This window comes from Desulfosporosinus lacus DSM 15449, from assembly GCF_900129935.1.
In the GTDB taxonomy this organism is placed as follows: Bacteria; Bacillota; Desulfitobacteriia; order Desulfitobacteriales; family Desulfitobacteriaceae; genus Desulfosporosinus; species Desulfosporosinus lacus.
Genome location: NZ_FQXJ01000004.1, coordinates 173,015 through 529,401, shown reverse-complemented (window position 1 = coordinate 529,401; position 356,387 = coordinate 173,015). Strand labels below are relative to the sequence as shown.

At 44.3% G+C, this 356,387-nt stretch carries 359 protein-coding genes, 3 tRNA genes, 1 other RNA gene, 6 pseudogenes, 1 riboswitch and 3 other annotated features (1 of these 373 cut by a window edge); of the genes and pseudogenes, 251 read left to right on the top strand and 118 right to left on the bottom strand.

The features are described from left to right. Positions 1-68 precede the first annotated feature (68 nt). A complete protein-coding gene (locus BUB11_RS06965; protein ID WP_073028840.1) occupies positions 69-392 on the top strand; it encodes a rhodanese-like domain-containing protein in 324 nt (107 codons plus the stop codon). A gap of 172 nt (positions 393-564) precedes the next feature. Here the strand turns inward: BUB11_RS06965 and BUB11_RS29170 are convergent, their stop codons facing one another. The 4 genes from BUB11_RS29170 to BUB11_RS06945 all read right to left on the bottom strand — a co-directional run bounded on the left by BUB11_RS29170 (position 565) and on the right by BUB11_RS06945 (position 3,025). Beyond that, positions 565-720 carry a DUF3795 domain-containing protein gene (locus BUB11_RS29170; protein WP_143187570.1) on the bottom strand — a complete coding sequence of 52 codons (156 nt, stop codon included), beginning with the start codon at positions 718-720 and terminating at the stop codon, positions 565-567. A gap of 49 nt (positions 721-769) precedes the next feature. Further along, positions 770-1,546 carry an AraC family transcriptional regulator gene (locus BUB11_RS06955; RefSeq protein ID WP_073028838.1) on the bottom strand — a complete coding sequence of 259 codons (777 nt, stop codon included), beginning with the start codon at positions 1,544-1,546 and terminating at the stop codon, positions 770-772. Between the two features lie 5 nt (positions 1,547-1,551). Then, positions 1,552-2,148 carry a LysE family translocator gene (locus tag BUB11_RS06950; protein ID WP_073028836.1) on the bottom strand — a complete coding sequence of 199 codons (597 nt, stop codon included), beginning with the start codon at positions 2,146-2,148 and terminating at the stop codon, positions 1,552-1,554. 346 nt (positions 2,149-2,494) lie between these two features. After that, positions 2,495-3,025, bottom strand: a complete 531-nt coding sequence (locus BUB11_RS06945; RefSeq protein WP_073028834.1) for a helix-turn-helix domain-containing protein — start codon at positions 3,023-3,025, stop codon at positions 2,495-2,497. 655 nt (positions 3,026-3,680) lie between these two features. Here BUB11_RS06945 and BUB11_RS06940 point away from each other — a divergent pair. Next, positions 3,681-4,028 (top strand): HTH domain-containing protein, encoded by a 348-nt coding sequence (locus BUB11_RS06940; protein ID WP_143187563.1) that lies wholly within the window; start codon positions 3,681-3,683, stop codon positions 4,026-4,028. A gap of 185 nt (positions 4,029-4,213) precedes the next feature. Here the strand turns inward: BUB11_RS06940 and BUB11_RS06935 are convergent, their stop codons facing one another. The 4 genes from BUB11_RS06935 to BUB11_RS27750 all read right to left on the bottom strand — a co-directional run bounded on the left by BUB11_RS06935 (position 4,214) and on the right by BUB11_RS27750 (position 5,999). Further along, positions 4,214-4,513, bottom strand: coding sequence for a type II toxin-antitoxin system RelE/ParE family toxin (locus tag BUB11_RS06935; protein ID WP_073028831.1), 300 nt, complete (start codon positions 4,511-4,513; stop codon positions 4,214-4,216). Positions 4,514-4,515: 2 nt separating this feature from the next. Further along, positions 4,516-4,857, bottom strand: coding sequence for an AbrB/MazE/SpoVT family DNA-binding domain-containing protein (locus tag BUB11_RS06930; RefSeq protein WP_073028829.1), 342 nt, complete (start codon positions 4,855-4,857; stop codon positions 4,516-4,518). Positions 4,858-5,020: 163 nt separating this feature from the next. After that, positions 5,021-5,572 (bottom strand): hypothetical protein, encoded by a 552-nt coding sequence (locus BUB11_RS06925; protein WP_073028827.1) that lies wholly within the window; start codon positions 5,570-5,572, stop codon positions 5,021-5,023. A 1-nt stretch (position 5,573) separates the two neighbouring features. Next, on the bottom strand, positions 5,574-5,999 hold the full coding sequence (locus tag BUB11_RS27750; RefSeq protein WP_073028826.1) for a MerR family transcriptional regulator: 426 nt from the start codon (positions 5,997-5,999) through the stop codon (positions 5,574-5,576). A gap of 515 nt (positions 6,000-6,514) precedes the next feature. On the opposite strand from BUB11_RS27750, the gene BUB11_RS06915 reads away from it, so the two are divergent. Continuing rightward, complete coding sequence (locus tag BUB11_RS06915) at positions 6,515-7,072, top strand: LemA family protein (RefSeq protein WP_073028824.1); 558 nt, start codon at positions 6,515-6,517, stop codon at positions 7,070-7,072. Positions 7,073-7,097: 25 nt separating this feature from the next. Continuing rightward, on the top strand, positions 7,098-7,871 hold the full coding sequence (locus BUB11_RS06910; RefSeq protein WP_073028822.1) for a TPM domain-containing protein: 774 nt from the start codon (positions 7,098-7,100) through the stop codon (positions 7,869-7,871). 30 nt (positions 7,872-7,901) lie between these two features. Here the strand turns inward: BUB11_RS06910 and BUB11_RS28190 are convergent, their stop codons facing one another. Together BUB11_RS28190 and BUB11_RS06905 are read right to left on the bottom strand one after the other, a co-directional pair. Then, a complete protein-coding gene (locus tag BUB11_RS28190; protein ID WP_143187562.1) occupies positions 7,902-8,036 on the bottom strand; it encodes a DUF2922 domain-containing protein in 135 nt (44 codons plus the stop codon). Next, the gene (locus BUB11_RS06905; protein ID WP_073028821.1) at positions 8,026-8,472 is read right to left on the bottom strand and encodes a hypothetical protein; all 447 of its coding nucleotides are present in this window, start codon (positions 8,470-8,472) and stop codon (positions 8,026-8,028) included. The genes BUB11_RS28190 and BUB11_RS06905 overlap by 11 nt, the downstream gene beginning before the upstream one ends. Before the next feature lie 231 nt (positions 8,473-8,703). Between BUB11_RS06905 and BUB11_RS06900 the strand changes: the two genes are divergently transcribed. The 8 genes from BUB11_RS06900 (at position 8,704) to BUB11_RS06860 (ending at position 16,777) form a co-directional block, all read left to right on the top strand. Beyond that, positions 8,704-8,952 carry a DUF4160 domain-containing protein gene (locus BUB11_RS06900; protein WP_073028819.1) on the top strand — a complete coding sequence of 83 codons (249 nt, stop codon included), beginning with the start codon at positions 8,704-8,706 and terminating at the stop codon, positions 8,950-8,952. 9 nt (positions 8,953-8,961) lie between these two features. Beyond that, positions 8,962-9,207: a DUF2442 domain-containing protein gene (locus BUB11_RS06895; RefSeq protein WP_073028817.1), complete on the top strand. Its 246-nt coding sequence runs from the start codon at positions 8,962-8,964 to the stop codon at positions 9,205-9,207. A 637-nt stretch (positions 9,208-9,844) separates the two neighbouring features. After that, positions 9,845-10,885 carry a response regulator transcription factor gene (locus BUB11_RS06890; RefSeq protein WP_073028816.1) on the top strand — a complete coding sequence of 347 codons (1,041 nt, stop codon included), beginning with the start codon at positions 9,845-9,847 and terminating at the stop codon, positions 10,883-10,885. 211 nt (positions 10,886-11,096) lie between these two features. Beyond that, entirely contained in the window at positions 11,097-11,441 is a 345-nt protein-coding gene (locus BUB11_RS06885; protein WP_207650030.1) for an APC family permease, read from the top strand. 3 nt (positions 11,442-11,444) lie between these two features. Beyond that, complete coding sequence (gene ucpA / locus BUB11_RS06880) at positions 11,445-12,236, top strand: SDR family oxidoreductase UcpA (RefSeq protein ID WP_073028813.1); 792 nt, start codon at positions 11,445-11,447, stop codon at positions 12,234-12,236. Between the two features lie 325 nt (positions 12,237-12,561). Beyond that, positions 12,562-12,834 carry a hypothetical protein gene (locus tag BUB11_RS06875; protein WP_073028811.1) on the top strand — a complete coding sequence of 91 codons (273 nt, stop codon included), beginning with the start codon at positions 12,562-12,564 and terminating at the stop codon, positions 12,832-12,834. Positions 12,835-13,023: 189 nt separating this feature from the next. Beyond that, the gene (locus tag BUB11_RS06870) at positions 13,024-14,013 is read left to right on the top strand and encodes a type II toxin-antitoxin system antitoxin SocA domain-containing protein (RefSeq protein WP_073028810.1); all 990 of its coding nucleotides are present in this window, start codon (positions 13,024-13,026) and stop codon (positions 14,011-14,013) included. A 1,363-nt stretch (positions 14,014-15,376) separates the two neighbouring features. Further along, positions 15,377-16,777, top strand: coding sequence for an MFS transporter (locus BUB11_RS06860; RefSeq protein ID WP_073028806.1), 1,401 nt, complete (start codon positions 15,377-15,379; stop codon positions 16,775-16,777). 41 nt (positions 16,778-16,818) lie between these two features. Here the strand turns inward: BUB11_RS06860 and BUB11_RS06855 are convergent, their stop codons facing one another. From BUB11_RS06855 to BUB11_RS06845, 3 genes are all read right to left on the bottom strand, one after another. Further along, positions 16,819-17,028: a hypothetical protein gene (locus BUB11_RS06855; protein ID WP_143187561.1), complete on the bottom strand. Its 210-nt coding sequence runs from the start codon at positions 17,026-17,028 to the stop codon at positions 16,819-16,821. A gap of 242 nt (positions 17,029-17,270) precedes the next feature. Next, a complete protein-coding gene (locus tag BUB11_RS06850; protein ID WP_073028803.1) occupies positions 17,271-17,609 on the bottom strand; it encodes a type II toxin-antitoxin system PemK/MazF family toxin in 339 nt (112 codons plus the stop codon). Further along, positions 17,593-17,832 (bottom strand): hypothetical protein, encoded by a 240-nt coding sequence (locus BUB11_RS06845; protein ID WP_073028801.1) that lies wholly within the window; start codon positions 17,830-17,832, stop codon positions 17,593-17,595. The genes BUB11_RS06850 and BUB11_RS06845 overlap by 17 nt, the downstream gene beginning before the upstream one ends. Positions 17,833-18,013: 181 nt before the next feature. Between BUB11_RS06845 and BUB11_RS28010 the strand changes: the two genes are divergently transcribed. The 5 genes from BUB11_RS28010 (at position 18,014) to BUB11_RS26905 (ending at position 21,201) form a co-directional block, all read left to right on the top strand. Next, the gene (locus BUB11_RS28010) at positions 18,014-18,187 is read left to right on the top strand and encodes a type II toxin-antitoxin system VapC family toxin (RefSeq protein WP_143187560.1); all 174 of its coding nucleotides are present in this window, start codon (positions 18,014-18,016) and stop codon (positions 18,185-18,187) included. A gap of 321 nt (positions 18,188-18,508) precedes the next feature. Further along, positions 18,509-18,928 (top strand): hypothetical protein, encoded by a 420-nt coding sequence (locus BUB11_RS06840; RefSeq protein WP_073028799.1) that lies wholly within the window; start codon positions 18,509-18,511, stop codon positions 18,926-18,928. Between the two features lie 149 nt (positions 18,929-19,077). Next, the gene (locus BUB11_RS28185; RefSeq protein WP_073028798.1) at positions 19,078-19,395 is read left to right on the top strand and encodes a DUF5316 family protein; all 318 of its coding nucleotides are present in this window, start codon (positions 19,078-19,080) and stop codon (positions 19,393-19,395) included. Positions 19,396-19,591: 196 nt separating this feature from the next. Beyond that, positions 19,592-21,100, top strand: a complete 1,509-nt coding sequence (locus tag BUB11_RS06830) for a sodium-dependent transporter (protein WP_073028796.1) — start codon at positions 19,592-19,594, stop codon at positions 21,098-21,100. Further along, a complete protein-coding gene (locus tag BUB11_RS26905; RefSeq protein WP_073028794.1) occupies positions 21,097-21,201 on the top strand; it encodes a methionine/alanine import family NSS transporter small subunit in 105 nt (34 codons plus the stop codon). Before BUB11_RS06830 ends, BUB11_RS26905 begins: the two co-directional genes overlap by 4 nt. 8 nt (positions 21,202-21,209) lie before the next feature. Here BUB11_RS26905 and BUB11_RS06820 read toward each other — a convergent pair whose 3' ends face one another. From BUB11_RS06820 to BUB11_RS06810, 3 genes are all read right to left on the bottom strand, one after another. After that, positions 21,210-22,010 carry a DUF3102 domain-containing protein gene (locus BUB11_RS06820; protein ID WP_073028792.1) on the bottom strand — a complete coding sequence of 267 codons (801 nt, stop codon included), beginning with the start codon at positions 22,008-22,010 and terminating at the stop codon, positions 21,210-21,212. Positions 22,011-22,163: 153 nt separating this feature from the next. Beyond that, a complete protein-coding gene (locus BUB11_RS06815) occupies positions 22,164-22,403 on the bottom strand; it encodes a DUF2922 domain-containing protein (protein WP_073028790.1) in 240 nt (79 codons plus the stop codon). A 70-nt stretch (positions 22,404-22,473) separates the two neighbouring features. Beyond that, positions 22,474-22,698, bottom strand: coding sequence for a DUF1659 domain-containing protein (locus BUB11_RS06810; protein ID WP_073028789.1), 225 nt, complete (start codon positions 22,696-22,698; stop codon positions 22,474-22,476). Between the two features lie 221 nt (positions 22,699-22,919). Between BUB11_RS06810 and BUB11_RS06805 the strand changes: the two genes are divergently transcribed. The 3 genes from BUB11_RS06805 (at position 22,920) to BUB11_RS06795 (ending at position 24,043) form a co-directional block, all read left to right on the top strand. Then, entirely contained in the window at positions 22,920-23,177 is a 258-nt protein-coding gene (locus BUB11_RS06805) for an AbrB/MazE/SpoVT family DNA-binding domain-containing protein (protein WP_073028787.1), read from the top strand. Beyond that, positions 23,161-23,304, top strand: a complete 144-nt coding sequence (locus BUB11_RS06800) for a type II toxin-antitoxin system PemK/MazF family toxin (RefSeq protein WP_242947474.1) — start codon at positions 23,161-23,163, stop codon at positions 23,302-23,304. Before BUB11_RS06805 ends, BUB11_RS06800 begins: the two co-directional genes overlap by 17 nt. Before the next feature lie 112 nt (positions 23,305-23,416). Then, a complete protein-coding gene (locus tag BUB11_RS06795; protein ID WP_073028786.1) occupies positions 23,417-24,043 on the top strand; it encodes a hypothetical protein in 627 nt (208 codons plus the stop codon). Between the two features lie 96 nt (positions 24,044-24,139). Here BUB11_RS06795 and BUB11_RS06790 read toward each other — a convergent pair whose 3' ends face one another. The 3 genes from BUB11_RS06790 to BUB11_RS06780 form a co-directional block, all read right to left on the bottom strand. Next, positions 24,140-24,397, bottom strand: coding sequence for a type II toxin-antitoxin system RelE/ParE family toxin (locus BUB11_RS06790; protein ID WP_073028784.1), 258 nt, complete (start codon positions 24,395-24,397; stop codon positions 24,140-24,142). After that, positions 24,372-24,674 carry an AbrB/MazE/SpoVT family DNA-binding domain-containing protein gene (locus tag BUB11_RS06785; protein ID WP_073028783.1) on the bottom strand — a complete coding sequence of 101 codons (303 nt, stop codon included), beginning with the start codon at positions 24,672-24,674 and terminating at the stop codon, positions 24,372-24,374. Before BUB11_RS06785 ends, BUB11_RS06790 begins: the two co-directional genes overlap by 26 nt. Positions 24,675-25,017: 343 nt before the next feature. Then, positions 25,018-26,910, bottom strand: a complete 1,893-nt coding sequence (locus tag BUB11_RS06780) for a cell wall-binding repeat-containing protein (RefSeq protein WP_073028904.1) — start codon at positions 26,908-26,910, stop codon at positions 25,018-25,020. Positions 26,911-27,253: 343 nt separating this feature from the next. Here BUB11_RS06780 and BUB11_RS06775 point away from each other — a divergent pair, with 343 nt between their 5' ends. Next, positions 27,254-28,126 carry a chemotaxis protein CheV gene (locus tag BUB11_RS06775; RefSeq protein WP_073028781.1) on the top strand — a complete coding sequence of 291 codons (873 nt, stop codon included), beginning with the start codon at positions 27,254-27,256 and terminating at the stop codon, positions 28,124-28,126. A gap of 83 nt (positions 28,127-28,209) precedes the next feature. Here the strand turns inward: BUB11_RS06775 and BUB11_RS06770 are convergent, their stop codons facing one another. Beyond that, positions 28,210-28,545: a P-II family nitrogen regulator gene (locus BUB11_RS06770; protein ID WP_073028779.1), complete on the bottom strand. Its 336-nt coding sequence runs from the start codon at positions 28,543-28,545 to the stop codon at positions 28,210-28,212. Positions 28,546-28,566: 21 nt separating this feature from the next. Beyond that, positions 28,567-29,910, bottom strand: a complete 1,344-nt coding sequence (locus BUB11_RS06765; RefSeq protein WP_073028777.1) for an ammonium transporter — start codon at positions 29,908-29,910, stop codon at positions 28,567-28,569. Between the two features lie 453 nt (positions 29,911-30,363). Between BUB11_RS06765 and BUB11_RS06760 the strand changes: the two genes are divergently transcribed. The 4 genes from BUB11_RS06760 to BUB11_RS06745 all read left to right on the top strand — a co-directional run bounded on the left by BUB11_RS06760 (position 30,364) and on the right by BUB11_RS06745 (position 35,323). After that, complete coding sequence (locus tag BUB11_RS06760; protein WP_073028776.1) at positions 30,364-31,176, top strand: tyrosine-protein phosphatase; 813 nt, start codon at positions 30,364-30,366, stop codon at positions 31,174-31,176. A 228-nt stretch (positions 31,177-31,404) separates the two neighbouring features. Continuing rightward, on the top strand, positions 31,405-32,730 hold the full coding sequence (locus BUB11_RS06755) for a DUF5667 domain-containing protein (protein ID WP_073028774.1): 1,326 nt from the start codon (positions 31,405-31,407) through the stop codon (positions 32,728-32,730). Positions 32,731-32,942: 212 nt separating this feature from the next. Beyond that, complete coding sequence (locus BUB11_RS06750; RefSeq protein WP_073028772.1) at positions 32,943-33,893, top strand: hypothetical protein; 951 nt, start codon at positions 32,943-32,945, stop codon at positions 33,891-33,893. Between the two features lie 257 nt (positions 33,894-34,150). Beyond that, positions 34,151-35,323, top strand: a complete 1,173-nt coding sequence (locus tag BUB11_RS06745) for a Fic family protein (protein ID WP_073028770.1) — start codon at positions 34,151-34,153, stop codon at positions 35,321-35,323. Between the two features lie 144 nt (positions 35,324-35,467). Here BUB11_RS06745 and putP read toward each other — a convergent pair whose 3' ends face one another. Then, positions 35,468-36,931, bottom strand: coding sequence for a sodium/proline symporter PutP (gene putP, locus BUB11_RS06740; RefSeq protein ID WP_073028769.1), 1,464 nt, complete (start codon positions 36,929-36,931; stop codon positions 35,468-35,470). Positions 36,932-37,340: 409 nt separating this feature from the next. On the opposite strand from putP, the gene BUB11_RS06735 reads away from it, so the two are divergent. Further along, entirely contained in the window at positions 37,341-37,736 is a 396-nt protein-coding gene (locus BUB11_RS06735) for a hypothetical protein (RefSeq protein ID WP_073028767.1), read from the top strand. A 169-nt stretch (positions 37,737-37,905) separates the two neighbouring features. Here the strand turns inward: BUB11_RS06735 and BUB11_RS28705 are convergent, their stop codons facing one another. Continuing rightward, a complete protein-coding gene (locus BUB11_RS28705) occupies positions 37,906-38,028 on the bottom strand; it encodes a hypothetical protein (RefSeq protein WP_282433981.1) in 123 nt (40 codons plus the stop codon). A gap of 311 nt (positions 38,029-38,339) precedes the next feature. After that, positions 38,340-38,421 (top strand) — a sequence feature (ribosomal protein L21 leader region). 12 nt (positions 38,422-38,433) lie between these two features. On the opposite strand from BUB11_RS28705, the gene rplU reads away from it, so the two are divergent. The 8 genes from rplU to yhbY all read left to right on the top strand — a co-directional run bounded on the left by rplU (position 38,434) and on the right by yhbY (position 44,173). After that, positions 38,434-38,745 (top strand): 50S ribosomal protein L21, encoded by a 312-nt coding sequence (gene rplU / locus BUB11_RS06730; RefSeq protein WP_073028766.1) that lies wholly within the window; start codon positions 38,434-38,436, stop codon positions 38,743-38,745. After that, positions 38,723-39,097: a ribosomal-processing cysteine protease Prp gene (locus tag BUB11_RS06725; protein ID WP_427846299.1), complete on the top strand. Its 375-nt coding sequence runs from the start codon at positions 38,723-38,725 to the stop codon at positions 39,095-39,097. Before rplU ends, BUB11_RS06725 begins: the two co-directional genes overlap by 23 nt. Beyond that, complete coding sequence (rpmA, locus tag BUB11_RS06720; RefSeq protein WP_073028764.1) at positions 39,091-39,399, top strand: 50S ribosomal protein L27; 309 nt, start codon at positions 39,091-39,093, stop codon at positions 39,397-39,399. Before BUB11_RS06725 ends, rpmA begins: the two co-directional genes overlap by 7 nt. A 167-nt stretch (positions 39,400-39,566) precedes the next feature. Further along, positions 39,567-40,118 (top strand): Spo0B domain-containing protein, encoded by a 552-nt coding sequence (locus tag BUB11_RS06715; RefSeq protein WP_073028901.1) that lies wholly within the window; start codon positions 39,567-39,569, stop codon positions 40,116-40,118. A 19-nt stretch (positions 40,119-40,137) separates the two neighbouring features. Further along, positions 40,138-41,406, top strand: a complete 1,269-nt coding sequence (gene obgE / locus BUB11_RS06710) for a GTPase ObgE (RefSeq protein WP_073028762.1) — start codon at positions 40,138-40,140, stop codon at positions 41,404-41,406. A gap of 42 nt (positions 41,407-41,448) precedes the next feature. After that, complete coding sequence (locus BUB11_RS06705) at positions 41,449-42,657, top strand: efflux RND transporter periplasmic adaptor subunit (protein WP_073028761.1); 1,209 nt, start codon at positions 41,449-41,451, stop codon at positions 42,655-42,657. Further along, complete coding sequence (locus tag BUB11_RS06700; protein WP_073028759.1) at positions 42,654-43,853, top strand: ABC transporter permease; 1,200 nt, start codon at positions 42,654-42,656, stop codon at positions 43,851-43,853. The genes BUB11_RS06705 and BUB11_RS06700 overlap by 4 nt, the downstream gene beginning before the upstream one ends. 26 nt (positions 43,854-43,879) lie before the next feature. Beyond that, the gene (gene yhbY, locus BUB11_RS06695; protein ID WP_073028758.1) at positions 43,880-44,173 is read left to right on the top strand and encodes a ribosome assembly RNA-binding protein YhbY; all 294 of its coding nucleotides are present in this window, start codon (positions 43,880-43,882) and stop codon (positions 44,171-44,173) included. A gap of 92 nt (positions 44,174-44,265) precedes the next feature. On the opposite strand, the gene BUB11_RS06690 is transcribed toward yhbY, so the two are convergent. Both BUB11_RS06690 and BUB11_RS06685 read right to left on the bottom strand, forming a co-directional pair. Next, on the bottom strand, positions 44,266-44,424 hold the full coding sequence (locus BUB11_RS06690; protein WP_200797874.1) for a hypothetical protein: 159 nt from the start codon (positions 44,422-44,424) through the stop codon (positions 44,266-44,268). Positions 44,425-44,572: 148 nt separating this feature from the next. After that, entirely contained in the window at positions 44,573-45,133 is a 561-nt protein-coding gene (locus tag BUB11_RS06685; protein WP_073028756.1) for a type II toxin-antitoxin system PemK/MazF family toxin, read from the bottom strand. 247 nt (positions 45,134-45,380) lie between these two features. Here BUB11_RS06685 and BUB11_RS06680 point away from each other — a divergent pair, with 247 nt between their 5' ends. The 13 genes from BUB11_RS06680 (at position 45,381) to hutI (ending at position 62,636) form a co-directional block, all read left to right on the top strand. Continuing rightward, positions 45,381-46,247, top strand: a complete 867-nt coding sequence (locus tag BUB11_RS06680; RefSeq protein WP_073028754.1) for an FAD binding domain-containing protein — start codon at positions 45,381-45,383, stop codon at positions 46,245-46,247. 84 nt (positions 46,248-46,331) lie between these two features. After that, positions 46,332-47,744 carry a sigma-54 interaction domain-containing protein gene (locus BUB11_RS06675; protein ID WP_073028752.1) on the top strand — a complete coding sequence of 471 codons (1,413 nt, stop codon included), beginning with the start codon at positions 46,332-46,334 and terminating at the stop codon, positions 47,742-47,744. Between the two features lie 396 nt (positions 47,745-48,140). Next, positions 48,141-48,767: an ABC transporter permease gene (locus BUB11_RS06670; RefSeq protein ID WP_242947473.1), complete on the top strand. Its 627-nt coding sequence runs from the start codon at positions 48,141-48,143 to the stop codon at positions 48,765-48,767. A 62-nt stretch (positions 48,768-48,829) separates the two neighbouring features. After that, positions 48,830-49,945 carry an ABC transporter ATP-binding protein gene (locus BUB11_RS06665; protein ID WP_073028749.1) on the top strand — a complete coding sequence of 372 codons (1,116 nt, stop codon included), beginning with the start codon at positions 48,830-48,832 and terminating at the stop codon, positions 49,943-49,945. Further along, positions 49,946-50,590, top strand: a complete 645-nt coding sequence (locus BUB11_RS06660; protein WP_073028747.1) for an ABC transporter permease — start codon at positions 49,946-49,948, stop codon at positions 50,588-50,590. A 324-nt stretch (positions 50,591-50,914) separates the two neighbouring features. Then, positions 50,915-51,859: a glycine betaine ABC transporter substrate-binding protein gene (locus tag BUB11_RS06655; protein ID WP_073028745.1), complete on the top strand. Its 945-nt coding sequence runs from the start codon at positions 50,915-50,917 to the stop codon at positions 51,857-51,859. Between the two features lie 146 nt (positions 51,860-52,005). Further along, a complete protein-coding gene (locus BUB11_RS06650) occupies positions 52,006-52,983 on the top strand; it encodes an ATP-binding protein (RefSeq protein ID WP_073028744.1) in 978 nt (325 codons plus the stop codon). A 520-nt stretch (positions 52,984-53,503) separates the two neighbouring features. Then, a complete protein-coding gene (locus BUB11_RS06645) occupies positions 53,504-54,967 on the top strand; it encodes a trimethylamine methyltransferase family protein (protein ID WP_073028742.1) in 1,464 nt (487 codons plus the stop codon). Between the two features lie 211 nt (positions 54,968-55,178). Beyond that, on the top strand, positions 55,179-56,636 hold the full coding sequence (locus tag BUB11_RS06640; protein WP_073028741.1) for a trimethylamine methyltransferase family protein: 1,458 nt from the start codon (positions 55,179-55,181) through the stop codon (positions 56,634-56,636). A 173-nt stretch (positions 56,637-56,809) separates the two neighbouring features. After that, a complete protein-coding gene (locus tag BUB11_RS06635) occupies positions 56,810-57,442 on the top strand; it encodes a corrinoid protein (RefSeq protein WP_073028739.1) in 633 nt (210 codons plus the stop codon). A 470-nt stretch (positions 57,443-57,912) separates the two neighbouring features. Beyond that, positions 57,913-59,925, top strand: coding sequence for a urocanate hydratase (gene hutU / locus BUB11_RS06630; protein WP_073028738.1), 2,013 nt, complete (start codon positions 57,913-57,915; stop codon positions 59,923-59,925). A gap of 535 nt (positions 59,926-60,460) precedes the next feature. Next, positions 60,461-61,195, top strand: coding sequence for a vitamin B12 dependent methionine synthase (locus BUB11_RS06625; RefSeq protein WP_073028736.1), 735 nt, complete (start codon positions 60,461-60,463; stop codon positions 61,193-61,195). 181 nt (positions 61,196-61,376) lie between these two features. Beyond that, the gene (gene hutI / locus BUB11_RS06620; protein WP_345788572.1) at positions 61,377-62,636 is read left to right on the top strand and encodes an imidazolonepropionase; all 1,260 of its coding nucleotides are present in this window, start codon (positions 61,377-61,379) and stop codon (positions 62,634-62,636) included. A gap of 103 nt (positions 62,637-62,739) precedes the next feature. Here hutI and BUB11_RS06615 read toward each other — a convergent pair whose 3' ends face one another. Beyond that, positions 62,740-62,952, bottom strand: a complete 213-nt coding sequence (locus tag BUB11_RS06615) for a hypothetical protein (protein ID WP_073028733.1) — start codon at positions 62,950-62,952, stop codon at positions 62,740-62,742. A 13-nt stretch (positions 62,953-62,965) separates the two neighbouring features. Continuing rightward, entirely contained in the window at positions 62,966-63,226 is a 261-nt protein-coding gene (locus BUB11_RS06610) for a type II toxin-antitoxin system RelE family toxin (RefSeq protein ID WP_200797873.1), read from the bottom strand. A gap of 511 nt (positions 63,227-63,737) precedes the next feature. Here BUB11_RS06610 and BUB11_RS28700 point away from each other — a divergent pair. From BUB11_RS28700 to BUB11_RS06535, 16 genes are all read left to right on the top strand, one after another. Further along, a complete protein-coding gene (locus BUB11_RS28700) occupies positions 63,738-63,917 on the top strand; it encodes an aspartyl-phosphate phosphatase Spo0E family protein (RefSeq protein ID WP_073028897.1) in 180 nt (59 codons plus the stop codon). A gap of 247 nt (positions 63,918-64,164) precedes the next feature. Then, complete coding sequence (locus BUB11_RS06600; RefSeq protein ID WP_073028730.1) at positions 64,165-65,466, top strand: L-cysteine desulfidase family protein; 1,302 nt, start codon at positions 64,165-64,167, stop codon at positions 65,464-65,466. Positions 65,467-65,607: 141 nt separating this feature from the next. Next, positions 65,608-66,096 (top strand): hypothetical protein, encoded by a 489-nt coding sequence (locus BUB11_RS06595; protein ID WP_073028728.1) that lies wholly within the window; start codon positions 65,608-65,610, stop codon positions 66,094-66,096. A gap of 210 nt (positions 66,097-66,306) precedes the next feature. After that, entirely contained in the window at positions 66,307-68,253 is a 1,947-nt protein-coding gene (locus tag BUB11_RS06590; RefSeq protein ID WP_073028726.1) for an ABC-F family ATP-binding cassette domain-containing protein, read from the top strand. An 81-nt stretch (positions 68,254-68,334) separates the two neighbouring features. Beyond that, a complete protein-coding gene (locus tag BUB11_RS27745) occupies positions 68,335-68,490 on the top strand; it encodes a hypothetical protein (RefSeq protein WP_200797872.1) in 156 nt (51 codons plus the stop codon). A 106-nt stretch (positions 68,491-68,596) separates the two neighbouring features. Next, positions 68,597-70,153 (top strand): ABC-F family ATP-binding cassette domain-containing protein, encoded by a 1,557-nt coding sequence (locus tag BUB11_RS06585; protein ID WP_073028724.1) that lies wholly within the window; start codon positions 68,597-68,599, stop codon positions 70,151-70,153. Between the two features lie 370 nt (positions 70,154-70,523). Then, complete coding sequence (locus BUB11_RS26550) at positions 70,524-72,035, top strand: DNRLRE domain-containing protein (protein WP_084110187.1); 1,512 nt, start codon at positions 70,524-70,526, stop codon at positions 72,033-72,035. Between the two features lie 573 nt (positions 72,036-72,608). Continuing rightward, on the top strand, positions 72,609-74,279 hold the full coding sequence (locus tag BUB11_RS06575; protein WP_073028723.1) for an ATP-binding protein: 1,671 nt from the start codon (positions 72,609-72,611) through the stop codon (positions 74,277-74,279). Positions 74,280-74,321: 42 nt separating this feature from the next. After that, positions 74,322-75,215 (top strand): diguanylate cyclase, encoded by an 894-nt coding sequence (locus BUB11_RS06570; RefSeq protein ID WP_073028721.1) that lies wholly within the window; start codon positions 74,322-74,324, stop codon positions 75,213-75,215. Between the two features lie 229 nt (positions 75,216-75,444). After that, the gene (nadD, locus tag BUB11_RS06565; RefSeq protein ID WP_073028719.1) at positions 75,445-76,074 is read left to right on the top strand and encodes a nicotinate-nucleotide adenylyltransferase; all 630 of its coding nucleotides are present in this window, start codon (positions 75,445-75,447) and stop codon (positions 76,072-76,074) included. A 142-nt stretch (positions 76,075-76,216) separates the two neighbouring features. Further along, a complete protein-coding gene (locus BUB11_RS06560) occupies positions 76,217-76,468 on the top strand; it encodes an RNA recognition motif domain-containing protein (RefSeq protein WP_073028718.1) in 252 nt (83 codons plus the stop codon). Between the two features lie 125 nt (positions 76,469-76,593). Continuing rightward, complete coding sequence (yqeK, locus tag BUB11_RS06555; RefSeq protein WP_143187559.1) at positions 76,594-77,193, top strand: bis(5'-nucleosyl)-tetraphosphatase (symmetrical) YqeK; 600 nt, start codon at positions 76,594-76,596, stop codon at positions 77,191-77,193. After that, positions 77,165-77,524 (top strand): ribosome silencing factor, encoded by a 360-nt coding sequence (gene rsfS, locus BUB11_RS06550; RefSeq protein WP_073028716.1) that lies wholly within the window; start codon positions 77,165-77,167, stop codon positions 77,522-77,524. The genes yqeK and rsfS overlap by 29 nt, the downstream gene beginning before the upstream one ends. Before the next feature lie 26 nt (positions 77,525-77,550). Continuing rightward, positions 77,551-77,748: a binding site (T-box leader), on the top strand. 244 nt (positions 77,749-77,992) lie between these two features. Next, on the top strand, positions 77,993-80,470 hold the full coding sequence (leuS, locus tag BUB11_RS06545) for a leucine--tRNA ligase (protein ID WP_073028715.1): 2,478 nt from the start codon (positions 77,993-77,995) through the stop codon (positions 80,468-80,470). A gap of 202 nt (positions 80,471-80,672) precedes the next feature. Beyond that, entirely contained in the window at positions 80,673-82,808 is a 2,136-nt protein-coding gene (locus BUB11_RS06540) for a cell wall-binding repeat-containing protein (RefSeq protein WP_073028713.1), read from the top strand. A gap of 443 nt (positions 82,809-83,251) precedes the next feature. Continuing rightward, complete coding sequence (locus tag BUB11_RS06535; RefSeq protein WP_073028711.1) at positions 83,252-84,577, top strand: PhoH family protein; 1,326 nt, start codon at positions 83,252-83,254, stop codon at positions 84,575-84,577. A 303-nt stretch (positions 84,578-84,880) separates the two neighbouring features. Here the strand turns inward: BUB11_RS06535 and BUB11_RS29045 are convergent, their stop codons facing one another. After that, positions 84,881-85,207 carry a DUF3102 domain-containing protein gene (locus BUB11_RS29045; RefSeq protein WP_073028709.1) on the bottom strand — a complete coding sequence of 109 codons (327 nt, stop codon included), beginning with the start codon at positions 85,205-85,207 and terminating at the stop codon, positions 84,881-84,883. Between the two features lie 474 nt (positions 85,208-85,681). Here BUB11_RS29045 and BUB11_RS06525 point away from each other — a divergent pair, with 474 nt between their 5' ends. Both BUB11_RS06525 and BUB11_RS06520 read left to right on the top strand, forming a co-directional pair. After that, the gene (locus BUB11_RS06525; protein WP_073028708.1) at positions 85,682-86,293 is read left to right on the top strand and encodes a ComEA family DNA-binding protein; all 612 of its coding nucleotides are present in this window, start codon (positions 85,682-85,684) and stop codon (positions 86,291-86,293) included. Continuing rightward, on the top strand, positions 86,290-88,749 hold the full coding sequence (locus BUB11_RS06520) for a DNA internalization-related competence protein ComEC/Rec2 (RefSeq protein ID WP_073028706.1): 2,460 nt from the start codon (positions 86,290-86,292) through the stop codon (positions 88,747-88,749). Before BUB11_RS06525 ends, BUB11_RS06520 begins: the two co-directional genes overlap by 4 nt. A 352-nt stretch (positions 88,750-89,101) precedes the next feature. Here BUB11_RS06520 and BUB11_RS06515 read toward each other — a convergent pair whose 3' ends face one another. Together BUB11_RS06515 and BUB11_RS06510 are read right to left on the bottom strand one after the other, a co-directional pair. Beyond that, entirely contained in the window at positions 89,102-89,383 is a 282-nt protein-coding gene (locus BUB11_RS06515) for a type II toxin-antitoxin system RelE/ParE family toxin (protein ID WP_073028704.1), read from the bottom strand. Continuing rightward, positions 89,383-89,649: a hypothetical protein gene (locus BUB11_RS06510; protein WP_073028703.1), complete on the bottom strand. Its 267-nt coding sequence runs from the start codon at positions 89,647-89,649 to the stop codon at positions 89,383-89,385. Before BUB11_RS06510 ends, BUB11_RS06515 begins: the two co-directional genes overlap by 1 nt. Before the next feature lie 537 nt (positions 89,650-90,186). Between BUB11_RS06510 and BUB11_RS06505 the strand changes: the two genes are divergently transcribed. The 3 genes from BUB11_RS06505 to holA all read left to right on the top strand — a co-directional run bounded on the left by BUB11_RS06505 (position 90,187) and on the right by holA (position 91,923). Beyond that, positions 90,187-90,420, top strand: a complete 234-nt coding sequence (locus BUB11_RS06505; protein ID WP_073028701.1) for a type II toxin-antitoxin system Phd/YefM family antitoxin — start codon at positions 90,187-90,189, stop codon at positions 90,418-90,420. After that, positions 90,398-90,817, top strand: a complete 420-nt coding sequence (locus BUB11_RS06500) for a type II toxin-antitoxin system VapC family toxin (protein ID WP_242947472.1) — start codon at positions 90,398-90,400, stop codon at positions 90,815-90,817. Before BUB11_RS06505 ends, BUB11_RS06500 begins: the two co-directional genes overlap by 23 nt. A gap of 77 nt (positions 90,818-90,894) precedes the next feature. Next, the gene (gene holA, locus BUB11_RS06495; protein ID WP_073028699.1) at positions 90,895-91,923 is read left to right on the top strand and encodes a DNA polymerase III subunit delta; all 1,029 of its coding nucleotides are present in this window, start codon (positions 90,895-90,897) and stop codon (positions 91,921-91,923) included. A 118-nt stretch (positions 91,924-92,041) separates the two neighbouring features. Here the strand turns inward: holA and rpsT are convergent, their stop codons facing one another. Then, positions 92,042-92,314 carry a 30S ribosomal protein S20 gene (rpsT, locus tag BUB11_RS06490; RefSeq protein WP_073028697.1) on the bottom strand — a complete coding sequence of 91 codons (273 nt, stop codon included), beginning with the start codon at positions 92,312-92,314 and terminating at the stop codon, positions 92,042-92,044. 200 nt (positions 92,315-92,514) lie between these two features. Here rpsT and BUB11_RS06485 point away from each other — a divergent pair, with 200 nt between their 5' ends. From BUB11_RS06485 to BUB11_RS29035, 53 genes and pseudogenes are all read left to right on the top strand, one after another. Next, a complete protein-coding gene (locus BUB11_RS06485; protein WP_073028695.1) occupies positions 92,515-92,844 on the top strand; it encodes a phage holin family protein in 330 nt (109 codons plus the stop codon). A 101-nt stretch (positions 92,845-92,945) separates the two neighbouring features. Continuing rightward, the gene (gene spoIIP / locus BUB11_RS06480) at positions 92,946-94,037 is read left to right on the top strand and encodes a stage II sporulation protein P (RefSeq protein WP_073028694.1); all 1,092 of its coding nucleotides are present in this window, start codon (positions 92,946-92,948) and stop codon (positions 94,035-94,037) included. Between the two features lie 133 nt (positions 94,038-94,170). Further along, complete coding sequence (gene murJ / locus BUB11_RS06475; protein WP_073028692.1) at positions 94,171-95,739, top strand: murein biosynthesis integral membrane protein MurJ; 1,569 nt, start codon at positions 94,171-94,173, stop codon at positions 95,737-95,739. A gap of 451 nt (positions 95,740-96,190) precedes the next feature. Continuing rightward, positions 96,191-96,616: a HutP family protein gene (locus tag BUB11_RS06470; RefSeq protein ID WP_073028891.1), complete on the top strand. Its 426-nt coding sequence runs from the start codon at positions 96,191-96,193 to the stop codon at positions 96,614-96,616. 563 nt (positions 96,617-97,179) lie between these two features. After that, a complete protein-coding gene (locus tag BUB11_RS06465; RefSeq protein WP_073028691.1) occupies positions 97,180-97,497 on the top strand; it encodes a P-II family nitrogen regulator in 318 nt (105 codons plus the stop codon). 2 nt (positions 97,498-97,499) lie between these two features. Next, positions 97,500-97,883: a P-II family nitrogen regulator gene (locus BUB11_RS06460; protein ID WP_073028689.1), complete on the top strand. Its 384-nt coding sequence runs from the start codon at positions 97,500-97,502 to the stop codon at positions 97,881-97,883. Between the two features lie 56 nt (positions 97,884-97,939). After that, the gene (nifH, locus tag BUB11_RS06455) at positions 97,940-98,767 is read left to right on the top strand and encodes a nitrogenase iron protein (RefSeq protein ID WP_073028688.1); all 828 of its coding nucleotides are present in this window, start codon (positions 97,940-97,942) and stop codon (positions 98,765-98,767) included. A 39-nt stretch (positions 98,768-98,806) separates the two neighbouring features. Next, positions 98,807-100,240 carry a nitrogenase molybdenum-iron protein alpha chain gene (nifD, locus tag BUB11_RS06450; protein ID WP_073028686.1) on the top strand — a complete coding sequence of 478 codons (1,434 nt, stop codon included), beginning with the start codon at positions 98,807-98,809 and terminating at the stop codon, positions 100,238-100,240. Positions 100,241-100,264: 24 nt separating this feature from the next. Continuing rightward, positions 100,265-101,683, top strand: a complete 1,419-nt coding sequence (gene nifK / locus BUB11_RS06445; RefSeq protein ID WP_073028685.1) for a nitrogenase molybdenum-iron protein subunit beta — start codon at positions 100,265-100,267, stop codon at positions 101,681-101,683. A gap of 17 nt (positions 101,684-101,700) precedes the next feature. After that, positions 101,701-103,068, top strand: coding sequence for a nitrogenase iron-molybdenum cofactor biosynthesis protein NifE (gene nifE, locus BUB11_RS06440; protein WP_073028683.1), 1,368 nt, complete (start codon positions 101,701-101,703; stop codon positions 103,066-103,068). Further along, a complete protein-coding gene (gene nifN, locus BUB11_RS06435) occupies positions 103,061-104,356 on the top strand; it encodes a nitrogenase iron-molybdenum cofactor biosynthesis protein NifN (protein ID WP_073028681.1) in 1,296 nt (431 codons plus the stop codon). The genes nifE and nifN overlap by 8 nt, the downstream gene beginning before the upstream one ends. Before the next feature lie 138 nt (positions 104,357-104,494). After that, the gene (locus BUB11_RS06430; RefSeq protein WP_073028680.1) at positions 104,495-104,896 is read left to right on the top strand and encodes a NifB/NifX family molybdenum-iron cluster-binding protein; all 402 of its coding nucleotides are present in this window, start codon (positions 104,495-104,497) and stop codon (positions 104,894-104,896) included. A 78-nt stretch (positions 104,897-104,974) separates the two neighbouring features. Continuing rightward, a complete protein-coding gene (fdxB, locus tag BUB11_RS06425; protein ID WP_084110185.1) occupies positions 104,975-105,244 on the top strand; it encodes a ferredoxin III, nif-specific in 270 nt (89 codons plus the stop codon). A gap of 366 nt (positions 105,245-105,610) precedes the next feature. After that, positions 105,611-106,447 carry a radical SAM protein gene (locus tag BUB11_RS06420; protein WP_073028678.1) on the top strand — a complete coding sequence of 279 codons (837 nt, stop codon included), beginning with the start codon at positions 105,611-105,613 and terminating at the stop codon, positions 106,445-106,447. Positions 106,448-106,472: 25 nt separating this feature from the next. Continuing rightward, on the top strand, positions 106,473-107,588 hold the full coding sequence (locus tag BUB11_RS06415; protein ID WP_073028677.1) for a homocitrate synthase/isopropylmalate synthase family protein: 1,116 nt from the start codon (positions 106,473-106,475) through the stop codon (positions 107,586-107,588). Positions 107,589-107,703: 115 nt separating this feature from the next. Further along, positions 107,704-107,877: a hypothetical protein gene (locus BUB11_RS27475; protein ID WP_159436906.1), complete on the top strand. Its 174-nt coding sequence runs from the start codon at positions 107,704-107,706 to the stop codon at positions 107,875-107,877. Then, positions 107,864-108,070 (top strand): hypothetical protein, encoded by a 207-nt coding sequence (locus tag BUB11_RS29040; protein WP_073028675.1) that lies wholly within the window; start codon positions 107,864-107,866, stop codon positions 108,068-108,070. The genes BUB11_RS27475 and BUB11_RS29040 overlap by 14 nt, the downstream gene beginning before the upstream one ends. Positions 108,071-108,163: 93 nt before the next feature. Then, positions 108,164-108,571 carry an EamA family transporter gene (locus tag BUB11_RS06405; RefSeq protein ID WP_084110183.1) on the top strand — a complete coding sequence of 136 codons (408 nt, stop codon included), beginning with the start codon at positions 108,164-108,166 and terminating at the stop codon, positions 108,569-108,571. Positions 108,572-108,745: 174 nt separating this feature from the next. Beyond that, on the top strand, positions 108,746-109,645 hold the full coding sequence (ftcD, locus tag BUB11_RS06400; RefSeq protein ID WP_073028672.1) for a glutamate formimidoyltransferase: 900 nt from the start codon (positions 108,746-108,748) through the stop codon (positions 109,643-109,645). A 254-nt stretch (positions 109,646-109,899) separates the two neighbouring features. Next, positions 109,900-110,526 carry a cyclodeaminase/cyclohydrolase family protein gene (locus tag BUB11_RS06395; RefSeq protein ID WP_073028670.1) on the top strand — a complete coding sequence of 209 codons (627 nt, stop codon included), beginning with the start codon at positions 109,900-109,902 and terminating at the stop codon, positions 110,524-110,526. A gap of 456 nt (positions 110,527-110,982) precedes the next feature. Next, positions 110,983-111,561: a TetR/AcrR family transcriptional regulator gene (locus BUB11_RS06390; protein ID WP_073028668.1), complete on the top strand. Its 579-nt coding sequence runs from the start codon at positions 110,983-110,985 to the stop codon at positions 111,559-111,561. Positions 111,562-111,611: 50 nt separating this feature from the next. Then, on the top strand, positions 111,612-112,862 hold the full coding sequence (locus BUB11_RS06385; protein ID WP_073028667.1) for an efflux RND transporter periplasmic adaptor subunit: 1,251 nt from the start codon (positions 111,612-111,614) through the stop codon (positions 112,860-112,862). Beyond that, on the top strand, positions 112,859-116,005 hold the full coding sequence (locus tag BUB11_RS06380) for an efflux RND transporter permease subunit (RefSeq protein WP_073028665.1): 3,147 nt from the start codon (positions 112,859-112,861) through the stop codon (positions 116,003-116,005). Before BUB11_RS06385 ends, BUB11_RS06380 begins: the two co-directional genes overlap by 4 nt. Before the next feature lie 378 nt (positions 116,006-116,383). Then, positions 116,384-118,189 (top strand): translation elongation factor 4, encoded by a 1,806-nt coding sequence (gene lepA / locus BUB11_RS06375; protein WP_073028663.1) that lies wholly within the window; start codon positions 116,384-116,386, stop codon positions 118,187-118,189. A 103-nt stretch (positions 118,190-118,292) separates the two neighbouring features. After that, positions 118,293-119,486, top strand: a complete 1,194-nt coding sequence (gene hemW / locus BUB11_RS06370; protein ID WP_073028662.1) for a radical SAM family heme chaperone HemW — start codon at positions 118,293-118,295, stop codon at positions 119,484-119,486. Positions 119,487-119,673: 187 nt separating this feature from the next. After that, the gene (hrcA, locus tag BUB11_RS06365; RefSeq protein WP_073028660.1) at positions 119,674-120,705 is read left to right on the top strand and encodes a heat-inducible transcriptional repressor HrcA; all 1,032 of its coding nucleotides are present in this window, start codon (positions 119,674-119,676) and stop codon (positions 120,703-120,705) included. A 138-nt stretch (positions 120,706-120,843) separates the two neighbouring features. After that, positions 120,844-121,449 carry a nucleotide exchange factor GrpE gene (gene grpE / locus BUB11_RS06360; RefSeq protein WP_073028659.1) on the top strand — a complete coding sequence of 202 codons (606 nt, stop codon included), beginning with the start codon at positions 120,844-120,846 and terminating at the stop codon, positions 121,447-121,449. A gap of 19 nt (positions 121,450-121,468) precedes the next feature. Beyond that, positions 121,469-123,304 carry a molecular chaperone DnaK gene (dnaK, locus tag BUB11_RS06355; RefSeq protein ID WP_073028657.1) on the top strand — a complete coding sequence of 612 codons (1,836 nt, stop codon included), beginning with the start codon at positions 121,469-121,471 and terminating at the stop codon, positions 123,302-123,304. A gap of 806 nt (positions 123,305-124,110) precedes the next feature. Beyond that, on the top strand, positions 124,111-125,220 hold the full coding sequence (dnaJ, locus tag BUB11_RS06350; RefSeq protein WP_073028655.1) for a molecular chaperone DnaJ: 1,110 nt from the start codon (positions 124,111-124,113) through the stop codon (positions 125,218-125,220). A 16-nt stretch (positions 125,221-125,236) separates the two neighbouring features. Continuing rightward, positions 125,237-126,163: a 50S ribosomal protein L11 methyltransferase gene (prmA, locus tag BUB11_RS06345; RefSeq protein ID WP_073028654.1), complete on the top strand. Its 927-nt coding sequence runs from the start codon at positions 125,237-125,239 to the stop codon at positions 126,161-126,163. 1 nt (position 126,164) lies between these two features. Then, the gene (locus BUB11_RS06340; RefSeq protein ID WP_073028652.1) at positions 126,165-126,902 is read left to right on the top strand and encodes a 16S rRNA (uracil(1498)-N(3))-methyltransferase; all 738 of its coding nucleotides are present in this window, start codon (positions 126,165-126,167) and stop codon (positions 126,900-126,902) included. Between the two features lie 456 nt (positions 126,903-127,358). Then, positions 127,359-128,690, top strand: a complete 1,332-nt coding sequence (mtaB, locus tag BUB11_RS06335; RefSeq protein WP_200797882.1) for a tRNA (N(6)-L-threonylcarbamoyladenosine(37)-C(2))-methylthiotransferase MtaB — start codon at positions 127,359-127,361, stop codon at positions 128,688-128,690. Between the two features lie 241 nt (positions 128,691-128,931). Next, positions 128,932-129,276, top strand: coding sequence for a histidine triad nucleotide-binding protein (locus BUB11_RS06330; RefSeq protein WP_073028650.1), 345 nt, complete (start codon positions 128,932-128,934; stop codon positions 129,274-129,276). A 133-nt stretch (positions 129,277-129,409) separates the two neighbouring features. After that, the gene (gene rpsU / locus BUB11_RS06325; protein WP_014904736.1) at positions 129,410-129,586 is read left to right on the top strand and encodes a 30S ribosomal protein S21; all 177 of its coding nucleotides are present in this window, start codon (positions 129,410-129,412) and stop codon (positions 129,584-129,586) included. A 13-nt stretch (positions 129,587-129,599) separates the two neighbouring features. Then, on the top strand, positions 129,600-130,052 hold the full coding sequence (locus BUB11_RS06320; protein ID WP_073028649.1) for a GatB/YqeY domain-containing protein: 453 nt from the start codon (positions 129,600-129,602) through the stop codon (positions 130,050-130,052). 150 nt (positions 130,053-130,202) lie between these two features. After that, a complete protein-coding gene (locus BUB11_RS06315) occupies positions 130,203-130,484 on the top strand; it encodes a YabP/YqfC family sporulation protein (protein WP_073028647.1) in 282 nt (93 codons plus the stop codon). Beyond that, complete coding sequence (gene yqfD, locus BUB11_RS06310; protein WP_073028646.1) at positions 130,484-131,659, top strand: sporulation protein YqfD; 1,176 nt, start codon at positions 130,484-130,486, stop codon at positions 131,657-131,659. The genes BUB11_RS06315 and yqfD overlap by 1 nt, the downstream gene beginning before the upstream one ends. An 85-nt stretch (positions 131,660-131,744) precedes the next feature. After that, positions 131,745-133,997 (top strand): HD family phosphohydrolase, encoded by a 2,253-nt coding sequence (locus BUB11_RS06305; protein ID WP_427846298.1) that lies wholly within the window; start codon positions 131,745-131,747, stop codon positions 133,995-133,997. Positions 133,998-134,144: 147 nt separating this feature from the next. Further along, positions 134,145-134,618, top strand: coding sequence for an rRNA maturation RNase YbeY (gene ybeY, locus BUB11_RS06300; RefSeq protein WP_073028642.1), 474 nt, complete (start codon positions 134,145-134,147; stop codon positions 134,616-134,618). Between the two features lie 43 nt (positions 134,619-134,661). Beyond that, positions 134,662-135,045: a diacylglycerol kinase family protein gene (locus BUB11_RS06295; RefSeq protein WP_073028641.1), complete on the top strand. Its 384-nt coding sequence runs from the start codon at positions 134,662-134,664 to the stop codon at positions 135,043-135,045. 113 nt (positions 135,046-135,158) lie between these two features. Beyond that, positions 135,159-135,560 carry a cytidine deaminase gene (gene cdd / locus BUB11_RS06290; protein ID WP_073028886.1) on the top strand — a complete coding sequence of 134 codons (402 nt, stop codon included), beginning with the start codon at positions 135,159-135,161 and terminating at the stop codon, positions 135,558-135,560. A 688-nt stretch (positions 135,561-136,248) separates the two neighbouring features. Next, entirely contained in the window at positions 136,249-137,190 is a 942-nt protein-coding gene (gene era / locus BUB11_RS06285) for a GTPase Era (RefSeq protein ID WP_073028639.1), read from the top strand. A 5-nt stretch (positions 137,191-137,195) separates the two neighbouring features. Further along, on the top strand, positions 137,196-137,831 hold the full coding sequence (gene deoC / locus BUB11_RS06280; protein WP_073028637.1) for a deoxyribose-phosphate aldolase: 636 nt from the start codon (positions 137,196-137,198) through the stop codon (positions 137,829-137,831). A gap of 439 nt (positions 137,832-138,270) precedes the next feature. Next, entirely contained in the window at positions 138,271-139,056 is a 786-nt protein-coding gene (recO, locus tag BUB11_RS06275; RefSeq protein ID WP_073028635.1) for a DNA repair protein RecO, read from the top strand. Further along, positions 139,049-139,483: a DUF4342 domain-containing protein gene (locus BUB11_RS06270; protein ID WP_073028634.1), complete on the top strand. Its 435-nt coding sequence runs from the start codon at positions 139,049-139,051 to the stop codon at positions 139,481-139,483. The genes recO and BUB11_RS06270 overlap by 8 nt, the downstream gene beginning before the upstream one ends. 162 nt (positions 139,484-139,645) lie before the next feature. Then, complete coding sequence (locus BUB11_RS06265) at positions 139,646-140,203, top strand: NUDIX hydrolase (protein ID WP_073028632.1); 558 nt, start codon at positions 139,646-139,648, stop codon at positions 140,201-140,203. 430 nt (positions 140,204-140,633) lie between these two features. Then, positions 140,634-141,515 (top strand): annotated as a pseudogene (gene glyQ / locus BUB11_RS06260) (glycine--tRNA ligase subunit alpha); the annotation flags it as partial. Positions 141,516-141,612: 97 nt separating this feature from the next. Then, positions 141,613-143,688 carry a glycine--tRNA ligase subunit beta gene (glyS, locus tag BUB11_RS06255; protein ID WP_073028631.1) on the top strand — a complete coding sequence of 692 codons (2,076 nt, stop codon included), beginning with the start codon at positions 141,613-141,615 and terminating at the stop codon, positions 143,686-143,688. A 393-nt stretch (positions 143,689-144,081) separates the two neighbouring features. After that, positions 144,082-144,471: pseudogene (locus tag BUB11_RS06250) on the top strand (kinase/pyrophosphorylase); the annotation flags it as partial. Between the two features lie 341 nt (positions 144,472-144,812). Further along, positions 144,813-145,451 carry a transcriptional regulator CcpN gene (ccpN, locus tag BUB11_RS06245; RefSeq protein WP_073028629.1) on the top strand — a complete coding sequence of 213 codons (639 nt, stop codon included), beginning with the start codon at positions 144,813-144,815 and terminating at the stop codon, positions 145,449-145,451. Positions 145,452-145,523: 72 nt separating this feature from the next. After that, entirely contained in the window at positions 145,524-146,345 is an 822-nt protein-coding gene (locus BUB11_RS06240; protein WP_073028628.1) for a pyruvate, water dikinase regulatory protein, read from the top strand. Beyond that, positions 146,338-148,992 (top strand): pyruvate, phosphate dikinase, encoded by a 2,655-nt coding sequence (gene ppdK / locus BUB11_RS06235; protein WP_073028626.1) that lies wholly within the window; start codon positions 146,338-146,340, stop codon positions 148,990-148,992. Before BUB11_RS06240 ends, ppdK begins: the two co-directional genes overlap by 8 nt. Before the next feature lie 195 nt (positions 148,993-149,187). After that, positions 149,188-149,361: pseudogene (locus tag BUB11_RS29035) on the top strand (hypothetical protein); the annotation flags it as partial. A gap of 409 nt (positions 149,362-149,770) precedes the next feature. Here BUB11_RS29035 and BUB11_RS06220 read toward each other — a convergent pair. Next, on the bottom strand, positions 149,771-150,469 hold the full coding sequence (locus tag BUB11_RS06220; protein ID WP_073028623.1) for a hypothetical protein: 699 nt from the start codon (positions 150,467-150,469) through the stop codon (positions 149,771-149,773). Positions 150,470-150,723: 254 nt separating this feature from the next. On the opposite strand from BUB11_RS06220, the pseudogene BUB11_RS28930 reads away from it, so the two are divergent. After that, positions 150,724-150,864, top strand: a pseudogene (locus BUB11_RS28930) (tyrosine-type recombinase/integrase); the annotation flags it as partial. 531 nt (positions 150,865-151,395) lie between these two features. Here the strand turns inward: BUB11_RS28930 and BUB11_RS06215 are convergent. After that, positions 151,396-152,542 (bottom strand): annotated as a pseudogene (locus BUB11_RS06215) (IS3 family transposase). Positions 152,543-152,815: 273 nt separating this feature from the next. Here BUB11_RS06215 and BUB11_RS06205 point away from each other — a divergent pair. The 6 genes from BUB11_RS06205 (at position 152,816) to ileS (ending at position 159,263) form a co-directional block, all read left to right on the top strand. Further along, positions 152,816-153,064, top strand: coding sequence for a hypothetical protein (locus BUB11_RS06205; protein ID WP_073028618.1), 249 nt, complete (start codon positions 152,816-152,818; stop codon positions 153,062-153,064). 450 nt (positions 153,065-153,514) lie between these two features. Continuing rightward, a complete protein-coding gene (locus BUB11_RS06200) occupies positions 153,515-153,784 on the top strand; it encodes a hypothetical protein (RefSeq protein ID WP_073028616.1) in 270 nt (89 codons plus the stop codon). A 432-nt stretch (positions 153,785-154,216) separates the two neighbouring features. Continuing rightward, a complete protein-coding gene (locus BUB11_RS06195; RefSeq protein WP_073028615.1) occupies positions 154,217-155,086 on the top strand; it encodes an AraC family transcriptional regulator in 870 nt (289 codons plus the stop codon). Between the two features lie 282 nt (positions 155,087-155,368). After that, entirely contained in the window at positions 155,369-155,674 is a 306-nt protein-coding gene (locus tag BUB11_RS06190) for a type II toxin-antitoxin system RelB/DinJ family antitoxin (protein ID WP_073028613.1), read from the top strand. Then, positions 155,671-155,793, top strand: a complete 123-nt coding sequence (locus BUB11_RS06185) for a hypothetical protein (RefSeq protein ID WP_345788570.1) — start codon at positions 155,671-155,673, stop codon at positions 155,791-155,793. The genes BUB11_RS06190 and BUB11_RS06185 overlap by 4 nt, the downstream gene beginning before the upstream one ends. 84 nt (positions 155,794-155,877) lie before the next feature. After that, positions 155,878-156,106: a binding site (T-box leader), on the top strand. Positions 156,107-156,161: 55 nt separating this feature from the next. Beyond that, entirely contained in the window at positions 156,162-159,263 is a 3,102-nt protein-coding gene (gene ileS / locus BUB11_RS06180; RefSeq protein ID WP_073028612.1) for an isoleucine--tRNA ligase, read from the top strand. A 520-nt stretch (positions 159,264-159,783) separates the two neighbouring features. Here ileS and BUB11_RS28005 read toward each other — a convergent pair. The 4 genes from BUB11_RS28005 to BUB11_RS06165 form a co-directional block, all read right to left on the bottom strand. Next, entirely contained in the window at positions 159,784-159,951 is a 168-nt protein-coding gene (locus BUB11_RS28005; RefSeq protein WP_207650029.1) for a hypothetical protein, read from the bottom strand. A gap of 222 nt (positions 159,952-160,173) precedes the next feature. Beyond that, entirely contained in the window at positions 160,174-161,295 is a 1,122-nt protein-coding gene (locus BUB11_RS06175; RefSeq protein WP_073028610.1) for a 4Fe-4S binding protein, read from the bottom strand. Positions 161,296-161,638: 343 nt separating this feature from the next. Continuing rightward, positions 161,639-161,959, bottom strand: coding sequence for an SHOCT domain-containing protein (locus BUB11_RS06170; RefSeq protein ID WP_073028608.1), 321 nt, complete (start codon positions 161,957-161,959; stop codon positions 161,639-161,641). 475 nt (positions 161,960-162,434) lie between these two features. Continuing rightward, entirely contained in the window at positions 162,435-163,190 is a 756-nt protein-coding gene (locus BUB11_RS06165) for an SDR family NAD(P)-dependent oxidoreductase (RefSeq protein ID WP_073028607.1), read from the bottom strand. Positions 163,191-163,408: 218 nt separating this feature from the next. On the opposite strand from BUB11_RS06165, the gene BUB11_RS06160 reads away from it, so the two are divergent. The 3 genes from BUB11_RS06160 (at position 163,409) to BUB11_RS28180 (ending at position 164,925) form a co-directional block, all read left to right on the top strand. Beyond that, positions 163,409-164,296, top strand: coding sequence for an AraC family transcriptional regulator (locus BUB11_RS06160; RefSeq protein WP_073028885.1), 888 nt, complete (start codon positions 163,409-163,411; stop codon positions 164,294-164,296). A gap of 84 nt (positions 164,297-164,380) precedes the next feature. Further along, positions 164,381-164,560: a type II toxin-antitoxin system Phd/YefM family antitoxin gene (locus BUB11_RS06155; protein ID WP_345788569.1), complete on the top strand. Its 180-nt coding sequence runs from the start codon at positions 164,381-164,383 to the stop codon at positions 164,558-164,560. Between the two features lie 275 nt (positions 164,561-164,835). Beyond that, entirely contained in the window at positions 164,836-164,925 is a 90-nt protein-coding gene (locus tag BUB11_RS28180; RefSeq protein ID WP_073028606.1) for a DUF3102 domain-containing protein, read from the top strand. A 149-nt stretch (positions 164,926-165,074) separates the two neighbouring features. On the opposite strand, the gene BUB11_RS06145 is transcribed toward BUB11_RS28180, so the two are convergent. Beyond that, positions 165,075-165,782, bottom strand: a complete 708-nt coding sequence (locus BUB11_RS06145) for a GntR family transcriptional regulator (RefSeq protein WP_073028604.1) — start codon at positions 165,780-165,782, stop codon at positions 165,075-165,077. Positions 165,783-165,826: 44 nt separating this feature from the next. Continuing rightward, positions 165,827-166,450, bottom strand: coding sequence for a cobalamin B12-binding domain-containing protein (locus BUB11_RS06140; protein ID WP_073028602.1), 624 nt, complete (start codon positions 166,448-166,450; stop codon positions 165,827-165,829). A gap of 405 nt (positions 166,451-166,855) precedes the next feature. On the opposite strand from BUB11_RS06140, the gene BUB11_RS06135 reads away from it, so the two are divergent. The 8 genes from BUB11_RS06135 to BUB11_RS06110 all read left to right on the top strand — a co-directional run bounded on the left by BUB11_RS06135 (position 166,856) and on the right by BUB11_RS06110 (position 173,387). After that, the gene (locus BUB11_RS06135) at positions 166,856-167,494 is read left to right on the top strand and encodes a cobalamin B12-binding domain-containing protein (protein ID WP_073028601.1); all 639 of its coding nucleotides are present in this window, start codon (positions 166,856-166,858) and stop codon (positions 167,492-167,494) included. Next, on the top strand, positions 167,495-168,643 hold the full coding sequence (locus BUB11_RS06130) for a uroporphyrinogen decarboxylase family protein (RefSeq protein ID WP_073028599.1): 1,149 nt from the start codon (positions 167,495-167,497) through the stop codon (positions 168,641-168,643). Positions 168,644-168,660: 17 nt separating this feature from the next. After that, a complete protein-coding gene (locus BUB11_RS28695; protein WP_282433980.1) occupies positions 168,661-168,789 on the top strand; it encodes a hypothetical protein in 129 nt (42 codons plus the stop codon). Positions 168,790-168,977: 188 nt separating this feature from the next. Further along, positions 168,978-169,790: a methyltetrahydrofolate cobalamin methyltransferase gene (locus BUB11_RS06125; protein ID WP_073028598.1), complete on the top strand. Its 813-nt coding sequence runs from the start codon at positions 168,978-168,980 to the stop codon at positions 169,788-169,790. 165 nt (positions 169,791-169,955) lie between these two features. Further along, positions 169,956-170,120, top strand: a complete 165-nt coding sequence (locus BUB11_RS27470; RefSeq protein ID WP_159436905.1) for a 2Fe-2S iron-sulfur cluster binding domain-containing protein — start codon at positions 169,956-169,958, stop codon at positions 170,118-170,120. Positions 170,121-170,497: 377 nt separating this feature from the next. Continuing rightward, complete coding sequence (locus BUB11_RS06120) at positions 170,498-171,094, top strand: TetR family transcriptional regulator (RefSeq protein WP_073028596.1); 597 nt, start codon at positions 170,498-170,500, stop codon at positions 171,092-171,094. Positions 171,095-171,393: 299 nt separating this feature from the next. Further along, positions 171,394-172,167 (top strand): DeoR/GlpR family DNA-binding transcription regulator, encoded by a 774-nt coding sequence (locus BUB11_RS06115; protein WP_073028595.1) that lies wholly within the window; start codon positions 171,394-171,396, stop codon positions 172,165-172,167. 47 nt (positions 172,168-172,214) lie between these two features. Further along, on the top strand, positions 172,215-173,387 hold the full coding sequence (locus BUB11_RS06110) for a DegT/DnrJ/EryC1/StrS family aminotransferase (RefSeq protein WP_073028593.1): 1,173 nt from the start codon (positions 172,215-172,217) through the stop codon (positions 173,385-173,387). 363 nt (positions 173,388-173,750) lie between these two features. On the opposite strand, the gene BUB11_RS06105 is transcribed toward BUB11_RS06110, so the two are convergent. Continuing rightward, positions 173,751-174,998 (bottom strand): PucR family transcriptional regulator, encoded by a 1,248-nt coding sequence (locus BUB11_RS06105; protein ID WP_073028591.1) that lies wholly within the window; start codon positions 174,996-174,998, stop codon positions 173,751-173,753. Positions 174,999-175,233: 235 nt separating this feature from the next. Here BUB11_RS06105 and BUB11_RS06100 point away from each other — a divergent pair, with 235 nt between their 5' ends. The 5 genes from BUB11_RS06100 to BUB11_RS06080 all read left to right on the top strand — a co-directional run bounded on the left by BUB11_RS06100 (position 175,234) and on the right by BUB11_RS06080 (position 179,640). Beyond that, the gene (locus BUB11_RS06100; RefSeq protein WP_073028589.1) at positions 175,234-176,037 is read left to right on the top strand and encodes a methyltetrahydrofolate cobalamin methyltransferase; all 804 of its coding nucleotides are present in this window, start codon (positions 175,234-175,236) and stop codon (positions 176,035-176,037) included. Positions 176,038-176,064: 27 nt separating this feature from the next. Next, positions 176,065-176,697 (top strand): corrinoid protein, encoded by a 633-nt coding sequence (locus BUB11_RS06095; RefSeq protein WP_073028587.1) that lies wholly within the window; start codon positions 176,065-176,067, stop codon positions 176,695-176,697. A 57-nt stretch (positions 176,698-176,754) separates the two neighbouring features. Further along, positions 176,755-177,732: a uroporphyrinogen decarboxylase family protein gene (locus tag BUB11_RS06090; protein ID WP_073028586.1), complete on the top strand. Its 978-nt coding sequence runs from the start codon at positions 176,755-176,757 to the stop codon at positions 177,730-177,732. Between the two features lie 168 nt (positions 177,733-177,900). Continuing rightward, positions 177,901-178,458: a DUF2284 domain-containing protein gene (locus BUB11_RS06085; protein ID WP_073028585.1), complete on the top strand. Its 558-nt coding sequence runs from the start codon at positions 177,901-177,903 to the stop codon at positions 178,456-178,458. Between the two features lie 186 nt (positions 178,459-178,644). Beyond that, positions 178,645-179,640, top strand: coding sequence for a deoxyguanosinetriphosphate triphosphohydrolase (locus BUB11_RS06080; protein WP_073028583.1), 996 nt, complete (start codon positions 178,645-178,647; stop codon positions 179,638-179,640). Positions 179,641-179,825: 185 nt separating this feature from the next. Here BUB11_RS06080 and BUB11_RS06075 read toward each other — a convergent pair whose 3' ends face one another. Then, on the bottom strand, positions 179,826-180,404 hold the full coding sequence (locus BUB11_RS06075; protein ID WP_073028582.1) for a GerMN domain-containing protein: 579 nt from the start codon (positions 180,402-180,404) through the stop codon (positions 179,826-179,828). 542 nt (positions 180,405-180,946) lie between these two features. On the opposite strand from BUB11_RS06075, the gene dnaG reads away from it, so the two are divergent. The 13 genes from dnaG to rnpB all read left to right on the top strand — a co-directional run bounded on the left by dnaG (position 180,947) and on the right by rnpB (position 191,639). Continuing rightward, a complete protein-coding gene (gene dnaG, locus BUB11_RS06070; protein WP_084110197.1) occupies positions 180,947-182,770 on the top strand; it encodes a DNA primase in 1,824 nt (607 codons plus the stop codon). Further along, the gene (rpoD, locus tag BUB11_RS06065) at positions 182,760-183,950 is read left to right on the top strand and encodes an RNA polymerase sigma factor RpoD (RefSeq protein ID WP_073028578.1); all 1,191 of its coding nucleotides are present in this window, start codon (positions 182,760-182,762) and stop codon (positions 183,948-183,950) included. The genes dnaG and rpoD overlap by 11 nt, the downstream gene beginning before the upstream one ends. Positions 183,951-184,074: 124 nt before the next feature. Further along, positions 184,075-184,149, top strand: a tRNA-Asn gene (locus BUB11_RS06060). Positions 184,150-184,169: 20 nt separating this feature from the next. Next, positions 184,170-184,244 (top strand) — tRNA-Ile (locus tag BUB11_RS06055). A 166-nt stretch (positions 184,245-184,410) separates the two neighbouring features. Beyond that, a tRNA-Val gene (locus BUB11_RS06050) sits at positions 184,411-184,485 on the top strand. A 104-nt stretch (positions 184,486-184,589) separates the two neighbouring features. Beyond that, positions 184,590-184,883, top strand: coding sequence for a hypothetical protein (locus tag BUB11_RS06045; protein ID WP_073028577.1), 294 nt, complete (start codon positions 184,590-184,592; stop codon positions 184,881-184,883). A gap of 338 nt (positions 184,884-185,221) precedes the next feature. Continuing rightward, positions 185,222-187,006, top strand: coding sequence for a biosynthetic-type acetolactate synthase large subunit (ilvB, locus tag BUB11_RS06040; RefSeq protein WP_073028576.1), 1,785 nt, complete (start codon positions 185,222-185,224; stop codon positions 187,004-187,006). Positions 187,007-187,107: 101 nt separating this feature from the next. Continuing rightward, positions 187,108-187,836: a TIM barrel protein gene (locus BUB11_RS06035; RefSeq protein WP_242947470.1), complete on the top strand. Its 729-nt coding sequence runs from the start codon at positions 187,108-187,110 to the stop codon at positions 187,834-187,836. Between the two features lie 23 nt (positions 187,837-187,859). Further along, complete coding sequence (garR, locus tag BUB11_RS06030; protein WP_073028574.1) at positions 187,860-188,753, top strand: 2-hydroxy-3-oxopropionate reductase; 894 nt, start codon at positions 187,860-187,862, stop codon at positions 188,751-188,753. Positions 188,754-189,127: 374 nt separating this feature from the next. Beyond that, positions 189,128-189,931, top strand: a complete 804-nt coding sequence (locus BUB11_RS06025) for a tRNA (adenine(22)-N(1))-methyltransferase (RefSeq protein ID WP_073028573.1) — start codon at positions 189,128-189,130, stop codon at positions 189,929-189,931. Further along, positions 189,922-190,761: a Nif3-like dinuclear metal center hexameric protein gene (locus BUB11_RS06020; RefSeq protein ID WP_073028571.1), complete on the top strand. Its 840-nt coding sequence runs from the start codon at positions 189,922-189,924 to the stop codon at positions 190,759-190,761. The genes BUB11_RS06025 and BUB11_RS06020 overlap by 10 nt, the downstream gene beginning before the upstream one ends. A gap of 231 nt (positions 190,762-190,992) precedes the next feature. Beyond that, complete coding sequence (locus BUB11_RS27740; protein WP_200797870.1) at positions 190,993-191,148, top strand: hypothetical protein; 156 nt, start codon at positions 190,993-190,995, stop codon at positions 191,146-191,148. A 51-nt stretch (positions 191,149-191,199) separates the two neighbouring features. Further along, positions 191,200-191,639, top strand: an RNA gene (gene rnpB / locus BUB11_RS06015) — RNase P RNA component class A. Positions 191,640-191,825: 186 nt separating this feature from the next. Here the strand turns inward: rnpB and BUB11_RS06010 are convergent. From BUB11_RS06010 to BUB11_RS05985, 7 genes are all read right to left on the bottom strand, one after another. Further along, a complete protein-coding gene (locus BUB11_RS06010; RefSeq protein WP_073028570.1) occupies positions 191,826-193,250 on the bottom strand; it encodes a tyrosine-type recombinase/integrase in 1,425 nt (474 codons plus the stop codon). Between the two features lie 145 nt (positions 193,251-193,395). Next, a complete protein-coding gene (locus BUB11_RS27465; protein ID WP_159436904.1) occupies positions 193,396-193,560 on the bottom strand; it encodes a hypothetical protein in 165 nt (54 codons plus the stop codon). A gap of 242 nt (positions 193,561-193,802) precedes the next feature. After that, entirely contained in the window at positions 193,803-194,045 is a 243-nt protein-coding gene (locus tag BUB11_RS06000; RefSeq protein WP_200797869.1) for a helix-turn-helix domain-containing protein, read from the bottom strand. Further along, the gene (locus BUB11_RS05995) at positions 194,032-194,463 is read right to left on the bottom strand and encodes an RNA polymerase sigma factor (RefSeq protein ID WP_073028568.1); all 432 of its coding nucleotides are present in this window, start codon (positions 194,461-194,463) and stop codon (positions 194,032-194,034) included. The genes BUB11_RS06000 and BUB11_RS05995 overlap by 14 nt, the downstream gene beginning before the upstream one ends. A gap of 407 nt (positions 194,464-194,870) precedes the next feature. Continuing rightward, positions 194,871-194,957, bottom strand: a riboswitch (cyclic di-GMP riboswitch). A gap of 166 nt (positions 194,958-195,123) precedes the next feature. Beyond that, complete coding sequence (locus tag BUB11_RS27460) at positions 195,124-195,342, bottom strand: hypothetical protein (RefSeq protein ID WP_159436903.1); 219 nt, start codon at positions 195,340-195,342, stop codon at positions 195,124-195,126. Between the two features lie 312 nt (positions 195,343-195,654). Beyond that, positions 195,655-196,821, bottom strand: coding sequence for an iron-containing alcohol dehydrogenase (locus BUB11_RS05990; RefSeq protein ID WP_073028567.1), 1,167 nt, complete (start codon positions 196,819-196,821; stop codon positions 195,655-195,657). Between the two features lie 590 nt (positions 196,822-197,411). Continuing rightward, positions 197,412-197,765: a winged helix-turn-helix transcriptional regulator gene (locus tag BUB11_RS05985; protein ID WP_073028566.1), complete on the bottom strand. Its 354-nt coding sequence runs from the start codon at positions 197,763-197,765 to the stop codon at positions 197,412-197,414. A 219-nt stretch (positions 197,766-197,984) separates the two neighbouring features. On the opposite strand from BUB11_RS05985, the gene BUB11_RS27455 reads away from it, so the two are divergent. The 25 genes and pseudogenes from BUB11_RS27455 to folE all read left to right on the top strand — a co-directional run bounded on the left by BUB11_RS27455 (position 197,985) and on the right by folE (position 221,127). Continuing rightward, positions 197,985-198,143 carry a hypothetical protein gene (locus BUB11_RS27455; protein WP_159436902.1) on the top strand — a complete coding sequence of 53 codons (159 nt, stop codon included), beginning with the start codon at positions 197,985-197,987 and terminating at the stop codon, positions 198,141-198,143. Positions 198,144-198,447: 304 nt separating this feature from the next. Further along, positions 198,448-200,391: a sigma-54-dependent Fis family transcriptional regulator gene (locus BUB11_RS05980; protein ID WP_073028564.1), complete on the top strand. Its 1,944-nt coding sequence runs from the start codon at positions 198,448-198,450 to the stop codon at positions 200,389-200,391. Positions 200,392-200,398: 7 nt separating this feature from the next. Then, positions 200,399-200,542 carry a hypothetical protein gene (locus tag BUB11_RS27450; RefSeq protein WP_159436901.1) on the top strand — a complete coding sequence of 48 codons (144 nt, stop codon included), beginning with the start codon at positions 200,399-200,401 and terminating at the stop codon, positions 200,540-200,542. A gap of 213 nt (positions 200,543-200,755) precedes the next feature. Beyond that, positions 200,756-202,237, top strand: coding sequence for a DUF2193 domain-containing protein (locus BUB11_RS05975; RefSeq protein WP_073028563.1), 1,482 nt, complete (start codon positions 200,756-200,758; stop codon positions 202,235-202,237). A 115-nt stretch (positions 202,238-202,352) separates the two neighbouring features. After that, entirely contained in the window at positions 202,353-203,150 is a 798-nt protein-coding gene (locus tag BUB11_RS05970; RefSeq protein WP_073028561.1) for an MIP/aquaporin family protein, read from the top strand. A gap of 173 nt (positions 203,151-203,323) precedes the next feature. Next, positions 203,324-204,292 (top strand): beta-ribofuranosylaminobenzene 5'-phosphate synthase family protein, encoded by a 969-nt coding sequence (locus BUB11_RS05965; RefSeq protein ID WP_073028560.1) that lies wholly within the window; start codon positions 203,324-203,326, stop codon positions 204,290-204,292. A gap of 34 nt (positions 204,293-204,326) precedes the next feature. Next, a complete protein-coding gene (locus BUB11_RS05960) occupies positions 204,327-204,896 on the top strand; it encodes a flavoprotein (protein WP_084110179.1) in 570 nt (189 codons plus the stop codon). 12 nt (positions 204,897-204,908) lie between these two features. Then, positions 204,909-206,288 carry a DUF6513 domain-containing protein gene (locus BUB11_RS05955; protein WP_073028559.1) on the top strand — a complete coding sequence of 460 codons (1,380 nt, stop codon included), beginning with the start codon at positions 204,909-204,911 and terminating at the stop codon, positions 206,286-206,288. Continuing rightward, positions 206,285-206,875, top strand: a complete 591-nt coding sequence (locus tag BUB11_RS05950) for a DUF447 domain-containing protein (protein WP_073028557.1) — start codon at positions 206,285-206,287, stop codon at positions 206,873-206,875. Before BUB11_RS05955 ends, BUB11_RS05950 begins: the two co-directional genes overlap by 4 nt. A gap of 19 nt (positions 206,876-206,894) precedes the next feature. Next, complete coding sequence (locus BUB11_RS05945) at positions 206,895-207,761, top strand: NAD(P)-dependent methylenetetrahydromethanopterin dehydrogenase (RefSeq protein ID WP_073028556.1); 867 nt, start codon at positions 206,895-206,897, stop codon at positions 207,759-207,761. A gap of 1 nt (position 207,762) precedes the next feature. Next, positions 207,763-208,947, top strand: coding sequence for an ATP-grasp domain-containing protein (locus BUB11_RS05940; RefSeq protein WP_073028555.1), 1,185 nt, complete (start codon positions 207,763-207,765; stop codon positions 208,945-208,947). Positions 208,948-208,990: 43 nt separating this feature from the next. Then, on the top strand, positions 208,991-209,362 hold the full coding sequence (locus tag BUB11_RS05935) for a molybdopterin dinucleotide binding domain-containing protein (RefSeq protein WP_084110177.1): 372 nt from the start codon (positions 208,991-208,993) through the stop codon (positions 209,360-209,362). Next, positions 209,346-209,684, top strand: a complete 339-nt coding sequence (locus tag BUB11_RS27735; RefSeq protein WP_200797868.1) for a hypothetical protein — start codon at positions 209,346-209,348, stop codon at positions 209,682-209,684. The genes BUB11_RS05935 and BUB11_RS27735 overlap by 17 nt, the downstream gene beginning before the upstream one ends. Before the next feature lie 12 nt (positions 209,685-209,696). Beyond that, a pseudogene (locus tag BUB11_RS05930) lies at positions 209,697-210,653 on the top strand (formylmethanofuran dehydrogenase subunit B); the annotation flags it as partial. Further along, positions 210,647-212,296 carry a formylmethanofuran dehydrogenase subunit A gene (locus BUB11_RS05925; protein WP_073028553.1) on the top strand — a complete coding sequence of 550 codons (1,650 nt, stop codon included), beginning with the start codon at positions 210,647-210,649 and terminating at the stop codon, positions 212,294-212,296. The pseudogene BUB11_RS05930 and the gene BUB11_RS05925, both read left to right, overlap by 7 nt. Continuing rightward, on the top strand, positions 212,287-213,219 hold the full coding sequence (gene fhcD / locus BUB11_RS05920) for a formylmethanofuran--tetrahydromethanopterin N-formyltransferase (protein WP_073028551.1): 933 nt from the start codon (positions 212,287-212,289) through the stop codon (positions 213,217-213,219). Before BUB11_RS05925 ends, fhcD begins: the two co-directional genes overlap by 10 nt. Next, the gene (locus BUB11_RS05915; protein WP_073028550.1) at positions 213,207-214,034 is read left to right on the top strand and encodes a formylmethanofuran dehydrogenase subunit C; all 828 of its coding nucleotides are present in this window, start codon (positions 213,207-213,209) and stop codon (positions 214,032-214,034) included. The genes fhcD and BUB11_RS05915 overlap by 13 nt, the downstream gene beginning before the upstream one ends. After that, a complete protein-coding gene (gene mch, locus BUB11_RS05910) occupies positions 214,019-214,993 on the top strand; it encodes a methenyltetrahydromethanopterin cyclohydrolase (protein ID WP_073028549.1) in 975 nt (324 codons plus the stop codon). Before BUB11_RS05915 ends, mch begins: the two co-directional genes overlap by 16 nt. A 4-nt stretch (positions 214,994-214,997) precedes the next feature. Next, on the top strand, positions 214,998-215,891 hold the full coding sequence (locus BUB11_RS05905; RefSeq protein WP_159436900.1) for an ATP-grasp domain-containing protein: 894 nt from the start codon (positions 214,998-215,000) through the stop codon (positions 215,889-215,891). Continuing rightward, positions 215,881-216,744: a triphosphoribosyl-dephospho-CoA synthase gene (locus BUB11_RS05900; protein WP_073028548.1), complete on the top strand. Its 864-nt coding sequence runs from the start codon at positions 215,881-215,883 to the stop codon at positions 216,742-216,744. Before BUB11_RS05905 ends, BUB11_RS05900 begins: the two co-directional genes overlap by 11 nt. A gap of 56 nt (positions 216,745-216,800) precedes the next feature. Further along, positions 216,801-217,532, top strand: a complete 732-nt coding sequence (locus BUB11_RS05895) for a (5-formylfuran-3-yl)methyl phosphate synthase (protein WP_073028546.1) — start codon at positions 216,801-216,803, stop codon at positions 217,530-217,532. A gap of 26 nt (positions 217,533-217,558) precedes the next feature. Continuing rightward, positions 217,559-218,605 (top strand): ATP-grasp domain-containing protein, encoded by a 1,047-nt coding sequence (locus tag BUB11_RS05890; RefSeq protein ID WP_073028545.1) that lies wholly within the window; start codon positions 217,559-217,561, stop codon positions 218,603-218,605. Between the two features lie 51 nt (positions 218,606-218,656). Next, a complete protein-coding gene (locus BUB11_RS05885) occupies positions 218,657-219,757 on the top strand; it encodes a hydantoinase/oxoprolinase family protein (protein ID WP_159436899.1) in 1,101 nt (366 codons plus the stop codon). Then, positions 219,750-220,532, top strand: a complete 783-nt coding sequence (locus BUB11_RS05880; RefSeq protein ID WP_073028542.1) for a HisA/HisF-related TIM barrel protein — start codon at positions 219,750-219,752, stop codon at positions 220,530-220,532. Before BUB11_RS05885 ends, BUB11_RS05880 begins: the two co-directional genes overlap by 8 nt. Positions 220,533-220,557: 25 nt before the next feature. After that, positions 220,558-221,127: a GTP cyclohydrolase I FolE gene (folE, locus tag BUB11_RS05875; protein WP_073028541.1), complete on the top strand. Its 570-nt coding sequence runs from the start codon at positions 220,558-220,560 to the stop codon at positions 221,125-221,127. Positions 221,128-221,373: 246 nt separating this feature from the next. On the opposite strand, the gene BUB11_RS05870 is transcribed toward folE, so the two are convergent. Continuing rightward, positions 221,374-222,045, bottom strand: coding sequence for an amino acid kinase family protein (locus BUB11_RS05870; RefSeq protein WP_073028540.1), 672 nt, complete (start codon positions 222,043-222,045; stop codon positions 221,374-221,376). A 193-nt stretch (positions 222,046-222,238) separates the two neighbouring features. Here BUB11_RS05870 and BUB11_RS27440 point away from each other — a divergent pair, with 193 nt between their 5' ends. Continuing rightward, entirely contained in the window at positions 222,239-222,382 is a 144-nt protein-coding gene (locus BUB11_RS27440) for a hypothetical protein (RefSeq protein ID WP_159436897.1), read from the top strand. A gap of 152 nt (positions 222,383-222,534) precedes the next feature. After that, on the top strand, positions 222,535-223,011 hold the full coding sequence (locus BUB11_RS05865; protein WP_084110172.1) for a group II intron maturase-specific domain-containing protein: 477 nt from the start codon (positions 222,535-222,537) through the stop codon (positions 223,009-223,011). A gap of 6 nt (positions 223,012-223,017) precedes the next feature. On the opposite strand, the gene BUB11_RS05860 is transcribed toward BUB11_RS05865, so the two are convergent. After that, on the bottom strand, positions 223,018-225,279 hold the full coding sequence (locus BUB11_RS05860; RefSeq protein WP_073028538.1) for an ATP-binding cassette domain-containing protein: 2,262 nt from the start codon (positions 225,277-225,279) through the stop codon (positions 223,018-223,020). 444 nt (positions 225,280-225,723) lie between these two features. On the opposite strand from BUB11_RS05860, the gene BUB11_RS05855 reads away from it, so the two are divergent. Beyond that, positions 225,724-226,872 (top strand): zinc-dependent alcohol dehydrogenase, encoded by a 1,149-nt coding sequence (locus BUB11_RS05855; RefSeq protein WP_073028536.1) that lies wholly within the window; start codon positions 225,724-225,726, stop codon positions 226,870-226,872. Between the two features lie 876 nt (positions 226,873-227,748). On the opposite strand, the gene BUB11_RS05850 is transcribed toward BUB11_RS05855, so the two are convergent. Next, positions 227,749-228,492: a hypothetical protein gene (locus BUB11_RS05850; protein WP_143187557.1), complete on the bottom strand. Its 744-nt coding sequence runs from the start codon at positions 228,490-228,492 to the stop codon at positions 227,749-227,751. A 15-nt stretch (positions 228,493-228,507) separates the two neighbouring features. On the opposite strand from BUB11_RS05850, the gene BUB11_RS26870 reads away from it, so the two are divergent. Further along, a complete protein-coding gene (locus BUB11_RS26870; protein WP_143187556.1) occupies positions 228,508-228,783 on the top strand; it encodes a hypothetical protein in 276 nt (91 codons plus the stop codon). On the opposite strand, the gene BUB11_RS05845 is transcribed toward BUB11_RS26870, so the two are convergent. The 63 genes from BUB11_RS05845 to BUB11_RS05535 form a co-directional block, all read right to left on the bottom strand. Beyond that, entirely contained in the window at positions 228,767-228,967 is a 201-nt protein-coding gene (locus BUB11_RS05845; RefSeq protein ID WP_073028534.1) for a hypothetical protein, read from the bottom strand. The genes BUB11_RS26870 and BUB11_RS05845 overlap by 17 nt on opposite strands. Next, the gene (locus BUB11_RS05840; protein WP_073028874.1) at positions 228,964-230,760 is read right to left on the bottom strand and encodes a VirB4 family type IV secretion system protein; all 1,797 of its coding nucleotides are present in this window, start codon (positions 230,758-230,760) and stop codon (positions 228,964-228,966) included. Before BUB11_RS05840 ends, BUB11_RS05845 begins: the two co-directional genes overlap by 4 nt. Positions 230,761-231,067: 307 nt before the next feature. Further along, positions 231,068-231,817 carry a C39 family peptidase gene (locus BUB11_RS05835; protein WP_345788573.1) on the bottom strand — a complete coding sequence of 250 codons (750 nt, stop codon included), beginning with the start codon at positions 231,815-231,817 and terminating at the stop codon, positions 231,068-231,070. An 85-nt stretch (positions 231,818-231,902) separates the two neighbouring features. After that, positions 231,903-232,565 carry a hypothetical protein gene (locus tag BUB11_RS05830; protein WP_242947469.1) on the bottom strand — a complete coding sequence of 221 codons (663 nt, stop codon included), beginning with the start codon at positions 232,563-232,565 and terminating at the stop codon, positions 231,903-231,905. A gap of 234 nt (positions 232,566-232,799) precedes the next feature. Beyond that, a complete protein-coding gene (locus BUB11_RS05825) occupies positions 232,800-234,506 on the bottom strand; it encodes a DUF8193 domain-containing protein (RefSeq protein ID WP_073028530.1) in 1,707 nt (568 codons plus the stop codon). 76 nt (positions 234,507-234,582) lie between these two features. After that, on the bottom strand, positions 234,583-235,116 hold the full coding sequence (locus BUB11_RS05820; protein WP_073028529.1) for a DUF6550 family protein: 534 nt from the start codon (positions 235,114-235,116) through the stop codon (positions 234,583-234,585). Positions 235,117-235,223: 107 nt separating this feature from the next. After that, a complete protein-coding gene (locus tag BUB11_RS05815; protein WP_073028527.1) occupies positions 235,224-235,760 on the bottom strand; it encodes a hypothetical protein in 537 nt (178 codons plus the stop codon). Beyond that, positions 235,757-236,152, bottom strand: coding sequence for a DUF4320 family protein (locus tag BUB11_RS05810; RefSeq protein ID WP_073028525.1), 396 nt, complete (start codon positions 236,150-236,152; stop codon positions 235,757-235,759). Before BUB11_RS05810 ends, BUB11_RS05815 begins: the two co-directional genes overlap by 4 nt. A 58-nt stretch (positions 236,153-236,210) precedes the next feature. After that, positions 236,211-237,083 (bottom strand): type II secretion system F family protein, encoded by an 873-nt coding sequence (locus tag BUB11_RS05805; protein WP_073028524.1) that lies wholly within the window; start codon positions 237,081-237,083, stop codon positions 236,211-236,213. Between the two features lie 20 nt (positions 237,084-237,103). Beyond that, positions 237,104-238,033, bottom strand: a complete 930-nt coding sequence (locus tag BUB11_RS05800; RefSeq protein WP_073028522.1) for a type II secretion system F family protein — start codon at positions 238,031-238,033, stop codon at positions 237,104-237,106. After that, positions 238,030-239,379 (bottom strand): CpaF/VirB11 family protein, encoded by a 1,350-nt coding sequence (locus BUB11_RS05795; protein ID WP_073028520.1) that lies wholly within the window; start codon positions 239,377-239,379, stop codon positions 238,030-238,032. Before BUB11_RS05795 ends, BUB11_RS05800 begins: the two co-directional genes overlap by 4 nt. Continuing rightward, the gene (locus BUB11_RS05790; protein WP_073028518.1) at positions 239,379-240,311 is read right to left on the bottom strand and encodes a MinD/ParA family ATP-binding protein; all 933 of its coding nucleotides are present in this window, start codon (positions 240,309-240,311) and stop codon (positions 239,379-239,381) included. Before BUB11_RS05790 ends, BUB11_RS05795 begins: the two co-directional genes overlap by 1 nt. After that, entirely contained in the window at positions 240,308-241,126 is an 819-nt protein-coding gene (cpaB, locus tag BUB11_RS05785) for a Flp pilus assembly protein CpaB (RefSeq protein WP_073028516.1), read from the bottom strand. The genes BUB11_RS05790 and cpaB (BUB11_RS05785) overlap by 4 nt, the downstream gene beginning before the upstream one ends. A 2-nt stretch (positions 241,127-241,128) precedes the next feature. Next, positions 241,129-241,560, bottom strand: coding sequence for a prepilin peptidase (locus BUB11_RS05780; RefSeq protein ID WP_073028515.1), 432 nt, complete (start codon positions 241,558-241,560; stop codon positions 241,129-241,131). Beyond that, positions 241,557-242,297: a hypothetical protein gene (locus BUB11_RS05775; RefSeq protein ID WP_073028513.1), complete on the bottom strand. Its 741-nt coding sequence runs from the start codon at positions 242,295-242,297 to the stop codon at positions 241,557-241,559. The genes BUB11_RS05780 and BUB11_RS05775 overlap by 4 nt, the downstream gene beginning before the upstream one ends. 22 nt (positions 242,298-242,319) lie before the next feature. Beyond that, positions 242,320-243,102: a DUF3848 domain-containing protein gene (locus BUB11_RS05770; RefSeq protein WP_207650028.1), complete on the bottom strand. Its 783-nt coding sequence runs from the start codon at positions 243,100-243,102 to the stop codon at positions 242,320-242,322. 47 nt (positions 243,103-243,149) lie between these two features. Next, on the bottom strand, positions 243,150-244,526 hold the full coding sequence (locus BUB11_RS05765; protein ID WP_073028509.1) for a DNA cytosine methyltransferase: 1,377 nt from the start codon (positions 244,524-244,526) through the stop codon (positions 243,150-243,152). Between the two features lie 12 nt (positions 244,527-244,538). After that, on the bottom strand, positions 244,539-244,994 hold the full coding sequence (locus tag BUB11_RS05760) for a DUF3849 domain-containing protein (protein WP_073028508.1): 456 nt from the start codon (positions 244,992-244,994) through the stop codon (positions 244,539-244,541). 2 nt (positions 244,995-244,996) lie between these two features. Next, on the bottom strand, positions 244,997-245,320 hold the full coding sequence (locus tag BUB11_RS05755; RefSeq protein ID WP_073028507.1) for a hypothetical protein: 324 nt from the start codon (positions 245,318-245,320) through the stop codon (positions 244,997-244,999). Between the two features lie 16 nt (positions 245,321-245,336). Continuing rightward, positions 245,337-245,546, bottom strand: a complete 210-nt coding sequence (locus tag BUB11_RS05750) for a mercury transporter (protein ID WP_073028506.1) — start codon at positions 245,544-245,546, stop codon at positions 245,337-245,339. An 11-nt stretch (positions 245,547-245,557) separates the two neighbouring features. Then, complete coding sequence (locus tag BUB11_RS05745) at positions 245,558-246,388, bottom strand: conjugal transfer protein TrbL family protein (RefSeq protein ID WP_073028505.1); 831 nt, start codon at positions 246,386-246,388, stop codon at positions 245,558-245,560. Between the two features lie 51 nt (positions 246,389-246,439). Then, positions 246,440-246,652 (bottom strand): DUF6133 family protein, encoded by a 213-nt coding sequence (locus BUB11_RS05740; RefSeq protein ID WP_427846301.1) that lies wholly within the window; start codon positions 246,650-246,652, stop codon positions 246,440-246,442. 72 nt (positions 246,653-246,724) lie between these two features. Further along, entirely contained in the window at positions 246,725-247,066 is a 342-nt protein-coding gene (locus BUB11_RS05735; RefSeq protein ID WP_427846300.1) for an Mbov_0395 family pilin-like conjugal transfer protein, read from the bottom strand. A 28-nt stretch (positions 247,067-247,094) separates the two neighbouring features. Further along, positions 247,095-249,167: a VirD4-like conjugal transfer protein, CD1115 family gene (locus BUB11_RS05730; protein ID WP_084110170.1), complete on the bottom strand. Its 2,073-nt coding sequence runs from the start codon at positions 249,165-249,167 to the stop codon at positions 247,095-247,097. Next, on the bottom strand, positions 249,164-250,186 hold the full coding sequence (locus BUB11_RS05725) for a DUF7768 domain-containing protein (RefSeq protein ID WP_073028503.1): 1,023 nt from the start codon (positions 250,184-250,186) through the stop codon (positions 249,164-249,166). The genes BUB11_RS05730 and BUB11_RS05725 overlap by 4 nt, the downstream gene beginning before the upstream one ends. Further along, a complete protein-coding gene (locus tag BUB11_RS29030) occupies positions 250,183-250,287 on the bottom strand; it encodes a DUF3789 domain-containing protein (protein WP_073028501.1) in 105 nt (34 codons plus the stop codon). The genes BUB11_RS05725 and BUB11_RS29030 overlap by 4 nt, the downstream gene beginning before the upstream one ends. A gap of 40 nt (positions 250,288-250,327) precedes the next feature. After that, entirely contained in the window at positions 250,328-251,161 is an 834-nt protein-coding gene (locus BUB11_RS27430) for a hypothetical protein (RefSeq protein ID WP_073028499.1), read from the bottom strand. Positions 251,162-251,163: 2 nt separating this feature from the next. After that, positions 251,164-251,871 carry a hypothetical protein gene (locus tag BUB11_RS05710; protein WP_073028497.1) on the bottom strand — a complete coding sequence of 236 codons (708 nt, stop codon included), beginning with the start codon at positions 251,869-251,871 and terminating at the stop codon, positions 251,164-251,166. Positions 251,872-251,921: 50 nt separating this feature from the next. Then, the gene (locus BUB11_RS05705; protein WP_073028496.1) at positions 251,922-252,512 is read right to left on the bottom strand and encodes a hypothetical protein; all 591 of its coding nucleotides are present in this window, start codon (positions 252,510-252,512) and stop codon (positions 251,922-251,924) included. A gap of 88 nt (positions 252,513-252,600) precedes the next feature. Continuing rightward, positions 252,601-253,632: a hypothetical protein gene (locus BUB11_RS05700; RefSeq protein WP_073028495.1), complete on the bottom strand. Its 1,032-nt coding sequence runs from the start codon at positions 253,630-253,632 to the stop codon at positions 252,601-252,603. Beyond that, complete coding sequence (locus tag BUB11_RS05695) at positions 253,629-254,333, bottom strand: hypothetical protein (RefSeq protein ID WP_073028494.1); 705 nt, start codon at positions 254,331-254,333, stop codon at positions 253,629-253,631. The genes BUB11_RS05700 and BUB11_RS05695 overlap by 4 nt, the downstream gene beginning before the upstream one ends. Then, the gene (locus BUB11_RS26860) at positions 254,326-254,529 is read right to left on the bottom strand and encodes a hypothetical protein (protein WP_143187552.1); all 204 of its coding nucleotides are present in this window, start codon (positions 254,527-254,529) and stop codon (positions 254,326-254,328) included. The genes BUB11_RS05695 and BUB11_RS26860 overlap by 8 nt, the downstream gene beginning before the upstream one ends. A gap of 174 nt (positions 254,530-254,703) precedes the next feature. Next, positions 254,704-256,431 (bottom strand): hypothetical protein, encoded by a 1,728-nt coding sequence (locus BUB11_RS05690; protein WP_073028493.1) that lies wholly within the window; start codon positions 256,429-256,431, stop codon positions 254,704-254,706. 21 nt (positions 256,432-256,452) lie between these two features. Then, a complete protein-coding gene (locus BUB11_RS05685) occupies positions 256,453-258,987 on the bottom strand; it encodes a sensor histidine kinase (protein WP_073028492.1) in 2,535 nt (844 codons plus the stop codon). After that, a complete protein-coding gene (locus tag BUB11_RS05680; protein WP_073028490.1) occupies positions 258,980-260,356 on the bottom strand; it encodes a TRM11 family methyltransferase in 1,377 nt (458 codons plus the stop codon). The genes BUB11_RS05685 and BUB11_RS05680 overlap by 8 nt, the downstream gene beginning before the upstream one ends. Before the next feature lie 1,081 nt (positions 260,357-261,437). After that, positions 261,438-262,664 carry a MobP3 family relaxase gene (gene mobP3 / locus BUB11_RS05670; protein ID WP_073028489.1) on the bottom strand — a complete coding sequence of 409 codons (1,227 nt, stop codon included), beginning with the start codon at positions 262,662-262,664 and terminating at the stop codon, positions 261,438-261,440. A gap of 9 nt (positions 262,665-262,673) precedes the next feature. Beyond that, a complete protein-coding gene (locus tag BUB11_RS05665) occupies positions 262,674-263,129 on the bottom strand; it encodes a hypothetical protein (protein WP_073028487.1) in 456 nt (151 codons plus the stop codon). A 56-nt stretch (positions 263,130-263,185) separates the two neighbouring features. Then, on the bottom strand, positions 263,186-263,668 hold the full coding sequence (locus BUB11_RS05660) for a hypothetical protein (RefSeq protein WP_073028486.1): 483 nt from the start codon (positions 263,666-263,668) through the stop codon (positions 263,186-263,188). Between the two features lie 67 nt (positions 263,669-263,735). Continuing rightward, the gene (locus tag BUB11_RS05655; RefSeq protein ID WP_073028484.1) at positions 263,736-264,185 is read right to left on the bottom strand and encodes a hypothetical protein; all 450 of its coding nucleotides are present in this window, start codon (positions 264,183-264,185) and stop codon (positions 263,736-263,738) included. A gap of 252 nt (positions 264,186-264,437) precedes the next feature. After that, positions 264,438-264,611, bottom strand: coding sequence for an RNA polymerase (locus tag BUB11_RS26855; RefSeq protein WP_143187551.1), 174 nt, complete (start codon positions 264,609-264,611; stop codon positions 264,438-264,440). 3 nt (positions 264,612-264,614) lie between these two features. After that, the gene (locus BUB11_RS05650; protein WP_073028483.1) at positions 264,615-265,745 is read right to left on the bottom strand and encodes a DUF3991 domain-containing protein; all 1,131 of its coding nucleotides are present in this window, start codon (positions 265,743-265,745) and stop codon (positions 264,615-264,617) included. A gap of 436 nt (positions 265,746-266,181) precedes the next feature. Continuing rightward, positions 266,182-266,967 (bottom strand): JAB domain-containing protein, encoded by a 786-nt coding sequence (locus BUB11_RS05645; protein WP_073028482.1) that lies wholly within the window; start codon positions 266,965-266,967, stop codon positions 266,182-266,184. Further along, positions 266,951-267,241 (bottom strand): hypothetical protein, encoded by a 291-nt coding sequence (locus tag BUB11_RS05640; RefSeq protein WP_073028480.1) that lies wholly within the window; start codon positions 267,239-267,241, stop codon positions 266,951-266,953. Before BUB11_RS05640 ends, BUB11_RS05645 begins: the two co-directional genes overlap by 17 nt. 218 nt (positions 267,242-267,459) lie before the next feature. Continuing rightward, positions 267,460-267,864, bottom strand: coding sequence for a prepilin peptidase (locus BUB11_RS05635; protein WP_073028478.1), 405 nt, complete (start codon positions 267,862-267,864; stop codon positions 267,460-267,462). Continuing rightward, positions 267,864-270,908, bottom strand: a complete 3,045-nt coding sequence (locus tag BUB11_RS05630) for a DUF8195 domain-containing protein (protein WP_242947468.1) — start codon at positions 270,906-270,908, stop codon at positions 267,864-267,866. Before BUB11_RS05630 ends, BUB11_RS05635 begins: the two co-directional genes overlap by 1 nt. A gap of 68 nt (positions 270,909-270,976) precedes the next feature. Further along, positions 270,977-271,450 carry a hypothetical protein gene (locus BUB11_RS05625; protein ID WP_242947467.1) on the bottom strand — a complete coding sequence of 158 codons (474 nt, stop codon included), beginning with the start codon at positions 271,448-271,450 and terminating at the stop codon, positions 270,977-270,979. Between the two features lie 46 nt (positions 271,451-271,496). Then, the gene (locus BUB11_RS05620) at positions 271,497-271,934 is read right to left on the bottom strand and encodes a DUF4320 family protein (protein WP_242947466.1); all 438 of its coding nucleotides are present in this window, start codon (positions 271,932-271,934) and stop codon (positions 271,497-271,499) included. 91 nt (positions 271,935-272,025) lie between these two features. Further along, complete coding sequence (locus BUB11_RS05615) at positions 272,026-272,235, bottom strand: hypothetical protein (RefSeq protein WP_073028472.1); 210 nt, start codon at positions 272,233-272,235, stop codon at positions 272,026-272,028. Positions 272,236-272,315: 80 nt separating this feature from the next. Next, positions 272,316-272,567 carry a hypothetical protein gene (locus tag BUB11_RS05610; RefSeq protein WP_242947465.1) on the bottom strand — a complete coding sequence of 84 codons (252 nt, stop codon included), beginning with the start codon at positions 272,565-272,567 and terminating at the stop codon, positions 272,316-272,318. A 55-nt stretch (positions 272,568-272,622) separates the two neighbouring features. After that, positions 272,623-273,537: a hypothetical protein gene (locus tag BUB11_RS28175; protein WP_242947464.1), complete on the bottom strand. Its 915-nt coding sequence runs from the start codon at positions 273,535-273,537 to the stop codon at positions 272,623-272,625. A 108-nt stretch (positions 273,538-273,645) separates the two neighbouring features. Then, the gene (locus BUB11_RS05600; RefSeq protein ID WP_073028471.1) at positions 273,646-275,496 is read right to left on the bottom strand and encodes a TnsD family Tn7-like transposition protein; all 1,851 of its coding nucleotides are present in this window, start codon (positions 275,494-275,496) and stop codon (positions 273,646-273,648) included. Continuing rightward, a complete protein-coding gene (locus BUB11_RS05595) occupies positions 275,490-277,022 on the bottom strand; it encodes an ATP-binding protein (RefSeq protein ID WP_073028470.1) in 1,533 nt (510 codons plus the stop codon). Before BUB11_RS05595 ends, BUB11_RS05600 begins: the two co-directional genes overlap by 7 nt. After that, positions 277,015-279,147, bottom strand: coding sequence for a Mu transposase C-terminal domain-containing protein (locus BUB11_RS05590; RefSeq protein WP_073028469.1), 2,133 nt, complete (start codon positions 279,145-279,147; stop codon positions 277,015-277,017). Before BUB11_RS05590 ends, BUB11_RS05595 begins: the two co-directional genes overlap by 8 nt. A 10-nt stretch (positions 279,148-279,157) precedes the next feature. Continuing rightward, complete coding sequence (locus BUB11_RS05585) at positions 279,158-279,958, bottom strand: heteromeric transposase endonuclease subunit TnsA (protein WP_073028468.1); 801 nt, start codon at positions 279,956-279,958, stop codon at positions 279,158-279,160. Positions 279,959-280,141: 183 nt separating this feature from the next. Then, positions 280,142-281,056, bottom strand: a complete 915-nt coding sequence (locus tag BUB11_RS05580) for a hypothetical protein (protein ID WP_073028466.1) — start codon at positions 281,054-281,056, stop codon at positions 280,142-280,144. Further along, positions 281,053-282,441, bottom strand: coding sequence for an ATPase, T2SS/T4P/T4SS family (locus tag BUB11_RS05575; RefSeq protein ID WP_073028465.1), 1,389 nt, complete (start codon positions 282,439-282,441; stop codon positions 281,053-281,055). Before BUB11_RS05575 ends, BUB11_RS05580 begins: the two co-directional genes overlap by 4 nt. After that, entirely contained in the window at positions 282,438-283,172 is a 735-nt protein-coding gene (locus BUB11_RS05570) for a CpaE/TadZ family protein (protein ID WP_073028463.1), read from the bottom strand. Before BUB11_RS05570 ends, BUB11_RS05575 begins: the two co-directional genes overlap by 4 nt. Next, positions 283,165-283,872: a Flp pilus assembly protein CpaB gene (cpaB, locus tag BUB11_RS05565; protein WP_073028462.1), complete on the bottom strand. Its 708-nt coding sequence runs from the start codon at positions 283,870-283,872 to the stop codon at positions 283,165-283,167. The genes BUB11_RS05570 and cpaB (BUB11_RS05565) overlap by 8 nt, the downstream gene beginning before the upstream one ends. Before the next feature lie 87 nt (positions 283,873-283,959). After that, complete coding sequence (locus BUB11_RS05560) at positions 283,960-291,456, bottom strand: SNF2-related protein (protein WP_242947463.1); 7,497 nt, start codon at positions 291,454-291,456, stop codon at positions 283,960-283,962. A gap of 67 nt (positions 291,457-291,523) precedes the next feature. Further along, on the bottom strand, positions 291,524-292,675 hold the full coding sequence (locus BUB11_RS05550; protein WP_073028458.1) for a ParB N-terminal domain-containing protein: 1,152 nt from the start codon (positions 292,673-292,675) through the stop codon (positions 291,524-291,526). Continuing rightward, complete coding sequence (locus BUB11_RS05545; RefSeq protein ID WP_242947462.1) at positions 292,620-293,504, bottom strand: ParA family protein; 885 nt, start codon at positions 293,502-293,504, stop codon at positions 292,620-292,622. Before BUB11_RS05545 ends, BUB11_RS05550 begins: the two co-directional genes overlap by 56 nt. A 70-nt stretch (positions 293,505-293,574) precedes the next feature. Then, entirely contained in the window at positions 293,575-294,453 is an 879-nt protein-coding gene (locus tag BUB11_RS05540; RefSeq protein WP_073028455.1) for a tyrosine-type recombinase/integrase, read from the bottom strand. Positions 294,454-295,042: 589 nt separating this feature from the next. After that, entirely contained in the window at positions 295,043-295,369 is a 327-nt protein-coding gene (locus BUB11_RS05535) for an SCP2 sterol-binding domain-containing protein (RefSeq protein ID WP_073028454.1), read from the bottom strand. Between the two features lie 249 nt (positions 295,370-295,618). On the opposite strand from BUB11_RS05535, the gene BUB11_RS05530 reads away from it, so the two are divergent. Together BUB11_RS05530 and BUB11_RS05525 are read left to right on the top strand one after the other, a co-directional pair. Continuing rightward, complete coding sequence (locus BUB11_RS05530) at positions 295,619-296,005, top strand: EamA family transporter (protein ID WP_073028452.1); 387 nt, start codon at positions 295,619-295,621, stop codon at positions 296,003-296,005. A 202-nt stretch (positions 296,006-296,207) separates the two neighbouring features. Continuing rightward, on the top strand, positions 296,208-296,402 hold the full coding sequence (locus BUB11_RS05525; RefSeq protein WP_073028451.1) for a hypothetical protein: 195 nt from the start codon (positions 296,208-296,210) through the stop codon (positions 296,400-296,402). 159 nt (positions 296,403-296,561) lie between these two features. Here BUB11_RS05525 and BUB11_RS05520 read toward each other — a convergent pair whose 3' ends face one another. Both BUB11_RS05520 and BUB11_RS05515 read right to left on the bottom strand, forming a co-directional pair. Continuing rightward, the gene (locus tag BUB11_RS05520) at positions 296,562-297,347 is read right to left on the bottom strand and encodes a CheR family methyltransferase (protein ID WP_073028450.1); all 786 of its coding nucleotides are present in this window, start codon (positions 297,345-297,347) and stop codon (positions 296,562-296,564) included. 96 nt (positions 297,348-297,443) lie between these two features. Beyond that, complete coding sequence (locus tag BUB11_RS05515) at positions 297,444-297,881, bottom strand: YaaR family protein (RefSeq protein ID WP_073028449.1); 438 nt, start codon at positions 297,879-297,881, stop codon at positions 297,444-297,446. A gap of 29 nt (positions 297,882-297,910) precedes the next feature. Between BUB11_RS05515 and BUB11_RS05510 the strand changes: the two genes are divergently transcribed. Next, positions 297,911-298,945: a M28 family metallopeptidase gene (locus BUB11_RS05510; RefSeq protein WP_073028447.1), complete on the top strand. Its 1,035-nt coding sequence runs from the start codon at positions 297,911-297,913 to the stop codon at positions 298,943-298,945. On the opposite strand, the gene BUB11_RS05505 is transcribed toward BUB11_RS05510, so the two are convergent. Together BUB11_RS05505 and BUB11_RS05500 are read right to left on the bottom strand one after the other, a co-directional pair. Next, entirely contained in the window at positions 298,942-299,808 is an 867-nt protein-coding gene (locus tag BUB11_RS05505; protein WP_073028445.1) for a flagellar motor protein MotB, read from the bottom strand. The two genes, BUB11_RS05510 and BUB11_RS05505, sit on opposite strands and share 4 nt — an antisense overlap. Then, positions 299,805-300,620: a flagellar motor protein gene (locus tag BUB11_RS05500; RefSeq protein ID WP_073028444.1), complete on the bottom strand. Its 816-nt coding sequence runs from the start codon at positions 300,618-300,620 to the stop codon at positions 299,805-299,807. Before BUB11_RS05500 ends, BUB11_RS05505 begins: the two co-directional genes overlap by 4 nt. A gap of 488 nt (positions 300,621-301,108) precedes the next feature. Between BUB11_RS05500 and flgM the strand changes: the two genes are divergently transcribed. The 62 genes from flgM to BUB11_RS05185 form a co-directional block, all read left to right on the top strand. Then, on the top strand, positions 301,109-301,387 hold the full coding sequence (flgM, locus tag BUB11_RS05495) for a flagellar biosynthesis anti-sigma factor FlgM (RefSeq protein ID WP_073028443.1): 279 nt from the start codon (positions 301,109-301,111) through the stop codon (positions 301,385-301,387). 77 nt (positions 301,388-301,464) lie between these two features. Then, positions 301,465-301,947, top strand: a complete 483-nt coding sequence (locus tag BUB11_RS05490) for a flagellar protein FlgN (protein ID WP_073028441.1) — start codon at positions 301,465-301,467, stop codon at positions 301,945-301,947. Between the two features lie 3 nt (positions 301,948-301,950). Then, positions 301,951-303,732, top strand: coding sequence for a flagellar hook-associated protein FlgK (flgK, locus tag BUB11_RS05485; protein WP_073028440.1), 1,782 nt, complete (start codon positions 301,951-301,953; stop codon positions 303,730-303,732). 13 nt (positions 303,733-303,745) lie between these two features. Beyond that, positions 303,746-304,651, top strand: coding sequence for a flagellar hook-associated protein FlgL (flgL, locus tag BUB11_RS05480; protein ID WP_073028439.1), 906 nt, complete (start codon positions 303,746-303,748; stop codon positions 304,649-304,651). Between the two features lie 31 nt (positions 304,652-304,682). Then, a complete protein-coding gene (locus BUB11_RS05475; RefSeq protein ID WP_073028438.1) occupies positions 304,683-305,231 on the top strand; it encodes a DUF6470 family protein in 549 nt (182 codons plus the stop codon). Positions 305,232-305,390: 159 nt separating this feature from the next. Continuing rightward, complete coding sequence (fliW, locus tag BUB11_RS05470; RefSeq protein WP_073028437.1) at positions 305,391-305,849, top strand: flagellar assembly protein FliW; 459 nt, start codon at positions 305,391-305,393, stop codon at positions 305,847-305,849. A 1-nt stretch (position 305,850) separates the two neighbouring features. Then, positions 305,851-306,087, top strand: coding sequence for a carbon storage regulator CsrA (gene csrA / locus BUB11_RS05465; protein WP_073028435.1), 237 nt, complete (start codon positions 305,851-305,853; stop codon positions 306,085-306,087). A 336-nt stretch (positions 306,088-306,423) separates the two neighbouring features. Beyond that, on the top strand, positions 306,424-308,070 hold the full coding sequence (locus BUB11_RS05460) for an aldo/keto reductase (RefSeq protein WP_073028432.1): 1,647 nt from the start codon (positions 306,424-306,426) through the stop codon (positions 308,068-308,070). A 17-nt stretch (positions 308,071-308,087) separates the two neighbouring features. Next, positions 308,088-308,921, top strand: a complete 834-nt coding sequence (locus tag BUB11_RS05455) for an SDR family NAD(P)-dependent oxidoreductase (protein ID WP_073028431.1) — start codon at positions 308,088-308,090, stop codon at positions 308,919-308,921. A 575-nt stretch (positions 308,922-309,496) separates the two neighbouring features. Next, entirely contained in the window at positions 309,497-310,735 is a 1,239-nt protein-coding gene (locus BUB11_RS05450; RefSeq protein WP_073028430.1) for a flagellin N-terminal helical domain-containing protein, read from the top strand. A gap of 92 nt (positions 310,736-310,827) precedes the next feature. Then, positions 310,828-312,636 carry a motility associated factor glycosyltransferase family protein gene (locus BUB11_RS05445; protein ID WP_073028429.1) on the top strand — a complete coding sequence of 603 codons (1,809 nt, stop codon included), beginning with the start codon at positions 310,828-310,830 and terminating at the stop codon, positions 312,634-312,636. A 182-nt stretch (positions 312,637-312,818) separates the two neighbouring features. Beyond that, complete coding sequence (pseB, locus tag BUB11_RS05440; protein WP_073028428.1) at positions 312,819-313,805, top strand: UDP-N-acetylglucosamine 4,6-dehydratase (inverting); 987 nt, start codon at positions 312,819-312,821, stop codon at positions 313,803-313,805. A 247-nt stretch (positions 313,806-314,052) separates the two neighbouring features. Beyond that, positions 314,053-314,520 carry a GNAT family N-acetyltransferase gene (locus tag BUB11_RS05430; protein ID WP_073028426.1) on the top strand — a complete coding sequence of 156 codons (468 nt, stop codon included), beginning with the start codon at positions 314,053-314,055 and terminating at the stop codon, positions 314,518-314,520. Further along, positions 314,513-315,562 carry a pseudaminic acid synthase gene (gene pseI / locus BUB11_RS05425; RefSeq protein ID WP_073028424.1) on the top strand — a complete coding sequence of 350 codons (1,050 nt, stop codon included), beginning with the start codon at positions 314,513-314,515 and terminating at the stop codon, positions 315,560-315,562. The genes BUB11_RS05430 and pseI overlap by 8 nt, the downstream gene beginning before the upstream one ends. 1 nt (position 315,563) lies before the next feature. After that, positions 315,564-316,256, top strand: a complete 693-nt coding sequence (locus tag BUB11_RS05420) for a formyl transferase (RefSeq protein WP_073028423.1) — start codon at positions 315,564-315,566, stop codon at positions 316,254-316,256. Continuing rightward, positions 316,249-316,932: a PIG-L deacetylase family protein gene (locus BUB11_RS05415; RefSeq protein WP_073028422.1), complete on the top strand. Its 684-nt coding sequence runs from the start codon at positions 316,249-316,251 to the stop codon at positions 316,930-316,932. The genes BUB11_RS05420 and BUB11_RS05415 overlap by 8 nt, the downstream gene beginning before the upstream one ends. A gap of 1 nt (position 316,933) precedes the next feature. Further along, positions 316,934-318,034, top strand: a complete 1,101-nt coding sequence (gene pseG / locus BUB11_RS05410; protein WP_073028420.1) for a UDP-2,4-diacetamido-2,4,6-trideoxy-beta-L-altropyranose hydrolase — start codon at positions 316,934-316,936, stop codon at positions 318,032-318,034. 18 nt (positions 318,035-318,052) lie between these two features. Further along, complete coding sequence (gene pseC, locus BUB11_RS05405) at positions 318,053-319,213, top strand: UDP-4-amino-4,6-dideoxy-N-acetyl-beta-L-altrosamine transaminase (protein WP_073028418.1); 1,161 nt, start codon at positions 318,053-318,055, stop codon at positions 319,211-319,213. A 161-nt stretch (positions 319,214-319,374) separates the two neighbouring features. Then, on the top strand, positions 319,375-319,710 hold the full coding sequence (locus BUB11_RS05400) for a flagellin N-terminal helical domain-containing protein (RefSeq protein WP_073028417.1): 336 nt from the start codon (positions 319,375-319,377) through the stop codon (positions 319,708-319,710). A gap of 222 nt (positions 319,711-319,932) precedes the next feature. Further along, entirely contained in the window at positions 319,933-320,169 is a 237-nt protein-coding gene (locus tag BUB11_RS05395) for a hypothetical protein (protein WP_073028416.1), read from the top strand. 18 nt (positions 320,170-320,187) lie between these two features. Then, positions 320,188-321,057 (top strand): flagellin, encoded by an 870-nt coding sequence (locus BUB11_RS05390; protein WP_242947461.1) that lies wholly within the window; start codon positions 320,188-320,190, stop codon positions 321,055-321,057. A 247-nt stretch (positions 321,058-321,304) separates the two neighbouring features. After that, positions 321,305-321,706 (top strand): flagellar protein FlaG, encoded by a 402-nt coding sequence (locus BUB11_RS05385; RefSeq protein WP_242947460.1) that lies wholly within the window; start codon positions 321,305-321,307, stop codon positions 321,704-321,706. A gap of 29 nt (positions 321,707-321,735) precedes the next feature. Next, on the top strand, positions 321,736-323,373 hold the full coding sequence (fliD, locus tag BUB11_RS05380) for a flagellar filament capping protein FliD (protein WP_073028413.1): 1,638 nt from the start codon (positions 321,736-321,738) through the stop codon (positions 323,371-323,373). A 38-nt stretch (positions 323,374-323,411) separates the two neighbouring features. Further along, on the top strand, positions 323,412-323,804 hold the full coding sequence (fliS, locus tag BUB11_RS05375) for a flagellar export chaperone FliS (RefSeq protein ID WP_073028412.1): 393 nt from the start codon (positions 323,412-323,414) through the stop codon (positions 323,802-323,804). Then, positions 323,804-324,136 carry a flagellar protein FliT gene (gene fliT, locus BUB11_RS05370; protein WP_073028411.1) on the top strand — a complete coding sequence of 111 codons (333 nt, stop codon included), beginning with the start codon at positions 323,804-323,806 and terminating at the stop codon, positions 324,134-324,136. The genes fliS and fliT overlap by 1 nt, the downstream gene beginning before the upstream one ends. Positions 324,137-324,160: 24 nt before the next feature. Beyond that, complete coding sequence (locus BUB11_RS05365) at positions 324,161-324,529, top strand: flagellar protein FlaG (protein ID WP_073028410.1); 369 nt, start codon at positions 324,161-324,163, stop codon at positions 324,527-324,529. Between the two features lie 668 nt (positions 324,530-325,197). Next, positions 325,198-327,348, top strand: coding sequence for a chemotaxis protein CheA (locus BUB11_RS05360; RefSeq protein WP_073028409.1), 2,151 nt, complete (start codon positions 325,198-325,200; stop codon positions 327,346-327,348). 54 nt (positions 327,349-327,402) lie between these two features. Further along, on the top strand, positions 327,403-327,849 hold the full coding sequence (locus tag BUB11_RS05355; protein ID WP_073028408.1) for a chemotaxis protein CheW: 447 nt from the start codon (positions 327,403-327,405) through the stop codon (positions 327,847-327,849). After that, positions 327,836-329,008, top strand: a complete 1,173-nt coding sequence (locus BUB11_RS05350; RefSeq protein ID WP_073028866.1) for a protein-glutamate methylesterase/protein-glutamine glutaminase — start codon at positions 327,836-327,838, stop codon at positions 329,006-329,008. Before BUB11_RS05355 ends, BUB11_RS05350 begins: the two co-directional genes overlap by 14 nt. Positions 329,009-329,013: 5 nt before the next feature. Next, positions 329,014-329,502 carry a flagellar basal body rod protein FlgC gene (gene flgC / locus BUB11_RS05345; protein WP_073028407.1) on the top strand — a complete coding sequence of 163 codons (489 nt, stop codon included), beginning with the start codon at positions 329,014-329,016 and terminating at the stop codon, positions 329,500-329,502. Positions 329,503-329,509: 7 nt separating this feature from the next. Then, positions 329,510-329,848, top strand: coding sequence for a flagellar hook-basal body complex protein FliE (gene fliE / locus BUB11_RS05340; RefSeq protein ID WP_073028406.1), 339 nt, complete (start codon positions 329,510-329,512; stop codon positions 329,846-329,848). A 107-nt stretch (positions 329,849-329,955) separates the two neighbouring features. Next, positions 329,956-331,548: a flagellar basal-body MS-ring/collar protein FliF gene (fliF, locus tag BUB11_RS05335; RefSeq protein WP_073028405.1), complete on the top strand. Its 1,593-nt coding sequence runs from the start codon at positions 329,956-329,958 to the stop codon at positions 331,546-331,548. After that, entirely contained in the window at positions 331,549-332,553 is a 1,005-nt protein-coding gene (gene fliG, locus BUB11_RS05330) for a flagellar motor switch protein FliG (protein WP_073028404.1), read from the top strand. Continuing rightward, positions 332,537-333,529, top strand: coding sequence for a FliH/SctL family protein (locus tag BUB11_RS05325; protein ID WP_073028403.1), 993 nt, complete (start codon positions 332,537-332,539; stop codon positions 333,527-333,529). Before fliG ends, BUB11_RS05325 begins: the two co-directional genes overlap by 17 nt. After that, entirely contained in the window at positions 333,435-334,706 is a 1,272-nt protein-coding gene (fliI, locus tag BUB11_RS05320; RefSeq protein WP_242947478.1) for a flagellar protein export ATPase FliI, read from the top strand. The genes BUB11_RS05325 and fliI overlap by 95 nt, the downstream gene beginning before the upstream one ends. Positions 334,707-334,787: 81 nt before the next feature. Beyond that, positions 334,788-335,270: a flagellar export protein FliJ gene (locus BUB11_RS05315; protein ID WP_073028401.1), complete on the top strand. Its 483-nt coding sequence runs from the start codon at positions 334,788-334,790 to the stop codon at positions 335,268-335,270. Then, positions 335,267-335,464 carry a flagellar FlbD family protein gene (locus BUB11_RS05310; protein WP_073028400.1) on the top strand — a complete coding sequence of 66 codons (198 nt, stop codon included), beginning with the start codon at positions 335,267-335,269 and terminating at the stop codon, positions 335,462-335,464. Before BUB11_RS05315 ends, BUB11_RS05310 begins: the two co-directional genes overlap by 4 nt. Before the next feature lie 8 nt (positions 335,465-335,472). Then, on the top strand, positions 335,473-335,907 hold the full coding sequence (locus tag BUB11_RS05305; RefSeq protein ID WP_073028399.1) for a flagellar basal body-associated FliL family protein: 435 nt from the start codon (positions 335,473-335,475) through the stop codon (positions 335,905-335,907). 126 nt (positions 335,908-336,033) lie between these two features. Next, on the top strand, positions 336,034-337,029 hold the full coding sequence (gene fliM, locus BUB11_RS05300) for a flagellar motor switch protein FliM (RefSeq protein WP_073028398.1): 996 nt from the start codon (positions 336,034-336,036) through the stop codon (positions 337,027-337,029). After that, positions 337,022-338,221: a flagellar motor switch phosphatase FliY gene (gene fliY, locus BUB11_RS05295; protein WP_073028397.1), complete on the top strand. Its 1,200-nt coding sequence runs from the start codon at positions 337,022-337,024 to the stop codon at positions 338,219-338,221. Before fliM ends, fliY begins: the two co-directional genes overlap by 8 nt. A 13-nt stretch (positions 338,222-338,234) precedes the next feature. Beyond that, positions 338,235-338,597 carry a response regulator gene (locus BUB11_RS05290; RefSeq protein ID WP_073028396.1) on the top strand — a complete coding sequence of 121 codons (363 nt, stop codon included), beginning with the start codon at positions 338,235-338,237 and terminating at the stop codon, positions 338,595-338,597. Between the two features lies 1 nt (position 338,598). Continuing rightward, positions 338,599-339,069: a flagellar biosynthetic protein FliO gene (locus BUB11_RS05285; RefSeq protein ID WP_073028395.1), complete on the top strand. Its 471-nt coding sequence runs from the start codon at positions 338,599-338,601 to the stop codon at positions 339,067-339,069. Further along, positions 339,069-339,836, top strand: coding sequence for a flagellar type III secretion system pore protein FliP (fliP, locus tag BUB11_RS05280; RefSeq protein ID WP_073028394.1), 768 nt, complete (start codon positions 339,069-339,071; stop codon positions 339,834-339,836). Before BUB11_RS05285 ends, fliP begins: the two co-directional genes overlap by 1 nt. Before the next feature lie 19 nt (positions 339,837-339,855). Then, positions 339,856-340,128, top strand: a complete 273-nt coding sequence (gene fliQ / locus BUB11_RS05275; RefSeq protein ID WP_073028393.1) for a flagellar biosynthesis protein FliQ — start codon at positions 339,856-339,858, stop codon at positions 340,126-340,128. 144 nt (positions 340,129-340,272) lie between these two features. Beyond that, positions 340,273-341,052: a flagellar biosynthetic protein FliR gene (gene fliR, locus BUB11_RS05270; RefSeq protein WP_073028392.1), complete on the top strand. Its 780-nt coding sequence runs from the start codon at positions 340,273-340,275 to the stop codon at positions 341,050-341,052. Then, complete coding sequence (gene flhB / locus BUB11_RS05265; protein ID WP_073028391.1) at positions 341,049-342,104, top strand: flagellar biosynthesis protein FlhB; 1,056 nt, start codon at positions 341,049-341,051, stop codon at positions 342,102-342,104. The genes fliR and flhB overlap by 4 nt, the downstream gene beginning before the upstream one ends. 53 nt (positions 342,105-342,157) lie before the next feature. Further along, the gene (flhA, locus tag BUB11_RS05260; protein ID WP_073028390.1) at positions 342,158-344,227 is read left to right on the top strand and encodes a flagellar biosynthesis protein FlhA; all 2,070 of its coding nucleotides are present in this window, start codon (positions 342,158-342,160) and stop codon (positions 344,225-344,227) included. After that, positions 344,217-345,377, top strand: a complete 1,161-nt coding sequence (gene flhF, locus BUB11_RS05255) for a flagellar biosynthesis GTPase FlhF (RefSeq protein WP_073028389.1) — start codon at positions 344,217-344,219, stop codon at positions 345,375-345,377. Before flhA ends, flhF begins: the two co-directional genes overlap by 11 nt. Beyond that, complete coding sequence (locus tag BUB11_RS05250; protein ID WP_073028388.1) at positions 345,370-346,233, top strand: MinD/ParA family protein; 864 nt, start codon at positions 345,370-345,372, stop codon at positions 346,231-346,233. The genes flhF and BUB11_RS05250 overlap by 8 nt, the downstream gene beginning before the upstream one ends. Positions 346,234-346,292: 59 nt before the next feature. Then, on the top strand, positions 346,293-346,937 hold the full coding sequence (locus BUB11_RS05245; protein ID WP_073028387.1) for a flagellar brake protein: 645 nt from the start codon (positions 346,293-346,295) through the stop codon (positions 346,935-346,937). Further along, a complete protein-coding gene (locus BUB11_RS05240; protein ID WP_073028386.1) occupies positions 346,938-347,531 on the top strand; it encodes a chemotaxis protein CheC in 594 nt (197 codons plus the stop codon). It begins immediately after the preceding gene. Next, complete coding sequence (locus BUB11_RS05235) at positions 347,528-348,010, top strand: chemotaxis protein CheD (RefSeq protein ID WP_073028385.1); 483 nt, start codon at positions 347,528-347,530, stop codon at positions 348,008-348,010. The genes BUB11_RS05240 and BUB11_RS05235 overlap by 4 nt, the downstream gene beginning before the upstream one ends. Next, positions 348,010-348,405, top strand: a complete 396-nt coding sequence (locus BUB11_RS05230; protein ID WP_073028384.1) for a hypothetical protein — start codon at positions 348,010-348,012, stop codon at positions 348,403-348,405. Before BUB11_RS05235 ends, BUB11_RS05230 begins: the two co-directional genes overlap by 1 nt. 99 nt (positions 348,406-348,504) lie before the next feature. Continuing rightward, the gene (locus tag BUB11_RS05225; RefSeq protein WP_073028383.1) at positions 348,505-349,254 is read left to right on the top strand and encodes a FliA/WhiG family RNA polymerase sigma factor; all 750 of its coding nucleotides are present in this window, start codon (positions 348,505-348,507) and stop codon (positions 349,252-349,254) included. Between the two features lie 77 nt (positions 349,255-349,331). Beyond that, entirely contained in the window at positions 349,332-351,056 is a 1,725-nt protein-coding gene (locus BUB11_RS05220; RefSeq protein ID WP_073028382.1) for a flagellar hook-length control protein FliK, read from the top strand. Positions 351,057-351,065: 9 nt separating this feature from the next. After that, on the top strand, positions 351,066-351,620 hold the full coding sequence (locus tag BUB11_RS05215) for a flagellar hook capping FlgD N-terminal domain-containing protein (RefSeq protein WP_073028381.1): 555 nt from the start codon (positions 351,066-351,068) through the stop codon (positions 351,618-351,620). A 77-nt stretch (positions 351,621-351,697) separates the two neighbouring features. Beyond that, positions 351,698-353,179: a flagellar hook protein FlgE gene (locus BUB11_RS05210; RefSeq protein ID WP_073028380.1), complete on the top strand. Its 1,482-nt coding sequence runs from the start codon at positions 351,698-351,700 to the stop codon at positions 353,177-353,179. Between the two features lie 42 nt (positions 353,180-353,221). Then, positions 353,222-354,013, top strand: coding sequence for a flagellar hook-basal body protein (locus BUB11_RS05205; protein ID WP_073028379.1), 792 nt, complete (start codon positions 353,222-353,224; stop codon positions 354,011-354,013). Between the two features lie 5 nt (positions 354,014-354,018). Next, complete coding sequence (gene flgB / locus BUB11_RS05200; RefSeq protein WP_073028378.1) at positions 354,019-354,420, top strand: flagellar basal body rod protein FlgB; 402 nt, start codon at positions 354,019-354,021, stop codon at positions 354,418-354,420. A gap of 42 nt (positions 354,421-354,462) precedes the next feature. After that, on the top strand, positions 354,463-355,203 hold the full coding sequence (locus tag BUB11_RS05195; protein WP_073028377.1) for a flagellar hook-basal body protein: 741 nt from the start codon (positions 354,463-354,465) through the stop codon (positions 355,201-355,203). 18 nt (positions 355,204-355,221) lie between these two features. Continuing rightward, positions 355,222-355,689 (top strand): chemotaxis protein CheW, encoded by a 468-nt coding sequence (locus BUB11_RS05190; protein ID WP_073028376.1) that lies wholly within the window; start codon positions 355,222-355,224, stop codon positions 355,687-355,689. 45 nt (positions 355,690-355,734) lie between these two features. Then, positions 355,735-356,387, top strand: partial view of a lytic transglycosylase domain-containing protein gene (locus BUB11_RS05185; protein WP_073028375.1) — the 5' portion only. 7 nt of this gene lie beyond the right edge of the window; only the first 653 of its 660 coding nucleotides appear in the window; its start codon is at positions 355,735-355,737; its stop codon lies off the right edge, out of view.

The window sequence follows — 356,387 nt, the reverse complement described above, 5'->3', positions numbered from 1 at the left end:
GCCGCGGGACACGCGGTTTAAGCTTGGGGAGTACACGGCATAAGCCGGTATGATGAACCTGGAATCCCCTGGATTCATCCAAGGGGAGTGTCAAAACGGCAGAAAAGGCCGAACCGGAGAAATTTTTAGTCGTCGATGTGCGCAATGCACCGCCCCAAGTAATGAAACAGAAAGTGGCTGGCGCAAAACACATCCCGTTGAAGGATCTCGCAGATCGGCTGGGTGAATTGCCAAAGGATAAAATGATTGTCGTATACTGTTGGGATACTTGGTGCAATATGGCTGCCCATGCTGCCGTTATATTGTTGGAAAACGGCTTCGATGTTTTAGAGTTGACAGGCGGCATTGCGGCATGGAATACAATGAATTTTCCTGTTGAGCCTGTTGTGTGATATATAAAGGTTTAGAAAGTGCCAGTTAATAATCAATTGGGTAAGATAGGAATCTGAACACAAAAATACCGCCCATCTTGTCTATTGGGGCGGTATCCTGTGTAATGTGATAGTCCATATTTATTTTTGATATTCCCTTATTCCGCATAGAATAAAGACTTTTGCAGTTTTCCTAATACATGTGGTAAATAAGATAGCCTGTACAAAAATCAACACCAAGTTGTTGATTACAAGTTTTGGCATGGCATTCTATAGGGCACCGTAAATTGTCACTCCGGCAACCACCACAAGCTCCTTGGGTAAAGTGCTGTAGAAATTCGAGAAATATAGGATATTCATTATATTGCTCACACCTTTCTTTTAGTCACTAGTCCTCCCTAACGTAGGGAGGACCTATATTCAAAGGCTGTTATTCCATAGATACTTTTAAAATGCTTATTTAAATGGGTTAAATCAACAAAACCACATTCCGCTACTGCCGAATAAACATCTTTGGTCTTTTCTATTAACTGCTTTGCAAGTTCTACCCTGCAGTTTAGAAAATATTGATAGGGCGAAATTCCAGTACCGGCTTTAAACATTCTGATAAACTGGAATTTTGAAAGATCAAGTTCTCTACAAATGTCATCAAGTCTCAGTACATTTTCCAGGCTGCAATGAATCATATCCTTTGCTTTTCTGGTTAGATCATTATCCTTCCTGTAGCTCACAAGAAGATTGGGTTGGGTAAAGCTATCGGCAAGAGATAAAAGTAATTCACTACACAATGCTTCAGCTTTTCCACCTAATATTGCAAAAGAAAGGTTTAGGATTCTTTGTTGAAGCCTGTAATTATACACAATTGGAGAAGAGAAACGGACTATATCCTTCTTTTCAAGAATCTCTAAAAACAGTTCCGGCTTAATATATACCATAACATAATCAATACCTGTCTTATCATGTGCCATACCGTCATGCGGCTGTTCCGGATTAAAAAGCATAACACCATTTTGATAGGATGATTGAAAATTACCGTCTAAGTTATACTGCTGAATACCTCGCAGAGTTACACCTAATGCATACTCCTTGTGTGAGTGCTTTTTATATTTAAAATCAGCAAAGCTTGCTGACAACACAGTAACACCAATTGATTTTTTATATATAAATCTGTCCATATGAATCACCTCTTAATTATCTCAACTACCCCAGATGCCAGTATCGCAGAATAAACTAAAAATAATGCCATAACTATATTAACAGTCTTTTGATAGTTCTTCAAAAATTCCTTGAACAGTACACCGAAGAGAACCCATGTAACAAATGCGCAAAATCCAATAATTGTTATAGCTGCAACAAATACTGCAAGTGCTGGCGGAGCAGTATAATACGGCATAACAAAGCTTGGAATGACTGTCATTGTGAACAGTACGACTTTCGGATTTACAAACTGCGTTAGGAAGCCAGAAACAAACGTAGCGGTTTGTATCTCAGCCGACTCTGACACATCCATCTTATATATTTGATAAGCAAGATAGAGTATATAGAAACTTCCGATGATCTGCATAACAATGATAATCTTTGGTATTACTGCTATAAGTACAGTATTCAACACAGCGGAAATACCAAGTAATAAACCAAATGCAATTGTTGCTCCATATGAATATTCCATTGCCTTTTTTGTCCCAAAATTATGTGCTGTGGATAATATAACAATATTTGTAGGCCCAGGTGTAAATGTAACAATAACACAGTATATAAAAAAAGATGAAATATTCATGAGCAAACTCCTTTGAACGTATTTTCATGAATTATACATCTTTAAATTTAAGGCATATAGTATGTTATTGCAGAGTTAAAGGTTTGTATTAAAAACATCTTACGAATGCGTCACACTGAAAATTATTCTCATTTAATGGAAAAGTTTCTCTCTAGATGCTCAAGGTAATCTTCATGCTGTACTGCCAGCCAGTTCGTTAAATATTACCCAGTAGAAGAGATATCCAGCAATTGTGGCATGAATCCAGGGCGGGAATGTCATAAAAATAAGTCACCCTCAAGCAAATAATGCTAGGGGTGACTTGTTTTTATGCTCGCTTATGACGTGTGACGTTATCTGTTCCATTTTATAGATCCTCCAGACAGTCATCACTCAGTGGCAAAACATCTTTATGACGTTCAGCCATCTCATCAAAAAATGCATCAAATTCAGCATCCTGAGCATCAGTTGTCCTAAATTGATCCGCGTATACTCTATATTGACCAGAGGGCAATTTTAATCCTTTGAGTCTACCAGCGCGTATCCAGTTGACCACTGTTTGGTTTGATATTCCAAGCTTTTTAGCCACCTTACCTGTGTTCCACATTTCTTTATTCTCAAAACCAACAAAACGTAATGTCTCTTGAATGGATTGAAAAGTAAGAATTGGTAATTGAGCTTCTTTACAATCAATTTCTATCAACGCTTCGAGGTTTTTTCTCAGTTGTTCAAGGCTGCTTGAATAAGCCAACTTCTTTAAATATCTAGTCCTTAAAACTCGTCCTGCGCGTTGGGAATATTTTGTTTTTTTACCGTTAACTACAATTGAATCAATTGTTAAATCAACCGTTAATGGACGACGACTATGATATTTCCGGATTCCTTGTGTTGTTTGCATTTGAGACACCTCCATCTTAATTATAACCAAAAATCCCAAAAAAGCCAAACTGCTCGGGAACTGGGACGAAAAGCTATTTTAAAATCTTGAAAAGCTAACCTCAGAAGCTGGGTTGGATCAAAAATTGTGCTAGCCAGCGCCGTATTGGCAGAAGCCATGATCGTCATGAATTCGCTGATTGCCAGCGGGATATTCCTCACGGCACACGGCCGTTGAGAGTATAGTTCTGATGATGAATAGTGGTTTGAAGGGCAAATATGGCAGGTCAGCCACTATAGGTAGCGGTTTTGAAGTGAAAAACGGGCCAAATAGTGCATGTTTTGGCCCGTTTTTTTAGTAGTTTTATAGATGACATAGGTTTGTAGATAATAGACAATGCTTAGTTAAAAAAATAGTTAGAGCAATTGGACAAACAAGAATTGAAGATGTAAAGCAAACTGGGTTTAGAGCTAATTAGATGGCACGTAACTGTATGAATACTCCGGGTCAAAATGAGCCATCATTTCGGATTGAGAGAACCATGGTTCCAGAATTTCAGAGCCACCATTCCGGTTAAACAGCCAATTAAATATTATTCCTCGAAGTAGGATAATGGGAATAATTACATTTTATGTTAGATGGGCTATAATATAAAAGATGCACAAATTATACGAGTATGGAAGAAACACAGAAAGGAGCCACAATGCAAACAACAAGGATTGCTTTAGAACCCGTTGATTTAAGGGAAAAGCTATTGATAGCTATTAAAGAATACAAAATTACATTAAACACTTTAAATAAAGTAACTGACATTGAAATTAATTGGCTTTCAGATTTTATAAACGGAAAAAAAGAATTATACGGTTTGCCACATGAAAAGATTTCTCTTTTATTGAATTTAACTATTTTCTTGATCCAGGGCGGGAATGTCATAAAAACAAGTCACCCTCAAGCAAATAATGCTAGGGGTGACTTGTTTTTATGCTCGCTTATGACGTGTGACGTTATCCGTGTTGAATCTTGACGGTACTTTTAGCAGGGGTTATGGGCAGAGCAGCCAGTGTGGAAGGTACCCTGTGCCTGACAGACTTATAGATAGTAATTATCTGCCCTGAAACAAGACTCTTACTGAATGTAAGAATTATTATCGGACGCAACGGTCAAATTTAGAGGCATCCTTGCATGAGGAAACCTCCCGATTAGGAGGTTTTATTGTAATTGTTTCGTGTACCGTTTTAGTTCTTCGTAGAAGTTCTCACGAGTACCAGCAAGTACAATAACAATAGTTTCAGTTGGCTTTTCAACAAGTGTATAAGCGAGCTCATAATTGGTTTTATTGTAATATATATCGCAGCAGTAAATACCTGAAAGGTCCCCGCTTTTAGCTTCTCCGATGTAAGGATCAATAAGAATTTTGTCTACAGTTTTTTGGAAAAGATTCTTAAGAGGTTTTTCTTTGAGTTTTTTTATAAAACGAGCAGCGGGAGGCAAAACGATGAGTTTATGCATCTTCACTTATCCTCCGCGCCAAATACATCATCATAAGTGGAATGCTTGCTTTTATCCTTAGCTGCAAGCTCGGCCTCTGCAATTAGTCCTTCGACTGCTGGACGGATTTTTTTTCTTGCTTCTTTAAATCTGTTAAGCAACTCTTCGCCGGATAAGCCTTGGGAAATCAAGTCGGCTAAGATTTGTTCATCAAACTCACCGCCGCTCTCACGTACAGGGCGTATAACAATGGCATTATTCTGGATATAACACTCAACCTCTTTTTCGATACCAATGTCATTATAAAACTCAATTGGGATGGTTATTTGGCGTTTTTGAGATACCGAGATACGTTTTTTTAACATGTTGATTACCTCCCTTTAAATGGTTTGAGATATGAAAATTTCAAATATTCAATTTTTCTTTGAATTAATAATATCAAAGAAACAGGAGTAATCAAGGGGCCATTCAACTCAACAAAGAAAGGGGACCGGTGCCTGACACCAACTTATCATATTTAATTAGGGGTTAGAGTTTGTTAATAAGGTATTCATAGAAAGCACTAGGGCGTACAACTTCAACGTTGCCGAATATCTTGGGAAAGTCATCTACATTAGCTGTTAACAGTATGTTACAATCGTGTTCCAGTGCTCCAAACATCACATGGATGTCGCAGGGGTCAATATCCTTCAGTTTTTTACCTTCGTTGTCAAGGGTGATCAGCAGTTCCTCTTTTCTTTGACCAGTTCGTAACATGAATAGGTTATACAGGAAATGTCCTATTGGTTGGTTTGATTTTGTAAGGTCTATCCAGAGTTGCCGACCTACCTGAATACGCTCGATGTTTTCAAAGTTTAAGAGTGGGGCAAAACCCTCAAAGAACAGATCAATTTCCTTCTCGGAGTAAATAGTTCCTCTCATGCCCCTTCGGCAATTTGCTATGAATTCACATACTACAACTTCAGTAATTACTGGTTCAAATAATGTGGGAATCTGGGCAAGTTCCAGGAGTTTATAGTTTATACCGCGGGTAAGGATCGCACCACAGAGAACGGTTGTATCAAATAACACTCGATCCATATCACAAGTCCTCTAAATCGTCCTCATCAATTGGAGGTAAACCTTCTCGTTTTGTCCATAGTTGTTCAAAAATGACCTCTCTTTTAGTATCCTGTTCGATGGTAGTTCTAAATTGGTCTGCCGGGATCCGATAGTGCCCGCCAGGAAGCTTAATAGCCTCCAGTCTTCCCGCCTCAATCCAATTGATGACGGCTTGTGTAGATACACCTAATTTCTTGGCTACCTGTCCTGTCGATAACATTTCACTGTCAAGTTTAATACTATTTGCAAAGCTTTGTAGTATCCTAACTTGCACAGGATCAATTTCTAAAGCAGTAATCGTAAGAAGGGATTCAAGAGACTGTCTAATCCGCTTGACCTGACCCATTTGGACTGACTGCACTAAGGCATGAAGAGCATCAGATTTATCTTTTGCACGTACTTCCATGACTAAAACACCTCCTACTAGTATTATAACCAATTTCTCAAAAAGTAGCAAGAACAGTAAAATCATCAAAATAAGCAAGAATGTCAAGAAAGGGAAGGAACCCCGTGCTTGACAGTACAGGACCCAGGACCGGAGGACCGGTGCCTGACACCAACTTATCAACTTATTGTTTAGCTTGTGAAAGCTAGGGTTTCGAAACTTGCCTGAATGAGGGGCTCTTACTTCACGTGTCGCTCATTATCGGACTCGGAATGAATCAAAAAAAGGGAGCTGTTATCTTCAACATGAAATGGCAAAAGCAATAGAGCAAATCGGTGATGACAGCAGTTTCAAAAGCAAAGGGGCATGTGATGTTGCAATCATAGGCCTCTTTGCCTTTCATATTTTTATGTGTAACATAGAATAATTGAGTTACAACGAGGCTGATTTTAGCTAATGTGTTATGCATGTGGTAAAATGATAAATAATCTAGGGAAAGATTATGAGTACTTAAAATAAGTTGGAGGGGATTACTGATGAAGAAATGGTTAATTCCGGTTGGTATTATTGTCCTTCTGGGAGTGATGCTGATCTCAGGGTACAATAACTTGGTAACGATCTCAGAAGATGTCAATGGGAGCTGGAGCCAGGTGCAAAACCAGTTGCAGCGTCGAGCGGATTTGATTCCTAACTTGGTGGAGACTGTTAAGGGGTATGCTTCACAGGAAAAAGAAGTTTTTACTGAAGTTGCCGAAGCAAGAGCAAAATTAGCGGGTGCTTCAAGCGTGGCAGAGGCAGGTCAGGCAGATCAGGCTTTGACTGGCGCATTGGGAAGATTGTTAGCTATTTCCGAAAGCTATCCGCAATTAAAATCGGATGCCAACTTTCGTGCCTTACAGGATGAGCTGGCCGGCACAGAGAATCGCATTGCTACCGCTCGAATGGACTATAATAATTCTGTTCAGGTCTATAATACTAAGACCAAGAGGTTTCCGACATCACTTTATGCCGGAATCTTAGGCTTTGGGCAAAAGGATTACTTCAAACCAAGTGGTGATATAACCAATCCACCGGCAGTTGATTTTTCCAAGTAAAAGTAGACGAAGGGAATGAGACGACATGAAGAGGATGTCCCTTCTTGCGGTAATATTGTGGTTTTTACTATCGATGGCCTCTCCGTTAGGGGCAGCAACTCTGGCCATCCCTCAACCGAGCAGCGAATTTTTTGTTTTGGATCAGGCTAATGTTCTGGATCAGACGACAGAACAACTTATCATTCAAACCTCAGCCGCGCTGGAACAAAAAACTAAAGCTCAAATTGTGGTCGTGACTGTCAACAGCCTGAAGGATACACCACCTGAGGAATATGCCCTGTCAATCCTAAGGGGATGGGGGATTGGGGATAAAACCTTAAATAATGGGCTTCTAATCCTCGTTTCGCCAACGGATCGGGTCTCTCGGATCGAGGTGGGCTATGGGCTGGAAGGTGCCTTGCCTGATGCCAAGACGGGTCAGATTCAGGATGAGTATATGATCCCCTATTTTCAAAACAATGATTATAACCAAGGGATTTTGAATGGGTACAGTGCCTTAGCTCAGGAAGCAGCTAAAGAATATCAAGTGGCCTTGGAGATCAATGCCCCACAGGCACTGCCGGTTTCCTCAACGGCTGCTGCTGCAGAGGACAAGCCTTTGCCATTGTGGGCTAAAGTTATATTTTTCATCTTATTCATCCTGCTCATTTATGCGGATCAGCGCTTCTTTAACGGCTTCTTTTTTGGGTTGATTTTAGGAATGTTACTCAGAGGACGAGGAGGCGGTGGCGGTGGCGGGGGAGGATTCGGGGGCGGCGGCGGCTCCGGCGGAGGAGGGGGCAGCTCCAGACGCTGGTAACTGCGTCATTATTCGAACGAGGCTGACTTTTTACTCGCCGGAACGGCTCCCGCAAGGGGAGAGAATTGAAACCAATTCTCTCCCTGAAGTGAGGAAAATATTCTTGGCAATGATTTGGTCAAATCTGCCTTTGCTATTATCATTTGCATCTTTTTTATGCTTCATGGGTATCCCACCATTTTGTGATCCAACCTAAGACAATTCCGTATATCATAACAGCGATCCAATTTGAAAATACCGTTACCGGAGAGGCAATATGGAATGTTTCTACTTTGTATAAAGTTCCAATGGAATAGAGAAAAAACCAGATTACATAGCCAAAGCAAACAGCTCTTCCTAAATAACTTCCACTTCGTTCTGGAATTATGAAACTAACAAAGAATCCTCCTAAAAAGCCATTCCAAATAATTAAACTACCAAATGCTGCGAGAAAATCTAAAATGTCTTTTGCTGGCTGTCCTAATACAAGTTGACTCAATGATTCGAGCCATGTTACTTTAGCAAAATGCAGAATATAATAGGAGAATAAGTTCCAAGCAAGCATAAATAAACTTGAAATTATTCCGGCTAATGCCCCTCGTAACAATCTGTCTTTAAACAACAACGTCACCCCCCTAACTGTTTTAATATAAGTTTCCCTCCTAAACTCTTTTTATGCAAAGTTTGACATCTGGGGAAAAACAAGACCGGGGCCGGGTGTCTGACACCAACTTATCAACTTATGGTTGATTCAAACGATTAGGATAGAATTTTAGTTCACCATCGCATGCGACAATGGTATAATAAGGGATAATATTACTGTAAAGAAATCAGAATTAAAGGAGGCCTCGGAATGCCCGAGATTGCAAGATTCTATGGAATTATAGTGAAGTTGTTCTTTAATGATCATCTACCACCTCATTTTCATGCATCATATGGTGAATATGTCGGATTGTTCGATATCAAAACCCTTGATATGTTAGAAGGGGATTTACCGAATAGGGCCAAGAAGATGGTAATTGAATGGGGAAGGATTCATCAAGAAGAATTGATGAATATGTGGGAAACTCAAGAGTTCAAAAAACTAAAGGGCTTAGAGTAGGTGAACTTTATGATACCACCGAAAGTAAAAGAAGTTGTTGCAACAAATGATTATAGCTTAATTGTGACGTTTGATAATGCCGTTATAAAACAATACAATATGCAGAATATGATTGAGCAACCACGATTTCTTTCCCTTAAGAATAAGGCTCTTTTTATGACTGTGAGTGTTGATATGGGAGGATACGGTGTAAGCTGGGATTCGGAAATTGACTTAAGCGAAAACGAACTATGGACTCAGGGGATTGAAGTGTAGGTTAATGTAACATGGTGAGACCGGTGCCTGACACCTACTAATAAAAAGCAGAATTATTTGGTTAATTAGTGATAATTATGATATTCTTGGTTTGTACAACTGAATAGGGCGGGTGGGCGGCCGAACCCCGGAAAGGGGGTGAGGCTTATGAGTACGTACCAGGCATTGATGTTTGCCGTGGCGTTTGCGACTTTAGTCGTTCTAATAATCAACGGAAAGCAAAAGAGCAAGTAGCCCATCCCTTCCCCAGGGAGCTTCTTGCTCTTTACCCATTGGTAGCCGCTCACTGCGGCCAGTTTTACAGCCGGGATGTTGACACATCCCGGTTTTAATCTATACTATTTCTTAGCTAATTATACCCTATTAAAGTTATGGCATCAAGTTAGGTGAGATTAACAAAAGGTCACCACATAGCAGTTTCACTGTTTTTTCTGTTCTTTGTTGCATTGGGATTTTTGCCTCTTTAGCAAGGGGGTCTGCCCCCCAAACAATGGGAAACGTATTATAGGACACAGATGTTTTAGCTTGTGATAAACTAAATTATACTAGCTTATGAATTAAGCAGAGAGAACAACGGCGTTCAAGTTGTTTTCTCTGTTTTTTTATGTTTCAAAGTAAATGGGAGGAGTGAGAGATCATGTACAGGGTAGTCATTGTAGATACACAACATGAAATGGCAAAAGCAATAGAGCAAATGGATTTTTGGCGAATACGTCAGGATCTTGAACTTGTGGGGATAGAACAGGATGAGAACCATGTAATGGACTGTTTGCGAGAAATGAAAGCGGATATTGTCTGTGTTGTGACCAATCACCGTCATGTTCAGGATATTGCCTTGATTAGGTACATCAGGCAAAGGCTCTCCGACATCTATCTTATTTTAATCGGTGATGACAGCAGTTATGAACAGGTACGGGGCGGATTCTTGGCAGGGGCGTCTGATTATTTGGTGAGACCTTTATCAGAGGGGCAGCTCGACAGTGCCATCAGCCGGATCTATGAGGGATTTGGGGAGCAGTATGTGCGGGAAAAACTCTCCTTAAAGATCAATGCCCTGATTGAAAATATTTTCTTAGGCGGCGGAAACACTGACTTTATCTGTGAGAGTATTTTAGAACAGATCTATGCTGATTGGGGAAATGATGCCGTTAATTCACAAGTTGTGGGAGAACGGACTAAGAAAAAAATTTATGAGGAACTGATTCAAAGAAAAACCTGGCTGGAAAAATTTATTTACGATAAACGCTATACCTATCAAATGGGATTTATGGTTAAAACCAAAGAGAGAATTAAGCGGGAGTGGAAACGCGATTTTGCCCAGGCGGCTAAGGTGGTAAAAAAATATCAAATGCTGGACAATAAACTCATCTACCACATCGGAAAATATGTGGTGGTTCATGTTGATGAAAGGTTGTCTCTGGAAGACGTTTCACATGGTGTATTCTTAAATAAAAGTTATATCAGCCGAGTTTTCAAAAAGGTAGCGGGCATTAATTTTATCGATTTTATGACGGATGTAAAAATTGATCGAGCTAAGATTCTACTCCGGGATGAGGAGAGGAAGATTTTAGAGGTTGCTTCAACCATCGGCTATAATAATACAGAATACTTCAGCAAGGTTTTTAAGAGTAAGACGGGTTCTTCTCCTTCTCAATACAGAGAAACACTTAAAGTCTAAAGAATTTCGGGGTGGAGGTAAAAATATTACATGGTAAAAAGCTGGGCTCGCTCCTATAATAAGGAGCATAGAAAAACCAAAAACACAGCGTTCAAATGCAAAGGGGCATGTGATGTTGCAATCATAGGCCTCTTTGCTTTTTTCATTTTCTAAGACTAATAGATTTGGGCAGCCGATTCTGCCCAATATTCTAATCTTTGGGCTGAGCGTAATGTTTCTGATGATGCCAAGCATCACCGCTTTCTTTAACCTGATGGCCTTTGCCTGCGCGGCCTGTTACATTATCTCGGTTATTTCCTCCATTAAGATGCAAAAGGAGCATCCGGAGTGGAAGCGCCCCTATAAACTGCCGGGTGGTAACCTGATGAGATACCTGGCCCTGGTGATTTCTATGGTCATTGCCGGTTTCACTGCCTACGGACAGACAACCGAGTCTTGGTTCGGCTTTATAGGCTACATGGGCATAGGTCTTGTCTTATGGATTTGGATGATGGTTAAAAAGTGGCCTGAAGAAAGGGTTTGGATGATGACGCCGGACGGGGAAAAGGAGTTTTAGAAAATGGGGAAGTTATCGGGAAAGGTTGCCTTTATCACCGGAGCATCTAAGGGGATCGGAGAGGGGATTGCCAGGGTATATGCCAAGCATGGTGCAAAATTGGTTTTGGCAGCTCGCTCAAGCGCCACAGAGGAGCTTGCGCAGGAATTGCGTGAACTTGGGTTTGAGGTCATTGCTGTGAAGGTAGATGTCACCGATGTGGAGAGTATTCAAGCCGGTGTGGACAAGGCTATTGAAACCTTTGGTAAAATTGATGTGCTTGTTAATAAGGCAGGGGTGTGCAAACTCGGCAGCTTCTTGGAATCGAGCGATGAGGACAGGGATTTCCATATAGATGTCAACATTAAAGGGGTTTGGAATACAACAAAGCTTGTTGTGCCGTATATGATCAAGCAGAGCTATGGCAAGATCGTGATTATGTCTTCGGTAACAGGGGATATGGTGGCGGATCCGGGCGAAGTTGCCTATGCCACAACCAAGGCTGCCCTGATTGGCTTTACCAAAGCAATGGCTCGCGAAGTGGCGGATTATAATATTACGGTGAATGCCATCTGTCCAGGTTACGTGCTGACGCCGATGGTTAAGGAGATGGCGCTGCAGAGCAATCCTGAGAATCCACAAAGCGTTATTGATGGGATCGCCAATGCAATTCCTATGAAACGATTAGCCGATCCGGTAGAAGTCGGTGAACTGGCGGCTTTCTTAGGGTGTGATGAGTCAAGTTATTTGACTGGGACTCAAATGGTTATTGATGGTGGAAGTACTTTGCCGGAAACCTTTACTATGGGTGTTTAGCAGTCGCCGGATAGAGGGGGGAGCTGTCTATCAGACAATTATAGAAGAGAGCCTTTTTGCAGAAGGCTCTCTTCTTGACTTCAATTAAGATCTCTTGCGCGTATTTTCCTTTGATTATGGGTGTGAACTTCCATGAAGCTGTCTTGAATCGTGAACTAAGGGGCTCTTTCTTTGAATATTATGGATTTTGCTTGGGTGGAAAAGGCTTTCAAAGGGTGGCCTGTTAATCAAAACAAAAAATGTATCAATTAGTACTAATATTATTGTTTTGTCAGTATAATTGGAGTATAATTTGCTTATAGTATAGAGAGGAGTGATAAAGCCTTTGAAAGAGAAAGTGGAGACTAAAAAATATACGGATTTTACCCCTGAACATATAAAAAAATATCTTGATGAATTTAGAAAACTTATATTAAAGGGTAATTATTCGATTTCAATAAATAAGAATCGGCAAAAGAATACTGATTTCATTGAAACATATCAAATTGATACTAAAAAGGAAAGAGAAATATTTCTCGCTCTTCAATATGAGGACTTTTGCTATGCAGTTGATAATGAAAAAGAAATTGAGGAACAGCGCCTTGGTGAAATTCGTTAATGCTGTGTGTTGTATCTATCGGGTGAAAGAAAGTGAAACTGAGAGGAGCCAAAAACCTGATGGATTTATCACAGTAGATCTTTGGGGAAGGACCATCTTTTGGGTAACCCCGCGTTCATCTTCGACAATAATATGGAGGTGAATTCGGTGTATGTATTACATTAATAAATATCAGAGGAGGTCATAATAATGAAATTCTGTGAAAATTGTCGTGATATCGTAGAATTCTCGGTTAGGGAAGAAGCAATAACTAAAGTTATTAAAGGAAAAGAAATAACATACAAAGCAAAAGTTGCGTTTTGTAATGAGTGTGGCGAGGAGATATTTGTGGGTGAAATTAGAGACCTAAATCTTAAAATGCTTGATATTGCTTATAGGGAACATGAGCAACTTATTCAGGTATTTGAAATTGAAAGTATTTTGGAGAAATACAATATTGGCAAAAGGCCACTCTCAACTCTATTAAACTGGGGGGAAGGTACTTTAACTAGATATTTGGATGGCGATGTACCAACAAAACAATATTCAGAAAAACTTAGACTTCTCCTTGAAGACTCAGGATATATGATCAAAATATTGGAAGAAAACAAAGATAAGATCACTGAACGTGCCTACAAACTTTGTAAGGAAGCTATAGAAAAAATTGAAACAGAGATGTTGAGAGGTGACGGTAAAATTGACAGTGTTGTAAAATATTTCATCATCAACTGTGTTGAAATAACCCCTTTAGCGTTGCAAAAATTGCTTTATTTTGCTCAGGGTTTTTATAAGGCTTTTAATTACGAGTATTTGTTTGCTAATGACTGCGAAGCATGGGTACACGGACCTGTTTTCAGAAATGTATACGATAAATATAAAAATCGTGGGTATAACCCCATCGAGGATAATGTTTCTGAATACGACGACTTTGAGATTTCCGAAACTGAAAAAGAGATTCTTGATAGCATTATTGTCAATTTTGGATGCTTTAGCGGCAAAATTTTGGAGAAAATGACTCACATAGAAACCCCCTGGAGAATCACCAGGAGAGGGCTTGCAGAAGATGAGGGCTCTAATCGTATCATAAAAAAAGAGTTAATTTCCGAATACTTCTCTGAAATTAAGTCAAAGTATAACATGCTTAACTTTTCCGATATAAAGGACTATAGTTCGGATTTGTTCGTGAAACTTTATAATTAAGTGCTTGAAAAACTCGGGCAAAGTAGCAAGATTGGTCTTTGCTACAGCCGGATTTTTTGAAAAAATTATCATCGAAATGATTGGAGAAAGGCTCGAATGAGTACAATATATAAAGAACAAAAATAAGCAGAGTTCTAGGAAAAGAGGTACCTGGCAAAAGCAATAGAGCAAATCGGTGATGACAGCAGTTTCAAAAGCAAAGGGGCATGTGATGTTGCAATCATAAGCCTCTTTGCCTTTCATATTTTAATGTGTAACATATAATAATTGAGTTACAACGAGGCTGATTTTAGCTAATGTGTTATGCATGTGGTAAGTAAAATGATAAATAATCTAGGGAAAGATTATGACTTCAAACCAAGTGGTGATGTAACCAATCCACCGGCAGTTGATTTTTCTAAGTAAAAGTAGACGAAGGGAATGAGACGACATGAAGAGGATGTCCCTTCTTGCGGCAATATTATGGTTTTTACTATCGATGGCCTCTCCGTATATTTTGAAGGAAACCAGATACATTTAGACGAAATCGATATATTATTCTTATAATAATTCCGTTAAATAATATTAAAAAAATTGATAATTTTAAAGTTTCAATATCCATAGATACCACTTTCTAAATTTTTAATTTTCTAACAAAATTATACTAACAAAATTTGGTCTTGTCAAAAAGTACAACTTACCTCAGTAGTTTTGCATAAAGCAAGGTAAGCGTAAAAGTGTGTCCTGAATCTTCTGACCAGGCACTCTTAAGAGCTATACAAAGTGGAAAGAATTGTACTATTTTATGTTAGCCCATAAGACATGGGAATCAGTACACAAATCATTGAAAAGGCAGCCCCTTTTCACTTTCGAAAACAAATGAGAGGGTAAAATCCGCAGGAGAAATTGCGAATTTTACTCTCTCACTTATTTTTAGGGACACAAAAAAGAGGTTCTTTTAAAAAATAGTTGTGTCACATTCGACTGGGTGTTTAATAAGGGGGGCTCATTGTGTGATCGTGATCGCCTATGTTCCTCAATACGCATACAACTATTCCATCAGAGTCTTTCTCGAATCGAAAAGTAAAGCGAATAATCATATTCAAACTAGCTGACCACACCCTGTCAGTTCGGCCCAATTCGTGAATTCGAAATGATGGATGCCGCCAATCGTCCATGAATTGGTGCAATTTATCATTAAATAGGCTTTGGATATTTTTGGGTAGTTTATCATAAGAGCGAGTGAAGCGTCGTCTTATGCGTTACCTTTGGAGCCGTTCACGTTTTCGGCATGTTTCGCGGTAGATTAGGATTATAGTTGTAGGTAAGGACAAATTAAGTTCTTGATATTTAGATGAGAAAGAGTGTTTTAGGGGGAAATAGTATGGAAGAAAATCGATCTATGGTTAAGCTCACTATGGCTATCGTCATGATAACATCCTTCATCACCCCATTTATGGGCAATGCCATCAATTTGGGTATCCCACAGATGGCTCTGGAGTTCGGAGTTGGCCAATCTTTGCTGAACTGGGTCGTAACCAGTTATCTCTTGGCATCGGCTGCTTTTTTACTTCCCTTTGGACGTTTAGCGGATATTGTGGGTCGGAAAAAAGTCTTTACAGTTGGAATGTTCCTTTTTGCCTTAACGGCTTTAGGCAGCGGATTCGCTTGGTCGTTCTCGATGTTTATAATCTTTAGAGTTTTGCAGGGAATCGCCAGTGCTATGATTTTTGGGACCTCTATGGCGATACTAACGTCAGTTGTCCCACCAAAAGAACGTGGAAAAGCGATGGGTCTTAGCGCTGCATCGACCTATATCGGTCTCTCATTAGGGCCTGTATTAGGGGGCGTGATATGCAGTACGATAGGTTGGCGAGGTATTTTTTATTTTAACTTTGCACTTGCTTTAGTTGTCCTCTGCTTAACATTGGCTAAGCTCTCTGGTGAATGGTTGGGGGCAGTGGACAAATTTGATAAGTGGGGCGGTATTCTTTGGATCTTGGGCATATTGCTCTTTCTCTATGGGTTAACTGATATTACTGCGGGTTTCCAATATATGATAACCTTTATTCTCGGTCTGACACTTTTGATTGCTTTTGTTGTCTATGAAACTAAAATTTCTAATCCCTTATTGCCAATACGCATGTTTATGAATAATCGTGCCTTTACCTTTTCGAATTTGGCTGCTCTTATTAATTACAGTGCTACCTTTGCTTTAACCTTTCTGATGTCTTTATATCTTCAAAATGTACAGAATATCGAAACCTCTCAATCAGGTTTGATTCTATTGTCCCAGCCAATACTTATGGCCGCTCTTTCCCCTTTAGCCGGACGTTTATCGGATCGAATTAATTCCCAAATACTTGCTTCAGTTGGGATGGCTATTACCACTTTGGGACTGTTCTTTTTTATCTTTCTGGATGAAAAGACCTCTATTTTACTTGTTATAATTAATCTGGCGTTTATCGGTCTGGGCTTTGCCTTTTTTTCGTCCCCCAATTCAAATGCTGTCATGAGTTCAGTGGATCGAACGCTTTACGGAGTAGCTTCTTCTACCCTTGGAACCATGAGACTGCTTGGCCAGACGCTGAGTATGACGATTGTGGCCCTCATAACTTCTTTAAGTATGAAAAATTTAACCCTCGATTCACCAGATTATGTTACGAGTTTTCTGCAAAGTTCGAGAGCCAGTTTCACTGTTTTTTCTGTTCTTTGTTGCATTGGGATTTTTGCCTCTTTAGCAAGGGGGTCTGCCCCCCAAACAATGAGGAACAATTCTGATTGAGCCTTGGAAAGTTCTTCGTTGGAGCTTTCCAAATAATTTCCTTAATTTCCTTTTCTAAGTTTATTAAGAAGAGCGTAAGCCCGTTCATTGCGCTCAATCGCTTTTTGCGAGGGCTTCCTTTTGATTTCCGTTAGGATGTCTTGTACGTATTTTCCCTTGATTACGGGTGTGGGATTAACTTTTAATGCACTCATTTTCACTCGCACCCCTTCATGGTCGGTTTGATCTGTTACTTCTTTATCTTTATCCATATTGTACCACCCACTTTGCATAATTCTATACTCATATTATACCCATGATAATACGCTATAATAATTCTCGCGAGCAGGTCCGGTGCCTGACACCAACTTATCAACTTATCAAGATAAGTAGTGCTGATGAGACCGAGTAAACTTTACCGATCTCAACAGCATTAAATAGCTCTTGCACTATGGTGAAAACGATGGTCTCTGAACAACGCATATATAAAAGACATAGGACCTCTAGGAGGTTGCTATGCCTTTAAATCTAATGCTTTTTTCAGCTTATTAATTAACTCTTCATATTCTCCGGGTCCAAACTGGTGGTCAATTCTAAATAATAGTTGGCTTCTGCTAATCGTATGTATTTTATTGGTTCTTACATAGGTTTCTTTCTTAAGTTGAACCTTTATATCAAATTCTGACTTTGCAGGTTGACTTGTACACAAACAGATAACTACGTCATCATTTTTATCACATTGATTACTGAGTACAAAAACTGGAGACTTTCTAATATAATCCCTTATTTGAAATTTGGCAAAAAAAAAATCTCCATGTTTTGCGTTATATCGCAAATCACTTAGATCTACCATAAATCACTTTCAACTCTTCCTCATAAAAATCCTTGAAGTAATCCTCTTCTTCTATCATAACATTTTCCTCGGAAGGTGTGAGAGTAATCGGCTGTATCTTGTCTAATCCCAGTTCCTGCTCCATTTGGTCGACAATCAATTTATCGATCATTTTATTCTCTCCTATATACTTCATTGATAGCCGTTTTCGCGTTTCTATAAGAATACCATTAGCAATTACCATTTCACAATCCTCCTCTCTAAGCTAAGTATATAACTAAAAAAAGGAAGATTCAATACTATGATAATTTCTAGTTATAACCTAACCGAATTGACATGCTTTCAAACCTCGGTGCCTACACCAGCTTAATCCCAACTTATCAACTTATTTTATTCCTGTATCGAGAATCGCACGTGCTGGGTTAATGCGCAGAGCTTTATTCAACCAAGGAATAAAGAGAGATGAAATAATGTTCTCCGACTGTTTGATTGCTTCTACAGGTGTTGAATTAGATGCGGTAGTGCTTAGCGCAAATCGCAAAGACTTTGTTCATTTGGAACAGTTCGGAGTCAAGTGGCAGAATCCTATAAATATTTGAGCATACATTAATGAGACGTCTTGGTCTCTTTTTTTGTGTTCTACTGTTTACTCTACATCTACTACACCGAATGCAACTGTAGATGCAACTGGCACTATTTATACAGTTACATTAAATGACGCCAGTGCTTTAGCGGTAGCTGCAGGATCTGTTACAATTACTAACTTTATATAAATTAGGCAGTTAGTTGATCAAATAGCTGGTATAATATGAGGGTAAGGAGATATTGATTTTGATTCATGAGTCCTCCTTTCCTCCAAGGTACCACCATCCGAATATATATTGCGTGAAGATATATTAATAAAATGGGAGGTGCTGATTATGATAAGAAACATCATAAAGATTGATCCGAAAATGAAAAGAACAGTAAGATGTTCTCAATGTGATAGTCAAAATATTCAGGATTTATTTGAATCAACAGAAGATTGGCTAATGATGAGGAATAGAAGCACAAATGAATTAGTTGGAGTCAATTCCAAGATGTATCAAGAAGCATATGGTTATTTGTTTTGTACGAATTGTCTCCACAATGGCCCACCAATATATTTTGTAAGGGAAGAGCGATTGAACTGGCTGGAATGTAAATGGTGCAACAAAGAAACTGTTCACACAGAAGGTTCATGGGAAAAATTTTCGGGTCGGTTGAGCTTAGAGTGCTCTAGCTGCCGTGCGTTTAAGGTCTATAAGATTTCTGGAACTAATGAGCTTGAAGTGATCAGCGACATGGGTAAGCCATTCTGAGGGAGCGAACCTCGGTGCCAGGAACGAACCCAGAACCCAGTGCCTGACACTTGACACCAGACACCAACTTATCAACTTATTGTTTAGCTTGTGATAAATGGAATTGGGCTTAGTATTCTCTTTTGGGGTGAAGAAGGAGTGAATTGTATATGCGTTCATTATTACCTGGCATAATTATTGGTGTCCTTGGCCTAATTCTTTCCTTTATTTTAGAAAATTCGGATATAATTATGTACAGTCTGTTTATAATTGGATTCATACCAATTATAATATCGGGTTTTATGTCTGGGGCGTATGTAAGTGGTGATAGAGTCAGAGGGAATTATTCCGACTCCAAAGATTTCCACGAACGGTCAGTTATGTCAACCAAATTATTTTTATTCGGGATACCTGTCGTGTTGGCAGCAATAGCTATTCATTTTTTTTTTTTTGAAAAACTCAAAAATTTCGGATTGGTACTTAGATGATTCTATGGTAAAATATACAGGTTGAAAAATTGGTTTTTAGTGTTGTCCGGATTATAGTTAGTATTGCGAATAAGGACGCCTTAACTGTTTCTTGTTGACAAACGAGAAGTTAAGGAGTCCTTTTAGATTGCCTGGACAGGATTAGGATGACTGTAACTACTAAAAACCAAAATAATAATGAAAAGGTGATTAAATAGTGGAAGTCCGTGAACAATGGGGTACAAGAGCCGGTTTTGTTTTAGCTGCCGTAGGGTCTGCTGTTGGGCTGGGAAACATTTGGCGTTTTCCTTATGTAGCCTATGATAACGGCGGCGGCGCATTTTTTATTCCCTACTTATTTGCGCTTTTGACAGCGGGTATTCCTATGCTGATTATGGAGTTTACCATGGGTCATAAGTATCGGGGCTCAGCACCCTTAACCTATCTACGCTTGAATAAAAAGACGGAATGGATCGGTTGGTGGCAGGTAGCTATCGCTTTTGTCATATCTACCTACTACTCGGTTATTGTTGCCTGGGCCATGGCTTATGCCTATTTTTCCCTAGGGCTGCAATGGGGGAACGACCCGGGGGGATTCCTGATGGGGGAATATTTGCAGCGGGTGGATATTGTCAACGGCGCGCCCATTGGTTCGATGGGGTCGATTGTTCCCGGGGTTCTCATCCCTCTGATCCTGGTCTGGGTGATTAGCTTAGCAATCTTATTTAAAGGTGTCAAAAAGGGAATAGAGAATGCAAACCGCATTTTCATCCCCTTGTTATTGGTTATGTTTATCATTATTGTGATTCGCGCCCTGACCCTGGACGGGGCTATGATAGGCCTGGAAGCACTTTTTAAGCCCAATTGGAGTGAAATTGCTTCTCCGAAAGTATGGGTTGCAGCCTATGGCCAAATATTTTTCAGCTTATCCATTGCCTTTGGCATCATGATCACTTATTCCAGTTACTTGCCCAAAGGGGCTGACATTAATAACAATGCTTTTATTGCTGCTTTCAGCAATTCAAGTGTGGAGCTTTTAGCCGGCTTTGGGGTTTTCGCTGCCCTGGGATTTATGGCCAAGCAAGCCAATCTTCCGATTGAAGAAGTGGCAACGGCGGGTATAGGCCTAGCCTTTGTGGTGTTTCCGGAGATTTTAAACTCTTTCCCCGGTTTTAACGGGTTTTTTGGTTTGATGTTCTTCGGCTCCTTAGTTTTTGCAGGGTTATCCTCCTTAATTTCCGTTGTGGAGACCTTTGTGGCTGCTATCCAAGATAAGTTTAATCTGTCCCGGGTCAAGGCGGTGATGATTGGCGGCGGTCTTTCCTCCTTGGTATCCATTTTGTTTGCCACCCAAGGGGGACTGTTCTTCTTAGATGTGGTGGATTACTTTATCAACACCTTTGGGATTGCCTTAGCGGGATTGGTATCCGTTATTACTGTTTCTTGGTTTCTCAAGAAGTTAACCTCCTTCCAAGATCACGCTAATCTCACCTCAGACTTGCGCACCGGTTTGTGGTGGAAGGTCTGCTTACAAATAGTTACTCCGGGGGTCTTAGGGTATATGTTTATATTGAATCTCATGGATAACTTGAAAAGCAATTACGAAGATTACCCCGCGGCGTTTCTGCTCTATTGCGGCTGGGGCGTAGCCCTGGTTGTGATTGTGGTCGGCATTATTATGGCCGCTTTGAAGTGGAGAAAAAATGAAGGAGTGGATGAAGCGTGAGCGGAAGCGCCATTGTCATGATGTCGGTAGGCATTATCGTAATTTGGGGAGGACTGGCAGCAAGTATTTGGCATGCGGTAAAGGCCTCGAAAGAGAAATAAGGGGTATGTCAGATTTTCTCCGTCAAACCTTTCGTTAAAAAATCAAGTACTTTGTTTTTATACACTTCATGGGTATCCGGATCATTGGCAGATAATTCCCTCATTTCCCAGACCAGTTGCTTGAAGGTTTTGTCCAGGTTCTCGTATAAAAAGGCAATTTTATTGGCGCAGGTCTTGTGCTGCGCGGCAGTAAGGTTCTTATTGATCTTTTGGAGGCCTTCGTAAGATGTGCTTTTCTCAAGGGAGTTCAACTTAGTCTCCAGGGTTTGGGCCATGGTCTCCAGCTCTCCTTGGGACTTGCTTAATTGCTCTGCCTTAGTTTTCAGGTTGTTGCGCTCAGTGGTCAGCTGGGTTATTTGGCTATCTTGATCATTCAGGGCTTGCCGGAGATCCGCTTTTTCCTGTAGAGCCTGGTCTCGTTCCTGAAGGGCCTGGCTCCGATCCTTAACCGCCTTTTGCAGTTCGCGGGTAGACAGGCCTTCCGCGTCAATCTCCGCGATGAACTGCGCCCGTTCTTCCTCAGGGACTCCTAAGAGGATATAAGCCTGGGTATAATTCAAATTCGGCAGCTCTTGGTTTCCGTAGGCATTAAAGACGCGCAGCAGCTTTTCGGCGGTTTTCTTGGAATAGCTGCAGGACTCCTCCAGCCATTTGCCCCATTCCCCATAGGGAAGCAGGTCCTTGGCCTCCTTCAAGCGCCGGCCAATCTCTATGGCGCCGGCCAGGAGGGCTTTTCTGGTCTGGTATTTAATGGTGTTTATTTCAGTCGCGATTACGAGGGGCGTGCGATCTGAGGTCAAATCCTTCATAAGGGTGGTCATCTGCCTTTTCTGTTATTTATTTACAGAATATGTAGCCGGATCCATGAGTGTGCTAAACCGAATAAAACAGCCCGTCCGAGAAACGAATGCGCATTCGTTTCTCGGACAGGCCTGACACAATCAAGTTAGGCGAGCTTACATTTATCCTTCAGGTTGCTCATACATGTCTTCCGTTTTTGTATCCACGATCTTTATATCTCTCTTGGAAACCAGTCCTCCACCTGAAGTGAAGAAAATGTCCTTTGCGATGATTTCGTCCATGACGGTTTCGATTTCTGCGGATGTTATACCTTCTTTGGGTTGGTCAAGAGTCATGGTCACCGGTTTGCCTGCGGCGTTGGTAAAGGTCATCCGCAAGACTTTTTTAGTACTGATTGCCATTTCTCGGCACTCCTTTCCTTCTCGAATAGTCTCCTGTCTTCCTTAAACATGAGCATGCCTCCGATGAGCACTAGGCTTCAACAAGGTCGACGCGATTGTCTCTTCGCACTCCGATTAAGGAGTGATCCTGAAGTCCATAAAGGGCGGCAGCGATATCGTAAACATCTTGGTCTGTGGCAGTAGCTCTCACATTAGCGAGGCTGCGCTGTCTCAGTATGGGTGCGCCCTGCGGGGTTTGCCCCGTTTGAAGGGTAATGACTATAACACTGTCTCTGCTGCTGGCTATAACAGCCATAACAATCCAACTCCTTTCTGGAAATAATCAGGACAGAGAGGTTTGTCCCAGGTGTCTGTCCTACTCTATACTATATTAATTTCGGGCGAGGTTTGTTACTATAATTTACCAATTGTTCTATTTTGGGAATATTTTCACAAGGAGAAAAGGAAATGTATCACCATCAACATTGTAACTGTTAATATGTAATTACAATGTAGTTACCAAGAGGAGGGCTTGTAATGGAAATGGATATTATTAAAATTGGTAATTCTAAAGGAATCCGGATTCCACATGCTGTTTTAAGGCAATGTGGTATAGACTCGAAAGTGGAATTGGTAGTGGAAGACAATTGTATCATTATAAAACCGGTGAGCACCCCACGCAAAGGCTGGGCGCAGGCATTGGAACTTATGCACAAAAATAACGATGATGTTTTGTTAATCTCTGAGGAGATTGACAACGAAATGTTGGATGTATGGGATGAACCAAACCATTGAGCAGTGGATTGTATTAGATCAGATTCGGACGGTTGACAAAGCCAGGCTTTGCGATAAAATCGGAGTTTTGGAGGCTGCTGCAATTCTCAATGTGAAATGTACTATCAAGGAAATGTTAGTAGAGTAAAGTGGTTAATCATTATTCTGAACGTTGATAATTTTGATATACTAAATTAAGAGGTAAAATGTAAAGACGTAGCGAATAATCTCTAATGAAGTAACACTAGAGGTGAATCTTAATGAAATTTGCAAAAATACTTATGTCAATTATTCTAGTTCTTACCCTTTCAGGATGTGGAATTTTCAATTCCCAAACTCCGGTTACGACCAATTCTCAAACTCCACCGCCTGAGTCACAAGCATCCGCTTCGCAAGAACAACAAGAACAGACCGCACCAATCAGTCCCACACAATTGACGGATGTTTCGGCTTCCTGGATCGGAGTGGATCAGGATGTATTAGGCCCAAATGAATTAACCATCGATGAAAAACCGGATGGACACTTTCATGTGACTCTTCCCTTCGGTCAACCCTCAGCCGTAAAATCCATATGGATTAGGTATTCTGAATTTGGTAAGTCGTTGAAGTGGGGATGGATATACAATAAAAACCTTCCTCTCAACGGATATGCCATGGCAGTATTAGATAATAGCGGCAAAGCAGTATTGCCACAGAGCGACAATGGATATCGAGTTGATGGATTAACTGATTTTGATTTATATCTCTCGGAACTGGATAATCAAAATGGCCGAGATACCTTGAAGTTCGAAGAAGGACAAACCTTTAATCTCGAGATTGATTACGTCACTCAGAATAATGTAGAACAGCAATTTAATTCCTTGGTTAAAATTACGGCAACCAAATAGGGGCGTTTTACTATACAGATGTGAAAAGAGAGAAGCTGCATTTTCAAACTGCAACTTCTCTCTTATTTGTAATATTCGTTGGAATTTAATTCGATATTATAAATTCTTTAGAATATCATGATGTCCCACTGCACGTAAAACGATAGTATCGCTGGTTCTTTCAAAGATGATTCTAATATCCATATTAGCATAAGCTTCAATAAATACAGTTCCTTCAAGTTTATGAGTTTGCAATAAAGGATGCCTGGGATTTTCGGCCAAAAATCGAAGGGCTTTAATCGTCTGCTTTTGCTCTTTTGGAGACAGAAGTGAGAAATAAACGTTAAAACTATTTGTCTTGATTATTACTGGCATTAACAAGTTCCTCCAAATCTTTAATAGCATCCTCCATGCTTTCAAAAGATTTGTAGTTTCCATTATCTAAATCCTGCTGACTTTGTTGCATTTTCTCTTGCCATTGTTCTGTCCAAAAATACTTTTGCTTTTTATCAACCCATTCAATGGGTCTTAAAAAAATACCATCATCCTTTTTTTCGATTAGGATATAATCTCCCTCATTCAGATTAATATCTTTAGCAATTTGTGCCAGACTTACAAGCATTCTTTTTTGTACTTGTTGAACATTAGCCATAATATACTCACTCCTTCAGCTGAGGTGTAATTACAGTTTAGCTTAAAAATATCCGTATTGCAAATTATAAGCTTGTTCAGCTTCTTCCTTTATCTCGTGACGTGATGCCCATAAAATGGTATAATGCTTCCGAAGAGAGACTTGATTAATGCAGGGAAATTAATTCTAAAAGCACTTTTTGAGAATATTTAGCCACCTCCGGCTGGTACAATCAAACCAATGATGAAATGAGTATATTAATCAGAAATTCGCCCAAATTTTCAATAACTGAAAATCTGGGCGAATTTTCTGTACCGCGTATTTGTTCCGCCGTTTACCTTTTATTTATGCCTATCCATTAGCTCTAGATACTGAAATCCTTCTTGTCTAAATCATCATAATAGGATTTGATTGGGCTGTAATCAGGGGTATAGTTTTCGTCTTCAACAAGGGGTTCGTTATCGTCTAAGTAAAGAGTGGTTAAGTTTACAAGCCCTTTTAGGGGGGTGAAGTTGGTAATGTTATTGTCAGATAGATCAAGATAGGTGAGGGAGGTTAAAGTTTTTAGAGCGTTGACATCTTTAAGACCATTATCGTTCAGCTTCAGGGTTTTTAGCTTGGTAAGCTTAGTTAGTGCAGTAATATTGGTGAGTATATTATCGCCAGCATCAAGGGTTTTCAAGTTTATAAAGTTCTCTAACCCGCTTAAATTGGCGATGTCGTTATTGCTAATGTTTAAGGTAGAAATATCGATTATATCACTCTTATAGATTGATTCAGACCTGCTCTTATGCAATTTGCGTCGTATGGCATCATGTAACTCCGGATCAGTAAAGGTGATTTTCACATCTTCGGAAACTTTGAGGGCTAGACTGACTTTTTGAGTTAAGCCGTCAACGGTTCCTTGAAAGGTGTAACTTCCGGCCTTATTTAAGGGGACAATATTGCTGTTCCAGGTTACAGGATATGTTTCTGTGCTTCCATCGCTCATAGTCACTTCTATGGTATCAGGAAAATCATAGGATTCCCCCAGGATGATTTCAGCACTAATATTCGTCACTTTCGATACTTTGGGATAGATGGTTAATTTCAGATAAACGCTGTCGCTGTAGTTTTTTATCTGACCAGCGAATTCATAAGTTCCGGACTTTAGGGTATGGACTGAGGACAGACTCCAGGTGACAGGGACTTCTTCGGTCAATCCGTCTGTTTTTACGACGGTAACCGTTTTAGGGGGGGTGTATTTTTGCTGTTCTTGAATACTGTCAGTAACGTCAATCACTGAATCAATCTCGGCAGGGAGTTCAGCGAGGGATGATTCCGTTGAACTGCTAATAACACTTGTGCCTCCTAAGATTTTGAAATGGGATATAATTTTAGATTGGATATAGGTAAGAGTTGGGTAAGGAATCGTATCGCCATCGAATAAAATCAGGGGGTTCTTACCCTTTTGTGCTAAGGCGGAGGCGGTGAGGCCATCAGGAAAAGTTCTGCCTGTGGCGACGTAAACCGTGTCAAAATTCAGAGTGCTTGAAAACTGGTCAACCAGCTTAATATTTCTGTCATAAGGGTCTGAACCATAAATCAGCTCCGGATCAGTAAATTGGCTGATCACGTTGTCGCTTAAATCATAGTACCCTGTCACAATAATAGTGGAGGGGATTTTACTCTTAGCTAAGAAAGTTTTCTGGGCAGCCGTAAGATCCTGAGCCGGTACCAGGATGATGGGCATTTGATTGGCGGCTGCAATGGGTCCTAGAGATAAAGCATCGGAAAAATTTGCACCGGATGTTACAAAAACTCCCTTACTTAATCCGACTGATTGGGCTACGATGATGGATGTTTCATATAGATCATTGCCGGCAAGTCTCTCGGTGGCTATTTTCAGTAAAGAAAGCTGCCTTTCCACATCTCTGGAGATGACCGCTTGTCCTCCGATTATGTAAACTTTTTTGACCTTTAGACGTTTCAACTCGGCTTCGGTGTCAACATTTAAGGAGTAGGTACCTGTCAATAAGATGGGGGCATTATATTTACCCGATAATGGACCTGCACTCAAGGCGTCGGGAAAATCCTCGCCAAAGGCAAGAATAGCAGAATCTGATCCGGCAGGCCAGCCATTTTGACTGATGGCAACAGCTGTTTGATATTTATCATAGCCTGAAATTCGTTCCGATGTGGCGGCACTCGCTATAGGCGCGTAAGCGAAGACAAGAATGCTTATTAGGAAAAAGCTGAGAATAAAGTGTTTTTTCATGATCAAAATGATCGTCCTCCTTTTCCTATTATTTCTCGAAATATTGACTAATTCCTTCTTTTAATTTAAATAAATCCGATTTATCAATTCCGAGACACCCACTTCTTTAAGTGGGTGTTCCGATTTCTACTTCGGTGGGGGTAGAATCCCCTACCGAAGCCCCGATGTTCAGCTTTAGCTGAACAAGTTCACTCTAGACAAGAAAGGATCTAAAGTGTGGGGGAGGGAAAATTAAATAACTTATAAATTGATTTAATATCTATCATTTTAGACTCAATATGTTAAAATGGTACTAAATATTTAGAAATTTGTCGGACGTTGATGATTTTAAGGAGGTCTTTATTTGAAGCAAGATATTCTTTTAGAGAGTGGTATTAATGAATTAGAAATCGTTATCTTTAAAGCGGGGAACAGTGTGTTAGGTGTTAATGTTGCCAAGGTTGAATGCATTCTTACCCACCAACCTATTACTGATGTTCCAAATTCCAATAAGAATATCAGCGGAGTCATTAACTATAGAGGGCGGGTTATTCCTGTTTTGGACTTAATTAAAACCCTCAAGCAAAATTGTCCTAAAACTTCGAAGGAAAGATTATTAATCCTGATTAATATTAACAACAGTGATTTTGCTGTTGAGGTAAGTTCTGTCAGTGGGATCAGGAGACTGTCCTGGAAAGAAATTGAGACACCCTCCTCAATTCTCCTCAGTCAAAATGAAACCCCAATAACAGGAATTGTGAAGGCTGAAAACGATGAAATTATTTTAATGCTGGACTTTGAAAAAATACTGGGAGATATTGATCCTTCCTTGGCCTTGAAAGAATCCAGCGCCACCAAAGGACTGGAAGGGAAAAAACTTGTGGTGGCAGAGGACTCGACCTTCTTATTAAAAGTCGTTAATGAGTCTCTGTTAAAAGCCGGGGCCACTGTGGAGAAGTTCGGCAATGGCCAGGACGCTTTAACCTTCCTGGAGAATAGTTCTTTAGACGAAATATATTGCGTTATTACAGATATTGAAATGCCGGTTATGGATGGTTTAACCTTAACAAAGCAAATAAAAAGTAATTCCAGATTAAAACAGATCCCTGTTATTTTGTTTTCTTCGATTGCCAGTGAAGGGTTAGCCCATAAGGGCTTAAGTGTGGGTGCCGATGCCCAAATTACCAAGCCTGAAATCGACAAGCTGGTGGAGATGGTGATCAATATTAGAAAATAGGCTTTAAGTCTCTTGGCAAAGAAGTAAAGAGTAGGGGATGTAACTGAACTTGTTTTCAAGTTTGTTACATCCCCTACTCTTTTTCATTGTACATTTCCGCAGTCACCGGAGCGAATTCTGACAGCACTCTCTATATCGGAAACAAAAATCATACCATCGCCGATTTCTCCGGTTTGTGCTGCTTTGATTATTAGGTCAACGACATAATCGACAAATTCATTCCTCACGACTAGCTCAATCTTTGTTTTGATAAAGAAGTTATTCGTGATTGTGTATCCTCGGTAGATCTCGGTTCTTCCTTTTTGTAACCCACACCCTAAGGCGTTGGTTAGAGTCATCCCTTTAAATCCAAATTGTCCGATTGAATCTCGAATAGCTTTTAATTTTGAGGGATAGACGATACATTCAATTCTTTTCATGATTGAATCCCTGCGTAAGCATTAAAGATTTACAGAAGGTGCCTTCATTTCAAAGCCTGAGTAGGCTTCCATACCGTGTTCGCCGATATCTAAGCCCATGACTTCCTCTTCTTCGCTGACGCGTAAGCCAAGGGTTGCTTTAATGATGCCGAAAAGAATCAGAGAAGTGACTGCTGTCCAAGCGAAAACTGAGGCTACACCAATAAGTTGAGTGATTAATAAGGCACTGCCTCCTCCATATAAGAGGCCTCCGTCCACGGCAAAGGCTCCGACCATAATTGTCCCAAAACAACCACAGACTCCATGGACGGAAATAGCTCCGACGGGATCGTCAATCTTAAGGACTTGGTCGATAAATTCAACGGAAAGAACAATTAAGATTCCTGCCAAGGCTCCGATGACGGCTGCTCCAAGGGGATCTACCGCTAAACATCCTGCTGTGATGGCTACTAAGCCGGCTAAAGCTCCGTTTAAAGTTAAGGAAACATCGGGTTTCTTATACTTAAGCCAGGTGAAGATCATCGTCATTGCTGCACCTGCGGCAGCTGCCAGGTTTGTGTTCAAGGCAATTTTACCGATATCTGGGTTTGTTCCGGAGAGGGTACTTCCCGGGTTAAAGCCAAACCAACCAAACCAGAGGATAAATACGCCGAGAGCGCCCAGGGTGATATTGTGTCCCGGAATGGCATGGGATTTACCGTCTTTGGTGTATTTGCCAACCCGCGGTCCGATGAGAAGGGCACCGATCAAAGCGGCCCAACCGCCCACGGAGTGAACGACTGTCGATCCTGCAAAGTCTATCATGCCCCGTTCCATCAACCAGCCTCCGCCCCAGATCCAGTGTCCAACCACAGGGTAGATGATGGCGCTGATGACAAAGCTGTAAATCATATAAGAGATGAATTTAGTGCGTTCGGCCATTGCCCCTGAAACGATGGTGGCTGCCGTTGCTGCAAAGACAGTTTGGAAGAGGAGGAAGGCGGGAAGAGGGATCGATAATCCCAAGTGCTCAAAGGTATCGGACATACCGAAGCCGGTTGTGCCGAAAAGTCCTGCTTTGTCTATTCCAAACATGATGGCAAATCCAAATAGCCAGTAAATTATTGAGCCAATGGAAAAGTCCATTAAGTTCTTCATGATAATATTGCCTGCGTTCTTGGCCCGTGTAAATCCTGCTTCGACCATGGCGAATCCGGCTTGCATGAAAAAGACGAGAAATCCGGCAATTAGAGTCCAGATAGTATCGATAGCGATGGCGTTGCTTTCAACGGTAGGGTCGGCTCCTAAGGCAACCCCTGGGATCGCCAGGAGTAAAGCGGTCATGATAGTGAGGATAATTCCTTTGTTTACAGATTTTGTTTTCATTTTTCTTTTCTCCTTTCAAGTCGTGTATTTTTATGTTAAACAAAAAGCGCCTACGGGTAGCAGTACTTCTACCCATAGGCGCCATTGCCTAGCCATTAACCATTTAAACAGAAAGTGCCCTCAGGTTTCCCTGAGGGCATCTTTGACCTCAACACGTTTAAACAGGATTAATGATTTGACTCTATAGTAGCACTTCTTTAGAGAATGGGGAATAGGTTTTTGCCATGAATCCTGTATTCATAATTGTAGAGAGTTGTTTTCAAATTGAGAATAATTGAGGGCAGGCAAGCAGGGGTATTACTTTTAACAAGCGAATGATTTTCGTATGTGGTAGAATAATCTTGGATATTTTCAGGTAAGGTTAATGTTTCTGTTTCTGTTTCTGTTTCTGTTTTGAGACCTGAAACAAATCAAGGTTCACTAGGGTATATAACCATATTAGGGAGAGTTTAGATGATAGATATCCATAGCCACATCCTGCCCGGGCTTGATGACGGGGCCAAAACCATGGAAGAAACTCTGGGAATAGTTAGGCAGTTGCAACAGTCGGGTTTTAAGACTCTGATTGCCACCCCCCATGTCTTGGAAGACAATTTTTTGTCCCCGGCAGACATTCTGGCTTATACAGAACAGGTGCGCACGCGGGTTGCGGAAGCCGGAATTCAGATTGAGATCCTGCCGGGTTCTGAGAACTATATCTTCCCGGAGATGGGGAAGTGGGCATGTGACGGGAAACTGATGACCTTAGGAAACACGGGTAAGTATATTCTGGTAGAGCTTCCAATGCTCGAAATTCCTCAATATACGGACCAGGTGTTTTTTGAATTACAAGTTAATGGGCTGACACCGGTTCTTGCCCATCCGGAACGTAACAGAAAGTTAGTTGAGGCTCCGGAGCGTTTGCTGGAGTGGGCCAGAAAGGGGATTTTCTTTCAGCTGAACTTAAGGAGCCTGGATGGGCGTTACGGCCCTCAGTCCAAGGGTTTAGCTGAAATGCTGCTCGATAGTAATTTAATTCACTTTATAGGGTCTGATGCACACCGTGTGTCCCGAAGAGAGTCAACTTATCCGGAGACACTTCGGAGTGTCAGGGAACTGGTTGGCGAGAGCAGGTTCCGGGAACTGACGGTGACTAATCCCCAAAATATCCTTAGGGGGCAGGGGATGCAGTACAGCGGAGAGTGTGTTCTTATTGAGCCGGTTAAGAAGAGAAAACAAAGGTTTTGGAAGCGGCTAAAAGCAGCTTTTAGTAAAGGTCGATGTTGAAAACAGAGCGCTAACAATGTCATTCTGAGGATAGAAGGTTTGGGTTGAGTTATCTGGGGTTATATTTCTGAAATGAGAATTTAAGGGATAATGTGGTGGGTTTAAAGTACTGATTTTCTAGTCCATTCGTCCTGACCTTAGGAAATAGGCTTGTTGGAGCATTTGGCGGAGAGTATAATGCGAAAATAAGATGGATTTCTTAATGGGCCTTAAGAAGGAGTGAATTGGATGAATATACTAAAGAAAAAACTTGCCTTAGCGTTAACCCTAGCTCTCTGTGTCATGCCCCTTACTGCCTCGCTAGCTCTAGCTGAGACGGATGGGGACTTGAATGCACCCGTTGCAAATTTGGAAACTGCCCCCGTCGCAGAGAATGAGGTAAGTGAACCTGCATCGGATACTGAAGCGACCACTGATCCTGAAGTAACTGAAGAGACTGAAAGTAACACTGAACCTGAGGATACCGCGGAAACTGACGCCGGTGAGGTGCCTGACGGCTCGGAAAATGCTGAGGAGGATCTTCCTCCGATTCTTGATGAAAACGGAGAGGTTGTTTCACCTGGTACACTTCCGGATTCTCCTGTTTATTGGTTAACGACACTGATCGAGAAACTTCAAGTAGCTCTCACATTTGATCCGGTAAAGAAAACAGAGCTCCTAGAGGACCAAGCCCTAGAGAGAATTGCAGAAGCTGGGGCATTGATTGAGCAGGGAGATACTGAGGAAGCCGAAGGTGCGATCACTGCATATACGGAAAAGATTGCTGAAGCACAGGCTTTTCTGGCCTTGCTTACAGAAACAGATTCCGAGACGACAGTAAAACTTGAGACTGCGCTCAGTAAAACTCATGCCAATAATATTCAGACCTTGGGCGGGCTCTTAGAAAAGCTTCCTCCCCAAGCTGCTCAAAAGGTAGCCCTCAACGTTGTTCGTTCAATGGAAAAGAGCATCACCAAAATGGATAAAAAGGATCAACTAATGGTCGCTAAAGAATTAAGGAAAGCGACCAAAGGGTTAGAGGACAGTGAATTAAGCGAGGAAGATCAAGCGGCTTTAGAAAACCTCGATCAAACTCTTGAAGGGGAGGATGATCAGTCAGAGGAATTGGATGGAGTTGCGGTTGCCTCGGGTGAAACCCTTAATACTATGGCTTTAACGACGAGTGCTTTACCGGATGCTGATGCAGAGAAAAGTAAAGTATTGAAAGTAAAATCAGAAGCTAAAGCAGAACTTAAGTCGGCCAAGCAGCAGGGGCAAACACTAGAATTAAAAGGCGAAAGTGAAAGTTTGCCTAAAGAAGAGCTGAAAGAATCACCTGAAGAGAAAGCCAAATCTGAAGAGAAATCTAAAGATGAAGCGAAAGCTCAGGAACAAAAAGTGATAGAGCAGAAAGCTCAGCAAGAAGCTAAGCTTAAGGCAGAACAAGAGAGTGGGTCAAAAGAAAAAGATGCGAGTTTGGATAACGCATCTAAGAAGCCGGAGGGAGAGAAAACTCAAGCGAAGGCTCCCAAAGAACGAGATAAAGGAGACAAATCAGGGAGTAAGGAAAGATAGACCAACTCCATAAAACTCACCCCCGGCTTCGGATCAGTATTATTAGATCCTGAACCCGGGGGTCTTTTGTCGTAATTTGTTGGATAATAAAGGTAAAAAAATTCCCGAGAACCCCCCTAAATACTTCCTGACCTGCGAATTACTTAATGAGAGGCAATATTTGGTTCGTCTAAATTAAGGCCTCGCATGATATTTATGGGGAGGTAGAACAGTTGAAAAAGATTATTGGAAAATTAGTACCTATTGCCTTAGTTACATTCTTGGCTCTTCCGGCGGCAGTCCAGGCTAAAGGAGTGGAGGACTTCAAGATTAAGGGCCATGGGAATGACAAAAGCTATCACAATTCCTATATGAAGGCTAAATGGAGTCGGTTCGAGGTTCAGCTGCAAGGGGATGATGGAGAAGGAGAAGTCATCAAAATCATTGATAATAACCCGGTCTTTGATTATGAAATTGCTGGTGAGGAAGACAATGGAAGTTTAGCCAACGGAGATTCCGTGATAATTAATGTAATTAACCGTGGCGGAAATATTGTTAAACGACTCAATTATTCCATTGAGGGCCTAGAAGTAGTGGACGAAGACGATGACGATACAGATTCGATTAATCTCAATACTACCGGTCGGGATCTAGACACAACCTATGGGGCTCTTAGGTTATTAAATTTCAATAACTTAGCCAGTGGTGCCGAAGTCTATTTAACCAATGCTCAAGAAAAGCTGGGCACGACTAATCGTACTCAAATCGATTTCTACCGCGGCACGACGACGGATGATGAAAAGCCTCTCGGGGAGTGGGAAGAGCGCAATAAAGTGCGCTTCGGCTATGATGCAGAGGACGGCCAGGTTTGGGTTGAGCTGAATGCTGAATATGAGTACCGGGCAGAGTATAGTACTACAAAGGATGCGGATTTCGATGCGATTCAGTTTATGCTCTTGAATCGGGAGTCTGATTCGGTGGTAAAGCTCGAGAATATCAAGGTTAATGGGAAGGCGATTCCTGATACAGTTCTCATCGGAGATTCTGACTGGCCGAAGTGGAATCTAGAGGGGGATATTCAGAACTCTCACGGGAACTTTGTGGTAGAAGCGGAACTTGTGATCAAAGGAGATCAACCGAAGGGTGAGATTAATAAGTTAGAAGTGGTCTTTGGAAAGAAGTAGCGATAAATAAATAGATGGATAGATTGATAAATAGATAGATAGATAGATAGATAGCCACAAGATAGGAAAAGACAATGAGAACGCTCCCTCTAGTGATAGTGGGGGCGTTTTCTTGTCTTTTAGTGGGGATAAGTAGGACATGTGTGAAGTGTTAATGGACATAGAATACTGGAGGATAGGGTTTATACTTAAAATTTTGTGATATACTGTAATTGATAGTTATTGATACTAAATTATATCACTATCTGGAGGGCGATATGGAATTAAAAACCTTTACAGAGATGTTCAACGATAAGAATGCACTGGATTTTACTAAGCTTAAGTATAAATTTGGAGAGGATAATCTGGTGGGATATTTAGATACCCTTAATGGGAGTTTTTATCATAAGCTCCCTTTGCAGGATTTTAAGGGTAATTCCATTGTGTTGCTTCCTTCCAAAATCAACATGACGATACAGATGACAAAAACCCTCTCAGCCTCTTATTCAGGTGAAAAGTACAGTATACAGGCAATGGAGGATGAGATTATTTCCACTCTTTCCATTGAGCAGATTGTATCTTCAAGGGAGAGCGTAAGGAGGATTTTAAATGGCGCAGCGCCTGAAACAAGTAATGATAACAAAGTTTATGGTATTAAGCGGGGCTTAGATTTCATTGCGGATCCTTCGAATAAAATTACAGAGGAAAATCTATATCAACTGTACAGACTTGCGGTGGGGGATTTTTTAGACGACAAGGATAGATTGATGTTGGATAGGAAATATCGTCACGAAGCAGTGTATGTGGTTGGGCAAAAGATCGAGCATCAGGGGCTGGATCATCAGCAACTTCCAAAGTACATTGGGAATATGATCGAGTATATCCAGTGCGATGATAGCTTAGATCATATTTTGAAATCAATTATAATTCATTACTATTTTGCCTATCTGCACCCCTATTTTGACGGCAATGGAAGAATGTCACGATTGCTGCAACTATGGTATCTGGTACAAAAAGGCTATACCTCTTCCTTGTTTATTCCGTTTTCGTCCTATATCAACGAAAGTAAGAGTTTGTATTATAAGGCCTTCACTCTGATTTCGGCTAATTCAAAGCTGTCCAAAACCGTAGATGCGACGCCCTTTGTGAGCTTCTTTATAAGTAATGTTTTTACTAAGTTTCAGAAAAGAGAGGAGCCCACAAAGGTAATCGAAGAATTCAATATACTGCTTAAAACAGGTGAAATTACTGCTAAGGAGAAGGATTTATTTCATTATGTACTGTCTGCCTACGGGACTAATGAATTTTCAACCAAGCAGTTGGAAAAGGATTATAAAAACTCCGCTTATGCAACTATCAGAGCGTTTGTCCTCAAGCTCGAAAGCAAAGGGTTGCTAGTTTCCCAGAAATATGGGAGCAGGATACGTTATAGAGTAAAGTATTCGGAGTAGGTTAGGGACAAGGGGGCGTTCTTAGGCAAAAGTGACAAAAAGACAAGAGAGATAAAAGAGATAAAAGAGGACGGTTCTTTGTTCCGTAAATGGAGCAAAGAGCCGTCCCTCTTTTTCTTAACTGTTCACTTCTCATGGATAGTCCTAAATTCTATCAATCTTTAGTTTGCATTGTTCAAACTCGGCTTGCATTTTTTCTGATGGTTTAGCCGTGAGCAAGCTAACCGCGACAATGGCAATCAGGCAGGCGAAGAATCCCGGGACCAGCTCATAAAGGGTGTTTTTAAGGAAGGGGAAGCGGGTCCAGATAATTACTGTGGCGGAACCGGCAATCATTCCGGCTAAAGCACCCCATTTGTTCATCCTTTTCCAATACAAGCTTAAGAGAATGACCGGTCCAAAGGCTGAACCGAAGCCTGCCCAGGCATAACCCACTAAGCCGAGAATGGTGTCACTGCGCTGATAGGCAATCAGTGTGGCGACGACTGCCACAATGAGAACGCATAAGCGACCCACCAAGACCAGTTCTTTGTCCGTCGCTTCCCGGCGAAACAGGCTGTATAGATCTTCTGTCAAAGAGCTTGAGGTGACAAGGAGTTGGGAAGAGATGGTACTCATAATAGCGGCTAAGATTGCGGCTAAGAGGAAACCGGTAATAATCGGATGAAAGAGCAATTTACCTAACTCGAGGAAGACGGTTTCCGGATCGGCAAGTGTCATGCCCTTGTTGGCAAAGTAAGCGATGCCGAGCAATCCGGTCAACATAGCGCCAACGACGGAGAAAACCATCCAAATCATGCCGATTCGACGGGCTTTTACTATCTCTTTAATTGAAGAGATGGCCATGAAACGAATGATGATGTGTGGCTGTCCAAAATAGCCTAAACCCCAACCAAAGAGGGAGATAATACCTAGAAAGGTTGTGCCTTTGAAGAAGTCCAGGTAGGCTGGATTGATGCTGTGGATAGTATTGATGGAATGTTCAAATCCTCCTGTAGCCTGAATTGTAACGAGGGGAACCATTATTAGGGTAGTGACCATGATGAGGCCTTGGACAAAGTCGGTGATACTGACGGCTAAGAAACCTCCGAATAAGGTATAAGCTACGACGACTCCTCCGATAACCCAAAGTCCGGCATGATAATTTACATTAAAGGAGTTTTGAAATAGAACTGCCCCTGAAACGAGGCCTGAAGAGACATAGAAGGTGAAAAAGACAATAATGACAAGGCCTGAGACAAGCCGCAAGACTCTGGAACTGTCTTCAAATCGGTTACCTATGTAGGCCGGGATTGTGATGGAGTTGTCAGCAAGCTCTGTGTAGGCGCGCAGACGGGGAGCAACATACAGCCAATTGCAGTAAGCTCCCAGTGTAAGACCAATGACGATCCAAGCGGCGCTGATTCCCTGGGTAAACATGGCGCCGGGAAGCCCTAACATGAGCCAACCGCTCATATCCGAGGCTCCGGCACTTAATGCCGTTACAGCAGGACCAAGATTTCGTCCCCCCAACATGTAATCTGAGAGGTCAGTGGTGCGTTTGTAGGAGTAGTAGCCGATACCCAGCATACCTGCCATGTAAATAATAATTGCTATTAATGATTCCAAGTCCCATTTCCCCCTTTATTATGCTTTGTATTTTTGCGTGGGCTAAGTTATTGTACCATATTAGGGACAGGAGGAAAAAGATGATTAAGATGTTATGGATATGGTATGATGTGGATATAATTTAAGAGGTTCTAGTATAGTAATTGGTACCTCCTTCGCGCGCCATGTGTTCCTATTGGGAAAGGTGTTCGGCGATAGTCTATCCTACGCCGATAGGCATTCCTGGACTGCGGCTTCGGCGATAGTCTCCACTGGAGACTATCGTACCGGAGACTATGTAACCGAAGTAGAATGTGGAAAACCCACTTGAAGAAGTGAGAGTCTCGGAATTGATAGATATAATTAGGAAATAAAAATAAGCCCTTGAAGGGCCCAGTGCTGTGAAGAAGTTCTTGGAGGAAGAAGAATATTGAGTACCGCTTTAAAATTGATTACTGGCATCATAAACTACTTCCACGATAAATTAATTTGGTTGACGAAGTTCTTAGGTCTTAGCCTCAACGACAAACAACTTCATTTTTTGGTCATAGGGATTATTGGAATCCTTCTTTTTGTCTTGGTGCATAAGTTATTTAAGTATTTGGCTAAGTATAGTCTGACGGCAATTTCCTTTATCTATACCTTTACTGTTTTGGTGGTTTTTGTTTTTGCCATTGAGATTGGGCAAAAGGTAACCGGTCGCGGCAATATGGAATTTCAGGATATTGTGGAAGGTCTTTGGGGTTTCTTGGTTGCCTTTGCAATTTACATGGCGGTTGTCACTTGTGTTTATTGGGTGAAAAAGCTTTCTGGGCGTCTCAGGTAGGTATTATATAGTAGGATTGAGAGTTAAGAGTTAAGAGTTAAGAGTTAAGAGTTAAGAGTTAAGAGTTAAGAGTTAAGAGTTAAGAGTTAAGAGTTAAGAGTTAAGAGTTAAAAGTTAAAAGTTAAAAGCTAAGAGTTCGGCGTTAATTATATGAACAGATAGTCTTCGGTCAAGAAGTCAAGGCGAAATAAGCTATCACTAGTAAGCAGACTGCCACCGATGCTCCAATGATCAAAACTTCTTGGCGAGTTGGTAAACGAAATGGGGAGTCTTTATATTGCTTCCAAGGCATATAATATCACTCCTTACAATTTATGGTATATTAGTATTCGGCAGCTGTTTCTTGTTTTCCTTCTATGGCCATCTCGGATTGCTCTGCATCCATAGATTAGTTTTCTGTCTAAAACTTATATTTACGGCAAAAGAATGTATAATTATAAGATATAACCTTTCTGTTACATTATTTCGCTCTTTTGTTACAATAATGTAAAAAGGCTTCTGAATTAAAGAGACTAGGGAAATGCCTGCTAAATAACAGCAATAATATATGCTAAAGGTTGACAACACTAGTGCTCAAATGCTAAAATACTTAAATGTGGTGACTTCTCACCGCAACCGCTCGAATCAGGTATCAACAGGTTTTTACATAAAAAACCGACCTGCAATGGCGAGTCTAGGGCATGGGAGGTGTAATAAAATGTACGCAGTAATTGAAACCGGTGGTAAGCAGTTCCGCGTTCAAGAAGGCGACGTAATTTACGTTGAAAAACTGGATGCTAATGTAGGAGATGCCGTAACGATTGATAAGGTTCTCCTCGTGGAAAAAGACGGTTCGGTGAATGTTGGAACCCCAGTTGTAGCAGGTGCTACAGCAGTGCTGAAGGTTGTGGAGCACGGTAAAGGGGAGAAGATTATTGTCTTCAAATTCAAATCCAAGAAGAACTATCGACGCAAACAAGGACATCGTCAACCCTACACAAAAGTTCTTGTCGAAGCACTCCAAGCGTAAGCACCAAGACGGTATTCGTCTTGTAGTATGGTCAGATGATCAGGGGCAGATTCGTGAATTCGAGCTGTCCGGACATGCTGGTTTTGCAGAGGAGGGTCGGGATATTGTATGTGCGGGTGTTTCTGCACTGAGTATTGCGGCTGTCAATGGGTTGGAACATTTCTTGCCGGTTGCTCCTAAAGTACAGGAGGGGGATGGACACATCACCTGCCGGCTTATGGGGGTTTCGGAACAAGATTTAGAGAAGGCTCAGTGGATTTTGCAAACCATGATGTTAGGTATCGAACAAATACAGACGGCTTACAGTCAGAATTATATATTTATTGATCGAAGGAGGTGGACTCCATGCTAAAAATGAATCTTCAATTGTTTGCCCATAAAAAAGGGGTAGGTAGCTCACGAAACGGTCGGGACAGTAATGCTCAACGCCTCGGCTTAAAACGTGGCGACGGCCAATTCGTTACTGCAGGTACGATCATCGTACGTCAACGCGGTACGAAGTTTCATCCCGCCAAAAACTGTGGTCTGGGTAAAGATGACACCTTGTTTGCTCTGATCGATGGTTATGTGAAATTTGAGCATAAAGATCGATTGCACAAACAAGTTAGTATTTATGCTGAGCGCCCAAAAACACCGGTGGCTATCGCCCAATAAGCTGTCTCTTCATTACCCCTGGGTTTTCCCAGGGGTTTTTCGCATATTAGACATAAAAAATGAACTTATACCGATCCATAATATTAAATGACTTGTATATATGAGTACATATCGAACCGTAGTTCTGTAGCAAAATAAAGTGGCGGGATGAGAGGAAAACGATGACTATGTCAAAGTTAGAAGAAGTTCTTTTGTCAGAGTTGTTACAGTGGTATCGCCTGCAAAGACATGATTTCATGAATCACTGGCAGGTAATTATGGGTAATTTACAGCTTAATCGACCGGCCGAGGCCCTTTCATACATGCAGCAGACGGCTTCTGCATCCCTGGAAGAGCAAAAGATAGCGCAAATTCCAGAACCTTATTTAGGGGCAATTCTGTTGGGTCTTATGATTCGTCTCAGTCAGGAAAAGGTTATGGCCACGATTGATTTTCCTGAAGAGATGAAACAAGAAGAGTTTTGGAAAGATCATTGGCAGGAAGAATATGTGGAAGGGTTATACGGGTACACTAATGAATGCATGGCAACAGTTATTCAGTCCAGGGCTTTAAAAGACTTGAATGCTGAAGTGTACTTATTTGATGAACCGGGTGGCTTAGCCTGCCAGTTTATCTTATCCGATGAGGAGACAGTGCTCTGTGATCAATTAATAAGATTGAATAGAGCAATGAGTAAGCCTGAGGAAGTCGAAGATAAAATTGTTATGAGAGACTGCTAACAGTTAAGGAGAATCATGTATGTTTTATGATCAGGCGAAGATTTATGTTAAAGGCGGGGATGGCGGAGCGGGAGCTGTCGCTTTTCGTCGAGAAAAATATGTCCCTGAAGGCGGCCCGAGCGGCGGGGATGGCGGGCGCGGGGGCAGTATTGTGTTTGTGGGAGATGAGGGTTTAAGGACCTTGGTGGACTTTCGCTATAAGCGGCATTATAAGGGTGATCGAGGGGACCATGGGCAGGCGAAGAATATGAGCGGTCGGAGCGGCACGGACACTGTCTTGCGTATTCCTGTGGGTACAGTGGTCTTCGATGACGGGACCGGGGAAACGATTGCTGATATCATTGAACATGGACAGCGAGTGGTTGTGGCGGCAGGCGGTCGTGGCGGCAGGGGTAATGCTCGGTTTATGAGCAATACCAATAAAGCCCCCACCTTGGCGGAAAATGGAGAACCGGGGGTGGAACATTGGCTGCGTTTAGAGTTAAAACTCTTAGCTGACGTTGGACTGGTCGGGTTCCCTAATGTAGGGAAATCCACGATTATTTCCAAGGTGTCTGCTGCCAAGCCCAAGATTGCCGATTATCACTTTACTACCTTAGTTCCGAATTTGGGGGTAGTGGATGTTGAGGATGGGGAAAGTTTTGTTATGGCGGATATTCCGGGACTGATCGAGGGTGCTCATACGGGGGCCGGATTGGGTCACGAGTTTTTGCGCCATACAGAGCGAACACGCTTGATTCTCCATGTGTTAGATATCTCCGGCTCGGAAGAACGAGATCCTCTCGAGGATTTGAAAATTATTCAGGATGAGCTGCGGCTCTATAGTCCTGTGCTTGCCGAACGGCCGGTGGTTATTGTGGCCAATAAAATGGATATTCCGGGAGCGGAAGAGCATTTGCAGCGTCTTAAGGAAGCTGTTGAGGGAAGTCACGAGATCTTTGCGGTATCTGCGGCAACGGGGGCGGGTCTGCAGGACCTGGTCTATCACATTGCTAAGATCTTGCCGGATATCTCAGCGCCGCAAATTATTAGTCTTCCCACAGAGCACCGGGTTACGAAGGCTGATCCGGACAAGCGATTCGAAATTCGCAAAGAAGAGGACCTCTTTATTGTTGAAGGTCCGGAAATCGAAAAGCATGTTAAGATGACCTTTTTTGACCGAGAGGCCAGTGTCTATCGTTTCCAAAACATTTTAAAAATGATGGGGATTGATGACGCTTTGCGGGCGGAAGGAATCAAAGAAGGGGATCAAGTTGATATTGGTGGGGTTAAATTTGATTGGGTGTAGTCGTTAGGTCTTAGGCATTTTCGTTGGTTTGGGGGGGACAATGTGAGGAAAGGTCTCTGGTGGATGATTGGGGCAATGCTCTTAGTTCTTGCGTTAGCCTTTGGTGTATGGTGGTTTTGGGGGAAGCCTCAGGGTCCACTGCAAGTCAAAGCTGGAGTGGTCACTCCGATTTCGATGCAGGAAAACGTCTTTGCGACGGGGAGCGTGGTTCCGGTGTCCAGCCAGGAAGTCCGTGTTCTGACTCCCGGACGTGTAGCGAAGGTGGCTGTGAAGGTGGGGGATACTGTCAAGGCGGGACAGACTCTTGTTGCGCTGGACACTACTCTGGTCGATGCCCAAGTGGCCCAGGCGAAGGTGAGTGTCGAGGCAGCTCAGACCGTTGTAAATACCGCCCAGGCTAATTTAAACGAGCTGAAGAAGGCCCAGACAGCTGCGAGTACAGCCGGTTCACCCGATAGTTCTGTTGATGGGGCAGGTGTTGTAAGTTCGCTGCTTCCTCAGTTTTTAAGCGAACAGAATAGTACTCCTCAGGAAAACCTGGTAAGTCCGGTGGTAATAAGACAGGCAGAGGGCGCCTTGGCACAAAGTACGGCAGCCTTAAAACAGGCGCAGGAAATGTTGAAAGTTGCCCAAGTGCAACAGGGTCAACTAATTCATAAAGCCAATATGGCGGGTACTGTGGTTGAAGTGAATGCTCAAGAGGGTAATTTGTCTTCGGTGCAGGTGCCCTTAGTAGTGGTGGCTGATCTAACCCAAATGAATGTCGAGGCCCAACTGAACGAAATTGATGCTGGGAAGGTTCAAGTTGGCGGAAAAGTGAGCATTTCAAGTAAGATGTTAGGAGATGCGTCTGTTCAAGGGACGATTGTGGAGATTGCCCCGACGGCGGTCTCAAAGACTAGCCTTCAGGGAAGCGCTTCTCCAACAGTAGGGATAAAAATTCGTTTAGAGAAAGCTCCCCTTGAACTGAAGCCTGGTTTTACTGTGACCATCGAAATTATTGTGGCGACTAAGGAAGGGGTCTTAGCTGTTCCGCAAGAGGCCCTTTTTCAAGAAGGCAACAAAAACTATGTTTACCGAATCCAGGCCGGCCGTCTTGAGAAAACAGAAGTCAAGCTTGGGATTGGGAATGACACACACCAGGAAATCACCTCCGGCTTAAAGTCCGGTGACCAGGTGGTTTTAAATCCCTCCAATGATTTTTCGGAAGGAATGCAGGTCGTCCCTGAGGCGGGAAGTGGAGGCGTATGAGCCTTATTGAAGGACTGCGCGGAGCACTTTTTAGTTTGAGAACCAATAAACTGCGTTCGGGACTGACGATGCTGGGGATTATTATTGGGATTGCCGCTGTGATCGCTGTGGTCACCATCGGCCTGGGAGGCAAGGCTGCCATTATGCAGGAAATGGAGAAAAGCGGGGTTAACTTATTTGTATTGTACCCTAAGTCAGTTGGCAACAGCGGACAAAATGAGGGGGATCGCTTAAGTCTGCAGGATGGAGAGAGCTTGAAACGGGCCTTGCCCCAAGTCAAGATATTGATTCCCACGAGTATTGAATACACTGCCCTAGAGGTGAATCAAAAGCGTTCTTCCGCCATGGTGGTGGGAACCACTCCTGAATTTGCGGACTTGCGCAACCGGGATATAGCCAGAGGGCGATTCTTCTCTGAGGAGGAGTTTACAGCGGACCGTCGGGTGGCGGTCATTGATCAGACCTTGGGAGAGAATCTATTTGGGGCAGGAAATCCTTTGGGACAGCAGGTTATTGTCCGCAGTGTTCCCTGTCGGGTGATTGGGGTTTTGGCTAAGGATACCTCAGCCTTTGCCCAATTTAATGTCGGTCCGCAGAATGCCTATGCTTATATGCCCTGGGGAACCTGGTCGGATGTCTTTCAATCCCAGCGAGTAGACCAGTTGGAAGGCGCGACTTACCGAGAAGCGGATTTGGCAAGTACCATTGATAATGCTAAGCGTATTTTGAATGTGCGCCATGGGACAACCAATCAATATGAAGTTTTTAATGTCCAGCAGCTGGTGCAATCAGCGAATACGATCATGCGGATCCTAACCAGCTTTATCGGCTTGGTTGCAGGGATCTCCCTCCTGGTGGGAGGAATCGGAATTATGAACATTATGTTGGTTTCTGTGACAGAACGCACCCGGGAAATTGGACTGCGCAAAGCTGTAGGGGCCAAAGAGCGAGATATTTTATTGCAATTTTTATTAGAGGCTATTGTTTTATCTCTCATTGGTGGGATTCTGGGTATCGCTTTAGGGGTAGGGAGTGCGCTGATAGCGTCTCACCTTTTGAACTGGCCGCCGCTTTTGTCCGGCTGGGCGATAATATTTGCCGTGTCCTTCTCCATTGGAGTGGGACTCTTCTTCGGTTTTTATCCGGCTTTAAAAGCGGCCAAGCTCGAACCGATGGCGGCCTTGAGATATGAGTAAAGATTGATTTTAGGGGGAAGATTTCCGTGTTAACAGGAAAACAAAAACGTTATTTACGGGCCATGGGAAATGAAATGGTGCCGATTCTTCAAGTGGGGAAGGGCGGAATTACAGAATCAGTCATCACCCAAACGAACCAAACCATAGAAGCTCGGGAGCTGATCAAGGGACGAGTTTTGCAGAATTGTATGGAGGAGCCGAAATCTGTGGCCACTGAACTCGCTGATCAGACCGGGTCTGAACTGGTGCAAGTAATTGGTCGTAATTTCTTATTGTATAAGCCTGCCAAGGATAAGCCGGTTATAGAGTTGCCAAGATAGAAAAAAGAGATCGGATGACAATATATATGCCCTATAGTGTAGACTCCGAAAAGTCTATACTATAGGGCATTTTTGTGTCAGCCATCATCTGTTTATTCATCTTCCAATTCCTTTAAGCGACTGTCAATCTCTATTGCCCGTTCTATTTTAGCTAATTCAATGGCTTCATTAATATCTATGGAAGAGGAAGGCTTGAGGGCTCCCATGACTCCGCGAATTGACTTTTTGGTTTCATCTAAAATAAAAGCCAATCTGTCACCTTCTTTCATCTTCGAACTTAGAAAGACTAAAGGAAGCCCACTCGTGGCTTCCATTTTTGAATAAAAATATAATTTGCCCACTCGTGACAAACCTTTTTGTAATTAATTTATATCATGTATTATAATGTCTGTCAATATATTACTTTTTATCTTTTGAATTAATTAATTCATCAAGATGACGTTGAAGATTTTCTCTTTGCTCAATAAGCTTTCCAATATAGATATCCTTATCTTTTATTATATTTTCTAGTTTAACGGTATTTTTATAAATATCTATGGACTTAGCCAAAGCGATATCAACCTGTTTCATTTCCGGTGTCGTCAGAGTGGCAATATAATCGCCTAATCTAGCTTTACTTACAGTAACAATATTACCCAATAAAACATTCCCATCTAAAAGTATACTACCATCTTGATTATATCGAGTATTTATAGGAACTACAACGTCTAAAGTTGATGAAGTGTGTGTTATAGGAGCAACTATTGTATTAGGAGAATTCATATTCCCGTCAAATCGTTGAAGAACAACACAAGGGCGTTCCTTTTCTTCCTCGCTTCCAACACCCCTACCTAAATAACAATAATATACATTTCCTCGTTTTACTTTTCGCTTCGAAGCATTGTTTGATTGATGGTCTAAGTATAATTTAGATTTTAACCAATCTAAATACAGTTGCACCCTATCAAGTTTAACATCCAATTAGCAACTCCTCCATTCCATCAGACAATTTCGACAGAATATAGGAATATCCTTCATGTTGTGGAAAATATTACATTTAGCAAGATGGAACACAGTTAGGGGGCAAACTTTTGCTGACAATTAGGAAGGGATACGCGTTCTAAATATCGAATATTTAGAACAATTAAGTTCGAGGATCGTGGTTGGACAAGAACCACCCATGTTCCCCTTCATGTTCTGTAAGAAGAGAAATAGAGGAGTTTTTAGGATGACGAAATGTGAGTTTGTTTGTCCGGCGACGGTTGCGGAAGGTATTGAGACTATTTCTCGAATTAATGAGGACGTGGTTTTTATAAGTGGTGGCACGGATCTTGTCATTAAGTTACAAGGGGGGCAGATACGACCTGCTTGGCTTATGGATCTTTCCTTGATTCCGGAACTGAAATTCATTAAGGAAGTTGAAGGAAGGGTGAGGATCGGGAGCGGGACAACCTTTACCCAAATCAGTGAAAGTGATTTGCTGAGAGGGAAGGCTCGGTGTTTGAGTCAGGCAGCCTCTCAGGTAGGGTCTGCTCAAATTCGAAACAGGGCTACCATAGGCGGAAATATTGCGAACGCCTCCCCCGCCGGGGACAGCTTACCTGCTTTACTGGTTCTGGAAGCGTGGGTAAATATTGCCGGACCACAGGGTATGCGGAGAGTGCCCTTTGCTCAGTTCCAAGGGGGAGTGGGTCAAGGTTTGCAGCAGAAGGAATTGATAACAGAGATTGATTTTCCAATCTGGAAACCCGGGGGAAAAGCAGGAATTACTAGTGCTTTCGGGAAAATTGGAAGTCGTACTGCCGTCTCCATTGCTCGTTTGAATATGGCGGCAATGGTGGAATATGACCCAGAGGACCAAAAAATCCTTTCCTCAAGGTGGGCTGTGGGAGCTTTGGGACCTATCCCCTTTCGTTTAGAGGAGTTGGAGCGGGGATTACAAGGCAAGAAGGTTAATTCGGATTTTGCAGAGGAAGTTGCCGACCATTTAACAGATGCAGTTGATCGAGGGATTCCCGGCCGTGCTTCCCAAGAGTATAAACGTCAGGCTATTCGGGGCTTAGCTTACGATCTTATAGAGGATTTACTCCTTTAAGCATAAAGGGATTGTTCAAAAAAGAGGATATTGTCGTCGGCTGAAGAATTAACGGAAAAAGGTAAAGAACTAGGGGGTAGGAGTATGCCTCGTGATGTTATGGACCAAGTTTTCAGGCATCTCTTCAATTCAATTGACGAAGGGGTTATTGTTACCGACCCTGAGGGTAAGATAATCTTTTATAATTCTGAAATGGCTAAGTTAGAAGAGTTGTTATCCGAACATGTTGTCGGAAAGTATTTAAATGAAGTCTATGATGCTGTTACTGTGGAAAGCAGCGAACACTTGAGCGTTGTTTTAACTCGTGAACCGGTTTTGGAGAAGCATAAGACTTATTTTACGAACAAAGGTAAAGAGGTCACTATCATAGCCAGCACATTTCCGGTGATAGAAGACGATGAGGTTGTCGCGGTCTATTCTGTATGTAAAGATATTACCAAGTTTAAAGAATTGCTGACGAAGACCATGCAATTGCACGACCAAATCGGTCTGGAAGGGCAAGAGAATCGGAGCAGTAATGGAACTCGATATACCTTTGAATCAATCGTTTATGCCAGTCCCGCTATGCAGAATCTGGTTGCTTCGGCAAAAAAAGCAGCGGTAGCTGATGGATTCATCTTAGTCTTTGGCGAGACAGGAACAGGTAAGGAATTGTTGGTCCAAGCGATTCACAATCACAGCGCCCGCAAAAATGAGCCTTTTGTAGCGATTAACTGTGCGGCTATTCCGGAAACCTTGCTGGAAAGTATCCTTTTTGGAACGGCTAAGGGGGCTTTTACCGGGGCGGTAGACTCCAAGGGCTTATTTCAACAGGCTGGAAATGGGACTTTGTTTTTAGATGAACTTAATTGTATGAGTATTGCCCTGCAGGCTAAGATTTTGCGGGTAGTTCAAGAAAGAATGGTCAGACGGGTCGGCGGGACCATGGAGATTCCGGTGCACTGCCGAGTTATCAGTTCTACAAATGTTGATCCCTGGGAATCGGTGAATAATGGCAGTTTGCGTAAGGATCTTTTTTATCGTTTAGCGGTGATGACCCTTTTTATTCCCCCTTTGAAAGACAGGGCGGAAGATATTGAAGCCTTAATCCATTGGTTTTTAAATCGCTATCAAAAAATCTATGGTTTAGGTGAGGTTCAGATTGCTGCTGAGTTAAAGGATATATTTCTTAGATATCTGTGGCCCGGAAATGTACGGGAATTAGAGCATATTATTGAAAGCGCTATGAATATGCTGGATGGACGAAAGGTTATAACTGTTGACCATTTGCCACATTATCTGAGGGCGAAGTTTCTGAGTCAGGATGGAACCTTTTCTGAATTCTATAAGAAGGGGTCCAGCACCCTGAGTCATGTTTTGCGTGAGGTTGAAAAGCAAGTGCTTTGGGAAGCTTTGAAAAGCCATGACTGGAATATCACCAGGGCGGCTGAATCCATTGGAATTGCCCGGCAAAATCTCCAATACCGTATGAAAAAGCTGGGGATGCATAATTCTTAGGCAGGCAATAATAATATGCACTTGTCCTAAAACTGCTTCCGGCAAGGACTTCCTGTTATATATCAGCATAATAATTTGGCGCCTAGCTTTTGTTCGGTAGGGAAAAAAGCCATAAACTCTCAATTCTAAGGAATTAGGCATGGTTCTTGCAACAATTATTAGATTTAACGCTATATCCAATCGTAAGAATCCCACTTCTATAAGTGGGAGTGGGCCCCGTACTCTGCTTCGGTGGGGGTAGAGTCCCCCACCGAAGACTCGATGTTCAGCTTTAGCTGGACGAGTTCACTTTGAATTATCGAGTTCCCGCCTCTTTGAAGGGGCAGATTCTTTATTAGAATACGAAAGAAAGTGAGGTGATGGCGAGTGACCTTATCAGATTTTACTAGTTTTCTAATGAAGAATTCCAAGACTATTATGGAATACTCCGAAAATCATTTTACCTTGGTCTTGTTGGCGGTAGGGATTTCTTTAGCGATTTGGGTACCTGTGGGACTTTTGTTGACAAAAAGCGATAAATGGGCGGCTAGGGTCTTGGCTCTGGCGAACACCATATTTTGTATTCCCAGTTTGTCTATGTTTGCTATTTTAGTAACTATTCCCATGTTTGGCTTAGGTCGAAAGTCAGCTCTGCTGGCCTTGGTTCTCTACGCCATGATGCCCTTGATTCGCAGCGTTTATGACGGGGTTAAAAACGTGGATCGCAATGTAATCGAAGCGGCTAGAGGGATGGGTATGGGCACAAGAAGGATTCTCATCGAAATTCTTGTGCCTTTAGGTATGCCAATTATTTTTGCGGGTTTTCGAATTACTGTGGTCATGACCACTGGCATTGCGGCAATTGCTACCTATATTGGGGAGCGTAATTTAGGGCGATTTATTCAAGAGGGACTTATTCGTTCTAATACTCCTATGATGGTGACAGGCGCTCTGATTATCTCGGTGATTGCCATTGGTTTAGATACTATTCTCGGACTGGTGGAGAAAAGGATTGTTCCTAAAGGATTAAGAATTAGTCGCTAACTCCTCATCAGCATAGTTAGGTCGAACTGAGGACGGGATAGAGTTTGCGGAGGAGGATTCGGATGATTGAATTAGAGCAAATTACGAAGCAGTACCCAGGTCAAGCTATGCCGGCTGTGGATAAATTATTTCTCTCGATTCCTAAGGGAGAGATCTGTGTCTTGGTCGGACCCTCAGGCTGTGGAAAAAGTACAATTTTGCGTATGATTAACCGAATGATCGAGCCTACATCCGGGATCGTCAAAATTAACGGCGAAGATGTAACTCGTACTGATCCGGACCAACTGCGGATGGGGATTGGCTATGTCATTCAACAGATCGGACTTTTGCCCCACCGTACCATTGCTGAAAATATTGCCATCGTGCCACGACTGTATAAATGGCCGAAGGAAAAGATTAGGAAACGTGTTGATGAGCTTATTGTCATGATGGGACTTGACCTGGAAAAAACAAGGGGCAAGTATCCGGCCCAGCTGAGCGGGGGGCAAATGCAGAGAGTGGGAGTGGCCAGGGCGATGGCTGTCGATCCGCCCATCATGCTGATGGATGAGCCTTTCGGGGCAGTTGACCCGATAGCGCGGACGCATTTGCAGGATGAATTGCTTCGTTTACAGAAAGAGATTAAGAAGACCATTGTTTTTGTGACGCATGATATTAACGAAGCCATAAAAATGGGAGATAGGATTGCCATTTTTGACGCGGGGAAATTAGTGCAATTTGGGACTCCGGAAGAGATCTTAACCAATCCCATTAACGAGTTTGTCGAGGATTTTATTGGCCGGGATCGGGTTGTGAAAAAGTTAAATTTATATCTGGCTGAAGATGCCATGCAACCCATTGGGTGTGTGGTGAAGGGAAATGAGTTACATACTGCTGCCCAGAAAATGAAGGATGCCGGAGCTGAGGTGGCCTTCCTCTTAAATGAAGAGGGCAAGGCTTGCGGGCAAATTACGGTTTCTGATACGGAAGAGTTCGGGAGGGATATAGAGGGGCTGCGCAAACGAGTCCTTAGGACGGAAAAGGCTTTTGTCCAAACGACGACTCCTTTCCCGGATGCACTTTCTTTATTGCTGGAATATGATACGGATTATCTTGGGATTCTGAAGGGCGAGGAATTATGCGGGATGCTCTCTTTCAAAGGGATTAGGAAGCACGTTTATCGGAAAGAGGGTGAGTAAATGAAGTGGGAGAATTTCAGGTTTGCTCTTTTCGAGAAGGCACCGGAGGCTTTGTGGGAGCATTCCCTGATTGTTGTTATCACCATAACACTTGCAATCCTGATTTCTGTACCCCTGGGGATCTTCCTAAGCCGTCCGAAATTTAAAAAGTTCGGTCTTGTTACCCTTAATATACTTAACCTTTTACAAGCTGTGCCGGGGATTGCGGTGATTGCCTTGGCCTTGCCGATTCTCGGTTTGGGCATGAAGCCCGCTATTGTTGCTCTTTTATTTCAGAGTTTATTGCCTATCGTCAGGAATACAATTGCCGGTTTATTAGGGGTTAGTTCGGATGTGAAGGAAGCAGCCAGTGGTATGGGGATGTCTCAAAGGAGGATTCTTTTAGAAGTGGAACTTCCCTTGGCCGTGCCGATCATTTTGAGCGGTATCCGGACGGCGACTGTTTATGTTGTTAGTATAGGTACATTAGCTTCTCTTATTGGAGCAGGAGGCTTGGGCAATCTGATTATGGGCGGGTTAGCACTCTTCCGGCCTGAGTATCTGTTGGTTGGGGCAGGGCTGGGGGCGCTGATGGCTATATTTTTAGACAGGATGATTAATTATCTTGAGCATCGAATCACTCCTCCTGGTATGGGGGCGGAGTAGGTTTCGCCTCTTCGCACTGGTACCATCGCTATTCACTGTGCTCTCTATGCTAAGTCAATTCTTGGGTATTCTATCTTTGAACGTTCCACACTAGGGACGTCCTTTCCGTCTATCTCTTTAACTTATAGACGGGGTTGGATATGATTTTAGGAGCTCTTTGGAGGTTGTTTTGAGCTTCATGCAAAGGTGCTTGAGGGGAACGAGGGACGGTTTTTAAAAGGGCAAGAAGAAGGAGGGGGTAGGACATATAAAAAGTTTTTGGCAATATTATGAAATGAAAAGATGTATAATTAGCACAAATAGTTGAAAGGAAGGGGTATGTACATGAAGAAGAAATCGTTATTTCTCGTTGCAGTCTTGTCCCTGACATTAGCTTTGGGAGGGGTGTTCGGTTGCGGCGCAAAGGCACCTGCTGCCGGAACCGCTCCGGATAAGGGAAAAGAAGGACCAACTATTAAAATTTCGTCTAAGACCTTCACTGAAGCGGCAATTTTAGGAACACTGAGTCTTCAGTATCTGGAAGGATTAGGGTATCCCGTTGAAAACAAAATGGGCCTTGGTGAGTTAGCGGTCATCAGACCGGCTCTTACTTCCGGGCAAATTGATCTATATTGGGAATACACCGGAACAGGTGTTATGAATTTGATGGAGCATGCTCCCGTGTTTGAGGCTGAGGAAAGCTACAAACTCATCAAAGAATGGGATGCTAAGAATGGAATTGCCTGGTTAGAATATGCACCCCTCAATGATACTTATGGAATCGTAGTTCGTCCGGATGTCGCAGAAAAGTATAAGCTTAAAACTATTTCGGACTATGTTGCCCAAGTGAAAAAGGGAGAAACCTTAAAGTTCGTTGGCTTCCCTGAATGGGAAGGAAGAGCGGATGGGCTGCCTTCTTTTGAAAAGGTCTATGATTTCAAGATGCCTAAAGGGGATTTTGTTAATGTAGCGATGGGTTTAAACTACGAGACTCTTAAAAATCAAAAAGGGGATCTGGCTTTGGCCTTCACTACAGAACCAAGGATTGTTACGGATAAGCTTGTGATGCTTGAAGATGACAAAAATGCATTCCCGGTCTATAATGCTGCCCCTGTGGTTCGTCAGCAAATTGTGGATGCTTATCCTACTTTGGCTGCCGATCTTAAGAAGTTAAGCTCTGTGTTAGACACTCTGACGATTACTGAACTGAACATGCAAGCGGATGTTGAGAAGAAGTCCATTGATGAGGTTTCAACGACGTTCTTAAAGAGTAAAGGGTTGTTGAAGTAATTGTCGTCACCGAAGTAGAATATGGAACACCCACTTGAAGAAGTGGGAGTCTCGGACTTGATTAAATTGCCACTTTATACTCCATATATTTGCAAGGGGTATAGAGTGGCTTTATAACTTTTTCAACGTGAAAGGCAGGAATATTGATGGCTGTGATTGATAGGTTTGTGTCTTTGTTTGGTGTGCCGGAATTCGTTGTTTTCCATCTGGATCGGTTTGTGTCCGAGGGTGAGATGGGCCTTGTGGTTGGGCTTAATGGTGAAAAGTGTTCTGTCTCAGAAATTGTTGCAAGGTTGAATTGTTCGCTTGAAGATGCCCAGGTGTTATTGGATGCCTGTTATGATAAACATATTGTTCATAGGGAAGAGCTTGATGGGGAGCTTGTTTATTTTGGAGCCGATTTTTATGAGCTCTTAGATTATGTGTGTAAGTTTGATGAAGGCTATCCTTTGATTGACAAGGATTTGCGGAAGGCTTTGGATCAGTGGTGTTATCAGGTTTATGCCGAGAGGAATAATTCCTATCTGGATTCGCTTATCAATAAGGAAGTGGTAGATAGGGCTCCGGAGGCGTTTTTATTGATTGAGGACCTTGATGAAGTACTTGAGTCCGTGAGTGATATCAGGGTAGTTCCGTGTAATTGTCGTAAGTTAGCAAGCCATTGTGCTAAGCCGACAGAAACCTGTCTAAGCTTTAATGATTCCATAACGGATCGGACCTTTGGGCGGTCGCTGACGAAGGAAGAAGCCAAGGAACTGGTGAAGGCGGCTCATAAGAAAGGTCTAATGCATCAAGTGAACAGTGACTGGCGGATTAAGGGACCGACTTATATCTGCAATTGTTGCTCCTGCTGTTGTTATCCCTTGCGTTTGGCTCAAGAAAAAGGGACCAAGGGTGTATTCCCGGTGAGTCAAATCCTGGTTCAGAGGGATGACTCTAAGTGTTCCCATTGTGGTGCTTGCGCCAGGCGTTGTAATTTTGGGGCTTTTTATGTAGGAGAGGCAGAAGTGATTGTTAAGGGTAAACGTCGGAGCAAGGTTGAGTTTGACCTGACCAAGTGTTGGGGATGCGGGATTTGTGAAGAGGCCTGCCCTGCTAAGGCTATTTCTGTGATTGCAGGATAAACAATAAATTAACAGCAATAAATTTTAGCATAGCAAAAGATTTATGCGTTTGTGGAAGCGCAACAGTGAAGCGGAGTAAGAAGAAAGTAGAAGTGCAAAATATTTTAGCGCTTTGTTTTTTGCCTGTTTATAGAGTGGCTAAACTCTTAATTTTAAAAGTGAAGAAAACCCTTTGGGATACCGATATATTAATAGTAAGTGTTGAGTAAAAAGAGAAATCCACTCCCAGTCTAAGGGATGGCATAAATCTTGCAATATTTACAGCTATAGTTATAGAGATACCTTACTCGAAGTGTATAGGCCGTCATAGACAGAGTATAAGGGCAACTGAGGAGGCCGTCTTTGCTGAGACTTAGCTTTCAGTGGAGTTTTCGTTGTCAGGTATTGGAGATAACTCTGGAGATACACTAAGACCGACAAATTATGTTCAAAACTTGGAGAGGTAATTAGAGCAATACATCAAGAATTAGGAAAGGATAAGGTTAGGTTTTGTCCAAGTTTTATTAACCAGGTAACATGAATGAGAAAGATTCGTTCCAACAGTATAGAACAAACAACGCCATTATTACGCTGGGTGAGTGAGGGACAGATCGAGGAAATTCATTTTGCAACGTTAGAAGTCTTAGAACGAACCGGAGTTAAAGTAGATCACCCGGAAGCGTTACAGTTATTAAAAGATGCGGGATGCATTGTCAATGAGAATCGAGTTCGAATTCCGAGTTGGCTGGTTGAGGAATGCCTGCGCTTAGCACCGCGCAAAATTGTGGTTGCTAATCGGAAGGGTCAACGGGTTATGCCCTTGGAAAAGAATCGCACCTATTTCGGGACAGGTTCCGATCTGCCTTATACCATAGATTTAGAAACGGGTAAGCGGAGACGCTCCGGTAAGAGGGATGTGGAACTGGCTTGCCGAGTCATGGATTATCTGCCAAATTATGATTTTGTTATGAGTTATGCTATTGCCGCGGACACGAGCCCAAAAGTGAGCGATCTGCATCAGTTAGAAGCAATGGTTACTAATACCACAAAACCCATGATCGTTACTGCCCATGATGAAATCAATATGCGGGCGCAATTAGAGATGGCTGCTTTAGTGGCCGGCGGTAAAGAGGAACTGAGAAAAAATCCGTTTATGATTCTTTATTCCGAGCCAATCTCCCCCTTGGTACACACGAATGATGGAGTGGGCAAGATGTTTGCTTGCTTTGAATATGGAGTGCCTGTTGTTTATACTCCGGGAGTTTTGTCCGGGGCTACTACACCGGTTACGAAAGCAGGAACCATCGTTTTGATGAATGCTGAAGCGCTGGCAGGGGTGGTTATGGCTCAACTAAAACAAAAGGGAGCTCCGATTATCATCGGCGGCGGTGCTACTCCTATGGATATGAAGACCACTGCGACCTTGTATGGATCTCCGGAGACGATGATGAACTACGCTATTATGACTCAATTGTCACAGTTTTATGGAATTCCAAACTTTACGGAGGCTGGGTGTGTTAATTCTCCGATACCTGATGCTCAGGCTGGCATGGAAGCTGGAAATGGGATTTTGATGGCTCAGTTAATGGGTGCTAACCTGGTCCATGATGTGGGCTATCTGGAAGGCGGAAAAACCGGTTCCCTGACCTTCCTTACTATGTGTAATGACTATATGGACAATGCCCGTTACATGGGGAGAGGAACTCGAATTGATGAAGAGACCATGGCTGTGGATGTGATCGATGAAGTGGGACCTGGCGGGAACTACGTTAGCCATGAACATACCTTTAAACACTTCCGTGAAGAGATTTGGTCGTCTAAACAGTTCAATAGCTCATTCTGGGAGATCTGGGAAGAGCAGGGGTCTAAATCGATGGAAGACAAGGCTGAGGAATTAACCAAACACATCGTGGCCACCCATACCTCGGAACTGTTGGATGGAGCAATTCGTGAGGGGTTAAATGAGATTATTGCTGAGACGGAAAAGGTTAAAAGCAACAAGTAACAACTAAAAGAGAACATAGGAACTCCTTCAGCTAAAGCTGAACAAGGAGACTTCGGCATAGTCTTCTTTATGATAGTCTCCGGTACGATAGTTTCCTGTGGAGACTATCGCCGAAAGCGCACGGCCCGTAACGAATACAGTTGCGCTAAGGATAGACTTATGCCGAAGGGGCATATCCGCTGGCAGGAACAAATGAAAGGGGTTACACTCAATGGGAGTTGGAAGCTCGCACGGAAACGGACTGTTCTTTCGAACACTCACGGAAAAACAAGCAGAGGAGATTCATCTCGCAAGTTGTCAAGTTCTTGAAGACACAGGCATGGTTATTCACCATGAGGAGGCAGTGGAATTGCTGCGGCAAGCCGGGGCACATGTGGAAAACGGTAATCGGGTTTATTTCCCAAGTTTTCTGGTCAAGCAAGCATTGCAGTCAGCTCCTTCCCGTGTGACTCTGTATAACCGCAAGGGAGAGGCGGCGCTTCATCTTGAAGGGGCCAATGTTTACTTCGGTACCGGGTCTGATACCCTCAACTACCTGGATCCCTTCACCTTAGAGAGGCGGAGTTGGCGTCAAGAAGATGTGGCTAATGCTATTAGACTTTGTGACAAATTACCGAATATTGATTTTGTCATGTCCATGGGTTTATTGTCCGATGTAGACCCTCGTATGATTAATCGTGAACAATATGCCATTATGGTTCAAAATACGGAAAAACCTCAGGTTGTGATTGCTGAAGATGGGGATACCCTTCTGGATATTATTGAAATGGCGGCCTGTGCTGTGGGTGGGAAGGAGCGCTTGCGTCAGAAGCCTCTGTTTATGATTTATACTGAACCCACCTCCCCTCTTCAACATCCGAAGGAGTCCATCGAAAAACTGCTAATTGCTGCTGAAAATGGGGTTCCCGCGAATTTTGCCTGCGGTGGCGTAGCGGGAGCTTCCGTGCCTACTACAATTGCAGGGGCCTTGGTACAGGCTAATGCGGAAGCGTTGAGCGGCTTAATTATTCACCAATTGAAGGCTCCGGGGGCTCCCTTTATTTACGGCTATGGAAATTCGCCGCTTGATATGCGAACGATGCAGGCGGTTTATGGAACTCCGGAAGCGGTACTCTTTCAAGGGGGCGCTGTTGATCTGGCTCATTACTACCAACTTCCCTCTTGGGGCTATGCCGGGTGCAGTAATTCCAAGGTTTGTGACGAACAGGCTATCGCGGAGTCGACGATGTTTACCATGATGGGAGCCCTTCAAGGGTGCAATATTATGCATGATGTTTTCTATATGGAGTTTGGTATTACAGGTTCCTTAGAGTTGCTGGTTATTTCCAACGAGGTTATTGGCAGGACCCGCCGGTTACTGAAGGGGATCAATACTGATAAAGAGTCCTTGGGTGTAGAGTCGATCATGCGGGTTGGCCCGGGAGGAAACTTCCTTGGGGATGACCATACGGCCAAGCATTTTAGGGATAACTGGTTTCCTGATCTCTCGGACTTTAACAATTATGAGAATTGGACAGCCAACGGCAGTAAGACGATGATCGAACGTGCCAGGGACCAGATCAAACAAGTTTTGGAAACTCACCAGCCTAAGCCCGTCACCGAGGAGGTAAAGGCACAAATCGGTGAAATCCTCCGAAAAGCTAAAGAAAAGGTTGGGGAGAAAGCTTAATTTAGGGTTAGTTGATCATTTTGGGACATTTTTATATAATGTGAGGTATACGCACTTCTTGCCGAAAGCCTGTGACGGCTTGCAGGCATTTAGTACTCGAAGAAAAATACGTGAAAGTATTAATAGATCACCATGGGTGAGGGGATAAACCAATATTTGAGGAGGAAATCTTAATGAGTGATTTTACCAGCTTGGCTGAACTTGTGATTAATGGAAATTATAATGGGGCGAAGGATTTAACTCAGAAAATGATTGATAACGGCAATGATCCACTGGAGATTATTAATCAGGGATTAATGGCGGGCATGAATGTGGTCGGAGTTCGTTTCAAAGCAGGGGATATGTATGTTCCGGAGGTTATGATGTCTGCTAAGGCTATGAGTACAGGTATTGAACTCTTAAAACCGTTGATTGCTGACAAAGACATGCCTACCGCCGGTAAAGTGGTGATCGGGACAGTTAAGGGCGATCTTCACGACATCGGTAAAAAGCTGGTTGTTATGATGATGGAAAGTGCCGGATTTGAAATTATTGATTTGGGTGTAGACATAGATCCGGCTGCTTTTGTAAAAGCTGTTAAGGAGCATTCCCCTCAAGCTATTGGTTTGTCCGCTCTTTTAACAACAACCATGCTTTCGATGAAGGACACGATTGAGGCTTTAAAAGAAGAGGGCTTGCGTGATTCCGTTAAGGTCGTAATTGGCGGGGCACCTATTTCCCAAAGTTTTGCCGATGAAATCGGCGCTGATGGATATGCTGCAGATGCCGCATCGGCAACAGAGCTGTGTCGACGCATCATAGCTTAACGGCTATGTTTAGTGGGATTGGTATAGGGTTAGTTAGACTTGAATTTTTGATATTAGAGCATAAAGACGACGGTGAAAACATCCGTATAAGTGATAGGTACAGGAGTCCTAAAGGGCAACTGTACCTATTTCTAAAAATATGAATTAATTGGGACTTTCCTGCTTGGTTCATTAGTAAGGTAAAGCAAGGTTCTCTAAAGTGAACTCGTTCAGCTAAAGCTGAACATCGAGACTTCGGTGACGATAGTCTCCAGTACGATACTCTCCGGTACGATAGTCTCCTGTGGAGACTATCGCCGAAAGCGCACGGCCTGTAACGAATACAACTGCGCTGAGGATAGACTTACGCCAAGGCGCAGATCCGCAGACGAATCCGTTCGCGCCGTAGGATGGAGTCTACCCCCAATAACGAACACCCACTTGAAGTGGGAATCTCGGAATTGATAAATTTTAAGTGAGGAGTGAGCTGGATGATCAGTAATTATGACATCGCACAAGCCATGGCTGTTAAGCTGGACCCTGAATTGCCTGAGATGCAGGAATTTGTGGAAGGGATTAGACGGGCTCCGGATCGGGGGTTTAGCCTCTCTCCAAGTCAAACTAAAATTGCCCTTAAGAATGCTTTGCGCTATGTTCCTGAAGAATTACATGAACAGTTGGCCCCGGAGTTTCTGGAGGAATTGAGGACCAGAGGCAGGATTTATGCGTATCGTTATCGTCCGGCAGGGAAATTATCCGGTAAACCTATCGACGAGTATCAGGGGAACTGTATAGAGGGCAAGGCTTTTCAGGTGATGATTGATAATAACCTGGATTTTGAGGTGGCACTTTATCCTTATGAACTTGTTACCTATGGTGAAACAGGAAGTGTCTGTCAAAACTGGCTGCAATACCGTTTGATTAAAAAATATTTGGAAGTGATGACGGATCATCAGACTCTAGTCATGGAATCCGGGCATCCGGTGGGATTATTCCCCTCTCGTCCGGAAGCTCCGCGGGTGATCATTACTAATGCCTTAATGGTCGGGATGTTTGACAATCAGAAGGATTGGGAAATCGCAGAGCAAATGGGTGTTGCTAACTATGGTCAGATGACCGCCGGCGGTTGGATGTATATTGGCCCTCAGGGAATTGTGCACGGTACCTTTAATACGTTGCTTAATGCCGGGCGAATGAAGTTAGGAATTCCTCATGATGGGGATATAAGCGGGCATCTTTTTATCTCGTCAGGTCTTGGCGGGATGAGCGGGGCTCAGGGGAAATCTGTGGAAATCGCCCGAGGTGTGGGGATTATCGCTGAAGTGGATGAATCCAGAATCAAGACTCGCCATGAACAGGGGTGGGTAAGCAGAGTGTCTGCGGATCTGGAGGAAGTCTTCCGGATTGCGGCTGAGTATGTGCAGAAAAAAGAGCCCATGTCCATTGCTTATCAGGGTAACGTTGTCGATTTATTGGAGTATGCGGTAAAGCATGAGATTAAAGTGGATTTGCTCAGTGATCAGACCTCATGTCATGTTGCCTATGAAGGCGGATACTGCCCACAAGGGATCTCTTTCGAGGAGCGGACCAGGTTACTGGCAACCGACCGGGCGGAGTTCAAAAAGCTTGTGGATCAGAGCTTGGTTCGGCAGTTTGAATTGATTCGGACGTTGGTAGAAAGAGGCACTTATTTCTTCGACTATGGTAATTCTTTTATGAAGGCAGTTTATGATGCCGGAGTGAATGAGATTTCAAAAAATGGTGTGGATGAGAAGGATGGCTTTATTTTCCCGTCCTATGTTGAGGATATTATGGGGCCGGAACTGTTTGATTATGGGTATGGGCCTTTTAGATGGGTTTGTTTGAGCGGGAAAAAGGAAGATCTGCGTAAAACGGATGAGGCTGCCATGGGGTGTATTGATCCAAACCGCAGGGGGCAAGATCGGGATAACTATATTTGGATTAAGGATGCTGAGAAAAATAAACTGGTTGTCGGTACTCAAGCGCGGATTCTTTATCAGGATGCGGAAGGCAGGATTAAGATTGCCCTTAAATTTAATGAGATGATTCGCAATGGAGAGATTGGCCCGGTCATGCTGGGACGAGATCATCACGATGTGAGCGGAACGGATTCTCCCTTTAGAGAGACGGCGAATATCAAAGATGGAAGCAATGTGATGGCAGATATGGCTGTACAAAGTTTTGTCGGAGATGCGGCTCGAGGGATGAGTATGGTTTCTCTCCATAATGGCGGGGGTGTCGGCATTGGGAAAGCTATTAATGGAGGCTTTGGCTTGGTCCTTGACGGGAGTGAACGTGTGGATGAGGTTATTAAGTCTGCACTTTTGTGGGATGTAATCGGGGGGGTTGCTCGGCGGGCTTGGGCCAGGAACGAGCATTCTATTGAGACTGGTATTGAGTTCAATGAGCGGTATAAGGGTTTGGGGCATATTACGGTGCCTTTTATTCCGAAGGATGAGTTGATTGAGCGGGTATGCAAGTAGGGGCTTGTGTGACACAGCGCTCGGTGCTTACGACGCAGAGCAAACTAACCGTTTAAGCGACTGGCTTTGGGGAGCGGGGTTCATCCTTCGGCGATAGTATCCTTTTAAAGAACCCGCCTACGGCGATAATCTCCACTGGAGACTTATCGTGCCAGATGAGCCGTCCGACGACCATGGACGGTCTAGTGCCCCTGTAGCCCGAAGACACTGTCTTCGCACGGATTAGCCTTCTTGCAGGACGGCGAGAAGGGGCCGTGGCTCACTGGCGGCAGTGTACATCCGCCGGCCATGGATGGCCAAGTGTCCCCGGAGCCAAGGATGGCGGGAGGGGACCCTGTACACTGCCCCGCGTTTCGGGTCGGTCGCTTAAACGGAAGTTTGCTTAGCTGCTTACGTAAAGACGTCGCGCTTGTGTCACACTGCGCCCCGGGCTTGGGTCGACGGGGTCGGAACGATAGAACATGGCATGGGATATGAAAGTGGAGAAAGTGCAAAGTTTAGATTTCTTCGTTTAGGCTGGGAGGATCGATAAGTGATGGAATATATAAAGTGGGATAACTTAAAATTAGATACTTCAGAGATTTATCGGCGTATTGGTATGCCGGATGCAGATTCGAAACGAAGTGAAAACTTTAAGCCAACCATTGAGGAGATGCGAGTCAAAGCGTTAGGACTTGTTGATGCTCGCTGTATTTATGGTTATGTACCGGTGGAGGTTACGGGACCAGGGGAAATTCTTATTGCAAATCAGTATCCTGTTGGGGCCGCTGCCTCGTTCTTTGAGGGGGCTCAGGAGGTTTTAATTGCTATCCAAACCATCGGTTCCCGGCTTGAAGAGGAATCAATGCGTTTGTTTCAAGATGGGGAGATGCTTGATGGGATGGTTCTAGATGGTTGCGGGACTGTGGCGCTTGATGAAGCTTTAGAATTGTTAAGGGGCATGGTTGTCAAGCAAGTGTCAGACCGTGGCTTACAGACGGGGCATAACTTATGTCCGGGTGGTTATCAAATTCCCCTGGAAGCTCAGAAAATCTTATTTACTCTGTTGGATGGGGGAGAGCTGGGCATATCTTTAGGGGAAACGATGTTGATGTCTCCGATAAAATCTCATACTCTTGTTATTCCGGTTGGAGAAAAGCTTACGAAGCCGAACTTGTCCTGCGCAATCACCTGTGAGATGTGTGTCGAACAGCAAAATTGTGCCCATAGTCGCTTGAAATTTGGTAAGCCTAAGTCAGTAAAAACTGAAGATCAAGCTCCAAATATCTAATATCCTATATCAATAGGGTAGGGGTAACATAGCCAAGAGAGTTTGGAGTACTGTTCCGAGTTCCATTCTTGTCTCATCCGATGTTAAGATTTCCATGTTCAACTTTAGTTGAACGAGTTCACTGCTTTTCCACTGCGTATTTTTTTTAGATTTTCTAAATGACTTGAATGGAGCTGATTGTGTGATGTATGCGGATCTCTTGATCCATTCCGCCCAATTGATGGCGACGCTGAGGGGCTACTCGGACGGTCCGGCCTGTGGGGAAGGTATGTCTGAGATTGGTTTGATTGAAGATGGTGCTGTTGCTATCCGTGAGGGAAAGATTGTTGCGGTTGGCACTACAGAGGAAGTTCGAGCTGGCGGGTGGGCAGGACCTGATACACGGCAAATAAGTGCGCTGGGTAAGGTTGTTACCCCGGGGTTTGTCGATCCTCACACGCATGTTCTTTATGCGGGTTCTCGTGAGAATGAATTGTCTTTGAAGCTTAAAGGGGTTCCTTATCTTGAGATACTTAAGCAAGGCGGGGGGATTCTTTCTACGGTTCGAAGTACTAAGTTGGCTACTGATGAAGAAATTAAAGCGCAAACAAGCCGCCGGCTCCGGACGATGTTGAGTATGGGGACGACGACGGTTGAGGCGAAGAGCGGGTATGGCCTGATGGTGGAGGAAGAATTGCGGGCTTTACGTCTTATACACGAATTAGATGGAGAACAGGCGGTTGACTTGGTTTCGACGTTTATGGGGGCGCATGCGGTTCCACCGGGGTACAGTGAAGAAGAGTTTACAAACTACATAGTGGATGTGATGTTACCGCAGGTTGCTGTGGAAGACCTGGCGGAATTCTGTGATGTTTTTTGTGAGCCTGGAGTTTTTAGTCTCGAATCAAGCGAGCGGATTTTAGTTAAGGCGAAGGAGTTAAATTTTAAGTTAAAAATGCATGCGGATGAACTAGCTTCAGCGGGAGGGGCAGAATTAGCGGCAAAACTGGGTGTTATAAGTGCCGATCATTTGCTTCAAGCTTCGGATGAAGGAATTGCAGCTCTGGCACGACAAGGTGTAATTGCAGTATTGCTTCCGGCAACTTCGTTTAACCTTGCTAAAAATTCCTACGCCAGAGCGAGAGAGATGATTCGTGCAGGGGTACCTGTAGCGTTGGCTACGGATTCCAATCCCGGATCTTCTCCTACGGAATCCATGCCTCTTGTTATAACCCTGGCCTGTCTCTACCTCAGGCTTACTCCTGAAGAAGCTTTGGCTGGGTGTACGATTAATGCTGCCCATGCTATCGGCAGAGCAAATCAGGTGGGGAGTCTAGAGGTTGGGAAACAGGGAGATGTGCTTATTCTGGATATTCCCAATCTAAATTACTTGCCTTATCATTTTGGAAGTAACCCAGTTGAGACAGTAATTAAACGAGGAAAAGTGGTCTGGGGGGACTGAATCGAAGTTTATAAGTCTTTTTGCACAAAAAAGTCCCACGTTCTTTTGTCAAGACGTGGGACAGATCAGAGTCACTAATGTAAAGGGCGTTCACTACTTTAAATTAATTCCAGTCAATGTCTGAATGGCTAACGGTTTCTCCGTTGGCTATTTCTTTTTCGGATTGGGTTAATCTCTCTCTCTCAAGAGGCGTCAGCTTTGTGAAATCACTGTCCCAAGCAAGGACTATTCTTTTAATCATTTCCAATGCCAACTCCTGTTCCGACTCAGGAAGCATATCAATCATATCTATAATTCGCTTAGAAACTACGGACATACTATCTTCTCCTTTACTTGTAAATGTCCCCTCGTGATCCGATATCCTTAATTATTAAAATTTCTTCGTCATTAATATTAGTATACTCATATAATACCCGATATTTTCCTATTCGTAAACGAAGAACAGGAGGATTTATGCCCTGCATCTGCTTAATATCGCCCTTTGGTGGTACTTTAAGCAGTCCTTCTATTCCTGATTTGATTCTCTGCTTTACAGATTTATCAAAACTATTGATAGCTTTAACTGCAACTCTGGAATATACAACTTGCAAGCCCGTATCTCCCTTCATTTATAATCATTATACAATGCGATTACAATTTATGCCATCACTCCTTTCTTTTGTCTTTGAGAAATCAGAGAATGCCCCCACGTTCTTTTCTCAAGATGTGAGGCTTTAAATAGTAATGACGGTAGTGCCAAAAGTGCCGCTAGTTTTTTAACTTCAGGCCAATTTCATCCAGATATTGTGAGCCTTAAGTTGACAAATTTTTCAGAAAAGTATAATTATTCTTGTTATGTTTTTTATTAAAATAGATGCAAATAATGATAATTATCGCGTTGATGCCTAATAAGGGGTAGCCAAAGGAGACGTGTTACTCATAATAAATGAGTAAAAGATGGCTGGAATTATTAAATGTTTTTTTAAAATGAATATTTTTTGGCAGTAATCATATTTTTTCCATTTTCCGACAAAAGATTATCTTATACATCGTTGATGTTCTCAAGAAAATATATTAGAATAGCGGAGGATTCGATATTTTTTGAAACGAGGTTTTTGGATTGTGAAACAGATAATAGATGAGCAAATTGAAGAATTAAGATTAAAGATGCATGAAATTGCTTCAGATAAAAACCTGACGGATCATAGAGTTGTCAGTATAAGTTGCAAATTAGATGTATTAATTAACGAATTTTATTCCAGTCGTAAACTTGATCTAAGCTCAAAGTATCAGAGATCTTAGGGTTGCGTGAATCAAAATTCAAATGATCCCAGTCGGTTGAAGTCTGAATTTGAGGCTGTTTTTAGTTTCTGAATTATCAGTTAACTAAGAGCTAGCTTTTTTTATTTACTGGCTTATCATAATTATCATCTAAAAGACAACGCAAAGAATTAAAATAGGTTATAATCAAATGATTAAGACAACTTAGAAATGAATTTTTACAATTGATCAATGAGATAGCTTCGTTAAAAACAGGGGGAATTGCAACATGGAATACAAGAAGTTTTTAGAACGTTTAGAAAAGGAACTTGTCGTAACACTCGGATGTACTGAACCAATGGCGATTGCCTTTGCAGCTGCTCTAGCTAAAAAGCATGTCAAAGGAGATATAATTACTTCGGTGAGAGTTTTAGCCAGCCCTAATGTGCTCAAGAATGCAATGGCTGTGGCAATTCCCGGTGCCCAGGGCTGTGGAGTTGATCTTGCCGCAGCGTTAGGGGTAATTGCAGGAGATTTTTCTAAAGGGCTTGAAGTATTAGAAGGACTGACTCCTCGGGATGTAGAAAACGCGAAGACTATGATCGAGCAGGGGAAGGTTACGGTGGGATTAGCAGATACTTTGAAAAAGCTCTATGTTGAGGTGATCCTTAAGACCCCACAATCATACGCGCGAGTGGTTGTCGCAGACGAACATACTCAGGTTGTACTTGTTGAATTGGACGGGAATTTATTGATAAACAGGTTGAGTGCGGATGAATCTGGTGCAAGTGGGACCGGTGACAGTGGGAGAAGCGAGGATTCGTTTATCACGATAGACTCCATATGGGAGTTTGTTCAGCGGGCGCAAATTAGTGATCTGACAATTATTAAGAAGGCCATTGAACTCAATACGAATGTTGGGTTAGAGGGGTTATCGAATGCCTATGGTTTAGAGGTAGGAAAAACGATTAAAAATAGTGTCGGTAAAGGAATGCTTTCCGATGATTTAATAACTCATGCTATGGCTCTGACAGCCGGGGCCTCGGATGCCAGGATGTCCGGATGTACTATGCCGGTAATGAGTAATTCCGGAAGCGGAAATCAAGGGATTTCAGCGACTTTGCCTGTTGTAGCTGCAGGAGAGAAATTGCAGGTATCGAGGGAACAACTGATTCGTGCTGTAACGTTAAGTAATCTGATCGCCATTTACATTAAGTTAAAGATTGGACGACTTTCTGCTTTATGTGGTGCAACCGCGTCCGGGACCGGTGCAAGCTGCGGTATCGCCTATTTGCTTGGAGGAGGAAAAGCAGAAATAAAGTCGGCTATCCAGAATATGCAGGGCAATACGACGGGAATGTTCTGTGATGGAGCTAAGGCTGGGTGTGCTTTGAAGTTATCGACCTGTACGAGTGCTGCTGTTCAGTCTGCGATCATGGCTGTGGAGGGTAAAACTATTCAAGCCACGGATGGCATTATTGAAAGAACGGCTGAACAAACCATCGAGAACCTTGGACGGCTGGCTAATGATGCCAGCTATGAGGTGGACCGAATTATTCTGGATATTATGGTGCAAAAGAAAGTCGGCTAAGCTTCGTTGGAGATTATCATTTCAGATAGTCTTGTTAGTTTGAGGCAATTAGAATAAAAATTAGAAATCGATGGACAAACCGCTGTTGGACTTGTAAAATAGTGACAAATAGAGAGAGTTGAGATTCTAGGGGGGAGAGACGTGGATCAAGAAACTCGGGAGATGTTCGGAAAAGTTCTTGGTGTCCTTGAGGTTATACAGACAGACGTAAGTAGTTTGAAGAGTGACGTAAGTATACTAAAGACTGACGTAAGTATGCTAAAGACTGACGTAAGTATGCTAAAGAGTGACGTAAATACATTAAAGACAGACGTAAGTGATTTAAGGACAGACGTAAGTACATTAAAGACAGACGTAAGTGATTTAAGGACAGACGTAAGTATATTAAAGACAGACGTAAGTAATTTAAAGACAGACATGGATGTCATGCGTTCTCGTCAAGATGAGATGTATCTTATGCTGAAAGGGTCTGAAGAAACTCGTCAACGTATAAAGTCCCTGGAAGAAAAGAGCACCATTGCCGCAATTGAGAGGGAAAAATTGAAAGTCGAGTCATCGAAAATTGTTGGAGCTTTACGTCGCAGTGCCCATGAGATTTTAAAGGGATTAGCCGATGAAGAGGTTTCTTAGCAGGATTCTAGTTATATAAAAGTCCCATAACTGTGCCAAATTGATGCTCAGTTATGGGACTTTTATTTCGAAAGTCCATGTTCAAGTCTTGGCTAGAGGGACACTCGGCCATCCTTGGCCAGCGTGGTAAGTTGCTTTATTCGGCATCGTTTAAGGAACTGTGATATAATAAGGTGTTGTACAGCTTTTGCTAAGGAGAAGAGGGCCGGCATGAATGTCTTAACTGCTGAGAATTTGACGAAAAGTTATGGTGAAAAGGTTCTATTTACGGATATTTCCTTCGGGATTGACGAGGGGGAAAAAATAGGGATTATTGGAGTCAATGGGACGGGTAAGTCTACATTGCTTAAAATATTGGCAGGTAACGAGTGGCCAGATCAGGGCAAGGTTACCACGGGAAATAGTGTCCGCTTAGAGTACCTCCCCCAAAATCCGGAATTCGAAGACTCCGCGACGGTGTTGCAGCAGGTTTTCAAAGGAAATTCCCCGGTTATGAAATTGTTGCGAGAGTATGAATTAGCCTTAGAAAAGCTAAATGAGTATTCCGATGATCCGAAGTTGCAACAAAGATTAATTGATTTAGGCCAGCAGATGGATGAGTTGGATGCTTGGCAACTTGAAAATGAGGCTAAGACCATCCTGAATAAGCTGGGGATTTCAAGGTTTGATACTTTAGTGGGAACTCTTTCGGGTGGGCAGAGAAAACGAGTTGCATTAGCAAGTGCTCTCATTAACCCTACAGATATCCTGATGCTGGATGAGCCAACAAACCACATTGACAATGATACCGTAGATTGGCTGGAACAGTATCTTAATAAACGCAAAGGTGCCCTGGTTATGATCACCCACGATCGGTATTTTCTTGATCGTGTGGTGGGGCGAGTATTAGAATTAGACCAGGGTAAACTGTATCCTTATCCCGGTAACTATAGTCGCTTTTTAGAGTTAAAAGCGGAGCGGGAGGAGCAGGTTGAAGTGACTGAGAGAAAACGCCAAAATCTCTTTCGCAATGAACTTGCTTGGATGCGAAGAGGCGCTAAAGCCCGAACCACGAAGCAAAAGGCCAGGATTGAGCGTTTTGAAAAGTTGCAGGCTGATAAACCTGTGGAGTATGGGGATCGGATTGAAATGCCCACAGGGGCGTCACGTTTAGGTAAGAAGATCCTTGAATGCAATGAAGTGCGAAAAGAGTTTGCCAACCGGGGTGTGGTCATCAAAGATTTCAGCTATATTCTCTTGAGAGATGACCGGATAGGCATTATTGGTCCCAATGGGAGCGGCAAGTCAACATTGCTAAACTTGATTGTAGGCAACCTGACACCGGATAGCGGCAGTATAGAACTGGGCTCGACAGTCAATGTGGGATATTTTTCTCAGGAAAATACCTATATGGATCCGGAGCGTCGAGTGATTGATGAGATTAAAGCCATTGCGGAAGTGATTCCCACGGCAGATGGCGGTTTTATAACCGCCTCTCAAATGCTGGAGCGCTTTTTATTTCCACCGGCTGTTCAGTGGACACAGATCGGTAAACTCTCCGGTGGGGAAAAACGAAGGTTGTATCTTTTGCGGATCTTAATGGGAGCGCCAAATGTGCTCTTGTTGGATGAGCCGACCAATGATTTAGATATTCAAACTCTTACTATCTTGGAAAGCTATCTGGATGATTTCCCGGGAGCGGTAATTGCGGTTTCTCATGACCGGTATTTTCTGGATCGGGTTACAGATAAGATTTTTGCCTTTGAAGGCGACGGGAAAATCCGGTCCTATGCCGGAAATTACTCGGACTATCGTGAGCAGGTGTACGCTGCAGAGCAAGAAGCAGAACAGGCTGTCAAATTAGCTTCGTTGGCAAAAACATTCCGAGGCATGGATGCTGATTTAGATAAGGCAGGGTCAGAGAAGAAAAAAGAGCGTCCGCTGAAAATGAGCTATAAAGAGCAACAAGAGTATGCCCAGATTGATGCTCAGATTGCCCAAGCGGAAGAAGAATTACAAAAAATCAATCAAGACATGAATGATTCCGGCAGTGATTTTGGAAAGCTAACAGAGTTAGTCAAACTTCAGAAAACCCTTGAACAGAAGCTGGATGATTTGCTGGAACGTTGGACGTATTTGACGGAGTTGGCAGAAAAAATAGAACAAAACAAGGGATAAAATGAGGCGCATGCACGAGGCCCTATGTACAGGGCAGATTTGATTCAGCGATTTACCTTAAAATAATTGGAGGATAAAAATATGGATGAGAAAACCTTAGATCTGATGAAAAAGTTAGTGGAAGAAAAGAAACTGAAGAGTTCCCAACAAGGCGGCCCAATGAAAGCGACTCAAAAAATTGGGGAGAAGAGGAAGGGCATCAAACGACGCAAAGTCGGTGGAATGTTTGACAAGTAACCTGGTTTAGCCGCTTTAGGTTCCAGGGAAGATTTAGGCTTGGTGGAAGTTTATTAAGAATTAGATAATAAATATAGTTACAATTAAGGGAGAGAAGTTAAGTCAAATGAGCGTATTAAGTGTTGAAAATGTCAGCCATGGATTTGGTGGACGTAAAATATTTGAAGATGTTAGTTTTCGCTTATTAAAGGGTGAGCACGTTGGCTTAGTGGGAGCCAACGGAGAAGGGAAATCAACCTTTCTGGATATTATTACGGGCAAGCTTATGCCAGACAAGGGTAAAGTGGAATGGTCGAATCGGGTAACCGTCGGCTATTTAGATCAGCATACGGTTTTGACTAAAGGGAAGACCATCCGGGACGTGCTCAAAGAGGCATTTCAAGGGATGTATGACCTGGAAGCAGAAACCTTGGAAATGTATGATCGAATGGGCAATGTTTCTGAAAGCGAAATGAATAAGCTCCTGGATGAGGTAGGAGAGATTCAGAGCATTTTAGAACACAACGGTTTTTATATGATTGATACGAAGATTGAAGAGATTGCGAATGGACTGGGTCTTGGAGAAATTGGTCTCGAAAAAGATGTCGCAGATTTGAGCGGGGGCCAGAGGACAAAGGTTTTATTGACCAAATTGTTGCTTCAAAATCCCAGCATTTTAATTTTGGATGAGCCAACTAACTTTTTAGATGTTGAGCATATTGAGTGGCTCAAACGTTATCTTAATCAGTATGAAAATGCCTTTATCCTCGTGTCTCACGATGTGCCGTTTATGAATAGCGTTATTAATGTCATCTATCACGTGGAAAATGCCTTATTGACACGCTATACCGGAAACTACGAGCAGTTTATGGCACTCTTAGAAACTCGAAAGATCCAGGAAATTAAAGCCTATGATAAGCAGCAAAAAGAGGTAGATCGACTCGAGGACTTTATTGCCCGCAATAAAGCACGGATTTCAACAACCGGGCGGGCCAAAAGCCGGCAGAAACAGCTGGAAAAAATGGATCTGATTGAGCGGCCAAGGGAGAGAATTCAACCAAAGTTTAGATTTAAGGAAGCTCGATCACCGGGAAAGATGATTTTTGAGGCTAGGGGTATTGTACTGGGCTATGATGAGCCTTTGACTCGGCCTTTGGATTTGGCACTGGAACGCGGGCAGAAGGTTGCAATCCGCGGGGTTAACGGATTGGGAAAATCTACCTTACTAAAGACTTTACTGGGGTATATTCAACCTGTATCCGGTGAAGTTGAGCTGGGAGACTATCTTTACCCGGGTTATTTCGAGCAAGAATCCAGTCGCAAAAATTCTAAGACCGCCTTGGAAGAAGTTTGGGGTGAATTCCCCGGACTTACCAATTCCGAAGTGCGCGGGGCCTTGGCCAGGTGCGGTTTGACCAGCGAACACATCTCCAGTAAGATGATGGTCTTGAGCGGGGGAGAGAACGCTAAAGTTCGGTTGTGTAAGCTGATGCTGAAAGACGTGAACTGGTTGGTCCTTGACGAGCCTACCAATCATTTGGATGTGGATGCTAAGGCTGAGCTCAAGAAAGCAATTATGGAATATAAAGGGACAGTCATCGTCGTTTCTCACGAACTGGAGTTTTACGAAGACTGGGTGACGGATGTCTGGAATCTGGAAGAGTGGACCACTAAAATCGTGTAAGGAGAAGCACACGATTAGGACTTGAAACGAGTGGTTGCGTCCTGGGTGGCAGTTCGGATAGGATAACTGATCGGACTTGATTGAGCGGACGGACAGAATAAGAACACGGGTGCAGGAAGAACAATCTTCCTGCACCCGTGTTCTTATTTCAAACATATTTCCCAGTGTACTGGTATGTCTGCCTGATGTGGGCTCTGCTTCATTGCAGAGAACAGTGTCTCAAAGTTGCAAATTGTCTCATACGCTGAAGAGCGAGAAACTGAACAGGCTGTTAAATGGCTTGGGAAAAATTTTAGCTCGACAAGCTCAAAGTGACATCCATGGTAAAAATGGAATATTATAGGAAAAATAGAATTAAGGTGGTAAGTAAATGGCAACTATAGATGTTTTCCCTACAGATAGCGTTTATATATCCCAATTTTATCAAAGTACTAATTTTGGAACTGTTAATCAATTGTTTACAGGGCAATATCTTATAACTACGCCAAATCGTTGTAAACCGGATGCCTATAGAACGTTATTAAAGTTTAACGTTAATTTACTTTGTACAGATACAATATGCAGTGCTACACTTTTTCTCTTTGTAAATAGAAAAGATAAATCTGATACAGAGCTTTCTCCGCAAATTGTAACAATATATGAAAATGAAAGTGACTTTAATCAATTAACCGTAACTTGGGATACAGCGCCAAATATTCTTATTTCTCCTTATTCTTTTAATGTTACCGACAGTAACTTAGGATCTTATATCGGAGTTGATATTAAGGATTTAGTTCAAAGTTGGGCTAATTCTTGTCATCCGAATTATGGCATCACACTTATCGGAATTGAAAATAAAGAAGATACAATCATTGGATACGCAAGTACTGGAAGTGCCAATCCGCCTTTTTTGCTCATAAACTATAGTCCGTGTCCATGTGTATGTACAGGAGTAACAGGAGCAGCGGGGGCAACAGGAGCAACGGGGGCAACAGGAGAAGTTGGAGCGACCGGGGCGACCGGAACGCCTGGAGGAACAACAGGAGATACGGGGGCGACAGGAGCCACGGGAGCAACAGGAGCGACAGGAGCCACAGGAGTCACGGGAGCCACGGGAGCGACAGGAGCCACAGGGGCAACAGGGGCAACCGGAACGCCAGGAGGAGTAACAGGAGATACAGGAGCGACAGGAGCCACAGGAACCACAGGAACCACAGGAGCCACAGGAGCCACAGGAGCCACAGGAGATACAGGAGCAGCAGGAGCAACGGGAGCAACAGGAGCCACAGGGGCAGCAGGAGAAGCAGGAGCGACAGGAGCGACAGGAGTAGCAGGAGCAACGGGAGCAACAGGAGCAACAGGAGCCACAGGAGCCACAGGGGCAGCAGGAGAAGCAGGAGCAACAGGAGCAACAGGAGCAACGGGAGCAACAGGAGCCACAGGAGCTACAGGGGCAGCAGGAATAACAGGTGCAACGGGAACAACAGGAGCAGGACTGGAAGAGTTTGCTTATATCTATAATTTAGGCCTTCAAGTCGTTCCTTTGGAAGCAGATATATTGTTCAGTGATAACGGGGTAATTGTAGGCAGTATAACCCATGCCCCGGGAACAGCTCCAATTATCATTGGTACAGCCGGCACCTACTCTATATGGTTTAATGTTGCAGCCGTTGAACCAAACCAGTTTACCCTCTTCCAAAATAACGTTCCCGTCGCTGGTGCTACCTATGGCTCAGGGGCGGGCACTCAACCAAACCCAGGCATGGTAATTATTACAGCTGGTGCAGGCGATGTTCTAACCTTGCGCAACCATACCAGTGCGGCGGCGGCTACCCTGCAGACTCTGGCAGGCGGGACTGTGAGCAATGCAGATGCATCTATCTTGATTCAAAAAATAAGTTAGTTTAGAAATAACAGTTCGAGTCTTTTAGGAAGCGGTCTATCCAAAAGGATCATAAAATGATATTCACGTACCAGGAAGCATCTATCTGCAAACCAATAAGAATCTTCTCTAAGGTAAAACGCAGGTCAGGGTTGAAGATACCTTAACTTGCGTTTTACCCATATAATGTTTAAACTTCTTACCTAAATGCAAGGAAGCAATAGCTGATAATAGATTTTTCCTACGCACTAACTGTAAACCAGGTGTATTCACATCCTTTCCATTATAAATAGTTTATTGATTGTATATTGACTGTATACCAATCTCATTCCACGGTCGGCCGAATTACAGATAAGAGTTTTGCCTTTAAAAGGGGGACGAGAAAATTCGGTCGTAGCAGGAAGTTGCCAAACTGTCCTTATGCAAATGTGCGCTGCAGAACGAGAAACTTAAAAAGCGACAAATAATGACATGAGATTGAGTTTTACAACAATAACACGTATAATATTATAAAAATTATATTTTTGGAAAAATCTTGTTTTAATTGATTATAATAAAAAATTAAAATTATCACAATCATTAGGGGGAGACTGAGTGATATCAAATAGGCTTACGATCAGGCAAAAACTATACTTAGGTTTTGGCATTTCCATAGTTCTTATGTTGATGGTTCTTGGCTACACATATATGAATTTTACTAAAGTGTCTAAGGTTGTTGCGACAAACCTTTCCAATTATCAGGCATTGCGAGAATCTGATGCGATTTTAAGATGTATTTTCAATATTGATGCAGGGGGAAGGGGGTATATCATCACCGGGGACGAAAAATTTCTGGAACCCTATAATACAGGGAGGTCGGATTTTCAATTCCATTATGATGGACTTAAACGGCTGGTTTCTGGGAATGAGACACAATTGATAATGCTGGAAGATCTCAGCAAAGCATATCGACTATGGTTGGGGTTTCAAATGGATATCCTCGCCCAAAAGCGAATGGAAATACTTTCATCGGACAATAATACTCGGGTTCAACTTCAGAGCTCCTTTCTGGAGGGACCCCCTGATTTCATACCCGGATTGCCTCCGAATGGACCTGAAAAGGCAGAAGATCTTTTTCACTCAGATAAAGGGAAGGAATTAAGAGATAATTTAAGTGCCATTCTTGATGATATTAATAATGAAGGGAAGAAATTATTAGGAGAAAAAAGCGAGAACTTGATAACGACACAATTTAATACCTATCTATCAATCCTCATCGGAGGACTGATCATAACAATCTCGGCAATTTTAGTCTCGATTTTCACTTCATTATCGATAACTAATCCAATTAAAATGTTGATTGCCGCTACGGAGAACATCACAAAACATAATTATCAAACACCCATACAATTGACAACCGACAAAGATTTAGCCGTGTTAATTAAGAATTTTAATCTGATGCTGATTGCGATCCAAACAAGAGAAGATGAATTATGTGTTAAGAATGAAGCTATACAAGTACAAATGAACGAAGCTAACGAGGCAAATAAGTCAAAAAGCCAGTTTTTAGCGAATGTGTCTCATGAATTAAGAACTCCACTTAACTCAATTATTGGTTTCACCACCCGTGTTATTAAGAAATCCGGAGATATCCTCCCGGCTACCCAGCTCGAGAACTTAAAAATTGTTAAAGAAGAAGCCTATCATCTATTAGACTTAATCAGTAATCTTTTAGATTATTCTAAGATGGAAGCCGGGAAAATGAACATCCAAACTGAAACCTTTAGTTTAAATGATGCAATTGTAGAAGTAAATGATATGACAAAAACATTAGTCGAATCTAAAAACTTAGAATATGAATGTGAAATCTTATCAAGTGAAAATAATATGATAATGAAAAGTGATAGGCTTAAGATAAAACAGATTCTGATTAATCTCATAAGCAATGCCATAAAGTATTCCGAAAAAGGAACAATAAAAATTCAAGTTGAGAGGATTTCGAATGATTATTGTATAAAAGTAAAAGACCAAGGGATTGGGATTGCCGCTGAAAATCTCCAAAATATCTTTGATGAGTTCAGACAAGTGGACGGTTCTTACACCCGTAAAGTTGGAGGAACGGGGCTTGGACTATCCATAACTAAAAGTTTTGTTGAACTTCTTGGGGGTAGAATTGAGGTTACAAGTTCACTGGGAATGGGAAGTTGTTTTACTGTTTATCTGCCTATAGATGTATCGAGTGAAAATGTTGACCTTGAGAATTCTCAAGAAAATCAAGATAAGTAAATAACAACGGATTCGAAAAAAATTGGATCGGAGTCATGTAATTTGAATGGAAGAAAAGTATTGGTCGTCGATGATCATAAGCTGAATGTAAAGTTGTTAACGGATATTTTAGAAGATGAAAATTTTATCGTGTACTCAACGGATAATGGGTTAAGTGTTCTTGAAATGACACTGAAACTTCTACCGGACGTCATTCTGCTGGATATTATGATGCCTGGGTTGGATGGTTTTGAGGTTTGTAAGTTGTTAAAGGAAAATGATGAAGTGAATGACATTCCTGTTATTATGGTGACTGCAAAAGCAGAAGGAATCGATGTAAAAAAGGCTCTGGAGTATGGTGCCTTTGACTATATAAAAAAGCCTATAGATGAAATAGAAGTCATTGCCAGAATTCAATCAGCACTGCGGTTTAAAGAAAGTCAGGACCTATTAAAGGAACTGGCAATGAAAGATAGGTTAACGGGTTTATATAATCATGCATTACTCGTTGATTTGTTTGAGAAGGAACTTGCTAAACAACAAAGAAAAGATGGTGACATAGCATTTGTCATGATCGATGTCGATCACTTCAAAAGAATTAATGACACATATGGACATACCTCAGGAAATATCGTTTTGAAAGAACTCGCCAACATTTTAAAGAATTCAGTGCGCAAAGGAGATATCGTAAGCAGATATGGCGGAGAAGAATTTAGCCTTGTTTTACCTGAAATCGATAAACAAGGTACATGGCAGATGTGTGAAAGAATTCGGGAAAAGATTGAAGGGCTAAGCTTTAATATAGATGGTAAAGAAAATATTCATTTAACCGTGAGCATGGGTATTTTTCATAAAAATTCAAAGGATTATCTGACGGGAAGCGAAATTATTCAAAAGAGTGATGAAAAGCTGTATCAAGCTAAAGCGAAGGGCCGGAACAGGGTGGAAATCAATTAGGAAGAGTGGTAATCTCTTGTTGCAATATGGAACATTTTTTGGGCTTTGTAAATAAGTGCCCAGGCAGTCGCTGAATAGAGTAACCTCGTTCTTGGTATACACAGCCGATATACTATGGCATAATACATATGAGAGAGATTGTACTCTGCTAGCGAACTTTACATAAATAATAAGCTATCAATAAATTAAGCGCCGAAGTTGAGCAGCTTTAGACCATGGAGAAAGACTAATGAATAATCCAAAAGAAAAAGTGAATAGACTGGGAATTATGGGTGGGACTTTTGACCCGATTCATTATGGGCATCTGGTTGCTGCGGAAATGGCACGCGCTGAGTTTAAGTTGAGCAAAGTGTTATTTATACCGACGGGGACGCCTCCACATAAAGACAGAAAAGACATCTCAGCAGCAGAAATGCGCTATGAGATGGTGAAACTAGCTATTCATGATAACCCGGCCTTTGATATTTCACGGGTGGAAATTGAGAGGGAGGGGCCGTCCTACACGGTTGAAACCTTGCGTGTTTTACGCCGTGACTGGCCGGACCATGAGCTTTATTTTATTACAGGATCAGATGCTTTGTTAGAGATCTTTTCTTGGCGTGAGGCGGAAGAAATCTTTAGGTTAGTTCAATATATTGGCGCAGCGCGCCCAGGGTTTGATGCCAGTGATTTTTTTCTGAAGGTTCAACAGGAACATCCTGAGACTCAGGGTAAAATTCATTACCTGGAGGTTCCCGCCTTAGCGATTTCTTCGACGGATATTAGAGCGAGGGTCCGGCGTGGAGAGCCCATTCGTTACCTTTTGCCTGAGACTGTGCGTCTTTATCTTGAACAGCATAGACTTTATTCAGGTTCATGATGTGAATTAATTTATGCAACAAAAACACTATAAACTGCTTTATTTAGGTAATTAATGATTGTTTTTATTTCGCATACTCTGTCGGGATTTGATCATACTAAAAACGATCAATGATTAATACAAGATTGAGGTGACAGTTATCATGCCAACAACACTTTATGTCGGAAATCTTCCGTGGAATACGACAGCTGAAGAGCTTGGTCAATTCTTTAGTGAATATGGTCAAGTTGAAAGCAGTCGGATTATTACCGATCGTGAAACTGGCCGGTCCCGAGGATTTGGGTTTATCGAGGTTGAGGAAGCGGATGCAGCACGTATGGCGGAAGAGCTAAATGGCAAAGATTTTGGTGGAAGACCATTAACGGTCAACGAAGCTAAACCAAAACAAATGTAACCCTGCGACTGTATGGGAGACCTCTGCTTGTGGGGGTCTCCCATTTAATATTTTGCATCGTAAGCGTTTAGTTGATAAAATAGATTATTAAAGAGAATGTGTAGATAAAAGAGGAGCGGGGATATGTGATATTGCAGGTTGAAGTGCTAAGGGATCTGGCGGCCCGTGTTCTTTCAGAGGAGCGATTCAGGCATACCTTAGGTGTGGCAGATTGGGCAGAGCAACTGGCTGGTCATCATGGGTTGGATCCTGTCAGGGCTCGTTGTGCAGGGTTAGTGCATGATTTAGCAAAAGAAGTTTCTTTGAATAATCAACTTAGGTACGCGCGACGGTGGGATTTGCTGCATTATCCTGAGGATGAGAAGAGTCCCTATGTTTTGCACGGGCCGGTGGCTGCTTATTGGTTGGAACATTATTATGGGTTAGATGATGCAGAAGTTTTAGCGGCTGTTGAGAATCATACTTTAGGAAGACCGGGAATGGGACCATTGGAGATGCTCATTTACAGTGCTGATCTAACGGAACGTGATCGTGATTTTCCAAAAGTGGACATTTTGCGTCAATCCTTGTATGATAATTTAGAAAAGGGTACGTTGGCCTGTGTTGAACACACTTTAATATATCTGAGAGAAAGCAAACGCCCCATTCATCCATTAACTCAATTGACGTTTGATGATTTACAAAGGAGGTTAAATATTGGAACTGGATCAAAAAATACTCGATAAGGTTGTCGATTTTGTTGAAGACAAAAAAGGTGGGGACATTACCCTTCTGAGTTTAAAGGGGATTTCCATGGTTACGGATTATTGCTTGATTGTGACTGGAAATACCGCCACTCAGGTTAAAGCCATTACTGACCATTTGGAAGAAAAGTTGCCGGAGATAGGAATACCGGTTGTTCATCTTGAAGGATTGCCAACGGCCAACTGGGTCTTGATGGATTGTGGCGGTGATTTAGTGATTCATGTTATGACTCCGGATCAACGGGAGTTTTATCAGCTTGAACGTCTGTGGAAAGATGCGGAAGTCATGTCAGTGAGTCCCGTCGAGCATTAATTCTAATGAGCATATATTTTAAACACGTAAATGCTGGGATAGGGAGCAGTACTGTGGAACCCTCTTAAGAGAGGCGGCGGAAGGTGCAAGCCGTTATTGGGAACTTCGGGAACTCGCCCTGGAGCTGTGTTCAGGTTACAATGAACACCGGTGCGAACCGTTAAGATCGCTTAAGCACTAATGAAGATGGGTGGTACCACGGGAGTAGATCTCTCGTCCCTTTAGGGACGGGAGATTTTTATAGTTCAGGGCATTATAAATTGACAGTATCATTCAGAAATGACAACTTTCTTGAAGGCTTTCTTGCCTTCTATGAGCTGAGCCAGGGTCTTGGTTCTAGCCAAGTTTCTTATATTAGTTCAGATCCCTATGTTTCGGCAATACTAATGAGTGGATAAAATATAACTAATACTTATTTCAAATTAGAGAATATACAGTGAGTGACTTATTCTAAGGGGGAAGGTTTTTATGCAAGAGAGGTACTCGTTTCCTGAGATCGAATCGAAGTGGCAGAAAGAGTGGGTGGATAGCAAAGCTTACAAAACGGAGGAAGATTCCTCAAAGCCGAAGTATTATGCTTTAGCTATGTTTCCTTATCCTTCGGGAGATTTGCATATGGGGCATGTGCGTAATTATTCTATAGCGGATGTTATTGCTCGCTATAAGCGAATGACGGGCCATAATGTGCTTCACCCCATCGGATGGGACGCATTTGGCTTGCCGGCGGAAAATGCCGCCATTAAGCACCAGACTCCTCCGGCAGACTGGACTTGGAAGAATATCGCGAATATGCGGCGCCAGCTCCAAGAGATGGGGATTTCCTATGACTGGGACCGGGAAATGGCGACATGTCATCCGGGTTATTATAAATGGACACAGTGGTTGTTTTTAGAGTTTCATAAACATGGTTTGGTGTATAAGAAGAAGGCTGCCGTTAACTGGTGTCCTTCCTGTGCCACAGTGCTCGCTAATGAACAAGTTGTGGACGGCGGGTGTGAGCGGTGTGATACGCTGGTGACAAAGAAAAGTCTGGAACAGTGGTTTTTCAAAATCACGGATTATGCGGATGTCTTGCTTCAGGATCTCGATAAGTTGCCGGGATGGCCTGAAAAGGTTAAAACTATGCAACGCAACTGGATTGGCCGTTCTGAAGGCGTGGAAGTGAACTTTGCGCTGGAAGAGCGTCCTGAGAAGATCTCCGTATATACCACCCGAGTTGATACTCTTTTTGGGGTGAGCTATTTGGTCTTGGCTCCGGAACACCCACTCGTCCTTGAACTGGTGAGTGGGACAGACTACGAGGCAGATGTGTTGGCTTTTATTGAAAAAATGAAAGGTCTCAATGAAATTGCCCGAACTTCTACGGATGCAGAAAAGGAAGGGTTGTTTATCGGGGCACATTGTCTGAATCCCCTGAGTGGTAAAAAAGTGCCTATTTGGATTGCTAACTATGTTCTGTTGGAATACGGAACCGGAGCGGTCATGGGCGTGCCGGCTCATGATGAAAGGGACTTTGAATTTGCCACGAAGTATAGCTTAGAAATTAAAACAGTTATTGTGCCTCCCGGGAGCTCACCTGAAGCGAAGGATCAACCCCTCAAAGCGGCTTTCACAGGAGAAGGGATTATGGTTAATTCCCATGCCTTCGATGGACTCGGCAGTGATGAGGCTTTGGAACGGATTGCCGATGAAGCAGAGCGCCTGGGTATTGGTCAGCGGAAGGTTAATTTCCGTTTGCGTGATTGGCTGATTTCTCGTCAACGTTATTGGGGCGCGCCTATTCCTATGATTTATTGTGATTCCTGCGGAACCTTACCGGTTCCGGAGGAACAGCTGCCGGTGATGCTGCCGCCGGATGTGGTCTTTAAAGCAGGGGAAAATCCCCTTGCTACATCCCCCTCGTTTATTGAAACGACATGTCCTAAGTGCGGGGGCGCTGCTCGGCGTGAAACGGATACGATGGATACCTTCGCCTGTTCTTCTTGGTATTTCCTTCGTTATACTGACCCTCGTAATGATGAGGAGGCCTTTTCTAAAAAGGCGGTTAATCAGTGGATGAATGTCGATCAATATGTTGGCGGGGTAGAACATGCGATTCTGCATCTGCTATATGCGCGCTTTTTTACGAAGGGCTTAAGGGATTTTGGCTACTTGGAAGCGGATGAACCTTTCCAAAACCTGCTAACCCAAGGTATGGTTTGTATGAATGGCTCAAAGATGTCTAAATCCAAGGGGAATGTGGTTAGCCCCGGAGCAATTATTGGGAAATATGGGGCAGATACGGCCCGTTTGTTCATTCTGTTTGCTGCTCCACCGGAGAGAGATCTGGAATGGAGTGATCAAGGGGTTGAAGGGTGTTATCGTTTTCTGAATCGAATTTGGCGCTTGGCTGCTCAATATGAGCCACTTTTAAAAGAGCACCCAACGGACAGATGGGGGAAATTAGACCCAGTCAGTAAAGAAATGCGACGCCACACACACATGGCTATCCAGAGGGTAACCGTTGACATCGGAAAGCGTTATAACTTTAATACTGCCATTAGTACTATTATGGAATGGGTTAATGCTCTGTATATCTATAAGGAGCAGCCGACAGCGGATGCTGCAGTGGGTCGAGAGGCTTTGGAAGGGATTCTTATACTTCTTGCCCCGATTGCTCCGCATATTACGGAAGAACTTTGGCGAGAACTTGGACATACAGAGAGCATTCATTTACAGCCATGGCCTATAGTGGATGAAGCGGCTCTCGTACAAGATGAAGTGACGGTAATTCTTCAGGTGAACGGGAAAGTTCGGGAACGGATTCAAGTGGCTGCGGAAATTTCGGCTGCTGACCTGGAAAAACTAGTGCTTGCTCAGCCTAAAGTTGCTGAATGGACTGCCGGAAAAACCATCATGAAAGTCATTACGGTACCGGGGAAGCTGGTTAACATTGTTGTTAAGTAAAAAATAGTCTAAAAGGGTGAGTTTGCCAGAGGCAAGCTTGCCCTTTTTAACCTACGTTCACATACTACTGATGCAGGGTTATGGCATATATATACTAATGCTGGAATTATTGTCTATAATAAATTTCCTGAATAAGGAGGGATTGGAGCTTTATCGTAGAACTAATATAGATATATAATAGCTGTTTTTAAGGAGGAAAAAAATGAGATCGAAGATGAAAATGACTTGGCTTGTGGGATTATTAACATTAATGCTGGCAGTAACGGGGTGCAGTCAGAATCAGCAGGTTCTTTTTGATGCTTCTATGAAGATGCAAGATGTGACGTCTCTGCAACAGCAGACAACCATAACCTTACAATTAAGTGGCTCGGATTTTGATCCTGATGTCCAACAACAAATAGATACGGCTAAGGCATTTATGAATAATGCTAAACTGAGTTTGGATACTAAAACCAGCACTAATAAAGAAAAGACTGTTGTTAAATCACAAGTTGACATGGACTTGGACTTACAGGGTATGAGCTTCAATATGCCTGTTTGGGTAGACTCGGATTTGACCGGTGATACTCCAAAATTCATAGAGATTATTAAAATTCCACAAATAGCATCAGCATCTTTACCGCCACAATTTGCGGGTAAGGAATATATGGTGATGAATCCCTCTAATATGGGTGCATCTGAACCTATGAACTTTAGTCAGCTTACGGATTTCATTAATAATATGCAATCAAAACAAGTTGACTTTTTAACTAGTTATGCTAAACGCTTTAATCCGGATGTAAATGTGGTTTCCAAGGGAAGTCAGTATGTAGAAACCAACGATGGCCGCAAGTCGGCAAAACTTTATGAAGTGAAGCTCAACGACGCACAATTAAAGGAGCTTATCCGATATACGGTCAATAATTTCACCCAGGACGAAGAGGCAATGATGTTTGTTAAGGAGTTTATGCATTCAATCCTGGAACTCAGTCAGCTTCCGGAAGATGCAAACACCTTAAGCGAATTTGATAAAGCCTTTGAGGATTTTGATGCTGATAAGCAAGAGTTTCTAACTGAATTTAATAAGGTTATGGATCAATTTGACGATGTAACCTTTTTAGGTGATGAGGGCATCAAGTTAGAATATGCTATTGTTAATGGATATGTTGTAAAAAATAGCGGGATCATTGATCTTGAAGTAAATTTAGGCGAGATTAATCAATTGATGAATAATCTGACGTCACAAGAGAGTACATCTGAAGAAGTAAAAGGCAATTTAAATCTGAAGGTGAGCTTTAGTACTGTTACTTCGGGAATCAACCGCCCGGTTGAGATTGAAATTCCGGTATTAAATGAAAACAACTCCTTTGATTATATGGATTTTATGGAATCTATGGTACCTGCAGTAACTGCGGAAGGCTCGATGCGTTTGGCAGGGCAAGACAGCTACAAAACAGCCAGAACTATTGCTGAAGAGTATGAGAGCGGCCAATGCGATAACATTATCTTAGTATCCGGTCTCAACTATACAGATGCATTATCGTCTAATATCTTGTCCAAAAAATTTAATGCTCCAATTTTACTGGTAGGAGCTACGGTTGAGGAATCCTCAGAAGCATTTGATTATATTGCTAAACATTCGAAACCTGATACAAAAATACTTATCATTGGCGGAACTGTAGCGATTAATTCGGCCTTCGAAACAGAACTTATTAAAGGTGGACATGCAAACATTGAACGCATAAGCGGGTTCGATCGTTACGAAACAGGTATGGCTGTAGTGGATAAGGCTAATGTAGGGCCGGGAACGCCTGTCGTCATAGTTTCAGGGGAAAGTTTCCCGGATGCGCTTAGTTCTGCCAGTCTTGTAGGTTCAAAACAGTACCCTACACTCTTGGTTTCTCAGAACTCTCTTGCGGATAGAACGAAAACTTATATTTCCGGTAATCAGCCTACTGCCGTATATATTGTTGGCGGAGCGTCTGTTATTTCCCAGTCCGTAGAAGCTCAAATTAAAGAGTTAGCCCCTAATGCTGCTATTAAACGCCTTGCAGGAAATGATCGCTTTGATACGGCGGGCGTTGTCCTTAACGAGTTTTCAACTAATCCAAAAATCATTTATTTAGCAAATGGCTTTGATTTTCGAGATGCCATTGCCGGAAGTGCATTAGCGGCAAAGACCGGTGATCCGGTCCTTCTGATTGACCCTGCTCTTAGCACTCTGCCCCCAGCAACGGAGGCTTACCTCACAAAACTTAGAGATGCAGGTAACCGTCCTATGGTTCGGGCCTTAGGTGGATCGGTTGTTGTTCCAGACAGCCTTATAAAACAGGCTGAAAGCCTCCTTTACGGGAAGTAGGCATAAAGATTGGACAGGTGGGTCCGTTCTTTGTATTAAAATGCAAAGAACGGACCCTTTTTTATGCTTATCCTTAACATTTCTTTAACATACTTGATAGGCTATACTTTACACCCATGTGCTATAATTTTACTAACCAAGCGGATGAAAGTTCTTGGTTTGAATGCCCTCGCATCCTTGCTTTAGTCTTGACCCTTTGACACTTGGCACGGCTTGTGTGATTGACTATGCTCATTGATATTTCTCTGGGGGATACATTGAGGCCGTCTTCAGGTTTATGCCAATTCGGCTTGAGCGTCATGAAATTTGTTTTGCGAATGGTTAGTCAGGCAGGGAATATAGTATTAGAGAGATTCGGATTCTATATCGCAGTGGCAATAAGGAGATTGTGGAAAGATTTGGAATATAGTATAAAGAGATAGTTGAAGAAGGGGTGTATATAGTTGCAAAAAGTATATGTACTCGATTCAAGTGTATTACTGCACGACCCAAAGGCTATAGTTCAATTCCAAGATAACGAAGTTATTATTCCTTACGTGGTTTTAGAGGAAATAGAAAGTAAGAAGCGTCTCTTAGAAAATATTGGTCTGGCTGCTCGGGAGGCTATACGTTATCTGGATCGTTTACGGGAAAAGGGGCAACTTTCCAAAGGGGTGCTCTTACCAAACGGTGGTAGGATTCGGATCGAGTTAAATCATTACTCTAATGAGATTTTGCCCCTAAATTCGGATTTAGGGTTGGCGGACAATCGGATTCTAGCAGTCTCCCTAAGTTTAACCCGGGAGGAAGAACGCCCTGTTATCCTGGTCACTAAAGATATCGCAATGCGTGTTAAAGCCGATGCTTTAGGAATTTTAACCGATGATTATCATAATGACAAAGTGGCGTTGCCTTCTATTACGGAGGAGATATTAACTCTGCCGTTAGATGATCACGAAGTTGGGGCACTTTACCAAAACAAATACATTCCATTAAAGTCACCGCTATCTCCTAACCGATGCGTAAAAGCAGTTTTAAGTGATGGCAGTGTCTTGCCCCTTGTAACCTCTGTGGATGGGGATAAGCTCGTCTATCAAATGGGGAAGGGTCTCGCTCCTTGGGATATCAGACCTAAAAATTTAGAGCAATCCTGGGCCCTGGAAATGCTCAACAATCCAGAGATTAAATTAGTTAATTTGATGGGACCGGCAGGTACCGGGAAGACGTTACTTGCTTTAGCCAGCGGTTTAGAGCAAACTGTTCACGCTGAAATCTATGTTAGAATGCTTTGTGCACGCCCGATTGTTCCCTTCGGTAAGGATATTGGGTTTCTTCCCGGGGAAAAGGATCAGAAAGTGCGTCCCTATATGCAACCTATTTATGATAACCTTGAGTTTTTACTGCGGGCTCGGCGTGATAAAGAACGCGAAAGAGGCAGTGAATCGGTGGTTGAGAGCGCTATTGATCTTCTGATTAAAAAAAGGCAGCTTGAAATTGAAGTATTGACTTATATCCGGGGTAGAAGTATTCCTAATCAGTTTATTATTATTGATGAAGCTCAAAATCTTTCCGCTCATGAGGTGAAGACGATTATTACTCGTGCGGGTGAGGGAACGAAGATTGTGCTTTGTGGAGATCCGGATCAGATTGATCATCCTTATTTGGATAAAGAGAGTAATGGATTGGCACATCTGGCTCATCGGTTAGCTGGGCAATCTTTTTATGGTCAGGTTCGGTTGGTTCGTGGGGAGCGAAGTGAGTTGGCAACGCGGACGGCGGAGTTATTATAGGGGACTTGTGTCACAAAGCGCTCGGTGCTTACGACGCAGAGCAAACTAACCGTTTAAGCGACTGGCTTTGGGGAGCGGGGTTCCCGCCAGATGAGCCGTCCCTGGCTCACTGGCGGCAGTGTACATCCCTGTACACTGCCCCGCGTTTCGGGTCGGTCGCTTAAACGGAAGTTTGCTTAGCTGCTTACGTAAAGACGTCGCGCTCTTGAGACACTGCGTCCTGGTCTGGGGACGGAGGGGGAGACGGCACATAGATGTGCACCGTCCTGTTTATGGGGTCGATTGGATGAGTTGGTTATTCTGTTAAGTAGGGCTTGCTAATTTATCGAAAAGTCTAGACTTCGCAGGGTTTACGGGTAGTGTCTTAATAAATAATGTGCATGGAAAAACAGCCTTTGGCGTCAAAAACCGTGCACATGGAGTTAAAATCAAATGTTGCACCGGTGCAACATTTGGCCTCTCTTCCCCGACGGGGGAGTAACTCACTGATTCAGTCGGCCATTTAAGCCACTCTTCATGGGATATCTGCTCAACGGCGTTGCTAAGCAGCATTTTGCCGCTTTGTTCCTTAATAAAGTTAAGCTCGGACGCGATTTGCTCAGGCGTCCTGTTGGAAACTTCCATCCTCATACCGGCTGCCCATCCTTAGCGGATTGCCCAAAGTCTGAGTTGGATATTAAGGTGGAAAAATCGTAAGATTCTGGTTGCCTAAGAGTAAAAAAGGGGGTTTGTTAGCAAAAGCCCTAAGTAGAGACGTCGGGGGCGCTTGAGACACTGCGTCTTGGGCTGAGGACGGAGGGGGAGACGGCATATTCATGTGCGCCCTCATGTTTAGGGGGTGAGTTGGGGAATTGAGATTAATTCCAAACATATGATTACTGGAATCCGTATTTAGAAATAGATAGGGATTTTTTATTTTGCCAGTATTTAAAGGTCGGGTGAGCATTATTTTCTTTGTAAACTGCAAGCAAATCCACTAACAAAATTCTAAAAATACCTAATGCGACAGGATAAGTGAGTCTTCGCGGCAGGAAAAAGAAGGAATAAAGCGGAATTGAAGCAGACTAGTGGGATAATGATTTGATAGGCGGGGGGCATGGGTAGATGGATCGAAAGCTTCGCTATGCTTGGTGGTTTGTGCTGGTTGGCCTGGTAATTCTGGCGATTTGGAAGCTTTTTCTTCCTCATGGTACCTATGCCTATGTTCAAAAAGCGGATTCAAGTCGTGAGATTGTTGTGTATGTTGCGGGGGCGGTTGAAAAATCGGGACTTGTTCATTTAGCGCCTGATGCTCGTTTGGATGATGCTCTTAAGCAGGTTCAACTGTTGCCTGAGGCGAATTTAGAGAGTATGAATCCGGCTGAAAGGCTTAAGGATGGTCAAAAGATTACTGTTCCGCGTAAGGCTGTGGTTATTTCTCCGGATCTTGCTCTGGCTGGGAATTCAAGTGATCCCGGAGGGGTGGGTTCGGTGCCGGTTGTTTCTTCTGCACCGGTTGGGGTTCCGGTGTCGGAGGGCGGAAAAATAAATATTAATACTGCCGGAGCCGCGGAACTGGATAAACTGTCCGGTATTGGTCCGGCGTTAGCGGAGCGAATTATTCAATATCGGGCTGAACATGGCCTTTTTGCTAAGGCTGAAGATTTACAGAATGTTTCTGGTATCGGTCCCAAGACTTTCGAGAAGATGGCGTCTCAAGTGACGGTTGGACCATGAGAGATCCTTGGATTATTCGAGGGGTGGCTCTCTTGGTGGGAGGTCTTTCTGGGGCTTACATTCCGGTGCAAGGACGTTTTTGGATTTTTGGGATTCTTATTCTGTTAGGGGTACGCCTATTATGTTGGCGTCCTCGTGATTTTTTTGGGAGACTGTTTCGTCCGGAGATTCCATTGTTGGCAGCGAGTCTTTTGCTCGGTTTTGTTTATGGGGCACTTGGGGAGCGTTCTTTGGCAGAACCTCTTATTTTAGACCGTGTGGAAATTGTTGGTCTCATTAAGGATTGGAATGTTGCTAAGGATAAGGTTGTTGGAGTGATAAGCGTTAAGGAAGGGGAGGTTAAGGGGCAGTCTTATCGGTTAACTGTTTATCCGGATAGCTTGGGGGAGTTTTCTGGGGAGTGGAAACGGGTTCAGCCTGGAGATTATGTCAGTTTCAGGGCTCACTTGGAGAGGCCTAAGTCTCTTGGTACACCAGGCGGGTTTGATTTGCGCCTTTATTATGGAGTTAGAGGGTTAAGCGGAAGTATGTATGCACAAGGGGATGCGGTGCTTCTCTCTGCGGGAGAGCCGAGTCTGACTTGGAAGATTCGTCAGCAGGTGCGAAACAGGCTTTTGGCTTGGGATTCGGAGGAGACGGGGGTATTAGAAGGGATTCTTTTTGGGGATTCAAGTCGGATACCCGAAGTGGTTCAAGAACGATATAAGGTGACTGGTGTGCTTCACGTTTTTGCTGCTTCAGGCTCCAATGTTGCTTTTGTGCTAGGGTTTTCATGGTTGATTTTAGGCTTTTTACCCATGCGGATCAGGATTTTTGGTACGCTTTTGGGGTTGGTGCTTTATGCTGCCCTTTGTGGGGGAAATGCTCCGATTGTCAGGGCAACAATTTTGGGTAGCGCCCTTTTACTTGGACGTTTGGGCCGGGGAAAAGTGGCTACCCTAAGATGGTTGTTTTTTGCTGCGGTGGGGCTTTTTATCTATAACCCTCTAATTATTCAAGATCTGGGGTTTCAACTGTCATTTGCAGCCGCTTGGGGAATCGTTGTGTTGACTCCAAGAATTCTTGAGGGGAAGTTTTTTGCAAATATTCCGAGGTTGCTTCGGTTTGCTTTTGCCTGTACCATAGCAGCGCAAGTGGCTACCTTTCCACTTCTGATTGCAGCGTTTCATCGTTTATCATTGATCGGTTTATTGGTGAATGTCTTTATTCTTTTTATCTTAGGCAGTGTATTGGAATTAGGGCTTATAGGGGTAATCCTCTCTTTTTCCGGAGTGTTGTCTGCTCCTTTGTTTCAGGCGAGTTTATGGTTATTAAAAGGAACGAATATTATTCTAAAGATGTTGGCAGAATTACCCTATGCTGATGTCTGGGTTTTAAATCCGGGGGGGATTTTTTGGATCATTTGGTATGGTGGAATCGGAATTGTTTTGTGGGGAAAAGAGCGTGCTCTTTTTACTCTGAAAGTCCGATGGGTTTACCACCGCAGAGGGTTAAGCATTATTGCCTCTAAGCTGCTTGAGGGATGTCCCTGGGAACTTTGTCAAGCGGTTCAACGAAAGTTAGTGAACTTGTCGTTTAGCCCCTTTGTTGTCAATCGGTTGTTGGTTCGTTGGGGTGGTATCTTACTTATTGTATTCTTACTGTGGAGTCCCTGGAATTCACAAACCGATCTGGAAGTGGTCATGATCGATGTAGGGCAAGGAGATGCGATATTAATTCGAGGCCCTGAGAAACAGGCAGTTTTGATCGATGCCGGACCGCGAAGTGATACCTTCGATGCAGGGGAACGTATTGTTCTGCCTTATTTATTAAATAGAGGAATAGGGCACTTGGATGCTTTATTGATTACTCATGAACATGCGGATCATATTGGTGGAGTACGGGCAGTGCTTGATAATATTCCCGCAGATTGGGTAGGGGTTCCTGCTGTAGGTGAGGGTCTGGAAAATGAGGAATGGCAAGAGGGACTCCCCTTGGGGTTAACCAGACAGTCAGAAAAACTGCGTATGCTTCAAGCGGGTGATCAAATTGATTTGGGATCTGGGGTCTGGTTGGAGGTTTTAGGTCCCCATCAACTTCTCGAAGGGACACATTCAGATCCCAACAATAATTCTTTGGTGCTTAAGCTTAATTATCTAAGGCAAAGCGTTATGCTCACCGCTGATATGGAGCAAGAAGAAATGCAGGACATATATGAGACAGGGGTAAATGTAGAAACAGATATTTTTAAGGTGCCGCATCATGGAAGTAGGTTTTCCTTGTATACACCTTGGTTAGACAGTATATATCCCCAGGCTGTATGGATTTCGGTAGGGAAGAATTCCTTTGGGCATCCCTCTCGGGAAGTGTTGAAGTATTGGGAGGAACGTCATATTCCAGTTTTTCGGACGGATAATCACGGGACAATACAACTTTTTCTAGGAGACAATGGGACTCAAATCATTCCCGGTCGTTAATTATAAAGATATTTATTTAGTTTAGATTGGGATTCCCATGTATAAAAAGGAAATACTGGGTAACAATAACAAGGAACATCTCTTTTCTCCTCCTCTTTCTTTTGCTCCTCCACTACCGTGGAGGGCTTTTTTTTGTTCTAGTCAGAAAGTATACCTTTCGTTAATACTTCAAGAAGGGCAATCCGTGCGAAGACAGTGTCTTCGGGCCAAGCCAATTTTTCAACAGAAATAAACCCGTGGCCACTTAAGTGTTCACGGGTTTTAATTTGATGTCAGTTATTTAATGGTTTATCTGTTCAGCTGGGGGTTTATGCAATCAGGATAATTATCGTCTAGGTGTTTCCGCTTTTAATTATTGTTCTCCAGGGAATAAAATTGCTGTAATAACAATGTCCTGTTCAATTACTTGAAAATAAATCCTGAATTTTTTCACAACAACCCGAGAAAATCCTTTAAACTTTCCAAAATCCTCAGTGTACGAACGGCTTAAGATTGGATTTAAAAGCAAATCTTCCGTTTCTAAGATGAGCTGTGCTACATAGTCAAAAGTTTCTTCAACAGTAAAATGCTCACTACGGAAAGCTCTTAGCTTCTCACGAACTGGTTCAGTCCAAATCACCGCTGTAGATTTCATTAGCTGAAATCCTTAATAGATAATGATTTTAGTAATTCATCGGTTGTGTAGCTTTTCCCGCTCTTATAAGCCTCCAAGCCTTCATTCATCATACGTTCGAGATTAGGATTGGCTTGAACGTCGGCTGCAATAGAGTTTTGGTCTTCGTCTTCAAAACGTATTGTAAATTTTCCTTTACCCGGTATGAACACCTGTCGAACTGAGTTCTCTTTACTCATGCTTTCGAATTGATCTAGTAGGTCTTTTGGAGAAAATACCGTTACCATCCTAACCACCACCATTCATAAAAGCTTAACCTTACTGTAGGTTTCTATGTAAAATTATACCACACACAAGGCTTGGTCTCAAGATTAGGGCTCACATGCAATTTCTATAGATTTGCTAACACAATAGTAAGATTCTTTGATTTACCTTCAAAATAGTGTTGGTCAATATAATCTGTCAGTTCATTGTACGATAAATCTTTGCTCTTAGCGTAAGTGGAAAAGCTGTAATACCCAATGACTAGCGCGATGCCAATTAATACCAACAACAATTTCGTCTTATCCTTTACATTTGTATATCCCCTTTTATGAGAGTGTATTACTCACTTTAATTAATTGACTATTGTTACACTGAAATTCAATTTTGAACATTCTCCTACCAATGATAACAACATGAGCTTAGATTTTTCTTTAAGGTCCCGATGAAGTAAAGAGTCTTTATCTAAAATGATCGCACAAATTATATTAACTATTTCGTGCGAATTTGGTATACTGATATAGAGCAGTTAATCTATTGTGTTTTGAACAGGAGGCGTTCAAATGATTATCACTGCAACTGAATTTAAAACAAACATCGGGAAATACCTAACCCTCGTTGCCAATGAAGAAATCATTATCACTAAGAACGGAAAGAGCATCGCAAAGCTTACCCATACGAATGAGGATAAGGTTGAGGTAGCAAAATCGTTGTTTAGTATTCTCTCCGGTGATGCTTCTTTAGAACAGGCAAGAGAGGAGAGGTTGAGTAAGCATGAATATGAGCGTATTGATTGATACCAATGTTATCCTTGATGCTCTGATCGGTCGTGCTCCTCACCATATTGCCGCTGAAAGGATTTTGCTATTGGTTGCTGAGGATAAATTAAACGCAGCTATAACTGCAAGTTCTGCTACCGACATTTACTATTTACTTCACAAGTATCTTCATGATGCGGATCAGGCAAAGCAAGTACTTTTAAAGCTTTTCAGACTTTTTGAGGTTCTTGATGTCACAGGAAGCGACTGCGAGAAAGCGCTCAGCATACCTATGCCCGATTATGAAGATGCCTTGTTGGCAACTTGTGCCAAACGGAGGAAACTTGATCTAATTATTACCCGCAATCTAAAGGATTTTGCTGAGTCGCCGATTAAAGCGATTACTCCAAATGACCTTTTAGCTAAATTTTTTTGAAAGAAAAAATTTATCGAGGAAACCGCCTTGGACTATTGAATTCATACCAACTATAATAAGCGATAGAGGTGGTTTAAATGCGTGAAATTGAACGAATTAAGGAAATCATAGAGAAGGGAAAGATTCCGCCAGTTTATCTATGGTATGGTGAGGATCGCTTTTTAATTAAGGAAGGGTTAAAAGTCCTTAAGTCGTTCTATTTCACGACGGATCCTTCTGGCAGCGGGATTGAAGTGGTTGACCCTAAAGAGTTGTCTCCGGCAGAGATTGTAGAGAGAGCGAATACCATGTCCTTCTTTGCCAACCGACTTGTGGTGGTTGACGATGCAACCTACTTTCAAGATGGGCAGACGGCAGATTTAGAGCCCTTTCTGGAATACTTTTCGAATCCTAATCCCTCTACCTGCCTTTTATTTATCGCTGAAAGTGTGCATAGAGGAAGAAAACTGTATAAAACTTTAGATCGTACCGGCGGGATATTGGAATTCTGTGCTCCGAAACGTCCGCAGGAGTGGCTCGCTTGGGTTCAGTCAGAATTAAAAATACGGGGAAAATCCATGGACAGTCAGGTGGCATCTCAGTTTATTGATTGGGCAGGGCATCAAACGGGTGTTTTAAGTCAAGAATTAGATAAACTCGTCATTTATGCAGGGGATCGCCCCAAGATAACCATGGAAGAGGTTAAAAAGATTACAACCCGTACGATTGAGGCCAGCATTTTTAATCTTCTGGATGCGGTGGCAGTTCGCTCCTCTGCAAAGGCTATTCAGACTTTGCGTGAGGTGTTACGTGACGAACATCCTTTAAAGGTCCTAACCTTAATGGTTAGGCAAGTTCGACTTCTCCTTGGCTGTGATGCTCTTCGGAAACGAGGGGGAGATGTATCTGAGGTTCCTTCTGCTTTAGGGATTAAACCCTATGAAGCCCAAAAGGTTTGGCAACAATCGCAAAGATTATCGACGAAACAACTGACCAAAGGGCTGTTTGAGTGTTTGAACACAGATGTGGCTTTGAAATCAGGGGGCGGGGATTCGGGATTGTTATTAGAAATGATGATTGTTCGGTTTTGTGGGGAGGAAGAAGGCGACAGGATTGGAACGAGGTGAGGGGACTCTTTGCATCATTGATGCAAAGAGTGTCATAGTGGCATGAGTATGGGCGCAGTAGAAGAAAGGCACAAAAAAAGAAGCGACAATTTGTCGCTTCTTTTTTTTGCAGGGATGTTTAGCCTACTTGGGCGAAATGCTTGCTGAATCTTCTCGTAAGACGGGACTTCTTGCGAGCAGCTAAGTTTTTATGAATCAAACCCTTGGAGGAGGCTTTATCCAAAGCACGAGCAGCCCTTTTCAAAGCGAGTGCTGCGGTTTCGGAATCCGTGCTGATTGCTTCGTCAAAACGGCGAATGGTTGTCCGTAAAGCAGATTTCGCAGCAGCATTTTTAATCGTGCGAGCTTTTCCCAACTCAACTCTTTTGATTGCGGATTTAATGTTTGGCACTAATAGTCACCCCCTTTGGTTATTGATATTATTCGCATTGTTGCACAAACTATATTCTAACATCAGGGTCCGAAATTATCAAGGAAATTCAGGAAATTAATACAATGTAAATAAAAATCGATTATTTTGTTTAAACTATACCTTGTATCAAATAAAACACAATTGAGTGTTAGTAAGAAAATAATTGGAGGGATTTGTAAATGATAGGAATGATCGTACGGTTTATTGTATCTGCTCTGGTTCTGCTTTTGGTGAGTTGGATTGTTCCGGGACTTCGTGTAGCTGGATTTACGGGAGCGCTTATCGCAGCTGCTGTGATTGCTATCCTGGGTTATGTTATTGAAAGAATATTTGGAGATAAGATTACTCGGATGGGACGCGGTTCAATTGGGTTTCTCACCGCGGCTGTTGTAATTTACTTCAGTCAGTATCTTGTTCCCGGATCCATTTCAGTTTCTATTATTGGTGCCTTGTTGGCTTCGCTAGTCATTGGAATTGTCGACAGCTTTGTTCCGACGACGCTTCGGTGAACATAATAATGTTAAGTCTTCTTTAGAAAATAATAGTTACAGGGTTCTACCTTGGACTTGTCCTTCATATTTCTTCAATAAGAGGAAGGGGGACAAGTCCTTTGTTACGGGAAGATTTTTATCATCGGCAAAAAAAGCACTTTAGAATTTGGACATTTAAAGAATGGATGCGTGGGTTTATGCTGGGAGCGGTAAGTCTTCTAGTGATTTTAGGATTAGGTTATGCCTTACGCAGCGGAAGTTCCCACCAGTTTGTTCACTTTCTGACTCAACAATCCTTTCCCTTTGAAGCCATTTTGTTAGAAGGGGCTCCGGGCTTTTCTCAACCGGAACGGGCTCGTATGGACTTAACCAGACATCAAGGCGCTGCAGTAAGCATGTTTTTATTGACAGGTGTAAATATTTCAGACCCTCGCACATTCTTTTTGGGATATTATTCTCATACTGCCCAAGGCCCCGTATGGTTAGGGTGGGCGTATAACCCGGACGATCCTGAGTTTGAGGGTCCAATCTTAGAACCGATTAATGGCCAGAACCCTAAAGAGAACGAGTCTCCTGATCCTTCTTCGCCTGCGGTACCAGGTGATGGGGAAGTGGTGGTAGGAGTTTATAACACACACAATAGTGAAAGTTATGCAGGAAATGGGGGCCCTGATCGGGTACAAGGGGAGAATGGAGATATAGTTACTGTAGGAGAGACATTAAAAAAAGCCCTAGAGAAAAATGGAATCGGTGCAGTACATGATGCGAAAATCCACGACGCAGTCGATTTTATGAAGGCATACAGTGAGTCTGTGAAGACAGCAACTCAATTGATTAAGGACTATCCTTCGATAAAGATATTATTGGATGTTCATCGGGATGGACTCCCGCCGGGATTTCCGAAGTCAACAGTCAAAGTGAAGGGACTAGCAAGCAGTAAAATTTTATTTGTGATAGGGAAGAGAAATCCTCATTGGCAGAAGAATGAGGCTTTAGCTAAGGAATTGATGGCGATAGGGGAAAAGAAATATCCGGGGCTTTTTGCTTCGAATATTAGTTATGCAGCCGATGCGAGGTACAACCAACACCTTTCTGATGGTGGATTATTGCTTGAATTTGGGAGTCAGTATAATACATTAGATGAATCTAATAGGGCAGCGGAGGCTTTTGCGGAGATTTTGGCTGAGTGGCTGAAGGAAGCACGGGATTGAGGACTTTCGCGTCTTTGACCAATGGGGATGAGTTTAAATTTATTTTGATTCGATTCCTGCCTTTTTTCGCATGGTGAAAAATGCTATAATTCGGATGGCAGAGTTAGCGATGGGGAGAAGAGGTTAATTCATTATGTCATCAACCAACCGAACACTTATGAAAGCGGCAGGGTTTCTTATGGCCGCTCAAATGGTTTCGCGCATTTTAGGTTTTTTGCGAGAATCATTGATGGCGGGTTTCTTTGGACAAAGTGGTGTCACTGATGCTTATAATACTGCTTTTGTTCTTCCGGATTTATTATATTGGCTTTTAGTAGGCGGAGTTTTGAGTGCCGCCTTTATTCCTGTCTTTTCAGAATTTATTGCTAAGGGTAATGAGGATGAGGGCTGGCGTGTGGTCAGTTCAGTTATTAATTTGATCTTACTTACTTTGGGAGTGCTTGTGCTTTTGGGGCTCTTTTTTACTCCCCAGTTTATTCGTCTGGTGGTGCCGGGGTTTGCACCTGAGAATATGGTTTTAGCGACTCATTTAACTCGAATTCTCTTAATTCAGCCCTTGTTTATGGCTCTAAGCGGGTTGACCATGGGGGTTTTGAATTCGTACAAGATTTTCTGGCCTTCAGCCTTGGGGACTGTGCTCTATAATGCATGTATTATCTTTTTTGGAACGATTTTAGCGAATCCGGAAAAACCTGAGAGCGTTTCGGGTTTTGCCTTTGGGGTGGTTGTTGGGGCTTTAGTAAGTTTTGCAGTTCAAATTCCGGCTTTGCGCAAGGTGGGGATACGGTATTATCCGATTATTGATTTGAACCATCCGGGTGTTCGTCTGATTGGGGCTTTAGCGGTACCTATTATTCTTAGTTATTCTCTCAACCAAATTCAGGTTGTTGTTAATAATAACTTTGGGTCGTTGCTCTTTCCGGGAAGTATTACTTCTGTCTGGTATTCTTACCGCCTTTTTCAGTTGCCTGTGGGGATCTTTGCTTTAGCTATTGCTGTGGCGACCTTTCCGACGATGACAGAACAAGCGGCTCTGAAGCGGTGGGATGATTTCCGGCAAACACTGTCGAATGCTATTCGCATGGTCATTTTCATAACCCTGCCGATTTCTGCAGGTATGATTGTGTTGCGTTTTCCCTTGATCCGTGTTCTATTTCAGCATGGTCAGTTTTCGGCGGACGACACATTTACCATGGCGATTCCTCTGTTCTATTTTTCGATAGGCATATCATCGCAAGCGGTCATTCAGATTCTGCCCCGGGCATTTTATGCCCTTCAGGATACTTGGACGCCTGTAATATTAGGAATTATCGCAATGGCTGTTAATATTTTAGCCATGTATTTATTGATTGGACCCCTGGCTCATGGAGGTTTAGCTTTTGCCACTACAATTGCAGCTTTTGTGAATATGTTGCTATTGTTTTACCTGCTGCGCAAGAGGTTAGGAAAAATGGACGGGTGGGCGATGTTTTGGACAAGTATAAAATCTTTGGCAGCTTCGATTATTATGGCAGTTGTGATCTGGGGGTGGAATGAATGGCTCACTCCGCTGACCGGTGTCCGTACCTTTGGTTCGTTGTTCATATTGGTAACGGGAACTGCAGTTGGAGTGATTGTATTTGCCGGTATGGCAAAACTTTTAAGGATGGATGAGTTTAGGCAGGTCATGGGTTTAGTGCGCCGAAAGATGGGAACAGGTTAAGCCGACGATTTAAGCTCACGCAGTAATTAAGTCATTTATTCGGAATAAATACTTAAATATTGCTGAGAATCGCTGATTGTCAGGATGATGTAAATTCAAGTAAAACAGCGTTACAGCTTAATATAGTACTTAAATATGATATATTTGATAGTATTACAACAGATTTGGTTTTTTTTGCTTGATGACAAAGAGCCCAATATCAAGTACTATATGGAATATACTTAGTGAAAAGGATTCGGCAATGGAGCCGTCATGATATCTTAAAAGATATCTGGCGGCTTTTTCTGATTCTAGTCAGGAAGTATAAGTGCAACGAAGGCGATAACTTGGGACATGTCCGGTGTTAATGTAATAAGCCTCCAACAAGTTTTAAGATTTAGCCTGAAGTTTGACGTACTAAGATTCTCAGCTTGTAACAAAGGGGGGGCGAAACTTGAAATCATCGATACCTATGGAAAAAGTTAAACCTTCCTTAGAACGCTCAGCCTTGTTGTTAGCTATGACACAGACCAGAGAGGAAGAGGAGAAACTTAAGAAGTCTCTGTTTGAATCATTTAATCTGCGTTGCGGTGTGACTGAACTTGGAGGAACTGTAGCGAATCTCCAACATACGGGTAAGCTTACAAATTCGGTGATGGCAACAGCCTTTAATACTGGGGTCATTCCCAAGGAAGACCGAAAGATTCATGCCCTTATCCATGCTACCTTAGAAGCGAGCAACAGTATTTTTATTCATACCAACAGCAATGCCAGTTTCGCTCTTAAAATTGGGTTAACGACAGACACCGAATGGATTGCGGTAGCGATTTATGGCCGTTCTTCCCTTCACCCTCTCTTAGAACACGCACGTGTAGGACTAGGTGTAATGCATCTTTGATTAGAGAAAAGGTTAAGAGTTGGGAATGAAAGAGTCAGAGAGTTAAATCGAAGTATAGGGATCTTGAGAGTATAGGAGCTGGGACAGAGTCAAATAGCTTTCAGATCGAAAGATACTAAGATAGCTGGATACCGAGATAGATAGATACTACTAGATACTAAGATAGTCAAGATACCAAGTATCGAGGAAACAAAGAATAAAGAATTTAGTGACAGAGTGAGAGTTAGAGTAAGTCTGAGAAGACTAAAGCGAATAATTATTTTCCCATAGTATAACTTCATAACCGGGCACCAAATCGAGCGTGGATTTGGAGCGGAAAAGTGTTTTAGAGAGCCCTTAATTATTTTAATTAATTAAGGGCTCTCTTTGTCTTTTCTCGCTGAACTTTCAGACAATTTCTTTCGCCGGCTCGGAAGGGCTTAGTGCCGAGATCAGAACACGATTTGCTTTGATAATTTGAAATGAGTGCTACTTAAGGGAGGTGATGCGGTGGACATTTATATAGACTCATGTAAGACTGCAGGATATGAAAAAGCGACTTAATTTTGAGGAGGATGAACTATATGAAAATGATTAGAGCAATTGTAAGACCCGATAAAACTGAGGCTGTGTCTGAAGCCTTAGCACAGGCCGGAATGCCTTCGCTGACAAAAATGCACGTCTTTGGGCGCGGCAGAACTAAAGGGATTCGAATTGGGGATGTGGTTTATGATGAGTTTCCCAAAACTCTGTTGCTCATGGTTGTTGAAGATGAAAAGCTGGATGAAGCTATAAGTGTCATTCTGGAGAGTGCCAAAACAGGAACCATGGGAGATGGAAAAATCTTTGTGACGGAAGTGGAAGAGGCTTATACCGTAAGTAAAGGGACAAAGGGGTTGTAACGATGAAGGAAATAATGATGGTGATTCGACGTCATCAGGTACCGGCGACAAAAAAGGCTTTTGAGGATGCAGGCTTTCCTGCTTTGACCATACAAAGCGTTGAAGGTCGAGGGAAGCAGGGGGGCATCGGGGGATGGGCAGCGGAGATTGATCCCGAATTGAATTCGGTGATGGGCGGTGAAAACACTGATGAGCCCAGATTCCATTGGATACCCAAACGGTTGTTAACCCTTGTGGTTCAGGACGATCAAGTAGAAGATGCCGTCGGCGTGATTATTAAGGCTAATCAGACGGGGCACATGGGGGATGGTAAGATCTTCGTCTGTCCATTGAAAGAGGTTGTTCGGGTTCGCACGGGGGAAGTGGGAAAAGAAGCAGTTGTTTAGATCGATATAGGAGTTACTCAGAAATTTGATTAGGTAAGTTAAGGAGATGTATTGATATGAGACAAATCGCGATATACGGCAAAGGCGGTATCGGAAAATCGACCACAACCCAAAACACGGTTGTCGCACTGGCTGAAATGGGCAGGAAGATTACGATTGTCGGCTGTGACCCTAAAGCAGATTCCACACGTTTGATTATGCACACTAAAGCCCAAGCAACGGTTATGGACTTAGCTCGTGAAAGAGGGACTGTCGAAGATCTAGAACTGGATGAGGTTTTGATGCAAGGGTTTTTAGGCGTTAAATGTGCAGAATCCGGTGGTCCGGAACCGGGTGTCGGTTGTGCCGGCCGTGGGGTAATCACAGCCATTAACTTCCTGGAGGAAAACGGGGCGTATACAGAGGATACGGATTATGTGTTCTACGATGTTTTAGGGGACGTAGTTTGCGGCGGATTTGCCATGCCGATCCGCGAGAATAAAGCCAAGGAAATCTACATTGTTGCCTCGGGAGAAATGATGGCCATGTATGCAGCCAATAACATTTCGAGAGGAATCTTAAAATACGCGACAACTGGGACTGTTCGTCTGGGTGGTTTGATTTGTAACAGTCGCCAAACAGACAAAGAACTTGAATTAATGGAAGCTTTGGCCAAAAAAATTAATACTCAGCTGATTCACTTCATCCCCCGGGATAACGAGGTCCAACGCGCTGAATTGCGTAAAATGACCGTTATTGAATATAACCGAACCCATAAACAAGCTGATGAGTATCGAACATTAGCCAAAAAAATCGAGGACAATAAAATGATGACCATTCCGACTCCGATCTCAATGGAAGAGCTAGAAGAGTTATTGATGGAATACGGAATCATGGAAATGTAAGATCCGCTAGTTGTAGGATTATTGAGGGGGGACAGCGTTGTGAGCACAAAGGAAACAATTGAATTCAGAAAACAAGTCGTGGAAGATGTCTTGGAGATTTACCCGGAAAAGGCCAAAAAGAATCGGAGACAACATATTGCGGTCAAAGATAGTGAGTGTGCCAGTTGCGCAGTCAAATCCAATGCGAAAACAGTTCCCGGGATCATGACCGCACGGGGATGTGCTTACGCTGGAGCTAAAGGGGTTGTTTGGGGTCCGGTCAAGGATGTGGTGCATATCTCCCATGGACCGGTAGGGTGTGGCTATTATTCTTGGGGCAACCGCCGGAACCTGGCAGATGGAGAAATCGGTGTTGACAACTTTGTGCCTTTTCTCTTCACCTCGGACTTCCAAGAAAGCGATATCATCTACGGCGGGGACAAAAAACTGGAGAAAATAATTGACGAGGTTGTGGGACTTTTCCCGAACGCCAAAGGTGTTTCAGTTCTCTCAGAATGTCCTGTCGGACTGATTGGAGACGACATTGAAAGTGTCGCTCGCCGCATGAGCGAGAAAATTGAACTTCCGGTCATCCCGGTTCGTTGTGAAGGATTTAGGGGAATAAGCCAGTCCTTGGGCCATCATATTGCGAATGATGCCATTCGGGATCATCTGATAGGTAAAGGTCCGGCCAGAGAAATCGGAAAATACGATATTGGAATTATTGGGGATTACAATATTGGCGGAGATGCCTGGGCCAGTAAAAAAATTCTGGAGGAGATGGGTTTAAAGGTTGTCAATATTTGGACGGGCGACTCCACCCTGGAAATGCTTCAGAATGGACATCTTGTCAAGCTTAATTTAATCCACTGCTTCAGAAGTATGAATTACATTGCAAAACACATGGAAGAAACCTATGGAACTCCTTGGATCGAATTTAATTTCTTCGGACCCACTAAAATTAAGGAATCAATTCTAAAAATTGCTGCCCAATTTGATGACTATATTATGGAAAAAGCCTTAAAAGTGATTGAGAAATATACAGCACCAATGCAGAAAGTGATCGATATCTACCGCCCGCGCCTGGAAGGGAAAAGCGTCATGCTTTATGTAGGAGGGCTTCGACCGAGACACATTGTGGGAGCTTATGAGGATTTGGGCATGGAGGTTATCGGAACAGGCTATGAATTTGCTCATAATGAGGATTACGAGAAAACCATTCCTGCCTTAAAAGAAGGAACGTTGATTTATGACGATGTGACAGCTTTAGAGCTGGAAGAGTTCGTAAAGAAGCTTAAGCCTGACTTAGTTGGATCAGGAATCAAAGAGAAGTATGTCTTTGAAAAAATGGGTCTTCCCTTCCGCCAAATGCATTCTTGGGACTATTCAGGTCCTTATCACGGATATGAAGGATTCCCTATCTTTGCTCGGGATATGGATATGGCCATTAACAGCCCAACTTGGAAATCTATCAAAGCTCCTTGGTCAAAATAAATCGGGCAGAAAGGATGTCACACAATGGAAACTTGTACTAAGGTAACAAAAGAATGGCTGAATACTCAAGAATACCGAGAAAAGAATTTTGCCCGTGAAAAGCTGGTCATCAATCCGGCCAAAGCTTGCCAACCCCTGGGCGCCTTGCTTTGTGCCTTAGGAATCGAAGCAAGCCTCCCGTTTGTTCATGGTTCACAAGGATGCGCCGCCTATTTTCGCAGTACCCTCTCCCGCCATTACAGGGAACCGGTCGCAGCAGTATCTGATTCTATGACTGAGGATTCTGCGGTATTTGGCGGACAGTCTAATCTTATTGAAGGTTTGAAGAATGCTAATGCACTTTATAGCCCTAAGGTGATCTCTATGTTCACCAGCTGTATGGCTGAAGTCATTGGGGACGATATCAATGCTTATTTAGGCAATGCCAAAGAACAAGAGGCCATTCCCAAAGATCTTCCCGTAGCATTAGCCAACACCCCAAGCTTTAAGGGGTCGCATATAACCGGCTATGACACCATGCTCAAAGGTCTCATTGAGTGTTTAGCTGTGCCCAGGCAGGAAGACAAAATCAACGACCGACTTTATGTCGTTCCTGGTTTTGACACTTATACCGCCAATCTTCGTGAATATAAACGACTTCTGAAAGTAATGGATGCACCTTTTACCCTGTTGCCTGATCAGAGTGATGTTTTGGATGCTCCTAATTTGGGCACCTACGAATTGTACCCAGGGGGAACACCTATTACAGAAATGAACGAAGCTCTAAACGCTGGAAGTTTCTTATTTGCACAGACTTACTCTACTCCCACAACTCGTAAATATCTGGCCGGCAAGGAAGTCCCGGTCGAAGTGATTTCCATGCCCATCGGGATCGCGGGCACGGACAAATTCATAGAAGCCGTCGCCAAATTCACGGGGAAAGAGGTACCGGAGGAAATTACCATTGAACGGGGACGTTCCATCGATGCCATGACGGATGCCCATCAATATATTCACGGCAAGAAATTTGCACTCTTTGGTGACCCGGATGTTCTGATGGGCGTGGTTTCATTCTTGCTGGAAATGGGAGGAGAACCGGTCCACATCGTTTGCACAAATTCCACCCCATTATTTAAGAAAGCCATGGAAAGTATGCTGGAGGCCAGCCCTTATGGTCAAGGAGCCACTCTTTATGCGGGCAAAGACCTTTGGCATCTCAGATCCCTTTTGGTTACGGAACCAGTCGATATGTTAATTGGGGACTCCCATGGTAAATGGGCTGCCCGCGACGCCAATATTCCGCTGGTCAGAATAGGTTTCCCTATCACGGATCGGGTGAATCTCCATCGTTATCCCATCATCGGGTATTCCGGAGTTATTAATATGATAACCATGATCGTAAATACGTTTTTGGAGGAAGTCGACAGGAATTCCCCAGAGGCATACTTTGAAATGATGCGTTAAAGAAGGGAGGGGTCTTTGTGTTTACCAATCTTACAAAATTGGATCTCAAAGATAAAGAATGCATGTCGGATGCCGGTTCGCCTAAATTATGCATGAAGGCCCTGCCCGGCGAAGGTGCAGAGAGAAGTTGCGCTTATGACGGGGCGCGAGTTGTGCTCATGCCAATTACTGACGTAGCCCACCTTGTTCATGGACCGATTGCCTGTGCCGGGAACTCTTGGGATAACAGAGGAGCTCGCTCCTCCGGTTCCCAACTGTACCGACGGGGACTGACCACAGATATCATGGAAAATGATGTAATCTACGGCGGAGAGATTAAGCTTAAAAAGTCTATCTTGGAAATCGCGGCGAGACATAATCCGAAAGCAATCTTTGTCTATGCAACCTGTGTCTCTTCATTAATAGGGGATGACGTGGAGAAGGTTTGCCGGGAAGCGGAAGCTGAACTGACTATTCCGGTGATTGCCGTTAATTGTCCCGGCTTTTTGGGAGATAAGAATATTGGAAATCGTATTGCGGGGGAGGTCTTATATGATCGGGTTATAGGAACCGCTGCCGGTTCGGATGAGAAAATACCCCTTTCCATTAACCTGATCGGAGAATATAACATTGCCGGAGATCTTTGGGGGGTTTTACCCGATTTAAAAAACTTAGGAATTACCCTTCAAACAGCTATTACAGGGGATGCCAAGTTTGATGACTTGCGTTCAGCTCACAGAGCCAGTCTTAATGTGCTTATCTGCTCTAAAAGCTTGACCAACTTAGTCCGGAAAATGGAAATTCGCTATGGCATACCCTTTATGGAAGGCTCATTTTACGGGATTCATGACACCTCTGAAACGCTGATTAAGATTGCCAAAGCACTGGGTGATCCTGATTTAGTAGAGAGAACTTTAGTCTATGTTCAAAAGAAAGAAGACCAAACACGTAAAACCATTGCAGGCTATAAAAAGTTGCTTGAGAATAAACAGGCCATCTTATTCACGGGCGGGGTTAAAACTTGGTCGATGGTGTCGACCTTGGCTGAATTAGGGATCAATATCTTAGCTGGAGGAACCCAAAACTCGACACCTGAAGATTTCCAGCGTATGAAAGAATTGATGGATCCTTCGGCCCAGATCATCGAAGACACAAGTTCAGCGGGCTTTCTCAAGATTATTGCTGAGAAGAAACCGGACCTGATCGTGGCTGGAGGGAAAACAAAGTATCTGGCCCATAAAACAAGAACTCCTTTTTTGGATATTAACCATGGACGAAAACTTCCTTATGCAGGTTATCAGGGGATGATTACCTTCGCAGAGACCTTAGCTCGCACAGTGCTTAGTCCTGTTTGGGGACATTTAAAACGGGAATTCCCGCCAAGAGAGGGTGAACTAGATGACTAAGCTAAGACATTATAATGGGAACCCTCAGAAAAACAGCCCTGCCTTAGGAGCCACTCTGGCCTTTCTGGGTGTCAATGGACTTCTGGCATTACTTCATGGCTCTCAAGGATGTTCGTCATTTATCCGCTTACAGCTTTCCAGGCATTATAAGGAACCCATTCCCCTTAATTCAACCGCTTTATTGGAGGAGTCAGTCATTTTTGGGGGGTGGGATCATCTTAAGAAAGGAATTGCCGTGGCGGCGGATAAATACAAGCCTCAAATTATTGGAGTTATGAGTTCGGGTCTCACGGAAACCTATGGAGATGACATGGTAAGTGCTCTGGCCAGTTTGCGTTTAGAACGTCCGGATTTAGAGGATCTGCCAGTGGTGCTGGCCAGTACACCAGACTATATCGGTTCTATGCAAGAGGGTTATCAGCGAACGGTGGAGGCTCTGCTCATGACCTTAGCCGGAAAGACCAACAAGACTAAGTCCCTGGGACTTGCGGATTTTAACGATGCTCCTTCTGTTGCGCTCTTGCCTGGCTGTCATTTAACGCCTGGGGATGTGGATGAACTAAAAGAGATTGTCAAGAGCTTCGGATATAGGGTGATTACGGTTCCTGATCTTTCGATTTCATTGGATGGTCATGCTGAACTGGAGGCTGCACCGGTGGTACAAGGTGGAACGCTGATCGAAGAGTTTCAGCGCTTGCCGGAATGTAAGGCTTGCTTTTCCTTTGGGCTAAGTATGGAAAAGGCCGGAGAATTCCTGAAGAAAACTTACCAGATCCCTCATTTTAATATTCCATCATTAACTGGTTTGACTGCAACAGATACCTTCATCTTAACCTTGGCTAAGATATCGGGTAAGACGATACCGGAAAGGCTTTTGCGCCAAAGAAGCCGTTTATTGGATACCCTGGCAGATTATCATGACCAACTTGGCGGTCAAAAGATTGCCATAGCCCTAGAGATGGATCTTTTGTATAGTCTGGGCTCATGCTTGGTCGAGGTTGGTTCGGAAATTTCTGTAGCCTTGTCGGCGTCCCAAGGAAGCGGTAATACCTTATCTTTACCTTTTCCTGTAGAAGTAGGTGACCTGGAGATTCTGGAGGAAAGGGCCGCAGATTGTGATTTGATCATTGCCAATTCCAACGGACGGCAAGCTGCAGGAATGCTTAAAGTTCCTCATCTCCGAGCGGGGTTACCAGTTTTTGATCGTGCCGGTTATCCACAAAAACGTTGGATTGGGTATGAAGGTACTCAGCAGTTTTTGTTTGATATGTTAAATTCACTGAGTTAAGAGCCGACCCTTCAAATTCCCTTGCTTCCATAGGGGTAGATTTGATAATGGCTTATTACCAAAGGGCCTTAATATCACTGGCTGATGCTAATGATTGGGGGAAAAAGAGATCTTTAGAGATTAAAAGGAGGTATTAGTATGCTGGTAGCCTTTGCTAGTAGCGACGGAAAAACCATTGACTCGCATTTTGCTTCATCTCCTTCATTTGAGATGTATAAATTCACGGAGGAACCGCAAGAGATTATCCATACATCCCTTGCCGCTGAAGATATGGAGGAATCCGAAGATAAAGTTGATGTGCGAATTAAGATGCTTAAAAAGTGTGCCATTGTGTACTGCACCCAGATCGGCGGCCCCGCAGCAGCCCGGTTAGTGCAAAGCGGTATTCATCCTTTGAAAGTACCGGAAGGAACGAATATTGATGATGAACTTAACAGGCTGAATAAATTGTTGCAATCCAAAAAGCTGCCGCCCTGGTTAAAAAAGAAACTTGGAAAAAGTGCTAAGGCTGAGGCCGTTTCAAGTATTAAGTTTTTCTAGGATTAAAGTGCTTAAGTTTGAGAAAGAACGGAGAAATCGAAGTAACTAAGGACTCATCGAGAAGGAGGATGGACAAAATTGAGTGACATTTTAATATATAAAACTTTTGGGGGATTACCCTGGACTCCAAAATTTGTAGAAGAAATCGATAAGGCTTTGTGCCTGGGATGCGGACGATGTGTGAAATTATGTGTCCAGGAATGCTTAGGTCTGGAAAGTTTCGAAGATGATGAGGGGACAGAACGTCACGTTGCCAAGATTGTTAATAAGGATCAATGTATTGGTTGTCAATCTTGTGGTAAGATCTGCGTTCGACGCGCGTATACGTTTAAGGCAAAATCAGCTTGATTTTGCGAAAAGCGAAGTTCGAGGCGCGAGTTCAACTGAGTGTATGTGTGCGCTGCTAGGCTTGGAAAGGGGATGTATTCACTGTGAGGCCGCTATTGCGGAATTAGTATTCCGAGTATAAAACTCCCTACGGTCATCATCCAAACCAAGATGGTTAAGATTAGAGCATCGTCGTGACTCAACCAAGGACGGTTGAGATTAGAACACCACCATGACACAACAAGGATGGTTGAGGTTAGAGCAGCACTATGGTTGGCTAGATGCCGTGTAGGCAAGGTGTCGTGTTTGAGGCGATGAATCTACGTATTGCAGTAGGACTCTTAAAAAGTGAATTAACAAATAAGATGAACGATGGGAGAGATTAATATGCATAGAGAATGTAATCATGCTAATATGACTGGACCAAATTTAAATCAAGGACATCCTTGTTTCTCAACCTCCGGGCATGGAAAAACCGGACGGATACACTTAGCGGTAGCTCCGGAGTGTAATATATCTTGTAATTATTGTGTGCGCAAATTTGATTGTGCCAACGAATCACGTCCGGGAGTAACAAGTAAGGTAATTAACTCAGATGAGGCGATCGAAACAGTCCTTAAGGCAAAATCCTCTGCAATAGGATCTCAACTAACAGTTGTAGGAATTGCGGGTCCTGGAGAACCCTTAGCCAATCAAGAAACGTTTGAATCTATGAGAAAGGTGAAAGAAAACTTTCCGGATATGACGCTTTGCCTGAGTACCAATGGACTTCTTTTACCGGAAAAACTTGCTGAAATGCTGGAGATTGGAGTTTCTCATGTTACGGTAACCATCAATACCCTAGACGAGCAAGTGGGTGCTAAAATATATAGTCATGTACACTGGGAAGGAAAGAAAATGATTGGTCCTGATGCTGCAAGGGTACTGATCAATAATCAATTATTAGGACTTGAGCAAGCGTCCAAGGCCGGAATGACGCTGAAGGTCAATACTGTGGTTATTCCTGGGGTCAATGAGCATCTTTTATATAGTTTAGCTTTAGAAGTTAAAAAACGAGGAGCGCATATTCACAATTTGCTGCCTCTAATCCCTCAAGGAAAGCTCGCTCATAATATGGCTCCCCCCAAAGAGCTAATTAAAAATTACCGAAGCATCCTAGGCTCAATTCTTCCTCAAATGATGCACTGTCAACAATGCCGTGCTGACGCAATTGGTTTGGTCTGATGATTAGAAAGGGGTTAAATTCAAGATGGAGCAACGGGTTTTATTATGTGATACAACCCTGAGAGATGGTGAGCAAGCTCCCGGAGTCGCGTTCGGTTGGCCAGAGAAAGAAATGATTGCACGGGCTTTGGTGGACGCAGGGATCGATGAGCTGGAAGTAGGAGTACCTGCTATGGGTGCTGCCGAAGCTAAGAAAATTTCACAACTAGCCGCTCTAAATCTGCCAGTTCGGTTAATCACTTGGAATCGAGTCGTTTTATCGGATCTTTTGGCAAGTTATCGAACAGGGGTTGAGGGAGTCGCCATTTCTATTCCCACTTCGGAACAACAAATTAAGCATAAGTTAAATAAGGATCGGGCTTGGCTGCTTGATCAGATGGGTCAATGTGTGCGTAATGCCAAGCAAGAAGTTGGCTATATCGTTCTCGGAATGGAAGATGCCAGTCGAGCAGATATAAATTTTCTGAAAGAGATTATTACAGAGGCCAAAAAATTAGGGGTTGATAGAATAAGGTTTGCTGATACCCTGGGGATTATGGACCCCTTGAACGTTTTTTTTACTCTGCAGGATTTGACGAGGAGATCGAGGATTCCTTTAGAATTTCACGCTCATAACGACTTAGGAATGGCGACGGCTAATTCTCTGGCAGCGGTTCAGGCAGGCTTTAAAGCGGTAAGTGTCACGGTTGGAGGTTTAGGCGAGAGAACTGGTAATGCTGCCCTCGAAGAAGTTGCGGTTGCTCTGAAATACTGTCTCAAGCGAGAGGTGGGACTTGATTTTAAACACTTAAATTCAATTGCCTCGATTGTAAGTTCAGCAACTGACCGTAAGATACCTCGCGCAAAACCGATTATTGGAGCTGACGTTTTTACCCATACGTCTTCCATTCACATTGACGGGATACAGAAGGACTATGCTAACTACCAGACTTTTCCGCCGGAGAGTGTAGGCAGAAAGCACTCTGCTGCCTTTGGCAAGGACACCAAGTTTAAGAACGTTGTTCGGCTGCTCAAATCAAGAGGAATGAACTATGATCATGACACGGTTAATGAACTGTTAGGGAAAACCCTCGATAAAGTTCATCAGTTGAACAGGCCCTTGGAGGAAGAAGAAATCTTAGGAATCGTGTTAAGCTCATGACAGGTCAAAAGAAACGACAAAAACCTTCTTTTAAGCACATTGCTTGAAAAGAAGGTTTTTGTCATTTGGCGTAGAATTGGACGGATTGGATTACTTTACCGAAAGAGGATACATAATGTCTTTAGATTGGTTTCAATTAGTTTTAATCTATATTTTCGCAAATTCAGCCTCTAAGATTATCCAAAAACAGGCGTTAAGGATCAAGATGCTGATCCTGCGGCCTTTAGTGCATTTTTCCTATTTGTTGTGGGGTTCTCAGCATTCCACTCCTTTGGGTGGAGAAGCCTAGTATCACGAATAGTCTAGAGCTGTGGTTGGTGGTTATACTTTCAAGTGTTTTTTATACGGTTTGTATGGTTTTATATTATAATGCCTTAAAGAGTACTGAGGTCAGCCAGGTTGAAACCATTGCGACAACACGATCAATCTGGTTTTTGGTATTTGGGAATCTTTCTCTTTGGAGAAACGGTCAATTTAAGTAATTTCCTGGGCATCGGCCTTATTTTTGGGGGCTTAATTATAATATATTGGAATAAAGGGGCTTTAAGAGCTTTGGGAGACCTCACCTCTACACCCTGATCTACTCTCTTTTAATTAGTGCTGCTTATGCATTGGATAAGATTGCTCTAAACTCTTTCTCGGTGGTCTTATATCAAGTAGCTGTCTACATAATTCCAGCAATCTTTACGGTGATTTTTATTCCTAAGACGTTCGGAAATATAAGATATTTTTTAAAACCACAAAAAAACACTTTGATTATTCTCTTAAGCGCTGTCTTCCAAATGATTTCTACGTTAGCACTTTATGCAGCCTATAAATATGGCGGAGACCTTTCAGTGGTTGGACCCCTTGCCCAAACATCTACGGTTCTAACAATACTCGTTGGCATTGTAATTCTCAAAGAGAGATGGAATTTGAAACGAAAAATCATTGGAGTTATACTTGTCTTAGCTGGGGTTGCTCTGCTTAAGCTTTCTATATAAATATGAAGAAATGGACTGTCTTTTCTCTAAGGTCAGAAAAAGGGCAGTATTTATATAGATACATAAGACATCAAAGGGGAATTAGCTTTGGTTATATTTGCAGATATAAGGACTAAGGCTGGAACTTAGGTTGGAGTAAAAAAACCTATAATTATAGAGAGGGGTCAAAATGCAATGGGAAAACTCGTTGAATGTGTACCAAATTTTAGTGAGGGGCGTCGTCCAGAAGTTATTGAGGCTATCGCAGGGGAGGTTAAAAAGGTCAAGGGGGTAAAACTTCTTGATGTTAAGCCTGACGCAAGCCATAATCGTACGGTCGTAACCTTTGTGGGGGAACCCCAGAGCGTTAAGCTTGCCGCCTTTAACGCCTGTGCCAAAGCGTGCGAATTAATTGACATGGAGCAACAGCAAGGTGGGCATCCGCGGGTAGGTGCGACTGATGTCATCCCGTTTATTCCCGTTAAAGAGGTTAGCATGGAAGAATGTGTTCAGTTGGCCAACGATCTTGGTTCTGAGATTGCCGATAAGTTGGGTATTCCTGTTTATTTGTATGAGGAAGCAGCTAAAGTGCCGAGCAGAAGAAGGCTTCCTGATGTTAGAAAAGGGGAGTATGAAGGGCTTAAAGAGGAAATAAGTAAACCTGAACGCCATCCTGATTACGGTCAACCTAAACTGCATCCAACTGCCGGTGCTACAGTAGTTGGTGCACGGCAATTCTTGGTGGCCTACAATATTAATCTTGGCACGAATGATCTCAGTATTGCTAAAAAAATTGCCGATTCCATCCGCGAGGTCAAAGGAGGATTCAAGTATGTTCGAGCAATGGGAGTAATGCTGGAGGATCGAGATGTCGCCCAGGTGTCTATTAATATGGTTAATTACACAGGCACCCCATTGTTTCGGGTTTTTGAGACTGTGAAATCTGAAGCAGCTCGGTATGGCGTGAGTATCATTGGCAGTGAATTAGTGGGAGTCACTCCTTTGCAGGCGCTCCTGGATGTCGCTGAGTTTTATTTGCGTTTAGAAAACTTTGACCGCAAACAGGTTTTTGAAGAGAATCTAACGGAAGACTAACTCGAGGTTAGAATTTCGAAGTTCGAAGTTTAAAGATCGAAGATTGGTTTACAGCTCAAAGTTTTTAAGGTTCCAGATGTTAAAAGTGTTTTACAGTTAACTCATGCAACTAAAGTTGAACATTAAGACTTTGGTGGGGGAGTCTTACAATTAGATTAATATCATAGTAAATTAGATTGGTTTCTAAACTTCAGATGATCTGAAGTAAAATTATCGAATATCGAACAACGAACATTGATTAGGGGGTAGAATTAATGTTAGTCAACAAGACAGTGTGTGGATTTGTTGAAGAGTTAGCGAGTAATTCAGCAGCACCTGGCGGCGGGAGTACGGCCGCTCTTGCTGGATCATTAGGGGCAGCATTGAGCATCATGGTTTGTAATTTTACAGAAGGTAAGCCTAAGTTTAGTAGTGTTCAAGATGAGATAACTCAAATTAAGCAAAAAGGGCTGGCCTTAAAGAATGATTTAATGGACTATGTTGATGGGGATACGAATGCCTTTGATGAGGTCATGAAGGCCTATAAATTACCTAAGGAAACAGATGCCGAGAAAAGTCTAAGGTCAGAAAAAATACAAGAGGCAACAAAACAGGCAACACTGCTGCCCCTTAAAGTAGCGGAGTCCTGCGTAGAAGTCTTAAAACTTTCGCTAAAGGTCTTAACAATCGGTAATCCAAACACTGCCTGCGATGCTGCAGTTTCTGGAGTCACAGCTTATGCAGGTTTTCAAGGTGCGATTTTCAACGTTAAGATTAATCTGAGTTCAATCAAGGATGAGACATTTCTTCAAAAAGTCCGAGATAAGATCCTAGTGTTGCAAGACGAGGCGGATAAATCGAATCAGCTAATTTTAGCTCGAGCTAAAGAGGTTATTGGTTAAGGATGGAATGGATAAGAGAGCCTTCGATGGAGGCTCTCTTAAAATTCATAGGCGAAAAACTAACCATACATGAGTGTGCATGAAATGTCGGATAGCTCTATTCTATCGGAGGGAGGGGGTCAGATCAATGGATTTGCTTGAAAGATAAAATGGAGTCTTAAATTATATTGAAGAAAGAGCCTCTGGGGTTGCTTAGTGCATCCACAAACTTTTCGGAAGGGCGAATGGAGGTTTGGTTCGGCCGTAGAGTCAGGGCATTGAATTGAGGAGATCTTAGAAATCAAGCGCCTCTGAAAAGCGTTGATTATCGGCTCAAATTTGATGTCTATAAAGGCTAAAGAAAATGTTATGCTAAAGGATTGACAAGAGACGCCTTTATCATATATGTTAGTAAGTACTTACATAGCATACTGGGAGCTATACAAATTATTATTTTATGAGGAGAGTTTTGATAGTATGGAAAAAATAACTATGGATAAACGATTGGGAAAGGAGGAGCGAATCCTCCATGTAATTAAAATCGCCAAAGGGTTGTTTATAGACCAAGGCTATTCAGCAACTTCAACAGCACAAATCGCTCGTGAGTCAGAGATTGCAGAGATAACCTTATTTAGGTATTTTCCTACGAAACGAGAACTATTTGAGGCAGTCATCAAACCACTTGTGGATTTTGAAGGGGTTACAATGACTCCCTCAAATAGTGAACCATTTGTGAAATCGGATATATTTAAAATATTACACAAAAAAACCTGTTTCGCTAAAAAGGAACGGGAACTTGTACGTTTAGTCATTATAGAATCTCAACACCAACCTGATTTGGCCGGCAAATTTAACCCAGTGGCCAATACTTCAAGTCAATTACGAGACTTTTTACTTGGAACAGGCCTTGATCAAGAAACTTCTCAAGTTATTGTCAATCTGATGATGGGGCTAATATTAACGATTGTTTTTACGCCACGCTATGATGAGGGATCGATCGATTTAACAGCCAAGATAATTGAATCGCAAATTAGGCAACTTCTTAACCATGCTTAAAATAATATTCTTGATGCCGAATGATGAGTGTTATACGAGGAGTGATTGAAATGAAAAGGAATATGCTAATTTTCATAATTATGATAGTGCTGCTAATTGCAGGGGGCTTAGCTGTTTTCAAAGAAGACGCAGTGCCGGTTTCTAAGGAGCTTGGCATACCGATTAAAGTCGAAACCACAGAAACTGGTAGTTTGACAAAAGGAATAAACTATATTGGTACTATTGAGCCTGAAAATTCTGTCACAGTATCCTCTAAACTAACCTCAGAAGTGATGCAAAGAAATGTTCAGGAAGGGGATCTTGTAAAAAAAGGGGATATTATCGCTAGATTAGATGATAGCAATTTAGTTGCTGTACTCGATAGCACAATGAAAAAAATTGAAACGTTGCAGGTGAGTTATGCTTACCTGAATAAAGACGTTGATACTTATTATACAACCAGCCCTACGGTTAAAAAGATTGAAACCTTGGAGTTAAGTCATACCTATCTAAGCAAGGAAGCAGAGAAATACAAAATATTATTAGACAATGAGGCTGTAGCTAAAAGCACTTACGATAAAGTTAAGCATGAGGCAGACATGGTTAAAATGCAATTAGAAGAAGCAAAGGCTTCTTCGGAAAGTGCTTATAATCAATTAAAAAGTCAAAGAGATTCAATCGAAGCGCAGTTGAAAGAGTTAGAAGCTAAAGTAAACGAATTAAATATAAGTATTGCTGATGCGAGTATTGTTGCACCGATCGCTGGCAAAGTAAGAACGATCTATTATCAAACGGGTGACTTAGCTGCCGGAGGAAAGCCCTTTGCTATTATTGATGAGATGGAGAGTTTGATGGCCAAGGTCAATGTTTCGGAACAAGACTTAGAAAAGATAAGCGTTGGGAGTAAGGCGGTTTTAAATATAACAGGGGTCATCGACGGGATCGAGGCGAAGGTAACTAAAATCCCGACTAGTGTGAACTCCAATACAAGAATAGGTGAAGTAGAAATAGCTATAAGCGAGTTAGGCGGAAAGGATATCCCTGCAGGAACTAGTGCCGAGGTTAAATTTATAACGGATGAGCTAAAGGAGGTAATAGTAATCCCAAGGACGACGATAAAAAATTTGAAAGATAAGGAATTTGTTTATGTCATTGAAGATGGCGTGGCTCATGAGCAGGAGATAAAAACAGGCTTAGTTGTGGGTGATAGTGTACAGGTTGTAGAAGGATTAAATGCCGGAGCAGCAATAGCTGGTAATAATTTGACCAGATTATATGACGGTGCCAAAGTATATGTCGCAGAAGGAGAAGACGAACAATGAATATTGGCCAATTTTCCTTAAAATATAAATACTTTGTTTTATCCTTGGCTATAGCTATTGTGCTGTTTGGTCTTTATGCGAAATCTACCATAAAAACCCAGATGTCTCCTGACACTAATGCACCAATGACAACGGTTATTGTCCAATACCCGGGGGCTTCAGCAGAGGACGTGGCCAAAGATATAGTAAAACCCATGGAGGATGAATTTGGATCCTTAGATGGGTTAACAAAGCTTAAATCTACCAGCCAAGATAACGTGGCATCTATTCGGTTAGAATTTAATTACGGTATGGATGTAGACCAGGCAGCCATTGATGTTCAAAATTCAGTGAATAGAATCAGAGGAACCGTGCCTGCTACGATGCAGGAGCCGAGGGTGTTAAAGTTTAGTTCCTCTGATAAACCCGTTGTGACGGTCAGTTTAAGTAGTGATTCAGCAGACTTGAAAGACCTTAGACAGCTGGCAGAGGACAAAATAGGATTCGATCTTCAATTAGTAGAAGGAGTTGCTTCAATAAACCAATTTGGTGGGAACATTACTGAAGTTCAGGTGAAGCTGGATAAAAACAAGCTAGCTGCCTATGGACTGACGATGGATCAGGCTGCTAAAGCCTTGTCTCAAAATAATATTAAAGCACCCGGCGGAAAACTAATTGATAATAACAAAGAAATACTGATAAGAGTAGACGAGAGTTTCCAGGATATCGAGGATATCAGAAAACTTCGTATACCCTTAGCCGGTGGAAACTTTGTTTATCTTGAAGCTATCGCTGAGGTTAAGGTGTCTATTGAAGAGCTGGAAAGTGCTTATAGATTTGATGGCAAGGATTCCATAGCCATTATGATCACTAAAAAGTCGGATGCCAATACGGTAGAAGTAGTGCAAAATATTAAAAAAGAACTTGAGACTTTAAAAGTAAATTATCCATTTATTGATTTTGAAATTGCTCAGGATGATTCTACATTTACGAACCAGATGGTCGATAATATGACCTCTAGTGTATTTATGGCCTTGCTTTTTACTGTGATCCTTATAATGCTGTTTATATCCAATGTTAGTCAGTCGTTTGTTATTTCGGTATCCATGCCGCTAGTTTTTATGATTACCATTGGATTAATGAAACTATTTGATATGAAGCTTGATATGGTGACCCTTTCAGCTTTGATACTAAGTATCGGCTTTGTCGTAGATGGTGCCATTGTTGTAGTTGAAAATATTATGACGCATCATCATGATTTGGGGAAGGATATGTCAACAGCTGCGATAGATGGTACAGAGGAAATAAGTATGCCGGTTATAGCAGGTGTTCTCACAACCTTAGTCGTATTAATACCTCTTTTATTTATTCAGGGTTTTGTAGGAGAAATGTTTAGACCATTAGCTCTGACAGTTATATTCGCTATTTCTACTTCTGTAGTAGTTGCCCTTGTAATTATCCCCTTATTTACAGTTATGTTCGATAAATTTAAGTTTAGAAAAGCAGAGAAATTTATCAAAATTGTAACGGTACCCTTTAACAACCTAATGAACAAGGTGTTGAATTTTTATTCGGCTTTATTAAAAATCTCACTTAAGCACAAGTCTAAAATGTTTGTGGTGATTATAGTGCTATTGGTGTTAAGTGCAAGATTTTTAGTTACCAATGGGGTGGAAATGTTACCCAAGTTTGACAGCGGCACCAGTTATGTTTCCCTTGAAATGAAACAGGGGACCGCTTTGAGTGATACGGCAGAAGCGGTCGGGATTATTGAAAAGATTCTAAGTGAAGAAAAAAGTGTCATAGGCTATGATACTCAGATTGGGTACGAAAAAGATAGCAATCAACTCAGCGATTTTGGAATTATGGGTATAAACCAGGCGGTTATCACTATAAATCTAACTCCAAGAACAGAAAGAAAAGAAACAATCTGGGAATTCCAGGAGAAACTGAGGGCTCAGATAGACCAAATTCCAGACATTCAGAGATTTGTTGTCAAAGAAAAAGGTGGAACTGCAAGCAGTAGTTCGTCAGCGCCATTGGATATAAGGATCAGCGGACCGGACCCACAGCTTCTTTATAATCTGGCCATTGATTTGGAAGAAAAGATAAAGACGGTTGAGGGAACTACCAATATCTACAAAAGCTATAACATGGATAATCTCCAGCTTAATATCAGAATGAATAAGGCAAGGGTACAGGAATTGGGATTAACGAATGCCCTAGTTGCGCAGCAAATATACAATTCAATAGAAGGCATAAAGGGTACCACCATGGACCTAGAGGAAGCGGATAACGTTAATATTTCTGTTGAGTATATGGATGAATACAAACAATCTATTGACAGTCTGTTGGAGGTATCGATTAGCACCCCTCGAGGAGAAAAAATTCCGTTAAGAGAGATTGCTTCTGTTGATGAAGGTAAGAGAGCGAATATCATTACCAAAGAGGATTTGGAATACACAATTGATATTTTGGGGTATACCGATACCAGAGCATTCAGCCACATCACTAAGGACATACAGAAAATATTAGATACCTACCCATTGCCCAGTGGTTATTCGGTTGGGCTCACCGGAGAAAATGAAGATATGGGCGATTCTATGAAAGATATGCTTTTCTTGTTGGCGCTCGCTGTAATCTTTGTCTATCTTGTGTTAGTTCCGCAATTTAAATCCTTTTTACATCCAATTACCATTATGGCTACAATTCCATTGGTGATCATCGGAATTGCTCCGGCACTATGGATAGCGGATAAATACATTTCTATGCCAGTACTTTTAGGAGTAATCTTACTTGCTGGTACGGTTGTTAATAACTCAATCCTTGTTGTGGATCAGGCTATTATTAATCAGAATCAGGGGCTGTCTATCGAAGATTCAGTGTTAACTGCGGTAAGGTCAAGATTCAGGCCTATTATGATGACAGCGCTTTCAGACGTTGTCGGTATGTTACCGTTAGCATTGCAGCTTGCCCTAGGTTCGGAAAGATTTTCACCGTTAGCGATAGCTGTTGTAGGGGGTATGTTGGCAGCGACTTTTCTGACCATGATAATAATTCCGGTCATATATGCAACATTCGAGAATTTTAAATCCAAACACCGCAAGTCACTAGGGGCCATCAATACTAAGGGGAGTTATTCGAATAGTAGTTCTTACGTTTGATTATAACTGAATTATAAAATGATAACACAATAAGCACATTGGTCCAACAGGATTCTTTAGAACGTCAATTGAAAAACGTGCTTAACGAAGAGAATACCTTTGTAATCGAAAGTGTCCCTCCTGCTGATAAAAACGTTATCAATGAAGACAAAGATTCCGATTTAGAAAAGGTGCTAGAGAACAGGATACCTTTTTTGAACAATTATTCATTCAGAAGTGGTTTGAGAAGAGGAAAGGTATACTTTAGGTGATTTTTGATTATTGTCAATGACTTAAGCTAGGAATTCTTGCGAAATTCCCCCCTAAGCTGTTATACTAAGTATTTAGAATATCTAAATTTGCATATTTAAACTTGTTTATAGAAATGAGGGCAGGACCTTGGCACAGGCTTCACAACGTATCCGAAATTTTTCTATTATTGCACATATTGATCATGGCAAATCTACTTTAGCTGACCGGCTGATAGAATATACCGGGGCCTTGAGTAAACGAGAAATGGAAGCGCAAGTTCTTGATTCCATGGATTTAGAACGTGAACGTGGGATTACGATTAAATTGCAGGCCGTGCGGTTAAATTATCAGGCTCATGATGGAAAAATTTATGAGCTTAATCTGATTGATACGCCGGGTCACGTCGATTTTACCTATGAGGTATCTCGCAGTTTGGCAGCCTGTGAAGGGGCCCTGTTGGTTGTCGATGCGGTTCAAGGAATTGAGGCCCAGACCTTGGCTAATGTTTATTTAGCTTTAGATAATAATCTGGAACTGATTTCGGTTATTAATAAGATCGACCTTCCCAGTGCTGAGCCTGAGCGGGTTAAACAGGAAATTGAAGATGTCATTGGTTTAGATGCCAGTGAGGCTATTCTGGCTTCGGCAAAGACAGGAGTTGGAATTGAAGAGATCCTGGAGAGGATCGTGGCTATGGTTCCACCCCCCAAAGGAGATGATGAGGCACCTCTGAAGGCCTTGATCTTCGACTCGAAATTTGACGCTTATAAAGGTGCTATTTCCTATGTCAGGATTGTAGAGGGACGAGTTACTAAGGGTACGACGATGAAAATGATGTCCAGTGGAAAAACCTTTGAAGTAACTGAGGTAGGAGTGTTTGCTCCCTCGATGCGTATTGTCGAAGAACTTAGAGCCGGTCAAGTCGGATTTATCTGTGCAAGTATCAAAAATGTCAAGGATACTCAGGTTGGAGATACGATTACGGATGCAGATAACCCCGCTGATAAAGCCCTGCCCGGTTACAGGAAGGCCACTCCCATGGTGTTTTGTGGACTCTATCCTGTGGAGGCCAGCGATTATAATCGGCTTCGGGATTCCTTGGAAAAGCTTCATCTCAACGATGCAAGTCTGATTTTTGAGCCGGAAACCTCAATTGCTTTGGGCTTTGGTTTTCGGTGCGGATTTCTAGGCTTACTCCATATGGAGATTATTCAGGAACGGTTGGAGCGGGAATATGACCTTAATTTGATCACTACGGCACCCAGCGTAATTTATAAGGTGACCACATTAAAAGGGGAAGTTTTAAACATCGATAATCCCTCAAATCTCCCCACGGTGGATCAAATTGTCAGTATAGAAGAGCCCATTGTTATTGCCACGATTTTGGTTCCGTCTGAGTATGTGGGGGCGATCATGGAGCTTAATCAAGAAAAGCGCGGAACCTATTCTGCTATGGACTATGTGTCTAAGAGTCGGGTGAAACTGATTTATGAACTTCCATTAAGTGAGATCGTTTTCGATTACTTTGATCAATTAAAGTCACGAACTAAAGGATATGCTTCTCTAGACTATGAGCTGTCGGGTTATAAGGAAACGGATCTGGTCAAGATAGACGTCCTTTTGAATGGGGAAATGGTGGATGCGCTTTCATTTATCGTTCACCGAGCAAAGTCTTATAATCGGGGAAGAAAGCTTGTTGAGAAACTGCGCGGCATCATCCCCAGACAGATGTTTGAAATTCCCATCCAGTCTGTGATCGGGAATAAAGTTATTGCTCGTGAGACGGTTAATGCCATGAGAAAAGATGTCTTGTCTAAATGTTACGGGGGAGATATCTCCCGTAAACGAAAACTGCTCGAGAAACAAAAGGCCGGCAAAAAGCGTATGAAGCAAGTAGGTAGTGTGGAAATACCACAGGATGCTTTTATGGCGGTATTGCAGATCGAGGACTAATGGTCGAGGAATCGATAAGCCAAGAGGTCTGTTAGTTGAAGAATCTATGATCAGGTATGCCTGCTAGGCAGCATAAAAAACAAGGGAAAGAGTGTATATTCCTATGCCGTCTTTATACGTTCACGTTCCGTTTTGTTTCCAAAAATGTGATTACTGTGCTTTTTATTCTCATTCCCTGATAGATTCTCCCAAGGATCTTATCTCCGTGTATTTAGAGGGTTTAGAAATAGAGATGGCAAAGATGCAAAAAGATGCCCCTCAAGGGGTGTCTTCTCTTTTTGTTGGTGGGGGGACTCCAACTGTATTGAAGGAGACCGATCTAGAACGCTTACTTAAGATGATTCAACGGTATTTTTCCATGGGCTTGGGAGTGGAGCAAACGATGGAAGGGAATCCGGGGACTATTACAGATGAGAAGGCCAAACTGATAAGGAGTCACGGGATTAACCGATTTTCCCTGGGGATCCAGTCTTTTAATGACCAATTGTTAAGCGCTGTGGGGCGAATTCACACTGCTAAGCAAGCTCGTGAAGCTATCAGACGATTGAGAGAGGCAGGGTTTAAGAATCTGAATCTGGATTTGATGTTTGGGCTTCCCGGCCAAACTATGGATTTATGGCAGGCTTCGCTGGAAGAAGCACTCTCCTATTCCCCTGAACACCTGTCCCTCTATGGGTTAATGCTGGAAGAGGAAACACCGCTTTATGAACGATACGCGGGAAAAACGAGGGGGGAAAAAGGTGAGTCACGAGAGGTGCGAGGGACGGTGCTTGAGGTTGATTTGCTTCCGGATGGGGACCTGCAGGCAGAGATGTATGAATGGGCTGTGATGCGATTAAGACAAGGGGGATACAGGCAATATGAAACCTCGAATTTTGCGCGTCCCGGTTATGAATGTCAACATAACTTAGGGTACTGGCGCGGGGCAGATTATATAGGCCTTGGACCGGGAGGGGTATCTTGTTTGAACAGGGTACGCTGGAAAAACATCGAAGAAGTACATGCTTATGAAAACCTGTTGCGCAAGGGGCAGAGCCCTCTGGATGAGTTAGGGAAAGAGGTGCTATCTTTGCGCGAGTGTATGGCAGAGCGCATGATTTTAGGCTTGCGTCTTGAGGAGGGAGTCAATTTTAAGACATTTGAAAAGGATTTTGGGGCGGATCTTAGGGATATTTACAGATCCGTTTTGGAACGCTATAAAAATGAGGATGTTTTCATCATAGTCAAGGGTGACTATTTATGCTTAAATCCCAAATATGCTTTTGTAGCAAACTCTATCTTACAAGAATTTGTTTAAGCCCTTTTATGTGAGACTAATATCTTTAAAATGATTCTTGACAAAGCGAAAATGACGTGGTAATGTGAAGACATCAACTGTTAGCACTCATCGACGGAGAGTGCTAACAACGAAGAACATAGCTTGATTGTTGTTGAGTATCTAGGTACTTTAGATGGGAATCGGTTAAGAAAGCGGGGGAGCATGTATGCAAATGGATGAACGCAAACGAAAAATATTACGAGCGATAGTTCAGGATTATATTGCTACCGCCGAACCGATTGGTTCTCGAACGATTGCCCGTAAGTTTGATCTGGGTGTATCCTCAGCTACTATCCGAAATGAAATGGCTGACTTAGAAGATTTGGGGTTTATTGAACAACCGTATACTTCTGCAGGGCGAATTCCTTCGGATGCAGGGTATCGATACTTTGTGGATTGTCTGATGGATCCTCAAGTACTTAATCCTGAGGATATGGAGATAATCGAGCGTGAGAGTACGAAAAGAATCAATGAACTCCAGGAAGTCATAGCTCATACCAGCAAATTATTATCTGAGCTGACAAACTTAACGAGTCTTGTTCTAGGACCACATAAAGGGAAGAGTACTTTCGGAAAAATGCATTTTCTGCCGTATCAACCGGGTCAGGTTATTATGGTGATTGTCAAAGAAAATGGCGTGGTGGAAAATCATATTATTGATGTCGGCGAGAATCTGACGGCGGAAGAACTGCAGCAAGTGGCTGGAGTCTTTAACCAGAAAATGCGCGGGTATTCCATAGGTCAGGTTAAACGCAGTATGCTTCATGAAATTTATAGTGAGTTGTCGAGGCAAAGACTCCTTATAGATAACGCTTTAGATATGCTAAGAGCTATATTGGATGATAACGAGGAAGAGGAGCGTATCCATCTCGGGGGAACTCTCAATATGCTCAATCAACCAGAATTCAAGGATTTGAGCAAAGTTAAAACGTTGTTCAAAGTTTTTGAAGAGAACGAGTCCTTGAAAAAAGTATTAACCCCCCGCCAGGAAGGACTAAATGTGACTATTGGTGGAGAAAATACATTGAAGGAATTTCGTGATTGTAGCATAATCTCTGCAACTTATAAAGTTAATGGATTAATGATCGGGGCGGTGGGCGTACTGGGGCCAACCCGTATGGATTACGCCAAAGTCATTGCTATTGTTGATTTTATGACACGAAGTTTGACGGAAGTTTTAACGAAGCGCAGGCGGTGACGTGGGTCACGAAGGCTGGGCGGGAACTGGGAACGACGGGGAATGGGTTATTGTTTGATATGCGGTGACTGAGCCTTTTGGTTCATTCTATATAAATAAAAAAACTTATGATGATTAAGTTGCGAGAGGTGATTATGCATGGCGCGAATGAGAGAAGAAACTCTCAGAGGCCGAAAGCTTAGTACGGATGAGGACCAAGTGGGGGATGCGCAAGAGCGTGACCTTGAGAATCCTCCGGGAGAAGATAGTCTGGGTAGCGATGATATGAGTCCTTTAGAAAAAATTATGACGCTAGAGGCGGAGCTTGCCCAAGCCAAAGCTAAAGTAGATGAGCATTACGATCATTTGTTAAGATTACAGGCCGAATTCGATAATTATCGGAAACGGACGCAGAAGGAAAAAACAGATATCATTAAATATGCGTCTGAACGTCTTGTAGTTGAGTTGCTCCCTGTTCTGGACAATTTTGAACGGGCAGCGAGTTCAGCTCAATTAAACCCCGATTTTAATGCTTTTTCTCAAGGGGTGGAAATGATTTTCCGTCAATTGCAAACTGCCCTCAATAAGGAAGGACTCAAGGTGATCGAGGCTACGGGGCAACCTTTTGACCCGAATCTTCATGATGCAGTGCTCCGAGTTGAGTCTGATGAACATCCTGAAAATACTGTCGTAGAAGAACTGCAAAAAGGGTATTACCTTAAAGAAAAAGTTTTACGTCCCAGCATGGTAAAAGTTTCGAACTAGTTAAAGGAGGAAGATTATAATGGGTAAAATTATAGGTATTGACTTAGGTACAACTAACTCTTGCGTGGCAGTTATGGAAGGTGGAGAAGCTGTTGTCATTCCTAATGCGGAAGGAAACCGTACAACTCCATCCGTCGTTGGTTTTTCTAAATCTGGTGAGCGACTAGTCGGACAGGTGGCTAAACGCCAATCCGTATCTAATCCTGATAAAACTGTCAGTTCCATTAAACGTCACATGGGCACAGATTACAAAGTGAAAATTGATGATAAAACATATAGCCCTCAAGAAATTTCTGCAATGGTTCTCCAAAAACTCAAAACAGATGCTGAAGCTTATATCGGGCAACCGGTTACTCAAGCGGTCATTACAGTACCTGCTTATTTTACAGATGCCCAACGCCAAGCTACTAAAGATGCCGGTTCCATTGCGGGACTTGAAGTCCTTCGGATTATCAACGAGCCTACGGCTGCGGCCCTTGCCTATGGTCTTGACAAAAAGGATGATTCAACGGTTTTGGTGTATGACTTGGGAGGCGGTACCTTTGATGTATCAATTCTCGAATTAAGCCAAGGTATGGTTGAAGTGAAAGCTACAAGTGGGAATAATAACCTGGGTGGAGACGATTTTGACCAACGCTTAATTGATTATATGGTAGCGGAATACAAGAAAAGTCATGGCGCAGATCTCTCTAAAGACCGAGTTGCTCTTCAACGCTTAAAAGAAGCGGCAGAAAAAGCTAAGATTGAGCTTTCAGGTGTTACAAATTCCAACGTGAACCTTCCGTTTATCACAATGACGGAAGAAGGACCTCAACATTTGGATATGAATATTTCTCGAGCTAAATTTGAAGAAATCACTTCGGAACTTGTAGAATCCACCATTGGACCTACACGCCAAGCGATTGAAGATGCTAAACTGTCTTGGAACCAAATTGATCAAATTATTTTAGTGGGTGGATCTACTCGTATCCCTGCAGTTGTAGAAGCTATTAAGAAATTAAGCGGTAAAGATCCTCATAAAGGTGTTAACCCGGATGAAGTGGTCGCCATGGGTGCGGCTATTCAAGGGGGCGTGCTCAGTGGGGAAGTTAAGGATATGATCTTGTTGGATGTTACTCCGCTTTCCTTAGGGATTGAAACCCTTGGTGGAGTATTTACCCGGATCATTGATCGTAACTCGACCATCCCTACCACGAAATCTCAGACATTCTCAACCGCTGCTGACAATCAAACCTCTGTTGACATTCATGTGCTCCAAGGAGAACGTGAAATGGCAAGCTACAATAAGACTCTGGGACGTTTCCAATTGACAGGAATTCCTCCTGCACCACGCGGTATTCCACAAATCGAAGTCAAATTTGATATCGATGCCAATGGTATTGTTCACGTTTCGGCTAAAGATGTGGCTACCGGAAATGAACAAAAAGTGACAATTACTTCTTCTACCGGTCTTTCCAAAGAAGATATCGAGAAAATGAAGCAAGATGCTGAAGCTCACGCAGAAGAAGATAAGAAACACAGAGAGTTAATCGATGCTAAGAACCAAGCGGATTCACTGGGCTACCAAACAGAGAAAACTCTGAAGGAATTTGAAGGTAAGGGTGATGCTGCCGAAGTTGAAAGCATCAAGAAGGCGCTGGAAGAGCTGAAAACAGCGGGTGCCGGTGAAAGCGTTGAAGAGATTAATGCTAAAACTGAAGCTTTGAATAAAGTTCTTCATCCTTATATTGAAAAGATGTATCAACAACAAGCGGCTCAAGACCCAAATGCTGGGGCACAACCTGAAGCTGAGCCTTCTAAGAAAGATGATGATGTTGTGGATGCTGAGTTCACTGAAGTGAAGAAGGATCAATAAAGGGGTTTGGGGTCGTCCGGGGGGGACGGAGTGAAATTGCTCCGCTCACCCAAGGCGCCGTCGCTATCACGCTTGATTACGAGGCGAGCTAAGGCAAACCTCTGGGCTTACTGCATGTGCGTCGCTCCTTGCCATCCTTGGCACCGCGACATCAGTCCATCCATGGACAAGTCCGGTGCCACGCTGGCGCCTCGTAATGTAAGCTCAATTGATCGCGACTCTGCTGGATGGATTCGCTCCGCAAGTTCACTCCGTCCTGTCTGGGGTCGACGGGGTAAGGATCGACGAGGGGGAGGGCTGGAGCGAAATTGCTCCGCTCACCAAGGCGCCGTCGCTATCACGCTTGATTACGAGGCGAGCTTAGGCAAACCTCAGGGTAATACCTGATGTGAACCGGTGCCACGCTGGCGCCTCGTAATGTAAGCGCGATTGATCGCGACTCTGCCTAATGGTTCACTCCGCAAGTTCACTCCAGCCTGGCTGGGGTCGACGGGGGCAGGCCCGACGAGATTAGAACATTCTAGGGTGAAGTTGAATTGCTACGCTCTCAACTTAATTGATTGAAGCCAATATGATGGCTAATTGGGTGTTTTCGCTTCGTAAGCGTGACTGGGTGATATTTTATTTAGGATATTTTTGGGGGTGCAAAGGCTTGGAAGGCCTTTGTGCCCGCATTTGTTTGTAGAAAAGTTAAAATAGATTCCCATTAAATTGGATATTTCCTTGTGCTTCAGGCCGAAGGATCATATAATACTATAGAACTTTACTGTCTAAGTATGGGTTAAGCAGGAGTGTGGAGGAAAATAATGAAACGCGATAATTATGAAGTGCTCGGGGTCGAGCGGAATGCCGGTGAACAGGAGATTAAAAAGGCTTATAGAAAATTAGCCCGCCAATATCATCCTGATGTTAATCCGGGTAATAAGGAAGCGGAAGAGAAGTTTAAGGAAGTTACTGATGCGTACGATGTTTTAAGTGATCCGGAGAAGAGAGCGCGTTATGATCAATTTGGTCATGCAGATCCTAGTCAGGGTGGATTTGGAGACGCTGGGGGCTTCGGTGACATTTTTGATATGTTTTTCGGCGGAGGCGGCGGCGGACAACGGCGGGGCGGTCCGCAGCGGGGTTCCGATTTGCGCTATGCAATGACCTTGAGCTTTGAAGAAGCGGTGTTTGGCGTAGAAAAAGAAATCCAGATTCCCCGGGATGAAACCTGTATGGATTGTCAGGGTTCAGGGGCTGCACCTGGAACGCATCCTACCACTTGTTCTCAATGTCATGGAAGTGGGCAAGTCAAGGTCACTCAACGAACACCCTTTGGTCAAATTCAAACGGCAAGAACCTGCTCAACCTGTAATGGGGAAGGTCGTACTGTCAGCAGTCCCTGCTCTACCTGTCATGGACAAGGGAAGGTCCGCAAGGTTAAAACTATTAAGATTAGTGTTCCTGAAGGGTCTGAAGACGGCTTAAACTTAAGGTTGAGCGGAGATGGTGAAGCAGGGGCGAAAGGCGGGCCGCCTGGAGACCTGTATATTATCTTACAAGTAAAACCACACAAGTTCTTTGAGCGTGATGGAAATGACATTTACTGCGAGATTCCGATCACCTTTGTACAAGCAGCTTTGGGTGCGGAGATTGATGTGCCAACTCTAGATGGAGTGGTTAAGATGAAAGTTCCCGAAGGGACACAAACGGCTACCATCTTTAGGCTTAAAGCGCATGGTGTCCCGCGTCGTCGAGGAACCGGCCGCGGAGATCAGCACGTTCGAGTGGTTTTGACAACTCCAACTAAGCTTAATGAAAAGCAAAAGAAACTCTTGCGTGAATTCGGGGAAGTTACTTCTGAACAACAACAAATGGGTAAAAAGTCCCTGTTCGAGAAGTTCAAAGAAAACCTTCGCGATGCAATGGGGTAAAAAAGGAGTATAAACAATGGATTGGCGTGAAGTTGCGGTGACAGTTTCATCTGAAGGAGAGGAAACTGTTGCCGATCTTTTTTATGAGTTGGGTTGTCCTGGTGTTAGCGTGGAAGATCCTGAACTTTTATTAAGCTATATGGAATCCGGTGAGTGGGATTACCATGCTTTTGAAGAGGTGGAGCTCACGGGAACCTGTGTGGTAAAGGGTTACTTTCCGGAGGATGATGAGCTGACGGATAAGCTTAATAAGCTCGATTTAAAAATTTTTGAGCTCATAGAGCGTTATCCTCACTGGCTTATTTTGAGAAAGGGACTCTCGTTAAAGGAAGAGGATTGGGAAACTGCTTGGAAAGCCTATTTTAAACCATTACATATTGGCAAGCATTTTCTGATTAAACCAACTTGGGAACAGGTTGATATTAAGCCTGAGGATGTCGTTCTTGAGCTTGACCCGGGTATGGCCTTTGGTACGGGAACACATCCTACGACAACCTTATGTTTAAGGACGTTAGAGGACATTATAAGACCAGGGCACATGGTTTTCGACTTAGGAACAGGTTCTGGAATTCTTGCTATTGCAGCGGCAAAACTCGGGGCGAAGGTAGATGCGGTGGATCTTGACTCGGTGGCAATCAGAGTGGCTCAAGAAAATGTTACTTTGAATAATGTGAATGACCGAGTACGAGTATTACGGGGAGATTTGGGGACTGTGCTTGCCGGACAGGCAGATGTTGTTATTGCCAATATTATTGCTGACGTAATTTTAATGTTACTGCCGGATTTAAAGCGTTTATTACATCAGGATGGTGAGTTTTTAGCGTCCGGAATTATTGACAATCGGGCCGATGAAGTTGAAGTTGCACTAAAGGAAGCAGGATTTAAAATTGTAGAACGTGTCGAAGATTCTGGCTGGATTTTATTTCGAGCGAGGTGGGCTTAAAATGAATCGGTTTAAAATTACTGAACTGGGCAGAGATGTTTTTTGGCTGCGTGATGCGGAACGAGAACATCTCGTTCGAGTACTCCGACTTTCCCCCGGAGATTTGGTGGTAGGTTATGATAATACTGGGCGGGAATATACCAGTGTTATTGATACTATTGAGGATAAAAGTGTCACCTGTCGAATTCTCAGTACGGATCAACCGGATGTAGAAGCTCATACCTCGGTTTTTGTGGTGGCAGGACTTTCTAAAGGGGAAAAGATGGAATGGGTAATTCAGAAAGGAACTGAGTTGGGAATGGCAGGACTTATTCCTTTGCGAGCTAAACGTTCTATCGTACATATTGAGGGAAAAAAAGCTCAGGACAGGGTCCTTCGTTGGCAAAAAATCGCCTCCGAGGCTTCAAAACAGTCTCATAGGGTACAAGAACCCGAAATATTTGAGGTGTGTGATTGGAAGGATCTTAAAAAACATTTACCTGAGAATACCCAGTGGCTTATTCCTTATGAAGAAGAGAAGACGCAGCGCTTGACCACTGTGCTTGGAACGATGAAGGCTGAACACCCTACTGCTATAATCATTGGCCCTGAGGGCGGGTTTGAAGAGACCGAGGTAGCTTGGGCGCAAGAAAACCTGGGTGCACAAAGTGTTTCGTTGGGACCGAGGATTCTTCGGACGGAGACAGCAGCTGTGGCAACGCTTACGCTGGTGTTGGGGCATTTTGGGGATATCGGCTGACTTGTGTGTACATCGCTCGGTCATACGACGCAGAGCAAACTAACCGTTCAAGCTCTTGGCTTTGGGGAGCGGGGTTCATCCTTCGGCGATAGTATTATTTCAAGAACCCGCCTACGGCGATAATCTCCACTGGAGACTATCGTGCCAGATGAGCCGTCCGTGGCTCACTGGCGGCAGTGTACATCCTTGTACACTGCCCCGTATGTGGGGTCGCTTGAACGGAAGTTTGCTATTCTGCTTACGTAAAGACGTCGCTGATGTATCACACTGCGTCCCGGGGCTAGGAACGGGGGAGACGCTTGTTTGGGAGAAGGCACATTTCAATGTGCGCCTTCCTTTGCAAGTATGGGAAGTTGTTCGATCTTAAAGCGAGAAGTGGGCCTTGGCTCACAGGCAGTAGCGGATGTCTGCTTTGGAGATAGTAAACCAGGAACCACGGAAAAAGGTGGAATATTAATGCCCTATGATAGTCAAAATACAATGGTCGAACTACAAAAAGCAGTTTGTTTCGTCACACTAGGCTGTAAGGTGAATCAAACTGAAAGCGAAGCCATGGCTCAACTTTTTCGAGAGGCGCAGTATCAAGTGGTTAGTGCTCAAGAGGAAGCGGATGTTGTTGTTGTTAATACTTGTACTGTGACGAATACTGGTGACAGTAAATCCCGTCAGGTGATTCGCCGGATGATTAAGGCTCACCCCGAGAGTGTTGTGGTGGTCATGGGTTGTTATGCTCAAACGGCTCCGGGGGAAGTTTTAGGGATTGAAGGGGTGGATCTGGTTCTTGGGACTCAGGATCGCGCGAAGATCCTGGAATGGATTGAGAAAGTTAAGGCAGAAAAGGTGCCTCAGAATGCTGTGCGCGGGATTTGGGATGCTGAGGAGTTTGAAGAGCTTCCGCAACTTAGTGAAGAGCACCGGACGAGGGCGATGCTGAAGATTCAGGAAGGGTGCAATCAGTTTTGTACGTACTGTATTATTCCTTATGCCCGAGGGCCTTTGCGCAGTCGGCGCCCTGAGAATGCCATTGCTGAGGCTCAGCGGCTGGTTGCGGAGGGGTATCCGGAAATTGTCTTGACGGGTATTCATACGGGATTCTATGGCGAGGATTTGCAAGAGGATTGGAATTTGGCTCGTTTAGTAGGGGAGTTGGAAAAAATCCCTGGTCTCCGCCGCTTGCGGCTGAGTTCGATTGAGCCAATGGAATATACGTCTGAGTTGATTGAGTGCATTGCTTCGTCTGATAAAGTCTGTCCTCATTTACATATACCCCTCCAGAGTGGAAGCGATAATGTGTTAGCTCGTATGCATCGTCCCTATGATTTAAAGGAGTACAGTGCCTTATTGGCAAGACTTCGACAGCGGATTCCAAATCTTGCTGTGACGACGGACATTATTGTCGGGTTTCCTGGGGAGACGGATGAAGACCATGCCTCTACTATGGAGTTTGTAAAGTCTTGTAATTTTTCCGGAATTCATGTGTTTCCATATTCTAAGCGGAAAGGGACCCCTGCTGCGGATTATCCGGATCAAGTTTTGAAGCAATTAAAGGATCAAAGGGTCAAGGAGCTTTTAGTGGTTGCGCGGGATAGTCAGGCGAGGTTTAGTCGCAGTTTTATTGGAAAATCGGTTGATGTGTTGATAGAAAGAGTTGATTTAAAAGGATGTGCTGTTGGGCATACTCCTCATTATATTCAGGTGGAAATTCCTGCTCGTGAGGATGGCAAGCTGTGGGTCTCTGGGGAATTTGTAACTGTTGTATTGGAAGAACACCATGTCAAACTTTCCTAGGCAGGCATTTCTATACCAATTGCTTTGCTATGAGCTATAAGTAAATATAAAGGAAGTAATAAGTAAGTGAACCAGGCAAAAGATCTCTTTCCATAGGGGCAATGGGAATACGAGAAATTTGAATGTCAACGCCCAAGGGGAGCTTTCTTAAATACTTCTGAAAAGAAAGATTGTGAACTAGTCAATAACTAGTCAATATAGTTGTTTTAGGTGAATAAGATATGGGAGGTAATGAATACAAATGTCGGATTGTATCTTTTGTCAAATAGCCCTTGGTAAGATTCCCAGTGAAATCGCTTATGAAGATGATGAGTTAATTGCTTTCAAAGATATTCAGCCGTTAGCTCCTGTGCACTTGGTAATTATTCCTAAAATACATTTGCGCAGTCTCAATGATGTTACCCCCGAAAATGAACGGTTAATCGGCCATCTGTTTGGGATCATCCGACGGCTTGCAGGGGAGTTTGGAGTGGCAGAATCTGGCTACAGAGTGGTCACCAATACTGGGACTGACGGAGGACAGGTCGTGGGGCACCTGCATTTTCATTTACTCGGGGGTCAGGCCCTGAACGCTAGAATTGGATAATTTTTAGTGATGCTTTGAGTTAGATCAGTTGAGTTAACCAGTCTACGGACTAAAGTGAGCTTGACGCGACCAACTTCATCCAGTATAATAATGGAGTATATTTGTGATGATCCAGTGGAGGGAGGGATAGACAATGAGTGAAGTCAAAGTTGGTAAAAATGAATCCCTTGATGCCGCACTCCGCCGGTTCAAGCGTTCTTGTCAAAAGGCAGGTGTTAGTGCAGAAGCTCGTAAGCACGAGGCATATGAGAAACCAAGTGTGAAGAGAAAGAAAAAGTCTGAAGCTGCACGTAAACGCAAGTTCAAGTAAGGAGTGTCTCGAATTGACCCTGAAAGATCGCTTGGTTGAGGATATGAAGGCTGCCATGAAGGCCAAAGAGGAGGGGAAGGTTAGACTTTCCGTCATCCGAATGGCTAGGGCTGCCATAAAAAATGCTGAGATCGACAAGAGAATTGAATTTAACGATGAGCAAGTCATCGAAGTTTTAGCACGCGAAATGAAGCTGCGTCGGGATGCGCTTGAAGTTTTCGGGCAAGCGGATCGCCCCGATAAGGTTAAGGCTCTGGAAGAGGAAATAGTCGTTCTAATGGATTACCTTCCTCAACAGCTTTCCGAAGGGGATATTCGCAAACTCGTTCAAGAGACCGTTACCACACTAGGGGCACAAAGCATTAAAGACCTCGGGAAAGTCATGGGGGCATTAACTCCTAAGACAAAAGGACGGGCTGACGGCAAAATTGTCAATCAGATCGTTCGGGAAATTCTTGGGGCATAAGCTTAATTATGCTTAGTGAAAGAGGCCCAGTTACGGAAGTAGCTGGGCCTCTTTTATACGATTTCCCTAAAATGTTTAAAACAATTTGATCAAGGCTTGGACTATTATTGCTTTTCCTTTCATAAATATCCAGAGAAGGGAGGGCTTTTTTTGTTCAAGAAAATACAGACCAGCGTTGGAGAAGTTTTGGATTTTCCGCCGGATGTAGTGGGAGAAGGTCCTAAAATTACGATAACTGGACGAAGGCAAGTAATGGTTGAGAATTACAGCAGTATTCTTAACTTTTCAGAGGAAGAAATACGGCTGGAAACTGCGGAGGGAGATATCTTTTTTAGAGGAAAGGGGTTAATGCTTAAGGTTATCTTAGCTACTGAACTGCAGATCGAAGGGGAATTGTTTTCCTTTTCGTTTGGCGGAGGGGAGATAGAGTAATGTTTGAATGGTTGCGAACGTTCTGGCATGGGCGAATTCTTTTCCTCGCACGGGGAGAGCAATTAGCGCGCTTCGTTAATCTAGTCTCAAGAGACGGTATCATTCTTTATCATACCCAAAAATCTGAACGGGGGATGCGGGCACAGATTAAGCTTGCAGATTTTCGACGATTGCGTAAGGCCGCACGCCAGACACGTACAAGGGTACATATTGTTGCGAAATATGGCTGGCCTTTTGTTGCTGCACGTTGGTGGCGAAGAAAGGGACTATTGCTGGGGATTTTAATTATTGCTTCTGTACTGACGATTCTGTCTCAACTTGTGCTTTCAATTTCCGTGTCGGGAAACAAGAACCTTAGGACTCCCGAAGTACTTGAACGGGCTGAAAATCTTGGGCTTAAAACATGGGTGTACTCGAAAAAATTAAATTTAAACGGGATTGCCAAAACACTTCAGGAACAACTGCCTGATGCTGCTTGGATAGGTATAGAACGTCATGGGACGAACATAGAAATCAAAGTATCGGAGAAAATACGTCCGTCAATTCCCAATGAGGCAGGGAACCTTGTCGCTAGTCGTGCAGGGATAGTTAAGGAAATTATGGTGATTGAGGGGACGCCGCTGGTTCATGAGGGGGAAACCGTTCGGGCTGGGCAAGTCTTAATTAAGAGCCCTGGAAATAATCAGAGCACTTCAAAAGGTACCCCCCCTGTCTCAGTGGCCAGAGGGTTTGTCCGAGGGAGAGTATGGTATAGTGCTGAAGCTCAAATTCCATTAGTTGAGGATAAAGTAGAGGAAAGTGGAAGAGTTGCCACAGGAAGAGGTATAAAATTTGGTTCCCGCGTTATAATGCTAACTATACAGAATTCCCCGTTTGAGCAATCTCGCCAAGAAGAGATCAGTCAATCTTTAAAACTCTGGAGGAATTGGCGTTTTCCTGTCGAAGGTATAAGAGTGAATCATATAGAACTTCGTAATCTGCATATTGAACGTTCTGTTGCTGAAGCTCGCCAACTAGCTGAACAAGCAGCTCGGGCCGAAGTTCAGAAAAAGATCACGCTGGGAGTTCCAATTGTGTTAGAAACAGTGAAGGTTCTTTCTAATAATTCCGATTCAGAACGAGTTAGAGTAGAAGTAGAAACCTACGAAGATTTGGCTGTATATGCCAATCCGTAGGAGCAGCGATATTTTTTGCCAATGGGGAAGGCGTGAACCCTAGGTATGGCACTGGGAAGTAAGGATGATGGTATTGAAGATAAAAATGTTCAAAACGATCTGGGATGAGCTGTCTAGCCGTTTTGATTGGCTTAAACATCACACCACTTGGTTTCGGGCCATTGTTGGGGTGATGTATTTTCTGTTGCTTACGGTTTTGTTATCTTCCAATATTTTTGTATCCACACTGCATTTAGAAGTAGGAGAGCCTAGCCCTCAGCTCATTACTGCGCCGTGGACTAGGGTTATTGTGGATCAAGCAAAGTATACTCGTGATAAGGAGGCTGCGGCAAAAGCGGTTCCGCCGGTGTATAAGCCGGATGAGGAGTATTTGACCTTGTTGACCAAAGAAGTCGGAAGTGCGTTTATCTCTCTGCGCGAGGCCTCAGATGATAACGACATCAGTATTAGTGAACTTAAGAAATTAGAGCCCTTTGCGAGTTTGCCGGAGAGTTTATTAACATCTCTGATTGAAACTGTGCCCGATGAATTAGATAAGGCCGAAAAAGCCGGCAGAGACATTATCTTAAACAAAGCACGCAGTTTGGAGACTGGAGCTCGGACTAGCGAAGATATGCCAGCGTTTCGTGATCGGACTAAAGCAGATTTAGACCAGTCCGAATTGAATGAGGATTTTAAAGTTTTTTTTAAGGCTTTCGTAGACCGAGAAGTGACGCAACCAACCTTGATCGTGGATGAAGCAACTATGGATGTGTTGCGAGCGGCGGCACGAACTGCAATAAAGCAGGAGGAGCTTCATTATAAGGCCAACCAAAAAATCGTGGGGGTTGGTGATATTGTCGATGAGACAATTTACGAAGTCCTGGTTGCCTATGGTTTGATTAACAACCAAAATACAGGGAAATCAGTGGCGGGGATTGCCATGATTGTGCTTATTGGAATGGGCTCGATTTTACTGTATTTATTTCAGTATAAAAGGGATATCTTCCGAATGACTAATCGTCTTGTGCTTATCGGACTTACTATTAGCCTTGTTTTGGCGATTGGGAGAGCAGTGATCGCTTTAAATTTGGGGACTGACTTTAATTCTTTGTCAGGTATGCTTATTCCAATAGCTTGGGCGACCATGACAGTTGCGATTTTAGTTGGCGTGGATATAGCCATTATGGTTTCCTTGGTCTTAGCGGTTTTTGTATCTGTCTTAGTGGATCCTGCTCTTTCGACCTCTTTCGGCCTGCATTCAGGCGTAGTGGCGCTCTTTGGCGGGATTGTTGGTGTTTACAGTGTTTCTCGTTTAAGCCAGCGTTCTGATTTGGCGCGTGCAGGGATATTCGTATCTGCCGTTAACGTTTTGGTGATCAGCGGGATTGCGTTAACCTCAGACATGCGTTTAGCTGTTTGGGTGGTTGGTGTGATCTTAGGGATTGTCAATGGCTTAGCGTCTTCGTTTTTGACGGTAGGGGCCTTACATTGGTTTGAGTCAGGATTTCATATTACGTCATCTGTTCGATTATTAGAACTATCCGACCCTAATAGACCGTTGCTGAAACGCTTATTGTTGGAGGCACCGGGGACATACCATCACAGTATTCTGGTAGGCAATTTGGCCGAAGCGGCTGCGGAAGCTGTTCAAGCGGATGCTACATTGGTTAGAGTTGCATCCATGTATCATGATATTGGCAAGTTGAAACGTCCTTACTTTTTTATTGAAAATCAATTTACCCAAGATAACCCTCATGATAAGATCGCTCCTACTCTAAGCTCGTTGATTATCACGTCTCATGTCAAGGATGGGCTAGAGCTGGCGAAGGATAATAAACTTCCGGTGCAGATCCAAGATATCATTGCTCAGCACCATGGAGACAGTCTTGTAAGTTTCTTTTACCATAAGGCTCTTGAGGAATATGAAAATGTCCCGGAGGAAACTTTCCACTATGAAGGTCCCAAACCCCAGACCAAAGAGGCTGCCTTGGTTGCTCTGGCGGACAATGTCGAAGCCGCTGTAAGGTCTATGAAACAACCAACTCCGGGGCGGGTCGAAGGATTTGTACGGAAGATTATCAAAGACAAACTGAACGACGGACAATTGGATCAGTGCGATTTGACGTTTCAGGACTTAGACCGGATTGCAATGGCCTTTGTACGTGTTTTGAGCGGTATTTTCCACTCCCGGGTTGAATATCCGGAGATGCCAGGCATTAGGGAGAGTAATAATCATTCAATGCATAAGAAACTTGTGGATGAAGTGGGTCAAGAGGATGATGCAAGCTCTCAAAAGGAAAAGCAACCGGAAAGTCCTGAGGGAACAGTTGAAAGTATAGTTTCGCGAGAAGGATAGATAACATTAGGAAAAAACAGGCACAATGAAATAGGAAGAAGATTAACAAAGGTTATCCTAAGATGATAAAAACAGGCTGATTTTGAAAATCGAAAGGGGGAAGGGTAGACCCCATTCCGGCTCATAGGTGGGTTTGCTCGAAATTGTGTGATCATAGATATCTCTTGGGAAGAAGAATCGATTTTGCAGGAACAGCGTGAACCGCTGGCGACTATGCTAAATAAAGCTATTAATGAGGCTGTCCGACTGTCAGATGGCTCGGAAGAGGCAGAAGTAAGCCTATTGTTAGTGGATAATCAACGCATCCATGCCTTAAATCTTGAGTATCGAGGAGTAGATCGGCCAACGGATGTTCTTTCTTTTGCCTTACAAGAAGAGATGGAGGAAGAACCGGAAATTGAGGAAGAGGACGAGATGCTTGGGGATATTGTAATCTCTGTCGAACGGGCAAGAGATCAAGCGCTGGAATATGGGCATTCCTTCGAGCGGGAGATTGTATACCTGGCTGTCCATGGGACTCTCCATTTATTAGGCTTTGATCATGAAGAAGAGAATGATAAACAAGAAATGCGCAGTAAAGAAGAAGAGGTAATGTCTAAGTTGAAGTTAGAGAGAGTATAGCAATACGCTAAGAGCTTGTAACTTCAAACGGAGGGATAAACAGATGGGGATTCGTCATAAACCGGGGTTTTTGCGCAGCCTAAATCAAGCCTGGCGTGGAATGATATACACTGTGAGGACTCAGAAGCACATGCAATTTCATGTAGTGGCAGGTATTAGTGTTTTGCTCTTTGCTTGGTGGAGCAGGGTTTCACGGTTTGAATGGTTGATTCTTATTTTGGCGATTGGGAGCGTCATTAGTGCTGAGGTCATGAATTCCGCCATTGAAACTGTGGTTGATATGGCGCAACCGAACTATCACCCTCTAGCGGGAATGGCCAAAGATGTTGCGGCAGGTGCTGTTTTAGTTACTGCGATTCAAGCAGCAGTGATCGGGATGATAGTTTTTGCCCCGGCATTGTTGCGATTTACGAGAGGGATCTTTTAGGCAGGAGGGGGAATCTATCTTCTGTCATTTTTAGAAAGGTTTGCTAGGAGTTGTTTTGTGTGAAGCAGGATCAATCCCAAAACACAGAGAGAATTGAGTCAGAGCTAGCAGGTATGCTCGATCCTAAGCTCATACAAGAACTTATTGACCGGGCCAAGGCAGCATATGAACAAGCGTATGTGCCCTATTCCCATTACCCAGTCGGGGCGGCAGCGCTGTTTTCATCAGGAAAGATTTATAGTGGTTGTAACGTGGAAAATGCCAGTTATGGTTTAACAGTTTGCGCAGAACGAAATGCAATTTTTCAAGCGATTGCTCGAGGGGAACGAGAATTAAAGGGAATCGTGATTGCTGTTCCGAGTGACGTTTTTCCATCTCCATGCGGTGCATGCCGGCAGGTAATTCGTGAATTTGCTGTGGATTGTCCGGTCATTTTGATGAATGGGCAAGGGCATTTGCGGTGGACAAGTTTGAAAGTGCTGTTGCCGGAGGCGTTTGGGCCGGAGTTTCTATAGGGGACTTGCGTGTACATCGCTCGGTCTTACGACGCAGAGCAAACTAACCGTTCAAGCTCTTGGCTCTGGGGAGCGGGGTTCATCCTTCGGCGATAGTATCATTTTAAAGAACCCGCCTACGGCGATAATCATCCTACGCCGATAAGTATCGTTTGGAGAATAGCGGCTTCGGCGATACTCTATCCTACGCTGATGGGCATTCCTAGTAGGACCACGGCTTCGGCGATACTCTCCACCGGAGACTATCGTACTGGAGACTATCGTACCAGATGAGCCGTCCGACGACCATGGATGGGTCTAGTGCCCCTGTAGCCCGAAGACACTGTCTTCGCACGGATTAGCCTTCTTGCAGGACGGCGAGAAGGGGTCATGGGCTCACTGGCGGCAGCGCACGTCCGTGTGCGCTGCCCCGTATCTGGGGTCGCTTGAACGGAAGTTTGCTAAGCTGCTTACGTAAAAGACGTCGCGGATGTATCACACTGCGTCCCGGGGCTTGGAACGGGGAACGGGGTTACGACTGCTTGGGAGAAGGCACATTTCATGTGTACCTTCCTTCTTAAGGGGTGCTTATGTTATTGAGCTGTTCTGAGGGGTGTGTGAAATTTCTTTAAGAATACTTGCTCAGATGTCTGCTGAATAGACGTTATTAGTTAAGGTTATGGTAGTATATAGATAACATGAAAAATTAATGCTAGAAGATAGGGAAGTGACTTCACCGTTGGGTTCATTAAAATCAGATGAATTTCGTTCAGGTTTTGTGTCTGTTATTGGAAGACCGAATGCAGGGAAATCAACCTTGCTTAATCATTTGTTAGGACAGAAAGTGCTTATCATGTCCGATAAGCCTCAGACTACCCGTAATCGAATCCAGTGTATCTTGACCGAGGAACGGGGACAGATTGTTTTTTTGGATACGCCTGGAATACATAAGCCAAAGCATAAGCTAGGAGAATTCATGGTTGGTGCGGCTAAGGAATCCATGCGAGAGGTTGACGTGATCCTTTATATGGTGGATCTTTCGGCGGATTACGGTGCCGGGGAAGAGTTTATCATTGAAATGCTCAAGCAAACGAAGACTCCCTGTGTGCTTGCTTTGAATAAAGTTGACTTATTGAGTAAAGATCAGTTGATGCATAAAATTCAGCATTTCTCGAGTTTGGCAGATTTCAAGGCTATCGTACCTATTTCTGCAAAAACAGGGGAAAATACAGATGAACTGTTAAAAGTGATTTTTGATAAAATGCCTATGGGTCCGATGTATTATCCTGAAGATGAAGTGACTGACCAACCGGAGCGTTTTATTATGGCGGAGTTAGTACGGGAAAAAGTACTTCAACTGACCCGTGATGAGGTCCCGCATTCAATTGCTGTTGTAATTGAAGAGGTTGAAGAAAAGAAGACTTTGGTTAAAGTGCGAGCCTTGGTTGTGGTTGAGCGAGATTCTCAAAAAGGGATTATCATCGGGGCAGGGGGTAAACAACTTAAGGAAATTGGCCGCTTGGCTCGTTTGGATATCGAGGCCTTGTTGGGCAGTAAGGTGTTTTTAGAGCTTTGGGTTAAAGTTAAAAAAGATTGGCGGAACAGGCCGGATAGCTTGCGAAACTATGGCTATGGAAAGGAAAAGGGATAACATAGATGAATATTGCAGGAATAACAGATCACACATTATTAAAACCTCAAGCGTCTGAAAAGGATATTGTGGCACTTTGTCATGAAGCTCAACAGCATAAGTTTGCGGCTGTTTGTGTTAATCCGTGTTATGTGCAAACGGCTTCTAAACTTTTGCATGGAACGGGGATTTGTATTGCTGCTGTTGTTGGGTTTCCATTAGGGGCGACGTACACAGAGGTTAAAGTCCAGGAAGTATTTATGGTTAAAGCACATGGCGGTAAAGAAGTGGATATGGTCATAAATGTCGGATGGGCGAAATCCGGAAATTGGGAAGCGGTTGAGCGGGATATTACCAGAGTGGTAGAAGCTGCCCATGAGTGCGGGTTAGTTATAAAGGTTATTATCGAAACCAGTTTGCTTACTGAAGATGAGAAAAAATCGGCGGCCGAGATTGTTAAACGTTCGGGGGCAGATTTTATTAAGACTTCAACGGGTTTTGCCGGAGGTGGAGCCACCATCGAGGATGTGCGGAATCTGAAAAAATGGGTTGGAGAAAATGTTAAGGTTAAGGCATCAGGTGGAATCAGGACGAAGGAGTTTGCGCTTGAGCTTGTGGAGGCTGGGGCGGATAGGTTGGGGACAAGTGCGGTGCTTGCTTAAGAGGGCTTGTGGAGGACTTGTGTGTACATCCGCTCGGTGCTTACGACGCAGAGCAAACTAACCCGTTCAAGCTCTTGGCTTTGGGGAGCGGGGTTCATCCTTCGGCGATAGTATCCTTTTAAAGAACCCGCCTACGGCGATAATCTCCACTGGAGACTATCGTGCCAGATGAGCCGTCCGTGGCTCACTGGCGGCAGTGTACATCCTTGTACACTGCCCCGTGTTTGAGGTCGCTTGAGCGGAAGTTTGCTTAGCTGCTTACGTAAAGACGTCGCTGATGTATCACACTGCGTCCCGGGGCCTAGGAACGGGGGCGACGTTTTGGGGAGAAGGCACATTTCATGTGCGCCTTCATGCTTTAAGGCACAAAGTCAGCTTTTCATCCACAAAAATGCATACTAAGATCATAGAATACAAAGAATAGAAAGGGTGAGTGGGCGTGGCCGTTTATCATGCGGACGCGTTGGTGATCCGCAGCAAGCAATTTGGTGAGTCGGATCGGGTACTCACTCTTTTTTCCCGTGAATTGGGGAAGCTTCAAGCTGTGGCAAAAGGGGTGCGCAAACCTAAGAGTCGTCAAAGAGCGGGGGCTCAATTATTTACATATGGGGATTTTCTGATTCATCGGGGGAAGAGTCTGGATACCGTCAGTCAGTGCAGCCCTAAGGAAAGCTTCCCTCATCTTTGGAATGATCTGGATCGGTCATTCGCTGCTACGGGGATTGCTGAGCTGTTAGATATCTCGACAATACCTGATCAGCCTAATACGGAACTCTTTACACTTACTTTGACCTGTTTTTTTCTACTGGAACAATTTGATCCATCTCTTGTGCTTAGTGCATACTCTTTGCGGTTAATGGAAGTTTTGGGGTATCGTCCGCTTCTGGGAGAATGTGCTGAGTGTGGGGTTAGCGTGAAGGGGGATCGGATGTTTTTTAGTTTAGAAGCCGGTGGTACTTTATGTGGGAATTGTCAGGAGAACTATTCTGGGCGATGGATTCGGGCGGGCAGTATTGCATTTATGCGTCAGTTGATTCGTGCTGATATTACTAAGCTGGACCGTATGCGTTGGGGGGCTTGGATGCAGCAAGAGATTTTGGAGACATTACGAGTTTATCTTGAGCATAAGTTTGAGCGTCCTCTTAAATCGTGGAGGATGGGAAGTTTAACCCAGGATTCATTGGAGCGAAGTTTTGATGGAAAGGAAGGCAGAGAAAATGAATGAACCTTGGACAGAACTTGAAAAGATAGATATTTTGCGTGAACGAATGGGGATTGGATATGAAGAGGCTCGTTCGGCCTTAAACTTGGCTCAGGGTGATTTACTGAAGGCTTTGGATGATTTAGAGAAGGTTCGAAATGGTTTAGGGCAAGACTGGAATTTTGAAGAGCGTGGACAGGGGATCTTGGATAGTGTGAAATCTACGATATCGAATATTAGTCACTCTACAATCAGCCTCAAACGGCATGACAATACGATCATCAGCCTTTCAGCTCCCTTGGGACTAGCTCTGGCGTATACAATTTGGAGGAAGCCTGGTTTGCGAATGCTGGCACTTGTAGGTGCTGTAGGGGCGGCAATTAACCATTTTGAGTTGGAAGTTGCTTCTAAAGAGGATTATTCTCACGATGAAGGAACGGGAGAGTTTTAGTTTGCTATTTGATATTTTTGCTAAATAAGTGACTTGGACATTAGCGCTATTTAAAATTACTAGGATTTCCTATTTGAAAATAGTTGCTTTAGCCTTGTAGAAGTATTTAAGCTGTTTAAATTAGATTTACAAGGATAATTCTTGTATGAAAAGAGAGAGAATATGGATTTCGTCGAATCAATCAAAAGATATATTCCATATAATGAGCAAGAGGAAAAGGATAAAGAGGTAATTCTAAATTGCTTAGGGGTATTTGAGGACGTTTTAACGAGAAATAATAAGATTGCTCATTTCACAAGCTCCGCTTTCGCAGTAAATAATTCAAGAGATAAAGTGCTTGTAATCCATCATAATATTTATGATTCTTGGTCTTGGACAGGTGGACATGCGGATGGGGAAAAGGACCTTTTAACTGTGGCTGTTAAAGAATTGAAGGAGGAAACTGGAGTTAATAATGTTCACTTGGTTATTCCGGGCATATTTTCTTTGGACATACTTCCGGTGTTAGGGCATATGAAAAGAGGGGAGTATGTATCCCCACATCTACATTTATCAGTGGCATTTTTGATGGAAGCTGATGAGAATGACGCTCTGATTGTTAAAGAAGATGAAAATAGCGGGGTTAGATGGATTCCGTTAGAAAAATTGATTGAATATAGCAATGAACCTCATATGCATAAGGTGTATACGAAGTTTATTTCTAAAATTAAAAAATTATAGAGTACTTAGCATATCGCCTAACAAAAGGTTGCATCACGAAAAAGCAGTTCTAGTTCTCGATACATTTGACACAATTTCTTCCTCAGCATATAATAAATAAAATTAATGACTTTAATATGCGATGATGGGAAAGAAGTTCACGAATCCTCTCTAATAGCGAGTTCGGGTGGGTGGAAGCCGAAATGAGAGAAGTGAATGGGGCAACTCTGAGCACGTAAAACGAAGAGGACCCTGAGGGGTCAAACAGGGTGGAACCGCGGGAACAAGCTCTCGTCCCTGTAGCTTAAAAATGCTACGGGGGTGAGGGCTTTTTCATTGTTTTTGGCATATGGCAAAAATTTCGGGGAGATATTTTATGTGGATCACAAAGTAAGGGGACATTGCAAAGGCCCCTTACTTTCAACAAAATCAATTCTTGAGGAGGCTTATTATGAAGTTCCAAGATATTATCTTAACCCTTAACCAGTTTTGGGGAGAACAAGGGTGTATTATTGCGCAACCATATGATGTAGAAAAAGGGGCGGGTACTATGAACCCGGCAACTTTTTTAAGGGCTCTGGGACCGGAGCCCTGGAATGTAGCTTATGTTGAGCCGTCTCGCAGACCTACGGATGGTCGGTATGGAGAGAACCCTAATCGGTTACAGCACTATTTTCAATACCAAGTCATTCTTAAGCCCTCTCCGGACAATGTTCAGGAGCTATATTTGCAGAGTCTTGAGCGGCTGGGAATTAATCCTCGTGAGCATGATATTCGGTTTGTAGAAGATAATTGGGAGTCGCCAACTTTAGGGGCCTGGGGGTTAGGCTGGGAAGTCTGGCTAGATGGAATGGAAGTGACTCAGTTTACGTATTTCCAACAGTGCGGAGGGATTGACTGCAAACCGGTTTGTGCTGAAATCACTTACGGATTGGAGCGCCTGACCACTTATATCCAAAACAAAGATAATGTTTATGATATTGAATGGGTTGGAGATGTCACCTACGGGGATATTTATCTTCAGAATGAAATAGATTACTCACATTATAATTTTGAAGTGGCGGATATAGAAGCATTGCAAACTTGGTTTGATATGTATGAGCGTGAGGCCAAACGAGTTGTTGAGAAGGGTTTAGTGCTTCCGGCCTATGATTACGTGCTGAAATGCTCGCATACGTTTAACCTGTTGGATGCTCGGGGGGCAATCAGTGTCACGGAACGCACAAGTTACATTACTCGGGTGCGTGGGTTGGCTCGTCTTTGTGCTCAGGCTTATGTAGAGCAGCGAGAGAAATTGGGGTTCCCTTTGCTTAATAGGGATAGGGTAAGGGAGCATCAAAACACACATGAAGCGTTGCTTAACCCGCAAGAACACATGCACTCGAACCTCGAACAACGAACCTCGAACAACGATTTGGAGGTGGAGTAAGATGGCGAATGATTTTTTGCTTGAAATTGGAACGGAAGAAATCCCAGCTAAATTTTCTCCAGGGGCCATGACTCAGTTGGAAGAACAGGCACGCAAACGCTTAGCAGAGCTCCGCTTAATGTATAAGGAAATAAAGGTTTTTGCCACCCCTCGTCGTCTGGCTCTTTTGGTAATGGAACTTGCGGAAACCCAAGAGGATTTATCCATGGAGGTCAAGGGGCCGGCTGTGAAAGCCGCCTATGATGCCAGTGGAGCACCCACGAAGGCTGCCCAAGGCTTTGCCAGAGGGCAAGGCGTAGCGGTAGAAAATCTTTTTGTTCAAGAGGTTAATGGGGTACCCTATGTATTTGCTCGAAAATCAGAAGTTGGGCTTAAGACAAAAGAACTCCTGCCTCAACTTGCTATTGATACTATTAACTCCTTGCATTTTCCAAAGCCAATGCGCTGGGGCGAACTTGATTTTCGTTTTGCTCGGCCTATTCGTTGGATTGTTGCACTTTACGGTTCAGATGTCGTTCCCTTTGAGTTCGTAGGTCTTGAGTCGGGACGCGCCTCCCGCGGGCATCGTACTTTAGCGACAGAGGGTGTACTGATTGGCCAACCCTCGGATTATCGTGAAGCTTTACGTCAGGCTTATGTGATCATCGATCCGGAGGAGAGAAAGATTGCTATCTTAGCTCAATTAAAAATTCTTGCTGAGAAGGTCGGGGGCGAGGTACCTGCAGATGAAGAACTTCTGGGTGAGGTTATTCACCTTGTGGAGTATCCCACGGCTTTAATAGGCGAAGTGGCTTCTCAATACATGCATTTACCTGAGGCTGTGATTACAACTCCTATGCGAGAGCATCAACGGTATTTCCCGGTCCGATCTCGAGACGGACAACTTCTGCCCTATTTTATTACGGTGCGAAATGGGAATGATTTCGCTTTAGACATGGTTAAAGCCGGAAATGAAAAAGTGTTGAAAGCTCGCCTGGAAGATGCGGCCTTCTATTATAGGGAAGATCAAAAAGTTTCACTGGCAGAATTAGTGCCTAAGTTAGGGAAAATTGTGTATCACGAGAAGTTGGGCACAGTTGAACAAAGGGTTGAACGCTTACGTGGTTTATCTCGATTCATGGCAGGGCGTCAAGGGTTCGGAGCGGCTAAACAAGAAGAGATTGATCGAACTGCATATTTAGCTAAAGCAGATCTAGTAACCTTGATGGTCAGTGATTTCCCTGAATTGCAAGGAATCATGGGTGCGGACTACGCCAAAGCCAGTGGAGAGAAGCCTGAGGTCTGTCAAGGAATACTCGAACACTATCAACCTCGTTTTGCAGGAGATGCGACGCCGGCCTCTGATTCAGGACGCGTGGTCAGCATTGCAGATAAACTAGATGCAATTGTGGGGGCATTCAGCATTGGGATTCAACCTACAGGGTCTCAAGATCCTTATGCTCTCAGAAGGCAAGCCCAGGGGATTGTGGCAATCCTTTTAGACTCAGGGTGGGATCTTTCCTTAAAAGAGCTTATTCTGGAGTCCTACAGCCTTCTTGAGAAGCAAGGAACGGTTCCTTTGCCCATCGGAGACATCTTACCTTTGTTACTGGATTTCTTCCAACAAAGGGTGCGTTTCGTGCTTCAGGAACAAGGTCTGCGCTATGATACTTTGGATGCGGTTTTGGCCCTTGGCAGTGATGAGATTAATCGTGTGGTGAAAAGAGCTCGGGTGCTTTCCGAAAAACGGGTGGAAGAAGCTTTTGTCCTTTATGCCCAAACCTATACTCGTTGCTTTAACCTAACCAAAAAAGAACCAACTTTAGAGTTAGATCCATCCCGTTTGGTCGATGGGACCGAAATAGCCTTAGCTGACGCAATATCTTCTCGCAGACAGAGTTTTGATCAGATGATTAGCTTGGGGAATTATGAAGAGGCCTATGATCTTGCTTGGGAACTGATCCCGCAAATCGAAGCTCTTTTCCAAGCGGTCATGATTATGGTGGAAGATGAAGACTTGAAGAAGGCACGTCTGGCGTTACTCGGTCAGTGTGTGGGGATGTTGGGATGTTTGGGTGAATTAAGTATCTTGGCTTAGTGAATAAATAAAAAGACCAATTTTTATGAACTAAAAGATTTGATTAATTTTAAAAGGGGCTACCTCATAATAAAATGGTCCCCATATCAAAGGTAATTTGAATAAGGGTGTTAAGCAATTAGAAGATGATTTCGGTATAGAGCCGGAGTCATCTTTTTTAAATTTCATAGATATCTATGATTACACTGTAGTAGTCCATAATCATCAATTAGTAGTTTTGATCCTATAAAAGTAGTGCAATGTTAGACGTACTTTATCTTTCATATGGCCATAAAAAGATTCTTGGGGAGCATTAGGCAGCTCCTTTCCCATCGAGAATAGGTTGGAGAGTAAAATCACAAAAGTAATTGTGGATTTTACTCTCCAACTTGTTTTTTTAAGTTATTCGGCGTCTCTCGAACCTCGAAAACCCCGCTTAGTATGTATTTAGCACATAAAGGGCTCAAGGCGGCGAATATACTCTTGGTCCCAGAAGTTGCTCCGGATAAACTTTTTAGTATTCACCTCACAAAATTAATTGGCTCAACGCTAAGGGCTGAATTGCTCAACTATATTCGAACTAAGTGCTTTAAACCTAGGTTTAGGCGCAACAACCGATTAGGCGACCTAGATCGCATTATGCGAGAGTTGAAGTATGCCCGGAGTATCATGAAACGTATCGGTTGCCCAATTATTGACGCCACTGGCAAAGCCATTGAAGAAACCGAGGGCATTGTATTAAGAAATTGCCGACTCAGTCAAGCTCTAACCCCTGACAAGGGAAGGCGCTCTCTATGCAAATAGCTAAATATAAGGAGGATGGCACTTATGATTCTTCTTGCTCAATGTCTTACTTTGCTAGCAGCTATTCTTGCCTGTGTAACTTCGGTCTTAAACTATATTAGCTCTAGTAGAAACAGACGATTTCTTAAGTAGAAAAGAAGTTTTGAAGAACGAAGTTTATTTGAGGTGTTTTTGCTTTCATATGGGATGTAAAGCAATACTTGAGGCTTGAATTTAATCAAATTAATTATTATATGTTCACCATCTAGTCAATTAATAATATTATATGATATAATCGATCGAATTAAACTTTATTAGTATGTCACATTGAGGTAGAGCAATAACATAAGAGGTGAAATTGGTTGGAATGGACGGAACGGCAACAGCGAATAGTGGAGATCGTGAAAGATTCGGGATCCATCACGGGTGAGAAGATTGCAGCAATGCTTAATTTGACGCGAGCTACTTTGCGCCCGGATTTAACTGTTTTGACTATGTCAGGGGTCCTAGTGGCTAGGCCGCGCGTCGGGTATTCTTATCGTGAAGATCTCGGACCTTCCCCAATTATGGAACGCATGCTCCAACTCCGAGTCTGCGCATTTAAGTCTATGCCTGTCACTGTATTGGAAGATGCGAGTATCTACGAAGCAACGGTTGCGATGTTCACGCAAAACGTAGGAAGTCTGACGGTTGTTGGGACAGACAGAGTCCTTTTAGGAATGATCTCCAGAAAAGATATTATGAAAGCCTCTTTAGGAAAAATCGACCTTCAACAGGTTCCGGTCGGTGTTATTATGACGCGAATGCCAAACATCTACATGACAACCTTAGACGAACCCGTCTTGAGCGCAGCTAAAAAATTAGTTCAACATCAGGTTGATAGTTTGCCGGTAGTAGAAGGGTATGTAGATGAGAGCGGGAATGAGTGTTATGAGGTCGTGGGCCGGTTTACAAAGACGAATGTCACAAAGCTCTTTGTGGAGATTGCGGAAACCAGGTAATCCAGAGATTAGGGGCATAAGGTTTTAAAAATCGGAAGTCTGTGGGACTTCGAATAATTCGGAGGTGAAAATGTGACGACCCAAACGTCTGTTATTTATGTCATTTCAGATGCCCTAGGTGAGACGGCTGAGTTTGTAAGTCGGGCGGCAGCGGCACAGTTCATTGGTGTAAAGACTCGAATTCGCAGGGTTCCCTATGTAAGGGATCAAACCCATTTGGAAGATATTATGGAAGAAGCTGCGGCTGAACAAGCCATTTTAGTTTATACCCTTGTACTCAAAGATCTGCGAGAGTATTTGGAGAGAAAGGCTTTAGAAAAGGGGCTTAAAACGGTTGATATACTAGGCCCGCTTATTGGCGCCTTGTCCAGTCAAACAGGTATGGATCCAACTCATACGCCGAACATCATCCATCGTCTGGATGAACAGTATTTTCGGAAAGTAGAAGCAATCGAATTCGCTGTCAAATATGATGATGGTAAAGATCCTCGCGGGGTTCTTTTTGCAGACGTTGTTCTTATCGGCGTCTCTCGAACTTCGAAAACTCCGCTTAGTATGTATTTAGCACATAAAGGACTCAAAGCTGCGAATATTCCTTTGGTTCCAGAAGTTGATCCCCCAGAGGAACTTTTTAGTATTTCAGCGCGGAAAATAATTGGTTTAACCCTAAGACCTGAATTGCTCAATCAAATTCGTACTGAGCGCTTGAAAACTCTTGGGTTAGGCGCAACAGCGGATTATGCTAACCTGGATCGCATTATGCGAGAGTTGGAGTATGCTCGAGGTATCATGAAACGTATCGGCTGCCCAATTATTGATGCTACTGGCAAAGCAGTTGAAGAAACCGCGAGCATTATATTAGAAATATTATTTAAGGGGGATAGAAATGGATAAGAAGTATGTATATTTGTTTCAAGAAGGTAAAGCCTCCATGCGCGATTTGTTGGGAGGAAAAGGGGCTAATTTAGCAGAGATGACCCAAATCGGTTTACCGGTACCCCCAGGGTTTACAATTACCACGGAAGCCTGCAATGAATATTACAGCAATGGCGAGATTTTCCCCGCAGGGATTTGGGAGCAAGTGTGGCCGGCTTTGGCAGAGGTTGAGGCGGCTTCCGGCAAACTCTTTGGAGATAAGAAAAACCCGCTCCTTGTTTCGGTAAGGTCTGGGGCGAAGTTCTCAATGCCAGGCATGATGGATACCGTTCTCAATTTAGGACTTAATGATGACACTGTGGAAGCTTTAGCTGCCAACACGCAAAACGAACGTTTCGCTTGGGACTGTTATCGCCGATTTATCCAAATGTTTGGGGATGTGGTCTTAGAAGTAGAACATTATAATTTTGAACAGATCTTGGAAAGTGCGAAAGAGAAACAAGGGGTTCGCTATGACTCCGAGCTCTCAGCAGAGAGCCTTAAATGGATGGTCATTGAGTATAAGAAAAAGATCGAACGTAAAACCGGCAAACCATTCCCCATGGATCCCAGAGCTCAGTTAATGGAGGCCGTTTTAGCAGTTTTCCGTTCGTGGAATAATGATCGCGCTAATGTGTATCGTAAAATCAACGGTATTCCCCATGAAATTGGAACCGCCGTTAATGTACAATCCATGGTTTTCGGCAACATGGGCTCGGATTCAGGAACGGGTGTGGCTTTTACACGTAACCCATCAACTGGGGAAAGTGCTCTTTATGGAGAATATCTGATGAATGCTCAAGGGGAAGACGTGGTGGCTGGGATACGGACTCCTAACCCGATTGCTACCCTGGCCCAGGAAAATCAGGAAATCTATCAACAATTTGTGGATTTCTCGAAACGCTTGGAAGCTCATTATCGGGACATGCAGGATATTGAATTCACCATTGAGCGTGGCAAACTGTACATGCTTCAAACACGTAATGGTAAAAGAACCGCGTCAGCTGCCATTCGAGTGGCAGTGGAACTTTTCCATGAAGGTGTGATCACTAAAGAAGAAGCGATTATGAGAATCGAACCGGACCAATTGGAGCATTTATTGCATCGCCGCATGGATACGGATGCCAAGTTGCAAGTGCTGGCCAAAGGACTTCCGGCTTCTCCAGGAGCAGCTTCCGGAAGGATTGTCCTAAGTGCAGAAGAGGCAGAAAGATTAGGGAATCTCGGTGAGAAAGTGATTTTGGTGCGGACTGAAACGACCCCGGATGATATTCGCGGTATCTTAGCTGCTCAAGGAATTTTGACCAGCCGCGGGGGTATGACGAGTCATGCAGCGGTTGTTTCTCGCCATATGGGCAAACCTGCTGTCTGCGGATGTGACGCCTTAAAGATTGACTATACTCAGGGTTTAGTGGTTATTGAAGGGGTAGAGTACCCTCATGGAACCATCATGTCCATTGATGGGGCAACCGGACGAGTGATTAAGGGAGAAGTTTCTATGGTCGATCCGGAGCTGAGTGAAGGGTTTAAAGAGTTCTTGGGTTGGGCGGATGAAATCTCCAGACTGCGTGTTATGGCCAATGCTGACAGTCCCACCGAAGCGTCTAACGCTCGGGATTTTGGAGCGGTTGGGATTGGGTTGACCCGCACAGAGCATATGTTTATGGATCCTGAGCGAATTCCCATTGTCCAAGACATGATTCTGGCCCAAAGCCTGGAGGATCGCGAAGATGCCTTAGCTAAGCTCTTACCTATGCAGGAAGAAGACTTCTACGGAATTTTAAAGGCGATGCAGGGTTTCCCGGTAACCATTCGTTTGCTTGATCCGCCGCTTCACGAGTTCCTTCCCCATTCTGAGGAGTTGGTCGTGGACATTACAAAACTAAGAATGAGCAAAGCCGATCCGGGATCCTTACATGACAAAGAATCCCTACTGCGCAATGTTCGGGCCTTATCTGAACTAAACCCGATGCTTGGCCATCGAGGTTGTCGTCTGGGCGTTTCCTTCCCGGAAATCACGGTCATGCAAGCCCGGGCAATTTTCCAAGCCAGTGCACGGTTGCTAAAGGAAGGGTATGACATTCACCCTGAAGTCATGATTCCGCTGATTATGGGAAAAGAAGAATTTATTATGATGCGTAAGCTGGTTGATGACACGGCTGCTGAGGTTATGAGCGAGCAAAACGTCCAAATCCACTATAAAGTTGGAACCATGATTGAGGTGCCCCGGGCGGCTCTCTTGGCGGATGAGATCGGAAAAGTCGCAGACTTCTTCTCCTTCGGGACAAACGATCTCACGCAGATGACAATGGGCCTGTCTCGTGATGATGCTCAAGGGAAGTTCCTGCCCATTTATCTGGACAAGAAGCTTATGAAAACTGATCCCTTTGTCGTACTTGATCGGGATGGGGTAGGAAAGCTAATTGGCATAGGAGTAAATCTTGGGCGAAGCACAAACCCTAAGCTCGGCTTAGGTATTTGTGGGGAGCACGGTGGAGAACCTAATTCTGTAGAATTCTGTCATATCGTTGGACTGGATTATGTCTCCTGTTCTCCGTTTAGAGTGCCTATAGCTCGCTTGGCTGCTGCTCAGGCGGCTGTTAACAACAAGGTGCAATCTAAGTAAGGCTTAAAAACGGTTAATCAAAGCTCAAAAAGCCTTATATACCAAGGGTTTGGGGAATTGATGTAAAATAAAGCAAGGGTACTATTTCTTAGTAATTTAAGAGATAGTACCCTTTTTTTAAGTTCCAATGGAGATATCAGAAACTACTTATGCAAGTTTATTAGCCGGTTTAGACTATGATCTCTATCGACTCATTCACTACGTCACACATTTGGTACCAATTTTTATAATGTCACAGGCGATATCAATCTTACATCGGACTTCCTTTGTCATTCGGATCCGTCCACAACGGCAAAGTTCTATGCTGGAATAAAAGATAGTACAAGGAGAGTGGCTTTAACGAGGCTTCCTCCCCTACCTACGACCTAAGGTCGTTTATTAAAAAAATATAGTAATTACCTTTAGAACAATAAAACAGAGAAAGAAAAATGATAAAATTTGAAACGCCATAATGACAAATGAAAGAAAAAATGAGACAGTCGACTTTTGAGTATTTCGGTCAACTTTCCGGGACAACAAAATTGAACCTATAAGAAGTACCACGGTAATAATCAAAGCAGTTATAATTTCCATAGTCCTTTCCCCCTCCCTCTATAATATAGCCACTCAGTATCGCATAGAGTCTATTATCAGTATACTTCATTGACTTTAATTTTCATCCTAAAACCATGGATTTAAATTTATTCTTAGAAAGAAATAGAAAACGTTAAATGAACGTTCTCTATTTCTTTTACAAAAGCCTATGCGCCGCTTTCTCTGGGGAAAATTGTATGAGATATTAGAAAACTCCAGTAAACCTAACAGAACCTTGAATAGGTGAGCTGGATGTTGGATAAGTAAATCCGGCAACAGTAACATAATGCGTAATATCATAGTCATAGCTCAATTGTAAATACGAGGACATCGTATTAGCGTTATAAACCTGATTTGACAATCTGCGTTGTTCTGTAACTTGATAGAAGGTTCCTGGAATGCCTGTGGCCTTTGGTGTGATACTTCCAGAGCCTGCGGAGGTCCACCAGGCCTCTTCACCATACGTATAATGTTGGCCAGAAGCTGAATATATAACAGACAATGTAGAGGTATATTTAGTAGTTGTGGTCCGGGTTTCATAACTAATTGCGTTTATTACTGCAAGGCTAGAAGGCAAAAGAGGAAGAGGACTGACAGTGACATTATCGATTATTTTACTGGGTAGTTTCTTTCCCTCTTCAAGAGCTATTTCTAAGTCCGCTACTGTTTTGACACTAGCTATCGGTTTATCACTTTTAACTCCAGTGTTTGGATCAATGCCGTAGGCCTTAAGGATACTTTTCGCATTATCGGTAGTTATAATGGTATCCTTTGAAAACTTTTGGGTTGCAGCATCCTTATTGTTGGTTGAAGCAAAAACAGGACCACTTAAAGATAACGTTAAAAAGACTGCCAGAACACCAGTTAGTATGGATTTAATTTTCTTGGATTTTAGGATTGTCATAAAATATTACCTCCTCAATTTTAATACTGTCGAAATTAACCTAAGCAATTTAACTTATAGCGAGTTATAAAGAAAAACTACCCTCCCTTCTACCAAATTGCGTTCCATTATATAGAGAGTATAAGCATGGTAAAAGGTTACAACATATTTAAATTTTTTTTAAGGCCAGTCGCTTTTTGTTAAGTACATAGGCTATCTTCTATTCAGAATCAAGTTTATAGATTTTTTCCCTAGAAAACGATGTATAATCAACTACAATGCTACTCAGAGAGACGGATAACCTAGCCTTAGTGCAAGATTACCTAAGGCATAGTGAACCTAAGACTACAAGGCAATATGCAGTGATACTCGACGAACAGAAGAAACGAGCGGCCAATATGATTAAGTTTAAATAATTCACCCTCGCCAGTCACATAATAGGGCCAAGCTTCAATCAAAGATAGATAGGAATAAACAAAAGCTAAGTAGGCTCATTGAATCATATACTGATGGAATAATAGATAAGAATGAGCTTAAAGAGAAACGAGTGCAGTATGATGAAATCGTCAAAGCTTCAATGGAAGAAGTAGAACGCATAAGTGGTGTGTAATGCCCCCGCTTGTCAAGACACGATTTTGAAAATCTTAAGATAAACTCCTTTCCTCATAATCGGTCTTATTATCTAACTTGAGTAAAAGATGAGACCTATGGGATGGGGGGGTTACGACGCTCGGCGCTGGCCAGAAGGACCATTTGTCCTCTGCGGAGGAAAAATGTCCCTTCGGTCCTTTAGCTTGTCACATGAGCTGTTGTCCATGGGATACCAGCGAGCATATCCTCAGCCTTCGGCTTCGGTATCCCTCGTGGCACCCGGACAACTAACCCGACAGTTCAATCAAAGGACTCGGCCACGTTGACATATTGCTCTCTTTTTCACAAAAGTCAAGTTATACTACCTGTCCTTGAACGTCGTTTTGAGAATAGTAGATGCTGCTAGGAGTAGCATACTCGAGTGATTGATGTGGCCGGTTCCAGTTGTAATGCTTCATATAGTTCACGGTCATTTGCTTCAACTCTGTGACGGTCTCAGGAGCCTCTGGATACAAACGCTCCCAGTTATAGTTGCGAAAGAAGCGTTCAATTCTCGCATTATCTCTCGCCCGACCCTTACCGTTCATACTAATTCGAATAGTTTCCTTGCTCTTAATGCACTCGATATATGCCTTTGAAGTGAATTGACTTCCTTGATCTGAATTCATGATTTCAGGTTTTCCGTGGGTCTTTATGGCCTCTTCGACGGCTCGTATGACAAAGTCCGACTGCATGGTGTTACTCATAGCCCATCCGACGATTAAACGAGAGTGCCAATCAATGATGGCCACGAGATACATGAACCCTGAGGGCGTCCCACAGTACGTTATATCAATACCCCAAACCTGATTAACATGCGTGATTGGAACATTCCGTAGTAAATATGGGTATGTTCGATCTTGCAAGTCACGTTTGCTTAGGTTTGGACCAGGATAGAAGGCGACGATACCCATTTCGTCCATATATCTGCGCACTCTTCTTTTACCGATACCATGGAAACCCTTCTTTCTGAGTTCCTTCTGCATTCTTCGGCAACCATAAGAACACTCGTCATAGTGGATCTTGTCGATCGCGTTCTTAATATCCACTTCTTCCTGACTCGGTTCGGTCACGCCATGACTTTTGTAATAGGCCGATGAACGAGGTAACCCCAAAAGTTTACACTGGTGCTTGACGTAATCTTCGGATTCTCAAACTCTATAAGTTCCTTCTTTTCCGAATTTCTAAGACTTGCTCCTGTTTTTTTTTGAGCCAAGTCAAGTCTACCGTCAACTGACCAATCTGATTGATCAGATCCTCCTTCTCTGCAGAATGATCTTTCTTCAACTGCTTAACTTCAGTGTTCTTCTTATCAAACACGGCTGGCATATTCTCGATAAACTCAACTTTCCATCGACTAATAAGCTGTGGACTGACTCCATAGTTGGTGGCTATCTCATTGAGAGTACTTTCCTCTCTGAGAACCTCTAAAACGATCTTCGCTTTTTCCGCTGGGCTGTTCAATGTTTCCCTTAAACTTTACCCCCCCCTATCAATAAAATAAAATTTGATGCTTGTGCAGTAGGACACTTAACATCAAGGATAAACCCACCCAATGAAACAGACGTATATAATCTCATAGGTACACTGAAAGAGAAAAAAGACCTTAGCAATTTTCTAGAAAGCAAAGGGATAACATTTAAGGAGACATCAAATGGTTTAAACGCCTATTACAATAATGAATTATTAGACTGAGATAAGTTTGATAGTTCTTATGTTAACAGAGTAAGAGTCAGGTTGAGAAAAAGAGGAAAGTACATTGATAATTGTATAAATGGATTCCTGATAAACGATTACTTCTGGGAAGATAGCAATGTAGACCATATAAAAGGTTGTCCAGAGATAGTATCTGATATATGCTATCTCCTAAAAAGGCAGGATATCATAAGGGAGTGGCAGAAAGTAGCAGCCCCATACGCCTTAGGTTTCATAGCTGATGTAAAAGACATCGTAGTAGATGGATACTCACAACACAACACTTATTAAATCAAAGGTTTATTTCATCTATCAGAATGCAATTTATTATCTAATACAGGACTATCATAGAGAATGGGAACCAAGGAATGATAATTTAGTGCTGAGGCTGAAAGACAATATAACGGTAAGCAAAGAAAACATATAGGTTATTATAAAATAGAGGATGAGAAATGAATTAAAGGCTTGAAGATAATTGAAAATAATGTACAAAAAGGTGCATTATATAAATGAAGGGAAAGTCTATTAGTAGTGTTGAATTTCGAGAAGTGTTCCATAATGCTAAAAAACGACGATTGGTTAGAACGAATTGATAATGAAGTATGCATATGGTGAAATAAGGTTGTGAGAGAGCTCGAAAATTCTGTTCTGAACTATTCCAACTAGGAATTTGAGAAAATACAAGTGAATATTTCATAGTATATAGAAGAGAAGTATGGTTTATAGATGGAGGTGTTGTTTATGATGTATCCGTATATGATTTTATCTGATGAAACAGAGATAGTGCATTCGCACATTATTGAGGAAAATGGAGTGCAATGTGTGGAGGTGCATTTTGAATGTCCATCTGAAGAAGGCTTTGATGTAGCAAGATGCATATTGCCGTCTTATACATGGATTAAGCGTGAGGGGTTCAATGATAAAGAGATTGACAAATTCGATAAGTTCCTGCATTGTAATGCACATTTGTTGTATAAATATGCTGCAAGCGGAGGGATAAAAATTGCCTAGCCTCTAAATAATGGCAGGACCGCAAAGTGCCTATGCTTTTTACGGTCCTGCCATTATTTTGGGAGCTTTAAATCCATGGTCAATCAGGGAGAATGGGGAAAGTGGCTGGAGACTCGGTGAGTTACTCTCAAAGCATGGACAATAAACTGATACGCCTCTTTGAAGAGTATGGGACAAGCTGACTGCCGGCCAGGATGGTTCAAATTCGGAATCGATTCCGAATTTGAACTACAACCAGCGGATTATTCTCTTACATAATGTTCAACCTAAAAGCAGGCAAATGAGAGATGAAATAATTCATAAAATTATTTTAGAGAACATTTTAAGAGGCAGTACCTAATTCGCTGGGCGATTCGATATTTTTTATGTTAAGAAAGTCGAGTATCGTAAAAGCAGCTTTGCTATTATGTAGATACGAAAGGAGGGAAAACAATGTTAAACGAATTAAATCATGTGATTGACTATATTGAGGATCACTTAACCGATGATCTATCTCCAGAAATAATTTCAGAATATGCTGGAGTTTCCGACTATCACTTTAGAAAGATATTTTTTTATCTTTCAGGGTTAACGCTTAGTGAATATATCAAAAACAGAAGATTGTCGGAAGCAAGTATGGATTTATTACATGGAGAAAAAGTAACGGATGTTGCTTTTAAATATGGTTATCAGTCAATGGACGGCTTTACTCGTGCATTTAAAAAATGGAGTGGGTTATTACCCTCGGAAGTAATAAAAAAAGGCATGAGTAAATCCTTTCCCAAACTTTCATTCGTAATAACCGTCAAGGGAGGAATAACTATGGATTTTAGAATTGAAGACAAATCAGCGTTTAATTTAGTCGGTGTAAGTAAACGTGTCCCTATGCAATTTGAAGGGGTTAATCACGAGATTGTAAAGCTTGCCCAAAGCATAACGAACGAACAAAAAGAAGAAATGCATTCTCTCCAAAATATTGAACCTTATGAAATTGTCAATGCTTCTTATGAGGCTGACGCTAATTTCTTAAAAGAAGAGGGAGATTTAACTCACTTGATAGGTGTTTTAACGACTGAAAACCAAGTAAGTGATCGATTAGACAAAGTGCCGGTGGAAGCCTATACTTGGGCAATATTTCCGAATGAAGGATCCTTTCCTTCTGCGTTACAAGAAACAATGGCAAAAATATATTCGGAATGGCTACCTTCTTCCAATTACGAAGTAATCAATTCTCCTACTTTTTCTTTTACTAAAATGGATGCCCATAAAAAGGATTACGCCTATAGTGAAGTTTGGATTCCGGTTCGGAAAATAAAAAATTAAAAACACGGGCAGCTCTTTGGCTATAATTTTTGGCATGCTGCCGCCCAGGCGGCTGTAATCAACAAAGACCAATCAAAGTAGGCTAAAATGATATGAGTAAAGTTCATCAAACCTTTGTGCTAAGGCTCTGAAGAACTTCTATAAAAAAATATAACAAGGGTACTGACACATAATATTTTTAGTGTCAGTACCCTGTTTTGTAAGAAAGCTTAAAATAGTCAAAATATCCATTGAAATGTAACGACAAACGCGTTACCTTTTTATCAAAAGGAGATGATTAACATGGAAAAAACTACAACTTTAAATATAAGGATTAATCCTGACGTAAAAAGAAGGGCTGAGGAAGTCCTTTCACAACTCGGTATACCTATGTCCACAGCGATAGATATTTATCTGAAACAGATTTCAATAACCGGCGGAATACCTTTTGCTGTAACGTTGCCGAAAGCACCGGTTTCCGTAAACGCCGATTTGATGACAACGGACGAAATTCATGCGAAGTTAAAGGAAGGATACAGCGATATCGAAAAGGGTAATGTACAGGATGCATCTGCTGCCTTTCAGAGATTTCGAGAGACAAACGCATGAAGCATTATAAGATACAGATCACGGACAAGGCACTTTCTGATATGGAGGAGATTTACAATTATATCGCAGAGCAGCTACTTGCACCTGAAGTGGCCATGGGACAGTATAGTACAAAATAGAAAGTTAGAGTGCCCTTGACAATGTTTGAGAAATTGGAATATGATGAATAGGGTTTAAACGTTTGGATATAGGTTAAAATATGGATAACAACTGTGAAAAGGATAGTAATAAAGAACTTGGGTTTTAGAGACATAATCCTCGGGTGAAAGATTATGACGAAGGTTTTTTATGAAGATCACCTTGGAGTTGGGCGGCTGAAATAATCTAAGCTGTTCCGTAGACATACGTTACATGTTTTAAGCGATTAATGGCTTGTTTATTTAAGCTATCCATTAATAACAAGGGTGGTACCGCGGATAATCCGTCCCTGAGTCATTGACTTAGGGGCTTTTTGATGTTATTTACCCAATATGAAAGGAAGATGAGTATGTCTAACTTCAAACCGCTAACGGATCTACCGGTAGCGAAAAAGGAAAGTGAAATAGCTGATTACTGGAATGATCATAAGATCCTGGATAAAAGTATCGAAACCAGAGAGGGTAAAACACCTTTCGTGTTCTATGAAGGGCCTCCCACGGCCAACGGCAAACCAGGCATACACCACGTTATAGCCAGAACTTTGAAGGATTCAGTTTGCCGATACAAAACCATGCAGGGCTATCAAGTCAAGCGTAAGGCTGGATGGGATACTCATGGTCTTCCTGTGGAAATCGAAGTAGAGAAACAACTTAAACTTACCAACAAGCAAGAAATTGAAGCCTATGGAATCGCGGAGTTCAATCAGAAATGTCGGGAATCGGTGTTCAGCTATGAGAAGCAATGGCGAGATATGACTAAACGAATGGGATATTCAATCGATTTGGACCATCCCTACGTCACCCTCGATAATAATTATATTGAGAGCGTCTGGTGGATCCTTGATCAGTTTTTCAAAAAAGGTTTGATCTATGAAGGACACAAAATCCTGCCCTATTGCTCACGCTGTGGAACTGGGCTGGCCTCCCATGAAGTAGCCCAGGGCTATAAGTTAATAAAGACTAATACCGTCTTCGTAAAGTTTAAGCGAAAAGATGTCGAAGAGTTCTTTTTGGTCTGGACGACGACGCCCTGGACGCTTCCTTCGAATGTGGCACTGACGGTCAATCCTCAAGAAGTCTATCTGAGAGTGAGGCAGAATGAGGAGATTTATTATGTTGCCAAGACTTTGTCCCATAAAGTGTTGGGAGAAGAGTTTGAAGTTCTGGAAGAAATCAAGGGAAAAGATCTTGAGTTCGTAGAATATGAGCAGTTAATGCCGTTTGTAAAAGCGGATAAGAAGGCCTTCTTTGTTACGGTGGGCGATTATGTGACGACAGAGGATGGCACGGGAATTGTCCACACTGCTCCAGCCTTTGGGGAGGATGATTACAACATTGGCAAGAGGTATAATCTACCGGTTCTTCAGCCTGTTGATGAAACAGGGAAATTTGTAACCACTCCATGGAAAGGCAGCTTTGTCATGGATGCGGATCTCGATATTATCAAATGGTTGCACGGGGAAGGGAAACTATTTAAGAAAGAAAAAATGGAGCATAACTATCCTCACTGTTGGAGATGTCAGACCCCACTCCTTTATTATGCCAAACCAAGCTGGTATATCGAAGTCACAAAATTTAGAGATCAATTGGTTGAGAATAACAAAAGCGTTGAGTGGTATCCCGATTTTGTCGGCGAAAAAAGGTTTGGCAACTGGCTGGAAAATGCCAATGACTGGGCCTTGTCCAGAACTCGATACTGGGGAACACCGCTGAATATCTGGAGATGCGATTGCGGAAACACCACATCGATTGGCTCTCGACAAGAGCTGGTTGAAAAGGCAGTGGAAACGCTGGATGAGGCAACGATTGAATTGCACCGGCCTTTTGTGGATGATATTCACATTAAGTGCGCAAAATGCGGCGCAGCAATGACTAGGGTGAAAGATGTGATTGATTGCTGGTTTGACAGTGGCTCCATGCCTTTTGCTCAGCATCACTATCCCTTTGAAAATAGCGAGAACTTTGATCAGCTCTTTCCCGCCGACTACATCTGTGAGGGCATCGATCAGACCAGAGGCTGGTTCTATTCTCTCCTTGTGATCTCAACCTTCATCAAGGGAGTCGCACCTTATAAACGAGTACTGGTTAATGATTTGGTTCTCGATAAGGATGGGCATAAGATGTCTAAGTCCAAAGGAAATACAGTCAACCCGTTTGAATTGTTTGATCAATATGGAGCGGATGCTTTAAGATGGTATTTACTCCACGTTTCTCCGGCTTGGAGTCCAACGAAATTTGATATCGAAGGGATCAAGGAAGTACAGAGTAAATTTTTCAGTACGATGAGAAATGTGTATGCTTTCTTTTCCTTGTATGCCGAAACAGATAAGCTTGACCCACGGGACTTCTTTATTGATTACAAGGATCGCCCCGAGCTTGATCGATGGGTCCTATCAAAATATCATAGCCTTCTTCAAGGCGTCGAGTCAGATATGAGTGCCTTTGATCTGACCAAAGCAGTGAGAAAAATTACTGTGTTTGTCAATGAGGATTTTTCGAACTGGTATATAAGACGTTCGCGCAGACGCTTCTGGGGTTCAGAGCTTACGAATGATAAGAAAGCGGTCAACAATACGACTTATGAAATACTCGTGGGATTATCCAAGCTGGTGGCTCCCTTTGCGCCCTATATTTCCGAAGAACTCTATCGAAGCTTGACCGATGAACTATCTGTCCACTTAGCGGATTACCCTGTCGCCGATTTGAGCCTGATTGATGGTGAGTTGGAAACTAGAATGGATCTGGTGAGAAATCTAGTGGGCTTAGGCAGAGCGGCTAGGGAACAGGTCAGAATCAAGGTGCGACAACCTGTCCAACAGATCTTAATTGACGGTAAATATGAACAACTGATTGACTACATGCTTCCCTTAATCAAGGAGGAGCTTAATGTTAAGGAGGTCATGTTTGCCAAGGATTTAAGCCAGTATATGAACTTTAGCTTAAAGCCTAATTTCAAAGTAGCAGGGTCGATTTTTGGACCTAAAGTAAAATCCTTAGGCAAAGTACTGGCAGCCCTTGATGCCTCTTCTGTTGTGCCTAGATTAGAAGCTGGTGAAACGATTTCGATTGAGGTAGAGGGCGAAGGTGTAGACTTAGTTAAGGACTATGTCATCACTACGATCGCGGCTAAAGAAGGCTTTACAATGACCGTGGAGGACAATTTATTCGTAATCTTGGATACAACGCTTACCAAAGAGTTGATCGATGAAGGGTATGCGCGGGAGTTTGTCTCCAAGGTACAGCAAATGAGAAAATCTAATGACTATGAGATGATGGATAGAATCAAAATATACTATGATGGCGATGAGGAAATAGCTGAAGCTGTCAAACTGTATGAAGACTATATCAAACAAGAGACTTTAGCAAACTATATTGAGAGAATCAAGGATGATAGCTTAGAAAAGCAGAATCTTAACGGTCATGAGACAGGTTTGAAGCTTGAGAAAATGTAGGAGTGTTCCAGGTTAGGCAGGGGACCTAAATTGCAGTAGAAAAAACGAGGCTGGAAGCGATTATTTGCTTCCAGCCTCGTTTTTGTCCCGTTAATATTACAAGATGTTTTCCATAATAGTATTAAATGGAATTGGTCTTAAAGTGTTTGCAGTCACTCAGGCGGCTGTAATCAACAAAGACCAATTGAAGTAAGGTTTAAAATAGCATGAGCGGAGATCCAAAACTCTAATGCACCAAGGGTTTGAGAGACTTAGTATATAATAAAGTAAGGGTATTATTTCTTAGTGATCTTAAGAAATAATACCCTGTTTTTGTAGTTGTAAATTCTGTGAGTTGAATATACGATTGAAGACCTTGGTTCTTATAGATTTAATGAAAAATAATCATTGTTATCATAATGGGAACCTTTTTACAATCCCTAACCGGTAATATCGTTAATGTGGCGATACCCAAACTAACAGCTGTCTTAGGGACGAATGCCAACGAAGTTACCTGGATACTCACAGCTTACATGATGACTCAGGGAATCATAATTGCCCGGGCACATCCGTCTGGTTTCTTCTCAAATTCGGATCCGGATCCGAATTTGAATTCCCGTGGTCGGGTTTTAATCCATAAGTGCAGCCCTTGGGCCGCAAAATCACTGCCATAGGCAGGCAGTACATTTCCCTCATCGGACACGTCCATTTTCGTTCCGGAAAAGTTTTTGCCGGAACACCGGGGACTGTTGACTATATCGATCTGATAACGGACAACCTTTATTATGGATTTTGACTGGCCAAGCTTGGTCGGTCATTTTATCTTATGCACCTTGTCCGGCAGGGGTTACCCTTGTCTAGGGTATTTATAACAATAATAGCAGGAGGGCAAAGTGCCTATGCTCTTTACGGTCCTGCCATTATTTGGTCATCAGTGAGCTTCAAGAGATGCTTTAACTTGATCGAAATCATACCCTTCAGCAACTTTGGATATATCTTTCATCTTAGTTTCTTGGGGAACGTTTTCAGGAATTTTGAATAACACATAAAATTCTTTTAGATCTGTTTTGGTTGATTCGGCAGCTTCCTTGATACTCATAAAGCCTTTGATTTCGTCATAATTAATGGACTCTCCCGTCTTTAGTGATGCTGGAGTGAGTTGATATATTCCTAAAGCCTCTGACGCAACTATTGAACCAAAGAACACCACCACCACAAGGATGATTACGGTCATTGGCTTTATTCTTTTATTGCCAATCTGGTGATCTAGAGCTCCTGCCTTAGGGCAGCTTAGGACACAGGTCTGACAATTCAGACACTCTGCCGTAGTAACCTTCAAACTGTGCTGGACATCAATATTCATCGGACAACTCTTAGTACATAGTCCACAGTCAATACACACACTTTCGTTCCTTACTACTTTAAAGGGGCTTATTTTACCTATAATTCCGTAAAATGCCCCCATTGGACAAAGATATTTGCAAAAGAACCGGTCATAAATCAAGGACCCAAGGACAGTAATAACCAGAATTATTAACCCTACTGCCGATTCCTTCCACACACTTTCCAATCCTTCAGGAAGATGCCCATAAGCGGACCATGGATCATAAGGTGCCATCCATAATCCTGCTGTCTTCCATGCATAAACAACAGTAACCACAAACACTATATATTTGAGATATCTTAAAGGCTTATCGATAGAAGCAGGTATTATTAATTTTCTATTAAAGAATTTATTGCCCAGTCTTGCGAAGAATTCCTGAATTGCACCAAAGGGACAAATTAAGCCGCAAAAACTTCGTCTGAAGAGAATTGCAACAATTAGAGTGATAACGAACAACGTCAGGGTACCGGCAAATATTTTGCCGATGAAGCTTCCTGTTGTGAAGACCTGATAGAGGCTCTCAAGACCTCCGAAGGGACATAGTGCATGGATTGAGGGTGCCTTTGTTCCTCCTAATACTTGATGAAGATAGGCCGCAATGCTTATAAGCACAACGAATATGGACATTAGACCCCATCTCAAAAACTTGATCATCTTATTTCTCTTCAAACTAATCAACTCCCATACTCTTAGTCTCGAATAATCAATGTCCTCAGTGGTTAGCGGCTTTAAACTTTCCGTTCGGTATTGGTGTTCTATGCCCCTTTTTGAATTCTATTGAAGAGACTTCCTATTAAAATCACGGCAAAAAATACGATTCCGCTTATTGTAAGAACTGGAGGATTATATATATTAAAGGGATTGGTTGGTTCAATGATGTCTAGCGACCAGATAAAAGCTATTACTATAAATGCTGAAAAGAAGACTACTCTAATCTTATTTGAATTCCTATTTAATCGGAAAATGAAATCCTGCAGGGTACCAAACTGGCAGGCCCAAGCACAAATACCAGTTAGATAATCGTATTACGCATTTTTATAAACTCGACCGAACTTAAGTTCCCCCTGGCATATCTCTCCTTGAGAACTGATATTGCTGGACTATCGGAATTCTCGTCTTCCAAAATGGACTTAACTTCATAGTATTGAGAATCACTCAGTTCATTGTTTGCATATCTGACCTTTAATAGATCAAGGATGCGATCATGCTCAGACTTATTTTTTTGTGGGGTCAGAAATACTAAGTAGAAAACTGTGATAGCCAAAAGAAGGATACCAACTGTAAAGAACTGTGAATAGATAAGATTTACTCCACCATAGTGTTCAAATTTCATACTTACTCCTCCAGTCTAAAATCTTCCGGAAAAAGATTAGCCGGGAATAAATTCTTTGTTTCCCGGCCCGCGCATCAAAGGAAAATTATATTATTCATTCCAATGATTGTGGCCGCGGCAACGAGCTTTTTGAAGTTTTTCATAAATACACGCTCCTTTTGCTTCAGTATGTTTTAACCCCTGATGACTATATTCTAAGCTTTAGTTGTGTCAAAAGTATTACGAAAGTAGTGCAAAAGTAAGTTAATTTTGTAAGTACAAAAAGTGTTCCATAATGGTGAAAAATTGAGATTAGTCTATTTTGATAGTAACGGTTGAAGCTCCTAAAATTCTAATATACCAAGAGTTTCAGGTTAAAATAACAACTAACAAAACCAGGGTACCGTTAGAGCGGTACCCTGGTTTTGTTAGTTGTATATCCATTTTGGACAAGGTCGTTTTTTAAAATCCCGATTTTCATGTCGTTCTTACATTCTTAAAGCAAGTGTCCGCCTGACACTTCAATGTCCTGGGCTGTGACCCAGCCGAAATCATCGGACAATAAGTTCACAATGACCTTGGCAAGATCTTCGGGTTGGCCGATTCTGCCGAATACAGATTGCTCAGCCAGCGGGTTGATGAATTCAGGATGTTTATCGAATACTCCATCGCCAAAATTGCTGTGAGTAGGACCAGGAGAAACTGCGTTGACCCGAATTTTGCGCGGTGCAAGTTCTTTAGCGACGTAGCGAGTCCAAGATGACAACGCTGCTTTTATCGAGCCGTAGGCGGAGTAACCTGGAAATGATTGGTTCTTGGATGTGCTCGAGGTATTTACAATGGCTCCAGCATCCTCCATGAATTGGACGAGGTGTTGTGTTAAGAAAACGGGTCCTTTGAAGTTCGTATTAAGAATCTTGTCGAAGTACTCTTCGCTCATCTCAATGAACATCATTGGCCCACCGACACCGCCATTATTGACCAAGTAATCAAAAGTCGTTCTGTTCCAAACTTCTTTGAGGTTCTTTTTCACTTCCTGAACGAAACCTTCGAATGTTGATCTTTGAGTCAGATCCAACTTCAGTGCTACAGCCCGAACTCCCTTATTTTTCTCAATTTCCTTAACAACAGCTTCTGCTCTATCTTTATAGGAATTGTATGTGAGAATGACGCTAATTCCCCGCTTGCCAAGCTCAAGCGCGGTTGCTTTTCCAATGCCATTACTTCCACCTGTTACGATTGCGATTTTCATAAGATCCTCCTTGTTTTTGTTGTTCAATCTTGATTCTATTTTAGCCTTTTCTGATAAAACAAACTAGATCTAAAAGTTCCATTTAATTGCCTAAAAATATCACTAGTTCCTAAAACAACTTGAATTATCCCAAGTATTTACCTTTTAAAAAGCCTAAAAATGCCCCGGAGTTCGAAACTGTGTTGGAAAATAGGAAGTCGATATGATAGAATATGTGTATGAATAAAGTTTTAGATGAAATTATCGATCTAATGAAAAGAGCAGGCACTCGACCAATCGAAACCGGAGTACCTGGGCTAAGCATGATTATGGGAGACATTCCCACACATCAGCTCGCAGCGCTCTACAAGCCGATGATTGGTTTTACGATTCAAGGAACAAAGATTCTTTTAATTGGAGAACGTAGTACTGTCATGAAAGGGCCTTCATATTATGTGTTACCGATACATGTTCCTGCAACGGCGAGTGTACATCCAGGCCGTGATGGCCGTCCTTACATGTCCCTTGGTCTTGAGTTAAATCAGAATGTTCTTCAGAGTTTGCTAAGAGATCTTCCTGAAGATCTAATGCCAACTGCTTTTAAGCATTTCGCAGCTTGTGAAATAGACATCGAACTCATGGAGGCATGGCTGCGGTTATTGCGATTAATAAAAACTCCAAGAGATATTCCAGCGCTTGCACCGGCTTATGAACGAGAAATCCTTTATCGCGTTCTGATGGGATCGCAAGGATGGTATCTGAGGCAACTTGGCTTGAGAGAGAGTAATTTCTCTAAGATTTCTCAGACTGTAAAATGGCTTCGCGATAACTATACGAAGACAATTGACATCGGTGAGATCGCATCAAAATCTGGTATGGCTATCAATACCTTTCACCGTCAGTTTAAACGGGCAACGGGTTTAAGCCCGATTCAATTTCAAAAGCAGTTAAGGCTTTTAGAGGCCAGAAACCTCATGGCATTTGAGGGCTATGCAGTAGCCAGTGCCGCATATCAAGTTGGCTATCAGAGTCCCTCACAGTTTAATCGAGAGTACTCCCGCTTCTTCGGTGCACCTCCAGCTAGGGACACTGAGAAGCTAAGACGAATCGAAAGTGCGAGGGATTAGCGATCAGCTAGTCGCTTCTATCAAAGTAATCTAATCTCTACGATTAAGTTCTCGCTTTCAAAGCCTATATTAGGAGTGATGAGAATGCCAAATATTAAACCAATATCAGATTTGAGAAATTATACAGAAGTATTAAAAGAGGTATCCTTCAACAATCCGGTGTACCTTACCAGAAATGGAAGAGGTGAATATGCAATTATTAAATTGGAAGAACTCGATAAGCTCCGTGCAACAGTAACTTTTAGGAATTCATACAAGTTTTGAAGAGGATGAAGTTTACTGATTACTGGAAGTGTTTGATAATAGTGAAAAATGGAGATAGGTCTATTTTGCTAGCGGCAGCTCAGGCCGCTGTTAACAACAAAGGGGCAGTTTGCTGGATCTTATGCACCTTGTCCGGCAGGGGTTACCCTTGTCTAGGGTATTTGTGACAAAATAATGGCAAAACCGTAAAGCGCATAGGCACTTACGGTTTTGCCATTATTTTGTCACAAGTGAGGGCTTGAACACATAGGCTATGAGTAAGGTTGTTCAAATCCATGGTCAATCATGGAGAATGGGGAAAGTGGCCGGAGAGCTCGGTGATTTACTCTCAAAGCACGGGCCAACAAACTGATGTGCCTCTTTGAAGAGTAGGGGGCCAAGTTGACTCTGCCCAGGATGGTTCAAATTCGGAATCGATTCCGAATTTGAACTACACAAAACAACACTTACAGGTGCACCCGCTTAAGTCCTTAACTTTTTAGGCAAAAATCAAAGTATGGAATTAGTTCTTTCCCTACTCCCGCATATTGGAATAAGCTCGTATTTTTCCATGTTCACCACCATAATAGGTTTTTCCCAAGCCTATTGGTTTGTTCTCATAATCATACAGACTTTGCTCCACGACTAATAAAGGTTCTGATTCAGGCAAACATAACGATTTATTAATTTCTTGATTAGACTTTTCAATATAAATACACAATTCTTTTTTTATGGCGAATGGAGAACTTTTCTTGGCAACCATGTCTGGCAAAGCTGCATATTCGATCGCTTTTTCGACAATAGGCCGGCCTCGATCATAGGGAATATATTTAACATCATAGGCAATTGGTCCTTCATTGGAATACAACAACCTGAGAATAACCACAACTTTATGATCACAAGATATTTGCAGTTTTTGGCATATTGCCGCATCTGGGTTCGTGGCATTTACTCCTAAAAGTTTGCTATAAAGGTTATTCTTACTTCCACTGTTCAGCTCATTAAAAAGTAAAGTGTATTTACTGTGATCTGGTTCAATAATATAATAACCTTTCCCCGGGAATGAAGTAATGAATCCCTCATTATCCAGCATAGATAAGCTTTTTCTGACAGTTAAACGACTGGTACTATATTGTTGAGCCAGTTCGTTTTCAGATTGAAGCATATCACCCGGCTTCAATTCGCCCCGAAGAATTTTATCTTTCAGTTGATTAAAAAGGTGTCGATAGATAGGCAAGTTCATACAAATATTTACTCCTTAAACTACGATGCGTTAAACCTCTAAGATTATACCCAGGACAAACATATTTTAACTCCTTCAGGGAGATCTGTCGTATAAGCGTCTACTCCGATGATATTACAAGCGCTAGGACTGACACATTTTCCCCCTAAAATAACCTTTACGTTATCTCTCATCCCGACTTGTCTTAATAGCTCAATCGTTGCGTTAATGCTCTCTAAAGCTATAGTCAACACTCCACTAATCGCCACGATATCCGGCTTCGCACCCAAAATAGCTCGACAAAAGTCTTCAGGTGAAACGTCAACCCCTAAATCCACGACGTTAAATCCTGCTGATTTGAGCATACTGCCAAAAATATTTTTGCCGATGTCATGTAAATCACCAGCTGCTGTTCCAATAACAACAGTGCCAATTTTTTCACTAGGCACAGAAAAACCAGATTTCATTTCATCAAGTTCTAAAATATCCTTAAAGATAACACCTGCCATAATTAAATCTGCGATAAAGTACTCACCCTGCTCGTATAGAATCCCTACCTTGTCCATACCCAAGGATACTTGTTCCTGTATATATAAAGGCCCAAATCCGGCCTGAAGTCTGTCAATGACTACTTCCTTCACCGTTTTTTCATCTAGCTGTTCTACGGCATGAACCAGTATCTCATCCAACTTACTCGCCTCCTAAGATTATTATTAATTTTCTAGAAGCACAGTAATTGCTTATCATTACTTGTAATAATAAGTTCAATAGAATAATACTAACGCTCTTCCTACTTCTTGTCAATTTGAAATAGCTCTCCCTCAATGACAAGTAGAGATAAGTGAAATATGACAAGCTTAATTGTATCAGAAAATAGCCTTAATTCCATCTTGACAAATCATAAAAGTCAGAATAATATAATTACATAACTTGTAATAACAAGTTATCATAAGATATTACAGGTGGCTTAGTAATTGAAATTGGAGGTGACTTTTCACTTTAAAGGCACAATTACGATGAGCACATATAGGTAAGAGTTTAAGGAAATTAGGAGAAATGCATCGTGCCGCAATTTGAGAAAGAGGGGAAATTTTATGTTAGATTTAAAAAAAATAACCCAAGCTTTGGGAGACCTGGACGAAAAAAACCTGCTCGATATGCTTAATGAGTTTATAGCTTCAGGACCAACAGTAGAGGAGGCACGAGAAGTAGTTGCTGCTTGTCAGGAAGGGATGACACTGGTAGGGGATTTATACGAGAAAGGCATATATTTTGTTGGAGATTTAATTTTTTCCGGAGAAATATTAACAGCTGCCTTAGCTTTAATAAAACCTGTCATCGGTGCAGTGAACGGGCCTAAAGTGGGTACTATGGTCATTGGAACAGTTCAGGGAGATCTGCATGATATGGGCAAACAAATATTTAAGAATATGGCAGAAGCGGCGGGATTTGAGGTGTTCGATTTAGGGATTGATCAACCTGTAAGTGCTTTTATAGAAAAAGTAAAAGAAGTAAACCCTGATGTTGTGGGCATGAGCGGCGTACTTACCTTGTCCTTGGATTCCATGAAAGATACAGTAGAAGGCCTAAAAGAAGCTGGGCTAAGGGATGATATCAAAATTATTATCGGTGGCAGTCCGGTAACAGAAGCTGCCTGTAAGCGAATAGGCGCTGATGCCTGGACAATCAATGCCGCGGAAGGTGTAAGAATGATTCAAGGGTGGGTGAGCTAGATGAGTGATCCAATGACTGTATTCAACGAAAAAAAAGAAAGAGTTGTTAAAACAATTCGAAGAGAAGAAACCGATAAACCCCCTTTTATGCTAATTGCTGATGACTATTATCCATATTATGCGGGAGTTGAAAAATCTGCCGTCTCCTCTTTTGAGATGGCAACAGACGTGGTAGCCAAGGTATCCGACGATTTACAGTATGACACGACTCTTACCCCTTGGATGCCGGCAAACCTGATGTATGGACCGAAGATTGACATCCTTGGTGGGGGGACTTATACGGTCAGAAACTTTGAAAAAATGCAAGATCCGGAAAAAGTTTTAATAATGCAAGCGGATGAATATCCAAAACTTATACAAGACCCAATCAATTATCTGTTAGAAACAGTACTCCCGAGAAGATTTGAGGTTTTAAAAGATATTAATCCCGAAGATAAATACAAAAGGATTGTGCAAGGAGTACTTGGCGAGGGGCAAAAAACTCAATCTTATATAAAAGCATGTGAAGAAAAGGGTTCGCACATTTTTATGTCGGCGATCCTTGTTAATCCAGTGGATTATTTATTTGATTTGTTTCGAGAATTCACCGGTATTGTCAGTGATATAAAGCGTTGCCCGGAATTAGTTCGGGATGCAGGATTGACGTTATTTGAGGGCTATAAGCCAATGCTTCGTGGGCTAAAGCCTGCCGATGATAAGGCGATTTTTATCCCCATGCATTTACCTGCTTTCTTAAGCCCTAGAGATTTCGAAAAAACTTATTGGCCTTCCTTTAAAGGCCTGGCAGATTATCTCGTTGAACAAGGCCACAATGTTATCTATTATTTTGAGAAGAAGTATGAACATTTATTTGACTACTTGCAAGAACTTCCCCAAAAAGGAGTAATTGGTATCTTTCAAGAGGATGATCTAAGACTTACTAAAAAGAAATTAGGGAATACCATGGCTGTGGCAGGAGGATTATCAACCACTTTAATGCAACATGGAACTAAACAAGAATGTCTTGATCTTGTAAAAGGCCTAATTGAGGATTTATGCCCTGGTGGCGGATATTTTCTTGCACCGGACACGCCGATGATGTTTCAGGTCGACGCACGTCCGGAAAATTTGAAAGCAATTGCCGACTATATCAAAGACTGCAAATTATAATTTATAGCGGGGTGAAAATGATGAGCGAAAAAGACACAAACAGACAAGTGTTGGAAAAAATCGCCAAGGAAATACTGCACGCTGAAACCCAGGAAGAAATTGATGCTTTTGTAGCAACCTTTCTTTATGGGGCACTTATAATCTAAATGATTTAGGGTGAATCTCTTTAAAAGATAAATAAAAAAACCTCCTAAAGTAGATGAAGATTAAGAAGCTTACTTGGGAGGTTTTATTAGTCAATATTTATAGACCGATCTTTCGGACTATCGCAAATTGGATGCGATAATTTCTTCCCGGTGACCAGATAATATTAAACGAGGGAGGCAATGGAGAGTTGATTATCATTGGAGAGAAAATTAATGGTACGATACCTGGTGTAAAAAAAGCCATTCAAGAAAGAGATGAACAATTTATCCGCAACTTGGCAGTAAAGCAAACTGAAGCCGGAGCCGATTATTTAGATGTGTGTGCCAGTACCGCGCCGGAGGTTGAGACTGAGACTTTAGTGTGGCTTATGAATATCGTGCAAGATGTCGTTGAAACACCGTTATGTATCGATAGTCCTAACCCCAGAGTGATCGAACAAGTATTGAATCTGGCGAAACGACCCGGACTGATCAATTCTGTCTCTGCCGAAGGGGATAAGTGTGAGGTAATTTTTCCACTAATTAAAGGAACGGATTGGGGAGTAATTGCCTTAACTTGTGACAACCATGGAATTCCATCGGATATTCAGACTAGGGTAGATATAACTAAACTACTGGTGGAAAAGGCAGAAAAATATGATATTACGCCCGATCGACTCCATATTGATCCATTGGTGCTTGCCTTATCTACAGATTCCCAATCGTTATTAACGTTTCTCGAAACAATGAAAACAGTCAAGAACCTGTATCCCTCGATCAAGGTAACCTCAGGGTTGAGTAATATTTCCTTTGGGATGCCCCTAAGAAAAATTGTAAACCAGCATTTTCTGACCATAGCGCTGTTCAGTGGCATGGATTCGGCAATTATAGATCCATGCAGCAGAGATATGTATACAACCCTTCTTACAACGGAAGCACTAATGGGACGGGACCGGTTATGCCGGCAGTTTTCCAATGCTTACAGGAAAAATAAAATAGGACCGGTTAGGGCTGAAAACTAAATGAATGAGAAAGATTTCATTGTTCTTAACTCACTCGTATCCAACAAAACTTGTGTGGGTCACAAGTGAAGTTTTCAGGACAATGAGAATTAGGGTAGTAATGCTCGTTTGTTTGCGTACTACTCTCTTCTTTTTTGCCATCTGTAAAAAACCGGAGGTGGAATCGTGGAACTTCATAAAATAGTGTTTCTGCCCACAGGGAGGCATGTAGAGGTTGACGAAGGCAGCTCTTTAATGCGGGTTATGAACGAATTGGGTCTTCAATCAGATTTTGACTGTGGTTTAAAGGACAGAAATAAATTAAAACAAATAGAAATAGTACAGAAATAGCTTTTGAAGCCTGACACATCCGTCTGGGTTCTTCTCAAATTCGGATTCGAATCCGGATTCGAATCCGAATTTGAATTTGAATTACCGTGGTCGGGTTTTAATGGTGGCTCTGCAGCAAGTGCTGACTGAAGAGTGGGAAAATACATTGTTACAAGTAGGATTCTCAAAAGTAATCCCAAGCCCTTCCCCAGATTACGCTATCACACCAGGACTATGTGCTGGGCTATTGTAGGTTGGATAAAAAGCCTCATTGAGTTGACATGAAGATAAAGGTAAGTTAAAATTTGATCGGACGATCAATTAATAAATTAAATGGGTATTCAATTAAATTCAGAAAACACATATTTTTAGTTTTATAAAGAAAGGTGGTTTTTTGTATGGAAGATAAACAGTCTTTTATAACAGAAGCAAGACGGGAACAAATAATAAAGGCAGCTATTGAGGTTTTAAAAGAGATTGGATATGTAAATACAAGCTTAGCTAAAATTGCAAGAAAAGCAAATATCAGCACAGGACTTATTTCCTATCATTTCTCCGGTAAAGAAGACTTGATGAATAATACCTTAATATATTTGATAGAACAAGAGTGGCTTTTTGTTAATAAACGAGTTGCCCAACAAAGTACATGGACAGAGAAATTGATCGCATTTATAGAAGCAAATTTAGCTTACCAGGTTTTAAACCTGGCAAACAGTATTGCTTTAATTGAAATTGTTTTTAATGCCCGTACATCTGACCAAATCCCATATTACTTGTTAGAAGACGATGAAGAAGATTTAAAAGCCAGTTTATTAAAAGAAATATTGTTTAAAGGACAAGAAACAAATGAGTTTGGAGGAGACTTTAATCCTGAAGTAGTTTCAACTATTATTCAAGGGGCGATATCGGAAACGATGCTTTCCCCACAAAATAAGCATAGCCATGAAGAGTATAGTTTAGAACTGACAAAGGGTGTATTAAAAATTGTTAAATAATCTTATTAAAAGACATCATAAGTTAAGAATAGCTGCTGCTCAAGTTCACTACAATTGGCACTTGTGACTAATCAAATAAGATAAAGAAAGGATATTGGAACTTAAAAATGGATTAAGTTCCAATATCCTTTCTTTATTTAAAAGGAGGGCCATTTGGTAAAATTATGTTTTCCAAATTGCAGGAGGTAAGTTTTGTAAATGACCCAAGCATGAAACGGGATAAAATAGCATGAAACCGTAATAATAACGGTACAAAACCGCATGAAACATGATAAAATGAGATAGAGAGGGGGGGGAGTATGTTTGTTGAGGAACGTCAAGTGCAAATCCTTTCAAAAGTAAGATTGTTGGGAAGGGTTTTAGCAAAGGAACTTGCAGAAGAGTTTCAAGTTTCTATTGATACTATTCGCAGGGATCTCACAATGATGGAAGAAAAAGGTCTTTTAAAAAGAACTCATGGAGGGGCTGTGCCTCTATCCAAAGTTAGAAGATTTCCGATGGATGATCGAATTCGATATAGTGAGGGAACAGAACATCAAAACGCAGTAGCTAAATTAGCTGCAGCTTACATAGAGCAGGGTGACACTATATTTATAGGTGGGGCCAGTATTCATTATATTTTACTCAAATATTTACCCGTTGATCGGAACTATACAGTAATAACTAATTCACTCGTTATTGCCGAAAAACTTAAACATTATAGTAATATTGAAACTTACATCGTATGTGGAAAAGTTAAAAGCGAGGAAGGGATTGTTGATCCGTTAGCGACGGAATTTATAAGAACTCTACGGATCGATACGGCTTTTTTAACGGGTGGAGGAATTTCTGCAAAACATGGATTGAGTAGTTCAACTCCGGAAGGCGCAATTTTTCAACGAACTGTGGCAGAAGTCTCACGCCAGACTATATGCCTTGCGAATTTTGACAAAGTGGGGACAGAATTTTTTGCAAAAACCATTGATTTAAAGGATTTGGATGTTGTCATTACGGATTGGGAAGCACCAGATGAAGAAATCGAGAAAATCAGACAGTTAAGCGTTAAAATCATAATTGCAACAGAAAATTATTAAGGCGTTTTAACAACAACTAAGAAAAAGCAAGGAAGGAATTAAAGATAATGCTTAAAAAAATACCCTTTTCTCCACCAGATGTTACTGAGGAAGAGATCGCTGCAGTTTCAGAAGTTTTAAGGTCTGGATGGATTACAACCGGTTCCAAAACGGCTCGATTTGAACAAGAATTAGCGGATTACAGCGGTACGAAGCATGCAATTGCCATAAATAGTGCAACTGCGGGCATGGAACTCATCTTAAAAGTTTTAGGTATAGGTGAAAATGATGAAGTAATAACCACCCCTTACACCTATGCTGCTACCTCAAATGTACTTCTTCATCGAGGAATAAGACCAACATTTGTGGATACTAAGAAAGATAGTTTTCTAATTGATGAACAAAAGATTGACGAGGCAATTACAGCGAAAACGAAGGCAATTATGACGGTTGATATCGCTGGAGTGCCTGTTGATTATGATGTAATGCGGAAAGTCCTAAAAGCCAAAAATCGTGAAGATATTACTCTGATTTCCGACTCTGCTCACTCCTTTGGGGCGACCTATAAGGGACAGAAGGTTGGAGGACAGATGGATTTTCATGTTTTCTCTTTTCATGCAATTAAGAACCTAACAACGGCAGAAGGCGGAGCAATTACTTATAATGACAATAGTTTTCATGGAAAGGACAACTTGTTTAAGGAATTTAAATATACTTCCTTACAAGGCCAAACAAAGGATGCCTTCTCTAAAATGCAAGCGGGAGCTTGGAAATATGATATCTTAACTGATGGCTTTAAGTGCAATATGACGGATATCATGGCAGCAATCGGACTAGTTCAACTTCGACGGTATGAAGAGATGTTACGAAAAAGAGCGGAACTCCATACAGTTTACAGTCAAATTCTTGGGACGAAAGAATGGGCGATACTTCCCTTTGAAAAAAACGATGAAGTTCAAACGAACTATCATTTATATACCTTAAGACTAAAAGATTTTTGTGAAGAACAAAGGGATCGTGTCATACAAAAGATGGGCGAAAAAGATATTGCTACAAATGTACATTTCATGCCATTGCCTATGTTTACGCTTTATAGAAACCTTGGCTATACAATCGAAGATTATCCCAATGCCCATGCTCAGTATGCCAATGAGATTACCTTACCGCTTTATTCGAAGCTGTCCGTCGAGGATGCAGAGTATGTGGCGAAGGAGCTTATCGAGTGTGTTGAAAAGATTTAGGTGGGATGAAACTACCGATATTTACTCAACTTGTGTTTCCAAATGTACCGCATGCACCCTTTCTTTTACTAAAATATTTGGGGCAATCTTTTGGACACAAAAAAAGACACAGGTGTAGCTTTTGTACCGTAATCAGATTTACGTGCAAAGCACCACATGTGTCGTTTCTATTCACTATCCGATTGCTGATATACTTTACCATATTTTTTATGAAAGTCATGTGAACGAGAAGTCAAATTACCAAATAGTTTAAGTGCCAATAATTTATGTGCATTCAAGAGAACGAATAATCACAGCCATAATCTCACTGGATATCACAATGAGATTATGGCTTTTTCTCTATGTTAGGACCCTCATAAATCTCTAGAAGTTAGGCAAAGCAATTTTATAAAATTCCAGGATTTTATAGGATAGATAGAGTTGAAAAAATACATCCCGATCATTCAAATCAACATTTAATAGCTTTTCTATTTTTTCAATCCTATGAAACATAGTGTTGCGATGGATGTTCAAAGTATTAGCCGAGTCTTTAACATTTTTAAAATTGCAGATATAAGTATAAAAGCTTCGGACGTAATCCGTTCCGTTTTCCTTATCATAGTCAATGAGTCTTATCAAGGAAGGGTGAATCAAATTTTTAATTTTTTCACCGTTTGTATAGTTACTAATCAAATCGAAAAAAATAAAATCATCATATTTGTAAAAAAGTTGGTCTCTATTTATATGATTTCCCAACTTTATTGCTTCGGCGGATTCAAGGTAATGTTCCGTTACTTCCGTTAATTTCGAAAATGGACGACTTATTCCGGTTTGCAGATGATTAGTTTTAATAAATTCTTTTAAAGGCTTTAATTCTATCTCTTGAAAATGCCTATCATTTTCACAACTGGCGAGTACTACAATTTTTTGATTATAGACTATTGCTTCCGCGTTAGCTAATTTATTTTCAATTTCATCCCTCATGAAATGAAGGGTTGATCTTGATTTATCTAAATTCTCTATATCAACGACTATGACGAACAGCTTGCTTTTAAATTTTAAGCCTAAGATTTTCAGACGTTCAACAATTAAGCTTTCGTCTTCGAATTTCCCATCAAGCAAATCGTACAAAAAGCTTTGATGCACCAGTCCGGGGGAAAGATCTATATATTTAGTTTTTTGCAACTCAATCGAAAAGGCATCGCAAAGCAGGGAAACCAATTCCTTATCGTTTTCAGTAAAATCCCGATTATGGGCACAAACCACCATATTAGCAACATCTCTGTTGTTGATACGTATCTTCCCGATCAGTCTAGGGTATTTGCAATAAGGATCCGACCAGTAAAAAGGCGCTTCATTTCTTGCTATTTCGTCAAATAGACTATTCCTTACATAATAGGAGTAGGTCTGAAAGATAAAGTTATTATTCACCTTAAGCTCGTTCCAGACCGGGTCGTCGGTTACTTTGGTTTCACCGGTTGAAGCAAGTACTTTTACGCCATTGTCAGTGATCGTAAAAGGGTTGCCCAGAACTTCATACCCTAGATCGACAAGGGCTTGCATGTTTGATTCTTTGCTCAGTGTTTTAACTAACCTCATAGAAAACTGAGAAAGAAGCGAATTATGTTCCATAAAAACCTCCTGTCCATGGCGTAGTGCACAATATACTGTTCACGCCATATATTTTGTAAAATTGACCAAAGGTAATAGTCCGAAAAGATCGAATATTAATTTATATATACAACTATACAATTTATTTAAGAAGAAAGGGGAATTAATTTTTTCGTTACTTCTATTTTAGCATGAAACCTTGGATGAAACGTAATTGATTAATTGAGCCTAAAATTCAAATGGAGGTTGACTGATTTTGATAATTATTGGCGAAAAAATTAACGGAGCAATTCCTTCCGTAGCAAAGGCAATTGCCGCAAAGGATGCAGACCTTATTAGAAAACTGGCTAAAGATCAGTCAGAAGCAGGAGCTGCCTTCATTGATGTGTGTGCATCAGTTGAAAACAGCATTGAACTTGAAACTATTAAGTGGCTTATTGACCTGGTACAAGAAGTTACAGATACACCCATTGCTATTGACAGCCCTAATGTTCATATCTGTGCAGAGGCTATTAAATTCTGCAAAAAGCCGGGCCTGATCAATTCGGTCTCCCTGGAAGGAGATAAGATTGAAGTCATATTTCCCTTGATAGCTGAGACGAAATGGGAATGTGTCGCTCTTCTATGCGATGACACGGGAATACCCCAGGATTCAGAAAAACGTTTGGAAGTTTTTGCCGGTATTATGAAAAAGGCTAAAGAATATAACATTGATCCGTCTCGGCTGCATATTGATCCTTTAGTTCAAATGCTCTGTACCTCGGAAGACGGAATCAACACGGTGGTAGAAGTCATCAAAGAAATCAAAACACAGTATCCCGAAATTCATGTAACAGGAGGAGCAAGCAACATTTCTTTTAATCTTCCTGTCAGAAAACTTGTCAACCAAGCTTTCCTCGTGCTGGCGATGAACGCAGGTATGGACAGTGCGATCATCGACCCGTTAAACAGAGATATGATGGGCATGCTCTATGCCACTGAAGCGCTCTTAGGACAGGACGAATACTGCATGGAGTACATTGGAGCATATCGAGAAGATAAATTTGGTCAAAAGAAATAAATATCATAATAATGGGAGGAATTGAAAATGACAAAGATCACAGAAGTAAAAGCCAAGGTAGAGGCGGGAAAAGCTAAACTCGTTCCGGGTTTAGTGCAGGAAGCACTGGATGAAGGAAGCGCAGCGGGGGATATTCTCCAGGCTATGATCGACTCTATGGGCGTTGTAGGAGAAAAATTCTCTGCAGGGGAAGTTTTTGTACCTGAAATGCTGATGGCCGCTAAAGCTATGTCCAAGGGCGTCGAAGTACTCAAACCTCTTCTCACAGGGACCAGCACATCTTCTTTAGGGACCTGTGTTATCGGTACTGTTCAAGGCGATCTGCATGACATCGGCAAAAACCTTGTTGCCATGATGATCGAAAGTGCCGGATTTAAAGTGGTTGACCTGGGCGTAGATGTCTCAGCAGAGAAATTTGTCAATGCTGTCAAAGAACAGGAAAACGTAACCATAGTAGCATGCTCTGGGCTTCTTACGACAACATTGCCGGCAATGAAAGAAACCGTTCAAACCCTTAAAACAAGTGGATTAGCCGGGTTCAAGGTCATTGTCGGTGGTGCACCTGTATCCCAGGAGATGGCGGATGAAATCGGAGCAGACGGTTTTGCTCCTGATGCGGGGAGTGCCGCTGTAAAAGCCAAAGAATTGGTAAGCGCTTAATCTCCTTATTGGTTTAATGTGTCAAGCTTCGAACTAAATAAAAGGAGGCCAAAAATAATGTTAACGAAAAAGCAGAATTTAATGGAAACGATCAAAGGTGGAAACCCGGATCGCTTTGTTAATCAATACGAATTTATGGACATTATCCTTGAAGTTCCGGTCCAGCTTATGTGCCCACCAGGTTCAGAGTTCAAGAATAGCTGGGGGATTACCTTTAGATGGCCGGAAGGTCAGCTGGGTCAGTTCCCTGTACATGACGATGAACACAAAGTATTAAAGGATATCACAGAGTGGAGAAAATACGTGAAAGCGCCTGTTATTGATAATTCTGATGAGGCTTGGGCTGCAGCTGTTGCGCATGCCAATTCAATCGATCGGAATGAACAATTTGTAACAGCCTTCGTTGCCCCAGGGGTTTTTGAAATGTGTCATCACCTGATGAGTATGGAAGATGCCTTAATGGCTCTTTATGAAGAACCTGAAGCAATGCATGAGCTGATTGATTATCTTACGGAAGCTGAGCTAAACTATGCCAAAATCCTGATCGATCGTCTTCATCCAGATGCCCTTTTCCATCATGACGACTGGGGCAGCCAAAAATCTTCCTTTATATCACCGGCAATGTTTGAAGAGTTCTATTTGCCGGCTTACAAGAAAATCTATGGATTCTACAAAGCTAATGGTGTCGAGTTGATCGTGCATCACAGTGATTCCTATGCAGCGAACCTGGTTCCCTATATGATTGAAATGGGAATAGATATCTGGCAGGGGGTTATGACCACAAATAACACTCCCGAACTGATCAAGAAATACGGCGGACAAATCAGCTTCATGGGGGATATCGACAGCGGTGTCGTTGATTTTCCGGAATGGACACCTGAAATCGTAGCAAAAGAAGTAGAGAGGGCTTGCAAAAATTGCGGGAAGTTATACTTTATTCCTAATTTAACTCAAGGTTTGAATTTCAGTTCCTTCCCGGGTGTCTATGATTCAGCCACAGAAGCAATCGACAAAATGAGTAAAGAAATGTTCTAATATAAAGTTGCACTAATGCTTAGAAAGTATATAACGTAAGTTTATACTTTTTGACAGTAAGAAATGCCTCCGAAGTACCACGTCTTCGGGGGCATTACTTTGATTGATATTAATTTTAAAGTTTTAAATAGTTCTAATCCATGCTATTTCTCAAAGGAGTTGAAAATTATGAGCTCAGGCATAGATGATTTAATGTCTTTTCTAAAGTCTCTGGGGGTTGATCAGTTAGCAATTATTGCAAAGGAAGATATTCAATTTAATAAAGACTTTAGATTACAATGCGAGCAAAATTCCTGTGGAAGTTATAACAAGAATTGGATGTGTCCCCCTGCAGTAGGTTCGATTGATGAGTTGAAGGAAAAGGCTTTAAAGTTTAAACAAGGACTATTATTCCAAACTGTTTATCAACTCGAAGATTCTTTTGATTACGAAGGTATGCAAGAAGGCATCGAAGAGCATACAAAGATATTAAGGAAGGTATTAGACAATATAAAGAGCACCGGGGCTTTCAAGGAATTCCTTCCTCTGAATGTTGGACCTTGTACTTACTGTGGCCGGTGTGCTTTTCTTGACAGTCAGGAGTGCCGATTCCCTGAAGAAGCAGTTTTTTCCGTAGAGGCCTGCGGAATAGATGTCATGGCTTTGGAGAAGAGTTGTGGGATGTCTTATAATAACGGCAAAAATACTATTTCGTGTATCAGCCTTATTTTGTTTAACCTCGATTAGTTAGTGCTTACCTGTTTCATTAGGATTCCCATTAAACTAATTCGACATGAATTCGCACTTAGCTTCAAGGAACTGGAGAATTGTATAAAACCGTGCCCGGTTTTCCCGCATACATTTGTCTGGACAGTATGCTAAAATGAAATAAGTATTTTTGTTGAGCATCGTCCAAACAAGGGGGAAAGTGATATGAGCGAGATACTGAACATCCGGCAGAGGTCCGAAAAAGAAGAGGAAGAACGACTCTCGCCCTATGCTGCAAAAAGCAGAGATGCCAATCGTGAGCGCTTAGAAGAAGAGTGCCCGATTCGCACGAAGTATCAAAGGGATCGAGATCGGATTTTGCACAGCAAACCGTTTCGTCGTCTTAAACATAAAACTCAAGTGTATATTGCTCCTACGGGAGATCACTATCGGACACGTATGACGCATAGTTTGGAAGTTTCCCAAATATGTCGAACCATCGCTCGGGGCCTGAAATTGAATGAAGACCTCATTGAAGCGATTGCCCTGGGGCATGATGTTGGTCACACTCCCTTTGGTCATGTTGGGGAAGAGGCTTTGAGACGAATTATTGGCCATTTCGAGCATAATGAACAGTCGATTCGCATATTGACGGTACTAGCCCAAGAGGGCCGTGGTTTAAATCTCACAGAGTCTGTTCTTGATGGAATCTTACATCACACTGGAGTGGGTATGCCTAAAACCCTGGAAGGGCAGATTGTAAAAACTGGAGACAGGATTGCATATCTTTGTCATGATTACGACGATGCCTTGCGGGCAGGCTTGCTTACCCAAAGTGACTTGCCTGAAAAGGTTAAACGAAGGCTTGGTGTAAAGCCCAGTGATATGATTACCACCATGGTCGTGGATATGATTGAAGCGTCAAGTGGTCAAGATCAGATAAGGCAGTCGGTGGAGATAAACCATGCTATGCAGGAATTTCGGCAATTTATGTTTGAGAGGGTCTATAACAGCCAGAATTTGCGGGAAGAGCGACGAAAAGGACAATATATCATTCAGGCACTCTATGAATACTATACTCAGGATTTTTCAAAGTTGCCGCAGAACTTTTTGATTTGGGCAGGCGGTAATAAAACAATTGCGGTGGTCGACTATATATCCGGGCTAACAGATAATTATGCGATTGATTTATTTCAGAACTTATTTGTTCCTCGAAAGTGACTCCCCCTATGCAGTTGGATAAAAAGGAAAAGTGGTTGAGTGAAAATCTCAACCACTTTTGTAATATATTCCATTAATAAAGTATAAGTTTTGGCTTACAGAAGTAAAATAAGCCTATGACACATAAGATATGTTAGTCTTGATCGTGTTTAAAAAGCGAATTGAAAGACACTGTCTGAAAAGAATTATTTAATTATTAAGCTCTCATTTCGCTTGATTGGATCTCGGGTATCCAAGTGACCGAGTATTCCATCGTGTTTGACCCCATCCAAGAGAAATTGGACACTGTGAACATTAGAAAGGGTCGTTAAAGTGTTTACTATACTGTACATAGTCATTTGTTCACCAGAGGAACCTCCCCCAAAGTTCTGTTGAAATTCTTTAGACAGGTTAATAGTAGCGATTCCATCCGTGCTTACAGTAGCCTCCAGAAGAGTGGTTCCGGAAGGAAGCGGTTTTTCCAATCCTGTGGGGGGAGTGGCTAACTCTATAAACATTGCTTTAATAATTTCTTGCTCTTTTACCTCGACTGTTCGTTCCGTCGGAACTAACCCTGTGGCATCTGAGTTAGGAAAATAGAGGGTTATTTTAACAGAGTTTGTGGTTGGCTCAGGGGTATTCGTATCTGGAGAAACAGGAGTTGTTGGACTATCTGCGGGTTTATCGCCTTGTGTTTTAGAGGTATTGCACCCTGTTAGAAAGGTTCCTGCCAGTAATAAGCAAAAGATAGTTAAAAGGATAGTGCTAAATGATCGTTTATTCATAGAATACTCACCTCTCTCATAAAGTTTATAATGCACATGTTGAGCCTTCCACAGTGTTTTTGTAGAAGGTCAACGTCATTAGACGGTTCCTGCTAAAAGGTCAAGGTTCACCTTCATCATCCTTGGCTACTGGGACACTCGGCCATCCATGGCCAGCGCATAAGTGCAACTGAGGCGACCTCCGGAGACTAACGTCTTGGCGCTAGCCAAGCTTACTTTATATATTATCATGCTTTTCAAATGTGCGAAAGGGTTAGGCTATCGATCCTTACTCTGGGGGGTAGGGATTACAGGTAGAACACCTTGCACAAATAATTGTCGAAGCAAGCAGGTATTATCTCAGAAAAAGAAGAATTAATATAAGTAGGAAAGAGTATACTACCCATTCTAAAAACAGATTCACCGAATGAAGAACTAAAAAAGAGGATTTTATGAAGTTTCGGCGAAAGAAATGTATAAAGTAAGGGTTGACAAAATATATAAAATGTGGCTGAAAACTGAAAGGCGCAAGAGACGTGGATAATAGACTTCAACAAGAATTTATGCCGGAAGAGGTTATCGAGGAAGTGCGTTCGCGCACGGATATTGTAGAGATTATATCTGAATATGTCAGCTTGCAGCGTAAGGGGAAAAACTATTTGGGACTTTGTCCTTTTCATGCGGAAAAAACGCCTAGTTTTACTGTAACCCCTGAGAAACAAATGTTTTATTGTTTTGGATGCAATGTTGGTGGAAACGCCTTTTCTTTTCTTATGAAGAAAGAGAACTGGTCTTTTGTTGAGAGTATTCAGAATTTAGCCTCTAGATATGGCGTGTCGCTTCCAGAGAAAGAATTATCTCCGCGTGAACGGGAAGCAAATCGACGTCGTCAGCGTTTTGAAGAAATCAATGAATTAGCTACAGGCTATTTTCATGACCTCTTACTTAACTTACCTGAAGGAGAACTGGGGAGACTCTATTTTGAAAAACGTGGGGTAGACCTGGATACAATGAAAAGCTTTCGTTTAGGTTATGCTCCTGACCGGTGGGATGGGCTATTAACTTATATGCTGGAACGAGGAGTCCAGGCACATGAATTGGCAGAAAATGGGCTAGCCTTAGAAAGAGGGACACAGGGTAAAGGCGGAGGGTACTATGATCGTTTCCGCAACCGCGTCCTCTTTAGTATTCTTGATCGACGAAACCACACCATTGGATTCGGCGGTCGAGTGTTGGATGATTCTCTTCCTAAGTATCTTAATTCCCCCGAGACCGCTTTCTTTAATAAGGGGCACCATCTCTATGGGATGCATCGTGCGCATCAAGGAATTCGCGAGAAGGGTTTTGCCCTGTTAGTTGAAGGGTATATGGACGTTATAGCGCTCCAGAAATCAGGTTATCCTAATGCAGTCGCTTCCTTGGGGACTGCCTTAACACGGGAACAAGCAAAACTTTTGAGACGGTATACACAGCGTGTTGTCCTGCTCTACGATTCCGATGAGGCTGGAATCCAAGCGGCCTTAAGAGGGGGAGAGATTCTGCGAGATGCGGGTATTCGCTTGGATGTGGCAACTTTAACAGGAGCAAAAGATCCTGATGAATTCTTAAAACGTTATGGTGTGGAGGACTTTGAAAAAGCTTTAAGTCAGGTTTTGACTTACGTAGAGTTCAAGTATCGAACGATTGTTCAGGAAACACCGCCACAGACCATTCAGGAAAAAGCTGAGTTAGTAGTTAGGCTTGCTCCGGATATTTTAAAAGTAAGCAGTCCAATTGAAAGAGAAGGGTATGAACGCTTCTTAAGTTTAGAACTTGGGCTTACTTTGGAAGCGGTACAACGCGAAATAGCCAGACTGGAACAGAAAAAACCTAAAAAAGAGCAATTACATGAATATTCTCAGCAAAAACAGGTTAGTTCTGGAAAAAATAGAGATAATATTAAGGATGAAATCATTTATAAAGAAGATACAATGCCCCCTTCACCAACAGTTTATTTAGGGGTCTATCGAACAGAGCGTTTGCTTTTACGTTTGATTATAGAAAATATTTCTCACTTGCCAAGAATTAAGGCTAAGTTAGGAGAATCCTTTTGGAAGATACCAGAACATCAACAAATCTTTAATTATCTCAATCAGGAGGGCAAATTGCCCGTGCACAGCGACGAAAACGTTCAAAGCCGGTTGGCTAGCTTGCTCCTGGAAGAGTTAGATATATCACAAACTGAGCGGCTTCTAGATGACTGTATTAAAGGGATTCTTTCTACTCAAGCAGAAGAAAGGGTCGAGGATCTGCAAGCTCGCATGGCAACTTTAGAAAAATCCGGTGACATGGCAGGGGCTATGGCTCTGTTGAAAGAGATAGGAGAGCGGTTGAAACGTGGCGAATAGTAAGGTTATAGGCACCCAAAAGAATGATCCGAGGGAAGGTGGGGGACAGATGAATGAAAAGCAGAAGATGGACAACGTCCAAGCCCTCATTCAAAAAGGAAAAAAGAAGGGATCTCTAACTTATAGAGAGATTATGGATTCTCTCCAAGGGATTGAACTTTCCGCGGATCAAATAGATGATATCTATCAACAACTTGGACGAATGGGAATAGATGTGGTGCCAGAGCCTGGAGAAGTTGAACTTGAGATCTTAACTAGCGTTAAAGTTGATGAAGACGATGATATCGTCGAGGACCCGGAAGATGATGCAGAAGAAGAGGCGGAAGTGGATCTTTCTGTACCCGAGGGTGTAGGAATTGACGATCCGGTTCGCATGTATCTAAAGGAAATCGGACGAGTTCCCCTGCTCTCTGCCGATGAAGAAATAGAATTAGCAAAACGTATGGAAGATGGTGACGAGGAAGCTAAGCGCCGATTAGCGGAGGCTAACTTGCGACTTGTAGTGAGTATCGCTAAACGCTATGTAGGACGGGGCATGCTTTTCTTAGATTTGATTCAGGAAGGCAATCTTGGGTTGATTAAGGCTGTAGAGAAATTTGACTATGTTAAAGGCTTTAAGTTTAGTACCTATGCCACCTGGTGGATTCGTCAAGCGATTACCCGCGCTATTGCTGACCAGGCCAGGACAATCCGAATTCCTGTGCATATGGTTGAGACAATCAATAAGTTGATTCGAGTTTCAAGGCAACTCTTGCAGGAATTGGGGAGGGAGCCAGCTCCCGAAGAAATCGCTAAGGTTATGGATATTCCCGTCGAACGGGTACGCGAAATTATGAAGATTGCCCAAGAACCGGTTTCCTTAGAGACACCTATTGGAGAAGAGGAAGACTCCCATTTGGGAGATTTCATTCCGGATGAAGATGCTCCGGCACCGGCAGAAGCTGCTTCGTTCATTCTTTTAAAAGAGCAATTGGAAGAAGTTTTAGAGACCTTAACCCCACGGGAAGAGAAAGTGCTTAGATTGCGCTTTGGACTTGATGACGGGCGGACAAGGACTTTAGAGGAAGTTGGGCAGGAATTCGGAGTTACACGCGAACGTATTCGTCAAATTGAGGCCAAAGCCTTGCGAAAACTACGGCATCCCAGTCGGAGCAAAAAGTTAAAGGATTATTTGGAGTAAACTCTTTTAAAATTAATCCGGAAATAGGTCAAGAAAATTAAGGGAAATTGATTTTCTCGAAAAAAATTAAATTAAGACTTGACTATAGTGCATGAATTACGTATAATAACCCGTGCAAGAGCATTCCTCGATAGCTCAATGGTGGAGCAACCGGCTGTTAACCGGTAGGTTGTAGGTTCGAGTCCTACTCGGGGAGCCATTTTTATTCTCTGTTTATTAGGGCCCATAGCTCAGCGGTAGAGCCCCCCGCTCATAACGGGTTGGTCCTAGGTTCGAATCCTAGTGGGCCCACCATTTCGAAATTCGTGGATCGAGGTTCGTGCTTCGAACGGTGGAAGAGACATGATTGAAGTTCGAGGTGCAAAGCGCGAGATGGTGGAAAAGACAAGGTAATGCGAGGTATGAAGTTCTTGTTCGAATGATTATCGAACTACGAACTACTAATAGCGATCATCGATATGGGTGATTAGCTCAGCGGTAGAGCGCATCCTTCACACGGATGAGGCCACTGGTTCGAGACCAGTATCGCCCACCAATATAGATTTTCAAAATAAAGACTGAAAGCTTAACCCATTGACTGAGGTCATTGGGTTCTTTTATTACATTAAGCTGAATAACTGAAATGATTGGGGGAGCGACATGATAACCTTATCCTCAAAGATTGAATTCGTAAAATTTCTCAGGGAGAAGTTGTTTGGCAAGAACCTGAAGTGCATTGAGATCATTTCTGTCATTGAGTGTACTATGGATTTTGGAGTTGTAGGAAATATTGATGTAGCTGATGATAAGGCCTCAGTATGGAGCACTGAGAATGAGGTGTTTTGGATTAATTTAGACGATGTTATTGCTGTGAATTACGATCCAAGAGAAGAGGATATTTGTTTAGTTATCGAAGCTAAGAATGATGTCAAAGTTCAATTTTATGTAGAATAGCAGATGAAATGTATTGCGTACACTAGGGATAATATGATACTATACTAGCACAGCACAAAAAAATGATTATAGGATAAATGCCTTAAAATTTTTTACCATAACTGTGAAACGAAGTTTTGTTATATGAAACAAAAAACTGAACTTATTAGTCGAAGCCAGAGTACCTGGACCAGATGCTCTAAAAAAGCTCGATGTAACTTTCAGTTCATTTTGGGAGATCAAGGATAAGTTTGACCGCAATGTAAAACAGAGTTTCAATATGTAAAACAAAAAAGTTTGTTGTGGTCATTGTCATAGAGGATTCGACCGAGTCAAAAAATTTAAAGGGGGAGACAGATATGGCGCTTTGGGGAATCGAAGAACAAGTAAAACATTATTTTGCAGACGAGCTGGAAAAAGACGTCGAAATGACTGGAGCTCAATTCATCGTGAAATTTTTAGAGCAAAAGGGAGTAGCCCATGTCTATGGCATTCCTGGAGCGGCTATTCTTCCCTTTTACGACGCAGTACTTGAGCAGGAACACATGCGTTCAATTAATGTTCGTCATGAGCAAACCGCAATATTTATGGCGGATGGCTATGCTAGGGCGACCGGAAAAGTAGGGATTTGCGCAGCTACTTCTGGTCCTGGAGCAACTAATTTTCTGACTGGCCTTTATAGTGCCTATGGAGATTCCGTGCCAATAATTGCCTTTACTGGTCAAGTTCCCACAAACCTAATAGGAAGAGATGCTTTTCAAGAAGCACCGATAGTTGAAATGGCTCGCCCAGTTACTAAGGCTGCCTATCTTGTTACAAAGACAACTGATTTACCCAAGGTGATGAGTGAGGCTTGGAAATTAGCGACCCAGGGAAGGAAGGGACCAGTCTTAATAGATATTCCTGTCAATGTACAAAAAGGATTACTCAAGATTAACCTAGAAGACTATATGAGAGAAGAAAAGGAAGAGTATGGTGATTTAGTACAAGTCACAGATAGCCAACTGGAACAAGTGTTCACAATGATTGAGGAAGCAGAAAGACCTGTTCTTATGGTTGGGGGAGGAGTTGCTCTAGGGGGTGCAACTAAAGAACTTATAGACCTGGCTCAATTACTCCAGATTCCGGTAGTCTCCTCTCTCATGGGCAAAGATGGTTTTCCAAATTATCACCGCTTATATGCTGGTATGGTAGGAACCATGTGCCAAACTCCACTTGGAAATAAAACTGTTCTGGAATCAGATCTTATCTTGAATCTAGGTGGGAGGTTTGACAGTCGGAGCACAGGGGAAATGAATGTCTTTAAAATGGACCGTAAAATCATTCACATCAATATCGATGAAAAAGAACTCTCGCGTCATGTCCCCACTGAATTGGCAATTGCTTCAGATGTAAAGAATTTTATCCTCAAGTTAAACAATTTTATCCGCAGTCGCGAGTATAAACTCAATCCAAAGGCTTTAGAAAGAATTGAAGCTCTTCAGATAGAAAGAACCAGATTGGCCCGTCAAACGGATTTTGAGAGTAGTCCCCTTAAACCACAGCAGGCGATTATTGAGGTTAGGAAAGGGCTTCGACCGGATGCTATTGTGACTTTAGACTGTGGATTAAGCCAAATTTGGGCCACTCAATTATATGAGGCGCATGAACCACGAACGTTTTTAATTACTGGTCGCGCTGGTACCATGGGGTGGGGCTTAGGTGCGGCAATGGGCGCTCAGCTCGCTTATCCACAACGCCAGGTCGTGAATTTACTAGGGGATGCAAGTTTGGGTATGTCTCTTCAGGAGCTTGCCACGGCAGCCAAACATAATATTCCGGTAGTCGTCGTTGTTTTAAATAACTCACTATTTGGTCTGATTCGACAGCAACAAAACTTGTTTTTCAATCGCAGGTGGATTTCAACGGAATTAGACTATACTAATCATATTCAAGGGCATCAAAGAGGGCTAGACTTTGTAGCTACCGCCAAAGGAATGGGTGTAGAGGCAGAATTGGTTGAAAAACCTGAGCAGATCACTGATGCCTTAGCACGCGCGTTTAGTGCCTATCGTCCTTATTTAATTGAGATTTTGGTTGACCCAGATGCTCAATGCTCGGTCTCGATGGATGGAACTATAAGCGGAGTAAGGGAAGTATCCTGAATTATGTAAATCTAATTGAAAGGATGAGGATGATGATTCAAAGTATGTCTATCAAATCTTTCGTAGCAAACCTAACATTTCTCTTTACAGAAAGGCCTTTTATGGAACGATTTGAGGCTGCGAAGGCTGCAGGCTTTGCCAAGGTAGAGTTTATGTTTCCTTACGATTACAATCTAGATGAAATAAAAGCTAAGCTTGAAGGCTTAGACATAGAGCTTGTGTTGTTTAATTTACCCGCGGGAGATTGGGGAAATGGAGAGCGAGGGATTGCGATTGATCCAAAACGCCAAGATGAGTTTCGATCTGGGGTAGGGCAAGCAATCGAGGTTGCTCAAAAGCTTGGAGTTATACAGGTGAATTGCTTGGTAGGCAAAATAAGTCATGGAACGAAAGAGTCTGAACTATGGCCTACCTTGGTAGGAAACATCACTTATGCGGCAGATCAACTTCAAAAGCAAGGAATGCGTTTGTTGATCGAACCCCTCAACCATTACGATGCACCGGGATTTTACTTGAATACGACGGATCAAGTATTGAGGCTGATTAAAGATGTTGATCGTCCAAATGTCCTTTTACAGTGGGACATATACCACGCTAGACGAGAAGACGAAGATCTTTTAAAGATATTGAAGGATTCAATCTCTCAAATAGGGCATATTCAGATTGCGGATCAACCAGGAAGGCATCAGCCTGGTTCTGGAACAATTGATTTTAAAACTTTATTCACGGAGTTAAATAAGGCTGGGTACTCTAGAGAGATTGGGTTAGAGTATGTTCCAGACCCTGATACCGAGACTTCTCTAGAGTGGGTAAAGAACTATAGTTTATAAAAAAGCGAGAGGAGTGGGTTTGCTTGAGTAAGATTGGATTTATTGGTTTAGGTATCATGGGGAAGCCTATGAGTCGAAATCTCTTAAAAGCAGGGCACGAGGTCGTGGTCTATAATCGAAGTTCTAAATCGATTGAAGAGCTTGTTAAGGAGGGCGCAGATGCAGGTGTCTCGCCTAAGGATGTGGCAGAACGGTGCAATATTATCATTACCATGTTGCCCAATTCCCCTCAAGTTCAAGAAGTGATCCTCGGACCTAACGGTGTGATCGAAGGGGTTCATCCGGGTTCCATTGTCATCGATATGAGTTCTATTGCTCCAATTGTCAGTCGCGGGATAGCTAAAAACCTTGCTGATAAATCTGTTCGTTTCCTGGATGCTCCGGTGAGCGGGGGAGAGCCTAAGGCAATTGAGGGAACCCTCTCAATTATGGTGGGCGGCAATCAAGCAGATTTCGAAGAATGCTACCCGATCTTTCAGGTAATGGGTTCGAGCGCATTGCTCTGTGGAGATGTGGGTGCTGGAAACGTTACTAAATTAGCGAATCAAATTATTGTGGCCATCAATATTTCGGCAGTTTCTGAAGCGTTGATGTTAGCAAGCAAGGCAGGGGTTAATCCGGAAACAGTGTATAAAGCCATCCGTGGCGGTTTAGCAGGAAGTACTGTTATGGATGCTAAAGCACCGTTAATGATCGCACGAAAATTCGATCCTGGGTTCCGAATTGGGTTGCATATTAAGGATTTAAACAATGTTCTAGAGACGGGTCATGAAATAGGCTCTCCCTTGCCTTTGACAGCATCTGTGATGGAAATGATGCAAGTACTCAAGGCTCAGGGGCTAGAACAGGCAGATCATGGCGCACTAGTTCAGTATTACGAGAAACTGGCTCAGAGTGAGTTAACTGAAAATAGTTAATTTGTAGGAAGAGAGTTTGTAAATAAAATCTGGAGAAAGGTGGGCAGATTAATCTATCCGCCTTTTTTCATTGTCCACAAGCACTTTGCCCGATAGAGTGATATAATGTGGACACATAAGTTTGCTGTTAGGTATAATAGTTTTACATGATAGTTTCCAATAATATATCAGGATTATTTATGGAACTTTCGAGAGCCAGTTCCCATTATACTGGTGCTGCGCCTTGAAGGCTTGGCGCTAGCCAAGGTTTTTTAATACTAGTCAGAAAGTATAACTTGTGTTATATACTTTCTGGAAGTATAAGTGCAACTATGGCGATCGCCTGCGACTTGAAGGCAATGTGTTAGCCAATTTTTCTATTACGAGGTGAAAAAATGACAGTGTCAGTTAGTTTAGGTCCACGGCTTCAAACCGTGGCATCATTTGTTCCGGAGGGAGCAAATCTCGGGGATATAGGGACAGATCATGCTTATTTGCCAATTTCCCTCTATGAGGATCAAAAAATAGCAAAGGCAGTAGCTATAGATGTCCATGAAGGACCGTATCAATCCGCCTTGGCAGCGGTCAAAGCCCGGAAATTAGATGACGTCATTGATGTGAGGTTTGGCGATGGATTGATGCCCCTCGAGGTCGGAGAAGTCAATGTTTTGACCCTTGCGGGAATGGGCGGAAGAACTATGTTGGAGATTTTTTCGGCGCGGCCGGACATTTTAAAGGGTGTGACTGATCTAATCGTTCAACCGCAGGGAGCGGAAGGCGCTGTTCGGTTGACGTTGCTGGATGAAGGGTGGCATCTGTTGGCAGAGGTGTTGGTGGAAGAAGAGGAGCGAATCTATGTCGTGATGGCTTTTTCTACGGAAGCAGGATGGAAAATGAACGAACTGATCGAGATCGAACATGCATGGTGTGATCGTTTGCACCCAGTTATAGCAGAGAGAGATGAACAGATGCCGGAGGCGAAGTTTAAAAGCTTAGTACACAGGCTTGTATGGCATTTTGGGCCTCTGGTCTTGGGAGAGCACACGAATCTCTTGAACAAGCTGTTTGAGGAGTACAGAGGCAGATTGTCGAGGCAGTTGAAGCAGATGGAAAAATCAAAAAGCCCGGAGATTGTGGAAAAAATTCATGAAGTTTCACTTACACTGGCTTTAGTGGAGGGAATGAGTCAATGGCGGTAACAGTTGGATTAGTTGCTCAGTTAATAGAAAAGATAGCTCCAAAATCCTGGGCCGAGGAGTGGGACAATGTCGGATTACTTGTCGGAAGCGGTTCAAAAACTGTCGAACGCATCCTTATTACCTTAGACGGGACATTGGAAGTGGTCGAAGAAGCAAAAGCTTTTAATGCCCAGCTCATCGTGGCACATCACCCCGTTATTTTTCGGCCCCTGAAAAACTTAAGAGCAGATAACGCTGCGGCTCAAGTCCCTCTCCGTCTTTTACAACATGAGATTGGATATTATGCTGCGCACACGAATCTAGATCAGTCTGTAGTTTCTCCGAGTCGAGTCCTTGGCGAATTAATTGGGTTGGAAAAGATGGAGCCGTTGGAGCGGGTGTATGATGTTAATCCAAGCCGTAACAGTGAGGAACGCGGATATGGAGTAAGCGGATACCTAACACGTCCCGAAAAGTTAGGAGTTTTATGGCAGAACTTTTTGGATAAATTGAAAGAGTCAGGAGTCTATTCCCAGGCCTATGAACTAACCGGAGTTCGCTTGGCCGGATCCTTAGAGAGGGAAGTAAGGAAAGTAGCTATCGTTAATGGCAGTGGGGGACGATTCGTACCCAAGGCGTTGTTTAAGGGCGCTGATCTGCTCATTACAGGTGACGTTGATCATCATGCCGTCCTTGATGCCCTTGAAGGAGGAATGGCTGTTGGAGATCTGGGGCATTTCTTGAGTGAGGCACCCATGCTTAGATCAATATATGACTATTTGTCGGCAGAGAAATCCCTTCAGGGAATTGAGATTCAAGTGAGCTCTGTTAATCGCTCGCCCTGGCTTTAATGGAGATCCCCCTCGTCTCCATAGGGGATTTTAATTAAGAAAATAATATAAAGCCGTTTTGCTTGTGAAAGAAATTATTACCACTTGACATCAATTGTGAAATATATTACTATAAGGTTGTAAGGAATAATCTGATAATAGAAATAATTGAGTTGTTCCAAAGAAATATTCAGGACCTATTAAGAAGATTTATTGATCCTTCGATACAAATATTTGAAAGGAGAATGTGTAATGATGAATCGAACTGAAATTCTGCGTCTTCAACGTGAAAAAGTTTTAACCAATATTCAAGAGGATTATGCTAATCGTGCTAAATGGTTAACAGAACTGATGGACATTGATGATGAAATTGAAGAAATGGCAGAACAGAAACACAAAGTGAATTAACCAATACTATCCATTTGACCAAAACCTATTTATCTAGTAAGATAACTAAGCGAAGCCAACCAGATGATCGCGGGGGTATGGACCGAAAGGTCGCCTCTGAGGAAAGTCCGAGCTCCATAGGGCAAGGTGCTGGGTAACGCCCAGTGGGGGGAACCCCAAGGAAAGTGCAACAGAGAGATACCGCCGATAACGGAGGTCAGTTGCCAGAGGCCAGAGGTTAGAATAAGTTTGTTCTAATCCGACTTCCGGCTTCTGACGACTGATCTCCGAGTAGGTAAGGGTGGAAAGGTGAGGTAAGAGCTCACCGGCAGTCAGGTGACTGGCTGGCCATGTAAACCCCGCCTGGAGCAAGACTGAATAGGGGAACTATGAACGGCCCGTTTTTGTTCCCGGGTAAGGTCGCTAGAGGCCGTCGGTAACGGCGGTTCGAGATAGATGATCATCACCTCCGTAAGGAGGGACAGAACTCGGCTTATAGGTTGGCTTCGCACTGCTTATGGGAAGTTTGGGATGTATATTTATGCATTCCAGCTTCTCATCAATTTTTTATATGGTGAATCAGTATCGGGTCTTCCCCTTGCTGGATTCACTTTTTTGCTTTAACCTGGCGTATCTTTCAGGCTAAAGGCTCCCTTTAGGGACAATATACTACACTATTAGTAAATAAAAAAGACGTGTTACATATTAATAGTTCCATCTCCGCATGAAGACGTTAGCATTTCGGCCCATTTCACGTAAAGGTCTTTTAAATTAAGTTTACAGTCACTTGTTTCAAACTCATCGGCAACATATTTCATGCTTGTCTCATAACTTTCGTGTCCCAGATATTTCTGTAAAGCCTTAATATGCAAGCCCCCATAATAGGATTGGTAGGTCGCGTAAGTTGCCCGTAAATCATGGGGAGTAACTTTCCTTTTAATGCCGGATAATTGAACACATTTCTCAATATGCTCTCTCAATGTTCTGACAGTTTCGTGCTTGCTGCCCTGCCCGGGGAAGATATACTCACCTGTCCGGAAGTCATAAGTTTTCAAGTACGCCTGAATCATTGGGATAAGGAAATATGGAATGGGAATATCACGGGGTAGTCCGTTTTTTGTCAGCGTAAGATGAAGTTTATTGGTTGTAAAATCAAAGTTTTGAGGTTGAATTAAAATGATTTCACTCCCTCTTGGGCCTGTCAGCAAAGGGATTAACACTTCAAGTTTACTCTTTAAATTCGGGAGTATGGATACGCATTGTATTAGCTTATCGGCTTCTTCCACAGTAATCGCCCTATGTCTGTTTTTAGGGGTTCGTTCCCGTTTCTCAGAAAACAGAATATCTTTGTATTGCTCAGAGATTTCAAGAAACCCCTGACTTTTTGCAAATGTGATGAGTGAGCGGAGGCTATACTTTTTAAGGGACTTTGTATTTCCCGAATAGGGGTTGCCGTCAGGCTGTAGGTAGCTTTCCAAATGTCGTACATATTTTTGTAGAGTATCCGAATCAATGATTAGAGGCAGATTATTTTCCAGTAAAAAGTCTTTAAAATGCTGGAAGTGTTCTTGATATGAAGGAATAGTCCCGTTGTAAATTTTACGGCCTTGAGTGGTCCGGTATTCAAAAAATTTGGAAATAATCTCATCCAGGCTCATGGAATTTTGCGAAGGTTTTGGGGTTTCTATGATAGCGGTTGTTTCATTAACTATACATGAAGATTCAATTTCAATTTCCGGAGGAACAATTAAGGGTCTAATCTTATCTAATGTTGACCCTTCAACAGTTTTTGGAGGAGATTCATTTATAGCGGATTGAGCTGCATAGCGAAATGGATTGATGTTTAAATAGCCGCGGGAAATCAAGAAATCGCAATAATGTTCAACGATGTTTAGTAATTCCTCAATAGCCGTTTCTGATAGCCCGTTAAAAATAATAGGCAGCAATAAATCCAAATTACAGGAAAAAATCTGGTCATCCAATCCAACTTGTCCAAGGCCTTCCGCCAATTTATATAACCTCGACTCATATTGGCTGAATTCCTTGGCAAGGTTTTTGCGCCAGACTAATTTATATATATTTATGAGAGAAACATAGCTAAGAGCTTCTGCAATCACCGCCATCTGCTATTCACCTCCCATTATTCTATGTTGTTTGATTAACACCACAAGAATAGGCTGGCTTCAACTCAAAAAGTGAAAGCCAGCCCATGGTTTCTAATGTTAAATTCCACCGTATTTGGCCACGCGCCCCCGGTGCGGGAATATTTCAAGCTGCTGGTAGCGCCAGCATCATAGCTCCGCATGTACCGCCCTTTGCCAGAGTAACGCATACAGCAGAAACTCCCCCCAAGTCTTTAGGGGGCCGTGAGGAAGTATCATTATATCCATGCCTGTTATCGCGTACTGGCCTGCCACGCCAGGTTAAAGGCATCGTTTATCGCTCCAGCATTGCTATTGCTATCGTCGCGCCGATCCTTTTGTCGCTTGCCCTTTTGGAGCAGCATGGAGAACGTACCTGAAATATTGTATATTTAGTTTTCAAAGTACAAGGGCCAAACTTATTTGTCGGTCCGTAAAAGCTCACCGCAAATCGATGGGCTTTTATGGAGCGGCAACACGAATAGCCTGTAAGCAGAGGCATGGAAAGGGACATGCCCCCGTACAGGCTATTTGTTATGCTACCCTAAAATTCAAGATTTTGGTGATAAGCTTAGTTTCTAGCCTGCGTTTTAGTTCCTCGTCTAAACATAAATGAGGGTTGCCATTCTCATCGTAAAGCCGCTTGGTAGACAAAGCAGCTAGGTAACCCTCATAATGTTTCAGTACGGCGTTGATAGCGTCAACGTTGCCGTCAGCCGCCATTTTGATGACGGGGAAAGGAAGCAGACTGGTGTGCATAAATTTATTGTTCATCATTAGCTTTTCCCTCCAGTAATTTTTTGAGCTGCTTAAGTGAGCTTGTCCGTTGGTATTGGACTGTGCGCCGGATCATGTTCAGTTTTTCTCCAATTTCCTGATCTGTCATATCAAGGAAGTAAGAAAGCAGGATAATGTCACGTTTTTGCTCCGATAGGGTAGCTAAAGCTGCGCCAAGATCATCTTTTACCGGAATGTTGTATCCCAGCACACTGAAATGATAGCTGCCGATAGAATAGTCATCTATAACGAAAAGATGATCCAATTCCTGCGGGGACAGATCTGAAAAAGATATTTCGTATTGCAAGCGCCGCTGGGCTTCACGCACACAATCGCGGTATTCTTCTCGCAATATCTTTTTGCAGAAGCTGTCAAACTGGTGCCGGATAGTTTTCCGTTGGGAAGAAGATAGCTCCATTGAGTTCACCTCCCTCCGTACCCGTAAGGCGGTGTTCTTTTCCCTTTCAATCACTATCCCGTTTGAAAAATGAATTTTGGCAAATTTTCACGCAAAAATTTTAAAAAAGTTTTTAAAAATCCTTTGAGGCTTGTCCAGATCAACCCCAATTGAAAAGTGGTAAGTGGAGATTTATTTAAGAAGTCAAGAAAGCCCGCAATTTGGCAAATAGCAAATTGCGGGCCGTTTTATGTCCGAACTTTCAATGAGCTTTTCTATGTATTGAATGTTACGAAATTTTTTTTATTAAGGTTCTCTCAGAGCAATACATGCCGACAAAAAGTCTCTAAATTATGGCTATTAGAGTTTGAATTATGAAAAATTTATAACCCTGCCTAAAAGAGCAGAGTTATATCATCTGAGATCCGTTCGGTAACCAGCTAGCACTACTACAATAGTACCTTTGACCCTCAGTTTTGCGTCACTGTCTTTCAACAGTTTTGCCCCTTACATTATTCAATTTCCGATCTTTTGACATGGTGATATTTAGAAATTTGATTTATCACTCTTTTGAAGAAGCCATAAAAGATAATTATGTTTAAATTCTATATTAATACAATTGTTCACTATTACATGTGTCATACCTTGTTGCGTATTCCGGCGCAACCTCATGCGGAATATTCATCTGTTTCCAGTGCCAACAGTTCCTCGATGGATAGCCCGGGTGCTTTGGACAGTTAGAAAAGCGTCCTTGCGCCGCATCGGTTCATGTGTGTTTTTCCGGAATAAATATCTGCGAGAATTGTCCATGGAATCCCACTGATTTATGATAACCGATAACGGGACATCTGCATGTCCTGCATATACTTTTGCATTGTCATTTTCATCACCTATGATCATAGCATCACTGTCTCCATATAATGTATGTACTGAAAAGGCTGGCACCGCTAACAAAACTCTCAGTCCGTTGATCCGAAAATTTCAATGCCCGACCCCATGTAGGGATCAACATAACTCCAGCAATGCGGTGGAGTGGGTTATTATTTATTTCAATCCTCGCTCCCATGTAGCAAGTGACAGCAAAAACTAACTAAAATCATCTCATCTTAAAAACTATTCACCTAATTATGGCACTTTTCTTTGTACCACCTCCATAAAAGTTTAAGTTGTAGCTTGCCTAAGATGACAAGCTACAACTTGTGTGTAAAATTATTAGAAGTTAACTTCTGTTCCATAATAAGTAGCTTCAAATAATTTTTTCATTTCTTCGACAGATATTTCTCTTGGATTCGTACCTGTACAAGGATCAGCTACAGATGTTTTAGAAATTTCATCTAAGTGTTTTTGGAATAAATCTTCTGATAAGCCAAATTCTTTTAAAGTTTGGGGCATATTCATAACAACTCTAAAATTTTTGACAAGTTTAATTAATGATTTAACTAACTCGTCTGTTGTATTTCCGTTTAACCCTAATCTTTTAGCTATATCAGCGTAAGCATCTCCAGCTGTTTTGGCATTAAATTCTATAACATATGGTAAGTATATTGCATTAGCACATCCATGCGCTATATTAAATACTTTACCGGTTTTGTGAGCCATTGAATGAACTATTCCAAGTATTGCATTAGAAAACGCCATTCCAGCTAAACATTGAGATATATGCATGTTTTCTCTAGCTTCTTTTTCTCCATTAAATGAATTAACTAAATTTTCAACAGTCATTTCTATTGATTTCATAGCTAATGCATCAGTTATTGGATTTCTAGCAGTTGAAACATAAGCTTCAAAAGCATGAGTTAGAGCATCCATACCAGTATTAGCAACTAGTTTTGGGGTCATACTTTGAACTAAAGCAGTATCAACTATAGCAACATCTGGAGTGACATTATAGTCAGCAATCGGATACTTAATTCCAGTTTTATTGTCAGTTATTACTGAAAATGACGTAACTTCGGAACCAGTACCACTTGTAGTCGGTATAGCTATGAATTTAGCTTTTTGCCTTAATTCTGGTAAGTTAAATGGTTTAGCAGCTTCTTCAAAAGTAAAGTTTGGATATTCATAAAATATCCACATTGCTTTAGCCGCATCTATTGGAGAGCCTCCACCAATACCAATTATTAAATCAGGTTGAAATGAATTCATCATTTCAACACCCTTTTTAACGGTTGAAACAGAAGGATCATTTTCAACACCAGAGAATACGGATGTTTCAATTTTTGCTCCTTTTAACAAATTTTGGATTTCTGGAACCGTTCCATCCGTTATTAACCTTTCAGAACCAATAACTAAAATAGCCTTAGTTCCTTTTACATCTTTCAAATGATCTAGAGCATTAACTCCGAAATAAACGTCTCTTGGTATAGTAAATCTTTGCATTTACAATTCCTCCCTTAAATAATTAAATTTATTTCTGTTCCCGTTTACAAGGCATAGTATATATATAATAATCTCAAAAAAAAAGAAGGCACTTTTCGGTAGGACACTTTCTAGAAGGTATGAAATACGCAACTATGCGAGAAATTTTTTAAAAATTTTTTTATATGAGACACCATTTATCTATGGTATTACGGTTTTGTAGAGCCGGTGTTCCGGTAGTGACTGAGCCACCTCACCGGGAAACTAGAGAAACCCTTCAAGATTTATCGGCTAGGTTTATCAAAAACCTTTAATTCAACTTATACTCGAAATAAACATCTCCATGTCAAAAAAATAAAATAAAATCCAGTAGAGAAATTCTGTTTCTTGACTACTGAATTTTATTTAGCAAAAATTTTTTTTGAGGTGGCGGTTTCATTAAGAATAAATACTGCAATATATTGTGATTATTTTGAATTTACACGCAATATATTGCATATAAATTCCTTAGTGCGACGTCCTTACTTATTTTAACTAAAAAAATGCCACTTGAGAGATTTGTCTTTCAAGTAGTAAATACTTTAAATTTATACATCTCTGATGTTCCTAGTTTATTTTTTTTTGAATTTATCAACAAATAACTTTCCCCATTTATCCATTGCTGTTAAAATAGGAATTAATTCTTGCCCCATTTCAGTAAGTGAATATTCAACCATTGGCGGAACTTCATGATAAACAGTTCTGTCAACTAATCCGTTTTGTTCTAAGTCCTTCAATTGCTGACTTAACATCTTTTGAGTTATTTCTGGAATTAATCTTCTAAATTCATTATATCTTATGGATTTATGTAGATTAAGATTCCAAATAATAATAGATTTCCATTTACCACTTAAAATTTCTAATGTAACCTCTATTTCACTTCTATAATGGTTACAACTAACTTTATTCGATCTATCTTTTGGCATACGTTCACCTTCTTCTAGAATTAATACTCAAATTATAACACTATTTTAAGCTCAAACGATTATTTATTCAAGTTTAAACGAGGAGAGCGACAGCACGGGTCTTTGACACTTGTGCCTAATAAGGAGTCTCTACAAGCCTTGAAAACAGGGCTTTTATTATTGAAAAAGTGAGTAATTTTATGTAGTGTTTTATAGTTAAGGGATTGGAGGAGATATGCTATGCGACTGGAGGCACAGGAGCAAGTTGCTTCCGAACGTGCTAAAAAAGATAATCGGCATCACTATCAGGTCCGCCGAATCAATGTCGTTTATAATTGCATGATTATCGAAGTTACAAATATTTATTCACGAGTTAATTGCCGCGCTAAAAACAGATGATTTTTCTCAAATTCAGTGAGAGATGAGACAGCTGAAAACACGAAGTGATTTTACTAATTGAATCCCGTGTAATCGCTGGTAATACCGTGTTTTCCCGTCTTGTCCCGGGTTTAACCAGTTAATTTTTAGACATATCTATTTTTCTTATTTTCTGTGAGGATAACACCTGCACGGAAAATATTGGCCAAGAGAAGGGAATTTGAAAAGTCAAGCGAATATAGTTTAGCAACCCATAGTTTAGTGAATATTCGCGTTGTTTTAGGTTCTGAGCTGACAACTTACTTTTGAGGGAAAGGTGAGCTGCATGGGATTCGAGTATCAGGTGTGGGAAGACTTTGTGAAATGTGGTCTTAATACGGGAGATAAGATTCGGGTTAATCCAAGTATTCTTGCTTCCTGGGAGCGATGTAAAAAGCGCGGGCAGAATTACAGGGAGGCAATTTCCCTGCAGCTGCCGCCGGAAATAATAGAACAAAGAAGAGAGGCCTATCACAGGCTGATTAAAGTCGCTAAACCGTTTCTGGAAGAATTGTACGGTTTTGTTAAAGGCTCGGGTTTTGCGGTTGTTCTTTTGGACAAAGACACTTGTATCCTCGAAGTGCTGGGCGATGAGGAATTATTGGACAAAGACACCAGCTTTCGGATTGGCGAGATCTGGAATGAGGAGACCAAAGGAACGAACGCCATGGGCGTGGTGCAAGTTGAGAAAAAGCCGATCCAGGTGTATGCCGCCGAACATTATGTCTGCAACAACCATGAGATTACCTGCTCGGCCGCTCCGATTCTGGGCGTGGATGGTGAGATGATCGGGATACTGGATGTTTCGGGCAACTCGGCGAAAGTTCACAAGCATACCTTGGGCATGGTGGTGGCTGCGGTCAAAGCGATTGAAAATGAGTTAAGGCTGAAGGCGGCTAGTGCGGAAATCATTAAATCGTATCATAATCTCAATGCTATCATTAAAACGATTTCAGAAGGGATTATTTCTTTTGATGAAAACGGCAGCATCACGAATATGAACCCTGTGGCATTGAACATTTTGAACATGCAGGAAGAGAATTATCAGAGTAAAAGTCTGAAAAGAATAATTAAAAAAGACAAAATCATTAATGCCATCTTAGACAACGGACAAAGCATTGTAAACCATGAGTTTCACCTGGAATACAACCATAAGCAAGTGCGCATTTTATTTACTGCCCACCCGATTTTAGGCGGCAACAAGGAGATTTGCGGGGGAGTGGCTGTCATCCGTGAGCTTAAGGAGGTTCACCGTTTGGTCAATCAGATGGTGGGAGCCAGGGCTTCCTTCACGTTTGAGGATATTATCGGAGACAGTGAAAAATTGCAGAAATGTATCAAAATCGCTAAGGATATTGCGGACAGCACATCTTCAGTCATTTTACAAGGAGAGAGCGGCACCGGTAAGGAAATGTTCGCCCAGGCGATTCACAATGCAAGCAATTTCCGCCGCGGCCCGTTTATCGCAATTAACTGCGGTGCACTGCCGCGGGATTTAATCGAGAGCGAACTTTTCGGTTATGAGGAAGGGGCCTTTACCGGGGCCCGGCTCGGCGGCCAAGCAGGAAAATTCGAGCTGGCCAACGAAGGCACGATCTTTCTGGATGAGATAACGGACATGCCTTTGGATACTCAGGTAGCGCTGCTGCGCGTCCTGCAGGAGAAAAGGGTGGTCCGCATCGGCGGACATGAGCCGGTGTCGATCAAGGTCAGGGTTATCGCGGCTACGAATAGAAACTTAAAGGAAGAAGTGCGCAAAGGTAATTTCCGGGATGATTTGTTCTACCGCTTGAATGTCATTAACATTGATGTCGTACCTCTGCGGGAAAGAGAAGGAGATATTCTTTTGCTGGCAAACTACTTTCTCCGGAAATATTCCAATATGCTGGGCTATTCGGTAGCCAAATTCGAACCCCAGGTAGTTAAAGCTCTGGAGAATTATGACTGGCCGGGCAATGTGAGAGAACTTGCCAACGCTATGGAAAGAGCGGTGAACCTTGCCAAAGGAAGGAATATCAGTCTGGAGCACTTGCCGGAAGGCATTCAGGCCCCGGGGGAGGTGCGTAAAAATAAACGCATCAGCCGCCTGCAAAAATCCGAGGAGGAAATTATCCTGGAGACTTTGGATTCAGTCGGCTGGAATATTTCTCAAGGGGCGAGTATTCTGGGCATTGCCCGTAACACATTGTATCGGAAGCTGGAAAAATATCATCTGACGGAGAAAAAGTAAGGCGCATTTGAAAAAGGCCGCCGGGCTGGAGACTGTTGATAAAGGGATTTATCAACAGTTTTTTCTTTATGTGGACGCGGCTGAAATTAATTTAGGGCGGGTTGAGCCGCTTATGCTCCGCAATGGATCATTGTTACATTATGGAACATAAGGATAAAAATCAGCCCTCTGCCTGTTTTTATGACAAATTTTTGAGTTTTCATAAGCAACTGCTCAATAACGGAGCATTAATTTCCTAGAAGCATTTTTTTGCAATAATCTCAAAATGCCGCCAAGTGCCTGCTGCAGACTTCCCGTCCTATGGCATGAAACTTGCTTGTATTAAAAAAAGAACGACTATTTCAAATTTTAAGGAGGTATTAGTATGTCCAACGCAATTTATTCCAAGATGATCACAGAAGCATTAGCGGCCCAAAAGGCAGACCTCAATGTGATCAAAGCCAAGAGAGGGGGTAAATTCGTCATCGCCGACGCCCAACCCTACGTTGATGCCGTCAACGGTATGCAACCGGGTGAAGGCCAGAGTCCGGAAGTTTTCCGCCTGCATGTGGATTCTGTCAATGCGCATTATGAGATCTTCAGGGCGATTACGGAGACGGTCAGTTGTGAAGATGATCCCTTTGTCGAGCATTATCAAACTCCGCCTATTCTGGAAATCCTCTATGAACTGGATCCCGCATTCCGAGAAGCTGTCGAGGTATTTATCAAAGCAATCGGTGACAACGAGGCTTTGATCGGCAAGGAATCCATTCGGCGTTACGGCGGCTTTTACGGCCCGACGGCAGTTGTAGACTTCGCTTTCGTTCCTGGTTCGACCAGCAATGTTGTCAACACCATCCTTAAAGGCTTAGACATTGACAAGAAGTACAAACAAGCCATTCTGGCGGCAAAATCCTGGGGTATGAACACCTCTTACGGAATCGGCGGCGCTTTCGCCGGCGCTATCGAGGCGGGTGACACTCCTGATACGGCGATTAAAGAAGAAGTGAAGATATTGCAGCTTCTGTATGCTCAACCCGTTGCCGCCCAGGCTCAGGTCATGGCCGATGCCCAACACAGCTCCTTCGACGTGAAGAAATACATGGAAATGTATAAAGAGAAAATCCGCCCGGCAGTTGTCGCCGCCAAAGAAGCGGGCGTGCATTATGCCAATATCGTAACGGTTCCCGCCTATTGCGTAGGTGATATAGCCCACCACATCTCCCAATCCATGTTCAACATGACGAAAGATGATGTAACCTTCGCGGTTATGGAAGCGACCACGGACGTGATGGAGCAAACCTTGAAAGCCGGTCTGGATGCAGGCTATAAGAGCGTTTACGATGTCTTAAGCGTAGCGACTGGCTCAACTGCGGCGGCTGTCGCTTATATTCTGGAAAAAGACGGCTTTACCGCTGCCATGGTCGTCGATCTTCTCACCAAGCGTTTCACCAACTATGTGCAGAAATATCCGACCCGGGGCGGCGCGGCTGAACTGCATAATGTGGACTTTATGGATATGATTTGGCGCGGCGCGGAAATTATCGATCATGCCCCCAAAGGCGCAGGCGGCAAGGTAAAAGGAGTAAAAGTGCAGCTCGGCGCCATTGACGCACATGACGTCATCGGCAATCCCCAGCGGTACACTTACCCGGCTTGTGCCATTACCGTCAGATTCTCCTCCTTGATGAGACTGGCCGATTTCCCCTGCCTGCTCACCAGCGAGCCGGTCACGGCAACCTTGATGACTAATATCATCGCTCTGGATCCCAAGACTCCGGGTGCCCCGGCCAGAGTATGTAAAAATTGTGCGGCCACCAGCTTGATTAAGCGTTGTGCTTATTGCAATTGGAATTCAGCCGTTTAAATTCAACTGATAAGTAAAAAAAGGAAAGCGAAGGCAGTGAATGGCTCGCTGCCTTCCCGTTTCCTAAAAAAAAGTAAAACCAATTTAATTTTAACAAAGTGAGGGAGGATTCACAATGCCTTCGATCGCTAAAAAGTTTATGGCTGAATTGATTGGGACTTGGATGCTGGTCATTATCGGACCCGGGGCGGCTGCCGTGACGTTAATGCTGGCGGAGGGAGAGAGCAAGGCCTCGGGATTTAATATCGGTATCGGTGCCTTAGGCGGGCTGGGGGATTGGCTGGGCATCGGGTTGGCCTTCGGAATTATTGTGGCCGTCGCCATTTACATTTTCGGTCCGGTTTCCGGCTGTCATATCAATCCTGCCGTAACCATCGGTTTATGGGCAACCAAAAGGTTTCCCACTACGGACCTCATCCCTTACTTGGCCGCGCAGTTTCTAGGAGCTGTTCTGGGTTCCGCCACCCTGCTCTTTATGCTTGGCAGCAAAGGCAGTACGGTTGGCGGGCTGGGAGCACCGGGGATTTTTCCGGGCATCACGCCGACAGGTGCCTTTGTTGCCGAATTAGTCGGCACATTTATCCTAGTTTTAACCATTATGGGGGTTGCTGTGGATAAGCGGGCTCCCAAAGGCTGGGCGGGATTGATGATTGGTCTTGCCGTCGCCGGGGTGATCATCGCCATGGGCAATATTTCCGGACAAGGAATTAACCCGGCGCGTGCCTTTGGTCCGATGTTCGTCAACATGCTGGCCGGCGGCTCGATGAACTGGACGAATTATCTGATCATCTTTTTTGCCGCTCCGATTATCGGGGGGATTTTAGCATCTGTGGTCTATGGCGTTTTCATCGAGGACAAAGACCCCTTATGTGAAGACGAGTTTTGCACCATCGGCCCGGAAAAAGCAAAGTAAAAACCGGCTGAGATCTTCAGACACAAACCTTCTCTCCATAGTAAGCGTTGTGTCAGGCCTTTTCGATAGGGGCAGAACGCGAAGGGAAAGCCCTGCTCCTATCGAATCTTTCGCCGATAGTCAATGTATTTAGGGAGAGACCCCTTATTCTGAGCGCAGGAAGAGGTGAGAAAATGGAAAGGTTTTGGGTAAGAACCGGAGCGCGGCTCCACCTGGGCCAGTTTGATCTGAACGGTTCAGCGGGTCGGCTTTACGGTGGAGCAGGACTGGCGATTGATCAACCGTATCTGGAACTTGCGGCTGAGAAAAGTGATGATTTCTTAATCATTTCCGCAGATGAGGAGGAGAAAGCCAGAGCGGAGAAAATTGCCCGGGAGTATCTCAGTCATTATCATCTCCCCGGGATCAAAATCAACCTGGCTCAAACTCTGCCGAGCCACAGTGGCTTGGGGTCGGGTACACAGCTCTGCTTGGCCTTGGGGTTTGCCATCAGCCGTGTCTATGGGTTGGCATGCCCTTTGCATGAATTGGCTGAAATCACGGATCGGGAAAGCAGCCGCTCCGGGATCGGTGTCGCCGCTTTCAAACAGGGGGGGTTACTGGTTGATGGGGGCAAATCTGTGCAAGCGGTTGCGGAAAATTCTTTTAAAATTCCGCCCTTAGTGGCCAGACTTGCCTTTCCGCCGGAGTGGTCGATTCTCGTGGCACTTCCTCGGGGGCAGGAAAAGCTATTCGGCAGTGCGGAAAAAAAGGTGTTTCAAGCCCTGGAGCCCATGACGGAGCAAATGTCCAGCGCGATTTGCCGTCTGGTGCTGATGAAGCTGCTTCCGGCTCTGTGCGAAGAGGATTTAATAACCTTTGGCGAAGGGATCAATAAAATCCAAAGCTATCTGGGAGACTATTTTACCCCTGTTCAGGGGGGCCGGTATGCATCCCCTACGGGGGCTGATCTTGCCGATTTCTGGCTGAAGCTCGGCGTGGCCGGAGTAGGCCAAAGCTCCTGGGGACCGGCGGTTTATGGATTTATTACCAAGAAAAATGAGGAGAGCTTTCTCCAGCAAACCCGGGAGTTTCTCGGCGGCGGCGAACCGGTTTTCGTAGCTAAGGGAAGAAACCAGGGAGCAAGCTGGGGATGGAGTTAAGGCAAAGACAGCACGGGGAGACCTTGAAGAAACATTGAAGAAAGCAATGGAGAAGGCAATGAAGGATAGAAAGAAAAATGAACTGAAAATAGCCTGGGGAGTTACCGGGGCGGGGCATTTTTTGCCTTCCTGTCTGGAGATTGCTCTCAACTGCGGGAAGGTTGAATTTTTTCTTTCGGCGGCGGGCGCGGAGGTTGTGAACTATTATGGTCTGGGGTCAAGGCTCCGGGAATCAGGCCATTCCGTGGTGAAGGACGGCAGCGCCAGTTCCTTGTCTGTAACGAAACTCTACACAGGGAGCTACGGCTTGGTGGTCATTGCACCGGTTACAGGAAACTCCATCGCTAAGATGGCTCATGGAATCGCCGATAACCTCATTACCAATCTTTTCGCTCATGCCGGCAAGAACCGGATCCCGATTGTTCTGCTGCCCTGTGACACAGGCAGGGAATTAACATCCTTTACCCCCCAAGGGGAAGAGGTCCCGGTTTATATACGCACGATCGATCGGCGGAATAGTGATATCCTGGCCGCTTGGGAGGGCGTAACCATCGTCAGTCATCCGGAACAGTTAAAGAACTGCCTGCAAAAGTGGCAAGCCTAGGAGTTGGACACTATGACAAAATACTTGCTGATCACCGGCCAAATAGCGGAGCACTCTTTGCGCAAAGTCACGGGAAAAATCCCCGGGGCGGAACTGGAAGTAAAGGCTTTGCCCTGTACGGTGGCAGCTCTGATGACAACGGAATTTATCGCCCGGGAATTGAAAAAAGGGATGGCCGCCCGGGAAGTTTCTTTGCACCCCACGGATACGATCATCATCCCCGGCTTGAGTCAGGGAAGGGTGGACCCTATCCGGGAAGTCACCCAGTGTGAAGTTCGCAAAGGGCCAAAAGACTTAAAAGACTTGCCCGCTTTCCTGGATCCCAAAAGGGAGCACAAAATTCCCGCCGTCAAGGTTGAGCCTTCCCCCCTTAAAATCGTGGCCGAAATCGTCGACGCCTCGCGGCGAACACTCCGGGAGATTATCGCCCGGGCCGAATATTTTCGGATGAATGGTGCCGATATCATCGATCTTGGCGGCGAATTGGACCGGCCTTTTCCCAATTTACAAGAAACAATTGAGGAGCTGAAGCGGGAAGGATTTCAGGTCAGCATCGACAGCCATCGCGAGGATGATATCCGGGAAGCCGGCAGGGCGGGGGTAGACCTGGTCCTCAGTCTGAAATCCAGCAATCTGCATTTGGCCAAAGGGTTGGACTGTCCGGTGGTTCTGATCCCGGATGACTGGGAAGATCTGAATTCGTTATATAAGTGCATGGATACGATGGAAAAATGGCAGAAGTCTTACCTGGCCGACCCGATTTTGCCTCCTCTGACTATGGGGCTGGCGGCGGGAATTGGTCGTTACCTGCAAGTGCGCCAGGAGTTTCCCCACTGTGAAATGCTCATGGGCTTAGGAAATGTCACGGAATTGCTGGATGCCGACAGCGTGGGGATCAATGCGCTTTTAACGGGTGTTGCCGCTGAACTTCGCATCAACTATATCCTGACCACCGAAGTGAGCAAACGAGCCAGAGGCTCTATTCGCGAGATTAGTCTGGCCAGGGACCTGATCCATCAGGCTATGACAGAAGAAAGGATACCGAAACATATCAACAATCAGTTGCTTACGATCAAAGAAGCCGCAGGAAATGAGTTTGAAGCGGAAGATTTATATCAGATGCATAAAGTGATCAAAGACCGGAATTACCGCATTTTTGTGGCTGACCTAATTTATATCTTTAATAACCGGGTTTTTCTGGCGGGGAAATCCGCGAAAGAGTTGTTTTATCAACTGGCCGAGATGGACGCCAAGCATGCTTTCTACCTGGGAAGAGAGTTGGAGAAAGCTGAATTAGCTCTGGTTTTGGGGAAGAAATATACTCAGGATAATCCCCTGCATTGGGGTTATCTCAGTGAAATAACTGATAGAGGAGGGGGCTGTTTGCCGTGATTCTGGAGGCGATCCTATCCTCCCTTAACGAAGACGAAACCCCTAATTTTGCTCCGATCGGAGTGCGGACTGAGGAGGGAGGGGTTTATCCCCTGACAGAATTTGAGATCCATCTTTATCCGGGGTCACACACCTACGAAAATCTCAAAAGGACGGGGGAAGGGGTGGTGAATTTCAGTGACGACCTGATGGCCTTTGTGGACTCGGCATTGTATTCTAAGCCTTTGGCCCTGGTGCCGTCGGAAAAACTACTGACGCCGAGGATGGCGCAGGTCCAGGCCTTCTGGGAATTTACAGTCAGGGATTTTGATGATACCCGGGAACCGGCCCGCCTTAGGGGACAGATTATCCACGCGCAACACCGGGGGAATTTCAGCGGGTTCTGCCGGGCCCACGGCGCAATTTTGGAGGCCTTGATTGCGGCCACCCGCCTGCAATGGCTCACACCGGAGGAGCTGCGGGAGAAATGGCCGCTCTGGCAGGAGATTGTCATCAAGACCGGTGGCAGCAAAGAGCGGACAGCCCTAGCTAAAATAAAAAGCTATCTCCAGGAACGGAAATTCATGGTAGCAGAACAGCTGGAATAAGACAGAGAGGAAAATGACGATGAAAAAGATTTTAATTCACTTGGAAGCTGACAAGCAGGCCAGTGTTTTTGATCAGATAACGGCTTATGATGCCGGGGTGGACCACATCATTGCCTACGGTGGAGTAGCTGAGGAAGATGTTACGAATCTGGTCTACGGGGCAATGTTTACCCGCGGCGGGGAAGACCTTCGCCATACGGCCATCTTTATCGGGGGAAGCCATGTTCCGGCAGCCGAAAGAATCATGAGCAAAGTTCAGGAGACATTCTTCGGGGATGTCCGGGTCTCGGTGATGTTCGACGCCAACGGCTCCAATACCACGGCGGCCGCTTTGGTTCATAAAATCGCCGGTGGGCGCAGCTTGCAAGGTAAAAAAGCGCTTGTCCTGGCGGGTACCGGACCGGTGGGAATCCGGGCGGCGATTCTCCTGGCGGGGGAAGGCTGCGAAGTATGCCTGTCCTCCCGAAAACTGGAGCGGGCGGAAGAAGCGGCGAAATATATAGAGACCAGCTACGGCATCCAGGTGAAGCCGGTACACATCGGCGCTAGGGAAGAGACCCGGCAGATGATGCAAGACCATGGCATCAATATCGCCGCCTGCTGCGGCGCTCCCGGCGCTTTGCTTTTGGACCAGGATACCTGGTCGAGTCTGCCTGAGCTGGAGATTATCGCCGATATCAACGCCGTTAGTCCCCTTGGCGTGGCAGGGATGAAAGTGACCGACAACGGAAAGGAGCGCGCCGGGAAGCTGCTGTATGGCGCCATTGCCATCGGCAATTTAAAGATGAAGGTGCACCGCGCTGCGGTCAGGAGTCTCTTTGTCAACAACAGCACGATTTTGGATTTCTCAGCTCTTTACGAACTAACCAAAACATTAGGAGAATAAGATGTTCCTAGCAGTAGGTGTCAGTGTCAGAGCCCTGGTGGAGTCCATTGCCGCATCGGGGTATGAGGCAAAAGGAGTGGATTTTTTCGGAGATATTGATGCCAATTGGCAGGGCAGAACCATCGGCGTGGCCGGGGACTGCGGCCTGAAACCCAGTATCGGGCATGTTTTCACCACTGCCGGAGGCATTTCCTGCGACGGGCTGGTCTATGCTTCCGGTGTGGAAAACAGCCCTAAGGAGCTGCAAAGCTGGGAAGCCAAAGGCCTTCTTTACGGCAACGGGCCTTCTGTTTTGAGAGAGGTACGGGAGATCGGGAAACTTCAGGCGAGCTTGGAGCATATTCAGATGAAAATGCCTGAGTCTCATCCCCTTGCTCAGTGGAAACAGCTTGATCATCAAAAGCGCTGGCTTCTGAAGCCGGTTAACCGGGGGGGCGGCCACGGGATTACGGAGATTCCGGCTGAGGGAGCAGAAGCGGAAAATCTGCTCAGGACAATCCCCCGGGATGGCTCCTATATCATTCAGGAATACTGGGATGGGATTCCGGCTTCAGCGACCTTCATTGCTGACGGCAGAGAAGCTGTGCTTTTAGGAACCAGCCGTCAGCTGGTCGGATCCCAAAAGGCGGGCAGCCCCTTTTCTTATGAAGGCAATATTGTTCCTCTGGCTTTACCAAGCTTTAAAAAGCAAGCAAGCCTGGAGGAAGAGCTTAGTATAATGAGCGGGCATTTGACCAGGGAATTTGGTTTGAAAGGGCTGAATACGGTTGACTTTATGCTCAATGCAAAAGGTATCCGCATTCTGGAGCTTAACCCCAGGTGGTCGGCTTCAGTGGAACTAATCGAAAGGCATCTAGGCTACAGGCTTTTCACCAGTCATCTGGCCGCCTGCCGGGGTAAGCTGGAGCTGCCCCCCGCCCGCCCCTCCCCCTGTTCAGGCTACTGGGGGAAAAAGATCATCTATGCCAAGGCTGCTTTCACGACCCGGGCCGAAGATGAGCAAGCCTACCGCGCTCTCTACAGCCTGGGAGTACGGGATATTCCCAGGCCGGGAACCCTGATTGCAAAAGGCCAGCCTCTCTGCACAGTATTGGCGGAGGGGTGCAGCAGTTCAAACTGTTATAAAAATTTACGCCAGCAAGAGGAAAAAATCCGGCAGTATTATCTGACTGAGCTTAGTCAATAAGGACCGGGAGGAGTAAAGCCTAAAGCAGAAAGGAGAGCTATTGATGGGCAGTATGGAGGGAATCCTCATTACAGTACGCACAAGCAAACAGGGCGCGGCAATGGAGAAAGGGAAATTTTCCGAAGAATATCGGCGGGAGATAGCCAGCCTGACCCTGAATCCCGATGATTTCGCCAGGCTTCAACTGGGGGAAGAAAAGCGGGCGCTGCTGAAGAGCAGCGCCGGAGAAGTGGAAGTAATATGCCGGGCGGCGGAGGGGCCCCAGGGAATTTTCTTTCTGCCCCTGGGAGCGGTAGCCAATGAACTTCTGGATGAGGAGACACATGGAACAGGCGTCCCCGATTTTAAGGGAATTCCGGTGAGGATAGCAGCCATCGCTCAGGACAAGGAGGAGAACTATGACGATCATTCATGAAGATGTGGTATGTGCCTTTTGCGGTTGTTTGTGCGACGATCTGAAAGTGGAAGTCGAAGACAATAAAATAACGAAGGTCAATAACGCCTGCGCCATTGGCCGGAATAAGCTGATGCACGCCCAGACGGACTGTACGGCCCTGAAAGTGAACGGCAGGGAGGCAGCTTGGGGAGAAGCCTTGGCTGAAGCGGCGAAAATTCTCGTCAAGGCCAAATCACCTTTGGTTTACGGTTTAAGCTCGACGACTTCAGAAGCGGTTCGGGAAGCGGTAGCTTTAACCGAGCTGATCAAGGGAACGGTGGACAACCCATCTTCCTACTGACACGGTCCGGGCGTTCTCGCCCGCCAGCAAGTTGGGCTGGCTTCATGTACCTTAGGAGAAGTAAAAAACCGGGCCGATCTTTTGATCTATTGGGGCGCTAACCCTGTGGAATCCCATATGCGCCATCTGAAACGCTATTCGGCGCTGGCCAAGGGTCTTTACACGCCGGAAGGCCGCAAGGACCGCAAGGTTGTAGTGATTGACGTCCGGCCCTCGCCGACCTCCAAAAACGCCGATATTTTTCTGCAGGTTACTCCCGGGGCGGATTTTGAAATCGTTCATGTGCTGCGTCTGCTGATTGCCGGCAAACGACTGGAAGGATTGGAAGAGGAATCCCTGGTTGGCGGCGTGGCTTTTCGACAATGGCAAGAACTGGCCGAGCTCATGAAAGCATGCCGTTACGGTGTGGTGATGTTCGGTATTGGACTCACCCAGAGCCGGGGTAAGGATTTGAATGCGGAAGAACTGAACAGCCTGATCATTGAACTGAATGCCTTTACCCGGTTTTATGCCGTGGCTATGCGCGGGCACGGGAATGTCAACGGCTCGAATCAAGTTTTGGCCTGGCAGACCGGTTATCCGCTGGCCGTTAATTTCCAGCGCGGCTATCCCCGCTTTAACCCCGGCGAATTCAGTGTGGTGGATATGCTGCGCCGCAAGGAAGCCGACGCCGCCCTGATTATTGCCACAGACCCCTCCGCCCACTTGCCGCAAAGCGCGGTAAACTACTTAAAGAGCATCCCGACCATCTACCTGGAACCCCACGAAAATGCAACCACAACCTGGGCCAATGTCGTCATTCCCGTGGCTCCTGCCGGAATCGGTGCCGGAGGGACCTTTTACCGCATGGATAATATCCCTTTGCAGCTGAAAAAACTGGTAGATTTTGCGGTTCCCAGTGATCTGGAAGCACTGCAGGGGATCAAGGAGGAAGTTCTCCGGCTGAAACGAGGTGAGGCAGCATGTTGAAAATTATCAATGGACAGGTGTACGATCCCAAAAACGGCATAAATGGCGTCAGCAAAGACCTTTATATCGATGGAGGAAGATTTGTCCAGCCTGTACAGGAAGCGGGGGAGACTATCGATGCCGGCGGCTGCATCATCATGCCGGGGGGAGTGGATATCCACAGCCACATTGCCGGAGCCAAGGTCAACAGCGCCCGCATCATGTGTCCTGAAGATCATTATGATCATTTTCGGGCCGCCGCGGATTGTACCCGTTCCGGCGTTGGTCACACCATACCGACGACCTTCCTGACGGGTTATGAATATGCCGGACTGGGGTATACCACGGTTTTTGAAGCGGCGGTGCCGCCGCTGGAAGCCCGGCATGCCCATGAAGAGCTGGAGGACACGCCGCTGGTGGATACCGGTATCTACACCCTGATGGGCAATAATACCATGATTATGAAAGCTCTGCAGGAGAAGGATGCGGCGAAGCGCAGGGAAACTCTGCGTTCTTTGGTATCCTGGCTGCTGGCCAGCAGCAAGGGATATGCCATTAAGGTGGTTAATCCGGGTGGTGTGGAAAGCTGGAAATGGAGCGCGGGCACGGTGGATTTGGACACTCCGGTGCAGCCCTTCGGCATCTCCTCCCGCCAGATTCTCACAGCCCTGGCCGAAACCAATGAGGACTTAAAGCTTCCCCATGCCCTGCATCTTCATACCAATCATTTAGGTGATCCGGGCAATGTTCGGACCACCTTGGAAACCATGAAAACCCTCACCGGTCATCGCGTTCATTTTACGCATCTGCAGTTTCATTCTTATGGAATAACGCCGAAAGGGGGCTTGAAATCGGCGGCGCCGGAGATAGCGGAATTCATGAACGCTCATCCCGAGTTCACCTGCGATGCCGGTCAAATCGTCTTTGGACCGGTCACAACCATGACGGCGGACTCTCCGATGCAGTTCCATCTCCATGAAACAACAGGCAATAAATGGGGCAGCTTCGATGTCGAGATGGAAACCGGCTCGGGCATCGTACCGCTCCGCTACCGTCCTTCCGTGCTTTTTAACGCCAGTCAATGGTGTATTGGCCTGGAGCTTTTGCTGTTGATCAAAAATCCCTGGCAGATTGTTCTGACCACAGATCACCCTAATGCCGGCCCGTTCACCGCTTACCCGCAAATAATCCGGCTGTTGATGGACGCGGACTACCGGAATTCCGTCATCGAAACCCTGCATCCTAAAGTCGGTCACTACACCCACCTCAAGGATCTTAAGCGGGAATACACTCTGGAGGAGATCGCCATTATCACCCGCAGCGGACCGGCCAAAGCCCTGGGCCTGTCTAACAAAGGACACCTGGGCCCCGGAGCGGACGGGGATTTGGTCATTTATCAACCCCATAAGGATAAGGAAAAGATGTTTGCCTCCCCGGTCTATGTCATTAAAGACGGCCGGATTATTGTCCGGGACGGTATCGCCCGGCAAAGCTTCGGCGGAAAACGACTGGTCGCTCTGCCCTACGGTCTGAAGGACTTGGCGGACGGAAGCCTGTCTCAAGAATTGGCCCAGGATTTTGCCGACTATTATTCCATTTCCTTAAGGAATTTTGCGGTGCAATATGACTATCTGCCACGGATGGAGGTGATTTCATGCGGCTAAATGGTGTGGAAATCGAAAATACTTTTGCCGAAGCGTTTGGGATGCGGGGAACCCGCCTGACCGTTACGGCGATTAATGAGACCTGGGCCGAGCAGGCTGCCCTGGCGGTGACCGGATTTGCAACGTCGGTTATCGGCTGCGGCGTGGAAGCGGGCATCGAGGGACCGTCCGGAAAGACTCCGGACGGCCGGGCCGGCATGGACTGTCTCTTCTTCGCCGCCTCCCGGGAAGGATTGGAATCCACTATGCTCAACCGCATCGGTCAGGCGGTCATGACCGCTCCGACTTCGGCCTGCTTTGACGGCGGGCTGCCGGAGATTCCGGCGGATTCCGATAAAATCAGCAAATATCCCATCGGCAGTAAGATGCGCTTCTTCGGCGACGGCTATCAAGCCAGCAAAATTATCGGGACTAAGCGTTACTGGCGCATTCCCGTCATGGACGGGGAGTTTATGGTACAGGAAGAGTTCACCATGGTCAAAGCCATCGGCGGCGGCAACTTCCTCATCGTAGCCGACGGCGTGGAAGCCGCCTTGAAATCGGCGGAAGCGGCGGTCAGGAAAATGAAGGAACTTCGCGGTGTCATCCTCCCCTTTCCCGGCGGCGTGGTGCGCAGCGGGAGCAAGGTCGGCTCCCAGTATAAATTCCTTACGGCTTCCACTAATGTATTCTATTGCCCGACAATTCGCGGGCGGGTGGAAAACAGCGCCTTGAATGCCGCCAACAACGCGGTGATGGAGATCGTGATCGACGGGCTGACCGAAGAACTCATCGGCAAGGCTATGGCAGCGGGAATTCGGGCAGCGGTGCAAGTGCCGGGGGTCCAAAAGATCACAGCCGGAAATTATGGGGGCAAACTCGGCAAATATCATTTTCATCTCCATAAGATTTTAGCGGGAGGTGGAAACGGATGGGAGAGCTGATCCATTTAACCTTAAAAGCAGAGCCGGCCCTGCCGGTGGAAGCGGAAAGCATTACGCCGGATAACCTAAGAGGCAAAAACGAAGAAAAAATCAAGAATTTGCCGGTATGGTGCGGGAATGCCCAGGAGAAAATCGGCGATTATTTTGAGGTTGAGAAGGAACAGTCCGCAGGGGAAACCCGGGTGGTTTTGACGGGAGAGTGTGCGCAATTCAAACGGATAGGGCAGGGCATGAGCTTTGGTGAGCTGGTTATTGAAGGTGCGGCGGGTTTTCATACGGGAGCGTTGATGCGGGGAGGCAGCCTGCAGATCAAGGGGGACGCCGCCGACTGGCTGGGCGCCCATATGGAGGGCGGCCGGATTACGGTGGCCGGCAATGCGGGACATTTCGTCGGTGCCGCTTACCGGGGAAAAACTCAGGGTATGAGCGGCGGCATGATCCTGATTGAAGGGAATGCCGGGCAGATGACAGGTTCCCGGATGCGCAGGGGCCTGATTGCCGTAAAGGGCAATTGCGGCGATGCTCTCGGCTTTAAGCTGCTGGCCGGGACGATCTTTGCCGGCGGCCGGACCGGGAGACATCCGGGCGCCAATATGCTCAGGGGGACCATTATTCTTGGCGAACAGCCTGAGCTGCTCTCTTCCTTCTATTATAATTGCACCTATCAGCCGGTCTTCTGGAACATGCTCTACGCGGAGCTGGCCGGCTGCGGCTTTTTCCTCCTCCCTGGCGGTCAGGACGCTTCCTTTAAGCGCTACAGCGGCGATGCCCTAAACGGAGGGAAAGGAGAGATATTAGTATGGCAATCAACCTAGAAGATATACCGGAATTAAGTCCAAACACCCAAGCTCTGCCCTATCTGAAGCAATTGATCGAGGAGAGGGGAAAGCTTAAGGTTAAAGTTCATTTAACCGGCGGAGCCACCGTCATCGATTGCGGGATTGATACTGCAGGCAGTTATGAAGCGGGGGTGTTATTTGCCAAGATCTGTCTTGGCGGTCTGGCAGAGGTGAAGCTGAGCTGGGGAGATTTTGGCGGACTTTATTACCCGGCGGTGGAAGTAACCACCGATCATCCCCTCAGAGCCTGTATGGCGTCTCAATACGCCGGCTGGGTCATTAAAAAAGGGAATTATTTTGCGATGGGCTCCGGGCCGGCGAGGGCGCGGGCCGGCGGCGAAGAATTGTTTGCCAAACTGGAATATAAGGACAGTGCGGCGGCGGCCGTCCTATGCCTGGAAGGGCGCGAACTGCCGCCGGCGGAAGTCGTCTCCTATGTCGCAGAAAAATGCGGCTGCCGGGTCCAGGATCTTTACCTGCTGATCGCTCCTACCGCTTCTCCGGTCGGTTCTGTTCAGATTGCGGCCCGTTCGGTAGAGACCGGACTCCATAAAATGCTGGAATTGGGTTATGATCTGGGACGAATCCAAAACGGCTTGGGAATCGCCCCGCTGCCCCCCCCGGCCGGGGACGATATGACGGCGCTGGGCAGGACCAATGACGCGGTTCTGTACGGCGCCACGGTGTATTACAATGTGCGGGATACTGACGACACGCTGCAGCCTTTAATTGAGCAAGTGCCCTCCTGCAGTTCCCGGGATTACGGTACGGCGTTCCAGGAGCTTTATGAGCGCTACGGCAATTTCTACGCTATCGATCCCTTGCTTTTCAGTCCAGCCTCCGTTTGGCTGCACAATAACACAACCGGCCGCACTTTCCGGAAGGGCGGGCCCCGTCCGGATCTGCTGCGGAAATCATTTCGGATCGAGGATTAGAACAGTGAATAGACGCATCGGTATTTTAGGAACCGAACAGGGGCCCCAGGTTCAAGTGCTGGCCGAGGCTCTGCGGCAGCGCAAGGCCGAAGTTGTTTTGATCGACCCCAAAAGACTCACCTGCTTTCTGCCGGAAGGCCGGACATTATACCGCCGCCCAGACGGAGGGGAAATTTGGCTGGAAGAGCTGACGGGACTGATTGTCCGTTCCCTTCCCGGCGGTTCTCTGGAGCAGGTGATTTACCGGGTCAATGCTTTGCATTTCTTGGAAAAACGGGGCCTGAAATTATTCAACAGCGCTTCCCTGCTGGAGAAAACTGTCGATAAAAGCTATACATCGGTTTTGCTGGCAGCTGCCGGACTGCCGGTGCCCAGGACGATTGTGACCGAGCGCCTGGACCAGGCCCTGGAAGCGGTCGCCGGGATGGGAAAAACGGTTGTCAAGCCCGTCTTCGGTTCTCTGGGGCGGGGGATCGTTTTGCTGGAAGATCCGGACACAGCCTACCGGGCTTTCCGGGCCTTGGAAATGGGCAGATATGTTTATTACCTGCAGGAATTCCTGCCCAATGCCAACGAAGATTACCGGCTGTTCGTCATCGGTGATCAAGTTGTCGGTGCCATGCGCCGCAAAGCCGACGGTTGGAAAACCAATATCGCCTGCGGCGGCTCGGCGGAAAAATACGACCCGCCGCCGGAAATAGCCGATCTTGCCTTAAAAAGCGCCAAGCTCCTGCAAGCAGAATATCTGGGGGTGGATATCTTAATTTCCAGGGGTCAGCCTTATGTAATCGAAGCCAACGGAATCCCCGGCTGGGCCGGGTTGCAGACCGTTACGGAAAAGAATATCGCCGCTCTGCTGGCCGATTATGTTCTGGAGGGAATCGGCAATGGATCATAATCTGAACTGGGGATTGGCCGGGGCCGCGCAAACGGCTTGTGTACTGGAGGCTGATGCCCCTAAACTGGGCAATGTCAATCGCTTTCATGATTTTGAGGATTGCTCGCTGGAGGATTTTCATTTGAGCGCTATAGCTATCGGACCGGCTTTCGGTGGCCTGGCGAAAAAGGGCGTGGGCAGAACGATTTATGAAGCGGTCAAGGCAACCAGGGAGGTTACGGTGACCAATACGAATCTGGGAATTTTGCTTTTACTTGCTCCTCTGGGCTTAGCCTGGCATCGGAGGGGGGATAAGTCGGTGGAAGCCTGGCGCTGTGAAGCCGGCCAAGTGCTGGCCGTGCTGGCGATGGAGGATGCGGACTACGCCTATAAAGCAATCAGGCTGGCGGAACCTGGAGGTCTGGGGGAGGTAGGGGAGTATGATGTCAGGACTGAGGGGCGTCCGCCATTTACGCTGCTGGAGGCGATGAAAGCGGCCGCTGAGCGGGATCTGGTGGCCGGGGAGTATGCGAATAGTTTTGAACTAGTCTTTGCCCAAGGGTATCCAATGCTCAGGCAAAGCCTGGCGGCAGGATTGGCCCTGCCCCAGGCCATCGCCCAGACCCATTTATATCTCCTCAGCCTTGTGCCGGATACCTTGATCGTCCGCAAGCTCGGACAGGAGGCCGGTCATGAAGTTCAGGAACGTGCCGCTCTGGCCTGGCAGCTGGGGGGATGGTCCACCCGTGAGGGAAGAAATGCGATTGAGGTATTTGATCAGTGGCTGAGGAGGGATGGTCACCGGCTTAATCCTGGGTCCACAGCTGATTTAACGGCGGCTGCAATTTTTGTCTGGTTGTTGCAGAAACAGTAGGCACAACTGAAACGATAGTCACAGGAGAAAGGGCAGAGAGAAGAGGTGGTCAGGAGATGACGAAGCTGATGGTCAGCGTCCGCAGCAGGGAGGAAGTGTATTCGGCACTGCAGGGAGGCGCTGATTTAATTGATATTAAAAATCCCTGGGAGGGGGCGTTGGGGGCGCCGCATCCCCGGACGGTCGCCGAGATATGCGCCGTCTTAAAAAAAGAAAAACCTTTCAGCATCGCCTTGGGCGAATTCCCGCAAAAAACAGGGGCGGCAGGGCTGGCTGCTTTAGGCGGCGCCTGTTTTGCGCCGGATTATCTGAAGATCGCTTTTCAGGCCTCCAGCACTTTGGCGGAAATCAGGGAGACCTTACAGGCGATACGGGAAAGTTTGGATTATGTGCCGAACCCGGCACTGATTTCCCTGGTGGCGGTTGCCTATGCCGATACACTGCCCGCCGCCGGCTGGGATCTGGCGGACTTCAGCGCCGCTTCCAGGCAGGGCGGTGCCGACGGCTGTCTGGTGGATACGATGGCGAAGCAAGGAAAGACCCTACTTGACTATCTACCTGGGGAAATGATCCGGCAATTCAGCGAAGAATGCCGCCGGAACGGCCTCTTCTGCGGTTTGGCAGGCTCTCTGCTTTATGCGGATCTTGTGGAGCTAAGCCGCTATAGAGCCGATCTGGTTGGAGTAAGAACGGCGGTTTGTGGCGGAGACCGCCTACGGGGCACGGTATCCGCAGCGAAGGTTCGGGAGCTTAAGGAACTGCTTGCCCGCGGTCAGGAGTTGGCCTAAAAGCAAAGGGAAGGAGCTAAGCCGTCTTGAAATTATTTATTTATGAATACTTTGCTTCTGGAGCTGTTGGGGAAGGGACGGATTTGCAGCAGGCCGGGCTGGAGATGCTGACAGCTGTTCTGAAGGATTTCGGCGCGGTTGCCGGACTGGAGCTGCTGACCGCTCTGGCCTGCTCGTTGAAAGAGCAAGGGTTGAGCGGCTTTCCCCCCGGAAGCGCCGCGGGAGAACAAACAGATCGGCTGCAGGTTCATTGGGGTGATGAAGGAGAATCCGGTGTAAAATTATTTCAAAAGGTTCTGGACAGCTGTGAGGGCGTTTTCATTATAGCCCCTGAAAGCAGGGGCATACTGGCCGGGTTGACGGCTATGGCGGAATCCCGCGGCAAAATGATCTGGGGAAGCTCATCCCTGGCCTTGCGGACGACAAGCAACAAAGGGGAGCTATTGGCTTTTCTGCAGAGCAGAGGCTGGCCGGTGCCACGTTCCGTACTTTTTAAAAAATCCATGGGAGCAGCCTATAGAGAAAGGATAGCGTCTGAATTTTCCCTGCCTTTGATCGTAAAACCTGTTTGCGGAGCAGGCGGTGAAGGAGTCAGGCGAATCGAAAGTCCAGGCCGTTTCCAGGAAGTGCTGGAGACGATGGTACAGGAGGAAGAAGCAGGAGTGCTTGTGCAGGAATATATACCCGGACAGGCGGTAAGTGTCAGCTTGTTTGTTCTGCACGGCAGGGCGCAGGTTCTCAGTCTGAATCGCCAATCCCTGAGCGAGCGGGAAGAGCTGCTTTTCCAGGGCATTACGATTCCCTACCATCATCCTCGGGAAGAAGAGATTACCGGGATGGCTGCCGCGGCCTGCGAGCAGCTGGCGGGACTTAAGGGCTTTGTGGGGGTTGATCTGGTTCTGGGTCCCCGGGTGCCGGTGATTATAGAGATCAATGCCCGTTTAACCTCGGCTTATGTGGCTTTGCGGGAAACCGCCGGACGGAATCTAGCCCAGGATATGACACTTCTTTTTGCTCAGAACATCTTGCCTGAAAAGCCCCAGCTGCAGGGAAATTATACCTATGCTGTCTGAAGAGGACGCGGAAAGCCGGTGAAGGGTAAAACAAGAGGGAAACAGGGGGGAATGGATTTGGCTTACCTCATAGGTTTGGATATCGGGGGAGCGAATACTAAGGTATGTTATTTGAGAATCGATGGCGGTAAACTCACCGGTGCCGGTGGGAATTCCGTTTATTATGAACTATGGCGCAACCCCAATGGCCTGGGTAAAGTCCTGAGGGATTTTCCTCTACCTGCGCTCGTAAGTGAGGAGAGGCCGGCAGGGATTGCTCTCACTATGACGGGGGAGCTTTGCGACTGCTTCACCAGCAAGGCCCAGGGTGTACTCGCTATTTTTGCTGCAGTGGCCGATAGCTTTCCCAGGGTGCCGATCTATACCTGGACTGTAAACGGAGCTTTTATTTCCCCTCAGGAATTGACGTCCCAGCCCGGGCAAGCGGCGGCGGCCAACTGGCTGGCGAGTGCGCTGGCTCTCGCCCAAAGCCCTTCCCTGACAAAGGCGGCGGCGATCTTCGCCGATATGGGAAGCACCACCACGGATATTTTGTCCCTGGCTTCCGGTCGGGTTTTGGCCCGGGGCCAAACGGACACCGAGCGTCTGCTGACCGGTGAACTGATTTATACAGGTATCCTGCGCACATCGGTCGACGCGGTTGTCAAAGAAGTATACCTGGACGGGCAGATTTGTTCCGTCGCTCATGAGTACTTTACGGTTATGGCGGATGTCAATCGGCTTTTAGGGCAGATTGCCGAAGCAGATTATACCGTTGCGACCCCCGATGGCGGCGGAAAAGACCGGGAAAGCTGTGCCCGGCGCCTGGCCAGGCTGGTGGCTGCGGAGGCGGAGGAGCTGGGGGAAGATGCCATCTGCCGGCTGGCCTGCTGTATCCGGGAAAAGCAGCTGCAACAGGTTATGGACGGCATGCTGCGGCATGCTTCCCGCAAGGAAATGACCCGGTCTCGGTATTTTATTACCGCAGGGCAGGGCAGCTTTCTGCTGAAGACTGCGGCGGAACGCTTAGGCTGGCAGGAAACTCCATGGTGGAAAATCATGCCCGGTGCTGGTCCGGACTTGCCCATGGCGGCCTATGCCGTGGCCTGGCTATTGGCCCAAAGGCTGTATTCCCGGCTGGAGGGAAAAGAGGAGGAGAGGGACGTTGGGTAAACCGTTCAAGATTATTCCAGTGCTTGATCTTAAAGAAGGTCTGGTGGTAAGGGGTGTCCGCGGACAGAGGGAGCAATACCGGCCGGTCCAAAGCAGTTTGACATCTTCAGCGGGATTCGTGGATGTTTTGCAAGCTTTCTATGAACAGTATGGTCTGACGGAATTCTATATTGCCGACCTCGATGCCATCACTTCCGCAGGTAGGAAAAATCATTTTGATTTACTGGCTGGCCGGCAAAAGGTCGGCGGATTCTTTCCTTCTCTGATGCTGGATGCGGGAGTCCGCGATGCCGGTAGTATCAAAGAGATAGCCGGGACCGGAGTGGAAAAGATCATCATTGGAACGGAGACCCTGTTTTCCCTGGAAGCTTTGGCTGAGATCATCAACATCTGTGGCCCGGATAAACTGATGGTGAGCATCGATATCAGAGACACCCGAATAGTAAGCCCAGTGCCTGAGCTTGCCAGCTTAGCGCCCCCTGAAGCAATCCGGGTCGTTCGCCAAAAGGGAATTCGGGAATTTATACTGGTGCAGATTTCCCAAGTAGGCTCCCGGGAAGGGGTGGATAGAGCTTTGGTTGAAGCCTGTCTGCAGGAGCTCGGCACCGGGGAAGCATCCAAAGGAACGCTGTTTCTTGGCGGCGGGATTTCCGGCTATGACGATTTGCAGTGGCTGTCCCGGAGCGGAGCGGGAGGCGCACTGGTCGCAACAATCTTACATCAAAAGCTTTTAGATCGAGAAAAGGTGCGCGCGTTGACTATGCCGGAGCAATGAATCATCACGGAAGGGATGAAGCGGGATGAAAGAATGTGATATGAAAAAAGTTGAAGAAGCTGTGCGCAATATCCTCGAAGCCATCGGTGAAGATCCCGAGCGGGAGGGTCTGAAGGACACGCCAAAACGGGTGGCCCGATTTTATCAGGAGGTTTTCGCCGGACTTAAAGAAGAGCCTGGTGACTATTTAAATGTGCAATTCACGGAAAATCACGAAGAGATGATCATCGTGAAGGATATTCCCATTTACTCCATGTGCGAACATCACCTTCTGCCTTTCTTCGGCCTGGTCCACGTGGCTTATATTCCTAAAGACGGAAAAATAACGGGACTCTCCAAGCTGGCGCGTGTAGCCGAAGGTTATGCCCGCAGACCGCAGCTGCAAGAGCGTCTGACCAGCCAGATTGCCAATAGCATGGAAAAGATTCTGACCGCTTGGGGAGTGCTGGTGGTGATCGAAGCGGAGCATATGTGTATGACCATCCGGGGGATTAAAAAACCGGGTTCCAGGACAGTGACCTCGGCAGTCAGGGGGATATTCAAGTCCAACGCAGCTACCAGAGCGGAAGCCTTTTCATTGATCTTGAGCGGATGAAATGGTTGCTAAGCTTATACCCTCTTGCTGATAGTGTTGAAAAAGGCGCTTTCCCTCACTTTTACAGTGAAAAGAGAACGCCTTCGGCTTTTCAACCGCTTTGATGCTGCGGAGTTAAGTTTTTGCATAGCCTTATATAAAGGATCAATTTGGCCGGACCTTTTGTGGGGAAAAAGCTGTAAAGTGGCAAGCAGGGATGTTTTTGCCGTGTAAGTTGCAGATATAAAGACATGGCCGATGGGGTAGTCAAGGCTGTACTTGGGCCCGGCAGTTTCCGGGAGGCAGAAAGATTCCATGGGTCCGGCCTGTTTCCAGAAGAGCCTGCAGACTTTCCGGGTCTGTGCCGTTGATAAACCAGGCAGGCATGGGCAAGGGTAACAGTTGATGGAAAAAAGAATCAATATCCGGTTCCAGAAGGGTTGGTTCAATCGTCTTGCTTTTAACCAGAACGAGCAAGGAACAATTTAATTGCTTGGCAAGATAAGCGGCAATGGAATCTGAAGTGGTTTCCCAGGAGCGGGGGAGAGCGGTTGCGGGTACCTGTCTGAGAAAATGAGAGCAGAGCAGAATCCGGACTCCGGAGGAGGAAAGAGAGTCAGCCGAGCATGGAAGCTTGCCTGACTGAGAACGTTCTAAAGAGCCTAAAGCATAGATAGTGCTTCCGGGAATTCGTTCCCGAAGAATGTACGCATATTGATCCATGGCAGCTAAAGCCATAAAATGACAGGTTTCTTCCTTCAAATCCCAGTGCTTTTCGTAGGCACGGATCAGGTCGGCAAAGGGGCCTCCTCCAGGAACGATTAAAATAGACTGTTTTTGCCCGCAGCTAGCGATGAGGTTGCACAATTGCCGCAGTAGTTTGCCGCTTTCCTGCCGAATCAGGCTGCCGCCAAGTTTTATCAGGATAGGTCCGGGCATAGCGGAGTCCCTCCTCTGCTAAGTTTAAGCGAAAATCGCCTTCTGAGAAATCAATAAGATTATAGTCTTATTATAGCAAAGTTGTGGTTCTGAGGGATTATGGGATAAAACAATTTTAAAGTTAATTTCATCAACTCCTCTTCGTGGTTGATGCCTTACAGTGAAGGGGCGTCGTGGCGGATAGGGAGGTACTTTGCTTGAAACCGTGGGACGTGATCAAAAGAATTGGCAAATTTATCGGCCTCCTACACTGACCATCCTTGGACAAGAGGTTCTGAATCACGCTCTTCAGCTTGATCCGGTTCGGGCTAAACGCGGATCTTATAAACTAAAATAAAGCCTTACAAGGGCTTTATTTTAGTTTATACACTGAATGATAGTAACCATGGAAACGGTTCTATAGACTTCCTTGTGGGCCAATTCTCCTTTGTCAGAGTTTATTATTTTCTAAGGCCATATTGGTACCATCCTAGATCTTAAGCCAAACAATTGCTGCTAGATATTGATGAGAGACGCAAAGAATGCGAATTGGAATTACACCTGACTAAAACAAAGCTGGAGTACTGCCAAGACAAGGACAGACCAAAAGACTATCCTAATACTGAATTTGATTTTCTCGGATATACCTTTTGGAAAGTGCGGATCAAAGATCGTCTGGGTTGGCTGCAAAGGAATTTTATCGCATCCGTAAGCAAGAAGGCAGAACAAACAAATGACAAGGTAAAAACCCTGGAAATACACAAGAAAACAGGTAGCAAGATTGATATGATCGCCGAGGTACTCAATCCGATCCTGCGAGGATGGATGAATTATTTTAGCAAGTTCAATCGCTCAGCAATGAAACGTGCGTTGGCCCATATGTTTATACGTTTCGCCAAAGCCGGCCGACATACAAATTCGCTAGTAGCAATCCGTTCAGACTACGCACTCTTTTTGTCAAATCATCCCGCTCAATCACAATCATAGAAGCGTCTAGTCTTTGAGATAAGGCGCCGTAACCGATTGGGCACAGTCCAGCAATTCATGGGGAGGCCCGGCAAAAAGCAATTTGCCGCCTAGATCACCGCCGGCAGGCCCCAACTCAATGACGTAATCCGAAAGCTTCAGTACATCCAGGTTGTGCTCGATCACCAGGATCGAATTCCCCTGCTCCTCCACCAAAGAATCGAGCAAGCGGCACAAATGCTGGATGTCTTTCGGATGCAGTCCGGTGGTCGGCTCGTCCAGAATAAAGATCCGGCCCTTGCTTCCCAGATAGGACGCCAGTTTCACGCGCTGCAGCTCTCCGCCGGAGAGGGTGGACAGCGCTTGGTTCAGATGCAGATATCCCAGTCCAACCTGCAAGAGCGGTGTTAGTTTTTGCTCTATAACAGTTCCTGCAAAGCGCTGTGCGGCCTGATGCACAGACAGATCCATTGTCTGCGCGATGGAGAGTCCATCCACTTGATACTTCAGCACCTCCCCGGAGTAGCGAAGGCCGTTACAGGCTTCACACACCGTTTCAATAGTATCCATGAACGCCATTTCTGATAAGATAACCCCCTTGCCGTGGCAGACGGGGCAGCCGCCCTTTCCATTGAAGGTAAACAGGCTGTTGGAAACACCTGCCCGCTTGGCGAACAGGCGGCGGATATCATCCGCCACGCCCAGGTAAGTCGCGGGTGTAGAGCGAAGGCTGACTCCGATATTGCGCTGGTTGATAAAGACAACTTCTCCCGGATAACGGCGGCGGAAGCACTCCATGAGCGAGCTCTTCCCCGAGCCCGCCACCCCCGCCACCGCCACCAGAATGCCGAGCGGGATGGAGATCGTTACGTTGTTGAGATTGTGGTAGCTCACATTAGAAAGCTCAAACCATGCAGTTGGCCGGCGGGGTGTTTCTTTGAAGGACACGCGTTGCCGCAGCATACTGCCCGTAATGGTATCCGACACAAGCAGACCGGCATAATCCCCTTCAAACAGCACTTTTCCGCCGTCAGCTCCGGCTCCCGGCCCCATATCGACAATGTGGTCGGACAGTTGGATCATCTCTTTGTGGTGTTCTACCAGAATTACCGTGTTGCCGTGATCCCGCAGCTTCCTGACCGACGTCTTGAGCAGGTCGATGTCATGGCTGTGCAGCCCGACGCTGGGCTCGTCCAGCACATACAGAATATCTGACAGGGCGGAATTGATATATTTCGCGATCTTGCAGCGCTGCGCTTCTCCGCCCGAGAGGGTCCCCATCCCGCGGCTCAGGGTCAGATACCCAAGGCCAATATCCACTAAGGCGGACAGCCGTTTGTGCAGCGCCAGCTTGATATCCGCCGCCAGAGGGTCGTCAAGCCGGGCTACCCAGCGGACGGCATCGACCAAGGGCATATCCGTCACCTGCGCGATATTAATGCCGTCAATTTTGCAGCTTCGCACCGTTTCGTTTAGCCTGGTGCCGCCGCAAAGGGAACAGGTACCGGTAGTCGTCATGGGCTCCAGCCATTTTTGATGCCGCTTGCCCTCATCCGATTTGATAATGCTGCGGTACATCCGGGTCATCAGGCCCTCATATTTGGCGGTTTTCGGCCAGTTTTCCGGCGGGTTTTTCAGACGGATCTGCGGAGAATACAAAAAGAGCTCCAGCTCCTGGGGCGTATAATCGCGGATTTTCTTATTCAAATCAAACAGGCCACTATGGGCGTAAAGCTCCCAGCGCCATCCACCCGGCTTAAACGCGATGTAGTCGATGACACCCTCCTCGTTGAGGGATTTATCAAAGTCCACCAGTTTATGCAAATCCAGCTCCGTGACCTCGCCAAGGCCGTCGCATTGGGGGCAGCGACCGAGAGGATGATTGAACGAAAACGTATCCGAGTACCCTACAAAGGGAGAGCCGATACGTGAAAACAACAGGCGCAGCAGGGAGTATGTGTCCGTGTAGGTGCCGACGGTGGATCGTGCGTTGGGTGCGGGCTTGCTTTGGTCAATGATAATGGTGACTGGCAGGTTCTCGATGCGCTCCACATGAGGACGGCCATATTTCGGCAGGTACCGCTGCACAAAGCTGGGGAATGTCTCATTAAGCTCCCGGCGCGCGTTTGCCGCAATCGTGTCCATGCACAGGGAAGATTTTCCCGAGCCGGAAACGCCGGTAAAGATGGTGATTTGCTTCTTGGGAATTCGCAGAGAGACGGATTTCAGATTGTTTTCGCTGGCACCGTATATGTCAATGGTCTCCATGTTTTTTTCAGCAGATGTCATTATTCACCATCTCCTTCCATAGTAGATAATTTTATTATTATATCACGTCAATATAACACGTCAATCGACTGGAAAACAGATTCAATTTCGCGAGGTTCCGACGGACGCTTTGCCGGACTGGGCCATACGGCCTTAAAAATCAAGCGCTCTGGAAGCCGCCGATACCAATCGCGATTGCATCCCTTCGCTGACCGGCCCGTTACGGAGCAGAAACCGTGATGAATCCCTTTTCTCTCGTGCTGAAGGGCAGCCAATGCAATCAATTATCGACTGCAGAGTTAGTTTGAGACAGTCCACAGTTTCGGCAAATAAAATTATTTATGAATATATTTTTTTGATACTTGGAATACTCACCCTATGTAAGTCCAACATACAAAACGAACGGCGAGGGCCGGCGGTTTCATCCCGTTTTATGTTTCTTCGTAGAAAGGAATGGCAATAAAGATGAGAGCAGTCACGTACCAAGGAACAAGAAATATGCAGGTTAAAAATGTAGCAGATCCTGTTTTGGTAAAGAACGATGATATTATTGTAAAAATCACATCCTCTGCGATTTGTGGTTCCGATCTCCATATTTATCAAGGTTCATTGCCGGCTCAAAAAGACTATGTGGTCGGCCATGAGCCAATGGGAATTGTCGAAGAGGTAGGCCCTGAGGTCACGCGTGTTAAAAAAGGTGACAGAGTCGTATTGCCTTTCAATGTTGCCTGCGGTCATTGCCACTACTGTCAACATGACATGGAAAGCCAATGTGACAATGCCAATACGTATCCTAATCCACATAATATAGATACGGGCGGTTACTTTGGTTTTACAGACCGTTACGGCGACTATCCCGGCGGCCAGGCCGAATTACTGCGTGTGCCGTATGGGAATAACATTCCTTTTCTCATCCCGGAATCATGCGAACTCCCCGACGAGTCGGTACTTTTTCTATCCGACGTACTACCAACAGCTTATTGGAGTGTTATACATGGCGGAGTAAAAAAGGATGATACGGTCGTTGTTCTCGGTTGCGGTCCAATCGGCTTAATGGCACAAAAATTCGCCTGGATGAATGGGGCTAAACGGGTTATTGCCGTTGACAGCCTACCCTACAGACTACAAAAAGCAAAACAAATCAACAATGTAGAAACGATTAACTTTGAAGAAATTGCCGATGCCGGACACCATATCCATGAACTAACAAGCGGCGGAGCAGATGTAGTCATTGATTGTGTAGGTATGGATGGCAAAAAAACACCACTTGAAACTGTTGAACAAGGTATAAAGTTGATAGGCGGCACATTAAGTCCACTCAAAATCGCTTCTGATGCCGTCCGCAAATGCGGCACTATCCAGATTACAGGCGTTTATGGCGCCAAGTACAATCAGTTTCCCCTTGGAGGTATTTGGGAGCGAAATATCAATCTGAGAATGGGGCAAGCGCCTGTCATCCACCTCATGCCAATGCTATTTGAGAAGATCGTATCGGGCGAACTCGATCCAACCCAGATTATCAGCCACCAAATCCCCTTGGATCAGGCGAGTGAAGCCTACCGGATATTTAATGACCATGATGATGAATGTACCAAGGTCATTTTGAAACCATAATAAAGCAAACGTGCATCCTGTGTGAATCCTGTCTTTTCGTCTATCGGCATGATGTATTGTCCAGCTTTACGCGAGGGTATTTTTGTGCAACAGTTGGAACAATCACAGATCAGATAATTAGAGACTATATTGAGAATCAGCAAACAGACGGATATGAAGATAACTTCAAAATTGACACGTGAGTTTCAGTCAAATACTTTTAGTTGGCATTTAGCCAATGGTAGCTTTTAGCAGGCTTTAGCCTTTAACCGGACTTTTAGTCCGATTTAAACCCTCCGGCTTTAGCCGGTAGTTGTTTACTTTATTCCCCTATTCTCATAAAAGGAATCGAAGGATATGGACTCAATTCATATCTATTATTATTCTTTAAAGAGCCAAACTTTGAGCTTTTAACTTTTGAATATTCAGAGGGAAAGAAAGATCAAGTTTTTATGGACGTGTGCGCAGAACCGAGCCCGGAGGAATAGAGGATATTACCCGAGTTTCAGATTAATGAAGGTAATTGGTCTGTGACGTTTTATGATATCACTTTCGAAAATGAAACTCTAAAAGTAAGCGAAAGAGATAAGGAACCTGGTGGATGGCCTACATGGTGGGTTTTTTAACAAACAAGTTTAGAACCCGCATTATTGGCAGCAACAGCATTATCTCTGGCAGCAGTCCAAGTTTGACTTGATGTCTTACCTGTACCGCAATCTATAAAGCCTCCGTATGACCAAGTTGAATAGCCGCTATTAGGCAGTGAGACCTCTAGCTTTGATTTTTATTCTTATACCAAAGGTATGAAGAGTAAATGGGAATGTTATTCTTTTTCAGTGAGCTTATTCAATCGTGGTAACATCTATGCTTAAGTAACAGGCGGTTTTGGGAATGTATTTACACCCTTTGAACCGCCTCATTGCTGTCCATAATCCTGGTTATATAATTGCTGACCAATCTCTTGTTAAGATTACTGTTGGCGTTTCCGTCGAACAATTCATGGGAGGAGTCAACAAACAATAGATCATCCGTGATGGCCTGTTTCATAAGCTCCCGGACATCTAAAGGTACATACATGCCAAGAGCCTGAACTGTCCCATTTTTGCACCGGCTGAGGGCGTTTTGCATATGGACTAACTCGTAGGGCATGGCTGATCCGCATAACAGGCGCAGGTCAGCCTCTGCGAAGCAGGCCTGCGGCGGTTCGTCCAGTACCCCGCAATCGATGATGATAAAATTGTAGGCCTTGTCAAAATCGCTGGTGAAATAGTAATCCACGCCGCCGATGGTGTAGTGATCGTCTTCCGGCTGATCCGCATAGAGCTTTATAATGTAGGACAAGTGCTTGTTCAGATTGCTCTCCAAGTAACAGGCTGTACCTCCATGGGCCTGTATCCAGTGCGCAAGGTTGGCCGCCGTAGTGGTAACGCCGACACGCCGCTGACAGCCCGCAACAGCAATCCGAATATCTTGACAGGTGAAAAGATATCTTTCTGATACCGGCGTGCTTTGGGCGGCAATAGTGGGGGGCTGTGGTTTCTGCGCGGGCACTTTGTACCGCTGCATTCCCTCCGGGGAAAGGCATTCTAATATTTCAGCCTGAATCTCTTTGATATCTGTCGCTGTCACAATGTCCGTCACGCCGGCCATAATGAGTTGACGCAGGAAAGCATCATATTCGGAGCAGCCTTCGCAGATGACGATAATACGGGCGCTGAACATAGTTTGAAAAGAACTGACCGCCGCAGTAAAACCAGCTTCATCTTCACTCACGGCGGTCCGGTCGACAACAAAATATTGCATATGGGCGTAGTTGCGCATATCCCGTACCACAAATTGCAGCAGAGAAAACTTGCCCGTCATCTTTTTGGGGATTATCCCGATTTTGTCCTCTATAAAGTCCAAAAGGTTTACCCTATCCTTTCCAGTTAAGTAAAGTAGCATGATGATTCCACCTTTCCGCACGTTGCAGGGTGACCTGTATGGGCGGCGGCGTGGCGTCCCTCGGCAGCTCCGGTCCTTTGGCCCTTCCCATGATGAGCAGGACCAAGCCCGCAATCACAATAAGCACATAGAAAAACAACTCGATGATTTTGTAGTTATCGTTCTTCATCATCGTCCACCCGCCTTGCCCATATATTCAAATTTATAGGATGGTATTTCAAAGTGCAGGTGCAGACGTTTGGAGCCGATAATAAACAGGGCATGACCGCGTTTTTTGGAGAGTAACAGTTCTTCCTCGGCGTCGGTTAAATTGTACAGCTCCCGCGTTTCCTGAAGATTTTTCCCATCCGTTCCCATGAGTATTTTGATACATGGAATATCCAGCAAGGCTTGACCGTACATTTTAACCTCTGGTGAAAGAAAGTCTACGATTGAATGGGATACGATAGCCAGGGCGGATTCATATTTTCTTGCCCGTTTCTCCACATTGCGCAGAAAAACGAGGGATTGGGGCACATTAGGGTCGATCATTAGGTAGGCTTCATCACAAATTAGGAGAACACGTTCGTTTCTGTTGCGGCTCATTTGCTCCCAGCACCAGGACAGCAAGTTGAAATATTGGGTACGTTTGATGTTATCCCCTGTGTTTTGTAAGGCATGGGTATCCAGGCAGACGCAGCGGGTATGTGTTTCGATGGTACTATGACCGTTCCACAGGAAACTGTCGCCGCCTTGGGCGATATCAAAGAGAAGAAGAGCCAGGTCACTGTACATGGTATTGTCTGGATTTTGGGCGGCTTTTGCCTCGATTAGCGCAAGCAAGTCTGAGAAAATAGGAAAGTCGGTGTTTCGCAAAGAGCTGATATCAGTTTCCCAAAAGATATGGAACTTGTTGTACAATTCAATGATGCTCTTTTTCAGAATGGCTCGTTGCATATCGGTAAGGCTGGGTATATACAAATTGAAGAATATCTCCAGGTTTTTCAGGTGGAGGGCCATATCACTCATGCCATTGCCCTCGTCTTTGTATAAGGGATGCTCCTCGTCTTCTTCATCGCGCGGGACGGGTCTTATTTGAAGGGGGTTCAAACGCCCGGCCACACTGCCGGCGGCATTGATCCAATCTCCATTTAAGGACAGGCAGAGGTTTTTATACTCTGATTCAGGGTCGATAAAAATCAGTTTTGTTCCTTTCATGTATTCAGCCAGGGCAACGTGTTTCACGGCTGTCGATTTCCCAACGCCAGCAACACCCATAAAGACCATATTGGAATTGGTCCGGTCGTCACCGCGCCGCCATGTGTCGATGATGACAAGACCGCCTGAGGAGTCACGGCCGATATAGTAACCCGTTCCGTCATTGAAGCCGCTGGCAGCGAAGGGAAAGCCGCCCATAACAGTAGAAAGGGGCACAATACGTTCAATAATGCCGGCCACTCGCTCACTCAAAGGATACGTGGGGGAAATATGCTGTAAGCCGTCCTTTTGCAGATTGGCAAGGGTACGGATTTTGCATTTCATAACGGACATGGTGCTCTCAACACGCCGACAAACTCTGTTAAAAGCTTTTTCATCCGGGGCAAGGGGCATGATGGCAATGCTCATAAGCCCAACGATTTCGCCATGTTGATCTATTTGAAGCATGATTCGTTCACCATCTTCGGCCGCTTTCTCAGCTCTTTGGCGGGAAAGGGGGTCTCTGGCGCTTTCGGCAGTTCCCCGGTTCTGCGTAATTGATTTGGAGATTGCCCCAATCAGAGCGCCGTTGTCCACAGGCCGAAAGGATATGGAAACGATAGTGCCGGGGATGTTGGTTATCTTAGCTAACCAGCCGATATCCACCTTTTGCGGGTACTTAATAACTCCGTAAACCCGGCCTGTGTTTTCACCTATGACGAGTGAGTTTTTCCGAATTTCAAGCCCCATAGGGGTAATGACATTGAGCAGAGCCTGATTGACAGGCATAAAAGCAGTGTTTTGTCTGGCCACTAAAAAACCTCCTTCAACAAAAAAAGTGCCGTGAAGGTTACCCTTCCGGCACAATGGATAATAAAAAAGCGTTGTGGCTTTACAGACAAACCACAACGCTTTTTAAGGCTATGTATTTATTTTTCCAGTTTATTTTTAAGTGCGGCGTCGTTTCTAAGGGCCTCTTTGGTTGCTCTTCGCAACCTGATGAAGCAATATAAGGATATACCGACTGGAATAGATTTTGAGTAGGTTACGCACAAGATAGAACGGAGGGAGGCGGTAAAATCGCCTCCGTGTCTTCTTATTGAGATATAATCCAGAAAGGGCCGCTTGCTCCGGCGCCTTTTTGGGCCTCATTCAGTATGATATTAAAATCCCATGCCTGCTCGCTTCTTTGTTTGCTTGCCGGGTCAGCTACAAGAATTTTTCCGGAGTCTGTTATACTCCGTAATACGATAAAATGGCCGGAGCTGGTGAAATGGCCTTTGCCCATGATAACCCCCACCAGCTTGTTGTCGGCAAGGGCCTGCGCAATTTTTGCGGCATCCTGGGAGGTGGCTCCCTCCGCTTTAAGGCCAAAGGTCCGCGCGCCATCGGGAATGAGGGAATGATAGGAACCATTTCCTTCGCAGCGATAACCATGTGCCACAGACCATTCCGACATCTCAATGGGACCATGATCTGTGCTCGTCAGGGTAGACACAATGATCGCTAGAGCGGTAGGGCCGCAGCCGGATTCTCCTATGGTGCCGGTTGTTCCGTAGGGGATATCCGCCCAGCGGCTGTCGAGCTGGTTATAATACACAACCTGAGTTGAGCCGGAGGACAGAGTCATTTCTGCAAAGGTTTGTCCGTAGCTCTCTTTGTAATCGGCATCCTCCTTACCTATGAGCTGGGTATAAGCAGTGTCTGCGCGCATGTTCTGCACATAGGCAAGCTCATCCCCGCTGAAAGCTGTGCCAAGTATGGTAAAGGGCAGGGTAAGAATCTGCAAAATCATGGCCATGAGTAAGAGAAGGCCGATAACAGGGGCGATTATGATCAACAGCACTTTCTTTCCAGTCTCGCCGTCCCTAACGACATTGCTAACGACAGCAGTCAGAGCTTTTGCCGTCGCCGGGTCGATTGGCATAGGATCACGCTCCTTTATTCTCAATGATGGGAATGGCAGGTTCGGTGTCACTGTCCTCCAGGTGGGTGTAGGCGGGGTTGTTCACAAGGTTGCAGAGCCGCACGATTTCCTGTTGGGGCAGCAATTCACACTCTACACCGCAGTCAATGAAATTCTGGGCGAACTGTTTGGCACGGTTCAAAAGTTCCCGCTGCCCATCGTCGTCCAGCCGGTCCCATAAGATGATGTAAAACTGACGTTCCACGATTTCACCGCTGATGGCGTATGCATTCATTTCGGCAATTTCTTGTTTTAGCAATTCCTTCTGCTTTAGATCGGCAGTTTCCAGGAGTGAAGTCAGCTCCATAAGCAGGGGTGATATATCAATCGGCCGCGATACGGCCAAAAATTGAAAATCGTGTTGGACAGATGATACTTCGGCAGTCAGTGTCCTCATAAGAGTCAACTTCTCATGTTTACTGTAAAGGTCAATACTGATAGGGCTGACTTTCAAAAAACACAGAGCTATTCCGTCAAGGGTGTAGAGCAGGTTCCCTCGGATATCCCGGACATTTACGAATTCATTGGCCGTTTTCTCAGCAAGGTTTTCCGTCAAGTTTGCTTTGCTCTTTGGCAATTTGAGGAAAATAAAAACTGCCGCCCCGCCAATGGCGCAGAGCGACAGCATAATAATAGGCAATACCATAGAGATACCTACCTTTCCAAATCTATTGGGTTTTGTTCCTTTTCTAACTTTTGCGGAATTTCCGCAGAAGTTGCTTTTTCCCAGTTGTCATGCGGATCTTGGCCGCTGTTTTCTCATTTTCTTTCTGCTCCCGGAGGGTTCGTGCTTCGTCATAAAACTTTGATTATCACATCTTTGTGAATAGGGCCGCGCGGTTTGCGCGGCCCTATAATTCGGTTATTTTTTAGGGGCAATGTGCCAGTCGTCAAAGACACTTTGCTTGATGTTCACATAGTCGTTGACGTACACGTTTAGCATGCCGGCCGGCGTCCAAGCATCCATGACCTGGGTATAAGTGGTATAGGCGGCATCAGGAAACCAGGGCGGTGTGAAGTGGACGCGCCGGTTGTAAGTAGAATATTTGTTTGGCTTTAATTCCAGGGTTGCATTGTAGCCGCTCACAATCCGGTCAAGAAGCCGCCAATAGGTGTTGTAGGAAAACTCGGGGAAATAGGCAACAGCATTTTGCGCCCAGGTCGTATGGCTATCGGGGGCATTGGTCGCTACACGGGCGTTAATGTCAATATTGATCCCGTACCCGGATTTCATGGTTTTTCCATTGGCTGTTACTGCCTTATCATCGGGCTTTGTCGGACCGGTGGCTGAAAGGGATGCAGAATAACTGTCGCTGGTATATTTCCAGTCTCCCATGTCTACCCACTCGTACCAGGCGCTGCCGTTTGAATCGGTGTGCCATACTTTTACCCATTTCGATTCCCAGTAACACCGCCATACGGTCCAGCTTGCCGAAAACTGCTGGGGCTTGGAGGGGACGGAGGGCAGGGTATAATTATCGTTTCTATCCCGGGCTGTGGGGTTTGGGGGTGGGTTTTGATTGAGATCAATGATTTTGGCCGTAATAGTGGTATTGCTTAAGCTTCCGCTGTCGGAGCGGACCTGGATTGTCACTGTCTGCGGCGTTGAGGGAGTACGCCATTTGCACCATACCACTTGGCTCCCACCGGCCGGGATGACAATATTGCTCATGGTATAGGTGCTGCCCATGATTGAAAAGGTCACTTGGGCAGGATTATCGGGTGTCAAACGGCTGCCTGTAGATAGAGTGACAGGCGTGATAACTTCCGTATCGGTTCTGTATTCCTGGTCGGCTGCTCCTACCTTTGGGTCGGGTGGCCGATCTTTGTACCGAACAATGCCCAAGCCAAGGGAGGAGATGATTTGGTCGTTGTTGACTCCAGTACCGGTGGAGCCGTTCCAGGCGGGATATCCCAGGTCGGACATTTCCAGAATCATAGCGAAAGGCAGGTTTTTGTGGGTAAGGCTCCCCATTTCGGAGCGCAGGTCACCGCCCAACTGCATGTCGTACATGGCGGCCTCCGTAGCCGTCATACTCACATTCGTCCCGTTAAAAGTAAAGTAGGCAATAGGCTCCAACAATAACTTGTACTCACCGCTCATTAAACCAACATAGTTTATACCGGTGTTGTTGGCCACCAGCTCAGCGGCATATTCAGAACAAAAATATTGTTTGATCTCGTCTATGCTTGCGCTTAAGCTGCTTGAACTGATGATCCGAGGTATAGCAATTGACGGCTGGACGCAGACATAGCCGCCAATTTGAGGCATCAATGCGGCACAATTTCGATAGCCAATTTTACTTACCTTTCCAAAATGCATTATATTATTTGCTGGAGTAATGTTTGTGTAATCAATTGGTGTGGAAACAGGTGCATTGTCGCTGTCACGAATAACTGTAACTCTTACCCCGTCATCCCCAGGCATCCAGATGTTGCTGCCTGTTCCGTCACCCAAACCGCCCCCGCCACCGTCGATGTTACCCTCACCGGGGTCGGCAAAGGCAGTAATGGGCAACATGAAAAGCATCATGACAAGGCAGATAAATGTCAGCAAATTCTTTTTCATAGATGCCTCCTTAAATGAGAAAGAGTACAGCCTCTAACTGTACTCTTTTTTGTAAATAGCTTTATTATTTTATGATTTACATATCACCAACCTGCTTGTTGATGTCGCCATCAGATTTACCTTGTAGTACTTTATTTCCGCCTCCGGGAGTTACCCAGCCAAAGCCGGGAACCCAGACCTGCCCTTTTTCGTTGGTAGCGCCGCTCTGCGGTTCGTTGGGTTTTGCCGGAGCTGGCTTTGGCTTACTGGCGGGAGGCGCCGTTGACTTCGGGGGTTCGCTTTCGTCGCCCTTTTCGTGTTTATTGGGGTCGGCAGGGGGCTTTTGCACAGGGTCGGTCAGGGGAACCGTTATGTTCGTAGCCCCTTTTTCGGGGTCGATCACATCTGCGGCCTTGGAATCAAAGGATGAAGAAGTGGCAGAGGGGTCAATTTCTTTGCCCGGTTCCGGGGAAGTAACATCATTTACATGGGCATTCGGCGCTTGGCTGCTGTCTGAAACGGCCGGGGTGCCAGATTCTGTCGGCGGTTGATGGTTGAATGTGAAGAGTGCCGCCGCACCTACAACGACACAGGCCAGGGCAATCAGGGCTATTTTCTTATTTATTTTCATAGCGTCAACCTCCATTTCAACAGGATTGGATATCTATGGATATTTTCAAGCTAATAATATCCCGGAAATTTCTTCTTGTCTATAAATGCTGCACTTTTTTTGGGACTTTAAAATTTTGGCGTATAACTTGCCTTGACATGTAAAGTGATACACATAGGGGGCAGACTTTCCCAGCCAAAGGATAAGGGTACTTCCAATTCAAGCGTGGCTTCGGCCAGAAATTTTCCGGCGCTGTCAGCGTTTGAGGGGGCGAAAGGGGCGTTTATAATAGCCACATTTAATCCCCAAAGGGAATATTCCAGTGTTTCCCGGGCATATTTCACATGTTTGCCGTTTTGCCGCGTCAGCCCCAGGGTACTATCAAGCTGACTGTAAATATCCCCGGTGTCCAGGCTTTCATCCCAAGAGCTGCCTTCTAAACTGTATCCGCCGCTGTAGCCCTCCCGCAGTCCGTTGTATACCTCGTCATAGTTGGTGGTGGCGACTGAAATAATGGAGCTTTGCACAGCGTCTCGGACTCCACGGGCTATAATGGTAAGCCGGATATACTCATAAACAGAGCTGGATATCAGCAAGATGGAAATGACGATAACAACGGCAATCAGGCTGCCGTCTCCGCCTTTGTTTTTAAGCAGGTTTTTCATTTCCAATACACCTCGCTCTTGCCGGATGCTTTAGCGGTCAATTCTATGGGGAATGAACCAAAGCCGCCAAACAGACCGATATTCATTGTCATGGCGCAGGTGACGGTTACGCCGGTGTCGAGCTGAAGGCGGCCGGTTTGGGACCAGGATATGGTCGGGGTTATGCCTAACTGGTTCTGTAATTCATGAGCCCGGCTGTTGGTTTCGCTGCCGACCTGTCCGGCAATCTCCGCTTCACGGACCAGCTCACTGGCAAAGGTATCAAGCTGGTTCTTGACAATAAAGACCGGTGCGATTCGTACCACAAGGGCAATACATAGCATAGCCGCCAGCACGATGACCGCCACGTCAATGTAACCTTCGCCGCGCTTTTGGCGCAATAGTTTAAGCAAAATCACACCTCCATTTCGGCCCTGTTCAGGTTTTTTTGATTCATTGATGCCGCCTTTCTTAAAACAACCCGTTAAAGGCGTTTATGATCTCAAAGAACAAAATTCCAAGATACATCAGCAAAAAGCAGGCCAGCATATAAAATGAATATTTGCGGATTTTGCCAGGCTGCTTTATGGCCAGGAGCTTTAGGCGTTGGATCTCAAACTGTTTGAAGTCATGCGCCAGCAGCTCAAAGAAGGCCACGCCATTGTCACCTCTGATGACACTGATTAAACCGCGCACGACATCGGAAAGCATGGCGCTCCCCAGGCGGGATTCAAAGCGCACAAGAGCGGTTTCCAGGTTGCCGCTTTGCATGTCGGCGATGGTAATATCCAGCTCGCTGCGCATATGGCCCCCTGCTGTCTGCCGGTATTTTTCCAGAATGGAGAGCACATCTCGCGACGCTTTGAGCTGCTGAGCTATCGTAGAGACAAAGCGGGGCAGTTCGAGTTCTATCTGGTCGCGTTTCTTTTTTAGAGCTTCGTCCGCTGAGATCATTTCCTTAAAATAAAGGGTGATGGCCAGAAACACGAAAATGGGACAAAGGATCGGGAAAATAAACAGCGCCGGGATGATGCCCAGCGCCGCAAGTCCGGCTTTGACGAGAGCCTTGGCCGTGAACGTTTCGGGCGTCATCAGGATGCCCGCAGATTTGAGGGTTGCTTCGGTTTTCCGTCGCTTGTATTTGTCTAAATGTACGAATTTGGATAAGTGGGAGGAAAGCTCCAGCACCACGGCGTCAAAGTTCTTGGTCTTTTGTCTGTCCGTGCGTCCGGCCTGGATAACTGCCCGCGTGGCAGCAAAGGTGGGTAATTTTAGAAAGTCCGCCAGGATAAAATAAGCTCCGGCAGCAAAAAGCGCGCCGAAGCAAAAAAGTATACCGTACATGGTTCGCCTCCTGTCTGCTTTTAACGCTTATATTCAACGGGCTTCATCAGCCGGACCACCGCTGCCGTTGAAATAAAGATGACCAGGACGCATACGGCTAAGATTAATTTACCCGGCGTGGTGTCTACCAAGGTGTGAAACCAGCTTTTATTGAGGACATAGATAAGGGGGATATTGCCTACAAGCAGCACCGCCATGGTGATAAACTCTTTTACTGGCGCATAGAGAAGGTAGTCTAAATCCGCCGCCACGATACGCATATCCGACAGTTTATTGACAATCGGAATGAGGGTCGTTTTGAGGGTTTTGTCTTCCTGGCAGGCAATGAGGGCATCCAGCCATTCGTCAAACACCTTGCTGAAGAGCTTTCCTTTCAGTCTCTCCAGGGCGCTGCGGAGGTTGGAGTTGATAAGCTTTGATTGAGCCAGAAAGCTCTCCAATACTTGCACCACGGGCGGGTTTAGGTAGGGCAGGTTTTCATCGACCGCTGTGATGATGCTTTCCGATCTTAAATAGGAAGTGGTAATGACGGACAAGGCGGTTTCCAGTTCGCCGTTCAGATGTTTCTTAAAGGAAGTTGCCGTAAAGAGGATGTACCAAAAAGGCAGCAGGGAAAAACCAACGGCCATAACCGGTACCATGAAAAGGTTGTTCATGGTGATGGCAAGGAGCGCGCCCAACATCATCAGGGCCAGGGATAGCAGGCAAATGACGCCGAATTTGGCACTCCTGCCCGTGATCTCCAGCACGTCGCGGGCCTCTTTGATGAGCAGGCGGATACCCCGCAGTTTTTTCTTTTGGACTGTAGCGCGTATCTCTTTTCGCATCGTGGGTTTACGGGCTTGGATCGGCTGGGCCAAGGTTTCGGCAAAGTACTGCGGGGACACGTCCAAGACTAAAAAAGCACCGGTTACCATTGTCAAAAACGCAATCAGGATCAGTAACGTCATGCCGCTGTACCTCCCTTTAAAATGCTGTGCAAGAGATTGGCCGGCATCCCGTTTTCCAGCATTCGTTTTTGCAGGCCCGGCGATATGTCGTTGACCTTTTCAAAATGCCCGCGGATACTAACTTTTCCGTCTATGAAGTCATTGGAGGTAACCTGATAACGGAATAGGGGACGGATACTGCGGCTGCCGTCTTCGGCAATACAGCATTCGGTAATCTCCATGATCTTGCGGGCATTGTCTTCAAGTCGTTTGCTGAACAGCACAATGGGAAACGCCTCGGTAACGAGGTTATAAAGCGTCCTTTCGTCCATGGCGTATTTTTGCCGGCAGAGGGTGACAAGGCGGTAATAAGTGGCGGTACAGCTATTGGCATGGGTCGTTGTGATCACCGCGTGACCGGTCCGGGCCGCTTCTTGGGCAGCCATGGCCTCGGCTGATTTACTTTCACCGACACAGATGACATCCGGGTTGGCCGTCAGGGTAAACTCCAATAATTTTTCTTGGTCGATGTTTTGCTTGGGGTCGTCGCTCTCCCTAGTGGTCAGGTGGACCACATTGTTGAGCACGTTGCCGTTTTCATCGGTTTTAACCAGGTCAAACTCGCGGCAGCCGTTTTCGATAGTTACGATCCTCTTATCATCGGGGATAGTAGATAAAACCCAGGCCATCAAGGTAGTCTTGCCGGAGCCGGTTGCGCCGGTGACACACATGCTCACACCATAACGCAGTGCCAGACTCAAAAAGTCCAGCATTTCCGGCGTAGCTGTCTCGTTGCGGATGAAATCCTCGCGGCCCAGCTTTTGCGGGTTAATCATACGGATCGATGCGGCAACACCTTTATCATGGTCGGTGACAGGGTTGCCAAACACCGTGATCCGGATTTTGTTCGATAGATGTCCGCGTATAACCGGCTGGGAAGAATCCAGGATCATTCCGCTTTTGTGCAGAATGCGGCGGACTACATCAACGGCATGGGACGGGGAGTTAAACTTTTCCCGTACCGGCAGGATACGTCCGTCCGCATAATAGACCTTGATGTCGTTCCAAGCGTTAATGTTGATCTCTTCCACGTTATTGGCAAAGAGGTATTCGGTCAGAAATGAAAATTCGGCCATTTCCGAATAAAGCCGGTCCACCAGAGCATCGAAGCCCAGTCCTTCCACACCCAGGCTGTAATCGGTTAAGTATTTGGTGATATAGGCGGTGATTTGCTGCCTTTGCTCATGGAGATTGCCGGAGATAAGGGCAGCGTATTTGCCGGAAATGTACTCCTGAACCTCATGGAGCACGTCGGCAAACTCTTTTTTATGGCCCCCTGACGAAAAAAACAGAGAAGCATTGTCCATTATGAGCGGCCTCCTTTACCGCCTCGCAGTTTATCGAAGATCCCGCCGCCTTTTTTTTCCGGGTTCGGTTTGAACGTCATCAGGGGCCGGATGCTCCGCAGCGGGGGTTCTTGGGTCGGTTTTTCTTTTTCGAGTTTTTTCTTGGCTAAAAAACTCCAGGCCTTTTTAGGCGGGGCTATGACTTCCGCACCTAGCAGCAGATTGTTGACGATATCCCGGATGGCAGCGTTATAAGCAATAGCAGGTTTGGAGCAAAGCTCATCCATCAGACGGGCGGAATAAAACTGTTCTTCCAGTTCAGGTACGAAGGGCAGGGAATAAGCAGCACCGCCGAAGGCATTTTGATATTCACCGTTGTCTTGCCCCGGTTTTACCATGGCTAGGGTTTTGATGTGGCGGGCCGAGGCAAAACGGTTAGCCGATAGCAGGGGCAGAGCAGAGGCAAAATAAGAGAGGCTTTTTAAGTCGCAAACGCAGAGCCGCAGTACGGCGTCGGCTGTTTCCAAGGCCACCGCCGAGAGAACATCGGAGGAAAAGGCGCTATCACAGTCGATGATGATATAGTCGGCCGTATGGCGCAAAAGGGTAAGCAAGTCAATAGCCCGCTCCTTGGCGTATTGGGCATAAGTAAAGGCATTGTCGCCTTTTTGATAGCCCAGCAGGCTTACATAGTCATTTTTGCCCAGGGGGATACACCGTCTAAGGATTTCTTCCTGTGAAATAGAAGGCAGGCTGAGGAGCTCGCCTAAAGACTTTCCCTTGGTGGGGGCGCTAGGCAATAAGGTTTGCGGTGCGGGAGCCGTGAAGTCACACATCAGGATGATGACATTTTTTTTATGAGAGGCCAGCTCCAGCGCCAGCTTCAATGCCGTTGTGGTCTTGCTGGAACAGGGACCGCCCCAAACCGTCAGCATTTGAATATTGTCGCTCATTGCCCATTCCCTCCTTGGGCTTTATTGAGGAGGGCCGGAGTTTCCGGAACTGTCAGGTCTTGATTCAGCGTTGCGCTGTTTTTGGGCAAGCCGGCAAGATATTTGTCCTGGGCATCGAGAAATTTCTGCGCCTGCTCTTTGCCGCCCCGATACACAAGCGCAACATGGAGCTTGCTTTTGGCTTCCAGATCGGCCAGCAGCCCCTCCTGGGCAGGGCGGACCAACACGGTAATGGTGGAGGGCAGCTCTTGGCCATCGCCTTCCGCTTTAGGGTTGGTGGTGTATTCCTTGTCCTGTCCTTTTCCAGTTGTTACCGCCAAGACATAGACATATTGCAACTCGGGCGGCAGGGCGGTTTCCTGCCGATCGCCGTAAGCGGTAGCAATCAAGCTTACAATGTCACCGGCTTCCAGCTTGCCGGACAATCCCGCCGCAAAGCTCTTGATCGTCACGGACATGGCTTGTTTAGTGCCATCCAAAGCGGACAGGTATTCAAACTCAGCCAGGGGAGCGGCGGAGAGTTTTGTGGAAAGCACATAGTCTCCTTTTTGCAGATCAGCCAGCGCATACTTGCCTGAAATTTCCTCTTTTTTCTTCAGGACGTTGGCAGGAAGATTATACGATCCCACTGTGATGCTTTCCAGTTTGTCGGGGGTGATAAGCTCGCCCTTTTTAATGTCGCTTTTAACCCGGGTGATTTCCGTTTGTGCGGTTATGGCCCTATTGAACAGCGGTGTCAAACCGAAACAGATGAGCAGGGAAAGAACAATACACAAGACACCCATGAGCGTCCGGTTTTTTAATAATTTTTTCATAGTCAACCTCCCCAGAATGTGATGAGAAAAGCAAGAATCCCGCCGGCTCCCAGAAACGGGATCAGCGGGATTTTTAATTTCCGTTCTATCTTTTTTCCAGCGGCTGCTGCGCGGATCATGGTAAACAGCAAGGCCAAGGCCAGGCCGAGGATTGTCTGCAATATTCCGCCCCAGGCCCCCAGCACAAAGCCGCAGGTGGCCATGAGCTTGATATCGCCGCCGCCCATGCCGCCACACCAAAGGGCTGCCCAGAGAAAGGGCAGCCCGGCAACTAAAAGTCCTGTGATGGAAAACAAGGGTGAAAAACCGATGAAACCCGTTAGCAAGAGCATTAAAGGAACCGCATCCGGTATTTCGCGGGTCTTAATGTCCCTATAAGCCGCATAGCTCAAGACCAGAAACAGCAGAATGCCCTTCAGAATCAGCCAAGTCATAGATCCAGTTCCTCATCCGATTCCTCGTCAAATTCCAGACCATTATCTGGGGCGATCTCCGTAAAACATTCGGATTGCAGTGGGTCCAGGCCGTATTGCTGTTCTAACAGGTCCAGGTTTTCTTCGATAACGGCTAGTTCATCCTCAGCGGCGGCTTCGCTTTCACCATGCCCGACGCTCCAACTGCTGACAGCGACGGTTATTTCAGTCAGCGGCGGCAGACCCTCAACAAACTCCTGGTACTGTTCGCTGTCGTCTATGCTGTAGGTATCCGGGATACCCCCGGTCAGGAATGAGGTTGTCTGGCCATCGGCTGTCAGCTCCACTTCGGAGTAAGTCAGGGTTCGATCATCTAAACGCAGCCCTTCTAAACGGATTTTCCGGTCATCTTCTTTATTCAGGCCTACAGCATGCAGCCAGTTTTCTACACTGTGCGCGGCGACATCTGCCATATTCTCGATGTTGCCGCCCCGCAGTTCTTCCTCCTCCAGCCAAAAGGGGATGACCTCTGCCACAATATAATCCTGCTTATAAACTTCCGCATACAGATCGGCAGGTATTTGACGCTCTTTCAAGCAGCGGTAAATGCGGGTCATGGCTTCTTTAAAACTGGAGAGAAGGGCGTGGGTGTCGTCAGCGGGCGGGGAGTAGAATTGGAGCTTCTGCATTTCTTTGTCCATCTTTGCGGCAAGCATATCCCAGGTGACAGGCTGCTTGCCGTTTTCTTGGTTGTTCATAGACCGGCGCACCTCTCTTTCTTCATGGTTCCAACTCCATATCCCACTCCGGCTCATGGTCGGGGACGTCTTGTTCAGCGGAATAAGCGGGTCCGCCATAAAACTTTAGATACTCTTCGAGGTGCTGTTTGGTCACGGCATCTTCCGGCTGGAGATCAATATTCCCTGTTACAAGGTCATTGTGCCGGGTTTGGGCGACTTCAAGGGCGATGTCGGTCAGGGCGTACAGGTGGTTCTCGTTGTCTTTAGGAAGGAAATCGCCGAAAATAGTGTGTAAAGGGTGCTCAATGGTCAGCAGAGCATCTATCTCCTGCGGCTCCAAGCCTCCGTTGGTGAGCACCGTCAGCAGGTCAGCCATACAGGTGATTTTCCAGGCGTCCTCAATGATTTCGTCCGGTGTTTTTTGCCGTTCTTCTTCAAGAAAGGCTTGATGTTCGCCAGCCAGACGTTCACGCAAAAGGGCGGTCCGGTATTCATGCCGGACTTCGGTGAGCCAGTTTGCAGCACAGTCATAGGACAGGGCAAGTCTATCGAGCGGCATAGTTTTGACAGCCTCGTCCAGCCAGAAAAGGAAGGCCTCTCTTAAAATGTTTTCGTGGTTGAAAATGAAGGGGTGCAATTCATGGGGAATGGGTAGGTTGTACAGAGCATTGCGGATAAGCGTCAGCGCCTCCAGCTTGTCTTCAAACTCGATGCCGCGGTTGGCAACGGGAGTGCTTCCGGTAAATTCCGCAAGCTCGGCGTCGATTTTATCCACAATCATTTCTTTGGTGATAGGAATATTTTCTGAACTGTTCTCAATCACGGCTTGATTACCTCCGTAAAATGTATTTGTTTGCCAACCGGCCACCGTCACTGTTCGTCACGCTCATTTCGCGTCTCTTTTTCCAGCAGCTTCCGCGCGATGACGTAGATCACGTTGACGGTCACGCCGTTGCCGGCCTGCTTGTAAAGCTGGGTGTCGCTGTTGACGGCTTGTGCCAGTTCAAAGAGATAATCCGGCACGCCTTGAAGCCGCCAGCACTCACGGGGCGTTAGGCGGCGAATTCTGCACCCGTCGAACACGCCTTGGCAGCAGGAGGTAACTAGGGTGTGGGCGACGCCTTTTGCCACACGTCCACGCCGTGTTTTCGATCCCGGCACGGCCAGATCAATACTGTCACCGATACCGGCCTCCGCGTAACCCTTTTTGGTAGCCTCGGGGACCAGCACTACGCCAGGACGGTCTTGGGCGGTCAGGGTGAACATTGGCTCGTCCGGCTCTTTAGTACGCCGTCCGTTTTGCCGCATCGCTGCCCGGTCGGGAGTTAAAATTGACCTTGGAGAAAGTAAAACGCCGGAGTTATCAGCCTGACGGTTGGTAATTCCGGCGTTATAGCAGAGTTTGAGGCAGCGTGCCACAGTGCTAATTTGGGGATATTGGTTGGATAAGTCGATAAAGACGGCGTTTGGGGGCTGATTCCGGTTAATCCTCGGGTAGTTGCTGGCCGTGAGGGTATGGGCTACCTCCAGTGTTTTCCCGATATCATTTTTGCGGTTATAGCTTACGGCGTAAAGCCCTGTTTTTCCGCCTATTCCTCCGGCTTGTGCTGTCAGGGTCACTCCGATTCCGGCGGGGTCATAGATCCGTTCTCCTTGCCGCCCTTTGCTAAGTTCGATAAGATTTTTGCTGTCTGCTCCGAGGATAGGAAATATTTTTCCGGTACCTCGGCCTCTAAGATGTCCAACAATGAACACTCGTTCCCGGTTTTGGGGAACTCCGAAATTTTTAGAGTTGAGAACCTGGTATTCAACGTCGTACCCGCTTTCGGCCAGCGTACAGAGAACGGTCGTAAAATCTTTTCCTCTGCCAATTGAAAGCAGATTTTTAACATTTTCAAGGACAACCCAGCGGGGTTTATCATGACTTGATTTGCCCTGGATAATTCTAATAATCTCAAAAAAGAGAGAAGATCGGGAGCCTGAAAGTCCGCGTCCTCGTCCGGCAATGCTGATATCCTGGCAAGGAAATCCTGCGGTGATAAGATCGCACGGGGGTAATTCTTCGGGTCGTACAGTGCTAATATCATCGGCAAACCACGCTCCTTCCTTCTTGCCGTGAATGGCATAATAGCTTCTTTGTGCATACCTGTCGATTTCACAGTGACCGATGCATTCAAACCCGGCAGCCTCAAAACCCAGGGTAAAACCGCCGATACCTGCAAATAGGTCAATCATTGTCCTTGGCATAGGGGGCCTCCTTTACAGTTCCAGATCATCAAAGAGAGCCTGCTGCCGGTTGTCAAAAGCGGCTTGTTCAGCTTCCTTTTCCATCAGCTTGCGATATACTTCATCCAAAATACAGGAATGAAGGTCGTGGCAGATGTATTGCTTGGTCGGATCATTACCTTCATATACCTGTTCAGAAAATGAGAAATGTTTGGCCCGTTTTCTGACAGCTTGTGACAAACGTTCATCCCAATCTTTGTACTGGATGGTTCGGGAGAGAACACACATTGTCCGCTCTAAGCCGTAAATCCGAATCAGATCGTCAATCATCAGATCAAGTTCCCTGCTGTTATACGCTTCCAAAGCGCGGCGATTGATCTTCCCTTGGCACTCCATATTGACGCGGTGGGATTCACGCCACAGGTCGGTTTCATCATGTTCGCGGGCATATCGAAACGAAGGGTAATACACTGGCATGGTTGCATACATATTCACACCCCCCATTCTTCACCGTAGCGATACGGATAATATTTCTGGCCTCTCACGAACCGGAACATGTTGACGCATTGATCCACTACCGATAGGTTGGTGGAATCCTTGGCCGTCATCATTACAGAACCCGCGATACCAGAGAGTATCGTCACTACCGTACAGGACACGCTGCCGTTCACAAGCCAAATCAGAAAAGCCACCAGTCCAAAAAACAGTGAACCGATGGCTGCCTGAACCATTTGCTTTTTACCGAAGCCGGGGAAAAACTCCGCTTCGGTTTTTACGCCCAGCGGAATATACAGAGTAGCATGATTTTCGTCCATGAATACCTCCTGTGTCTCATTGATAATAATAAAGAATTAAGTCTTTAATCTCCCAGACACTCTCAGCTAGAATATAAAAAAGAACCGTGTTTTTGGCCCTTTTTTTGTACTGTGTTGCTTCTTCCTCTGCAGCCGACAGTCGGATCATGCAATAGATAAACCGGGCGACACAGCCAACCCGGATCAGCATGATAATCGTCTTGGATATCTCATCAATCAGGTTCATCCCGCGCCCCCTTATTTGACAAGATGGCGCGCCATCTGCACCAGGCGTACCGAGTGATAGGCATTGTTGACAGCGCCGCCACCGCCGCCTGTGGTCAGCAAAAAATCCCCCAGGAACTTCGGAGTCCGAATCGCTAAAATCAGACAGGCAATACCCCAAAGAATGTGCATATTGAGCATAAGCCCCACCCCCAGCTTGGAAAGGGAGATCTGGACCACAACCGAGAGAGTGGCTTGAAAAAACTTTTGCGAATAGGACTTGAACACGCCTCTGTCATTGTCCAGGAGTCCTACGCAGGCCAGGGGGACACCGATACGGAGGATCATGATTTCCAAGCCCCGCATAAGGAATTGAAAATAGAGAATAAAATAGCAGATGATGAACACCAGTCCGAAAATAGCGGTTACAAGTCCCTGGGAACTGATGCCCGCTACCCATGCCGCCCAATTATAAGAGGTCGATGCCCCAATGGCGGTCAGAAGCCGGTTCGTCATTTCTTGCACGATTTGCCCCAACCAGCCGTAGATAATGGGGAAACAGATGGCAACTGCCATGGCTTTGAAAAAGTTGGTCAGCAGGGAAAGGGGTTCTTCATCCGCATCGCCGTCCGTCCATAACACATAGGTTTCAAAGCCCTTTTTGAGAAACTTCAAGACGATAAGTGAAACGCCAAAGCCAAAGAGGATGTTAAACAGGTCCTCGGTAAGGTTAGTTCCTGCCAGTGTTGACATATATTTTTCGGCGTACAAAGTAAGCGGCACGATATCGGTAAGCAGGGAATCGAGGTAGGCGATGGCGCCGTTCAGCAAAGCGACAATAAGAAGTACTAAAATATATTCCATTTAATTCCCCCTTGCGGTGGGGCAGAGGCCCCATCAAAGGATTGACAGGTTTTAGCCCGTATAGTTGAACATGTTTTTGATACGGTCGGTGAGAGTGGGCAGGATCGTGTCCTTGAAGAGCAGATACAATCCGGCAAGCACCAAAGCGCCCACGACGACACTGATTAAAATCTTGACGGCTGTATCGACGAAGCCCTCGCCGCGTCGGTTAAGCACAGTTTTTTGGGCCTTCTCCAAAAACTGAACAGCCTTAATTTGTAAGATCAGCACAGATATGCCTCCTTAAAGTTTTGTTCTGTAAAAGAAGAAAAGCAGGTTCCCTTGGCAGCCTGCCGGTTATTTGTAGTAGCCTAAAATCAGATTGAGAGTAGCGGAGCCGAGAACGGCGCCGATACAGCTTACAATGGCTACTACAATGCGGTTATTCCACTTTTTTTGGTCCATTTCGTCGGCCGCGGAACGCCGAATGAAAAAATAAATAATCAGCAAACCGGAGGCGACAGGGGCCAGTACCATGAGCCAGGTTGTCACGTCTGAAATGAGCTTTTCGGTTCCTTGGGCAATTTTGCTGCTGCTCACATCATCAGCATAGGCGCCTGGCGGCAGCAGCAGGGCTGTATAAGCGGCGATGCCAAAGGCCAGCAGCCTGCTTCGCGCTCGTCTAAAAAAGCGTTTGATTTTGGCCATTTTTATACCTCCGATACAGTTAATCAAAATCCGCTTCCCCAGCCATGAAGCTGCCCGGCCCCATGGCTTGTTTCTTTTGTTCGGCAGCCATGCGGGCAACGTCTTTCTGGTAGTACACCCAAATATTCCATAACAGCACGTCCTTCGAGATGTCCGACAGTACGGGCCGGGCGTCTTCTCGTTTTTCCCGCAGCTTCCGGTTGTGCTCCATATCACCCATGCCCATCATTTGGTTGAAGTACCATTGCGACAGGTCGGGAGAAAACATCATGGCAGGATAGGTGCGGGAGGTTACGATCTGATAAGGGCGGCTGACTCGGCGCACTTCGTCCGGGGTAAGCAGCTTGCGCTCAATTAAGCTCACCGATTGGGATGAGCTGGGCGTGGAGTATTTGGCATGGGAAGCGGAAAGCTGGTAGCTGGATGTCGTGTAGGAGCCCAGCTTTTCGCTGATTTCCTGCAAGGTTTCCTTGTCATCGGCCTGCAAGTAAATCCAGGTCTGGCAGTTGGACTTAATGGTATTGGCTACGTGCTCGTCGTACTTTTCCTTTAGTTGTTCAAAGCTCTGTAAATAGAGGTTAAAGCGGATGCCGCGTCCAGCCGCGACGGTCAGTTTGGTCGTGATATCTGTGATGGGGGTAAAGTTGCCGAATTCTTCAAGCATGTAATTCACCCGGCGCTCCAGCCGGCCGCCCCGTTTGTCCGCCATATTGGCCAGCAGTTCATACTGCTGGGAGACAATCAGAGAGGCGATAGGGTAAAACGTAGTTTTTTCATCGGGCAGGATAAGGAAAAGCGCCTGCTTTTTGCTGCCCACGTCGGTTAAGGAAAAGTCGCTCTTATGGGTGATGGCGTTGATGCTTTTCGATGTGAACAGGCGCAGGGTAGTCAGGGCCGATGTATAGAAGGAGCCTCGTGTCCGGGTAGGGGCTACGTCGCTGATCGAAAGCAGTGCCCGGGCCGGATGGGATTGGGGCAGCTTTTTTACGTACTCCAGCAGCGGCATTTTTCCGGCGATGGTTTTGCACATTTCGGCCATAAACCAGTACACATTTGTTAAATTCTGATAGTCGTACCGCTTGATGTTGTCTACGACGACACAAAGGATGGTGGCGGCGATAACGGACATTTCGCCGTTGTGCCAGATCTTCTCTGAATTGCCCGTTTCCTTACCCACAAGGATATTGGTCATATCCCAGGCCAGCATTTCGGCCCGCTCCATGTTCCCGGCCTTCGCCGCGTCGATAATCGGCTGCAAAAGGTTGTAGTGCTGGCTTTTCTCAGGATTTTTGAAATCCACCGCCACCACTTCATAACCTAAGCGCCGGAGGAGGGAGGCGGAATAGTGGTACAATTCCGCTTTGGGATCGCTGATAATCATGCTTTCTCCAGAGAGGGCAAGGGTGCCGATGGATTGCAGCACCACGGAACGGGTCTTGCCGGAGCGCGTCGCTCCGATGGTGAGGGTATGGGTGTCGTCGCCAACATAGTAAATCTGCTCCGTATCAGCCTCCTTTTTCATTCCCAGCACTACGCCGCCGCGTTTTAGGCAAAAAGCCGGAGATTCGGATTGTTCCGATTCCAGGCTTTTCCCGTTATCTTCGCGGGGTTCCCCTGGCGGCGGACCTGCCGCGTTCTCTTTTACTTCCTGAGCATTGTTTGCCAGGTCGTCAGCACCATGCTCTAGCAAATAACGTAGGGCGCTATTGTTAAGGTTCAGCGTGTAACGTTCCAAGGTGTTGTTCTTTTCCTTCTCGGTCAGCCAGCGGGAGGAGCCATGTTGATGCTGACCGACAGCAACCGGCGTGGCGATATCCGGCGTAACCTGGAGAAGGTCGCTCTGGTAAGGCCGCAGGTTTGTTAAAAAGAACAGGAGGGAGAGAATGGTGATAAACCCCTGCAAACACAAGAACAGGAAAAAATGCTGACGGCTCCCGGCCAGGCTGGACAGACATTCGTCCAAGGGAGCCAGTCGGAGCACAGTGCCTTGGCGGGACAAGATTAGATGGAGAGCAGTTGAGAAAAAAATGTTCACCACGCCGCCCACCACAAACAGGATAGAGCAGATTATGATTTTTTCCCGCGTTTTCATGGCTCCAGCTCACCGTCTAATTCCTCCTCGTCATCCGCCAGTTCATAGGGGCCTGAATATTCCTGAATGGGGGGCGGTTCAATTTCGCCCGTTTGCAGAGGAATGAGGACAGGCTTTAATTGCTGTTCAAGGAAAGCAAAATCACTGCAGCGGTCAATAAAGGTTCCATAGGTTGTAAGGAAAGGCTGGTCCAGTGGGTTCGTGATGGTAAGATCTCCCTCTAAGCCCTTGGTTGCGATATAGGCGGCAAGGTTTTCAGCCGTAGGCACCAGCCTTGTGTTTTCACCATGGCAGTAGCCGTTGACGTAGGGCCAGCCTAAATCCCCTTTGGCAGAGGGCTCAAGGGAATGTTCTTGTTTTGCCTCTTGCGCAACCTCATAGGCCATTTCATGGCGGATAGGGTTTTGCCTCAACCATTTTTCAAGGCTCTCCGGTTTGACAATCCCTAAAAAATCGGCGCGTTCCCAGTGCGCTTCGTGTCCGTCAAAGAGGCTTTTGGCGTAGACCGCCTGACCGCGGGCACCGTAGGTGCAGCCGAAACCGTTGTAAGCCACCCACAGGGAATTTTCGCTTTTGCGGCAGTTGGTTATCAGACACTGAGCATCCAGCACCAAAGTTTTGCCTTCGTAGTCCTGACGGTTGCTGTCGAGGATACAGTCCTCCAGAGCAAGCGGCGTATGCTCCTGCCGGATCTTTAGATCTTGCTCAACCTGTTCGTCCAAAACATAGACCGTTGCTCGATGGAGTCTTGCGGCTTCGTCAATCTCGCCCTGCATACCCTGTGTAATCTCGTTCCCCATCACCCAAACCTCGTCGCAGCGTTTCAGGAGTTCAAGGCCCAGCCGGAGGGCAGCCTCCCGTTTCGCCGGGATGGTATCGTCAAATACGCCGTTCCAGGCTACATGGGGCGCGATAGGGATTACGCCGCAGCTTGCCGCATAAGCGCAATACTGTGAGGCCCGTTTAAGGTTGGCCTCCATATCCCCCCGAAGGGGAGAACAAATATAGATCAGCTTCATGTTTCACCGTCCTTTCTGCTTATTTGCAAGAGGCACATCACCATAACGCCTAAAAAGCCGCCTGCTAATGTGCCTAAGAGAAACGTTCCCAAGAGGTTCATCGCTCCTTTACCGGTATTTCGAGGAAGGGGAGAGAAGAGGTTATTCAATTTCGGGGTCGTCAAAAGGGTCGGCCCGCTCAAAGAAGTTGTCTGTTTCCTGATCTTCCGGCGTTGTCTCCAGGAGGGGATTTTTAACCGCCTCATCCAAGTGCTGCTGCAGGAACATGAAGGAAGGGGCGGGTACATAGTAAATCAGTGTGTCGGGACTGGCCTGTGAATTCCAGTAGTTCGTGTAGTCAGGAAACTCGGTTGCCAGAGTGTGCATCAGGCTTTCCCAGCTTGTTATCAGGTCAAGCACTGGGGGATGGCTTGCCGAAAGCTCGAACACCGCAATGGCCGCGCCCTGGTTGAGGTCGTAAAAGTAGAAGTCTCCTTTCTCCCAGCAGTTTTCGGCGCGGGAATAATCGCTCATGCAGTATTCGGACACCGTTTTATGGATAGCGATACCGGTACGGCTGTCTGCGGACAATAAAAAAACACCGTTGTCAAGCGGTGTTTGGGTTTTCAGCGTACCCCAGGGCGTTTCTGCGGGTTCGGGCAGCCCGCCGAAGTATTCAGGATTCAGAAACCTGCCGTCCGCCTCAATATCCTCCGGTGTTCCGTATTGCTCTATGATCTCGGGAGCGGTGATATGACCGTTTTTGACAAGCTCATAAGCTGCCGCCATTTCTCCGGGACTGTCCTTATCATAGTGGATGAAGCCGTTCTTGGCTCTTCCCTGAAAAAGCGCTTTGTCGCCCAGCAGTTCCCCGGCCTTATTGCTGGGGATCATCAAACCTTCGCCCTTAACGGCTACAACCTGATAGACACACAGGGCAATCTCCGCACAGCTTAGAATGGTTCCCCAGATAGAGGTATTTGGCCTGTCGTCCATACTTATCCTCCTAGCTCCAATTCGTCGTTTTGCCGGACCAGGTCCAGGTCCTGACCAAATTCCTGCTCAAAGTCCAGCGTGATTTCCCGCTCCTTCAGCTCGGGCAGGATTTCCTCGATGCGGTCGATGGCTTGGCAAACTGTTTGAAATTCCTCGATAGTCTTGTCATTGTTGGGGCTGATTTGAAACCGGACGAGCTGGTCATGAATCAAGGTCAATTCTGTTTCGCTGAACAGCTTGCGGGCGTCTATCAGGCCGGCGCGCACAGCGTATTCCTCCATGGCCGCCGCCTTATTGTAATAATGCTGTACCTGCATAGGTTTACTGTTTTCCGGGGATAGGCGGTAAGTGCGGAACACATAGTCGAACAGCGGGTGATATTTGCAGGCCAGCACCACATCGCCGTATTGACTGAGCAGATAGGCCCCGCCCGGCAGCTTTTGATTTTGCTCGCTGTAGGGTTTTTCAGTGCAAATGCCGCAGCGCAGGGCGGTCCGGCGCGCCAGGTCATTGATTTCGTCCATGGTTTGGTCCGTGACCAGGATAAAGGGGTTCTTTTCAAGGGTGTCGTTGGGCAGGTAAAAGGCCACGATTTGCCCGTTTTTATAAATGTCGGCGTAGTAATCTGCCGACGTTGATTTTTTGATATCATAGCCCAGCTTGTTCAGGGCCTCAAAAAAGGCTTTATAAAACTCATTTTTTGATTTCATGGGACGCTCCTTTCTGGAGGAGATTTGGGGGAAAATGAACCGGGATATTGCTACATTTCCCATTCCTCATCGTCCATGTCCTGTTCCTTGTCATCAGTGGAATAAAACAGATTGAGCTGTTCATTTTCCGGTGGTTTTAGATTTTTGACCTTTTCCGCGCAGGAGACGAAAGCCGCAAGATAGGAGCCGGGATTCCGGTGGCGGCGCATTGTCACAAGATCATCCTTTTTAATGGCTGTCGCAAGCCCCGCCGCGTAGTTAAGGATATTTCCAACACAAAGTTTTTTTGCTTGTTGGGGATCAAGGCTGTCGATCCGTTTGGACAAATACTGATAGTTTTCATCGGACAGATATAAAACGAGAGAAGCCTTGGCCGTTTCCCTGATTTCGTTCGACCTTGCCATATAGTCGTTGGCTACCTCGGGCGGCACCGCCCGGTAATAGATTTCAGGATACGTCCCGGGAGCCATGGTTTCTACGATTTTGTGCTTGTAGTAATAGATGTGGTTGCGTATAAGGTTGAGGTTTGTACCGTCTGGCCAGGAAGGGTCTTGGCCGCCATACTCATGAAGGTGCTGCCAATGCGCAAAGGAATCCCGGAGCCGTTGTTCATAGTCCTCCTGCTGTTTCTTCCTGGCCATCTCATCACCTCCCGTATTAGGCAAAACCCTGTTCCTTGTGCGGAGGTAACAGGAAACCGTTCGCATTTCTTGTCGCGTCCCATCATGGTTACGGCTCCTGTCCTTGTTCCTGCTCCAGCTCCAGTTCTAGCTCCAGTGCAGGGGCCTCCTTTTCTCCGGCTCCGATGATAATGTTCAGTTTCGCAAGCAGCTCCTGAAGGTTCCTGTTTTCTTCCAGCGTGGCGTCATTGTTTTTCCCGGTGTTGGAAACGCACCAATACAAACGGGAAAGCTCTTTCGGCGTAAACAGCGACGCGATTTTTGGCAGTTCAGGGTTGAGGTAGTCCCAAATCGGCTTATCTTGCTGCCGGATAGCCAGCAGGTGGCCGCTCTTGTAGCGCAGGCTTCTCAATTCTCCATCCCGTAGCTCGCGGTGGGGTTCATCCTTGGGAAAAAGAAAGACCGGTAAGCCCGCTGCGTGGCATTTTTGGGCGTCGTAGGGGGAAAGCCGGACAAAATCGCTCCCGTGATAGCCGAACCGCGCAAAACGCTCCAACCGTATTTCCTCCATGTACCGGTCGAAGTCGTAAGGTTCGAGGTTATTTTTGCGTTGGCTGCGGATGTGGTACATTAGGGAATCCAGGTCCGATGAGCTGTCATATTCATAGGTATAGGGGCCGTAGTTTTGACGGAGGGAATCCCGGTTTTTCTCAAACTCGCTGATCTCGAAGGTTCGCCTGACTCCGTCTTTAAACGTGACCTTGGCGAAATGTACGGGTTGCATGGTTTCCTGCACCTGCGCACAATGGCTTAGGTAATCCAGCGCCACGAGGCTGCCTAAAACTCTGCCGTCTTTAAAGTCGTCCACCTCGACATAAAAGGATTTGATTTCTTCGGGATGGCCCCGGTAATATAGCCAGGTATTGTTGGCATAGGAAGGTGTGAGATAAACATCCCGCTCTGGGAAGCAATAAGTGCCGCTTTCCCGCGACATCCAGAGGAAGTTCTTGGAGGCAAGGACGGATATCGCGTTTTTCAGGTCACCGATGTCGTATTCAAAATCCGCTTTGTGGTACAGGGTATTTTCCTCGACGACGCGGCGGAGGCATTCCTGGATGTCCACGCCGATAAACGCTTTCACAATTCCACCTCCAATTCGGCTTCCCGATTCTGTTGGGCCTGTAGCTCTTTCAGGTCGGGGCAGATGGTTTCTAGCTTTTCAATGACGGCGTGCAGCCCTTTTTCGGTATCATAGGTTAATTCGTCGTCGTTTTTCCCTTGAAAGAGAAGCGCCGAGTAGATTTGTTTAAGCTGCTCCGGCTGGAAGAGGATTTTCTCTTGTATCAGGCCGGACCGAGTGGCAAAATCCTTTTTAGCTTCCTCATAATTGGTGGTATAGTGTCCTCGCCCAACGCTCTTGCGGTTATAGTCGTATTGCCAGGTGGTAAAGTGCAGGCCATGGTCGCCGTCATCCCTGGCTGCCAACACGATGTTGTTGTACTCGGATAAAAGGCGAAATTCGGATACAGCGCGGATCGGCATGGGTTTGGCATTCTCCCAGGCGGCCGCCATTTCCGTCGCTTTATTCAGGATGGGAAGGAAAGTGCGATAAACTAACTTCCTTTCGATTTCCGCCTTTTCCTTAGCGCTTTGCCATAGTTCTCCGAGAACAAATGGCGGATCGGGTTTTTCACGGGGCCGCCAGATTTCATGTTCTTTCATCAGGATTTCAGGAAAATCAGGAGAGGGCAGCACGGCGTCCTTTTCCGTGTCATATTGGGCGCGGTGGTAGCCTTGCTTACGCAGTTCCACCAGCATAAGCCGCTTTAACATTTCATGCATTGTTTTTATCCTCATTTTCTTGAGGTTTTTGAATCGTATCCTGCTTTGGGGAAGAGGGCTTTTTCTGTGAGCCGTTCTTGCCGCTCTTACCGGCTCTGCGGTTAAAGCCGGGCTTTTGGGTCATCAGGCGTTCGTAAAGGCCGAGTTTGCCATGAAAAAAATACATGATGTCACGTCCTTTCTTGTTTTTGGGCACAAAAAAACACCATCCGGTTAAAGATGGTGCAAACATTTCTGGTTTTTAGCTTGAAAGAAGGAGCTGATTTCTCAATGCCTTAGCCAAGTTCCACTATGCTCATAATGGGCCGTTCTAATTAAACTATTTATTATATGAATAATGGGAAGACTATATGTTGATTAAATAATGAATCTATTTAAGAAAATCAAAGGGATGACCTATTCGAGACAAAACGATCCCGTACTCTTTAACGATATCTATGGTTGTCAATTCATTTAACCTACATATTCGTTGTACGGGAAAACATAGCTTATTATCACTAACTGTCTGATTTTTCAAGAAAGAATCTTCGTTAAGAAGTGTTTCATATGCAGCTTTTGCAGCCTCGTCTGAAATCTCGGGATCTTTACAGATAAGACGCTCAATGGTTAATTTACTTTCATTTATCGCCTTTAAGTGTGCACAGATTATCTGTAATCTCCTGTTAAAATTCTTAGAATGATTCTTTAGTTTAACATCCTCTATGTTTTGAAAATATGCTATATCAATGTAAGCTTGTCCATTTTGGTTGGTGACGCACAAATCCAAAACATCAAATGGAATGCTAATCTGGTTTTGATACATGACCATTGGTTTTTTTAGATCTCTAAAACATGACAGGGGATAATTAAATTCAGATTTACCCTCTGATATAATTTCTAAAAGAGTCGCATTCATTAATTTCCTACAGCCCTCTAATCGCAAATATGTGTCACAGGCTTGAGATACTAATAAGTAATACGAAGAATTGTAAAGAAAAATATCTCCTGTTGATAGTTCAAGGTACTGTGAATTAATATGTTGGTTATATATTTCTATATCGCGAAGTTCTTTTAATATCGGTGTCATTTCAGTTGCGTTTCCAACAGGGCTTTTTATTCCATTACATAGTTCCTCATAATAATTCATTTTCTCAACAAGAGTATCGTGTCTAACAGCAATTGCTTTGTTATATTCTTCCGTTTGCAATATCTGTACAAGCCTTGCCATAAAATTTATACATGACTCACCTTTGCTCTCGACTTTTTCATTAAGTAGGTAATCTAAAGTTTTCTGCCTGATCCCAAAGATTTTTCCTGTTGCTGATTCTATACTGGCACTCAGGCATTCTTCATAAGCTTTAAACAGTTCATAACTCGCTTTCCGTTTAAATCCTTGTGCTAGGCTTTTTGCAATTCTATCTTTTCTATTTGATAGAATACGTTGCTTATTAATATAATAGAAAAATGATGATGTTTTAATGTCACACTCGGCTGAAAGAAATTCGTCAAATTCGGCCTCTATTTCATCTTCATTCAATTCGGAGTCCGGTTTTACAGCAGATAAAATATAAACATAATTGTCATGCCCATTATGGCGTTGAGTTAAAGTCTTCGCAAGCTCAATGCCAGCATTTGCCGACTCTCCAACTCTTTCAAAATTTCTGTCCAACAACCATAATATTGAGCCATTATTAATACCCACCTTTTCACAATCAAATGCAGCCGCTTCACTTACCGTCGATAGTGTCACGTATTGCTCAATATACCCTTGAGCCTTTATATCATCTAAAAAAGCGAGAATAGCCTTCTGCTCAACTGAGTAGATTTCATCTGTCTTTTCAACTTCACAAAAACATTGTTTCAACTCATTCTCAGAAAGAACTTCAATAAGCTCAGCAATAAGGGCAGATGTATCCGTACCAAGGTCTGTGAATTCATCAATTTCGTTTATATGAGATGATTTTCCGACTTCAGTGAGATATCCTCTAAATGGGTCAATGGAACAACACATCTCACTATATACTTTTGCTCTTACCTCGTCATATTTTGGCGCAAAATAGCAATCGTCAACACTAATAACATATTTAATATTATGCATATCAAACAGCGTTTCAATCATATCTCTATTTCCACCTGCGCTTTACTGCATTAACTGTGAGAGATCAATCTCAAACTTATACAGATTCCTTTCCTGATTTCTTTCTCCCAGCAATCTAATCCTAGCAGAATTGTATTTAAGGTTACTGGCAGCGATATACAACCCTAATCCACGTCCATCGGTTTTTTTGCTTTCAAATGGCTCAAATAACCGTGTTTCAATATCTTTGCTTACGCCGATACCATTATCCCACACTACAATAATGCCACGCTCTAAAACTTCAATAGTATACTTTTTGTCTTTAATCAGATCTTTGCGTGCTGAAAAGTCTAGCCAGTATTCTGAATTGCTAAATAAATTATCAAATGCCTGGTTTAACATTCCACGATTAATACGCACTTTGAAATCTCTAAGCACATTAACATTAAAATCTATATTCTTTTTTTCGCATCTTTCCTTATAAAAAGATCTATGAGACTCTAAGAAGTCGCTGATATTAAAGACCTGTTTCTCGGCTCTTACAAACTTAAGTCCAGGATTGAAATATGACATTTGCTTTCTTAAAGCATCTAGGGAATACGTAACATAATTTATATGCTTGATAAGGTCATCAATTGACTGCGTAGATTTCGAGTCAATGACTTGTTGGTTCTTAGCTTTTACGCTTCTGATTGAAGAATCAAACTCATGTGCAAATAGTTCCACGGAAATTCCAAGTCCAGCTAATTCAAATAAGTCCTGAAGTCTTTCATTAATCTTTTCAAAATCATAGTTTATCGCATCGAGTTTTTTGTTAAGAGAGTCCCGCTCTTGTTGTATGCGTTTATAATCGCCGGAAACATCAGCTATATTCTGATATAAATTATCCAGACTTTTAGTCACTTCGGAAGGTACAAACGGCGAAGAATCAATTATTCTTTTGGCAACACTATAATTATCTAATGCAGAAGCAATATGCTTGTGTCCCTCCGATATTAACGGAGTTGTGCTTGCCATTTCTTCACGTATTTTGATTATTGTAGGCTTAAAAGTTAAAACGTTATCTCCTATATCACTGGATAGAGATATGGCTTCTACAACATAGGCTTTCATTGCATCATTAAGTTTTTTGCGATTTCGGTTTATTCTCTTAATAGAATCATCAAGGATTTTATAAAATGCATGATAATATTCATCCTCAACAAACCCTTCTCGGTTAGTAGTTTCTTTCAATACTGCATTGCAATTTCCGGTGAGATAAACGCATCCAATTATGCTATCATTTCGTAAATCAAAAAAATAGCCAGTAGTTTTCGACGAGGAAGATAAACCTAGCCAGTCGCCACCTTCTCCTTCCCCAAAGCCCTGGACGACGAAACCGTCGCGTACTACTTTAATCCCATAAAAACGTTTGATAAAATTGCGATATTCATCACGGTCAATTAGTCTATCATAGCTAATGTTTTCGTAAAGATAATCCAGATATTTTTGATCTAATGAATATTCATATATTTCGCATTCGAATTCGCCGGGGTCACTTGTTCGTAAAGAATCGCCTGAGGTTTTTTGTAAGAGTTGAATATCTTCAAATAGGCATTCATCCTCTGAAGCAAGTATATTTCCATAGTCGAATCTAGGAAATACATTTGACAGAGACTTTTGATTTATCCGTAAAAAATCATTGATTGCCGTCTCGCTAAGTGTAAATTCACCTGATACAATCTTTTGCAGGATTTCTCTATTATAGAAAAATGACCTTTTATATTCTGTTATAACTTCTGCTTTTCCACAGGAATATTTTATTGTATGTTTTGCACGCGCCGAGGCAAGAAGTTCATCAAATATTTTGCCGATAGTCTCAATTTCTTGCCCGTTGACTTTTGCAACAACTTTAAAGGTGTTTTCTTTACTTCTAAAAGGCGATACAATTTTGCTTATGCTGTTTGTCAAAATGTCAATTTGCGTCTGGCTTGCCCACCGCTCATCATCAATAAGATCTTTAATTATAATTTTTGTGTATGATTTTTCATTGTCAATTTCTGTTTCTTCAATCTTGACAGGGATCTGATCAATCGTAGTATTCTTAAGAAAATCGCCCCAAGGAATAGTAACAGTGTACTCAATCTTTGAGGTCGCTAATTTGGTAATCATCTTCATATTTCTGCCAAGCTTTTGAACCGAAAGACGGCCTAGGCCTTTATCTCCCAGAGGATAACGATGATATTTGGGGGTCGTCCTTTCTTCCTTCTTCATTTTTTTCTTAGGAGAATTAGAAAGCGTGAGCCAGCCGTTTATAATAGTAGATAAATCCATTCCACAACCATTATCTGAAAGCTCAATCAACCCTTTACAAACTGTTTCCGCAATGGTTTCTGTATAATTAGAATCGATCGACAACATGCAAATCGTTGCATCGGCATCATATGCATTCTTAATAAGTTCAGATAAAGCAGTAACCTCGTCAGCAATAAGTGACTCACCAAGTTTATAGATAAGAGAGGCATGAACACGAAATGATGCTGATTTCTTATCAAAACCATTAATGTCAGATTCAAGATAGTCTGACTCGCGGTCAAATAGCGTCAATTGTTCACTCATCGGCAATATCACTCCTTTTAAAAATCAATATATGCTCTCTTGTCATAGTGCCTTGTATGTCTTTTTCGTCACCGGTATATGCATTAATCTTTGGCATTCGCTTATTAAGAATCTTTCTTGTAAAATTGGTTAAAAGCGAGAGATTATAACGTAATCCTAATTCAACCATTATTTTATTCATATAGATTTCTTGCTTTGCTACTTTGCGATTTCCAAGTGTCCAAACTGATACAGAAGCAGGCTTCATCTTCTTTGATATAGTAGCTAGGAATCTATCAAAGTCACTGTAAAACGAAATCAATTTATTGACTTGTTTTGGTGCAATCTCAGTAATTGTATTAATCTGTTCTTTTAATGTTTCAGACTTTTTAACAATATTCTTTTTGTTACGGGTAACATACTTGTTAGAACTCATTCCGCCTAAGGAAATATTGTCGATTTCATATAGAGTATTAAGAAGCTTTTCATCTATTGATTCATCAATATCATTACTGTTTATCCATCTCAGAGGGATAACCGAATACTGACCATACGACACAGTTGTGTGGTTATCACCATACGGCGGTGAGGTAAAGATAAGATCAAACTTTTTCTTTGTGTGCTGCAGATAAGCGATGCAATCGCCAAGTATGATTTTTACAGAGCCTTTATACGAAACTCCGTCTCTCCTAATATACCCGCGTCGCTTAAGAACACTATAAAACTCGTTATGTTTAATAGAATTAAAAGTCAGCGTTTCCTTGAAAAGCGATATCGCATCTTTATTATATGTATTGATATCTTCTGCATCTTTTATGTGTAGCTTGTAAGTGCAATCACGAGAATTGGATACCATTCTCACAACTTCACAAAATGCTGCCCAGAAAAATCGTCGAATTTCAAGGTTCTCATCTTTCGTGATGGCGGTTCTTATTTTACTTAGGTCACATATTGCTTGCGCCGTAAACCATTTTTCTATTCCTTTGAATTGGTGATATGTAACATTGTTCACTTGCTCAATGTTAGTTATAAGTTGCGCAGCATGCTGTTCAAGCATTTTTACATTAATAAGGGTTGTTTTAACTTTGCACAACAGAACCGCAAGGGGATTAATATCAATGCCAACAACATCCAGACCTTGTAGCATACCTTCAACAAGGATGGTTCCAGAACCGGCAAAGGGATCTAGCAATTGAGGGTGTGGTATTGACATCTCTGCAAGACAAACTTGAAGCATTTCACGTTGCATTTTGGGAACCATCATTGCAGGATACGTACAAAATCCATGAACATAATCGCGTTCACTATTATTTGTGCCGCGATAATCCCAGTGGTCTTCCGACTCTAAGGTGAGGTTATTAAATTTTTCTGCTAGTTTAATATTGCTCATTTTTACCTCAATCCTCATCCAGGCATATAGCTAATTACCTATATGCCTTCATGTGAAGTTAAACAAATTCACTTGTTGAATTATTTATTGATACAATGCTTGGATTAATAAATAATAAATAAGCATCAATGTTAAGCGACGTCACAACTTTCTCAACATTAACAATGGTGATACTTCGCTTTCCACGTTCAAGAGCGCTGATATACGTTCGATGTTAACCAGGCTAAATCGGCAAACTCCGCTTGAGACAATCCCGTTTCATGTCTGTAACGGGGTAAGTTAGCAGAAAACACTTGCAGTAAACTCATCTGATCACCCAAGGTAATTATATTTAATTCAGACAATAAGTCAACAGAATATAAGCAACACTCTCTTGATGATCTATTCTTAATGCTTATATCACGACCAAGGTATCTTTTCTATTGATTCGTGATGGATATCGGCGTTCTGTCCGCACCATCCGCCGTCTGCGGATAAATACCGAAAGTAATGATTTTGCCCGAACTTTGCCTTGCGCGTGGTATTTTGGAATTGTGATGCCACTCTCAAGGTTGATTCGGATTTCGTACTTGGCGCGGTTTGCGGCTTGTATTCGTCGAAATAGAAATTGATCATATGCGCACCTATTCTTTTAGATTATTGCCAAACAAACTATGTTCATTGGATCTCGCATTATTAGCTTGGCGTAAATTACAATATTTACCAAAATGGATTAAGGGGTGTCGTGAGAAAAAAGGCCAGTATTCCGAATACGATACCTTTAATTATTTGCTTTGGGGATTGATATAAAGAATATCGAATCAATCCATAAAATTAACTCTAAGAATCTAAGAAATTTTTAATATCAAAATACCAGAAACCAAAGGCAAAAGAAAGTGAATAGAATATTTTTTTGAAGAGGAAATAGAAACCGGTTCTCTAATTCTATTAAGAAAATCTATCATTGGGCATCTCGTATAATCTCGTACAATATAAATAATTAGCAATTCAATTCTTAGTTTTCATTATTTTTTATCATGTATTGAAACTTGTTTACATCATCACTATTTAAGTATTACCGGAGTAGTTTCTGAGGATACGATTACGGCTCGATCCCTTTATCCTTCATTTGCAGATAAAGCTCCTTTCGCGCCAGCTTGGACAGCTCCGTGCTCATAGCCTTTTGCCCATACTCGAAACGCCGGTCGTTACAATAGGAAAGCCGGGAGAACATTTCCAGCAATTCAATAACTAGCTGCTCGGTGTAATAATGTCGTTCCTCCTCGGAGTAGCGAATATCCCGTTCCTTTTGGCAAAGGGCCTTTACTGTGCGGGTGATCCGGTTGGCAATAAGCCGTTCGGTTTCCTTTTGAAACTCCTTACGTTTGCCGGACAGATACTTTCTATCGTTGCCATAGAGCTTTGCAAGGTTTAGCTTGCTTTCCACATAACGGTTGACTGCCCGGCGCAGGCCCGCGTTGTTTTTCAATAGAGCAATAACCAGCTCGTCGATCTTAGCCTTAACTTCCTCGGGCAGCAGTTTATAAGTGATTCGGCCGTCCTGCGGTATCATGTCCTTGATTTCAAACAGTGTTTTCACTAAGGGCAGCATCGACTTATCGTTGAAAACGCTGTAAACGGGGTCGGCATAGATAGCGTCCTCATTAAAGGTTTCAAACCAGTCTTTGATCCGCTCATAGTCCTTGGGACGGGCCTCTTTGATATACTGCTCAAACTCCGCTACTTCCTTGTCGGTAATATCCCTGACGGCGGCGCGGGCAGCATCCTTTTCCGCGTAATATTCCCGGATACGGGTAGCGAAGGTGTCTTTAATAAGCTGTACACGGATGGCATTGGGAACGGAGCGATGGACAAAGTTCTTGGCTACTTTCTGATTTTTATCCCAAAAGACCACATGCAGATGGGGATGGTGCCGTTCGTCATGGACGGAGCAGGCAAAGCCCAGGTCCTGGATTTTAATGCCGTTCTGCTGCGCAAGGGTAGCGATATGAGCCTCTATATACCGCCGCCAGTCCTTTTGCCGGATCAGGTCAAGCTCTCGCGCCTTGGTTCGTTCAAAGGAAATGATAGATCGGTAGATGTTTTTGCCCTCTTTGGAAAGATAATAGATATGGCTGGCGACTTCTTTCCATGTTTCAAACTGCTTCATTTCACCCGGTTCCAGCTTGCCGAAAAGCCCATGGGTCATACCCTCGTTTTTCAATACACCCCGCCGCCGTGCGATGTAGCGCACATGGGCATAATTGCAAGCAGGTGTATCCTTGTAGTTTGGCTGCCTGAATCGTTGTTTATATAGTAAGACAGACATAGCGGCCACCTACAGTTTGTCGGCATCGGTCATTATCATATCGTCATCTTCCAGATAGTCATTGATTTGGTAATCCTTCATCTGCATGTATTTCACTCCCATCTTGCGGGTTTCAGTCGCCAGTTCCTTCAAGCTTTGTGAGCGCGTGGAGCCGTATTGTTTCAGCAGCAGTTTCATGACAAGGTAATAAAGGCCCGCCGATATCTTGCCGATCTTCATATTCATTTTCGCCAATCGTTCAATTTGAATGTCCAGTTGGGATTTGATTTCCTGCCGGATGATGGCTGCAATCAAGTCAATATTTTCCTTGTGGCCGTCGATTGCCAGTCCTTTATCTACATAGCCGCGTACCAGATCGGATGTAGTTGTCCGCTGCCTCACGGCCAGCTTATCAAGTTGTTCTAACATATCAATAGGAAAGGCGATTGACCGCTTTTGTGTACGTTTTTCTTGGGCCGCAGCCATAGCAAGCCTCCTTTCATTAAGGGAAATAGAAACGCCGCCAGTTTTCACAAGCGGCGTCAGCCTTGTTCCAGTCCATCAGGTTCCAGCTCCCGGATTGAACCGGAGGGACCAAACATTAAAGTATAGACTTTTTTGTTCTGCTCATACCTGCTCATATCCAGTGAAAAGATCTGTTCGCCAATGTCGTTCTCCTGAACCTGCAACCGGACCATACCGTTGGCAATGTAAAAGGCGCTGCAAACATAATCAAGGGTGGGATACCCCAGGCAGGAAAGGTCATGAGGGGTAACCGGGCATTTACTTGTCCATGAGAAAAGATTGTGGGCAATGGATAAAAGCTGCTTCTGCATATAGTCCAGGTCACCGCATTTTCGTTTCATCGCCGTGAAATCTACACCGTCCAGAGATACATGCGGGCAAGCCCGTTTATATAGAGTGTCATCCGTGGCAAGCAGATAGAATGCGGCATGATAGGATGAATCTACTACGGGACGCTTAGTAAGAGCAAGTAAATTACAGTAGCGCTCTGCATGAGTCATGATCGTTACCTTCCTTCATATATAACAGTTATTTTTCTTAGAGCCGGATTTTCCTGGCATTGCGTGGTTAAGGTTCCAGCTCGTCGTCCTCGTCCATATCCTGATCCTCGTCGTAGCCGGGACTTTCTATCTCTTTGGATATGGGGCGGCCATAAAAGCCTTCTGTCAAATCCCTAAGATCAGTAAGAGAAGAGGGGGAAGCTTTGGCAATAAGCGCCGCAAAAGCCTCATGGTCTTTGGCACATGCTTCCTGGAGCCAATAACTGGCTACATTAACATCACGCAGAGTGTCGGCAGGGGTTAGCCGGTTGATAAGCGACTGACCGACAGCTCTTTTGAGACCCAGTAGTTCTCCAGCAAATAACTTCACTGATATGCTGTTGTTTCCCAAGGCGGGAATTTTATCTGCTCTGTCAGCTATGCCGATACTGCTGAGCTGATTGTAAAGCCGCATGGCTTCAACAGGAAACTCGGTTAGAAGACTGTTGTTTCCGTATTTGATAAGAGCGGTAATCATAAAATTAACCTCCTAAGTCATGGTATGAAAAAAGCCCATCAGCGCAGGTTTTAGGAATGATAACCCCATTGGAACCCCGTAAGGGGGGAGGGAACCCCTGTTGTGGGCTTTGCCCACAAGCTGTTTACTGCCGGGTGGAACCCGGCTATTCCTGCCTTCACCACCCTGAAAGGGTGGGCATTCGAGAGTCTTGGCGTGGTGAAGTAGGGGAGGCGGGGACGGACGAAAAAAAAGTAAGGCAGAGGGGATGCCTTACACTTCCATGCTCATATCGTCAAGGGTGGCAATCAGACCATCAAAGTCTTCATCCGGGCCGAGTAGGTCCGCTAACATGTAGACGGGTTCAACGTCTACGCCGTAATCCTTCGCTAAACTCTCAAAGTAATCTTTTCGGCTGGCATGGCCTTCATCTGTATAGATGCTCATTATTCATACCTCCAGTTCATACTCATCCACCGCGCCTAGCTCCGGCATGGTCTCCGGTTCCCGAGTTGCAGAACGCTTGCGGAAGGCAACGAGATCCGCGTTAAAATCGTCATCCGGCGTGTGAATGGATACCCTATAGCCCAAACCTTTATACTTCCGGGCATTTTCAAGGGCGGCCATCTGTCCCCAATTATATGGGATGTGTTTCATCGATTTGCCGGTGGCCTCCACAATAAATACGGAATCGTCGCTGGCCGTAACAGCGGCAGCATATTCGGTCTGGGTAATGGGCACCGGTTTCCTGCCGTTTACATCATTGTCATAGCCCCAGCAAATATCCGTGATTTCGGGATGGTGCTTTAAGAACCACTGGAGCGCCTTATCCGACAGGCAGCCGGTAGTGATACGGTGATCCTGCCGCCAATCAATACCATGGAGCATGGCGAGGGTGGCATGGCTGGCGGTGTCGATAGGGGACTCCAGCACATAAACCTTGTTGCTTCGGCCGACCATGTGAAACGGGATGCTCTTATCCGAACCGCTTTTATCCTGCTTGATTGCACTGTCGGGGTCTGCTCCCCGCATGGCGCAGTACCGTGCTTTGCCGGTTTCGTCATACCCTATGAAAGCACAGACGCTTTCGTATTTTTCTGTTTCCTTACTATAATAGGTTCCTTGATATAGCTTTTTTTCGTTCATGAGCGCCGATACTATGCTGGGATCAATGCCCCGGCATTCCACCAAATACCAATACGCTCGCTTGAAGTTATGGGCCTTTTTGGGCGGAATCAACTCTTTCTTCTCTGGAGGGGGGACGAATTTGCGCGGTGCGGCCTCTCTCGCCGGCTCGTAGGATGACCCCAGCAGGCGCTTGACTGCGTCTACAAAGGAGGTGTTTTCCTGCATCATTATAAAATTAATAGCGCCGCCTTTGGTATCGCTGCCAAAGTGTTTAAACGTGTTGCTGTCTTTGTAAAAGAAAAGGCCACCGCTGTGTTTGGCATGGAAGGCCTTGCTTTCCGTGTCCTCCAGCTCGTACCCATATTGTTGGGCCAGCTCTAACAGATTTACGCTGTTGGCTTGTTTAAGTTGTTCGTCGGTAAACCGCAGGCGGCTACTGGTGGCGGTTGCCATCTCAAAGACCTCCAAATCAGGGTCATTGTTTAATCATCAATAGAAAAAGGGTCTTTGCTGTTGCAAAGCCCTTAGCTCAAATTTCTAATTCCTCGTCGTCCTGTTCTGGGTCCGAGTAATCATCGGAATAATTACCGTTCAAAAAATCCTGCATACGCCGCACATCATCATGAAATAGCCTCAATACCGCATTGCTTTGATGCGATAATCAATGCGGTCCATTGGAACGCCCGTTTCCGGTCGGTAGGTGCGCTCGGTAGTCCAGTATTTCCTAAGAAACCAGTCGCTAATATATCCGCAATGGTTTATACATAGTCACTGTCCTTTCATAGCTCCAAGTCATCATCAGATTGTTCGCCCTCCGGATATTCTAGATCTGCCTTTATCTCGTCTGCCATAATGGGGTAGTAGGGTGGTGCTGGCGTCTATCTCTTGACTATAGTTCCCATTCATCTTCATCCGTTTGGTCTTCAGATTCAGGAAAACAACAATTGCTTAAATATGATTTACTATAATTTGAAATGTCCACTCTAAAATCTGTTTCATTTTCCTCGGCAGCCTTGCGGTCATCCAAAAAAATTGCATTATAACATATATCGGAGGATGTCTGTGGTAGGGTTCCATGCTCCATCATTGAATGGTATGTAGTGCCAGCGACAATGATATGATCCAGTACACTGATTTGGAGCGGCGTAAAAATGGAAATAAGTCTTTGCGTTATATCCCGGTCTTGGATGGATGGGCTCATGCTTCCGCCTGGATGGTTGTGTGCCAGAAGGATGGCTCTGCAATCACAGTCAAGAGCCGCTTGCAGTATTGCTCTAGGGTAAACGACGGCTTCTGCTATACTTCCCTCGGAAAAAGTTCTTACCTCAATAATGTTGTGACCGTTATCCAAAAATGCAGCCATGAATTTTTCCCGATCCTTAATGCCGCCTAATAAAGCCGTGAAATAATCTCCGGCAACTTTGGAGGAAGTAAAGGAAAGCTTGCTTGTATGCTCTTGTAGCTTGAGCAGTCGATATACGGAGATAAATTCGTTTAATATATAGATTTTTTCAAGTTGTTGTTTGTTCGGATCTATGGTACGGGGATGCTCCAGTACATTAAAAAGATTGTTTTCTAATGCATATTTTTTTAGTTTGCTTTCAGAGATTCCCGTAAGGCGGCTAAGACCTTTTATAAAACTGGAGGCATATTCCTTATCATAGTTTCTTTTCATAGATTGCACCGCCTTTAGGCTCTTTGAAAATTTGTGCCACTGGCAGTGATTCTTCACTCATTCCGTACAACACCATTCCGACAGCATTCAGTTTTTCGGCAACATCTGCTGGAAAATCGAAAGTTTTAAGATTTTTAAAAAAACTGCCTATCCCGTAATTTTGGATGCAGCAGTTAATCTGTTCGATAATATCTGAGTCAATTTCAAAGAGGTCCCCTAAAAGCAGGGTAGCTCTTTCGTAATCTTTTTGCATAATTATATTTATTTGCTCCATATCAGCCCACCTCCAATTCGTCGGTTTGCTCTTGCGGAATATCCTCAATGTCGGGATCATCATACCGGAAAACAAGGTTATTCATGATGCCCTTGCAATCCTCGGGCAAGTAGCTTTCAGGGATTTTTTGTTGCAACCATTGCTATAACCGCACCTCTCTCATTAAAAAATGGCCATCTGATAGGGGTGGCCGCTTACATTTTCGTTTTCTAAGTGTTTTAGCCAAGCATCCTGCTTAGAAGGCTAAATACAAAGCCGATAAACAAAAATACTGCCAGCGGTATGCTTCTCTGCCGTGTCACCGCTGCATAAATGCAGGCGGGAAGCAGGGCAAAAAAGAGAATGAAAGCCAGCGTGTCCAAGCCAAAGCAAAATCCCATGGCTGCTGTCAGCTTGATGTCGCCTCCACCCACGCCGCCGTATTTCGAGGCAAGCAGCAGCAGACAAAGTCCCGGTATAAGCAGTCCCGCTATCCGCTCATCCAGGTTCGGGGCGGGCAGGAGAAAAGCGGATGCAATCCCGATTAACAGTAGGGCAATCCATGTCCAATCGGGTATGATCCGCTTTCTGTAATCAATAACTGCTGCCCACAAGAGGGGAATGGTATAAAGCAGCAGTACCATTACTCATCACCGGTGGTCACATCGTCATCGTACATACTGTCAACCACTTTTATTTGCAGCTCCCCGCCTGTCAGCCATTTGGAAAGAGTGCCGCCCGGTGTATGCAAATCGGTGACAAGGAGCTGGGCAATGTAATCCCTATCGGGGAACCAGACCGGAATATACTGTCTTCTATATAGGAAAGGAGATGCGGGGTTCTCCCGGAAAATAAATTGACCGCCTTCTTTGACTAACGGGATGGCGGTTTCATAACGGAACTCCGGCAGATATATTTCCGCCGTCTGAGGGGCGGTAATTAGCTCCGGCCTGTCATAGTTGGTGCTGACCGAGGTACTAACTGAGACTGAGTAGCCGTAGCCCGATTTGAGATATCCTTTGGCTTTGGTGTCATAATCCAGTGTGGCGCTTACCTTTAACTCGGCGTAATATTCATGCCACACAAACTGGCCGTTTTCATACCTTTGTTCCCACCATGTTACCCTGGGCTGCTCGTCTCTTTTGGGTGGATCGGGCAGTGCCCGGCTTTCCAGAGGGGGTTCATAGGTGACATTCTTAATAATCGCTTTTTGAGTGTAGACGTTGTTGTTTGTGGTGCTTTCATTGTTCAGGGAGCGGTCCGGGTTGATGGTGGCAATCAGCGTAATGTTTTTATCAGTTTCTACGTTAGGGGTATCCCAGCGCAGGGATATCACATTCCAGGTGTCCTTTTCCATCACGACAGCATCTAGGCGTTTGGAGAAGGAGAGTTCGGGAATCTGGAACAAAACGGTGACATTCTGCCCCGGCGTAAAGTCGAGGCTTCCCTGATTGCCAACCTTGACCGTGGTGATAACCGATTGATTCTCCTTATAGCAATCGGGGGTGATTCTCTGCACGTTCAGATCATAAAGGCGTTCCAGCACCATGATCTGAGCCGAAACTTGATTGTTGCCTTGATTGATATCCTTGTATCCGGAAGGCGGCGATACCTTTGCCGTAAGTTCAATGGGTACCCCTTTTGGCCCTGCGGTGCTGGTCACAAGATAGGATTTCTTCTCATAGGGCTTGAAATTGGTTGTTGCAGGCACGGCGGAAACCGTCTTGCCGTTGATATCCACATTGAGGTTCACGTCGGACAGCGCTTTGTCGGTGGAATTGGCAAAATATACAGTGAAGCTATAGCCTTCCCGTTCATACACCATGGGCGGGGAGGACAGATTTACCCACACGTCGCATAAGCTATTGCTTGGGTTATCAGGATTACTTGGGTTAACGGGATTGCTTGGGTTAACGGGGTTACTCGGATTATCAGGATTACTTGGGTTGTCCGGTGGCGGATTATCGGTTGGCCGTTTGATTACCTTGATACTTGAAACGGCTGTGTTGTTGAGCGGGTTTTCATCCATAAAGCTCTCCGGCACGTCCACATTGGCCCATAGATGATAAATCTCGCCTGCACTGCCTGCCGTGCCGGTAACGGTATAGGATTTTGTCCCCTGCGGAGCGAAGTCTGCCATTTTAGGAATCTGCGGCAGGATGTTTTCGTTGTTCTTGCCCAGCAAGGGCACATCATGGAGCGTCACAAAGGATTGATTGGTAAAGTTCACGGTAAAGTTGTATTCTTCATGCTCGTAAACCGTAGGAGCTGCCAGAATATTAGCGGATAGGTCACAAGGCTCCTTTTTGACCGGCGGTTGATCCGGCGTACTGCTTGGATTGTCCGGCTGGTTAGGGCTATCCGGTGGATTGTTTGGCTTGCCGGGCGGAGGCTCAGGTGTAGGGTCAATCACTTTGATGATAGCTGTGGCGGTGTTATTGGCAAGATTCCCGTCGCTAAAACCCTCCGGTACACCAATATTGGCCCACAGGTGGATTTCATCGGCTTTGGTATCAGCGGTGCGCTTGACAGTATAGGTTTGGCTTTGATTTGGTGAGAAGTCCTGCACGGCTGGGATTTCCTCAATGGCGGCTCCATCCACCGTATCCTTTAAGGGAACGTCGTAAGCCGGGTTGTTTCCGCTGTTCAGGTAAGTAACGGTGAAAGAATAATCAGAGCCGCGCTTCACTGTGGCAGGAGCATTGATAGCAACTGACAGGTCGTTTCCTTCACAGTCCTTAAATTTGAAATAGAAATCGGCGGCAGGGATCTGATAATAAATTTGCTGGGTGATTTCCGTTTGCGTCTTGCTTTCACCATCGGTAAACTCTTTCGTCTCCGGGGTGTAATCCCATTCCAGGCCCAGGTACTGATGGTTACGGGATAACTTGATGTCATCCTTATGGAAGGTGACGGAGGTGGTTTGGTAAGGATAGAGCAGCTCCGGCACCCCCTTGTCCTGGGCAGCAAGCTTCCCGTAAACCGCCTGCTTATCTTCACTGCACCACATCGCTTTCACATCAAGTTTAACCGGGGCCTGATAGGTGAGTGCCGCGCTGCGCATGGTTGCAAAGGCAATAAAGGTCTGGGGCGTCCAGCCGAAGCCCCCGGTCAGGGGGTCAAAATCCGCGTCCGTGTCATAGGTGCCGTAAACTTGGCCTGTAGAAATATTGTGAATTTCCACCACGAGACTGCCCTTTAGGGTATAGGTTCCGCCGTCCTGTTTGCCGATCCACCCGGCAAGGCGTTCGTTTTCCTGGTCGGCCACGGTGTTGGCGTTGACCAGGTCAATCCGCTGGGGCTCCGGGAAGGATTTCAGCAGCACGTTGCCCTCGTAGATTTCCTTCACGTCCATGGCGGTGATGCGGTAGCGGATGTCGCAACTCGCTTTGACCTGATACACCACGTTGGCGGTGACCGTCAGGACAGCGCCCTGGTCGGTCTTGGCCGTAAGGGTATAGGGACCGCATTGCGCCTTGTTTTTAATGATCAGCGTATAATCCGGGGTTATCTCCCGGCTTTGGCCGCCGTACTCCAGCGCTATAGCCGTGAGCGTTCCGGTTTTCGCCGTGACCTGGATAGGGATTTCTGCCGGGAGATGCTCTACGGCCACTACGCCGCTTTCCGTCCGCAGGCTGTCAATGGGAGAGGTGACCTTGATTTCAAGATCGCTGTTGGTTGCCGCCAAAGCCTTGGCCGGAGAAAAGAGAAGGCAGCAGAGGACGAAAAGGGGTAGGGTAAGGATAAGTTTTCGTATCATTTGGAATCTCTGGAACCTCCTTCCACAATTCGTGTATTGACGCTTGAGATGCTGAAGGGAAGCCGTACCTCTCCGGCCAGGAAGCTGAAAACACTGCGGGTTTTCAACGCTCCGTCCAGCGTCAGCCGGGGCGGACTTTCCGTGGCCCGGAGGTTTTCAATTTCAAGCTGGTAGTCCCATTCTTCACCGGCATATTTATTCAGCTCCGAGTCCAAAGCCATGCTTTCATGCAGGTACTCATACAGTTTTTCTTCCGCAACCGCCGTATCCATCCTGGCGACGCCATCTCTGCGGTATTCGTCGAGCATGGCGTACTCCACGGCACCGTTGATGCCCCGCTGAAGGACATACTCTATCTGTTGATACATACTTTCCATGCGGAAATACTCAATCACGATAGCTGACAAGGTGAGAATGAAGAAGACGAGAATGATGATAAAGATAAAGGTATCGCCTTGGCGGTTGCGCACTGCCCGTTTGATTTTGCCCGCAGCATTCGCCTCCTTTCCAGCGCTCTCATTTCGGGAGCTTCCAATAATGTTCCGACATGCCGGTGATACTGACTTTCATGGGAATTTGAATGACTACCGGGGGCGCGAAAGACGGGGTAAAGATGGTAAAGGAATAGCTGTCGGCCAGGGTGATAGTAAAGGTGTCCCGCAACTGAATTTTCTGGTCTTGGCAATAGTCCACTTCGTCAACGGTCATTTCCGGCGAAAGGCCGGTCTGCTGCTTGAGCCTGTAGAAAACATCATAGGCCCGGTCGGAAACCTCTCCCTCCAGTTCCACCACCCGGACGACGCGGCGACAGACATAATTCAGGTTCAGATAGGTGGTAAAGATGCTTAAAAAGGACATCACGGTAAGCATCAGCGTAATGACCACCAGGGTTTTGATCATGAGGTCAAAATAGCTGCTGCCCTGGCGATTGGCAAGCAGCCTTGGCATGGACATGAGGGGAGAAAACCTCCCCCGTATGCCCCGGTGCCGGCTGTTCATTGGCTCTGCACCACCTGTTTTTGTGAAGTTCCCTTTTGGGCGCTCATCAGCTCAGCAGGCCGGTAATTTTGCTGACGATGCTATTCCAAATGGTCGAAATGGAGCTTTGATAAAGTGTCATGAAAACCGCGCCCACCACGACAACGATGAGTACCACGATGAGCCAGCCGGTCATCTGGTCGCCGGATGAATTCAGCAGTGCGTATCTGACTTTGCTAGCCGCCCCAGTGACTTTGGTTTTTAAAGTTTTGAACATAATCAATACCTCCCTTTGATTTAAGTAAAAGAAAAAGGAGAAGCGCTGCTTCTCCCACGGGACGGGCCTTTGGGCTATTATTAACCCAAAAGGCCGGTGATTTTGGTAACAATGCTGTTCCAGATAGTCGTAATGGAACCCTGGTAGAGCGTCATGAAGACAGCGCCCACTACGACTACGATGAGCACTACGATGAGCCAGCCGGTCATCTGATCGCCGGAGGGATTCAGCAGTGTGTTTTTTGCTCTTAAAAGAGTCTGGGCATGGCGTTTTCCCATGGAGTTGCTTCTCCTTTCCTCTAAATTTGTGATTTCAGTTTTGCTGTTTGGCATGAGCCGACCTCCTGAAGATATATTTGAAAAGGAGCATTTGCCCCGTTTTCACAGTTTAAAAAAGGCCCCCCATGGAGCGTATCAAGTGGGAGCCTATGACATAGAGCAGACTAGCCAGGGTTACCGCCACCAGGGGGATCGAAGCGATTTTTACCCTGTGAGGCAGCGTGTTTAATTTTTTTCTAAAGACCTCTTTGGCTTTAATGTCCATATCCCGAGCCAAATAAGAAAGTGCTTCGCCCTGATGTTCGCCCCGGTGTAAGCCAATCAAGGCATTGACTAAAAAAGAAACGTCAGTCAGACCGAGGCGTTCATTAAAATGGCGCAATCCGGTTTCGATGTCCAGCGCCTTCATCTCCAGGACCAAAATTGCCACGTCCCTCCGGAAGGTGTCGCTGGCCACTTTAAGATAATCCTCAAAGATTTGAATTAAATCAACCTGAACCACTATGCGGCTGCCGTCGTGCTTATTTTCCTCCAACCGGTACAGGATGGAGCGCACAAAGCCTGGCAGCTCAATTTCTATCCGGCGTTTTTTTTCTTTAAGCGCATCGTTCAAATCGGTTGTGAAATGACGGAAAACGACTACTGAAAAAATCACGACGATAGGCAGAAGATGGGGTGCTCCGATCACCACAAACAGCGGCGCAAGGGGCCAGGTAAAAAAAACGCAGAGGATCGCCCTGGCGTAATACTCTTGAGGAGTCAGCGTCAAGCCTCCCCGCTGCAGCATGGAGGCCATCCGGGCTTCCTTGACCGGGTCAATGGGAATAAATCGGGAAATGGGTTTCACTAAAGGCATGACGAAACGGGTTAACAGTTGTTTGCCAGGCATTTCCTTTTGGACTTGCAGGTGCTTGATATTCTTTTTCATGCTCAGCTTCGGAATTTTCAGAAGCTGCCTGCAAATCAAAAATCCTGCCGCAGTCAGCAGGATAAAAATAATGATTTGATAAATGTGTTGACACAATTGTTACACATACTCCTTTCGCTAAAAATACAATTGTTACGCATATTAATTATGCTTGGATAGCAAAAAGCCGCCCCAAATTGGACGGCTAAAGCATTGCCATAAGAGCTATTCAGTTTTGTCATTTAGTTCATCCATCAACTCCTTCAAAAAATCTTTGTACTCAACAAAGGTGTTTGGATGCAGTGACATTTCACGTTTTATGTCTACAAGAGATATGGGCACGCCATTTTGTTTCTCCCAAATCATAGTAATTCTCCTGCGGAGCCAGTCTTCCTTGCTTTCAATAACACTGTCAATAAAAATCTTGGTCCGGGGCTTTTTCAGAGCACCAGCAACTAATGTGTTTTTGCCAAGTCCTGCAATTTTCGCAATATATCCTCTTGTAATGCGTTTTTCAGAATCGCCCCCTTTCCGTATTTGTTCATAGGCAGACTGCACTTTTTTGAGCATTTCGTAATCTTGCTTACGATATTCAGCTAAGTCTCTTTTATACACCATGTGTTCCCGCAGCCATACATAATCGTTTTTACATAAATAAGAATATGCTCCGGGTGCATGTCGGCGCAATACCGTCGGCATCACTTCACCATATTCCTTGCAGAACTTTAGTACCAGTTCTTTGTAATAATTTTCAGGGCCGACATCAGGACTGTACGGGGGCGGTCTTCTCACATGCGTTCGTTTTTTTGTGAGTCCTATCTTTTTCTTCTGCCATCGTATAGCGCTGGGTGAGCATTTTAAAATTTTTGCAGCTTCTGGGGCAGTCATTTTTTCGGTGCCAAGAAGCCGCAGCATTTCGGTCTTCCAGATAGATCCATACTCCACGATCAAAATCTGCCCGGTTTTTCCTTTGCGACGTATTTGTTTGTATATCATCCCGCATTGTTCACAATGAAAAAAACCTGTCGCAACACCATTTACGTATCGGAGATCAGAGTTTTGGCATGTATTCGTACCATAATGCATACAGATAGGATTCTGACATGGCCATGGTCCGTTGCCAAATGGATTTTCAGATACTTTGCACTCCACAAATTCTTTTACGGAACCTTTCAAAAAACACATCATCAGAATATGGTAAATAGGACGGAAAGTCGTCAGCCGCGCTTCCCGAAGTCCTTGTACACAATCCCTTGTATCATTCAGAGCGGTGTACAGAATTTCAAGAAATTCTTCTCCCCAATACTTGTTGAAATGGCGCGAAATCAGGTCATAGTCAGGCACCCCCTGCACCGTAGCAGCATCTTTTTCACGAAGTAAACGCATGTACTTCTCACGAAAATTAAACTGCCAGTCAATGTCCATGCCATGATGGAGCAGCCATTCGCTTTCTTGCCCAATTCGCAAAAACAGTTCTTTGTACCGGCTGTAAACGTCAGGGGTACTGCTGTTGTCATACTCGGAAAGGCTTTGCTCCGAGGCCGCATAGAAGGCAGTTGTGGTAGCACGCGCAGATACAACGGAGTCCATGAGCCTGACACGATGCTTTGTGCAATACACCATACCGGGAAGCTGGTGTACTCTGTGCCAATAAGGTTCTCCATATAAGTTTTTGTCCTCACAGACACAGTGTGGGCAATACCTCAGGTATTCCGGCCACAGTCTCCAGCTTCTTTGCCTACCATAAAGATCAATATTCATTTGTGTTTTTTTGCTACTCAAAACATGTACCATTTCTCTGCGGAATTTTTCAGAATAGACCATCGACAGGTACGGATACATGGTGTGGTTCATGGCGATTGTTTTTCTGGTAATTGCTGTTCCTTTGGGTATCCACCGCTCAACACAGTCTAACCGCATCGGAAAGAATATCGCAGTTGAAAGACATTGCATATTCCCGAAAAGTTTTTTAACGGTGGGTTTGTAGCCTGCACTGCCGCTGCGGACAAAATATCTGCATAAAATACTGTAATAGCATTCGTCCGGGTAAGGGGTAGGGAAAAATCCGCCTACCATTCTTCGGTCTCAATGACACCCTTTGCCTGTATCTCGGCATATCCGGAAGAATCTCTTAAATCCCCTTGTACATGTCCGTCTCCAGTATTAGTGTCAGGAGCTGACAGGAAAATCCGGTAGGCAAGGCGCACCACATCGGCTACATCCCGCAATTCCATGTGTTCTGCCAATACCTTTCCTGCAAGATACTTCGCTTTCGGTGGCTCCACGCCTAACTCCAGCAACTTCAATACTGCCTTTTCTGAAAGGGATATTTCATTTCTTTTTTTCGGGATCTCCTGATTGCGTTTAAGCACAGTAGAATAGGCCGAATAGTAATCCTCCATACTGATCGGCGCTATATCGCCGTACATATCAATCTTCTTTTTGTCGCCGGAGCGCAGGGCGTCCAGCATGGGCTTGACAAGACCAAGACGTTCGGCGGCGACAATACGAAAATCAGACGGCGCGAAGGTTTCTTTTCCGAGTGCAATCGCCCGAATCTGAATCATAGCGTAGAGCTTTACGGCAATATCAATAATGCCCTGACTTTCATGGTATAGTGCATTTTTGAAGTCGTCGGTCAGCGAAACAATACTGCGAGTCCATTGGTTGCACCACATGGAGGAAACGAAAATATCCCATGGCGCATCATTTTTCATGCGGTCCCATATAAGGTCACCCTGACCACTGCCACGCCGTGCCTGACGAAACTCGCTCTGCAATACCGCCATGGCTCTGCTTGTACCGATCAACACAACCGGAACGCCAATAGTGTTGACCAATGTCACAAAGAAGTTCAGCATCTTTTCCTGTCCGCCGCCCTTTGCCATACTAAGGTGCTGGATTTCATCAATTACCAGAACGCCAAGACAATGGAGCCGTGCCGCCTGTGCCATACGAATCATTAATACATCAATAATGCTACCGCGTTTGCTGTTGACTTCAAAGTAGTCGGTTCCCAAAGCCCGGTCAAGGGCCTCAAAAAATTCCATACACAAGCCTTTAACTGAACCATCATGGGGGCAGTCCAGTTTGAGCCAAACCACTTGTTTTAGCATAAGAGGGGTTTCCCGGTACTGCGAATGGGAGATAACCTGTGGGTACATCGCAAGGATATTTGAGACAGCAGAGGTTTTTCCGACACCGGAAAGACCAATAATCGTAAAACCGGCAGCGGTAGGACGAAAGGCTCCTAAGTGTTCAAATCGGCCTGACCGGATTGCTTTGTGGCCTTGTGCCAATGCAGCCGCATAATTTGCCGCCAGCGGATTGCGGTGCAGATAGCTTTGACGGATACACCGGGAAAACCGCCCTTCAATGTCCACATGCTGTTCCAGCGGCTGGAAATAGCGGAATAATCTTTGAACACAATGCAGTCGGTATTGTGAATCCAGTTCGCGCTCTCCGTCATGCTGCCCCTCATTGTACGAAAGGGCGTCCACCAGTTCATCACTGCTTAGAATCGGCGGTAAGGCTTCAATCAAGGGGTTCCCTTGGTAGTCCGAAACAATTTGTTCTCTGTAAACTGCTTCATGTTCATTCATCTCTCAAACGTTCCTCCAACTTTCGCTTAATCATGCGCAAAGTCGGAGACATTTCTTCCTCTGCAGCCGCCTGGTGATGGTCTTGCGGATCTTCCGCCGGATTCCCGGTATCCATCATGACAGAACTTTCTGTCATACGCATGGATTCCCGTTCCTGTCTGCGGTTTTCTTTAATCTGCGATATGCGCTCCTTCTTGCTTTTTGAGGGAAGTCCTTTTCCCATGTTCTTTGCCTGTGATACAATCGAATCAATCTCTGCATTCAGGTTGACCTTCGCTTCGGTTTCACTAACTTTAAGCTGCTGGCTCAATAGCTTTTCCTTTCGTTGCTCATAAACAATTTCATCCAAGCATTTCCCAGCATTCTTGCCATTCCAGTCCAGCAAAGAACATACATCATAAGACTTGTCGCCCTGATTCCAGATATAAACATTGGTCATGTCCCGTGGGTCGTAGGAAATAGAAACTTGCCACGATTTTCCTGAACGGGCTTTTTCAAACCATGACTCCCGAATTGCCCTGTCAGAGCTGTAAAATACGCCTTTGAAGCGAATCCCTTTTCCTGTAACGGTCGCTTTTGCCGTAGGCATTACGGCCAGCCGCACCAGTTCTTCGGGGTAAGAGCGCAGTGCGCCCGAACAATGCCGGATTCCCCAATGCCATAACTGAATGGGAATGGCTTTTACCTGATCCCGCATCATGGCTTCGCTTTTTTCAAAATACTCCATATAGTGATGGTTGTTGTAATACAGCACACATTTAATAATAATTTGCGTAAACTGCCGGATATCAAGTGCAGCGTCCAGCCGGTAATCATGACCGCCGCGCTTGCTCATGTCCGGCTTAACGCTTCCCGGAAGAAGGGCCACACTGTTCGTATTGATTGTGTGAAAATGCTGTTCAATAATGCCTTTCAAATCAGCACGGTACGGCGGAGCGTTCACAATCCGTATCCCAAGCATATTGACCAGATTGTCTGCGTTTTTGCTTTCCATTTCCCCTCTGTCGCCAAGAAGGGCAGAAGGGATATGGTGGCAGGGCCATTCCGATTCTTTAATTTCAATGTCGTACTGTTTGCAATAGGTCACTTTGTCCGCCGCCATGTTCGCAATCGCCATCATGGCGCCAGCCCAGCTCGGACCTTCAAGTCCTACGCTCATGCCTGTTACCATTCGGCTGAAGGCATCAATCACAAAGTAGATGACCGGGCGTCCAATCAGATTGGAACGGTCAAACTGCGATACCAAATACACATCTCCCACGGTTGCGTCAATTTGGAATTGCGCACCCGGCCCCATAAGGCCAAAGTCCGATTTCCCCAGCACGCGTCTGCTGTTGAGTTCAAATGCTCGTTCACCGCTGCGTTTCTTTTGTTCGTTGACAACATCCCTGCTTTTGCTGTGCCAATACTGAAATTGCCGGAAAGAAGGCACTTCCTGCGGAGCAAGGAGCTTCAATTTTTCGGGGTTTTCCTCCGATTGTACTGTATAGAAATCTTGCAATAGTCTTTCGTAGGTCGCTTTCAAACTAATCTTTTTCTGACTTAGATAATACTTTTTAATTGCTGCGGCGAAATTCTTCCGGTCGCTGTCAGTAATCACTTTCCCCATGGTTCCGGTATTCAATGAGGGTCGCCCAATTTTCTTTTCTCCTGTTTTGCGGGATTTTCCTTTACCACCCCGTTTAGCAAAATCAGGTATGAAGGCATTTTTTGTCTTGCCGGATCTCCAATACCGGTCAAGAAGCGCATAGAGATTGTTTGGTTTAATGTCGTTTTCTTCTGCAACTTTTTTTAAGATAGAAGAACGTTTTCTGCCATCATAGATGTCAGGTTCATTTTCTACCGCACTCTGTATCATGTTCCACACACGATCTCTGTGGATGCGTTCTTTTTCGGTAAAGGTATCATCCGCAGTCCCCAGAGTCGGCGTCGAGTAGGGGGACACTTCATATAGATTGTGGTTCTCACCCTCAACTACAGCTCTCATTTCAAACCGGATTGGTTTACGGGAACGGCTGTTTAAATCATACCAATAACCATATTCGTTTCCGGGGGCAACCCATAACACAAGACATTGTGTTCCAGTTTCCACATCAGTTATCATTTTGTTGACACAAATCTCCATCACTGTTCCCTCACGCCGTAAGACTGCTGAGATTACTCCTGAATACGGAGAAATCTATTGGTTTTGCAGCATCAAACTCAATTCTTTTCCAGTAGACGAGATGCTTGTAAATGTTAAGTCCCATGCCGTCTGAAAGCTCAAACCGCATCTCTATATCCAAAAGTAACTCCCCAAGCGAATCTGAATGAAAAGAGTCGTTCCTCATGAAAAAGGCAATGCACGCTTTCTGTAATTCACTACTAAGTCCAAACAATCCTAAATCCTTTGCCTGTGCCAGCCATTCAATATTTCTGGCCTTGGTCTGATTAATTTCCCGTTCGGTTATGATTTTCCACCTGACATTCTTTTTGCTCCAGTAGCGCCTTTCAATTTCAAGTTTTTCCCGCACTCTTGGATTACCTAAATCCGCAGTTGTTTTCACTGCGATAACCATAGGGCCTCTTGTGGTTTCAATATAAAAGTCGCTGGTCATCACATAAGGGAATCCACTTACCAGATCATAGGGATACCTGATCTGCGCCGTTTCTGCTATCTCAATTACTTGCTGCAAATCCAGCAACGGGTACTGTTCACGAATATCCAAAACTTCATCTGACCAATCCAATAGAAAAAACAGGTTCATTTCGTGATTGGATAAAAGGTGATGCGTCCTTCCTGTTTTTGCGCCTTGAATACGGGATACCATTCCGTTGGACGGAAAATCCTGAACGAGAATCCAAGGGGTATAGCGTTCACCAACGCCTTGCCCCCGTTTCTCTTGCAAATAGCGTTGAAATACTACTTCATTCCATTTTCTTCTGTGTTTTGCCACGAAATTCACCTCCATACAACTATTATGCATAATAATTGTATGGATTTCAATAAAAATTATAAATAATAATTGTATCAATTAAACAAAAGCAATTTCTATATATAACTTTTGTTAATTATAGGTTATTACATGCTTTTTATGACTAATAATTGTTGCTTCACAATAAAACAAGGGCCGTCCTCCTTAGCGATTTGTCGGTTTTGTCGCCTTTAAAACGTAAAAGGCAGTAGCAAGGGCAGTCATCATCATGAGGATAATCAGCAGCTTGCCGATGAAAGTTTGGGTCAGCAGAAAGAACCACTCCGCATTGGCGAATCGCATCAGGGGAATGATGGAAAACATCAGGCCCGCCGTCAGCAAGTAGTCCCGCCAGACCCGAATCATCATGCCGTCGCTTTCGATCTGCATGGACTTGGCGTCATTCATGGCCTTAATGATGGGAAACAGGGCAAATTTCAGCCTGCGGTCGTTGTGACACAAGATCAGGGTTTTACCCCATTCAGCAAAGTAGCGGTTCTTGATTTTGGCTGACAAGCGGTACAAGCCGTGTTCTATGTTGGGATTAAGCAGCCTGATTTCAGTGATAAACTCGTCAAAGGGTGTGGGGACTCGCAAAGGCGCGGGGATATAGCGGTTCTTTTCTTCTACGTAGGTTTCCACCGCCTTGATGATGTCGTCGCAGCCTGCGTAAGCATTGGTGATCACGGACATGGTGTTTTCCAGTCCTTCGATTTCTTCCCGGGCAGAGGATGAGCTTTTTACCGTCAGATAGAAGTAGGGGGAGGGCAGCATACAGACAGCCATGATCAAGGCAAGGCCGGCGTTGCCGAACAGCAGCATTCCCGCTGTAAATCCTCCCGCCGCGGCCAGAAGGACCAGCAGGAGAAATTTCTTGGGTGGGCAGCGGGTTTGCCGGAAAAGCGTCATAAAGTGCAAGACAATCCGTTCGTTGATTTTCAGCGTTGTCCCCGTTAATATCAGGCGGCGCTTTTTGAGAAGGTTTTGCTCCAGGGCGAAGGGGTTTAGCTTAAAGAGGAGCAACAGGGCCAGGCTGATCAGGGCAAATACCAAGGCCAGAGTCCAGGTAATCGGGTTCATGCCGCGTCTCCTTCCGCAAAGCGGCGGATCTGACGTTCAGGTACGCCATCGATCAGAAGTCTCTCGGCAAGGGCCGGAGAGATATTTCCCATGCGTCGGTGGCTGCCGATTACTTGGGTAATTCTGCCCTTGTCGTCACGTTCGTAGTGGTCCACGACATATTTGAAAAGCGTGGAGCCGGTGACTTCTCCATTGCTGACCCCGGTGGCTTCATAGATTTCCATATACTTTCTGGACTGGTCGGGCAACTGCATCTTGAACAGCATGATGGGGAAAGCTTCGACGATGTTTTTCAAAAGCCGGCTTTCCGACAGGGAAGTGCCGGCCTCCAGACACATAGTCAGGATGCGGTCATAAGCCGTCCGAGCGCTGTTGGCGTGCAGGGTGCTGACGATCGTGTGCCCTGTCCGTCCGGCTTCCTGGACTGTGAGGGCTTCTTTGCCGCGCATTTCCGCAGGCACAAGAATTTTGGGGTGCAAGCGCAGGGACAGCTTTAACAGGTCCAGCATCGTAATCTCATTCGGGGCTTCCTTTGTTAAAAGGTGAACCACGTCGTTGATCATCACTCCGTTGGCGTCGTATTGTACCAACGACAATTCGCGCGTGTCTTCAATCGTCACAATACGCTTATCAGAGGGGACACAGCTTAAAATATAGCCCATATCCGCCGTTTTCCCTGAACCTGTTGCTCCGGCAAGGGCCAGGGAGACGCCGTTGTTAACGCACATTACCAAAAAATCCAGTTCCTCGGCTGTGGCTGTGCCCCATTCAATGAGGTTCTTCCTTGTAATATAGGAAGGTTTTTGTTTGCGGATGGAAGCGATAGCCCCGGCATCGGGGTCAACGCAGGGTTCAATCGCTCCCGACATACGGATGCCGCGGGAGATGTAGCTGTCCCCGATGGGCTTGGAGCCATCCAGGATAACGCCGCCAAACCGGCTCATTTTCCGCACGATGTTGGCGCAGGCTTCCGGGTTGCCAAAGGTTTCGTTCAAGCGAATTTTCCTGTCTTTGTATTGCACCCAAACGCCTCCGGAGCCGTTGACATTGATTTCCTCGGTGTCCGCATCCTGCAAGTAAGGGGATAAGAGGCCCATACCTGCCATGTCATAATAAACAGCGTCCACCAATTCGGAAATGTTGCGCAGGTCTTTAGCTACCAACTGCTCGCGATTGAGATAGTGTATGATTAAATCCTTGAGCTTTTCTTCGGCATCCTTGGCATACAAGACCTCCGCCAGCTCTGAGGAGTGGTTTTTGGCGATCAGCTTTTGCAGCTTGTCGAGAATTTCTGCATATTCCTGGGCCTTGACGTCTTCTCCCTTGGCGGAACGCCGCTTATTCGCCCTGTAAATCAGGTCGTTGACTGAAAATCTGTTGCTCATTGCTTTTCACCTCCGCAGATCTTAGCGGCGATTTGCTCCAGCACTTTGGCGTAGCGCCGGCAAAGCCTATCTTTGAAGAAATACAGTGGTGTACCGGCATTCTCTAATTCTCCGGCACGTTTGAGGTAAGGCAGCTCGCAGACAAAAGGCAGTTCCGTCAGGCTCCGGTAGGCTTTGTCGTCAAATTCACCGTTGGGAGCCAGCAGGATGTGGGACTGTTTTTCGGCAAGGTGCAGCTCCCGCACAAAATCGGCAACGCCGATCTGCCACATCTGGGCCGCAATCGAAGGTCTATGGAGAGTGAAAATGGTATCCGCCAGCCATAAACCGACGCTGGAGAGCGGATTGTTCACCTCCACGGCACCGTCCACGACCAGCAGGTCAAAGGCCAGAGAAGCGCTGTTGATCAATTGTTCTACTTCTTCGAGGGTCACATTGTCGTCAAGCAGACCGGAATAGCGGGTGGGAACCGACAGGAAAAACAGGTTTTTACTCTCGGCGTAATCCGTAAATTTTTCACCGACGTTGGGGTTTTCTGTATAAAGGGCCGCAAACAGGCCCTTCTCCTGGGGAACCTCCTGACCTAAAAAGGTTTGCAGTTCCCCGTAGGTGAGGTTGGAGGAAATGAGGCCGACAAGCTTATTGCGCTTGGAGAGGGCGCAAGCCAGATTGACGGCAAAGGTGGTTTTTCCGCTGTGTTTTCCGCCCCAGACGGCAATGATTTTACTCATGGTCCACACTCCGTTTCTCAAAGATTAAATGCAGTTTACCGGTATACTCGGCCTGGATGAGCTTTTCCGCCTGGGCCTCGGTGACAATGAGGGTCACGGCCTTGGGGACCGGGTCGCTGTTGGCCGACTGGCCGCTATTTTGCTGCTTGCGCATCTCGGCGGTATCTTGTGTCCGGGCATTCTCGACACTGTAGACCTCCAGCCCTTTCAGTTCGGGATAAAGGATAACCTGCGGGGCAGCCCCCTGGCCGCCCGAGGCCTTCTCCATAAAAACGGCCACAGTTACGAAATCACCGGCCAGCAGGTGGGAAGAAAGCCCTGCGGCAATGCTTGGGACGCTGACCGTGACCAGCCGTTGGTTGTTTTGCTCGATGCGGTCAAGCAGCTCGTCGCCAAGAAAGCTGCCGAGCTTCTGAGGAAAGAAATAGTCTCCCTTGGCGATGGCGGTCTGGGCAACCTGGCCCACAATCTGCGCCTTGGCGTTCAGCACCCCTTCCGGCAAGCCATAGGCTCCCACCGCCACGGATACAAGGTCATGCTCAGTAATCTTCGTACCGGCCGGAATGTCTGCGGCCGCCCGCAGGAGTGTGACCGTTGCGCTTTTGTCCGCGTAAAAGCGTGGCAGGAGCAAAAAAGAAATGCCCGCCGCCAGGATAAGGCAAAGGGCACTTAGCAAGATGCGGTTTTTTAGTAGGTTCAAAGTGGTATGTCCTCCTTTTAAAAAGCCGCGTCAAGGCGACCGGAATAGATCTTGGTAGAGATAAGTTTCCTAAAGGGGGCGCTGACCTCATAGTGCGTATTCCTGCTCCTTGACCGCTGGCGTTAAAACAGTGGCCGTCGGACTGTCGTTTTCATCAAAAATCATGTCCGCTTGTGCGGACAGCTCTTGGAATTCAAGTTGGGTGTTGATTTCGCCCTGCCTGCGGGAATAATCTTCAAGCAGAGCGGCATATTGGAAGGGCTTTGCCGCTGCAAGCGTTGCTTCGGCAAGCTGTACCTGTACATCAGCCAGCTTTTTTTCGTAGTCACTGCGGATATCCGGGAGCTTTTCGATCAGGTTTTCCATCCGGGTGATGTTGCCGATTCCGCTGTCGCTCATATCCAGGGAGTAAGCGCCGTTGTTCAGCAGCTTTAGTTTCTTAGTGAAAAACTCTCGGCCGGCCTGGATCTTCAGACCGCGAAACAAGCCGATTTCCACATCTGTGGAGGTCTCGTCCTCCTTCCAGACAAGAGCCAGGTACTTTTCCAAGGCTTCTCCGGCCTTGGCGCGTTCACTGTAACGCACGCCATTTATCTCCAGGGAAAAGTCTTGGCTTGGAGTCTGTTCCAGGGCCTGAATGTCCAAAGTTGCCTGGTTAATGAGTGCAGTAATCCTGGCTATTTCGCCCGGATATCCCTTTTCTATGGCCTGTCGCAGGGAGGCCCGTTCATTTTGCCAGCTAGACTGCAAGATAGAAAGGCGGGTTACTTCATTGTCCACGTTCATCTTTTCAGCCAGCAAGGGGTTATTGGTAGCAATCGCTTTGAACTCGGCGGCTGTGAGCACCGTTTCGTCAATATCCTCGCAGGTGCGGGTGATCGCCTTGCCGGTCATCACTTGGGTGATGAAACGCAGCTTTTGTTCTTGAATCTGCCACAAGTAGCTGTCGAAGGTTCCGCGCGTAACATACTGGCGAATTTTGATCAAGGGATTGAGGTTTCCCTGGCGCTTGCCGCGCCCGTTGCGCTGCTGGATGTCCGAAGGCCGCCAGGGGCAGTCCAGGTGGTTGATGCAGTAGAGGCGGTCCTGAACATTGGTGCCCATCCCTAATTTTTGGGTACTGCCAAGGAGTATCGTGACCAGGCCTGCGCGCACCTTCTCAAACAACGCTTCTCGCTGGGCATCGGTTTTCGCATCGTGGATAAAAGCAATTTCCTGCTCCGGTACGCCCCTTTTGATCAGGCAGGATTTCATCTCGTCGTAGACATTGAATTGTCCCGGCTTTGGTGTGCCGCTGTCGCAAAATACAATCTGCGTCAGCCTTTTTTCCTTGCCGTCCTGCCAGGTGTCATACACATTCCGAATAGCAACGTTGAGCTTGGAGTCGGGGTCGTTGGGGGCATCAGAATAAAGCAGCCGGGGATCAATGGAGAGCAGCTTGGCCTCATGGGTCAGCTTGAGCATATTGTCTTCGTAAGGTTCCACTTCGCCTTTCCGTATGGCTTCCGCTCTCTGAATATAGGTGGCAAGCACTTCTTTTTGAAATTCCGTGGTTTCGGTGACAACTGCTTGGGCCTTGCCGCCCTCGATTTCCGGTACGGGCAGTCCCAGCATATCCTCCGTCTGAATATCCGCCACCAGGAAAAAGATATTCATTAATTCCGGAAGGTTTTGGAACCTGGCAAAACGAGTGCGCATCCGGTAGCCGGTGCCCTCCGGCCGGATTTCCAGGCTGGTGGTGGTCTGTGCGTAAGTAGCGGCCCAATTATCAAAAAAGTCAATTTTGCGGCGCTTTAATTCCTGCGGCTGAAGGTATGTCTGCATGATAAAAAACTCCGCCAGGCTGTTGCTGATGGGCGTTCCCGTTGCAAAGGTGACGCCGCGCCCCTGATATTTTTCCAGGAGATAATGGCATTTCAATTTCATATCCGCGGCCCGCTGGCTGCTGGCCGTGCTGATGCCGGCCACGTTGCGGATTTTCGTATAGGAAAAGCAGTTTTTGTACATATGAGCTTCATCAACAAACAGGTAGTCGATGCCGAGGGCCTCAAAGTCGATCAGGTCGTCCTTGGTATCCGCATTGACCAGCCGGTCCAGTTTGGCCGTGAGGTTTTTCTGGAAGATCACCATTTGTTTGATGCTCCAGTTTTCGCCTTTTTCAGCCTTGATTTGGTCGATGATGAAAGACAGGTGGTTGATTTCATCCGTGAGCATCTTTTCCTGCCGTTCCCGCGACATGGCGATTTTCTCAAACTGGCTGTGGGAGATAATGATACCGTCGTATTCACCCATGGCAATCTTGGACACAAAGCGCCGCCTGTTTTTTTTCTCAAAATCCTTTTCATTGGTCACAAGCAGGCTGGCGCTGGGGAAAAAACGTAAAAATTCGTTGGCCCACTGGTCGATGATGTGATTGGGTACAACATAAAGGGGTTTATTGACAATGCCGGCGCGCTTCATGTACATGCCTGCGGCCACCATAGCCGCCGTCTTACCGGCTCCGACTTCGTGGGCCATCAGCGCGGTGCCGTTGTAGATGATGCGTGCGGCCACGTTAAGCTGATGGGGCCGGAGCTGCTCCGTATCCGACATGCCGGAAAATACCAGATGGCTGCCGTCATAAGTGCGGGGAACTACGTTATTGAAGGTTTCATTGTAAATTTTCAAGAGCACTTCGGAACGCACCTTATCTTGGAAAAGCCAGTCCCGGAAAGCTTCTTTGATTTGCTGCTGCTTGCCGCGGGCGATCATGGTTTCCTGGGCATTGACGACATATCTTTCTTTTTCCTTGCCGTCGTAGTCGGTATACTTCACTTTGTCGCGGACCGTAACACTTTGTAGATTCAGTGTGTCTTCTAGAATCTCATAGGCGTTCTTGCGGCTGGTGCCGAACACCTTATTGACCTTAACAGAATCCCTTTCCTGCTGCTTGCCGGTGATAAACCATTGGTTGCTGTACTCCATGTACTCAACGTTGAGGCTATAGCTTTCGGTTCCCTTATGGCGCTCGTAGGTGCCGAAGGTTTCGTACATGAACTGCGTGTAATATTCGATAGGTATCCAGGGTGTACCAATGCTGTACTCAATGTCGCCGGGAAGCAGGTCTTTTGGCTGGACTGCTTGCAGGGCCTCCACATTGCGCTGAAAAAGCTCCGGGTTGTCCTCCGCCCGGAGCTTTGCGTAAGCCAGTTTATCCTTGACATAGCCGGATAGGTATTCTTCGTCCAGTTCCCAGCCCTCAAAGGGATTGCCGGAGTATTTCCGGGGATTCAGGTAAATCCTGCCGCCCAGTTCCGCGATAACTTCCTCCGGTGATTTTCTATACAGCTTGGCCATAAACGGGATATCTACTTTTTGCTTTAAGTTTAGGGAAATCTGTAAGGCCTGCAACGCACTTTCAGCATGGTCGGGAAGCCTGTTCGGGCGGATGGTGGCACGGGTGAACACCGGCGATTTGTTCCAAGCAGCGCTTTGCTTGTCGTAATCCTCAATAGAGCGCAGCAGCGGAAAAGTGTCGTCATCGGAAAAGGCCAGAATGTTGCCTTTGTCGTTGATGGGACCGTTTTTCTTGACAAAGGCGTCGTAACGCCGGTTCAACTCGGCCTGTGCCGCTTGCAGGTCTGACGGATCATAGGGCCTGTCGGAGGATTGGATATCAATAACTTGGCGCAGAGCTTCACGGATAGCGCAAAGCCCCAAAATGCGTTCCGCCTTTTTCCCGGTGATATCCTGGGGATGGAGCTTGCCGTCAGAACAGTAATAGATTTTCCCGTCCTGAATCTGATAGGTATAGGTTTTCATACCTTCAGGCGCTTCCAGTAAACCCTCTGTGGAAATTTTCTGCTCTTGCTCCGTGAATTCTTCATCCGGCTGGGCTGTGAATTCACCCTGCAGCTTGCCGACAGCAGCGCGCAGCAGGGGATACAGTTCCTGTCCTTCGGGTGCCACGCAGGCTTCGGTGCGTCCAAAGCGCCCGGAGACATACTTCATTTCTCCCAGAATCATGTCCGGGTGGTCAAGGTAATACTGGTTCAGGCGCATAGAGTCGCCAGGCCTGTTATCGGTAAACACCCAAGCGGGAAGCTGTCTTTTCGGCAGGTTGCGTTGCTGTTCCAGCTTTTTGAGAAACAGGATATCGGTCGTAACCTCCGTCCCGGCCAGCGCCTTAAAGGTGTGGTCAGGCAGCCGGATCGCCCCGAGCAGGTCGGCGCGCCGGGCGATTTTCTCCCGCGCCGAGGTATCGGTTTTGTCCAGCGTTCCCTTGGAAGAGATGAAAATGGCGATGCCGCCCGGCTTTAAGGCATCCAGAGCGCGGATAAAGAAATAGTCGTGGATATAATAATTGTCCTTATAGCGCCGGTCGTATATCTGGATTTCGTTGAAAGGAACATTGCCGACAGCGACATCATAGGTGTCGTTTTCTACCTTTGAGGTTTCAAAGCCGGTGATCTGTATGTCCACGGTTGGATAGAGCTGCCGAGCCAGCCTGCCGGTAATGCTGTCGATCTCCACGCCGGTCAGCTTGGCATTTTGCAGCTGCTCGGGCAAAACGGCATAAAAGTTGCCTGTGCCCATGGCGGGGTCGAGGATACGGCGATTTTTCCCATTTGTGAAACCGAATTGCGCCAAAGCCCCATAGAGGCAGGAAACAAGCTCCGGTTCGGTATAATAGGCGGTGAGGATGGAGTCCCGCGCTTGAGCGTAATCCTTTTCATCCAGGGCCAGCTTCAGCTCCCGGTATTCCTTATCCCAGCTTTCCGCCTTGGGGTTAAAGGCCTCGGCAATACCGCCCCAGCCAACGTAGCGGGCCAGTATCTTTTGCTCGTCGGCCGTCGCCCATCGTCTTTCGCTTTCAATCCGTTGTAAAAGACGGATGGCTTCCATATTATTGTGGAATTTTGTTTTGGCTCCGGGCGGGTAAAGATTGTCGTCGGCAGAATAATGGTAATTAAGGCGTTTAGACCGTTGGGGAGCGGGGGCGTTTTTTGGTGCCTCAGGTGCGGCCGGCTCCGTAAGGGGTTCTGCCGCGTGTGTTTCAGCGCCGTCCTCACCGGCAGTCTCCTCGTCCAACACAAAGCTGGCGTCCGGCGTTTCATCATTGTCGGAATCATGGGGCGTGAGATCGAAAAGGCTTATTTGCTGTCCGGCATTCTGCGCAAACTCTACGATCTTGGGAACGGGTACAAAGGTATCAATTTCCTCAAAACGGGGGATATCGCTGATCTCAATAAACTGGGCATCAGCAAAGGAGGGAGGTGGTACTTCTTTGGCAAAATCAGGCTGGCCGCCCTTTGGAACCACCATAGCCCTGACGGGTTGCACGGCTGGGATAGGGAAATTTCCTATTTCAATAAGGGTTTTGATGCGCTCGGCAATTTCCTGATAGGTAAAATCCAAATCAAGATTGTTGACTCGGATAGTGACATGGTCTGCAAAGGCAAAGCACTCAACATAGCTGTGACCGACAGATAAAGGCTTTTCCTCGATATCACGGAACAAGGCGTACATATGGTACTCATCCGCTTGAACCTTGGCAACTTCTGCCGCCATTTCTTCCTGCCAACCGTCGTACAGATTGTGAGTAAGGGCCAGAAACCCATCGACATCGGCGTACAGTTCTTCGTCTGTCGGTTCGTAGCTATCCTGAGTCTCTGTTTCCGGTTCATCGGTGTCGCCAGCACCGTTCATTTCCTCCACTTCATCGGGAATGTTATAATCGCCAATGCGTTTTGCAAGGCTGTTGATTTCTTGCTCCCGAGGGTCTGGGTAATCTCCGTCCTCGATCAGAGCGTCGATCAGGACGGCAATCTCGAACCAGGACATATAGGTGTAGTCAGCGCCAATATAAAAAGAAAGGCCGTCATCTTTCCGGAGCGCCGTGCGATACAGAATATCCTCTTGAAGTTCGGCGTTGCCGTATTGCTGATAGATTTCAGCCAAAGCCTGCGCTTTTTCCGATATTCCCAGTCCGGCAGCAAAAAGGCTCCGAATAGCCGTGTACATGCTTTCCGGGTACATGACGGTGCTGGTCAGGATGTGTTCATAGCCTTGCCGGTATTCTTCATCGGTCATTTGGTGCTCGGCAGGGGAGTTGTTTTGTGAATCAGTGCCAATGACCAGACCGTCGTTGCCGCCGGCTTGCTTGACAGGTTCAACAACAGCGGTTTCAGTAGTGCTTTCAGCAGGACCGACATACAGCTCGGCATCATCAGACCGGATAGTCTGGTAGACACCGCTTTCCAGATTGGTTTCAAAACGCTCACGCTTCATGGCGTGGGGAGCCGTATTTTCGTCCTCGCCAGCTAAGGCATAGAATAGATTGGCATCGGTAATCTTGACAATCCGGGCCTGGGCGGAAAGGCTGAGTATCACATCGCCCACCTGGTAGGGAAGATGTTTCTTCGGGGTATAGAAGATTTCAGGCAGCAAAAAAGAGCCTTGCGGCTCTTCTTCGGGACTTGGCTGTTCGGTTGTTATCTCGGTTTCAGGACGATTTCCGTCATCACGATTTCCTCCGCTGTCAGGCGCAGGCTGTTTAGGTGACGGGCCTTCACCAGCGTGTCCTCGGTTGGCGGAGGCGGGTTTTTCGTCAATAGCTGTTGATAGATTGTTTCCTGCCGTTCCAGAGCTTCCGCGTCCACTCTCCGGGCGGTCGCTTCCAGAGCGCCGGTCATCCGCAGGGTCATGAACCGCTGCCGATGGTTCCTGTGCAGGTGGTTCATCCAATCCCGTCCGAACCTGCGTAGGGGTTGGCCGTTGTTCTCCGCCTCGTCCCCGATGTTGATGTTCGGATAGAGCAGGCCATCTTTCTCGGTATATGCCAGGTTCAATTTCTTCTCCATGATTTTCACTCCTTTCCTTTGCTAATAATTTAACGGTTCGTTCAATTTCCAGCAAAATGTGCTTGGATACCTCAGTTATGATGTTTCCCAACCGGGCGGCAAGGGGGACCGTGTCAAAGTGAGATATCGTGGATAGCGTGCTTAGGCAGGATTTCGGTGCCTCTATTCCGCAGCGGGAACAGACAAATATCTGGGCGCTGGCTTCAACAATTTCCCGAATTTGCGCATACAGCCCGTCTTTGGGCAGCTCCGCGAAAAAGTGACCTGCAATGTCCAGCTCAAAATCCTGCATGTACTGTTCAAAGGATTGCTCCATAGCTTCATGTACGAGCTGACTAATGATCAGGCTGAGATAGGGGTTATTTAAATTGTATCGTTCGGACAGCCTAAGCGCCAGCAGTGGTTGCCTACTTTCGTCGGCTGTCCATTGTTTCGGAAGGGTATGGCCGTTGGTTTGAGAGACATCAAAGAGGTATTTTAAGCTATTCCTGGCGTTTTTGTATTCACAGACGGCAATATGTTTGGCTTTGTCAATAGGGTCACGGCCAACACGCTTCCAGATTTCCTTGGTGGCCAGCATGGAGGCGCCTGGGTCCTGGGCGTAGACAAGTAAAGCGTTATCAAAAGAATATTTATATATCCGGGAGGCAAAGGCCAGATATTCCGCCCACGCTTCGGGTGTCCTTATTATGATGGATGTTGCGGTTTCGTAAATGACCTTTAACCTCTCATCGTCTCTCAAAGCAATACCTCCTTTCCGTTTTCAATACTGTCCCGTTTTAGTATCAGGACCGGCTTGAAAAGAGTGTTTACATTGCTTGTTCGTCATCATAATCATGGTCGGCGTCATCAGCGGAGAGATAGGCTGCTGATTCTTGTGAGGCCGTTTCTTGTTCCCGGTTGTGATTTTGACTGAAATAAAATTCCAGGGCTTTTTCAATCACTTCCTCAATTTCTGATGCTTTTTGGCCGGGAGTGAAATATTGAGAATAGACTTTTTGTTTAAGCCTGAAGGTCGGCGCGCGTTTCTTTTTCGGGGGGCAGCCCAGTTCGCCGTTTAAAATCAGGAAGATGTTCTCCTCGTTGAGTTTGCCTTTTTGGGAATATCCGCGCAGGATATCGGTTTTCTTCATATCCGCTTTAAAGCCGTTCAGCTCCAGGCACTTATCCAGGGATTTCTGTTCGGTTTCTTTCAGAAAGGAGAGGTCCGCTGCGACGGATAAGGGAAGTTCATTGTGGTCTAACCGTACTTTCAAGGGGTCAATGAGTTGGTGAACCCGCAGATAAAGGGCTATCTGATTGGGTTTGAGGCCGTATTCTTCGGCAAGGGCATTGCGGGTGTTAGAACTTTTGCGGATTTCCGCAGAAGTTGAGTTTTCGCTGGTATCATGCGGGTTTTCAAGCTTTTTCAGAGCTGCTATGATATCGTTTCTCTTGCCCTGTGAGAATAGTTTTGAGTGTTGCAAGGATAATACGGCGGCCTTCTCGGATTCAAGCATATCGGAGAAAGAGCGTTGTAAGAGGTTCGTTTCAATGACATAGATCCAAGCGTCTTCGTCAGACAGGTTTTTCTTTATGATGACAGGGGAGCCCTCAAGACCAGCTTCAATACCGCAATACTTCCGGTTATGACCGGAAAGAATTTCATAGCGGTCATTTTGTTTAGGCCGGAGGATAAGGGGTTGTAAAATCCCCTTATCCTTGATGCTTTCTACCATATCCTTTTTCCGTTCGCCCTCATACAGTCTGAAGGGGTGCTCTTTGAAGTCATCCATCAGGGAAAAGGGCAGTGTTGTGAAAATTGTGTCCTGTACCTCATTGGATGTTTGGGAGATTTCTGTGGTAACAGTTTCCGGGACCTGCTCTTTGTGATCCTCGTTAAGTTTAAACAACTCATCAAGGTTTTTAAGCCGAGGCTTGGGCTTTGTCTGCTGTGTTGCTACCGCCGCTGATGTCGCCATGGTCAATAACCTCCTTTGCAAAAGCCGCATATGCACGGGCAGCCTTATTTTTGGCGTCAAAATCCAACACACTGCGGCTGTGGAAGTTAGCCTCGCCAATTTTAACCGTCACGGGGATGTGCACGTCATATATCCGAATTTTATCTTTGAAATATTCGTCAATCAGATCCATGGCCTCTCTGAACAGGATGGTACGTTCATCTGTCATGGTAATGAGGATTCCAGAGACCCGGATGCGGGGATTTATCTTTTTTTGGACTTTAAGGATGATATTCAGCAAAGCTGTAAGACCATTCGCTGACCAAAGCTGGGTACTGACTGGGATGATAACACTATCACAGGCAGCAAGTGCATTAATTGTCAGCAAGCCAAGGTACGGGTTTGTATCTATAATAATGTAGTCATAATCCTCACGGAGTGGTTCCAGAAGGTTTGACAAGGTACGTTCACCACCCATTTCATCTCGCAAGTTGATTTCTGTTACTGACAAGTTGATGCTTGAAGGGATAAGGTCGAGCTTTTCACCACGCAGGATATATTCGCTCTTGTCCGGCAACTCCTGTCCATCCATGAGCATAGTCAGAACATCGTGCAATGATATAGATAAATCGTCAGTGTTTCTAATACCAAAAGCCGTTGTCAGATTGGTTTGTGGATCGTTATCCACCAGCAGAATCTTTTTGCCTATTTCCGCGAGGGCGATTCCCATGTTATAAGCTGTGGTTGTTTTCCCTGTACCGCCTTTTTGGTTGGCGATAGCTATAATTTTGCAGTTTTCCATTATCTCAAAACCTCCTAAGATTATAATAAAACAGCGAGTTACTTTCATATTTATAAAGAGGCGGCTTGTCATGAAATTCAATATGAGTGAAAATGTAAAAATGCCACTGGAGATCACGTTACAATTGTAATTGTTGTAGAGCGTCTCTTTGCCTGTCTTCTGTAGAATGGGTATAAATCTGAGTTGTGCTGACATCTTTGTGATCGAGTAAATCCCGAATTGTAATAATATCCACGCCTTTTTGAACGAGAATAGTAGCAAACGTGTGCCTTAAAATATGGGCGGTCAAATACTTGTCAATTCCGGCTTTTCTCGTATACTGACGGATTATTTTGTTAGCATTTTTTGGGCGCATCCTGTTATTGTAACGGTTGAAAAAAAGGGCCTTATTGATAAGGGGGAGCCTTGTCTGTAAGTAAGCCCATAAATGTTCACATAGTTCGTCGTTTAAAAAAACTATTCGGCATTTATTCCCCTTAGCTTTCTTGATGGCAAGAGTTTTGTTTTTAAAGTCAATGTCACTCCAATCAATCGCACAAATCTCTGAAACCCTTAAACCGGTATAGAGGAATACCCTGAAGAAAGCCTGGTTTCTTACCTTATTGCGTATATCCCAATTATCTACGACATATATTAAACGTGTTGCTTCGTCCTCTCTGAGGAAAGTGCGTGGGATTATCTGCTTTTTAATTCGCTCAACTTTACCCATTGGGTTTTTGACAATGATATCTTCGAGCTCAAGATAATTAAAAAATGAGCTTAGACTATCCAATTTTCTTTTCATAGTATTAGGTTTGTTTTTGCGTGCTTTCAACCAGACGATATATCGGCGTATCACGCGTTGGTCGATTTCAGAAACGTCAGAGCTTAATCCGTTTTCTTTTAGGAATTTTCTGAAACAGTTTGCATCACCTCCATACGCCGTAGCCGTTGAGGAGGAGTGCCCCTTGGCTATTATGTAAGTAAGGAAATCAGGATGATAACTAAAAAAATCCATAAAAAAACAACCTCATTTCTCAGATGAGGCTGTCACATAAATATACATTTACACGTATACTTATGTTATTTTTCTCGTAAGCAATAAACCTTCGCCTATTTTCTCTCCTAACTCGGCTTATAGGTTGACTTCGCAATGCTTATGGGAAACTGGTTGTTGCATAATAATGCATAGCCGTTTCCCATAAGCTTTATTTTGCAATAAAATACAAAGTAAATTTTCGTTCATAGAATGAAAACGTAGTAATCTTGAGATTTCTCAAGGGGTTGCTACGTTTCTTTCTTTGCTTAGTATTTAGAAGGTTAAAGGCCTTACAGAGGGATTAAAATAAATGTTTTGCGATAAAGAACAACTGGCGGAATTCGGTAAACGATTGAAGAGTTGTTCAATTTGAACAAGAACGAGTCTTACGGAGTGCAGTCTTTAAAGTGTAGCATAAATAACTTTGTAAAAAGCGTAGCCTCCCTTAGTAAATCGAGGGAGGCTATTTAGACGGGCGAAATTTTGCTGATTTATCCGTTTGATCAAGACACTTTTAAACATTATATGGGTGATCATTCATTCATTTATTGATAAAGGCAAAGTTTCTTTATTGATACAATTTTACGATTTCTTGAAGTTTTAAGGCCAAACCTAATTTGCCTTCAACCTTTAACCCACCAGTCATAAATGCCATTGTAGTATTCAACTTATCTTTTAACAATTTCGAGAAGTTCTTTTCGTTCATAATGAGGATAACTTCTGGGTCTGGTGCAGGCCCTTCAACCATTTGCACTTGACCAGCTTTGAAGACAATTTGTAATTCACCGCTTTCCTCTAGGTTAATTTGGAAGATACGGTCTTTTTCAGAAGCAATATGCTCGGGATTGGCATTCATTTTCTCCACAAGTTCTTGTAATTCAGCTCGGACGGTCATAGTGTTTTTCCTCCCTTTTCTTTCTAAAATCATAATGTTATGAAAGTTTTCACATTATAGAAAAATATACCATAATAGTTTGTACATTTCAAAATATTTTCATTGGAGCGTGATATTGATTTAGAAATGAATATAAATGAATACATTATATAGGCTTTGATTTAGAGTATAAATAGATGTCAGATTGAGAAAACTTAATTAATATCTACTTTAGGTTCCAGAGTTTAAAATTCAAGGAGTTTTGATTTAATGTCTTTAATTTCTGAAGTGCGTCCCTTAGCCGTTGCCTTGTTTTCCATCTTATTAGGGGCTACAGGGCAGTTTTTGTTTCGCCTGGGTATGGTTGAGTATGGGAGAGTATCGGTTACCGGAATTTGGAGACAATTGGGATCAATTATATTAACTCCTGCAATATTTCTTGGGTTTGCTTGTTTTGGTGTAAGTTCTGTTCTTTGGCTGGTTGTGATCTCACGCTGGGAGCTCAGCTATGCATACCCGCTTGTTTCCTTGGGGTATGTGATTGCAATTCTCTACGGAACTTTTTTTCTTCATGAAGTTCTGACCTTGCCAAAAATTCTAGGATGCTTACTGATTTTGGCTGGAATGAGTGTTTTAGGATTATGGGGACAAACCTAATGATTGTTAAGAAAGTATTTAAAAATCATATCTTAGATATAGAGAGTTAAATGGATATCTTGAATAGGATATGTTAATCTAGAGTTAATAGAATAACTCCAATATTTCCTTCCACTTGATAGAAATTCTAAGCGTTCCAAATGGGATACCCATTATTTTTTTGGAGTCAATGACAAGACTAGAAAAAGGGGCGTGTTGTTGGATGCATTTTCAGGATTTCGGGCGAGGTACGCGGATTGAATTATCTAAAATGGCCAAACTACTCGGAATGAAGTTCATCGGTTTTAATCCGAATGCCCAGCAGGTATCATTGGAGTTTAACGGTAAAGGGGTTACTTATCCACTGGAAGAATTTGTACAACAGTATGAGAGAGAATGTCCTACGTCTTTTATGTGAAGTACTTAAAGGGGCTCTGATTCATTAATATAATGAGTCAGAGCCCCTAATTGATGGATCAAGAACCTTTTTTCTACTTCAGTGACGATAGTCTCCATCCTACGGCGTGAATGTATTCGTCTGTGGATATGCCCCTTGTTCAGCGTTAGCTGAATGAGTTCACTGTTTTTGGTAAAAGAAGGAGGACACGGGTTTAAGGCCAAGATGATTTAGTCCGAAGAGATGTTCGGTGCTGCCGGTGAAGAGAATTCCACCAGGGCGCAGGGAGTCTGTGAATTTTTTATAAAGCATTTCTTTGGCTTCTTCAGTAAAGTAAATGACAACATTGCGACAGGCTATGAAATCGAAGCCGGTTTGGAAACGATCGGTTAACAGGTTTTGAGGTTGAAAACTGACTTGCCGCTTGACAGAATCATGAATTTGATGTCCTTTGTCAGATGAGGTAAAATACTTTTGCAGGAATTCTGGCGGAGTGCTCGCAAAATCATTTTGTTTATAAAGGCCTTCTTTGGCTTGACGCAATACGTTGACATCAATATCTGTACCCAGTATGCTAAACTTGGCCATCGAGAAATATTCCATCATTGTCATGGCTAGTGAGTAAGGCTCCTGACCGCTGGAACATCCCGCGCTCCAAAGTTTCAAAGGCGTTTTATTTTGGAGGAGTAAGGGGAATATCGTTTCTCGAAGTGTTTTCCATTGAGTCGCATCCCGAAAGAATTGGGAGACGTTAATGGTTAAATGCTTGAAAAAGGCATCGTACAATACCGGGTCAGCATTGAGTGCTTTTAAAAACTCCGGATAGGTCGGATGTCCGTGGGAATTCATAAAGCTAAGAATTCGCCGCTGCATCTGGTTTTGCTTATAAAACTTAAGATCTAAGCCGCTCTTGGGGTGGAACCCTTTAACAAAGTCTTCGTAAGTATTGGATATTGATGTGGACAAAGGGGTTACACCTCTTTCTTGATTAATGAAAGGCTTTCTGATGTTAAAAAGAAGAGATTTAGGGTTTTTGAACGAATAGTAAAGAGTAACAACCCCTTAGGCAAAAAGATCGACGATCAATCCGCGAATCTCGTCAATCTTGGTTAAAATTTCGAGGGGTTTGGCTTGCTCATCCAGAAGCTGTTTTCCGAGTTCATCCAACGCTTGATCGATTTTTCCGACACGTGCCATGACCTTAGGGCGACCTTGATAATCCCAAGATGTATCTTCCTGCATTTTGCGGCTTTGCCCAAAGCTTGATCGCAGGAAGGATTTAACCATATCACGAAAGTCTTTAAGGTCACCGATTGAAAGGGATTGAGCCAATTTTTTCCCTTGAACCCCCAGGCGCTCGAGAAAGGATTGGAGTTCGACGCTCTGGATTTTTTGAGTCTTAGATAAGATGCCGCTAAAATCGCTGTTACGCTCCAAGGAACTCTGAGAATCGAGATTAGGAGTCAGGGGTTGATGTGGTGAATTGATACGTATAGACATAGTCATTCTCCTCTTAGAAAGGATTAATCATGCAAACGCGCAGAGCTTTTTTAAAAACAATACTTGGTCTTGGAGCAATTATGTTACCATGGAGTTTTTTGCCGACTCGTTTTGGAGAGGCTATAAAGACGAGGCTGGGGCGTCCGCCGATTGAACTCTTGCTGCCCCCTGAGATTAAAGCAAATAATAAGATCAATTATGAAATCTTAAATCGCACGGCTATGGATGATATCTACGCTTTAACCGCCCCTGAGATGCAAGGGCGTAAGGCGGGATCTGTAGGAGAGGCGAAAGCTGCTGAGTATTTAGCTTCTCAATTGAGTATGCTGGGCTTACGTCCGATGGGGGACCCAAATACGGGCTTTATTCAAGCATTTACAATTCCCCCGGTGGTGGAAACAAGGGTTAATGGTCGGCTGACTTTTAAATCTGGGGAAAATAGAAACCTTAGATTTCCAAGTATCAACCTATTAGGGGGGTTAATGGGAGAAGAACCCCAGGAAATTATTCTTCTTTCAGCACATTACGACCACCTGGGGGTTTTCGAGGAGCGAGTCTACCCCGGAGCCAATGACAACGCCTCTGGTGTAGGCTGTATACTTGATGTAATAAGGCGGATCATCCGAGAAGCGGAGGTCCCAAAACGCACGATTGTTATCGCTTTTTGGAGTGCTGAAGAGATGGGATTTGTAGGGTCTCAAGCCTTTGTCCAATCTCCTTCATTTACCCTTAACCAGATACACGCTGTTCTAAATGCTGACTCCGTAGGAAATGGAATGGTTGGAAACTTTGCACTCTGGGGGGATGGAAAAAATCCGGCCGTAAATGCCATTCAACAAGCTGCAACTAAATGTGGTGCCAGTGCCCAATTAACCCCCAGAGCAGGTCATAATAGTGACTCCGTCAGTTTTGCTTTACAGGGTATTCCAGCGGCCACGCTCTTAGCGCAGGAATGGCTGTACAAAAATCATACCCCTGAAGACTCAATTGCACTCATAAAATCTGAACAGATTTACTTGGCAACAGAAATCATGTACCAAGCGGTACGTACACTTGCTTTCTAAGGGATTAGGACAGGGGCTAGTGAGCCAGAAACAGCGGTTTGGTTAGTAGGTTCGGTTACATCATATTTGGAGCGCAGAATGATCAGGTCAATCCGACGGTTTCTGCCTTGTCCGGCGATAGTGTCATTTGAAGCGATAGGCCGATATTCTCCGTAACCAGCTGCGGAGAGCCGGCTGGGGGTAATCCCGGCTGACTGTAAAATTTGCACGACGTTCGTGGAACGAATGACGGAGAGTTCCCAATTGCTGGGGAACTTGGCGGTTTGAATAGGTAGATTGTCAGTATGCCCTTCAACCCTGATCTGGTTAGATGCCGAACCGAGGACGGTAGAGATGCTTTTAAGGATTTCTCGAGCTCGGTTGGTTATATCGGCTGAACCACTTCCAAATAGCAGCGTTTCTTGGATACTGACTACCAGGCCGCGTTCTTCCATGGAAGAGATTAGCTTTGACTGAATTCCGTTATCAAGCGCAAACTTATCAAGTTTGGCTTTAATTGCTTCAATGCTCATGTTTTCAGCGTCTGTGTTTCCCTGACCAACATTGGCCGCCGCTTGATCAGTGTCAGTCGTTTTGCTGGGATCCTTATCTTTGCCAGGGACTGTGGTTGTAGAGGAGGGGGTGCCGGTTTGAATGAGAGATGGTCCGGATGGGCTTGTGGACACCTCCATTTTTGCTGGAACTCCTCCAGAAAGTGCCTTGTTAAGAGATTCGGCAACGGCTTGGAATTTCGCAGCGTCTACTTTACTCATAGAATAAAGTACAACGAAGAAAATCATTAGCAATGTAATAAGATCAGAATATGTAAGAAGCCAACGTTCGCTATTTTCCTTTTCTGCTTCATGCTCGCGTTTCCTGCTCATCGGCTTTCACTCACAGCAGCATTACCAAGTTCTGCAACACCTTCTCGATTTTTATCTTCGGAGAGAAGCGCAGAGCCTACGTGTGTTTTTAATTTTTCCTTAAGGATAGAGGGATTTTCGCCTGCTTGAATTGAGAGGATTCCGTCTAGAACCATCTCCATGGCCGACACTTCCGCCTTGTCCTTCATTTTAAGTTTCGTTGCAATCGGAAGCCAGAGAAGATTTGCGGAGCCAACCCCATAAAGGGTTGCTATAAAAGCGGCGGCGATAGAATGAGAAAGCGCTTCGGGGTCTGAAAGATTTCCTAACACCATGACGAGGCCCATGACCGTTCCGATAATTCCCATAGTTGGACTATACCCGCCGGCAGCCTCGAAAACAGCGATTCCAACTTTATGGCGTTTCTCAAGGACAGCGATATTGGACTCCAGGATCTCCTTAGTGATTTCAGGATCCGTACCGTCAATGACGAGTTGCATTCCTTGGTAAGTAAAGCGATCTGTCACTGATTCAAGCTCTTGTTCCAGGCTGAGCAGCCCTTCGCGTCGTGCCTTTTCAGCAAATCTTATGAGTGTTTCGTAAGCTTCGGCGGTGCCGAATGATTGGGAGATAAATGCAAGTTTAATCCATTTAGGAAGGTTTTTAAGGTCTGAGAGTGGAAAACTGACTAAAACCGCTCCAGCGGTCCCCCCAAAAACGATTATTGCAGCAGACAATCCCCCCAGGGAACTGACGGTTCCCCCTTCTAAAATATAACCGACGATAAGGAAACCGAATCCAACGATAATACCAATAATAGTCGATAAATCCATGTTGCTTTTGCCGCATCCCTTATGCTTTAAAGTAAAGTTGGTTTAAATAAGGGATTGTGACGTACCTCCCTTGCTTTTTTATATAAGTGTTTTTTAAAGAAGCGGATATGTAAAATATAATAAGATTAAGATTTTTATTTTCTTATCTCCATATATTCTATCGTCAAAATTCATCATGAACTTTAGTCCCTTTATTTTCTAGCGGATATCTATCTTTCTGGAAGGCCACTTCTCACCATATGTGGTTATGGGGACACTTACTTCGCATTTATTGGACCTTTCTTGCTTACATGCATCTCAAGCGATCCATGGGGTGCCTCAACTTTGCATATTAGTTTTTCACATTTATTATACAAGAAAAGCAGAGTATCAGCTATAATTCTTGCTTTCCTGTGAAAATATACCATAGAGTACAAAAAATTTCTCTTTAGTTTTGACAGGTTATCTACGATATAGAAAATAAGACTATGTATTTTGGAGTGAATGATATGAAAATAAACGGGACATCAATGTCTCCAGTTGGCAGTATTCAAGGGGTCAGTCGTTTGAAACATGCTGAGAATAAAACGGCAGTTTCTGTGGGAGATAAAATAGCGGTATCAGATAAGGCGCAAGTGTATCAGGCCTTGCTTCAGAAAGCCAAAGAAATTCCCTCTGTCCGCGAGGAACGCGTAAGAGCGCTTACTGAACAGATCGAACGTGGAGAATTTAAAATAGATGGACAAAGAATAGCTGATAAGTTATTAGAGATATATCCGAAAGAATAGTTTGGGAATGCAAGTTGCTTCCGACCTTGCTTCTTTCATTCTACTAGACCAGCTTACTTTTAGAGGGGGAGATTTCTGTGTCTGAAGCACTTCAAAACTTAAATGTCAACTTAAGCGAACAAGCTGAATTATATAATAAACTTCTGACCCTAGAAGAGAAGAAACAAAAAGCTCTGGTTAAAAATGAAATTCAAGAGATTGAATTAATAACAGCTCAGGAAGAAATGTTCATAATCCAGGTTAATCGCTTGGAAAGAGAGCGGCTTATGTGGGCAGAACAAATCGGATGTGAACTGGGGAAACCTCCTGAAGACCTAACTTTGGCTGAATTAGCTGAACATTTCCCCGCTTTAGAGGGAGTACGACTTAGTCTGGACCAAGTTGTCCTACGATTAAAAGAAGTTCATGAGACCAACTCTCAGCTTCTCCAACAGGCCATGAAAATTGTCGATTATACAGTAGGGCTATTGACGCACCAAACGAGTAATACCTATACATACCCCGGACAGAGAGAAAAGGAAGAAAACAAGAAACGGCATCTTATGGATTGGAGGATTTAAGACATGAGTTCCACGTTTGGCGGTTTAAATATATTGTCCCGAAGTTTATATGCTAATCAAGCTTCGCTTGAAACGGTAGGCCATAATATTGCAAATGCAGGTACGGACGGATACTCCCGGCAAAGAGTCAACTTAGTAACCGCGTCTCCATCGGGTGAGGTTTATGGTCGGAATAAAAACTATTCAGGAAGCGGAGTCACTGTGGCCTCCATTACCAGGGCGAGGGACAGGTTTACAGATGAACAATTGTGGAAAGAATCATCCTCCCTTAGCTACAGTCAAACAAGCAGCGATGCCTTGACTAAAATGGAAGGGGTATTCACTGAGCCTTCTGAAACCGGTATTCAGACCGTGCTTAATCGGTTCTGGACGTCTTGGCAAACACTCTCGACTGATGCTTCTGATTCTGGAGCGCGTACTGCGGTAGCTCAACAGGGTGTAGCGCTTGTTAATGCAGTAAAACATGCTGCCGAGCAGCTAAGAGATACAGCGGCGAATATTAACGCTGAAGTTGTTGCCAGTGTTGATAAAATTAATCAAATTACGGACAGTATTAATAAACTTAACGAGCAGATCTACTTTACAGAGTTTAGTGGCACCAACAATGCTAATGATTTGCGTGACAGCAGGGATTTACTTGTCGATGAATTATCAACCCTCGTGGATATTTCCGTTAAGGAAGATAGTACTGGAAGATATACAATTCAGACCAGTGGCTTGACTCTTGTAGATGCCAAAGGCTACTGCAATAAGTTGAGTACTGAGACAACTGCCAAAAATACACCTCCTGACAATCTTAGTTATGACGTGACAAACGTTGTGTTCGTCAATAGTGGGGACGTGGTGAATTTTGCTGATGGTAAAGGTGAATTAAAGGGGCTGCTTGATTCCCGAGATTCCTCTACAAAGGGTATTAAAGGGTATATGAACAACCTTGAAAAGGTTAGCCAATTTCTATTGCAAGATTTTAATGCGGTGCACCGGAGTGGTTATGGTACTGATAATACTAATGGGCGTAACTTTTTCGGTGATGGGAATGCTGCCGGGAATACAGATTATACACTGGTAACACCAACGGGCGGTTGGATTAATGCTTTACAGGTAAACACGGATATAACTGATTCGACCAGCGGACTGGCGATAATAGCTGCTAAAACCACGTTTTCGCTGGTTAGTGCGGTTACAGCTGATGAAGGAAATACTGGTAAAGCAACGGTTTCCGCTACTGGTACTTATACTGGTGGGGCTACACCGCAGAACGTAAAGGTCCGGGTTGATTCGTCAGGTAATGTCGAATATTCTATTGATGATGGTACTACCTATACTTCTGCTCCTTCGGGTTCCTTTACTGTCCTGGGTATGAGTATTAATATTGCAGTCGATACTACTCCCACTCCAGCTCCTGCTGCCACTGATACCTATGATTTCACCTTGTCGACTGGTGATAACAATGCAAGTGGTGACAATGCGATTTTGTTGGGAAATTGCTTGAAAACTAAACTTTCATCTACGCTTGGTAACGTTTCTTTGGATTCGTTTTATTCAGCAATGATAAGTACTTTGGGTATACAATCCCAAGACGCCCAACGTCTGAATACCAATCAGAAGACTGTAGTTGACCAGCTTACTAATCTCAGAGCATCTACCTCTGGGGTAAATATGGATGAAGAGATGACTGATATGATTAGATTTCAAAAAGGCTATAATGCATCCGCTAGAGTATTAACGGCCATGGATGAAATGTTGGACAAATTGATCAATGGTACTGGCATGGTAGGCCGATAGGAGGAGATTTAGTTTGAGAATCACTAATAGTATGATGAATTACAACTTTTTGAGCAGCCTTAACAAATCCTTAGAGAAGTCAAGTAAGATCCAAACGCAATTAGCGGATGGCAAGGCTCTTCATGCACCTTCGGATGATCCGATTAAAGTGGGGCGGAGTTTACGTTTTAGTACAAGTCTGGAGTTAAATAATCAGTATACTCAGAATGCCAAAGATGCTCTAAGTTGGATGGAAACCACCGACGATAATATGCAGGACTTGAGTGAAATTATGATTAGTATCAAGGAACAGGTAATCCAGGCCAGTAATGGTACTAATCCCACCTCTGCCATCCAGACAATTGGAGAAACTGTCGATAATCTCATCAACCAGATGATTAGTATTGGTAACTCCCAAATAGGGGGGCGATATATCTTTGCTGGACAGAGTGATAAAACTGCTCCATTTACCCGTTCTGGTGACATTATCACCTATAATGGAGATAATGAAAAGATTTCCATGCCAACTCACCCGGGGGAGGCTACTCCCAGACAGGATAGCATAAATCTCACTGGCGCGGATGTTTTTGGCCCGGATCTAAAAATCCTAAATGACCTGATTGAGGTTAAAAATCATCTAAAGTCTGGAACTGTGGCAGATCAGGAATGGCTTTCTGACACTGGTTTAGCGTTGATAGAGGATGATCGCGACCAAATGCTGCTGTCTCATTCATCGTTGGGAGCTCGAATGTCAATTTACGAGATGGCTAAAAATATGCTGGATAGCAGCAATACTATCATCGAAGGGGATCAGGCAACCAATGATTCTGTGGATGTAGCTAAAGCTATTGTTGATTATAAAAACGCTGAAAATGTATACAAAACAGCGCTTCAAATCGGTGCTAGTATACTGCCGATGTCTTTGGCGGATTTCCTATAAGTAATAGTATATAGCGGAAGGAGTCGCTTCCATGCTCCGAATCAACATTTCTACTCAGCCCATTCGTCTGAATTATAACATCAATAACGCCCAGATGAATCTACACACTACTTTACCTAAGGTGCAACTAGAGACTACTGCGGCAACGGTGGACATCAGTCAACCCCAAGGAAGACTGACGATTGACCAGTATCCCTGTCGTTACTCAATTGGGATCAAGAACAATACCGATTTTGCTCGGGATATTGCTGCTAAAGGTAAGCAAACTGTGATGAGTACTATCGGCCGGATTGTCCAAGAAGGGAACCAGTTAGCTCGGATTCAGAGCAAGTCAAATGCGATCGCTGACATAGCGGCCAACTCCACAGTTTCCGTAGTTCCCGATATTACTTACGCATATATCGCTTCGCCTGACATTAGTTATCAAGCTAGTCCGGTTCAGTTCAATACCACTGAAGGAAAAGTGGATTTAAACCTAAACCATGGCACAGTCAAACAGGATTACCGACGTGGGAACGTTGATATTCAGGTCACTCAATATCCAAGTATTGAGATATCAACTGTAGATGTTAAGGTTTGAATAGATGTTGGATAGGTTACCCGATGAACTCGTTTAGCTAAAGCTGACCATTTAGATTTCTGCGAGGGCGTGTCTTTCTACCCCAGAATCTGATGTGCCCCCACTTTTCGAAGCAGGGGCCTTTGAAAATTGGATAAACTCCCCTAAGGAGGAAATACTATGGAAATACAGTCAACAAGATTCGGAGAGCTGGAGGTGGCAGAAGAGCAGCTGTTCAAATTCCTCCATGGAATCCCCGGTTTTCCGAACGAAAAGGAGTTCGCCTATATACCACTCGGTGAAGAAAGCCCCTTTTCTTATCTCCAGTCTACAACGGAAGCTAATTTGACATTTTTATTGGCTGATCCTTTTGCCTTTGTAAAGGACTATGAATTTGTTCTAGAGGATGACGTGGCTGAAGAGCTAGGTCTCTCTAATGAAAATCCGCCTAAGGTGTTTTTGATTGCTACGGTGAAGGAAAAACTGGCGGATATGACGGTGAACTTATTAGCGCCTTTAGTGATGAATATCCTTAATTGTACTGGCAGGCAGGTTATCTTAGACAAACCGGAGTATTCAATCCGGTATAAATTATTTCCTGACGGCTTGCCGAAAGACGCCGGCAAAGGGGGAAAATAATATGTTGGCACTTACCCGAAAAGTTGGCGAGCGAATCGTCATTGGTGACAACATCGTGGTGACGGTAGTCGGTGTCAAAGGGGATAACATCCGTATGACCATTGAGGCACCAAAAGAGATCAAGATTTATCGCGGTGAGATTTTCGATGCCATCGCGGCAGAAAATAAACAGGCTGCCGTTCCCAATGATATATCGGAGTTGGATATGTTGAAGGTATTGCAAATTAACATGAAGTAAGGTGCGCTGTGCAGCTTACTTCGTTTTAATTCAGAAAGCATTAATATGCAGCATCATATGGTGGCGTAACAATCACTATATCAATGATAAAAACGAGCAAGAATGCGAGTTTATTATATTGAGGCCCATAAAAGGACATTTTAGACATTTGCATATATTAGGCAAGGTCCACAGTATCGCAATTTTATTGGTTAGTGCGATAGCAAAGAAACAGGATTATCCCAGTAGAAGAAAAAGTGAGGATCCAGAGGATTTTTGAAACAATTATCTTTTTTGAAAAACTCTATAGTAAATGGTTCAACAAAATAAGATAAGCAGAAAGGTATGAGTTGAATTGTGAAGAAAGTTCGTGTGGTTATTCAAAGCAGGCTTTCATCAACGCGTCTTCCAGCCAAAGGACTTCTTCCTGTGGCCGGGATGCCATCAGTGGTGCTTTGCGCGTTACGCGCAGCTAACACTGGGCTGGATGTAATAGTGGCAACCTCAACAGAGTCTTCAGATGATTTAACAGTTGGGGTATTAAGTGAGGCTGGGATTAATTATATTCGAGGTTCTTTGAACAATGTGTTGGAAAGATTTTGCCAGGCTACACAGGATTTAAAGACTGATGACATAGTCGTTCGTTTAACAGCGGATAATCTTTTTCCCGACGGTGGATTCATTGAAGGAATGATCAAACAGTTTCTCGACAAGAAATTAAGCTATATAGGAACTCAATCACCAATTGATGGTTTGCCATACGGTCTTAGTGCCGAGGTTTTTTATGTGGAGGCATTGCGCCAAGCGAATAACGCAGAAACAACTTCTTTTGAACGAGAGCATGTTACCCCATGGATTAAGCGAACTTATGGAGTGAATATGTATAAATACTCTGATACTATTGTGGGTTTAGCCCAGAAACGCTGTACCATGGATAGTTTCCAAGATTACATGATAGTATACAAAGTATTTGCTTCGGTTAAGAATCCAGTTGCAGAAGAATGGATTGACCTTTGCCATCTATTGGCAAGTGTCCAAGGGAAAGATGATTTCAAAATTCCATACAGGTTAAAAAATAATCGTTTGCATGGTGAACTAACTTTAGGGACTGCTCAATTAGGTCTTGATTATGGGATAGCAAACAACACGGGTTTGCCTTCTGTAGAGGAGGCAGTTGATATAATAAGATATGCCATTGACCAAGGCCTTACGCATCTCGATTGTGCTAGAGCCTATGGCGAGGCAGAAAGCAGACTTGGAAAGGCTTTAATAAGTGGTTATGCTGAACGAGTAAATGTAATAACTAAGCTCGACCCACTTCAAGAGTCGCATCAATTTAATTCTGCCCAGTGCATACATAAGGTCGTCGATGCAAGTGTGTTTCGTTCTTGTAGAGAGTTACGCTTTAGATCTATAGATACCATTCTCTTGCATCGTTGGGAGGAACGGTATATTCATGGTGGTGAAATCTGGAAGAGGTTGGTAGACCTAAAGCGAGATGGAGTAATTAACAAGTTAGGAGTGTCGGTGCAGACACCGGAAGAAGCTCTTCAGGCCCTTGCTGATGCGGAAGTAGGTCATATTCAATTACCTTTTAATGTCTTAGATTGGCGTTGGAAGGAAAAAGAAGTTGATAAGGCGATCTTGCGTAGACATGATGTTGTTGTACATGCTAGAAGCACGCTTCTTCAAGGTCTCTTAGCCAATAAGTCAGTTGATGCTATATTGCCTAATACCCCCAAAGAATTGGCTCGAGAGCTAGATCGAAAAATGGATATTCTTGTCGATGATCTAAATCGTTACAATAGAAAAGATTTATGTTTTGCGTATGTAAGGGCTCAAACTTGGATTGATAGTCTTGTTGTTGGAGCAGAAACGTTGGCTCAACTTAAAGAAAACATTATATTGTTTCAGAATCCGCCTTTAACAGTGGATGAATGTTCGAAGGTAGAGAAGGAACTAACGAGAGCTCCTGTCGAGCTTCTTGATCCTTCAAAATGGTAGCAAGGGAGGAGTATGTAATGGTGAAAACCAGCACACCAAAATTTCCGCTCGGAATTGACTTATTTAGACTTGATGGACGCATAGCTCTCATTACAGGTGCCTCAGGGCACCTGGGTCGGAGCATGGCAATGGCTTTATGTGAGGCCGGAGCACATGTGATTTTAAATGGTCATACTGAAGAAAAGATTAAGTTATTCTATGAAGAGTTACGATCCAAAGGCTTAAGTGTTTCCATGGCGATCAATGATATTGAGCAGGAAGCAGATATCGAGGAGCTGTTCTTTAGACTTGGTAAGGAATACGATAGACTAGACATTATTGTAAATAATGCATATTCAGGTAACGCGGGGACGTTAGATACAGCTACTTATGAAGATTTTAGTCGAGCTTATGGTATTACTGTAACGGCATCCTTTCGAATTTTGCAGCTGGCTAAACCTTTGTTGGAGAAAGCGGCTTCTGAAAATATCGGAGGTGCTTCAGTAATTAATATTGCTTCAATGTATGGTGTTGTCAGCCCTGACCCAGTTATTTATGGTGAAAGTGGTGCCAATAATCCGCCATACTACGGAGCCGCTAAGGCGGGATTAATTCAATTAACTCGTTATGCGGCCTGTCATTTAGCATCAAAAGGGATACGTGTCAACTCATTAAGTCCTGGACCGTTTCCATCGCCTGATATAGCGGAAAAGATACCCGAGTTTTATAAAGAACTGTGTAGGAAGAACCCGATGAACAGAATAGGGTATGCTGATGAATTGAAGGGGCCGTTGCTATTTTTGGCATCGGACGCATCCTCATATGTTACGGGTTCGAATTTGTTGGTAGACGGTGGATGGACGGCTTGGTAGATTATTTATGAAAAAACAATCGAGTGATGGTTTTTTAACCCATTGCATAACACAAACAAGCCGTTCATCCTAAATAATTATTACGAAGTAGAATATATTATAGAAAGCATTAAAAGAGGATGTGTGAAAACTCAGTTCCCAAAATTCCAAATGGTTATAACAAACAAAAAGTGTCCCCTTTCACATCAAAGTGGAGTGAGGACGCTTTGTTTTGTTGTTTATAGAAGCAAAAGAGGGGATGTGAAAAAAACATAAACAAGTACCTTAGCACCAGACCCTTTTGAGAATATTTTAGGTCTTTATCACCATGGGGCTCTTTTCAGTAAAGTGATTTCTATAACAGGTAGATGTAAACCAGAGGAATTCGAAGAACAAACGACTACAGAGGCCTAAAGCTGTCATAAACAGTCATTATTAGTCCTAAAATATATCTCGAAAACCTACGATAGATAAAGTAAGCTTGTGTGTAGGAATTTCTTAAGCTCAACCGGCCGGAGGGCAAGGTGTCCTACTACCAGCTATAGTAAAATGCACGGGCATGGATGCCTGGCATCAATATCAAGGAGGAATATATAATGATTATTAATCACAACATGGCTTCCCTCAATACTTATCGTCAATTGAGCGCCAACAACACTGCAACCTCTAAGTCCTTAGAGAAATTGTCTTCAGGTCTTCGCATCAACCGTGCTGGTGACGATGCAGCAGGTTTAGCAATCTCTGAAAAAATGCGTGGCCAAATTCGTGGTTTGGATCAAGCTAATCGTAATGCCCAAGACTCCATTTCACTCATTCAAACTGCTGAGGGTGCGCTCAATGAAACTCACAGCATTCTCCAACGTATGCGTGAGTTGGCAGTTCAAGCTTCCAATGACACTAATACTACTACTGATCGTGATGAAATCCAAAAAGAGGTTAATGCGCTAACTGATGAAATCGATCGTATCGCTAATACCACTGAGTTTAATACTCAAAAGCTTCTTGATGGAAGCAAACAAGGACTTCGTGATGAGATTAAAGGTTCAGTTACAGTTCAACTAAATACTCAAACTAAGGTCACTGTAGGTTTGCCTTCTACTGGCGCTGTTTCTGCCGTTTCCGCTGTTGGTACAACAGTTTCCGCTGTTTCCGCCGTTGCTGGTACTATGGCTACTAGTGCTATTACTGCTACTGGTACGATCATTATTACCCGTACAAGAGTTGATTCTGTGTTGAGTTCAGATGACTTTAGTTATGGTGATCCTAATGATCTCGGCGTCGCAGCCGCCTCCTTGACTGGTACTGCACTTTCTGCCTTACAAGTGGGAACTGCTGACTTGGATGTATCTAAACTAGGAGAGTTAAAAGTTGGAGAGAGTGTCACAATAAGCCTGCGTAAATACGAGAAGGAAGTTACTGATGCTACTACATCCCTTTCTATGCAAATAGGTGCAAATAGCGGACAAAACATTCTTGTTGGTGTTAATGATATGAAGGCCACAGCTATCGGCGTGCGTGATACTAATGGTGATGCATTAGATATGTCAACTTCTCAGGATGCAACTGCTGCTGTTACTAGCATTAACAATGCTATCGAGCTCGTATCTGGAGAGAGATCTAAAATGGGTGCCGTTCAAAACCGTTTGGAACATACCATTAACAATCTTGGAACTTCCAGTGAAAACTTGACGGCTGCTGAATCCCGTATCCGTGATGTAGACATGGCTAAAGAAATGATGAATTACCAAAAGAATAATATTCTTTCCCAAGCGGCTACAGCAATGCTTGCACAAGCTAACCAACAACCTCAAGGGGTTCTACAACTCCTTCAATAAAAGGGATATTACTTAATTTTGCAAAATGCTCTCCTAAAGAGAGCGTTTTGCAAATCTCTATACCACAAACATCAAGGAGTTGAAGGAATATAGTGGATCTTTTTGAAGAAAATATTATGGTCATTAGCCAACGAGGAATTCAGGACTTCATTGCTGATATGGTGCCAGGAGAAGTCCCTTTCGATTATGTAGGAACGGATGCGGACGGAGTGAAAATTTTTTGTGGTAATGACGATAAACCCTTTATCCTTGAGCCTATGATAGATGAAACTAGATTACCAAACCCTTATTTGAAACAGCTTATATTCTTCTTTGGAATAGGATCTTTAAAAGAAATAAGAAAAGTTGCTAGTCTAGCCCATAAAGAATCACTTTTTGTGATTATCGAACCAAACCCATACTTTTTACAACATGCACTTTCTCACGAGAATTTCAAGATGCTTAATAACACAAATTATATTCTTGTAACTGAGAGGCCGGAAGGGCTATCAGAACTTTTTAAATTTCTTTTTTCTAGTCAGTTATTCTATCTGTTGAGAAACATTACATTTTATTTTAACTCTTATTATCGAAAGTATGATAGCGCTTCTGTAAAGGACTATTTAATTAAAATAACAGTGGCTATTAAACATAAATATTTTAATATTGGCAACTCTATTCATGATTCTCTTATTGGACTTGTTAATAATCTAAAGAATATTAAATGGATGTCTGAAAATGCGGATGTGGCAAAACTTAAAGGTGCATTTAGCGAAGTTCCTGCTTTTGTCGTGTCAGCAGGTCCATCTCTGGACAAAAACATGAGACATCTTAAAGAGGCTCAAGGTAAAGGAATTATTATTGCGGTAGATACTATCGCTAAAAAACTGTTAGAAAATGGGATCAGCCCTGACTTTATTTGCACAGTAGAGCGTGGAGAAATTGTATGGGAATATTTCTATGAAAAGCAGGAATATCCTTCAAATTTGTATCTAATATCATCCTTGGTTACGGATCCCAGAATTGTTGAGATGTTCAAACACAGGGCAGTTCTTCCAATGCGCTCTAGTGTTCGTGAATATTTTTGGTTAAGCGAAAAATTAGGATTATCCTCAGATCACTTTATGGGAATGGGTGCCTCATGCGCTCATCTTGCAGCAGGTTTTGCTTTTCATGTTGGGGCTTCGCCTATTATTATGGTTGGGCAGGATCTTGCATATGGAGAAAAAGGAACCCATGCTACAGGTACAATTTATGAGAAGAAACCGATAATAGAAAAGGATGAAAAATTATTTGTCCAAGGCTATTATGAAGGAAATGTAAAGACTTCAAATATTTGGTTGGAATTCAAAGCAATCTTTGAAAGCATGTTTAAAATGAATAGAACTTTAATAATTAATGCAACAGAGGGCGGTGCTAGAATCGAAGAAACAACTCAACTAGATTTAGACGTTGCTGTTAAAAAGTACTGCATTAATGAATGTAATGTTTTTGAAAGGATGCAGAATGTTCCGCTTCATTCCATAGAATGGGATGAAGTGGAAAGTAAAATCAAAGATTATATTAACAATATAGAAGAGCTTCAGGTAAAGGTCGCTAAACATTTAGATGTTTTAAAAAGGTACAATCGAGTATGGAAACATTCTATGCCAGAGAAAAAAGTTCAAAAAATATATGACTCAATGAAAAAAACTGATTTGTATTATAACACTATATTTACGGATCAACTACTATATCATAATATGCAAGGACCATTAGCTATTCTTATGCAGAAGTTTCATGCGATAGAAAATACAGATTCTTTAGAGGACTTAAAGGAAAATTTACGAGTTCAGATTGAGCTTTGCGAGATGCTTGAAAATACAATATGGCTAATTATTCAAGTCATACGAGAGAACTTTCCTTGGGAAAGCACTGCTTAAATTCTACCACTTTTTAAGATATTAAATATCTCGAAAATAAGTAACATAGGATATGTCCTATGTTACTCGTTTAATTAAGTCGAATCTAGAAGAGGCAAATCTAGCAATCAATTGGTTCCGAATACTTATTTAGCAGGAATAGCATACTAGTTTGGATTTGAATAAGTGGAGTTGAAGTAAAAATGTTCAATCACAAATCAATCTTAATAACGGGTGGAACAGGTTCGTTCGGCAAGGAGTGCATCCGAATTTTATTGAATAAGTATCTTCCCAACAAAATTATTGTTTATTCCCGAGACGAACTGAAACAGTTTGAAATGTCTCAGCAGTACAATCAAAACATGATGCGATATTTTATAGGTGATGTACGCGATGGAGAACGGCTTAACATGGCAATGCGGGGTGTTGATATTGTTATTCATGCTGCGGCACTAAAACAGGTTCCTGCAGCAGAGTATAACCCTATGGAGTGCATTAAGACAAATATTAGCGGAGCTGAGAATGTCATTAAAGCTGCTTTGGATAATAATGTTGAGAAAGTAATAGCTCTTTCCACAGACAAAGCAGCCAATCCTATAAACCTATATGGGGCAACTAAGTTGGTTTCTGATAAACTTTTTACTGCAGCTAACAACATTGCAGGTGGACAACGGACCCGCTTTTCTGTGGTGCGTTACGGAAATGTTGTTGGATCTAGGGGATCAGTTGTGCCTTTCTTTAAAAAGCTTATTGATGAAGGTGTAAAACAGTTGCCTGTTACAGACGCAGACATGACTCGTTTTTGGATTACTTTGCCACACGGAGTGGATTTTGTCCTAAAGGCATTTCAGCGTATGCAAGGCGGCGAAGTTTTTGTGCCTAAGATCCCTTCTAGCCGGATTGTGGATTTAGCAAAGGCTATTGCTCCTGAATCCGAACCTATTATTATTGGCATCCGACCTGGTGAGAAATTACATGAAACCATGTGTCCGGCTGATGATAGCCATTTAACACTTGAGTTTAATGACCATTATGTGATTAAACCGAGCATTAGCTTTTTCGCCCCTGTCAACTATGCAAAGAATATGTTAGGCGAAGAGGGAAGACCTGTGCCAAGAGGTTTTGAATATAGCTCAGGCAACAATTCGCATTTCCTTGCCATAGAAGAACTTCGGAAGATAATATGGTAAGTGAAAAGCACTATTACTCAACCAAAACATCATCGAGGTCTAAACTCAAGAAAATCGATAGCTTACCTTGTGTTTTCATTCTGAATGGAAGGCTTAAAGTGCTTATGATTAGGTCCAGCAATTTGATAAAAACCGAGTGGAGTTGTAGATTTTTACTTGCAAGACTCTTTATACGACATCCTGAATTGACTAAAATAGATGCCCTAATTGAACAAAAGAAAATAAGTATTAGATAGGGAAACGTGATATGACTATTTATCTCAAAGAAGCAACAGTTGAAGATGTTGATCTGCTTTTTGAGTGGGTAAATGAAAAATTGGTAAGGAAAAGTGCATTTAATTCTAATACTATAGCATACGGCGAGCATACTGAATGGTTTTTTCATAGCGTAGAATCTCCAAATTGTAGAATTTTTATAGGATATGATGATGATAATCCGATTGGGCAAATACGAATTGATTTGGAAGATGACAAAGCAGTAATCGACTATAGTGTTGATAGCCACTATAGGGGAAAAGGATATGGGGTATTATTATTAGAAGCATTGGAGAACGAGGTTCGTTATTCTTTAAAACAAGTCAAACAAATAGTGGGTAAAGTAAAATTTAGTAATATTTCATCCCAAAGAACGTTTAACAGGTCTGGATATATTACGGAAAATAAAAATGAATGTATTCTCTTTTACAAGAAATTGGGAGGATATTTGAATGAATAAACTCTTAACAATAGGAAGACGACAAGTTGGAGATGGGTATCCATGCTATCTTATTGCAGAAATGTCAGCTAATCATGCAGGTGATATGCAAAGAGCAATAGAGATCATACATGCAGCAAAAGAAAGTGGTGCTGATTGTATTAAGTTGCAGACATATACTCCTGATACTATGACTATTAATTCAGATAAGAAGTATTTTCAGATTAAGCAAGGTACATGGAAAGGGGAGAACCTTTACCATTTATATCAAAAAGCTTATACGCCTTGGGAATGGCAGGGGAGACTCAAGGAAGAAACGGAAAAATTAAAACTTGACTTTTTGTCTACACCGTTCGACAAAACAGCTGTTGACTTTTTAGAAAGTTTAGAAGTAAATGCTTATAAAATCGCATCTTTCGAGCTGACTGATATACCACTGATAAAATATATTTCATTGAAAGGTAAACCAATAATCATGTCTACTGGCATGAGCACTTTGGAAGAAATTGAGGAAGCGGTAGCAACTGTTCGTTCGCAAGGTAACGAAAAGCTGTGTATTCTAAAGTGCTCCAGCGCTTATCCGGCGGTACCAGGAGACATGAATCTTAGAACTATTCAGAATTTAAAGGACATATTTGGCATTTCTGTAGGTTTATCGGATCATTCTATGGGGTCAATAGGGGCCGTTACGGCCGTTGCTATGGGTGCTAATGTCATTGAGAAGCACTTTTGTTTAAGTCGAAAAATTGAAAATCCTGATGCGTCATTTTCGATGGAACCTGATGAATTCAAGCAAATGGTTGAGGATATAAGAACTGCCGAACGAGCTATGGGAAGAGTTAGTTATGACTTATCAGAAAGGGAAAAAACTAACCGAGTTTTTCGACGTTCTATTTTTGCAGTGAAAGATATAAAAAAGGGTGAGACTTTTACTGAGAAAAACGTTCGTGTAATACGTCCGGCTTATGGATTATCACCCCGATTTTATGAAGATGTAATAAATAAAGTAGCGTCAGAAGATATCGAGTGTGGTACACCTCTAGAGTGGAGCATGATTATGTAATATGAATATTTTGATAGCGACGATTAAGCCCTGGAATATTCAAAATGCAAAAAAAATTAAAAAGAATTATAGAGGAATGCATCGAGTCGAGATTATTAATCAAGAAGATGAATTAACTTATAAGGTTTTAAAAAAGATGCAACCTCAATATGTCTTTTTTCCCCATTGGTCAGGGGTAATACCTAAAGAAATATATGATAATTTTAACTGTATAGTTTTTCATATGACTGATTTACCCTTTGGTAGAGGGGGTAGCCCGTTACAGAACTTAATAATTCGTGGAATAAAAAGCACGAAGATTTCAGCTATTAAAGTAGATGAAGGTATTGATACTGGGAATGTATATTTGAAGGAAAATCTGGATTTATATGGGAATGCGGAAGAGATTTATATTAGGGCATCAGAAATTATTTTTGATCGTATGATACCCTATATTATTTGTGAACAGCCTTTAGCTAAGCCCCAAAGTGGGAGGATTGAAAGGTTTATACGGAGAAAACCAGAAGATGGTGAGATACATCCTAGTATGGAGTTAAAAGAAATATACGATTATATTAGAATGCTGGATGCTGAGGGTTATCCTAATGCTTTTATTAAATTTGGTAAATATAAGCTTGAATTTTCAAGAGCAAGTATGAAAAATGGCAAAATAATTGTGGATACTAAATTTATCGATGGGAGTAAAGATGAATAAGATATTGGTAATTGCCGCCCATCCAGATGATGAAATTCTGGGTTTGGCTGGCACTGTTAAAAAGTATATTAATAGCGGCTATAAGGCATATTGTTCTATTTTGGGAGAGGGTATGACATCCAGGACACCCCATAGAGAGGATACTCCCAAAGGTCTTATAGATTCTTTGCAAAACCAAACTTTACAGGCAGCAAAAATTATAGGCTTTGAGAGAGTCTATTTCTCAGACTTCCCCGATAACAGATTTGATTCAGTAGGTTTATTAGATATCATCAAAGAAGTTGACAAATATGTGCAACTGATCAAGCCTGACATAATTTATACTCATCACTATGGTGACTTAAATATCGACCACCGCAAGACGTTTGAGGCAGTTATTACTGCTTGTAGGCCAGTAAGAGAATATTGTGTAAAAGAAATTTATTGTTTTGAAACCCTTTCGTCTACAGAGTGGAATTTTCAATATGGTGATAACACTTTTAAACCTAATGTGTTTGTTAATATTGAAGACACATTGCAGGCAAAGCTAGATGCTATGGAATGTTATCAAACTGAACTAGGTGAATACCCTCATCCAAGATCATTAAAGGCACTGGAAGTTATTGCAGCAAAATGGGGTACTGTTGTAGGTAGAAATTATGCCGAGGCCTTTGAATTGATAAGAAAGGTAGACTAAAATGCTAAATATCGCATTTAGAGTCGATGGAGGGAAAAATGTAGGCTTAGGGCATATTGTGCGTTGTTTGTCTTTGGCCCATGCCTTTAGGCAAAACGGACATAAAGTCTATTTTTTAAGCAAACTAAAAGAAGGCATCGAAAAAGCCGGACAAGAGAATTTTGATGTTGTCCGTTTGTCTTCTGTGGAACAAGAGATAGAAGGCTTTTTTTATGGTAATTCTACACAGCTAGTTAGTGAGGCTCTTGAAATAACTTCGTTGTTACTGACATATCAGATAGATGTGTTAGTCCTTGATACTTATAATGTCAGCAATGAGTATTTTTTAGCTCTTAAAGAGTATGTAGGTAGTCTGGTTTATATTGATGATGTCAACAAATTTACTTATCCTGTAGATATAATAATTAATGGTAATATTACGGGCGAATTTTTGGGATACCAAAAATACGATCAAAGACAAGTATTGTTATTAGGACCGAAATATAATATGATTCGCGACGAATTCGCTAATATAGTGCCTCGGGATGTCAAAGAAAAGCCCGAAGAAATTATGATAACTACAGGTGGAGCTGATCCCTATAGGCTTACCGATAAGCTTCTAGTTATTTTGCTAAAAAAAGATGAATATAGGCATATACGATTTAATGTATTGGTCGGGAGCAGCTTTATTGACTGTGGATATCTAGATAATTTAAGCAAGAACTATGGTAATGTTTTTCTTTATGCAAATTCTGATTTGTCTTATAAACTTCCTAGTATTATTCAATCTGAAATATCCGCGATCATGTTGCGATCTGATTTAGCTATATCGGCAGGTGGGAGCACTTTATATGAACTTGCCGCTTGTGGCACCCCTGCTCTGTCTGTCATACTTGCGGATAATCAGGAAGGTATTGTTCGTAAAATGGATGAATTAGGGTATGTAATGAATTTAGGGTGGTATAATCAACTGAACAAGGACCTAGTTCTTGATAAATTGCGAGAGATGATAGACGATTTTCCAAGACGCAGAGAAATGAGCGCTAAAGGTCAAAGATTGGTTGATGGTAAAGGTGTTGAGAGAATTGTCTGGAGTATTCTCCAGAATCTTGAAGATAATTAAAGAAAAAGGTGACTGACTGTGAGAGAAACATTTTTACCATACGGCAGGCAGTGGCTCGATGAGGATGACATTCAGGCTGTGGTAGAAGTACTGAAGTCGGATTACTTAACTACCGGGCCTAAGATTTTGGAATTCGAAAAAGCCTTTGCAAAATATGTTGGGGCAAAATACGCTGTTGCAATAGCTAATGGTACCGCCGCACTGCATGCTGCGTGTTTCGCGGCAGGAATAAAACAGGGTGATGAGGTAATTACAACTCCCATCACTTTTGCAGCTTCTGCCAACAGTGTGTTGTATTGCGGCGGACAACCAGTATTCGCTGATATTGATCCCGATACATATAATATTGATCCCGATGAAATACGAAAAAGTATTACGTCTAAAACGAAAGCTATTATCCCCGTTCACTTCGCCGGACAGCCATGTGAAATGGAGGAAATCGGTAAAATAGCTAAGGAATATAATTTAATAGTGATTGAAGATGCGGCACATGCCGTGGGAGCGGACTATAAAGGCAAGCTGATTGGCGGCATATCGGATATGACGACCTTTAGTTTTCATCCAGTGAAGCATATTACTACAGGTGAAGGTGGCATGATTACAACTAGCGACGAGGAAGTTTATAAAAAACTTCTTTTATTTAGAAGTCACGGCATTACCAGGGATAGAGAACTTTTGATAGAAGAATATCAAGGTCCTTGGTATTATGAACAGTTGGAACTAGGCTACAATTATAGGATGAGTGATATTCAGGCCGCTTTAGGGCTTAGTCAGCTTAATAAAGCGGACAAGTTTATAAAAAGGCGCCGCGAAATAGCCGGTATGTATACTCTGGTATTCGGGGAGGAAGTTAACTTAATAACCCCTTTACAGCAGGAAGGGTGTAATTCTAGTTGGCATTTATATGTAATCAGATTAAACTTCAAAAACCTTAAATGTAGTCAGAGAGATTTTTTTGAGTATTTAATTCAGGAAAATATTGGAGTAAATATTCATTATATACCCGTATACAAACATCCTTTTTATCGGAAAAACGGCTATAGGGATGTTATATGTCCGAACAGCGAGCAGTTTTATAGTGCGTGCATAAGTTTGCCTATTTTTCCTAAAATGACAAATGAAGATATTAAAGATGTAATTCTAAGTGTGAAGAAAGTACTTAAGAAGAATGAAAAATAAAATAAAGATATCGGAGCAGGGCTTATAAATTTCTCCCTGATAAAAATGCTTCTTGAAGATTCCCATGATGATATTCCATGTATTCAGAACATAGAAATATGCAGTTTAGATATTCAATGAGATATATGTAAGAGTCCTACTCCAAGCAAGGAGGCTAAAGCATGCGAATTAACAATAATACATCAGCGCTCAACACATTTCATGTTCTAGCTATAAATGAGGCAACAGCGGCGAAATCTTTAAAACGCCTTTCATCAGGCCTTCGGATTAATCAAGCCGCTGACGATGTAGCTGGACTTGCCATCTCGGAAGATGCGTGGTTAGATTCGCGGCTTAAGACAAGCCGCTCGGAACGCTCAGGATGGGATATCCCTGATTCAAACAGCGGAAGGAGGAGCTGCCCCTCCATCCATAATATGCTACAAAGAGGCCGGGAGCTGGCAGTGAGGCAGTTAACGGAACGCTCACAGATCAGGACAGAGGCAATTACAAAATGAAATGGCGTAAATATTAACCAATATTGTGATACGACTGCCATCAATACTGAGTTTAATACATTAAAGCTGCTTAACCAAAGCAGCAACGGGATGTCGCAGTTCCCTGGAATTTCACAGGCGGCGTTGGATCAACTGATGTCTAAGCTACCGGGTTGGCTGAATGATGGTATGCAGGCCATCAATTCTCAGTTGGGGATTGCATATCCTGACTGAAACCGTCAGATGAATGTGGAGTATTACTATGACAGAGTTGCTACGACAGCTGCTTCCATGGGTACAGCTGATGGTGGAGCTACTCTAACCCTGAGAGTTAATACAGCACAGGTCTTTGATGGATCCAGCAATCTACTACCAGAAGGTATCCTAGATACTCTGCTGGCGCGTGAACTGGTTCACTCGTTTGAATTTTCCGAGATGGCGTTTAGTACAGATGGATTTAATACAGCCGATGAGCAATGATTTATGGAAGGCTTAGCCATGGCCATACAAGGGGGCAACTTGTTTGGCGTTACAGATCACAACGTCAGTCTTGTCGGTCCTTTTGATGGGGATTATCGCTCTGCTTTTGAGGCAGTTAATGCCCTGCACAAGGTAACCGATGGAGGGATTAATGCTTTCATTGATCGGTTGGAGGCAGGAGATTCTTTAGATCAAGCATTTCAGAATACTACTCAAGACATTGTAGGTACTGAATTGGCGGGTGCTGGCGGATTTGTCGATTTTTCCAACACAGCGGGTTTTATTAACTGGTTTAACACTGGAGGCGCTGTACTAAACAACTACCTGACAACTAGCACTGACTTCACTGCTGGTTCTGGAGCCATTACAGCAGGCGGATCAATAGGCAGTAGCAGCAATTTGACTTTGGACCAGACCATCACCAATGGCACTGGTGTGGCCACGGTAAATACTCATTTTACTCTAAATTTCACTAACTCTGCGGGGTCATCCGGCTCGGATATCATTTTCCAAGTTGGAGCTAATACTGGACAAAGCGTTAATTTTAGAAGCCAAGATCTTAGGACATCGGCCCTAGGACTAACTACCGCAAATATTGCTACACAAAGCGGTGCGGATACCGCAATCAGCGCTTTTGGTGCCGCAACAGACCTTGTATCTAGGGCCCGAAGTTATTTCGGGGCGGTTCAAAATAGGTTGGAACATACTATAGCGAACTTGACCAATGCTGAGGAGAACCTTACGTCAAGTGAATCCCGCATTCGAGATCTCGACATGGCTAAGGAAATGGTGAGCTTTCAAAAGACTAACATCCTTGCTCAAGCCGCTCAAGCGATGCTGGCTCAAGCTAACCAGCAACCTCAGAGCGTTCTCCAATTAATTCCTTAATTGCTTTAGAAGCAAGCTATCATGGTTTTGAGGATCGGGGTTTGTTTTATGTGAATTGATTAATTGGGAAAATTTTAATTGGTCTTCATATCCATTAACTCAGGCTATCTTTGATATAAGCAATATAAAAGATACTTATAAAAGTTAAATAAAGCGAATGACTGACAAAATAGCCCAAGTTTGTGTTTTAACCCTAAAGGTTTGCCGCACTTCTGCCGATATCTATATTAGATAATTCAAAGCAGAGGTGTACGATTTGGATATTGTTGCAGTAAAGAATCCGATAGACTTTGGTATATCTAACCAGGTGGCTCAGACAACTACCCTTACGCAGGCGGTTGACAGTGATTTAACTAACAAGACGGGGGACGTTGCTGATATGTCGGTAACTGCTATAACCGGCGAGAGCAACCAAAGGCCGACAGTCTTCCAAGAATTGACCCAAAAGACGGAAGCAATGAACAAATTTGTTAAAGCAATGGATACTAATATCCACTTTAAAATCCATGAGGGAACTAACCAACTGATGGTGCAAGTGGTTGACCAAGAAAGTAATAAAGTATTAAAAGAGTTTCCACCCACTGAATTTCTGGATACTATAGCAGCGATCCGGGATTATGTCGGGATATTATTGGATAAAAAAATATAGCTGTAACATTTAGGTAGGAGGTTTTAGATATGTCAGTTAGCTCGGTCGGAGGAACCTATGGCCTGTCTGGTTCGGGTATGGACATTGACGAACTCGTTAAAAATTTAATGGCCGGACAGCAAGCAAAAACAGATGCTTTGATGCAGAAGAAAACGGTACTTGACTGGCAAAAGTCTGCCTACAATAAGGTTTATGATGATATTAACAGTTTTCGAGATTCAATCTTTAATTATAAGCTCGAATCAACTTTAAGTCCCCATACTGTCTATTCCAATAACACGTCGGTTGCCACTGCCACAGCCAATGCTGATGCTGCGGATGTCAATCATTCCTTGTTGGTTGCACAGCTGGCCAGCGGTGTGAATCTAACAAGCAGTGATAGAATTAATAGTGACACTACAGTCAGTAAGACATCTCTCGCTACCCATATGGGTATAACTGGATCTTTTTCCCTTAACATTGGAGACGGTAAAACGACTAAAACTATAACCGTTAACCCTACCGATAGTATTAATGATGTGGTCAGTGCCATCAATAAGTCTGGTCTTAACGTGAAGGCCAATTACGATAGCACGCTGGATCGCTTTTTCCTTTCAACGAGTACAACGGGGTCTTCTGCTAAGATTGAGATCTCCACGACCGGTAGCACTAACGATGGTAAAAATTTTATTGATGGGTTGAAAATTGGCGCAACTTCTACAGTCTCTAATGGAGATGGTACTGATACCACGACATTTACCAGTGCAACTGGTAAAGACGCTGTGTTTCAACTCGACGGGGTGCAATTTTCTCAAGCCAGCAATACATTTACTATAGCTGGCGTGAAGTATAGTCTGACAGGCGTCTCAACAGGGGCTAGTATGGACGCTGGCGGCAATCCTGTTTGGGGATCAGCAGCTGCAACCAATGTAAGTGTGTCGTTCGATGTTGACACTGCGGTGGCCAGTATTCAATCCTTGGTCGACTCCTATAACAAGATTTTAGATGAGCTCAATGGTATGGTGGATGAAACTCGATATAAGGATTATACTCCTCTTACAGATGCTCAGAAGGCAGATATGACGGATTCAGATATTACTGCTTGGGAGGCTAAAGCCAAGAGTGGGATGCTCCATAATGATGATAGCTTGACAAGCCTGATTAGGAGCATGCGGAATGCCTTCTCTAACCAGGTTTCTGGAATTTCCGCGAGCTATGATAAGGTTACTGGCAAAAATATTACTTATAATAGTGGTTCCTCAATTGGGATTACCACAGGAGACTATGCCGAAGGTGGCAAGCTGCACCTGAATGCCGATAAGTTAAAGGCTGCGCTGGCTAACAATCCTGATGTGCTGAATGAACTGTTTGGCGCTGCTGGGACAACGAAGTCAGACGGAACTATTGATACTCAAAGCCAGGGGATCGTAGGGAGATTATATGACACCTTGGAGAAAACCAAAGATCAATTAGATGAAATCGCAGGAACAACGGCTAATGCTCAATATGATACCGAAAGCTATTACGCTAAGAGAATTAAGGAAACAGAAAAGCAACTCCTTAGCGCGGAGGATAGGTTTGATATTATGGAAGCCGCCTATTATACAAAATATAATGCCATGGAAGTCGCTTTACAGAAGTTAAATTCACAGAGCACTTGGTTACAAACATTTGGGTCTACCTCGTAGCAGTGGAGAACACTGAAGATCATATAGGAGGGTTTATTATGGTGAATCCACAAATGGCAAATGCCTATAAGAATCAGCAGGTTATGACATCCTCACCCGAACAATTAACCTTATTACTCTATAATGGAGCATTGAGATTTCTTACAGAAAGCATTTTAGCTATGGAGCAAGGGGATGTACAAAAATCCCATAACGCTAATATGCGTGCTCAGAATATTGTGCGTGAATTTATACGTACATTAGATATGAACTATGAACTATCGATAACTTGGGAGCAACTTTATGAATACACAGAACACTGCCTTATTCAAGGTAACATAAAGAAAGATGTTACCTTGTTGCAACAAGCTAAAGAAGTTCTTTTGGAGTTAAGAGATACTTGGGTTGAAGCCATGAAACAAACTCATGTGGCTCGAGCGGTTGCCAAGTGATGGGGGAAAAGACAGCTCAAGCTTTGTGGCAGGAGTACCATTTTTTGACCAAAGAGATGCTGAAATTTTTGACCAAACAGGATATGGAACTCTTCTATAACCTGATGAACCAGCGGGAGCACTTGCAGAGACTCATTGAGCGGGCTCCTGACGATGGCTTCAAAGTCTCGCCGGCCGGACGTAACTTGCTTCGCGAAATACGGCAAGACAGCCAAGCTATTATTGAGGCAATGCAGATTCGAATGGGTAGCAGCAAGCGACAACATCAAGTTTCAAAGGCCTATGGTGCAGCGAGTACGACAGCTGTCAGCCAGATGAATTTGAAACGATAATGGCCAGTATAAGGGGGATTTATAATGATCAATCCCATTCAACCAAATACTCAGTCCACCATGATTCCCATGGATACTTTTCCCGGACAAAAGATGGACCGTTCACTAGAGACCTCTCGTAAGGTCATTGATCGCAAGGGGGAAATTCCCTCAGCCCGTGAAGAGATTCCGCGTGAAGAAGTCGAAAAAGCAACTGACAAGCTTAATCGATTAATGGGAATTATTAATAAGCGCTTAGAGTTTAGTATTCATGATGAATCTGATCAATTTATGGTTAGGATAATAGATCAACCAAGCGGAGATATATTGGATGAAATTTCTCCTGAACGGGCTTTGGGTATTTTAGGTTCTTTTACGCAAGTGGCAGGATTATTGGTTGATGAATTAGTGTAAAAAAACGACCCAATGTTTTATGGAAACATGAGTTGATAATTTAAAACAAGCAAGCAGGATGCAGGTGATAATGCATCCTGCTTGCTTGTTTTTGTCGTCGAAGAATTCTATTCATGAATGAAAATTAAACCCTAAAAAAGAGCGAATCCCTTGTATCTTTTAAAGGATAAATAATTTGCTCTATATGTCAAATGTTTATCTCATTAAGATAAAATTCTATAATTTATACCCGGTATAAGAAAGAAGTATAACGCATTTACCACTAAATATTTCCTTAAAAACCCTTATACTGCAAAAAATTTTCCCAAAGGTCCTATTAAGTTATGACTAAATTACTATTTGTAGGACTATTTATTGATGCTATTGTTAAACAAGTAAATATGTGTAAATTGGTGCTTTCTGTATGTATACAAAATTTACCTTGGGATTTTGTCGACAAACTATATACGATTTTGCAACTTAATGCTACTATTTAGAGAAGAGAGTTCAAAAACCGAATTTTTTGAAGGAATAAAAAAAACCATGGCGAATTAAAAGGCCTAGAGTGAAAATGTTTGCCTCAGAATGCACATGAAATATTGAATAGGTCTGATTATGAATGTTAGTGTTGTAAGTGATCCGAAAGTGTTGCAATTAGAGGAATATCCGAAAGATAGGGGTGGGAAAACATGGGCCGAGATGAGGATAATAAACAAGGGATCGAGTTAGGAGAATTCCTGGATTTTTACCTATTAGATTCGCAAGAGCAGATTGAACGGCTCGGAGCGGGTCTTTTGCAATTAGAAAAAGAAGGAGAAAACATTGGTCTGATCAATGATCTTTTTCGCTCTGCACATAGCTTGAAAGGGGCTTCAGGAACAATGGGTTTCACACCGATTGTTTCGTTGACACATGCAGCTGAAGACTTATTGGATCGGTTGCGTCAGGGTAAAATAGAAGTTTCTCTTGAAATGATTGATATATTATTGGCTGTGACAGATCGGGTTAAAGCGATGCTGGCCCAAGTAGAACAACGTCAGGACATAACGGTAGGATTTGAGGATTTGGTTTCCTCAATGAGATTGCTATTAAACGGTGAAAGTGTTGATGTTTCTATAGCTTCCCACCCTGTAGAGGAAGTTATAGAAACATTGAGTTTTGTCCCACTGGACTTCTCATTAACATTGGATGAACGTGAAAAACTGAACAATGCTTATAGTATAGGGCGTGCTGTTTATCAAGTGGATGTGGCTCTAGAATCTAACACGCTGATGAAGGCTGTACGTGCAGTTATGGCTACGCAAGTGATTGAGGGCATGGGAACAGTAATTAAGCTGCTTCCGAGCGTCGAAGAGTTGGAAGCGGGGACAGCAGAGAGCTTTTCTATGCTCATTCTCTCTGATGAATCTAAAGAAGAGATTAAAAGGGATTTGTTGGAGATTTCCGAGTTAGTGGAGGTTATTGTTCATTCCTATCCTAACAGTGAGGAACTAGGTGACCTAGATAAAATACCTAATGAAATCAATAAGACTATAGCAGAAGAGAAAATAAAGCCAATCTCAAAACAGGAAACCGCCGTAATACCTAAAGGGTCTGTGAAAGCTGTAGCTTCTCCGGCTGCTGAAGCTACAACGGGGGAGGGCAATACGCAAGTACATACGATCCGAGTAGATACAGTACGGATGGATAATCTGATTAACCTGGTCGGGGAAATGGTCATCACCAGAACTCGCTTGGTGCAAATTGGCTTGGATCTGAAGGCTCAGTACAGTACGGATGGTATGGTCAACAATTTGAATGAGGCAAATGTTTATTTAGGACGTTTAATGAATGACCTACAAGAGAGTGTCATGCGCTTGAGAATGGTGGCGATTGGCACTGTCTTTAACCGTTTTCCGAGGTTGATTCGAGATTTAGCGAAGAAGACTGGAAAAGAAATCGACCTTGTCTTAAAAGGTGAGGACACAGAACTAGATAAGACAGTTGTAGAAGTTATCGGAGATCCCTTAATGCATCTGATTAGAAACTCGGTGGATCATGGGATAGAATCTCCGGAGAAGCGTCGCGAGGCAGGTAAACCAGAATTTGGTACGATTACCCTGAATGCTTTTCATGAAGGAAACCATATTGCTATACTCATCTCTGATGACGGGGCGGGCTTAGATCTCGATAAAATCCGTCAAATAGCGGTTTCGAAAGGTCTGGTTGGAGAACGTGAAGAACTTTCTGAACGGGATGTTGCCAATCTTATCTTCCTGCCGGGTTTTAGCACTGCAGATGTGGTAACGGATATTTCCGGTCGCGGTGTTGGAATGGACGTCGTGAAAAAGGCTCTGAATAATCTGGGGGGAATGGTGGATATCACGACTCGCAGAGGGAAGGGGAGCACGTTTACTATTCGCTTACCTTTGACTTTAGCGATCATCCAGGCTCTTCTGGTTGAGGTTGGGCAAGAAATTTATGCGGTCCCACTTTCCTCTGTTTTGGAGACTCTTCTTGTCAGTCGAGAGGATATTAAAACCGTGGGCGGGTTACCAATGGTTCAATTGCGTGGCAACACCTTGCCGCTAATTTCTCTGCAAGAGAAGTTTGATTTGCCTGCTCCCGAGTCTGAAAGCGGTGAAGTTTTTGTTGTTGTTGTGGGCTTCGGAGATAAAGCGTTAGGGCTTATCGTGGACGAACTGCGCGGACAACAAGAAGTTGTTATTAAATCCCTTGGGGATTTTCTGAATAATCTCCCGGGGATTGCCGGGGCAACAATTCTTGGGGATGGCAAGGTTACCTTGATCCTTGATATCGGATCCTTGCTCCAAGACGTCTTGGTCAATAGAAAAGGCTAAATCGAACCACGAACTTCGAACAACGAACAACGATTTTGAGGGAGGGTAAAGCCAATGGCAGAAGAACAATTAGTAACTTTTAGCTTAGGGTCTGAAGAATTTGGCGTCGATATTATGCGTGTTCAAGAGATTATTCGAATTCCACCGATTACTCGAGTGCCTAAAGCTTCGGAGTATGTCGAGGGTGTTATCAACCTGCGGGGAAATGTAATTCCTGTGATTAGTTTGCGGAATCGTTTTGGTATGACTCGTGTGGAAGAGACCGATCTCAGTCGAATTATTGTCTTGCAAGTACAAACCAAGGTTTTCGGTATTCGAGTTGATGCTGTAACCGAAGTATTGCGCTTAGAAAGCGAAGCGATTGAACCGCCGCCGCCAATTACCTTAGGAATGGATGCTCAGTTCATACGCGGAGTTGGGAAAATAGGGGAGCGATTGCTCATTCTATTGGATCTTGATCACATCATGGGTGGAGAAACAAACCATGATGTCTGTGCCTAAAAAACCTATTGGGGTTCTTATCGTCGATGATTCTCCCTTTATGCGGCTAACCCTGCAAAAAATCCTTAGTCAGGACTTAGGTATTAGGGTAATCGATACCGCACGAGACGGGCGTGACGGGATTTTAAAGCTCCAGGCTCTTCGTCCCCAAGTTGTGACGATGGATGTCGAGATGCCGATTATGGATGGACTTCAGGCCTTGGAAGAGATTATGCGTTGGCAACCGACTCCGGTGATCATCTTAAGCTCAGTGACAACCGAGGGGGCCAAAGCCACGTTGAAAGCTCTTGACTTGGGGGCGATTGATGTTGTAGCTAAACCCTCAGGAAAACCGGGAGATAATCTGCAGGCACTGTCCCATGATCTAATCGAGAAGGTAAAAGCGGCGGCTTTAGTAAATCCTGCACGTCTCAAGGGTAAGAGCTCAACATACCTTGGAACAATTGCCTCATCAACAACAAATAGCACAGTTAACACGGCAACCTCAAAGGCTGCCGCTCCTGTTTCACCAGCTATGTCAAGCACCGGACAAGGCACACGTGCTGTTAGTAATGGGAAGGGAATATTGCCAAAGCATCCGGTTGAAATTGTGGCCATCGGCACTTCAACTGGGGGTCCATCTGCTTTACAAGCAGTTCTGCCGACCCTTCCCGGGAATTTTCCCGTACCGGTGCTAGTCGCTCAACACATGCCGCCGGGGTTTACCGGGCCCCTTGCCCAGAGGCTGAATGGACTTTGCGCCTTGAATGTCAGGGAAGGAATACACGGTGAAACCCTGAAAGCAGGGAATGTATATGTAGCTCAGGCTGGTAAACAGCTTCAGGTTCAAAGCAAGTCCGGACAGCTAGTTCTTCATATAGGAGAGGAATCCCCTATACCCACCCTTTATCGTCCTTCCGTGGATGTCATGTTTCTTTCCTTAGCGAAGTCTGTAGGCAAAGGGACCTTGGGAGTGGTCATGACGGGAATGGGAAGTGACGGAACCAAGGGCATGAAGGAACTCAAAGCCTTAGAAGGATTTGCAATAGCGGAGTCTGAGGAAAGCTGTGTAGTCTATGGGATGCCCAGATCAGTGGTGGAGGCGGGTCTTGCTGACCGAATTGTTCCTCTTGGAGAGATTGGGAAAACGATTGTCGAGTGTGTTATGAGGAGGGGATAAGATTAATGGGTCTTTTTGGAGCAATGGATATTAGTGCCTCGGGTTTAACCGCCCAGCGTTTACGTATGGATTTAACGGCTAACAATATCGCCAATATTAATACGACTCGTACCGGAGAACTAACCCCTGGGGGTAATCAAATTCCTTATAGCAGACAAGTTGCTGTGTTCGTTCCTCGCCCCTCGGAATCACAGTTTTCTAAAGTTTTAGGGGAAACTCTCGGCAGTCAAAATATTGGCAATGGGGTTCAAGTAGCTGGGATTTATAACGATATTACAGAACCCTTCAAGTTAGAATACAATCCCGATTCACCGGATGCGGCTAGGGTTGCTGAGGAGGGATTGCCAGTAGGATATATTCGGCAGCCAAACGTAAATATCGTCACAGAAATGGTGGATATGATATCTGCATCGCGAGCTTATGAAGCGAACGTAACAGCACTCAATGTCAGTAAGTCAATGGCCTCCAGAGCATTGGAGATCGGAAAGGGGTAAAAATTAGATGAGTATTCTGCCGATAGCACCTATTATGCCCCTTGGAGTAATAAATCCTATCGCTCAGACAGGTCCTGAAACTGCTCCGGAAACTGTCAGCACTGGGGACGGGGCTCAAAAAGCCAGCACAGATTTCGCGAAGTTTTTTAGTGATGCTCTAAGCCAAGTAGATGCCTTGCAAACTAAGGCTGATTCAGCCAGTCTGGCACTGGCAACAGGCCAAGTTCAAGACTTGTCTGAAGTGATGGTAGCGTTAGAAAAGGCAAATCTGTCATTGTCCCTAACAGTAGCAACACGGGATAAAGTTTTAGATGCATACAACCAGATAATGCGCATGCAAATATAAGAGAGAAGCAATTAGCAATTATTAGTAAATACGATTGAGCTTTGCTTTTTTAGGGGGTATAGGAGCATTGAGCTTCACGCATCTAATGATGAAAGGAGGAGCCGAGGGTGGAATTTTCTTGGGCAAGAATAAAAGAATCTATAAAGACATTTTGGGGTAACCTTTCTAGCCCACAGAAAATAATTACGGTGTTGGCTCCCCTTTTGGTCGCAGGAATGTTGATTTATTTGATTTTATGGGCCGGTCGCCCGCAGTATATCCCGATTTTTACTGAATTAAGCGACACTGATGCTGGGGCAATTAGGACCAAACTACAAGACATGAAGGCGGATTATAAGCTAGCCGATAATGGGTCGACAATTATGGTCCCACAACAGACATCTGCTGATATTCGTTTACAACTTGCCAGTGCAGGACTTCCTCAGCAAAGCAAATTCAGCTTCGACAATTTAGATACAATGAGGCTGGGGGAGACGGATTCTGACCGTAAACTGCGTTATGTTCTCGGATTACAGAACGAATTAGAAAATACTTTAAAGACCCTGAGTGGTGTGGAAGAGGCACGCGTGCATATCGTGATGCCTGAGCAATCATTATTTATTGAAAGTCAAAAAGCGGCTACGGCAGCGGTAACTCTGAAACTTGTCCCTCACACGATCCTTGTTGAAGATCAGGTCCGCGCCATTGCTAATTTATTGTCAGGCTCAGTGGAAGGACTGTTACCGGAGAATGTGACGATTGTGGACACCGGCGGAAATGTTGTATCAGATATGTTGAGAAAAAGCGATGATCCTGAAAAACTGACAGTTACCCAATATCAACTCAAACAAACGGTCGAAGAAGATACTCGGAAATCAGTCCAGAGTATGCTGGATCGTGTGCTTGGCTCGGGTAAAGCTGTCGTTCGAATAAGTGCGGTCTTAGACTTTGATCAGAAGAAGATAATTAAGCAGATTAACGGTCCTGGTGCAGTGGTGAGTGATCAAAGTTCTAATGAAACGACTACGAATGGTACTGAGGCGGCTGGAGGGACACCTGGATTACCTGCCAATGGGGCTCCAACGTATCCTGTTAATACGAATGTAAACTCGACCTCCACAAAAAACACAAATACTACAAACTATCAGGTAGATACCACACAAGAGGAACAAGTGATTAGCCCGGGCAGTGTTAAACGTCTTTCTGTCTCGGTCATGGCGGATGCGGACACTGTTACTCAAGATCAACTAAACCAAATTAAAACCATCGTCGCCTCTGCTGCGGGAGTAGACGCAGCTCGGGGGGATGATATTCAAGTTGAAGCAATTCCCTTTAATAAAACAGATCTGCAGAATGACATATTGGCAATGGAAAACGCTCGAAAACAGCAACAACTTGTCATATTTGGAGTAATTGGAGCCACCCTCTTACTTGGCTTAATACTTTTGCTTGTGTATCTGCGAAGACGTTCAAACAAAGCGAAGGCGGCCAAATTGTTGGAGTTAGGGGGTTCGGAGCCTGTATCTCAGGCTGACGCCGAAATGCTCTTAGCGCAACAGATAGCAGAGGAAGAGGCCAAGCAGAAATTAGCTCAGAAACAAACCAAATCGGTGGATGAGATCCAGAAGCAAAAGCTTAAAGAGGCTGTTGAACTTTATACACGTAATAACTCGGATGAGGCCGCCCGTCTTATGAAAACATGGCTATCGGAGGACAAGTAGATGGTGCAAGCTTTAACTGGAATTCAAAAGGCAGCAATCCTTATGATTTCCTTGGGACCGGAAAATTCAGCCAATGTGATTAAACATCTTGGAGATGGAGAAATAGAGCAGTTGACCCTGGAAATGGCTAATGTCGGCAGAGTGTCACCAGAAGACAGGGATAATGTCGTAGAAGAATTTCATCAGATGTGCATGGCTAATGACTACATTTCCAGGGGGGGACTGGAGTACGCTCGCGAGGTATTGGAACGGGCCCTCGGGGAAACTCGAGCATTCGATATTATCAGTCGTTTATCGACTTCATTGAAGATGCGGCCCTTTGACCTTGTGCGCAGAACAGATCCTAAGCAGTTATTCTCCTTTATTCAAGGTGAACATCCCCAGACGATCGCGCTTATCATGACACACCTTCCAGTAGATAAAGCGGCTACATTGCTTGCCAGCCTTAGCCAAGATCGACAGGCGGATGTGGCGAAACGCATAGCAACTATGGGTCGCACGAGTCCGGAAGTGCTTAAAGAGATTGAGAAAGTCCTAGAACGAAAGATTTCTAGTTTAGCTCCTACTGATTATACTGCGTCGGGTGGTATTCAGAGTATTGTAGATGTCCTTAATCGGACGGATCCGGGAACGGTTAAAGTCGTCATGGATGCTCTGGAGATAGACGATCCTGATTTAGCAGAACAAATTAAGCGGCAGATGTTTGTCTTCGAAGATATTGTTATGCTGGACGACCGCGGAATTCAGTTGGTCTTACGTGAAGTGGAAACTAAGGATTTAGGGCTGGCCTTGAAAGGATCGAATCCCGAAGTGGCACAGAAAATTCTGGCGAATATGTCCTCACGGGCAGGACAGATGCTCAAAGACGACATGGAATTTATGGGCCCGGTGCGGTTGCGTGATGTAGAAGAGGCGCAGCAACGCATTGTTAAGGTAATTCGTAAGATTGAGGAAAGTGGTGCGATTGTCATCTCCAGAGGAGGTAGCGATGAAATCATCTATTAACTCACGTATTGTCAAAAGTCACAATGTTGAGGTATCGACACCGCGAATGGTGGAGTCCCTCGTAGGGTTTCAGCAGTTGACCGCTTGTTTAGCAGTTCTGAGAGTTGAAGAAGACCGTCGGAACTACGAAAGTTCTCTGCTCAGCGATGAGGGGGAAGCTGCTGAGAAGGAGAACCCTGAGGAGCGAACAGAAGAGTATTTCGAAGAGGCTAGAGGGCAGGCTGCCAGGATTATAGCTGAAGCTGAAGCGGATGCACAGAAAATCCTTACTCAGGCTGAGGTAAGTGCTCAAGAGATTTTGACGAAGGCTGAAGTTGGTTCGCAGGAGATTCTGGCGCAAGCTCAATCTGAAATCGATCGTTTGCGCCAAGAAGTTATGGATAATGCGCAATCTGAGATTTATCCGGCAGCCAAGGCAGAGGGGTATCTTGAAGGAAAGCAAGCAGGAGAAGCTGAAGGAATACGATTGACAGAAAATGCAAATCGACTCTTTCAGTTAGCACAAAGGGCTGTTCAAGAGGAATACTCAAAAGTTGATAAGGAATTACTTCATCTGGCCATTAAAATTGCCGAACGCATTGTCCGTTCTACATTAGCCGTAGAACCCCAACTAGTGGTGGGCATTATCCAGGCTCTAACTCTGTTACCTATTGAACGCCAAGGATGGCGGCTCCATGTGGCTCCTGATGACGCCCAGTGGCTTGAAGAAAATCAGTTGCCCTGTCCTTGGGTGATCAATGAATCTTTGATTGCCGGAGACTGTTTCCTGGAGTGCCAGGAAGGTGTTTTTGATGGTCGGCTTGAAGCTCAATTAGATAAATTGGAACATACCTTGCGAGAGGAGCTCGAACATGGGGTCGTGGAATCTCTTAACCCAGACGGTGAAACAGACAGAACCGATTTCGGCCCAAGGAAGGGTCTCAAAGATTGTCGGCCTGATGGTGGAGGCAGCTGGTCCTCGCGCCAGTGTGGGTGAGTATTGCCATATTATCACGCGAGATGGGCGAGAACTTCCGGCTGAAGTCGTTGGTTTTCGGGATTCAACCACTTTGCTTATGCCTCTCGGAGAACTCGAAGGTATTGCACCAGGAGACTGTGTGCTTTCTCAACGGCAGAAGTTAACCGTACCTGTTGGACTGGGACTTCTTGGCCGAATTCTCGACGGATTAGGAAATCCCCTGGATGGGCGCCCACTAAAGACCGAAACGGCCTACCCGTTGCAAAATAAACCACCCAGTGCTTTATTGCGTCCTCGAATCATGGACACGCTGAGTGTCGGTGTTCGAACAATCGATGGGATCTTAACAATTGGCCGTGGACAACGAATGGGGATTTTTGCCGGGTCCGGGGTGGGGAAGAGTACATTGCTGGGGATGATGGCAAGGAATACAGTGGCTGATATCAACGTTATTGCTTTGATTGGGGAACGGGGTCGAGAACTGCGAGACTTTATTGAGAAGGATTTGGGTCCGGAGGGCTTAGCTCGATCCGTCATTATTGTGGCCACATCTGATCAACCTGCTTTAGTGCGTTTAAAAGCGGCCTTTACTGCTACAGCCATCGCTGAGTATTTCAGGGACAAAGGGGAAAATGTGCTCCTTATGATGGATTCCGTAACCCGTTTTGCTATGGCACAACGGGAGGTAGGCCTCACAGTAGGTGAACCTCCAGCGACTCGCGGATATCCTCCCTCTGTCTTCGCTCTGTTGCCGAAACTGCTGGAACGTTCAGGTATGGCGGAAGTCGGCAGTATTACGGGAATTTATACGGTACTGGTAGACGGGGACGACCATAATGAGCCGATTGCGGATTCAGTCCGCGGAATTCTCGACGGACACATTGTTTTGACTAGGGAGTTAGCTATGCAAAATCAGTTCCCAGCGATTGATATTTTACAATCTGTCAGCAGGGTTATGAATGATGTTATCAGTATGGAACAGCGGGAATTAGCCGGTAAGGTCCGCGAGCATATCGCAGTCTATCGTGACGCCAAGGATTTGATTGACATTGGGGCGTATACTCCTGGAAGTAATCCTAAAATTGATGCTTCCATTGCCCACATGGACCGCATTCAGGCTTTTACTCGACAGAGCGTAGACGAACACATTAGATACAAGGATATGCTTCAACAATTACAGGGGATTTTTACGTGAGGTTGATCACTGACCCAATACTAATTACTTCACTTGAGGATAGTGGATAAAGTGGGGTTCTGGATAAAGGAGTGGAAACTGATGGCAAGATTTCGATTCCGCTTGGACGCAAGTCTTCAAATAGCTCAACAATTATTAGAGTCAGCTCAACGGAAGTATGCTCTGGAAATGAAGCGTTGGCAAGCCTGTCTTCTAGCCTTCGAGGCTCAAAAAGGGCGTTATTATGAAGCCCAAGAAAGTCAAAGAGATGCGGGACGCCATCGGCCAGAAGAACTTAGGATTTGCCAAGTGTTTGCTTTAGAACAGAGACGACGACTAGATCAATGTGAAGCGATTCGGAAGGAGCAGGAACTTGTCATGGATAACGCACGTCGGTGCTTATTGGAAGCTCACCGTGAAGTTGAGAAATATGAACGGCTGAAGGAAAAACAGGCTACAGCCTTTCGCGTGCTGGAGTTACAAAAGGAACAAAAGATATTGGATGAAACTGGACAAGTCCTTCACTGGCTTGGCAGAACTTCGACAGTTGATAAATGTGTAATTAACGGAAGGGCGAATTTATGATTAATGTGACACGATTAAATGGAAAAGCATTCACTTTAAATTCCGACCTGATTGAAACTATGGAAAAAACCCCGGATACGGTAATTACCTTAACGGGTGGAAATAAATATGTGGTGTCAGAACCGATCGAGGTCCTTATCGAACGGATTGCCGAATTTCGCAGGCGTTGCCAGATTTTCAAAGTGGAGGATTGATCAATTTTATGAATCGAAAATCATTAGTTATTACGATAGTTGCCGTGCTTTTGAGCCTGGGACTAGGTGTTGGTGGAACCCTTGGAGCACAAAAGTATATTTTCAAAACTTCCGATGACAGTGAAAAATCGCATGTGAAATCTTCCAAGAAATCCGGACCTTTACTGCCCATCGGCGAATTCACTGTTAACTTGCAAGGGGGATCTTTTCTAAAGGCGAATATAACAGTTCAAGTAATTGACGAAAAGGCTGAAGTTAGTTTAAAGGAAGAGGATGCGTTCCTGAAGGACAGAGTTAATACAGTCTTATCTAATAAGTCCCTTAACGATGTGCAAACTCCAGCTGCTCGTGAAAGACTGAGAGAAGAGTTAGTGAACCAACTCAACGAGGTAGCGGATGATAACATTACGGATGTGCTATTTATTTCTATGGTTTACCAATAACGGGGTTTGATGTGCATGGTTTGTAGTTCTAATACCGAAATATTGATTCTGATGCCCTAGAATTGAGTGTGAAGTTCGAAACACGAATATCGAACCACGAACCACGATAAAGAGAGGGGGGATTTGATGGGAGACGTTTTGTCCCAAAGTGAAATTGATGCTTTACTCAACGCGCTGTCCGATGGACAAGTCGATGTAGAGGAAATGAAGACAACCAAGACTCAAAAGCGGATTCGAGTGTACGATTTTAAACGTCCGAATAAGTTTTCCAAGGATCAGATTCACTCCCTCCATAACATTCATGAGAATTATTGCAGAGGGCTTACTACTTTTTTTTCTGGAAATTTGCATTCTGTTGTTGAAAGCGCCGTCCTTTCAATTGAGCAAATAACCTATGACGAATTCATCCGTTCTTTACCAAACCCCACTGTTTTAGCTCTCTATTCGTTGAGCCCTTTGGAGGGGACCGTCTTAATGGAAGTCAGTCCGGCGCTCACCTTTGCCGTGGTGGATCGACTTTTGGGAGGGCAAGGTGAAGGCGCTGAAAAGAACCGAGATTTGACTGAAATTGAAAAGACAATTATTGAAAATCGTCTGCGTCAAATGATTTTAATCTCGGAAGAGGCTTGGGCAGAGGTATACGAGCTTAAACCTCAGTTTTTGTCAATGGAATCAAACCCTCAGTTTACGCAAATTGTAGCTCCAAACGAAATGATTGTACTCATAACTCTGGAAGTCAGGATTGGTGATGCGGTGGGGATGATTAATATATGTATCCCCTATCTCGTGCTCGAACCCATTTTAGATAAATTAAGCACGTTTTTCCTCTTTTCATCACAGGCAAAAGTCAGTTCTCCAGAACAGGTGCAAGCGATTCGCAAAAAAATTGAGTGGGCAAAAGTAGAAATGGTCGTATTTTTAGGGACTTCGGAAATTCTCGTCAGAGAACTTCTGGACCTTTCCAAAGGAGATGTAATCCCACTGAATCAATCCGTTCAGGAATCACTGCCAATTTATGTAGGAGAGTTTATGAAGTTTAAATCCGTTCCTGGTCTGAATGGAGAACATCTAGCGGTCCAGATTACGGAAATAGTAAAGGAAGGAGGGGAACAAAATGAGTAGTGGGATGCTTTCTCAAGAAGAGATTGACGCTTTGCTCCGGGGAACATCGGACCCAGACTTAGAGACTCCGGCTGAATTCAGTTCCGAGCTACCGTCATCATCAAATGATCTTCTCAATGAGATGGAACGAGACACACTCGGAGAAATTGCCAACATTTCAATGGGTACCGCAGCTACGACATTATCTCAACTCTTAGGCAAAAAAGTGGATATCACCACACCGAAAGTCGATATAACGACTTCGGAACAGATTCGCGAGGATTACCCTATCCCTTCCGTGATTTGTGATGTTAAGTATAAGGTTGGAATTGAAGGCTCTAACCTCTTGATTCTTTCTCAACAGGATGGTTCAGTGATTGTAGATCTGATGATGGGGGGGGATGGAAAAAACCCGGCACCAGGGCTCTCAGAGCTTCAAATCAGTGGGATTTCTGAGGCGATGAACCAAATGATGGGGTCAGCGGCCACCTCCATGTCGACCATGTTTAATGCAATGGTTGATATAACCCCTCCGAATTTAGTACTCAATGATATGGCAGACGGGAAAGATGTAATTCATGACTTCTTGCCTCAGGATGAGCCTCTTGTAAGGATCTCCTTTCGGATGGTGGTGGAAGATGTTATCGATAGTACACTTGTTCAAATACTCCCGCTAAGTGTAGCCAAAGGGATGGTCGATAAGTTATTGAGCGCTATGAATAGCGCTTCTGCAAAGCCGACTTCACAACCGGCTGCCCCTGCACAACCTGCGCCCCCAACTTATCAGGCTCCACAGTCATCCCCGCCGCCGGCGTATGAAGCGCCACCTTATTCGGCTCCCGCCGACTACCCTCAATATGGGACGGCACAGTCCGGTTCACAAGGAAGAATGCAGACCCCTGTTCAACCAGCACAATTTGCACCGTTGCAACCGGGCCCTCAGATGATACAATCGGATAACCTCAGCCTGATTCTTGATGTTCCCTTGCAGATAAGCGTGGAACTTGGGCGTGCCAAAAAGACAATTAAGGAAATCCTGGATATGGGACCTGGTTCGGTCGTTGAACTGGATCGTTTGGCTGGAGAATCGGTGGATATGATAGTCAACGGAAAATTAATCGCAAAATGCGAAGTTGTTGTCGTTAATGAGACCTTTGGAATTCGAATTACTGATATAATACATCCAATGGAACGAATGAATTCATTGAAATAAAGGAGGAAATGTTATGAGTGATACAATAATGATTGTTGATGATGCAGCCTTTATGCGTATGATGCTAAAAGACATATTGACTAAAAATGGGTTTGACGTGGTTGGCGAAGCAGAAAATGGGGCCATGGCCGTGGAGAAATATAAGGATTTGCAACCAAACCTGACGATTATGGATATTACTATGCCGGAAATGGACGGGCTTCAGGCGGTTAAAGAAATACGCAAAATAGATGCAAAGGCTCGGATTATCATGTGCAGTGCTATGGGCCAACAATCAATGGTTATTGAAGCGATTCAGTCCGGTGCCAAAGACTTCGTTGTTAAGCCCTTCCAAGCAGAACGCGTGGTTGAGGCTGTCATGAAGGCGTTGAAATAAAATGTCATTTGACCAAGGCCAGCCGTATACTTCAAGTGTGACTGCTCCAGAGGTTTCACAGTCTGTATTCTCATGGTGGGGGCTTCTGGGAACGTTATTGGTTTTCCTCATTATTTTGCTCGTGTCCCTTTGGACACTTCGACGCCTTAATAAGGTAAATATGAGGAGTATGAATGCGCCCTGGGCAAGAGTTATCGATCGACAAGTTTTAGGTGGACAGCAAAGCCTTTATCTTGTAGAAATAGCTGGTCAATTGCAGGTCCTCGGCGGATCTGATCACCACTTGGTGAAAATCAGTGAAATTAATGATCCGCAGGTTGCTTCCGAAATACTGGAGGAGATTGCCACGCGTCCAACGGAACGAGTAGAAGGATGGATGCAAAGTGTCCAAAAGCTATGGCGGAGGCCGTTAAGGCAGAAAGAGCCCTTTTCTGATGAATTGCAACGTTTGCTTGAGGAGGTTGAAAAATAATGTCTTCTTCAGGGCGTTTGATTAAACTCTTCACATCAGGATTGCCTTTTGGCTTGGCTCTGGGGGCAGGAATGTTGTCAAGCCCTAAAATTGCCTGGGCAGCGGGAATCACCTTAGATCTGGGAACCTCAGCCACGGAACAAACCGGTACCTCATTGCAAATTTTAATGCTTTTAACGGTGCTGTCATTAGCACCGGCTATTCTGATGATGATGACCTCCTTTACTCGGATCATTATCGTGCTGTCCTTTGTGAGAAATGCACTGGGGACTCAACAACTGCCCCCGAATCAAGTGCTCGTAGGCATATCCCTTTTTCTTACCTTCTTTATTATGGCCCCAACCTGGAACGAGATTAATACCAATGCTATACAGCCCTATATGCAGAATCAGATTACTCAGACAGAGGCCATTGAGAGAGCGGAAGAACCTCTCCGAATCTTTATGTTTCGACAGACTCGGGAAAAAGATCTGGAACTTTTTGTAGGGTTGTCTAAGATGGAGCAACCCAAAACCTATAGAGACGTACCCACCTATGTACTAATTCCTGCCTTTGTAATTAGTGAATTAAAAACGGCTTTTCAAATGGGATTCGCAATATTTATTCCTTTTATTGTTATCGATATGATTGTGTCGAGTACTCTTATGTCAATCGGGATGATGATGCTTCCCCCGATGATGATTTCCCTGCCGTTTAAATTGTTGTTGTTTGTGTTAGTCGATGGGTGGCATTTGGTGGTTGAATCATTGGTGACGAGTTTCCAATAGAAATGGGGGAGACAGGACGATGACCCAAAATCAAGTGCTATATATGGCTAGGGAAGCAGTGGGCGCCGTGCTTCTCGTGGGAGGGCCCATTCTTGGCGTCGCTTTGTTAGTTGGTCTTCTGGTGAGTATCTTTCAGTCTATGACCCAAATCCAGGAGCAGACGCTTACTTTTATTCCTAAAGTACTTGCAGTGGTTGTTGTTATGCTCTTGTTAGGCCCGTGGATGCTCTCGGTTCTAACAGTATATACTTCGAATTTGTTAACTCAGCTGGCAACCTTCGGAGGGATGTAAACTCGATATTGGAGTTTAAAAATTTGAGCATTGAATTACTCTAGACTTGGGACTTCTGACGATGAACTATGAATCCTAAACCTCGGAACCCAAATATGAACTGCAGACATCGAACCACGAACATCGAATTTGGGGGGGAGAAAATTGAGTCTAGCTCTGCTGCTCCAATGGAATCTCTCTTTATTCATACTGATTTTATGCCGTTGGGCCGGTATGATCATGTTAGCTCCAGTCTTCGCTGCCAGAGGAGTTCCAAGTATGGTAAGACTGGGATTAGCTGCCAGTATTACAGTCATTCTCTATCCCTTGATACAGGCAACTAATCCCCCAATACCACTGGAGCTGTTACCTTATGTTGCGGTGGTCGTCAAGGAAATATTGGTGGGTCTGGTCATCGGTTTTTTAATCTACTCACTGACGGCTATTTTACAAGGGGCAGGACAACTGATTGATTTCCAAATGGGTTTTACCATGGGGGCTGCGATTGATCCTGTCTATGGCGTTCAAAGTCCTATGATGGGTAATTTTCAGATTATATTAGCTACGATGCTTATGCTCGCAACTAATTCTCACCATTATCTTATTGCAGCTATGGTTAAGAGCTATGCTTATATTCCTATAAACCCGTCCAATCTGCCCGCTAACTATCTCTTTTACGCCGAACTTATCGGACATGTATTTGCTTTAGCGGTACAATTGGCAATGCCAATCTTTGGAGCCCTTCTAGTATCAGATGTAGGGGTAGGGCTCTTGACGAGGACAGTACCTCAACTGAATATTTTTTCAGTTATTTTCCCAGTTAAGATTGTTTTCGGATTCGTTATTTTGTTTCTCTCGCTTCCCTTTTTCGGGGAGTCTGTAGCGAAATTATTTGACACCAATATGTCTTGGGTCTTAGAACTTTACCAGGGGTGGAAGCAGTGAGTGAAAAAAAACATCCCGCGACGCCTAAGCGTAAACAAGACGCGCGAAAAAAGGGTCAGGTTTTTAAGAGCCAAGAGGTTATTTCTGCCTTGATGCTCCTGGGTCTCGTAGCTCTTCTCAAGTTTTGGATTCCAGCTATGATTATCCGAATGGAGTACCTTTTCCCCTATGTACTAGGGCTTCCTTCAGAATGGACTGAAGGCTCTGTGGCAAGTTTAATGCTTAATGTTATTTGGCAAGGGGTTCAAATCTTAGCGCCGATTTTGCTTACGGGTTTTGTGATTGCCTTAATCTCTAATTACATCCAGGTAGGAGTCCTTTTCACTGGGGAGTCTATGAAACCTCAAATTTCTCGCTTAAGTCCGATCAGTGGTGCGAAGCGGATGTTTGGCGTTAAGGCCTATGTTGAACTGACAAAATCCTTGCTAAAAGTGTTGTTAATTGGGTATTTCTTATATGCGAGTGTTCGCGATCGGTTGCATATCTATCCGGCTTTACAGCAACTGAGTGTGGAGCAAGGGGCCGTTTTTTTAGGCCAGGCTTTGATGGAACTTGCTTGGAATATTTCACTCTCTTTCTTAGGGATAGCCGCTTTTGATTACATCTATCAGCGGTGGGAATATGAAAAGAACTTACGTATGTCTCATGAAGACTTAAAACAGGAATACAAACAAACTGAAGGAAACCCTGAACTAAAAGGTGAACTTAAAAAACGACAACGAGCTTTAGCTATGAGTCGAATGATGCAAGATTTAAAAACTGCAGATGTCGTTGTCACGAATCCAACCCACTTCGCTGTTGCTCTTCGCTATGATTTAAAGGTACAGAAAGCACCTTTTGTTGTCGCTAAAGGACAAGATCAAGTTGCTTTGCGCATACGAGAGTTAGCCAAAGAGTATGACCTTGTGATTATGGAAAACAAGCCGCTGGCCCGTGCTCTCTATGCTCAGGTGGAAATTGGGCAAGGTATTCCGGCGGATCTTTATAAAGCTGTTGCCGAGGTGTTGGCGTTTGTTTATCGGTTAAAGAAAAAGAAACGGTCGATTGGATGAGGGGTGCATGCCATAGTAGGCTAAGAAATTGAGTAAAGAAAGGAGGAACCCTCATGTCTACGTCGGTTAAAAGTCGGATTTTAAATAATACAGATATTATAGCGGCACTGGGGCTAGTCAGCATCGTGGTCATGATGGTTGTTCCTTTGCCTGCGGGTTTGCTGGATATTCTCATCACTTTGAATATTACGGCTTCGGTTCTTACCCTTATGCTCGCTGTTTTTGCTCAGGACCCTTTGGAATTCTCAGCGTTGCCTTCGCTCTTGTTGACGCTGACTTTATTCCGATTGTCTTTGAACATTTCTGCTACTCGTCTCATTCTCCTCGACGGGCATGCTGGTGAGATTATTCAGCAGTTCGGAGAATTTGTCATTAGAGGAGATGCGGTTGTAGGTTTTATCATTTTTATAATTTTGGTACTCGTCCAATTTATCGTAATTACTAAAGGTGCTGAGCGTGTCTCGGAAGTCGCTGCTCGCTTTACCTTAGACGCTATGCCAGGAAAACAAATGTCTATTGATGCTGACCTCAATGCTGGAATGATTAACGAGCAACAGGCGCGGGATCGGCGTAAGGCGATTCAACAGGAAGCTGATTTTTATGGTGCAATGGATGGGTCAACCAAGTTTGTTAAAGGGGATGCCATTGCCGCTATTATTATTCTATTTATTAATATTATCGGAGGGTTTATCACTGGGGTTGTGATGCAGGATATGCCTCTCTTGGAAGCCCTTCACAAGTATACTTTGTTGACCATCGGGGACGGACTCGTTTCTCAGATTCCGGCCCTCCTTATTTCTACGGCCACAGGTCTAGTCGTCACCAGGGCAGCATCGGATAGCAATTTAGGGGAAGATTTAGTCAAACAATTGTTTAAAAAACCTAAGGCTTTATTCATTACTGCCGGGGTATTGAGCATGTTAGCTTTCCTCGGTTTGCCTAAATTTCCGCTGTTTTTAGTTTCCGCTGCCTTAATTGGTATGGGAGTAATGTTGCAAAGAAACTCTAAAGTTTCTGTGGTTAAGGAATCAGCTGTAGCTCGAGAGACAGAAATTGAAGAGAGTAAGAAGCCGGAAAATGTCCTAAACCTCTTACATGTTGACCATATGGAACTTGAACTGGGCTACGCGCTTATCGCCTTAGTCGATGTTCAGCAAGGAGGGGATTTGCTCGATCGGATCGTGCTGATTCGCCGCCAAATTGCCAGTGAATTGGGCTTTATTGTTCCGGTTATTAGAGTTCGTGACAATATGAACTTACAGCCTAATCAATATGTTATAAAAATTCGGGGATCAGAAATTGCCACCAGCGAAATTTTAGCGGATCACTACATGGCAATGAGTGGGGGTGCAGATGACAGTGAGATTCCAGGTACCCCGACTAAGGAGCCTTCCTTCGGACTCGATGCCAAATGGATTAATGCCATGTACCGGGAACAAGCAGAGCTTAGTGGGTGGATGGTGGTTGATGCCCCCACCGTGCTTGCAACTCATATTACGGAAGTAATTAAGACTCAGGCTTGGGAGATACTAAACCGTCAAGATGTGAAAGCTCTTATTGATCATGCTAAGGAACTTGCCCCTGCTGTGGTGGATGAGTTGATTCCAGACATGCTGAGTCTTGGTCAAGTTCAGAAAGTTCTTGCAAACCTGCTTCGCGAGAGGGTATCCATTAAGGATATGGTGTCGATTCTGGAAAATCTGGCAGACTATGCAAGTGTCACAAAAGATCTGGATCGGTTGACAGAACATGTGCGGCAGGCTTTAGCTCGGCAAATTTTGCAACCGTTGCTTGGAAAAGATAAGAATTTACCTGTAATAACCTTAGATCCACAAATTGAACAGCAAATTCTTGACAGCATTCAACCCTCCGAATATGGAACTTATTTAGCGTTAGATCCGAAGGTGTTGCATGTACTTATGCAAAATCTTACGCGCGAGGTTGAAAAGGTTGTGCTTAAAGGGTTAACTCCCGTAATAGTTTGTGCTCCGCTAGTGAGAATTAATTTGAAGCGGGTTACCGAGCGTCAACTGCCTCAACTCATGGTGCTTTCGTATAATGAATTAGTCCAAGGAGTACAAGTTCAAGCTGTAGGAATGGTGGGGATGGATCTTGCGAGTTAGGCGATTTGTAGGAGAAAATGTCTCAGAAACGATGGGAAAAGTGAAAAGGGAACTGGGATCCGAAGCAATTATCCTTCAAACTCGTGAATTTCGCGATGGAGGTTTCTTCGGTTTATTTGGTAACAAGAAGGTTGAGATCACGGCAGCCATTGAGGAAAAACCTGTAATTCCACAGGAAACTTCAAGCCCGAATTATGAGAATAATGTGGAAAGAGTAAAACCACCGATAGCTAGTCATGTCTCCGGTCTTAAAGATCAGTCAGAAGGGCTGCAAATGGAAATTAAGTCCATGCGTTTGTTGCTTGAGCAAATGAACAAGCAAATGGCAGGGGTGGGAGAAGAAAAAAGCGTTTGGCCGCCTGCCCTCGAAAAATGGGCTGTCCATTTACAGAACAGAGGAATATGTGAGAACTTGGTCAACCGTTTATTAAGTCACGTACAACAAACCTTGTCACCAGAAAAATGGCTTGACGATTCTCAGGTCTACACTCGGATTGAAGCTAATATCCGTCAAATATGCGGACAGATCGGACTTATTCAACCTGGGCTTGACAAGCCTAGAATTGTTGCCTTAATTGGACCTACGGGAGTAGGGAAAACAACGACGATTGGTAAGCTCGCGGCGGGGTTTAGCATTGTTGATAAACGCAAGGTTGCTTTGATAACAGCAGATACCTACCGGGTTGCCGCTGTAGAGCAGCTTAAAACCTTTGGGGAAATTATTGGAGTGCCCGTTGAAGTTGTCATGACGCCTACAGGGCTAAGTGAGGCGCTGCTTCTTCATGCAGATAAAGAGTTAATTTTTATTGATACTGCTGGAAGAAGTCCTCATCATGATGTCCATATGCATGAGTTGCGTGCGTTTTTGGATAAGGCTCAACCAGATTTCACAATGCTGGTCATGAGCGCTACTACGCAATCAGCAGATCAACAGCAGATTTATAAACGATTTGAAGACTTAACAACTCATCTTATCTTCACAAAATTGGACGAGACAGGCAGTGCCGGGTCTATTTTAAATCTTTTGGGTCAGACAACACTTCCCATTGCCTATCTAACGAACGGTCAGAATGTTCCTGATGACATAGAGGCAGCGACTCCGTACCGTTTAGCACACTATGTGATGGGGGATGAGATACCCCATGCATGACCAAGCGAGCGCATTACGTGATTTGGTCTCTCGTAATAAAAACAAACAAAACAAAATGAGGGTAATAGCAGTAACCAGCGGCAAAGGAGGCGTGGGTAAAACCAGTTTCACAGTCAACTTAGCGCTTGCTTTGGCTGAATTAGGACAACGCATTGTTATTCTTGATGGAGATTTAGGCCTAGCTAACGTTGATATTGCCTTTGGGCTTTCGGCACGATATACAATCGAGCATTTGTTATCGGGTGAAAAGACTATTGAGCAAATTCTTTTATCTGCCCCGAGGGGAATAGAAATTATCCCAGGGGGTTCTGGGGTTCAAAAGCTTGCTAATATTGAAAGGGACCGGCTAACCAATGTCATAGCTAATCTCGGGCGATTAGAAAAGATTGCTGATCTGCTGATAATCGACACAGGAGCAGGTCTTGGACATACAGTGATGAATTTTTTGCTGGCTGCAGATGATATTATTATGGTGATAACACCAGAACCAACTTCGTTAACGGATGGGTATGGTTTACTTAAGTCCTTAAAGCAAGAAGCAGGCGATGCAACAATCCATGTAGTGATTAACCGGGTGCGAACTGAAACGGATGCTCTGGCGACATTTAAACGGTTAGATACTGTTGTGAATAAGTTCTTAGAAGGATCAATTAACTTACTGGGCTGGGTTTACGATGACCCACTCGTTGGACGCTCTGTAATGCAGCAGGAACCTTTAGGGATAAAGTTCCCTGAAAGTTCTGCGTACCGTTGCATTCAGTGGATTGCTGGTAAAGTTGCCGGAATTAGTCTTCATCCGCCACGCCAAGCAGGAGGCGTGCGAGGGTTTTTAGGTAAGTTGCTTCGTTCTTTTTAATAACAAATTTTCCAAAAGGATTAGTGATCAGTAATTCTTTTCGTAAAAGGGGTGACGATTTGTCGTATAAAAAGAAGCTTTCTCCTGGGCTGGCGGTGGAACTAATCGCGCTGGAAGGGAAGTACGAAGGACACTATCGAACTCGAGTTGAAGAAGTGGGGGAGAGGCTCCTCTTAGTTGGTGCGCCCTTTGAACGTGGCGACTTGGTCCCTTTGCACGAGGGGACAAGGGTTAAATTAATATTCTGGGATGAATCAGCGGTTTACTCATTTGAAGGGAAAATCATGCAAAGGATCGCTGTCCCTGTGCCTATTTTCGTGCTGGAATTGCCAGATACCGTTGATAAAGTTCAACGTCGTAATTTTGTTCGTGTTCCCGCCTTATTTCCGATCACGTTTCGAATGGTGACTCGAGAAGGACTTAGTGATCTTCTAAAAGCAACGATGATTGACTTAAGCGGTGGAGGAATGCGATTCACTACTAAGGTGCGAGTAGAAGATAGATCATTACTCTATGTTCAAATATCCTTACCGACCGGAGAAATACAGACCCCTGTTCGAGTCATCCGAGTGGAAAAAAATGAAGAAAATAATTTGTACAGTGTTTCAACAGAATTCTACGAAATCTCAGAACGGGAGAGAGATAAAATTATTCGCTGTGTCTTTGAAAAACAAAGGGCAATGCGTAAGAAAGGGTTGGTATAAATGGAGATTACGCAATTACAATTGGATGCTCTGCGTGAAATAGGGAATGTTGGATCTGGGCATGCCGCGACAGCTTTATCGACTCTCTTACAACGACGAATTGATATGTCGGTTCCAGAAGTCTGGGCAGTCCCTTTTGAACAGGTTACATCCATTGTCGGACAGCTCGACACGCCTCAAGCTGTCATCTATGTAAAAGTTGAAGGGGAGGCTTCGGGTAAAGCTGTTTTTTTCTTTCCGGTTGAAAGCGCAGAAATTGTAGTGAAAGCTCTATTTGGGACGAATGAACCGATGGATCTTTATAATGAGATGGCACAATCAGCTTTAAAAGAAGTGGGAAATATTTTGGTAAGCTCCTTTATTATGGCGCTGACTCAATTTTCGGGAATTCCCCTTCAACCTTCTGTACCTGCTTTAGCGGTGGATATGATCGGTGCCACTTTAGATGCGATTTTCCTCGAAGAAGGAGTACTGGAAGATACCGTGTTGTTTATTGACACACAACTCACTGGAATTCCTAAAATTGAAGGACAGTTTATCTTTTTGCCAGATGATGGTTCATTGAAAAAATTGTTAGGGGCCATGGGAGTATGAATGGAGTTATCACTGTTGGCATGGCTGATTTCAAAACCGCTACGGCTCCAGACCTATTGTTAACCGCCGGGCTAGGATCTTGCATTGGAATTTGCATTCATGACCCCTTTCTTAAAGTTGGCGGGATGGCCCATATTATGCTTCCGACAGCTAATGGAAGTCTGGGAGGAAATCCTGCGAAATACGCGGATACTGCGCTGGTGTTATTGCTAAAAGAAATTTCTGGTATGGGTGCCCTTAAGTCCCGCCTAAGGGCTAAGATGGCCGGTGGTGCACAGATGTTCTCCTTTCCGGGAAAACCCCCAGTTTTAAAAATTGGGGATCGAAATGCCGAGGCGGTGGAACAGGAACTCAAGAGGCACGGGATTCCTCTTTTGGTAGCAGATGTTGGAGGGAATTTTGGGCGCACAATCCATTTTGATGTTGGGACAGGCGAGTTACGCATACGAACAATTAATCATGGAGAAAAGGTGGTTTAATGGGCATCCAAAATCGGGAACTGTTAAAAGTTTGGGCCTTGCGCCTTTCAATAGCTACCTCAATTATGGTTGTGTTGCTTAGTGTGCTGAATGGAGTTAAGATTTTTGATTTAATCCTTCGAGCAGTAATTTCTTTTGGGGGCATGTACCTTTTAATGGCAGGAACCTTAAGTCTCTTTGAAAGGACAGCGATTCCAAAACCTGAAGAGGACAGCCAGGCTGACTCAACTCCCAACTGTGGTGGAAATATTGATTTCTCTGTTGGAGACGATGAGCCGATTAATGCACTTGGACCAGATTTAAGAACGGCTGGACAGATTGATCGTGATTTAAGCTTAGAGCTGCCGGGCAGTGAGCGACAAGCAGAAATTGTTCGCCGTATGGGTTGGGAATAATCTTAGTTCGATATCGGTGTTCGAAGGACGAACTACCAACCTTATACAAGATACCCGAGGTCGAACTACTAACTACGAAAATGGGGGTGAGTAAACTTGATGCCGAACGCCTATGAAGCCGCTCCGCGCGGACCTTGGAAACAAGAATATGTAGAAAAATACTTGCCATTGGTTAAGCGCATTGCTGGTCGTTTAGCAATTTCTCTGCCTTCCCATGTCGACGAGGATGATATCATCGGTTATGGTGTCTTTGGGTTACTCGATGCCTTAGAACGATTTGAAGCCGCTCGAGGGTGGAAATTTGAAACCTATGCCTCGATACGCATTCGCGGCGCCATGATCGACGGACTTCGAACTATGGATTGGGTGCCACATTCAGCTAGGCAGAAAGTGAAGCGGGTTCAAGAGGGCTTTGCTGAGTTAGAATATCAGCTTGGGCGGGCAGTTACTGCCGAAGAAGTCGCAGAGCTGCTGAAAGTGGAAGTGCGGGAGATAGAAGGGGTAATGGCACAAGCTCAAATTCTGACTCTGACCTCCTTCGATGAAACCACTGTTGATACTGATGGGGATAATAGTGGAACACCTCTCAATTTGCTCGTAGACCCAAGTGCTCTGGAGGCATATCAAGACGTAGAGAAAGATGAACAGAAACAAATTCTGGCAATAGCAGTGGAAAAGTTACCTGACAAAGAGAAATTAGTAGTAGCGCTTTATTATCAAGAAGAACTCACTTTGAAAGAGATTGCTGCCGTCATGAAACTCTCAGAATCGAGAATTTCCCAACTGCATTCCCAAGCGATCTTACGGTTGCGGGGAAGGCTTAGTCGACAAAAGAGGAACTTATTCTAAGAAAAATAATCATCCTAATGTTTTAGGGGAAGTTTGTCGATATAACCTATAGAGTTTTATTTAGGAGGTGACGGCAAATGACAGGTATTAATGTCCTTTCGGATACCTTTAAGGGTGGCAATAAATTAGAAAACATTGTACCCTCGAAGGGAAAAGAGACGTCAGAGGGCTGTGAAAATGCGGCAACGGTTTTTGCTGCTATGCTTAATGGCAGAATGAATTTAGACTCAAATTCGAAAGGGCAAGGCTCTTTAGCAGACCAAGATTCGGAGATAAAGCAGAGTAATGTTAATCCAGCGCAAGATGATCAGAACTCGAATGGATTAGAAAGCATTCTTGGGTATGGTAATTACGTGCTTCCGTTTCTTACTGAGATGCTTCAGAGTGATCTTCCGGCAGGCAAGGAGGCCAATTCCGGAGAGATTATGAGTCAGGGAATTGAGAATTCATTATTAGCTAACTTAGGATTAAGCAATGTGTCAGGTGAAGCCAGTAAGAATCTTAAGGCAGCTATGTTGAACCTGGTTTCTTTGGCCTCAGATGAAAGTTTAGAGTCGACAGGGATGACGGCGCTAAGCTCTCAGGGTAATAACCTGGGAATCACGGAATTGGATAAATATAGACAGGTAATAGCTAATCTTTTAGTGGCGCTTTCAGGAGAAATTACGGATGTGACTTCAGAAGGAAGCCTTTTAGGGACCGATAACAAAGGCGCAAACGCTTATCGTCAGGAAATGGCCCAAATTATCCAGGGGTGGATGACGGCAGAGGACAGCGAAGAGACAAGTGCTTTGATTAATTCGACAGCGGCTAATAGTGCTGAAACAAAGGATCTTCGTCTGGAATTAGCAAAAATCCTTCAGGGTTGGATGACAATGAGCGATGACGGTATTGAAAGTGACCTTAAGACCGCTGGGCAGAATAGACTTGTGAATTTGATCGAAGGGTTTCTTGCTGGGAGCAGTAAGGCTGATGGTGGTGACCCTGGGCTGAACGCGAAAGCTGCTAATCTATTGGCAGCCCTCTACCCTGTATTAAGTGAAGGGGCTGGAGGTGCGAAAGGACCTCGAGGAGCTAGTGAAGCACTTCTTAATCAGCTGAAGAACATAGGGGTTGATGTGGAATCTATCGCGAACGCTCAGAAAGAGGGTGCTTCTCAGCTTAAAGCTCAGCAGAGATTCGAGGGAACAGGTCCACAGGAGAATAAGTTATTTGGGAATTTCCAAGATGCAATTAAAGAAGAAGTTAACAAGGCTAATAATTCTATAAAATCCTACGATCTATCTGGAACAAAAGATGGTCAAATTCAGCCTTCAAGCATGGGCCTTGGGGCAGTTGCTAACGTCGTATCCCTTGCTGGTGCAGATGGAAAAATGAGTGCAATTCCGCTTTGGGAACAGATCTCTACCGTAGTGCGTGAGCAAGTCATGAGTAAGCAACAGGCTTTGAAGGAATTAGATATTCAGCTTCATCCAGCTGAATTGGGAAGTATAAGGATTTTCTTGCGTTGGGAGAGTGGACAGGTCCATTTACAGGTGCAAGCTTCTGAAGCGGCGACTGGACAACTCCTCCAGAATCAGCTCTCGGATTTACGCCAAAACTTAATGAATCAAGGTGTGAACTGTGGCTCGTTGCAAATGGGACAAGGCGGAGAAGGGCAACAACAGCCTCAAGGGGATGAGGCACAAAGGACGCTCCAGCAAAGTAACCTGCTTACTAACGAAGATGAGGATCAAATTATAATTACTAATCCCAACTCCCTTGGACAAGATGGAGTCAATAGGATTAATGTTACGGCATAGGAGGTAGCTATGGGTACAACAATTGATGAAACTTCTAATAAAAATTCAGCTAGTACTTTAAGTAATAGCCAAACAATTGTAACTAATGATTCACTGGGGAAAGACGATTTTCTCAAGTTGCTTATAGCCCAGATGCAAAATCAAGATCCTTTAAATCCAACAGATAACAAAGATTCCATCGCGCAATTGGCACAGTTCAGCTCTTTAGAGCAAATGAACAATATCGCAACATCGATGGATTCTTTGAACCAAAGTATGACATTTTTCTCCCAACAATCAGCCCTTACTCAAGGGTCAGCTATGATTGGCAAATGGGTGAGTGGAATAGATACTGATGGTAAAACTGTACTGGAAGGCACCGTTGAAGCGGTGAAGTGGCTTGATGGTGACCCAAAACTTCAAATTCGCAAGGAAGACGGAACGGTGGTGGATTTGGAAATGGGTCTGATTACGCTGGTTAAAGAGAAAACGCCGCCTGTTACTGATGAGCCCACGGATACTGAGGAAGACACGACTACGCCAGAAGATGAAAGCGTAACAGAACCAGAACTGGAAACAGTTTAACTGGAAGTCAACAGACTGATAAGATATTATCCTGCTGATTTAGCAGAGTATTAAGCAATAGGGAGGAAATACGTCTTATGATGCGTTCGTTATATTCCGCAATTTCGGGATTGAAAAATCACCAGGTCAAAATGGATGTCATTGGTAACAATATTGCAAATGTTAACACTCCAGGTTATAAGAGGAGCCGGGTGTCGTTTGCCACCGAGCTTAGCCAAACCTTGAAAGGAGCCTCGGCGCCTTCCCCTGCTCAAGGGGGAACAAATGCAATGCAAGTCGGTCTGGGTGTGAGGATAGGCTCGATCGATCAAATTATGACCCAAGGAAGTTCACAGTCCACAGGAAAAGCAACAGACATGATGTTGCAAGGAACAGGATTCTTTGTCTTAAATAATAACGGGCAACAAGTATACACACGCGCAGGCGGGTTTGGTCAGGACAGTGATGGTACTCTGATTGATCCGGCAACAGGAGCTAAGGTTCAAGGCTTCAGTTGGGGTGAGGATGATACAACACCTGTTACGTGGGGTGCGGCGTCGGATATAAGGTTTAAGTTGGGGGATGTATTAGCGACGGATAGTTTCTTTCCGATACCAGAGAGTCCGGATTCCAACTTGCTAATAAATGGTGCTCTAACAGCTGCACACATATATGATGGTTCAACAACAGGTTTAATAGGAGCCCAAAATCTAACAATTGATGGAATGACTAGGGTGACTGGTACCCCATTATCCGGACAATTCTCATTTGACCCGATTCAGGGATATATTACCTTTGCTTCCGATTGTGATCCTAGTGTGACTCCTTTAACTGTTCATTTTCAGGATCCTTCAGACGATGGCACTAGCAATAGCCCAGCAATAATTGATAATACGGATGCTGCTGCTGGCCCCCCTGCGGTTTATGGTACGGTTATCGTAGCGTATCCTCCCAAACCAGGAGCGATTGTATATAATATTGGAGCCGCTGGACCAGTGCCATATACGTATTCGGATTCTGATACGCCAAATGATGGGCAATATACACTAAAAACATTGAACGATGGGACTTATCAAATTACTTTTGGAGTAAAAGATGCTGGAAGACCTGCTGAAACTGATCCCGATGATGGATCTATTTCAACAGCTGCAGTGACTACGCATACTCTTACTGAGGCTACAACTGCAATCAGCTATGATTTTACAAATAAAGCTCATACCCTCTCAGACTTCAGCATCGACCAAAGCGGAGTAATTACCGGGGTGTACAGCAATGGAGTAGATTCAGTGACTCATAAAATAGCTCAAATTGCTGTAGCCTCTTTTGCCAATGATGCAGGTCTTCAAAATGTGGGTGGTAATTTCTTTACCACAACCAATAACTCTGGGATGGCAAGTATTGGGGCTGCCGGTGAGGATGGCCGAGCAAGTATCGTTTCAAACTCTATAGAGATGTCCAATGTCGATCTTTCAACAGAATTTACGGATATGATCGTAACTCAGCGTGGTTTCCAAGCCAATTCGAGGGTGATCACGGTTTCAGATACTCTCTTAGAAGAACTCATTAATCTCAAGCGCTAATATAAGCTTTAATTGTAATTTGAGAAGACGGAGGGGTGCTTAATGCGCCTAGTAGGAACTGCTGCGTCGGGAGTCCGTGCGCAGCAGATAGCGATAGACACCATTGGGAACAACCTGGCTAATGCCAATACGCCCGGATTTAAGGCGAATCAGATGGTTTTCGCTGAGGCTTTGGCGACAGAAGTGCGTTCCGGAAGAATAAATGCTGAAGACGAAAATACCGTGGATACTCTGGACGTTGGGGCTGGAGTGCTGACTAGCGGTATTGGGACTAATTTTCAGCAAGGGGTTCTAGGGCAAACTGAGCGCTCTTTGGATTTAGGGATTAATGGCGCAGGTTTTTTTCAAGTACAGACTCCAAATGGAGAGATGGGCTATACTCGGGCAGGTGCCTTTCAAATAGATGAGTCAGGGCAACTTTCGGATATGCAGGGAAACATTGTCCAAACCAATGGGTTGATTCCCTTCGGTGCCACAGAAATAGCAGTTGCTGCAAATGGAGATATAACTGGGGTTAGCAATGGAGAAAGTATGGTATTTGGACAGCTTGTTTTGGCAGGATTTCAGAATTCTCAAGGACTCTTTAGAAATGAGAACAACCTCTTTGTCCCTACTGTTAATTCTGGTGAACCGCAGGTTGGAGAACCAGGTAACACCACTGCCGGCAATCTGGTACTTGGAACGGTTCGCAGTAAGTCTTTAGAGCAATCAAATGTTGACTTGGCCACTTCGATGACTGATCTCATTCAGGTCCAAAAAGCTTATCAAATGAGTGCCAGGCTGGTTCAGGACGGAGATAAGATGTGGGGACTTGCTAATTCTCTAAGGAGGTAAAGTGTATGGCTGGTGGTTGGTTGGAGGGGCCGGTTTTAAGTGTATTGCAGAAAGGCCTTGATGCGTCGAGCAGGAGGCAACAGGTCTTGTCTAATAACGTTGCGAATATTGACACTCCAAACTTTAAACGTTCGGATGTTGATTTCCAGACGGTCTTGGGGACTGCCTTAGGTGAAAAGAGCGGAAACCTCCCTATGAAGTTGACGACTTCGAAGCACATTCCGGGTATCCAAGAAGGGAACGGTTCAGGGGTTGTGACAGATAATACAACATTCTTTCGCAATGATGGAAATAACGTGGACGTTGACCGAGAGATGACTTATGTAGCTGAAAATGGCTTATACTACAATTCCCTTACCCGTACCATCTCATCGCAGCTAGGTTTGCTTCGAATGGTTGTTAAGTAATTCCGGATTTAAGCGCTAAGTAAGAAACAAAGGCGGGTTAAAATGATAAGAGGATTATATACTTCGGCCACAGGTTTGTTAGCCGCGCAAACTCAAAGTGAGGTTGTTGGAGATAACGTTGTCAACCTAAAGACCTCAGGCTATAAAGAGCAGACGGCTAGTAATATTTCTTTTCCTTCGATGCTGATTCAACGAATGGGAGGAAACGAAGCTTCTGAAGTTGTTGAGGTTGGTGAGATGGGCAGAGGAGTAGGCGTTGACCGCCTTGCCATGTCCAATGTTCAAGGATCTTTAGAGACGACCGATATTAATACAGATTTGGCCTTAACTTCACCAGGATATTTTGTCGTTCAGACACCTGGCGGAGAACGGTATACTCGCAATGGACACTTTCAATTAGATGGTGACGGGATGCTTCGAACCGCGGATGGTTATTCCCTTCAGGGTGAAGCAGGCCCCATAGGTCCTTTGAGTTCTGAATTTAGCGTGAGCGCTGATGGCACAATTATGGATCAAGGACAAAGAGTCGATCAAATACGTGTCGTCGAGATTCCGGTGGATGCTTTACAACGTGAAGGTCAATCCTTATATATTGCCAATCAACCAGTTCAAGCCGCCGTTGGTGCAGTTCGACAGGGAGCGGTGGAAGCATCTAATGTCGACCTCGCTGGACAAATGATTCAAATGATGACGGTTATGAAAGCTTATGAAGCCAATCAAAAGATAATCCAGACCCAAGACGAGATGTTGGGTAAGGCAGTTAATGAGGTCGGGAAGATATAGCGATGGAGGATGGTTAGGATGGCAGTACAAGTTGTCGTTTTCTCATTAGGTCAAGAAGAGTATGCGATGCCCATCGATGTGGTTCGGGAAATTACCCGTCTAGGAGAGGTAGGTATAATTCCAAATGCCCCTTCGTATGTGTGTGGTCTGATTACTATTCGAGGTGTGGCAATCCCTTTGATCGATTTGCATGTGCGGTTCGGAATTGATCCAATAAAAATGACAACAGAAGGTTCGGACTCGCAAGACGATCAAAATACTTTTGCCCTAATCACAGAGGTTCATGGAAATCATGTGGGATTTGCTGTGGATCAACTTCGCGAGGTTCGAATTTTAGAGAATATTGTTCCCCCCCCGTCGCTGGTTACAGATCCCTTTATTGCTGGAGTAGTAAATCTCCCCGATAGAATAATTATTAAACTCATTCCGGAACAAATTCTCGAGAGCGATGAGGTTAAGGAATTGGGGCAATTAATTTCTCATTAACCAGGGTATTCGTCGATAATTTTAGAAGATAGGAGGTCGATTTAAGTGAACATGGCTCAAATAGTTCTCCTATTTCAACTTCAACAAATGAATGGATCTTGGCAAACCACACAAACTGATAAGAACGATTTGTCTGGAGCTGGAGAAAGTGGCAGTTCAAATTCACTGCTGTTTGCCACCTTACTTAAAGCCGCACTTGGGGGAGGGGGAGATGCTTCCCAAGGACTTACCGGTCTAATGCAGGGGATGTCTGGGATGTCGTCACTCAATAGTTATAAAGCCCTCCAGGCTCCTGAGGGGAAAGCTGAAAATACTGGTTCTCTGGAGCATCTTATTTATTCTATGGCTCAAAAATATGGAGTTGATCCAAATCTAATTCAGCAGGTAGTTAAAGCAGAATCAGGGTTTAATTCGAAGGCAACCTCTCCTGCCGGAGCCATGGGCTTAATGCAACTGATGCCGGGAACTGCTGCATCTTATGGAGTTAAAAATCCCTATGATCCGACTCAGAACTTAGATGGTGGAACGCATTTCTTAAAGGATTTACTGAATCGCTTTAAGGGGAATATTCCGCTGAGTTTAGCAGCTTATAATGCTGGGCCAGGTGCAGTGGATAAATATAATGGAGTGCCTCCCTATAAGGAGACACAGGCCTATGTGCAAAAGATTATGGCAGGATTGAATCAAAACGATTGGAG

What these genes read in the sequence shown, in the direction of transcription:
- BUB11_RS06950 (WP_073028836.1), bottom strand. Translation starts at nt 2,148, where the DNA reads ATGAATATTTCATCTTTTTTTATATACTGTGTTATTGTTACATTTACA.
- BUB11_RS05285 (WP_073028395.1), top strand. Translation starts at nt 338,599, where the DNA reads ATGTCATTTGACCAAGGCCAGCCGTATACTTCAAGTGTGACTGCTCCA.
- ileS (WP_073028612.1), top strand. Translation starts at nt 156,162, where the DNA reads ATGTCTAACTTCAAACCGCTAACGGATCTACCGGTAGCGAAAAAGGAA.
- BUB11_RS05355 (WP_073028408.1), top strand. Translation starts at nt 327,403, where the DNA reads ATGGCAGAAGAACAATTAGTAACTTTTAGCTTAGGGTCTGAAGAATTT.
- BUB11_RS05505 (WP_073028445.1), bottom strand. Translation starts at nt 299,808, where the DNA reads ATGAGCAGGAAACGCGAGCATGAAGCAGAAAAGGAAAATAGCGAACGT.
- BUB11_RS06675 (WP_073028752.1), top strand. Translation starts at nt 46,332, where the DNA reads ATGCCTCGTGATGTTATGGACCAAGTTTTCAGGCATCTCTTCAATTCA.
- BUB11_RS06385 (WP_073028667.1), top strand. Translation starts at nt 111,612, where the DNA reads ATGAAAAGGAATATGCTAATTTTCATAATTATGATAGTGCTGCTAATT.
- BUB11_RS06700 (WP_073028759.1), top strand. Translation starts at nt 42,654, where the DNA reads ATGAGCCTTATTGAAGGACTGCGCGGAGCACTTTTTAGTTTGAGAACC.
- BUB11_RS27735 (WP_200797868.1), top strand. Translation starts at nt 209,346, where the DNA reads ATGACGATCATTCATGAAGATGTGGTATGTGCCTTTTGCGGTTGTTTG.
- BUB11_RS05915 (WP_073028550.1), top strand. Translation starts at nt 213,207, where the DNA reads ATGGGAGAGCTGATCCATTTAACCTTAAAAGCAGAGCCGGCCCTGCCG.
- BUB11_RS06765 (WP_073028777.1), bottom strand. Translation starts at nt 29,910, where the DNA reads ATGAAAACAAAATCTGTAAACAAAGGAATTATCCTCACTATCATGACC.
- BUB11_RS06130 (WP_073028599.1), top strand. Translation starts at nt 167,495, where the DNA reads ATGAGTGATCCAATGACTGTATTCAACGAAAAAAAAGAAAGAGTTGTT.
- BUB11_RS06485 (WP_073028695.1), top strand. Translation starts at nt 92,515, where the DNA reads ATGATAGGAATGATCGTACGGTTTATTGTATCTGCTCTGGTTCTGCTT.
- csrA (WP_073028435.1), top strand. Translation starts at nt 305,851, where the DNA reads ATGTTGGCACTTACCCGAAAAGTTGGCGAGCGAATCGTCATTGGTGAC.
- BUB11_RS05615 (WP_073028472.1), bottom strand. Translation starts at nt 272,235, where the DNA reads ATGTTCAAAACTTTAAAAACCAAAGTCACTGGGGCGGCTAGCAAAGTC.
- BUB11_RS05450 (WP_073028430.1), top strand. Translation starts at nt 309,497, where the DNA reads ATGATTATTAATCACAACATGGCTTCCCTCAATACTTATCGTCAATTG.
- BUB11_RS05590 (WP_073028469.1), bottom strand. Translation starts at nt 279,147, where the DNA reads ATGGAGATTTGTGTCAACAAAATGATAACTGATGTGGAAACTGGAACA.
- BUB11_RS28185 (WP_073028798.1), top strand. Translation starts at nt 19,078, where the DNA reads ATGCGTTCATTATTACCTGGCATAATTATTGGTGTCCTTGGCCTAATT.
- BUB11_RS06470 (WP_073028891.1), top strand. Translation starts at nt 96,191, where the DNA reads ATGGAAAAAGTTAAACCTTCCTTAGAACGCTCAGCCTTGTTGTTAGCT.
- BUB11_RS06590 (WP_073028726.1), top strand. Translation starts at nt 66,307, where the DNA reads ATGAATGTCTTAACTGCTGAGAATTTGACGAAAAGTTATGGTGAAAAG.
- BUB11_RS06110 (WP_073028593.1), top strand. Translation starts at nt 172,215, where the DNA reads ATGCTTAAAAAAATACCCTTTTCTCCACCAGATGTTACTGAGGAAGAG.
- hutU (WP_073028738.1), top strand. Translation starts at nt 57,913, where the DNA reads ATGATCAGTAATTATGACATCGCACAAGCCATGGCTGTTAAGCTGGAC.
- cpaB (WP_073028516.1), bottom strand. Translation starts at nt 241,126, where the DNA reads ATGAAAAAATTATTAAAAAACCGGACGCTCATGGGTGTCTTGTGTATT.
- obgE (WP_073028762.1), top strand. Translation starts at nt 40,138, where the DNA reads ATGTTTTATGATCAGGCGAAGATTTATGTTAAAGGCGGGGATGGCGGA.
- BUB11_RS06895 (WP_073028817.1), top strand. Translation starts at nt 8,962, where the DNA reads ATGATACCACCGAAAGTAAAAGAAGTTGTTGCAACAAATGATTATAGC.
- BUB11_RS05790 (WP_073028518.1), bottom strand. Translation starts at nt 240,311, where the DNA reads ATGAGCGACAATATTCAAATGCTGACGGTTTGGGGCGGTCCCTGTTCC.
- BUB11_RS06145 (WP_073028604.1), bottom strand. Translation starts at nt 165,782, where the DNA reads ATGAACTTGCCTATCTATCGACACCTTTTTAATCAACTGAAAGATAAA.
- BUB11_RS05250 (WP_073028388.1), top strand. Translation starts at nt 345,370, where the DNA reads ATGCATGACCAAGCGAGCGCATTACGTGATTTGGTCTCTCGTAATAAA.
- BUB11_RS05705 (WP_073028496.1), bottom strand. Translation starts at nt 252,512, where the DNA reads ATGGCCAGGAAGAAACAGCAGGAGGACTATGAACAACGGCTCCGGGAT.
- BUB11_RS28180 (WP_073028606.1), top strand. Translation starts at nt 164,836, where the DNA reads ATGGTCAATCATGGAGAATGGGGAAAGTGGCCGGAGAGCTCGGTGATT.
- BUB11_RS05310 (WP_073028400.1), top strand. Translation starts at nt 335,267, where the DNA reads ATGATTAATGTGACACGATTAAATGGAAAAGCATTCACTTTAAATTCC.
- fliY (WP_073028397.1), top strand. Translation starts at nt 337,022, where the DNA reads ATGAGTAGTGGGATGCTTTCTCAAGAAGAGATTGACGCTTTGCTCCGG.
- BUB11_RS06500 (WP_242947472.1), top strand. Translation starts at nt 90,398, where the DNA reads ATGAATATGAGCGTATTGATTGATACCAATGTTATCCTTGATGCTCTG.
- rplU (WP_073028766.1), top strand. Translation starts at nt 38,434, where the DNA reads ATGTACGCAGTAATTGAAACCGGTGGTAAGCAGTTCCGCGTTCAAGAA.
- BUB11_RS27465 (WP_159436904.1), bottom strand. Translation starts at nt 193,560, where the DNA reads ATGCCTTTAACCTGGCGTGGCAGGCCAGTACGCGATAACAGGCATGGA.
- BUB11_RS06045 (WP_073028577.1), top strand. Translation starts at nt 184,590, where the DNA reads ATGATAACCTTATCCTCAAAGATTGAATTCGTAAAATTTCTCAGGGAG.
- mobP3 (WP_073028489.1), bottom strand. Translation starts at nt 262,664, where the DNA reads ATGTCTGTCTTACTATATAAACAACGATTCAGGCAGCCAAACTACAAG.
- BUB11_RS29030 (WP_073028501.1), bottom strand. Translation starts at nt 250,287, where the DNA reads ATGAACCTCTTGGGAACGTTTCTCTTAGGCACATTAGCAGGCGGCTTT.
- BUB11_RS06420 (WP_073028678.1), top strand. Translation starts at nt 105,611, where the DNA reads ATGCATAGAGAATGTAATCATGCTAATATGACTGGACCAAATTTAAAT.
- BUB11_RS05780 (WP_073028515.1), bottom strand. Translation starts at nt 241,560, where the DNA reads ATGACTTGGCTGATTCTGAAGGGCATTCTGCTGTTTCTGGTCTTGAGC.
- BUB11_RS06520 (WP_073028706.1), top strand. Translation starts at nt 86,290, where the DNA reads ATGAGAGATCCTTGGATTATTCGAGGGGTGGCTCTCTTGGTGGGAGGT.
- BUB11_RS05415 (WP_073028422.1), top strand. Translation starts at nt 316,249, where the DNA reads ATGAATAAGATATTGGTAATTGCCGCCCATCCAGATGATGAAATTCTG.
- BUB11_RS05655 (WP_073028484.1), bottom strand. Translation starts at nt 264,185, where the DNA reads ATGATTACCGCTCTTATCAAATACGGAAACAACAGTCTTCTAACCGAG.
- BUB11_RS06390 (WP_073028668.1), top strand. Translation starts at nt 110,983, where the DNA reads ATGGAAAAAATAACTATGGATAAACGATTGGGAAAGGAGGAGCGAATC.
- BUB11_RS06640 (WP_073028741.1), top strand. Translation starts at nt 55,179, where the DNA reads ATGGGAGTTGGAAGCTCGCACGGAAACGGACTGTTCTTTCGAACACTC.
- BUB11_RS06105 (WP_073028591.1), bottom strand. Translation starts at nt 174,998, where the DNA reads ATGGAACATAATTCGCTTCTTTCTCAGTTTTCTATGAGGTTAGTTAAA.
- grpE (WP_073028659.1), top strand. Translation starts at nt 120,844, where the DNA reads ATGGCGCGAATGAGAGAAGAAACTCTCAGAGGCCGAAAGCTTAGTACG.
- hemW (WP_073028662.1), top strand. Translation starts at nt 118,293, where the DNA reads ATGCCGTCTTTATACGTTCACGTTCCGTTTTGTTTCCAAAAATGTGAT.
- BUB11_RS05845 (WP_073028534.1), bottom strand. Translation starts at nt 228,967, where the DNA reads ATGATGAAGAACGATAACTACAAAATCATCGAGTTGTTTTTCTATGTG.
- flgB (WP_073028378.1), top strand. Translation starts at nt 354,019, where the DNA reads ATGGCTGGTGGTTGGTTGGAGGGGCCGGTTTTAAGTGTATTGCAGAAA.
- BUB11_RS06155 (WP_345788569.1), top strand. Translation starts at nt 164,381, where the DNA reads ATGCCAAATATTAAACCAATATCAGATTTGAGAAATTATACAGAAGTA.
- BUB11_RS28190 (WP_143187562.1), bottom strand. Translation starts at nt 8,036, where the DNA reads ATGAAGCATAAAAAAGATGCAAATGATAATAGCAAAGGCAGATTTGAC.
- BUB11_RS05600 (WP_073028471.1), bottom strand. Translation starts at nt 275,496, where the DNA reads ATGGTAGGCGGATTTTTCCCTACCCCTTACCCGGACGAATGCTATTAC.
- BUB11_RS06670 (WP_242947473.1), top strand. Translation starts at nt 48,141, where the DNA reads ATGAAGAATTCCAAGACTATTATGGAATACTCCGAAAATCATTTTACC.
- BUB11_RS06615 (WP_073028733.1), bottom strand. Translation starts at nt 62,952, where the DNA reads ATGTCCGTAGTTTCTAAGCGAATTATAGATATGATTGATATGCTTCCT.
- BUB11_RS05985 (WP_073028566.1), bottom strand. Translation starts at nt 197,765, where the DNA reads ATGCCAAAAGATAGATCGAATAAAGTTAGTTGTAACCATTATAGAAGT.
- BUB11_RS05945 (WP_073028556.1), top strand. Translation starts at nt 206,895, where the DNA reads ATGAAAAAGATTTTAATTCACTTGGAAGCTGACAAGCAGGCCAGTGTT.
- BUB11_RS06340 (WP_073028652.1), top strand. Translation starts at nt 126,165, where the DNA reads ATGAATCGGTTTAAAATTACTGAACTGGGCAGAGATGTTTTTTGGCTG.
- BUB11_RS06860 (WP_073028806.1), top strand. Translation starts at nt 15,377, where the DNA reads ATGGAAGAAAATCGATCTATGGTTAAGCTCACTATGGCTATCGTCATG.
- BUB11_RS06465 (WP_073028691.1), top strand. Translation starts at nt 97,180, where the DNA reads ATGAAAATGATTAGAGCAATTGTAAGACCCGATAAAACTGAGGCTGTG.
- BUB11_RS06795 (WP_073028786.1), top strand. Translation starts at nt 23,417, where the DNA reads ATGAAATTTGCAAAAATACTTATGTCAATTATTCTAGTTCTTACCCTT.
- dnaJ (WP_073028655.1), top strand. Translation starts at nt 124,111, where the DNA reads ATGAAACGCGATAATTATGAAGTGCTCGGGGTCGAGCGGAATGCCGGT.
- BUB11_RS06820 (WP_073028792.1), bottom strand. Translation starts at nt 22,010, where the DNA reads ATGAAGGATTTGACCTCAGATCGCACGCCCCTCGTAATCGCGACTGAA.
- flgK (WP_073028440.1), top strand. Translation starts at nt 301,951, where the DNA reads ATGAGTTCCACGTTTGGCGGTTTAAATATATTGTCCCGAAGTTTATAT.
- BUB11_RS05990 (WP_073028567.1), bottom strand. Translation starts at nt 196,821, where the DNA reads ATGCAAAGATTTACTATACCAAGAGACGTTTATTTCGGAGTTAATGCT.
- BUB11_RS06430 (WP_073028680.1), top strand. Translation starts at nt 104,495, where the DNA reads ATGCTGGTAGCCTTTGCTAGTAGCGACGGAAAAACCATTGACTCGCAT.
- BUB11_RS05805 (WP_073028524.1), bottom strand. Translation starts at nt 237,083, where the DNA reads ATGTACGGTATACTTTTTTGCTTCGGCGCGCTTTTTGCTGCCGGAGCT.
- BUB11_RS06855 (WP_143187561.1), bottom strand. Translation starts at nt 17,028, where the DNA reads ATGGATAAAGATAAAGAAGTAACAGATCAAACCGACCATGAAGGGGTG.
- BUB11_RS06655 (WP_073028745.1), top strand. Translation starts at nt 50,915, where the DNA reads ATGAAGAAGAAATCGTTATTTCTCGTTGCAGTCTTGTCCCTGACATTA.
- BUB11_RS06915 (WP_073028824.1), top strand. Translation starts at nt 6,515, where the DNA reads ATGAAGAAATGGTTAATTCCGGTTGGTATTATTGTCCTTCTGGGAGTG.
- BUB11_RS05195 (WP_073028377.1), top strand. Translation starts at nt 354,463, where the DNA reads ATGATAAGAGGATTATATACTTCGGCCACAGGTTTGTTAGCCGCGCAA.
- leuS (WP_073028715.1), top strand. Translation starts at nt 77,993, where the DNA reads ATGCAAGAGAGGTACTCGTTTCCTGAGATCGAATCGAAGTGGCAGAAA.
- BUB11_RS05515 (WP_073028449.1), bottom strand. Translation starts at nt 297,881, where the DNA reads ATGTCTATACGTATCAATTCACCACATCAACCCCTGACTCCTAATCTC.
- BUB11_RS05750 (WP_073028506.1), bottom strand. Translation starts at nt 245,546, where the DNA reads ATGAACCTGATTGATGAGATATCCAAGACGATTATCATGCTGATCCGG.
- fliW (WP_073028437.1), top strand. Translation starts at nt 305,391, where the DNA reads ATGGAAATACAGTCAACAAGATTCGGAGAGCTGGAGGTGGCAGAAGAG.
- BUB11_RS05935 (WP_084110177.1), top strand. Translation starts at nt 208,991, where the DNA reads ATGGGCAGTATGGAGGGAATCCTCATTACAGTACGCACAAGCAAACAG.
- BUB11_RS05240 (WP_073028386.1), top strand. Translation starts at nt 346,938, where the DNA reads ATGGAGATTACGCAATTACAATTGGATGCTCTGCGTGAAATAGGGAAT.
- BUB11_RS05220 (WP_073028382.1), top strand. Translation starts at nt 349,332, where the DNA reads ATGACAGGTATTAATGTCCTTTCGGATACCTTTAAGGGTGGCAATAAA.
- era (WP_073028639.1), top strand. Translation starts at nt 136,249, where the DNA reads ATGCTAGAAGATAGGGAAGTGACTTCACCGTTGGGTTCATTAAAATCA.
- BUB11_RS06885 (WP_207650030.1), top strand. Translation starts at nt 11,097, where the DNA reads ATGTTTCTGATGATGCCAAGCATCACCGCTTTCTTTAACCTGATGGCC.
- BUB11_RS06585 (WP_073028724.1), top strand. Translation starts at nt 68,597, where the DNA reads ATGAGCGTATTAAGTGTTGAAAATGTCAGCCATGGATTTGGTGGACGT.
- BUB11_RS05745 (WP_073028505.1), bottom strand. Translation starts at nt 246,388, where the DNA reads ATGGAATATATTTTAGTACTTCTTATTGTCGCTTTGCTGAACGGCGCC.
- BUB11_RS06560 (WP_073028718.1), top strand. Translation starts at nt 76,217, where the DNA reads ATGCCAACAACACTTTATGTCGGAAATCTTCCGTGGAATACGACAGCT.
- BUB11_RS05685 (WP_073028492.1), bottom strand. Translation starts at nt 258,987, where the DNA reads ATGAGTGAACAATTGACGCTATTTGACCGCGAGTCAGACTATCTTGAA.
- BUB11_RS05365 (WP_073028410.1), top strand. Translation starts at nt 324,161, where the DNA reads ATGATCAATCCCATTCAACCAAATACTCAGTCCACCATGATTCCCATG.
- murJ (WP_073028692.1), top strand. Translation starts at nt 94,171, where the DNA reads ATGTCATCAACCAACCGAACACTTATGAAAGCGGCAGGGTTTCTTATG.
- BUB11_RS05650 (WP_073028483.1), bottom strand. Translation starts at nt 265,745, where the DNA reads ATGGCAACCGCCACCAGTAGCCGCCTGCGGTTTACCGACGAACAACTT.
- BUB11_RS05660 (WP_073028486.1), bottom strand. Translation starts at nt 263,668, where the DNA reads ATGACTCATGCAGAGCGCTACTGTAATTTACTTGCTCTTACTAAGCGT.
- fliQ (WP_073028393.1), top strand. Translation starts at nt 339,856, where the DNA reads ATGACCCAAAATCAAGTGCTATATATGGCTAGGGAAGCAGTGGGCGCC.
- BUB11_RS05940 (WP_073028555.1), top strand. Translation starts at nt 207,763, where the DNA reads ATGTTCCTAGCAGTAGGTGTCAGTGTCAGAGCCCTGGTGGAGTCCATT.
- BUB11_RS06810 (WP_073028789.1), bottom strand. Translation starts at nt 22,698, where the DNA reads ATGGCTGTTATAGCCAGCAGCAGAGACAGTGTTATAGTCATTACCCTT.
- BUB11_RS06755 (WP_073028774.1), top strand. Translation starts at nt 31,405, where the DNA reads ATGAATATACTAAAGAAAAAACTTGCCTTAGCGTTAACCCTAGCTCTC.
- BUB11_RS05690 (WP_073028493.1), bottom strand. Translation starts at nt 256,431, where the DNA reads ATGATTGAAACGCTGTTTGATATGCATAATATTAAATATGTTATTAGT.
- BUB11_RS06715 (WP_073028901.1), top strand. Translation starts at nt 39,567, where the DNA reads ATGTCAAAGTTAGAAGAAGTTCTTTTGTCAGAGTTGTTACAGTGGTAT.
- BUB11_RS06900 (WP_073028819.1), top strand. Translation starts at nt 8,704, where the DNA reads ATGCCCGAGATTGCAAGATTCTATGGAATTATAGTGAAGTTGTTCTTT.
- BUB11_RS05550 (WP_073028458.1), bottom strand. Translation starts at nt 292,675, where the DNA reads ATGGCGACATCAGCGGCGGTAGCAACACAGCAGACAAAGCCCAAGCCT.
- BUB11_RS05795 (WP_073028520.1), bottom strand. Translation starts at nt 239,379, where the DNA reads ATGGACAATGCTTCTCTGTTTTTTTCGTCAGGGGGCCATAAAAAAGAG.
- BUB11_RS05305 (WP_073028399.1), top strand. Translation starts at nt 335,473, where the DNA reads ATGAATCGAAAATCATTAGTTATTACGATAGTTGCCGTGCTTTTGAGC.
- BUB11_RS06000 (WP_200797869.1), bottom strand. Translation starts at nt 194,045, where the DNA reads ATGATGAACAATAAATTTATGCACACCAGTCTGCTTCCTTTCCCCGTC.
- BUB11_RS05575 (WP_073028465.1), bottom strand. Translation starts at nt 282,441, where the DNA reads ATGAGCAACAGATTTTCAGTCAACGACCTGATTTACAGGGCGAATAAG.
- flhA (WP_073028390.1), top strand. Translation starts at nt 342,158, where the DNA reads ATGTCTACGTCGGTTAAAAGTCGGATTTTAAATAATACAGATATTATA.
- BUB11_RS05820 (WP_073028529.1), bottom strand. Translation starts at nt 235,116, where the DNA reads ATGAAAATAAATAAGAAAATAGCCCTGATTGCCCTGGCCTGTGTCGTT.
- BUB11_RS05595 (WP_073028470.1), bottom strand. Translation starts at nt 277,022, where the DNA reads ATGAATGAACATGAAGCAGTTTACAGAGAACAAATTGTTTCGGACTAC.
- BUB11_RS05420 (WP_073028423.1), top strand. Translation starts at nt 315,564, where the DNA reads ATGAATATTTTGATAGCGACGATTAAGCCCTGGAATATTCAAAATGCA.
- BUB11_RS05995 (WP_073028568.1), bottom strand. Translation starts at nt 194,463, where the DNA reads ATGGAGCTATCTTCTTCCCAACGGAAAACTATCCGGCACCAGTTTGAC.
- BUB11_RS06295 (WP_073028641.1), top strand. Translation starts at nt 134,662, where the DNA reads ATGGGGATTCGTCATAAACCGGGGTTTTTGCGCAGCCTAAATCAAGCC.
- deoC (WP_073028637.1), top strand. Translation starts at nt 137,196, where the DNA reads ATGAATATTGCAGGAATAACAGATCACACATTATTAAAACCTCAAGCG.
- BUB11_RS06930 (WP_073028829.1), bottom strand. Translation starts at nt 4,857, where the DNA reads ATGTTAAAAAAACGTATCTCGGTATCTCAAAAACGCCAAATAACCATC.
- BUB11_RS06395 (WP_073028670.1), top strand. Translation starts at nt 109,900, where the DNA reads ATGTTAGTCAACAAGACAGTGTGTGGATTTGTTGAAGAGTTAGCGAGT.
- BUB11_RS05215 (WP_073028381.1), top strand. Translation starts at nt 351,066, where the DNA reads ATGGGTACAACAATTGATGAAACTTCTAATAAAAATTCAGCTAGTACT.
- BUB11_RS06010 (WP_073028570.1), bottom strand. Translation starts at nt 193,250, where the DNA reads ATGGCGGTGATTGCAGAAGCTCTTAGCTATGTTTCTCTCATAAATATA.
- BUB11_RS05210 (WP_073028380.1), top strand. Translation starts at nt 351,698, where the DNA reads ATGATGCGTTCGTTATATTCCGCAATTTCGGGATTGAAAAATCACCAG.
- BUB11_RS05400 (WP_073028417.1), top strand. Translation starts at nt 319,375, where the DNA reads ATGCGAATTAACAATAATACATCAGCGCTCAACACATTTCATGTTCTA.
- BUB11_RS05725 (WP_073028503.1), bottom strand. Translation starts at nt 250,186, where the DNA reads ATGAAGCTGATCTATATTTGTTCTCCCCTTCGGGGGGATATGGAGGCC.
- BUB11_RS05535 (WP_073028454.1), bottom strand. Translation starts at nt 295,369, where the DNA reads ATGACCGTCCGAGCTGAATTACAAGAACTTGTGGAGAAAATGAATGCC.
- BUB11_RS05895 (WP_073028546.1), top strand. Translation starts at nt 216,801, where the DNA reads ATGACGAAGCTGATGGTCAGCGTCCGCAGCAGGGAGGAAGTGTATTCG.
- BUB11_RS05970 (WP_073028561.1), top strand. Translation starts at nt 202,353, where the DNA reads ATGCCTTCGATCGCTAAAAAGTTTATGGCTGAATTGATTGGGACTTGG.
- BUB11_RS06525 (WP_073028708.1), top strand. Translation starts at nt 85,682, where the DNA reads ATGGATCGAAAGCTTCGCTATGCTTGGTGGTTTGTGCTGGTTGGCCTG.
- BUB11_RS06840 (WP_073028799.1), top strand. Translation starts at nt 18,509, where the DNA reads ATGATAAGAAACATCATAAAGATTGATCCGAAAATGAAAAGAACAGTA.
- BUB11_RS05390 (WP_242947461.1), top strand. Translation starts at nt 320,188, where the DNA reads ATGGCCATACAAGGGGGCAACTTGTTTGGCGTTACAGATCACAACGTC.
- BUB11_RS05925 (WP_073028553.1), top strand. Translation starts at nt 210,647, where the DNA reads ATGTTGAAAATTATCAATGGACAGGTGTACGATCCCAAAAACGGCATA.
- BUB11_RS05765 (WP_073028509.1), bottom strand. Translation starts at nt 244,526, where the DNA reads ATGCCAAGGACAATGATTGACCTATTTGCAGGTATCGGCGGTTTTACC.
- BUB11_RS05190 (WP_073028376.1), top strand. Translation starts at nt 355,222, where the DNA reads ATGGCAGTACAAGTTGTCGTTTTCTCATTAGGTCAAGAAGAGTATGCG.
- dnaK (WP_073028657.1), top strand. Translation starts at nt 121,469, where the DNA reads ATGGGTAAAATTATAGGTATTGACTTAGGTACAACTAACTCTTGCGTG.
- BUB11_RS06115 (WP_073028595.1), top strand. Translation starts at nt 171,394, where the DNA reads ATGTTTGTTGAGGAACGTCAAGTGCAAATCCTTTCAAAAGTAAGATTG.
- BUB11_RS06940 (WP_143187563.1), top strand. Translation starts at nt 3,681, where the DNA reads ATGGAAGAAACACAGAAAGGAGCCACAATGCAAACAACAAGGATTGCT.
- BUB11_RS06265 (WP_073028632.1), top strand. Translation starts at nt 139,646, where the DNA reads ATGGATTTCGTCGAATCAATCAAAAGATATATTCCATATAATGAGCAA.
- BUB11_RS05955 (WP_073028559.1), top strand. Translation starts at nt 204,909, where the DNA reads ATGACAAAATACTTGCTGATCACCGGCCAAATAGCGGAGCACTCTTTG.
- BUB11_RS06135 (WP_073028601.1), top strand. Translation starts at nt 166,856, where the DNA reads ATGTTAGATTTAAAAAAAATAACCCAAGCTTTGGGAGACCTGGACGAA.
- BUB11_RS05855 (WP_073028536.1), top strand. Translation starts at nt 225,724, where the DNA reads ATGAGAGCAGTCACGTACCAAGGAACAAGAAATATGCAGGTTAAAAAT.
- BUB11_RS06910 (WP_073028822.1), top strand. Translation starts at nt 7,098, where the DNA reads ATGAAGAGGATGTCCCTTCTTGCGGTAATATTGTGGTTTTTACTATCG.
- fliG (WP_073028404.1), top strand. Translation starts at nt 331,549, where the DNA reads ATGGTGCAAGCTTTAACTGGAATTCAAAAGGCAGCAATCCTTATGATT.
- BUB11_RS06220 (WP_073028623.1), bottom strand. Translation starts at nt 150,469, where the DNA reads ATGACAATCCTAAAATCCAAGAAAATTAAATCCATACTAACTGGTGTT.
- BUB11_RS05775 (WP_073028513.1), bottom strand. Translation starts at nt 242,297, where the DNA reads ATGAACAACCAAGAAAACGGCAAGCAGCCTGTCACCTGGGATATGCTT.
- BUB11_RS06330 (WP_073028650.1), top strand. Translation starts at nt 128,932, where the DNA reads ATGTCGGATTGTATCTTTTGTCAAATAGCCCTTGGTAAGATTCCCAGT.
- BUB11_RS06600 (WP_073028730.1), top strand. Translation starts at nt 64,165, where the DNA reads ATGGAATACAAGAAGTTTTTAGAACGTTTAGAAAAGGAACTTGTCGTA.
- BUB11_RS05870 (WP_073028540.1), bottom strand. Translation starts at nt 222,045, where the DNA reads ATGCCCGGACCTATCCTGATAAAACTTGGCGGCAGCCTGATTCGGCAG.
- BUB11_RS28695 (WP_282433980.1), top strand. Translation starts at nt 168,661, where the DNA reads ATGATGAGCGAAAAAGACACAAACAGACAAGTGTTGGAAAAAATCGCC.
- fhcD (WP_073028551.1), top strand. Translation starts at nt 212,287, where the DNA reads ATGCGGCTAAATGGTGTGGAAATCGAAAATACTTTTGCCGAAGCGTTT.
- BUB11_RS05860 (WP_073028538.1), bottom strand. Translation starts at nt 225,279, where the DNA reads ATGACATCTGCTGAAAAAAACATGGAGACCATTGACATATACGGTGCC.
- BUB11_RS06025 (WP_073028573.1), top strand. Translation starts at nt 189,128, where the DNA reads ATGACAGTGTCAGTTAGTTTAGGTCCACGGCTTCAAACCGTGGCATCA.
- BUB11_RS06380 (WP_073028665.1), top strand. Translation starts at nt 112,859, where the DNA reads ATGAATATTGGCCAATTTTCCTTAAAATATAAATACTTTGTTTTATCC.
- BUB11_RS06505 (WP_073028701.1), top strand. Translation starts at nt 90,187, where the DNA reads ATGATTATCACTGCAACTGAATTTAAAACAAACATCGGGAAATACCTA.
- BUB11_RS05975 (WP_073028563.1), top strand. Translation starts at nt 200,756, where the DNA reads ATGTCCAACGCAATTTATTCCAAGATGATCACAGAAGCATTAGCGGCC.
- BUB11_RS06650 (WP_073028744.1), top strand. Translation starts at nt 52,006, where the DNA reads ATGGCTGTGATTGATAGGTTTGTGTCTTTGTTTGGTGTGCCGGAATTC.
- BUB11_RS06785 (WP_073028783.1), bottom strand. Translation starts at nt 24,674, where the DNA reads ATGGCTAATGTTCAACAAGTACAAAAAAGAATGCTTGTAAGTCTGGCA.
- holA (WP_073028699.1), top strand. Translation starts at nt 90,895, where the DNA reads ATGCGTGAAATTGAACGAATTAAGGAAATCATAGAGAAGGGAAAGATT.
- BUB11_RS05525 (WP_073028451.1), top strand. Translation starts at nt 296,208, where the DNA reads ATGCATTTTCAGGATTTCGGGCGAGGTACGCGGATTGAATTATCTAAA.
- BUB11_RS06635 (WP_073028739.1), top strand. Translation starts at nt 56,810, where the DNA reads ATGAGTGATTTTACCAGCTTGGCTGAACTTGTGATTAATGGAAATTAT.
- BUB11_RS05430 (WP_073028426.1), top strand. Translation starts at nt 314,053, where the DNA reads ATGACTATTTATCTCAAAGAAGCAACAGTTGAAGATGTTGATCTGCTT.
- BUB11_RS05510 (WP_073028447.1), top strand. Translation starts at nt 297,911, where the DNA reads ATGCAAACGCGCAGAGCTTTTTTAAAAACAATACTTGGTCTTGGAGCA.
- BUB11_RS05825 (WP_073028530.1), bottom strand. Translation starts at nt 234,506, where the DNA reads ATGAAAAAGAATTTGCTGACATTTATCTGCCTTGTCATGATGCTTTTC.
- BUB11_RS06170 (WP_073028608.1), bottom strand. Translation starts at nt 161,959, where the DNA reads ATGAAATTTGAACACTATGGTGGAGTAAATCTTATCTATTCACAGTTC.
- folE (WP_073028541.1), top strand. Translation starts at nt 220,558, where the DNA reads ATGAAAGAATGTGATATGAAAAAAGTTGAAGAAGCTGTGCGCAATATC.
- prmA (WP_073028654.1), top strand. Translation starts at nt 125,237, where the DNA reads ATGGATTGGCGTGAAGTTGCGGTGACAGTTTCATCTGAAGGAGAGGAA.
- BUB11_RS05540 (WP_073028455.1), bottom strand. Translation starts at nt 294,453, where the DNA reads ATGGATTTTTTTAGTTATCATCCTGATTTCCTTACTTACATAATAGCC.
- BUB11_RS27745 (WP_200797872.1), top strand. Translation starts at nt 68,335, where the DNA reads ATGGATGAGAAAACCTTAGATCTGATGAAAAAGTTAGTGGAAGAAAAG.
- mch (WP_073028549.1), top strand. Translation starts at nt 214,019, where the DNA reads ATGGCAATCAACCTAGAAGATATACCGGAATTAAGTCCAAACACCCAA.
- ucpA (WP_073028813.1), top strand. Translation starts at nt 11,445, where the DNA reads ATGGGGAAGTTATCGGGAAAGGTTGCCTTTATCACCGGAGCATCTAAG.
- hrcA (WP_073028660.1), top strand. Translation starts at nt 119,674, where the DNA reads ATGCAAATGGATGAACGCAAACGAAAAATATTACGAGCGATAGTTCAG.
- mtaB (WP_200797882.1), top strand. Translation starts at nt 127,359, where the DNA reads ATGCCCTATGATAGTCAAAATACAATGGTCGAACTACAAAAAGCAGTT.
- BUB11_RS05635 (WP_073028478.1), bottom strand. Translation starts at nt 267,864, where the DNA reads ATGGTACTGCTGCTTTATACCATTCCCCTCTTGTGGGCAGCAGTTATT.
- BUB11_RS05235 (WP_073028385.1), top strand. Translation starts at nt 347,528, where the DNA reads ATGAATGGAGTTATCACTGTTGGCATGGCTGATTTCAAAACCGCTACG.
- BUB11_RS27750 (WP_073028826.1), bottom strand. Translation starts at nt 5,999, where the DNA reads ATGGAAGTACGTGCAAAAGATAAATCTGATGCTCTTCATGCCTTAGTG.
- BUB11_RS06080 (WP_073028583.1), top strand. Translation starts at nt 178,645, where the DNA reads ATGAGCGAGATACTGAACATCCGGCAGAGGTCCGAAAAAGAAGAGGAA.
- BUB11_RS05290 (WP_073028396.1), top strand. Translation starts at nt 338,235, where the DNA reads ATGAGTGATACAATAATGATTGTTGATGATGCAGCCTTTATGCGTATG.
- BUB11_RS05980 (WP_073028564.1), top strand. Translation starts at nt 198,448, where the DNA reads ATGGGATTCGAGTATCAGGTGTGGGAAGACTTTGTGAAATGTGGTCTT.
- BUB11_RS06945 (WP_073028834.1), bottom strand. Translation starts at nt 3,025, where the DNA reads ATGCAAACAACACAAGGAATCCGGAAATATCATAGTCGTCGTCCATTA.
- BUB11_RS05475 (WP_073028438.1), top strand. Translation starts at nt 304,683, where the DNA reads ATGCTCCGAATCAACATTTCTACTCAGCCCATTCGTCTGAATTATAAC.
- BUB11_RS06780 (WP_073028904.1), bottom strand. Translation starts at nt 26,910, where the DNA reads ATGAAAAAACACTTTATTCTCAGCTTTTTCCTAATAAGCATTCTTGTC.
- BUB11_RS05885 (WP_159436899.1), top strand. Translation starts at nt 218,657, where the DNA reads ATGGATTTGGCTTACCTCATAGGTTTGGATATCGGGGGAGCGAATACT.
- BUB11_RS28705 (WP_282433981.1), bottom strand. Translation starts at nt 38,028, where the DNA reads ATGCCTTGGAAGCAATATAAAGACTCCCCATTTCGTTTACCAACTCGC.
- BUB11_RS06160 (WP_073028885.1), top strand. Translation starts at nt 163,409, where the DNA reads ATGAATAAAGTTTTAGATGAAATTATCGATCTAATGAAAAGAGCAGGC.
- BUB11_RS05840 (WP_073028874.1), bottom strand. Translation starts at nt 230,760, where the DNA reads ATGCCTGTCAATCAGGCTCTGCTCAATGTCATTACCCCTATGGGGCTT.
- BUB11_RS05205 (WP_073028379.1), top strand. Translation starts at nt 353,222, where the DNA reads ATGCGCCTAGTAGGAACTGCTGCGTCGGGAGTCCGTGCGCAGCAGATA.
- BUB11_RS05570 (WP_073028463.1), bottom strand. Translation starts at nt 283,172, where the DNA reads ATGAGTAAAATCATTGCCGTCTGGGGCGGAAAACACAGCGGAAAAACC.
- BUB11_RS05755 (WP_073028507.1), bottom strand. Translation starts at nt 245,320, where the DNA reads ATGGACGAAAATCATGCTACTCTGTATATTCCGCTGGGCGTAAAAACC.
- BUB11_RS06095 (WP_073028587.1), top strand. Translation starts at nt 176,065, where the DNA reads ATGACAAAGATCACAGAAGTAAAAGCCAAGGTAGAGGCGGGAAAAGCT.
- nifK (WP_073028685.1), top strand. Translation starts at nt 100,265, where the DNA reads ATGGAAACTTGTACTAAGGTAACAAAAGAATGGCTGAATACTCAAGAA.
- BUB11_RS05530 (WP_073028452.1), top strand. Translation starts at nt 295,619, where the DNA reads ATGTCTTTAATTTCTGAAGTGCGTCCCTTAGCCGTTGCCTTGTTTTCC.
- BUB11_RS05325 (WP_073028403.1), top strand. Translation starts at nt 332,537, where the DNA reads ATGAAATCATCTATTAACTCACGTATTGTCAAAAGTCACAATGTTGAG.
- BUB11_RS05545 (WP_242947462.1), bottom strand. Translation starts at nt 293,504, where the DNA reads ATGAAAGTAACTCGCTGTTTTATTATAATCTTAGGAGGTTTTGAGATA.
- rpmA (WP_073028764.1), top strand. Translation starts at nt 39,091, where the DNA reads ATGCTAAAAATGAATCTTCAATTGTTTGCCCATAAAAAAGGGGTAGGT.
- dnaG (WP_084110197.1), top strand. Translation starts at nt 180,947, where the DNA reads ATGCCGGAAGAGGTTATCGAGGAAGTGCGTTCGCGCACGGATATTGTA.
- BUB11_RS27740 (WP_200797870.1), top strand. Translation starts at nt 190,993, where the DNA reads ATGATGAATCGAACTGAAATTCTGCGTCTTCAACGTGAAAAAGTTTTA.
- BUB11_RS06510 (WP_073028703.1), bottom strand. Translation starts at nt 89,649, where the DNA reads ATGGTAACGGTATTTTCTCCAAAAGACCTACTAGATCAATTCGAAAGC.
- BUB11_RS06790 (WP_073028784.1), bottom strand. Translation starts at nt 24,397, where the DNA reads ATGCCAGTAATAATCAAGACAAATAGTTTTAACGTTTATTTCTCACTT.
- BUB11_RS06200 (WP_073028616.1), top strand. Translation starts at nt 153,515, where the DNA reads ATGATGTATCCGTATATGATTTTATCTGATGAAACAGAGATAGTGCAT.
- BUB11_RS28010 (WP_143187560.1), top strand. Translation starts at nt 18,014, where the DNA reads ATGCGCAGAGCTTTATTCAACCAAGGAATAAAGAGAGATGAAATAATG.
- BUB11_RS06680 (WP_073028754.1), top strand. Translation starts at nt 45,381, where the DNA reads ATGACGAAATGTGAGTTTGTTTGTCCGGCGACGGTTGCGGAAGGTATT.
- nifH (WP_073028688.1), top strand. Translation starts at nt 97,940, where the DNA reads ATGAGACAAATCGCGATATACGGCAAAGGCGGTATCGGAAAATCGACC.
- BUB11_RS06075 (WP_073028582.1), bottom strand. Translation starts at nt 180,404, where the DNA reads ATGAATAAACGATCATTTAGCACTATCCTTTTAACTATCTTTTGCTTA.
- BUB11_RS05580 (WP_073028466.1), bottom strand. Translation starts at nt 281,056, where the DNA reads ATGAACCCGATTACCTGGACTCTGGCCTTGGTATTTGCCCTGATCAGC.
- ftcD (WP_073028672.1), top strand. Translation starts at nt 108,746, where the DNA reads ATGGGAAAACTCGTTGAATGTGTACCAAATTTTAGTGAGGGGCGTCGT.
- BUB11_RS05695 (WP_073028494.1), bottom strand. Translation starts at nt 254,333, where the DNA reads ATGCATGAAATGTTAAAGCGGCTTATGCTGGTGGAACTGCGTAAGCAA.
- BUB11_RS06760 (WP_073028776.1), top strand. Translation starts at nt 30,364, where the DNA reads ATGATAGATATCCATAGCCACATCCTGCCCGGGCTTGATGACGGGGCC.
- BUB11_RS06890 (WP_073028816.1), top strand. Translation starts at nt 9,845, where the DNA reads ATGTACAGGGTAGTCATTGTAGATACACAACATGAAATGGCAAAAGCA.
- BUB11_RS06120 (WP_073028596.1), top strand. Translation starts at nt 170,498, where the DNA reads ATGGAAGATAAACAGTCTTTTATAACAGAAGCAAGACGGGAACAAATA.
- BUB11_RS06165 (WP_073028607.1), bottom strand. Translation starts at nt 163,190, where the DNA reads ATGAAAATCGCAATCGTAACAGGTGGAAGTAATGGCATTGGAAAAGCA.
- BUB11_RS05315 (WP_073028401.1), top strand. Translation starts at nt 334,788, where the DNA reads ATGGCAAGATTTCGATTCCGCTTGGACGCAAGTCTTCAAATAGCTCAA.
- BUB11_RS06185 (WP_345788570.1), top strand. Translation starts at nt 155,671, where the DNA reads ATGAAGCATTATAAGATACAGATCACGGACAAGGCACTTTCTGATATG.
- BUB11_RS27455 (WP_159436902.1), top strand. Translation starts at nt 197,985, where the DNA reads ATGCGACTGGAGGCACAGGAGCAAGTTGCTTCCGAACGTGCTAAAAAA.
- BUB11_RS06925 (WP_073028827.1), bottom strand. Translation starts at nt 5,572, where the DNA reads ATGGATCGAGTGTTATTTGATACAACCGTTCTCTGTGGTGCGATCCTT.
- BUB11_RS05360 (WP_073028409.1), top strand. Translation starts at nt 325,198, where the DNA reads ATGGGCCGAGATGAGGATAATAAACAAGGGATCGAGTTAGGAGAATTC.
- BUB11_RS06195 (WP_073028615.1), top strand. Translation starts at nt 154,217, where the DNA reads ATGTTAAACGAATTAAATCATGTGATTGACTATATTGAGGATCACTTA.
- BUB11_RS06090 (WP_073028586.1), top strand. Translation starts at nt 176,755, where the DNA reads ATGTTAACGAAAAAGCAGAATTTAATGGAAACGATCAAAGGTGGAAAC.
- BUB11_RS27430 (WP_073028499.1), bottom strand. Translation starts at nt 251,161, where the DNA reads ATGGACGACAGGCCAAATACCTCTATCTGGGGAACCATTCTAAGCTGT.
- BUB11_RS06745 (WP_073028770.1), top strand. Translation starts at nt 34,151, where the DNA reads ATGGAATTAAAAACCTTTACAGAGATGTTCAACGATAAGAATGCACTG.
- BUB11_RS05900 (WP_073028548.1), top strand. Translation starts at nt 215,881, where the DNA reads ATGGATCATAATCTGAACTGGGGATTGGCCGGGGCCGCGCAAACGGCT.
- BUB11_RS06460 (WP_073028689.1), top strand. Translation starts at nt 97,500, where the DNA reads ATGAAGGAAATAATGATGGTGATTCGACGTCATCAGGTACCGGCGACA.
- BUB11_RS06955 (WP_073028838.1), bottom strand. Translation starts at nt 1,546, where the DNA reads ATGGACAGATTTATATATAAAAAATCAATTGGTGTTACTGTGTTGTCA.
- BUB11_RS05350 (WP_073028866.1), top strand. Translation starts at nt 327,836, where the DNA reads ATGTCTGTGCCTAAAAAACCTATTGGGGTTCTTATCGTCGATGATTCT.
- BUB11_RS05730 (WP_084110170.1), bottom strand. Translation starts at nt 249,167, where the DNA reads ATGAAAACGCGGGAAAAAATCATAATCTGCTCTATCCTGTTTGTGGTG.
- BUB11_RS28005 (WP_207650029.1), bottom strand. Translation starts at nt 159,951, where the DNA reads ATGGACGTGTCCGATGAGGGAAATGTACTGCCTGCCTATGGCAGTGAT.
- BUB11_RS05230 (WP_073028384.1), top strand. Translation starts at nt 348,010, where the DNA reads ATGGGCATCCAAAATCGGGAACTGTTAAAAGTTTGGGCCTTGCGCCTT.
- BUB11_RS05680 (WP_073028490.1), bottom strand. Translation starts at nt 260,356, where the DNA reads ATGAGCAATATTAAACTAGCAGAAAAATTTAATAACCTCACCTTAGAG.
- BUB11_RS05225 (WP_073028383.1), top strand. Translation starts at nt 348,505, where the DNA reads ATGCCGAACGCCTATGAAGCCGCTCCGCGCGGACCTTGGAAACAAGAA.
- fliS (WP_073028412.1), top strand. Translation starts at nt 323,412, where the DNA reads ATGGTGAATCCACAAATGGCAAATGCCTATAAGAATCAGCAGGTTATG.
- ilvB (WP_073028576.1), top strand. Translation starts at nt 185,222, where the DNA reads ATGGCGCTTTGGGGAATCGAAGAACAAGTAAAACATTATTTTGCAGAC.
- pseB (WP_073028428.1), top strand. Translation starts at nt 312,819, where the DNA reads ATGTTCAATCACAAATCAATCTTAATAACGGGTGGAACAGGTTCGTTC.
- BUB11_RS06540 (WP_073028713.1), top strand. Translation starts at nt 80,673, where the DNA reads ATGAGATCGAAGATGAAAATGACTTGGCTTGTGGGATTATTAACATTA.
- ppdK (WP_073028626.1), top strand. Translation starts at nt 146,338, where the DNA reads ATGGATAAGAAGTATGTATATTTGTTTCAAGAAGGTAAAGCCTCCATG.
- BUB11_RS27460 (WP_159436903.1), bottom strand. Translation starts at nt 195,342, where the DNA reads ATGATCATAGGTGATGAAAATGACAATGCAAAAGTATATGCAGGACAT.
- flgM (WP_073028443.1), top strand. Translation starts at nt 301,109, where the DNA reads ATGAAAATAAACGGGACATCAATGTCTCCAGTTGGCAGTATTCAAGGG.
- BUB11_RS06305 (WP_427846298.1), top strand. Translation starts at nt 131,745, where the DNA reads ATGTTCAAAACGATCTGGGATGAGCTGTCTAGCCGTTTTGATTGGCTT.
- BUB11_RS05455 (WP_073028431.1), top strand. Translation starts at nt 308,088, where the DNA reads ATGGTGAAAACCAGCACACCAAAATTTCCGCTCGGAATTGACTTATTT.
- BUB11_RS05800 (WP_073028522.1), bottom strand. Translation starts at nt 238,033, where the DNA reads ATGACGTTACTGATCCTGATTGCGTTTTTGACAATGGTAACCGGTGCT.
- BUB11_RS06020 (WP_073028571.1), top strand. Translation starts at nt 189,922, where the DNA reads ATGGCGGTAACAGTTGGATTAGTTGCTCAGTTAATAGAAAAGATAGCT.
- glyS (WP_073028631.1), top strand. Translation starts at nt 141,613, where the DNA reads ATGGCGAATGATTTTTTGCTTGAAATTGGAACGGAAGAAATCCCAGCT.
- BUB11_RS06770 (WP_073028779.1), bottom strand. Translation starts at nt 28,545, where the DNA reads ATGAAAAGAATTGAATGTATCGTCTATCCCTCAAAATTAAAAGCTATT.
- pseI (WP_073028424.1), top strand. Translation starts at nt 314,513, where the DNA reads ATGAATAAACTCTTAACAATAGGAAGACGACAAGTTGGAGATGGGTAT.
- BUB11_RS05710 (WP_073028497.1), bottom strand. Translation starts at nt 251,871, where the DNA reads ATGAAATCAAAAAATGAGTTTTATAAAGCCTTTTTTGAGGCCCTGAAC.
- BUB11_RS06660 (WP_073028747.1), top strand. Translation starts at nt 49,946, where the DNA reads ATGAAGTGGGAGAATTTCAGGTTTGCTCTTTTCGAGAAGGCACCGGAG.
- BUB11_RS06270 (WP_073028634.1), top strand. Translation starts at nt 139,049, where the DNA reads ATGAATGAACCTTGGACAGAACTTGAAAAGATAGATATTTTGCGTGAA.
- BUB11_RS05645 (WP_073028482.1), bottom strand. Translation starts at nt 266,967, where the DNA reads ATGAAAAGAAACTATGATAAGGAATATGCCTCCAGTTTTATAAAAGGT.
- BUB11_RS06845 (WP_073028801.1), bottom strand. Translation starts at nt 17,832, where the DNA reads ATGGTAATTGCTAATGGTATTCTTATAGAAACGCGAAAACGGCTATCA.
- BUB11_RS06800 (WP_242947474.1), top strand. Translation starts at nt 23,161, where the DNA reads ATGAACCAAACCATTGAGCAGTGGATTGTATTAGATCAGATTCGGACG.
- BUB11_RS05610 (WP_242947465.1), bottom strand. Translation starts at nt 272,567, where the DNA reads ATGCCAAACAGCAAAACTGAAATCACAAATTTAGAGGAAAGGAGAAGC.
- BUB11_RS06645 (WP_073028742.1), top strand. Translation starts at nt 53,504, where the DNA reads ATGAGAAAGATTCGTTCCAACAGTATAGAACAAACAACGCCATTATTA.
- BUB11_RS06870 (WP_073028810.1), top strand. Translation starts at nt 13,024, where the DNA reads ATGAAATTCTGTGAAAATTGTCGTGATATCGTAGAATTCTCGGTTAGG.
- BUB11_RS06850 (WP_073028803.1), bottom strand. Translation starts at nt 17,609, where the DNA reads ATGGTAGATCTAAGTGATTTGCGATATAACGCAAAACATGGAGATTTT.
- fliP (WP_073028394.1), top strand. Translation starts at nt 339,069, where the DNA reads ATGTCTTCTTCAGGGCGTTTGATTAAACTCTTCACATCAGGATTGCCT.
- BUB11_RS05620 (WP_242947466.1), bottom strand. Translation starts at nt 271,934, where the DNA reads ATGTCCATGCCAAGGCTGCTTGCCAATCGCCAGGGCAGCAGCTATTTT.
- BUB11_RS26855 (WP_143187551.1), bottom strand. Translation starts at nt 264,611, where the DNA reads ATGAGCATCTATACAGATGAAGGCCATGCCAGCCGAAAAGATTACTTT.
- nifN (WP_073028681.1), top strand. Translation starts at nt 103,061, where the DNA reads ATGACTAAGCTAAGACATTATAATGGGAACCCTCAGAAAAACAGCCCT.
- fliT (WP_073028411.1), top strand. Translation starts at nt 323,804, where the DNA reads ATGGGGGAAAAGACAGCTCAAGCTTTGTGGCAGGAGTACCATTTTTTG.
- BUB11_RS06805 (WP_073028787.1), top strand. Translation starts at nt 22,920, where the DNA reads ATGGAAATGGATATTATTAAAATTGGTAATTCTAAAGGAATCCGGATT.
- BUB11_RS29045 (WP_073028709.1), bottom strand. Translation starts at nt 85,207, where the DNA reads ATGAGGATGGAAGTTTCCAACAGGACGCCTGAGCAAATCGCGTCCGAG.
- BUB11_RS05640 (WP_073028480.1), bottom strand. Translation starts at nt 267,241, where the DNA reads ATGGAGCAAATAAATATAATTATGCAAAAAGATTACGAAAGAGCTACC.
- BUB11_RS06625 (WP_073028736.1), top strand. Translation starts at nt 60,461, where the DNA reads ATGGAATATATAAAGTGGGATAACTTAAAATTAGATACTTCAGAGATT.
- fliE (WP_073028406.1), top strand. Translation starts at nt 329,510, where the DNA reads ATGAGTATTCTGCCGATAGCACCTATTATGCCCCTTGGAGTAATAAAT.
- BUB11_RS05760 (WP_073028508.1), bottom strand. Translation starts at nt 244,994, where the DNA reads ATGTATGCAACCATGCCAGTGTATTACCCTTCGTTTCGATATGCCCGC.
- BUB11_RS06665 (WP_073028749.1), top strand. Translation starts at nt 48,830, where the DNA reads ATGATTGAATTAGAGCAAATTACGAAGCAGTACCCAGGTCAAGCTATG.
- fliD (WP_073028413.1), top strand. Translation starts at nt 321,736, where the DNA reads ATGTCAGTTAGCTCGGTCGGAGGAACCTATGGCCTGTCTGGTTCGGGT.
- BUB11_RS06935 (WP_073028831.1), bottom strand. Translation starts at nt 4,513, where the DNA reads ATGCATAAACTCATCGTTTTGCCTCCCGCTGCTCGTTTTATAAAAAAA.
- BUB11_RS06190 (WP_073028613.1), top strand. Translation starts at nt 155,369, where the DNA reads ATGGAAAAAACTACAACTTTAAATATAAGGATTAATCCTGACGTAAAA.
- BUB11_RS05965 (WP_073028560.1), top strand. Translation starts at nt 203,324, where the DNA reads ATGGAAAGGTTTTGGGTAAGAACCGGAGCGCGGCTCCACCTGGGCCAG.
- fliM (WP_073028398.1), top strand. Translation starts at nt 336,034, where the DNA reads ATGGGAGACGTTTTGTCCCAAAGTGAAATTGATGCTTTACTCAACGCG.
- BUB11_RS05500 (WP_073028444.1), bottom strand. Translation starts at nt 300,620, where the DNA reads ATGGATTTATCGACTATTATTGGTATTATCGTTGGATTCGGTTTCCTT.
- BUB11_RS05395 (WP_073028416.1), top strand. Translation starts at nt 319,933, where the DNA reads ATGAATGTGGAGTATTACTATGACAGAGTTGCTACGACAGCTGCTTCC.
- BUB11_RS06085 (WP_073028585.1), top strand. Translation starts at nt 177,901, where the DNA reads ATGAGCTCAGGCATAGATGATTTAATGTCTTTTCTAAAGTCTCTGGGG.
- pseG (WP_073028420.1), top strand. Translation starts at nt 316,934, where the DNA reads ATGCTAAATATCGCATTTAGAGTCGATGGAGGGAAAAATGTAGGCTTA.
- cdd (WP_073028886.1), top strand. Translation starts at nt 135,159, where the DNA reads ATGCTCGATCCTAAGCTCATACAAGAACTTATTGACCGGGCCAAGGCA.
- BUB11_RS06415 (WP_073028677.1), top strand. Translation starts at nt 106,473, where the DNA reads ATGGAGCAACGGGTTTTATTATGTGATACAACCCTGAGAGATGGTGAG.
- nadD (WP_073028719.1), top strand. Translation starts at nt 75,445, where the DNA reads ATGAATAATCCAAAAGAAAAAGTGAATAGACTGGGAATTATGGGTGGG.
- BUB11_RS27475 (WP_159436906.1), top strand. Translation starts at nt 107,704, where the DNA reads ATGTCTTTAGATTGGTTTCAATTAGTTTTAATCTATATTTTCGCAAAT.
- BUB11_RS05665 (WP_073028487.1), bottom strand. Translation starts at nt 263,129, where the DNA reads ATGGCTGCGGCCCAAGAAAAACGTACACAAAAGCGGTCAATCGCCTTT.
- flgC (WP_073028407.1), top strand. Translation starts at nt 329,014, where the DNA reads ATGGGTCTTTTTGGAGCAATGGATATTAGTGCCTCGGGTTTAACCGCC.
- BUB11_RS06035 (WP_242947470.1), top strand. Translation starts at nt 187,108, where the DNA reads ATGGAACGATTTGAGGCTGCGAAGGCTGCAGGCTTTGCCAAGGTAGAG.
- BUB11_RS05830 (WP_242947469.1), bottom strand. Translation starts at nt 232,565, where the DNA reads ATGCTGTCGCTCTGCGCCATTGGCGGGGCGGCAGTTTTTATTTTCCTC.
- BUB11_RS06515 (WP_073028704.1), bottom strand. Translation starts at nt 89,383, where the DNA reads ATGAAATCTACAGCGGTGATTTGGACTGAACCAGTTCGTGAGAAGCTA.
- rpsU (WP_014904736.1), top strand. Translation starts at nt 129,410, where the DNA reads ATGAGTGAAGTCAAAGTTGGTAAAAATGAATCCCTTGATGCCGCACTC.
- yqfD (WP_073028646.1), top strand. Translation starts at nt 130,484, where the DNA reads ATGTTTGAATGGTTGCGAACGTTCTGGCATGGGCGAATTCTTTTCCTC.
- BUB11_RS05815 (WP_073028527.1), bottom strand. Translation starts at nt 235,760, where the DNA reads ATGAAAAACCTGCTTAAAAACAAAGGCGGAGACGGCAGCCTGATTGCC.
- BUB11_RS26550 (WP_084110187.1), top strand. Translation starts at nt 70,524, where the DNA reads ATGGCAACTATAGATGTTTTCCCTACAGATAGCGTTTATATATCCCAA.
- BUB11_RS06815 (WP_073028790.1), bottom strand. Translation starts at nt 22,403, where the DNA reads ATGGCAATCAGTACTAAAAAAGTCTTGCGGATGACCTTTACCAACGCC.